General features: G+C 37.8%; 418 protein-coding genes, 9 tRNA genes, 1 other RNA gene, 6 pseudogenes and 1 riboswitch (1 of these 435 cut by a window edge). Of the genes and pseudogenes, 177 read left to right on the forward strand and 257 right to left on the reverse strand.

Features of this window, described 5'->3' with window-relative positions; translation table 11 throughout:
- Positions 1–363: the 5' portion of a DeoR/GlpR family DNA-binding transcription regulator gene (locus CQZ96_RS08285; RefSeq protein ID WP_056514315.1), read on the reverse strand. It extends 393 nt beyond the left edge of the window; only the first 363 of its 756 coding nucleotides appear in the window; it begins with the start codon at positions 361–363; its stop codon lies off the left edge, out of view.
- 458 nt (positions 364–821) lie between these two features.
- Between CQZ96_RS08285 and CQZ96_RS08290 the strand changes: the two genes are divergently transcribed.
- On the forward strand, positions 822–2,141 hold the full coding sequence (locus CQZ96_RS08290) for an MFS transporter (protein WP_056514318.1): 1,320 nt from the start codon (positions 822–824) through the stop codon (positions 2,139–2,141).
- A 146-nt stretch (positions 2,142–2,287) separates the two neighbouring features.
- A complete protein-coding gene (locus CQZ96_RS08295) occupies positions 2,288–2,713 on the forward strand; it encodes a hypothetical protein (RefSeq protein ID WP_004722461.1) in 426 nt (141 codons plus the stop codon).
- 38 nt (positions 2,714–2,751) lie between these two features.
- Here CQZ96_RS08295 and CQZ96_RS08300 read toward each other — a convergent pair whose 3' ends face one another.
- Both CQZ96_RS08300 and folD read right to left on the reverse strand, forming a co-directional pair.
- Positions 2,752–3,420 carry a class I SAM-dependent methyltransferase gene (locus CQZ96_RS08300; protein WP_004819654.1) on the reverse strand — a complete coding sequence of 223 codons (669 nt, stop codon included), beginning with the start codon at positions 3,418–3,420 and terminating at the stop codon, positions 2,752–2,754.
- 282 nt (positions 3,421–3,702) lie between these two features.
- A complete protein-coding gene (gene folD, locus CQZ96_RS08305) occupies positions 3,703–4,551 on the reverse strand; it encodes a bifunctional methylenetetrahydrofolate dehydrogenase/methenyltetrahydrofolate cyclohydrolase FolD (RefSeq protein WP_004722464.1) in 849 nt (282 codons plus the stop codon).
- 152 nt (positions 4,552–4,703) lie between these two features.
- Between folD and CQZ96_RS08310 the strand changes: the two genes are divergently transcribed.
- The 3 genes from CQZ96_RS08310 to CQZ96_RS08320 all read left to right on the forward strand — a co-directional run bounded on the left by CQZ96_RS08310 (position 4,704) and on the right by CQZ96_RS08320 (position 5,728).
- Positions 4,704–4,777, forward strand: a tRNA-Cys gene (locus CQZ96_RS08310).
- Between the two features lie 10 nt (positions 4,778–4,787).
- A tRNA-Leu gene (locus CQZ96_RS08315) sits at positions 4,788–4,873 on the forward strand.
- Between the two features lie 123 nt (positions 4,874–4,996).
- Positions 4,997–5,728: a hypothetical protein gene (locus CQZ96_RS08320; RefSeq protein WP_105713094.1), complete on the forward strand. Its 732-nt coding sequence runs from the start codon at positions 4,997–4,999 to the stop codon at positions 5,726–5,728.
- Positions 5,729–5,786: 58 nt separating this feature from the next.
- Here CQZ96_RS08320 and CQZ96_RS08325 read toward each other — a convergent pair whose 3' ends face one another.
- Positions 5,787–7,553: an alkaline phosphatase D family protein gene (locus tag CQZ96_RS08325; protein ID WP_105713095.1), complete on the reverse strand. Its 1,767-nt coding sequence runs from the start codon at positions 7,551–7,553 to the stop codon at positions 5,787–5,789.
- Between the two features lie 216 nt (positions 7,554–7,769).
- Between CQZ96_RS08325 and CQZ96_RS08330 the strand changes: the two genes are divergently transcribed.
- Together CQZ96_RS08330 and CQZ96_RS08335 are read left to right on the forward strand one after the other, a co-directional pair.
- Positions 7,770–7,855 (forward strand) — tRNA-Leu (locus tag CQZ96_RS08330).
- Positions 7,856–8,095: 240 nt separating this feature from the next.
- A complete protein-coding gene (locus CQZ96_RS08335) occupies positions 8,096–9,052 on the forward strand; it encodes an RDD family protein (protein ID WP_105713096.1) in 957 nt (318 codons plus the stop codon).
- An 81-nt stretch (positions 9,053–9,133) separates the two neighbouring features.
- Here CQZ96_RS08335 and CQZ96_RS08340 read toward each other — a convergent pair.
- The 4 genes from CQZ96_RS08340 to coaD form a co-directional block, all read right to left on the reverse strand.
- Positions 9,134–9,210 (reverse strand) — tRNA-Met (locus CQZ96_RS08340).
- A gap of 64 nt (positions 9,211–9,274) precedes the next feature.
- Positions 9,275–9,652: RNase P RNA component class A (rnpB, locus tag CQZ96_RS08345), an RNA gene on the reverse strand.
- A 26-nt stretch (positions 9,653–9,678) separates the two neighbouring features.
- Positions 9,679–9,942 (reverse strand): YfhL family 4Fe-4S dicluster ferredoxin, encoded by a 264-nt coding sequence (locus tag CQZ96_RS08350; RefSeq protein WP_004722473.1) that lies wholly within the window; start codon positions 9,940–9,942, stop codon positions 9,679–9,681.
- A 1-nt stretch (position 9,943) separates the two neighbouring features.
- Entirely contained in the window at positions 9,944–10,435 is a 492-nt protein-coding gene (gene coaD / locus CQZ96_RS08355; RefSeq protein ID WP_004722475.1) for a pantetheine-phosphate adenylyltransferase, read from the reverse strand.
- A gap of 159 nt (positions 10,436–10,594) precedes the next feature.
- Here coaD and smpB point away from each other — a divergent pair, with 159 nt between their 5' ends.
- Positions 10,595–11,071, forward strand: a complete 477-nt coding sequence (smpB, locus tag CQZ96_RS08360) for an SsrA-binding protein SmpB (RefSeq protein ID WP_004722477.1) — start codon at positions 10,595–10,597, stop codon at positions 11,069–11,071.
- 56 nt (positions 11,072–11,127) lie between these two features.
- Here smpB and CQZ96_RS08365 read toward each other — a convergent pair whose 3' ends face one another.
- The 4 genes from CQZ96_RS08365 to pgeF form a co-directional block, all read right to left on the reverse strand.
- Positions 11,128–12,459 (reverse strand): hypothetical protein, encoded by a 1,332-nt coding sequence (locus CQZ96_RS08365; RefSeq protein WP_105713097.1) that lies wholly within the window; start codon positions 12,457–12,459, stop codon positions 11,128–11,130.
- Between the two features lie 338 nt (positions 12,460–12,797).
- The gene (locus CQZ96_RS08370) at positions 12,798–14,120 is read right to left on the reverse strand and encodes a hypothetical protein (protein WP_105713098.1); all 1,323 of its coding nucleotides are present in this window, start codon (positions 14,118–14,120) and stop codon (positions 12,798–12,800) included.
- 427 nt (positions 14,121–14,547) lie between these two features.
- Entirely contained in the window at positions 14,548–15,102 is a 555-nt protein-coding gene (locus CQZ96_RS08375; RefSeq protein WP_056514339.1) for a flavodoxin family protein, read from the reverse strand.
- A gap of 126 nt (positions 15,103–15,228) precedes the next feature.
- Entirely contained in the window at positions 15,229–15,972 is a 744-nt protein-coding gene (pgeF, locus tag CQZ96_RS08380) for a peptidoglycan editing factor PgeF (RefSeq protein ID WP_105713099.1), read from the reverse strand.
- A 183-nt stretch (positions 15,973–16,155) separates the two neighbouring features.
- Between pgeF and CQZ96_RS08385 the strand changes: the two genes are divergently transcribed.
- A complete protein-coding gene (locus CQZ96_RS08385; RefSeq protein ID WP_105713100.1) occupies positions 16,156–16,935 on the forward strand; it encodes a DUF4882 family protein in 780 nt (259 codons plus the stop codon).
- A gap of 49 nt (positions 16,936–16,984) precedes the next feature.
- Here CQZ96_RS08385 and rluD read toward each other — a convergent pair whose 3' ends face one another.
- Positions 16,985–18,037, reverse strand: a complete 1,053-nt coding sequence (rluD, locus tag CQZ96_RS08390) for a 23S rRNA pseudouridine(1911/1915/1917) synthase RluD (protein WP_004722483.1) — start codon at positions 18,035–18,037, stop codon at positions 16,985–16,987.
- A gap of 71 nt (positions 18,038–18,108) precedes the next feature.
- Here rluD and CQZ96_RS08395 point away from each other — a divergent pair, with 71 nt between their 5' ends.
- A complete protein-coding gene (locus CQZ96_RS08395) occupies positions 18,109–19,131 on the forward strand; it encodes an outer membrane protein assembly factor BamD (RefSeq protein WP_004722484.1) in 1,023 nt (340 codons plus the stop codon).
- 118 nt (positions 19,132–19,249) lie between these two features.
- On the forward strand, positions 19,250–21,157 hold the full coding sequence (locus CQZ96_RS08400) for a DNA primase (protein ID WP_105713101.1): 1,908 nt from the start codon (positions 19,250–19,252) through the stop codon (positions 21,155–21,157).
- Here the strand turns inward: CQZ96_RS08400 and CQZ96_RS08405 are convergent.
- Both CQZ96_RS08405 and hemA read right to left on the reverse strand, forming a co-directional pair.
- A complete protein-coding gene (locus CQZ96_RS08405; RefSeq protein WP_228722788.1) occupies positions 21,154–21,603 on the reverse strand; it encodes a hypothetical protein in 450 nt (149 codons plus the stop codon). The genes CQZ96_RS08400 and CQZ96_RS08405 overlap by 4 nt on opposite strands.
- Before the next feature lie 89 nt (positions 21,604–21,692).
- Positions 21,693–22,979, reverse strand: coding sequence for a glutamyl-tRNA reductase (gene hemA / locus CQZ96_RS08410; protein WP_056514355.1), 1,287 nt, complete (start codon positions 22,977–22,979; stop codon positions 21,693–21,695).
- Positions 22,980–23,086: 107 nt separating this feature from the next.
- On the opposite strand from hemA, the gene CQZ96_RS08415 reads away from it, so the two are divergent.
- From CQZ96_RS08415 to panD, 11 genes are all read left to right on the forward strand, one after another.
- Positions 23,087–24,769, forward strand: a complete 1,683-nt coding sequence (locus tag CQZ96_RS08415; RefSeq protein WP_004722489.1) for a tetratricopeptide repeat protein — start codon at positions 23,087–23,089, stop codon at positions 24,767–24,769.
- An 8-nt stretch (positions 24,770–24,777) separates the two neighbouring features.
- On the forward strand, positions 24,778–25,386 hold the full coding sequence (gene lolB / locus CQZ96_RS08420; RefSeq protein ID WP_004722492.1) for a lipoprotein insertase outer membrane protein LolB: 609 nt from the start codon (positions 24,778–24,780) through the stop codon (positions 25,384–25,386).
- Positions 25,387–25,411: 25 nt separating this feature from the next.
- Positions 25,412–26,245 (forward strand): 4-(cytidine 5'-diphospho)-2-C-methyl-D-erythritol kinase, encoded by an 834-nt coding sequence (gene ispE, locus CQZ96_RS08425; protein WP_016539189.1) that lies wholly within the window; start codon positions 25,412–25,414, stop codon positions 26,243–26,245.
- Positions 26,246–26,249: 4 nt separating this feature from the next.
- A tRNA-Gln gene (locus CQZ96_RS08430) sits at positions 26,250–26,324 on the forward strand.
- A 30-nt stretch (positions 26,325–26,354) separates the two neighbouring features.
- Positions 26,355–26,429 (forward strand) — tRNA-Gln (locus CQZ96_RS08435).
- A gap of 19 nt (positions 26,430–26,448) precedes the next feature.
- A tRNA-Gln gene (locus tag CQZ96_RS08440) sits at positions 26,449–26,523 on the forward strand.
- Positions 26,524–26,614: 91 nt separating this feature from the next.
- Positions 26,615–26,689 (forward strand) — tRNA-Gln (locus tag CQZ96_RS08445).
- Between the two features lie 35 nt (positions 26,690–26,724).
- Complete coding sequence (locus tag CQZ96_RS08450) at positions 26,725–27,678, forward strand: ribose-phosphate pyrophosphokinase (RefSeq protein ID WP_004722497.1); 954 nt, start codon at positions 26,725–26,727, stop codon at positions 27,676–27,678.
- Between the two features lie 97 nt (positions 27,679–27,775).
- Positions 27,776–28,072, forward strand: a complete 297-nt coding sequence (rplY, locus tag CQZ96_RS08455) for a 50S ribosomal protein L25 (protein WP_004722499.1) — start codon at positions 27,776–27,778, stop codon at positions 28,070–28,072.
- Between the two features lie 20 nt (positions 28,073–28,092).
- A complete protein-coding gene (gene pth, locus CQZ96_RS08460; RefSeq protein WP_004722502.1) occupies positions 28,093–28,671 on the forward strand; it encodes an aminoacyl-tRNA hydrolase in 579 nt (192 codons plus the stop codon).
- A gap of 153 nt (positions 28,672–28,824) precedes the next feature.
- Positions 28,825–29,205, forward strand: coding sequence for an aspartate 1-decarboxylase (panD, locus tag CQZ96_RS08465; RefSeq protein WP_004722504.1), 381 nt, complete (start codon positions 28,825–28,827; stop codon positions 29,203–29,205).
- Positions 29,206–29,271: 66 nt separating this feature from the next.
- Here the strand turns inward: panD and CQZ96_RS08470 are convergent, their stop codons facing one another.
- The 3 genes from CQZ96_RS08470 to CQZ96_RS08480 form a co-directional block, all read right to left on the reverse strand.
- On the reverse strand, positions 29,272–29,739 hold the full coding sequence (locus tag CQZ96_RS08470; protein ID WP_004722506.1) for a hypothetical protein: 468 nt from the start codon (positions 29,737–29,739) through the stop codon (positions 29,272–29,274).
- A gap of 151 nt (positions 29,740–29,890) precedes the next feature.
- Positions 29,891–30,502: a GDYXXLXY domain-containing protein gene (locus CQZ96_RS08475; RefSeq protein WP_004722508.1), complete on the reverse strand. Its 612-nt coding sequence runs from the start codon at positions 30,500–30,502 to the stop codon at positions 29,891–29,893.
- Entirely contained in the window at positions 30,499–32,328 is a 1,830-nt protein-coding gene (locus CQZ96_RS08480; protein WP_004722510.1) for a DUF2157 domain-containing protein, read from the reverse strand. The genes CQZ96_RS08475 and CQZ96_RS08480 overlap by 4 nt, the downstream gene beginning before the upstream one ends.
- Before the next feature lie 170 nt (positions 32,329–32,498).
- Positions 32,499–32,656: riboswitch (FMN riboswitch) on the forward strand.
- Positions 32,657–32,764: 108 nt separating this feature from the next.
- On the opposite strand from CQZ96_RS08480, the gene ribB reads away from it, so the two are divergent.
- On the forward strand, positions 32,765–33,424 hold the full coding sequence (gene ribB, locus CQZ96_RS08485) for a 3,4-dihydroxy-2-butanone-4-phosphate synthase (protein WP_056514369.1): 660 nt from the start codon (positions 32,765–32,767) through the stop codon (positions 33,422–33,424).
- A 210-nt stretch (positions 33,425–33,634) separates the two neighbouring features.
- Here the strand turns inward: ribB and CQZ96_RS08490 are convergent, their stop codons facing one another.
- On the reverse strand, positions 33,635–34,117 hold the full coding sequence (locus tag CQZ96_RS08490) for a DUF1289 domain-containing protein (protein ID WP_004722515.1): 483 nt from the start codon (positions 34,115–34,117) through the stop codon (positions 33,635–33,637).
- 235 nt (positions 34,118–34,352) lie between these two features.
- On the opposite strand from CQZ96_RS08490, the gene CQZ96_RS08495 reads away from it, so the two are divergent.
- The 3 genes from CQZ96_RS08495 to CQZ96_RS08505 all read left to right on the forward strand — a co-directional run bounded on the left by CQZ96_RS08495 (position 34,353) and on the right by CQZ96_RS08505 (position 37,577).
- The gene (locus tag CQZ96_RS08495; RefSeq protein ID WP_105713102.1) at positions 34,353–35,285 is read left to right on the forward strand and encodes a rhodanese-related sulfurtransferase; all 933 of its coding nucleotides are present in this window, start codon (positions 34,353–34,355) and stop codon (positions 35,283–35,285) included.
- A 494-nt stretch (positions 35,286–35,779) separates the two neighbouring features.
- Positions 35,780–36,355 carry a DedA family protein gene (locus CQZ96_RS08500; protein ID WP_004722518.1) on the forward strand — a complete coding sequence of 192 codons (576 nt, stop codon included), beginning with the start codon at positions 35,780–35,782 and terminating at the stop codon, positions 36,353–36,355.
- A 613-nt stretch (positions 36,356–36,968) separates the two neighbouring features.
- Complete coding sequence (locus tag CQZ96_RS08505) at positions 36,969–37,577, forward strand: LysE family translocator (RefSeq protein ID WP_056514375.1); 609 nt, start codon at positions 36,969–36,971, stop codon at positions 37,575–37,577.
- Between the two features lie 71 nt (positions 37,578–37,648).
- Here CQZ96_RS08505 and CQZ96_RS08510 read toward each other — a convergent pair whose 3' ends face one another.
- Positions 37,649–38,173, reverse strand: a complete 525-nt coding sequence (locus CQZ96_RS08510) for a YecA family protein (protein ID WP_004722523.1) — start codon at positions 38,171–38,173, stop codon at positions 37,649–37,651.
- 66 nt (positions 38,174–38,239) lie between these two features.
- Positions 38,240–38,446, reverse strand: coding sequence for a PA3496 family putative envelope integrity protein (locus CQZ96_RS08515; RefSeq protein WP_004722524.1), 207 nt, complete (start codon positions 38,444–38,446; stop codon positions 38,240–38,242).
- 331 nt (positions 38,447–38,777) lie between these two features.
- On the opposite strand from CQZ96_RS08515, the gene rpoD reads away from it, so the two are divergent.
- The 6 genes from rpoD to CQZ96_RS08545 all read left to right on the forward strand — a co-directional run bounded on the left by rpoD (position 38,778) and on the right by CQZ96_RS08545 (position 45,543).
- Entirely contained in the window at positions 38,778–40,721 is a 1,944-nt protein-coding gene (gene rpoD, locus CQZ96_RS08520; protein ID WP_267313594.1) for an RNA polymerase sigma factor RpoD, read from the forward strand.
- 127 nt (positions 40,722–40,848) lie between these two features.
- Positions 40,849–41,136, forward strand: coding sequence for a YbeD family protein (locus CQZ96_RS08525; RefSeq protein WP_004722529.1), 288 nt, complete (start codon positions 40,849–40,851; stop codon positions 41,134–41,136).
- A gap of 170 nt (positions 41,137–41,306) precedes the next feature.
- Positions 41,307–41,996: a lipoyl(octanoyl) transferase LipB gene (lipB, locus tag CQZ96_RS08530; RefSeq protein WP_105713103.1), complete on the forward strand. Its 690-nt coding sequence runs from the start codon at positions 41,307–41,309 to the stop codon at positions 41,994–41,996.
- Between the two features lie 79 nt (positions 41,997–42,075).
- Positions 42,076–42,609 (forward strand): hypothetical protein, encoded by a 534-nt coding sequence (locus CQZ96_RS08535; protein WP_004722534.1) that lies wholly within the window; start codon positions 42,076–42,078, stop codon positions 42,607–42,609.
- 3 nt (positions 42,610–42,612) lie between these two features.
- On the forward strand, positions 42,613–43,797 hold the full coding sequence (locus CQZ96_RS08540) for an iron-containing alcohol dehydrogenase (RefSeq protein ID WP_004722536.1): 1,185 nt from the start codon (positions 42,613–42,615) through the stop codon (positions 43,795–43,797).
- A 333-nt stretch (positions 43,798–44,130) separates the two neighbouring features.
- A complete protein-coding gene (locus CQZ96_RS08545) occupies positions 44,131–45,543 on the forward strand; it encodes an APC family permease (RefSeq protein ID WP_004722537.1) in 1,413 nt (470 codons plus the stop codon).
- A gap of 74 nt (positions 45,544–45,617) precedes the next feature.
- Here the strand turns inward: CQZ96_RS08545 and CQZ96_RS08550 are convergent, their stop codons facing one another.
- Complete coding sequence (locus CQZ96_RS08550) at positions 45,618–46,175, reverse strand: flavodoxin family protein (RefSeq protein WP_105713104.1); 558 nt, start codon at positions 46,173–46,175, stop codon at positions 45,618–45,620.
- A gap of 31 nt (positions 46,176–46,206) precedes the next feature.
- Complete coding sequence (locus CQZ96_RS08555) at positions 46,207–46,908, reverse strand: SDR family NAD(P)-dependent oxidoreductase (protein ID WP_105713105.1); 702 nt, start codon at positions 46,906–46,908, stop codon at positions 46,207–46,209.
- A 167-nt stretch (positions 46,909–47,075) separates the two neighbouring features.
- Here CQZ96_RS08555 and CQZ96_RS08560 point away from each other — a divergent pair, with 167 nt between their 5' ends.
- The 3 genes from CQZ96_RS08560 (at position 47,076) to CQZ96_RS08570 (ending at position 48,569) form a co-directional block, all read left to right on the forward strand.
- The gene (locus CQZ96_RS08560) at positions 47,076–47,477 is read left to right on the forward strand and encodes a winged helix-turn-helix transcriptional regulator (RefSeq protein WP_105713106.1); all 402 of its coding nucleotides are present in this window, start codon (positions 47,076–47,078) and stop codon (positions 47,475–47,477) included.
- 100 nt (positions 47,478–47,577) lie between these two features.
- Positions 47,578–47,955: a hypothetical protein gene (locus CQZ96_RS08565; RefSeq protein WP_105713107.1), complete on the forward strand. Its 378-nt coding sequence runs from the start codon at positions 47,578–47,580 to the stop codon at positions 47,953–47,955.
- Between the two features lie 209 nt (positions 47,956–48,164).
- Positions 48,165–48,569, forward strand: coding sequence for a hypothetical protein (locus CQZ96_RS08570; protein WP_056514392.1), 405 nt, complete (start codon positions 48,165–48,167; stop codon positions 48,567–48,569).
- Positions 48,570–48,613: 44 nt separating this feature from the next.
- Here the strand turns inward: CQZ96_RS08570 and CQZ96_RS08575 are convergent, their stop codons facing one another.
- The 8 genes from CQZ96_RS08575 to rplU all read right to left on the reverse strand — a co-directional run bounded on the left by CQZ96_RS08575 (position 48,614) and on the right by rplU (position 56,169).
- Positions 48,614–49,093, reverse strand: a complete 480-nt coding sequence (locus CQZ96_RS08575; RefSeq protein WP_105713108.1) for a tRNA (cytidine(34)-2'-O)-methyltransferase — start codon at positions 49,091–49,093, stop codon at positions 48,614–48,616.
- An 84-nt stretch (positions 49,094–49,177) separates the two neighbouring features.
- A complete protein-coding gene (gene cysG, locus CQZ96_RS08580) occupies positions 49,178–50,551 on the reverse strand; it encodes a siroheme synthase CysG (protein WP_105713109.1) in 1,374 nt (457 codons plus the stop codon).
- Between the two features lie 81 nt (positions 50,552–50,632).
- Positions 50,633–51,904: a serine--tRNA ligase gene (serS, locus tag CQZ96_RS08585; protein ID WP_105713110.1), complete on the reverse strand. Its 1,272-nt coding sequence runs from the start codon at positions 51,902–51,904 to the stop codon at positions 50,633–50,635.
- A 108-nt stretch (positions 51,905–52,012) separates the two neighbouring features.
- The gene (locus tag CQZ96_RS08590) at positions 52,013–52,819 is read right to left on the reverse strand and encodes an RsiV family protein (protein ID WP_105713111.1); all 807 of its coding nucleotides are present in this window, start codon (positions 52,817–52,819) and stop codon (positions 52,013–52,015) included.
- Between the two features lie 96 nt (positions 52,820–52,915).
- The gene (locus CQZ96_RS08595; protein ID WP_105713112.1) at positions 52,916–54,448 is read right to left on the reverse strand and encodes a carotenoid oxygenase family protein; all 1,533 of its coding nucleotides are present in this window, start codon (positions 54,446–54,448) and stop codon (positions 52,916–52,918) included.
- Between the two features lie 187 nt (positions 54,449–54,635).
- Positions 54,636–55,331 carry an outer membrane lipoprotein chaperone LolA gene (gene lolA, locus CQZ96_RS08600; RefSeq protein WP_004722558.1) on the reverse strand — a complete coding sequence of 232 codons (696 nt, stop codon included), beginning with the start codon at positions 55,329–55,331 and terminating at the stop codon, positions 54,636–54,638.
- 252 nt (positions 55,332–55,583) lie between these two features.
- Entirely contained in the window at positions 55,584–55,838 is a 255-nt protein-coding gene (gene rpmA, locus CQZ96_RS08605; protein WP_004722560.1) for a 50S ribosomal protein L27, read from the reverse strand.
- A 19-nt stretch (positions 55,839–55,857) separates the two neighbouring features.
- Positions 55,858–56,169 carry a 50S ribosomal protein L21 gene (gene rplU / locus CQZ96_RS08610; protein ID WP_004722561.1) on the reverse strand — a complete coding sequence of 104 codons (312 nt, stop codon included), beginning with the start codon at positions 56,167–56,169 and terminating at the stop codon, positions 55,858–55,860.
- Between the two features lie 430 nt (positions 56,170–56,599).
- Here rplU and sdsA point away from each other — a divergent pair, with 430 nt between their 5' ends.
- The 9 genes from sdsA (at position 56,600) to CQZ96_RS08655 (ending at position 68,445) form a co-directional block, all read left to right on the forward strand.
- Complete coding sequence (sdsA, locus tag CQZ96_RS08615; protein ID WP_056514413.1) at positions 56,600–57,583, forward strand: All-trans-nonaprenyl-diphosphate synthase; 984 nt, start codon at positions 56,600–56,602, stop codon at positions 57,581–57,583.
- A 15-nt stretch (positions 57,584–57,598) separates the two neighbouring features.
- Complete coding sequence (locus CQZ96_RS08620) at positions 57,599–59,653, forward strand: site-specific recombinase (protein ID WP_216076342.1); 2,055 nt, start codon at positions 57,599–57,601, stop codon at positions 59,651–59,653.
- Positions 59,654–59,812: 159 nt separating this feature from the next.
- Complete coding sequence (locus tag CQZ96_RS08625) at positions 59,813–60,451, forward strand: phosphatase PAP2 family protein (protein ID WP_004722566.1); 639 nt, start codon at positions 59,813–59,815, stop codon at positions 60,449–60,451.
- Positions 60,451–61,707 (forward strand): efflux RND transporter periplasmic adaptor subunit, encoded by a 1,257-nt coding sequence (locus CQZ96_RS08630; RefSeq protein ID WP_105713114.1) that lies wholly within the window; start codon positions 60,451–60,453, stop codon positions 61,705–61,707. Before CQZ96_RS08625 ends, CQZ96_RS08630 begins: the two co-directional genes overlap by 1 nt.
- A 13-nt stretch (positions 61,708–61,720) precedes the next feature.
- Positions 61,721–64,900, forward strand: a complete 3,180-nt coding sequence (locus CQZ96_RS08635) for an efflux RND transporter permease subunit (protein ID WP_004722571.1) — start codon at positions 61,721–61,723, stop codon at positions 64,898–64,900.
- Complete coding sequence (adeK, locus tag CQZ96_RS08640; RefSeq protein ID WP_004722574.1) at positions 64,900–66,360, forward strand: multidrug efflux RND transporter AdeIJK outer membrane channel subunit AdeK; 1,461 nt, start codon at positions 64,900–64,902, stop codon at positions 66,358–66,360. The genes CQZ96_RS08635 and adeK overlap by 1 nt, the downstream gene beginning before the upstream one ends.
- A 103-nt stretch (positions 66,361–66,463) precedes the next feature.
- Positions 66,464–66,814 (forward strand): YbjQ family protein, encoded by a 351-nt coding sequence (locus CQZ96_RS08645; protein WP_004722575.1) that lies wholly within the window; start codon positions 66,464–66,466, stop codon positions 66,812–66,814.
- 9 nt (positions 66,815–66,823) lie between these two features.
- Positions 66,824–67,252 (forward strand): YbjQ family protein, encoded by a 429-nt coding sequence (locus CQZ96_RS08650; protein ID WP_004722578.1) that lies wholly within the window; start codon positions 66,824–66,826, stop codon positions 67,250–67,252.
- Between the two features lie 161 nt (positions 67,253–67,413).
- Complete coding sequence (locus CQZ96_RS08655; protein ID WP_105713115.1) at positions 67,414–68,445, forward strand: agmatine deiminase family protein; 1,032 nt, start codon at positions 67,414–67,416, stop codon at positions 68,443–68,445.
- A 135-nt stretch (positions 68,446–68,580) separates the two neighbouring features.
- On the opposite strand, the gene CQZ96_RS08660 is transcribed toward CQZ96_RS08655, so the two are convergent.
- The 3 genes from CQZ96_RS08660 to CQZ96_RS08670 form a co-directional block, all read right to left on the reverse strand.
- Positions 68,581–69,348, reverse strand: coding sequence for a hypothetical protein (locus CQZ96_RS08660; RefSeq protein ID WP_105713116.1), 768 nt, complete (start codon positions 69,346–69,348; stop codon positions 68,581–68,583).
- Between the two features lie 388 nt (positions 69,349–69,736).
- Positions 69,737–70,534: an SDR family NAD(P)-dependent oxidoreductase gene (locus CQZ96_RS08665; protein WP_004722584.1), complete on the reverse strand. Its 798-nt coding sequence runs from the start codon at positions 70,532–70,534 to the stop codon at positions 69,737–69,739.
- Positions 70,535–70,614: 80 nt separating this feature from the next.
- The gene (locus CQZ96_RS08670; RefSeq protein WP_004722586.1) at positions 70,615–71,310 is read right to left on the reverse strand and encodes a hypothetical protein; all 696 of its coding nucleotides are present in this window, start codon (positions 71,308–71,310) and stop codon (positions 70,615–70,617) included.
- Between the two features lie 349 nt (positions 71,311–71,659).
- Here CQZ96_RS08670 and CQZ96_RS08675 point away from each other — a divergent pair, with 349 nt between their 5' ends.
- A complete protein-coding gene (locus CQZ96_RS08675) occupies positions 71,660–74,554 on the forward strand; it encodes a valine--tRNA ligase (protein ID WP_105713117.1) in 2,895 nt (964 codons plus the stop codon).
- Positions 74,555–75,086: 532 nt separating this feature from the next.
- On the opposite strand, the gene CQZ96_RS08680 is transcribed toward CQZ96_RS08675, so the two are convergent.
- From CQZ96_RS08680 to CQZ96_RS08705, 6 genes and pseudogenes are all read right to left on the reverse strand, one after another.
- Positions 75,087–76,052, reverse strand: a complete 966-nt coding sequence (locus CQZ96_RS08680) for a hypothetical protein (protein ID WP_105713118.1) — start codon at positions 76,050–76,052, stop codon at positions 75,087–75,089.
- 186 nt (positions 76,053–76,238) lie between these two features.
- Positions 76,239–76,607, reverse strand: coding sequence for an endonuclease domain-containing protein (locus CQZ96_RS08685; protein ID WP_105713119.1), 369 nt, complete (start codon positions 76,605–76,607; stop codon positions 76,239–76,241).
- Between the two features lie 694 nt (positions 76,608–77,301).
- Positions 77,302–78,021: a carbonic anhydrase gene (locus CQZ96_RS08690; protein ID WP_105713120.1), complete on the reverse strand. Its 720-nt coding sequence runs from the start codon at positions 78,019–78,021 to the stop codon at positions 77,302–77,304.
- Between the two features lie 287 nt (positions 78,022–78,308).
- A pseudogene (locus tag CQZ96_RS08695) lies at positions 78,309–78,599 on the reverse strand (SDR family NAD(P)-dependent oxidoreductase); the annotation flags it as partial.
- 40 nt (positions 78,600–78,639) lie between these two features.
- Positions 78,640–79,386 carry a DUF4882 family protein gene (locus CQZ96_RS08700; protein ID WP_218619753.1) on the reverse strand — a complete coding sequence of 249 codons (747 nt, stop codon included), beginning with the start codon at positions 79,384–79,386 and terminating at the stop codon, positions 78,640–78,642.
- Between the two features lie 94 nt (positions 79,387–79,480).
- Positions 79,481–80,323 (reverse strand): SDR family NAD(P)-dependent oxidoreductase, encoded by an 843-nt coding sequence (locus CQZ96_RS08705; RefSeq protein ID WP_228722790.1) that lies wholly within the window; start codon positions 80,321–80,323, stop codon positions 79,481–79,483.
- 155 nt (positions 80,324–80,478) lie between these two features.
- Here CQZ96_RS08705 and CQZ96_RS08710 point away from each other — a divergent pair, with 155 nt between their 5' ends.
- Positions 80,479–81,087 carry a hypothetical protein gene (locus CQZ96_RS08710; protein ID WP_105713123.1) on the forward strand — a complete coding sequence of 203 codons (609 nt, stop codon included), beginning with the start codon at positions 80,479–80,481 and terminating at the stop codon, positions 81,085–81,087.
- Between the two features lie 2 nt (positions 81,088–81,089).
- On the opposite strand, the gene CQZ96_RS08715 is transcribed toward CQZ96_RS08710, so the two are convergent.
- Positions 81,090–81,704 (reverse strand): hypothetical protein, encoded by a 615-nt coding sequence (locus CQZ96_RS08715; protein ID WP_016539201.1) that lies wholly within the window; start codon positions 81,702–81,704, stop codon positions 81,090–81,092.
- A gap of 239 nt (positions 81,705–81,943) precedes the next feature.
- Here CQZ96_RS08715 and CQZ96_RS08720 point away from each other — a divergent pair, with 239 nt between their 5' ends.
- The 4 genes from CQZ96_RS08720 (at position 81,944) to CQZ96_RS08735 (ending at position 86,014) form a co-directional block, all read left to right on the forward strand.
- Entirely contained in the window at positions 81,944–82,429 is a 486-nt protein-coding gene (locus CQZ96_RS08720) for a hypothetical protein (RefSeq protein WP_035371666.1), read from the forward strand.
- A 319-nt stretch (positions 82,430–82,748) separates the two neighbouring features.
- Positions 82,749–83,936 (forward strand): ammonium transporter, encoded by a 1,188-nt coding sequence (locus CQZ96_RS08725; protein ID WP_004722606.1) that lies wholly within the window; start codon positions 82,749–82,751, stop codon positions 83,934–83,936.
- A 302-nt stretch (positions 83,937–84,238) separates the two neighbouring features.
- Positions 84,239–84,913, forward strand: a complete 675-nt coding sequence (locus CQZ96_RS08730; RefSeq protein ID WP_105713124.1) for a phosphatase PAP2 family protein — start codon at positions 84,239–84,241, stop codon at positions 84,911–84,913.
- 294 nt (positions 84,914–85,207) lie between these two features.
- The gene (locus tag CQZ96_RS08735; protein WP_105713125.1) at positions 85,208–86,014 is read left to right on the forward strand and encodes a serine/threonine protein kinase; all 807 of its coding nucleotides are present in this window, start codon (positions 85,208–85,210) and stop codon (positions 86,012–86,014) included.
- A gap of 28 nt (positions 86,015–86,042) precedes the next feature.
- Here the strand turns inward: CQZ96_RS08735 and CQZ96_RS08740 are convergent, their stop codons facing one another.
- From CQZ96_RS08740 to CQZ96_RS08755, 4 genes are all read right to left on the reverse strand, one after another.
- Positions 86,043–87,380 (reverse strand): ATP-binding protein, encoded by a 1,338-nt coding sequence (locus tag CQZ96_RS08740; RefSeq protein WP_105713126.1) that lies wholly within the window; start codon positions 87,378–87,380, stop codon positions 86,043–86,045.
- Between the two features lies 1 nt (position 87,381).
- The gene (locus CQZ96_RS08745; RefSeq protein ID WP_004722612.1) at positions 87,382–88,074 is read right to left on the reverse strand and encodes a DNA-binding response regulator PmrA; all 693 of its coding nucleotides are present in this window, start codon (positions 88,072–88,074) and stop codon (positions 87,382–87,384) included.
- A gap of 17 nt (positions 88,075–88,091) precedes the next feature.
- Positions 88,092–89,753, reverse strand: coding sequence for a phosphoethanolamine transferase (locus CQZ96_RS08750; protein WP_105713127.1), 1,662 nt, complete (start codon positions 89,751–89,753; stop codon positions 88,092–88,094).
- A gap of 581 nt (positions 89,754–90,334) precedes the next feature.
- The gene (locus tag CQZ96_RS08755) at positions 90,335–91,588 is read right to left on the reverse strand and encodes an MFS transporter (protein WP_105713128.1); all 1,254 of its coding nucleotides are present in this window, start codon (positions 91,586–91,588) and stop codon (positions 90,335–90,337) included.
- Between the two features lie 155 nt (positions 91,589–91,743).
- Between CQZ96_RS08755 and CQZ96_RS08760 the strand changes: the two genes are divergently transcribed.
- From CQZ96_RS08760 to CQZ96_RS08775, 4 genes are all read left to right on the forward strand, one after another.
- Complete coding sequence (locus tag CQZ96_RS08760) at positions 91,744–92,370, forward strand: 1-acyl-sn-glycerol-3-phosphate acyltransferase (RefSeq protein ID WP_105713129.1); 627 nt, start codon at positions 91,744–91,746, stop codon at positions 92,368–92,370.
- A gap of 60 nt (positions 92,371–92,430) precedes the next feature.
- A complete protein-coding gene (locus tag CQZ96_RS08765; RefSeq protein ID WP_105713130.1) occupies positions 92,431–93,348 on the forward strand; it encodes a patatin-like phospholipase family protein in 918 nt (305 codons plus the stop codon).
- Positions 93,349–93,486: 138 nt separating this feature from the next.
- Positions 93,487–93,948, forward strand: coding sequence for an NfeD family protein (locus CQZ96_RS08770; protein ID WP_004722621.1), 462 nt, complete (start codon positions 93,487–93,489; stop codon positions 93,946–93,948).
- A gap of 26 nt (positions 93,949–93,974) precedes the next feature.
- Positions 93,975–94,826, forward strand: coding sequence for an SPFH domain-containing protein (locus CQZ96_RS08775; RefSeq protein ID WP_004722624.1), 852 nt, complete (start codon positions 93,975–93,977; stop codon positions 94,824–94,826).
- A gap of 519 nt (positions 94,827–95,345) precedes the next feature.
- Here CQZ96_RS08775 and CQZ96_RS08780 read toward each other — a convergent pair.
- From CQZ96_RS08780 to prpF, 3 genes are all read right to left on the reverse strand, one after another.
- Complete coding sequence (locus CQZ96_RS08780; RefSeq protein WP_105713132.1) at positions 95,346–96,257, reverse strand: polyprenyl synthetase family protein; 912 nt, start codon at positions 96,255–96,257, stop codon at positions 95,346–95,348.
- 148 nt (positions 96,258–96,405) lie between these two features.
- Positions 96,406–97,365 (reverse strand): diguanylate cyclase domain-containing protein, encoded by a 960-nt coding sequence (locus tag CQZ96_RS08785; RefSeq protein ID WP_105713133.1) that lies wholly within the window; start codon positions 97,363–97,365, stop codon positions 96,406–96,408.
- Positions 97,366–97,622: 257 nt separating this feature from the next.
- Entirely contained in the window at positions 97,623–98,810 is a 1,188-nt protein-coding gene (gene prpF, locus CQZ96_RS08790; RefSeq protein WP_105713134.1) for a 2-methylaconitate cis-trans isomerase PrpF, read from the reverse strand.
- A 317-nt stretch (positions 98,811–99,127) separates the two neighbouring features.
- Here prpF and CQZ96_RS08795 point away from each other — a divergent pair, with 317 nt between their 5' ends.
- From CQZ96_RS08795 to CQZ96_RS21865, 5 genes are all read left to right on the forward strand, one after another.
- Positions 99,128–100,498 (forward strand): amino acid permease, encoded by a 1,371-nt coding sequence (locus CQZ96_RS08795; RefSeq protein ID WP_034616126.1) that lies wholly within the window; start codon positions 99,128–99,130, stop codon positions 100,496–100,498.
- 72 nt (positions 100,499–100,570) lie between these two features.
- Positions 100,571–100,646: transfer RNA gene (locus CQZ96_RS08800), tRNA-Arg, on the forward strand.
- Between the two features lie 166 nt (positions 100,647–100,812).
- Positions 100,813–102,027 carry a tyrosine-type recombinase/integrase gene (locus CQZ96_RS08805; protein WP_105713135.1) on the forward strand — a complete coding sequence of 405 codons (1,215 nt, stop codon included), beginning with the start codon at positions 100,813–100,815 and terminating at the stop codon, positions 102,025–102,027.
- Positions 102,024–102,674 (forward strand): hypothetical protein, encoded by a 651-nt coding sequence (locus tag CQZ96_RS08810; RefSeq protein WP_105713136.1) that lies wholly within the window; start codon positions 102,024–102,026, stop codon positions 102,672–102,674. The genes CQZ96_RS08805 and CQZ96_RS08810 overlap by 4 nt, the downstream gene beginning before the upstream one ends.
- Before the next feature lie 265 nt (positions 102,675–102,939).
- Positions 102,940–103,509 (forward strand): hypothetical protein, encoded by a 570-nt coding sequence (locus tag CQZ96_RS21865; RefSeq protein ID WP_105713137.1) that lies wholly within the window; start codon positions 102,940–102,942, stop codon positions 103,507–103,509.
- Positions 103,510–103,527: 18 nt separating this feature from the next.
- Here CQZ96_RS21865 and CQZ96_RS08820 read toward each other — a convergent pair whose 3' ends face one another.
- From CQZ96_RS08820 to CQZ96_RS08900, 17 genes and pseudogenes are all read right to left on the reverse strand, one after another.
- Complete coding sequence (locus tag CQZ96_RS08820; protein ID WP_105713138.1) at positions 103,528–104,343, reverse strand: hypothetical protein; 816 nt, start codon at positions 104,341–104,343, stop codon at positions 103,528–103,530.
- 28 nt (positions 104,344–104,371) lie between these two features.
- A complete protein-coding gene (locus CQZ96_RS08825) occupies positions 104,372–104,887 on the reverse strand; it encodes a Panacea domain-containing protein (RefSeq protein ID WP_105713139.1) in 516 nt (171 codons plus the stop codon).
- Positions 104,888–105,384: 497 nt separating this feature from the next.
- On the reverse strand, positions 105,385–105,672 hold the full coding sequence (locus tag CQZ96_RS08830) for a hypothetical protein (RefSeq protein WP_105713140.1): 288 nt from the start codon (positions 105,670–105,672) through the stop codon (positions 105,385–105,387).
- A gap of 188 nt (positions 105,673–105,860) precedes the next feature.
- Positions 105,861–106,263, reverse strand: a pseudogene (locus tag CQZ96_RS08835) (hypothetical protein).
- Positions 106,260–106,700, reverse strand: a complete 441-nt coding sequence (locus CQZ96_RS08840) for a lysozyme (RefSeq protein ID WP_105713141.1) — start codon at positions 106,698–106,700, stop codon at positions 106,260–106,262. The pseudogene CQZ96_RS08835 and the gene CQZ96_RS08840 overlap by 4 nt, the downstream one beginning before the upstream one ends.
- Positions 106,687–106,980 carry a hypothetical protein gene (locus CQZ96_RS08845; protein ID WP_004817412.1) on the reverse strand — a complete coding sequence of 98 codons (294 nt, stop codon included), beginning with the start codon at positions 106,978–106,980 and terminating at the stop codon, positions 106,687–106,689. Before CQZ96_RS08845 ends, CQZ96_RS08840 begins: the two co-directional genes overlap by 14 nt.
- A 73-nt stretch (positions 106,981–107,053) precedes the next feature.
- Positions 107,054–107,812, reverse strand: a complete 759-nt coding sequence (locus CQZ96_RS08850; protein ID WP_105713142.1) for a hypothetical protein — start codon at positions 107,810–107,812, stop codon at positions 107,054–107,056.
- A complete protein-coding gene (locus tag CQZ96_RS08855) occupies positions 107,800–109,785 on the reverse strand; it encodes a sialate O-acetylesterase (RefSeq protein ID WP_171287891.1) in 1,986 nt (661 codons plus the stop codon). The genes CQZ96_RS08850 and CQZ96_RS08855 overlap by 13 nt, the downstream gene beginning before the upstream one ends.
- Before the next feature lie 55 nt (positions 109,786–109,840).
- Positions 109,841–112,660, reverse strand: a complete 2,820-nt coding sequence (locus CQZ96_RS08860) for a host specificity factor TipJ family phage tail protein (RefSeq protein ID WP_105713144.1) — start codon at positions 112,658–112,660, stop codon at positions 109,841–109,843.
- On the reverse strand, positions 112,657–112,977 hold the full coding sequence (locus tag CQZ96_RS08865) for a hypothetical protein (protein ID WP_105713145.1): 321 nt from the start codon (positions 112,975–112,977) through the stop codon (positions 112,657–112,659). Before CQZ96_RS08865 ends, CQZ96_RS08860 begins: the two co-directional genes overlap by 4 nt.
- Complete coding sequence (locus CQZ96_RS08870; protein ID WP_105713146.1) at positions 112,977–113,462, reverse strand: DUF1833 family protein; 486 nt, start codon at positions 113,460–113,462, stop codon at positions 112,977–112,979. The genes CQZ96_RS08865 and CQZ96_RS08870 overlap by 1 nt, the downstream gene beginning before the upstream one ends.
- On the reverse strand, positions 113,455–113,940 hold the full coding sequence (locus tag CQZ96_RS08875; RefSeq protein WP_105713147.1) for a hypothetical protein: 486 nt from the start codon (positions 113,938–113,940) through the stop codon (positions 113,455–113,457). Before CQZ96_RS08875 ends, CQZ96_RS08870 begins: the two co-directional genes overlap by 8 nt.
- A gap of 58 nt (positions 113,941–113,998) precedes the next feature.
- Positions 113,999–114,931 carry a DUF4760 domain-containing protein gene (locus CQZ96_RS08880; protein WP_105713148.1) on the reverse strand — a complete coding sequence of 311 codons (933 nt, stop codon included), beginning with the start codon at positions 114,929–114,931 and terminating at the stop codon, positions 113,999–114,001.
- A 326-nt stretch (positions 114,932–115,257) separates the two neighbouring features.
- The gene (locus tag CQZ96_RS08885; RefSeq protein ID WP_105713149.1) at positions 115,258–115,575 is read right to left on the reverse strand and encodes a DUF4236 domain-containing protein; all 318 of its coding nucleotides are present in this window, start codon (positions 115,573–115,575) and stop codon (positions 115,258–115,260) included.
- Between the two features lie 3 nt (positions 115,576–115,578).
- A complete protein-coding gene (locus tag CQZ96_RS08890; RefSeq protein WP_171287892.1) occupies positions 115,579–115,755 on the reverse strand; it encodes a hypothetical protein in 177 nt (58 codons plus the stop codon).
- 133 nt (positions 115,756–115,888) lie between these two features.
- Complete coding sequence (locus CQZ96_RS08895; RefSeq protein WP_105713150.1) at positions 115,889–116,809, reverse strand: STM4504/CBY_0614 family protein; 921 nt, start codon at positions 116,807–116,809, stop codon at positions 115,889–115,891.
- A 131-nt stretch (positions 116,810–116,940) separates the two neighbouring features.
- Positions 116,941–117,324, reverse strand: a complete 384-nt coding sequence (locus CQZ96_RS08900) for a hypothetical protein (protein ID WP_105713151.1) — start codon at positions 117,322–117,324, stop codon at positions 116,941–116,943.
- Positions 117,325–117,474: 150 nt separating this feature from the next.
- Between CQZ96_RS08900 and CQZ96_RS08905 the strand changes: the two genes are divergently transcribed.
- Positions 117,475–117,663 (forward strand): hypothetical protein, encoded by a 189-nt coding sequence (locus CQZ96_RS08905; protein WP_105713152.1) that lies wholly within the window; start codon positions 117,475–117,477, stop codon positions 117,661–117,663.
- A gap of 10 nt (positions 117,664–117,673) precedes the next feature.
- Here the strand turns inward: CQZ96_RS08905 and CQZ96_RS08910 are convergent, their stop codons facing one another.
- Positions 117,674–117,940 (reverse strand): Arc family DNA-binding protein, encoded by a 267-nt coding sequence (locus CQZ96_RS08910; RefSeq protein WP_105713153.1) that lies wholly within the window; start codon positions 117,938–117,940, stop codon positions 117,674–117,676.
- 110 nt (positions 117,941–118,050) lie between these two features.
- On the opposite strand from CQZ96_RS08910, the gene CQZ96_RS08915 reads away from it, so the two are divergent.
- The 3 genes from CQZ96_RS08915 to CQZ96_RS08925 are packed head-to-tail and all read left to right on the forward strand — an operon-like array spanning position 118,051 to position 119,317.
- Positions 118,051–118,203, forward strand: coding sequence for a toxin-antitoxin system HicB family antitoxin (locus CQZ96_RS08915; protein WP_105713154.1), 153 nt, complete (start codon positions 118,051–118,053; stop codon positions 118,201–118,203).
- Entirely contained in the window at positions 118,200–118,958 is a 759-nt protein-coding gene (locus CQZ96_RS21665; protein WP_228722791.1) for a phage antirepressor KilAC domain-containing protein, read from the forward strand. The genes CQZ96_RS08915 and CQZ96_RS21665 overlap by 4 nt, the downstream gene beginning before the upstream one ends.
- A complete protein-coding gene (locus tag CQZ96_RS08925; protein WP_228722792.1) occupies positions 118,955–119,317 on the forward strand; it encodes a hypothetical protein in 363 nt (120 codons plus the stop codon). The genes CQZ96_RS21665 and CQZ96_RS08925 overlap by 4 nt, the downstream gene beginning before the upstream one ends.
- Before the next feature lie 86 nt (positions 119,318–119,403).
- Here CQZ96_RS08925 and CQZ96_RS08930 read toward each other — a convergent pair whose 3' ends face one another.
- The 35 genes from CQZ96_RS08930 to CQZ96_RS09100 form a co-directional block, all read right to left on the reverse strand.
- Positions 119,404–120,075 carry a hypothetical protein gene (locus tag CQZ96_RS08930; RefSeq protein WP_105713155.1) on the reverse strand — a complete coding sequence of 224 codons (672 nt, stop codon included), beginning with the start codon at positions 120,073–120,075 and terminating at the stop codon, positions 119,404–119,406.
- Positions 120,076–120,140: 65 nt separating this feature from the next.
- Positions 120,141–124,562 (reverse strand): tape measure protein, encoded by a 4,422-nt coding sequence (locus CQZ96_RS08935; RefSeq protein ID WP_105713156.1) that lies wholly within the window; start codon positions 124,560–124,562, stop codon positions 120,141–120,143.
- Positions 124,563–124,656: 94 nt separating this feature from the next.
- The gene (locus CQZ96_RS08940) at positions 124,657–125,466 is read right to left on the reverse strand and encodes a DUF4882 family protein (RefSeq protein WP_105713157.1); all 810 of its coding nucleotides are present in this window, start codon (positions 125,464–125,466) and stop codon (positions 124,657–124,659) included.
- Between the two features lie 138 nt (positions 125,467–125,604).
- The gene (locus tag CQZ96_RS08945) at positions 125,605–125,757 is read right to left on the reverse strand and encodes a hypothetical protein (RefSeq protein WP_171287893.1); all 153 of its coding nucleotides are present in this window, start codon (positions 125,755–125,757) and stop codon (positions 125,605–125,607) included.
- A gap of 407 nt (positions 125,758–126,164) precedes the next feature.
- Entirely contained in the window at positions 126,165–126,650 is a 486-nt protein-coding gene (locus CQZ96_RS08950; protein WP_105713158.1) for a hypothetical protein, read from the reverse strand.
- Between the two features lie 2 nt (positions 126,651–126,652).
- Complete coding sequence (locus tag CQZ96_RS08955; protein ID WP_105713159.1) at positions 126,653–127,567, reverse strand: phage tail tube protein; 915 nt, start codon at positions 127,565–127,567, stop codon at positions 126,653–126,655.
- A 64-nt stretch (positions 127,568–127,631) separates the two neighbouring features.
- Positions 127,632–128,141, reverse strand: coding sequence for a Rha family transcriptional regulator (locus CQZ96_RS08960; protein ID WP_105713160.1), 510 nt, complete (start codon positions 128,139–128,141; stop codon positions 127,632–127,634).
- Between the two features lie 234 nt (positions 128,142–128,375).
- Positions 128,376–128,786 carry a hypothetical protein gene (locus CQZ96_RS08965; RefSeq protein ID WP_105713161.1) on the reverse strand — a complete coding sequence of 137 codons (411 nt, stop codon included), beginning with the start codon at positions 128,784–128,786 and terminating at the stop codon, positions 128,376–128,378.
- Positions 128,783–129,163, reverse strand: a complete 381-nt coding sequence (locus CQZ96_RS08970; protein WP_105713162.1) for a hypothetical protein — start codon at positions 129,161–129,163, stop codon at positions 128,783–128,785. Before CQZ96_RS08970 ends, CQZ96_RS08965 begins: the two co-directional genes overlap by 4 nt.
- Before the next feature lie 208 nt (positions 129,164–129,371).
- Positions 129,372–129,731, reverse strand: coding sequence for a hypothetical protein (locus tag CQZ96_RS08975; RefSeq protein ID WP_035372415.1), 360 nt, complete (start codon positions 129,729–129,731; stop codon positions 129,372–129,374).
- 62 nt (positions 129,732–129,793) lie between these two features.
- Positions 129,794–130,162 carry a glutamate 5-kinase gene (locus CQZ96_RS08980; RefSeq protein ID WP_105713163.1) on the reverse strand — a complete coding sequence of 123 codons (369 nt, stop codon included), beginning with the start codon at positions 130,160–130,162 and terminating at the stop codon, positions 129,794–129,796.
- Complete coding sequence (locus CQZ96_RS08985) at positions 130,162–130,545, reverse strand: hypothetical protein (protein ID WP_105713164.1); 384 nt, start codon at positions 130,543–130,545, stop codon at positions 130,162–130,164. Before CQZ96_RS08985 ends, CQZ96_RS08980 begins: the two co-directional genes overlap by 1 nt.
- 7 nt (positions 130,546–130,552) lie before the next feature.
- Positions 130,553–130,963, reverse strand: coding sequence for a hypothetical protein (locus CQZ96_RS08990; RefSeq protein WP_105713165.1), 411 nt, complete (start codon positions 130,961–130,963; stop codon positions 130,553–130,555).
- 41 nt (positions 130,964–131,004) lie between these two features.
- Entirely contained in the window at positions 131,005–131,976 is a 972-nt protein-coding gene (locus CQZ96_RS08995; protein WP_105713166.1) for a major capsid protein, read from the reverse strand.
- 3 nt (positions 131,977–131,979) lie between these two features.
- The gene (locus tag CQZ96_RS09000; RefSeq protein WP_105713167.1) at positions 131,980–132,711 is read right to left on the reverse strand and encodes a hypothetical protein; all 732 of its coding nucleotides are present in this window, start codon (positions 132,709–132,711) and stop codon (positions 131,980–131,982) included.
- Positions 132,712–132,807: 96 nt separating this feature from the next.
- The gene (locus CQZ96_RS09005) at positions 132,808–133,359 is read right to left on the reverse strand and encodes a hypothetical protein (RefSeq protein ID WP_105713168.1); all 552 of its coding nucleotides are present in this window, start codon (positions 133,357–133,359) and stop codon (positions 132,808–132,810) included.
- A gap of 98 nt (positions 133,360–133,457) precedes the next feature.
- A complete protein-coding gene (locus CQZ96_RS09010) occupies positions 133,458–134,585 on the reverse strand; it encodes a minor capsid protein (protein WP_105713169.1) in 1,128 nt (375 codons plus the stop codon).
- Between the two features lie 3 nt (positions 134,586–134,588).
- Entirely contained in the window at positions 134,589–135,941 is a 1,353-nt protein-coding gene (locus CQZ96_RS09015; protein ID WP_105713170.1) for a DUF4055 domain-containing protein, read from the reverse strand.
- A 40-nt stretch (positions 135,942–135,981) separates the two neighbouring features.
- Positions 135,982–137,475 (reverse strand): terminase, encoded by a 1,494-nt coding sequence (locus tag CQZ96_RS09020; protein ID WP_105713171.1) that lies wholly within the window; start codon positions 137,473–137,475, stop codon positions 135,982–135,984.
- 12 nt (positions 137,476–137,487) lie between these two features.
- Complete coding sequence (locus CQZ96_RS09025) at positions 137,488–137,907, reverse strand: hypothetical protein (RefSeq protein ID WP_105713172.1); 420 nt, start codon at positions 137,905–137,907, stop codon at positions 137,488–137,490.
- A gap of 36 nt (positions 137,908–137,943) precedes the next feature.
- Positions 137,944–138,633, reverse strand: a complete 690-nt coding sequence (locus tag CQZ96_RS09030) for a DUF6988 family protein (protein ID WP_171287894.1) — start codon at positions 138,631–138,633, stop codon at positions 137,944–137,946.
- A gap of 78 nt (positions 138,634–138,711) precedes the next feature.
- Positions 138,712–138,882, reverse strand: a complete 171-nt coding sequence (locus CQZ96_RS09035) for a hypothetical protein (protein WP_171287895.1) — start codon at positions 138,880–138,882, stop codon at positions 138,712–138,714.
- A 235-nt stretch (positions 138,883–139,117) separates the two neighbouring features.
- Positions 139,118–139,276, reverse strand: a complete 159-nt coding sequence (locus CQZ96_RS09040) for a hypothetical protein (protein ID WP_171287896.1) — start codon at positions 139,274–139,276, stop codon at positions 139,118–139,120.
- Positions 139,277–139,359: 83 nt separating this feature from the next.
- Positions 139,360–139,578 (reverse strand): hypothetical protein, encoded by a 219-nt coding sequence (locus CQZ96_RS09045; protein ID WP_105713173.1) that lies wholly within the window; start codon positions 139,576–139,578, stop codon positions 139,360–139,362.
- 107 nt (positions 139,579–139,685) lie between these two features.
- Positions 139,686–139,859 (reverse strand): hypothetical protein, encoded by a 174-nt coding sequence (locus CQZ96_RS09050; protein WP_171287897.1) that lies wholly within the window; start codon positions 139,857–139,859, stop codon positions 139,686–139,688.
- 36 nt (positions 139,860–139,895) lie between these two features.
- Positions 139,896–140,108, reverse strand: coding sequence for a hypothetical protein (locus CQZ96_RS09055; protein ID WP_105713174.1), 213 nt, complete (start codon positions 140,106–140,108; stop codon positions 139,896–139,898).
- A 145-nt stretch (positions 140,109–140,253) separates the two neighbouring features.
- Complete coding sequence (locus CQZ96_RS09060; protein WP_105713175.1) at positions 140,254–140,688, reverse strand: hypothetical protein; 435 nt, start codon at positions 140,686–140,688, stop codon at positions 140,254–140,256.
- Between the two features lie 9 nt (positions 140,689–140,697).
- The gene (locus CQZ96_RS09065) at positions 140,698–141,090 is read right to left on the reverse strand and encodes a DUF1064 domain-containing protein (RefSeq protein ID WP_105713176.1); all 393 of its coding nucleotides are present in this window, start codon (positions 141,088–141,090) and stop codon (positions 140,698–140,700) included.
- Positions 141,077–141,457: an HNH endonuclease gene (locus CQZ96_RS09070; protein ID WP_105713177.1), complete on the reverse strand. Its 381-nt coding sequence runs from the start codon at positions 141,455–141,457 to the stop codon at positions 141,077–141,079. Before CQZ96_RS09070 ends, CQZ96_RS09065 begins: the two co-directional genes overlap by 14 nt.
- Positions 141,447–141,905, reverse strand: a complete 459-nt coding sequence (locus CQZ96_RS21670; protein WP_228722793.1) for a gp58-like family protein — start codon at positions 141,903–141,905, stop codon at positions 141,447–141,449. Before CQZ96_RS21670 ends, CQZ96_RS09070 begins: the two co-directional genes overlap by 11 nt.
- Complete coding sequence (locus CQZ96_RS09080; RefSeq protein WP_105713178.1) at positions 141,898–142,119, reverse strand: hypothetical protein; 222 nt, start codon at positions 142,117–142,119, stop codon at positions 141,898–141,900. Before CQZ96_RS09080 ends, CQZ96_RS21670 begins: the two co-directional genes overlap by 8 nt.
- Complete coding sequence (locus tag CQZ96_RS09085) at positions 142,116–142,628, reverse strand: hypothetical protein (protein WP_105713179.1); 513 nt, start codon at positions 142,626–142,628, stop codon at positions 142,116–142,118. The genes CQZ96_RS09080 and CQZ96_RS09085 overlap by 4 nt, the downstream gene beginning before the upstream one ends.
- Positions 142,625–143,299, reverse strand: a complete 675-nt coding sequence (locus CQZ96_RS09090) for a hypothetical protein (RefSeq protein WP_105713180.1) — start codon at positions 143,297–143,299, stop codon at positions 142,625–142,627. The genes CQZ96_RS09085 and CQZ96_RS09090 overlap by 4 nt, the downstream gene beginning before the upstream one ends.
- Positions 143,296–144,177 (reverse strand): hypothetical protein, encoded by an 882-nt coding sequence (locus CQZ96_RS09095; RefSeq protein ID WP_228722794.1) that lies wholly within the window; start codon positions 144,175–144,177, stop codon positions 143,296–143,298. Before CQZ96_RS09095 ends, CQZ96_RS09090 begins: the two co-directional genes overlap by 4 nt.
- The gene (locus CQZ96_RS09100) at positions 144,170–145,099 is read right to left on the reverse strand and encodes a hypothetical protein (RefSeq protein WP_105713181.1); all 930 of its coding nucleotides are present in this window, start codon (positions 145,097–145,099) and stop codon (positions 144,170–144,172) included. The genes CQZ96_RS09095 and CQZ96_RS09100 overlap by 8 nt, the downstream gene beginning before the upstream one ends.
- Positions 145,100–145,175: 76 nt before the next feature.
- Between CQZ96_RS09100 and CQZ96_RS09105 the strand changes: the two genes are divergently transcribed.
- Positions 145,176–145,376, forward strand: coding sequence for a hypothetical protein (locus CQZ96_RS09105; RefSeq protein ID WP_105713182.1), 201 nt, complete (start codon positions 145,176–145,178; stop codon positions 145,374–145,376).
- Positions 145,377–145,474: 98 nt separating this feature from the next.
- Here the strand turns inward: CQZ96_RS09105 and CQZ96_RS09110 are convergent, their stop codons facing one another.
- Together CQZ96_RS09110 and CQZ96_RS09115 are read right to left on the reverse strand one after the other, a co-directional pair.
- Positions 145,475–145,831, reverse strand: a complete 357-nt coding sequence (locus CQZ96_RS09110; RefSeq protein WP_105713183.1) for a hypothetical protein — start codon at positions 145,829–145,831, stop codon at positions 145,475–145,477.
- A gap of 8 nt (positions 145,832–145,839) precedes the next feature.
- Positions 145,840–146,061: a transcriptional regulator gene (locus tag CQZ96_RS09115; RefSeq protein WP_105713184.1), complete on the reverse strand. Its 222-nt coding sequence runs from the start codon at positions 146,059–146,061 to the stop codon at positions 145,840–145,842.
- A gap of 127 nt (positions 146,062–146,188) precedes the next feature.
- Between CQZ96_RS09115 and CQZ96_RS09120 the strand changes: the two genes are divergently transcribed.
- The 14 genes from CQZ96_RS09120 (at position 146,189) to CQZ96_RS09185 (ending at position 156,514) form a co-directional block, all read left to right on the forward strand.
- Positions 146,189–146,962: a LexA family transcriptional regulator gene (locus CQZ96_RS09120; RefSeq protein WP_105713185.1), complete on the forward strand. Its 774-nt coding sequence runs from the start codon at positions 146,189–146,191 to the stop codon at positions 146,960–146,962.
- A gap of 15 nt (positions 146,963–146,977) precedes the next feature.
- The gene (locus CQZ96_RS09125) at positions 146,978–147,280 is read left to right on the forward strand and encodes a hypothetical protein (protein WP_105713186.1); all 303 of its coding nucleotides are present in this window, start codon (positions 146,978–146,980) and stop codon (positions 147,278–147,280) included.
- A 43-nt stretch (positions 147,281–147,323) separates the two neighbouring features.
- Entirely contained in the window at positions 147,324–147,650 is a 327-nt protein-coding gene (locus CQZ96_RS09130; RefSeq protein WP_105713187.1) for a hypothetical protein, read from the forward strand.
- A gap of 325 nt (positions 147,651–147,975) precedes the next feature.
- Complete coding sequence (locus CQZ96_RS09135; RefSeq protein ID WP_171287898.1) at positions 147,976–148,122, forward strand: hypothetical protein; 147 nt, start codon at positions 147,976–147,978, stop codon at positions 148,120–148,122.
- A gap of 2 nt (positions 148,123–148,124) precedes the next feature.
- A complete protein-coding gene (locus tag CQZ96_RS09140) occupies positions 148,125–148,811 on the forward strand; it encodes a hypothetical protein (RefSeq protein WP_105713188.1) in 687 nt (228 codons plus the stop codon).
- Between the two features lie 167 nt (positions 148,812–148,978).
- Positions 148,979–150,034, forward strand: coding sequence for a hypothetical protein (locus CQZ96_RS09145; RefSeq protein WP_105713189.1), 1,056 nt, complete (start codon positions 148,979–148,981; stop codon positions 150,032–150,034).
- Between the two features lie 26 nt (positions 150,035–150,060).
- Positions 150,061–151,197 carry an ATP-binding protein gene (locus tag CQZ96_RS09150; RefSeq protein WP_105713190.1) on the forward strand — a complete coding sequence of 379 codons (1,137 nt, stop codon included), beginning with the start codon at positions 150,061–150,063 and terminating at the stop codon, positions 151,195–151,197.
- Complete coding sequence (locus CQZ96_RS09155) at positions 151,194–151,547, forward strand: acetyl esterase (RefSeq protein ID WP_105713191.1); 354 nt, start codon at positions 151,194–151,196, stop codon at positions 151,545–151,547. The genes CQZ96_RS09150 and CQZ96_RS09155 overlap by 4 nt, the downstream gene beginning before the upstream one ends.
- Positions 151,537–152,046 (forward strand): hypothetical protein, encoded by a 510-nt coding sequence (locus CQZ96_RS09160; RefSeq protein WP_105713192.1) that lies wholly within the window; start codon positions 151,537–151,539, stop codon positions 152,044–152,046. Before CQZ96_RS09155 ends, CQZ96_RS09160 begins: the two co-directional genes overlap by 11 nt.
- Positions 152,030–152,296, forward strand: coding sequence for a hypothetical protein (locus CQZ96_RS09165; protein WP_105713193.1), 267 nt, complete (start codon positions 152,030–152,032; stop codon positions 152,294–152,296). The genes CQZ96_RS09160 and CQZ96_RS09165 overlap by 17 nt, the downstream gene beginning before the upstream one ends.
- Positions 152,293–152,775, forward strand: coding sequence for a methyltransferase domain-containing protein (locus tag CQZ96_RS09170; RefSeq protein WP_105713194.1), 483 nt, complete (start codon positions 152,293–152,295; stop codon positions 152,773–152,775). The genes CQZ96_RS09165 and CQZ96_RS09170 overlap by 4 nt, the downstream gene beginning before the upstream one ends.
- Positions 152,776–152,961, forward strand: coding sequence for a helix-turn-helix transcriptional regulator (locus CQZ96_RS09175; RefSeq protein WP_105713195.1), 186 nt, complete (start codon positions 152,776–152,778; stop codon positions 152,959–152,961).
- A gap of 430 nt (positions 152,962–153,391) precedes the next feature.
- Positions 153,392–154,510, forward strand: coding sequence for a Fic family protein (locus tag CQZ96_RS09180; RefSeq protein WP_105713196.1), 1,119 nt, complete (start codon positions 153,392–153,394; stop codon positions 154,508–154,510).
- Between the two features lie 516 nt (positions 154,511–155,026).
- The gene (locus tag CQZ96_RS09185) at positions 155,027–156,514 is read left to right on the forward strand and encodes a long-chain fatty acid transporter (RefSeq protein WP_105713198.1); all 1,488 of its coding nucleotides are present in this window, start codon (positions 155,027–155,029) and stop codon (positions 156,512–156,514) included.
- A gap of 66 nt (positions 156,515–156,580) precedes the next feature.
- Here the strand turns inward: CQZ96_RS09185 and CQZ96_RS09190 are convergent, their stop codons facing one another.
- Complete coding sequence (locus CQZ96_RS09190; protein WP_004722639.1) at positions 156,581–157,195, reverse strand: carbonic anhydrase; 615 nt, start codon at positions 157,193–157,195, stop codon at positions 156,581–156,583.
- A gap of 323 nt (positions 157,196–157,518) precedes the next feature.
- On the opposite strand from CQZ96_RS09190, the gene CQZ96_RS09195 reads away from it, so the two are divergent.
- The gene (locus CQZ96_RS09195; protein ID WP_105713199.1) at positions 157,519–158,568 is read left to right on the forward strand and encodes an alpha/beta fold hydrolase; all 1,050 of its coding nucleotides are present in this window, start codon (positions 157,519–157,521) and stop codon (positions 158,566–158,568) included.
- Positions 158,565–159,575, forward strand: a complete 1,011-nt coding sequence (locus tag CQZ96_RS09200; RefSeq protein ID WP_105713200.1) for a hypothetical protein — start codon at positions 158,565–158,567, stop codon at positions 159,573–159,575. Before CQZ96_RS09195 ends, CQZ96_RS09200 begins: the two co-directional genes overlap by 4 nt.
- 43 nt (positions 159,576–159,618) lie before the next feature.
- Here the strand turns inward: CQZ96_RS09200 and CQZ96_RS09205 are convergent, their stop codons facing one another.
- Together CQZ96_RS09205 and nfuA are read right to left on the reverse strand one after the other, a co-directional pair.
- Positions 159,619–161,706, reverse strand: coding sequence for a TonB-dependent receptor domain-containing protein (locus CQZ96_RS09205; protein WP_105713201.1), 2,088 nt, complete (start codon positions 161,704–161,706; stop codon positions 159,619–159,621).
- Positions 161,707–162,007: 301 nt separating this feature from the next.
- Positions 162,008–162,646, reverse strand: a complete 639-nt coding sequence (gene nfuA / locus CQZ96_RS09210) for a Fe-S biogenesis protein NfuA (RefSeq protein ID WP_105713202.1) — start codon at positions 162,644–162,646, stop codon at positions 162,008–162,010.
- Positions 162,647–163,054: 408 nt separating this feature from the next.
- Here nfuA and CQZ96_RS09215 point away from each other — a divergent pair, with 408 nt between their 5' ends.
- The 5 genes from CQZ96_RS09215 to CQZ96_RS09235 all read left to right on the forward strand — a co-directional run bounded on the left by CQZ96_RS09215 (position 163,055) and on the right by CQZ96_RS09235 (position 167,889).
- A complete protein-coding gene (locus CQZ96_RS09215) occupies positions 163,055–164,605 on the forward strand; it encodes a hypothetical protein (RefSeq protein ID WP_105713203.1) in 1,551 nt (516 codons plus the stop codon).
- Positions 164,606–164,874: 269 nt separating this feature from the next.
- A complete protein-coding gene (locus CQZ96_RS09220; RefSeq protein ID WP_004722651.1) occupies positions 164,875–165,663 on the forward strand; it encodes a crotonase/enoyl-CoA hydratase family protein in 789 nt (262 codons plus the stop codon).
- Between the two features lie 49 nt (positions 165,664–165,712).
- On the forward strand, positions 165,713–166,621 hold the full coding sequence (locus tag CQZ96_RS09225; RefSeq protein WP_105713204.1) for an alpha/beta fold hydrolase: 909 nt from the start codon (positions 165,713–165,715) through the stop codon (positions 166,619–166,621).
- Positions 166,622–166,650: 29 nt separating this feature from the next.
- Complete coding sequence (locus CQZ96_RS09230; protein WP_004722653.1) at positions 166,651–167,211, forward strand: TetR/AcrR family transcriptional regulator; 561 nt, start codon at positions 166,651–166,653, stop codon at positions 167,209–167,211.
- A 435-nt stretch (positions 167,212–167,646) separates the two neighbouring features.
- Positions 167,647–167,889, forward strand: coding sequence for a lysozyme inhibitor LprI family protein (locus tag CQZ96_RS09235; protein ID WP_216076340.1), 243 nt, complete (start codon positions 167,647–167,649; stop codon positions 167,887–167,889).
- On the opposite strand, the gene CQZ96_RS09240 is transcribed toward CQZ96_RS09235, so the two are convergent.
- The 11 genes from CQZ96_RS09240 to CQZ96_RS09290 all read right to left on the reverse strand — a co-directional run bounded on the left by CQZ96_RS09240 (position 167,883) and on the right by CQZ96_RS09290 (position 178,785).
- Positions 167,883–168,467, reverse strand: coding sequence for a hypothetical protein (locus CQZ96_RS09240; RefSeq protein WP_105713205.1), 585 nt, complete (start codon positions 168,465–168,467; stop codon positions 167,883–167,885). The genes CQZ96_RS09235 and CQZ96_RS09240 overlap by 7 nt on opposite strands.
- 178 nt (positions 168,468–168,645) lie before the next feature.
- Positions 168,646–169,272: a hypothetical protein gene (locus CQZ96_RS09245; RefSeq protein ID WP_004722661.1), complete on the reverse strand. Its 627-nt coding sequence runs from the start codon at positions 169,270–169,272 to the stop codon at positions 168,646–168,648.
- Between the two features lie 140 nt (positions 169,273–169,412).
- Positions 169,413–170,330 (reverse strand): HARLDQ motif MBL-fold protein, encoded by a 918-nt coding sequence (locus CQZ96_RS09250; RefSeq protein ID WP_105713399.1) that lies wholly within the window; start codon positions 170,328–170,330, stop codon positions 169,413–169,415.
- A 139-nt stretch (positions 170,331–170,469) separates the two neighbouring features.
- Positions 170,470–171,597 carry an acyltransferase family protein gene (locus tag CQZ96_RS09255; RefSeq protein WP_105713206.1) on the reverse strand — a complete coding sequence of 376 codons (1,128 nt, stop codon included), beginning with the start codon at positions 171,595–171,597 and terminating at the stop codon, positions 170,470–170,472.
- Positions 171,598–171,655: 58 nt separating this feature from the next.
- Complete coding sequence (gene pgaD, locus CQZ96_RS09260; protein ID WP_004722669.1) at positions 171,656–172,069, reverse strand: poly-beta-1,6-N-acetyl-D-glucosamine biosynthesis protein PgaD; 414 nt, start codon at positions 172,067–172,069, stop codon at positions 171,656–171,658.
- Between the two features lie 33 nt (positions 172,070–172,102).
- Positions 172,103–173,368, reverse strand: coding sequence for a poly-beta-1,6-N-acetyl-D-glucosamine synthase (gene pgaC / locus CQZ96_RS09265; RefSeq protein ID WP_004722670.1), 1,266 nt, complete (start codon positions 173,366–173,368; stop codon positions 172,103–172,105).
- Between the two features lie 8 nt (positions 173,369–173,376).
- Entirely contained in the window at positions 173,377–175,410 is a 2,034-nt protein-coding gene (gene pgaB / locus CQZ96_RS09270) for a poly-beta-1,6-N-acetyl-D-glucosamine N-deacetylase PgaB (RefSeq protein WP_105713207.1), read from the reverse strand.
- A 487-nt stretch (positions 175,411–175,897) separates the two neighbouring features.
- Entirely contained in the window at positions 175,898–176,236 is a 339-nt protein-coding gene (locus CQZ96_RS09275; RefSeq protein WP_004722677.1) for an FKBP-type peptidyl-prolyl cis-trans isomerase, read from the reverse strand.
- Between the two features lie 217 nt (positions 176,237–176,453).
- On the reverse strand, positions 176,454–177,077 hold the full coding sequence (locus CQZ96_RS09280) for an MgtC/SapB family protein (RefSeq protein WP_105713208.1): 624 nt from the start codon (positions 177,075–177,077) through the stop codon (positions 176,454–176,456).
- Positions 177,078–177,184: 107 nt separating this feature from the next.
- Positions 177,185–177,715, reverse strand: coding sequence for a YaeQ family protein (locus CQZ96_RS09285; protein ID WP_004722682.1), 531 nt, complete (start codon positions 177,713–177,715; stop codon positions 177,185–177,187).
- Positions 177,716–177,771: 56 nt separating this feature from the next.
- Positions 177,772–178,785, reverse strand: coding sequence for a CobW family GTP-binding protein (locus CQZ96_RS09290; protein ID WP_004722683.1), 1,014 nt, complete (start codon positions 178,783–178,785; stop codon positions 177,772–177,774).
- A 446-nt stretch (positions 178,786–179,231) separates the two neighbouring features.
- On the opposite strand from CQZ96_RS09290, the gene CQZ96_RS09295 reads away from it, so the two are divergent.
- Positions 179,232–179,459: a hypothetical protein gene (locus CQZ96_RS09295; RefSeq protein ID WP_004722685.1), complete on the forward strand. Its 228-nt coding sequence runs from the start codon at positions 179,232–179,234 to the stop codon at positions 179,457–179,459.
- A gap of 478 nt (positions 179,460–179,937) precedes the next feature.
- On the opposite strand, the gene CQZ96_RS09300 is transcribed toward CQZ96_RS09295, so the two are convergent.
- Positions 179,938–180,546 (reverse strand): glutathione S-transferase family protein, encoded by a 609-nt coding sequence (locus tag CQZ96_RS09300; RefSeq protein ID WP_105713209.1) that lies wholly within the window; start codon positions 180,544–180,546, stop codon positions 179,938–179,940.
- Between the two features lie 480 nt (positions 180,547–181,026).
- Here CQZ96_RS09300 and CQZ96_RS09305 point away from each other — a divergent pair, with 480 nt between their 5' ends.
- The gene (locus CQZ96_RS09305) at positions 181,027–181,368 is read left to right on the forward strand and encodes a hypothetical protein (RefSeq protein ID WP_004819444.1); all 342 of its coding nucleotides are present in this window, start codon (positions 181,027–181,029) and stop codon (positions 181,366–181,368) included.
- Positions 181,369–181,531: 163 nt separating this feature from the next.
- Here CQZ96_RS09305 and CQZ96_RS09310 read toward each other — a convergent pair whose 3' ends face one another.
- Both CQZ96_RS09310 and CQZ96_RS09315 read right to left on the reverse strand, forming a co-directional pair.
- Positions 181,532–182,053 (reverse strand): acyl-CoA thioesterase, encoded by a 522-nt coding sequence (locus tag CQZ96_RS09310; RefSeq protein WP_004722691.1) that lies wholly within the window; start codon positions 182,051–182,053, stop codon positions 181,532–181,534.
- A 434-nt stretch (positions 182,054–182,487) separates the two neighbouring features.
- The gene (locus tag CQZ96_RS09315; RefSeq protein ID WP_056514567.1) at positions 182,488–183,474 is read right to left on the reverse strand and encodes a patatin-like phospholipase family protein; all 987 of its coding nucleotides are present in this window, start codon (positions 183,472–183,474) and stop codon (positions 182,488–182,490) included.
- 137 nt (positions 183,475–183,611) lie between these two features.
- On the opposite strand from CQZ96_RS09315, the gene chrA reads away from it, so the two are divergent.
- Positions 183,612–184,820, forward strand: coding sequence for a chromate efflux transporter (chrA, locus tag CQZ96_RS09320; RefSeq protein WP_105713210.1), 1,209 nt, complete (start codon positions 183,612–183,614; stop codon positions 184,818–184,820).
- Positions 184,821–184,857: 37 nt separating this feature from the next.
- Here the strand turns inward: chrA and gltS are convergent, their stop codons facing one another.
- Together gltS and CQZ96_RS09330 are read right to left on the reverse strand one after the other, a co-directional pair.
- Entirely contained in the window at positions 184,858–186,093 is a 1,236-nt protein-coding gene (gene gltS, locus CQZ96_RS09325) for a sodium/glutamate symporter (RefSeq protein WP_004819437.1), read from the reverse strand.
- Between the two features lie 548 nt (positions 186,094–186,641).
- Positions 186,642–187,886 (reverse strand): DcaP family trimeric outer membrane transporter, encoded by a 1,245-nt coding sequence (locus tag CQZ96_RS09330; protein WP_105713211.1) that lies wholly within the window; start codon positions 187,884–187,886, stop codon positions 186,642–186,644.
- A 418-nt stretch (positions 187,887–188,304) separates the two neighbouring features.
- Between CQZ96_RS09330 and CQZ96_RS09335 the strand changes: the two genes are divergently transcribed.
- The 6 genes from CQZ96_RS09335 (at position 188,305) to CQZ96_RS09360 (ending at position 194,187) form a co-directional block, all read left to right on the forward strand.
- Positions 188,305–189,009, forward strand: a complete 705-nt coding sequence (locus CQZ96_RS09335) for a nitroreductase (RefSeq protein ID WP_105713212.1) — start codon at positions 188,305–188,307, stop codon at positions 189,007–189,009.
- 583 nt (positions 189,010–189,592) lie between these two features.
- A complete protein-coding gene (locus tag CQZ96_RS09340; protein WP_105713213.1) occupies positions 189,593–190,486 on the forward strand; it encodes a phosphoribosyltransferase family protein in 894 nt (297 codons plus the stop codon).
- 18 nt (positions 190,487–190,504) lie between these two features.
- Positions 190,505–192,001: a nicotinate phosphoribosyltransferase gene (locus CQZ96_RS09345; protein WP_105713214.1), complete on the forward strand. Its 1,497-nt coding sequence runs from the start codon at positions 190,505–190,507 to the stop codon at positions 191,999–192,001.
- A gap of 164 nt (positions 192,002–192,165) precedes the next feature.
- Complete coding sequence (locus CQZ96_RS09350) at positions 192,166–192,906, forward strand: NUDIX hydrolase (RefSeq protein WP_105713215.1); 741 nt, start codon at positions 192,166–192,168, stop codon at positions 192,904–192,906.
- 31 nt (positions 192,907–192,937) lie between these two features.
- A complete protein-coding gene (locus CQZ96_RS09355) occupies positions 192,938–193,600 on the forward strand; it encodes a DUF2625 domain-containing protein (RefSeq protein WP_004722708.1) in 663 nt (220 codons plus the stop codon).
- A 17-nt stretch (positions 193,601–193,617) separates the two neighbouring features.
- The gene (locus CQZ96_RS09360; RefSeq protein WP_105713216.1) at positions 193,618–194,187 is read left to right on the forward strand and encodes a hypothetical protein; all 570 of its coding nucleotides are present in this window, start codon (positions 193,618–193,620) and stop codon (positions 194,185–194,187) included.
- A gap of 51 nt (positions 194,188–194,238) precedes the next feature.
- Here CQZ96_RS09360 and CQZ96_RS09365 read toward each other — a convergent pair whose 3' ends face one another.
- Positions 194,239–194,733 (reverse strand): hypothetical protein, encoded by a 495-nt coding sequence (locus tag CQZ96_RS09365; protein WP_105713217.1) that lies wholly within the window; start codon positions 194,731–194,733, stop codon positions 194,239–194,241.
- Positions 194,734–194,769: 36 nt separating this feature from the next.
- A complete protein-coding gene (locus tag CQZ96_RS09370; protein ID WP_105713218.1) occupies positions 194,770–195,363 on the reverse strand; it encodes a hypothetical protein in 594 nt (197 codons plus the stop codon).
- 106 nt (positions 195,364–195,469) lie between these two features.
- On the opposite strand from CQZ96_RS09370, the gene CQZ96_RS09375 reads away from it, so the two are divergent.
- From CQZ96_RS09375 to CQZ96_RS09385, 3 genes are all read left to right on the forward strand, one after another.
- A complete protein-coding gene (locus CQZ96_RS09375) occupies positions 195,470–195,847 on the forward strand; it encodes a VOC family protein (protein WP_056514592.1) in 378 nt (125 codons plus the stop codon).
- Between the two features lie 210 nt (positions 195,848–196,057).
- The gene (locus CQZ96_RS09380) at positions 196,058–197,311 is read left to right on the forward strand and encodes an exonuclease SbcCD subunit D (protein WP_105713219.1); all 1,254 of its coding nucleotides are present in this window, start codon (positions 196,058–196,060) and stop codon (positions 197,309–197,311) included.
- A 9-nt stretch (positions 197,312–197,320) separates the two neighbouring features.
- Positions 197,321–200,917: an AAA family ATPase gene (locus tag CQZ96_RS09385; protein WP_004722720.1), complete on the forward strand. Its 3,597-nt coding sequence runs from the start codon at positions 197,321–197,323 to the stop codon at positions 200,915–200,917.
- A 46-nt stretch (positions 200,918–200,963) separates the two neighbouring features.
- Here CQZ96_RS09385 and CQZ96_RS09390 read toward each other — a convergent pair whose 3' ends face one another.
- The 6 genes and pseudogenes from CQZ96_RS09390 to CQZ96_RS09415 form a co-directional block, all read right to left on the reverse strand.
- Positions 200,964–201,362 carry a hypothetical protein gene (locus CQZ96_RS09390; protein WP_105713220.1) on the reverse strand — a complete coding sequence of 133 codons (399 nt, stop codon included), beginning with the start codon at positions 201,360–201,362 and terminating at the stop codon, positions 200,964–200,966.
- A gap of 101 nt (positions 201,363–201,463) precedes the next feature.
- Positions 201,464–202,219, reverse strand: a complete 756-nt coding sequence (locus tag CQZ96_RS09395; protein WP_105713221.1) for a hypothetical protein — start codon at positions 202,217–202,219, stop codon at positions 201,464–201,466.
- A 167-nt stretch (positions 202,220–202,386) separates the two neighbouring features.
- A complete protein-coding gene (locus CQZ96_RS09400; RefSeq protein ID WP_004722726.1) occupies positions 202,387–203,178 on the reverse strand; it encodes a hypothetical protein in 792 nt (263 codons plus the stop codon).
- A gap of 296 nt (positions 203,179–203,474) precedes the next feature.
- Positions 203,475–204,278 (reverse strand): thioesterase family protein, encoded by an 804-nt coding sequence (locus CQZ96_RS09405; protein ID WP_004722728.1) that lies wholly within the window; start codon positions 204,276–204,278, stop codon positions 203,475–203,477.
- A 205-nt stretch (positions 204,279–204,483) separates the two neighbouring features.
- Positions 204,484–205,316 (reverse strand): annotated as a pseudogene (locus CQZ96_RS09410) (undecaprenyl-diphosphate phosphatase).
- Positions 205,317–205,438: 122 nt separating this feature from the next.
- On the reverse strand, positions 205,439–206,131 hold the full coding sequence (locus tag CQZ96_RS09415; RefSeq protein ID WP_004722732.1) for a YggS family pyridoxal phosphate-dependent enzyme: 693 nt from the start codon (positions 206,129–206,131) through the stop codon (positions 205,439–205,441).
- Between the two features lie 390 nt (positions 206,132–206,521).
- Between CQZ96_RS09415 and CQZ96_RS09420 the strand changes: the two genes are divergently transcribed.
- Together CQZ96_RS09420 and CQZ96_RS09425 are read left to right on the forward strand one after the other, a co-directional pair.
- Positions 206,522–207,559, forward strand: a complete 1,038-nt coding sequence (locus CQZ96_RS09420) for a type IV pilus twitching motility protein PilT (RefSeq protein WP_004722735.1) — start codon at positions 206,522–206,524, stop codon at positions 207,557–207,559.
- Between the two features lie 25 nt (positions 207,560–207,584).
- A complete protein-coding gene (locus CQZ96_RS09425; protein WP_004722736.1) occupies positions 207,585–208,703 on the forward strand; it encodes a PilT/PilU family type 4a pilus ATPase in 1,119 nt (372 codons plus the stop codon).
- A gap of 79 nt (positions 208,704–208,782) precedes the next feature.
- On the opposite strand, the gene fur is transcribed toward CQZ96_RS09425, so the two are convergent.
- Positions 208,783–209,220: a ferric iron uptake transcriptional regulator gene (gene fur, locus CQZ96_RS09430; RefSeq protein WP_004722737.1), complete on the reverse strand. Its 438-nt coding sequence runs from the start codon at positions 209,218–209,220 to the stop codon at positions 208,783–208,785.
- Positions 209,221–209,332: 112 nt separating this feature from the next.
- On the opposite strand from fur, the gene CQZ96_RS09435 reads away from it, so the two are divergent.
- Positions 209,333–209,731 carry an outer membrane protein assembly factor BamE gene (locus CQZ96_RS09435; RefSeq protein ID WP_004722739.1) on the forward strand — a complete coding sequence of 133 codons (399 nt, stop codon included), beginning with the start codon at positions 209,333–209,335 and terminating at the stop codon, positions 209,729–209,731.
- An 84-nt stretch (positions 209,732–209,815) separates the two neighbouring features.
- Here CQZ96_RS09435 and CQZ96_RS09440 read toward each other — a convergent pair whose 3' ends face one another.
- From CQZ96_RS09440 to CQZ96_RS09485, 10 genes are all read right to left on the reverse strand, one after another.
- Positions 209,816–210,145, reverse strand: a complete 330-nt coding sequence (locus CQZ96_RS09440) for an RnfH family protein (RefSeq protein ID WP_035371671.1) — start codon at positions 210,143–210,145, stop codon at positions 209,816–209,818.
- A gap of 8 nt (positions 210,146–210,153) precedes the next feature.
- Complete coding sequence (locus tag CQZ96_RS09445) at positions 210,154–211,221, reverse strand: hypothetical protein (protein WP_105713222.1); 1,068 nt, start codon at positions 211,219–211,221, stop codon at positions 210,154–210,156.
- 218 nt (positions 211,222–211,439) lie between these two features.
- The gene (locus tag CQZ96_RS09450) at positions 211,440–211,895 is read right to left on the reverse strand and encodes a bacteriohemerythrin (RefSeq protein WP_056514616.1); all 456 of its coding nucleotides are present in this window, start codon (positions 211,893–211,895) and stop codon (positions 211,440–211,442) included.
- Between the two features lie 1,050 nt (positions 211,896–212,945).
- Complete coding sequence (locus CQZ96_RS09455; RefSeq protein WP_016539214.1) at positions 212,946–213,794, reverse strand: class II glutamine amidotransferase; 849 nt, start codon at positions 213,792–213,794, stop codon at positions 212,946–212,948.
- 185 nt (positions 213,795–213,979) lie between these two features.
- A complete protein-coding gene (locus tag CQZ96_RS09460) occupies positions 213,980–214,765 on the reverse strand; it encodes a GNAT family N-acetyltransferase (RefSeq protein WP_105713223.1) in 786 nt (261 codons plus the stop codon).
- 175 nt (positions 214,766–214,940) lie between these two features.
- A complete protein-coding gene (gene argB / locus CQZ96_RS09465) occupies positions 214,941–215,846 on the reverse strand; it encodes an acetylglutamate kinase (RefSeq protein WP_004722746.1) in 906 nt (301 codons plus the stop codon).
- Positions 215,847–215,904: 58 nt separating this feature from the next.
- Complete coding sequence (locus CQZ96_RS09470) at positions 215,905–217,344, reverse strand: phosphomannomutase/phosphoglucomutase (protein WP_105713224.1); 1,440 nt, start codon at positions 217,342–217,344, stop codon at positions 215,905–215,907.
- A 229-nt stretch (positions 217,345–217,573) separates the two neighbouring features.
- Positions 217,574–218,026: a dUTP diphosphatase gene (dut, locus tag CQZ96_RS09475; RefSeq protein WP_004722748.1), complete on the reverse strand. Its 453-nt coding sequence runs from the start codon at positions 218,024–218,026 to the stop codon at positions 217,574–217,576.
- A gap of 101 nt (positions 218,027–218,127) precedes the next feature.
- A complete protein-coding gene (locus CQZ96_RS09480; RefSeq protein WP_004722749.1) occupies positions 218,128–220,167 on the reverse strand; it encodes a UvrD-helicase domain-containing protein in 2,040 nt (679 codons plus the stop codon).
- A gap of 464 nt (positions 220,168–220,631) precedes the next feature.
- Positions 220,632–221,282 (reverse strand): OmpA family protein, encoded by a 651-nt coding sequence (locus tag CQZ96_RS09485; RefSeq protein ID WP_056514630.1) that lies wholly within the window; start codon positions 221,280–221,282, stop codon positions 220,632–220,634.
- A 378-nt stretch (positions 221,283–221,660) separates the two neighbouring features.
- Between CQZ96_RS09485 and CQZ96_RS09490 the strand changes: the two genes are divergently transcribed.
- The 6 genes from CQZ96_RS09490 (at position 221,661) to CQZ96_RS09515 (ending at position 226,192) form a co-directional block, all read left to right on the forward strand.
- On the forward strand, positions 221,661–222,578 hold the full coding sequence (locus CQZ96_RS09490; protein ID WP_105713225.1) for an acyltransferase: 918 nt from the start codon (positions 221,661–221,663) through the stop codon (positions 222,576–222,578).
- A 37-nt stretch (positions 222,579–222,615) separates the two neighbouring features.
- Positions 222,616–223,665: a hypothetical protein gene (locus CQZ96_RS09495; RefSeq protein ID WP_004722756.1), complete on the forward strand. Its 1,050-nt coding sequence runs from the start codon at positions 222,616–222,618 to the stop codon at positions 223,663–223,665.
- 143 nt (positions 223,666–223,808) lie between these two features.
- Positions 223,809–224,528, forward strand: coding sequence for a septum site-determining protein MinC (gene minC, locus CQZ96_RS09500; RefSeq protein WP_105713226.1), 720 nt, complete (start codon positions 223,809–223,811; stop codon positions 224,526–224,528).
- A 66-nt stretch (positions 224,529–224,594) separates the two neighbouring features.
- A complete protein-coding gene (gene minD / locus CQZ96_RS09505) occupies positions 224,595–225,407 on the forward strand; it encodes a septum site-determining protein MinD (RefSeq protein WP_004722761.1) in 813 nt (270 codons plus the stop codon).
- Between the two features lie 2 nt (positions 225,408–225,409).
- Positions 225,410–225,682 carry a cell division topological specificity factor MinE gene (gene minE / locus CQZ96_RS09510; RefSeq protein ID WP_004722763.1) on the forward strand — a complete coding sequence of 91 codons (273 nt, stop codon included), beginning with the start codon at positions 225,410–225,412 and terminating at the stop codon, positions 225,680–225,682.
- A gap of 222 nt (positions 225,683–225,904) precedes the next feature.
- Positions 225,905–226,192, forward strand: coding sequence for a PA4642 family protein (locus CQZ96_RS09515; RefSeq protein ID WP_004722766.1), 288 nt, complete (start codon positions 225,905–225,907; stop codon positions 226,190–226,192).
- Positions 226,193–226,632: 440 nt separating this feature from the next.
- On the opposite strand, the gene CQZ96_RS09520 is transcribed toward CQZ96_RS09515, so the two are convergent.
- Positions 226,633–228,237, reverse strand: a complete 1,605-nt coding sequence (locus CQZ96_RS09520; RefSeq protein ID WP_105713227.1) for an isocitrate lyase — start codon at positions 228,235–228,237, stop codon at positions 226,633–226,635.
- Positions 228,238–228,862: 625 nt separating this feature from the next.
- Between CQZ96_RS09520 and CQZ96_RS09525 the strand changes: the two genes are divergently transcribed.
- The 3 genes from CQZ96_RS09525 (at position 228,863) to CQZ96_RS09535 (ending at position 233,045) form a co-directional block, all read left to right on the forward strand.
- Positions 228,863–229,852 (forward strand): LysR family transcriptional regulator, encoded by a 990-nt coding sequence (locus tag CQZ96_RS09525; protein ID WP_004722769.1) that lies wholly within the window; start codon positions 228,863–228,865, stop codon positions 229,850–229,852.
- Positions 229,853–229,980: 128 nt separating this feature from the next.
- Entirely contained in the window at positions 229,981–231,309 is a 1,329-nt protein-coding gene (locus CQZ96_RS09530; protein WP_056514641.1) for a hemolysin family protein, read from the forward strand.
- Positions 231,310–231,704: 395 nt separating this feature from the next.
- Positions 231,705–233,045, forward strand: a complete 1,341-nt coding sequence (locus CQZ96_RS09535; protein ID WP_004722773.1) for a CitMHS family transporter — start codon at positions 231,705–231,707, stop codon at positions 233,043–233,045.
- A 98-nt stretch (positions 233,046–233,143) separates the two neighbouring features.
- Here the strand turns inward: CQZ96_RS09535 and CQZ96_RS09540 are convergent, their stop codons facing one another.
- Complete coding sequence (locus CQZ96_RS09540) at positions 233,144–233,644, reverse strand: hypothetical protein (protein WP_004722775.1); 501 nt, start codon at positions 233,642–233,644, stop codon at positions 233,144–233,146.
- A 510-nt stretch (positions 233,645–234,154) separates the two neighbouring features.
- Here CQZ96_RS09540 and CQZ96_RS09545 point away from each other — a divergent pair.
- Positions 234,155–235,165, forward strand: a complete 1,011-nt coding sequence (locus CQZ96_RS09545) for a zinc-binding alcohol dehydrogenase family protein (RefSeq protein ID WP_105713228.1) — start codon at positions 234,155–234,157, stop codon at positions 235,163–235,165.
- Positions 235,166–235,526: 361 nt separating this feature from the next.
- Here the strand turns inward: CQZ96_RS09545 and CQZ96_RS09550 are convergent, their stop codons facing one another.
- Positions 235,527–236,519, reverse strand: coding sequence for an NAD(P)H-quinone oxidoreductase (locus CQZ96_RS09550; protein ID WP_105713229.1), 993 nt, complete (start codon positions 236,517–236,519; stop codon positions 235,527–235,529).
- Positions 236,520–236,951: 432 nt separating this feature from the next.
- Here CQZ96_RS09550 and CQZ96_RS09555 point away from each other — a divergent pair, with 432 nt between their 5' ends.
- Complete coding sequence (locus CQZ96_RS09555) at positions 236,952–237,500, forward strand: DUF2239 family protein (protein WP_105713230.1); 549 nt, start codon at positions 236,952–236,954, stop codon at positions 237,498–237,500.
- Between the two features lie 93 nt (positions 237,501–237,593).
- On the opposite strand, the gene CQZ96_RS09560 is transcribed toward CQZ96_RS09555, so the two are convergent.
- The 3 genes from CQZ96_RS09560 to cysD form a co-directional block, all read right to left on the reverse strand.
- Positions 237,594–237,776 (reverse strand): hypothetical protein, encoded by a 183-nt coding sequence (locus CQZ96_RS09560; protein ID WP_016539216.1) that lies wholly within the window; start codon positions 237,774–237,776, stop codon positions 237,594–237,596.
- A gap of 371 nt (positions 237,777–238,147) precedes the next feature.
- Positions 238,148–239,761, reverse strand: a complete 1,614-nt coding sequence (gene cysN, locus CQZ96_RS09565; RefSeq protein WP_105713231.1) for a sulfate adenylyltransferase subunit CysN — start codon at positions 239,759–239,761, stop codon at positions 238,148–238,150.
- A gap of 130 nt (positions 239,762–239,891) precedes the next feature.
- A complete protein-coding gene (gene cysD / locus CQZ96_RS09570; protein WP_171066897.1) occupies positions 239,892–240,800 on the reverse strand; it encodes a sulfate adenylyltransferase subunit CysD in 909 nt (302 codons plus the stop codon).
- Positions 240,801–240,947: 147 nt separating this feature from the next.
- Here cysD and CQZ96_RS09575 point away from each other — a divergent pair, with 147 nt between their 5' ends.
- The gene (locus tag CQZ96_RS09575; protein WP_105713232.1) at positions 240,948–241,394 is read left to right on the forward strand and encodes a GNAT family N-acetyltransferase; all 447 of its coding nucleotides are present in this window, start codon (positions 240,948–240,950) and stop codon (positions 241,392–241,394) included.
- Between the two features lie 563 nt (positions 241,395–241,957).
- Here CQZ96_RS09575 and CQZ96_RS09580 read toward each other — a convergent pair.
- The 3 genes from CQZ96_RS09580 to CQZ96_RS09590 form a co-directional block, all read right to left on the reverse strand.
- On the reverse strand, positions 241,958–243,415 hold the full coding sequence (locus tag CQZ96_RS09580) for a capsule assembly Wzi family protein (protein ID WP_105713233.1): 1,458 nt from the start codon (positions 243,413–243,415) through the stop codon (positions 241,958–241,960).
- Between the two features lie 201 nt (positions 243,416–243,616).
- Complete coding sequence (locus CQZ96_RS09585) at positions 243,617–245,239, reverse strand: inorganic phosphate transporter (protein WP_004722795.1); 1,623 nt, start codon at positions 245,237–245,239, stop codon at positions 243,617–243,619.
- Positions 245,240–245,891: 652 nt separating this feature from the next.
- Positions 245,892–252,971: a YadA-like family protein gene (locus tag CQZ96_RS09590; RefSeq protein ID WP_105713234.1), complete on the reverse strand. Its 7,080-nt coding sequence runs from the start codon at positions 252,969–252,971 to the stop codon at positions 245,892–245,894.
- A 259-nt stretch (positions 252,972–253,230) separates the two neighbouring features.
- On the opposite strand from CQZ96_RS09590, the gene metH reads away from it, so the two are divergent.
- Together metH and CQZ96_RS09600 are read left to right on the forward strand one after the other, a co-directional pair.
- The gene (gene metH, locus CQZ96_RS09595) at positions 253,231–256,920 is read left to right on the forward strand and encodes a methionine synthase (RefSeq protein WP_105713235.1); all 3,690 of its coding nucleotides are present in this window, start codon (positions 253,231–253,233) and stop codon (positions 256,918–256,920) included.
- A 309-nt stretch (positions 256,921–257,229) separates the two neighbouring features.
- Positions 257,230–257,961: a Fic family protein gene (locus tag CQZ96_RS09600; protein WP_105713236.1), complete on the forward strand. Its 732-nt coding sequence runs from the start codon at positions 257,230–257,232 to the stop codon at positions 257,959–257,961.
- Between the two features lie 176 nt (positions 257,962–258,137).
- Here the strand turns inward: CQZ96_RS09600 and CQZ96_RS09605 are convergent, their stop codons facing one another.
- The 4 genes from CQZ96_RS09605 to CQZ96_RS09620 all read right to left on the reverse strand — a co-directional run bounded on the left by CQZ96_RS09605 (position 258,138) and on the right by CQZ96_RS09620 (position 262,126).
- Positions 258,138–258,431, reverse strand: a complete 294-nt coding sequence (locus CQZ96_RS09605; RefSeq protein ID WP_004819352.1) for a cold-shock protein — start codon at positions 258,429–258,431, stop codon at positions 258,138–258,140.
- A 144-nt stretch (positions 258,432–258,575) separates the two neighbouring features.
- Entirely contained in the window at positions 258,576–260,102 is a 1,527-nt protein-coding gene (locus tag CQZ96_RS09610) for a DHA2 family efflux MFS transporter permease subunit (RefSeq protein ID WP_004819350.1), read from the reverse strand.
- A gap of 6 nt (positions 260,103–260,108) precedes the next feature.
- On the reverse strand, positions 260,109–261,266 hold the full coding sequence (locus CQZ96_RS09615) for an HlyD family efflux transporter periplasmic adaptor subunit (protein WP_105713237.1): 1,158 nt from the start codon (positions 261,264–261,266) through the stop codon (positions 260,109–260,111).
- A 326-nt stretch (positions 261,267–261,592) separates the two neighbouring features.
- A complete protein-coding gene (locus CQZ96_RS09620) occupies positions 261,593–262,126 on the reverse strand; it encodes a thioesterase family protein (protein ID WP_004722808.1) in 534 nt (177 codons plus the stop codon).
- A gap of 99 nt (positions 262,127–262,225) precedes the next feature.
- On the opposite strand from CQZ96_RS09620, the gene hemB reads away from it, so the two are divergent.
- The gene (gene hemB / locus CQZ96_RS09625; protein WP_016539219.1) at positions 262,226–263,239 is read left to right on the forward strand and encodes a porphobilinogen synthase; all 1,014 of its coding nucleotides are present in this window, start codon (positions 262,226–262,228) and stop codon (positions 263,237–263,239) included.
- A gap of 158 nt (positions 263,240–263,397) precedes the next feature.
- The gene (gene thiO / locus CQZ96_RS09630; RefSeq protein WP_105713238.1) at positions 263,398–264,534 is read left to right on the forward strand and encodes a glycine oxidase ThiO; all 1,137 of its coding nucleotides are present in this window, start codon (positions 263,398–263,400) and stop codon (positions 264,532–264,534) included.
- A 99-nt stretch (positions 264,535–264,633) separates the two neighbouring features.
- On the opposite strand, the gene CQZ96_RS09635 is transcribed toward thiO, so the two are convergent.
- A complete protein-coding gene (locus CQZ96_RS09635) occupies positions 264,634–265,395 on the reverse strand; it encodes a ferredoxin--NADP reductase (protein ID WP_105713239.1) in 762 nt (253 codons plus the stop codon).
- An 82-nt stretch (positions 265,396–265,477) separates the two neighbouring features.
- On the opposite strand from CQZ96_RS09635, the gene gigC reads away from it, so the two are divergent.
- Complete coding sequence (gigC, locus tag CQZ96_RS09640; RefSeq protein WP_004722815.1) at positions 265,478–266,359, forward strand: LysR family transcriptional regulator GigC; 882 nt, start codon at positions 265,478–265,480, stop codon at positions 266,357–266,359.
- Positions 266,360–266,679: 320 nt separating this feature from the next.
- Here gigC and CQZ96_RS09645 read toward each other — a convergent pair whose 3' ends face one another.
- The 16 genes from CQZ96_RS09645 to CQZ96_RS09720 form a co-directional block, all read right to left on the reverse strand.
- Complete coding sequence (locus tag CQZ96_RS09645; protein ID WP_105713240.1) at positions 266,680–267,420, reverse strand: excalibur calcium-binding domain-containing protein; 741 nt, start codon at positions 267,418–267,420, stop codon at positions 266,680–266,682.
- A gap of 59 nt (positions 267,421–267,479) precedes the next feature.
- A complete protein-coding gene (locus CQZ96_RS09650) occupies positions 267,480–268,553 on the reverse strand; it encodes a hypothetical protein (protein ID WP_105713241.1) in 1,074 nt (357 codons plus the stop codon).
- A gap of 61 nt (positions 268,554–268,614) precedes the next feature.
- Positions 268,615–269,250, reverse strand: a complete 636-nt coding sequence (gene upp, locus CQZ96_RS09655; RefSeq protein WP_004722821.1) for a uracil phosphoribosyltransferase — start codon at positions 269,248–269,250, stop codon at positions 268,615–268,617.
- A gap of 121 nt (positions 269,251–269,371) precedes the next feature.
- Positions 269,372–270,928, reverse strand: a complete 1,557-nt coding sequence (gene nuoN / locus CQZ96_RS09660; protein WP_105713242.1) for an NADH-quinone oxidoreductase subunit NuoN — start codon at positions 270,926–270,928, stop codon at positions 269,372–269,374.
- A gap of 2 nt (positions 270,929–270,930) precedes the next feature.
- A complete protein-coding gene (gene nuoM, locus CQZ96_RS09665) occupies positions 270,931–272,535 on the reverse strand; it encodes an NADH-quinone oxidoreductase subunit M (RefSeq protein ID WP_171066950.1) in 1,605 nt (534 codons plus the stop codon).
- Positions 272,536–272,542: 7 nt separating this feature from the next.
- On the reverse strand, positions 272,543–274,432 hold the full coding sequence (gene nuoL / locus CQZ96_RS09670; protein WP_105713243.1) for an NADH-quinone oxidoreductase subunit L: 1,890 nt from the start codon (positions 274,430–274,432) through the stop codon (positions 272,543–272,545).
- Positions 274,429–274,737: an NADH-quinone oxidoreductase subunit NuoK gene (nuoK, locus tag CQZ96_RS09675; protein ID WP_004722831.1), complete on the reverse strand. Its 309-nt coding sequence runs from the start codon at positions 274,735–274,737 to the stop codon at positions 274,429–274,431. Before nuoK ends, nuoL begins: the two co-directional genes overlap by 4 nt.
- Entirely contained in the window at positions 274,737–275,255 is a 519-nt protein-coding gene (gene nuoJ, locus CQZ96_RS09680; RefSeq protein WP_171066894.1) for an NADH-quinone oxidoreductase subunit J, read from the reverse strand. The genes nuoK and nuoJ overlap by 1 nt, the downstream gene beginning before the upstream one ends.
- Positions 275,255–275,797, reverse strand: a complete 543-nt coding sequence (nuoI, locus tag CQZ96_RS09685) for an NADH-quinone oxidoreductase subunit NuoI (RefSeq protein WP_004722835.1) — start codon at positions 275,795–275,797, stop codon at positions 275,255–275,257. Before nuoI ends, nuoJ begins: the two co-directional genes overlap by 1 nt.
- Positions 275,798–275,815: 18 nt before the next feature.
- Positions 275,816–276,829 carry an NADH-quinone oxidoreductase subunit NuoH gene (nuoH, locus tag CQZ96_RS09690; protein ID WP_004819331.1) on the reverse strand — a complete coding sequence of 338 codons (1,014 nt, stop codon included), beginning with the start codon at positions 276,827–276,829 and terminating at the stop codon, positions 275,816–275,818.
- Positions 276,830–276,831: 2 nt separating this feature from the next.
- Entirely contained in the window at positions 276,832–279,516 is a 2,685-nt protein-coding gene (gene nuoG, locus CQZ96_RS09695; RefSeq protein ID WP_004819329.1) for an NADH-quinone oxidoreductase subunit NuoG, read from the reverse strand.
- Positions 279,517–279,527: 11 nt separating this feature from the next.
- On the reverse strand, positions 279,528–280,859 hold the full coding sequence (gene nuoF / locus CQZ96_RS09700) for an NADH-quinone oxidoreductase subunit NuoF (RefSeq protein WP_034611088.1): 1,332 nt from the start codon (positions 280,857–280,859) through the stop codon (positions 279,528–279,530).
- A complete protein-coding gene (gene nuoE, locus CQZ96_RS09705; protein WP_004722839.1) occupies positions 280,856–281,365 on the reverse strand; it encodes an NADH-quinone oxidoreductase subunit NuoE in 510 nt (169 codons plus the stop codon). The genes nuoF and nuoE overlap by 4 nt, the downstream gene beginning before the upstream one ends.
- Positions 281,366–281,379: 14 nt before the next feature.
- Positions 281,380–283,167 carry an NADH-quinone oxidoreductase subunit C/D gene (gene nuoC, locus CQZ96_RS09710; RefSeq protein WP_004722840.1) on the reverse strand — a complete coding sequence of 596 codons (1,788 nt, stop codon included), beginning with the start codon at positions 283,165–283,167 and terminating at the stop codon, positions 281,380–281,382.
- A gap of 86 nt (positions 283,168–283,253) precedes the next feature.
- The gene (locus CQZ96_RS09715; protein WP_004722842.1) at positions 283,254–283,931 is read right to left on the reverse strand and encodes a NuoB/complex I 20 kDa subunit family protein; all 678 of its coding nucleotides are present in this window, start codon (positions 283,929–283,931) and stop codon (positions 283,254–283,256) included.
- Between the two features lie 7 nt (positions 283,932–283,938).
- On the reverse strand, positions 283,939–284,487 hold the full coding sequence (locus CQZ96_RS09720) for an NADH-quinone oxidoreductase subunit A (protein WP_004722844.1): 549 nt from the start codon (positions 284,485–284,487) through the stop codon (positions 283,939–283,941).
- Between the two features lie 898 nt (positions 284,488–285,385).
- On the opposite strand from CQZ96_RS09720, the gene CQZ96_RS09725 reads away from it, so the two are divergent.
- Positions 285,386–285,736: a hypothetical protein gene (locus CQZ96_RS09725; protein ID WP_004722847.1), complete on the forward strand. Its 351-nt coding sequence runs from the start codon at positions 285,386–285,388 to the stop codon at positions 285,734–285,736.
- 325 nt (positions 285,737–286,061) lie between these two features.
- Here the strand turns inward: CQZ96_RS09725 and CQZ96_RS09730 are convergent, their stop codons facing one another.
- From CQZ96_RS09730 to bfmR, 4 genes are all read right to left on the reverse strand, one after another.
- Complete coding sequence (locus CQZ96_RS09730) at positions 286,062–286,391, reverse strand: hypothetical protein (RefSeq protein WP_105713245.1); 330 nt, start codon at positions 286,389–286,391, stop codon at positions 286,062–286,064.
- Between the two features lie 135 nt (positions 286,392–286,526).
- Complete coding sequence (locus CQZ96_RS09735; protein WP_105713246.1) at positions 286,527–286,901, reverse strand: hypothetical protein; 375 nt, start codon at positions 286,899–286,901, stop codon at positions 286,527–286,529.
- 233 nt (positions 286,902–287,134) lie between these two features.
- On the reverse strand, positions 287,135–288,763 hold the full coding sequence (gene bfmS / locus CQZ96_RS09740) for a sensor histidine kinase BfmS (RefSeq protein WP_105713247.1): 1,629 nt from the start codon (positions 288,761–288,763) through the stop codon (positions 287,135–287,137).
- Positions 288,764–288,827: 64 nt separating this feature from the next.
- On the reverse strand, positions 288,828–289,541 hold the full coding sequence (bfmR, locus tag CQZ96_RS09745; protein WP_004722855.1) for a response regulator transcription factor BfmR: 714 nt from the start codon (positions 289,539–289,541) through the stop codon (positions 288,828–288,830).
- Positions 289,542–290,096: 555 nt separating this feature from the next.
- On the opposite strand from bfmR, the gene CQZ96_RS09750 reads away from it, so the two are divergent.
- The 3 genes from CQZ96_RS09750 (at position 290,097) to CQZ96_RS09760 (ending at position 294,622) form a co-directional block, all read left to right on the forward strand.
- Positions 290,097–292,967, forward strand: a complete 2,871-nt coding sequence (locus tag CQZ96_RS09750; protein ID WP_081407422.1) for a ribonucleoside-diphosphate reductase subunit alpha — start codon at positions 290,097–290,099, stop codon at positions 292,965–292,967.
- Between the two features lie 98 nt (positions 292,968–293,065).
- Positions 293,066–293,197, forward strand: coding sequence for a preprotein translocase subunit YajC (locus CQZ96_RS09755; protein WP_004722859.1), 132 nt, complete (start codon positions 293,066–293,068; stop codon positions 293,195–293,197).
- A 141-nt stretch (positions 293,198–293,338) separates the two neighbouring features.
- Positions 293,339–294,622, forward strand: a complete 1,284-nt coding sequence (locus CQZ96_RS09760) for a ribonucleotide-diphosphate reductase subunit beta (protein WP_004722861.1) — start codon at positions 293,339–293,341, stop codon at positions 294,620–294,622.
- 264 nt (positions 294,623–294,886) lie between these two features.
- Here the strand turns inward: CQZ96_RS09760 and CQZ96_RS09765 are convergent, their stop codons facing one another.
- Together CQZ96_RS09765 and CQZ96_RS09770 are read right to left on the reverse strand one after the other, a co-directional pair.
- Complete coding sequence (locus CQZ96_RS09765) at positions 294,887–298,630, reverse strand: hypothetical protein (protein WP_105713248.1); 3,744 nt, start codon at positions 298,628–298,630, stop codon at positions 294,887–294,889.
- A 161-nt stretch (positions 298,631–298,791) separates the two neighbouring features.
- The gene (locus CQZ96_RS09770) at positions 298,792–299,013 is read right to left on the reverse strand and encodes a helix-turn-helix domain-containing protein (RefSeq protein ID WP_035370864.1); all 222 of its coding nucleotides are present in this window, start codon (positions 299,011–299,013) and stop codon (positions 298,792–298,794) included.
- Between the two features lie 115 nt (positions 299,014–299,128).
- Between CQZ96_RS09770 and CQZ96_RS09775 the strand changes: the two genes are divergently transcribed.
- Positions 299,129–299,371, forward strand: a complete 243-nt coding sequence (locus CQZ96_RS09775) for a transposase (protein ID WP_004819310.1) — start codon at positions 299,129–299,131, stop codon at positions 299,369–299,371.
- A 67-nt stretch (positions 299,372–299,438) separates the two neighbouring features.
- Here CQZ96_RS09775 and CQZ96_RS09780 read toward each other — a convergent pair whose 3' ends face one another.
- Positions 299,439–300,293, reverse strand: coding sequence for a hypothetical protein (locus CQZ96_RS09780; RefSeq protein ID WP_035371110.1), 855 nt, complete (start codon positions 300,291–300,293; stop codon positions 299,439–299,441).
- Between the two features lie 161 nt (positions 300,294–300,454).
- Between CQZ96_RS09780 and CQZ96_RS09785 the strand changes: the two genes are divergently transcribed.
- From CQZ96_RS09785 to CQZ96_RS09805, 5 genes are all read left to right on the forward strand, one after another.
- Positions 300,455–300,709 carry a hypothetical protein gene (locus CQZ96_RS09785; protein ID WP_004819306.1) on the forward strand — a complete coding sequence of 85 codons (255 nt, stop codon included), beginning with the start codon at positions 300,455–300,457 and terminating at the stop codon, positions 300,707–300,709.
- A 228-nt stretch (positions 300,710–300,937) separates the two neighbouring features.
- Positions 300,938–301,642: a hypothetical protein gene (locus tag CQZ96_RS09790; RefSeq protein WP_004819304.1), complete on the forward strand. Its 705-nt coding sequence runs from the start codon at positions 300,938–300,940 to the stop codon at positions 301,640–301,642.
- 1 nt (position 301,643) lies between these two features.
- Entirely contained in the window at positions 301,644–303,527 is a 1,884-nt protein-coding gene (locus CQZ96_RS09795) for a Mu transposase C-terminal domain-containing protein (RefSeq protein ID WP_105713249.1), read from the forward strand.
- Positions 303,514–304,464 (forward strand): TniB family NTP-binding protein, encoded by a 951-nt coding sequence (locus tag CQZ96_RS09800; protein WP_004819300.1) that lies wholly within the window; start codon positions 303,514–303,516, stop codon positions 304,462–304,464. The genes CQZ96_RS09795 and CQZ96_RS09800 overlap by 14 nt, the downstream gene beginning before the upstream one ends.
- A complete protein-coding gene (locus CQZ96_RS09805) occupies positions 304,461–306,446 on the forward strand; it encodes a TniQ family protein (RefSeq protein ID WP_004819297.1) in 1,986 nt (661 codons plus the stop codon). The genes CQZ96_RS09800 and CQZ96_RS09805 overlap by 4 nt, the downstream gene beginning before the upstream one ends.
- Positions 306,447–307,079: 633 nt before the next feature.
- Here CQZ96_RS09805 and CQZ96_RS09810 read toward each other — a convergent pair.
- The 11 genes and pseudogenes from CQZ96_RS09810 to CQZ96_RS09860 form a co-directional block, all read right to left on the reverse strand.
- A pseudogene (locus CQZ96_RS09810) lies at positions 307,080–308,287 on the reverse strand (IS256 family transposase).
- A gap of 483 nt (positions 308,288–308,770) precedes the next feature.
- Positions 308,771–321,343, reverse strand: a complete 12,573-nt coding sequence (locus CQZ96_RS09815; RefSeq protein ID WP_178283374.1) for a calcium-binding protein — start codon at positions 321,341–321,343, stop codon at positions 308,771–308,773.
- Positions 321,344–321,360: 17 nt separating this feature from the next.
- Positions 321,361–321,741 carry a hypothetical protein gene (locus CQZ96_RS09820; protein ID WP_004819288.1) on the reverse strand — a complete coding sequence of 127 codons (381 nt, stop codon included), beginning with the start codon at positions 321,739–321,741 and terminating at the stop codon, positions 321,361–321,363.
- Between the two features lie 42 nt (positions 321,742–321,783).
- Complete coding sequence (locus CQZ96_RS09825) at positions 321,784–322,551, reverse strand: hypothetical protein (protein WP_004819286.1); 768 nt, start codon at positions 322,549–322,551, stop codon at positions 321,784–321,786.
- Between the two features lie 491 nt (positions 322,552–323,042).
- Positions 323,043–324,101, reverse strand: a complete 1,059-nt coding sequence (locus tag CQZ96_RS21870) for a calcium-binding protein (RefSeq protein ID WP_178283376.1) — start codon at positions 324,099–324,101, stop codon at positions 323,043–323,045.
- Positions 324,102–324,107: 6 nt separating this feature from the next.
- On the reverse strand, positions 324,108–329,870 hold the full coding sequence (locus CQZ96_RS21690; RefSeq protein WP_178283378.1) for a calcium-binding protein: 5,763 nt from the start codon (positions 329,868–329,870) through the stop codon (positions 324,108–324,110).
- Between the two features lie 36 nt (positions 329,871–329,906).
- On the reverse strand, positions 329,907–330,608 hold the full coding sequence (locus CQZ96_RS09840) for a hypothetical protein (protein WP_105713400.1): 702 nt from the start codon (positions 330,606–330,608) through the stop codon (positions 329,907–329,909).
- Between the two features lie 211 nt (positions 330,609–330,819).
- Positions 330,820–331,374, reverse strand: a complete 555-nt coding sequence (locus CQZ96_RS09845; protein WP_105713251.1) for a TetR/AcrR family transcriptional regulator — start codon at positions 331,372–331,374, stop codon at positions 330,820–330,822.
- Between the two features lie 659 nt (positions 331,375–332,033).
- On the reverse strand, positions 332,034–332,525 hold the full coding sequence (locus tag CQZ96_RS09850) for a flavin reductase (protein WP_004722874.1): 492 nt from the start codon (positions 332,523–332,525) through the stop codon (positions 332,034–332,036).
- A gap of 195 nt (positions 332,526–332,720) precedes the next feature.
- Positions 332,721–333,749 (reverse strand): methionine synthase, encoded by a 1,029-nt coding sequence (locus tag CQZ96_RS09855; RefSeq protein ID WP_004819267.1) that lies wholly within the window; start codon positions 333,747–333,749, stop codon positions 332,721–332,723.
- 28 nt (positions 333,750–333,777) lie between these two features.
- On the reverse strand, positions 333,778–334,755 hold the full coding sequence (locus CQZ96_RS09860; RefSeq protein WP_034610135.1) for a DUF1852 domain-containing protein: 978 nt from the start codon (positions 334,753–334,755) through the stop codon (positions 333,778–333,780).
- A 1,078-nt stretch (positions 334,756–335,833) separates the two neighbouring features.
- Here CQZ96_RS09860 and CQZ96_RS09865 point away from each other — a divergent pair.
- From CQZ96_RS09865 to rluB, 3 genes and pseudogenes are all read left to right on the forward strand, one after another.
- On the forward strand, positions 335,834–336,625 hold the full coding sequence (locus CQZ96_RS09865; protein ID WP_105713253.1) for a segregation and condensation protein A: 792 nt from the start codon (positions 335,834–335,836) through the stop codon (positions 336,623–336,625).
- Positions 336,622–337,212, forward strand: coding sequence for an SMC-Scp complex subunit ScpB (gene scpB, locus CQZ96_RS09870; RefSeq protein WP_004722881.1), 591 nt, complete (start codon positions 336,622–336,624; stop codon positions 337,210–337,212). The genes CQZ96_RS09865 and scpB overlap by 4 nt, the downstream gene beginning before the upstream one ends.
- Positions 337,213–337,253: 41 nt before the next feature.
- A pseudogene (gene rluB, locus CQZ96_RS09875) lies at positions 337,254–338,141 on the forward strand (23S rRNA pseudouridine(2605) synthase RluB); the annotation flags it as partial.
- Positions 338,142–339,300: 1,159 nt separating this feature from the next.
- Here rluB and CQZ96_RS09880 read toward each other — a convergent pair.
- The 6 genes from CQZ96_RS09880 to CQZ96_RS09905 all read right to left on the reverse strand — a co-directional run bounded on the left by CQZ96_RS09880 (position 339,301) and on the right by CQZ96_RS09905 (position 348,845).
- Positions 339,301–341,037 (reverse strand): ABC transporter ATP-binding protein, encoded by a 1,737-nt coding sequence (locus CQZ96_RS09880; RefSeq protein WP_105713256.1) that lies wholly within the window; start codon positions 341,035–341,037, stop codon positions 339,301–339,303.
- Between the two features lie 11 nt (positions 341,038–341,048).
- Complete coding sequence (locus tag CQZ96_RS09885) at positions 341,049–342,188, reverse strand: ABC transporter permease (protein ID WP_105713257.1); 1,140 nt, start codon at positions 342,186–342,188, stop codon at positions 341,049–341,051.
- An 8-nt stretch (positions 342,189–342,196) separates the two neighbouring features.
- A complete protein-coding gene (locus CQZ96_RS09890; protein WP_004722891.1) occupies positions 342,197–343,135 on the reverse strand; it encodes an ABC transporter permease in 939 nt (312 codons plus the stop codon).
- Between the two features lie 14 nt (positions 343,136–343,149).
- On the reverse strand, positions 343,150–345,159 hold the full coding sequence (locus CQZ96_RS09895) for a M3 family metallopeptidase (protein ID WP_105713258.1): 2,010 nt from the start codon (positions 345,157–345,159) through the stop codon (positions 343,150–343,152).
- A gap of 67 nt (positions 345,160–345,226) precedes the next feature.
- The gene (locus CQZ96_RS09900) at positions 345,227–347,035 is read right to left on the reverse strand and encodes an ABC transporter substrate-binding protein (RefSeq protein WP_416377031.1); all 1,809 of its coding nucleotides are present in this window, start codon (positions 347,033–347,035) and stop codon (positions 345,227–345,229) included.
- Positions 347,036–347,054: 19 nt separating this feature from the next.
- Positions 347,055–348,845 carry an ABC transporter substrate-binding protein gene (locus CQZ96_RS09905; protein ID WP_416377033.1) on the reverse strand — a complete coding sequence of 597 codons (1,791 nt, stop codon included), beginning with the start codon at positions 348,843–348,845 and terminating at the stop codon, positions 347,055–347,057.
- Positions 348,846–349,568: 723 nt separating this feature from the next.
- On the opposite strand from CQZ96_RS09905, the gene CQZ96_RS09910 reads away from it, so the two are divergent.
- The 5 genes from CQZ96_RS09910 to CQZ96_RS09930 all read left to right on the forward strand — a co-directional run bounded on the left by CQZ96_RS09910 (position 349,569) and on the right by CQZ96_RS09930 (position 354,860).
- A complete protein-coding gene (locus CQZ96_RS09910) occupies positions 349,569–352,244 on the forward strand; it encodes a TonB-dependent receptor (protein ID WP_218619754.1) in 2,676 nt (891 codons plus the stop codon).
- 151 nt (positions 352,245–352,395) lie between these two features.
- On the forward strand, positions 352,396–353,091 hold the full coding sequence (locus tag CQZ96_RS09915; RefSeq protein WP_105713261.1) for an energy transducer TonB: 696 nt from the start codon (positions 352,396–352,398) through the stop codon (positions 353,089–353,091).
- A 26-nt stretch (positions 353,092–353,117) separates the two neighbouring features.
- Complete coding sequence (locus CQZ96_RS09920; protein WP_105713262.1) at positions 353,118–353,984, forward strand: MotA/TolQ/ExbB proton channel family protein; 867 nt, start codon at positions 353,118–353,120, stop codon at positions 353,982–353,984.
- Positions 353,985–353,998: 14 nt separating this feature from the next.
- A complete protein-coding gene (locus CQZ96_RS09925; protein WP_034610077.1) occupies positions 353,999–354,424 on the forward strand; it encodes an ExbD/TolR family protein in 426 nt (141 codons plus the stop codon).
- A 19-nt stretch (positions 354,425–354,443) separates the two neighbouring features.
- A complete protein-coding gene (locus CQZ96_RS09930) occupies positions 354,444–354,860 on the forward strand; it encodes an ExbD/TolR family protein (protein ID WP_105713263.1) in 417 nt (138 codons plus the stop codon).
- A 187-nt stretch (positions 354,861–355,047) separates the two neighbouring features.
- Here CQZ96_RS09930 and CQZ96_RS09935 read toward each other — a convergent pair whose 3' ends face one another.
- Together CQZ96_RS09935 and CQZ96_RS09940 are read right to left on the reverse strand one after the other, a co-directional pair.
- The gene (locus CQZ96_RS09935; protein ID WP_105713264.1) at positions 355,048–356,550 is read right to left on the reverse strand and encodes a CoA-acylating methylmalonate-semialdehyde dehydrogenase; all 1,503 of its coding nucleotides are present in this window, start codon (positions 356,548–356,550) and stop codon (positions 355,048–355,050) included.
- Positions 356,551–356,745: 195 nt separating this feature from the next.
- A complete protein-coding gene (locus CQZ96_RS09940) occupies positions 356,746–358,086 on the reverse strand; it encodes an MFS transporter (RefSeq protein ID WP_105713265.1) in 1,341 nt (446 codons plus the stop codon).
- A gap of 474 nt (positions 358,087–358,560) precedes the next feature.
- On the opposite strand from CQZ96_RS09940, the gene CQZ96_RS09945 reads away from it, so the two are divergent.
- Positions 358,561–359,112: a LuxR C-terminal-related transcriptional regulator gene (locus tag CQZ96_RS09945; RefSeq protein ID WP_004722910.1), complete on the forward strand. Its 552-nt coding sequence runs from the start codon at positions 358,561–358,563 to the stop codon at positions 359,110–359,112.
- 59 nt (positions 359,113–359,171) lie between these two features.
- Here CQZ96_RS09945 and CQZ96_RS09950 read toward each other — a convergent pair whose 3' ends face one another.
- The 4 genes from CQZ96_RS09950 to CQZ96_RS09965 all read right to left on the reverse strand — a co-directional run bounded on the left by CQZ96_RS09950 (position 359,172) and on the right by CQZ96_RS09965 (position 361,194).
- Complete coding sequence (locus CQZ96_RS09950) at positions 359,172–359,516, reverse strand: zinc ribbon domain-containing protein YjdM (RefSeq protein WP_034610071.1); 345 nt, start codon at positions 359,514–359,516, stop codon at positions 359,172–359,174.
- Between the two features lie 112 nt (positions 359,517–359,628).
- Positions 359,629–359,982: a DUF488 domain-containing protein gene (locus tag CQZ96_RS09955; protein ID WP_004722913.1), complete on the reverse strand. Its 354-nt coding sequence runs from the start codon at positions 359,980–359,982 to the stop codon at positions 359,629–359,631.
- A gap of 248 nt (positions 359,983–360,230) precedes the next feature.
- Positions 360,231–360,677, reverse strand: coding sequence for an SRPBCC family protein (locus tag CQZ96_RS09960; protein WP_004722915.1), 447 nt, complete (start codon positions 360,675–360,677; stop codon positions 360,231–360,233).
- Between the two features lie 148 nt (positions 360,678–360,825).
- The gene (locus CQZ96_RS09965) at positions 360,826–361,194 is read right to left on the reverse strand and encodes a ribonuclease E inhibitor RraB (protein WP_004722917.1); all 369 of its coding nucleotides are present in this window, start codon (positions 361,192–361,194) and stop codon (positions 360,826–360,828) included.
- Between the two features lie 202 nt (positions 361,195–361,396).
- Between CQZ96_RS09965 and CQZ96_RS09970 the strand changes: the two genes are divergently transcribed.
- Entirely contained in the window at positions 361,397–362,155 is a 759-nt protein-coding gene (locus CQZ96_RS09970; RefSeq protein WP_228722796.1) for a hypothetical protein, read from the forward strand.
- A 141-nt stretch (positions 362,156–362,296) separates the two neighbouring features.
- Positions 362,297–362,878 (forward strand): hypothetical protein, encoded by a 582-nt coding sequence (locus tag CQZ96_RS09975; protein WP_056514736.1) that lies wholly within the window; start codon positions 362,297–362,299, stop codon positions 362,876–362,878.
- 16 nt (positions 362,879–362,894) lie between these two features.
- Here the strand turns inward: CQZ96_RS09975 and CQZ96_RS09980 are convergent, their stop codons facing one another.
- Positions 362,895–363,905, reverse strand: a complete 1,011-nt coding sequence (locus CQZ96_RS09980) for a metallophosphoesterase (protein WP_105713266.1) — start codon at positions 363,903–363,905, stop codon at positions 362,895–362,897.
- 162 nt (positions 363,906–364,067) lie between these two features.
- Here CQZ96_RS09980 and CQZ96_RS09985 point away from each other — a divergent pair, with 162 nt between their 5' ends.
- Positions 364,068–365,696 carry a phospholipase D family protein gene (locus CQZ96_RS09985; protein WP_004722927.1) on the forward strand — a complete coding sequence of 543 codons (1,629 nt, stop codon included), beginning with the start codon at positions 364,068–364,070 and terminating at the stop codon, positions 365,694–365,696.
- Positions 365,697–365,837: 141 nt separating this feature from the next.
- On the opposite strand, the gene CQZ96_RS09990 is transcribed toward CQZ96_RS09985, so the two are convergent.
- Positions 365,838–366,650, reverse strand: coding sequence for a lysophospholipid acyltransferase family protein (locus tag CQZ96_RS09990; protein WP_105713267.1), 813 nt, complete (start codon positions 366,648–366,650; stop codon positions 365,838–365,840).
- Positions 366,651–366,998: 348 nt separating this feature from the next.
- Between CQZ96_RS09990 and hflX the strand changes: the two genes are divergently transcribed.
- The 5 genes from hflX to CQZ96_RS10015 all read left to right on the forward strand — a co-directional run bounded on the left by hflX (position 366,999) and on the right by CQZ96_RS10015 (position 370,460).
- Positions 366,999–368,330 (forward strand): ribosome rescue GTPase HflX, encoded by a 1,332-nt coding sequence (gene hflX, locus CQZ96_RS09995; RefSeq protein ID WP_004722930.1) that lies wholly within the window; start codon positions 366,999–367,001, stop codon positions 368,328–368,330.
- A gap of 43 nt (positions 368,331–368,373) precedes the next feature.
- Positions 368,374–368,745, forward strand: a complete 372-nt coding sequence (locus CQZ96_RS10000) for a hypothetical protein (RefSeq protein ID WP_004722931.1) — start codon at positions 368,374–368,376, stop codon at positions 368,743–368,745.
- A gap of 9 nt (positions 368,746–368,754) precedes the next feature.
- A complete protein-coding gene (locus CQZ96_RS10005) occupies positions 368,755–369,423 on the forward strand; it encodes an LrgB family protein (protein WP_004722933.1) in 669 nt (222 codons plus the stop codon).
- Between the two features lie 94 nt (positions 369,424–369,517).
- Complete coding sequence (locus CQZ96_RS10010) at positions 369,518–369,961, forward strand: DUF2147 domain-containing protein (protein WP_004722935.1); 444 nt, start codon at positions 369,518–369,520, stop codon at positions 369,959–369,961.
- A gap of 52 nt (positions 369,962–370,013) precedes the next feature.
- Positions 370,014–370,460: a DUF2147 domain-containing protein gene (locus tag CQZ96_RS10015; RefSeq protein WP_105713403.1), complete on the forward strand. Its 447-nt coding sequence runs from the start codon at positions 370,014–370,016 to the stop codon at positions 370,458–370,460.
- Positions 370,461–370,590: 130 nt separating this feature from the next.
- Here the strand turns inward: CQZ96_RS10015 and CQZ96_RS10020 are convergent, their stop codons facing one another.
- The 5 genes from CQZ96_RS10020 to CQZ96_RS10040 all read right to left on the reverse strand — a co-directional run bounded on the left by CQZ96_RS10020 (position 370,591) and on the right by CQZ96_RS10040 (position 375,145).
- The gene (locus CQZ96_RS10020; protein ID WP_105713268.1) at positions 370,591–371,439 is read right to left on the reverse strand and encodes a symmetrical bis(5'-nucleosyl)-tetraphosphatase; all 849 of its coding nucleotides are present in this window, start codon (positions 371,437–371,439) and stop codon (positions 370,591–370,593) included.
- The gene (gene rsmA, locus CQZ96_RS10025; protein WP_004722938.1) at positions 371,440–372,252 is read right to left on the reverse strand and encodes a 16S rRNA (adenine(1518)-N(6)/adenine(1519)-N(6))-dimethyltransferase RsmA; all 813 of its coding nucleotides are present in this window, start codon (positions 372,250–372,252) and stop codon (positions 371,440–371,442) included.
- A gap of 27 nt (positions 372,253–372,279) precedes the next feature.
- Positions 372,280–373,131, reverse strand: coding sequence for a pilus assembly protein PilJ (locus CQZ96_RS10030; protein ID WP_105713269.1), 852 nt, complete (start codon positions 373,129–373,131; stop codon positions 372,280–372,282).
- 48 nt (positions 373,132–373,179) lie between these two features.
- Positions 373,180–374,151 (reverse strand): 4-hydroxythreonine-4-phosphate dehydrogenase PdxA, encoded by a 972-nt coding sequence (gene pdxA, locus CQZ96_RS10035; protein WP_105713270.1) that lies wholly within the window; start codon positions 374,149–374,151, stop codon positions 373,180–373,182.
- Between the two features lie 424 nt (positions 374,152–374,575).
- Positions 374,576–375,145 (reverse strand): hypothetical protein, encoded by a 570-nt coding sequence (locus tag CQZ96_RS10040; protein WP_105713271.1) that lies wholly within the window; start codon positions 375,143–375,145, stop codon positions 374,576–374,578.
- Positions 375,146–375,396: 251 nt separating this feature from the next.
- Here CQZ96_RS10040 and rplM point away from each other — a divergent pair, with 251 nt between their 5' ends.
- Positions 375,397–375,825 carry a 50S ribosomal protein L13 gene (gene rplM / locus CQZ96_RS10045; RefSeq protein WP_004722943.1) on the forward strand — a complete coding sequence of 143 codons (429 nt, stop codon included), beginning with the start codon at positions 375,397–375,399 and terminating at the stop codon, positions 375,823–375,825.
- Between the two features lie 12 nt (positions 375,826–375,837).
- A complete protein-coding gene (rpsI, locus tag CQZ96_RS10050; RefSeq protein WP_004647927.1) occupies positions 375,838–376,224 on the forward strand; it encodes a 30S ribosomal protein S9 in 387 nt (128 codons plus the stop codon).
- Positions 376,225–376,402: 178 nt separating this feature from the next.
- Here rpsI and CQZ96_RS10055 read toward each other — a convergent pair.
- Positions 376,403–376,711 (reverse strand): annotated as a pseudogene (locus tag CQZ96_RS10055) (hypothetical protein); the annotation flags it as partial.
- 170 nt (positions 376,712–376,881) lie between these two features.
- Between CQZ96_RS10055 and CQZ96_RS10060 the strand changes: the two are divergent.
- The 5 genes from CQZ96_RS10060 to CQZ96_RS10080 all read left to right on the forward strand — a co-directional run bounded on the left by CQZ96_RS10060 (position 376,882) and on the right by CQZ96_RS10080 (position 380,655).
- Positions 376,882–377,535: a glutathione S-transferase N-terminal domain-containing protein gene (locus CQZ96_RS10060; RefSeq protein WP_105713272.1), complete on the forward strand. Its 654-nt coding sequence runs from the start codon at positions 376,882–376,884 to the stop codon at positions 377,533–377,535.
- 26 nt (positions 377,536–377,561) lie between these two features.
- The gene (locus tag CQZ96_RS10065; RefSeq protein WP_004722950.1) at positions 377,562–378,002 is read left to right on the forward strand and encodes a ClpXP protease specificity-enhancing factor; all 441 of its coding nucleotides are present in this window, start codon (positions 377,562–377,564) and stop codon (positions 378,000–378,002) included.
- Positions 378,003–378,017: 15 nt separating this feature from the next.
- Entirely contained in the window at positions 378,018–378,677 is a 660-nt protein-coding gene (locus tag CQZ96_RS10070) for a hypothetical protein (protein ID WP_105713273.1), read from the forward strand.
- Positions 378,678–379,135: 458 nt separating this feature from the next.
- Complete coding sequence (locus tag CQZ96_RS10075) at positions 379,136–380,107, forward strand: hypothetical protein (protein ID WP_056514772.1); 972 nt, start codon at positions 379,136–379,138, stop codon at positions 380,105–380,107.
- A gap of 14 nt (positions 380,108–380,121) precedes the next feature.
- The gene (locus tag CQZ96_RS10080) at positions 380,122–380,655 is read left to right on the forward strand and encodes a GTP-binding protein (protein WP_105713274.1); all 534 of its coding nucleotides are present in this window, start codon (positions 380,122–380,124) and stop codon (positions 380,653–380,655) included.
- A 587-nt stretch (positions 380,656–381,242) separates the two neighbouring features.
- Here the strand turns inward: CQZ96_RS10080 and CQZ96_RS10085 are convergent.
- The 8 genes from CQZ96_RS10085 to acnD form a co-directional block, all read right to left on the reverse strand.
- Positions 381,243–382,091 carry a GGDEF domain-containing protein gene (locus CQZ96_RS10085; RefSeq protein WP_105713275.1) on the reverse strand — a complete coding sequence of 283 codons (849 nt, stop codon included), beginning with the start codon at positions 382,089–382,091 and terminating at the stop codon, positions 381,243–381,245.
- Positions 382,092–382,784: 693 nt separating this feature from the next.
- Positions 382,785–383,252 carry a hypothetical protein gene (locus CQZ96_RS10090; RefSeq protein ID WP_105713276.1) on the reverse strand — a complete coding sequence of 156 codons (468 nt, stop codon included), beginning with the start codon at positions 383,250–383,252 and terminating at the stop codon, positions 382,785–382,787.
- A gap of 249 nt (positions 383,253–383,501) precedes the next feature.
- Positions 383,502–383,951, reverse strand: a complete 450-nt coding sequence (locus CQZ96_RS10095; protein WP_004722963.1) for a hypothetical protein — start codon at positions 383,949–383,951, stop codon at positions 383,502–383,504.
- Between the two features lie 392 nt (positions 383,952–384,343).
- Positions 384,344–384,547: a hypothetical protein gene (locus tag CQZ96_RS10100; protein WP_105713277.1), complete on the reverse strand. Its 204-nt coding sequence runs from the start codon at positions 384,545–384,547 to the stop codon at positions 384,344–384,346.
- A gap of 290 nt (positions 384,548–384,837) precedes the next feature.
- Positions 384,838–385,413, reverse strand: coding sequence for a DUF4126 domain-containing protein (locus CQZ96_RS10105; protein ID WP_105713278.1), 576 nt, complete (start codon positions 385,411–385,413; stop codon positions 384,838–384,840).
- 126 nt (positions 385,414–385,539) lie between these two features.
- Entirely contained in the window at positions 385,540–385,674 is a 135-nt protein-coding gene (locus tag CQZ96_RS10110; RefSeq protein ID WP_004722968.1) for a zinc ribbon-containing protein, read from the reverse strand.
- 166 nt (positions 385,675–385,840) lie between these two features.
- Positions 385,841–385,993 carry a hypothetical protein gene (locus tag CQZ96_RS10115; protein ID WP_171287899.1) on the reverse strand — a complete coding sequence of 51 codons (153 nt, stop codon included), beginning with the start codon at positions 385,991–385,993 and terminating at the stop codon, positions 385,841–385,843.
- A gap of 149 nt (positions 385,994–386,142) precedes the next feature.
- On the reverse strand, positions 386,143–388,749 hold the full coding sequence (gene acnD / locus CQZ96_RS10120) for a Fe/S-dependent 2-methylisocitrate dehydratase AcnD (RefSeq protein ID WP_105713279.1): 2,607 nt from the start codon (positions 388,747–388,749) through the stop codon (positions 386,143–386,145).
- Positions 388,750–388,987: 238 nt separating this feature from the next.
- On the opposite strand from acnD, the gene CQZ96_RS10125 reads away from it, so the two are divergent.
- Positions 388,988–389,710: a YgfZ/GcvT domain-containing protein gene (locus tag CQZ96_RS10125; protein WP_105713280.1), complete on the forward strand. Its 723-nt coding sequence runs from the start codon at positions 388,988–388,990 to the stop codon at positions 389,708–389,710.
- 249 nt (positions 389,711–389,959) lie between these two features.
- On the opposite strand, the gene CQZ96_RS10130 is transcribed toward CQZ96_RS10125, so the two are convergent.
- Together CQZ96_RS10130 and CQZ96_RS10135 are read right to left on the reverse strand one after the other, a co-directional pair.
- Complete coding sequence (locus tag CQZ96_RS10130) at positions 389,960–391,144, reverse strand: PQQ-dependent sugar dehydrogenase (RefSeq protein WP_105713281.1); 1,185 nt, start codon at positions 391,142–391,144, stop codon at positions 389,960–389,962.
- Positions 391,145–391,508: 364 nt separating this feature from the next.
- A complete protein-coding gene (locus CQZ96_RS10135; RefSeq protein WP_004722984.1) occupies positions 391,509–391,754 on the reverse strand; it encodes a hypothetical protein in 246 nt (81 codons plus the stop codon).
- A 175-nt stretch (positions 391,755–391,929) separates the two neighbouring features.
- Here CQZ96_RS10135 and CQZ96_RS10140 point away from each other — a divergent pair, with 175 nt between their 5' ends.
- From CQZ96_RS10140 to CQZ96_RS10160, 5 genes are all read left to right on the forward strand, one after another.
- Positions 391,930–392,187, forward strand: coding sequence for a hypothetical protein (locus tag CQZ96_RS10140; protein WP_105713282.1), 258 nt, complete (start codon positions 391,930–391,932; stop codon positions 392,185–392,187).
- On the forward strand, positions 392,184–392,504 hold the full coding sequence (locus CQZ96_RS10145; RefSeq protein ID WP_004722986.1) for a low molecular weight protein tyrosine phosphatase family protein: 321 nt from the start codon (positions 392,184–392,186) through the stop codon (positions 392,502–392,504). The genes CQZ96_RS10140 and CQZ96_RS10145 overlap by 4 nt, the downstream gene beginning before the upstream one ends.
- 110 nt (positions 392,505–392,614) lie before the next feature.
- Entirely contained in the window at positions 392,615–394,354 is a 1,740-nt protein-coding gene (locus CQZ96_RS10150) for a DKNYY domain-containing protein (protein WP_105713283.1), read from the forward strand.
- Between the two features lie 101 nt (positions 394,355–394,455).
- Entirely contained in the window at positions 394,456–395,163 is a 708-nt protein-coding gene (locus CQZ96_RS10155) for a DsbC family protein (RefSeq protein ID WP_105713284.1), read from the forward strand.
- Between the two features lie 222 nt (positions 395,164–395,385).
- The gene (locus CQZ96_RS10160; protein WP_105713285.1) at positions 395,386–396,198 is read left to right on the forward strand and encodes a tetratricopeptide repeat protein; all 813 of its coding nucleotides are present in this window, start codon (positions 395,386–395,388) and stop codon (positions 396,196–396,198) included.
- Between the two features lie 39 nt (positions 396,199–396,237).
- Here CQZ96_RS10160 and CQZ96_RS10165 read toward each other — a convergent pair whose 3' ends face one another.
- The 4 genes from CQZ96_RS10165 to CQZ96_RS10180 all read right to left on the reverse strand — a co-directional run bounded on the left by CQZ96_RS10165 (position 396,238) and on the right by CQZ96_RS10180 (position 401,876).
- A complete protein-coding gene (locus CQZ96_RS10165; RefSeq protein ID WP_105713286.1) occupies positions 396,238–397,161 on the reverse strand; it encodes an AEC family transporter in 924 nt (307 codons plus the stop codon).
- Positions 397,162–397,271: 110 nt separating this feature from the next.
- A complete protein-coding gene (locus tag CQZ96_RS10170; protein ID WP_034610005.1) occupies positions 397,272–398,399 on the reverse strand; it encodes an NADH:flavin oxidoreductase/NADH oxidase in 1,128 nt (375 codons plus the stop codon).
- A gap of 19 nt (positions 398,400–398,418) precedes the next feature.
- A complete protein-coding gene (locus tag CQZ96_RS10175) occupies positions 398,419–400,557 on the reverse strand; it encodes a TonB-dependent receptor (protein ID WP_105713287.1) in 2,139 nt (712 codons plus the stop codon).
- 20 nt (positions 400,558–400,577) lie between these two features.
- Positions 400,578–401,876, reverse strand: a complete 1,299-nt coding sequence (locus CQZ96_RS10180; RefSeq protein ID WP_105713288.1) for a carbohydrate porin — start codon at positions 401,874–401,876, stop codon at positions 400,578–400,580.
- A gap of 389 nt (positions 401,877–402,265) precedes the next feature.
- Here CQZ96_RS10180 and mutM point away from each other — a divergent pair, with 389 nt between their 5' ends.
- Both mutM and CQZ96_RS10190 read left to right on the forward strand, forming a co-directional pair.
- Positions 402,266–403,117 carry a bifunctional DNA-formamidopyrimidine glycosylase/DNA-(apurinic or apyrimidinic site) lyase gene (mutM, locus tag CQZ96_RS10185; protein ID WP_004722995.1) on the forward strand — a complete coding sequence of 284 codons (852 nt, stop codon included), beginning with the start codon at positions 402,266–402,268 and terminating at the stop codon, positions 403,115–403,117.
- Complete coding sequence (locus tag CQZ96_RS10190) at positions 403,114–403,398, forward strand: peptidylprolyl isomerase (protein ID WP_004819160.1); 285 nt, start codon at positions 403,114–403,116, stop codon at positions 403,396–403,398. Before mutM ends, CQZ96_RS10190 begins: the two co-directional genes overlap by 4 nt.
- Before the next feature lie 255 nt (positions 403,399–403,653).
- Here CQZ96_RS10190 and CQZ96_RS10195 read toward each other — a convergent pair whose 3' ends face one another.
- The 3 genes from CQZ96_RS10195 to typA form a co-directional block, all read right to left on the reverse strand.
- The gene (locus CQZ96_RS10195) at positions 403,654–404,292 is read right to left on the reverse strand and encodes a hypothetical protein (RefSeq protein ID WP_105713289.1); all 639 of its coding nucleotides are present in this window, start codon (positions 404,290–404,292) and stop codon (positions 403,654–403,656) included.
- A gap of 141 nt (positions 404,293–404,433) precedes the next feature.
- Positions 404,434–404,865 carry a large conductance mechanosensitive channel protein MscL gene (mscL, locus tag CQZ96_RS10200; RefSeq protein WP_004723003.1) on the reverse strand — a complete coding sequence of 144 codons (432 nt, stop codon included), beginning with the start codon at positions 404,863–404,865 and terminating at the stop codon, positions 404,434–404,436.
- 192 nt (positions 404,866–405,057) lie between these two features.
- Complete coding sequence (gene typA / locus CQZ96_RS10205; protein WP_004723004.1) at positions 405,058–406,893, reverse strand: translational GTPase TypA; 1,836 nt, start codon at positions 406,891–406,893, stop codon at positions 405,058–405,060.
- 174 nt (positions 406,894–407,067) lie between these two features.
- On the opposite strand from typA, the gene CQZ96_RS10210 reads away from it, so the two are divergent.
- The 4 genes from CQZ96_RS10210 (at position 407,068) to CQZ96_RS10225 (ending at position 412,609) form a co-directional block, all read left to right on the forward strand.
- Positions 407,068–408,441, forward strand: coding sequence for a uracil-xanthine permease family protein (locus CQZ96_RS10210; RefSeq protein WP_105713290.1), 1,374 nt, complete (start codon positions 407,068–407,070; stop codon positions 408,439–408,441).
- Positions 408,442–408,510: 69 nt separating this feature from the next.
- The gene (locus CQZ96_RS10215; protein WP_105713291.1) at positions 408,511–409,542 is read left to right on the forward strand and encodes a class I SAM-dependent methyltransferase; all 1,032 of its coding nucleotides are present in this window, start codon (positions 408,511–408,513) and stop codon (positions 409,540–409,542) included.
- Between the two features lie 2 nt (positions 409,543–409,544).
- A complete protein-coding gene (locus CQZ96_RS10220) occupies positions 409,545–411,008 on the forward strand; it encodes an amino acid permease (protein ID WP_105713292.1) in 1,464 nt (487 codons plus the stop codon).
- A 395-nt stretch (positions 411,009–411,403) separates the two neighbouring features.
- Positions 411,404–412,609, forward strand: coding sequence for an RtcB family protein (locus tag CQZ96_RS10225; protein WP_105713293.1), 1,206 nt, complete (start codon positions 411,404–411,406; stop codon positions 412,607–412,609).
- 75 nt (positions 412,610–412,684) lie between these two features.
- On the opposite strand, the gene CQZ96_RS10230 is transcribed toward CQZ96_RS10225, so the two are convergent.
- From CQZ96_RS10230 to omp38, 3 genes are all read right to left on the reverse strand, one after another.
- Positions 412,685–413,215, reverse strand: coding sequence for a cysteine peptidase family C39 domain-containing protein (locus CQZ96_RS10230; RefSeq protein ID WP_105713294.1), 531 nt, complete (start codon positions 413,213–413,215; stop codon positions 412,685–412,687).
- Positions 413,216–413,290: 75 nt separating this feature from the next.
- Positions 413,291–413,746, reverse strand: coding sequence for an OmpA family protein (locus CQZ96_RS10235; protein WP_105713295.1), 456 nt, complete (start codon positions 413,744–413,746; stop codon positions 413,291–413,293).
- 117 nt (positions 413,747–413,863) lie between these two features.
- Positions 413,864–414,895, reverse strand: a complete 1,032-nt coding sequence (gene omp38, locus CQZ96_RS10240) for an outer membrane protein Omp38 (RefSeq protein ID WP_056514838.1) — start codon at positions 414,893–414,895, stop codon at positions 413,864–413,866.
- A gap of 484 nt (positions 414,896–415,379) precedes the next feature.
- On the opposite strand from omp38, the gene CQZ96_RS10245 reads away from it, so the two are divergent.
- Positions 415,380–415,802: a GspH/FimT family protein gene (locus tag CQZ96_RS10245; protein WP_228722798.1), complete on the forward strand. Its 423-nt coding sequence runs from the start codon at positions 415,380–415,382 to the stop codon at positions 415,800–415,802.
- 117 nt (positions 415,803–415,919) lie between these two features.
- Positions 415,920–417,095, forward strand: coding sequence for a thiolase family protein (locus CQZ96_RS10250; protein WP_004723023.1), 1,176 nt, complete (start codon positions 415,920–415,922; stop codon positions 417,093–417,095).
- A gap of 100 nt (positions 417,096–417,195) precedes the next feature.
- Here CQZ96_RS10250 and CQZ96_RS10255 read toward each other — a convergent pair whose 3' ends face one another.
- A complete protein-coding gene (locus CQZ96_RS10255) occupies positions 417,196–419,913 on the reverse strand; it encodes a DUF2339 domain-containing protein (RefSeq protein WP_105713297.1) in 2,718 nt (905 codons plus the stop codon).
- 162 nt (positions 419,914–420,075) lie between these two features.
- On the opposite strand from CQZ96_RS10255, the gene polA reads away from it, so the two are divergent.
- Positions 420,076–422,838 (forward strand): DNA polymerase I, encoded by a 2,763-nt coding sequence (gene polA, locus CQZ96_RS10260; RefSeq protein WP_105713298.1) that lies wholly within the window; start codon positions 420,076–420,078, stop codon positions 422,836–422,838.
- A gap of 214 nt (positions 422,839–423,052) precedes the next feature.
- On the opposite strand, the gene CQZ96_RS10265 is transcribed toward polA, so the two are convergent.
- From CQZ96_RS10265 to ppx, 6 genes are all read right to left on the reverse strand, one after another.
- A complete protein-coding gene (locus CQZ96_RS10265) occupies positions 423,053–423,373 on the reverse strand; it encodes a hypothetical protein (RefSeq protein WP_105713299.1) in 321 nt (106 codons plus the stop codon).
- Positions 423,374–423,486: 113 nt separating this feature from the next.
- Positions 423,487–424,056: a YggT family protein gene (locus tag CQZ96_RS10270; protein ID WP_004723028.1), complete on the reverse strand. Its 570-nt coding sequence runs from the start codon at positions 424,054–424,056 to the stop codon at positions 423,487–423,489.
- A gap of 26 nt (positions 424,057–424,082) precedes the next feature.
- Positions 424,083–424,913: a pyrroline-5-carboxylate reductase gene (gene proC / locus CQZ96_RS10275; protein ID WP_004819135.1), complete on the reverse strand. Its 831-nt coding sequence runs from the start codon at positions 424,911–424,913 to the stop codon at positions 424,083–424,085.
- Positions 424,910–426,289 carry a tRNA lysidine(34) synthetase TilS gene (tilS, locus tag CQZ96_RS10280; protein WP_105713300.1) on the reverse strand — a complete coding sequence of 460 codons (1,380 nt, stop codon included), beginning with the start codon at positions 426,287–426,289 and terminating at the stop codon, positions 424,910–424,912. Before tilS ends, proC begins: the two co-directional genes overlap by 4 nt.
- A complete protein-coding gene (locus CQZ96_RS10285; RefSeq protein WP_004819131.1) occupies positions 426,226–427,050 on the reverse strand; it encodes an acetyl-CoA carboxylase carboxyltransferase subunit alpha in 825 nt (274 codons plus the stop codon). The genes tilS and CQZ96_RS10285 overlap by 64 nt, the downstream gene beginning before the upstream one ends.
- Positions 427,051–427,152: 102 nt before the next feature.
- A complete protein-coding gene (gene ppx / locus CQZ96_RS10290) occupies positions 427,153–428,673 on the reverse strand; it encodes an exopolyphosphatase (RefSeq protein WP_105713301.1) in 1,521 nt (506 codons plus the stop codon).
- A 292-nt stretch (positions 428,674–428,965) separates the two neighbouring features.
- Between ppx and trxA the strand changes: the two genes are divergently transcribed.
- The 3 genes from trxA to CQZ96_RS10305 all read left to right on the forward strand — a co-directional run bounded on the left by trxA (position 428,966) and on the right by CQZ96_RS10305 (position 431,534).
- A complete protein-coding gene (gene trxA, locus CQZ96_RS10295; protein WP_004723035.1) occupies positions 428,966–429,292 on the forward strand; it encodes a thioredoxin in 327 nt (108 codons plus the stop codon).
- Between the two features lie 344 nt (positions 429,293–429,636).
- A complete protein-coding gene (rho, locus tag CQZ96_RS10300; RefSeq protein WP_004723038.1) occupies positions 429,637–430,905 on the forward strand; it encodes a transcription termination factor Rho in 1,269 nt (422 codons plus the stop codon).
- Positions 430,906–431,285: 380 nt separating this feature from the next.
- A complete protein-coding gene (locus tag CQZ96_RS10305) occupies positions 431,286–431,534 on the forward strand; it encodes a hypothetical protein (protein ID WP_056514861.1) in 249 nt (82 codons plus the stop codon).
- Positions 431,535–431,933: 399 nt separating this feature from the next.
- Here CQZ96_RS10305 and CQZ96_RS10310 read toward each other — a convergent pair whose 3' ends face one another.
- From CQZ96_RS10310 to pheS, 3 genes are all read right to left on the reverse strand, one after another.
- Positions 431,934–432,230, reverse strand: coding sequence for an integration host factor subunit alpha (locus CQZ96_RS10310; protein ID WP_004723042.1), 297 nt, complete (start codon positions 432,228–432,230; stop codon positions 431,934–431,936).
- Positions 432,227–434,608, reverse strand: a complete 2,382-nt coding sequence (gene pheT, locus CQZ96_RS10315) for a phenylalanine--tRNA ligase subunit beta (RefSeq protein WP_105713302.1) — start codon at positions 434,606–434,608, stop codon at positions 432,227–432,229. Before pheT ends, CQZ96_RS10310 begins: the two co-directional genes overlap by 4 nt.
- Before the next feature lie 130 nt (positions 434,609–434,738).
- A complete protein-coding gene (gene pheS, locus CQZ96_RS10320) occupies positions 434,739–435,719 on the reverse strand; it encodes a phenylalanine--tRNA ligase subunit alpha (protein WP_004723046.1) in 981 nt (326 codons plus the stop codon).
- A 217-nt stretch (positions 435,720–435,936) separates the two neighbouring features.
- Here pheS and CQZ96_RS10325 point away from each other — a divergent pair, with 217 nt between their 5' ends.
- Positions 435,937–436,965 carry a hypothetical protein gene (locus tag CQZ96_RS10325; protein ID WP_105713303.1) on the forward strand — a complete coding sequence of 343 codons (1,029 nt, stop codon included), beginning with the start codon at positions 435,937–435,939 and terminating at the stop codon, positions 436,963–436,965.
- A gap of 44 nt (positions 436,966–437,009) precedes the next feature.
- On the opposite strand, the gene CQZ96_RS10330 is transcribed toward CQZ96_RS10325, so the two are convergent.
- From CQZ96_RS10330 to rpmI, 7 genes are all read right to left on the reverse strand, one after another.
- A complete protein-coding gene (locus CQZ96_RS10330) occupies positions 437,010–437,558 on the reverse strand; it encodes an NADAR family protein (RefSeq protein ID WP_105713304.1) in 549 nt (182 codons plus the stop codon).
- On the reverse strand, positions 437,555–438,055 hold the full coding sequence (locus CQZ96_RS10335; protein WP_105713305.1) for a GNAT family N-acetyltransferase: 501 nt from the start codon (positions 438,053–438,055) through the stop codon (positions 437,555–437,557). The genes CQZ96_RS10330 and CQZ96_RS10335 overlap by 4 nt, the downstream gene beginning before the upstream one ends.
- A gap of 306 nt (positions 438,056–438,361) precedes the next feature.
- Positions 438,362–438,892, reverse strand: coding sequence for an adenylate kinase (locus CQZ96_RS10340; protein WP_105713306.1), 531 nt, complete (start codon positions 438,890–438,892; stop codon positions 438,362–438,364).
- A gap of 97 nt (positions 438,893–438,989) precedes the next feature.
- A complete protein-coding gene (locus CQZ96_RS10345; protein ID WP_004723056.1) occupies positions 438,990–439,187 on the reverse strand; it encodes a hypothetical protein in 198 nt (65 codons plus the stop codon).
- A 135-nt stretch (positions 439,188–439,322) separates the two neighbouring features.
- Positions 439,323–439,700, reverse strand: coding sequence for a hypothetical protein (locus CQZ96_RS10350; RefSeq protein WP_105713307.1), 378 nt, complete (start codon positions 439,698–439,700; stop codon positions 439,323–439,325).
- Positions 439,701–439,926: 226 nt separating this feature from the next.
- Positions 439,927–440,286: a 50S ribosomal protein L20 gene (gene rplT, locus CQZ96_RS10355; RefSeq protein WP_004723060.1), complete on the reverse strand. Its 360-nt coding sequence runs from the start codon at positions 440,284–440,286 to the stop codon at positions 439,927–439,929.
- An 11-nt stretch (positions 440,287–440,297) separates the two neighbouring features.
- On the reverse strand, positions 440,298–440,492 hold the full coding sequence (gene rpmI, locus CQZ96_RS10360) for a 50S ribosomal protein L35 (RefSeq protein ID WP_002054552.1): 195 nt from the start codon (positions 440,490–440,492) through the stop codon (positions 440,298–440,300).
- Positions 440,493–440,716: 224 nt separating this feature from the next.
- Between rpmI and CQZ96_RS10365 the strand changes: the two genes are divergently transcribed.
- Entirely contained in the window at positions 440,717–441,967 is a 1,251-nt protein-coding gene (locus tag CQZ96_RS10365) for an MFS transporter (RefSeq protein WP_004723063.1), read from the forward strand.
- Positions 441,968–442,104: 137 nt separating this feature from the next.
- Positions 442,105–442,860: an energy transducer TonB family protein gene (locus tag CQZ96_RS10370; protein WP_105713308.1), complete on the forward strand. Its 756-nt coding sequence runs from the start codon at positions 442,105–442,107 to the stop codon at positions 442,858–442,860.
- Positions 442,861–442,917: 57 nt separating this feature from the next.
- Here CQZ96_RS10370 and CQZ96_RS10375 read toward each other — a convergent pair whose 3' ends face one another.
- The 10 genes from CQZ96_RS10375 to CQZ96_RS10420 form a co-directional block, all read right to left on the reverse strand.
- Positions 442,918–443,343 (reverse strand): YqaA family protein, encoded by a 426-nt coding sequence (locus CQZ96_RS10375; protein WP_105713309.1) that lies wholly within the window; start codon positions 443,341–443,343, stop codon positions 442,918–442,920.
- Between the two features lie 4 nt (positions 443,344–443,347).
- A complete protein-coding gene (locus CQZ96_RS10380) occupies positions 443,348–443,770 on the reverse strand; it encodes a hypothetical protein (protein WP_105713310.1) in 423 nt (140 codons plus the stop codon).
- A gap of 35 nt (positions 443,771–443,805) precedes the next feature.
- Positions 443,806–444,093, reverse strand: a complete 288-nt coding sequence (locus tag CQZ96_RS10385) for a hypothetical protein (protein WP_004723070.1) — start codon at positions 444,091–444,093, stop codon at positions 443,806–443,808.
- 89 nt (positions 444,094–444,182) lie between these two features.
- Positions 444,183–444,800 (reverse strand): glutathione S-transferase N-terminal domain-containing protein, encoded by a 618-nt coding sequence (locus CQZ96_RS10390; protein ID WP_004723071.1) that lies wholly within the window; start codon positions 444,798–444,800, stop codon positions 444,183–444,185.
- A gap of 180 nt (positions 444,801–444,980) precedes the next feature.
- Positions 444,981–445,313 (reverse strand): DUF7709 family protein, encoded by a 333-nt coding sequence (locus tag CQZ96_RS10395; protein WP_004723073.1) that lies wholly within the window; start codon positions 445,311–445,313, stop codon positions 444,981–444,983.
- A gap of 87 nt (positions 445,314–445,400) precedes the next feature.
- Positions 445,401–445,952: a translation initiation factor IF-3 gene (gene infC, locus CQZ96_RS10400; protein ID WP_081401514.1), complete on the reverse strand. Its 552-nt coding sequence runs from the start codon at positions 445,950–445,952 to the stop codon at positions 445,401–445,403.
- 5 nt (positions 445,953–445,957) lie between these two features.
- Positions 445,958–447,880 (reverse strand): threonine--tRNA ligase, encoded by a 1,923-nt coding sequence (gene thrS, locus CQZ96_RS10405; protein ID WP_105713311.1) that lies wholly within the window; start codon positions 447,878–447,880, stop codon positions 445,958–445,960.
- Positions 447,881–448,100: 220 nt separating this feature from the next.
- The gene (locus CQZ96_RS10410; protein ID WP_105713312.1) at positions 448,101–449,261 is read right to left on the reverse strand and encodes an alanine racemase; all 1,161 of its coding nucleotides are present in this window, start codon (positions 449,259–449,261) and stop codon (positions 448,101–448,103) included.
- Between the two features lie 52 nt (positions 449,262–449,313).
- Positions 449,314–450,627, reverse strand: coding sequence for a D-arabinono-1,4-lactone oxidase (locus CQZ96_RS10415; RefSeq protein WP_105713313.1), 1,314 nt, complete (start codon positions 450,625–450,627; stop codon positions 449,314–449,316).
- 12 nt (positions 450,628–450,639) lie between these two features.
- Entirely contained in the window at positions 450,640–452,394 is a 1,755-nt protein-coding gene (locus tag CQZ96_RS10420; protein WP_105713314.1) for a neutral/alkaline non-lysosomal ceramidase N-terminal domain-containing protein, read from the reverse strand.
- 136 nt (positions 452,395–452,530) lie between these two features.
- On the opposite strand from CQZ96_RS10420, the gene CQZ96_RS10425 reads away from it, so the two are divergent.
- The 5 genes from CQZ96_RS10425 to CQZ96_RS10445 all read left to right on the forward strand — a co-directional run bounded on the left by CQZ96_RS10425 (position 452,531) and on the right by CQZ96_RS10445 (position 460,474).
- Positions 452,531–453,586, forward strand: coding sequence for an AraC family transcriptional regulator (locus CQZ96_RS10425; RefSeq protein WP_035371711.1), 1,056 nt, complete (start codon positions 452,531–452,533; stop codon positions 453,584–453,586).
- A gap of 236 nt (positions 453,587–453,822) precedes the next feature.
- Positions 453,823–455,469, forward strand: coding sequence for an acyl-CoA synthetase (locus CQZ96_RS10430; protein ID WP_105713315.1), 1,647 nt, complete (start codon positions 453,823–453,825; stop codon positions 455,467–455,469).
- Between the two features lie 238 nt (positions 455,470–455,707).
- Complete coding sequence (locus CQZ96_RS10435) at positions 455,708–456,226, forward strand: hypothetical protein (RefSeq protein WP_105713316.1); 519 nt, start codon at positions 455,708–455,710, stop codon at positions 456,224–456,226.
- Between the two features lie 471 nt (positions 456,227–456,697).
- Entirely contained in the window at positions 456,698–458,500 is a 1,803-nt protein-coding gene (locus CQZ96_RS10440; RefSeq protein ID WP_105713405.1) for an acyl-CoA dehydrogenase C-terminal domain-containing protein, read from the forward strand.
- Positions 458,501–458,692: 192 nt separating this feature from the next.
- On the forward strand, positions 458,693–460,474 hold the full coding sequence (locus CQZ96_RS10445; protein WP_105713317.1) for an acyl-CoA dehydrogenase C-terminal domain-containing protein: 1,782 nt from the start codon (positions 458,693–458,695) through the stop codon (positions 460,472–460,474).
- A 221-nt stretch (positions 460,475–460,695) separates the two neighbouring features.
- Here the strand turns inward: CQZ96_RS10445 and CQZ96_RS10450 are convergent, their stop codons facing one another.
- The gene (locus tag CQZ96_RS10450; protein ID WP_105713318.1) at positions 460,696–461,322 is read right to left on the reverse strand and encodes an FMN-binding negative transcriptional regulator; all 627 of its coding nucleotides are present in this window, start codon (positions 461,320–461,322) and stop codon (positions 460,696–460,698) included.
- Between the last annotated feature and the right edge of the window lie 51 nt (positions 461,323–461,373).

A 461,373-nucleotide genomic window follows, 5' to 3' on the forward strand; every position in this document is an offset into this window, starting at 1 on the left:
ATTGGTGATCACTTTTAAGCCGCGATGTTGTAATAAAGCATGGGCAATAGCTTCGGTTGTTGTACCAATATTGATAAACAAAGATGCATGGTCTGGAACTGCGTTTGCAACAGCTGTTGCAATGCGCTGTTTTGCCGCTAAATTATGGCTGATCCGTTGGCTATACGCGGTATTGGTGACGCTTGAGTCTACCGCAGCGCCGCCATGATAACGACGTAATAGTCCGGCATCTGCCAATTGATTGATATCCCGCCGTACAGTTTGTGGGGTAACTGCAAAATGCTGTGCAATCTCATCAATACTGACATAGCCCCGAGCCTTAACCAATGCTAATGTTTGCTGTTGTCGAATCATCAAGTCCATAGATGTGAAACCTTATTGTTTTATTTTCAAAAATGAACATTTAGTTGCTATAAATAGCATGACTGCTTAGCTTACGACTAGATTAAATTTTTAAATTCTCCCAACTCAGCTTATCAAATTGTGTACATTTCATACATTTAGATGCAAGCAAATATGCTTTAACTTTAAGCTAAATTCTTATAATTTATAAAATATTTCAAATTAAATGCCTGTTTTAAAAAAAATATTCATTTATTTCTAGCATTTCTCATTCTAGATCAACAATAAACCCTCAACACAGCTAAGACCAAAGTCTAATAAGGTCTGCTTTCATTCAAGCGTATAACGAGCATTGTAATTATTTGTATCTCCCTCGTCATACTGACTGAAATTCTCTCTGTTTGATTTTTCTGCTTTGATTTTCATCCAAAATGAAAGTTAAACAGGCTGTATTTTGCATATTCTTTTGGAGAATTGCCTTGTCCAATTCATCTCCTCAAGTTGCCACTTCGCAACTTGATAGAAAAACTCGTTTCAAATCTATACTTGGTGGTTCAGCTGGTAATTTAGTCGAATGGTATGATTGGTATGTCTATGCCGCATTTACCCTCTATTTTGCACCTGTGTTCTTTCCTGAAGGTAATGAAACGGTCAAACTTCTCCAAGCTGCTGCAGTTTTTGCTTTAGGCTTTTTAATGCGTCCAATCGGCGCATGGATCATGGGCGTTTATGCTGACCGTAAAGGCCGTAAAGCGGGTTTAACACTTTCTGTTTCATTGATGTGTATTGGCTCATTAATCATTGCTTGTGCGCCATCTTATGATTCAGTCGGAATGTTTGCTCCTGCACTACTTTTATTTGCACGCTTATTACAAGGTTTAAGTGTTGGTGGTGAGTATGGCTCAAGTGCCACCTATTTAACTGAAATGGCGGGTAAAAATCACCGCGGCTTTTTCTCAAGTTTCCAATATGTCACCCTGATTTCAGGTCAATTACTTGCACTCTGTGTGCTAATTATCCTGCAACATAATCTTTCTGAAGAAGCCTTACATGCATGGGGATGGCGTGTTCCCTTCTTTATCGGTGCGTTGCTTGCAATTGTAGTGTTCTGGATTCGTCGTGGTCTGGTTGAAACAGAATCATCTAAACAAGCGCAACAACAAGCTAAAAATGGTGGTGAAACATCTGGTGCTTTGGCCTTATTCACCAAGTATCCTAAACAAGCATTTACAGTCATTATGCTAACAGCAGGCGGTACCTTAGCCTTCAATACATTTACGACTTATTTACAGAAATACTTAGTCAACACTTCGGGTTTTGAAAAAACCACCGCAACTGAAATTACCACAGCCGCAATCTTTATTTTTATGTTGATTCAACCTGCAGTCGGTGCACTTTCAGACAAAATTGGTCGTAAACCGATTATGATCACTTTTGGTGTACTCGGTGTGCTATTTACCATTCCTATTTTCAATGGTTTAGGCTCGACAACGGACCCTAAAACGGCTTTCTTCTTATGTATGAGTGGTATGGTCATTGTGACTGGATATACAGCCATTAATGCGGTTGTAAAAGCTGAATTATTTCCACCGCATATTCGCGCTTTAGGTGTAGCCTTACCTTATGCACTTGCCAACACTGTATTTGGCGGTACGGCTGAATTAGTTGCACTAAGTTTTAAAAATGCCGGGCATGAAAACTATTTCTTCTATTACATTACCTTCATGATCGGTTTATCTCTAATCACCTATGTATTTATGAAAGATACGAAAAAACATAGCCTGATTACAGATGATTAATTCACAATAAACTTTGCAATCTAATTCATTTAAAACAGCTTTTTTATTCACATGAAAAAGCTGTTTTATTTAAGCAATTCACTTATCGTGAAAATTGCAAAGCTATGGCATACTAAAAATAATTCAAAAAGCTAGGACTTTAAAAGATGAAAAAAATCACTTATGCAGGTTTAGGATTAATCGTTTTAGCTTTATCTGCATGTCAAACAACCCCTCGTCAATACAATGGCGTAACAGGTTATCAAATTGAAAATCAAACAGCAGATAGTGCAACCCTTGCGTATACCCTTTCAGGTCGTGCAGATCGCGATTTGGATGCGGATAAATTACAGCGCGCATGTCAAAAAGTGTTGGGTGCAAACAAAAACTATAAAATTTCTGTATTAAGTACCAATGAAATTATCAATCCGCAAACAGCAAAAGATCAGGCTGGCGTTCAACTTGGGCATAGCCGTACATCTTTTGGGCTTTCCAACACGCCAAGTCTAAATAACAGTGAAGATTATGCAACACGCCAAGCCTTAGATACCCGCCCAAGCACTTTACATGTAGTACGTTATACCTGTTCTTGATTTAAGAGATTTGTATTACAGAATAAAATAAGACGCTGTCATAGCGTCTTATAAAAACTCACATTTCTAAATTCTTTGGCTTCATCTAAATCAGGCCAAGTCGTTGCACTTCGTTCATCCAATTTTTGGTAATTCGGATGACTAAAGTTTTTCACTCGGCTATCTGCCACCCATACTTCTGGTGCAAATTTTAAAAATTCATCCAAGAAGAACCTGTTAGATTGATCATATAAAACATCTGCAGCCAATAAGACATCAACCTGTTCGGCTTTATATAAATCATCAAGATATTCAAGCTCTACATCATTGAGCAAGGCATTTTCACGACAAGCATCCAAACTTATTGGGTCGATATCACAACAGATGACACGTTTTGCACCTGCCATTTTGGCTGCAATTGCAACGACGCCTGATCCCGCACCAAAATCCAGCACCACTTTATCTTTTACATGCTGTGGCTCTGCAATCAGCCATTGTGCCATTGCTAAACCTGAAGCCCAGCAAAAAATCCAATACGGTGTATCATTCCAAATACGGCGAATGACCTCATCATCCAAACGATCTGTTGGAAAAACAGGTGGAATCAACCATAACGAAATTGGGCTTTCAGGCAACTGCTGTGCCAATAATTCGCATTGAGGAATTACTTCATGCAAAGCATCAAGTAAATGTTGTGGGGCTTTAGGAAATTGATAAGTACAGCTCATGCAAAATATGACCAAAATTATTATTTTGATATTGAGGAAATACAGCTTCTTCCTCATATTCGATAGACAGTAACATCATCTGCTAAGGTTCGAGAAGATACTTCTTGTTAAGTCTCAGATACTGCTACTTAAAAGTAGATCTTAAACGCGTTAAGCCAATGACCATTAAACTAATGACAATATTGCCTACTTTTACTGAAAAATAAACATTGCTATGTAAATGTAGGCTGAATTTAAGCACAGTGATGCATGGCTTTCACTGTGCCCAGAATAAAACAGGACTTAAACTAACGCTTTTTCAGCAGCTTCCACAGTTTGACGAATCAACGTTGTGATCGTCATCGGACCTACGCCACCTGGAACTGGTGTATAAGCTGAAGCGACATCTTCAATACCGACCAATTGGATATCACCCACACCACCACCGTCACGAGGATGGAATCCAGCATCAACCACAACAGCACCTTGCTTAATCCAGTCTTTTTGGATTAATTCAGCTTTACCGACTGCACCAACAACAATATCAGCCTGTTTTACCAATTCAGCAAGATTTTGTGTACGAGAATGACAGATTGTCACTGTTGCATTGGCTTGAAGTAGCATCATTGCCATCGGCTTACCTAAAATAGCCGAACGCCCCACCACAACTGCATGCTTGCCAGCGATTTCAATCTTGTTTTCTTGAAGAATCGTCATGATACCTGCAGGTGTTGCCGAACCATAAGCAGCCTCACCCATTGCCATACGACCAAAACCTAAGCAAGTTACCCCATCTACATCTTTTTCAAGTGAAATGGCATCAAAGCAAGCACGTTCATCAATTTGTTCAGGCACAGGATGTTGGAGCAAAATACCGTGAACATCAGGATTGGCATTTAATTTTTCAATTTCAGCCAATAATTGTTCAGTTGTGGTTTCCTTACCTAACTCTACTTTTAAAGAATCCATACCAACACGACGGCAAGCATTTCCTTTCATGCGTACATACGTCGCAGATGCACCATCATCACCCACTAAAATAGTCGCTAAAATTGGGGTACGACCTGTTTTTGCTTTTATAGCTTCAACACGAGTCAACAAGTCTGCTTCAATTTGTTTCGCTAATGCGCGACCATCCAATACCAATGCCACGGCACATCTCCAAAGTAGATATGAATCAATTTTGCAAATAATACATGATTATTTAGACAATTTTCTTTCATATGCTGAATTTATGTGCATATGCATGAATTATAGTATTGTTTTTTTTTCAAAGATTGCTAATATGTGCATCACCAAGACATGGCGGGGTGGCAGAGTGGTCATGCAGCGGACTGCAACTCCGTGTACGCCGGTTCGATTCCGACCTCCGCCTCCAATCTTGTAAAGCCCGAGTGGTGAAATCGGTAGACACAGGGGATTTAAAATCCCCCGCCCACAAAGCGTGCCAGTTCGAGTCTGGCCTCGGGCACCATTTTAATTCTTGTTAAAATGGTGCAATAAAGAACCCAGCGATAAGCTGGTTTTTTTATGCCTAAAATTTTATATTGTTTTTTATGTTAATATCCAAAGTGAAATTTAGATAAGCGAAGCCTATATGATTCAAAACAAGCAAGTTTCCCTCTATTTAAATCAATTACAACAACAATACCCACAAGCATTTAAGCGCAACTTTCTATTTTATAGTCAAATTAAAACCAAAGGGCTTTTAGATGAAGCAAAGGAATTTATTCCTTGGATTTTGTCGATTATGATTTTTTGCAGCATCTATTTTAGTTTAGGTCAGTATATTACTAATCATTTTCCTCAATTCGATAGCTTTCAAGCCAATGGCATTGCCGCTTTAGCGATTATGTTATTTTTTATGATTATTGTTCCGATCATTATCAAACAAATAAAACACAGTTCAACGCATTTATACCAACAGCTCAATAATATTCCGCTTAAGCTTGCGGTACTGATCGTTCTGCAAGCACTCAATCTTTATTTTATAGAAAGCACCCTACTGCAAGGCTTGTTATTTTTCTTTGCAATGAGCTTTGGTTTTGTCAAATTTTATAAAGAAAATTTATTTAGAGATAGCACCAAAGACACTGAATATTACCAATTACAACAAATTCGAAAAAGCTGTTTATGGGCTTATAAACAAGCCAAGAAAGCCAAATTCAAAATGCGATTTTTAGGCAAAGATTCTGAGAAATATCAATTTTATCAAAAGCGTTTAGTCACCTTTTTAGAATTACATTTAGAACTATTAAAATATGAAAATGAAATGTGTAAAACCTATAAATATGAAGATTTAGATGCCTATATGGACAGTATGATGTAATCCATCTATCACGTTAAAAAGCCGAATTATCTAAACTCGGCTTTTTAGGCTTGAAAATTTATGCACTTTTCTGAACAGTCTTTACATCAACCAAATTGTTATTTAAAACCACTTGATGGGCACGAGCCGTATCCACCGTATAGGTTTTTTCCTTGATGCTATTTAAGAAAATCCAATCCGCTTGTACCTGTTGTGCTGTAAAGCTGACTTTTAAGTACCCTCGCTGATTTAAATTGGTGTAATTCAATTCATCAATGAGCGTGGTGAAGGCCATTTCAAATTGTTGTAACTGTGCCAAAGGAATACTTAAATACTTTTCCATCCCTGGTGAAGAGACCGAACTGGTTGCCAATTCAACCCCAACAAAATCACCCGCTTGAGTATGCAAGTCAGCAGACCATGCATTATGGGTATCCCCCGCCAACACCACAACTTTCTTATTTAATGCTTTGAGTGTGCCATATAAAATTTCACGTTCTGCGTAGTAGCCATCCCAAGCATCCAAATTATAGGGTGCAACTGTGGTTACACGGGCTTTTTCTGCAGCGGTTAATGTTGGATCACCACTTTTCAAACGAACTTTTAAAGTAACTAACTCGATGATCTGTTGATTCATTTTTGCCAAAGTTTCGGCGGTAACATTTCCACTGGTTATTGCAGATAAAGACAATAGCAATTCAGCAGGGATTAACATTTTTGCCATCAACACTTGCTGACCCAATACATTCCAAGTCGCTGTAGATTGTGCCATTTTCTTTTGTAGCCACTCACGCTGGGTATAACCCATCAGTGTACGGGTAGAACTGGTTAAATCTGTCTGGAACTTAGCGATATCTAAACCAGAAGCCGTCATATAATTGGCATAATCGAGTTGCTTGTCACGTGCCAAAATACGTGTATCCAACATGGTCAATTGTACCAATGAACCAAAGTCAAATTGGCGATAAATATTCAAATGATCTGTTGCAGATACAGGACGAATCGGCATCCATTCAAAATAAGCTTGTAAAGCCGCCAATTTACGGTCTAAGAAATTACCCTCATTGGCTTGATGGTTTTCTGCACCATCTTTCCATGTATCATTTGCCAGTTCATGGTCGTCCCAAATCACGATAAAAGGATGACGCGCATGTGCAGCCTGTAAATCACTGTCAGTATGGTAAAGCGCATAACGTTTACGGTAATCATCCAACTTGATAATTTCTTTATCATTGTCAGCAGCGAGTGTACGACCCAACTTTACTGCCTCTTCTGTGGCATATCCATCTTTACCATATTCATAGATGTAATCTCCCAAATGGATGATCGCATCGACCTCTTGTTTTGCCATTTCCTTATATACATAAAAATAGCCAGCAGGATAGTTTGAACATGAACACACCGCAAACTGCACCGAACTGGTGGTTTCAGGTAATGTTTTGGTACGCCCTACTGGCGAAATCACCGAACCAAATTTAAAACGATAATAATAAGTTTGCCCAGACTTAAGCTTGTCTGCATCGACTTTAACGGTAAAATCCTGAGCTGATGCTGTTTGTACTTTTCCAGTATTGATCACTTGAGTGAATTTATCATCTGTGGCAATTTCCCAAACCACTTCTAAACGCAAAGACGTATCCTGCGGCGTAATACGTGTCCACAAAATCATACGGTCTTTTAATGGGTCGCCACTGGCAACACCATGTAAAAATTCAACTTTTGTAGTAGGAGATGTTGAGTCGTTGTTATCACTCCCACAAGCAGTCAACGACACTGGTATAGATAATGCCCCAAAACTGGCTAATGACTTTTGAATAAGTTCACGGCGTGAAATTGAGTTTGGCATTGAAGTTGGTTTCCTCTAAGTTTTTTTATCCAATCAATTTAAAGGCTTAATATTTCGCTTTAATCTCAAATTGATGAAAGAATCATGACAAAATACCCATTCAACGGCTTAAAATGCTTTATTTTCAAACATAAGCACATGAATTGATTGAAAAGAAAGCAAATCGACATAAATACGCTTGCCAAGAGAAAAACTGTCCTTTATTATTGCGCACATGCCCGAGTGGTGAAATCGGTAGACACAGGGGATTTAAAATCCCCCGCCCACAAAGCGTGCCAGTTCGAGTCTGGCCTCGGGCACCATTTTAAGTCTTATTAAAATGGTGCAATAAAGAACCCAGCGATAAGCTGGTTTTTTTATGCCTAAAATTTGTAAATCATCTATAAATCGCCAATTTAAAAATAACGCAAAGTTCAATACATCTTGCTAAAAAGCGTGATAGCTCAACTATATTTTTCTGGTCATTTTTCATTAAAAAACTTATAATATATTAAATTTACATTAATTATTAATATTTTCATAAACTTAATTAAACCAACACCATGTCTGAAATTACTACTGAAACTCAAAAAGCCGCCCCTATATTTCCTCGAATATTCGCATTTATCATCGACTGTATTACCGTCGGCGTAGCCTGTTTAGTGACGGGCAAAATACTCTACCCATATTTTGAAAATTCTCCTTTTATTTTCCAATGTATAGGCACGCTCCTCTGTCTATTTTATTTTGCTGCTTTTAACAGCCAGATAGGTAATGGTAAAACCATTGGGAAAATCCTGGGTAAAATTAGAGTAAAAGACTTAAATGGTGCTTCAATTCCATTTATGCATTCTCTGGTTAGATCAAGTATCTTTATTATTCCATTTTGCTTTGCAGGTTATTTACAAACATATTCAACTCAGCATTTTTTTCTCAGTCTGCTTGTGGCATTTTTTCAAAGTATCGTCTTTGCCTGTTTCTACTTGGCTATTTTTAATGGAAATAGCCAACAATCTCTGCACGATCTACTCAGTGAAACTCAAATCCTCAGAAACGCTCAATCCAATATTCCACGCCAATCTGTATGGAACATTCATTACTACATCATTGCGCTGTTAACCATTGTGATTTTTTCTGTCAATTTATGGAGTTATTCCCAAAGCAAAACAATGTCAGCCAATGATTTTAGTTTGATCTCTGATGACATTAAAAATGCTCAAGTTGAAAGTCGCTATACCTTCATCGGAGAGGCTGAATCCACAAATCAGGTTTTAATTTTAAATGTGAATCAGCCAGATTATCTCGATGAACTTGATCGTGCTGAAACATTGCTAGAAAAGATTAATCAACAACACGCTGAGGTGTTAACGCAATACAACATCAATCAGGTGCAATTTAACTTTTCTTATCAATTTGGCTTGGCTAAATTATCAAAAACAACGCTTTATGATTATAAAAAGACGCCTAAAAGTAGCTTAAGTTATATTGGGGATAGTACAGGGATGAACCTTGGTTTTTAAACAAGACCAAGTCTCGCTGTTAAAGTTTAAATCTTGTAGATAAAAAAAAGACCACGTTTTTGGAAACGTGGTCTATAAAAATGGTGGCTATGACGGGACTTGAACCTGTGACCCCCGCATTATGAGTGCGGTGCTCTAACCAACTGAGCTACATAGCCTAAAACTGTGCGCGCATTATCTGCTGTAAACAATGTTACGTCAAGCACTAATTAAAATAAAATTCATCGAAGTGAGCCGATAAGCCGGGTTCTGTCTAGAACGATCATTCCTCTAGGCGCATGATCACTCATACGCTCAAGCGACCTACCCGGATCCAGCATGGGCCATGCCTATAGGATCCCTATTTGGTCTTGCTTCCGGTGGGGTTTACCATGCCATGAACTGTTACCAGCCATGCGGTGCGCTCTTACCGCACCCTTTCACCCTTACCTTCCATTTCTCCGAAAAGAAACGATATTGAAGGCGGTCTACTCTCTGCTGCACTTTCCGTCGGTTCACACCGCCCAGGCGTTACCTGGCACCTTGCCCTATGAAGCCCGGACTTTCCTCCCCTGCTTCAATCACGGAGATCTCCACAGCAGCGATCGTCTGGCTCACTTCGGGGCGTATCCTAACAAATTTCTCGGCTAATTGCTTGCGCTTTTTTGAGCAATTAGTTTTTTATACTTTTCCATCAAGTCGTCTTGGCTCTCTACATGGTTCGGATCGAGCGGAATACAGTCGACTGGACAGAAAAGCGCACACTGTGGCTGATCAAAATGCCCGACGCATTCTGTACATAGGTTTGGATGGATTTCATAAATCTCCTCCCCCATAAAAATGGCATCATTTGGACATACAGGCTCGCATACATCACAATTGATACATTCATCAGTGATAATTAAAGACACGCTACCAACCTTGTTGATGTTTACGATGGAAGGCTTCGACAACGCATTGAGGAACAAACTTTGCCACATCGCCTTTCAATCGTGCTATTTCTCGAACCATCGTCGAAGAAATAAATGAAAATTGCTCTGATGGTGTTAAAAATACTGTTTCAAAATCATGATCAAGCTGACGATTCATATTCGCAAGCTGAAATTCATATTCAAAATCTGAAACAGCTCTTAAGCCACGTAACACTGCTGTAGCATGTTGTTCACGTGCAAAATTTACCAATAACCCATCAAAACCGACAAACTCAACATTGGGTAAATGTTTGAGTGATATCTTTGCTAACTCTACACGTTCTTCCAAACTAAAGACTGGATTTTTATGATGCCCAATTGCAATTGCGACCACAACTTCATCAAACATTCGTGAAGCACGTGCGACTAAATCAACATGGCCATTGGTAATTGGATCAAAAGTTCCTGGATAGATGACACGAGTTTTAGACATCCATTTGTACTCTAGTTTGTTATGTAGGGCTATAGTTTAACAAAAACTTAAATATTAGCGAATAACCTCTTTTGATTTAGCTTTGGCTTTAATTGTGAAATGACTTCACCTGAAGCCAAGTTTGAGGCAAAATAAGGCTATTCTTGGAATATTTGTATTATGTCGAAAAACATTGTCGTTAAAAAAAATAATAGTGGGACGATTGCACAAAATAAACGTGCACGCCACGATTATTTTATTGAAGAAAAATTTGAAGCTGGGCTTTCGTTACAAGGTTGGGAAGTCAAGTCATTACGTGCTGGGCGAATGACCATTACTGAAAGCTATATCACCTTTAAAAATAATGAAGCATTTCTCTTCGGTGCTCAAATTCAACCTTTACTTTCAGCATCTACTCACGTAGTCCCTGAAGCGACACGTACCCGTAAACTGTTGCTATCGCGCCGTGAGCTTGAAAAGTTACTTGGTGCTGTCAATCAAAAAGGCTATACCTGCGTACCTTTGGCGTGTTACTGGAAAGGTCATTTGGCTAAACTTGAGATTGCTTTGGTAAAAGGTAAACAGTTACATGACAAACGTGCCACTGAAAAAGATCGCGATTGGCAACGTGATAAATCACGAATCATGCATAAATAATCTGTTTGATATACGAAAAACCTCCGAAATGGAGGTTTTTTTCTTTTAGCAAACCTTTAACAGAATTTTAACGAGCCATAGCAGTTTGGAGCAAAGTCTTGATTTTTAAGTTGTAGATCTTTTAATGGGAAGTTTACTGATGTATTAGGTAAATTAATATTTCCAATTTCTAATGAACTACCAAATAGACAATCCAAAGCTTGACAAGATGGTACTGCGGTCGTTGACAAAGCCGTACTTAATGGACCGATCACTTGTCTTAATACATCATTAGTAATATCAATACGTTTTGATGGTGTAACATTCCCAATGTCGACAGGATCTTCAAATGCCATCCACCAGCCTCTTTGAGCAGTTACTTCTGCATTTGGCCACCATACATTTTGACTTTGTAGAGATAATGAAAAAGGATTATTTAATGGAATTTTATGGATATAACCTAGATTTTGACTAATGGACAAATTGGCCATCAGCCCAGTAATATTACCGTTTACTTGTTTTTCTAAGTTTAAAGTCCCGAGTAGAGGAACCCTCACCCCAGCCTTTAGACGTCCTCCAAAATTCAACCGATCAATATTAGCTTTACCTGTTAAATTGACATTCGTTTGTCGTTTACCATTTATAGTCGTAGCATCAATTTGAATTGGCGCTGTTGTACTCTCCAAATTTAAATTGTAACCATTTGAAGAAAGCGGTAATCGCCCACAAAATAGAAAAACACATATATCCACATTTCCAGTCACAGGCATTTGGGTATCTGCATAACTCATTCCACGACTATTTGTATATCCCATTCCTGTAGTTGCTTTCGTCTTTAAAAAGCCACTGAGAGAGTTAATACCGTTCGGTGTGTCTGAGTTTTCAGTACCTGCTGTCAACATTCCCAAAACTTTTTCAGCACTTAAACGTAGGCCAACCACCTCTCTTGTTGAAGCAGAATTGGGGTTTTTTATCGCAAATTCTACAAATGGATTGGTTAATTTTGCACTTGAACCCACACGCCCTTCACGCGTATCAGCCAAACCTGAAAGACTCAGATTATCAATATCAATGTCGCAACCACCCGCCCCGTTTACCCCGCCACAACCGAGCTGTAACTTTTTAATGTTGGCATTCAATTCAAGCTCGGCCTCTAGTCCAAGTTTATAAAAACCAACGCCTTGCCCCTGCATCTTATTGACTGAGTCATTTGGGGCAATATAACCCAAGCTCATCAGTGCCTGACCATGAACATCGGAAAGCTCAGAGTCATTCAATTGAGTTAAACTCTCCAAGTATAGAGAATTTGCAAAACAATGCATTGAAGAAAACAATCCAGCATAAATTACAATATTCTTTGCAACTTTAATGATTTTCTTATCAATCATCCTATTATAGTTGATATCCATATCAGCTTATCTCATTTTATTATGAATAAAAAATATACTAAAATACAAATAAAGCAAACAAAAAAGTGAATTAAATATCTCAATACTATAATAATTATGCAAACTAAGATTACTTTCTCAATGATTCTAAAGACTTTTTATTTATATTTTCTTATGTAACTAATTTTAATTATTATATATTTATACTTAATAGTCATACAATCTACTTTTCAGTACCTCGTGTGCTTTTCAAGTCACTTGAGTGAGTTATTGCAAGTCGTGATGATTGGCACAGTGATAAAGCTCAATCCTATATAAGAAAAAACCTCCATCAGGAGGCTTCCTTTAGTCTTAAAGGTCTAACAGAATTTTAGATTGCCATAGCAATTAGGTGCAAAGCCTTGAGTTGCTAAGGGTAAATCCTTAATTGGGAAGTACAGTGGATTTGTTCCTGATAAATTAATTCTGCCAATCGCAACTTCATTAAGAACACAACCAAATATACTTGGACATATCACAGTGTTTTCACGTTTACCCAGATAGGTATTTAAACTTGGTATAACTTGTTTCAATATGTCATTGGTCACTTCAATCTGATTTTTAGGTATGACTTTACCAATATCAATCTCATCTTCTATGGCTAACCACCATCCTCTTTGCGCCGCAATTTCAGCATTTGGCCACCACACAGATTGTTGTTGTAATGATAATGAAAATGGATTATTCAATTCTAAGTTATGAATATATCCTAAGCTTTGGTTAATATCTAAATCTGCAGTTAATCCAGTTATACTCCCACTCGCATTTAATTGTAAAAATGATAAATCAAATCCTGCAAGAATTGGTCTAATTGTACCCCTAAAAAATAGTTCATCAATTTTAGCTTTCCCAGTCAAAAGTGCACTATTCATACGATTACCATATAGCGTTTTTGCATTGATCTCTAATGTAGCACCAGCAGATTGTAGTCCTAGATTATAGTTGTTTGTTGCAAAACTAACTGTTGGAAGAAAACTCATTTTGATATTACCTCGGATAGGCATATCTGTATCATTAAATGTCATTGCTCTTGGAGCAGTGGATGCCGTTCCTGTAGTCGCCTTAATTTTTATAGCCCCACTTAAACTATTTATTCCATTAGGTAGATCAGAGTTCTCTATTCCTGTGGTTAACAAGCCTAGGACTTTTTCAGCACTTAAACGTAGACCAACCACTTCTCGTGTTGACACAGAATTGGGATTTTTTATCGCAAACTCTACAAAGGGATTGGTTAATTTTGCACTTGAACCCACACGTCCTTCACGTGTATCAGCTATACCTGAAAGGCTTAAATTATCAATATCAATGTCGCAACCGCCTGCCCCGTTTACCCCACCACAACCCAGTTGTAATTTTTTAATATTGGCATTTAGGTCAAGTTCTGCTTCCAATCCAAGTTTATAGAATCCAACATCTTGTCCTTGCATGTTATTGATTGAGTCATTTGGGGCAATATAACTCAAGCTCATCAGTGCCTGACCACTCACATCCGAAAGTTCAGAATCATTTAATTGAATTAAACTCTCAGAATGTAAAGTGCTTGCAAAACTATGGATTGAAGAAAACAATCCAGTACAAATGAAAGCTAGTTTTGCAATTTTAATGATTTTCTTATTAATCTCTCGATTTTTTTTGATATCCATACCATCTTCTCAGATCTTATTATGGATAAAAAATATACTAAGTGTTAAATAAAGAAAATAACACTTCGTCGTAAATATTTATATTTTATAATTTTTATATAATTCACGTCACCCTCACAATGATTCTAAAGGATTTTTTACTTATATTACTTTATGTAACTAATTTTAACAATTGTATATTTATACTTAACAATTCCACAATAATCCGTCCAAAGCAGATCATAAGTCACCAGTGCATAATACGTTTTCATAAATGCAAAAAATGATCATATTGATTGAATCATATTGGTATTTAAAATTGCTTCTCCCGTTGGGAGAAGGGGCTTGTATATTGATCTATAGTTTAAAAATGGCTTATCAAAGAAGCCTATTATAAAAGTTTTTATTTATTCTATTTTCCATTCTTTTATCGAATACCAATGAACAACTACGGCGTAATTTTATTTACTAGCAACGCAATATACTCTCCAAACCATGTTGCGGTTTGCAAGTCACCAGAGGGCGGTGTAATTTCAACAGGTGCATTATCTGATTGTGTCATTAACCCCAAATAACCCGCCATACGGTTTAAGTCTGTTGGTTTAATACCTGTAGGCATTAAAGGGAGCCCAGACCATAACATGCCATGCTGCATTGCAAAGATATTAATCTGTTGCAGTACAGATAACTTATCGCCACTTAAACCACCAGAATTGGTAAATGCGGCAGCTAGTTTGCCCTGCCAATCACGATTTTTCCAACGTTTAGAGGTAGAGTCCATAAACATTTTAAATGGACCTGTAACACTTCCCATATAGGTCGGTGAACCAAAAATAATGGCATTCGCTTGATCTAAAATATCCCAATCAATATGCTCAATATCCATTTGATGAACAGTTACACCGATCTTCTCTGCACCTTGTGCAATATAATTCGCAACTTTTGCAGTATGACCAAATGGACTGTGGTAAACGATCGCGATAGATTTAGCAGATAAAGACATATCAATTGAAAACAAACAAATTTGGTCAAGTTTAACATCAATTCATTTTTAAACAATTCTTGTAATGTTTAGAAAACCTATGACATAACACTTAAAACAACGATAAATCTATTTAAAAATAAAGATTTAATTCCGAATAAATACAAAAGTAGCCATACGCCCTGTTTTTGTATGACGACGATAAGAATAGAAATCCTGATCTTGACGATAAGAACACTGATCTCCTCCTGTAATCGTATTCACTCCATGTTGTTTAAGAATATAACGTGCAATCGCATACAAATCCGCATAGTGCTTACCTGCTTGCTCACTCTCTATAAATGCAGTGTCTAGTTCAGCATATTTAGAACAAAAAGCAGCTTTCACTTCCGCGCCAATTTCAAAACAAGGCTGGCTAATTGCTGCACCCAACCAAGCCCAAGTAGGTGGGGATTTCATATTGGCAATGGTACTTTCAATTATTCCCCCTGCTAAACCGCGCCAACCTGCATGTAGGTTGGCAACCTCAGTACCTGCGGCATTACCTAAAACAACGGGTAGGCAATCAGCGGTCATCATCATCAAGGCATGCCCCTGAGTCTGTGTGACCAAACCATCACCCTCCAATGCGCTAAAAGTCATTTCTTCATTGATGGTATGACATATTGTGCTGTGGGTTTGCGTCATCCATGTAATTTTACTAACACCCAATTCGGCAAATTCATCCAATAAAATCATACGGTGTTGTTGTACCCGTTGAGGATCGTCATTTACATGCAAAGCCAAATTAAAACCTTCAAGCTCAGGCTGTACAGATGGCAAATCCTTTGGATGATATATATGAGTCTGACCTGCATATACACCTTGAGGTAATCCTTGAACAAATAGCATATGACTCATTTCCTCTTCAAATCATTTTCACGACTCAATAACTATAGCAAATTTACTCAATCCAAAACCAATCTTCTAGTCCATTTTGTTGATTAACAAAACTAAACATTTCAACTTAATATAGTGTTGTTTTTTTAATCAAATTCATTAATATTAATTAAAACTTAAAAATAAGGACAAACCATGAAAAAATTAAAGCTTGCTGTTTTATTGAGTTTGAGTGTTATCAGCACGCAAGGATTTGCACTCTGTCGTTATGATTTAGACGGTTTTTTATCTGATCAATACAATCCTGTAGCACAAAAATTTCCTACGGTATCAGGTCAAAAAGTTTCATATAAAATTCTAAATACAACAAGTCCAATCACGTATTCTGCGAATCATAGTACATTGGAAATGACGAATAATACGATTACTGAAGGAGGATTAACATTACCTCAATCAGGCGTTATTGGACTTGAATTCAATACAGAAATTATTCCAACTGAATTAACAAACGATAGAAAAGAAACTAAAAATTATGGAATATTTGTCCAAGACAAAGATAAGAATATGCATTCAATATTCATCACCTATGCCAATAACACAGCATTAAGCTCTCAAGATAATAAAAAGAATGTAGTATTTATACTAATAGCTTCAACTCATCCAGACACTAAACAAACAGAAACTCTTTATGGTTATGGAATACCGATTGAGGGCATGCCACAACAAAATATTGGTATTTACTTTAATCAAAATACCAATCAAATTGGACTGATTGTAAATAAAAACAACTTAGGTTATGTCGCAACTTTACTGTCGAAACCTAAAGATTTCACAGTAGCCCCACAAGTCAATTTTGAGGGTTTTGAAGCCAACTCTCCATACCTAAATAAAACCATGTCATTAGAATTAGTCACGGATAAATCAAAATTTACCAATACTTTTCCTACAGGAACAAAAGATCCTTGTGGTAACTAAATCATTGTATAAAACTGCTCTCATTGAGCAGTTTTATCATGTAAATCAATTAATAGGCTTTGTTTTCAGAGCGTAAAACTTCAACCAACTCAACAAAATCATCTGACCATGGTGCTTCAAACATCATTTCTTCTTGTGTACGTGGGTGAACTAGGCCTAATTTAGAGGCATGTAAAGCTTGGCGTTTAAAGTTACGCAATGCACTGCTCAACTTTTCAGAAGCACCTGCTGGAACTTTAACTCGGCTAACATAGACTGGATCACCCACCAATGGATAACCAATATAGGTGAAATGAATACGGATTTGATGAGTGCGCCCTGTTTCAAGTTGCGCTTGTACACGGGTGAAATGTTGAAAACGTTCTTTAACATTATAATGCGTCACCGCATCACGACCACCTGGTAAAATAGCCATTTTTACACGATCTACAGGATGACGTTTAATCGGTTCATCAATCGTTCCACCTGCAATAATATGACCATAACAAATCAAGTCATATACACGGTAAACTGTTTTTTTAGCCAATTGTTTACTTAAAGAAAATTGCGCTTCCAAATTTTTAGCAACAACCAATAAACCGCTGGTGTCTTTATCAATACGATGTACTAAACCTGCACGAGTTAATTCAGCAGATTTTGGGTAATGATAAAGCAAGGCGTTCACCAAAGTACCATTTGGATTACCCGCACCAGGATGAACAACCATACCAACAGGTTTATTGATGACCATAATATCGTCATCTTCATAAACAATGTTTAAAGGGATATTTTCAGGTTGTGCCGACGTTTGTGCTTCCAATTCAACATCTAAACATAGAAGTTCATTGCCTTCGCATTTATACTTAGGCTTGACAATGTTACCATTTACCAACAAATGACCTTCTTTCATCCACTGCTTGAGTTTTTCACGAGAAAACTCGTTCCAAACCAGTGCTGCGACTTGGTCAATACGTTGCCCTAAATAGCTTTCATCCAGTTGAAATTGCAACGATAAACGTGTTGCAGTCGGCGCAGAATTATGATTATCTGCATCCTCAGAATCTTCAAGTAAATTGAAATCATTTTCTGGGAAATTAGAATTAGAAGAGTGTGCTGAAGTCATTTGCTCATTCGGACAAAAGTGGTTTAATAGCGCAATTGTAGCCTATTGCCCGTATAAACAGAGGAATTTTTATGTCGCTACCACGTTATAAAGTCACAATGCTTGCTTTAACTGTAGGCTTAGCAACTGCATTTGTCGGCTGTAGCAGCAATCCGAAGAAGGATGTTGTTGATACAGGCCCGAAATCAAATGAGCAGACTTATTACAATAATGCGATAAAATCATTAGACCGTGGGCAATATGGCGATGCTGCAAAAGCGTTAGAAGCAATGGATACTTATTTCCCGACTGGGCAATATGCACAACAAGCTCAGCTTGAATTGCTTTACACAAAATTTAAGCAAAAAGATTATGAAGGCACAATTGCACTGGCAGATCGTTTTATTCGTTTAAATCCTCAACATCCGAATTTAGATTATGCCTACTATGTCCGTGGTGTAGCCAATATGGAGCAAAATTATGACAGTTTGCTTCGCTATACATCACTAAAACAAGCACATCGTGATGTAGGTTATTTAAAAATTGCCTATCAAAATTTTGTCGACTTAATTCGTCGCTATCCTTCAAGCCAATATTCAGTTGATGCTGCACAACGAATGAAATACATCGGCCAAGAACTGGCTGAAAGTGAAATGAATACCGCACGTTTCAATATTAAACGTAAAGCGTATTTGGCTGCGATTGAACGTTCACAATGGGTGATTGAACACTATCCTCAAACACCTCAAGTTCCTGAAGCCTTAGCAACAATGGCGTATGGTTATGACAAGTTGGGCGATAAAGAAACCTCACAACAGTACATTGGCGTGCTTAAGCAAAACTACCCGAACCTCGTTAAATCCAATGGCGAAGTGAATATACGCGCAGCACGTAAAGAAGCGAGCTGGTGGAACCGTGCAACATTAGGTATTTTAGGTCGTGGTGATAAAGCAGAAGTATCAAAAGATGCGGGTTCTGAAACGTCTGATCAAGCAGAACAAAAATCAAGCTTGTTAAATAAAGTGAGTTTTGGCTTACTTGATCGTCCAAATCGTGAAGTGTCTAAAGAGCCAGCACGTGCAGATGAAAGTTTGTATGATGGACAACGTAAATAAATATTGATTGCGACAAATCAAGACGGGTTTTTACCCGTCTTTTTTATTCATAGATATTTTTAGACTCAAAACTACGTTAAACTTTAAATTGGTTTAAACGATACATGACATTAAATTTATGGCTATTCCTCAACACACGATAGATCAAATTTTGGATCGCACAGATATTGTCGATCTGATTGGTCAACGTGTGAAATTGAAAAAAACTGGTCGCACCTATTCAGGTTGTTGCCCTTTTCATCAGGAAAAGTCACCCTCTTTTCATGTCTACCGTGATAAACAGTATTATCACTGCTTTGGCTGTCAGGCAAATGGCAATGCCATTCGCTTCTTAATGGATATTGACAATCGAAATTTTGTCGATGTCATGAAAGAACTCTCCAGCCATGCAGGTGTCGAACTTCCCAAAGACAATCATGACAATAAAAAACTGTCGTATAAACGCGAAGTATCTAAACCAAAACCAGCAGTGAAGGCTGTAGACGATAAAGTAGTAGATTCTAAACCTGCTGAGCAAAAAACAGATTCTGTTCAGCCACTTGAAATTGATCCTTTTGAAGCCTTTAGCCAATATCCAGATCCTGAGCATTTCGATCCAACCCAGTTTGACTCAGTGGGTTTTGATCAGATCCCTCAAGATGGCAACCTTTATGATCTGTTAGAAAATATTGCACAATTTTATGAACGGCAATTACCCAACAGTAAAGTGGCGCAAAATTATTTTAAACATCGTGGTTTAAGCGCCGAAACAATCCAATATTGGCGTTTAGGCTATGCACCAGAAGATTGGCAACATTTAGAAAAAGCCTTCCCCCAAGATATTGAAGGCTTAAAACTGCTAGGTCTGATTCGTACCAGTGATAGTGGACGTGACTTCGATTTGTTGCGTGATCGGGTGATTTTCCCGATTCGAGACAACAAAGGTCGTGTTGTAGGTTTCGGTGGTCGCGCATTGAATGACGAAATCAAACCGAAATATATTAACTCACCTGATTCTGAAGTCTTTCATAAAAACCAGTTGCTTTACGGCTTGTATGAAGGTCGGAAAGACCGAGCGCAAAATTGGCTCATGGTTGAAGGTTATATGGATGTGATCGCCTTACAACAAAACGGGATTTCTGGTGCGACAGCAACATTAGGTACGGCCAGTAATGCAGATCATTTAAATATTTTATTTAAGCAGAACAATCAAATCACAATTGCGTTTGATGGTGATGCCGCTGGACAAAAAGCAGCACGTCGAACCTTAGAAATTGCTCTACCTTTATTGAACGATGGTCGTGAACTTAAATTCTTTGTTCTACCCAAAGAACATGACCCAGATTCGTTGATTCGCAAGGAAGGTTTTGAAACGTTTCAACGGATATGGCAACAATCCCCTTTATTATCGGATTTTGTCTTTGCTTTATTGAGTCAAAACTATGATGTTGCTACACCTGAAGGTAAAAGTCAGGTGATGGCTGAACTCAATCAACTGACTGAATTATTACCTAAACAAGGTTCTTACCGCTATTTATTAAGACAGTTTTTTAAAGAAAAGTTAGGTTTTAATCGAAAATGGCAACCTCAAGTCAGCTTAGATGCCTCGTTGTCATTTAATATTCGCACCAAAGATGAAGACTTTGCTGTGGCGATTTTGATGCAACATCCGTTTTTATATATTCACTTTGAAGTATTACGTGCATTGATTCATCCAGATGAATTATTGGCGCAAATCTTAGCTGTATTTGATCGTGTCTTTGACGATCTACCAGATGATCAGGAACTTGCAACCTATTATATTTTAGGTGCATGTGGTGCTTATCATTTGGAACTCTCTGAAATCATACAACGCACCAATATTCAGGCTTTGGCTGAGGCGCCTGAAATGGCAGATAAATTGGCTTCAGATTACTCTTTGGCCTTACAAGAGAAATATTTAAAATTAAAGCTTAAAGCACCAACCTCATTGAGTGAATCACGTAATTTACGTAAACAACTCAATGAACTGACTAAACAAATTAGTTTAAAGTTGGTACATCATTAATTTTCTATAAACGCTTCATTGAGCTTATCAAGTATTTTGTAATACAAAAAATTCATATGGCTATTGGCCTCTTCCATTGAGGAGTCATAAGGCTTATATAGGTTTATAAATATACGTTTTTGAAAGTTTTCATCACTAAAAAACGCGTTGGTGGGGTAATTAGAATCTGAGTGTGCATTTATACTCTCGACCATAAATGCATCAAATATCCGCCCTGAGTAATCTAGATAAAAGCAATATAGTTTAGGTTTTTTGGGATTCTTATAGCATCGATCAACGGAATCAATTACCCCCATAATTCCACCCTGCGTAGAGAGGCTATGTAGATCCTTGATGGCTTGGTTCAATAATACATCACTGTCCTTTACAGGCTTTGCAAAGCATTCTACTGACAAACACAATAATATGAATATATATAAAGTTTTAAGCATTTTAATTGCCTTCATTTCATTATTCTAATTTGATCGCACTAGTATATACACCAATAATAGCTGGTGAAGCAAAAACATTAAATCACATTCGTTTTAAAAAATAATCACTTCGCTTTTGGTTTTCTTTCTTGTTCAAAAATATCCTGAATATTTTCTTTCATCCATTCAAAATGTGAAGGATCTTCATCCTGCGCTGCTTGGCGTAGCAAAATTGAAGATGGATGCAATAATTTTTGCGTCAAACGATGTGCAAAATCCTCAAGTACATGTTGCGTATCCTCACCTGCCTGAATACGTTCTAAGGCATGCGACAACTCCATCTGGCGTTGTTCTTCACCGTGCTCACGAAACTGTTGAATCGTCCCACCTGCTTCTTTTACTTTTTGCTGTGTCACCAACTGAGTCACCAGTTGATTGACCATAACCTCTGCTTCGACCGCAGCTTGACGTCGTTGTGCTAAATTTTCATCAATTACACTTTGTAGATCATCCACACCGTATAAATACACACCATCCAAACTTTCAACTTTTGGATCTATATCACGAGGTACAGCTAAATCGACCATAAGCATTTGTTGATAACGACGTTTTTTTAAAGCGAATTTCACATCTGCATAAGCAATGACTTGATGCAAACTGCCTGTACAACTGGAAATTACATCCGCACGATAAAGCTGAGTAGTGAGTTCATCAAATGGAATAATCTCCACTTCAACACGATGCGCTATTTCTTGTGCTAATTTCTCTGCCCGTTCACGGCTTCGATTACAAATCAGGATTTTTGCAACGCCCATTTCAGCCAAGTGTTTTGCCACCAAGCTGTTCATTTCACCTGCGGCAACCACCATGACTGTAAGCTGTTCAGGCTTACTAAACACTTGCAATGCGAGTTGGGCAACAGCATATCCCATCGAGACAGCATGACTGCCGACTGCAGTTTCAGAACGTACACGTTTGGCTGCATAAAAAGCATATTCAAATATTTGATTCAGATTTTGTGAAACGATTTCAGCATCTTTTGCGATTGATAGTGCTGTTTTAACCTGCCCAAGAATTTGCGGTTCACCCAACATCAACGAGTCTAAACCACTGGCAACCCGCATTAAGTGCGAAACTGCATCAGTATTTTCATAACGATATACATGATTTGACAATTGCTTTACATCAATACCATTGGTTTGGGCGAGCCAATTTAATACCATATCGGCATTTTCAGCCATGGCATAGACTTCAGTGCGGTTACATGTTGACACCACCACCATATCATTCAAATTTTGGCGAAGGCTTTCTACGGCAAATAAATCTTTTAATCGTTCTGGATTAAAAGCGATTTGCTCACGTAGCTCAACAGAAGCAGTTTGATGGTTGACACCCAATGCAAAGAAAGACATATCAGATCATCATTTCGCTAAATTTGTGCTATTGTGCAATAACGGTGTCATAAAAAGCATACTTGGATTCGGAAAAATTGCGTCAAATAAACAACCGCTTAAGCGGCATGACAATTAAGCAATATTCTACCACATTCTTACTGGTTGGTAGCATGGCTTCTAGTGCTCATATTAGAGCATCTGGAGAATTTTATCATGCTAAATATAATACTAATGCATTAAAACAAAGTATTATTGCTGAATTTTCATTAGCTTATAATGATACTGCAACTGCTTTACACAATTATACTGTGCTCGCAATTCGTAGTAATTCAACCACCATTAAGCAACGTGCCTTGAATGTTGCAATTGAACAAAACGATTTAAAAGCAGCTTTAGACATTGCCACCCATTGGGTTGTACAAGAACCTGAAGACGTTCCTGCAAAATTTTATTTGGCACATATCGCGCTCAAATCACATGAATATGAACTTGCAGCGGAGACTCTGGACAGTATTCTCAATATTGACCCCAACGCTGATTTAGAAAAGATTTTAGAAGGAATTGCACCAGAATCAGAAGTAGATCGTCAAAATCTGCTCAGTACACTGAGAGCAAGTAAAGAAAAAAATAATCCTTCTGTTTTAATTCTAATTGCGGGTTTGGAAGCACAAAACGATGAGATCGAACAAGCCTTAAAAACCGTCAATAAGGCGTTAAAAAAACGTTCAAAAGTGACTGGCTTTATTCTGATGAAAGCCAATTTATTAGAGGCTTTGGGTGACCAAGAAGCGACTTTAAATTGGTATGATCGAAGCAGTCGTAAAAACAAGTACAACTATGATATCCGTCTGGCAGAAGTCAAATATCTGATCAAGATTCATCAATCTGAATTGGCCTTAAGCAAATTAGAATCGATTATTCAAGCTTGGCCAGATGCTGAAGAAGCCCTATTTATTGCAGGTTTAACTGCGATTGATTTAAAAAAGCTGGATCAAGCTGAACAGTATTTAGTGGAGTTACGCTACTCGTCACGTTATCAAAACGAAGCATATTTTTATTTGGCAGTAAATGCTGAACGAAAGCAAAATGATGAAACAGCAAAAGCCTATTATCGTTTGGTTGATGGGAACTTATATACGGTTTCACGCCGTAATCTGGTCTCGATTTTTGAAAGACAAGACAAGATGAATGATGCTTTGCGGTTTTTAACCCAAGAACGTGTCAATTATCCACAACATGCAAGTTTCTTATATCAGGCTCAAGCCGAAATTTTAAAACGCATGGGCAATAAAAAAGCAGCGCTGAGATTACTCACTGAAGCAGTGAAGAACTTGCCTGATGATCCTGAAATTCTCTATTCAGAAATACTGCTTCTTGATCCATTTGAAGATCGTGATTTACTTGATAAAGCATTGAAACAACTCTTAACTTTAGAGCCAAATAATCCTGCTTATTTAAATGCTTATGCCTATACGCTTGCACTACAAAATAGACGTTTAGATGAAGCGCGAAAGTATGCTGAACATGCCTTAGATTCTGCACCAGATCAGGCCTCGATTTTAGATACGCTGGGATATATCACATTCTTGCAAAATGATTTTGATGCCGCCTCAAACATTTTATCGAAAGCTTATAATTTGAGTCATAGTGTAAACATTGGTATTCGGTATGCAAAATCTTTGTATATGCAAGGTGCCTTAGCTCAATTTAATGAAGTGTTACAACAACTCAAACAAAATCATCCAAATGATCCTCAATTAAATCAATTAGATTCATTAATATTACCGCAACATATTAAAAAGAGTTAATGACTTGTATGCGTCACATTCCACAGATCTTTTGCACCCTAACTGCTGTAACCGCTTTTACACTCACAGGTTGTCAACAAGTCGTCAAGCCAGCACAAACCACACCAACGCTTACAGCACCGACAGATGCCACAACGCCCCTGCAAAAACCGTCAAATCAATTTAATCTTGAAGGGAAAATTGGGGTGAAAACACCAAAACAGTCTGGCAGTGCGTTCTACACATGGACACAAGACCAACAAGATTTTAACATCCAGTTGAATGGGATCTTAGGTATTGGCAAAACTATTATTGAAGGAAAATCTGGAGAAGTTACCCTAAACAGCGCTAAAACAGGTTCGATTTCGGCTGAAACACCAGAAGAGCTGCTTGAAAAAGCCACAGGCTGGACTGCACCTATTACGCATATTGTCGATTGGGTTCAAGCTTACCCTGCCACTGAAAATGCACAAATCACCCGAGATAATACTCAACGTATTGCTCAAATCATTGAAGATGGCTGGACTGTAGATTTTAGTTATAACAATCAAGCGAGCTTGCCCAATAAGCTGATTTTAAAACAACAACTTGAATCTGGTCAGGAAAATCGTATTACAATGGTGATTCAAAACCGCTAAATCTAGACCTTAGACAATGAAAGCTATGATTCGTGTTCCCTCTCCAGCAAAATTAAATTTGTTTTTGCATATCACAGGTCGTCGTGAAAATGGCTATCACGAGTTGCAAAGTATTTTTCAGCTGATTGATTTGTATGACTGGTTAGAATTCATCCAAACAGAACATTCTCAAGCAGAAATCAGTCTTGAAGGTTTGAGTAACGTCGATTTGGAACATAATCTGATCTATAAAGCGATTCAAATTTTAAAACCTTATGCTACACAGCCGACTGGTTTAAAAATTCGTATCGAAAAGAATATTCCAATGGGTGCAGGTCTAGGTGGTGGTTCTTCCAATGCTGCCACCACATTGATTGTGGTCAATCAACTTTGGCAGTGCGGTTTAAATACTGAACAACTGGCTGAGCTTGGGGTTAAATTGGGTGCAGATGTTCCAATCTTTGTTCATGGTCGTAATGCTTGGGCAGAAGGTATAGGTGAACACTTAACATTCATAGACTTAGATCAAAAACAATACATTGTGTTAAAACCTGATTGTTTTATCAGCACTCAACGACTTTTTTCGCAAAAAACATTGACAAGAGATACGAAGCCTACTAAATTTTGCGCCTATCAGCTAAAGCCATCCAATTTTAGAAATGATTTTGAGCCACTGGCAAGAAATTTATATCCTGAAGTTGATGAAGCAATGCAGTATTTAGATCAGTTCGGTACAGCAAAGCTTACAGGTACAGGTGCTTGTGTTTTTGTTGAAGTCACTGAACAAATGAAGATTGATGATGTTTTAAATCATTCACCCTGCAAAGCCTATTTGGTCAACAGTTTGAATGAATCACCACTCACTCATTTTACAGTGTAATGATAGGGGCGTCGCCAAGTGGTAAGGCACCGGGTTTTGATCTCGGCATCCGTTGGTTCGAATCCAGCCGCCCCTGCCATCATTTTTCATCTGTAGATCGTTGTATTTTAGGGGCGTCGCCAAGTGGTAAGGCACCGGGTTTTGATCTCGGCATCCGTTGGTTCGAATCCAGCCGCCCCTGCCATTAAATACAACATCAAATTAGGGGCGTCGCCAAGTGGTAAGGCACCGGGTTTTGATCTCGGCATCCGTTGGTTCGAATCCAGCCGCCCCTGCCATTTTCTCAAAAAAGACAGAACGTAGTAATTTGTATTTAATGTTGATTTACCTTGACAGAGACATGCAAAAACACTAAAATTCTGCCGCATTAGGGGCGTCGCCAAGTGGTAAGGCACCGGGTTTTGATCTCGGCATCCGTTGGTTCGAATCCAGCCGCCCCTGCCATCTAATTCAAATCTGCCAACCGCCAAGGGTGCTTCATGCCCAATCTTGTCGTTTTTAGTGGAACTGCGCATCCACAATTCGCCCAAAAAGTCGTTAGCCATTTGCACATCCCTCTGGGAGCTGCTGCTGTAGGTAAATTTTCTGATGGTGAAATCACTGTCGAAATTACTGAAAATGTGCGTGGTAAAGACGTGTTTATCGTACAGCCCACTTGTGCCCCTACGAATGATAACCTTATGGAAATCTTAGTAATGGCAGATGCTTTGCGTCGTGCAAGTGCTGGTCGTATTACTGCTGTAATTCCATACTTCGGTTATGCACGCCAAGACCGTCGTCCTCGTTCAACTCGTGTTCCAATTACTGCAAAAGTTGTAGCAGACATGCTCACCACTGTGGGTATTGACCGTGTTGTAATGATCGACTTGCATGCTGACCAAATCCAAGGTTTCTTTGATATTCCTGTAGATAACATCTACGGTACACCTGCTTTGCTTGCTGACTTACGTCAACAACAACATCATAACTTGATGGTGGTTTCACCTGACGTTGGTGGTGTAGTTCGTGCACGTGCTGTTGCAAAACAAATGGGTGATATCGACCTTGCAATCATTGATAAACGTCGTCAAAAAGCCAATGAATCACAAGTGATGCATTTGATTGGTGATGTACGTGATCGTGACTGTGTGATTGTTGATGACATGGTTGATACAGCTGGTACTTTGTGTAAAGCTGCCGATGCACTAAAAACTTTTGGTGCTCGTAAAGTGGTTGCTTATGCAACGCACCCTGTACTTTCAGGTAAAGCACTCGAAAATTTAAGTAAATCTGTAATTGATGAATTGGTTGTTACTGACACAATTCCACTTTCAGATGAAGCATTAAAACTTGGTAAGATTCGCCAAGTTTCAGTAGCAAGTATGGTTGCTGAAACAATTCGTCGTATTAACAACGAAGAATCTATTAGCGCAATGTTCGATTCTTATCTATAATAGCGCCAAATTTTCAAAGCCCTACTCTTTGGTAGGGCTTTATATCACTGGGCTGGTCGAAAGTTCAGTCAATTACACTCAATGAGGAAATGTCATCATGGCAAACTTCGTATTAAATGCAGTAGCACGTGAAGAAGCAGTTCAAGGGAAAGGTTCGAGCCGCCGCCTTCGTCTTCAAAATAAAGTTCCAGCAATCATCTATGGTGGTTCTGCTGAACCTGTAGCGGTTACTTTAGAACTTCGCGAGCTTGTTAAAGCTTTAGAAAATAACTCTTTCTTTGAAGAAGTTATTGATCTTAACATCGAAGGTAAAGTTGAAAGCGTTAAAATCCAAGCTTTACAACGTCACCCAGCTAAAAACACTCCAATGCACGCTGACTTTAAACGCGCATAAGTGTTAAATGGTGTAAATGAGTGAGTAAACTTTCACTGATTATTGGTTTGGGTAATCCAGGTTCTGAATATGCCCAAACCCGCCATAATGCAGGCTTTTGGTTCGTCGAACGCCTTGCAGAACAATATGGTATTACATTAAAAACTGATTCAAAATATAAAGGAATCAGTGGTCGTGGTAATATTGAAGGACAAGATGTTCGTCTACTATTGCCCACAACATTTATGAACCTTTCTGGTCAAAGTGTTGTTCCCTTTGCAAAATTCTACCAAATTAAACCAGAAGAAATTCTCATCGCTCATGATGAACTGGATATGAATCCGGGCGTCATTCGTTTAAAAACTGGCGGTGGACATGGTGGTCACAATGGTCTACGTGACATTGTTCCTCATATTGGTTCTAATTTTCATCGCTTACGTATTGGCATTGGTCATCCCGGCGCTAAAGAAAAAGTTTCAGGACATGTACTTGGTAAAGCACCAAGCAGTGAACAGACTTTAATGGATGATGCAATACACCATGCTTTAGGCAAAACAAAATTATTGGTTAATGGTGAGATTCAGCAAGCAATGAATCAAATCAATGCTTATAAAGCATAATTTAAACCTAAATTTTATGTTCTTTGTTCAACAATTTTTCTTGCCATGATTCATTTTTAAGAGCAAAATGCGCTTTCAAATGCATCCCCCCATTGAAAATTGTTGATTCAACACAAGATAACAATTGTAAGGGCTACTCTGGAGACGCAAATCATGCTATCTCGTTTATTAAAAGCAAAAATCCATCGTTGTGTTGTTACACAAGCAGAATTACATTATGAAGGTTCTTGTGCAATCGACGGTATTCTTTTGGATTTAGCTGGTATCCGTGAATATGAAGAAATTCATATGTGGAACGTGACTAATGGTAAGCGCTTTACAACCTATGCGATTCGTGGTGAAGAAGGTTCAGGCATCATTTCAGTCAATGGTGGCGCTGCACTTCAAGCTGATGTTGGTGATTTAATGATTATTGCCACATTTGGCGATTTTACCAATGCTGAAGCTGATGCGCATAAACCACGTCTTGTATATGCAAATCCAGACAATACAGTAAATCACACAGCAAACTGTATCCCTGTTCAAGTTGCATAATTGCACGCAGATGATTCAAGACCCGCAATGATGCGGGTTTTTTATGTCTATTTCACTTAATTCTTTTCAATAACAGCTATTTACACCATTATCATTATAATACAGACTAATAATCCATGAGTTAACCTTATCATTCTGAATAATTTCACCACTTCTCTTTTTCAAAGTGACAGGAGATCCAATATTTAATATTTGTGTCTTATTTAAACAATATTGAAAATACCTACCTTCATCCTTTATTCTTCTCCAGCCATCAGAAACAAGTTGTTGTTGTATCCGTGTCATTTCTTCACTAGACAAATTATCTCGATGTATCCGTATTGAAGCAGATGCGTTGCCAGGCCTAATCAGTGATGGAATAAATTCTGGAGAATATTGGATAAAATACTTATTTTTAATTCCTCTAAAATTGATTATTTCTGGACTATTTGAATATGACTTATTCAAGCGACCTGAATAAAATGTAGATAAAACAAAAATAAATAATATTAGAAAAATAATCATATGGGAAAATTTGATCTGGTTATCTTTCACAACGACTATCCATACATATTATGGCTATGAAAACCAATAAGACTAAATTCAAACTGACTTAATCCACCATTTATTCAAAACACTTATTTCATGCATATTATTCGATGTTGCCTTAGCAAGTATCCGTTATAGTGAATAATTTAGACTTCAATTATTCAGTTCTTTCAGAACTAAAACCGTCCAACCAACTCCGCTTTGCTTCACAGCCCAAATCTTGTAAATGCTCTCCTCGTAAAGATGCAAGAATCGCATTGCCCTGCTGATCCACCTTAAACTCAGCATACGTTGCTTGCTGATAACATTCAGCTAAGCCTTCTGCAAATAAAAAGCTATTGGATGCAGGATAAAGTGATCTATGCCGATTATCAGGGTTTTTCAAAATCAATTTAACAGTTTGCGCATCTTTAGGCTTTTCAAAATAAGTATGTGCCACCTTTTTATGTTGATCCAATTCAACATAAGCCGTAACCGAAGGCTTATTTTCAATCACTTGATCAAAATAATGCCCTGAAAAGATATGATTTTCATCATTATCACTTGGATCTACATTGTTCTGATCACCCTGATTTAGCTTTTGCGGTGCAAAGTAAAGTTGATAACTCAGCACCATATAATCACCTTGTATTAACGAACGTGGATCAACAGGTTGTAAGTGGACATATATACTCTGACTATTCTTCAGATGCTGTTCATTCTTAAAAATGATGCCTAGAAAAAGAACAATACAGCTTAAAGCAAGACAAAGAGGAATGATTTTTTTCATGTATTTACTCCCTCTTTTGATTGGAATTTATGCAGCACCCAAGTCAGTACCAATAAAATTAATCCTGAGCTAAAAATACTTAGACTTTTAACAAGGAAGCTGACATTCAACGCGTAGTAAATAAACCATAAGGTTAACGCCAAAGTCACTAAAGCAAAACCATAGACAATCTTATCGTGCTGTGGCAATGCCCATGAAAGTATGGCGATACAAATAAAAATTTCAAAATAGCCATAAAATATCAGGACTGCTGCAAAAGCCAATAAAATCAATTGAGCAATCAAGCTAAATTGATTGTGAATCCTCAACACCATAAACAAAGCCAACCATAAAATAGGCAGCCCCAAGCTGAGAATAGGAAGGTATCTAATTTTCTCTAATTCATATTGTCCAAATAGTGTATAGAAACCCAAGGATGAAAGAATAATCAATAAATTCGCCAATGCTAAACTGCGTTGATATTGACTGGGTTGAATACGATGCACCCAAATCATTACCAGATAAAATCCATAACTCAGCAAGAGCAGAAATGAAAAGTTTTCAACAAAACGATGTAATCCAAGCAGAACACTTAAATCCCAAATCAACGCAATACCTGATAAATACAAGGCAAATAGTTGAATTAAAATAAAGAACCAATGGCTGCGAATAAAATAACTAAGACACAGCATGGCAAATTGAATAAAGAAAATTGGAAAGAATTGATCTGTTAATTCAAACGTGTGGAAAATCACAGCATTTTGCCCTGCGACCCATATACAATAAGCAAACTGTCTTAAAAATAAAGCTTGTTTGCTTCTTAAAATAAAGGCAGCCAATACCACAAAAATAGCCCCCATGATCAAGGAAAAATTGCCCCAAAATGTCAGCATCAATGATGCCAATAAAACACCTGCAATCCATGCCCCCACTGCGATAGGAATATTATTAAATTTGTTTTGTGGGATAAACTTAATCAATAAAAAAGTAATCAATGCAAACCAAGCGAAAACCACCAGTGCAATTGAAAATAATCCGAGCACTTCGGATTCACGAAACAGACTATTCATCCATTTGAAAATCACCAGCGTAAATGTAATCCCTAAACCTACTGCTGAAAGCACACTGCATAATTGATCTCTTTTTCGATAAAAATAAAGTAGCGCAATCGAAAGTAGAAAAAATGAAGAAATTAAATAAGCGATCTTAAGGTTTATCCATGTAAAAACCATGGCTGTGGCTAATGCTAAATTACTGTCACCATATAAAAATAGCCCCATATGCCAAATTGAAAGAATGCCAAACCATAAGACAAAGAGATAACGCAGCTTTTGATAACAACGAAGACAAAAATAAAACTGAAATAGTGAAAGGAGATTTAAGCTAAATAAAAATGTGACAGGATATTCATCAGCCCAAAATGTTTGTTTAAAAAACAAAAATAAGGTGAGTTGACTGACAATACAGAGCAATGTAAAAACACCAATATTTGGACGATACAACCACGGCAGTAATAAAATAGACCAGATTAAAAATAGTAAATAACTATCTGCCCCTGTTTGATAAATTTGACCAATGACAGCCAAACTTAAACCAATCATCAAGCCACTTATTGTATGCAAACACTGTACTAAATAATCATGCTGAACTAAAAAAATACTTGTTACAGCACTGAGTAACAAGAAGAGTTGTGGAATTGCTAATTGAAAAAACTGAGGCAACATAAACCAATTTGCAGCGGTCAGATATAAAATACTGACTGCAATTAGAGCAAATCCCAAAACCTGTAAGTGTTTAACAAAGTCATCATTACGCCATGAATAGACATCTTGCTGAATCGTGATCAAGCTGAGTCTCCTTATTTTATGCTTTGCTATTTGTTGATCACTATGACCACAAATATTCTTTTAAATGTATAAGTTTAATTATTTTCTATAGCAACTATTGTTCTATCTATAGTACTGATCATTCTAAAAAAAAGCATCCATTTAGTAAAAAAGTGTCTATAATAAATGCACATCGCTTCAGGGCGGGGTGTAATTCCCCACCGGTGGTAAATTGGACGGATTTTCAATCCTGAGCCAACAGCCCACGAGCTTATCACGCTTAATCGTGATTCGCAGATTTGGTGAAATGCCAAAGCCGACGGTATAGTCCGGATGAAAGAAGACGACGTCACAGCTTAAAAATTTCAATATTCGCTATTGGAAAAGGTTTTGTAACGCCACTATTTCAAATGTCCTGAAATGTTCAACCGTATTTTAACTTTACGAGAGCGTTTCAATGTCTAGTTTAATTCAACCCGAAATTTTCTTTTCTGCACTATCCCCTGCAGACCAACGTATCGAACAAGCAATCGAAGATATGCGCCAAGGCAAACCTGTTTTGGTCATGGACGATTTTGATCGTGAAAATGAAGCAGATTTAATTGTTGCAGCAGAAACCCTCAATATTGAAACCATGGCACGTATGATTCGTGATGGTTCTGGTATAGTCTGCTTAACCATTACCGATGATTTAGCAGATCACCTTGAACTCCCACCGATGGTTCAGGACAATTCAAGTCAATTTAAAACGGCTTTTACCATCACCATTGAAGCAGCACAAGGTGTAACAACAGGCGTTTCTGCAAAAGACCGTACCACTACTATTCATGCTGCAATTAAAACAGGTGCTGTCGCAAGCGATCTGAATCGCCCCGGTCATGTCTTTCCATTGCGTGGTCGTAATGGTGGTGTATTAACCCGTCGTGGACATACAGAAGGTTCTATTGATTTGGCACGTTTAGCTGGTTTAAAACCCGCTGGTGTATTATGCGAAGTGACCAATCCTGATGGAACAATGGCTTCAGGCATTCAAGTTTTAGCATATGCACAAACGCATCATTTAACGCTTATTACTATTGAAGAATTGGTTCAGTATCGTTTAAAACACAATGTCTAAGAAAATATTTTAAGTCATCACATTTAGACAGAGTAAAAAAGCCAGTTCAAATCTTTGGACTGGCTTTTTAATATTGATTAGGTATTCTTGGTTAAAGTGCGATGAAATAACAGCGCCAGTTTTTGTTTTAATTTTTTATAAGTGGCACTGATTAAAATTAAATAGCCAAAATATCAAGCTGATGAATAATAAATCATTGAAGAAATAAGTTTAAACATCTTCCAAATGTAAAATACTTTGACGAATACCGTCTGCACGTAACCATGCAAAATCATAACTTGCATTGGCCAATGCCAATACACGACGTTCAAACTCATCCCAAAGCGGTTTTACCTGTTTCGCTTGAATTCCCAAACCACTCTCTTCTGCGAGATGTTTATTTTTTTCACAAATTTTTAATGCATGATACAACTTGCGCCCTTTAGAAGCAGAATCCATCACTCGTATACGTTTACCCAAAATAAAACCTTCAATATGTCTTAAATCGGCAAAAGGTAGCATCGGAATTAAAATTTGATCGAGCTGTGCATCCAGCCTCTTCCAAACGGCTAAACGTTGCGCTGAATCATATGTATTCCATTGGATCACTTCATGATTAAAACGACGGCAACCACGACAAACAGAATCACCAAATACCGTTGAACAACGACCAGCGCATGGCGTTAAGGTGGGTATCCGACGTTCGTTACTCAAAATTTACTCCTTACATCAACGATGTGACACACTTTTTTGGCACGAAATAATCATTTCGCAATACTATATATGGTATATAAAATATTTTAAAGCACTATATTTAGTATAAAAACCCATATTTTTTTCAGGGAATAAAAAAACACTACAAAGACTAGGGTTTTCTCGCATATTCATGTAAATCACGCTAAAATATGCGCCTTAAATTTTATTCTATCTTAAATATTTGGAGTACTCCATGAACGCTACTGTAGAACAGCTTGCACCTGTAGAACAGCAAGCGACCTCTGGTTGGGTTGTTGCAGCACTTTATCAATTCAAAGAAGTTCAAGATCCTGCTGATCTTCAACAACGTCTTTTAGACTTGGTAAAAACCATCAACCTTTGCGGTACTCTTATTATTGCAGGTGAAGGAATTAACGGAACTGTTGCTGGCGATCGTCAAGCGATTGATGTCATTCATCAATTCTTATTGAATCAAGGCTTTAATAGCATGGAATATAAAGAATCACATAGTGATGAAAAGCCATTCCGTAAAATGAAGATTAAGCTAAAGAACGAAATCGTAACTTTAGGTGTAGAGGTGAAACCTCGTGATCTTGTTGGACATTATCTTGATCCAAAACAATGGAACGAACTGATTGCGCGTGATGACGTGATTTTGATTGATACACGTAATGATTATGAATATAAAGCGGGTACTTTTAAAGGCGCGATTGATCCTAAAACAGAAACCTTTCGTGAATTTCCAGAATACGTAAAAAAAGAACTTGAACAGCATAAAGATAAGAAAATTGCGATGTTCTGTACAGGCGGTATTCGTTGTGAAAAATCAACATCGCTACTGCTTCAAGAAGGTTTTAACGAGGTGTATCACCTTAAAGGCGGTATTTTAAAATACCTTGAAGAAACCCCTGCTGATGAAAGTATGTGGGAAGGTGAATGTTTCGTATTTGATGGTCGTACTGCGGTGACGCATGGTATGGAAGAAGGCGAAAATATTAAATGTCATGCATGTGGTTGGCCACTTGTTCCCGAAGAAGCTGATTTACCAAGTTATGAACATGGTGTTTCTTGCAAATATTGTATTGATAAAACATCTGAGAAACAAAAAGAAGGTTTCCGTATGCGTCAATCACAAATTACTGCTGCAAAACGCAAACGTCTTTAGGGGCTGTTAGCATTTCATAAATGGCTTACGTTGTAGGTTAAAATTGAGCATGAGACGTATACGTCGTAAAGCATGAATGGAGAATAGCGAGACTATTTTCGAGTTTCATAACGAAGGCTGAGATAATTTTAACCACAACCCTGAGCAAGAACAAAGCACTGCTTTGTTTGCAGCGCAAGGCGCAGCGGGGGACTAGCGTGTTTTTTGTCGCTTCGTCGTTACGAACTACTCATTTAGAATGACTAAATTTCATATTTCGTGCCTAGTATCGCCTAAAAAACACGTGTAGTCGCAAACATAGACGAATTGTCAACAGACCCTAACCTTTATCAATTTTAAAATGCTTCACTCAACCGCAGCTCATTGGCTGCGGTTTTTATTTAGATATTTTAACAACACAACAAATTCTCACTATATTTTGATAAATGAAAACCATACCATGTTCATAACGCCCTATTTTTATATATAAAATGACTGATTGGATTATTTCGATCATGGAGCAACTTGGTTACTTCGGTATTGCTCTTTTGATGTTTTTAGACAATGTTTTCCCGCCGATTCCCTCAGAAGTGATTATGCCATCAGCTGGGTTTGCTGCATCTAAAGGTCAATTATTATTATCGGGTGTAATTATCGCAGGAAGCTTCGGTTCACTGCTTGCTGCCGCGTTGTTGTATTGGGTGGGTCGAAAAATCCCAAATCAAAGCATTTTTAATTGGGTTGACCGCTACGGTAAATACCTTTTTATCAAATCTGAAGATGTCAAAAAAGCTTTAGATTGGTTTGAAAAATATGGACATCGCGTGGTTTTCTTTGGGCGAATGGTTCCCGCAGTTCGTTCTTTGATTAGTATCCCTGCAGGCATGAGTCATATGCCCTTTTGGAAATTTATGCTCTATAGCAGCGTAGGGACTATCATCTGGACCACTTTTCTTGCATGTGTTGGTTATTATTTTGGCAACAATATAGAACTCATGCAACAAATTTTTAGTCGTGTGGGCTATGTGATCATTGTCATTGTATTAATTTTAGTTGCTTATTTTTTCTATAAAAAATCAAAAGCACGCTAAAAATTATTGTGCACCCGCATTCAGTTAAAACACACTATTTTTGTACATTGAGTCGAGCAGGCAAATTTGTGCTTGCTCGGCTGAGCTCTGTGTTCTTAACATTAGCCCTTAACATTAGCTGTCTGACAAATAATCAACAAATTCCAAAAATAACCACAAAGACATTAGAGCTTTCATAAATCAAAATGATCATCTGGAATAAATTGTATTGCTATTAAAAGTTCCTTCTCCCTTTGGAAAAGACTAAGACGAGAGCGGCTATATGTTGATTTATGGGTTTTAATAGGATTTATAAAAAAAGCCTATTGTTTATATTTTCTTATACTCTCCGTTTCACCAATGCCCACCAACTGAAACACGGTCCAATATATAAATAGCATCACTGTATAGAAATCATCCAATCGTAATCAATACAGTACTGCTATCGTAAAAAATCACCACACATTCTATGTGATCAAGACATCCAACCGATTGAGAAATTTGAGTGAATTCAAAGGAAAGCATCATCCATTCCAAAAAATCATGCATTTCATCAAAATATTATCGCTTTAACCCAATACAAATATATGAAAAATATAAAAATAATTAAAACTGTGCAAAAAAGGATACATGAGTGAATGAAATGATTGCTGTGATCTTAATCACCTGCTTGGCAGTAATAAGTCCTGGCGCTGATTTTGCTATCGTGACACGAAACAGTTATTTATATGGTCGAAATATTGGATTAAGCACTGCTTTAGGTATTGCTTGCGGTGTTTGGATACATGTGGGTTATAGCCTACTTGGCCTGGGTTTTTTAAAAAATCATATGCCCTATCTTTTACAAACAATTCAATATATTGGCGCTGCTTATTTAATTTATCTTGGCTATAAAACATTCACGCAGGCAAAAATAAAACTGGATGAAATTGGTGTTGGTATCAGTAGCTGGCAAGCGTTTAAACATGGTTTTTTAACCAATAGCCTAAATCCCAAAACAACTTTATTTGTAATCAGTTTATTTGCTCAGCTGATGACTTCTACAGGAAATTCGACCATTCAGCTTTTTGCTTATGGTGCGTTTATTTCGTTGAGTCATTTTGTTTGGTTTGGCTTGATTGCGTTATTTTGTGCACATCCCCGCATACGAAATAAAATTTTAGATCGCCAAGTGGTGATCAATCGTGTGATTGGCCTTTTACTGTTTATTTTAGGTTGTAGCCTATTATTTGCACGGTTTTAACTATTGGCGTAAATCACCAACAAAAAAAGCATGCCACTTTTCAGTGAGCATGCTTTTTTTATACGCGCAAATTAATTTGGTGTGTGGTACATCAAATAAATTTCATTTAGATTTTCAGGAATTTCTTCAGCAATCTCGTCCATTAACTGGCCGTTGCGGCGGAAAGATTCCATTTGAGGATCTTCATCATCAATACCACTGAACACCATCATTGGTAGTGTGAGATCAACAACTTGATCTTCATATTCTGGTGCAAACCAAGCTTCTTCATTCAGGAACATTGCATCGACAAAGCCAACACTCCAGTCGCCTAAGCTTGATTCAACATCAGCTTCTTCAATTTCAAAAGGAAATGTAATTCCTTCTTCATTGGCTAAGTTTTGACGAATCGCTTCAAGCCATGCTTTGATTTGTACAATGATTTCTGCTGGAACTTTCTTTTGATTATTATCAAATAGCTCATCAAGCCATTTATCAAAAGTAGGACCAACCGCAATTGCGCATAAGAAACCATGAGTCGCTGCGAAATCTAGACCAAATTCATTTTGGTCACCATCTAGATAATCACTCAGTAGGTCTAAATCTAAAGCACTCATTTTGTTTCCAGTAAATTTGTATCAGATTTAAGCATAGCATTTTCCCACGCCATGCCCAATGAATTTTTAATCTTCGTCATCAAAATCATCGTCATCATCAATGTCATAATCAAAATCTTTTAAATCTTTTTCTAAACGACGTTGAGCAAGTAAATCATCGATCAAACGTCGCTTTTCTAAAGATTCTTTGGCGCTAATTTTGCTTGATGACTCATCGAAACTAACATCATCATCACCGTAGTTATCATCTAGTTCAAAATCTGTAGAAGACACTAAAACTACCTCATAATGAAAAAAAGTGAATGGGTCTAGGCGCTATTTATCTGTCTTCAGAAAACTTGTCAAGTTTTTTCCGTTTTTTTTACATTTAAATGCGAATTTGGGCTTTTTTCGAGCCCTATTTTATGTAATGATATAATCCACCCTGCGTCTTACTATTTTATGACATTTTCTGAATAGAAATCGCACGGGATGATCTTGAAAATAACAATTTCACCCCCACCTATTTGATTGAATTTAAATTCTGAATATTTTATCGGACAGTTTTATGCTGATTTCTTCCGATGGAATATGCGAGCTATTCAAAGATATATTTTAACAGATTGTGCAATTACGCACGGTTTTTCATTGCCACAGATTCAACGAGAAGAGAGTAAAGATGAGCGAAATGCATTCCCCTACTTCCCAAGTAGCGGCTCTTATTAGCCGAGGCAAAGAACAAGGTTACTTAACCTACGCTGAGGTTAACGATCATCTCCCAGACTCGATCACCGAAAGCGAACAGATTGAAGACATTATCCAAATGCTTCAAGACGTTGGTATTCCAGTTCATGAACGTGCACCTGAAACTGACGATGCAATGTTCGAAGGGAATAGCGAAGCTGGCGATGAAGTTGCAGAAGAAGAAGCTGCTGCAGTACTTGCCTCTGTAGAAAATGAGCCAGGTCGTACCACTGACCCAGTACGTATGTATATGCGTGAAATGGGTACCGTTGAACTTTTAACACGTGAAGGCGAAATTAGTATTGCCAAACGTATTGAAGAAGGTATTCGTGACGTTCTACATTCAATTGCATACTGGCCAAATGCTGTAGAAGTTGTTTTACAAGAATATAAAGATTATGAAACTGGCGAACGTCGCCTTGCCGATATTTTATCAGGCTATTTAGATCCTGAATCTGACGAAGTGATTCCAGAAGTTTTAGAAGACGAAGCTGAAGTTATCGTTGAAGAAGAAGATACTTCTGCAAAACCAACTAAAGAAGTGAAGTTGGATGATGAAGACGAAGAAGAAGAGTCTGAAAGTGATGACGATTCTGAAGGTGAATCTGGTCCAGATCCTGAAATCGCGAAAGCGCGTTTTGAAGAGCTAGAAGCAGTTTGGAACAGTGCAAAAGTCGCAATTGCACAACACGGCCGTAACAGTACCCAAGGTACTGAGGCAATGGAAGCTTTGGCAACTGTGTTTATGATGTTTAAATTTACGCCGCGTTTATTTGACATCATTTCAGAAATGATTCGTGGTACACATGAACAAATTCGTACCTCTGAACGTGAAGTGATGCGTTATGCAGTTCGTCGTGGTCGTATGGATCGTACACAGTTCCGTACATCATTCCCAGGTCAAGAATCAAATCCTGCTTGGTTAGATGAACAAATTGCAAAAGCACCTGCTGAACTAAAAGGCTATTTAGAAAAAGTTCGTCCAGATGTATTGGCATTCCAACAAAAGATTGCGGATATTGAAAAAGACCTTGATCTAAACGTAAAAGAAATTAAAGACATTTCTAAACGTATGGCGATTGGTGAAGCCAAAGCTCGTCGTGCCAAGAAAGAAATGGTTGAAGCCAACTTACGTTTGGTAATTTCAATTGCGAAAAAATACACAAACCGTGGTTTACAATTCTTGGATTTAATTCAAGAAGGTAACATTGGTTTGATGAAAGCGGTAGACAAGTTTGAATACCGTCGTGGTTATAAGTTTTCGACCTATGCAACATGGTGGATTCGTCAGGCGATTACTCGTTCAATCGCGGACCAAGCACGTACGATTCGTATCCCTGTACATATGATCGAAACGATTAACAAGATCAACCGTGTATCTCGCCAATTACTTCAAGAAATGGGTCGTGAACCGACTCCTGAAGAATTAGGTGAACGTCTAGAAATGGACGAAGTTAAAGTGCGTAAGGTGCTTAAGATTGCTAAAGAGCCAATTTCTATGGAAACGCCAATTGGTGATGATGAAGATTCTCATCTTGGTGATTTCATTGAAGACAGCAACATTACTTCACCAGTAGATGCTGCGACTTCAGAAGGCTTAAAAGAAGCAACACGTGAAGTACTTGAAAACTTAACTGAACGTGAAGCGAAAGTCTTAAAAATGCGTTTTGGTATCGACATGCCGACTGACCACACTTTGGAAGAAGTAGGTAAACAGTTTGATGTAACACGTGAACGTATTCGTCAGATTGAAGCCAAAGCTTTACGTAAACTTCGTCATCCTTCTCGTTCAGAACATCTACGTTCGTTCCTTGAAAATGACTAAGTTGAATTTGTTCAATCTATGAATACTTTCGGGACTTGAAAATCAATCGAGTAACCCCATTAAGTATTTAAGAGAAACACAATGCCTGCACTTATGCAGGCATTGTTGATAAATTAGAGGTGAAAAAATGTTAGACCGCACTCCATCTCGCGAATTACAAGAAGATCTTTGGGTTTTTCCAATGGATTACCCAATTAAATTGATTGGTAATGCGGGTGAAGAATTACGTGGTGCTGTAGTTGAAATTTTGGTAAAACATTTCCCTGAATTTAATGAAGCGACACTTGTTGTACAACCATCACGTACTGGTAAATATCATTCGATTACGGCTCAATTACGTTTTGAAGAGCTTGAGCAAGTGCATGCCTTGTATGCTGACCTTGCTGCTTGCGAACATATTCGTACTGCCTTGTAATGCTGAAATGAATTAAAAACACGCCATAATGGCGTGTTTTTTTGCACCCTGATTTTATCGGGGAATATGCCCTGCTGGCTTATTTGCAAATGATCAGCAATTGCTTTCACTTTTCCAAACTAAATTTCTTTATAATTAAAGCGATTTCTATATTTTAAGGGCACTTGTCTGTGAACGATGCTGTTCTAAAACCACATCTGATTATTCGTCAATATCAAGACTTAACGCCTTATGCCGAGCGTTTTCAGGAAATGAAATCTTTTACTGAACAACGTGATGAAAATTCTCCAGATCAACTTTGGATTTTGCAACATCCTGACGTACTGACTCAGGGTCAAGCCGGCAAACCTGAACATATTTTAATGCACAGTGATATCCCTGTTGTTCAATCAGATCGTGGTGGACAAGTTACCTGGCATGGTCCTGGTCAAATGGTGATTTATTTCATGTTTGATTTAAATCGCTTGAAATGGAATGTGCGTACATTGGTCACTTATGCAGAGAACTTAATGATCAATCTGCTCAAGAAATATGATGTCGATGCCTATGCCAAAGCTGATGCACCAGGTGTTTATGTCAACGAACGTAAAATTGGTTCACTGGGCTTTAAAATCCGCAGAGGACGTAGTTATCACGGGTTAGCATTAAATATTGATTGTAACTTAGATGGCTTCCATACCATTAACCCATGTGGTTATGCAGGTTTAGAAATGGTCCGTGTCAGCGATTTGATTAAAAACCACCCTGATTACGAGCAACTATCAAAAGATGTGATTGAGTATTTTCAACAGAGTGGTTACTTTAATGATATTGAAGTCATAGACAAAAAATCAAATGACCATGAAGTCATTCACAAATAAATCGCTTTATTTTTATCTGAAAACAAATTAGAGTAATTACTCTAAAACAAAAGTACAATTTTATATAAGGGACTAACGAGTGATTTCAAGTAAATCTATCAAACCCGCTTTAGAACAAGCCTATGTCAAACTCATGATGGATGTGATTGGCAGAGGTTTGGTCATGGCGAGTCAAGTTGATGATGAAATTAAACATGAAGTATCTGTACTCCCTGTTGGTTTTACATTATCAATGAAAGTTTTTCCAAACGGCGCTTCATTTATTGCCAGAGTCAATCAAAACAAGCAGCTTGAACTGGTTAAATCTTTAGACGCTAAGCCTGATCTATCGATTATTTTCAAACATGTTCATCATGCTTTTTTAGTCTTTTCATTTCAGGAAAGTACAGCTCAAGCTTTTGCAAATGACCGTATGATCGCAGATGGAGATGTGGCACACGCCATCCGTTTAGTGCGTTGTCTGAATAAAATGGAAGCATTAATTTTACCTAAACTGGTTGCTGAACTCGCGGTAAAAGAATATCCATCAGAATTAAGCTTAAAAGAAAAATTAGCGGGCGCTGCAAATATCTACCTTAAAGTTGCCCAATCATATTTAAAAGGGAGTGCTTAACACATGGCTAAACCATATTACGAATTTTTCTGTCCTGTAAAAGTGATCGCTGGTCATGCTGCACTCGAACATATTCCTTTCGAACTTGCATCATTAGGCGCTAAACGCCCAATGATCATCACCGATAAAGGTGTGCGTGCCAATCACCTTTTAGCACCTATTGAAGCTGCATTTGAATCTACTGATATTGAAATTGGCATTATTTTCGATGATGTTCCACCTGATTCAAGCCTTGAAACAGTTCGTGCTGCAGCACAAGCGTATCGTGAAAATAACTGTGATGCGATTATTGCTGTGGGTGGTGGCTCAGTTATTGATACCTCTAAAACAGCCAATATTTTAGTCTCTGAGGGTGGCGATGATTTACTTAAGTATTCAGGTGCACACAACCTCCCTCGCCCACTTAAACCATTTTTTGTGATTCCTACCACGTCTGGTACAGGCTCAGAAGTGACCTTGGCTGCGGTCGTATCAGACAATCAAAAAAATGTGAAAATGGCATTTGCCTCAAATTACCTAATGCCACATGCGGCGATTCTCGATCCGCGTATGACCCAAACATTGCCACCACATCTGACAGCAATGACAGCGATGGATGCGATGACACATGCTGTAGAAGCCTATACCTGTATCGCAGCAAATCCAATTTCCGATGCGTATGCAACTGCTGCCATCAAAAAGATCAGTACAAGTTTATTTGATGTACTGGACCATCCTAGTGATGCAACAGGTCGCTTAGAACTTGCTCAAGCCTCAACAATGGCTGGTATTGCATTTTCTAACTCGATGGTTGGTATTGTACATTCTCTTGGTCATGCTTTAGGTGCAGTAGCGCATTTGCCTCATGGCTTATGTATGAATCTCTTTCTTCCTTATGTTTTGGAATACAACAAGGAAGTGAATGGTGACAAGATTGCCGATCTATTATTGCCACTTGCTGGTGCTGATATTTATGCACAGACCCCTGCAAACCAGCGTGCGGATAAGGCCATAGAGACGTTAAATACCATGCGTGATCGTGTCTATCATTTGACTAAGCTTCCACGTACCTTGAGTGAAACAGGTAAAGTTACTCAAGCACAGCTGGATGAAGTTGCCGAAAAAGCGCTCAATGACGGCTCAATCATTTTCAATCCGAAAGAAGCAACCTTTAAAGATTTAAAGTCAATCTTAGAAAAAGCTTGGTAATTGTCTAAAATTGCGACAATATAGAGGGAGCTATTGGCACTAAGTCTATGTTTGCAGTGATGTAGTCTACAGATGAAATGTTGACAGCCCCCGATAGTAAATAGCCTGATGTTTATCTAAACATCGGGCTTTTATCTTGCAGAATGGGCAGTCACTTATTTTTTGATCAAGATGGCACGTTTTCTGCTAAAAAAGCCAACAAAGTTACTGACAAATGTGACCTTTTAGAGTAGATTGGCGCACTTTTGTTTTATTCTTAGGGGGGATCGTTCGTCTCAAACGATCCTTATAAATATGACTGATCCTTGATCAACGATTAAGAGGATAACGCCGTTGACAGATATCTCTGGGACTCAATCCACAGCAAAACTGAAAAAAAATCTTGTGCTGTGGCATATTATCATTATTGGTCTAGCGTATATTCAGCCACTTACCTTATTTGATACCTTTGGTTTAGTGTCCGACGGAAGCCATGGACATGTTCCAACTTCTTATATTTTTGCGCTTGTTGCCATTCTCCTGACCTCTATCAGTTATGGTCATATGATCAAGCGCTACCCTTCGTCAGGGTCTGCTTATACCTATGCGCAAAAATCGATTCACCCGAATGTCGGCTTTATGGTTGGTTGGTCTTCTTGGTTAGATTATTTATTATCTCCACTCGTCAACATCATTTTGGCTGATATTTACTTAAGAGCCTTATTCCCAGATGTGAATAACTGGATCTGGGTCATTGCACTGACGGCAATTATGACTGTGATCAACTTATTTGGTTCACGTTTTGTTGCTCGATTTAACAGTACCATTGTTGTGGTGCAACTTGCGATCATCTTCTACTTTGTTTATGAAGTTTACTTACTGTTAACTCAGGGTATTTACGCAGATGGCACCTTAAACCCAGATAAAGCTGAATTATGGTCACTTGCTCCATTCTGGAGTGAAATGACTGCAATTGGTGCGTTAATCGGTGGTGCAACGATTCTTTGTTTCTCTTTCACAGGTTTTGATGCGTTATCATCCCTTGCAGAAGAAACCAAAGATGCTGAAAAAACCTTACCAAAAGCAATTTTCTCTACAGCGTTGATCGCGGGTATTATCTTTATTTTTAGTACCTATTTTATTCAGCTATTTTTCCCAAGTAATGCCAATCTTTACTTTAATCCGCTGGATGAATCTCAACCTGTGATGCTTGAAGCACTTGGCAATGCAACCATTCTAACGGCAATTACAGGCATCGCATTTAAAAAGTTAGTATTGTATTTTGCGGTCATTGCTGTACTGGCTTCTGGTATTTCTGCACACGCTGGGGTATCCCGTTTGATGTATGTAATGGGTCGTGATGGCGTCATTAACAAAAAGATTTTTGGTCATATTAGTCCAAAATTACATACCCCGACTTATAATATTTTGATTGTCGGTGTTGTTGCGTTATCAGCAGGTTTTCTTGACCTTGAACATATTGTCAACTTAATTAGCTTTGGTGCTTTAACTGCCTTTAGTTTTGTGAATTTCTCCGTGATTTCACGTTACGCCTTACGCGATGGCAGAACAAAATCACTGAAAGAAATCATCAATTATGTGGTGATTCCATCTCTTGGTTTTGCCAGCGTGTTCTTGATGTGGTTAGAAATTGATGAAATGGCATTAAAACTCGGGCTTGCATGGGCTGTATTAGGTGTTGCCTATTTAGCCTATAAAACTCGTGGTTTCCGCTACCCTGCACCACAACATAATGAACATGAATAATTGATTATTGCATGTGTGATTAAATAAGAAAGGCGCTTTATGCGCCTTTCTTATTTTAGTCATATCAAGTGTAATTATGCTGCAATAAATTTTTCCGTAATCGCTTTGATTCGTTTTGCATATTGTTTTGCAGTCTCTAAATCACCGTTTGGAATCTCATCTGTACTGGCATCAGCAGGTGATTGAACCAATAAGCCGACAGAACCACCTAAGCTGTTCACATCCTGACGTGTGGCGCTTTTGGTGTTTGATGGTGCCAAACCAAGACTGACCCAAATACCACCATGTTGTGAAGCCAAGGTATGTAACGAAATTAATGTCACCTGCTTATCGCCATTTAAACTTGCGCTGTTGGTAAAACCACCGAAAACCTTGTCTGCCCATGCACGAGTAAACCAACGCTTAGAAGATGCATCTGCAAATTTTTTAAATTGCCAAGGTACACCGCCCATGTAAGTTGGCGCACCAAATACGATTGCATCTGCGGCATCTAAAGTGTCCCAATCCTGATCTTGAATATTGCCCTCTTGATCTACTTCGATGAGCGTTGCCTGAATTTCATTGGCAAAAGTTTCTGCAATGACTTTGGTATGGCCATAACCTGAATGATAAACAACAGCGATTTTTGACATGATAAGTCCTCTGATCTAGATGATAGGTATATTAATGTTTGATATAACTTGGAGGGGTTGCAGTTAGACCTTGTTTGAGTTGTTGGGTAGATTCCCCAACCAACACTTCAAAAGCATTTTGTTGAATTCCATCAAATACGTGTTGCGCCACTGTATGTGGTGAAATTTTGGCAATATCGAGTGACTGGGTTAAATCTGTGTCGATAAAACCGACATGTACCCCCATCACATGAACATTGGCTTTAGCTAACCATTGCCGAGTTGAATTGGTAAATGACCATGCTGCCGCTTTAGAAATCGCATAACTGGCTAGCATCGTACTGGGTTTCCAAGACACATCCGATAAAATATTGACGATATAACTTTCAGCTTGGCTTGCTAAAATTGGAGAGAATTGCTGAGTCGTATTGATCACACCATAAAGATTGGTGTCTAAAACCGTCCGTGTCACTGCTGCAATATTTGCGTCTACAGGACTCTCATTTAAGCGTGCAATACCTGCATTGTTGATTAATAGATTGACATCACCGCATTCCGCAACAGCTTTTTGAATAGATACGGGATCTGTAACATCTACAACAATCGGAATAATACCCTGTTGATTAAAATCTTGAAGATTACGCATTCCTGCATAAACTTTCTTGGCGCCACGTTGTATCGCTTGCTGGGCAAGTGCCAAACCTAAACCACGATTTGCACCCGTAATAAAAACGACCGCATCTGTTATTTTCATTAAAATCACGCTCATAAATATAAAAGGGTCGATCAACGCTATCAATCAGCAGAAGTTGTATTGACCTGATTAATTTATGATATACTTTTGAAATCTAGTATCAATTAGTTACTACGTGGTAACTGGTCATTTCTTGGTTATAACTTTCCAAATTGAGGTATATATTGATGACTAATACATTCAATTTTAATATTTTTCATCCAAATTGCCCGGCACGATCTTTTTTTGAAAAATTTGCAGATAAGTGGGTTTTGATGATTATTTATCGACTTCATCAGCACTCTCAACACTTCAATGAACTGAAAAAAAACTTAACTGGCATCTCACCTAAAGTACTTTCTCAGAAATTAAAAATTCTGGAAAGAGATGGATTTATCACCCGTACAATTCATGAGAACAATGTGATTCGTGTTGAATATGCATTAACCTCTCTAGGCTTTGAGTTTGCTCAAACTGCTTTATCATTTAAGCTCTGGGCTGAAGGCAATGTGCAACATGTCATTCGTGCTCAAAAACAATTTGATGCCATTCAAGCAAAAAATGAGCCAGCACTGTTGCAGGAAGCCTAAACCTCAGCACTCTAAATATGACTTATACTCAGCTTGCGATGTTGTAGCATGATATAAACTCAGCATCATTTGAATAAAACATAGCAAAGGGAAAAAAATAATGAAAATTACACTGCTCTTTCTGCTGACAATATCCAGCCATAGTGCGTTTGCGTCCTATGAAAACTCTTGTGATTTAGAGGTTAAACTTTTAGAAAACACCTCTACACGTACGCTATATATCAATAAAGATGGCTTAGGTGAAATTGAGGAAACAACACTCAACATAAAAGGTGTTGTAAAAAAAGCGCAAGCCGCTGGCCGAGCAGATAGTGGTTGTCAACACTATATCGGCAAAGTCTTAGAAGAAAATTTAAGAGATTTCCCAAATCGCTCTGAATTTAAAAAAGGACAAAAAATTAAACTGAATATCTTAATCACAGATTATAAAGGTATACCGAAATCTGAAACGACGACCTATTTAGGACCAGATAAATAATTAGTCAGCTCTGCTATGAAATCAATCCAATACATGCTGTGATCCTTTACACAAAGACACTTTGATACAATTTAAGCAGCAAAGAGTCATTACTTTTGCATGAATCATCAATTCCAATGCTATAAGTACAATGTGCACTCAACTAAAAATTTTACCTAGTGCAATACACTTAACATCTTATAAATAAAACATGTTAAATGGAAAAAATAATGAAAATACTATTCCTCTTTATCCTAACCCTATACAGCCATCGTGCGTTTGCTTCTTATGAAAACTCTTGTGATTTGGTGGTGAAGCTTTTAGAGAATACGACTATAGAGACCTTAGCTGTTGCTAGAAGTGATGGACTCTCACACAGGGGGCATATCCATCTTATCTCTTTTAAAGGCCTTGTAAAAAAAGCACAGGTTTCTCATCGAGCTGATACAGGCTGTCAACACTATTTAGGAACGGTGTTAGAAGATAAGATCATCTCAGACATTCACTACACAGCGAAGAAAGGACAAAAAATTAAAATAAATATTCGGATTAGGGATTTCAAAGGCAAATCCCAATCGGATGAAATCGTTTATTCAAGTCAAATTTCATTGATCCGCCCAAAAAGGCAATCATAAATGAATATGAATAAAAACCCATCTATTACGATGGGTCATGATTTTTATTTTAATTCTTTAAACCCTTGCTGACGCCATGCTTCATATAGAATCACTGCAGTGGCATTCGATAAATTTAGACTACGTGAATTCAGTGCCATAGGTAAACGAATCCAATGCGCCTGAGGGAACATCATACGAACATCTTCTGGTAAACCACGTGTTTCTGGCCCCATCAATAAAGCTACAGGTCGATTTAAATTTGAGGTATGTGGTGTTTCAGTACCTTTGGTGGTTAAAGGATAAATCGCATCAAGATCAATTCCCTGCCCTTTTAAATGATCCAAACATTCAGCAAAGTTTTCCCAAACTTTCATATGTGCCCATTCATGATAATCCAATCCTGCACGGCGCAACTTCTTATCATCCAGTTCAAAACCTAAAGGTTTGACTAAATGTAATTGTGCACCTGTATTGGCACATAAACGAATGATATTCCCTGTATTTGCAGGAATTTCAGGCTCGTATAAAACAACATGAATCACGGGAGATCTCTACTTATCAGAATACAACCTAAGTCCTTTAAAAAAGACCATGTCTGTTTTTTTAAAGAAAAATTTAGGCAGATATTATTGCCACTGTAACTGTTCGCGTAAACTCACCACTTCACCAATAATGGTCAAAGTAGGCGCTTGAATATGGTTTTCTTCAACTTTTGATGCAATATCTGCCAAAGTTCCAACCACCACCTTTTGATCCGGGGTTGTCCCTTTGGAGATCAAAGCCACTGGCATATTTGGACGTTGACCATGTGATATTAGGTTTTCACAAATTTTTTCTAGTCCCACCAAGCCCATATATAAAACCAATGTCTGATTTTCATAAACCAACTCATTCCAAGGTAACTCAGGTGAACCTTCTTTTAAATGTCCCGTCAAAAAACGAACGCTTTGTGCATAATCACGATGTGTAAGCGGAATCCCAGCATAAGCTGAACACCCTGATGCGGCGGTAATGCCCGGAACAACTTGGAACGTAATATTGGCTGCAAAAAGCTCTTGAATTTCTTCACCACCGCGACCAAAAATAAATGGATCACCACCTTTTAGACGGCAGACACGTTTGCCTTCAGTGGCATATTTGACCAGTAATGCATTAATCCCATCTTGTGGCACAGAATGATTTGAACGTGCTTTACCCACATAGATTTTTTCAGCATCACGACGACTCAATTCTAAAATCGCGGGGGACACTAAGCGATCATAAATCACCACATCCGCTTGCTGCATCAATCTAAGTGCTTTTAAGGTTAATAGCTCAGGATCACCTGGCCCTGCACCCACCAAATAAACTTCACCTTTTGGTTTTTGCCATTTTGTTAAAGCTTGTTCAATTAGACGATCCGCCTCTATGAGATTGTCATTAAACACCTGCTCTTTTAAAGGGCTGGCATATAAATCTTCCCAAAATATTCGACGTTCATCAGGATTAGTAATCTGTTCTTTAACTGCTTTACGCCATTTCCCAGAAAAATCAGCAAGTTTACCCATTCCATGTGGAATAGACGCTTCAAGCTGGGTACGAATCTGGCGAGATAAAACTGGAGAAGCACCATTGGTGGCAATTGAAACCACCATTGGTGAACGATCAATGATCGCCGGCACCATAAAGCGACAATGTGGAGGATCATCAACACTGTTGACCAACACATTTAAATCTTCACAAGCTTCAAAAACAGCTTGATTGACAGCTTTATCATTGGTTGCAGCAATCACCAAACGATAGCTACTTAGGCTAATTTGAGGATCAAATTTATCTGCATGATATTGCCCATGAGTTGAATGGACAATATCTAAGAGGTTTTGCTCTATATCAGGTGCAACCACATGAATCACTGCACCTGCTTTTGCAAGTAATACTGCTTTGCGGTAAGCAATACGCCCACCACCCACAATCAGACAAGGTTGCCCTTGTAGTTTTAATGAAATTGGGAAAATTTCCACAGTGTTCCTCAAAAGTTCAAATCTGATTGTACTAAGCAATATTTATGCACAAAACTGAACCAAATATCGAGTTTTCGACATTTAGTCGATAAATGTTGCACCAGCCATGTACGGGCGTAACACTTCTGGCACTTCAATAGAGCCATCGGCACGTTGGTAGTTTTCCATCACAGCCAATAAAGTACGACCGACAGCCAAGCCAGAACCATTCAAGGTATGTACCAGCTCAGTTTTCTTTTGGTCTGCACGATAACGCGCCATCATACGGCGCGCTTGGAAATCGCCCATATTTGAACAAGAAGAAATCTCACGATATGTATCTTGGCTTGGTACCCAAACTTCTAAATCATAAGTTTTGCACGCACCAAAGCCCATATCGCCACCACATAAAACGATTTTACGATATGGTAAGCCTAAAGCTTGTAAGATCCCTTCCGCATGACCTGTCAATGCTTCCAAAGCATTCATTGAATCTTCAGGTTTTACGATTTGAACCATTTCAACTTTGTCGAATTGGTGTTGACGGATTAAACCACGAGTGTCGCGACCATAAGAACCTGCCTCACTACGGAAACATGGCGTATGCGCAGCATATTTCAACGGTAAACGGTCAGCATCGATGATTTCATTACGGACAAAGTTTGTCACTGGAACTTCAGCAGTTGGAATCAAATAGTATTCTTTTTCGCCTTGTAATTTAAATAAATCTTCTTCAAATTTAGGCAGTTGACCTGTACCACGCAATGAGTCTGCATTGACAAGATAAGGTACATAAGCTTCGGTATAACCATTTTTCAAGGTATGGGTATCCAGCATAAATTGGGTCAATGCACGTTGTAAACGCGCCAATGGACCTTTCAATACACTGAAACGTGTGCCCGTTAACTTGGTTGCCGTTTCAAACTCCAAACCACCCATCATTTCGCCAAGATCTGTATGGTCTTTGATGTCGAAATCAAATTGACGTGGTGTGCCCCACTTTAAAACTTCAACATTATCACTTTCATCTTTCCCTTCTGGCACAGACTCATGTGGCATGTTTGGGATTGAGAGTAGTTTTGCTTCTAATTCAGCTTGAAGTTCATTCAATTCAACTTCAGCAGCTTTAATTTCATCACCAATCGCACCCATACGTGCCATGATTTCTGAAGCATCGCCACCAGATTTTTTGATTTGACCAACTTGTTTCGCACCCGAATTACGCTCTGCCTGTAAGTTTTCAGTTCTAGACTGAATTTCTTTACGGCGAGCTTCTAGTGATGCCCATTCTTCAACGTTGAGTTGTACACCACGTTTGGCTAAGGCTAAGTTTACAGCCTCGATATTATTTCTGATTAATTTCGGGTCGATCATAGTCAATCTAAAGGGTAAGAAAAAAACTGACTATAGTGTAAGCTCTTCACTGTAAAAAATACAGTGACAGAGCATTAGACATACATGAATTGTATGATTTGAAGACAATTAAGGTGTAACAGGTTTTTCTACAGTCGCTTCGACTTGAGGTAGACTTGGTAAATACTCAGCTTTAATCAAATCTTTTGCCACTTGATACGGCAGCTTTAACTCAGGCATACCTTCTGCATAAGACGTAAGTTCATATAATGGATAAACAAAAACCAGACCATTTACACCATAATAATAGTTATCGCTTAACTGCAATTTATCACGCGTAATATCTTTTTGAATCAACCAATTCGCATTGGCATCATAAAGCTGTTCAGCAACTTTTGCTTCGACGTTTGGTTTTAAAATATCAGTTAGGGCGAGGCGCTTTTGCGTGCTTAGATCGAATGTCACATATTCATTGTGATACATCCCATGAGCAGCACCTGCTGCATAGGTATAAGTCTGGATCACAAAAGTAGCTAAATTATTTTGTTGTGAAATAAAACGAACATAAATTGAATTTTGATTTAAACCTTTAGGTGAAGATTGTGCTTCACTTTCAGCTTGGACATGATTTTGATCTTTCTCAAATGCGCCAGGTACATCTTTTTTAATACGATTTAGAAAATACTCATCTAGCCAAGGCACATTACTTTTAACAGTTTGCAAATCATATTGCGTACAACCATCTTCATCACAAAACTGTTTTTTTACCACATTGACGCGTTCAACCTTGGCTTGAATCAGCGGTATTTGCGCGTGTTGAGTCGTACTTGCAGCTTGTTCTGCTTGAGGTGCTGGCTTTTCTTGGCATGCGCTAACCATGAGCATGCTGGATAAAAGAGATAAAAAAATCAGACCACTTTTAAAATTTACTTTCATTTCTATATCTTTAAAGCATATTTAGTAATAGCCCTATCATAAAACCAGAACCTTTAAATTAATATTCATAATTGTTAATTATTGAAATTTTGTTGTTTATCCCGATGTGCTAACTCTTTTATTCAAATTAGCGCCAACATTGTCATTTTGATTGGAATCTACATTTGTATGGGTCTCAACCCAATTACAATGAAACCCCAGTGGTATATGTATGCCTAAATCAATTTCAGCTTGTGGCTGAATTTCCAATCCATTTACTTTTAAAATAACAGCTTTGGCTGCTGCTCCCTCCACATGATGTAAATAGGCCATCAAATAACCATGCCCTTCTGCACTGTGTTCATGCTCAGCCACAAAAGTGACTTCACCAATTGCCCACTGTATACCAAAATCATAACTCACAGATGTTTGCATTTCTAAATCATGAATATATAAACAATTGAACAATGCAGTTTCAGCAAAACCCAAAGTGTATAAATAACGATATGCAACCCCAGTAAAACGCGCATCAATTTTCGGAAACTCTTGAATCCGAGAGTCGAGTACAGCTCTATGTAGCGTTTGTGAGCTTAAATCAATGCGCCAACGTTCTAGCTGTGCATGTTGCAATTCATAAGCTGCGTGTTGGGAATGTTCAAAATCATCCTGATGTACCAAAACATCTAAAATAATTCTATTTTCATGATCACGAAAAGCATTTGCTGCATGAAAAACAAAACATGGTTCAAGCTCAATCCACTGAATCTGTTCAGCATTTGCATATTTAGGCAATATCCCAATGCGTGCTGGATGTTGTTTATTCCATTGATAGGGAACACTTGCGCCACGCAATAATCGAGTCATTGAAAAAGTAAGTGGAAAATCAAAAACCAAAACTTCTTGTTGTGTAATGAGACAATCATGAATCATGGGACCATGTTGTAATGAAATTTGCGTCACATGAATTAAATAGCCATGCTGATCAATCACTTGGTAATAGGCATTTTTACGATCTAAAGCATCATAACTAATCGCATGTAAGTGCCCTGTTTTAATATCTTTACGAGGATGTGCAGTAAACGGTAAATCAGCATCACTATTAAACAACTGATAACGCTCTGCATTTAACTCATCATCTAAGCAGATCGGAAACGCACCAGCTTCAATAACCGCCCAAAGCTTTCCCGCATGCTTAAAAATATTGGTATTTACAACATCATGTGCACCACGGCGAAAGCCGCCTATTGCTGGTTGTTGTTTATATTGCTGCACCGTATCTGTGGCCAGCATACTGCTTTTAAAGCAGATTGCTTTACCCGCTTGTAATTTAAGCGCATGAATCATTCCATGACCAAGATACCACTCAAATAATGTAGGCTTTTCTGCCTTAATCGGATTTGAGCCAATTCTTAGCAATAAACCATTTAAATGTGGTGGGATAATTCCTGATATTTTTAAGGTGGTTGTGATAATTTCTTCAACTGGCTGGTAAAGCTTTTTGTGATAAAGATTGACTTCTTTATCACGACGATGCCGTCTTAAAAATCGCCCAATCATGCAGATTAACTTTTGTCTCAAAACATTCAAAAATGACTTTTGCGCAGTCATCTTTGGGTAATGTTTGAGTTTCAATTGTGTTTTGCGATACATACAGCATCTCAGTTTTTATATTCAAACCCTTGTTTGAGCATAGAATACTCTTGTATTGAAAGCTACCGTATTCCTTGAAAGACATCCATCCTTCGCCTGATCAACATGACTGAGTCTATTGCTGTGTTCTGTTTAATCGGCATAAAAAAGCAACCTTACGGTTGCTCTTCTATTCAATCAAAGTCGTTTATTGATCAATAATGTCTGTGCCTTTAGGCGGCACAAAATTAAAGGTAGACGCAGGGATAGCGGCATTGACCTGTACATTGTTAAAACGCACAGTGGTTGTTTGACCTAAAGAATCTTGCAAGATCATTAAAGTCGGTGCATTTTTCGCCCCAAAACTGATCGTCAAACTTTGGAAAGCACCATCTTTTTGTTTTGGATACAAGGTATAGTAAGTTTTACCTGCATTTGGCTGAGTAATACGATAAGCCTTTTGAATTTGTTCTGTATTACCACTGAGGAGTAATGCTGGTGTATTGGCAACCTGCTCATCTAAACTTTGGCGTACAGCTTGCTGTAAGTCAGGATCATAAATCCACACTGTACGACCTGCAGTCACAATAGTCTGTTTTGCGGGCGTGGTGGTTTCCCAATAGAATTTACCAGGACGTTCAACCTTCATTGTACCTTTAAAGGTTTGATTCATATGCTGAGCGGTTAAACCCTTTTTCTGTGCAACTTTACCTGTTTGAGTCGCTTTTGTAGTTTGCTCAAAATTTGCAGTAAAGCTTTTTACACCACTGAGTTGTTTAACCAGATTGGCAGTTGCTTGTTGCTCCGAAGCAGCAGTTGCTGCAAAAACTGTTGTGCTCATTACAGGTGCAAACAGCGCTGCACTTATAGCCACTGCACCCATCGTTTTACGAAGCATATTCATATGTTCACCTTTTCTATGTCTGTACCTCAATTAAAATATTCAAATAATATTTGGCACAGAATGTAATTTATTAGATTGCTTATCTTAAACCAAATTGAGTCAGTAATAATTGAGAAAATAAGAAGTTTTGTATTGTTATTGGTGCAATATGTTGAAAATTATTCATCATGATGAAGATGGTTTTTTGTTTAATAATAAAAAAAAGTGATAAAAAAACCCGCAATAAAGCGGGCTTTTTTGCACTCTTAAAGCTTACGCTTCAACAGATACATAGCGACGGCCAAATTGACCTTTCACTTCAAATTTGATTACGCCGTCAGCAGTAGCAAATAAAGTATGGTCACGACCCATACCAACATTTGTACCAGCGTGGAATTCTGTACCACGTTGACGAACGATAATGTTACCAGCAGTCACAGCTTGACCACCGTACATTTTAACACCTAACATTTTAGGATTCGAATCACGACCGTTTTTGGTCGAACCACCGGCTTTTTTAGTTGCCATGTCTATATACTCCTAGTGATTAACCTGCGATCGTAGTAATTTTCAACTCGGTAAACCATTGACGGTGACCTTGTTGTTTACGGTAGTGCTTACGACGACGCATTTTAACAATACGAATTTTGTCATGACGACCGTGACCAACCACTTCTGCAGTTACTTTTGCGCCAGCTACAACTGGAGCACCGATTTGAATGCTTTCGCCATTCACAACCATTAATACATCATCAAATGTAATAGTCGCGCCAGTTTCAGCTTTCAACAATTCTACTTTAAGGGTTTCACCCTCAACAACACGGTGCTGTTTACCACCGCTTTGGATTACTGCGTACATAATGTACTCCAACTTACCCGTGTCGTCGTGCCGATAAAGGAATATATCGATCTTAAGACGAACGCCACTGGGGGTTATTCAAGGGCAAAGATTTTAAGTGATAATGAATTAAACAACAAGTCATTTCCAGCAAATATTATCATTGTATAGAAAATAATCTACATAAAACGGTTTTTTTAAGATTTCCCCTTTGATAATATGAATTTTTTTTTAAGATACAGCTAAAATTGAAATAGATTTTTAAAACAAATCCGCTACTATGTAGCTCAAAAGAATGATCGATTGAATGTTCAATGCTTTATTCATCTTTGGACAAAGAAAGAACAAATCATTAAGATTCAGGCACGATGTCTGCTTGCAAAAGCAACATTCAGACATGTTAATTGTTACACTAGCAACTTATAACGCATTTGCATGAGGCTCCCACCCGATGACCATCGACTTTAAGCAAGATATTCTCGCTCCAGTTGCAACCGACTTTGCTGCAATGGACAAGTTTATTAATGAAGGGATTACCTCAAAAGTTGCTTTAGTGATGGCCGTCAGTAAACATGTTGTTGAAGCTGGCGGTAAACGCATGCGTCCAATCATGTGCCTACTTGCAGCAAAAGCATGTGGTGCAACAGATCTACAGATGGACCCTTATCGCAAACTGGCAGCAATCATTGAAATGCTGCATACCGCAACATTGGTACATGATGATGTTGTAGATGAATCTGGTTTACGTCGTGGCCGTCCAACTGCAAACGCAACTTGGAACAACCAAACTGCTGTGTTGGTGGGTGATTTTCTGATTTCTCGAGCTTTTGATCTTCTGGTTGATCTCGACAATATGATCTTGCTCAAAGACTTTTCGACTGGCACTTGTGAAATTGCCGAAGGTGAAGTGTTACAGCTTCAAGCACAGCATCAACCCGAAACGACTGAACAAACTTATTTAGATATTATTCACGGTAAAACTTCTCGTTTATTTGAACTTGCAACTGAAGGTGCTGCCATCATTGCAGGGAAACCTGAGTATCGTGAACCATTACGTTTATTTGCAGGTCATTTTGGCAATGCCTTTCAAATTATTGATGATATTTTAGACTATACATCTGATGCTGAAACATTAGGTAAAAATATTGGTGATGATTTGATGGAAGGTAAACCCACTTTACCTTTAATCTCTGCCTTAGCAAATACCCAGGGTGAAGAGCACGAAATTATCCGTAAAAGTATCGCAACTGGTGGAACAAGCGATTTAGATCGTGTGATTGAAATTGTTCAGAGCTCAGGTGCTTTAGATTATTGTAGTCGCCGTGCCACAGAAGAAACTCAAGCTGCGATTCAGGCTTTGAATCATTTGCCTGAATCTGAGTATCGCCAGGCATTGTATAATTTAGCGCAACTTGCCTTACATCGAATTCAATAAAATTTAACAAGGCTTATGCATATACAATTTAATGATCTTTTCCTCCTTATGCAGGAACAACTTGATAGCATAAAAGTTGTTCCCAATCCTGATATATTAATTGAGTTAATCAATCGTATCAGACCCAGCGACAGCCACAATTTAGAAGAAAGTCAAAATAAATTTGATGCTTTAATTCAAGCACTGCTCACTACACCCAATGCATCTTCTGCATTTCAAGGCTACTTACTCAAGCTGGTAAACCACTATAAACAAGCAGGCTTGTATGCGGATAGTGGGATTTTATCTTTAGACGGCTTTTGGAATCAGCTTGGGCAACGGATTGGTGCACATTTTCTACCTTTATTAACAGACGAATCAGATCTCAAAGATTTGGTTGGCAAAGTGTTTCACCAGCGTAGTGATAAATATTGGCTGGAAAATATCAGTGAAAAGAAATGGGAACAATTGTTCCGATTGCTCAATCAAGGTCATCGTTATAAAAACGATAAATTGGGAATTAAACGCGATATTGTCAAAGCCATCACTGTGCTTTCCTATCGAATCAGTGGTATTGGCTTATATCCTGAATTTATCAATGCCTACCCCGAACTTCAAGAATATGAATCACCTTTTTTAGTTCAAAACCGTGAAATTGTTGAGTTTATAGAAGCGTATAAAAAGCAACATCGCGATGAAGATGAATTTGCTGTGGGTATTCCTCCCGATGCAGACCAAGCGTTGGTCATGATTGAACAATGTCGTGATGTGGTACAGAAAATCCGTCGAGCAATTAAACGGATTGGGGTGAGCTTAAGCCTGACTTATTTACTCTCGCTACTAGAACAATGTATTGATCGAATTGAACTCTTACTCAATCTTCTGGTCGAAGATGATCAGATTCGTTATCAGCTCTGCGGTGAATTGCTCACGGACTTAGTCAATGCACACTATAGTGAAACCAGTGTGCGTGATTTACTTAAAACCAACAGTGAGTTAATCGCACTACAAGTCACTGAAAATGCCAGTAAGACAGGCGAACATTATGTAAGTACCGATAAGAAAGGTTTCTTTGGCATGTATAAAGCAGCTGCAGGTGCAGGTGCGATTATTGCAACCATGGCAACCCTGAAAATACTGACTGCACGTTTAGTCCTTGCGCCATTTTTGCATGCCTTTCTCTACAGTATGAATTATTCATTGGGTTTTATCCTGATCCATGTTTTACACTTTACTGTAGCAACCAAACAGCCTGCGATGACGGCGGCCGCACTTGCATCAACAGTTCAGCACCAAAAAGGTTCAAAAACAGCGCAAATTGCTGAACTTGCCGGACTGATTATTAATATTATTCGGACCCAGTTTATTGCAATTCTGGGAAATATTTCGATTGCGATTCCTACTGCCGCATTAATTACCTATCTATGGCAGCTGTCAATGCATGAACCACTTTTGACGCATGCTAAAGCCACAACCTTACTCGCCAGTCTAAATCCATTTACTTCATTGGCAATTCCTCATGCAGCAATTGCCGGTGTTTGTTTATTTTTATCAGGATTAATCGCTGGATATTTTGACAATATGTCAGTCTATCGAAAAGTCGGTCCCCGCTTAAAAGCCCACATAAAATTGAAAAAAATGATGGGACAAGCCAGACTGGACAAATTTGCAGATTATATAGAGCGAAACTTAGGCGCTTTAGCGGGTAATTTTATCTTTGGGATCATGCTTGGAAGTATGGGAACCATTGGTTTTATCTTAGGTTTACCTTTAGATATCCGCCATATTGCATTTGCTGCTGCTAACTTTATTCAAGGCTTAATGACCATCAATGGTTCACCTGATATTGGCCTCATCATTGTGTCTTTCCTTGGGGTGTTGTGTATTGGTTTGACCAACTTATTTGTCAGCTTCACGCTCACCATTATTGTGGCACTCAGAGCAAGACAAGTTCGTTTTTCACAATGGAAACCATTGGCAAAACTTATATTTACCCATTTTTCTACCCGTCCGCTAGATTTCTTCTGGCCGCCAAAACAACCCTTACAACTTGAAGATGAGGCAAACTCACAAAGCAAACTAAATCACTAGGATTTTTGTTATTTTTTGTGCAAATTGTTAAATATTTCACAAAAAGAAATTAGTATAAATTACCTAAATTTACTCACTTGAAAAAAAGTGTACTGGCTAGTACACTTCGGTTGATTAAATAAACTTAACGTACGCAATTTATATACTCTAGGTTAACTTATGCCTTACGTATTGCTCCTTATTGGCTGTATAGGTTTACTTATTGGGAGTGTTGGTTTAAACATTAACCAGATACAACAGTTTGATTTTTCAAGCGTTGTATGGATGAGTTCACACCGTTTAGAGGTCTTAAATGGTCTAGCACTCACCCTATCCTATCTGGGCGGCTTACCGTCAATGATCGTGATTGCAGGGCTATGTAATTTATATTTCATACGTCTAAAACAATATGCAAATGTGCTGATGATTAGTATTGGACTGCTCGGTGCTGCGGCAATTGGTTGGATACTCAAATATCTGGTCAATCGTCCTAGACCCGATGAAATTTACCAAATGGTGCAAACCTATGGTGCTTCATTTCCTAGTGCTCACAGTATTTATGCAGCGATTGTATGCTGTTCGATTATGTTTATATTTCAAAAACATCGCCAAGTTAAATGGATTAGCTTGGGGGGCTTTTTATGGTTTCTAAGCATGGGGGGCTCTAGAATTTATCTAGGGGCACATTTCCCAACTGATGTACTCACTGGATGGGGTATAGGTGTCATATGGGCTGCAATTTTATGGCTCATACTGTCACGAGAAACGTTAAGACAGAACAAATTATTTTTAGATAAGAATCTAAACGAGGTGGAATAATGATGTCGGCAAAGCTTTGGGCTCCTGCCCTTACTGCTTGTGCTCTCGCAACAAGTATTGCACTTGTAGGCTGCAGCAAAGATCCTAAATCAGCACAACAAGCTGGTGGTGCTGCCCAAAAAATGCCGCCGACTGAAGTTGGTGTCATTGTTGCTCAGCCACAAAGCGTAGAACAAAGTGTTGAACTTTCTGGTCGTACTTCAGCGTATCAAATCTCTGATGTTCGCCCACAAACAAATGGCGTGATTTTAAAACGTTTGTTTACTGAAGGTAGTTATGTTCGTGAAGGTCAACCTCTTTATGAGATTGACTCGAGTATCAATCGTGCAAACTTAGACAGTGCAAAAGCAGCTTTAGTACGTCAGCAAGCAAACTTAAATGCCTTGCAGGTTAAAGCAAATCGTTATCGTCAACTTGTCGGCATCAATGCTGTTTCTAAGCAAGAGTTTGATGATTTGCTTGCACAAATCAAACTTGCTGAAGCAGATATTGCAGCGTCAAATGCTGCTGTTAAAAATGCGCAAATTGACCTAGGTTATTCAACTGTTCGTTCACCTATTTCCGGTCAATCTGGTCGTTCTTCAGTCACTGCTGGTGCTTTGGTGACTGCAAACCAAGCCAATGCTTTGGTTACGATTCAGCAACTTGACCCAATTTATGTAGACATCAGCCAATCAAGTGCTGAGTTATTACGTCTACGTCAACAGTTAAGCCAAGGTAGTATTGATCGTAGCAACAACACCAAAGTTCGTTTAAAACTTGAAGATGGTAGCTACTACGGTGTGGAAGGAAACCTTGCATTTTCTGATGCTAGTGTAGATCCAAGCACAGGTTCTGTGACTTTACGTGCAGTCTTCTCAAATCCTAATCATTTATTATTGCCGGGTATGTTTGCCAATGCGCAGATCGTACAAGGCGTAATTCCAAATGCTTACTTAGTTCCACAAGCAGCAATTACACGCACACCAACTGGCCAAGCAATCGCGATGCTTGTAAATGCAAAAGGTGTAGTTGAAAGCCGTCCTGTAACAACTGTAGGTGTTCAAGGTAAAGATTGGATCGTCACTCAAGGCCTAAATACTGGCGATAAAGTGATTGTTGATGGTATTGCCAAAGTAAAACCAGAACAAGCTGTGGTTGCTAAACCTTATCAGCCTCAAGCGGCTGCACCACAAGCAGGTGCTAAACCAGGTACAGCAGCACAACCTGTTCAACAAAATAAATCCAGTGAACAAAAAGCTACTTCAAATGCATAAGGGGTAGACGAATATGGCTCAATTTTTTATTCATCGCCCCATTTTTGCGTGGGTGATTGCACTGGTAATTATGTTGGCGGGTATTCTGACGCTAACAAAAATGCCTGTTGCTCAGTATCCAACAATTGCTCCTCCTGTAGTGACAATTGCTGCAACTTATCCTGGTGCTTCTGCACAAACTGTTGAGAACACCGTAACTCAGATCATTGAACAACAAATGAATGGTCTAGATGGTTTACGTTATATCTCATCAAACAGTGCGGGTAATGGTCAGGCATCAATTAACCTGAATTTTGAACAAGGTATTGATCCAGACATTGCACAGGTTCAAGTACAGAACAAATTACAGTCTGCGACAGCACTTTTACCTGAAGATGTACAACGTCAAGGCGTAAAAGTGACCAAATCTGGCGCGAGCTTTATGCAAGTACTTGCATTTTATTCGCCAGATGGCAGCCTTTCTGGCGCTGACATTAAAGACTATGTAAATTCAAATATTTCTGAACCACTGAGTCGTGTTGCAGGCGTAGGTGAAATTCAAGTCTTTGGTGGTCAATATGCAATGCGTATCTGGCTAGACCCAGCTAAAATGACCAGTTTGCAAGTTACACCAAGTGATATTGCTGCTGCCATTCGTGCACAAAACTCACAAGTGGCTGTAGGTCAATTGGGTGGTGCTCCAGCTGTACAAGGTCAAATCCTGAATGCGACTGTCAATGCGCAAAGCATGTTGCAAACACCTGAACAATTTAAAAACATCTTCCTAAAAAACACGTCTTCTGGTGCTCAAGTTCGTTTGGGTGATGTTGCACGCGTAGAATTAGGTTCAGACAGTTATCAATTCGATTCTAAATTTAATGGTAACCCTGCGGGCGGTGTAGCAATTAAATTGGCAACAGGTGCAAATGCACTTGATACAGCCGCTGCTGTAGAAAAACGCCTCACTGAATTGCGTAAAAACTACCCTGAAGGCTTAAAAGATAAAATTGCTTATGACACCACACCGTTTATTAAGCTTTCAATTGAAAGTGTGGTACATACGTTAATTGAAGCAATCGTTCTTGTATTCTTCGTGATGTTCTTGTTCTTACAAAACTGGCGTGCAACGATTATCCCAACAATGGCAGTTCCTGTGGTTGTACTTGGGACATTTGCAGTTATTAATATTTTTGGCTTCTCGATCAATACCTTAACCATGTTCGCCATGGTACTGGCGATTGGTCTATTGGTCGATGATGCCATCGTTGTGGTTGAGAACGTCGAACGGGTAATGCAAGAAGAACATGCCGGTCCAGTTGAAGCCACTGAAAAATCGATGAAACAAATTTCAGGTGCTTTGGTCGGTATTACCAGCGTATTGACTGCTGTATTTGTGCCAATGGCATTCTTTGGTGGTACTACGGGGGTAATTTACCGTCAGTTCTCGATCACGCTCGTTACAGCAATGGTTTTGTCTTTAATCGTTGCTTTAACTTTTACCCCAGCTCTTTGTGCAACATTGTTAAAACAGCATGATCCAAATCAAGAACCAAGCAATAACATTTTTGCGCGTTTCTTCCGTTGGTTTAACCGCAGTTTTGAAAAAGTAGCAGAGAAATACCAAGGTGGTGTCAATCGTATGACCCATCATAAGATATTCTCTGGTGCGATCTATATTGCTGTGATTGTTGCCTTAGTTGGACTGTACAAAATGCTCCCCTCTTCTTTCTTACCAGAAGAAGACCAAGGCGTAGTTATGACGTTGGTTCAGCTACCACCAAGTGCCAGCCTTGAACGAACAGATAAAGTCATCACAACCATGACCGATTACTTCTTAAATAAGGAAAAAGCACATGTAGATACTATTTTTACAGTTTCTGGTTTCTCATTTACAGGTGTCGGGCAAAATGCTGGTTTAGCTTTTATTAAATTGAAAGACTGGAGTGAACGTACCACACCTGAATCACAAATTGGCGCCATTATTCAACGCGGTATGGCACTGAATATGATTGTAAAAGATGCATCATACATCATGCCATTGCAATTACCTGCAATGCCTGAATTAGGTGTTTCATCAGGTTTTGACATCCAATTAAAAGATGCAAGTGGTCAAGGTCACGATAAACTCATTGCTGCACGTAATGCTATTTTAGGTATGGCTTCTCAAGACAAACGTCTTGCAGGTGTTCGTCCAAATGGTCAAGAAGATACCCCTCAATATCAAATCAACATTGATCAAGCGCAAGCTGGTGCAATGGGAGTCAGTATTGCGGATATTAATTCGACCATGAGCATGGCGTGGGGTGGTTCTTATATCAATGACTTCGTTGACCGTGGTCGTGTGAAAAAAGTTTATGTTCAAGGCGAATCAAACGCTCGTATGATGCCTGAAGACTTAAACAAATGGTATGTACGTAACAATAGCGGCACCATGGTTCCATTCTCTGCATTTGCAACAGGTCAATGGACCTATGGTTCACCTCGTCTCGAACGTTATAACGGTGTAGCTTCTGCAAACATTCAAGGTACTCCAGCACCGGGCGTAAGTTCGGGAGATGCGATGCTTGCCATGGAAGAAATTATTGGTAAGTTACCGTCTATGGGCTTAACAGGTTTCGACTATGAATGGACGGGTCTGTCTTTAGAAGAACGTGAATCTGGTAGTCAAACTGTTCCGCTTTTGATTCTTTCTTTGCTTATTGTATTCCTTTGCCTTTCAGCTTTATATGAAAGTTGGTCTATCCCTGTTTCAGTATTGCTAGTCGTACCTTTAGGTGTTATTGGTGCATTTACTTTAACCTGGTTGGGCATGGTCATCAAAGGTGATCCTAACTTATCATTTAACATCTACTTCCAAGTCGCGATCGTTGCAGTCATCGGTTTGTCTGCAAAAAATGCGATTTTGATTGTAGAGTTTGCAAAAGAGTTGCAAGAACAAGGTGAAGAATTGTTTGAAGCGACATTGCATGCTGCAAAAATGCGTTTACGTCCAATTATCATGACAACCTTAGCGTTCGGTTTCGGTGTATTACCACTTGCTTTATCAAGCGGTGCTGGTGCCGGTAGCCAACACTCAGTCGGTTATGGTGTATTAGGTGGTGTAATTAGCTCAACACTTTTAGGTATCTTCTTTATTCCTGTGTTCTTCGTATGGATTCGTAGTATCTTTAAGTACAAACCTAAAAATCAAAATATTCAGGAGCATAAATCGTGATGCAAAAAGTATGGTCTATTTCAGGTCGTAGCATTGCGGTATCTGCACTTGCGCTTGCTTTGACAGCTTGTCAAAGCATGCGTGGCCCAGAACCCGTAGCTCAAGCGAACATACCAACAGGTTATATTCAAAATAACGGTGGTACATCTATTGCTGAACAAGGTTATAAAGAGTTTTTTGCAGATCAACGCTTACTTCAAGTGCTTGATCTTGCTTTAGCCAATAACCGTGATTTACGTACAGCAACATTGAACATTCAACGTGCTCAACAAGCCTATCAAATCACTGAAAACAATCAGTTACCAACGATTGGTGCAAGTGGTGGTCTGTTACGTCAGGATCAAGGTGTAGGTGCTCAAACACGTTATAATGTGGGTCTTGGTGTAACTGCTTATGAGTTAGACTTCTGGGGTCGGGTAAAAAGTTTAAAAGACAATGCGCTTGATACTTATTTATCGACTGCAAGTGCGCGTGATGCAACGCAAATCAGCTTAATTAGTCAAGTTGCACAAGCTTGGTTAAATTACTCTTTTGCCAGCGCACAACTTAAGCTCGCTGACCAAACATTAAAAGCGCAACTTGACTCTTATAACCTCAACAAAAAACGTTTTGATGTCGGTATTGACAGTGAAGTGCCTGTTCGTCAGGCTCAGATTTCTGTTGAAACCGCACGTAATGATGTTGCCAATTATAAGACTCAAATTGCACAAGCTCAGAACTTGCTAAATCTGCTTGTTGGACAATCAGTTCCAGACAACTTATTGCCAACACAACGTGTAACGCGTATTACCTCAAATGCTGCGTTCGCTTCTGGTTTACCAAGTGACTTGCTGAACAACCGTCCAGACGTCAAAGCGGCTGAATACCAACTTTCTGCTGCTGGTGCAAATATCGGTGCTGCAAAAGCACGCTTATTCCCAACCATTAGTTTGACGGGTACGGCAGGTTACGCATCTACTGATTTAAGTGATTTATTTAAATCAGGTGCTTTCGTTTGGTCTTTAGGTCCTAGTCTTGATATTCCGTTATGGGATTGGGGCACACGTAAAGCGAACATTAAGATTTCAGAAACAGATCAACAAATTGCGTTATCTGACTATGAAAAATCAATTCAATCTGCTTTCCGTGAAGTCAATGATGCATTAGCGACTCGCCAAAATATTGGTGATCGTCTTTCTGCTCAAAAACGTTTAGTTGATGCAACCAATACTACGTATAAACTTTCAAATGCCCGCTTCCGTGCAGGTATTGATAGTTACTTAACTGTTTTAGATGCTCAACGTACTTCTTACTCTGCTGAACAAGGTTTATTGCTATTAGAGCAAGCAAACTTAAACAATCAGGTAGAAGTTTATAAAACCCTTGGTGGTGGTCTAAAAGCCAACACTGCGGATCAAATTGCACAACCGGCCTCTTCATCTGAATTGAAATATCATTCAAAAGATAAAAAAGTCAGTTAATCTCAGTTTGATAATCAAAGCTCACTTCGGTGGGCTTTTTTTATTGCTTTTTGATGGATAATTTCCTATGTTTAAAGCAAGACATCATCAATGAATATTTAAAATGAAACTCAGTAATTTAGAAACTGTTCCAGCACATGTCATAAAGCAACAGCTTGATGTCGTTTATGGAAGCACGGTCCGCAGTAAACATGTCGGACGTGACTTTATGGCTGGTCTAAAAAATATTGTCGGTGGTGAACTCAAAGGCTATACCGAATTATTAGAAGAATCACGTCAAGAAGCCATGAATCGTATGATTGAAAAAGCACGTGTTTTAGGTGCCAATGCAATTGTCGGTATCCGTTTTTCTACGTCTAATATTGCGCAAGGTGCTTCAGAACTTTTTGTCTATGGTACTGCGGTCATTGTTGAACCGACCACAACACAACTTCCTGACCCATTTTCAAAATAGGCGAAACAGATGGATGGTTTAATTTTTAAAATTGGGCTCACACTGGTTCTGTTTTTTATTGGCTGGGGGTTTGGACGTTTTATCGAACAAAAGCATTTAAAAGAATTGGCAGACAATGAACAACGGCTTGCTCATATTCGGATTGATACCAATAAGTTCAAAGTCTCTGAAAAGCATGGGCAACTCATCAGTAGTAATGTGGTGATTTCACATGATTATTTTAAATATATTATCGCGCAAATTCAGAACTTCTTTGGTGGTCGTTTAACCACCTATGAGAGTGTCGTAGATCGCGCACGTCGAGAAGCAATTGTTAGATTAAAACAGGAAGCTGAAAATATTGGAGCAACGCATATTATGGGCTTACGTTTAAGTACCACTGAACTCGGTATGCAAGGTGGAATGGTTGAAGTCTTTGCCTATGGAACAGCAACTTAATCTCACTCCTCTTTTTTTAAATAATCATCATGATTTTTTCATCAGAATACATAATCACTGTTGGACTGTCTGGTTTTGTATTCTGGTGATGTAAAGTTCTGGGAATACCTTGACCATAACAAAAATGTAAAAATCTTAACTTCATGAACAGGTTAGACATCATGAAAGCTTTAGCACTTAAAATAAGTATCGGATTATTGTCTATGCTTCCATTCACAATAAATGCAGAATTGATTGTATTGGCTTCGCCACAAAGTCAGGATAAGTACTATGCAGAAAAAATCGATGATATCTTTGATTTCCATGTCGATTATGCAAAGAAAATTATTCAGAATGGTGACAATGTGATGATCTTAACCGATCAACAACTTTACCCTGATTATGTCAAAGCATTGGGTAAACAGCATGTCACCATCGCGCCTATGCAAGATATTTGGATGCGTGATTTTAGTAGTGCCAATCCCAATCAACCTGTTCTTTTTCGTTATACCGCAGCAGGACAAGGTGGAACCAAAAAAGCTCAAGCCATTTCTGATGATGTTCAAGCAGACTTTAAAGCCTATAGTCAAAAAGCTGGTTTAAAATTTACCCAGACTCAACTGCTCAATGATGGCGGTAATTGGGTTGAAGATGGTTATGGCAATGTTGTGTTAAGCACCAAGTTCTTAGCTGACAATCATTTAACCGAAAACCAAGCTAGAGCACAGCTGATCCGTTTAACGGGCGCTAAACATATTGCATTTATTGAAGCGGATGAACAAGGTGGTTTAGAACATGCGGATGGTGTGGTAAGCTTTATAGATCAGAATACTTTAGTGATTAACACCTATCCTGAAGACCCCGACTACGCCAAACAGTTAAAAATTGATTTAAAACGCGGTATTCCAGATATCAAAATTCATGAAATCACCACACCTTATGATGGTAGTGAGATCTATGATGAAAAATTTGGTTCTGCTTGTGGTTTATATACCAATATGCTGGTTACGCCTGAGCGTATTTATTTTCCGCAATTTGGTATTAAACAAGATGCACTGGCATTACAGCAAATTCGTCGTCTAACCAAACGAACAGTCATTCCAATTCACTCTGCACAGGTGTGCCATATGGGTGGTGGAGTGCGCTGTATGTCATGGCAATTAAGAGGCAAAAATGCTGAATTATTATTAAACTACTTCAATAGAATACATTAAGCATTCGATTTTTACCCTTTCAAATATCCTGTTATTTTAAAAGCATTCATCTTTTAGCTCACGACTAACTTTTAGCTCGCTAACTAGAAGATGAATGTTTAATATTCAGCATTACTATCCAACTGCTTATATTGCCTATCTGTACTGATATTCATCTTTAAATTTTTTAGGAAATTGATATTTTTTCCCATCAAATTTTAAAACAAACCGTTGTTGGGATAATTGATGATTAACTTCTTGGCAATCCTCATTTATCACTTGCGTCTGGTAGCGTTTAATTTTGCTATTGACCAAAATATCCGTATATTTCTTGGTTTGGGTTGACTGCATCACTAAGGTAGAAGCGCGTTCTTCAATATCTGCATTACAATGCATATCTATTTCTGCCCGATTACGTGTCACAATCAAGCTGTCCAGAATTTGTTGTTTATTTTTAAGGTCATATAAATTTAAAAGTTGCATAGAAAAAGGAAAGGGCTGTGAGTGACCTGAGTAATTTAATCTTAGACCCAAAGCTCGATTTGAATCAGTGACTTTATAATTTGCTGTATCCAGCTCAATTGAATTTAGGCTAATTGCATCCGAAACCATGCGTTCTGCAACAGCATAGTGATAAATCACCTTTAAATTTTTTGGATTAAACTTAAATAAGTCTAAAGCATAATTCCCTTCTTCTGGGTGTCCTTTTACAGGAATCCATTGGGCATAGGCCATGATCATATTTGAATTATCAACAGGATCGAGTTTACAATCGATTAAAGACTGTTCAAGCTTTACAATTTTAGCCTGCTTCAATATTTGCGCAACAACTTGAGTATCATGACAAATATTTGCATAAACGGCACTGATCAATATGAATTGTAGACTGATGGCTTTAAAAATTATTTTCATTAGGTTTAACATAACCTGAGTTCGATATAAAATTCTTGATGAAGTATGATACTCGGAAACGTCATCCGCGACTGTCTGAGGCAGGACTTCATTCAGAAAGTGTTGTTTCTGCGATTCATTGAATGCGTTACTGGTGTCCGACGAGTTTTGCGGATGACAATGGTTTTGCCTACTTTTCCCGAAAGAAAAGTAGGGCGAGCCGCAGGCTGATCCTGAAATTGAATGAGAGCTCAGCAAGACTCCGTCAAGACCATTGTTTTTCAATAAATTAAAAATATAGTTAGGTCGAACCCACGTTAACATAGTTTTGTTTGCTTATAGAGACGGAACATATCAAGAAAAAGCACTTATACAATGTATAAACGCCTTATCAATACATGTAAAATTTATGAATGTTTAATCACTTTACTTTCATCTTGCGAATCATTTTATAAAGTGTAGATGGTGATAGACGAGAAACCAACACACCCAATTTTTCTTTACGCCCACCTACGACAATATATTCTTGACCTTTTAATAAAGCAGAAACCGTTTTCTGCGCAAAATCATCAGCTTCTAATCCATTTTCAATGGCTTCATCCTGATGTGCCTGTGCTTTTCCTGCACCATTTAAGGCATTGAAAGATACATTGGTTTTTACAAAACCAGGGAAAATAACAGAAACATTAACACCATCTTGTGCCACTTCTGCGCGTAAACTGTTTGCCCACATATGAATCGCTGCTTTTGCTGCAGAGTAAGATGCCCGATATTGCGTCCCCAATAAGCCCGCAACGCTAGAAATATACGCAATTCGCCCAGATTTTTGAGCTAAAAAGGTTGGTAAAACCAATTTGGTCAAAAACACTTGAGAGAAGTAATCAATTTCCATAATCGCACGTTCAGTTTGCATTGTGGTATCAGCAATCAGTGCCCTTTGGCTTAAACCCGCATTGTTGATCAACCAATCAATACGCCCTTTCTCATCTAAGACTTGTTCATATGCATGGCGTACTTGTGCTTCATCGGTAATATCCATTGCCACAGAAATATGATGATCTGGGTTAAGAAGACTTATACGAACTTTTTCAAGTTCTTCTAAACGTCTTGCACTTAAAACCACTTGTGCACCTTGTAAAGCACATTCAGCAGCCAAGGCTTTACCAATCCCTGAAGATGCGCCTGTAATCCAAACCACCTTTCCTTCTAAGCTTTCCATTTTATTATGCTCTTGAATATGGTGAATAAATATTAGACCACGTGACCCACCAAATCAATCAAGTGATTTGCTTTTAAAAACTAACCTTCAACTAAAAACTTTTTAAAATGTTCTGCATAATGTTGCGCCTTTTCTACATTGCGAGGATTGTATTCATCGCCAACTTTTTCTAAGCGTTTATAGCCAGTACTGGTGATCATATTAATCACACCATTTAAGGTTTTATCGACCACAAAGTTAAATTTTAACAAAGTCTTAGGGTCACGGATAAATTCTGATACACCGAGGTCAATAATTTTAACCAAATTTTTTAGTGTCACAGGCAAAGCACTGGTATCCCCTTGAATGACCTTTTGAATATTGCTGGTCGCTTCTTGCCCTAAGCTACGGTCTAATTGGTAATACATCACCACTTCAGTTGCATCTGAATCTTCAAACTTTTTAAGAATATGGTTTGCCACAGGCTTTAGACGATCATTACTAAAAAAGGAAATTGACCACGGCATATATTTTTTTAATGCCCCTTCAATCTGATCAAAAATCTGTTCCGCTTCTTTGAGCTTTTTCTTCCCTGTCGCATCTAGTGCATCATTTTTACGTTGTTCATCAAGTAAGGTTCCAAAAACCTGATCCAGCACTTGGCATGACATTTCCGTAAAGACATTACCTAATTGTTTTGCCAGATCTCTTTTTTCGCCATGATTCAAACTTTGGGTAATGCTTTTTAACTCTTGGTAAGTCTGCTGTTTAATCAATAAATCGATTTTATACTGCATTGTTATGTGTCCTTTTGTTGTTTTGTCCTATTCAATTTTGATCTTAGCAAAACTTGAAATATCTTGCATTGTCTTTAACTACTGCTATTTGTTGAATATCAATCACAAATACTCTCAACAAATCAAATATCTAAAACACGCATTTGTAAATATGACTCAGTTAAAACCCCATAATATCCAACATTTGTCATATTTAAGATCGATAAAAACAACAAATGCATCTTGTATTCTCATGTTTTGATTGCTGCATTTAATTCAACATAAATATGCCATAACAGGAATCAACATTCCTAATGAATATTTGCTACAATGAATGCAATTTTTTACTTACTTTTGATCTGTTTTTACTATGACTGATTCAGCGCAAAATATTGCTACAACCTACGATCCTACCGAGATCGAGAAAAAATGGTACAAGACTTGGGAAGAGAAAGGTTATTTCCAACCGTCTCGTAAAGGCGATTCATTCTGTATCATGATTCCGCCACCGAACGTCACAGGTAGCTTGCACATGGGTCATGGTTTTAACAATGCCATCATGGATGCCTTGACACGTTACAACCGTATGTCTGGTAAAAATACTTTATGGCAACCGGGTACTGACCATGCGGGTATTGCAACGCAAATGGTGGTTGAGCGTCAATTGGCAGCTCAAGACATTAGTCGTCATGATTTAGGGCGTGAAAAGTTCATCGACAAAATTTGGGAATGGAAAGAACAATCTGGCGGCACAATTACCCGTCAAATTCGTCGTCTTGGCTCATCTGTAGATTGGTCACGTGAACGTTTCACCATGGATGATGGCCTTTCAAATGCTGTTAAAGAAGTATTTGTAAAACTGCATGAACAAGGTTTGATTTACCGTGGCAAACGCTTGGTAAACTGGGACCCTAAACTACAAACTGCACTTTCAGACCTAGAAGTTGAATCAGATAAAGAAGAACAAGGTTCATTGTGGCACTTCAAATACTTCTTTGAAGATAAGTCTCTACGTACTCAAGACGGTCACGATTATTTAGTGGTTGCAACAACCCGTCCAGAAACATTACTGGGTGATACTGCTGTTGCAGTTGCTCCAGATGACGAACGTTATGCACACCTAGTTGGTAAAAATATTATCCTGCCGATTACAGGTCGTGCGGTTGCGATTGTTAAAGATGAATATGTCGATAAAGAATTCGGTACAGGTTGTGTAAAAATCACCCCTGCACATGACTTCAATGATTATGAAGTGGGCAAACGTTGTGAACTCGCAATCATCAACATTTTCAACAAAAATGCCGAAGTTTTAGCTGATTTTGAGTTTATCGCAAAAGCTGGCGAAGCGATTTCTAAAACCATCCCAGCACCAGCTGATTATATTGGTTTAGAGCGCTTTGCTGCACGTAAAAAATTGGTTGCACAAGCTGAAGCTGAAGGTTGGTTAGACCAAATTCAACCCTATACACTGAAACCACCACGTGGTGACCGTTCAGGTGTGATCATTGAACCATTATTGACCGACCAATGGTATGTCAAGATTGCGCCTCTTGCAGAGCCTGCAATCAAAGCAGTAAAAGATGGCGATATTAAGTTTGTGCCTGAACAATACAGCAATATGTATATGGCTTGGATGAACAACATTCAAGACTGGTGTATTTCTCGTCAATTGTGGTGGGGTCACCGTATCCCAGCTTGGTACGATGCAGAAGGCAACATATATGTTGGTCGTTCTGAAGAAGAAGTTCGTGAAAAAAACAATATCGCTGCTGATATTGAATTAAACCAAGATGAAGATGTACTGGATACATGGTTCTCTTCAGGTCTTTGGACCTTCTCTACACTGGGTTGGACCGGTGATGAAGCAAAAGATAAAGAAAACTATTTCTTAAATACATTCCACCCAACGGATGTATTGGTTACTGGTTTTGACATCATTTTCTTCTGGGTTGCCCGAATGATCATGATGACCATGCACTTCATGAAAAATGAAGATGGCACACCGCAAGTTCCATTTAAAACTGTGTATGTACATGGTTTGGTTCGTGACGGTGAAGGTCAAAAAATGTCTAAATCTAAAGGCAACGTACTCGACCCATTAGATTTGATTGATGGTGTAGATCTTGAAACCTTAGTACAAAAACGTACCACGGGTTTAATGAACCCTAAAGATGCACCAAAAATTGAGAAATCTACGCGTAAAGAATTTCCTGAAGGTATTCAAGCTTACGGTACAGATGCGGTTCGTTTTACTTTCTGTGCACTTGCCAATACAGGCCGTGACATTAAGTTCGATATGAAACGTGTTGAAGGCTATCGTAACTTTGCCAACAAAATCTGGAACGCAACCCGTTTCGTGATGATGAACTGTGAACAACAGCCAATTGGTCAGGAAATCCGTCAAGATCTTTGGGAACTTCCTGAACAATGGATTGTCAGCCGTTTACAAAAAGCGGAAGCTGCGGTTCAACAAGCGTTTGCAACCTACCGTTTAGATTTGGCTGCTCAAGCGATTTATGAGTTCATCTGGAATGAATACTGTGACTGGTATGTTGAACTGACCAAACCAGTACTGAATGATGAAAACGTATCGGCTGAGCGTAAAGCAGAAGTTCGTCGTGTCCTTCTTTCTGTAATGGAAGCGTCTTTACGTCTTGCACATCCAATCATGCCATTCTTAACTGAAGAAATTTGGCAGACCCTTGCACCAATGATTGGTATTGGTGGTGAAACCATCATGCTTGCGCCATACCCTGTTCCAAATCCTGAACGTATCAATGATCAGGCTGAAGCGGATATGCTTGGGCTACAAGGCTTAATTGGCGCTGTACGTAATATTCGTGGCGAAATGGGCTTAGGTAATGCACGTTTATTACCTGTATTGCTTCAAAACGCGACTGATGCTGAAAAAGCACAAATTGCACGTATTGAACCACTGTTTAAAGCTTTGGCTAAAGTTGAAAGCATTACCTTCTTAACCGATGCTGAGCAACCACCATTATCTTCATCTTCTGTTGTTGGTCATGTGTCTGTATTTGTACCAATGAAAGGCTTGATTGATCCAAAAGCAGAACTTGCTCGCTTGCAAAAAGACTTAGACAAAGTTCAAAAACAGCATGACCAAATTGCTTCTAAACTTGCAAATGAGGGCTTTGTCGCTAAAGCACCTGCTGCTGTTGTTGAAGGTGAAAAAGTTAAACTTGCTGAGTTTGTAGATCAGTTAGCCAAGATTAAAGCCAATATGGAACAGATTGCAGCGCTTTAAGCTAAGCTTGCAATTTTGCCTCTAAAGAAGGAAGCTTAATTAAGCTTCCTTCTTTTTTTGAGTAAAATAATTATGGTTATTCAAAAATTAAAACAACATTTCATCAATCAAAATATACGTATCAATCAACCGACTACATTGTTAGAAACGTTAAAATTTGAACAAAAATAAGGAGTTAGACTTCCACAAATTTTTAAAGAATATTTTATTTTTTTCAATGGTACAGGTGAAGCCAATTTTGGTGATGAGGGCTATTCTTTCTTTTCTTTAGCTGAATTTAGACCTGTAAAAGATTTAAAAGGGATTGAAAACTTTCCTCATGCAAATTGTTTTGTATTCTCTGAATTCTTACTCTGGATGACTGCATATGCAGTAAAACTAGACGAACATGGCAATGAATTCGGCATTTATGAAATCTGTAATACGCATAATAAGGTTTGTAACAGTTTTGAAGAGTTTATCTCAATGATGATGACAAATGATTGTGATCATCTTTCATGATTCTGAACACTGAATTGAATAATTTCTTGATTTATATCGGGTCAATATAACTTTCATCAATTTCAAAACCATGTTGTCTCGCTTCTTGCTCTGCTTTGTAGCGAAGTAGTTTAGCCTTTACTTTGTAAGCTTCAATTTCATTCACATCATCAAGACCTTCTGGACAATAACTTTTATAAGATAACAAATTATTTGCCTTATTTATTTCGAACGAAACCGAAAATGCATCATCATAAAAAACACTCATATAGATCCCATCTAAATAAAGATTGAGATCAATTGCATGAAGTTCACCCTCTAGACAATTACAAAATTGTTCAAAAGATAAAATGGATTGATTAGGTAAAATTGTATGCTGTTGCTCTTTTAATAAACGTTCTTCGCATGAAACTGCATATCTAGCATCATGAGGTAAATAATAATTTTTCCATCCCTGTTTAAGTAAGATTGCTAACTTTTGAGTAAATTGCTTATAAGCTTGTTCCAAAGTTGCGTTTTCATCACTCCAGCGATCAGAAATATTGTATGAATAAATCTCTCGATCCGCCAAGTAAAAACAACAAAAAAAAGCCTGATCAAAATTTAATGTAACACTCTCTGTAGAAAGCTCTACAGGTACATATCGGACATCTTCGTCACCATCATGATCATAGACACACCCAAAATCTATAATCAATCGATTAAGCGACTTAGGAGCTTCTTGAATCAATACATCCATTTGTATATTTGAAAGATTGAGTTGATGCTTTAAATCAATTAAACCATCGTCTTTTAAACTCAGTTTTAAAAAGCCAATTTTTTCAGCATCAATCATGTCTTTACGCTTTTCATCTGATTGGACTTTGAAACTTTCAGTCCAATATGTTGATTGCGAATCATTCATTTCTTTTTGATGAGGATAAGACGTATCTTTTGAACTTTTATTATTTTTTATTACGATGACAACAAGAGTGATAAAAATCAACAAAGCCAAAATTATCAACAAATTTAAAATCATAGTACTCACTTTTTATTAAAAAATTTAAATTATCGCAAAATTATAATTTAAATTATTAAAAATAAATATTTGTTTTTTAAAAATATTAATTACCCTCACCCCAACCCTTCTCCCATAGGGAGAGGGAGTATCATTTGATTTCATGAAAATCTGAATTCAAAAATGGAGTTCCCTCTCCTTCCAGGGTTAGGGAGAGGTGTCTTTCAATTCAATACAGATATTCCACAAATCCGCTAACACCACTTCAGTCTGATTCAATACATCATCATTCCAATAACGGATAACTTTAAGTCCCAAGGCCTCTAAAAACTGAGTTCTTTCATTATCATAAGCTACGCCCACATCTGTATTATGTTGACCACCATCCAACTCAACCACTAAGTCCAATTCATGACAGTAAAAATCAACAATATAAGGCTCAATCACATGTTGACGACGAAACTTTAAATTCATAAATCGTTGAGCTCGTAAAAGTTGCCACATAAGATGTTCGGCATCTGTGGCATCGTGTCGCATAGATTTAGCGTATTCTAATAATTTGGGGTTTAGCTTCATTTTATTTTCCCTCTCCCTAACCCTCTCCCACGGGGAGAGGGGACTTCCGTTACTAATTTTATCTTTATTTGATACACAATAAATTTCTCTCCTTCCAGAAGAAGGCTAAAGAGAAGTAACTAAAATGTTTGTATAAATTCCACCACCTCAATCTCCATCAAACGTGGAAGGAACATTCTTTGAGAATTTAATAATTATTCGATACACAATGGAGTTCTCTCCTTTCAGAAAAAGGCTAAAGAGAGGTGGCTAAAAATATGTGCATAAAATTCCACAACCTTAATTTTCCCCAAAATGTGGCAGAAACACTCTTTGAGAGTTTAATAATCATTCGATACACAATAGGTTTCTCTCTCCTTTCAACAAAGGATTAAAGAGAGGCAACTAAAAATATTTGCATAAACTCCACCACCTCAATCTCCATCAAACGTGGAAGGAAAATTATTTGAAAATTAAATAGTTATTTGATACACAATGAAGTTCCCTCTCCTTTCAGGAGAGGGTTAGGGAGAGGTGTCTTTCAATTCAATACAGATATTCCACAAACCATCCAACACCGCCTCAGTCTGATTTAACACATCATCATTCCAATAACGAATAACTTTAGTGCAAAAAAAAATTAAAAGAATTTTTCTAAGCAAATCCCACAAAAGAATTAAAAAAGTAGATCCTCTGATCTACTTTTCACCCTGAATTACTCCAAAATCAACCGCGCGCCAATCGGTTGTATCGGACGATTATTTGGATGTCCCATTAACTCCATAAACGACTCAATTTGCTCATTCGATGCCTGCTGAATTTCCTTAAACACCACCCATCGGACTCCTTCTGAACAGGGCGGTGTTGTTAAAGACCCATTAAAACGGTAATACTCTAAGTTATTGGGTAAATAGCTGTCTGCTTTATTTTTTGAATATAGCTGATTACTTTCACCCACTTTTTTAGGCAACACATTCCAAATATGTTTTAGTTTTTCATTCTCCAATCCATGTTGAAACATTAATGCGACAACGGCCAATTCACCTTTATCTGAAGCATGCACTAAATGTAATTCCATGGGATAGCTCTGGCCATTAATATTGTTTTCACTTGGACTATGTACATGAAATTGTTCCAATAAAAAAGTCTGCCCATCTAAAACTAAACTTGCGCCTTGGTTAAACTCGATCTGCATCGTATGACCAATATTTTGCACAGACTTTGCTGTAGTGTGATAATTAAATTCCAATGGTGGTAAATTCGCAGTCACCGTATCTCGAATATCAATTGGAGATTGATTTATTCCTGCACACGCTTGGTATTGTTGATTTGCGCTTGCCCAATCTTTAGGGTTTTGATAATCCCAATCTGATCCTGCCCAAAGTATTGTTGTAGCGAATAGACTAATTATTGTTAAACCGTATTTAATAAACATAAGAGCCTCTTAATTATTCAAATATTTTCAGCACTGAATGCTCTATTTATAAATGCTCTAGTCATATGAAATACTGTTGTACTAAAGAGCATGATGTGAATTTGGTAAATTTTTTATTAAGATTTTCTACCAAATCTTGTTAGATTATAAGAAATATATTCATTCAAGTTCAAGTCCTTTATTTTTTCCTAAAACAGATGCATGCACTACTCTGTATTTTATAAAATAAGTAGTGCTGGACTAAGCTTTTCCATTGTTATTTTTAACCAAACTCCAAATTTAAATCACTATTCCTTCAATTGATCCAAAGCTGTCCCCTGCACAGGATTTCTTTTCCAATAATAAGGTTGGAAAAATCGAATTACTAAACGCCATGGTGTCATCCAGATAATACGCACATTGCTGTTTTTATTCTTGCTGATGCGTTCCGCCAAATAACCACATGCTTGCTCAGGTGGATTAATCACAAACATAAATAACCATTTCATTTCATACCAGTTTTTAACTTCACCTTGCTGCAAAGAAGAAATCAATAAATCCGTGGCCAACATTTCGGGACTTAATATTCCAATCAAAATATTGTTATTAAAATTAGTTCGTTATATTTTAAAGAATAATTCAAATTGTATTGCCACAAATATCAGTTGTACCTGTTGGATAAGACTGTGTCATTTTTGTAGCATCTGTAATTAATTCAATTGAAACCTCTTTTCCAATATTGGGTGAGTTGGGTGATATTCCATTTAAACCAGCAGCAATCATAAAAAATGAATTAATTACAGGTAAAGTGTAATTTGATAAGTAACCTTTATTCACGCCATTCACAATAAATCCTGCTTGTTTTGAAATTGGGTTTATATAAATGCCTATGTATTGATAGTCATTACTGTTGTTTGAAATATTTAATTCGACTAAAGAAGTATTCGCATTAGGATCGCTTATAGTAAATTTATTTACAGCACTATTTTCTGTTGATGCATTGGTATACCCAACATTACTTAAAAAGGTTGATTGACCACCATTTTTCCCGATATGGGCTACAGGAAAAAATAATAATTGTTCTGTACTTAATAACTGATTTTTAGGAACTTTAAATTTATATTCATAAGCATAAATAGAGCTTGATGGTACAGTGATGCCGCTAGAATTGAGAGTAACATTATTATTTGTCGCTAAAAAATATTTCAATGTAGAAGTTGAAAAAATATTAAAGCCAACTTTTTGACCTGATCTATTTGGAAAAATTAAAGAACCTGGTTCTTCAGAATTCAATGTAGCTTGAGTCACATCTAAATCATAAGTACAAGCACTCCATCCACTCATACTTAGAAATCCTGTCAGTGATCCTATTATTAACTTTTTCATTATTGTTTTCTCGCCATTATCAATCTCAAATATAATATAAAAAGATGAATTCGTGTACAAAAACGGATAGAGGCAACTAAAGAATCAAAAATTCCTATTCCTTAAGCTGATCCAAAGCTGTCCCCTGTACAGGATTTCTTTTCCAATAATAAGGTTGGAAAAATCGAATTAACAAACGCCATGGTGTCATCCAAACAATACGCGTATTGCTCTTTTTATTCTTGCTGATGCGTTCTGCTAAATAACCACACACTTGCTCAGGTGGATCAATCACAAACATAAATAACCATTTCATTTTATGCCAGTTTTTAACTTCACCTTGTTGCCAAGAAGAAATCAATAAATCCGTTGCCACCATTCCGGGGCTGAGTGTTCCAATCAAAATATTACTATTCTTGGTTTCTTTATTTAAAGCATGGTTCAGATAAGCAACTGCTCGTTTACTGGTTGCATAAGGCGTCATCCCCGCACTCCACTCGCCACGACTGCCCCAACCTTCCATATTAAAAATTTGCCCAAAACCTTGCTGCATCATTCCTTTTAAAGCCACTTGCGAACCCAACATCGTACCAAGTACATTGGTTTTGATTACACTTTCCAAATCTGAGCTAGCAATCTCGGTAAATGCCCTTGCTGCATTACAGGTACCGGCATTGTTAATCCAAACATTGACCTGACCTAACTTTAAAACTGTTTCTTCCCATAAATTGTGTAAATCTTCATATTGAGCCACATCGCAGGTCACCCCATAAATTCTATTCGGTACATAGCGTTGCGCAAAGTCTGCAACAACTTGATTTAACTGCTCTACATTTCGTGCTGAAATCATTACAGACCAACCTAACTTTAAAAAAGCTTCTGCCAAAGCAAAACCAATTCCACGCGTACCTCCTGTAATCACGACAGATGAAACTTGATCAGAATTTGATGTGTTCAAAATATTCCCCATTGTGGTGATGAATCAGTATGGACAGCAAACTGGCACGTGATAAAACCCACGACTATATCTCCAATTTAGGACATTGGGCATCAAAAAATCAATTTTTAAGATAGAATCTCCCACATTCAAAATTATTGAATGATTCATATTCTATGAAAAACAAAATTTTATTATGCATCACCCTTATTTTTCTCTTTGGCTGTCATGAGAAACCCAGTACATCAACTGAAAGTGAGCCAACCAAACAAGAAACGCCACAACATGTTCAAACCAAAGCAGAACCTATTGTGATTCCTGCTCAGCCAGAGCCAGACCACCTCGTCAATAATCCAACACAGCTCCCTCAAGGTTATTTAGTCGATACGACATATCTCAAAAAGCCATTGCTCATCGATTTTGATGGAGATGGAAAACTAGATGCTTTCCAAGTCTTAAAGAATCCCAATAAAAAAGGCATGAAATATCTGTTTGAATTCCGTATTTCGGACAGTGATAAAGTTTATTACTATCAAAATAATGAAGAAGATGATGATTTAGATATTTTTGCTAAGTTCGAAGTCGCACCTAAAACAAATATTTATGTTGATGAAGAATATCGCTTTGGAGAAAATGGCGATATTATTGCTAACGAACAGATTGATCCTAAACATTATTTAAAGTTTAACGGTGATGGTGTTTCAGTCAATGTCCTCGAAGAAACCTGTGCTGCATCTGCCTTTTTCTTAACAGATGAAAAAATTAAACGGATTTATCTTTGTTAAATCTATTTTTCATCCGCAAAAATTGCATTTGCCCCAATCACTTTAGAAATCTTCACTTGGTCTTGCTTTAATAAAGCATAGATTTTCGCTTTAAGTGTTTCACTGGTAAAAGTCCCGTTTAAATTCAGCAAAATGGGTTCATCACTCAATGAACCTTTGCCGTGATATTCTTGATTAATATCGTTGGTGGTTGCCTGATTGACCACCACAAAATGCCCCTCAATACCAGCCGCTTGACCACAAGCTAAACTCTGTGGCGACCAATCCCCTACTCTGATCTCAGGTTTTAAAGCATAGCCTTTGCTAGCTAATATTTTCTTCTGCTGTGTTGTTGCCATGGGAAAACTCAGTGTCTTTTGCTGACCTTTCCAGTTTACCGTTAATTGACTGGATAAACATGATGCTCGAAAAGAACCCGCACTACCTAACTCTGTATCCTCATTAGAATCATCACATTGTGAAATAACTTGAAAAGTTGCTTCTCCACACTGCAACAGTTTAGATTTATAGATTTTATATTGATTGGACTGAGCACTCACTGCTTCAGTAAAAAGACAGAAACCAAAGAACGCCATCAAATACACTAAAAAATTGGAATATGTTTTAGACACCATCATTTTTATACACTTCATTGATCGTTTAATCGCAAATTGATTTTATATTAAACATTTATTTACAACTCATTAAATCATACACTAATACACCAACCATTTGAAATTTATAATGATATAAGTTAAATAGCCCTAAGATACAGCTTAAACCAGAAGATGAATACATTAGCATGACAACAAAAGCTTGATAAAAATACATATTTTTAAAATAATGTTAATTCAATCACAAAATAATCGATATGATGATGAAAAATATAATAATATTCAGCAGTGGTGTTTTATCACTATTTTTAGCTTCACATAATTATGCCGCGGCTCCGCAAGTCCCTGAGGAAACGGCAACACAAATTTTTAAAAGCGCAAAGTTTCAAAAAACCAATCTTGGCTGGGAAAGCCGCTGTAGCCTTGGCAATATCTCCTATTATGGTGATCTCAATAAAGATGGTCGTCCTGATGCCGTTGTAGTCGATGGTGGTGTCGGTTGCTACGCAAACACAGGAATTGGATTTTATATTGTTACCCAACAGACCAATAAACAATGGGTGAGAATATTTAACAGTCATGGGACGCCTGAATTTCTATCTACTTTAGGAAAACATGGTTGGCCAGATATTGCCATCAATGACTCAACTAAATGCTTTGCTGTGTATAGATGGAACGGTCAAAAATTTCAAAGAAACCGTTTCGAATACAAAAATCAAGTTTGCAGTCTGGGTGTTTCCAAAAATTGATCTCTAAGTTATTTTTTAATTTTAGTTAAAACATTTTATCGGTTTATTTTTAGATTAAAATTTGACTGCATGAGTTTAAGGTGAAACACAACAAATAAAAATCAATAATTATCAGCACCTTAAAAATAAGCCAGAATATCTTATTGCATCAAGTTAGTGCATAAATTCCAATATAGTGCATGCTTTTGCTTTATATCGAGTCTTAATAATATTTTGAAATTGTTGATCTATTTTTTCATACAGCCAAACGCTTCACGGATTCAAATCGTTGGTTATACTTGAACCAATTTGTGACAAATAGCACCAAAAAGAATCGTATATGCAAAACGTTGATCTACTCTTTCTCTTGCTTGGCGCAGTGCTTGTACTCGCTATGCATGCTGGCTTTGCTTTTTTAGAGCTGGGAACAGTTCGCCATAAAAATCAAGTCAATGCACTCAGTAAAATCATTACTGATTTTTCAATCTCAGCAATCGCCTACTTCTTTGTTGGCTATTATATTGCCTATGGACAACACTTTTTCCATACAGGCGCTACGCTTTCAACTGAGCATGGCTACAATTTGATGCGTTGTTTTTTCCTTTTGACCTTTGCTGCAGCAATTCCCGCTATTGTTTCTGGCGGCATTGCAGAACGTGCCAAAATGCGTTCTCAAGCCATTGCAACTCTATTTATAGTAGCGCTGGTTTATCCTTTTTTTGAAGGGATCGCGTGGAATGGTAATCTCGGCCTGCAAAAGTGGTTAGCGGATACATTTGGTGCAAGCTTCCATGATTTTGCTGGCTCTGTTGTTGTCCATGCGATGGGTGGCTGGATTGCGCTTGCAGCAGTGTTACTACTCGGTGCACGTCATGGGCGCTATAAAAAAGATGGTCGCGTTAGTGCGCATCCACCCTCTTCTATTCCTTTCTTAGCGCTCGGTTCTTGGATCTTAATTGTTGGCTGGTTTGGCTTTAATGTCATGAGTGCTCAACGCTTAGATGCAATCTCAGGTTTAGTTGCAATGAACTCACTCATGGCAATGGTAGGCGGCACGCTTTCTGCAAATTTCTTTGGAAAAGAAGATCCTGGCTTTTTACATAATGGCCCCTTAGCAGGCTTAGTGGCAATCTGTGCAGGTTCTGATGTTGTTCACCCAATTGGCGCTTTATTTATTGGTATCTGTGCAGGTTTCCTGTTTGTTAAACTGTTCACATACACACAAAATAAACTCAAGATTGATGATGTACTTGGGGTTTGGCCATTACATGGCGTTTGTGGTGCATTTGGTGGTATTGCTGTGGGCATATTTGGTCAGCAATGGTTGGGGGGAATCGGCGGAGTATCCTTGATGTCTCAGCTTATTGGTACCTCACTTGCCATTTTACTGGCTTTAGCAGGTGGGTTTGCCGTATACGGCATACTTAAAGCCACTATGGGTATTCGTTTAACACAAGAAGAAGAGTTTCGTGGTGCGGATTTATCCATTCATAAAATTTCTGCAAATTCTGAAGATGCAATGTTTTAATCGTTTCTAATACCATGTTTTAATTTTATACATTTTTACGCTATAAAAGAGCGGCTTTTCAGCCGCTTTTTTATTGTATCTAAATGACAATAAAATAATTTTCGCAATACAATTTTAAAATATAATAGTTAGCCTTTAAAATAAAGATTTAAAACACTGATCTTGAAATAATCATAGATATTTTAATTTTTATATTGCCACTCAATAATAAGACTGCTCATTATTTAATAATTAAGTCTAATTTAAGTTTATTTTTTTCTAATAAGCGCAGATTAAAATGATTAAATTGAGTGACTCATCTCATGCCGTATTCCGACTCAAATAAATTTTTCCTAAAAAATAGTTTATTGCTTGGGATACTATTTTTAATACTGTTCTTTGTATTTCCTGTTGGTGGTGCAATCGATATGTATTTTATCCAACCTTGGATAGATAGCACTGGTCATTTCCCACTCAAAAACAATTGGTTTCTCATTGAAATTAATCACAAGTTGCTTAAACATATCGTCATTGCCTTTTATATTGCGGTATTCATTTCATGGATTGCTTCTTTTAAAGTTGCGAAATTAAAAGCGTATCAATGGCAATTGGGCTATTTATTTATTGTTAGTGTTTTATCCACTGCACTGATTGGCATTTTAAAATCCCACTCAGCCTATGCCTGCCCTTGGTCTATGACTGAGCAAACTGCTCTAGGCTATGTTTGGGATTTTTCTGCAAGCAATGGACGTTGCTTTCCTGGTGGCCATGCCAGCACAGGTTTTTCACTGCTTACAGGTTTTTTTGTATTTAGACGATCAAATTCTAAAGTTGCTTATTTTTTCTTAGTCTTAGGCCTAGCACTTGGTTTGATTACAGGTTGGGGGCAAATCATGCGTGGTGCACATTTTCTTAGCCATAACCTTTGGACAGGCTGGATTATTTTTACATTTAATGTAATTGTGTATCGTATCTTTTATAAAAAATTTAGCAGATAACAATCCTAAACTCTAAACGATATATTGCACAACATTATTTTATTATAAATGCATCTCTAAAAATACATCAGATATTTAAAAACGAATTACTCATTATTCTCACTTATTTGATCGCTTATCTCTTTTCATTCCAATCTAAAAGCTAAATGAAGTGATGCGAAGCTATATTTATCACTCAAAGAATTACATTTTGTCATAATTTAAATATTAAATTATTAAATCAATCTTAATTTTTACAAATTATTATATTTTGTTTATACTTGAGCTAATTTAGTAATCTTATACGTGCAAAATATGAGTAATTTTTCTAAATTTCTCCGCAACTCACTTAAAATTCAAGACCAAAATATTCAGTCTTATCAATTGGATGATGGCAAAGTGTGGCTTAAAAAAGCCTCTGAACGCCACTCGGCTTGGATTTATGTCCCATTAAAATGGGTTGCACGTATACTCAATATTGAAGCGCTAACACCTATTCCAAATTATGGTGGAAGCAAATCGATTTATTGTGAAGTTCATCGTCTGACAGAATTAAACTCATTAGGTATTCCAACGCCACAAATTTTAGCCAATTGTTCACAAGGTCTATTGATTGAAGATGCTGCTGATCATGGTGAAGATGTGATGCAACTCGATCAAGCATTGGCACAAATGGAAGGAAATACGGCAAAAAAACTAGAGTTTTATCGTGAAGCAATCTTTGCAATTCAAGCTGTCCATCACAAAGACAGTTATTTGAGTGAAGCCTTTGCACGAAATATTTTAGTCAATAAGGACAAAGCATTTACTTTTATTGACTTTGAAACTGATCCTGGGGAAGTACTGGACTTAGAAACCTGTCAAATTAGAGATTGGTTATGTTTTATTTTCTCAACATCATTCCGTTTTAATGATGATGAGCTTGCCCAAGCTTGCGATATTTTTATCGGAGAAATTTACCCAAGTAAATCAAAATACAACGAAATTTGCCGTATCGGAAATAAACTCAACTGGGTCGCAAACTTTAATATGGGTAAACTTGGCAGTGATGGTCGTAGGATGCAAAAATGTTTAGAATTTTTCCAATATATGAAGAAAAATGAACCACTTCCATTAATGTAGAAATGGGATCATTTATTTTCCAATCATTTTACTTCTCAGTTTTGATATCACACAGAATCGGGATTTTGACCAAGACACTGAGTCCGCCCAACTCCTCACTACGGGATAAAGACAGTTCACCACCTAAATGTTGAATGGCTTTATCCACGATTGACAATCCCAAACCACTGCCCACTTCCAAGTGATGATGTACACGATAAAAACGTTTTAAGACTTTATCGTACATCTCTGGATCAATCCCTAAACCACTGTCCTCAATCAAAACATACGCAGAATCATGAATATCTTCAAATACCGAGATATTAATCATGCCTGAGACAGGGGTATATTTTATTGCGTTATCAATCAAATTAAAAATGATTGAATGAAGACTATGTTCTACACTTTTTAAAATCACTGTTTCATTACGAACAAAGCCAAGATCGATATCTTTTTCCATTGCGAGATTCATCAACTGTTCTACACAATTGAGTGCCACATCATTTAGCTTAAATTGAGTCACTTGAACTTCATGACTCAATGAGGAATCTTGCTTTGCCAAAGCAAGCAGTTGCGTGACCAAATGCTGCATCCGAGCCAAGCCTTTGCTTAAATTTTTTAGATTTTCCTCTTCAGGAAACTGGCTCATCAAAATTTTCGTTTGTAGATTCAATGCGGTGATGGGTGTACGTAACTCATGTGCAGCGTCTGCCACAAATTGGCGCTGTTCTTGTTGAGCAACAGAAATTCGCTCAAACAAATGATTCATTTCATGGATCGTCGGCAGTAATTCTTCTGGATAGTGCGCATTTTGAATTGCCACCAATGAATTTGAATCACGTTTTGCCAGTTCGGATTTAAAGTCTTCAAGCGGTTTCAAACTGCGACGAATAATATAAACCAAGCCCAACAAAGCAAATGGAATGATCAGTAAATATGGAAGAAACATACTGCCTGCAAGCTCTAAAGCCAAATGCTCTCTGACTTTTTCTTGCTGGCTGATTTGAATCTGATAATTAGCTGTGGGTAAGATATAAGTAATCCAAGTGCCATGCGTTGTATCTTGGCTATAAAAACCAGCCTTTTGTTTAGGTTCAACAATGACATGATGTGGCGTATTTTGCGTTTGACTAGGATCAGCATATGCCCAAACATCTATAAATAAATCTTCTTCATGATAGCGTTTGTGTATATCAAAATGACTTTGAATGGGCCTTGGATTTAACTCCACCCGTTCGGCCAGATAAACCATTTGTGCATCTAAAATTTCGTTGATCTCTTCTAAAGAAATTTTATAAGCGGAAAAAACCAACACGCAACCAAGTAAAATACTAAAAATAGAGGTATAACGAATTAAACGCTTTCTTAAGGAAAATGCTGTTTCCATATCATTCCGCTTTTTGTGGTTGCCCCAAACGATAACCTAACCCACGAATTGTACGAATAATATCTTTACCCAATTTCGATCGGATATGATGCACATAGACTTCAATTGTATTACTGTTGATTTCACTATCAAAAGCATACAATTTATCTTCTAAATTAGATTTAGAAAATATTTTATTGGGATGGGTCATTAACGGAATAAGAATCGCCCATTCACGATTTGAAAGCTCCACCGTTTCACCTTTTAGTGTTGCAATATGCTGTTCAACATCTAAAACAATTTCACCATTTTTTAGCAGATTTGAAGCACTTCCAGTTACGTCTTTCGCTGTATCACCTGTACGACGTAATAACGCATGGATACGAGCCACCAATTCATCGAACTCATAAGGCTTAATCAAATAATCATCTGCACCTTGATTTAAGCCTTCAACACGATTCTGTAATTGATCACGTGCTGAAATAATCAGTACAGGTAAACTAGAACGTTGACGGATTTGCTTTAAGACCTGCATCCCATCCATCATGGGCAAGCCTAAATCAAGTAAGACCAAATCAAATTGTTTCTCAGAAATAAGCTTGAGGCCATCTAAACCATTATTCACCCATTCCACATCAAAGCCTTGATATTTCAATAATGTTTTAGATGATTCTGCAATCATAAAATCATCTTCTATCATCAAAATTTTGGTCATGGTTTATATCCTTTCAATCAGCTTTGTACAGCACACTGGTGCAACATATTATTTTTTTGATCTATGACTTGAGTTTGGACATTTAACAAACTCAAAAGACTTGGAAATAAATTATCTTGACTCAATGTTGCCTGTTTTTGTTGATTTAAACAATTGATTTGTTTTGCTGCTACAGATTTCCATGCATCTGAAAACCACATCACCATAGGTACATGGGTTTGTTGAGTAGGTGCAATCGCATAAGGTGCGCCATGTAAATACATACCACGTTCACCTGTAGACTCGCCATGGTCAGATAAATACCAAAAACCTGTGCGATAATTTTCTTGCTGTTTTAAAGTTTCAATCAATTGATTTAGAATATGATCTGTATAGACAATCGAGTTATCATAAGTATTAATCAATTCAGTCGATGAACAGCCTTGTATCGCATTGGTTTCACAAGTCGGTTTGAAATTTTTAAATTCATTTGGTGCACGTTTATAATAAGCAGGTCCATGACTTCCCATTTGATGTAATACAATCAAATGTGCTTGCTTGTCATCTTTTGGCAATTGGCTTAAATATAGGTTTAAGCTGTCTACCAAAATACCATCTTGACATTCGCCACCTTGGCACCATTTTTTCTCTAAATCTTGAGGGATAACAAATTTCTCAACACGATCACAAGTGCCCTTACATCCTGAATTATTATCAATCCACGTCACCTTATAACCTGCACGTTGTGCAATATCCAGTAAACCTTCTCGATGACTTGCAAGTTGCTCATCATAATCTTGACGCGGCATGCCTGAGAACATACAAGGCACTGAAACTGCGGTTGCTGTACCGCAAGAACTGACTTGAGAAAAATTAATTAGACCAGACTGTTTTGACAATTCAGGATTGGTATTTTTTGCATAACCATTTAAAGAAAAACTTTCTGCACGTGCAGTTTCACCGACCACCAAAACCATCAATTTAGGTTTATGCTGTAAAGCAACATCCTCGACTAAATGTGCATCTTCACCATAACGAATCAAAGGTAGATTTTTTTTCGGTGCTTTTTTATGAAAATAAGAAAGTGTTGAAGCCACTGCATTTTGCGGAGAAATCATGCCTTTTAAATCACGATGCTCACGAAATATAGCTGCATAATCCACATAAAAAACAAATAATAATGCAGCAATTACAGCGAAAGAGCCCGCAATATTTAGGCTTTTAAATAACAGTATTTTGCCAATTTTTTCTGGTTTAATTCTTACCCAAAGAATAATGATGATGGGTAAAACAACAAATCCCAGTGTCCAAATAAAAAATTGCAAAGAAAGTAAGTCTGACACTTCACTAGGATCTGTTTGTACCATATTTTGAATTTGATCAGGCGAAATCACCACGCCCAATGAATTGACAAAATAAGCACTAAATCCACCAATGAAGACCAAGATAATTGCAAAAAATTTTGCTGTCCATTTCCAGTCTAAAATTTGTAATAACAGATTATATAAAGCAACCAGCACAAAACCTGTCGCGATCAGAAAAAGTTGTGCTTTAACCCCCTGATAAGGCGTTAGAGACTGGACTTTATTTAAAAAACTAAAATTCAGACACAAGCCTAACCACACTGCGACAATAAAATTAAAAGCAGTTAGGGAAATTGAGACTTCACGTCGTTTTATACGCTGTATTAAGTTAGACATTACTTTGGCAATACTCTTTTCAATAGTGTTAAGTTAAAAAATGAAGCTTAAACTGAACTTAAAAAGCACTTTCCCAAGCATATTGCGCCACTGATCCTATTTGTAATTACCTTAATATTTCTCATAATCTGAGAAATTTAAAATCAAATAAAAAACTATAAAAAAGTTAGTATTATTTTATAGCTTGTAGATTTTAATCCTGCTTAATCGATCCACAGCAATTTTTTGAGTTAATTATTGGGAGCTGAAATTACTTTAAATCCAATAAATGGGATAATACACGAATAGATTTCTACACATTTAAAAATGACGAAAAAGTAATTTTTATTTTCCGTTCAATGCAAAACACATCAATATTTAATTAAAAAATAAAGATAAAATCACATTAATTCAAAGATATTTATATATAAATTAAATTTTATTAACCACGCAATTTATTTTATGATTTTATAATATATTATTAGTTTAATGATACCTAAGAAAAATTATTTAATCTATTTAATTCAATCAAAAAACGACTAATCATAGCATTACATACTAAATACTCACCTTGCATATTATAAAAATTTAAGCTCATAATATTATGAATAACGTATCTTTTTAATCCAATATATAATCGGGATTAGACAAAAAATGCCTATCACCAAAATCAAACTTAAGTAATTTAAATATCCCAATTGATCGCCAATCATGCCGCTTAATGTATATAACAACCCACTGACTGTTGCCATAATAGAGACCTGAAAAGTGAAATCTGTACCTGCATGTTCTTGACGACTATATTGCATCACTAAAGTTAAGATTATGACTAAAAGCATTGCAGCAAACAGATCTTCTAAAGCATTAATCAAATAAATTAACCACGGTGCTACAAAGTGCGATTGTTCATATTGAGCTGCTAACCACACGAACCCTGCTAAACTGATCAATTTCAAAATAGAAAACAGGATTAAAGCTTGGTGACGCTTTAGTTTTTTTAGCATTAAACTGGCCAAGCCTGCACCCAATAGTGCAGAAAATGCCCCCAACATAGTGATATAAATGCCGATTTGAGAAAGACTCAACTGTAGATCAACCAACAAAGGTTTGGTAATTGGACCTGTAAAGCCATCCGTTATTTTGATGGTACAAAGCACAAAGAACCATGCTCTTAGTTTTTTATTGACAAAGAAATAAGTTAAATAGGTTTTAAATTTTTCAATAAAATGCTGTGCAACGTCATCCTGTAAATGTGCTAAAGCAGTCTTTTTTAAGTGCTTAGGTTCTTGATAAAACCAAATAGGAATTGTATTTAAAGCCACAATTCCTGCCAAAATCAAAAACGTACTTTGCCAGCTTAGCCAGTCCATTGCCCATAGGATTGCCCCGCCCCCAATAATAAATCCTAAACGAGAGCCAATGACTTGAATCATATTCCCAATATGTTGCTGATCCCCTTTTAAAATACTAACGGCTAAGCCATCCGTTGCAATATCTTGGGTTGCACCAATACTGTTCATACAGAGCAAAGCCATAAAAAACAATAATAAATAGATCGGTTCATTCAGGGATTGAATTGGTAAAAAAGATAAAATGGTTAGGATAGCAATGGTTAAAACTTGGGTTGGAATAATCCAACTTCGATAATGCCCTTTGGAACCATGTCCAAAACTGTCCACAAAAGGCGCCCATAAAATTTTAATTGCCCAAGGCGCCATGAGTAATCCAAAGCCGCCGATATGCGCCAAAGACACGCCTTGTGAGCGTAAAATCACTGGTAAGGCATGGGTCATAAAACCTACAGGTAAACCCTGCGCCCAATACAGTGAAAATAACAACAAATAAGTATGTCGCATGCAATCTAAACTCGAACGATGTCAATATAAATGGGCCTAACTTGATCTTGTGTGTATTGCTTTAATCTACAAATTTTGTAATATTTACATTTTGCAGATAGTCACTATTAAGCAAAAAACTAAAATCAATACAAGAGCAGTCATATAAAAATACAATGTCACAAAACTTTCCGATCATACCAGATCAAGTACCCCAACGTGGTACCAGCACCAGCCGTAATATCTTTAAAAACCTTTACTTAGTTCAAGGCTGGGGATTTGAGGGTGAATTTCCCAACTTACCTAAAGCCGTGGTATTTATTGCACCACACACCTCGAATTATGATGGTCTATATGCTTTCCTCGCCATGTTAGGTATTGGTGTTAAAGTCACAATTTTTGGAAAAGATAGCCTGTTTAAGCCACCTCTCAAAGCACTTTTTGAGTGGATTGGTGTCATTCCCGTACAGCGTGATTCACCGCATGGACTCACCCAACAGATTGTTAAAGTTATACAACAACAAGATAAAATTTGGATTGCCATTGCACCTGAAGGTACACGAAAAAAAGCTGAAAAAATTAAAAGTGGTTTTTATCACATTGCAATGGGCGCCAATATACCGATTGCAATTTTTTCACTCGATTACGAGAAAAAGCGAATTCACTGTTTAGGTACATTGCAACCCACAGGAGATTATGAGCAAGATTTAGCAGAAATTTTATCGCGTTTTAAAGGTAACTTTTCACCTAAACGACCTAAATTATTATCGATTCCTTTACAAAAACTATTGAAAAATGGCTAGAAAAAATAGAGACAATCTGTTCAGATGTGCAACATATATTTTGATCAAAAGTAATACCCCATGCGTTTTAAACAACTTGGTTTTATAGGCTTATTGGGTCTAGCCCTTGTTGGCTGTGACAAAACAACCAAAATTCCAACTCAGACCACTGCGATTAAAGCACGTGAGCCTGTTATTGCCATTGCTTTAGGTGGCGGTGGTGCAAAAGGTTTCGCTCATATTGGTGTGCTCAAGGTTTTAGAATCTCATGGGATCAAACCTAAAATTGTGACTGGAACCAGTGCAGGAAGTTTTGTCGGCAGTATCTATGCCAGTGGTAAAACACCTTATCAAATGCAGCAGATCGCACAGCAATTGAAAGAATCTGATTTGCGTGATTTGACTTTAAATAGCCAAGGTATTGTTCTTGGTCAAAAACTACAAGATTATGTCAATCGCAATGTTGCGAATAAACCGATTGAGCAATTTCCAATCCGTTTTGCAGCAGTTGCCACACGTTTAGACAATGGTAAAAAAGCAGAATTTATTAAAGGTAATGCAGGGCAAGCAGTTCGCGCTTCTTGTAGTATCCCCAATGTTTTTGTGCCGGCAACCATTGGTAATACAAAATATGTTGATGGCGGTTTAGTTAGCCCAATTCCGGTTCAGACTGCACGTGATATGGGTGCAGATATTGTGATTGCGGTCGATATTTCTGCACGTCCAAGTGGTAGCCAACCTATGAATATGTGGGGCTTATTGGACCAAACCATTAACATCATGGGGCAACAAAGTATTAACAATGAGTTGGCTCAGGCTAATATCGTGATTCAACCTAAAGTTGGACACTTAGGTACGCTTGATCTTAAGTCCAGTAACCAAGCAATTTTAGAAGGTGAAAAAGCAGCCCAAGGCAAAATCATCGCCATTCAAACTGCAATCACTAACTTTAAAAAATCACCTGCTGCTTTAAAACCTGCGCCTCGGGCAAAATTCTAATATCGCAATAGCATTCAGATAATCAAACATCATTGAAAACAAGAATAATCACGTTTTTATATGCAGCACTAAAATGATCTGCTACATTGATATAGATGATCCGTCATCTATATCAATGATAATCACTAGAGTAGATGTATGAACTTTATTTTTGAACCGTGGCATTGGTTTGTACTTGGCATATTGCTGATCCTATCCGAACTTGTATTACCAGCGTTTGCTGCTTTATGGTTTGGTATTGCTGCAGTTGTGGTCAGTATTTTGTTGTGGTTATTCCCAAGTATGAGTTTCACCCTGCAAGTCGTATGCTGGATTATCTTATCCATCATTTGCACTGTGGCTTGGTTTAAATTCATTAAACCTCTATCTGTAGATAAAACCAAAGCTGGGCTTTCTCGTGAAGCAACCATTGGTCAAACGGGTATGGTCATTCAAACTGGGCTTAGCCATGATCAAATTCGTGTTCGTTTTCCAATGCCTGTTTTGGGTTCTGATGAATGGAATTGCCGTACTTTATCGCCTGTACAAGTAGGTGACCGTGTACGAGTAACTGATATTTTAGGTAATGATTTAGTGGTAAAACTACATTCATCATCTTAATAATGAAGAATAAAGAGGAAAATTAAATGGGTTTTGGTTCTATTGTTGTTTTAGTCTTATTTCTATTTGTCGCTGTGACCATTTTCAAAGGCGTGCGTATTGTTCCTCAGGGTTATAAATGGATCGTACAACGCTTAGGTAAATATCACACCACACTTAGTCCGGGTTTAAACTTCGTCATTCCGTATGTGGATGAAGTGGCTTACAAAGTCACCACCAAAGATATTGTTCTAGATATCCCATCACAAGAAGTCATCACCCGTGATAACGCGGTATTAGTGATGAATGCTGTGGCTTATATCAATTTAACCACACCAGAAAAAGCCGTGTATGGTATTGAAAACTACACTTGGGCAATTCAAAACTTGGTGCAAACTTCACTCCGTTCAATCGTTGGTGAAATGGATCTAGATGATGCATTGTCATCACGTGATCATATCAAAGCAAAATTAAAAGCAGCGATCTCTGATGATATCTCAGACTGGGGGATCACACTAAAAACTGTGGAAATTCAAGATATTCAACCATCGCACACGATGCAATCAGCGATGGAAGCCCAAGCTGCTGCAGAACGTCAACGTCGTGCAACAGTGACCAAGGCAGATGGTGAAAAACAAGCGGCGATTTTAGAAGCAGATGGACGTTTAGAAGCCTCTCGCCGTGATGCGGAAGCTCAGGTTGTATTGGCTGAATCTTCACAGCGTGCCATTGAAATGGTGACCTCTGCTGTAGGTGATAAAGAAATCCCTGTTGCCTACTTACTCGGTGAGCAATATGTCAAAGCAATGCAAGACATGGCCAAATCGAATAATGCCAAAACTGTTGTACTCCCAGCAGATATTATGAATACTATTCGTGGTGTGATGGGTAGAAACTAATTTAGCGCGGTAAAAATCGTTAAAAAATAGGCAGCCGATGGGTTGCCTATTTTTTAACGTGAAAAATGTCGCTTAAGTTTTAAGGTTGAACAATTGATCCATATTTTTTCGTTATCTATAGTTAAATTTCGCGTTACTTAAAATCCTCTCTTTGCATCTGCATTCGAGATTTAAAGATCGATATTAAAATGAAATTACATAAAATACAGATAGATGAAGACTTTGAAGATGATGGGCTTTGCTCTATTACGTTTTGGTTCGAGGATGGCCCGAGATATATAACCCTATGTCGGGATGAACTAGCGTGTCCAAGCAGTATTTACATTGAGTATACTGATCAAATATATGGATTTGAAACCAGAGACATCGAATATTCATTTGAGAACGGACGATTAACCCTAAAGCTGTTGGTTAATTCGTTCAGATGGAATAATTCCAGTGATGTTGAAATTTATATCCCTAAGGCAGAAATTGACTCAGTGACATCCATCATGGAAAAAATATTTGATCTCAATTAAATTAGCTTTTTCTTGCCAACAAAAATTGCGAAATTTGATTCAATTCCTGTGCATCCTCGCCAAAATACGCTAAAGCTTTAAATGCTTGGTCATGTAATTGTTGCGCATAAATTTTGGCATTTTCTAAGCCCATTAAGGCAGGATAGGTCGACTTATCTACTTGTTGATCTTTGCCTGCAGTTTTGCCCAAAGATTCAGTATCAGACACCACATCTAAAATATCATCTTGTACTTGAAATGCTAAACCAATCGCTTGACCATATTGACGCAATTGTGGAATGGCTTGATCTGTACCTGAAAAAATTGTCACAGCAGACAGCATAATTGCAGCTTGGATTAAAGCCCCTGTTTTATTGCGATGGATATTTTCTAACTGTGCTTGATCAACATGTTTGCCTTCAGCCTGTAAATCCAAAACCTGACCACATACCATTTTTGAACTTGCTGTGGCTAAGATTTGCATTTGTTTAAGAATAATGCCCTGTTCAACAGCTTGACCTTGATCAAATAGACGGCTTCCTAATACCTCAAATGCCATCGATTGCAAAATATCACCAGCTAATAGCGCTGTATCTTCACCAAAAGCCACATGACAAGTTGGCTGTCCGCGACGTAACAAGTCATTGTCCATACATGGCAAGTCATCATGTGCCAATGAATAGCAATGAATAAACTCAATCGCAACCGCAGCTCTACGCACAGCTGCAAAATTCGGATTATTTTGTTGTAAATGTGCAGTTGCATAACTTAAAGCCGGTCTAACTCGTTTTCCACCTAACATCACCGTATGATGCACTGCAGATTTTAATGGTTCTGGCAATGAAAAAGCATCTAAAGCAGCTTGTAAATCTTGCTGAATTTGCACTTGCGCTCGTTTTAAAATTTCTGCATTAACATTGGGAATAGAAGTCACATCTGCCTCGGTTTGTACGAATCGCTAAAACTAAAATCAGTAGTTTTAGATACATTGGTAAATTGGGTGAGTCAGAACATTCTACTATGAGTCACTATAATTCTCATCCTTTAATTCCAATCCAATCATTTGAATAAGTGCAAGGCATCTATATTTCATTTTTTAATAAAAACAGTGAGTTTCGGCCTTTTTCTTTGGCAGAACGTACTGCAAACTCTAATTTTTGTAAGACATCCACCTCAGTTGGCTGATTGTGTGGATCTAAATGATAGATTCCGATAGAAGCAGTAAGATATTCATTATTACTACCAAACAATATCTTTTCATTGGTGACTGCAAATTTAAGCCGTTCTGCAAGTGTCACCACTGCCCACTCAGTAAGATGTTCAATCACAATAACAAAACTTGCTGAATTTAAACGAAAAATTTCAGCTTCTTCAGTTTGCGCAATCGCTTCATTTAATACAGAACCGAGTTGTATTAAGACCTCATCACCTGCAGTATAGCTATTGAGTTGATTAAATCGCTTAAAGTTATCTAAATCAATTTTAAGAAATGACAAATGCGAGTCACAACTGTTTTGCCAGATTTTATTTAAATAATGCTCAAAAGCAAAAGCGTTCTGTAAACCTGTGACAAAATCTAAATAGAGATGGTCGTGCAATTTTTTATTATTTTGCAAAAGTACATTTTCACGGCGCTTCAAACGCGTTATATCTGAGCAAACAACTACAACTGTTTCAATCTCATCATATTGGTTACGTATTGCTTTAAAATATGAAAGATAAAATTTTCCTTTGACATAAAATTCTTGCTCAAAATAATTTTTATTTTTTGAGAAATAACGCATTGCTTCAGTGAAATGAGCATAAACAACGGTCGAAAATGTATTGAGTAACTTATCAAACAAGTAAAGCGCGTCACTTTCATAAATATCAGCAAATTTTTGATTTACCCCTAAAAACCGTGCTTCCTGATCAAATAAAGCGATGGGTAAAGGAATTTGTGAAATAAAAGAAACCAGATGTAATTTGTCAATATCTTTTAAATATTCAAAAACTTTGATGTCTTCAAGGCTATCTCGTAGTTTTTTAGACTCTTGTTCCATACGCCACCTCGAAGCCAATAAATTTTTAATCTATTGAAATCAGCATTTAATGTATTAATTTTTTACAACAGCAAATCATCAGAATTGCTATCACATAAAGTAAGTATGATAAAATACTGTAACTATTTTGCCATACACAATACAAAATTAGTACTTTTATTGATATAAATCACAAAAAATAAACCTTGCGAATGCAAGGTTATTAAAATTTCAACGATCAAATCTCTCAAATGCTATTTGAAAGCACATCAAAAAGATTAAAAACTATCTGCTGGCACTCTAACCCAGCCCTCCATCAATACACGCGCACTACGACTCATGATGGCTTTCTTAACAACCCATTGTCCTTTTTCATTTAAAGCTTGTGCACCCACGCGAAGTGTTCCAGATGGATGACCAAAGCGTACCGCCTCACGTTCACCACCTCCAGCAGCCAAATTCACCAAGGTATTTGGAATTGCTGCCGCTGTACCAATCGCGACCGCAGCTGTTCCCATCATGGCATGATGTAATTTACCCATCGATAACGCGCGCACCAATAAATCTGTATCGGTTTCACCCACCTGTTTACCACTAGACGCGGTATAGCTTTTAGGTTGCGATACAAATGCCACTTTCGGAGTATGTTGACGATTAACCGCTTCACTAATGTCTTGGATTAAACCCATTTTTACCGCACCATAAGCACGGATTTTTTCAAAACGCGCTAATGCAGCTATATCACTGTTGATATCGTCTTGTAATTCAGTTCCGTTGTATCCAATCTCTTCGGCATTTAAGAAAATTGTAGGAATACCAGCATTGATCAAAGTTGCTTGAAATGTACCAATTTCAGGAACCTCTAAGCTGTCTACAACATTTCCTGTTGGGAACATTGCTCCACCATCTTCCCCGTCATCGGCAGGATCTAAAAATTCAATTTGAACTTCTGCTGCTGGAAAAGTGACACCATCCAATTCAAAATCACCAGTTTCTTGAACTTGTCCCTGAGTAATAGGCACATGGGCAATAATTGTTTTATGAATATTGGCTTGCCAAATACGAACTGTACAAATACCATTTTCTGGAATCCGATCAGCTGCAACCAAACCATTACTGATTGCAAATGAACCGACAGCAGCTGTTAAATTACCGCAGTTGCCGCTCCAATCTACAAATGCTTTATCGATAGACACTTGCCCAAACAGATAGTCAACATCATGATTTGGTTGTGAACTCTTGGCTAAAATAACTGTTTTACTGGTACTTGAAGTCGCCCCGCCCATCCCATCAATCTGTTTTCCATACGGATCTGGACTACCAATCACACGGAGTAATAACTGATCACGTGATTGCCCCGCTATTTGTGCACGTTCAGGCAAATCATCAAGTTTAAAGAAGACACCTTTACTGGTACCACCACGCATATAGGTTGCTGGGATTTTGATTTGTGGTGCAGCGCTCATTTTATCGTATTCCTTTCAATTCTCTTTGTTGTCTAAAATAATGAATCTTCATTCAGTTTTATACTACCCTTTTTTTGAGTAAAATACTGACGGATTGACTTAAGTATTAAATAAATCTTGTCATAAAGCTTAAATATTAAACAGATTCAGTTTGCTTTGAAAATTTAAAATTAATCTTATTTCATTGAAAATGAATAAAAAAAATAAATATATTATTTTTTGACTTCACAGTTCCTTTCCATACATCTATCGCATACTAGGCTAAAAGTAACCAATCTATTACAATAATTAAATTCGCATAAATAGAGTTGTACACATTGAGCAACGAGTCTACACAATTACAGCGTGGGCTTAAGAATCGTCATATCCAATTGATTGCCATGGGCGGTGCAATTGGTACAGGATTATTCTTAGGTTCAGCACATGTGATCGAAAAAGCTGGGCCATCCATTATTTTGGGTTATGCCATTGGTGGTTTGATCGTTTTTTTAATTATGCGTCAGCTTGGGGAAATGATAGTACATGAACCCGTAGCTGGTTCTTTTAGCCATTTTGCCAATAAATATTGGGGTAAATTTCCTGGTTTTTTAACTGGTTGGAACTATTGGATGTTGTACATCCTAGTTGCAATGACAGAATTAACTGCGGTCGGCAAATACATCAATTATTGGTGGCCTGAAATTCCAAACTGGGTGTCTGTACTGTTTTTCTTCGTTGTGATTACACTGGTCAACTTAGGAAATGTGAAATTTTACGGTGAATCCGAATTTTGGTTATCCATCATTAAAGTCACTGCTATTGTTGCAATGATTGTATTTGGTATTTATTTGGTTCTGACCGCAGATGTAAGTTCAGGGATTGCTTTTTCAAACTTATGGTCTCATGGTGGCTTTTTTCCAAATGGATTTGATGGCTTATTTTATATGCTGGCTTTCCTTATGTTTGGTTTTGGCGGTATTGAATTAGTTGGTATGGCTGCGGCTGAAGCCAAAGACCCAGAAAAAACCATTCCTAAAGCTATTAATCAAGTTGTACCACGTATCCTTATTTTTTACGTAGGTTCGATGATTATTCTGTTGTCTTTGGTGCCTTGGAACCAGTTGAATTTTGGTGGTTTAGATAAAAGTCCATTCGTGATGGTCTTTAGTATGATTGGGATTGCCTGGGCAGCTCATCTGGTTAACTTTATTATCTTAACTGCGGCATTATCTGTTTATAACAGTGGGATGTATGCCAATAGCCGTATGCTTTATGGTTTAGCAAAACAAGGCAATGCACCTAAAATTTTTACCAAAACCAATAAGCATGGTGTACCAATTCCATCTGTATTACTTTCTGCATTTTTAATTTTAGGTTGTGTACCTTTAAATTATTATTTACCAGAAGATGCTTTAAGTCATTTGATGTATGTGGTGGTTGGCGCTTTAGTTTTAAACTGGTTAATGATTACACTCACCCATTTAAAGTTTAAGCGTGCTCTACGTTTGACCAATCAAACCAGCAAGTACCCTGCACTTTGGGCACCTGTTAGTAATTTCGTTGTAATTATTTTTATTGGTATCGTTTTATATATCATGTGGGATCAAGGATTTAAAGAATCCGTGTTGATGATTCCTGTATGGATTACCCTGATGTTAGTCCTGTTTGATATTTTAAATCCAAATGAAATAAAGACTGAAGAAAAATAAATCTAACCCAAAGCTATTATTTCGATAATAGCTTTTTTTTCATATGCATATACGGTAAATTATTTACTTATTGTGCCCTTAGCTTAACTGGATAGAGCAGTTGCCTCCTAAGCGACAGACGTGGGTTCAAGTCCCGCAGGGCGCACCAATATAGATTATAAGAAGATATAACATAGTATATTAAGCCATTCAGAAGTATTGAAAATACTGAGCTTTTATAATTTAATAGTCTAAGATAGTTTATATTAATCCAGCGTTTTTAACGGTACTTATAACGGTACCACTTAAATACCGCTATAAATGGTACCGCTAAAATGGCTAGAACCGTTGTACCGCTAAACGATACAAAGATTAAAAAGGCAAAATCTGAAGATAAGAACATAAAACTTTCAGATGGTGGTGGCTTGTATCTGCTTATTGATAAAAACAACAATAAGTTTTGGCGATTTGATTACTACCGCCCTTACTCCAAAAAACGAAATACAATCAGCTTTGGTATTTACCCAGAAGTATCGCTAGCGGATGCACGCGCACGTCGAGATGAAGCTCGCAGTCTTTTGGCTCAGAATTTAGATCCACATGAGGAAAAGAAACGTATTGCCCTAGAACATGGTGACTCTTTAAAAAATACTTTCGAGTTTGTGGCCAAAGAATGGTTAGCTAAACAAAAATTTGCAGATTCAACTTATAAGAAGTCTGAAAGTTTATTTGGTGTGATCTTTGAGGGTATCGGCAAGAAACCAATTAACAAGGTTACACCTGTCGATGTTTTAAATATTTGCCGAATCTATGAAAGACAAGAAAAATATGAAACTGCCAAAAAAGTAAAAGTTAAGTGTGGCCAAGTTTTAAGATATGGCGTTGCAACTGGATTGTGTGAACGTGATGTTACTCAGGATCTTCGTGGTGCGCTTACAACACCTGTTGCCGAACACATGGCAGCCATTACCAATCCAAGCGAATTTGCCTTGCTGCTGGATGATATAGATCACTATGAAGGTACTATCATCACAAAAACTGCATTAAAGATTGCCCCATTGGTTTTTGTTCGACCAGGAGAGCTTCGCCATGCAAAATGGAGTGATATAGATTTTGATGAGAAAATTTGGTCCTATACTCCACCAAAAACAAAAAGTAAGACCGGTGTTGAGCTTATCGTTCCTTTATCAGATCAAGTTATAGATCTACTTCAAAAGATTCACCCGGTCACCAGTAATCAAAGTGATTATGTATTTCCAGCTGTCACATCTAACTCAAGACCAATGTCTGAAAATACGATCACTCAAGCGCTGAGAAGATTGGGTTATCAAAAAGAAAAGGTTTCAGGACATGGGTTCCGCGCTTCTGCACGTACAATGCTTGAAGAAGTACTTCAATTCCCTGTTGAGATTATTGAGATGCAGTTAGGCCATCAGGTACGCGACATGCATGGTCGAGCATACAACCGTACAAAGCATTTAGAAAAACGTCGGCAGATGATGCAAAGATGGTCTGATTATTGTGATGAGATTAAAGGTGGTATTAAGTGAGTAATATTCTAAAGTTAATAAAAGATCATTATCTTAAGTTTTTCATAGTAATTAGTTTGTTTTTGATTTGTCTTTCAACTTCGATTCTTATGAAAAAGTGGTTTGATGTGAATAGCGATTATCTTTCAGCTTTTGCGACACTTGTTGCTGCTGCCGTAGCGCTTCATTTGTATACTGATTGGAGAAAACCAATATTTTTAAATAAGGTTGAGGATGAGCAAAAGGAAATAAAGAAAAGTATCAGACTTTTCAAAAAGAGTGCTGATTCAATTCTACTTTTTATGAATACAAAAAGCCCGGCGAGCTCAAGTCTAAATAATGGAGACTTATTTTCTATGGAATATCAAAAATTAATGAATAATTTATTAGATAATACTGATGATTTGTGTACTCTCTTGATCAACTATAAGCTCATATTAGATAAGGGTATGCATAGAAATCATATTCAATTTATAAAGCATAATTTAGAGTCATTAGATGATATACACAGTGTAATTGGGAAGTTCAACCCTGTAATCGACTACTTTGATTCATACAGATATGTTGAGCCAGAAGTTAAGAAAGAAAAATTTATTAAGCTTTTGAAAGGAATTGTTGAGGAACTCCCAGATGGGTTATCTAAGTTTTACAGGGAAATTTATCAGTAATTACCATTTATTCATTATTCACTTTGAGAATCATTTTTCATCTAATTTTGCATCAGATGCATGCTCATAAAACAATTTAGCAACTGCAAGTAAGATTATTGAAAGATATTGTCTAAATAACAATCATGAATTTATTGCTTTCCACGTGATGACGAAAAACAAAACGTCTTATTCTGACGCACCATTGTTTATCCACAGTTTATAAATTTGAATTTAAATTACTAGAAAATTATCATGAATTTGATTGTGTAACGATATCAAGTTTATGAAGGAAAGGATTATCGCGCTCATCGACATTAATAATTGTTATGTGTCCTGTGAGCGCTTGTTTCAGCCAAAGTTAAACAATAGACCAGTCATTGTACTCAGTAATAATGATGGCTGCGCTGTTGCACGTTCTCAGGAAGCCAAGGATCTAACTGGGTGCGTAATCGCCTTTGCACACTCAAACCCATTTGATACCAAGAAGCCATTTTATAAAGCATCTGTGAGTGTTTCATTTCCTGAGCCAACGGATTCAGCAGCGGTGATCATTAAACACATCCTTAAACAAATAGATAAGGTTTATAAAGAAGGTGTAGATTTTAAGAAGTGCGGTGTGATTCTGACTTGCATTGAATCTAAGTCGAGATATGTGCCTGATCTACTTGCTGATCATGAAGTTATTCAGAGGAATGACAATCTTCAGTGTGCGCTAGAACAAGTAAATGAAAAATTTAGTAAAAAGCTGGCAATTGGACCATGCTTACTTAAAGACAGAAAATGGAGCATGAGTCGAGGGAAATTGACGCAGAATTACTTTAGTTGGGATGGGTTGTTGACTGTAGGTGATTAGACTTTGACAAGCTTTTTATTACTTATCTTTATCCTTAATTAACACCTTGCTATTAATTTTTGGAACATCATTTTGTTTAATTTTATACATATACGCGGCAGATGATATCATGGCGACTATTGAAAATCCCAAAGCAATATATATAAATTTATTGCTTCTTTGAGATTCCTTCAAATTTGAAATAAAGTTAAATAGTGTAGATAGAATTAAAATAATTAAGGCAGATAAAAAAGAAAGAACCAAAATCAGTGTTGCTAAATTTATATTTGCTTGTAATAACCCAGTGGTAGCACTAATAATCTGCATACCACCAAATATCGTAATAATAATAGAGGCAAAAATACCTAGAATAGTAATGTAGTTTACCATCATATCATCATAAGTTTTTTTAGCTTTTTCAGCTTGGTCTTTAGCTTCTTTTGCGGTCTTACCTGCTTGTTTTGCAACTTTATCAGCATTAATAGCAAGCTCTTGAGCAACTTTGGCAACATAAATTTTTTGAGTTGCTGCTAAAAAAATGTGTGTTCTAAATTTTGATATGCATAAGTGTTTTGAGTGCTTTTTTCCAGTTCTAATATTTAAAGGATATCGAATCAGAAATCTGTTTTCTAATTCTTCCAACATTAAATCTAGATCAATCAAGTTGATTTCATCACTGAAATCATAAATAAAACTAGTTATATCATCATATGGAATATCTATATTTGGCAAGCAGTTCTTATCTGCAATAACTCTTTCAAATAAGTTAACCAAATTAACTAAAGCAGCATCTTGAGCAGGACTAGTAATTAATCTTTTCAGAAATTCATCAAGAATATCTATTTGTGCAGTCATTACTAGTCCTAAATTTTAAAAACAAATTTTAATTTTTAAAATAATCCAAAATCTCTTGATCAGAATAGATCAAACCTTTAGCGCCTGAAAGGATTTGATCCTCACATTTCTTCCAAGGTTCTTCTTTATGAGTCAACTCCACCAATTCAAAGGGACCTTTATCAATATATTTTTCAATAGTTGAATTAATTACCTGAATGTAAGGGCTTGATTCTACACTAGCTCTATCGAATGGAATTATTTCAAAACTAAACCCACCATTAGCACTGTCAGAAAACTTATAAGTTCCTATAGATGATTCTATATGAGAAGTTCCATGGATTTTAAAACCATGGTAAACATTGCTTACAACAGGTCCAAACTTCCACTTCTCAATTTGATCATCAAAAATTCTAACATTACAATTAACTAAGCAATCAACATAAACATAATATAGGATTTTTTGAAGCTTAATTGGAGTTAGGTTGCTTTTTCTCAGAGTTGAATTAACATATTCTACTATGTAGTTAGCTACATCCATTGAACTAAATATTTTATTATTCATAATTAACCTCACAAATTTTATTTAACTCTCTTTCACCTATTAAATTTAGGAACATAAAGACACTTAACATTGTCGATGCTTGGTGAAAGTTTTCATTTCAATACTCGGATTCAATTTAAAACGTGAAGAAAAGAGCCGAAAAATCTTCATGATCGACTCTTATGGCTCTTATTAAATCCTATAAACCGAACAAATACAATATAACGTGGAACAATTTTGTTTCACAGCGTGACAACTTGTGTCGTGTTGATTTAATAGTTAGAAGTTTATAAGGTTAAATATTTTATTTTATTCATTTAATTATATGATTCTTCGCATCATTCAAAGCGCTACACTCATTGTATTTTGCGACAGTATCAATGATCCATAGGGTTATTTCTTTTCCCTGTCCTGATTCCAGTTTAAGGAGTTTAGGGCAAGTTGTCATTCAGATATGAAAATTTACCTAAAATTTATTATTATGTTAATTTTAGACTTTCTAAATTATTGAACTAACATTAGATGGGAAAAACCTCTATTCCATCCACGGTAATCTTTAAGCTCTTAATAGTAAGCCATGCCCAAACTCGAACATTTAACACGATTCTATGTTGTTGAATGTCAAAAGAGAAAGATGGAATAAACCAAGGCTGACTTGTTCCACCAGCTATTGCATTTCCATCAAGTGTAACATATTCGTATCCTGCTCCTCGTCCATGATATTCTACACAATAAGAATTATCATCTATGGTGAGCAAAAATTTTCTATAAAGCCATTTTCTCTCTAACATTTTGCAAACAATCATCGACACACCTCAATAATACTTTTTAAATTCCTTGAGCTAGGAAAGCCAGAACTTGACCATTTAAAAATTGAGCATAAGTCATATCAAATGTCCGATCAATAAAACAAACTAATAAGACTATGGCTAAAAGAAGAATATATCATGAAGATATCTCAATATAATATATTGGTCGTTATGCGAATTAGCCCTCACTGCGAGGGCCACGCCTCCCTTAATCTTTCCGCATCAACTGCGTGTCCATCTGATGGTTTCTTTGGAAGCACAGGTCAAGCGACTACTTTTAACTTTGAGTTGCTTTGACAAGCTGTCAGCATTGGCACTAGCAAGACGACTATCAGACTCAATTTGTTTAATTTTGGCATTATAGTTTTGCTCCGCTTTTAACTGTTGTTTAGACCATAGTTTTTCTTTGATTGCTGAGTCTGCTTTGGCCTTTGCATTTTCAGCTTGCAGAATAATTTCAGTCTGTTTGTATTTCTCGATCTGGCCTGTTTTGTGGTTCAACAATGCAAGACAAATAAGCAATAAAAAAGCGAGAAATCCGATTAAGATTTCTCGCCATGCTTTTACAGCTAAATAGAGGTAGGTCATTTTAGAAATAACTCCATTTCAGCTTTTCGACGCTTCACCAATCCAGCCAAAACACGACCACCAGCTTTGTTCCACTTTGGAAATTCAGCAGCAGCACCTTTATAATCTTTGGCATTGAGCTTTTTAAGCAGAGTTGATTTACTAAGATTGCCTTCGCCAAGGTTGTAGGTAAATGAGGCTAAAGCATCGAATTGGTTTTGGTTGAGCGGAACCGTCACCAAGCGATTGATAGCATTTTCAAATACAACTAGGTCATTACGAAGATATTCTTCTGCTTGAGATTCAGTGCATGTATCACCTTTTTTTACACGCACACCATTCGGGTATTTGATTGTGCCAAATCCAATGGTCCAAATGCCTACACCATCGTCATATGCTTCCAAGCGTTTACCTTCAAAGCCTTTGATTAAGTTCACTCCCGGATTACTTGTCTTCATTTGATTTCACCTTATCTTTAACGAACTTTTCTGCTTGTGATTCAACAAATTGACTACCTAGCGTCCCTAAAAATGCTCCTAAGCCTAGAATGGCAAGCATGTTTAAGTCAGATATCCAAATGAGTGCGCCACCTGCGCCAAGTGTTGTGAAGCCATTCAAGATAGCTCGACCAAGAACAACTCGCCATGTTAGTTTTTCAGTGCTTACGAGTACTTTTGCCATCGCAATTACTACTCCCATTAGAATTAATTGAAGTGCCACTTTTTCATGCTCTTGCATGTAACCCCCTATTTTTGGCAATAAAAAAGCCCTAAGCTATTGAAGCAAAGGGCTTGAGATGGTTTGTTGGGTATTATTTGACGGTTATACCTTTGGTTGCACAATACTGTTTTGCATTCTGATACTGACGGTTTACATCATCAGCAGAGAATACACGCTCATGAAACGAAGCAAATGAAACAAATGCAGGATCACCTGAAGCCCCACCCGTATTACCACCAATTGTGAAAAACTCACTGGCAGCCAATGCCTTCAGCTCACCAGTATAATTTAACTGCCACACCAACCCTATTTCTGGTACGTGGAATTTTGCAATTTTACTCACAGTGTCTACAGTCAAGCATGCAAAATGCCACTCTCCAACTGAAATCGAATTAAGCGCTGAAGGAATATTATTTGAAAAAAGGTTGCCACCACTAGCTAAAAACAGTGTTGGGCGAAATCCATATGTTCCACTTGCAAAAATTCCTGCGCCAGCATCCCAACCCTGACTAGGTGCTGTATTGTTATGATAGTCACCCGCAAAAAACTGTAGCCCCGTGGTTGCATCACGTTTAGCAACAACGCAAAGAGTAAAGCTCTTTGTCGTATCTCGAACAAAATTTGATTTTAAGTATGCAGTTGTGCCTGTGCCTTGCACATATCCCGCTGCATAAACAGGTATACCGACTTCAGACAAAATCGCATTACCCAAAATATCTTGAGAACCAGCTAAGTTTGTTTTTGGTTGAAATAAAAGTTTACCACTTTCAATTGAGTAATTTACATCATGTACCATACCCAGCGGCGAACTACCAATTGATACGTTCTTTAAGCGAATTACTGTACCCATGAAAAACCTTCCTGTAGTGAAAAAATTGGACACCAGTTTTGTAATGGGTATGGTTGACCCGTTGTTAAATCTAAAACTTTTGCTACTGTAGCGTCTGAGTCGCGAAGATTTCCACGAGCCCCAGTAGTTGGACCCGCATTTGTGTTATTTGTGCCAAGTGCATATTTGACGGTTATGTTCGATATTGGCGCTGCACTTAAAACAATTTTCACAGTGTCTTGATTAACAATGCTCACAGATGAGATTGCTAAATCAGTGTTAGCTGCATCAAAAACTTTGAACCCATAATTGCCTGGATCTGTCACAAGGGCTGTATCAAAAACAAGTGGCTTCACTGGCACATGAAACTTAATTGTGACCACACGACCGTTTCGATAAATCGCTTCTGGCTGAACAGGCTTCCAGTCTGTGCGCCCAGTTGTTAGCATCCAGTCCATAACTTTTCCGAAATACGCACCCAACCAGCGGTAACTGTTTGGCGGCATGTGTATCCCATCCGAGTTATATGGCATAACATACGTTGCACAAGCCATTTTGATACTACGATTGGTATTTGCCGCCTTAAGCTGAGCATGTGGAATTTCAGGTGAATATGTGGGCCATCGTTTAGTGTGAGAACCTGTTTGATATGTCAACATGATCGGAGCAAGATCTTGGTTAATATCAGTTTGATAATCAGCAATTAACTTGTTGAGGCGAATAATATATTCATCACCGCTTAAGCCGTTTGAGATATCCGTTTCACCTTGAACCCAAAGTACGAATTGGGATAAACAACTTTTCCCTGAAGCACTTGCGTAGTCTCGATAAGCTTTTGACTGCGCTACACCAACATCATAAATTGCAGTACCTTTCGATAGTCCAGAAATTGCAGTTCCACCATGCCCATTAGTTGAACCTAAAACTTGAGAATTAACCGAACGCTCATCAATAGATTTCTGCAAATGAACAATTGCAGCATAAAGCGGGCTTTCTGCAGTTTGATTAGGATTTAAAGCAGGATTAAATGCAACGACGCTTGACGATGAAAGAGGTAATCCAGTTACACCCTGCATGTCACCACCTTGCACACCGTCCTCGATACCGGCACTCGGCACAAGAGCATTAGGCGCTTCACTTGACAATGTTGCAATTGAACCCGCCCCAAGTCCCAATGCTAAAGATTGCCCTTGCATTGAAACATGCAAATAATCAGTATTAATACGCTGTTCAGGCTCAATACCAACCAAGCCAGATGACGTCGAACCAATAGAATTATAGATACCGTCGGCTTGATAATAACCAATAATGTAGCCATCTTTATCAACAATTGTCACAGGGTTATCTGTAGTTGATAGCGTTTCTACCATCATATCTTGCACTGATAATTTATTTGCAAAGATAGATACAAATTTGGCAAGTAATTGCTGATCAATTGTCATCAACTTATTGTTATCTTTATCTAAAATATTAAACAAATCTGCATCTTTCACATCCTCAAAAGAAGAATCATTTGTTTGTATTTTTTCTGCTTGCAGAGTTGAAATAAATCGCATTACTTTATTCAAGTCCATGCCAAACATGACCTGGCTAGCTTCATCAACTACAGCATACAACCACTTATAATCATCATCCGTATTGAACGAAACTCCATCCAAATTTTGATTTGTATAATCCTTTGCTTGATCAAGTTCGCTCAAACCTGTGTCGATCCAAGCTCCATTTTTCCAGATCCACACTTTTTTGGTATCTAAAGCTTTTGCAGCTGTTGGAGATACAACAGGTACACTTGCAAGCAGTTGCGCTTGTGTCTCAAATGGCTGAATACCACCATTTTCCATCAAAATTTTTAATGCTTTTGCGTGTGTTGGGTATTCTTTGTTTAGCCGAGTAATGACGTCCTCATCTTCATTTCCACTCCAATATTTTTCCCATGAATCGGCATTTTTACCAGCATCTATAAGCTGCTGTTTGGTAACAATATTATCAACCATGCTTATCTCCAAGCATAAAAAACAGCCCGTTAGGACTGTTCTGTGATTTTGAAATTTAAAGGAATGAATGATCTTTTTCATAGTATCGATCATCATAATTTATACACGTAAGTTTGTTGGTCATTTGAGTGTTGCGTGACATTTCGCTTAGCATAAATGCTTGGCTCGATGTTTCTGCCACTTTGGTGATTGAATATAGAGTTTTTACATATCTGTCTGTTCCCACTACAAGCGCCATGGTTGGAGCATGATTCAGAATGATTTGATTTGTGTATTCGCCAGGACTACATTCAATAATATCTACAGATCCATCGGCAATTTGTAGACAGCAGTAATATTGCTCACCATCTTCAAAATCAACATTCATAGAGCAAGTTAAAATCAAACCATCAACCGCAACAACTTCACCATCTTGGGTTTCAAGACTGGTACTGTCTGCAATTAAGATTCGATCATTTCTAATCAACAATTCAGACTCATCAAGCGCTTCAAATTCACAATCAACATTCTGATATTGAAGTTTGTTCCATTCACGCCAAGCCCTAGTTTTAGCCACAGCATGGTTTCTAATACCAGATGTTGTGATTTTAAGCGCATTGGTTAAAGTGATATTTTCAGGAATTGAATACGTGATGCGCTTGTCATCATCTGGTGATGTGTATTCAAGCTCTACCCCATCATAGTCCTTATCAATACCGAACTTGAAAGTACGCTTTTCAGAACTAGAAACTTTATTCCGATGATTAAACAATAAAACTGAACTTGTTTGAGGTTTTTCAAACTTCAATCTTAATTTATTACCAAATCGGATTGCTTCACAGAAACACGCACTTGCAACCATGCCAGCCTGCTCTTCAAATGAAAGTGAGTCATCATCAAAGGTATAGCAAAATTCAGTTGCATCAGTTGAGTTAAAATATGTCTTAACTGCCTGAATTTCTGTTTTGATCTTATCCATATCAACATCTAGTGAAGATCGACGTCCAATGTACTGATCAAGTGCCATGTTAATAAGCGCCTGCCCAGCATCATTGGTTGGTTCTAGTAAACCAGCGCCATCAATAGGTAATTTCCGAGTAATTAGCGTATTAAAATTTCGCTCTTTAACTGAAAGTGCGCCATTGGTAGCAGTTGTCCGAAGCCTAAAAACCGTCACACCCTCGTAAACTGATTTGTCATACTGTGAGGTCAAATAAACATCTTTGACTTTACACTCAGTCATCGGGTTCGCGCCTGTCTTAGCATCAGTTTTTGCTAATCTAAAGCGCTGATTTCCTGTTGTTTCAAGTTCTATATTGAGCGTGCGTCCGAATGAATCTCTACTTGTGTATTCAATCCAAAAGTCTTTAGACTTCACTTCACCAATTGGGTTTCCGTTGTCATCAATTGACTGATACTGAACTGTGATAACCACATAACCCGGTCTTGTCTTACCATCTTTATTGATGTTGTACAGCCCCTGCGGAAAGTAGATATTAAACTGCAATTGTGTTGCTGCTTCGTGGTATAACTCAAACCAGCCTACCCACTTATTCGCAACAATCTCTAAATAGATATCAGAAGTATTTAAGCCTGAAGTACTGCCATTAAATAGTGTTGGAATCTTCTCCCAATCGTCATTAATAGTGGTTGCATTCGCTAAACTGATACTGTGCTCATCTACAGCACTGACTGAATAGTTAGCATCAAGATCCACACTCTCGTCATTGTCATTTAAAGTTAAGCCTGCTGAGATGTCATAGTTTTCAGTGATGTAATTCCAGTTGTAGTTCACTTGTTTTGCTGAGTGCAAAGATATGGCATAACTAAAATTTGAACCAGAAGGAGTTTTGACTATTGAATCGACTTGATACTGTCCAGACAAATCATAATATTTGGTTGTGCTTTCCTCTGTCACTTCATCAATCTCAGTAATTGCAACATTAGCACCATTTACCAATAGGCCTTTAAACTTCTCGACTGAGTTTATATCTAAGGCAGATTCAACAATAATTTTATAATCACTGGTGACAGTGCATAAGCCTGATAGAATAATATTTTCTACCCCAAATCGCGCTCCTGATATCGCAATACCATCACCAACTTTAAACTTGTCTCTAAAGTCTAAAGTGTTGTCAGTCGTTCGAATCACACCACCAGTTGTGAAATAAATACTCTGACTTTCAATAATCACATCATTGGGTTGTACAAGACTTTGACCATTGATTGAAGAAGATTTGGCGACATCAAGCGGAAGTGATGTAAAAGCATTACCAACCTTGTAAATTGTGTTGCTGCCTACAATACTCTCACCAGGATTATAAGCACTAACACTAATACCATCGATACCGTTTACATCGGTTTCACCGTCACGACAATCTTTGATTTGATAATATCCACGGCCTAGAACCATCAAACATTCTTCAACTTCAATGTTGTTTTCGTAGTATGTGTAAGTGACTGCGATCAAGTCAGGATAAGCGCGCAAGGTGCCGTAAATATCAGGTACACGCGAATTGATTCGCATCTTGTTTGTACGATTCGCCAGTTCATTATTGGATGAGCCTATTTTCTGCTGATCAGGCTTTGGCATTGTGAGTATTGAATACACACTATATGCTGCCATGATTGCAACAATGGCATAGTACACAAACTGCAACCAGCTAGGCTTTATCACAACATAAAAAACACCCTCAAGCGCCTGTAAACGCTCAATATCAGATTTGATCTTTGGTGTAACATCATTACTTTCAGCAACATAGTTGTGATAGATAAAAGTGTTTTCAGGAAATACCGTAAATTGCTGAGCCAAATATGCACAGACATCATCTACCTGTTCCGTGGACCAAGTATTTTTATCGTATGGATCTGGACAAATGATGACTGTTTTTTTCATGTGTAATATCTCGTCTGTCTAAAACCCATCTGGATAATTTCGAGTGGTACATATTGCGCACCACGTCGAGATAGGTGTAATAATTTATCTTCAAAAAAAACCCCAACATGAGTTGGGGATTCTTTGCCATTTAAGAAAAAGACAATGCAAGGTGAGACTGGTTCCTCTAAAACATCAAAGCCTGCTTGACCGTTCAGAAAATCATTTAATCTCTGCGTTAAATCTTCACCTGTAATTTGTTGCCATGCTTCACAAGAGAATTCATTACATGTGTATTTAGAGGTCCACACTCGATCTAGTAAATTATCAATAGACATTAGGCTCTCCGAAGCAATGGAAATTCTTCAATCGTGTAAATACGACCAGTTCTTACACTATTGAGTTGCGGTGCTTGAGCATCAAAAGTCGCCAATCCTGATGTATCCTTTGAAACACTTGGAATCTCTAAAGCAGGCATAGAGATCATCGGTTCTGTTAAATCATCATCACGATAAATTTTAAAAGAACATTCAGGCTTTATTTTGCGAAATGGGCTTGAATGAATTTTTTTAACTTCATCCATCAGCTCATCATCCATATCTGCAAGCGTAATAGACAAAGTTTGATCTAAATCATTGGTGACATTATTTCGCTTGATCGACATAGGCTTATAATCATAATTCTGATTAGAAGCTGTAATTCCCTGAGTATCATTCTTAACGTAACGATAAACTTTTGAAAAACTTGGATGGCTGATCTCAATACATTCAAGCTGAGTTACACCACCACCAGCATTTAGAAAGAAAGATACATAATCAGACATGAATACTCCTTAAAGCATTCGGCATGCTCACATTGACGAGCTTTTCAAGTGGGTCTAATAATTCAGATAGATCTACACCTTCATTACCAACTTCTACCAGAAGCCGATCTTCTTCAATATCTACAATCGGCTTTACTCGAAGTTGTGCTGAGCATGTGAAAATAAGACCATCTACACTATTTAATTGAAATGAATCTTCAACAAAATACGCTTCATAGTTCTTATATTCAGGTCCATTCACTTTGAGTGGTGCATAAAAAAACTCATTGGGGTTTTCACACCAAACATTGTGCAAGGCATCCAAATAATCAAAGCCAGCTTCTTTTACAACCCATTGAACATTCACATTGTGATACGCGTTCTTGATCACTCGACGGTAACGCGGTGCGCCACCATCGAGTTCTTGAGAAATAACACCACTCTTGAATCCAACAGAATAACCACTTTGCGTGACGCATCTTAATAAGACATTTGGCATGGTTTCTCCAATAAAAAACCCACTCGGTTGAGTGGGTTTATACTTCTTAACTGTTCGTTTATTCAGATTTTAAAATTTCGCAATTGCAATCAATACATGTAAAGTTGTTTTGAATATTGCTTGCAGCATACTTTTTGATAAACTCTATAATTACAACAATTAAATTCCACAACCCAAATGTAATCATTGTCATTAAGGCATATAGGGAACGCCTAGCAGGTATCATTTTATTCCTCAACTCATCACTAACTTTATACCATTTAGTACATTTAACACATTTGTCATGACTATAATCATCCCATCTCTTGTGGAGCGTTTCCATTTCAATATAGTTGCTAGGCGAAGTTTTGCGAACATACTCTATAACAGGCTGAAACATAACATAGTTATTTTTTAATATACTTCTAAGGCTACCCTTAATAAGCTCTTCATCCATATTGTTATGCCTAACTCCCACCGAAACAAATTCCATAAAGTTAAGCATATAGTGAATTGCTGCACGCTGCTTACCATTCATCTCAAGATAGTCAAGTTCAGAGACAATCACTAGATCATTAACACTCAAACCCTTTTTTTTTCTTAATTTCTTTCTCATGCTCATAGCTAATTCTACTTTTTCAATATAAATAGTTGAATTCCTACTATTCATAAGAGCTTGCATTGCATGGGCTTTTGTAGCATTAATAATTTGCACTCTACTTGTAAAAACCCATCCGCTAACCGCAGCAGTTGCAGCAAGCATAGTTACAAGGGCAGTTGTTTTAGAAGTACCTTTTTCAGCTTTTAAGCTAAAATTCAAAAATTCATATTCAATAAAAAAAGATTTCCAAATAATTATATTTAAAACAAAGATCCCAATTAAGAACAACACTAAGAGAAGCTGCACACTTCCTCTGAATTTATAAAAGTAGTCATCTCTCTCAAATAAGTAAAAGTAAACCAAAACTATTAAATAAGGAATTATCAAACAGTAAGTTAGAATATATTGCAAACTGTCCCCCAAAAAAATAAGGTATCAAAATTGATACCTTATTTTATAGAATTTTGTGGGCTATGTTTAGCCTAAACCATAACCATCAGCTAAAAGTTTAATATTTTTCATAATTTTCTCCTTTAGATAAAAAAGCCCTTTATCATTTGATAATAGGGATGTTTAAACACAGCATATTCTATGGTGACAAACCTGTCAACATGAAACTATTTCAAAATGTCAATACTTCTCCACTTTCTTGTGCGTTAAATGCTGTCGCACAGCGTCATCAATTAGTTGATTTTTGGCTGAATAACCCAAAAGTTAACTCTTAATAGGCTCTAGCATTAAAAAATCAAGTAAAGAAAGAAAACTATGACAGCTAAAATTAATAAGAATTTAAATACTCCCTTAAATGATCCAGCATCTCTAGAGTCTTGATTTGATGAAAGTGATGTCTTCACCTTACTTTGTTTATTTCTAGGTGAATAAGACGAATAAGATAGCCCTGTTCCTGGCAATCCAACTGTAGTTCTTGTGCCCTTTTTACCCACATTAACTCTTGCACCATTTTTCCCAACAGATACGCTTGAAACTCCCTTTTTGGTGAGATTCACACGAACACCAGGCATAATTTTAATGCTTTTTCTAAAATTAAATCCCATTGCTTATTTTCCGCAAATTTTCTTAGATCCACTAATTGAACCATCATTGCAAACAAATTTACCAGCTTGACAATGCTTTACCCCACCTTTACTACCCGAACAAGGTTGGCGACCTCGCCCAGCATCAGCAAATGAAGCAAAACCTAATGCTAAAACCAACCCCAATGCGATCTTTTTCATATCGATACCAATTATTATAAAGTGCTACCAATGTAACAAATGGTAAAGATAGAGTGAACATTAATTAGACTAAATAGGTGTAAAAAAAGCACCTTAGGGTGCTTTTTTATGCATCTGTATTTAAACCTAAAAGCTACTTTACATAATTTTCTTCACATTTAATTAAGAACAATAAGTTTGAGGCAGTTAAGTGAAGTGCATAACTAGCTAAATGCTCAGGAACTTCTTTTACTTCAGCTCCTTGACCATGTCCACCCTCTTTATTTCTGATTGTTGGAACGCCACTCTCAAGTAAATTAGCTATTGCACAGAATTGAGTCTGAAGATACTGAGGTATCAAATTATGCGTTAAGCAACTATTAATTAAATTCTTAGAACTGTCACTTGCTTTATAGCTCCAAGAGTGTTTTTTATGAATAGATTTCATGACGCTTTCAAAAGCCTTAAGACTATCATTAAGACATTCTTTATATCTTCGATGACGATAGTGTTCATGTGCAGCCAAGAACTCAGCAGTAGCCCCCTCATAATCCTTATCTTTACCTAGAAGATGGATAACTGGTTTCACAACTTCAGAATGTATAAATTGAGAATCAACTCGAATTATTTCTCCTTGTTCAAATTGATAACCTACTCCAGCTTCTCTAAATCTTATATTTAATTCTTCAATTGCCTCATCTGGTTTTTGTTTCGTGCGAATAAATGCATGAGGTTGTATACGCACAACTCTATAAATCAATCTAAAGAAAGACTCGATAAAATCTAAACAATATTCATAATTTTTTTCAGTTAAAAAGAAATTGAATAAAGCTTGGCTGTTACTTTCGAATGTTTCTCCAAGTGAAAATCTCCCATATTCCCTACATAAGGCTTTATGTACAAAATCATAGACTTCAGCCGATTTACTTGAATTATTTTCAATGCCAACAGTATCTTTAATGATATGAATAATTTGAACGCGTAATTGCTTAGGAATTTCTTCATATTGATACACATCAGGCATTTCTCCACGCAACTTCTTTTGTCTTTTCGAAAATAGATCAATAATCGCCAATTTATAAGTCTCTATTTATTAGATTAAAATTATTATAGTGAAATTTTTTTATTATTTAAGATAGATTTTATCTTTTGCATAAAAGACCAGATTAAATCTGGTCTTTTAACTTCTAAATATTATTAGGTAAATTAATCCCTGAAACTTTCACTTCTAGGAATAGAGTACCAATAACGGATTTTTTTTCCATCATTTAAAGTTTCAATATTGATAAGTTGATATTCAGGATGCTCATAAAATAATTTGGAGATCAATTTTTCAACGCGTGCAGTTCGTTCGTGCATAGGTTCTTTTGGATAATCTTCTATACAACTTAAATCATTAAAATAAATTGAGCGCCCAGATTTCCCTTCAATCTTTGAATTTAATCCTACTTCCATCAACTCTAACATAGCAGTATTAAGTGAAAGATTATTCCTCTCAGCGTAAGTCATTAATAATTCATATTTATCCTGTGGAATACGAACTTGTGTCCGCTTCCAGTCATCTTGATTTAAGGGTCTTATTTTTTCCATTTTAGTTTAAACTCTAAACAACTATTGACATTACTCTAGTGTCATATTAGATTAATGTCAATGGCACTATAATAATGCCAGAATAAAAAAGCTCTGATAACTTTCGACGGCATCAGGGCTTCTATCAACTTTCTTTCAAGGAAAAGTGACATGACAAGTCTAACATTAAGTTTCAACGAAGTGAAATTTAACCCTGTTCAACTGGATGGTCAGATCTGGTTATCTGCTGGTGAATTATCAAAAGCACTTGGTTATAAACAAACAGATGCCGTATCTAATGCATACAACCGAAACTCAGATGAATTTTATAACAATCACCCTAAAATTGAACGTCTCTAGAATAATAAAATTAATCTTTGGATTTATTTTGATTTAGTAATTGGTCTACGGTAGACAATATTTTTTTTATGTCAATTTGTATTTTCTCAGCATCATTACCAAATACTAATGACTTATCTACAGAATGCTCTTGCATAAAATAGCTTTCCTCCAATCTATGGACTATTTCAGCATTCATGGAGCGATTATTTTCTTTAGCTGATGAGATAATTTTTTCACGGAATTCTGGAGTTACGCGAACTTTAAGTGTAACAACACTATTTTGATCTTCGTTCATTTATAGCCACCAAAAAATAATTTTTATAATAACCCCATAATGGGTATTGACCAATAACCCCAAAATGGGTACATTATGTAAATACCCCAAAATGGGGACAAGGAGAAACCATGAAATCCACTGAAATTGTTTATGTGAAAGTACGTTTAAACACTGAACTTCACAAGAAACTTAAAACCAAAGGGCAACAAGAGGAACGCTCAATGAACTACCTAATCAACAAAGCAGTTGAAGCATTTTTAAACCAAGGAGTAAACGCATGAACTCATTAACAACACCTTTTCAACTATCTATCGATGGGATTGGAATTCGCACAGATACATTTGGTCGTTTTTGCTTAAATGACTTACACAAGGCTAGTGGTTCACAAGAAAAGAACAAACCTAAATTTTTTCTTGAAAATAAACAAACACAGGAACTTGTTCAAGAATTAACCGAGGGAGGAATCCCTTCCTCGCCTAAAATTCAACCAGTTAGTGTTATTCGTGGTGGACTAAGTCAAGGAACCTATGTTGTAAAAGAGCTTGTTTACTCATATGCCATGTGGATTAGTGCAGCATTCAATCTTAAGGTTATTCGAACTTTTGATGCTTATATCAATAATCAAATTCAGCCAGTGTTTGATATCACAAATCCAGTTCATTTGTTACAAGCCATAGAAATCCAATCAAAGAAAAATCTTGAGCTTCAGACCAAGGTTGAAGAATTAACCCCAGCTGTTAAAGCATTTGATCGAATTGCTACAGCTGATGGAAGTATTTGTATAACTGATGCTGCCAAAGCTTTACAAATGCGACCAAAAGATTTGATTTCAAAGCTTCAAGCTGAAAAATGGATCTATAAACGTACTGGTTCAGCTCACTGGCTTGGCTATCAAGATAAAGTTCAGTCAGGGTATCTTGAGCATAAGGTTACAGAAGTGACACGCACTGATGGCACATCAAAAATCACTGAGCAGGTTCGAATAACTCCAAAGGGATTGACCAAACTCGCAACATTAATTGGCAATCAACCATGAATATTTCAGACAACAAAAAAGCCCAGAATCTTGGCGGATTGGGCTTAATTGAAAAGTCACTAGGACTAAGAACTATGCACACTATAGCACCACCCGAACCAGAACCACAAGGCCTTCCAAATAAACAGTTCAGGAAAGACAATATGCAAGCCGATCTAAAAGCAGCTGCAAGTAAATTCGATGAAATGGCGAACCTATTTTCGATCATTAAAACTTTACTTGAGCAAAAATCACCACATGCTACATCACAGGTTAAGCAATTAGCCGAAACTGGTATGGATGTCTGTGTAGATTGGTCTTTTCAAGTTGAAAGAATGGAATTGCACATCACCAAAGAAGATAAGCTTTATTTTCATTGAATAGAAGAAAACCCACTTAGGTGGGTTTTTCACTTAAAAAATTCTTTATAGTTAATACGATAATTAATATATATTCACTCGGTCTATCATTCCGCTTTATTGAAATTCTTTAAAACCTTGTATTTGATACTCTGATTATTAGCATCAATAATTTCAAGCAATGCGCCCTTATATCCAATTTGTTTCGATTCCGCTAAATCATACTCCACACTGTTAGTAAAAGCTGGACGAGCTAAATCGCCAAAAAACTCACGATAACCAATGTTAATTTTATTTCCTATCCTCCCGTTATATATGAGAGTTTGTTGAAATGCATCAGTATTTGATTGTGTTATTTTTTTTACCTTGAAGTCAGCGTCGTCGGTGCAGGTTTTCATATTAAAAACACTAACAACGCAAAGCTTATTTTCTTTGGAAACCATTATTACTTGAATTGGGTCTGAATAAAAAGCCTTAGACACCATACTCAATGACTTATTGATTGGAGAAAAAAACTTTCCTTTATTGTCCTGACCAGTTGCCGTGTATATACCAGATGGCACACCATAACCACTAAATTTAATAGGGTTTGCAACCTCCAAAACATCCACCTCACTAATATTTCCTTGATGCAGCATGCTATCGCCTACACCTACTGTAGTAATATCCCCAATAGGTGGTTTGCTAACCAATTCAGTAATAGTAGGTTTTAAGTTATAAGAAGGTGCAGTACAACCAACTAATCCTACAATCCCTCCTAGCAATATTAATTTTTTCATTCTAAAGCACTCCATAAAGTGCTTATAAAATATCAATTAAGAAGGAAAAAAGCCACCTAGGTAGCTTATCTTCTTCTGGTTGCAGTAGTGTTCTGTTGAATAGATTTAGAAATCTGACTGTTTGGATTTCGAAGCTGACCAGTAACAACTCTTTCTGCGACTTCCTGAATTCGAATATCCAACGAACCATCACTACCAGTTGAAACTTGAGCAGTTGTGCCTGGCAAAGTATGGACATTTACAATGGGTTGGGAATTCCCACCTTTGCTTCTAGCGAGATATTCTGAAATACCATTATGCCCTCCTGTTGGCTGTCTAATCATTCCCCCCTCTGCATATTTAGCATTATGAGGAAGATCACCAGTTTTATTCATATATTCAAGATTAGCCAAACCAATCCTAGATACTGCTGATGCTTTTAACATGAATTCGCCATTGGATGCCCAAATTGGAATATCATCACTCGTTCCTGTACCTTTGCCTGTGATGTGTCCGCCAGATGCAAAACCCGCAATAGTTTGCGTACCTATAAGAGCAGCACTTGCATACCCATTCGCCCTCATTAATCCAGATAATGCCATGCCAGCGACAGGGCCAAGTCCAATTGGTGGCGGTGCTAAAGCAGCTGCAGAAGCTAAATTTCCATAAATAATTGCTTGAGCTGCTGCCATGAGTTGCTGAACTATGAACATTGATTTGTAAGTTGCAGAATTTTCACCTTCCGTTTTCTTAATTAAATCAGTATAGCCACTCCAAGTTGATCCTGCGGTTGATAACATATTTCCATATAAGCCCATTTGGGAATCATATGCTTGCTGATGAAGTACTTTCTCATCCTCAATCCCTTTCATTTTGATTAAAAGAAGTTGATTTTGATAGTTTTGCTCAGCCTGTAACAACATTTGATTACGTGTTTCAGCATCATTCACGAACTGATCTTTATCATCCTTCTTATTAATATCCTTAACAGAATTTTGATAAGAATCATAAGCACCACCAACAGAAGAGCTATACTGATTTTGGAATTGCCACTGTGCAAGTTCTGTTTGAGTCATTGTGTTTTGTGCCATTACCTCATAATAAGCACGTTGCAACTCACCAGTTTGCTGTTCTAGAGCTGCTTTAAACTCATTGAGTTTGTCTTGTTGCAGTCTATGGTATGCCGCTAGTTCGTAGTCATGAAGTTGTTTAAGAGCAGCCTTATACTTAGCCTTACTCTCTTCACTATACTTACCTTCGGCATCAAGCCTTAAAACATTAGCATCGTAGGTATATTGAAGCTTCTGTGATTCAGTATATTTGTAGCCATTTAGGTCATAATCTTGTTGAAGATCATTAAGTTTCTTTTGTGCTTCAAATCGAGTAGTTAACTGAGCTTCATATGTTTTCTTTTCATCACCAGATAAAGCCGAATTTTCATGAATCTTCTTGAGTTGATCCTTATATTCTTGCTCCTCTTGAAGACCTTTAGACATAAAATCCTTACGGATTTTTTCGGCTTCTTCTTGGGACTTTTCAAGTAGCTTTACCTGATCATTTAAGAGCGATTCATAGTCTTTAGAACTCCCTGAAAAGCCGCTAATACCCCCCATATAGCCATAATAATCTTTGATGTACTGATTATTATATTTACCAAGATTTTTGCCTTTTTGGACATTTCCCTCACCCGCATGATAGGCACGAACAGCCTTCTCTACGTTTCCATTGAAAAGTTTCAATAGATATGAAAGATATTTTGCAGCACCTTCGGCAGATTGCGCTAAGTTATAACGATCTTTAACGCCATACTGATCACCAGTTCCTTTAAGAAATTGGAAACCACCTGCAGCACCAGAACCTTTGTTATATGCATTTGCATTACCACGAGATTCAATCATATGAATCGCAGACAACATTCCGCTTGGTAGCCCATACTTGCCTTCTAGTCCACCGAAGTTGTATTTAGCAGCATTAACCTTAACTTTTTCGTTGACCTGTAAGACTTTAAGTTGCTTCTCAAGCTCTTTAGTTCGATCTTTTTCGGATTTACTTGCTTCATCCGATAGTGTTTTACGCTTCTGATCTAAGACCCATAGATCATTTAAAATTTTAGCTTGCTCGGTGGTTAACTGAACATCTCTTTCAATTTTGTTCTCTTTTCGCCAATTAAGTGCAAAATCAGCAAAAGTTGAAGCTTTCTGTTTATCACCACCAATATTTTTCAATTCTCGATTATAAGTATTAATCCAATAATTATCGTCAAGCATTGATTTGTTGGCAGATTTTCGGAGTTCACTTAGTCTCTGTTCATTGGCCAATTGCTTCCGTTTCTCTTCTGTTACCTCTTTTTCAGCAGCTAAAACACCTTGATGCTGACTTAAATAAGTATTTCTAAAATCAATTTGCTTCTTAAGCTCAACGTTCACACCAGCTACTGAATTCTTGTAGCTATCCGCTTGCTTTGATTGAGCAATAAATGAATCAATTGTTTTTTGAGGAATTGGAAGATTTTCCAAAAATATCCGCGATAATTGCGTTGCTGAAATTGTTCCTTTGCTATAACTATCTAGAGCATTTTTAGCAATAATTAATTGTTTTGCTGAGGCACCAGAATTTTCACTGATTTGAAGAAAGGATTCAGCTGATTTAACAATTGACTCTTTAGAGTTTGAATATGACTCATTTAGACGCTCAGACTCGTTTGTTAGCTTTGAAATTTTGTCTGCATTTTCCTCATAAAGACCTGAAGCTTTAGCCATATAGCTGTTTGCTAATTCTTTCTGATAACCAAATTCACGTGCTGAACTTATACCCTCATCTAATTGAGCAAAATAACGCTGCGCACTTTTAATCTCCCCATCTGTAAATAATTTTGATTTACTCAGATTCTGAAGTGCAGCAGCTGTACTTAAACCTTCTTCCTTGATCTTTTTAAGTTGATCAAGCATTAGGTTTTGACGTTTAATTTCTTCATTACTTATTGACTCAGAATTACCTGTTACCATTCCCAATAAGCTATCTCTAGCTTTTGAAACATCAGATTGTGATTTTTTGATTCTTTTATCAATTTCATCCATTTCTGAGATAAGTTTAGCTGCTGATAATTTACTATATTCAGCTGTAATCTCTCTAACCGATTGCTTTTGAATATTAAGAGAGTTTGTAGCTGAGTCTGTATTGTCTCTCATTAAAAGCATTGATGCGCCAACGGCCGCAACAATACCTACTAATCCCCCAGCTCCACCAAGTAATCCGAGCAAACCACGACCAGCTCCCATTGTTGCATTATTTGCTACAGCTGATCTTGCTCTAGCTGCCGCTAAAGCATTTTCAGTAGCTGTTAATTCTACGTTGATGGCTGCTTGCTGTTGACGCAATAACCCCATTCTCAATTCAGAATTAATTGCACCCTGATCTGAAATTTGTTTTTTCTTACGAGCTAATTCTAGTTTCAACTCTTCGATAAGTTGCGCGCGTGTAGCTTGAAGATTAACTAATTTAGCCTCCGCGCCTGCCAATTCTTGTGCTGCGGCTACTTTTTCAGCTTCAATCGCTGCCCATTGAATAGCTGTTTGTTCAACTAATTGGGTAGCTTTTCCATATCCTGCAACTACACTTTTATAAAGTGCAGGAATATAAGTGCCAACCCAATAAGCACCACCGATCATAGCAATGTTGGTTACATTGTTAAGGTTTTCTGCGAGTAAAGTTAGAGATCCTGAAATTGCATTTGCAGCCCCACTCCCTTTACCAGCCTCACCAACAAACTTAGTGACTTCATTGGATAATTGCGTGAATGACTGAGCAATAGTGAAATCTGTTTTGCCGAATAGTTCATTTACTGAGCTACGTGCCTTTGTTAAAGCATCAACAAGTACATCACCTGTAATCTTTCCTTCTGCAGCAACTGAACGTAATTGACCTACTGTGATTCCCATACCTTGAGCAATTGCCTTTGCAAGTCCAGGCGCTTGCTCCATAACAGAGTTAAGCTCTTCACCTCTTAGAACATTGGAAGCCAAAGCTTGTGAAAATTGAACTAATGCAGCTTCTGCCGAAGCAGCTGAACCACCACTAATTGCGATTGCTTTAGCAACTGTGTCAGTTAATTCTGCAGTTTTCGCTTGAGTAATGTTTAAACGCTGTGCATTGTCGGAAAAACGTTGATAGATCTGTGCAACCGAATCCCATGCTTGTGCAGTGTTTTGAGCGATTTTGAAGGTATCGTTCATTGCATTATTGAGTTCAGATTGGCTCTTAGTGACTAATTTAAGCTTGTTGTTTAAACCAGTATAAGTATCCACCTTAGCGATCGCAGTACCAACAGTCACAACACCTGCCAAATACCCTGCCAACTGACGTGCTGCCACTGACATAGAGTTCATTGAAGTAGTTGCGTAATTACCAGTGCGTTCGATACTTTGTAGCTCTCGATCTAAAGCACGTGCATTACGTGCTGCTTGTTCTGAGCTAATTTCAATAATGAGTGTGCTGCGTTGTTCAGCCATTTTTTACTTTCCTACGGATGAAAAAAAGCCCGCAGGAAAGGCGGGCTACAGGTATAAAAAAACCTCCCGAAGGAGGTTAAATAAATTTCAGCTTTTAGATTGTATTACCACATACATCCTTTGCGCCGGTTGGGTAGGTTTGGGTCATCTTTGTTGAATCTGTGATTAACTCCACTGAGAATTGCTTATTAGCATCCAGGGAAGCAATATTTTGAGAAAGTGCATTTAGCATAACCCCAAAATTTTTCGCCTTACTTGGAAGAGTATAAACATATCCCTGATTTACCCCATTTACAATTAGACCAATTTGATTTGAAGATTGATTAACATAAATACCAATTTTTTGTGGTAGTGATGAATTTGAAACTTGAGAGCCATTTAAATTATTAAGATTGACCTGCGTTACACCTTCGGCTATCAATGAAAACCAGAATTTATTAAAAGAATTATTGCCATCATTACCATTTGTGTAAAATGTTGCTATTTGAAACATTTTACCATTCTCCATATTTCCACCAAAACTAATTGGTGTGGACAATCCACCCTGACTAAGTGTTGAGGGAACTTTGTAGTTAAATTCTATTGCAACCATACCAGTTGAAGGGAGTATTTTATCTCCTAAAGTTCCACTATTAGTCTTTAAATACTCAATAGAATTATTAGCATAAGCACTACTTGTACCATAATAAACCATAACATCTCCTGCTGATCCAGCAGGCATTACTGATTGTAAAGATAAACCAATCTTTTGATTTGAATTTTGAGGAAAAAGTGCAAGATTAGGGACCGAGTATCCTGCTAAAGTTTGTATCTGACTCAGGGATGCGTCAAAATTATAAGTACAAGCACTCCACCCACTCATGCTCACTAATCCTGTTGCTAACGCGATAGTTAATTTTTTCATTATTCATTCCTTTTATTTTGAAAATAAAATATAGAACAATGAAATAAGTTATGCGAAATAAATCCGATAAAGCTTTTTACTCTTCAATAAAAACTGACCTTTTAAAAGATCGGTTTTATGGTTTGATGATCATGTTTATTACCACCAGCGTATGGCAGCAATCACTGCCGCGATTCCAAATAATACTGATGCAATAATTGCGGCAGTTGCTAATTTGTTACCAGCTTTATCAGCACCTAATTCGCTCATTTTTCCGTCTACCTTTAATTGGTTTTTAGGGGTATAATTCATATATGTTCTAATCCTCAAGTGTGCGTTGTGGGTTGGAAACAAAAACCCCAAGAGCTGTGAACTCTCGGGGTTTTGTTTTGGAATCAAGAAAACCATACGAATATTGTTCTCTCTTATACGTGCACCTCTAAATAAAATTTGTTAGAAGTTTTGATTAAATAGCTCTCATGCCTTATTCATTTCACTCAAGTACTTCCCATCCAGCGCAAAAATACACTGAACAAAAAGCCCTCGATCCAAGTCACAACCGTACAAATCAAAATAGCTTTTAATGTCGGCAAGAGTGAGTGAGTCATAGAACCCACCACCCTGCGGAAAAGCAATAAAACGTCGTGCTTTTGAAATTAAATTAAAGGCTTTGATGATGTGATTTGCTGTGAAACTTGGCTCTAAACGCTCAGGTGGTTTTATGCCGAGCTTTTGGTAGACTTCTGCTGTTTTTTCTTCGCACCATTTGATGTTTCTTTGTTCGTAGTGCTTGAGGACTTTCCCACTTCATCAGCAATCTCTTCAGTCTTAGAGTCATGGATCACTTTAGCCTTTTCCATGATGAAGACAATAATTTCAAGAGATTGCTTCGAGCTTGTACAAATCAGTTCAGCATTTTGCGCGCTGTATTCGATTGGCTTTTTATCTTTACCGACTAGCCCCACCCAGCCGAGCAATAAATGTGAAACAGCTCGGTTAAAACCTAATTTGGCTTTAACTGCACCCTCATCTGTAACGGCCTTAATGCCTGCAAGCTCTTGCTCAGCTTGAATTCCATTGAGTTCAAGTGAACGTTGAAACGATGGCTTATCAATACTCGCAATGAGTAGTTTCACGCCTTCTTTAAAATCAAACCATTCTTGAACGTATTCAATGGACTTCTGTTCTTCGATTTCAATTAACATGATTAAGGCCCCACAACTACAGGAATACGTGTAAGAGTCGGTGCAACATCCGCGACTGTGAATGAGAACTGAGTAGTTAATACATCACCAGCACCACCACTTGGCAAAGGCGCAGATACTTGAACCTTAGGTAGTTTGAGTGTGTATTTATTACCTGCAGTATCTTTCAATGAATATTCAAGGCCGATCGGCTCATTTAAGAATTGTTTTTCATAAAGTTCTGCAGTGTTTTTGGACCATGCGATTGTGAAGTTACCACTGCCTTTCATAATGGTTTCTAAGATTGCGGCAATGTTATTTTCATAGTCTAAGCACTTCTGAATTTGCATTGTATTATCAAGGGTTAATTCAATCTGAGTGATGCACATTCCTGGTTTCTTTTCACCATCAATAAGGATGTCACCAGTGGATAGACTTGTTAATGGAACAGCATCCACTGCAGGTGTTACGGTACCAGTCGGTGCAACCTCATAAGCTGTGCGCTTCATTCCCATAATTGCGAATTTAGAAGTCACAATGCCACTATCAGGAATCGATAAAGTCCACTGGTTAATGTGGCAACCGGTGAAAACTTGGAAGTTATCGATATCACTAAAGCCACGGATAATTGATAGGGTTTTTCGAGTAGTGCCACCAAATGTTAAAACATTGCTATTCCAAGCATTGAAGGCAACTAGCTCTAAGACTTTATCCTGAATCCCATAAGCCCATTCAGATTCAATATCGCCTTGCACCTCAACACCAGTTACTAACGTGCCAGCTGAGATACGTGAATCTTTAATCGTTTGCGATTCGGTGGTTTGTGCTGATGCATCCAAACCATTGGTGGTAAATGCAAATGTATTCCAAGTTGTTGCAATCACACCAGGTGATGCTTCAAAACCAACTCGGGTTAATTGTTTAGCTCCAGAACTCATCAAGTTCTCCTTAATTTAGGCATAAAAAAACCTCCTTTAAGGAGGTGTTGGTTTGTAAAACTATTTATTCAAATAAACATGGTTGCATCAAACGTTCTACTTCTTTGATTGCTCCAACTAATGTGTCACGTTTCTTTCGATAACTTCCTAGAATATGCCCAGCTAAACTCGCATCTGCTTTTTCTAAATCCAATTGCAAACTAAGCTTATTATGGATATTTGCATGTGATTGATATTGAGAATTCAGATATTCTTTTGTCTTATAAAACGCTTGAACTAAAGCACACTTAAAATCTACAACTCTTTCTGTATTGCGCATTAGTGTCATCAGAAACGTTGCATGTTGTTCGTTTAAGATGGCAATTCTTCTAGATTGAATACCACCTTCTGTTTCAAAGGGTCGCATTTCAAATGCCACCCTTCCAAATTTATTAAAGTGATGGATATGCGTTTTGATTAACTGCATCACAGCTTTGTGATTCGCTCTCGCACCATCTGCAATATGTAACGATGTGGTCAAAGCCTTTTCATTTTCCACAATCACAATTTCTTGTGTCGTTAGTACGTTTGACATGGTTTACTCCTAGATGCTCAATTGATTTAAACCATTCACCTGAGCATCAATAAATTGTGGTGAATGGCATAGGTAATAAAAGAGCCAACAAGAAGATGCAATGAGTAGTCGAAACGACCATCTTCCTTTCAGGAGCTACCCTAGTTGGCTTGGATGCCATATTTCAGGCATTAAAAAACCTGTCACTAAGGACAGGTTCGTTTAAAAGTAATTCAGGTTTGTTGTGTGATTAAGCTAATTAACTCGAAACTCAGCTCTCACTATCTTTGCGTAAAAATTATCATCATCCATATCTTGTGGTGCATGGACTTTATAGACTTCAAGAAAAGAAACACCAAAGGATTGTAAGAAATCACGCCATTTAACACATAGATTTGTCATTTCAATCGTGCCTGTATTCTTTGGTGCAAAGCATTGAATTGAAATAGTGCCTATATCTCGAATACAGGGTTCATTTCCAATACCTGCAATCAAACTATCTCCATACTGAATATAAACTTTGCACCAAAGTTTATTTGATGGTGGATCAAATGGTTTGCCATCTGGAGTTTTCTGATTTTCTATCCGAAGATTCGTTTTTTCCACCCCAGTAAATTGACCTATTCGCTTGTATATCGCCAATTCAGCCTCTGATAAAGTCATCATTTATATCTACTCGTAACTGACTGGAAAGTAATTGAATATATGCCTAAAGGAGCTTGTCCTGAATGTCCATTTTCGAGAGCAATTGCGTAAGGTAAATTATTGCTAATAAATACTCTCATCCCTAATTGAACACTCAGTATTTTGGCCATTCCTTCTGCTATGGTTGTGGTACCTAAAGTATCTTTTTTCTGAAAGTCTTTAGTGTAATCCACACTGCCAATTGAAACTCGATTGTTGCCTCTGAAAGCCCCTGTATCAACTGGACTTCTAAGAATTACACCTTGAAGCATTGCAGCGGTTATTTTTCTTTGTAACTCAGAGCCATCACGCAATACTTGGAGTGTGAATTGTGATGGTCGTAATCCGTTCCAGCCCATTTAACACCTCGAAAGATTTTCAGTAAGCTCCCTTTCGTCATATGAATTATGAATATAAACACCATCTTCATAGATAGGATCACATTTACAGTCAGGATTTTGGTCATGAGGTTTTTGTCATTTTCAGGGATTACATGAATCGAGTCATGTATTTCGATCACTTTCCACATTTTTCACCCATTAAAAAACCCACCTAAGTGGGTATAAATTATTCATTAGCAGCAATACATTCTTTAAAAACACTATCATGATAATTTTTTACGGCTTGCTTTTTGAGTTTTTTATCTTCAGGTACATCAATATCATAAACCTCAGATGTAAACATTGCAGTTAAGCCACTTTGATCAGCCAAGTATCTTTTCTTGTTTTCATCAGAGCTATTTTCGCTAGCAAGTCTTAGCTTTTGGATTTCTTCCATCATTTTACTTTTGGGAACTCCATTGACTCTATTATTCATTACCTTTTGTGCTAATTCAGATATCCAATTACAGGTATTATTTACCTCTGCATTAGCTTGAAAGGAAAGCACTAATCCGACGATGAAATAAATGAAGATTTTTTTGTTCAAAGTTGAATGCCCATTTTTGAATTACATTAAAATTATCAGATAAATAAAAGACTGTCTAATTACTAAACTTTCCTCAACTGGCAAACCCATATACTTCCGCTTGGATCTTTACCTACATTCAAAATTTTGAATTGACCACCTGCCACCCAAACATCATCAATCTGAGGCACACCCGTTACTTCATTTTGAAGCACAGTAGCCTTGATGTCTTCAACTTGGTAATCAATAGGTTTAACCAATTCACGCTTATATGACCCAAATACACCACGTCCAGAGTATTGTTCAATAGTCACAGTAGGATAAGTTTGTGTTTCAAAGTCGAAATCACCAGATTGGATTTCTTTGGAGCAAGTGAAAGTTGTTATGGCATCAGCTAAATCAGTATCAAAAGCTTCAGCAATATCGGTCTGCAATTCGTCTCTCAATCCCATCACAGTTTCCTTACAATTTGAACACGTGATTTTTTGGTATAAGGCTTAATCAAATCCCAAATGTATTGTTCAGTTGCATTTATTGATTTGGAGCCATCTTGGTATACCTTTTCACTTTCAACACTGTCAGCTTTGACTCGTTTGGATTTAAGATCTTGGTCTTTATCGATATAGAGTTTTTTATCAATGATGCCTTTAATGATTTCAAAAGATGCATCTTTTAAATCTTGTGGCACATCATCAACATTTTCATAATCTTTAACATTGCGAGCGATTAAATATGCTCGACTTTTCTTTAGAAGTTGAGCCTTGTCACTTTCACTTTGGCTGGTCCAAGTATCCCCAAGCGCTTGCTCAACTTCTGATTCAGTGACAAAACTCATGACTCACCTACTTTGCTTTGGTTGTTTTCGGTTTTTCTTCATCCGTTTTATCGGCGTTTGCTTCCAATTCGGTGATACGGGCTTTCATTGCTTCAATGTTATTTTGGAATGCAATAAATTCACCTTTTGATGTTTGAAGCTGGTCTAAAGCTTCATCACGTTCTGCAACCACTTTTCTACACTCAGCTTTTGCTTCATCAACAACAGCCTGTAATTCAGGCGTGATGCCTACATTAACTTGAACTGATAGAGCCTGAGCATTTAAGAACGCATAGGCTTGTTTTACTGCTTCAGCATTCGGGAATTCATCATCCACTTCAACCGAAGTTGCAGCAGAAATAACACCTAAAAATGAAGTGCGATAGCAAACATTTAGCTGCTGATTTTCAGGAATTGTATTTGTATAAATAACTTTCACTTTATTCTCCAAAACAAAGGCGACCGAAGCCGCCAAGTTTATTAAGGTGTACCTGAGATTACCGCAGCAAAAGGCACAAGTTTACGATCAAACACACGCTCCCAATTCGCAGCATTTGCATACTGAGCAATTGTTGGAGTTTTATTTGGATCTTCCTCACCTTTCCATGAAAACCCGGCAGGCTGCAAGATGTAAGTCTTACGCTCCACGATGATTTCCGAACCACCACCGTTACCACCTAAGGCATCACGCTGAACTTCGACTGGATTGGTTGGAGTACCCTCACCATAACCGAAGGCACCCGTACCAAAGAACATTGAAAGATATTGGTTTGTGCCATAAGTAAGACCATCATCCATAAAGATTGGCTTACCAAGGTAAGTAGTTAAGATGATGTTGCCTTGAGAGTCTTTCACATACTCAATCAGGTCTTTTTGCACCATCTGCTTCATCACAACAGAGTGCACGCCAATTGCAGCAAACTGATCAGCTGCATCACCAGCGGTAAATGCTGCATCCTGCATAGCTGTAGCTGTCATCGTTGCACCTGCATCAATAACCATATCACCTGAGTTGTTTGCAAGGTTCGATGCAATCACACCACGAGCAGCACCCAACAAATAACGTTGCCATTGACGCTCCCAATACTTCCCATAACGGTTGCGAATGTGTTGCATTGGTTCGCTATTGGCAAGCTCAGTCGTTAAATCTGACACGCCATATGGTTTGTTAAGATAGAGAGTACGTGCTTGCATCTTGCCTTGCGACGCTTTACCCACTTTACCTTTTTGATCTGGATCATCTGTAGAGACGTTTGCCTCTTCATTGGCATCTAGATCCTGCCAATAAGAAATTGTTGAAGTGCCTTGACCATTATTTGCAATATCGCTCAAAGCTGGGTTTTTAGTAACGATTCCTGACTGATAAACTGCCGTTTTTTCAGGTGAGTTCACTGGATCTAATGTTTGGTAGTAATCCCCAACAAAAATATCCGCAATACGAGTAGCTGGCATAAATTAGTTTTCCTTAGTTTTTAATAACTGTTGAAATGCGTTTGGATTTTCACGAGCAATTGCTGCTCGTTCTGATTCTGTATAGTCAGACCATTTTTTAGTTGATGTTCCTGAACCTGGTGCACCAGAACCCTGTGCTTTAGGGAAGAAATACGACTTGGTTTCACGCAGACTTTCGACCCATTCTTTAGGGCTCAATGGTGTTGTGCCATCTTTCCCAATGATTGTTTCGCCATTGGCATCGATCATCACAGCATTGCCTTTTTCATCTAAAGCAAACTGAGATAAAGCCAAAGCCGTAACATCGTCTGTCGCTTCCGCTAAACCACCAACACCGCTGAATGCTTGTGCAATCTGACCTTTCACTACCGACTGTTTAAACTGGTTTGCATATGCTTCCGCTTTATTTGCTCGCTCAGTTTCAGCCTGTAGTTGTTTGTCATGGTCCTGCTTCATTTTTTCAGTACGCTTTTGAATGACTTCATCAATCTTGCCCTCGGCAATCAGTTTTGATTCTTCATCCATATTGGCTTTTGAAAGAAGGTCTTTAACTGCTGTTAAATCCACCCCTTCCAATTGCTTTTTAATGCCTGAAAGCTCTGTGTTTAAGTCTTTGTTCTTTCCAAGTAGCTCATCATTTTTTGCCTTCAAGCCTTTGACCTGTTCATCCACGGCATTTTTGATTGCGTCTTGAATCTCAGGGTTGTTTAAATCAACTTTATTGTCTTCTGACATGTAATATTCCTCGAATAACCGCCTTGCGGATTTGTGAACCTGAGCTTTGCGCAGGCAATAAAAAACCGCCTTTCGGCGGTTTTAATTAATTTCAGATTAATTTTTAAGCAAATCGTTTAAATCACTCCAACTGTACCAATCGTAAAGAACTTTTATTATTGTGGTGAGGCATACAAGGCATATTATCCAATATCCTAGATTTATAGTTCCACTTGATAAACCAGTTACTTCAATGAATGCATTTCTAAAATTGTCTTTGTCAGCATAAAATGCTCCAGGAATTATTACCATGAATAAAATCATAATACTATTTAAAACTCTAATTTGAACACGACCTTTTCGAACAGAGTGTAAATAAGTGATTTTTCCATTTCTATTTCTTGATAACCTAAATGAAGCTCTATTCCACACAAAAGCCCAATACAAATCTTCAACATTAGCTGTATCAAATTTCTCTAAAAAATATTCAAATTCATCAATTTTTGCATTTTTAGCGCCTGTTAAAGCTGATGTTGCTGCATTTAATAAGAGTTGCTTAACCTTAGGAGATTCATTGAGCTTTCGGATTCGATCTCTTTCATTAAAAAATAATTTTAATCTCTCATAACGATCAAGATTTTTCTTACGGACAAATGATGGAGTTATCATCTCAATGATCTTTTCAAATATTTGCAAGAAGTTCATATTTTTAAATTAATAGTAAAATAAAGGTATAGTTTCACTCAATTTAATATAAATGCAAAAAATTAAATCCCCAATTCCTTAAAAGTCTTCTCATCCATTTCTTTTAACTGCTTCAATGTATATTTCTGATCAGTCAAAGGGTCAATGAACCGTTGAATTGGATATTTACCAGTTTTCCATAATTCATACCGCGACTTACCAAGCCAACTGATTTGATATTCTTTGCTTTGGTGCGGAAACCAATCTTTGTAAGAGGTATTAGCATCAACCTGACCTATCTTGCCATCACGCTGATCTTTAGGAATATCCTTAACTGCTCGATTATCTGCCACAAATGGTCTTAATCCAGCAACCTTCCCATCGGCATCTACGCCAAGCAAAGTTGATCTACAATGGGGATGCAATGGAGGATGCCTGATACTCGGATCACCTTTTTTCCATATGGTTTGATCTAAAGACGCACACAGTAATGATGTTCTACCATCCAGCACGCTAAAGAACTTGTAGAAATCAAATCCCAAAGCATCCCAAGTAGACAAATAAGATTGATTTGACACATGACTTCGCGCGGTCCTAACCACCCGTTCCACATCTTTAAAAGATTGATCAATTAAGCCGTCAAAGTGAACTTTCTTCCCATCAATGGTTCTGTCATAACCGCGAATACGTTTAATGATTTCATAATTAGTTTGACCAGAATTAATTCCATCTCGAATCGCATATTCAACTTTTTGGCGTGCTGTAGTGGCAATATTCTCAAGTAAGCTATCAACCAAAGCACCACCAGTTAAAGGTTTATGCCTGATCTTGGTATACCACTTTTTCCCGTCAGGCTCCTTAATTGGATTATTTAGTGCCTTGGATAACCATATTGACTCGTAAACTGCGAATGCCGTTGCTGTTACTGCAAAAGTTTCAGGCAGCGCGATACTTAGGTTTAAGAACCACTCATTAATAAGACTGCGCACTTCTTTGAGCTTTGGTGTTGTGTATTGTGCACCAGATAAGGCTACTTTCTCTTGATCGCTTAATTCATCCAGCAAATCACGAAGTCTCACAACCATTTCATTTGATTGATTGCTTAAAAGCTGCCACATTTCATTAACAGTTTGACTCGATGCCCGATACAAATAAGTTTGATGCTGAATAAATGCATTTAGAAACGCTTGCTCTTGAATCGAGTTATTCATGGTCTAACCCATATTTAGTGTGCCTTCAGTTTCTTGTTCAACCTTAAGCAATTCTTCTTGATACCCACCTTCAGGAAGTTTGCCTGTAGCAATATAATCCCAATAAGTTGAGAACGAGTTTTTACCAGCCAAAGCACCTTCATAAAGTTGCTTAGCTAGGTTAATGTCATAGGATTGATTGGAGAATTCAGCTTTCACTGTAAATACATAATCATTAGGATTTAGACCAAGCCATTGCGCTGCATATTTTAATGCCTGCTCAATACCTTCGGCTGCACAAGTCACAATACTGTGTAAACTCGCATGCTGATCATCTTGTCTCGCTCGACGCGCTTCACCTGATTCTTGAGTGTTGGTATCAATAACCTTGGCGCCAGCTTCTAATGCAGCATTCTTTTGAGAATCCATTTCAGCTTTGGTTTTATCAATGCCTACGCCTTCGATCTCTAAATATCCACACTCAGCACCCTGAGGTAAATCCCAAACTGCCATTACACCAGTAACACTGATTTCATCATCATCCGATAGGCCACTAATCCATGGTTGCGGATGAGCTGTATGATGAAGTGATTGAAAATAGTCAGCAGATAATTGGTAATACTTAATCGCAGCCTTTGCCATTGATAAGAGTGGAATTGATCCAACATTTGAAGAATTGTTGGTTGCACCAATAAAAACAAAAGTAATAAAACCTAGACTATTGTTTCCAATTTTTGGTGTTTTTTCTTCAGTTTTCCCACCATCATGTAGGAACACTTCAAAATTACCATCATTCAATTCTAAAGAACGCTGAACTGTCTTTGTACTATGACTGAACTTATCTTCACCTGAACTATGTTGTTCTTCTAAGACAACCAATGTTGTATCTTTCCGTCCATCAACACTGTTCTCCTTCCAGTTGATGATAGACAGTGCATCATACAGAGCAAAATAAGGTTTTCCATCACCATCTACATCGATGTAAAGCCCACAACGGCCAAATTCAATAATCTGCTCAACTATTCGGATGAATAACTGCTTTAATCCAAAACCATCATTTGTCGCATTTTCTTCTAAATGCTTCATCAAATTGCTTTTGATCTGAATTTCAGGAGTAAGTTTAGAAACCAATCCAATCATAGTTCTTAATGAATCTTGGACCCATAATGGATATTGAGCACGTTGCAAATATCCAGCGTAAATCTCTTTACCTAATGGACTTTGTTTTTCAGCTTCGATTTGACCTGCTGATTTTGGCAGATACTTGGTTGTAGCTTCTTTTATCGTTTCTTCGCCAGCAACAGAGCTAGAATCCCGCATCAATTGCCAACTTTTTTTGACCGCTGCGTACTGCGGATGTTGATCTGTAACTGCCATATTAATACCAATAAAAAAAGCACCCGAAGGTGCAAACTATTTAAGCCATTCCTCGAATTCTTCGAGTTTTGACTTTTCTTTCTCGCTTGTTCATTGCTACACCAAACATACGGAAGGCATCGGCACCATGAGAGGTGTGATCATGTAGAGGTTTATCTTTCCAACACCCTTTTTTGTCATCCCACTCTTTACGATAGTTTTCTAAATGAGAAATACCTTCTTCACACTTGGTTTCATCAAACTCACAATATTTAAGGATTTCACGAGTCTGTTCTATACCATCCATCACACCTATGCTTTCCACTACTTCAAATCGAACGGAATAGATTTCACCATCGATTTCATAACCTTCTTTAGCGATATCTAGACGAGATTTAGCATCACCTGTTAAAGAACGGTTTTTGATGTCGTGTGGTGCGTAGTGTTTTGAATATGTGTAGCCTTTATCTTTCAACACTTTAAAATAATGTCTTAAGCCTTCACCCGAGTTTTCGTAGTAATCAATGACTTGATAACATTCATCAGAAATTTTCCTGATAAACCAAATTGCCATTGAGTCTGAAACGCCTAAATCCCAAAAGGTCATTACTGGCAAATGATCATTACTTGGTAATTCGCCAACTCGGCCATTTGCATATAAGAATTTAAATTGCTTCTTGTAATATGCCCCTTCAACTGATTGCTGAAATGCTTCAGATGGAATGCTTGGATATTCTCGCTTGATGTCATCACCAAGCGTTTTCTCTTTTTGCCAGTACCACTGTTGTTGTTCGGGTGTGGTGTTTATACTGTATTTTGCCTTCAACTCAGCAAAATAATCTTTTAAACGCTGCGGTATTTCTCCAGCAACTGGTAAGGCGTATTCACTATTTTTCCACCAGGAGAAGAAAAAGAATTTCCAATCTAAGATTCCTAATGTTCTACCTTGTAATTGAAGCTTTTCAGCTTCCTGGCAGTAATCATAAAAATAACCAGCCTTACCCTCAGCAGTTGATTCAAGCGTGATTTTTCCATCAACACTTACAGCTTCAAAAGCACCAGTAACAATTTCACGCGCTTTATCTGGATATTTAGCACAAATTTTACCAAACTCAGAAATATGCAGCCGTTTTAATGTACCACCACGAAATGATGTACTTACCGTAACTGAACCGCCCTTTTTAAATACCAACTCCTCTTTTGTTTCAATAAGAAGTGGATTGGCGGCTCTTAAAGGGTGAGGTAATTTCTCATAAGCATATTTAACTTTCTCACGAAACAAGCGCTTGGCATCATGTAAGGTGTGCGCAATCAATGCACATTTATCAGACATGAACAAAGCAGCATCTAATTGAATAATACAAACTTCTGTTGTAAACCCTAGCTGCCTTGCTTTTAAGATAATGTTTCTTGACCACTCGTTTTCGAAGTATTCAAGTTGCTCAAGAGTCATCTTGAATTTGACTTGTTTACCTTTTTTATCAGTGATGTAGTAGAGGTTATTTAATCGCCAGTGCTGATCAACAAGTCTTGCTCTATGCTCAGGTTTAAGCATATGCCCTCCTTATTAATCTCCTTTGCTTAATTCATCCATCAAATCGGAAAGAGATTGAATTTCTATAGTGCCTGAGTGCTCTATCTTTCCTACAAACATACCAAGATGTTTACCAAGCATTTCAATTGCTTTGTTAGCTGCTGCGCGGTTGGGCTCTGCACCACTCATGCTGGCTTCTAAATTGTCCTTTAACTTACTCAGCACGTAATAAGAGTCCAAACCAAGTTCATCCGCCCGTTCTTCTTGTAGAAACTTAATTCTCTCTTGAACATCTGGTCTTAAAATAGCTCGAAATGCGTTTGATTTATCTGTATAGCCTGCCTTTTCCCCTGCTTTCTTTTTACTCGCAGTCTCAACATAGGCTTGGGCTAAATTTTCATGTTGCTGATTTGCTAGTGGCTCACTCCCTTTCGGAAGCTCAATATCTTCCATAAAGGAATCTCCAATAAAAAACCTCCCGAAGGAGGCTTATTTTAAATGACCATCTGTATAATATTTTTCCACCCTAGCCCCTATTTCAGGATCTACATCTTGAACTAGATAAAAACAATTACTATATTTTTCATGGAGGTAATGTATGAATTTCTGTTTATCTGGAACTGTAAGAATAAGCATAATTTGTGCAGCAGCAGTCACTAGATTATTAGATTGCTTCATTAATATAATTTGCATCTCATCTTTAACACCCATAATGCTTCTAGTAAATGACTGTTTACCAGTATGCACAAAAGAGTTTAACTGCTTGAGATGGTATTTTTTAAAGTCACACAAATGATCTATAACTGGCTTTGCAGGTGAGTTTGCTTTACTCAATTTATCTAACATTTCAGTAAGCCCAGGACAAGTATCACTTATAAACTGCTCTTCGAATGTGTTGCTAAAGTTCAACTTTGAAACTTGGTTTTCTGATGCTAAGAAAAATAACCAATAGGCCCGAACTACAGACTCAAACTGAGCTCTAAGCAAAACCATAGCTTGAATAGGTAAATCATTTGCTAAAAGATTATTTACCCCAATCCCATGGTTAAAAGAAATATAAATACACTGTTCTACCAATTCCAATCTTGGTCCACAATCTACTACATCGCTGCAAATAATTTCTTCTTTGAGTTCACTAATCATTTCTAGCGATGATTCAAAAATTTTTAATTTATCCATTTAAATTTTTAATAGTTAAAAATAATGACTGGTCTATATTAATATATTATTCAACCATATATCCACACATTCGACCACTTACACTCTTAGACTTTCTTCTAAATTACGAATAAACCCATTAATCTGCTTCACCCTCATCTCACACTGATTCTTAAACGCCCACGTTGAATTAAGATGATTAAGTGAAAGTAAACGCGCTTTATCTTCTTCGAGTAGTTTGAGGTTCTTTTGTGCTTCGGTTTTGTCCATAAGCGCTCCGACTGTACCCAGTATTTACCATGTTGCTGAATGCATTCTTGGCACTTGCGACATCTTCTTATTTCTATACCTTTTATCATTACTGATAATTCTGCATGAACTGGATGTGTGCAAAAACCAAAATGCTTACGAACCATGCACCATAGTGTGATTAATAAAGATTTCATCCCACTTTCTCCAAGACAAAATAAAACCCCTTTCGGGGCAAAGGAAAATTTAGAATCAATCAATCTTCTAAATATTTCTGAACCAATTTATCTACATCAGATGCACGCTCTCTCAATGCTTCTTTTGTGTCATATGGGATACGTGGATCTAAGCCCATTCCACGCATAAAATTTGCAACTGATTCGAGCGCTTCCAATAATTCTTCATTGCCTTTCATCTTCACTTTCCTCTAGGCATTAAAAAACCCCTTGGGAGGGGCTTAAACAACCTGCTTTAGCGGGTTTTAATTAATAAATGATATTAATAAAGATTTATTAAGTCTGCTTCTAACTTTGCAATATCCGTGTTTAGGCGATTAATTTCATTATTATACAAACGTTCAACTTCCTTAGGATTTTCATCAAAATTCACCCCATCCTTTTTTAACATTTTTACAAACACCCTTAACTCCATTTCGCCAAGTACATATTTATAGTTTTTAAGATCTTTGATTAACATTTCTAATTCATGTTTTTCCATGATAAACCCCTTAGTTATTGGAGATTAATTTATACCACAAAAACAAAAAGCCCACTTCTCGATGAGCCTAATTGACCTTTCAAAATAAGAGATTATCCCTCATTTAATCACCCCTGCCTTGCCAGCTTCTCAGCCTCAACAAACGCATCATGAAAACTTACTTTATCTGAAAACCAAAACTTATATGTCTTTTCACCAATTACGATTGACTGTTGAAAGTAATCGTTCGGACTTTTCTCTACAACTTGACCGCTCTGTTCACCACCAATGCAAATATTCATGTGTTTTCCTATTTATCGGTGGGAGTGTAGCACTTATTAGCTTAAATTCTTTGGTATATCTTCCATTGTGAACTCTACATCATACTGAGTCTTAATGAATTGAAATAAATCATCAAACATTGCTTGATAGCTTTCAGCCAAATCATTAGCAGCTCTAAGGCTTTCAGTGGCATTAATTGCTATTTCTGATAGCTTTTTATTTTCAGCCTCAAGCCTTTCTATTTCCTTCAGAAGAACATCAATATTCATTGAACTACACTCTGAGTTTTTCCATAGCATAGACTAATTTCAGAAAAGCAAAAAGCCCACATAAGTGAGCTTCATATCTAGTGGATTACCATAACTTCGTCCACTATAACAGAAATATGCCATATTGCGGTCGACCAGTCAATATCTATCCAATCTTCATGCGGTTATCACGAGAATGAATGGCAAACTTCGCACAGCTGATCATTGTGTGAGTCATTTGTTTTGATTGATTAGTAATCTCAGCCACAGCACTTAGACTTCGATTCTCCACCTTGTGCTTAACTAAACACATCACAGCATACTTAACTTGGTAATCTACTGAATCACTCTTAAAAATACTTCTCAGCAATGCCTGTACCTGCTCTGCCTCAAAGTCACTAATTTCACAACGGATATAACACTTCGAGTTACGTGGCGTTTTATCTGCTTCACGAATCAACCAATAGATCTGGTTGACATGCAATCCGTCAGGCAATTCACCACCTTTCAAACGAGCGGTTTCACACCAAGCGCCAAATTGCTCAAGCCATCCATCAATTGTGTATTTAGACCAATCCATAATTCTCACCGCTGCGTTCATAATTGCCCCTTAAACCTCTAAAATCTCTATCCCATGCACTGACATCATCAAATGCTTTTTGATTCGATACTCAGCAAGACTTCTCGAAATCTTACTTTTGACATCTTCAACTATCTGGCACCCATCTTTGAGATAGACAAAATCTGCAATGTATCGCAAAGCTGGCTTCTTACGTGGCTCATTGCTAAATCTGACCGAATCTGCGAGTACAAACGCGTATTGCGTCTGTAGTTCTCTGATTTCCCCTGCACGCTCAAGAATCTTTAACTCTCGATAACGTCTTGCTTCTTTGATTGAATCGAACTTAAGACCATCACATTCGATAGTCTTGTTCTTGTATTTTGGTTGTCTTGACCTAGCCACTGGCTTCGACTGCGTTTGCCACCCTTTAGGAATTTGCATTGTTGGCTCCCACAATCTCAAAATGAAAAACAACAGGCTTTTGCACAAATTCAATCAAGCCAAATCGCATTAAATGCCGAACCTGTGGACAATCACGGATGATCTGAACATCTCGATAATGAGCAAGCAAATCACGCCATGCTTCCAATGACATAGACCGCTTGTTGTGATTGCATGCTGTACAAGCTGGTACTAGATTTTCAATAACATCATTTTCAGGTTTAGATGGCTTCCCAGTTTTAAGGTCACGTACAACAGCATTCAGATGGTCTGCATGCCATTTCTCACCAAGCAATTCACCGCAGTAAGCGCAGTGACCATCAAACATTTGTTTTAATTCTTCACGTTGCAATGCATTAAGCTTCATGCTCACCTCGCATGCCCTTACCAATGCCTGTCAATCTATAAATATCTTCAACTACTCGCTCAGCACATTCATTCCAGCCCTTATCAAAGAGATCATGCTCATAAGAAATTGACTTGTGAATTGCTCCACTTAAATGCTTTATTGCGCTTTCAAGCTCTTCAATCCGCTTGTCTTTCTCTTCAAGTGCTTGCCAAGTTTTTTTAATTTCACTTTCAAAACCTTTAATTTGATCTCTTTTGAGTCCGAGTTGAGCTTTTAGGAAATCAACCTCAGCCTGTCGGGATTGCCAACCCGCTTTAAAATAATTCTTATATGTTGGTTGTTCGCCCTCAATTGTTGCTAAAGCTTTAGGAAGTCTTTTTTCTTCACCTAATGCTTTAAATCCATCAATAAGCTCTTGTTTTTGTTTATCGAACTTTTTATTAAACTCAATGATTAACTTATCCATGACGTTCTGCCTCCAAATCCTTGAGTTCGGCTAGGGTGGTTTTTCTCTCATAAATATTCATGTATGTGTAATAACCACTAGAACCAGCGTAAATCATATTAAAGTTATCTGGCTTTTCCTTTGCTTGTTTATAACCCAACCGCTCCAACTCCCTTACCACATCATCAAGTGGTTGCTGATCATTGATCTCGATTTTCATATTTTTAAATTTCATAAATCCACCACCTTCGTACTCGGGCTAACGTGGTTGCGAATGTCGCTACAATTGTCTGTGGTGTCATCAATGCGGTGACCGGCTTTGATTTCTTCTGGGGTGGCGTGACTTAAATCACCAACCCATGTTTTATAGACATTTAATTTACCGATTTCAGTTAGATCAACCTCTAAACCATCGGAACGAACAACCCTAAAAAGCTCGTTGGTCTTTGTTTCACCATTTGGGAACATGATTCTAGAATCATTGAAACAGACCAAATCCCCCACCTTAAACTCTCGGCTGTCATGCTCTGCAATGGCGGTGCGGAGGTTGTTTAGGCCAAACTTCATTGACTTACTAAAATCTCGCTCATATTCATTTGTATTAGAGTTGTGCCAAAGCCACTCTTCAGACCATTGATAATAAATAACAATATTATTTACTAGACCGTAATAAGCACACTCAACAGGCGCCCCATCCACAATCTCTCTCATCTGCTCAATAGTCAGGTTGTTTATAGTTGTCATAGTGCCACCACTCCACAATACTTTTCTGTTATCTGTTTGAGCTTGGCTCTCTGTACCTTTTGCCATTCAGCTCTATAAGCTTTTCGATATGCTTTTTGATCCAATTCATTGATTTCTTTCTTCAATCTTCCTTTGATTGCACTTTCGTTGATTGAATAGTCAAAACTCAGCAAATGCTTTTTAACTCCTTCCCATCGATCTTTCTTCATAACAGTTTCGCCATACATGGTTGACTTCAATGTTGTTGCTGAAACACCTGTCAACCTTGCAAGCAATGCGATATCGCCATGTGATGCCTTGGAATGAAACTCTTTGAATATTGATATTTGCTCTGCGCTTAATTCAGCTTTAGCCTTTCTTTTTACAGCCTGTGATTGAGCGTCTTTAATTCGTTTACGCTCTTTATCACTCTGTCTTTTTGCTTCAATCTCAGCTTCAGTTTTAGTTCGCTTAGGTTTTAATTCTTTCTTAGCCTTAGCCTCTGCAATTGCTGCACCCATTATTTGTTTCATGTGCGATTGAGCATTTGATTTATTGAACTCTTGCTTAACCTCATTTGAAACGCCATAAGGCACATGTTCGATCTGACCACCACTGCTTAAGAATTCTGACAAATCCCAAGCTGAACGATCTTTGATGTAAAGTGATTCGCTATTGGTTCCTGTTCTCATACCAACTCCCCTTGCATCATTGCTCTACGCTTCTCAACAATCTGAGCAAGAGTCATTTCATAATTTCTAATCACGTTTGGTACTGGCTTGCCATCTTGTGCCAATCTCGCTTTGTACTGCTCCATATCGTCGAACGGATCAATATGCTGTTCTTCCACCGCTTCCCATGGCTGAACGTCCTTAAGCTCAGGCTTCATCTTGTTCACATTGCGTTTTATCTTGGCACCCAATTCGGCTAAAGCTTTTTGAGCTGTAGTTTTATACTTCTCAGCATCAGCTTGGATCTCAGCCTCAGTTTGCTTGTGTTCTAATTGAGCCTGTGCAACTGGTGCAGTTAAAAATCCCTCCAACTCTGCTTGTTGTATTGCTGTGATTTGTTGATCTTTGTTGGTACCCAAACTCGTGTTATAGACTGGTTTCAACCCTTGATCTTTTGCTTGAGTCACTAAACGATCATACGCATCACAAAAGATTTTCTTTGCTTCAGCTCGTTGATACTTGTCACCAGTCTTGACCAGTTCTTCACAGCGACTGAATGCCGTAGACATTTGCTCAGTCCAGATCACAGTCAATTCTTCGCCATCAAAACCAATAGATTTTTCAGCAATTGACCAAGCCTCATGAGCACCTAACCAATCGTCAGTTTGTGGCTCGCACCATGAACGGAATTCAGGGATTGTTGGCGGCCATTGCTCATGGTCCATACGCTTAATCCCACGTTGGAAATCAGCCGGTGATAAACCTTGATATCGCTCAACCATTTCAGTTGCTAACTCATCAACCTCAACACCTGCCCATTGATCAATAAACTTTTTGCCGTAATTAATACGCATTTTAGAAATCAGACGTTGTGCGTCTTCTTTGGTGAACTCACGCATGACCCACCTCACTTACCAGTAACTGCTTTTTTGGCGTGATATCTATCTCACTTTCGCCAAAGGCTTGTTGTTCGGCTTGTCTCCAACGGTCGTGTTCAGAGGCAGTACGTTGTGCAGCGGTTTGATATTGCGTTGCAGGTTTAGGCGCTTGAAGAGGTGTCCGTTGCTGACGCTCTATCCATTCGAATGCTTTACCTAAAACTTGATTTTTAACCATTCGCTTGTTGTGTGAATAATTACTCTCAAGTTTCACAATCAAAGAGTTTAGTTCGTCTTGAGAGATCTGCTTTAATCCACCCATTTGAAGTTTTGTGTTCACCTCATTGAGAGATAAATCAAAACGAGAATCTTTGGTTTCAAGTATCAGGTTTCCACAATCAGGAATCCGGTTAAGGGAATCAGGAATCAATATATCAGCACGGCTAGACTGAGGATTGTCTAGGGCTTGCCCTAGGTTTTCATTAGAATCACCATAAGTTAATGAATTTAAATCATTTATATATTCTTGATTTTCATTAACAGAGATAGTACTAGCATCCCCAACTGGTTCACACCCTAGACTAGACTGAGGCAAGTCTAGGTCTTGACTAGGTTTTGAAAAATACCGTGGTACATCGTTTATTACCTCTTTATGATGAGGATTTTGATGTTTGCAAAACTTAGGAAGATAGATGCATTTTCTATTTCCAACTTCATATCGAATTAAAAATCCACTGCTTTGTAATTCATTAAGCATTTTTTCTACATTTACATCATCAGCAGGAAATAGTGACATTCTGATTTTTTTGGGTTTATCTTCGACATAACCCTCGCGATCACAAAGTGTCCACAAACCAATAAACAAAAGGCGTGTTTCAAATGGAAGTTCAACAAGATCTTCATTTATAAAAAATGAAGGCTTTATATTTCTAGACCTAGCCATTTTTCACCTCTTGAATAAAATCTAACTTCTGAGTAGATTTAACCAACTGAATGCAACCAATTAATAAGGCTTTAAGATGACACTTATTCGAAAACAAAATGCCATTGATGTTTATGCTGCAGAAGATGGCCAATACATTGTGATTTGTGAAGAAGAGGGCTTTTTCAATGAAAGAGATGGCCAACATGTGGATGTTTTCGTTAATATTGATATCGCTCACATAGACTCCGTTATTGAAGCTCTTCAGGCTGCCAAGAAAGAAATTCTTGACCGATAAATTGCCTTTATTCGATTGATCTGCTAAATTTGATTTCATATTCAATTCCTTGTAGTTTTGAATTACCGACCACTCCAGTTACCGCTGGCAGTGGTTTTTTAATATCCAAATTCCGCCAATCGAGGCGCAATAGAAGCAAATTGATAATCGTTGATGTCGCCTGAGTTGGTGATTTGCATACGAGCCAAAAAGAAAATTGCTTCAACAAATTTTCGGTCATAGCATTCATAACTACCTGGTATTACTTTCAGACCAAGCTTGTCCAATAAGACGCAAATAGTTTCAAGATCGGTCAAGCCATTGTTTTTCTTGTCGTTCTTAAACTTTGATACCCAAGGACCATCAAATCCTATTTCTTCTCCTAGAGTGGCATTTACAACACTTCCAAGGGATTGCAAAACGAGCGAGTGTGTATTTCTAGCTCTTGCGCTTAATTCAATTGATACTTTGCTCATGGTGGTTCCTAAGCTGCACTGGTCTTTCTAAGAAAGAAGTCAAAGATGCTTTTGTGGGTTAATTTCTTGTCGCTCGCATCTACCATTTTTTGAATGGTTTCCATGCTTGGTTTTTTTCGACCATGGATAAGATGAGATTCCATATATCCATAAGAAATTTTTGTTGTTTCACAAAATTGGATGCGTTGATCTTTATCAAGACCACGCCAGAAATCGTAAAGGGTAACCATAAATACACCTTAAAGGTAAATTAAATATAAATATACCCGCAAGGTAAATAAAAAACAACCTCTCAGGGTATTTATTTTTTCTACCTGAAAGGTAAATTACTTAATATTGAATAAAGGCGAACTTAATATGGCTGAATTGAAAACAATTCATGAAATTAGACTTGGTAATACCAAAAAGCTGATGAAAGAATCTGGCTTAAGTCGCACAGAGTTTGCTGAAAAAATTGATATGTCTTACAACTTATTTAGCCAATATATTGGTAAGAACCCAACAAAGAATATTGGTGACGATACAGCTGAAAAGATAGAGAAAGCTTTCAGCAAACCTAAGGGCTATCTTGATCAATCAGACAGTGATTCTTTACTAGGTATAGGTAGCTTTAACAAACTTGATATTGAAGCATTCAAAAAGCAGCACAACATTGCAGATGGCGAGGAAGCTGTTTTATTCTCGAAAGTGGCTGAAAAACCATTCGTGATAAGTAAAAGATGGGTTCCTGTCAAGGCTTACAGCAAAATGGGCATGGATGGCTTTTTCACAGATATGGGTTATGAAGGTAATGGTGGTGATGGTTATATCCCAACTCACTCTGGTGGTGAGAAAGCGTATGGAATTAAAGGAACTGGCGACTCCATGTACCCTGCTATTCGTAATGGTTGGTATGTTGTATGCGATCCTGATGCAGAGCTAACTCCTTCAGAATTTGTTCAAGTTTGCTTAAAAGATGGTAGATGCACTATCAAGGAATTCATTGGTATCCATAACAATGTCCTTAACCTTTTAGCTGTGAACGGAAGTGAAAGGATTACATTTGATATGGATGATGTGGAAAGCATTACCGCTATTACAGACATTATCCCACCAAGTCAGCACAAGCAAGAACACCCTAATTCCATGTAAAGATAAGAGAATTCTATGATCGCAACACTTAACAAATACAAAACTGCGCTAACGATTAATCGTCAAGAATTTAAATTGGCATTAGGTAAAATTGGTGCAGGAATTGATAAACAGATAGCTTCACTCAAGAAAGCCAAGCAAAGCTATGACGCTGCGGAAATAGCAAGGGAGGTCATTAGTGAAGCAAATATCTTTGAGGCCATTATTGAAGGCTTTAACGAAGCAGAAGAAACCAATCTAAAGTTAACTGACATAACCAATCTTGAAGTGGCACAAGGATGGATAGATGATTTTTTAGAAACATATTCAGAGGCTTAAAATTTCTCTAAAAAATATAAACACTTAAGAAGATTCAATCTCTATGGAAACTATTTCATTTTTATGCTTATTGACATTTTCAATGTTTGGATGTGAAAAGCCTGAGCAAATTTCACCTGAACGTGAACAGCTTCTTGAAGAATATAAAGAAGTGGATCTAAAAATTACATCGTATCTTGGAACTCTGGCAGCACCAACTACACCGATAGAAGAACGCAAAAAAGTTATTTGTGAGGAATTTCCTATTACCTACAAACAAGAATACCTTCCGATTTATCTAAAGCTAGCTGAGCCTGCAGATATTGATACAAGTACAGATATTCTAAAAACAATCGATTCGTATAAAGCTAGATACAATATTCAGTGCTAGTACCAAATTATCAAAAAAAACCCACCCCGCGTGGGTTTTCATTTACCTGTAACACCGAAAACTTATAATCAACACCAAGGTTACTAATAGATAACCTGTAATAAACAAGTTTGGTCTATCTCACCCTGCTATATGCAGGGTTTTCTTTTGCCTATTAAAACACAATTACAAAAATACACCTACAAAGTATAAAAATATTTTAATTATTTCACCTGCAAGGTATTTACTTTATTTTACCTGTTAGGTATATTTTATCTCATACACAAACAAAACCCCCGAAGCCGGTCAAAGCAATTCGAGGGTTTTACCAAATGGCGAGGTAATTATGTCACACAAAAAACCACAACGTCTACTGACGATCGAACAGATTTCGAATCGTCGCTTATGGGATAAGGCTCAAAGCTTATTCCTTGGCTCAATCATCATCTTTTTAATCGGTGCGATGTTTTATATCGCTTTGGTAAGGGGGTGAGTATGGAACGCCCTATTTTGTTTAATACTCCAATGGTTCAAGCAATTTTAGAAGGCCGCAAAACTCAGACTCGACGCATAGTTAAAACTCGAATTGTTATTGAACAGGCGGAGTTTGAACTAGGAAACAGACCTGCTGTTTTACACAGCGAACCAAGTCTTCAACATTATATTGATAACGACTGCCCATATGGTCAAGTAGGTGATTTTCTTTGGGTTCGTGAAACATTTTGCTATGGATGCATAGATGAATGGGATGCAGAACATCCAGATGATAGAAGGTTGTTTGTTGATCAATATGATGGTCGCAAACAAGATCCTATTCCCAAGCAATGGTGCTTGGAGAATAACGTTGAAATAGATGATGTTATATGGAAGCCATCAATTCATATGCCTCGTTCAGCTTCTCGCATTTTACTTGAAATTACAAATATTCGTGTTGAGCACTTGAGTGATATTTCAAGAGCGGATTCGGTAAGCGAAGGGATAAAAACTTTTATGGTTGATTGCAGTCGTGATGGTTTAAAGACTGCTTTTAAAGACTACTCATCTGACAACAACGCTATTAGCAGAAATAACCCAGTTGATTCATTTAGAACACTTTGGGAATCAATTAACGGTGCTGATTCTTGGGCTGTAAATCCATGGGTATGGGTGGTCGAATTTAAGGTTAAGGAGCCACAACAATGAATATGCTTTTTAAACAACCTATTTATGGCATCGATTACATTCATTGCGTCAACTGTGGTCGCACCGTTCAAAACAAAACAGCCTTTGGCACAAATGGTCACTCATGGAATTGTTCATGTGGTTGGTTTAAAAACATTTGGTCTTGCAAAGTGGCTTAGGAGAATAAAATGGAATTACAAGTATTAGAACAAAATGCGATTGTAGCTGCATTTGCAAAGCGTGGCGGTACAGATGAACTCTTTGATCGTATTGCTCAAGAAGCACGCTCACACGTTCCAGATGTGACAACTAAAAAAGGTCGTGATGCGATTGGTTCACTTGCTATGAAAATCAGCAAGTCTAAAACCATTATTGAGAAATATGGCAAAGAAGTAGTTGCTGAACAAAAGGCGCAAATTAAGCTAATTGATGATGATCGAATTTCAGTTGTTAAAAAATTTGATGAGCTACGTAATGAAATCTTAGCCCCACGTGATGCATGGGAACAAGCTGAAAAAGACCGTGTGGCTAAGCATGAAGGAGCCATTGAAACAATCAAAGCATATTTCGCACCTACCTTTATTGATTCTGAAAATATCAAATTATCAATTCAGCATGTTGAAAATACAGTTATTGATTCATCTTATGAAGAGTTTGAAAATCAAGCTAAAATTGCAAAATTTGAAACACTTGAACTTCTAAAAAAAGCTTTGGCTGACCGTGAAAAGTATGAAGCTGAGCAAGCTGAATTAGAACGTTTGCGACAAGCTGAAATCGAACGCCAACAAAAAGAACGTGACGAAAAAATTGCACGTGAAGCAGCGGACAAAGCACGTGTTGAGGCTGAAGCAAAAGCACTTGCGGATCGTAAAAGAGTTGAGCAAGAAAAGCTTGAAGCAGAACAACGTGAAGCACGCTTAAAGCTTGAAAAAGAACAGGCTGAATTGCGCGAACAGCAATTAAAGCAACAAGCCATTGAGCGTGAAAAGCAAGCTGAAATTGATCGTCAAAAGGCTGTTGAGGCTGAGCGTTTGCGTATTGAGCAAGAAGCTAAAGCCAAAGAAGATGCTGAGCGAAAAGCAGAAGAAGCTCGTATTGCAAATAGAGAGCATATGCGGTCAATACATAAGGAAGTCACCAAAGCTTTGCTTGGGCTTAACACTGGTTTATCAGATGTACAGATCAAAGACCTTATTACTGCAATTGCTAAAAACCAAATTCCACACATTTCGATCAAGTACTAAGTACTTGGTCAATGGGAGTAAATTAAATGGCTATTCAAATTATTACTGCTGATCAAGCGCTTACAGTTAAGGCAATCATCACATATATCTATGCCGATCCTGGTCTTGGTAAAACTTCGATGGGTTTCACTGGTGATAAAGCAATCTCGTTTGACTTTGACAAAGGCTCACATCGTACTGGTGAATTACGTCGTGGTGCCGTGGTACCGGTTCAGAAGTGGACTGACATTGGCAATCTGACTGAGCAAGACTTAGCACCTTACAACACAATTGTTTTGGATACTGTGGGCGCAATGCTTGAGTGCATTAAGTCTTACCTACTATCAATTCCTAATAATCGTCAGAAAGACAATACATTGAAATTAAAGGCACAAGGTGCTGCAAATGTAATGTTTAAAAACTATGTACACATGTTGATTAGCATGGGGAAAGATGTTGTTTTCTTGGCACATGCTTCAGAAGATCAAAATGGTGATCAAGTTATTTATCGCCCAGATTTAGGCGGTAAAAACCGTAATGAACTTTATCGAATCGCCGATGTAATGGGTTATTTAACTACTGTAAGAACACAAGAAGGCAAAACAGCAAGAGTTATTAACTTCAATCCTTCAGATACTCATCATGCAAAAAATGCGGGTGCTTTAGGTGGTGAAACTGGTGAGGTTTGGGTGCCAGACTTAAAAGATAATCCAATGTTCTTGGCAGATTTAATCAGCCAAGCAAAGGATCACATTAACACCTTAACCCCTGCTCAATTGGCAGCAAACAAAGCTATTGAAGAGTTTAATAACTTTGCTCAAAGCTGTGAAGAAGCGATATATGCAAGTGATCTGAATCAATTAACTGAATCATTAGATAAGGAACACACCTTCTATCACAACATGCGTCAATCAATGGTTAAGCGCGCAAAAGAGCTTGGATGTGTATTTGATAAAGAACGTAATGCATGGTCTAACCCTCCTGAATTTAATGCTATTTCAGATGTTCAGCGTGATGAGCTTCAAGACATTATTTCTCTAAATAATCTCGATGTTAAAGAAGTCTGCGAACATTTAGGTATAGATGCCCTTTCAGCAATTGAACTATCTCATTTCTCTGACGTTAAAGCAGAAATCACACGTATTGCAGTGGAAGGCTTCAATACTGAGGGGGCTACTCAATGACAGCATACTTAGCAATTATGGCAAACGGTGAAAGTGTTGATGCGGTTCGCATTGGCTCGCACTTTGAAAGCTTAACTGGTGAAATCTTAGATCCAATCTCATTAATCAATTTTGATCAAATTACCCGCGATCAATATGCATTTGAGGCAGATTTCAAAAAGTACACGTTGAAAGCGGATTTTAGTAAATATGACAGTCTTGTTTATCGAAATTCACTCACCGATGCTGCTTACAAGCTTTGGCGTATTCGTGGCGGATTGCCAATGAATGACCCTGAATACAAGGTAATTTCAAAAGATACCTATATTCCGCAATCCCCTATTTACCGTGGCCGTCGAGGTGAATCATGACCCTCCTAAAACTTTACTCAACTTTAATGGCGTGGTGGTTGTGATGGACATTAATAAAGAACAGTTTCAAGAACTAGCAATAAGAATTGGTTTCGATATTTACGAAGAAAATGGCGAATTCTTTTATGCGGAAACAAGAATGGCTTATGAGCTATTTCAAGCAATCAAAACCAAAGCCACCCCTGAAGGGTTTGTTTTGGTAGACAAAAAACATACTGAAGATTGGTATTTAGATGATCATGAAGGCATGTGGTGGGATCAAGATGGAATTGATAACTCTCTTTGTGATTTAGATCCTGGTCAAGTTCAAGCTGTAGAGCATAAAGAGTATTTAATCACTGAAAGCAATACGCTCTATGCAACCAAAGTTTGGGATGAATCTGATGATCAAGTAGGATTTTGGGAATTCTTTAAAACTAAGGATGAAGCAGAAAAAGCGGCTGCACACTGTAAAGCAATGATCGAAGCACAGGAGCAAAGTCATGACAATTCAAACTGAGGAAATCGAACTTAAGCAAACCTGTGGTGAAAGCCCTGAACAATACGATGCTTTCTATAAGGGTAAACAAGTTGGCTATCTCCGCTTAAGACATGGCGAATTTAGAGTTGATTATCCTGATTGCGGTGATGAGACAATTTTCTATTCAGAAGAAATGCAAGGCGATGGAAAATTTAATGATGATGAGCGTGATGAATTTCTTCAAAAAGCCAAGCAAGCGATTGTGAAGAGATTAGGAGAAGTGGCGTGAATCAAAAATTACTTGATCCTTGTTGCGGTTCTCGCATGTTTCATTTTGACCGTCAAAATCCTAATGTGACTTTTGGCGATGTTAGAAAAGAAAATCACATCCTTTGCGATGATCGCCAATTAATTATTAATCCTGACATTCAAATGGATTTTCGCAATATGCCATTTGAAGATGAAAGCTTCCATGGTGTTGTATTTGACCCACCTCACCTATTACATGCCGGGGATAAAAGTTGGCTTGCATTGAAGTATGGGAAACTTGGCCAAGATTGGAAGAATGATTTGGCCAAAGGTTTTTCAGAGTGCTTTAGGGTTCTTAAACCAAATGGAATTTTAATTTTTAAGTGGAATGAAACTCAAATCAAAGTTAGCGAAATTTTGGCATTAACAGATCGCAAACCTTGGGTTGGCCATCCAAGTGGCAAACGAGCCAACACTCATTGGATTTGTTTTATGAAAGAAGAAAAGGAGGTAGACTGAATGACAATACGGCTTTTAGATATTAAACAAGTTGAACAAAAAACCAGTTTGTCTAAGCCAACTATATATAACTGGATCAAGTCAGGTTACTTCCCTGCTTCTAAACTGTTTGGACAAGGCAAAAGACAGTTAGCGCGGTGGAAAGAAGAAGAAATTGACGACTGGATTAAACAACATTACACTTAATTAAAAGCCTCTATATAGAGGCTTTAGTTTTATGAGCACTTTATATTTTAGCGGTATATATAACGGTATTATATTTATGTGTAATTATTATAATCATATAAATCAATATATTAACACATATCTTCGATTCCCGCAGGGCGCACAATTAAAGAAGAATAAAAAAAAATTCTCTTTACCAAAATTAAGACAATAAAATTAAGCCTTACAAAAGTTTTCGAACGGTAATTTTAATCATGTTTAAGGCTGATGATAAAAGCTAAAGATTAGATTACTTGCGCCCAAATATTAAAAAACCTAAATATACAAAATTATAGTTATGGATCTAAATCGATATAAACGAGCTAATTAAGCATCTTATTCAACTCATATAGTGAGCCGAATATATGCTATATTTAGCTCCTCTTGGAAAAGTTCTAAGTGGAGATTTAAGATGCAAGAGTGGATTTGGCAAACCAACAACTGGACAAACTTTAGATGGGAAGATGAAATCATCTTACCCAAAACCAGACAGATTCATCAAAAAATTGGAATTCTACTTGGGCAAAGTCAACATGATTTAGCCAAAGAGCAATTCACCTTAAATACTCTACTTGCCAATCTTGTTGCATCATCCGCGATTGAAAATGAAACCTTAAATGTGTATTCATTACGTTCCTCACTTGCATGTCGTCTAGGCGTTACGCTTGACCAACCTTATCCAAGTTCGGACAGATCTGAAGGTTTGGCCAATATCATGCTTGATGCGCTGAACAATGTGAAACAACCACTTACTGTTGAACGTCTTATGCAATGGCATCAATGGCTTTTTAATGATCCCGATTGGACAATGCAGCGCTTACGCATTGGTCAACTCAGAGGTTCAGAACCAATGCAGGTTGTTTCTGGTCGATTGGATTATCCGACAGTTCACTTTGAAGCACCTCCTAGAGAAGGACTTGAAGAACGTTTAGAAGCCTTTATAAATTGGTTTAATCTTAGTCAAACCGATGCGTTGCTTGATCCCCTACTTCGTGCGGGTATTACTCACTTATGGTTTATCACACTGCATCCTTTTGATGATGGTAACGGGCGTATTACCCGTACACTAACAGACCTGGCCTTAGCACAAATGGATCAGCAGAGTATTCGCTTGTATGCAATGTCCCCTGTTATATTAAACAAGCGTAAAAGTTACTATGAAATCTTAGAGCAAAACCAAAAAAATGATTCCAATATCACTAATTGGCTTGTCTGGTTTTTAGACACCTTAAATGACAGCCTCGAAACGACGTTAAAACAAATTAATCGAACTGTATTTAAAAGTCAGTTTTGGTATAAATATTCAAATTTAGATCTCCATGAAGGACAACGCAGGGTATTGAATCGCTTATTAGATGGTGGAGAAAATGGCTTTGAACATGGTATTAGTGCCTCTCAATATCAAAAGGTTGCTAAAGTCAGTAAAGCAACAGCTACTCGGCATTTATCCGACCTGTTAGAAAAAGGATGTATAATCAAATTGGAAGGTGGTGGACGCAATACTCGCTATCAAATCAATTCCCTATTATAAAAATAATACCCTTTTTAAAGGTGTTTTTTGCGATAAAGCCAATTTACTTAAAATATTTTTATCGTTTTTGAATAGATAAATCAAAAACTTAAATCCTATAAGGGCGCACAATTGAAGAAGAATAAAAAGTGACTTTCTGTCTTTACAAAGATGTAATATTGAACCACTTATATGGCCAAATAAACTCAGCTTTGTTTTAACTAACTGGTTATATTTTATGCAAGCCATCAATCACTAAAATATCTATATTTTATTATCTTCAGTTTGAATTTTTTCAATATCTCTATAAATAATCTCATCTTTATATTTTTTTCTGCATTCTCTCTCTGCAAACTAAACTACATAGTTCATTTTTTTTTCACTAATTCACACCCTAGAGTATTTACTCTTATTTTTTATATGTTATTTTGTAAATAGAAGTAACTTTGAGTTGTATATTTAAGTATCAAAATTATTTCTCATTCAAAACTTAAGTACTTCAAAGTATTCATTTTATTATATTAGGGAAAAATTAAAATGAAATTAAAACATTTATCAATCGCGATAATTGCTGCAAGTTTGCCAATGACTGGTGTTTTTGCCGCAGCAATGGATCGCTCAGGCCAATCAATTTCGGCATTCCTTCAACCTAATAATTATTTTGAAGCTGGTATTTCAGTTTTAGATCCAACTGTTGAAGGTCGGGAAGCTGGAGATACGCCTAAACCATATCGTGAAGTTAGTGATATGGGAGATGATTATTATTTTCCATCTGCTGCGATTAAATTACAACTGACTGATCAAGTTTCATTTGGTCTTTTATATGACAAACCATTTGGCGCAGATGCTGCATATTCAGGTGAAAATGCTTTCGTTTCATCTGATCACGATACTGTATTACCTCAGGATAGATTAACAGCACTTCGTGCAACTACAATTACAAAGAATGTAAATGAGCAAGTTGTTGCCCGAGCTACACAACAAGCAATTGCTGCAACAGGTTCCCCAACCCCCCCTCAAGCGGTAATTGATCAGATTGCAACACAAATTAGAGGAAATGCTGGTGCAATGGCTTTGATCACAACTGGTGTAACACAAGCTGTGGATCAAGGTATTGCAGGAGCGAATAGTACACTAGGTAAGGGCAACACCAAAGTTAAAGTAGACACCCAAAATATTTCAATGATTTTTGGTTTTCAACCGATTGCAAACTTAAACTTCTATGGTGGTGGTGTTTACCAAACCATTAAAGGGAATGTTAGTCTACGTGGGCAAGCATATAGTTTATATAATGGCTATGACGCAAACATCAAAGAGACTGGCGGTGTGGGTTGGTTAGCAGGTGCTGCATATCAGATTCCAGATATCGCATTAAAAGCATCGGTAACTTATCGTTCTGAAATCGATCATGATGTGAATATCAATGAATCGATCCCTACGCTTGGTGCATTAGCTTTACTCGGTGATACTGGAACTGCTGCGGCAAAAGCAATTGCTGCTGCCAATGGTAAAACGACAATTACGACACCACAGTCTGTTAACATCGATTTACAAACAGGAATCATGGCAAATACCATTGCTTTCGCAAACCTTCGTTGGGTCAATTGGAAAGATTTTTCAATCCAACCGTTAAAATTTGGTAAAGTTTCTCAAGCAATCGGTGGTCTAGTTAACCGTCCAAATGGATTTAACTTGGTTGAATATTCTGATGATCAATATACAGTGACTGCGGGTGTTGGCCGTAAAATTAATGACCTATGGTCAGGAACTGTTGCAGTAGGTTGGGACTCTGGTGCGGGTAACCCTGTTTCAACTTTAGGTCCAACAGAAGGTTATTGGAATCTAGGTTTAGGTGTTCAATATAGCCCTACACCTGCAACGTTCATCGCTGGTGGTGTTAAATACTTCTGGTTAGGTGATGCAAAAGCACAAACAGGTGCTCAAGCAGGTGGTGATACTTATGTTGCAGAGTTTAAAGATAACAATGCTATCGCTTATGGTTTAAAAATTGGTTATAGATTCTAAGAATCTATACTGATAAAAAAGATCCCACATAACAGTGGGATTTTTTTATGATGGAAATTTAAAGCATTAAAAATCGTAGAAGGAAACTTCACCCGTTTCCAAAGAATATTCAGCACCAACAACTTTTAATTTACCTTTGGCAATTAAGTTTTCTAATACGGCTGAACCATGGCGTAATTGATTGACTGAAGCAAAAACATTTGATTTCACGGCATGCATTGATAGCTTTTCTAAGTCATCTTTCAATTCAGTTTGCATTAGAATTTCAACTGAGGGACGAACACGGTTTACAATTGACATAAGATTTGCAGAAGGTGGTGTATTTGGATTCTTCAGCGCTTCAATCGTTGAATGAATCGCACCACAATGGCTATGCCCTAAAACAACAACCAATGGACAGCCAAAACTATCTGCGGCAAATTCCACACTGCCCACTTGTGACGGCGCGACAATATTACCTGCAACACGAATCACAAATAAATCACCGAAACCTTGGTCAAAAACCATTTCTGCTGGAACACGAGAGTCTGAACAACCTAAAATAATTGCAAATGGTTCTTGGCTGTCCATCATTTCAGATCGTTGCTGATGCGTCAAAAATTTAGTCAGATTGGTTTCACCATGTGCAAAACGTTCATTACCCTGTTTTAATCGTTCTAAAGCTTCTTGAGCAGTTAGCATGTCCTTTGTTCCATTGTGTGGAGAGTGTGATTATTTTAATGCCGCAAAATGTGAAAGTCACTGACTAAAAATAAACTCTGTTACAATTTTTGTTATGTAGGGGATATGGGGCTGAATTTCAAAAATACATAGACATAATTCACAGTTTAATTAAAATTATTTAACTAAAATACAAAATAATCTCTATATTAGTTGAGTTGGACACTGAAACTATGGCAAAAAACTTACAAATAAGACTTTCTCGGCAAATGTTGAAAAAATTATGATCATGAATAATATTTTTACTTTATATAATGCCTAGTCTTTTACTCGGAACCCTCTGCATGTCTGAACTGGCCCATAAAAAAATTCTTCATTTTTTAAACAGCATATTGTTAAGTTTGACTGCGATCGGTGTATTGTTTTTAGGTAGTCATAACCATGCAACTGCTGGCACACCAGAATATGTGGATTATTTAAAAATTGTACAAGAAGAACGTGCTTGGGCAGGATTAACGTCTAAAACATTGCGTGTGGGTGATGTTATTTGGTCTTATAGTGAAGGTGGTTCTAAAGATAAGCCAACAGTTTTACTGATTCATGGTTTAGCCAGCAGCCGTGATACATGGAACGATATTGCGCAGTCATTGACCCCATATTACCATGTGATTATTCCAGACTTGCCTTCAGCAGGAAGTACCCAAGTTCCAGCCAATTTTGATTTATCTGTACCGAATGTAACTGAGCAACTTAGACGTTTTATTGAAGCTGCACATATCCAGGATAATTTAAATATTGCAGGACATTCATTGGGGGGAACCATTGCAATGTTTTATGCATCACAATATCCATTTGATACGAAAAGCTTATTTTTAATGAGTACTGGGGGTATTTTTAAATCAACAAATACCAATTATTTAAGAAATCCGATCTATCTCAAACAATTATTAATCACACAAAAAGGTGATTTGGATTTTGTCATGAAAAAGGTGATGTTTAATCCCCCTTTTACTGCGCGTGTGATTAAAGATGAACAAGAAAAATTGTTCATTGCTAAATCTCAAGACACAGCCAAAATCATCAATCAAATTGACGCACTCAATCGACTCTACACCCCTTCAACCTTTACCACGATGTTAAAAAACATTGAAGCACCCACCATGATTCTTTGGGGTGAACAAGATCAGATTGTAAATGCGGATGTTGCAAATGAATTAAAATCGGTATTAAAACGCCCTGAAACACCAATTATCCTACAACGTGTTGGGCACATGCCATTACTTGAAGCACCCGAACGAGTTGCGGATTACTATTTAAGCTTTTTAAATAAAGTACAGCCTTTGCAAAACCCATTGTCTGATCAAACACATGGACAAATTGAGTTCAAAAAATGAAAAATCAACTTATTGAACAATTGATCGAAGCTCAACTTGGCTTTTTAGATCAAGAATTTTCACAGGCTGATACGATTAAAATTGAGTTTACTGAATTTTATCATTGGTTTAGAAAACAGCCTTTAAAAAAAATTTGGTCTTTTGCACAAATTCATGATTTATTGTCAAAGCAAATTTTAGCGACACCTGCAAATAACTTTCTCATTGAGCAAATCGCTGAACATATTCGTTTTGCCTTAATTCATCCAAGTAACGATGAAACGTTAATTGAAGATATTATTCCAGTCAGCACGATTGATAAAATTGCCCAATATGTCGCAAGTAAATCAGGTCATCGCCAAGCTTTGATCAAACGTGTTGTCAATAATCCAGCCTTTTCAAGCATGTTAACCCAATTGATCCATCACTCTATTCAAGACTATATTGATAATTCGGTCATGAATAAAAAAGTTCCTGGTGTGGGACGTTTTATGAAGATGGGGAAATCAGTTTTAGAATCGGTTACCGACACTAATTTAGATGATACGGTTAAGCATTATCTGCAAAAAAATATTATTAAAATTAGCCAGTTGAGTGAACAAGTTATTAACCAACAGTTTAATGACAATAAGCTTTATCATTTTCAAGCCAATTTGTGGCATAAAATTAAAAAAGTACCGATTGCTGTATTGCGTAATTATGTTGAAATTAACGACTTACCTAAAACTGTGGGTATGGGGTATGAGATATGGGAACATATTCGCCAAACAGATTATTTAAAGAAACAAGTACATGATGGCGTACTGACTTGGTATGTACGTAATGAAGAACGCCCTTTTGATTTAATTTTAAGTGATATCAATATTGATGAAGCGTTGATTCAAAATCAATTACAACAGTTACTTGAACCTGTTATTCAACAAATGGTTGCTTCTCAACACTTAAAGAGTCGTGCACGAATCTATCTGGAAAAATTTTATTATTCAGATGAAACGTTAAAGATTCTAAATATTGAAAAAGGCGCATAAAGCGCCTTTTTCTACTATTCATTTTAAAAAATAGGTTTATACATTAGAAATTAGCAATAAAACTGATGCCATAACGACGTCCATCTAATAATTGATCGCCATCTGCATTTTCTGCTCGTTCATCTAAAATATTGTAAACGCCAAATTTTCCTTTTAAATGTGGGGTAAATTTGTAATTAAACCCTACATCTAAAAACTCATAACCAGGATTGGGATTAGACATCGATGTACGACTTAAATAAGCTGAGGTTTCAGCACGATAATGTAATCTAGACCAAATATTTAAGGCATCGTTAATATTATGATCAACAGTAATATTAAACATATGTTCAGGCATTTCATTTAAAGGGCGTCCTTTAAATTCACCTGACTTAATTTTAGTATCACTAAACGTATAATTCGCTGTCAATGTTGTGTATTCAGTTAAATCTGCTTCAACAGTTGCCTCAATCCCTTTCAATTCAGCTTCATCTACGTTGATACGATCACTAATAAAGTAGAATGGCGTAGCACCTTCTGCACATTTCCAAGCAGCAACATTATTACGATTGGTCGTTGAGCCATCAGTATCTGTTTCACATGTCCGTACTTCAGTAATTTTATCTTTAAATTGAGTGATATATCCTGTTAAAGAAGCATTAAAATAATCATTTTTCCAATTAAACCCTAACTCTGAAGAAATACTTGTTTCTGGATCAAGATCTGGATTTGCTCGAATAATCCCTCGGCCTGTAGGTGTAGGTGAGCCACTACCACCAGTTACACTATAAAAACCTTCTGTAGCTGCACGAATATCTGGTTGTTTATAGCCTGTAGAAACACCACCTTTTACAGTAAAGTTATCATTTAGACTAAACACACCGTATAAGCGCGGTGAAACATTACCACCGTAATTTTCATCATGGTCATAACGTACGCCACCCGTTAAATCAAAGCGGTCTGTAATACTCCAAGTATCTTCTAAAAATGCAGCTGCTGACCAGCGTGTTAATTCACTAAACTCAGGAATATTGGGATTTCGGTTGGTCGCCTTATCATTTAAAGATTCGTCTTTATAGTAAGCACCGAATGACAATCTATGATCTGCTAAACTCCAATTCCATTGATTATTGAACGTCCATGTTTCGAGTTCAATTCCTTTCGTATCCAATGTCGTATTTTCACGATCAGGATTTCGGGAATTTTCATACTGTAAATAAGTTGAGCTTTCTAAATTGTCACTATATTTCCCATTATGGGTTAGAGAATAGACACTGCGGTAATTTCTTGAAAATGAATCAGCTGCATTGGCTGCTGGGGCAACCGTTTTACCTACTGTTGATTCAGCATCTTGTTTGACAAAATTTGCATCAAGTTGTAAGTCATGTTGATCATTGACTAAATAAGTGAAGCGTGTATTTAAGCTTTCACGCTCAACACCACGGAAGCCACCTTCATAACTGTCTTCATCACGTTTTTGTTTGTTTACACCAAGTTGTAAACCTAATTTATTGGCAATTAATGGTCCAGATAAATAAACCGATCCATTCTTTATATCACCAGAATTATTGTGATCTTGAATCACTGTACCTAATTCAACAGTTCCCGACCATTCATCAGTCACTTTTTTAGTAATTATGTTAATCACACCACCCATCGCTTCACTACCGTATAAAGTTGAAGCGGGTCCGCGAATAATTTCTATACGCTCAATTGCTGCCATAGGCGGCAAAATATTTTTTTCAAAACCATAGTCATCGCCATTTGGATTCACATCTTTTGAATACTGGCGTTTACCATCGATAAGAAATAACGTGTAATTTGAGCTCATTCCGCGAATACTAATACCCTGTGCAGAACCAGAACCAGAAACAACAACCCCTGGGGTATTGCGAAGTACATCCGTAATATCGCTATATTCACGTTTCTGTAATTCTTCTTTACTAATCACAGTTATAGATGCAGGTGCTTTTGTAAGATCTTGTTCATAACCCGCAGCTGAAACCACAATCGTTTGTAATTTCGCTAATTCAGGAGACTGAGATCTTTTATCACTAGAATTTTCTTGTGAATCTGCTGCATAGGCAGTACCCATCATAATAGTGACAATGGAGAGAGATAACGCAGATTGGATGATACGGTTAGTAGACATAAGGTATTCCAAAGAGGCTCAGCAATGAATAGACAATGAAGATTTAGATACAATGTGTAATAAAAACACCACAGCATTATAAACAATATTAATAACTATTCTCATTTTTATTAACCATTCGGTTAATATTTGGACATTTCTAGGCATATCTTTAAGTTTTTATTCTGTTTTTTAAGATTCATTTAAGCTTATTAAGATTTAAAAAATACAAAAGTTAAATTTAGCTATGCAATATCCATAAAAAAACCTCCGAAATTCGGAGGTTTTAAAGAACAGTCAAATATCTACATTGATATACAGATTATTTGAAATAAGCGCCTTCTGCTTGACTATGGTCAGTTTGATCGACCACACGCCCGAGTTCAGGAATATGCTCTTTAAGCGTAGTTTCTACACCTTGTTTTAACGTTACATCGATCGCAGAACAGCCTTGACAGCCACCACCGAATTTTAATACCGCAGTTAAACCATATTCTTCATCTTCAACCACTTCTACCAGTGCACAGTTTCCGCCATGCCCTGCCAATCCAGGATTGATCTCTGCCTGAAGAATATAAGTAATTCGCTCTTCCATAGACGCATCTGGACCAACACGTGGTACTTTCGAGTTAGGTGCACGGAAAGTAAGCTGCCCACCAAAACGGTCTTTGTTGTAATCAATTACAGCATCTTTCAGATATGGAATCGACGGTGTATCAATAAATGCAGGAAAATCAGGATAATCTTGTTTGTAATCTGTTGGAGCAATTTCATCAGGTGCACTGTATGCCATACAACATTCAGCACGTGGAGTACCTGGATTTTCAACAAATACACGAACGCCAATTCCTGGAGTATTTTGCTTCTCCAAAAGATCTTTTAAATACTCTTGCGCATTGGGAGTAATCAATAAATTTGGAATTTCTTCTGCAACCGCAGTATTGGTGTTCTCAGTCGACATAACTCTATCCTCAAGCTGAAGTCGGTATTTTAACTGAAGATGAGGCTGAATGAGTGAAAATCAACTAAAATTGTCGGAATTAACTTAAAAAGATGTAAAAAATATAATCTACGCAAATTTCAACATAACATATACACATAATAAATGGATATAAATCATACACAAATTGATATTTACTGCATTTTAGCTTACCAACAAATTGAGCTTTAAAACGCATAAAATGACACCAATGAAACTTTTTATAAATGAAATACTAAGCTTAATTTAAGACATTTTTAGCACTAATTTATTCAATTTATACGACCAATTTATCTAAATTTTGTCAGAAAATGCCACCCAAATATTGAATATGGCATGGATAATGTATACATCTGTATATTAATGATGAAATAAAACGAGATATTTTGCATGTCCAGTTCAATTGATGGTTTACAGTTTCCAGTTCATCCAAAGACTCAAAAAAGTAGCAGCTCGCAAGTCGGTAAAGAAATCATTGCAGAAGCACTTTCCTTGGTTGATCATCTCAGCGCACAACAAGCTTTAGATGAAAAAAACTGGCGTAAAAATTATCCAGTTTATTTTAAGGCATTGGTTGAACATGGCATTCGTTCAAGTCATAACGCCATCACTATTGCCAAACAAGGCTTACACAAAGCCCAACATAGCTTTGATTTCTTTAGAGATGGACAACGCTATTCTTTAAAAGATATTGGTACAGTTCCAGTACTAGACAAGATTCAAAGCGTTAGTTTTAAAGGTCATTCAGATGCTGAGGTGGAGTGGTTTGTACCCTATCACGGGCAAAAACTACAAGGCGAAGCGCTATATCAGCAAATTCAAAAGTGGCAAGATACTGGCATTATTGAAGCAAGTCATGCAGACGCACTGAGAAACGTGATTGCACATCCTGAATGGTTTGATTTATCGGATCGTACCTTAGTTTTATTTGGCGCAGCTTCAGAGGCAGGCCCATTAACATGGTTATCAAAATGGAAAGCCAATATTGTTGCCGTTGATCTACCCAATGAACGTGTTTGGGAGAGAATTCTTAAAATCATTGAAAATGGCAATGCCACACTGTACGCACCTAGTTTTCAAAAAATCCTCAATACCAATGATATTGACGAATTAAAAAGCAAACTTGGAGCAAATTTACTGACCCAAATTCCAGAAATTACACAATGGCTTTGTGATAATCCACACAAGTTAGATTTGGCCTCAATTGCTTATTTGGATGGTGAAAAACATGTGCGTGTGTCGATGGCAATGGACACGATTATGAGCCATGTCAGTGAACACAAGAATGATTCATCTCTGATGTATATGTGTACGCCTACAGATGTCTATGCTGTACCAGAAGAAGTGATTGAAGGTTCAAATAAAAAGTTCAAACATAGATCAAAATTTGAAACCGTATTCAGCAAAGGGATTGCAACCCTTTCCTTAAAGCAATTCTTTAAGCACCATGATCAACAATTGATTCGCTCTGACAATGGTAAATTCTATGGGATTGCTGATTGTCTGGTGGTTGAACAAGGCCCTAATTATGCATTGGCAAAACGTATTCAACAGTGGCGTGCAACTTTAGCACGACATCAAGGGCAACATGTCAGTATCAATATTGCACCATCCACGACGACACATTCGGTCACCAAGAATCCGTTGCTTAAAGCTGCGTTCAACGGTGCGAGTTTGTTTGATGTAGAAGCGTTCCGTCCTGAAACAACCAATTCAATTATGGCAGCGCTTTGGATTCATGACCTAAGAAATCCTAAGTCTGTTGCAAATCCTGAAACTGAGATGGGGCATCCATTAGAATTGATGATGGAAGGCGCCAATCATGGTGGTTTATGGCGTGTCGCCTATCTTGCTCGCACAGCCTTACCTTTTGCTGCAATTTATGGGTATGCGAGTGATAAATTACCGATGCAAAAACTTTTAACCAAGTTTAAAAAGTAACTCTTCAGGTTTAAATCCCTTTAAATTAAATGCCCAGTGATAAATTTAGCTGGGCATTTAAGTGTATGAGCAGTTTTTTATGTCTTGTTAAATTTCTTATAAAAAGTATAGGCACTCCCCCAAAGCGCCAAATAACATACATAATGCAGCAATCCTTTAACGCCTTAAATATGCTATACCAATGTAAACGGTTCAGTCATTCTAAAATGATTGACAGTTTTCTAACGATCGTTTAAAAACTTATAAAACAACCAATGAGAGAACAACAAATGTCAAATCTACAAGGAAAAGTCAGTCGTGAAATCCGTGGTCATATTTTTTTAATTGGCTTAGATCGTGCAGATAAACGCAATGCTTTTGATAGTCATATGATTCACGACCTATCACTGGCTTTAACTGAATATGAAAATAATCCACAACTACGCTGTGCGGTGGTCTTTGCACATGGCGATCATTTTACCGCAGGATTGGACTTGGTTGAATTACAACCAAAACTAGCCGATGGGGTATTTAATTTTAGCGATGATATTGTGAATCCTTGGGGAACTGTTGGGCGTCAAAGAACAAAACCATTGGTAACCGCGGTACAAGGCTATTGTTATACCGCTGGTATTGAATTGATGTTGAATTCTGACATCGTTGTTGCCAATGAAAATACTCAATTTACCCAAATTGAAGTACAGCGCGGTATCTTACCTTTTGGTGGTGCAACAGTACGTTTCGTCCAAGCTGCTGGCTGGGCAAAAGCCATGAAATATGTGTTAACTGGTGATTTATTTTATGCACAAACAGCCTATGAAATGAACTTAGTCACTGAGGTTGTTGAGGATAACCAACAGTTAACGCGTGCCATAGAGCTGGCTGAACGTATTGCCAATGCGGCACCACTTGCCGTCCAAGCGGCACTCCATTCGGCACATCAAGCCTTTTTACAAAGTCCTGAAGTCGCATTTGCAAACCTACAAAATCTACTTAGCCCTTTACTCGCCTCTGAAGATGCGCAAGAAGGTGTGAGAGCAATGATCGAACGTCGAGCACCACAGTTTAAAGGCAAGTAAACCAATCATAGCGATATACGGCGATAACCTAATAACTGTGGGAACAATCATGCAAAATTTAAAGTATTCAACTGAAATCAAACACTTGAATGGCAATAGTTTTACAAGCCAAGCCATCAGCTTTAAGGCATTGGATGGTTATGTACTGGCTGGCGTACTTTACACCCCAGTCAATACAATCAAAGCAAATCTTGTTATTTCCAGTGCAACAGGTGTCCCACAAGCATTTTATCGCCGCTTCTCTGAATATGCAGCACAATTGGGTTATCAGGTACTCACTTTTGATTATCGTGGCGTGGCCAAATCTGCGCCACGGCAATTAAAAGGTTTTAAAATGTCATATCTGGATTGGGGAAAATTAGATTTAGCAGGTGCAATTGACTACAGTTTTAAACAAGATACGCCCCTATTTTTAGTTGGACATTCTTACGGTGGACAAGCCTTAGGGTTAACACCGAATCACGACAAAGTAAGTGCAATGTATTGTTTTGGCACAGGTGCTGGCTGGCATGGCTATATGCCATTTAAAGAAAAAATTAAAGTTCAGGTAATTTGGAACATTATCTTTCCACCTATGGTGGCGATTACAGGTTACTTACCTTGGAGTAAACTCAATATGGGTGCAGATTTACCTAAAGGGGTCTACCAACAATGGCGTAGATGGTGCAAAAATCCCACTTACTTTTTTGCAGATCCTGAGCAACAAAATTTGCATGAACAATATGCCCAAATTAAAACGCCGATTTATGCAGTGGCCGCTTTAGATGATGATTGGGCATTGCCAAATTCTCGTTATGCTTTTATGCAACATTACAAAAATGCGCCCATGCACTTTATCAACATATCCGCAGACGAGTTTGGTTTAAAACAGATTGGACATATGGGCTATTTTCGTCAAGGTTCGGAGCCAATTTGGGATAAAATGTTAAATACTTTCGAAACATTCATCCACGATTAATTTTAACTCCATAAGCAGCAAGGTCATCTATGCGCCCACAAAAACTTAGGCCTGAACATATGTTAAATACCTGTGCTTTACAATTTAAAGCACATGGTTATGCTGGAACAAGTATGGAGATGTTGGCAAAAGCATGTGGACTCAGTAAAGCATCGTTTTATTATTATTATCCCAACAAACAAGCCTTATTGATGCAGATCTTAGCGCACACTCATCTTTATTTAAATCAATCGCTGTTTAAACTCGAAGATTTTGCTGTAGTGGATGCAAATCAACAATTTCAAATCATCCATGATAAAGCTGTTCATTTTTTTAGTTATGAAATAAAAGGCTGTTTAGTTGGGATACTGTCCTTAGAGGCAAGCCATATTTCTTTAGAAGTCTTGGAAAAAATCCGTGAAATTTTCCAAGATTGGCAAAATGCCTTGTATCAATTATTTCAACAAAAAATGGATCAAGCCGATGCACAAATTTTGGCAAAAATAAGTGTGGCCGATTATGAGGGTGCGATTTTAATGTATCGACTAAATAACGATCTGTTCTATTTAAATCAAGTCAAAGCGCGAATTTCTCAACAACTCTCCTTATAATACTCGACTGATTTGCAACTTCTTGGTGAAAATTAAATGATAAAAAAGATCAAATATAGTTTTTTAGCTTTGCTTTTTATGAGCCTATTCAATACAGCTTATGCACAATGCAATCAACAAGATCAACGACAAGCTTATCAATGTATGCAGCAGCAATTAAAAACAGATAAAGCGAAAATAATAGGGTCTGTTGACAATTCGTCTACGTTTGCGACTACGTGTGTTTTTTAGGCGATACTAGGCACGAAATATGAAATTTAGTCACTCTAAATGAATAGTTCGTAACGACGTAGCGGCAAAAAACACGCTAGTCCCGAAGGGTTGTGGCTAAAATTATCTCAGCCTACGTTATGAAACTTGAAAATATTCTCGTTATTCTCTTCGTTTCATGCCTTGCCTGCTCAATTTTAACCTACAACGCAAGCCGTTTATGAAATGCCAACAGACCCTGAGTTATATCAACGCATTTATCTGCAATACGATGATAACAACAAGTTATTACTGGAAAAATCACAAAAAGCTTGGCTCAATTATCGTGATGCTCAATGTAATGAACTCATGGGAAGTCTTACTTATGGGGCTTTGGGATTGGCATCAGGATTTGCACATTTAGATTGTGAAATCAATTCCACAACATTTCGACTAAAAGAATTAAGCAGTCTAATAGAAAATCAATAACGATCTTTAAATTCGGCTTTATGTTCTATGCCTTGATGATCAACATGCGCATAGAACACCCCATAACGTCCGACATAGTATTCAAGTGATTGTTCATGATAGCTCCAAAAAATAGACCATTCACCAAAATCAAAAGACCCGATCTGACTTTGTGTATTCATCGGCATCTTACTGAGTACGTCATGCTGAATATGCCCTGCTTGAGAAAAATCTTTGGTCTGTAAAGCTTGTTCAAAAAACAGTTGCGCCGCTGCATCAAATAACCGTTGGTCTTCATCAGTGATCGGCTTGGCGGGGGTATGTTGCTCCTCAAGTACGGTCGGCTGCTCTACTTGAACTGTAGAATTTAATGGTACTGTTGCTACTGTTGAACTCGCCTTTTGTCGCTCTTCTGCAATCATCTGTTTAATCAGCTTGGTTTTTTCGGGCAGTTCATGCTCTTCTTGAGGATTTTGAACCAATTGAGATAACGCTTGTCGTTGTTCTTCAAAAGCTGCATTAATTTTTTGTTTAGCAACCCACCGCCATAACACATATAGCGTGATCAAAAATAATAGGACAATGATAAATTTCAACATAGCGTAATCTCAAGCATATAATACGCCCCAGTTCAGACTCATGAGCTAAGTTTAAAGCTGAGTATTTTGATTGTTTTTTTAATAGTTTACCCAGTAAATTGTATAACTATCTCACTAGAGATACCCAGCTTAAACGTAACAATTGTTTTCTTTATACAGATAAACCAGATCTCTTATTTTAATTTTGTAATGCTTTTAGATCACCTGAAGCAAATACGATCCCTTTGCCTTGCACCTTTTTGAGTATTATCGGTTTTCCTATATTTTTATATATCGGCTGATCATCTTTAAGCGCTTTTAAAGCAATTTTTTGAATAAAAATCTGATCATTTTTACTATACAGCTTTACCCCACCTTCATCTGAGGCCATATAATGAACTTTCACATGATAGATATTTTGTAGATCTGGCATCCACACAATCACTAAATCACCGCCACGTTCATACATATTGTCAAACACAATCGTATCTGCATCCACTTGCTCAGATTTAACACCAACATAACCACTTGCATCCGCCAGTTGATCGACTAAATATAATGATTTTTTAGCACCCAACTGTATCCCATACGCTGAAAAATATTGCTCTCGATCTTGCTTTTTACGGATACAGGAATAGGTTTTTAATACGACTTTTGTCGAGCGTAATTGATAAGTTTGAGGTAAAAATATGTCTTCATCATCTTGATAACATTGTTTTGAAAGCTGCATTTGAATGTTCAATTGTTGAAATTCTTGTGCATATATAGATGACGTGATCACGACACTACAAATGAATAATAACTGTTTGATATATTGTATTTTCATTTCAATTTTCTATATTTTAGGATAAGTCGTTATCTGTTGTATATCATTTAAAAACAAATGATCAGTTTTATCTGAATTATAGCAATATTTAAAATAAAACATGCTATATAACGCATATAGCATGTTTTATTTTAAATTAATTATTGTAATGTTTTAAACTGCGCTAAGCGTTGTTGCTGCTGTAATTGTTGTTCAAATTCAACACTCCCCTTCGCTACATAATTTTGTAAACCCGTCTGATCAATAAATGCTTTTTTATCCCCCGCATTCAATTTAGCTAATTTCTGCTTCATATGGAAGCGATCCGCTTTATTGGCAAGGAAAATATCTGCATGGATTGCATCCAAAGTTTTAAATGTGTGTCGTATGTCTGAAACTAGATTTGGATAATTGTTATTGTTTAACAAATAATAACCGCCCGTAAATAAACTGTCAGCATAGATGACTTTATAGTTTTTAAAGTAATAACGGATATCTGTCGTCCAAGAGGTTGCACCTGGCAAATGGCCTGGCGTCGCATGTGCTGTAAAGATTTGACGACCGAGCTTTAATTGTTGCCCATCTTTGATAATGATATCTACAGCTACAGATGGAAAAGGCAATTGCTTAGCTAAAGCAAAATCAGTCACGCCGCCATTTTCTAGCATTTCGGCATTGGCAGCACTTGCGACCAATTGAGCACCACTCCATTGTTTTAATTTGGCAAAACCACCAGCTTGATCTAAACGCGCATGACTATTGAGTAGGTATTTTACATCTGTGATTTTAAAACCCAATTTTTCAATATTGGCTTTAATCTGCGCTGCCGATTGATCAATCCCACTATCAATTAAAACCAAACCATCACCTGTATCAAACAGCACCGAAGATAAATTTTCAGTACCGACATAATAAACATGATTAAAAATTTTAAAGGGCTCAATGGGCGTATTCCACGATTCAAACAAACTCATCGGCGGTGCATCGGTCAATGCTTGCTGAGCATTTAATGGTGCTGCTTGAGTATATTGAAAGCTCATTGCGATCAATGAAATAACAATGGATTTGAACAGATGCATATAAGCGATCCATGCTAAAAATGAGTCGCCCATACTTGATTAAATCACGATAATTATCAATTTTTTAATGCCTAAAAAACAACTCAGTACATCTTAAATTGTAAACAATATTTGCAAATTGTATGCGTGTTTTGAAGGACTAATTTAAAACCTTGTTGGCAATTTTATTACTGACCTTAATAGCCAACTGATCGACATAATCACTATAAAAATTCGCAGCAATCAGGGTGACTACAATCGCAGTTAACCCTGAGCAGATTACTGCGAGAGAATAACTCCAATGCCAACTTAAAAATAAGTTAAACAACGGAATACAGATTAAATACAGCATCATTAAATGTAATAGATAAATGGAAAAAGATAACTTTCCTAACCAGACTAAAATCGGGTGATCTAAGCCTTTAGACAATAATGGGCTCATCAAAACACTATAAACAATTAAAATTCCAGCGATGAAATTACTATAATCATAAGTATTCTCCCCTAAAATATGATGAACCCAGCTATAGGCTGCACTGGTATTATGTGCACCTGCTAAATATAGGCCAATCAATAACATAGGAATGGCTACAGCATTTGAAAGTGGTTTGGCATACAAATAAATATAGATACCAATAATAAAACTGGAAATCCCAAAGCTAAAGCCTTGCCCTCGCCAAAGAAATGCAAGACAAGGAATTAAAAGTGAGCCTAGCCAAAAAGCAATATGTTTATAATGGTACAAATAGAGTAGAAAAAATAATGCAAATGAACCCATAAGCTCAATCGTCATCGTCCATAACACCCAGTTTATATCACTTTCTGAGAATAAAAATGCGCCTATAGTTCCTTCATATAATGCATGTTTAAAACTAAAATCTTGTATCGCAAATGCATGTAACCAAGCACCCACATGACTACTATCAATATGGATGACTTTAAAGACCAACCAAATAATAATGCATGAAGTCAGTGCTGGAATCATTAAACGCGGATAGCGTTTAATCATCATATTTTTAATCTTTGCATGAAATTGTTGAGGACTTTTTAAGATCGCATAACTGAGCACAAAGCCACTTAAAACAAAAAATACAAAAACAGCAGCATCACCTGAGTAGAGAAAACCAAAAGGCAAATGATGTATGGCATACACCCAAGCCAAATCTGTTTTCTCATTAGGATCAAAATGATGTAAAAATGGAAAAAAACTCATTGCAAGATGAGAAAATACGACAGCTAAACAAGCTAGACCTCGAATACTTTCTGCCGAGTTTATTTTTGCGGACATCTATGTTTCCCTGTGAAAACAAAAGCCCCAACCTGTGGGACTTTTGCTGACTAAGCCATTAGTCAATATATGTGATGCGACCATCAGCATCATGATGAACTGTAGCGATTTTTTGCTGACGAGAATGTAGAAGTTCATCCACATTCAAATTGAAATGGTCAGCATATTCTTGTGTAGATTTAGCTTCTGCTTCCTTTTTGGTCTTCGCTGGAACAAAGTTACTCCATAACCACAAAGAAATCGCACAAGCAATCAACGCAAATAATCCGCTTTCTAGGGCTTTTGCAAAAGCATTAAAGAAGTAATGTACCAGTTGTGGTTTCTCAAGTGAAAGATATCCCACCAAGATGACAATAGGTCTCCAAAGCAACAACCAAAATGCCCACAGCATTGCCGTCATTGTCGTGGAGAAATAACGACGATGCCACGGTAACTGCTTACGTACATCAATAATCAAAGAGTTTGTTTTCATATTCATATCTCAAAACTTATTCTGACTAAAATGTTAGTCATCATGTCGCATACCACGATCGGGGCTGACCCACCGTGCCCTTTTACTTTCTCCACGTAAAAGAACTTTTGGGAATGCAACAATACTTGCCGTTACTGTAATCAACCAAAATACAAAGGGATACCAAATCATCCAATAGTAGTTTTTCACTAAACTCGATTCGTAACGACTATCCATCCACTTACTGATTGCGAACTGCAGTAAACAAGTTGTACCGAGTAAAATACCTGTTCCCATCGGTAATAATGGGGAGCTCATTGCTGGGAAGCCTGCATACGGTAGCAGCAAGTGCAAGATCCAGAAAATCACCATAATCAGCATTAAATATGACCAGACTAAGGTGAGGATCAACTCAATAATCAAGGGCCATAGAAAATTCAGTTTCGGTTTAAATAATACATCAAAATTCTTAATTAAAACTTGCGCGCCACCCATGGCCCAACGTAAGCGTTGTTTCCATAGACCATCAAAGGTTTCTGGCATTAAAATCCAAACCAAGGCATTCGGTTCAAACTTTACATCCCAACCCGCACGATGCAATTTCCAAGTAATATCAATATCTTCAGTTAACATGTTTGGTGACCAATAGCCCACCTCATGTACAGCACTTTTACGAAAAGCAGTAATCACACCAGAAACTGTAAATAAACGACCAAAAGTACGTTGTGCACGTTTAATCATACCGACAATTGAAGAAAATTCACCAACTTGAATCCGTCCCAGTAAAGTCGAACGAGTACGAATACGTGGATTACCTGTCACAGCCGCAACTGTAGGATTATTGAGAAAATGACGAATCATCCACTGTGCAGCATATGGATCAAGTAACGCATCACCGTCAATACCAATTAAAAACTCAGCATCGGTAAGCAAACTACCCGCTTGTAATGCCATGGCTTTACCTTGGTTTTCAGCCAAATGTACGACGCGAAGCTTGTCATACTTCAATGCCAACGCATTTAAGATTTCTGCTGTATTGTCAGAACTCCCATCATTAATCGCAATGACTTCAAAGTTTGGATAATTCAACTTCAATGCATGACTAATGGTCTCATCCGCATTGTCTTGTTCGTTAAAACACGGCACAAGCACAGCAACTAAAGGATATTCTTCCAATGTTGGCGGTTGAGTATATGGTGGCTCTTTACGTTCTTTCCAATAGAAAATTAAAGCGCCTATCATCCATAGATACGACATAAATAATGGATAATAGAAGATAAAGTTTAATACGGATTGCCACAGGTGTTGAAATGCACTCATATCAGACCTTAAGGAACCAATCGTTGTGGTTTAGAATCAAATACTTTACGCATTTCTGCAGTATTTGGATGATCTTCAATTGGATCATCTGGGTAATAACCCACATGCATCACACCTTGTTGATACAAAGACTGAATCGTTTGAGCAATTTCCGAGGTTGGAATCTTTTGATTATTACGCCAGTTCACTGCTTGTAATTCAAAAATCGTCTTTTTAATCCCATTCGGTTGTTTCTTCACGTTTTGCACTAAATCTTTATAAAACTTAGTTGCATCTGGCGCCTGTTCCATATAAGGCATTGCCATAATTGCAGTAAAGTCATAATTTTTAATCGATTGTTCTAAAGACTGGGCATACCAGTTTTCCGAATATGCTGAAAGTGCAACTTGAGCATATAAGTTACGTGCAGTCAGTAAGAACGGTTGGTAATAACGTGCCTTTTGCGCCAAATCCATTGCAAAGTTATCAATGGTCTTGGTTTTAAAATCAGTCCATTTTTGCAGTTTTGCATCATCATTACGGATTTCTTCTAAATCGGCTGGTAAACCAATTTGTTGATAAGCTTTGATGGCTTCTGGACTGGCATCTTCATAATCTGAAAGTGTTGCATCATCATGGAACAAGATGCCATCAAATGTCGTGGATTTCGCTAAATCTTGATATAAGCCTTCAATTACTTTACGTGCTTCTGGTGAATATGGGCTTAAACGATGATATCCCATATTTAAATGATCACTGTCTTTGGCTTGCTGAGTCACCACCACATCTTTAGATGCAGGATTTGAAGCGGGTAAGTCCCAAGCCAATAACGGCATCCAGGCATATAAACGACTGACCTGAGTACGCGTTTGAATCTGCCATGCAACACGATTGAATAAATCTGCACGCATTGGAAGAGTACGATTTGGGAAATACACCATATCAGCAGAACCATTGGCATCAGGATCAGCAAATGCCTGTAGAAATACCGTGGTTACATTCATTTCACGAATACGGTCTAATAGGTGACCTAAATTTTTCTCTTGCTGCGCTTCATCTGGATCATAAATATAATCTAAATCCACATGCATAACTTTTTGTGGGCGGTTATTGTCAGTAAAATTCATCTGACGACTTTGGATTTCTTGTGCCAAAGAATCCGTAGTCATATTCCCTTCAACAAGAATACGGTTCAAATGACCTAAAGATTTTTCAATATGGTCTGGACCATCATCTAAGCTAATCGTAATAGGCATACCCACTTTTTTAGCCAAAGCAACCGCTTCCATATTATAACGACCATATGGCCACACCATCACACGTGGTGCTTTTAAACCATGTGATTGCAATACTTTATTATTCTTTTTCAAATCACTAAAAATACGATCTGCATAGGCTTTGTCAGATTCATAGGTTTTACTTTTTGGATCGTATTGGCGTGTGACAGCAGCTGGCTCAGAGTTTCCCTGAGGATTGCCTAAAATACCACGATGTAAATTATAACTGTGGCTACCAATTTCAACATAGCCACTCTTTTGCATGGTTTTAAGTTCATCCCACGTCAAAAGTTTTTTACGTGCTAATTTTTCATCACCAAATTGAACCATTTCATTGGCTTTGGGTTCTAACCATGAGCCAACGACAGCGAGTACAACAGGAATTTTACGTTGTTTAATGACCGGATATGCATATTGATAAAAAGATTGATAACCATCATCTACAGTCAACAATACCGGTTTAGTAGGCAGTTTATATTTACCTTCATTGGCTTTAATAATTTGATCTACATTGACAAAATTATAGCCGTTTTTTTGTAGCCAATCTAAATGCAGCTCAAACTGTTTCGTGGTCACGGCATAATCTGGAATCACTGCATCATGATTAGGCGTAATTTCATGATAACCAATAATTGTCAGCGTATTTAAATCAATTTTAGGTAATTCATGCTCGATTGGAGTTTCAGTAGCAACTTGGTCTACTTCTGCCATTGCACTATTATAAAAGGAAGAAAACAATAGTGTTACGCATATCATCGCTGAAGGAGAAAAGTAACGGCTTAGCATATATTTAAATACTCGATCATCATTGTTTTAAATCTGAATTCGTCCGTAGTACATCAATATTGAAATACTAAAATCCTTTTTCAAGACGAATTGAGCCAGAGGTTTTACAACGATGATTTAAAAGAATAAAACTGAAACGAACCTTAAAAATAACTCTGAGCAGAATTATTTATTTGTGACATTTAAACACTTTTAAGACAAAAGTATTGTAGATGATTGTTAAGTATCGAGCAAATAATAAACAAAAAATTAAATCTATTGTGTTTAAAATCACACTATTAGCTCAAAAATAGCCATTTAAATTAAGATTTGGATTATATTTTTATCGCATTGAAATATGCAGAAATGAAGAAGACTTACTCAACATTTTTAGCGCAACATAGTGTAGTCGATAGATGATTCATCAAGCATAAAAAAATAGAGATCAATTGACCTCTATTTTTGCATTCAATGCTGATGGCTAAATTAGCCCAAACATTTAGTGAATTTAATCACGTGTTTTGACATCAAAAAGTTCAATTTCAAAAATCAGATTAGAATTTGCTGGAATGATTTTGCCCATTTTACGCTCACCATAAGCCAAGTGTGCAGGAACGATCAATTTACGTTTACCCCCCACTTTCATCCCCATAATGCCTTGATCCCAACCTTTAATTACACGGCCTGTTCCAATCACTGTTTCAAAGTAATTGCCACGATCAATTGACGAATCAAACTTAGTTCCATCTTCCAGCCAGCCAGTATAATGAGTTGTAATCAAAGCACCTTTTACCGCTTCTTTACCCTCACCAACTTTTAAATCGATAATTTCTAATTCATTTGACATACATTATTCCTATTCATCATTCGGGTTTGTGCAAAGCTTTACACATCACTGTCTTTTGTTCAGTACAATATTCAGCATAACTTTTACAAAAACGTTGATAATCTTGCTCAACCTGTTGGGCGTAATTATACGTGTATTTCAACAATTGCGTTTTCCAAAGTTCCGCTTGTTGTGCAAAATTGATTAATTCATCTACATTTAAAAAGCGTTTTTTATTTTAAAAACTTAACTCTATAATCTCTTGATCTAAAAGCAAATAATTGATGAGTTTTTTATGATTTTGTGCAGACCCAATTAAAACCCAGCGCCCAACAATCTGTTTTTCAGTTTTATTTTGTACGCCACGTAAAATTTTCATATTGTATTGCTTAAACAATTCTTCGTATTTATCTAAGGTCTCTTGCTGATAATCACATAAAATCCTGTAATTACGAGCTTGATGAATCGCTTCAATTTTTTCTTGAAAATAGACGAGAAATACTAATACAACCAGTACCAGTATCGTTCCAACAAATGCTAAATATTCATAACCAGCACCAGCGGCCATACCTAATGCAGCCACCATCCAAATCGTTGTTGCAGTGGTAATACCTGAAATTCGGTTGTCATCTTTAAAAATAACCCCAGCACCTAAAAACCCCAAACCAGTCAGAATATTTGCTGCCAAACGATCAGGATTTTGTACCCCAATTTTGATCGAAAGTATGGTGAATAAGCAGGATGCTAAACTCACCATAATCATGGTGCGTAACCCTGCTGACTTACTGCGATACTCACGCTCTGCACCAATAATCGCACCAATCGCCAAAGCCATCAGTAAGTGGTAGATGTCATTATTCATTGATTTTCTACATAACTATTTTTATCACTCTAGGTATACGAAATTTAAGCAAAAAAAAGCAAGCGATTCGCTTGCTTTTCTTGTCAATTTTTATTGGACAACAATGCTTATTGTAACTGTGTCCATTCAATCACAGCTTGAGCATCATCACCAATTAAAGTCCACTCACCATCCATAACATTCAATTGCAATTGCATTGTGCGTTGACATAAAGCTTGAATTGCAGTTGTCGTCGCCTCAGACAACTGCCATACCTGAACATTTGATAATGTTTTGAGTTTAGAACTTCTTTTATACCATTCTGCAACGGCTGAACCATAGGCGATGACAGCCACTTCTTTACAACGCGCTGCCGCTTTTTTAACTTTGTCTTCGTCAGGCAAACCAACTTCAATCCATTTAATCAACTGTCCGGTTAAATCCTTTTCCCATAAAGCAGGTTCATCAGTTTCAAATAAATCTTTGGTAAATTCCAAACGTTCATCTGCAAAACGAGCATATGCCAATACACGCACCATTAAGCGTTCAATCGTTTCAGATGGATGTAATGCCATCGTGAATTGATAATCACCATATTGATGCACATCCATATTGGCAATATTGAGATCAGCCTTATAAATTGTTGCTTTTAATGCCATGAAAGTTCCAAAAAGTTCTTAAATATGGCGCACAGTCTATAAGATTTTCAAAAGGATTACTGCGTTTTTTCCGCCTGATCAATTCGACAATTCAACAAAGCTGTTTCTAAACTTTCCCAATCACGATTGTGCTGGCTAATGAGTTCAATCCGATTATCCAAGCTTTCTTCACCCGATTTATAATTCAAATTTTCTGGATTAAAATTAAATGTCATCCAACCTTGATTGGTATTGAATATCCCTTTGATCCGTAACCAGTCTTTTTGCTCACACAAGACATCTAACAAGTCATAAAAATCGAATTGCCAACGCTTTGAAAACTTCCAACCAGCAACAGTATATCCATTAGCCGTTTCAACATAGTGATAAGGCAATTGTTTAACCACAGGCAGTACTTCATCGGGGTTAAATTGCTTTTGCACTTGGATCAACGGTACAACTTTTCTCTCAATCCCTTGATGTGTTACATCCAGCTGTTGAATATCAAGATTGCCCTGCTCTGCCAATACCCAAGTTTGAATATAGGCAAAATAATCATTTTTAAACTGGTTTAATACCTCATGATCAGACGCAGACATACTATCTGCATGTGAAACCACAACAATTTGTGCAGCTTTTAATTGATCTTGATAAAGCTCTTGATTCACCCATTCAGAATCATGTAAGCGACTCCCATCGATTACTGTCACCAATGCACGCATATCAATTTGCGCTTGCCATTGCGGTTCAGTCAATTGTGCCAAAAGTTGAGCGGGATGACCTAAGCCTGTGGGTTCTATAAATAGTCGATCGGGTTGTTTATCATAAATCAATCGAGACAAGGCAATTTGCATAGGCAATTGTCCTGCACAACATAAACAACCACCGAGTAACTCTTTTACTTCATAGCCTGAGTCTTGTGGTAATAATTGTTGATCTACACCAATTTGTCCAAACTCATTCATCAGCACCGCCCAAGTTTCATTTTCTGGCTTCTGTTGAAGCAAATGCTGTAATAAGGTGGTCTTTCCAGCCCCTAAAAATCCAGAAATAATATGAGTTTTAACTGTTTTTTGGCTTAAAATCTTCAAAGGATCGACTCAGCATATTAAATAAAAGAAATTGATAGTTATCGCGACGCTTCTTATTATTACTGAAAATGTGCCACTAGTTTCAGGTTTTAAATCTATTTTTTAAATTAAAATTACAAAAACAATCCAAAACTCCAATATACCATTCATAAAGATTGCATCGTGAATGTTAATTGTAAGTAACAGCATCGTGTATTTTTTAATCAACTTTTCATATTTACATACATTTTTACCTATTGGTAAAAGTCAATGAGTCACAAAAAAACAACATAATACAATGATTTGTTTTAAACATGTAAACCTGTCTGTTACGCTTTGTTGCTTAGGTTGCCCATTTTTTCATCTGCACTTAGCATGACACTACTCCCTGTGATCAGCAACGCATTTAACAACTGACGCTCTCACAGGTCGTTATACGATCAATTCAATGAATTAAGGATGCCAAAATGAAACTCGTTAAAACACTTTTAGCTACTACACTTGCTTTCACTGCTTTCTCAACTTTTGCTGCTACTGATACAGCTGCAACTGAAGCTGAACAAGTTGTTGTATCAACTCAAGAACAACCAGCTGCAGCTGAAGATACTCAAGCTGCTGGTCAACCTACAGCTCAACCTGCGACTGAAAGCGCTGCTGAAGCTCCAGCGACTTCTGCTCCTCAAGCAGGTCAATAAGATTTAACACTCCTCCCGAGTTAGCAATTAGGTTGTCTGAAAAGACGATCTGAATAAAAAGACTAGATCATGCTGCGATTTAGTCTTTTTATTTTTTCTAGAACCATTAAAATTTTTTAAAATAGCTTGTGAGTTGTATATCTCAATAAAAAATATTCAGCAATTTTTAGCTTATTCATCATACTGATTAAAATGTTCATGCTCTAAATAAGCGCTCGAAAAACGACCAATAAATTTACCAGTTTTTTGTAGATCACTTTTCGGTTTCCAAAACCATTTTCAATAACCCAATCATACACAGAAATATCAAGCGGATATTGCGTCAAAATACACTTAAGCTGATGATCAAAAAATGTATTTCTCAGCAGCTACTTTATGTTTAAAACAACCGATAATATTTCAATTTTCACTATTCTGAATCATCCAGATAAATTTAAAATCCAATTTTTAAACCATATTCATGATTGAACAAACTCCGCTAAACTGCCTGAATCCAAGCTACATCTTTTACGGTATCACGCTGTTGAATCAACTGTATAAACGGCTTAAATTCGTCTAGATATGGCACAATTTTAAAAGAGATGGCAAAGATCAGCCAGTATGCTAAAAACAAATCTGCCGCAGAGATTTGATGCCCCAGCAAATAAGGATTTGCTTGCTTCAGCCCAATTTTAATAAAGTTATAAATTGTTTCTTCTGTACCAAAGCCTAGACTTCTTCTTCGTTCCTGAATTTGTTCTGTTGAAATACCTAAACTTTTAATATCCATGAATTCAGTCAAAGGTCCGTGGCAAAAGAATAACCACTTTAAATATTCTCCACGTTTGGGATCACTCAATGCGGGTGCTAAACCTTTCTCAATATATTTGTCTGCTAAATACGCAAAGATTGCAGGTGTCTCAGAAATAACAGAACCTTGATCCACTAAAAAAGGAATCTTAGCCATCGGATTCAGTGCCAAATATTCAGGCTGATTCAAGTCTTTATAATCCACTTGAATAATTTCGACTTGATCTTCGATATCTAATTCTTTTAATAAAGGCAAAATGGTATTTCCACGAGAATGTGCATTGGTATAAAGTTTCATTGTTTTTAAATCCATTTTTATCGTGCTTTGAGTATAATCAAAATATCGCTAAGAATGATTAATTTATATGCAAAAGCAATGATGCTTCTTTTCTAAAAAAATAAATAAAATAATTATCAATATCTTATAAAAAAAAATTCCATCCTTTCATAAAGGCTCTAAGCTACAGAAAAATTAACTGCAATTTATTTAAAAAAAAATCAATTTATTCTCAATATAGCGATTGATTCAAACCAATAATTTAGAATATTTTTTATATAAATTGCACTTTTAAAAAAATTAAAGTCATCCAATAACATCATTTTTCTGATCTTTAATCTTTAAGATAACTCGTACATACGCCAATTATGGCCCTCTGAGTGCTTTTCTAATTCGAATTATTGAATAATTCAGCTATACTATTTTGCACTTAAATCAGTTTGTAAAATTGATAAATTTATAACTAAAACCTGACATATCAAGACTAACGAGGAATCTAAAATGTTAAAAAAACTGATCGGTTTAGGCGTCATCAGCACCCTACTTGTTGCATGTAGCAAACCGTTACCGACAGATAAGCAAAACTACTCAGGCACGTGGCAAAGTGAGGATGGCAGTGTAAATTTGATGATTACACCTGAAGGCCGTGTTGAATATAGCAATAAACAACCTAATTCAAGTTCATCTGTATCTGCCCCAATTTCTAAATTTGAAGGCAATAACTTTAGTGCTGGCATTGGACCACTTTCAACTGAGTTTAAAGTTTCTCAAGCACCGCAACAAACTGCCAATGGGACATGGAGCATGACTGTAGATGGACGTGTTCTTAACAAAGTCAATTAAAAGTACTGCTCTGTCTTTATCAAATTTTTATCTTTTGAATCTATGTTTAAGCGTCAATAGCTTAGTGTTGGCAAATATAGCGTATCACGCTAACCACATTTCATTTAAATTTTGAGACTCTCTAAAGCCCCCCTCATTGGCAATGAGGGGGAAACTTAATCAATTAACCATTTGAAGCTTTTTTATAGATACTGCAAGAAGGATGATGATTTTCTTGTAAACGCGCCACTTTACGTTGTTCAGCCGCTTCAAAACGACAGCGTTTCCAATCATTATCCAGATTTAAAGCTGGAATTTGTTGTGGTTTACCATTTTCATCTACAGCCACCATGGTGAAATAGCAACTGTTGGTATGACGTACTGTACGTTTTTGAATATTTTGTGCTTCAACACGAATCCCGATTTCCATGGAGGTACGACCAACATGGTTGACACTGGCAAGGAAGCTGACCATTTCACCCACATGAATTGGCTCTTTGAAATTCACTTTATCGACTGAAAGTGTCACAACATAACTTCCTGAATAACGACTTGCACATGCATAAGCAACTTGATCAAGTAGCTTAAGGATGGTTCCACCGTGTACATTACCTGAAAAGTTTGCCATATCTGGGGTCATCAAAACGGACATGGTTAATTCTGACTGGTCATCTGTAGCTGGGATCATTTGATCTAATGGAGACATCGTATTCTAGACTCTATTTTGGCAGGAGATTTAAGCCTATTATTATATATCTTTTCAGCTAAAAAACATGTTTAATTCGGCAATTGACCATTCTCTCAATTTATGATTATAAACCTAGTCATTTATTTGAGGTATATCTTATTGGTTTATCAATCATTTTCTATTTTTTACAATATTTCCGCTGCAATCTTGCCATATTTAAGCCGCTGTTGATCCGATAATTGGCATTAAATTTGATAACAATGTTCAGTGTTTACAGGAATGGTTTCTAAAATTATATTAGGCTGTATCACAATTTTCACTTTTTAGACTTAACAAATTTAATCATCATAGATTTCAATAAAGTGATTACTGAAATAGCACATCATCCTTATTCAAATAATCATACAGTGATAAAAGTATAATATTTTTAAATGGATCTATTACGATTGATCTTAGTTTTGAACTTGATATTGCTGCTGAGCAGTTTCAAGACTTTTCTTACTGGCAATAACCACATCTAGATCATGCATACGTTGATTGGCAGCATCGATTCCAGCTTGCATGGTATCCTGACGACCTTTTACATCAAAAATATGCGCTTTTTCGCGCAAATCTGGCTGAATCACAATATCTGCATTTTTTAATTCTTCTGCGGCTAATCTATTTTGCATGATATTGATATTTTGATTAAACAGTCCCCAGACATTCGTGGTTTCCGTGTTAACTGGTTGCGCCAATATATCCACCGCAATCACGATATCTGCACCTAATTCTTTGGCGATATTCACAGGTACTGGGCTAACTAAACCACCATCGACATATTCCTTACCTTTAATTTTGGTGGGAATAAACATGCTTGGAATAGATACAGAAGCTCTCACAGCCTGCCCAGTATTGCCATAATTAAAAATTGTTTTTTCACCATTTTGTAATTCTGTAGCAACCACATACATCGGGATCTTCATTTTTTCCAAAGGCATCTGATCGATTTGCTTATTGACATAATCTTCAACTTTTTGCCCATCAAAAAAACCTTTCATCCCAATTTTGAAATCGCGCACATCGCCCACTTTCATATTGAGTGCAATTTGGCGTAATTGTTCAGGCGATTTTCCACTGGCATAAATTGAACCAACAATACTTCCCGCACTTGTTCCAACAATAAAATCAGGTTTAATACCATGTTGTTCCAGCACTTCGATTACACCAATGTGGGCGTAACCACGCGCGCCCCCACTGCCTAAAACCAAAGCAATCACAGGTTTTTTCTTTGATAACTGTTTGTACTGATAAAAAGTATTGTCCAATCGCGAAGAGGCTTCTAAAACTTGCTGTGGTGCTAATCTACTGGCTTGCGATTTTTTTTCGGGTGTGTGTGCACATGCAGTTAGTAACAAACCACAAAACAAAGAAGCTAAGGTTTTCTTTAACAATGACATATACTCTCAGATCATGGCACAATCTAAATTCGCATGTATATAAGCATAATTAGCAATGATTTGCTGTTGTATTTATTTATTCTGTCATGATTTTCGATTAGATTATAAAAATCAATGTCTAAAATAATCCTAAAAATATGCCCACACTTTTTGAAATTTTTTGGATTTTTTTAAAATTAGGCTGTAGTAGCTTTGGCGGTCCAGCCGCACATTTAGTGTTTTTTAAACAGACTTTTGTAGAGAAAAAGCATTGGCTAAATGAGCAGCAGTATGCTCAACTGCTTGCACTCACCCAACTACTGCCAGGCCCAAGTAGTAGTCAAATGGGCATGGCTATCGGCTATTTGCAACATCGATATTTAGGCGCAGTTGCTGCATGGATTGGGTTTACCCTCCCTTCAGCATTGCTAATGTTTGGCTTAGCACGATTCATTCAACATCATCCAATTTTTAATGTAACCTTATTTTCAACAATCCATTCGATCATCTTGGCAATTATCGTCTTTGCTTTTTTTCAGATGTTTAAAAGCTATTGTAGAACCAAATTACAAGTTGCCTTAATGCTTGTCAGTACTGTGCTACTGCTCCTATTTTCCAATGCATGGATACAACTTACGATTATCCTTGGTACTGGTTGTTTAGCCATTTTAATGACGCGATTTGCATATATTCAAAAGGATTCAAATGATCTTACTATCGCAAAGCAGCATATAAATTTTAAGGTCTTGCCAATCGCTCATCGTCATCATTCAATCTGGTTGATTGGCTTTATTTCAATTTTTTTAGCCTTGTGCTTAGCCATGCTTTTTTCCAACAAACTGCTCTTTCAAGCCAGTTTTAGTTTTTATAAAACAGGCGCTCTGGTCTTCGGTGGTGGCCATGTAGTTCTTCCCATGCTTCATCAAGATTTGGTCGATACAGGTCTAATCAGCAAACAAAACTTTGAATTAGGTTACACACTTGCGCAATTTATGCCAGGGCCACTGTTTAGCTTTGCCAGTTATCTTGGTGCGTATTTGCCCCTTACAACATTTCCCATTGTTAATGCTGCCATAACAACACTGTTGATCTTTCTGCCGTCTTTTTTCTTAGTTTTTTTAGCTTTGCCTTACTGGTCTAAGCAACTTGAGAATCGTTATATTCAAAATTCTGTAATGCTCATCAATGCCGCAGTTGTTGGATTTATCTTGTCTGTGATTGTCCCCATGCTACAAAAAACCATGGGCAATCCATTAGATATTCTCACAGCCTGTTTAATGCTGTTAAGTCTAAAACTTAAAATTTCAATTTTTATCAGTATTCCTAGTCTTTTATTTATTCATTATGCCTTGCTGAATTTCATTTAAAAAGCCAGTGATATCACTGGCTTTTTAAATCTAAAATTTAAGCGATAAATTTTAGAATTAACTGAATCACTGTGGCATTAATTAAGTCGACAAAAAAAGCACCACAAAGCGGAACAATCAAAAATGCTTTATGTGAAGGACCGTACATATTGGTAATGGCCTGCATATTTGCAACAGCTGTCGGTGTTGCACCCATACCAAAACCACAATGCCCTGCGGCCAATACCGCTGCATCATAATTTTTCCCCATTACACGGAATGTCACGAAAGCAGCATATAAAGCCATCGTTAATGTTTGCGCACTCAGAATAATCACCAATGGCCCGGCTAAATCTGCTAATTGCCAAAGTTTTAATGAAAGTAAAGCCATCGCTAGATAAAGTGACAATGCTGCGTTACCAAACACATCGATCGCACGATCAAACATTTTAACTCTTAAAATGCCTTCGAGTACATTTCGAAGAATAACACCGCCAGCGAGTGCCCAAACAAATGTTGGCAGCTCAAACCATTGTCCTTTACTGTAACCTGTCATGAATTCAGCAAAAGCCAGACATGCTGCAAAAAGTCCCAATGTTGTAATCGCATTATCTGCAGTAATCAAACGGACTTGATGTGGATATTCAAAGGGAACATATTCACCAAGATCAGAAACAGCTTGCTGATTGGTCTCATCCACTTCTTTTTGTGTCTTTGGATTAGATAACTGATAACGGTTTATTAGTAGCTTGGCCAATGGACCACCGATGATTCCACCAATAATTAAACCAAAGGTTGCGCTTGCCATACCCAAAGCCAATGCACCTTGGATACCATGCTGGGTTTCTAAAATCTCACCCCAAGCACCTGCTGTACCATGTCCACCTGTAAGGGTAATTGAACCCGCAATCAAACCAATCAGCGGATCTAGACCCATGGCTGTTGCCAACCCAATCCCAACAAAGTCTTGTACGACAATAAATGAGGCAACACAGATTAAAAAAACGACTAAACCAAAACCGCCTTCTTTTAATTTTGCAAAATTTGCACTTAAACCAATCGAAGCGAAAAATACCAACATGAAACTGGTTTGCAATTCACTACTCGTGGTAATGCTATAGCCCCAGAAATTATGGATGAGTAAAGACAAAATTGCGGCAACAAGTCCCCCAGCAACAGGTTCTGGAATATTATATTTACGGAGAAAATCAATCTTATTGACCAGGAAACGACCCAATAACAATACGATGACCGCTGCAATCAACGTATAGAAGGCATTAAAAGAAAATTCCATAAGTAATTGTCCATTCTTTGGCTAGATTTTTTGTTGTATAGATACAGAAATGCTATTCCATAGTAGCAGACTTAAAATCACTCAGATTTAGTGATTACCTAATTGCCTGATATATACAACAAAAAATTAAAATAAAATGCAGATTTTCAACATTGAAAATCAAAAAGGCTCATCGCGATAAATACATTAGCGATTAGATATAAACAGAATTGCAATGCTGCAAAAATTTAGAAAAGAAAATGGTCATGATGTTACTCCTATTATTGATAAAAGATCATTTCATCAAACAATGAGAAATACAGTCCTCATAAGTCATTCGCTTTACAAGAACAGGCCAAAACAGGTCATTTATCTATACGATAATATGAACATAGAAAAAAAGTGGGTTAATTATGCATTTTTTTAAGCAAATGTCTTATGTTTTTACAATATTATTCATTATTTGAAATGATATTGATTTGATGATTATTTTTAATATGAATACTCAGGTATTAAAAAACCGAGGATCATTCCTCGGCTTTTTGGATCAATAAATTTCTAAGTTAAAATTAGAAATTGTATTTCGCCATTAAACCTACACGGTTATCTTTATAAGATTGACCCGCAAAAGTTTCACGCTTACCGTTGATATACTCAATACCTAAATCAATCGGTTTAGCTGGTGAATAAATCACGTTTAACCAAGCTTGTTGAATTTTTTCATTTGCAGTTTGGTTTGATTTGGCAAAATCAGTCCCATTGTCAGCAAACAATGCACCATACGCTAAAGTTGAACGCAAGTTAGGTAAAATTTTATATGTTCCACCCACTTGAAGTGCAGTGAATTCATTCTGTTCAATATCACCATTTACAACAGAATACGCATTGTTACTTCCGTATAGGTAATTGCTATTACCAACCACATAAGATGCATCAGCAAAAAGTTTTAAAGGATCTGCAACTTTAAAGTCTGCACCAAGTGCAACACCCCAACCAGTCTTGTCTTTGCCTGCATTATTATCTTTATAATTTTCTACTAAGACACGTGCAGATGCATTACCGTTGCCATCAGCATATGATTGTGTAATTTTACCTGTTAACACAGGGAGACTATATTTAACTGCTGTACCTGTAGCCCCAGCACTATTACCTTCTTCAGCAGCAACCAATAATTTTGTAGTTGGTGCCAAATTGTATGCATAACGTACTTGTGGAATACGTGTAGTACCACCACCAGCGTTAGTTGCAAAGTCAATCATTTCTGGTGCGTGACTAGACAAGAAGTTAGATGTTGTTTGACCGAACAACCAGTTGTTATAGGTTAAATAAGCATGACGAATACGAAGGTTTTCATTTACACCATTACCTGCAAAGTCAACTTCAACTTTACCACCAACTTTAGCATCACCTACTGGCGTATTAAAATCTAAACCGATACGTGTAGTTTTTGCTGTCGCGCGGAGTTTATCTCTCGCTTCACCATTGGTTGAACTGATTTTGTTGAAGTCGTCATCACCGCCTTCAATGATATAGTTCGCATCACCACGAACAAAACCATAAATATTGATATCTGCACCAGACTTAGACTTTAAGCCAACTGAAGAAGAAGATGGAGCTGCTTGAACTTTAGATTCAACTAATCTTACTTGCTGCTGTTGCTGTTGAAGAAGTGCTTTTAATTCTTGAACTTCATTGCGTAATTGTTGAATCTCTTGACTGTCAGTAGCAGCTTGAGCTGTATTTACCATCAAAGCTGTTACTGTTAATGCTAAACTTTTGACGATTAATGACTTGCGATTTGTGAATAGACTCATGAAATACTCCTAGCCTTATTTATGATGTGCATCCGTACAATTTGATCTTTTAACCCCAATACTTTGCTAAAAAATCAATTTTTCTTGTTTTCTTCAGTAGTTTCTCAGACACCACATAAAAAAAACTTTGCACATATATGCTTGCTATTAAATTATGAAAGCGTTGAAACTAAGTTAAAACCCAAAAGTAACAATTTGTGTATAATTCTTACACCTTTGTAATCTAGCGTAACTCAACCCCTTTATTAAATCAGTTTTATCGAATAAGACTTTAATTTCAATTCTTTTTTCAGATTAGTATTTCTATAATCATTATATAATCTAAGGCTTAGCTAAAATTTCAAAAAATGAATATAACGCTTCTACGACTATCGTATATAGTTTATTTGATGGAAAACTAGACCATTAAAGGATTTTTATGTTTTTCGAACAGGTTCAAGTGATAGATCAAGTAATTACAAGCCGTCATTCAGTACGTGCTTTTTTGGATAAACCTATCGATTTAGCCATTATTAAAGATATTTTAAATGTTGCATGTCGTGCACCATCTGGAGCAAATACCCAACCGTGGAAAGTATATGTAGTCACAGGTAATAAACGCCAAGAAATGATTGACCGAGTTTGTGCTGCTCAAATCGAATTATTTACTCGACCAGAACTTGCTGATCAGCATACAGCGAGTTTTTCATACTACCCGGCCACTTGGATTTCACCATTTATCGATCGTCGTCGTGAAAATGGTTGGGGGCTATATGGACTTTTAGCAATTCAAAAAAGTGAAAAAGAAAAAATGGCTGCACAACATTTAAGGAATTATCAGCTTTTTGATGCGCCTGTTGTGCTGTATTTTACTGTAAATAAAATTATGGGGACTGGCGCTAAAATGGACATTTCCATGATGGTGCAAAATGTCATGATTGCAGCCAAAGCTCGCGGTATAGACAGTTGTCCTCAAGCTGCATGGAATCATTTTCATCGTATCGTCTTAGAGGTACTTAATGCACCTGATGATGAGGAGTTAGTCTGTGCTGTTGTGTTGGGTTATGCCGATCCAGATCATATGGTAAATACATTTATTACCCCGCGTGAACCTGTTGAAAACTTTACCGTGTTCTTGGATTAGAGCAGCTTTATTTAACTGCCTTCAATAATTTAAGTCATTTTAAAATATTTTTATTCGGGTTCTTTCAAAGTCCTTTTTAAAACTGAGTTCAACATAAAAGTTCCTCATCCTAGCGTTCTTCCAAAAGAGAAGGAACTTTCAATACCAATATGATTTACTTCACTTAATCATTTTTTTAATTTCTAAAATATCAATTCTTTTTTATTTGATGAACAAGGACATTTCAACGCCTGAACCATACCCCCTGGCTTGTTAAAGTGCATGTTTTCTTATAGTCAGGGCTTTTTATCGTAGCTGTCTTTATATAGCTATCGTCTTTTAGCGATCCCCTGCTTTTTCTTACATAATAAATGTCTAGGGATTAAAACCTGTTAAATCTCGAATAATAGACAGCATTAAAAATCAGCATCTTCCCACCCATTTAAAATTACATAATAAAAACAGATACTTAATAAAATAAATTCATTTTAATGGTCTCTAAAACCGCAGTTTGTAATCTTTTGTAAAGTAATATTGATAATTAAATAGGCTTTATGACACTATATATGTATTGGTAATAAGCCACTTTATAGGTATAAATAACATGTCTATCCAAGTCAAAGATTCAAATAACAATATTATCCCTATTCAAAATATCCAGTTTGCGGGTGGCGAACGACATGTTCAAATTTCAGCAGATACATTAAAAACATTGAAAGGGCAAATTCAGATTCAAGCCAAAATCAGTAACACGCAAGATTTGATGGATTACTTGTTAATTGAAAATGTATTACTCAATCAAGGTTTAGAAATTGATTTGGAAATCCCCTATTTCCCATACGCACGCCAAGATCGAATCTGTGCGATGGGACAGGCATTCTCATTAGAACTGATGACAAAATTATTAAATATCAATACTGAGCAATTTCCACAACAGCGTAAATCAATCAAAGTTTGGGATGCACATAGTTGTGTTACTGAAAAACTTTTAAATGAAAACACCCATTTTTTTGAGATTGAGAATGTTCAACCAAGTGAAATCATTCTGCAAAATTCAAAGTTACAAGACATTTTAATTGCTCAAGACACCGTTTTAATCTGTCCAGATGCAGGTGCAAAACAACGGACAAAAATGATTGCCAAAGTCATCAATAGCTTAAGGGATCACGAAATCGAAATGGTCTACTGTGAAAAAAAACGTGATGCCGTCACAGGAAAAATTCAGAATGCTCAAGTCAATGCAACTGATTTAACTGGCAAAACAGCTGTGATCACGGACGATATTTGTGATGGTGGTGCAACTTTTATTGGTATTGCACAAGAGTTAAAAAAATTAAATTGCCAACATGTGATTTTGTATGTGACTCACGGGATCTTTAGTAAAGGTATGCACGTATTTGAAGGCTTGGTTGACCAAATTTTTACCACGACGAGCTTTCCACAAACTGAACACCCAAATTTAAACGTCATTTCATTTAGTCGTTTCAATTCATTTTAATTATTTTGGAGAATAAGAATGAGCTTAAAAATCAATCCACTGAATGCAATCGACTTTTATAAAGCAGATCACAGACGTCAGTACCCTGCTGGCACAGAATATGTTTATGCCAATTTCACGCCACGATCTTCTCGTTTAGCAAAAATGTTGCCTGATTTCGACGATAAAATCGTGTTCTTTGGCTTACAAGGCTTTATCAAACACTTTTTGATCGAGACTTGGAATGAAGGTTTTTTCCAACAAGATAAGGCAAAAGTCATTGCTAGATATAAACGTAGAATGGATAACGCATTGGGTGACGGCGCAGTACCAGTCGATCATATCGAAGCTTTATATGACTTAGGCTATTTACCAATCCGAATCAAGGCGCTAGAAGAAGGCAGTCGTGTCAATATAAAAGTACCTGTCCTCACTATTGTAAATACCCTGCCTGAGTTCTTTTGGTTAACCAACTACTTAGAAACAGTACTCAGCGCTGAATTATGGAAAAGCTGTACGACAGCAACGATTGCATTTGAATACAAACGCTTACTGACAGCATATGCGATTAAAACAGGTGCACCTTTAGACTTCGTTGCTGTACAAGGCCATGATTTTAGTAGTCGCGGCATGAGTGGGATTTATGATGCCACACAAAATGGTGTAGGGCATTTAACCAGCTTTATCGGTACAGATGCGGTTTCAGCGATTGATTATGCAGAAGAATATTACGATGCGGAAGGCATTGTAGGTGTTTCGGTTCCAGCAACCGAACATAGTGTGATGTGTATGGGCAGTGAAGACAATGAAATTGAAACTTTTAGACGTTTAATCACAGAGCTTTATCCATCAGGTGTGGTCAGTATCGTATCGGATACTTGGGATTTTTGGCGAGTGATTACAGAATTTACTGTGGAGTTAAAAGACGAAATTCTAGCTCGCCAGCCAAATGCTTTAGGTTTGGCTAAATTGGTTTTTCGTCCTGACTCTGGTGATCCTGTAAAAATCATTTGCGGTGACCCTGAAGCTGAAATGGGCAGTCCAGCTTATAAAGGCGCTGTGCAATGTTTATGGGAAATCTTTGGCGGAACCGAAACAGATCAAGGCTATAAAGTTTTAAATGAGCGTGTTGGTTTGATTTATGGTGACTCGATTACTTTGGAACGTGCTTTAAATATTGTTCAAAGGCTGGAAGCTAAGGGCTTTGCTTCAAATAATCTGGTCTTTGGCATCGGTAGTTATACTTATAACTATTTAACGCGTGACACATTTGGTTTTGCAGTTAAAGCCACTTGGGGACAAGTCAACAGTGTTCCACGTGAATTGTTTAAAGATCCGATCACTGATTCTGGTGTAAAGAAATCTGCCAAAGGTTTACTTCGTGTAGAAAAAACTGAGGATGGCTTTGTATTATTTGATCAACAAACCATGGAACAAGAACAACAAGGTGAGTTAAAAACGGTGTTTGAAGATGGGCAATTGATTCAAGCATGTCGTTTGAATGAAATTCGGGAACGCTTGGCAAATCAGTTATAACAGCTATTTGCAGAAACCTTGCTTTTATCGCAAGGTTTCTGCGCTTAGAGTACGCCCTTATCCATCTCATTTTTACTAAACTTATTTTCTACTTGGCGAATCTCTCCTACCCTGTAATAATCCAAGACAATCCGTTACTTTAATAAAATCAAGCGAGCCTTATAGTGACCTTTAACTCTGAACAGGAATTTCTATCAAACTATAATAAAAAGGATTATGAATCCCCTTTACTTACAGTTGATATGGCGATTTTTTCTGTTGATGCGAGTCAACTACAGGTTTTATTGATTAAACGTTCTAATTTCCCACAGAAAGATAAATGGGCACTCCCAGGTGGTTTTGTCGATTTGTCTAAAGATCAAGATTTGATGGCAACAGCACATCGTAAATTGGTTGAAAAAACTGGACTTCAATCACCGCATTTGGAACAAGTTGCGACGGTTGGCAATGCAACACGTGATCCACGTGGGTGGGCTGTAACAGCTTTATATTTTGCCCTGATTGATTTCAAAGCGTTTCAACAGATTTCCACGGAACAAAATGAATATAGCGAGTGGATTTCAATTGCTGAGGCAAAAAAATTAGACTTGGCTTTTGATCATTTACAGCTTTTAGATATGGCTGTTGACCGTTTAAGTAGTAAGGCACGTTATACAGCCTTACCCGTCAGTTTGATGCCTCAACTGTTTACTTTGACTGAGCTACAGCAGATTTATGAAATTATTTTAGGGCAAAGCCTAGAAAAGAAATCATTTAGACGGCGTATGATTGAAGCTGGCGCAGTTGAGGAAACAGACCAAACTAAAATTGCGGGCAAACGTCCTGCTCAATTGTATAAGTTTGCGCTAGAAAGTTATGATTTCCATTTTCCTCGAATTTTGGAGTATCCGAGGGAAACCACTTAAGCGCGTTGTATTATTTGGATAACAGCGAACAATGAAAACTTTAGAACAATTAATCAATATTGAAGATTCAGGCTGGATATTGGTACAAGAATGGATGACTCAAGCCACCAACCATATTGAAGTTTTACCCAAGAACAAATTAAGAGCTGAACAAGAGTTACTGAGCATTCAAGTCACAACACGTTCACCTATGGGTTCAATTATTTATGAAACAGGTGGAATACTGATTGATCATGGATGGTTGAGAATTTTAGCTTCAGGACATCCAAAATTAGATCGTGGTATTACTGAATGGAATCATCATAAAACGTTTCATCAATCTGATCTGGAGCTAACCTATCTACTGATTGCTGATGATGTTTTAGGGGGTTACTTTGCTATCAATAATGGAAAATTAGGTGAAGCAATTGGAAAGATTTACTATTTTGCCCCAGATACATTGGTATGGGAAAATCTTGATGTGAGCTATTCAGAATTTTTGACTTGGGCATTCAATGGAGATATTGCTCAGTTTTATCAAGTATTCCGTTGGCAAAACTGGCAGACAGATCTTCAAAGTCTCAATGGCAACCAAGTCTTTAGTTTTATGCCCATGTTATTTACCAAAGAAGGTAAGGATATCGAACAAGTGGATAAAAAAATTATTCCTATTTCTGAGAGTTATGATTTTCATTTTGCACCGACTTTAAAATAACTGAGAGCAGCAAATCCGTGAGCAATCATCTAAAGTTAATCCGAGCTTTTCCTAAAGCTCTATTAGATGATGTTTTAGTAATATCAAAATACTTAGAAAGTAAAAAAATAAAAATTCATGAAAGCTCTCAATGCGAAGTGTTGATTCATCACGAACATATCGTTGTACCATCAAGGATCTATATAACTAAGTTACAATGTATTGAGTTTCATAATTTTTCTTTAACACAACGTCAAATTCTATGGTGTATTCTTACTCGCCATCACAATGGTTTTGTTCGGCAAAGAGCGCTCGAAAGACTCATTAAAACTGACCTTACAAGTTTTATGATCCCTTTCATTTTTCAGTTATTGGGTGAATATGTTCAAGAAATTTTAGAGGCCATTGAACCGATTCTAGATGCAAATAATCAAGGGCTTTTTGCAGCATTTATGCTGCAAAATCCAAAATATGACCAAACGACTCAAAGTAGAATTGTCAGCTATTGGAATGAGTATTATCGGATTAAATATCCAAATTTTAACGATTTTATTGGTTATAAAATTTTAAATAAGCTTAAGAATTTTGTTCAAAATAATCATCAGTAGAGTTACTCCCCCTTAGCCTGATGAGCTTAAAAATGACAAATCAGATTTAGGCTAATACATATTAGATAAACCAAAAGCTTTGATTAAAAAATGATTTGGATTTTGTTTTTCGGGATTTTTTGAACCAAGCTCTGGTTCAAAATATAAAACCACCTGACTTTTATTGATTTTCACAATTACATTATTCAGTTGTTGATTAAATTTAATGGAATAATCAGCTCTCTGCTTATTTAGAATTTTTAGAAATTTGTCCAAACTCAATTTTTTAAAATTTTGAATCACCCAAGGCTCAACGTTCAAAGTTTTACTCTTTTTTAATTGACGAAACTCATCACAAAAAATAGCGCAAAGTTGCTTTTCAAAAAAATGGAGTTCTATCGTACCTAAACGCCAAAGTTCGGTATAACAATCTATCGTTAAGTGATCATCCGGTTTGGAGAGTTCATTCTTCAAGCATTCTATGGTTTGCCCTAATTCTACAAAATCAAACTTTCCATTTAAAATAAAATCTTTTAAATCAATTTCTAACTTCCGCTTCAATTTCATTTATTGGTTTCCAAAAATAACTACATAAGTCCCTATTTACATTTTTTCCTCTAAACAACAGACCAGTTTTTCTAAAAAATTCATCACTTTGCTATCGTTAAAATGCAGATCTCTAATTTTTAAGATAATGCCTTGTATGGTATTTTGATCAAAATAATTATCTGAACAAGGATCAAAACTACACTCAAATTCATTTCTCAGTGGGCTAAACAACGGAAATAAAGATCTAAATAGTTTAACGACATAAGCAAAATCATCTTGCGGAATAAAATAAGTTCTATTGTTTTTATCTTGTATCCTCTCTAAGTTTTCATCTTCAGCCCAAATAAAGAAACCCACTTTATCAACATATTTTAGATTTTCATCTATGCTCAATTTGATTGTGCGTTGATTAAATTCATTAATTTTTTGAATGATTTTTTCAAGATTGTGATGATATCTAGGATCATCATAATATTCTCGTGCAAGCTCCGCTTTACAATCTGTTGCTGCACAAATTTTTTCAATATTCTGCTGATGATAAGCTTGTATGCAATGTTCTATCTCATCATATTGTTTTAATAAAGCGCAAGCATCTGCGATTGAAATGGTAATTTTTGCGCGTAATTCATGTAATTTTTCTTTATCCATAACACATCACTTTTAATTGCCTCATTCTTTCATTTTCAATATTTATACATCACAACTTTGCAAATTCTATTATCTTAATCAAAACATTTAAAATTGGACAATAACAATGAACGCACTAAGCTACTTTGAAATTCAGTCTTCAAATCCTGAGCGTGAAGTTAAATTTTATCATGAAGTTTTCGGTTGGAAATTTAGCAAAGTTGACGGTCTACCCATTCAATATTTTCAAATTGAAACAGCCAACATACATGGTGGCTTATTGGAGCGTCCAGCTCAAACACCACCCACCCATTGTGGAACCAATGCCTTTACCTGTTCCTTTGAGGTTGAAGATTTTGATACAACTGCTGAAAAGATTTTAGCTTTGGGTGGACAAGTAGCAATGGAGAAATTTGCTATTCCCAATAAATGTTGGCAAGGTTATTTTTTAGATGCAGATCATAATACCTTTGGACTCGTCCAAGTTGATCCCAATGCAAAATAAGCTTGATTGATTAAAAATCTAAATGAATGTTTGAGAAAAAACCTGTCTATATTGGGCTGCATGAAACAGTTGAAATTAAAAGATAGTGAAAAATTTTTAAGAATTTTTATAAAAAATACAGATCATATTAAGTGATTAAGGCCTTACAGCTGATTTAAGCATTCAATTTGTGCTACCTTAATTTTAAATTCTGTAAGGCTTATCCAACTAATGACTGTACGCTTTCTTCATACTTCAGACTGGCATCTGGGACAATTCTTCTATAACCATTCTCGCCAGTATGAACATGAGCAATTTTTAGCGTGGTTATTAGCTCAAATCAAAGAAAAACAGCCCCATGCCCTATTGATTGCAGGCGATATATTCGATGTCATCAATCCTGCATCTGCTGCGCAGAAACAGCTCTATCAATTCCTAGCCAATGCACATCAGCTTGCCCCACATATGCAAACCTTAATGATTGCAGGTAATCATGATTCAGGTTATCGGATTGAACAAGTTGAGCCCCTGCTTGAAAAATATCACGCTAAAACAGTCGGTGTGATTCATAAAAACGAGCTTGGTCAAATTGATTTAGATCGTTTACTGATTCCAATTTATGATGAACAAAAAAATATTATTGCTTGGTGCCTAAGCTTACCGTTTCTGCGCCCAGCCGAAATCACTGGCTTTAATGAACAAACCAATAACAGTCAAAATGCCATTGCCTATTTACATCAACAGGTGATTTCTGAAGCACGAAAAAGAAAGACGGATAATCAAGCACTCATTCTAATGTCACATGCCCATATGCAAGGTGGAGAAACCTCTGATTCTGAACGCCCGATTATCATTGGCAATGAGGAAGCACTGTCTACCACATTGTTTGAAGATAGCATTGATTATGTTGCGCTCGGACATTTACATAAACCACAAAAAGTTGGTCAGGAACATATCCGTTATAGTGGTTCGCCTATTCCCTTATCCTTTAGTGAAATCAATTATAAACACCAAATTGTCGACGTTAATATTGACCCGCTTAAAACAGATGAGTCACGGGTTTCATTTGAAAGTGTATTTATTCCCCGTAGTGTACAACTGCATAAAATTAAAGGGGAATTGAATGAAGTTTTAGCCAAATTAAAGGCATTAGTAAGCGGTGAAATTGAAAATATTGATCAGCGTGAATATGTCGATATTGAATACTATACCGATGTTCCACCTCCGCCCAATTTGCGCCAACAATTTGAAGATGCCTTGCCTAAAAGCCGTTACCGCTTAGTTCGCATCTCAAGACAATACTTCGCATCAGAAAAAAATAACGATGAAATTACTTCAATCAATTTGGAACCACCGACACCAGAAAAACTCTTTCAACAACTTTGGGAAAAAAATGGCTATACCAATGATGATGCAGTCTTGAAAGATTTTTTAAGCTTATTACAAGAAGCCGAAAAAACGCTTGAAAATCAACATGACGCATAGGAGTTTGCCGTGAAAATTTTATCTATACGACTCAAAAATCTCGCGTCTCTTTCGGGTGAACATTTTATAGATTTTGAATCTGAACCTTTAGCTTCAGCAGGTTTAGTGGCGATTGTTGGAAAAACAGGAGCAGGAAAATCAACCATTTTGGATGCCATGTGCCTTGCTCTGTTTAATAAAATCCCACGTTTAAAAGACAGTGATGGTAAATTACAGGATGTTGATGGCTCTGAACTTTTAACCAACTCGCCACTGACTGTACTACGGCGTGGTACCGCACACGGCTTTGCTGAATTATGTTTTGTGGCACAAGACCAAAAGCATTATTTGGCACACTGGGAACTTAAACGTTCCCGTGAAAAAGCAGATGGAAAACTACAAAGTGTCCAACGCTATTTAAAATGCTTAACCGATGGAACAGTAGTAGCAGATAAAGCCAAAGCCGTTGAATCAGCGATTTACAAAATTACCCAACTGAGTTTTGAGCAATTTACCCGTGCAGTTCTTTTGGCACAGTCCGAAGTTACAGCCTTCTTAAAAGCACGTGACAATGAACGTGGTGAATTACTTGAGTATTTAACCAATTCATCCATTTTTGGAAAAGTCGGCCAATTGGCCTATGAAAAAACCAAATTGGTAGCATCAAAACGTAAGGAATTGGAAAATCTTCTCGGTCATATTGAACTCCTCTCTGAGGAAGATGCCGCTGAATTACACATACAATTCCAACATATCAATCAAGACTATAAAAAACTTGAAGATGAAAAATCGCAACTTGAAAAACAGCAGCAATGGTTTGAGCGTAAACAAAAACTGAATGATGAAATTGTCGTTAAGCAACAGTTGCTTGATACACAATTACAGACGCAACAAGGCTTAATCCCTGAGCGTGAACGTTTAAATCGTTTAGAAATATTCTCAGAGATTCGCTCTAGTCTTTTTCAAAAGCAACAACTGATAAAAACCGAACAGCAACTCGCACCACAAATTCAAAAACAACAACAGCTTTTTGATGCATTACAAGTTCAATTTGACACTGAAAAGACCCGTTTTCTCCAAACTGAAAGCACTTTAACTGAACAACAAAATTTCGAAAATACCCATCGTGAGTCTTTGAGTGAAGTACGGAAATGTATTCAGGAGCGGGATTTTATTGGGGTCGAATTTAAGAAAATTCAGACCAGATTAAATGATTTAGAATCGTCTAAAACTCCACTACTCAATCAACAACAACAACTAGAACATCATATTCAGCAGATTACAGAAAAACGAAATATTTTAAATCAGCAACTTGCAGACACTCAACAGTTCTCAAGTTTGGATAAAGGTTTAACTGCACATGTGCAACAGTTAACTCAATTTATTCAGCACTATCAATCTATTGAAAATCAATTAGGGAATCTGTCTCAAGCTGAAACGAGATTAATTGAGCAAAAAACAAAATTACAAGATTCAATTCATCAATTTGGAACTGCGGAGCAACTTGAAACTCAGCTTGAACAAACACGCCAACAACGTGAATCGAAACTGAGCCAACTCAACCAATTGGCTACGTTACAACAAAAATTAGCCCAGTTTTTTGAATTAAAGATTGAATCCCAGCAACTCAATGACCAATTGAATCGTTGCTCAGCGCAATTTCAACAACTTGAAAAAACCACAATACAGGCTGAACAAGATTTCCAAACGGCGAAACAAGCCCGTTTAAAACTGCAAGAGGTTCTACAACAACAACGCTTATTACATACTGAAAATGTAGAACATTTAAGAGCTGAATTAGTAGATGGTCAAGCTTGTGTTGTCTGTGGAAGCATTTCTCATCCCTATCGTCTTGATGATTCTGCTGTATCTAAAGTACTGTTTGAGCTACAACAGCAACAGGAACAACAAGCCACGCTCAAAGAACAACAAACATTTAACCTTTGGCAAGCGGCTCAACAAAACTTGACCAAATTAAGTGTCGAACAGGAACAGTTCAAGTCATCTATCCGAAATGTGTCTGAAAAAATCACGATCACACAACACCAATGTATTGAACAAGGTCAATCTGCCCAAATCCCAGTGGACTTAACTCAGACACAATCTGAAATCAAGCAGCAATTGGAGCAACTTACCCAGCAATATCAGCTTGATATTCAACAGTTTGAAATGCAATCTAAGCAATGCGTTCAAAACATCAAAATTCAGCAGCAATTAAGTCAAAGCATTCAGCACACTGAACATCTATTGCAAAATGCCAATAACCTACACAATCAGGTTCAGCATATTGTCAATTGCTTAGCTGACCGTGAAAAAGATACCTGGCAACAGCACAGCGTACAGACTGCACAACATATCTTGAGTCAATTAAATACGCGTACACAACAACTTGAACAATTTGAGTTATTGTCGAAACAGCATGATCAATATCTACAGCAACTCAATACAGCTCAACTCAATATAGCGAATGCAACCAAACAGATTTCTGAAACTGCTCACAGCTTGAACGAGATAAAACTAAAAGGGCAACAAAATACAGAATTGGCAAATCGACTCATTCATAGCATGACAGGATTAACAGAGGTTAAGCCGAATGAATGGTTAACTCAGTATGAGCATGAATACCAGAAAACCCAGACGCTTTACCAACAACAAAAGCAAAGTTTTAACCAATTACGCAATCAATTTGAGCAGGAAAAAAGTCAGCTCGAACAACTTAAAGCCCAGCAACAACACAATCAGAATAGCCTCAATCAAGTGAATCAGGATATTCAGCAATGGCTCACTCAGCATCCAGCTTTTCAGCCTGATGATTTAGAGCACTTGGCTCAAATCACGGCGGTACAAGAACAACAGATTCGCCAACAACTGCAACATGCTGAACGAATGTTAAATGAGGCCAACTCAGCACTTAACACCATACAAGAGCAATTAATCGAACATAAGCTCCATCAACCCGAAATTGATTTTGAACAGCTACAACAATTGATTTTGGATAATGTGAATGCTTTAAAAACCCAATTTGAAATCCGCGATCAGTTAAAACTCAAACTTGAATTGCATCAGCAAAATCTTACTAAGCAAAAGCAATTTGCTGATCAGGTTCAACAAGTACAACAGGAAGAACATCGCTGGGGCAAAATTTCAGGCTTAATGGGAGATGCGACCGGTAAAAAATTCCGTGATTATGCACAGCAGTATAATCTGGATATTTTACTCGAACACGCCAACCAACAATTGGCGATGTTGTCTCAACGTTATACCTTAAAGCGGTTAGATAACTCACTCAGCCTTGCCATCATTGACCATGATATGGATGGTGAAACCCGTTCTGTTGCCTCACTTTCAGGAGGTGAATCATTCTTAACTGCCCTTGCCTTATCTTTGGCAATTGCCAATATGGCATCAGGTTCAATGAAAATTGAATCTCTCTTTATTGATGAAGGGTTTGGAACATTGGATGCATCTTCTTTACATATGGTCATGAATGCATTAGATCAATTGCAGAATCAAGGACGTAAAGTTGTATTGATTTCACATATACAGGAAATGCATGAACGTATTCCTGTGCAAATTCAGGTGCGTCCTTTAGGGGCGGGTGCAAGTACGATTGAAGTGGTGAGTTAAAATAAATGAGGAGGACCTCCTCTTCTAAAACCTAAATTCAACGCATTTATTTATGTTCTAAATACGCTTGCTTAGCTTGATCACAAATTTCATTTTTATCACTTAAGCCTTGTGTAGCTTCTGCTAAAGTTTCATCAAATGTCGTATCAAACTGCTTATAGTCACGATCATATTGAGCCTTATATTTTTGATTATTTTTCATAGCAGTGATCGAGCTTTGTATTGCGACACACATAGGATAAAGCTCAGATTTGTCCTGTATTTGAGTTACGCGTTCAGTTATTTCTTCAATTTTACCAAGGATCGTATCAAAGTTTTCTTGAAATTTGGCATAACTGGGCTGAGGCGTAATAAGGGTTTTATATTGATCTTCAATAGGATTTGCAAATACTTGCATAGATACCATGCCCATTAAGATTACAGTGCATATTTTTAGTAATTTCATTGTATTAAAACTCTTTATAGTTTTCATTTAATTTCATTAAGTTTAAAAATAATAGGCATTCTTTATTTTAAGAATGCCTATTCTCATTATAAATGAATAAATTAACGATCTGCTGGAAATGCATTTGGTGGAGGTGCATATTTACTCACGGGTTTAGCCTCATCTTCTGGTGCTTCCAACTCATATAAAACCGTACCAATTACACCAGCATTCTGAATTGAACCATTCTCTGAATTCGCAGCATACGCATCTTTAGGCTTACTAAAAGTGAAAGAAGCAACAGCAGATTCACTCTTACGGAAACCTTCAATTTTCAAAGAATCATGTGCATGTAATACATAACCAGAATTACTTCGGGATGCCTCACTGCCATCTATGACATCTACACCATCAACACTGGCAACCACTTCAAAGGTTTTCGCTGTGTTATTTTCATACTGAAGTTGATAGCTTTGCCCTTCACGCCCTGACAAATAGTAGCTTTGTCCAACACGATATATTGGAATTCGGTTTCCACGATCATCTACAACAGAAAAACTCACTTTTCCTGCGGCAATAGAAATTGAATTGATCGTTTTACCTTTGTAGTTCTTATCTGCATATTGCACGATAGTTTCAGCAAGAGGTGAATCAGATTTACGCTTTAACTGCACTTCAGTCACATGGGAATCAATTTCATCACCCCACTTTGTGCCTAACTTTTCGTCAGCTGCAACTTGATTGTTGGCTGCTTCAGCAGCTGCATCTGCACTGGTCGCTTCGGTTTGAGATTGTGATGCGCTTTCATCTGATTTTTTCGAACATGCAGCTAGAAAAATACACAACAAAAGGCAGAGAAATATATTTATATTTTTCATTATAAAACCTATTTTAAAGTTTATAAGTTACGTAGATTATTATCAAAGTCATAATATCGCAGCTGTTTTGACTGCGCTATTTTTAAATTATTGCAATTATGTAACATTATAACATCTCAAAAAATAAGAGGGATAATGTGATCCCTCTCACTTCTTAATATTTTTAATTAATCCGCAGGAAAGGCATTTGGTGCAGGCGCATAAGTATCCTTAGATTTTTTGGGTAGATCGTATTTAGGTGCTTTTAACTCATACACCACTGTACCAATCACACCAGTATTTTGAATAGAACCACTGGCAGAGTTGGCAGCATAAGCATCATTTGGCTTACTAAAAATAAATGAAGCTACAGATGAGTTACTTTTTCTAAAACCTTCAATCGCAAATGAGCTATAAGGTCTTAACACATAACCACTATTTGAACGTGAAGCTTTACTTCCATTAAGAACATCTAGGCCATCGACACTTGCAACAACTTCAAAGGTTTGGCTACTGGTATTGGCATAACGCAATTGATAGCTTTGTCCATCACGGGCTGAGAGATAATAACGCTCACCATCGCGATATAGTGGTAAAATTCGCCCACGATCATCTACAACAGAAAAGCTAATTTTTCCAGCGGCTAAAGAAATGCTGTTAATACTGCGTCCTGAAAATTGCTTACTGGCATAACGAATTTGAGTTTCATCAATAGGATTACTACTTAAACGTTTTAAATCAACTTGAGTCACATACGAACTCACGTCATCTCCCCATTTCGTCCCCAAACGCTCTTCTGACTTTACTCGATTTTGATTGGAAATAGGCGCTGGTGCAGCCTTAGCTGTTGCTGAGGTAGGTGATGGTGCAGATTCGATTTCTTGCGAAGTAGCATCCTGAGTTGAAGAATATTTTGCAGTACTACAAGCACTGATTAAAGCACAAAGACATAACCATAATAATAGTTTGGATTTATACATATTCTATTTCCAGTTTTTAAATTTTATTCAAATCAGTATAGTCAAATTGAGGATCATATTACATCTAGAATTGTTGAGTATATTTTAAAAAAGTTAACTGAATAGTTTGCCTTAAAGTAAATTCCAAATGCTTAAACGGATACTCATCAGCTTCATTTTACCAGTACATAGAATTGTTTTTTTATAGTGATTTATCTTAGCCAATGTAAAAATCTAATTACTATTCAAAAGAATAAATACCAACACAAATCAAAAAACTGTATGTAGAAATACAGTTTTTGATTTCATTGATGCAACTACTCAGCTTGTATAGGTCTTAGAGTTAGAATCTGTTCACTACGTCCAAATGGCCCATAAATATCATGTAAGACGGAACTGGTTAAACCAATACCATCGTCACCATATTGTTGTACGGTTTCTAAACCTAACCATTGACCTTGAGGCAAACGATATAAATGAATTTGTAAATCTAAGTTTGGAAAGCCCCAATTAAAAGGGGGTGTTTGTCTCGCCACGACACCATTTGCAGTATCGATCATTCCCATTAACTTCACAAATGACGATGTCGGTCGACCTTCAACCATATCCAAAGTATTGCTAAGCCACACAATACCAGCTCCTTGTCGACGTTGCTCAGTCCTTGCTTCAATCGAATGAATATAGCCACCAGGCCATTGACGTATTTCATCCCAAATTGGTAACTGTTCAGGCGTACCAATAGATTGATCCTCTAAACCTGCAACAATTTGACTATTATTGGTCATCATGCGCCAAGTTCTCGCCACAATGCTTATTTTACCTTGTGTAACCATTTCGGATTCAATCAGTTCAATGGTCTTGCCAGCACGAATCACTTTTGTCCGAATATAAAATTCACCACCCGCAATTAATCCAAGAATATCTAAACTTATACGACCAATTCGAACATCATTTCGAGGTGAAAACTGCTCTAATTCAGCACAAATAACCCCTGTCGCTGGTGCCATATGTTGCTCATGCGCATTCCAAGCCCCTTGAGCATGATGTGTCGATTGATAATGTGCAGTCACTACACCCTGCTCATCGATATGACGCTGAATCAATTGATAATATGCAGACATAAACTTCCCTATCACTCTTAAAAATCATTCGCTATACATATAATTCCGCATTATTTTTGTACTCGACTTAAGCAAAGAAGTCTAATACTAATAGGAAAAATGACCCATAGCGTTCAATATTTTCACACTGGATTGAACGCTTAAATTTAAAGTGAGATATTAAAAAGAGTGACATATTGAAAAGTCAGTATTTGAAAGCCTATATTTAACCGATGAGTAAAACGACAGCTGAAAAAATCAGACAATAAATACCAAAGAAATGCCAGCGGCCATGTTCAAGCCAACTCGATAGCCATTTTAAAGCAACAAGACCTGCAATAAAGCTAAACAGCATCCCAAACATGCTGGGTAAAAGCAGTTGAGCTAAATGAATACTTTGAAAATTCTCGGCATGTAGCAATCGATAAAGCTCTTTTACAATCACCGCTGGGGTTAACACCACTGCCAAGGCAAAACTAAACTCTTCCGCTTTTTGGCGAGCGACACCTAAAAATAATCCTGTTGAAATTGTTGCACCTGAACGTGAAAAACCACGGAACGGCAAGCATAAAGCTTGAACTGCACCAATCCATGCCGCACTTTTCATCGTCACATCACCAACCTGTCCACGATCTAATCGAGAGGATAAAATAATCAATACACCAGCAGAAGCTAAAGCAGCAGCCATTAATTTTGAATTGCTAAACAATTGCTCAATTTCAAAGTGGTTTGCCCCAGCAAAAAAACATGTTTGATCATCGATTGCAGTGCCAATCCGAGTACGCCCGTGATGCCTGTTGCAACAATCACAAACCATGCTTGTTTTTTAAAACGATCCCATGACGAAAAATAGGTTGTGCGCCAAGACTTCCAAAAATACACAATGACCGCAAACATGGTTCCTGTATGTAGCATCACCAATAAAAACGTCATATCAGGCGCTGATGGGTCAAAACCCATCAATTTTTCAGCCACAATCACATGCGCTGAACTGGATACAGGCAGCAGTTCTGCAAACCCTTGTATGATGGCAAGAATAAGTACATGAAAAATAGTCATCAACAATCTCAACGGATTAGAATTATTGATGCCTTATACGTTTACAGCATTAAATCTAAATTAAAATAAACTTAAACCCAGCGAAAATTAAGTCAGCCTCCAAGCCAGTTTTAGTCTGACCTTTAACGCTGACTTGAATAATCTCGTGCACCAAACAAAGCCGTCCCGATACGTACCATGGTTGACCCTGCGGCAATGGCTTCTACCATATCTCCAGACATCCCCATGCTCAACGTATCCCAATCTTCAGCATGCGCATGATGAACTTTAACCTGATCAAATAATTGCTTTGCATCACTGAATGCTTGCGGATGATCAGGTGCAGGAATCACCATTAAACCACGTAACTTTAAATTCTTTAATTGACTGATTTGTTTCACCAGATCTGCCACATCATCAGGCTGACAACCATCTTTACTATCTTGTGCATCAATATTGACTTGCAAGCAAATATTTAATGGTGTTTGAGTAGCTTCTCGTTGATTTGAGAGACGCTCTGCAATGATAAAACGATCAACTCCATGCACCCACGCAAACTTTTCAGCAAGATGCTTGGTTTTATTGCGCTGCACATGACCAATAAAGTGCCATTCGATCTCTAAATCTTTTAAATCTTCAATTTTTTCGAGCGCTTCTTGTAAATAATTCTCGCCAAAAGCACGCTGACCCGTAACATACATTTCTTTTAATAACGTACTTGGATGTGTCTTGGAAACTGCCAACAACTGTACCTGACTCACATCTCGATTTGCAGCCAAACAGGCCTGCTGAATTTGCGCGAGTACATGATTTCGAGCTTGATTTAGATCATTCATTGACAAGGTTCTCATTTCATAAAAATTTCAGCTTCCAAGCAATGAAATTGTTGGTTATGCTGAGTGAAAGGCCTTATTATTCTACAAAATAATGAGGGTGTGTTGATCGTTCATAAATAGCTTGCGTTGTAGGCTAAAATTGAGCAAACAAGGAATGGAATGTAGAGAATAGCAAGACTATTTTCAAATTTCATAACGCAGTTTGAGATAATTTTAGCCACAACCCCCTGGGACTTTGCTGTTTTTAACTGCTACGTCGTTACGAACTACTCATTTAGAATAACTAAATTTCGTACTTCGCGCCTAGTAACCCTAAAAAACAGGCTTAGTCGCAAGCATAGATGAATAATCTACACCCCCTAGGCAAATAGGTTTTTATTCGGGGACATTATGGATATTACAGAATTATTGGCGTTTTCCGTCAAAAACGGTGCATCTGACTTACACCTTTCAGCAGGTATGCCACCGATGATTCGTGTCGATGGTGAGGTCCGTCGTATCAATTTACCAGCACTGGAACATAAAGAAGTTCACAGACTGGTTTATGACATCATGAATGATAAACAACGTCGTGATTTTGAAGAACAATTAGAAACTGACTTCTCATTTGAAGTTCCAGGTATTGCCCGTTTCCGTGTCAACGCATTCAACCAAAACCGTGGTGCGGGTGCTGTATTTCGTACCATTCCTTCCAAAGTATTGACCATGGAAGATTTAGGTTTAGGACAAATCTTTAAGGATCTTTGTGAGTTACCCCGTGGTTTGATCCTTGTAACAGGTCCAACAGGTTCCGGTAAATCAACCACATTGGCCTCTATGATTGACTTTATTAATGACAGTCGCTATGACCATATTTTAACGGTCGAAGATCCAATCGAATTTGTACACCAATCTAAAAAGTGCCTTATCAACCAACGTGAAGTGCATCGAGATACACATGGCTTTAATGAAGCACTGCGTTCTGCATTACGTGAAGACCCTGACATTATCTTGGTTGGTGAGATGCGTGACCTTGAAACCATTCGCCTGGCTTTAACTGCAGCAGAAACAGGTCACTTGGTTTTCGGTACACTACACACCACATCAGCGGCAAAAACCATTGACCGTGTGATTGACGTATTCCCTGCTGAAGAAAAAGACATGGTCCGTGCCATGTTATCAGAATCATTACAAGCGGTTATTTCACAGACCCTGCTGAAAAAGAATGGTGGCGGACGAGTTGCAGCACATGAAATCATGATTGGTATTCCTGCAATTCGTAACTTGATTCGTGAAAACAAAGTTGCACAGATGTATTCAGCAATTCAAACCGGTGCAAACTATGGTATGACCACATTGGATCAGAGTTTAAAAACACTGGTCGCCAAAGGTGTTATTAGTCCTCAAGTTGCAAGAAATGTAGCAAAACAACCAGAATCATTCTTATAAAATGGATTATTGAGGTTTAAAAAAGATGGACTTTAATGACTTGCTCAACATGATGATTGAGCAAAAAGCATCAGACTTATTTATTACCGCGGATGTTGAACCATCAATGAAAATTAATGGTCAAATTGTTCCTGTGGTAAAAACCAAGTTAAACGGCGAAATTATTATGCAATTGCTTAACTCTATTATGAGTGAAAAGCAGCGCAAAGAATTTGCTGAGACGCGTGAGTGTAACTTTGCCATTACCAATCGCGATAAAACTGCGCGTTTCCGTGTCAGCGCTTTTCAACAACGTGATATGCCTGGAATGGTTTTGCGTCGTATTGAAACTCAAATTCCGACCATGGATGAGCTTAAATTACCGCCTATCCTTAAAGATCTCGCAATGACCAAACGTGGGATCATTATCTTTGTTGGTGCAACAGGGACAGGTAAATCAACTTCGCTTGCATCCATCATTGGTTATCGCAATCAAAATTCTAAAGGTCATATCATCACCATTGAAGACCCAATTGAATTTGTACACGAACATGCAGGATGTATTATTACCCAACGTGAAGTGGGAATTGATACAGATTCTTTTGAAATTGCACTTAAGAATACTTTGCGTCAAGCCCCAGATGTGATCTTAATTGGTGAGATCCGTTCTCGTGAAACAATGGACTATGCCATCGCTTTTGCTGAAACAGGTCACTTAGTCTTTGCCACACTGCATGCCAACAACGCCAACCAAGCAATTGACCGAATTATTCACTTCTTTGAGTCTGACCGTCATAGCCAGTTGTTTATGGATCTATCACTTAACCTCAAAGCCATGGTTGCGCAACAATTGATTCCAACACCAGACGGTAATTCTCGTCGTGCTGCAATTGAAATTCTCATCAACTCACCGTTAGTTTCAGACTTAATCCGTAAAGGTGATGTACATGAAATTAAGGATTTGATGAAGCGCTCTCGTGAATTAGGTATGCAGACATTTGACCAAGCTTTATTTGACCTCTATAAAGCGGGACAAATTACCTATAAAGACGCACTTAAACATGCTGATTCTCCAAATGATTTACGTCTACAAATCAAATTGGATGAAGAAGGTGGTGCACAGCTACTCAATTCAAATAGCAAACTCACCTTTGATGGACAATAGTTCAAAAGCAAAAAATAAGCTGATAAAAAAAGAGGGGGCTTAGTTAAGCCCCCTCTTCATTTGTTGTATTTATGTGATTCTAGCGCTTACGATAAGCTTCCTGACATGCAGGTTCATCACAATAACCGTACAGATTCAAAGAATGTCCAGTCAATTGAAAGCCGTGTTTCTCAGCTACCGAATGTTGCTCATGCTCGATGGTTTCATTAGTAAATTCAACGACTTTATTACAATTTTGACAAACCAAATGATCATGATGATCTTCTTGCATAATTTCAAAAACAGAATGATTGTTTTCGAAATGATGGCGCTGGATAATTCCAGCAGCTTCAAATTGTGTTAACACACGATATACGGTCGCTAGACCGACATCTTCACCTTGTTCGAGTAATGTTTTATAAATGTCTTCCGCGCTCAAGTGGTGTTGTCTTGAATTTTCTAATAATTCCAAAATCTTGATTCGTGGTAGGGTAACTTTAAGTCCAGCTTTGCGTAAATCTTGATTTGAAATAGGCATATAAAAAGGTCTCTCAACAAATTTTAAGTTGGAATATGCAACAGAGTTGAGATGCAGTATGATCTATCCTTGGATCAATTGCATCATAATTAATTTGGGATAGTGTAGCAAAATGCAAAAAATCATGCTGACGTTATTCGTCGCTTCTTTACTTGGTGGTTGTTCTGTATTTGGAGTATACAAAGTCGATATTCCTCAGGGAACACCGTTAACCCAAGCTCAAGCTTCAAAAATTCAAGTCGGTATGACCTACCAACAAGTACAGTTCTTGTTGGGTAGCCCAACAGTCTCAGATCCATTGAATCCAGGACGATGGGATTACATTTACAACTATATCCCAGGAACTTACGCGAAAAAAGCGAAGATTCCCGCAGCACATGGCCAACATTTAAAGGTTTATTTTGATCAATCAGGTGTCGTAAACAAAATTGAAGGTTTAGAAACCATTCCTGAGTCTCAACCTGGTTTACCTGCTTCTAAAGAAGCAATATTGAATGCGCCCCCACTATAGACACTTTGCGATAAAAAGAAACCCCTCAATGAGGGGTTTTTCATATGCATTCAATTGTTTAAAGCGATTATTGTAAATAACGCCTTATTTAAATAACAATTGTTGATAGCGATTGCCACGGCAGTAACGTCCGACAGGATTTGCTTTTGCGCGATTGCGACGAATATCTTTTGGATTAATCGTTAAAGCTCTATAAATTTCAACACGATCACCTGCTTGTAGCAAATGCGATTGCGCTTTTATTTTCACTCCGAAAATACCGAAACTAAAATTTTCAGGTAATTCTACTTGTTGCGCCAATCCACTTTGCGCAATTGCATCGGCAATCGTCATGCCTTGAGAAAATTGTAACTCAATGTGAAATTGTTGCTTTTCGGCAGCATATGCCACCCAAATCTTTGCCACGAGATTCACCTTGACCCTTAAATTAACTGTCCAATATAGGATACCAATGCCAACACAATACTCAAAGGTAAAACAATTCGTACCGCAATACGCCAAATATTATAAAATGCTTCTGAACTAAAATTGATTGCTTTACGTAGATGGCTGATTTTCATGATCCAACCCACAAAGATCGAATAAATCAAGCAAATGACCAAGCCCCAAATCATCAGCAATGGATTAAACAGCACTGCAATGTTTGGAATTGCCCAAGTGAACAATCCCAGCAACAACACTACAAATTGAATAAGTATTGCGACTTGACGTTGAGCTAACTGTTCTTTGCCTAGTTGTAATAATAACGCGGCTGAAATGACTGCAGTAAATAATAAAGTATAGGCAGGGATTTGTGCTGAAGCCGCAAAAAAACCAAAGGCAATCACAGCAACCAATTGCGCAATCCAAATCGGTAAAGCTGTTTTAGATGCCTCATTATTCTGTTGAACATTCAACAAGCTAGTTTGCCAATACAAGCCTAAACCGAGACCTGTGGCCACAAGGGCTAAAATCGTTGCATTGCCCCACTCCTTAAACTCTACAGGAGTAACATGCCAAGCCTGTAAGTGTGTACCGAAAATCTGTGCAAGGATTAAAGAAAGCAGCACGCCTATCGTGATCAAACCCACTAAAATTTGACGAGGCGCAAAAGACAAAGCAAAAGCCACCACAGCGACACCTGCAAATAACAGATGGCCTTCTATCGGTAAATTCGCAATCTGCACAGCACTTTGACTGATATTCGATAAAATCCCACCCGCTAAGAATGGAATAAAAATAACAGCCAGCCAACCCACAATACGCCACGATTGTGATGCATCAGCATCACGAGTTAAGCTAGACAAGGCATTGAGTGCAGTTGTTTTAGAACGCTTTGCTAAAGCAACTTCTAAATAAGTAATCGGCAATGCCAACACCAGCATTGACACTAACCACAATATCCAAAAATCAATTTGTCGATCAATTTGAATACCCAGACTTGGAGCTAAACCTGCGATAATCATAAATGATAAACAAAATGCCATGAGCGGCGATAACCATCGTGACATAGAATAATCCTGCATGAGGTGTTTCGTAAAAAGTTCTGCTATTTTGCCTTTGTCGATGCTGAAAATCAAAGCTTAAAAGAAAAAAGCAAATCACCCCTCGATGATTTGCTGCGCTAGATATTGTTATAATCCTTGTTATTTCTTTTTATCCCCTCTGAATTTTTTTAGTTAGAGAGCTGGTGATTCCCATAATTTCACAATCATAAAATGCCTGTAAATTATGAAAAAAATCTTGCAAACCAATTTTTGCCTTTTTTCTTTTCGTTTTCTTTAATGATCCCCATCATATTTAATTTTACAGCCCCTACATAATCTGCATCATCATGCTGAATATGATTAATTAACCATTTAGACAATACTTCATGCAATTCTTTTTCTATAGAATGCCCTTCTTCAAAACTGGTACGATAACTTTCGATACGTTTAATAAATAAGTCATGTACGCGTTTATGAGGAACACGGTATTTATAACCCGCTTCTTCTTGTAAGCTTTCTTCAAAGGTAAAATGGGATTGTGTATAGTCAATAATATTATCAAGAATTTGCTTAATACGAGTACGGTCCGTTGCCATACCGATTTCATCAATTTCATTGATATAATCCAAAATCCGTTTATGTTGATCGTCGATCACATCGATACCCGTATTATATTCTGGAATCCATCTCATCTTCATACGATCACCTTAAAATAATGTCTTGACCTTCAGCAACCATATTAACGGCTATCTCTCTAAATAAAAATGAACTGTATTAGTCGGGATTCATTAAAAAAACTATGAAATAAATTAAGTTATTGTTTATACTTAGATAATATTTTAATCCGCACTAAAAGAGTAAGATATTTTTTAACCAATTATTAAGTTTAAATAATTTTATTGATTGTCTATATTTATTATTTAGAATGAATAAATGATTGTGTAATCGAAAATTTTAAACAACCACTCAAATAATATTTTTATACGATCTCTCGTGATAAAAGCAAACTAAGATTATTTTTGCAAAATCACAAAAAATATTCTTTTGTGATTTTGTTATATTTTTAAATAATTTCTTTATTCAAGTGAAATTTATTTTCTATTTTTATTCCGCTTATTTCATGATTTACTCTTAAAAGAGTTGAAATATAAATTTTATCACGACAATTTTATATAATAGACTTCTTTCATAAGTCCTTTTTAAAACCATAAATCAACATAAAAGCGCCCTCATCCTAGCCTTCTCCCAAAGCGAGAAGGAACTTTCAATACCAATATGATTCATGCCACATAATCATTTTTTGATTTATGAAACAACTTTAATATTTAAACAATTATAACGATATTATTACTCATTTTTTTCAAGAGAATATGATTAAACATTATTATTTTGATTGTCTTCTGTTTGTTGTAGTAGCATCAAAATACTCCGTTAAGTATCAAAGATGACCATCCTATACAATTTAATATGAGACTTTGATCATTCAAAATAATGCGATTTACAATAAATAATTCGAAGTAATTTTTACAGGATTTAGTGAAAAAAACCCTGTAACCGAATGATAAGGAAATTGCTATCGATCTAAGATAATTCTTGCATCTATAGCTAGTACAAAAGTACCTATAAAAACCTGAATGGGCTAGTTAAATTGAATTGTTTTTTATTTTTACAATGATTTATACTTGAAAAACATGGAGTTAGCGAATAACACCTCCCCCCAATCATCATATGAATTCATTCAGATCAAACTAATATTGATCTGCCTTGGTGACTCTAACCAAACTTGGATCAGCAGCCTCACGAGCAAGTCTTTCAACATGTGTTGTTGCTGTTTTTATCACTTGACCATCTTTAAATAAAATCATCTCACCAGGTTGGTATGCGGTCCAAACTTCATTTTGAGTTAATGGCTCTGTGGTAATCACGGCAACACGATCTTCTTTTGTCGTAAATTGACTAAAATCAATATCGACATCAATATCGACCAAGCGTGCATATGTAAATGGATACTCGCGTACAATCCAATGCAGCTTCGTTGTCGCATAACTAAACAATGCTTGTCCATTGGAGAGGCAAAAATTAAAAGTGCCATATTCTGCAATTTTAGGTGAAATTTCTTCAAGCAAGGCAAATACATCATTTAAACTCGGTTCAAAATAACCAAATCTTAAAACCAGTTGTTCAAGCAAATAACAAAATGCCAGCTCACTGTCGGTACTGCCTACAGGGGTAAAACGCCCTGACAAATGTGGATGAAAGTTATGTAAATCACCATTGTGCGCAAAAATCCACTGTCTACCCCATAACTCACGAATAAAGGGGTGGGAGTTTTCTAAGGTGATTTTACCTTGAGTTGCTTTGCGAATATGCGCAATCACATTCCGTGATTTGATTGGATAGTTACGTACCAGTTCAGCAATCGGTGACAAGACTGCAGATTGATTGTCGACAAATAAACGACATGCTTTATCTTCAAAAAAGGCAATGCCAAACCCATCAGAATGATCAGAGGTTATTCCTGCACGTTGAGAAAACCCACGAAACGAAAAAGTAATATCAGTGGGAGCAGCGCAGTTCATTCCAAGCAATTGGCACATAGTGTATTCATACAACATTTTATTTATAAGAATATTGTGCATGACTACGCAGCTGCTTGCAAATCTCAATAACTGAAAATAACTGCAAACAGATGCATATTATACCCATGACCTAACCCAGATCAGCAAAATGATTTGGGTACTTTTAGGATATCAAACTCTAAGTACCCTTATTTTTCGGACACTCAGCGATTAACCATTTTGTTTAAAACAAAGTTTTTGGCAATTTCATTGACATCTAAAAAGACAAAATAATCTAAACAATTAAATGCTTCATCGTGATATGCCTGTTTCGATAAACGCGCATTCATTTTCAAATAGACATCAAACAACTTTGGAATTCGTTCATCTTGTGGAAAGCTATACTCTGGATGGCTCGGTTCAAAAGCGGGATTTGCCTTTATATCAATCGACTGTTTGGCAGTCATTTTCTTCAAATGCTGATGCGTATAGTAAGCACGTGCCTTATTGTCTTCCAAACGGATACTGACACATCCCATTAAGTGTTTTGCTTTCATTTTCCATAGCACTGTCGGAACCAAATTTAACCACAACATCGACAATGCACGTCCATTACGATAACGCGGATGTACACACGTACGGCCTATTTCCACAATATTGGATAGATGTGAAAGTTGAGAAACATCAAATTCTTGTGCGCTATAACTACGTGCAAGCTCATGCCCCTGAATCAACTTCAGACGTGTATAGGCAACAATCTCATTGCTCCATTTATCACGTAATACCGCATGCTCACAATCAAGGTCATATAAATCTTGATCTAATCCATTTTCAAATGTAATGCCAAACTGATCTGCGAATTGTACTGCACGAAATTTTTGTACTTCTTTGAGTTGTTTCAGGTCTTCAACCCATTCAAATTTATATTGTGATTGTGCTTTTTTAGGTTTTGGTAACGGTAAATTTAAGTTCTGGAAGTTCTGACGATACTGATTTAATTTTGCGAACATATTTTCGACTCCTTGAGCTTTTACTTACACTAGGCAATCCCGATGACACTTATATGACGAAAAAATGACCGTTTAAAAACACGCTATGAATGGTTAATTTGAAATAAAATCGGCAAAACAAAAAAGCCAATGTTTTACACTGGCTTTTGAAGAAAAATAATGTACTGATTAAAAATTATTTCTGAGGCTTGGCACGGTTGGTAATTAACGTTCCTACACCATGATCGGTAAAGATTTCTAAGAGTGTTGCATGAGGTACCCGCCCATCTACAATGTGCGCACTCACAACCCCACCTTTAACCGCATCTAAGGCACAACCCACTTTAGGAATCATCCCCCCGTAAATCACCCCAGTTTCAATGAGACGATCGACTTCTTGAGTACTTAGTCCAGTCAGGAGGTTTTTATTTTCATCTAAAACACCTGATATATTGGTCAATAGAATCAATTTTTCCGCGCCCAAAGCTTCTGCCACTTTACCTGCGACTAAGTCTGCATTGATATTATAAGTTTGACCGTCTTCATCTACACCTAAAGGCGCAATCACTGGAATAAAATCACTTTGGGTAAACATTTCTAAAACGTCAGTTTTAACCCCAGTCACTTCCCCAACTAGACCCAAGTCAATTTGCGTGACTGTACCATCTGCAAGTGTCTTTTCCATCAAGAGCTTTTGAGCACGCAATAAATTACCGTCTTTACCCGTTAAACCAATGGCACGTCCACCATGCTGATTAATCAGATTAACGATAGATTTATTGACGCTGCCGCCTAAAACCATCTCGACCACTTCCATGGTTGCAGGATCCGTTACCCGCATTCCATCAATACGATCAGACTCACGGCCCAACTGTTTAAGCAATGAATCTACTTGTGGACCACCACCATGTACGACAATCGGATTTAAACCTACAGTTTTGAGTAAAACGATATCGCGAGCAAATGAGCTTTCCAACTCTGGATCAGTCATTGCATTGCCACCATATTTTACAACGAGTGTTTTACCTGAAAATCGTTGAATATATGGCAAAGCCTCTGTCAATATTTGCGCTTTGTCGATGCCAGTATGCTGATGTGGCATTCGCCTCTCCTTAGTGAGCTGTAGGAATTAGACTGATGAATATGGATGATGCAAGAAATCAGTGTGCCTGTAGAATATCTTGGGCGATCATAGGATAACGATCACTGAGCATAGACGCAAATGTCTGACGAATTTCATTTAAACAATTTGGACAATCTGCATCAAAACGTACGGTAAAATATTCACCTGTATTTGATGCCCGAATAATGCCAAAACCATGCTCAAAATCAAGGCGAACACCATCGATTTTACTCAGCTCAGCACCAAATTGTTGACTGAGCTGTTCGATCTCATTCAAAACAATTTTCGGATCAGTACGGTGGGTACTAATATAAGTATCTTCAGTATAAAAACGATCTGGATAACAAGCTAAGATTTCAGACAATGTTGCTTGAGGGAAACCACATAAGTATTCCATCACACGTAAGGCAGCATATAGACCATCGTCATAACCAAGTCCACGCCCATCATTAAATACATAATGACCTGCGTACTCACCACCAAAGACAGCCTGGCCTTTTGATTGCGACATGTATTTGCGTAAAAAACTGCTACCAGTTCGAATCATCTTGGCTTGACCGCCCAAACGTTCAACCACTTGACGTACCATAGATGAACATTTCACATCAAACACAATTTCATGCTGTGGATGATCTTTTAAACACATTTGGGCAAACAATGCTAAGAGCCGATCAGCTGAAATAATATGGGCATTTTCATCCAATAAAACCACGCGATCGCCATCACCATCTAAAGCGATACCAATGTCTGCCTGATGATTGAGTACATTTTGTCGTAATAATTCTAAATGTGTGGCGTGTGAAGGATCTGGTGCATGGTCAGGGAAGTTTCCATCAGCATTACAGCGTAATGCAATCACCTCACAGCCCAATTTTTTTAAAACAAGATTGGCACAAAAGCCTGCTGAACCATTTAAGCCATCAATCACGACTTTGAGCGGTCGGGTTAAGTGAATATCTTTTAATAATGCAGATTTATAGGATAAACAAAATTCAGATTTAATTTGATGAGCCGCTGTTTGAACAAACGATCCTGTATCAAGCAATGGAAACTGCTCACTTTGCAGATAACTTTTTGCTTGAGTGCCTATGTTTTGAATCATTTCAGGAGACGGTGGCTCAAACTGCATAATCCATTTAATACCATTGTCGGTTTTTGGATTATGACTCGCTGTCACCATAATGCCATTGCCCTGCGTATTTCTTGCAGCAAAGTACAATTGTGGCGTAGCACAACACCCTATTTCAGTGACTTCAATGTCTTTATTTTGAAATACCTGTTTGATAATTTGAGCATACGCAGGACTACTTAATCGTGCATCGTATCCTAAGGTGATTTTTGATTGACCCTTTTCAATCAGTTGATCAACTAAAGCATATGCGATTGCCTGAATCAATTCAGGTGGCATCATTTCAACTTTTCCACGAATATCATAGGCGCGGAAAATCTGAAAAGGAAAATCATTCATCTTTTTCATAAGCAAAACTTCTATTTGCTTAACCCTTTATTTCGTCAGCTTAATCTCTCTAATGATAAGCAAGCAATTCATTTATATGAAAATATTTATATCGGGTCAAATGCAATATACTAAAAAACTCTTGATAATATATTCAATTTTATATACAGCGTTATACATACTTTTTGTTACAAATAAACATAATATTAAAAAAGCCTGATAAATCAGGCTTTAAAATGATGAGAAAAACTTAGTTCTTCCCAGTGTGACCAAAACCACCCGCACCACGTTCAGTCGCTTCAAATTCACTTACAATATCAAATTGCGCTTGAACTACAGGCACTAAAACATACTGTGCTAAACGCTCACCTGGTTCTAAAGTAAAGGTGGTTTGACCACGATTCCAAACAGAAACCATCAATTCGCCTTGATAATCTGAATCAATTAAGCCCACCAAGTTGCCCAATACGATCCCATGCTTATGGCCCAAGCCCGAACGTGGTAAAACCAGACCAGCAAAATTAGTATCTTCAATATAAATGGCCATACCTGTTTTAACCAACACAGTTTGACCAGGTTCAATTTGAATCGCTTCTTCTACACATGCACGTAAGTCCAAACCCGCTGAACCTGTTGTTGCATATGTTGGCATTGGCCATTCTTGACCTAAACGTTGATCAAGTACTTTTACTTGAACTTTCATATTGAAATCCTTGGTTAAATAAAGCTGTTAAAGGTGCTTTTATTTCTTCCGATCTGTTTAAAAGCAAATCGAAAGAAAAATAAAAAAACTGATTTAAAAAATTAACGTTTTAATAACGCTTTTAAGTTTTGTAAATATTGCTGTGCCTGTTGCTTAGGATCAACATTTTCAGCTAATTTTTTCTTACGACCTAACCAATCCAACTCATCTTGTGGTAATTCATCTAAGAAGCGGCTTGGGGTCATTTGTTTCATTTGCCCACCATTTTTACGCTGCTCAGCCAAAGTTAAGGTCAAACCTTGTTGTGCACGGGTAATGCCTACATACATCAAACGGCGTTCTTCTTCGATCGTTTCAGCGGCAATGGAGTTCTTATGTGGCAGAAGCTCTTCTTCTAAGCCCATAATATAAACAAATGGAAATTCCAGACCTTTAGATGCATGTAATGTCAGCAGGTTGACCTTATCAGTGTCTTCATCTTCCTGCTGCTGCTCAAGCATATCCAGCAACACCATTTTACGAATCACACTTTCAATGTTCTTTTCATCTACATCTTCAGCACGATTGATTAAGCTTTGAATACTGGTATAGAGCATCTCCACATTATCAATCTTGGTTTTTTCTTGTGCAGGCGTTGCAGCCGTTTCACGTAAATAATCGATATAGCCTGCATCATTCATCATTTGACGAATTTTAGGAACAGGTTCATCGTCATCTAACAATTCACGAGTGAAATCATTGATAAAGCCAGCAAACTCAGCCAATTGTGTGGTGGCCTTTTTCGGCATCACCATAGTTAAGCGTTGATCACTTGCCGCAGCCAACAGTGATAAATGATTTTCTTGGGCAAAAAGACCTAACTTCTCAAGTGTTACTGGGCCAATTGCACGTTTAGGCGTATTGATAATACGAAGGAAAGCACTGTCATCTTCAGGGTTAATGATGATGCGTAAGTAGCTCATCACATCTTTAATTTCTGCACGACCAAAGAAAGATTGACCACCAGAGAGCTTGTATGGAATCTGCATTTGACGTAGCTGAGTTTCCAATACACGTGCTTGGAAATTTCCGCGATACAACACCGCATAATCTTTCCAGTTTTTACCATTCATCAATTTATGCGTGAGCAGGTCTTTTACCACACGTTCAGATTCATCATCATCATTACGACAGGTGATGATTCGAATGACTTCACCATGACCTTTATCACTCCACAACTTTTTATCAAAGATATGTGGATTATTTTCAATGACATGGTTCGCGGCTTTTAAAATACGACTGGTAGAACGGTAATTTTGCTCCAGTTTAATCACTTTTAAATTGCGGAAATCTTCTTTTAGCAATGCCATATTTTCAGGCTTTGCGCCACGCCATGCATAAATGGATTGGTCATCATCACCTACAGCGGTGAACTGCCCCATCACACCGACCAATAATTTTACCAAAATATATTGCGCGGTATTGGTATCTTGATACTCATCCACGAGTAGATAGCGAACCCGGTTTTGCCAACGATCACGAACTTCTGCATTGTCTTGTAAGAGACGTGTTGGCATCACGATCAGATCATCAAAATCTACAGCGTTATAAGCACGTAAATTTCGTTCATATAATTGATACAAGTGGGCAAACTGCACATCTTCTGGTGTTTCACAAGTCGTATGTGCTTGCTCAGGCACAATCAAATCATTTTTCCAATCAGAAATTTTCTTCATGGCTTTAGCAATCAATTCTTTGCTTTCAGCACCCGATAAATTATCACGATGCATCAAGTCCATAAGAATACGCTTACAGTCATCTGCATCAAGGATTGAGAAATTATTTTTAAGTGGGGTATTTTTCAGCTCAATTCGTAATAAATTTAAACCAAAGGTGTGGAAGGTCGAAACTGAAAGTCCTTTCCCTTCTTCTTTACCCAACAACTTACCCACACGTTCTTTCATTTCACGTGCAGCTTTATTGGTAAAGGTCATTGCGGTAATTCGATGCGCAGGAATCCCACACTGCTGGACCAAATACGCAATTTTTCTTGTAATTACTGAGGTTTTACCTGAACCCGCCCCTGCAAGTACTAACAAGGGTCCTTGAGTATATTTCATGGCTTCAAGTTGCTTGTCATTCAGTTGACTTGCTTTCGACATTGTTCATCCTCTAAAAACTTCGAGCTCGATTATAGTCATCTAAAGTAGAGTTGCAAAATGCTTAATTTGAATTTTTCCAATATAAAAACCAGATAAAAATCATTTCAGTTAAATTCTGCTTTAGTTTCAAACCTTCTTATTTCAATACTCTATTTTGTTATGAGTTGTTGTTATTCAGTTGACTGGTGATCAAGTGGCGAAAGCTTAACCAAAAGCTATCACCCAAAGCCATCATAACGGATAACTCATTGCAGCAAGAAGAAAGACTGTCACCGCATCGACTTTAGTTATAATGATAAAAAACCTTAACCTCATGCTTAAACAAATTGATAAGATTTAAGCAAAAATTTGGAAAATAAAAAAAGGAATCATAGCGAACCATGACTCCTTTTCAATGCTTTCAACTCAATGCCTTCAACCAAAAAATACGTTACTTTTATTGCGATTTCTTGGTTTGTTGCATATTAGTTTGCCGCATAAATGCTGATTTCTACACGACGGTTCTGTTCACGACCCGCTGCAGTTGAGTTATCTGCGATTGGGTTTTGTGAACCATAACCTTGAGTATCAATACGGCTTTGCACGCCTTTACCTTTAAGGTAGTTTGCAACTGAGTATGCACGGTTTTGAGACAATGGAATATTGATTGAATCATTACCTGTATTATCGGTATAACCCGTAACAAGAATTACACTCTTGTTGTCTTCCATTAAAGTTTGAGCAACTTTATTTAAAGTACCGTAGAAATTCGGCTTAATTGATGACTTGTTGGTATCAAATGTAATGCTACCTGGCATAACTAAAGCTACAGAACCATCTGGATTACGGTTAACTTCTACACCAGTACCCTGCATTTGTTGGCGTAATTTCTTTTCTTTATTGTCTAAATAAAGACCAGTACCCGCACCTAAAAGCGCACCAATTGCTGCTGCACGATTGTTTTGTGCAGATGAGTTTGCATTACCACGAGACAAACCATAGCCCGCTGCTGCACCGATCAAACCACCAATAGCAGATTTGTCGTACTCCATACCACCGATGTTATTACCAGTTGATTGACAGCCAGAAAGTACTAAAGCCCCTGCTGTAAGTGTTGTAATTAATAGTGCACGCATTGCATGCCTCCAAGTTGTGTTTTTTGTTAACTTAATTTTGGTATAAAAAACAAAGTGCCACTATAGGCATTTTGTTAACAATCACGTCTTTTTTTACATTTTGTAATATTTACAATGAAATTTACAAAAGTGATCATCATAATTTATACATAGTCATTAAATGTGTCTTTTTAAATTGCATTGTAACGATTATATTTAAGGGCTGTGGACAATTCGTCTATGTTTGCGATTATGTATATTTCTGGTGATACGAGGCAACAAATACGAAATTTATTCATTCTAAATAATGATAAACATGGTTTCCAATGTCGCAACGTAGCAGTAAAAAATATCTAGTCGCTTGAACTGGCACTCACAATAAATCATTAGGACTGTTCTATGTCATCTCAACAGCAGAAGCAACCTATTTTAAAAAAAATTACGAAAGGTTTAACCGTTGGCTCAGTGATTACTGGCAGTACTTTTTTTCACGGCCCACCTGTTTTAGCTTTAGGCTTGACCAAATTATTTAAAAAGTCAAAAAAAGTGGATGAAACCAATATCAATATCACCAATAGTTGGTTAAGTGTCAATAATTGGTTGATTGATCATGTTCTTCCCGAAACACAATGGGACATTACCGTTGATGAAAACTTGGATTTAAATATGCAAGGTCGTTATTTAATGACCTGTAACCACCAAAGTTGGGTCGATACCACAGTAAACCAGTATTTTGGTCTAACCCGTATGCCACTCACCCGTTTTTTCACCAAATGGGAACTTATTTTTATACCGTTTGTCGGGCAAGCATTTAAAATTCTTGGCTTTCCAATGATGAAACGCCATACCAAAGAGCAGATTGCAAAGAATCCTGAACTGAAAACACGTGATATGGAAGAAGCACGTAAAGCCTGTGAACAGTTATTAAGCCAACCTTTCACATTGCTCAATTATCTTGAAGGGACACGCTTTACCCCAGAAAAACATGCTCAACAACAATCCCCTTTTACCAATTTACTTAAAGCTAAGGCAGGTGGACTCGCACTCGCTTTAAATATCTTAGGTGATAAGATTGACGCACTGGTGGACATGACCATTGTTTATCCAGATGGTGCACCCGGTTATGGAGAATTTTGGTTAGGTGAAGTACCACGAATTGTGGTCAATATGCGTAAAATTGAGATTCCTGAATGGGTATTGGGTGGCAATTATGAAGATGATGCAGAATATCGCGAACGCTTTCAAAACTGGGTTGATGATTTATGGACTGAAAAAGATCAACTGATTAGCGCCATAAAACAAAAATATAACCACTAACGTTCAATTGAAGAAAAAACCACAGAATAGGATGGATATGACAGAGCAAGTTCCACCACTCGAAAACAGTACAGAAACGAAAAACGATATGTCACGAGGATGGTGGATCGCTTTTGGTTATGACATCTTTATGATGTTTATCATCGTCTTCAACCTATTCTGTTTATGTGCCAACGCTTTTTTAATGAGTAATTTTGGTGACTGGCTTTTCAATGAAATTCATTTACCGCAAGTTTTACAGTATTACAAAACAGATCTGCATCCATGGGTGATTAAAACGGAAAGCTGGTTTATTACCTTTTTGATTGTTGAATTAGGCATTCGCTGGCTCATCGCAATTATCAACAAACACCATGCGCGTTGGTTTTTCTTTCCATTTATTCATTGGTACGAAATTTTAGCGATTATTCCTTATTTACGTTTTTTACGTTTAATTCGCGTCGGTATTATTGCTTATCATTTTCATGAGTTAGGTTATAAGGTTATTCCCGATAACATTCTAAAACGTGTGCTGTTTTATTATCGAGTGCTGATGGAAGAATTATCTGATCGTGTTGTGATTACAGTCATTGATGGAATTAAACAAGAATTAGACACCAGCTCAAGTCATAAAAAAATCATTCATGATTTAATTGATCATCATAGAGATCGTTTTGCACAAACTTTAGCTGAAGTCTTACAAGAGTCTTTGGCCACTGAACTAAAAGCACAAAGTCATGTGATTACCCATAATGTCGGACAGATTGTACGTCAAGCGATTGAGGACACCCCGCAATTGACCCAGTTATTGCGCATGATCCCAATTGCAGGCAGTATGATTGAAAATCAGATTCAAAATATTGGGCAACAGTTAGGTGAGAACATTACCCAAGGATTGGTTGAACCTTTTACAGAAGGCAATCTACACAATCCAAACGCGACCTATCAACTGATTTCAACCAAATTAAGCCAGTTAAATATTGAAAATCAGAAGCTTGAAGAACTGGTTGAATCTGTGGTCTATGAAAGTTTAGAATCGTTAAGGAAACAAGTGAAAGTAAAACAATGGCAGCTTGAATTAGAAAAAAATGATCAAGTAAAAGATTAAGTGATTCAAAGAATAAGCAATTCATTGAAAATATTTGTATCTTTGCTAGAGAAATCATTCAATATGTTCTAGCATTTGCCCTATTTCACAATTTTTGACGCTTAGATAGAAAATTTAGGTCACACGCCTTTTAAGGAATAATTATGGCTGATATACGGATTACAGGCAGAATGGTTAATTTTACCCGATTAACCTTCGATACTAATGATCATGATGCCATCCGCCAGCAATTAACTTCAATGATGAGTGAAACCTCTTATCAAGGGGCTTTAGTCATTATTGATAGTACAGTTGAACAAGAGCTTATTGCCCTGATTCAACTCATTATCAGTCTAGATTTACAGCCTATGGCTGTGATTGATGGTTTATTGGGTGATCAAGCACGTGCAATTCAATTTCCAGTCTTGCCTGCCGATCGTCCATTGCAACGGATTAAACCGACGAAAGAGCAAGTGGTTGAAACACCAGTAAAAGCTCCAACTGTGGCGATCCCAAATGCAAGCGTTGATACACCTAAAACATTGAGTCATATAACCTCATACCATGATGAAATTTTAAGAACTGGTCAATGCCTAGTTCAAGATCATGGGGACATCATACTGAATGCTGGCATTAACAGTGGTTCGGAAGTGATTGCTTCAGGAAATATACATATCTATGGCAGTGTTCGTGGTAGAGTCATTGCAGGCGCAGGTGGTAACACCATTGCAAGAATTTTTTGTCATTCACTAGAAGCCGAATTGGTTTCTATTGCAGGAACATATTGTGTGGCAGATGACATTCCTCAAGATGTCATTAAAAAGGCTGTACATATTTACTTGAATGACCAGCAAGAGCTAGTGTTTGAAGCTTTGCAATTTTAAGGTATAAATTAACACCATATAAAACTCGTTTAATCGGGTAAAATGACCATAACAGGAGTGGATTCGGTGGCCAAAATTGTTGTCGTTACATCAGGCAAAGGTGGCGTAGGTAAAACTACGACGAGTGCATCTTTTGCAACAGGATTAGCCCTACGTGGTCATAAAACTGTTGTGATTGATTTCGATGTGGGTTTGCGTAATTTAGATTTGATCATGGGCTGTGAACGCCGCGTGGTGTATGATTTTGTTAATGTCATCAATAACGAAGCACGCTTACAACAAGCATTGATTCGTGATAAAGATATTGAAAATCTTTATATTTTACCTGCATCACAAACCCGTGATAAAGATGCGTTGAGCGATGATGGTGTTGCTCGTGTAATCGATGAGCTTTCGCAAGAGTTCGATTATATTATTTGTGACTCACCTGCGGGGATTGAGCGTGGTGCGATTTTAGCTATGTATCATGCAGATGAAGCAATTATTGTAACAAACCCAGAAATCTCTTCTGTTCGAGATTCAGACCGTATTATCGGTATGCTCGACAGTAAGACGAAAAAAGTAGAAAACAACGAAGGGCGTGTTCGTAAGCATTTATGTATTACGCGTTTTAACCCTGAACGTGCCGATAAACAAGAAATGTTGACCATTGATGATATCTCAAAAGATATCTTACGTGTACCAACTTTAGGCGTCATTCCAGAGTGCCCTAGCGTGCTTCAGGCATCGAATGAAGGTAAACCTGTCATTCTTTACCAAGAAGCATCTGCTGGGCAAGCATATGATGATTTAGTTGCGCGTTTCTTGGGTGAGGAACGTCCTTATCGACATATTACAGTGAAACCTAAGGGTTGGTTAGCACGGTTATTTGGAGCGTAGAAATGGCAGGATTTTGGAGTAAACTTTTTAGCAATGATGACAAACCATCTAGCGCCCAAACTGCTAAAGACCGCTTAAAAGTTATTGTTGCTTCTGAAAACGGTTTGGGCAAACGTTTAAGCCAAGACAAGATTGACCAAATGAAGAAAGAAATTATGCAAGTGGTTAATCGTTATGTCCGTGGTGTGGATGAACAGCATATTCAAATGCAAGTTCGTTCTGAAGCCAACATTGAAATGTTGGAAATGAATATCAATTTACCTGAAGAACGATAATTTCATTATTGATTAGTCAAGTGAATTGATTCAGGGCAAAATATAGGGCAGAGTCAAAAAGCATTGCTTTTACTCATGCAATATATTTTGCCCTTTTTATTTTAGATTTTTTTCAGCTAAATATTGTATTTATCCTTATTAAACAAAAGCTCAATAAGGTTTATATAATGCTGCAAATCAATCATTTGATTTAGAATTATTTTATTTTGAGGAGATGCTGTTATGGCACTTTCACAGCCAGCAACGTTCAATGAAGAATGGTCAGACGAGCGTGTATTTGCCTATTTAGATCAACTTCCTCCTGAAGGTACTAATACAGATTTTCATGTACTTTATCACGCATTTAAACATATGCGCCCGTTTGACTATGAACGTTTGTTGACCAAATTTGTTGCTGATGGTCGAGACATCAATGCAACTAATCCTGAAGGTCAACGTATTCATGATGTGATCGCAGAATATCCGCGTCAAAAAGAAGGTTTCTTAGACGTATTGGCAAAGTTTGCTTAACAACTAAATACGCGAATAACACGATACAACTCAATATTGTTAATCAATAAATGCCTGATGAATTTCATTGGGCATTTTTATTTTATATAGCCCTCTTTTTCTCAATGTATATCTCAAAATTCTCAAACGTATCCTCATCACTATTGAATACAATGATTTAAATACTTATACACATCAACATGAATAAATAAACTTTTATAGAGCCACACTATTTCATTCAGTCTTTAACCATATTTTAATTTCACCCAATCTTGATTTACTTCAAATAGCAGTATGCTTACTTTTATAATTATTATTCAATATCCCCCCTATTTACCAGCTCAAGTGTACATCTTGTTGGTTGATATCATTTAAAGCTAGCAATCTCAAACCCTACAATTGCTTATCTTCTGCCATAAAAAAACCCAGCTTACGCTGGGTTCTTCGAATCAAATCAGTGCTTAGTGAGCAGCGAATTGGTTCATTGTGTTTTTAGCATCGTCATGCGCTTTAAGTGCATTGTCACCAGAGAAGATTTCTTTGTGATCATCACCGATGTCAGAACCCGCCATTGCTTGGTGTTTAACACAAGCGATACCACCACGGATTTCTTTACGTTGTACGCCAGCAACATAAGCTAACATACCTTCAGTACCGAAGTAACCTTGTGCAAGCTCATGAGTAGAAAGCGCAGCAGTATGGTAAGTCGGAAGTGTAATCAAGTGATGGAATACACCAGCTTCACGAGAAGCATCTGCTTGGAATGTACGGATTTTCGAGTCAGCATCAGCAGCCAATTCAGAAGCATCGTACTCAGCGCTCATTAATTTAGCACGGTCATAAGCAGAAACGTCTTTACCTTCAGCAACCCAACGATCGTAAGCTTGTTGACGGAAGTTTAAAGTCCAGTTGAATGATGGGCTGTTGTTATAAACAAGCTTCGCATTTGGAACTGTTTCACGTACACGGTTAACCATGTGTGCAATTTCTTCAACGTTTGGAGTCGCAGTTTCGATCCAAAGAAGATCTGCACCGTTTTGTAAGCTAGACACACAGTCAAGTACAACACGGTCAATTTGAGTACCTTCACGGAACTGATATAAGCCAGAAGCTAAACGCTTAGGACGGTGTAATTTACCATCACGTTTAATTAAGATTTCATCTTCTTGAGCATCAGCAATATCAATTTCAGTCGTGTCTAAGTAGCTGATATATTGAGAAGCAATATCACCTGGCTCTTTAACCACTGGGATTTTTTGAGTCAAGTCAGCGCCTTCAGAGTCAGTACGCGCAACGATGATACCGTCATCAAGACCCATTTCTAAGAAAGCATAACGTAATGCATGGATTTTAGAGATAAAGTCTTCATGTGGAACTGTTACTTTACCAGCTTGGTGACCACATTGTTTAGCATCAGATACTTGGTTTTCGATTTGTAGTGCACAAGCACCAGCTTCAATCATCTTACGTGCAAGTAAATAAGTCGCTTCTTCGTTACCGAAACCAGCATCGATATCCGCAATAATTGGCACAACGTGAGTTTGGAAACCGTCGATTTGAGAAGTGATTTCAGCAGCTTTAGCAGTATCACCAGCTTCGTTTGCTTTTTTAAGCGCACGGAATAAATCGTTAAGTTCTTTCGCATCAGCTTGACGTAAGAATGTATAGATTTCAGCGATTAAAGCAGGTACAGAAGTTTTTTCGTGCATAGATTGGTCAGGAAGTGGACCGAATTCTGAACGAAGTGCAGCAACCATCCAACCAGAAAGGTAGATATAACGTTTGCTTGTAGTACCGAAATATTTTTTGTTCGCAATCATTTTTTGTTGCGCAATAAAACCATGCCAGCAACCTAAAGATTGAGTGTATTTGCTAGAATCAGCATCATATTCAGCCATATCACGACGCATGATCGCAGCTGTATATTTAGCGATATCTAAACCAGTTTTGAATTGGTTTTGCAGTTGCATACGCGCAGCATCTTCTGGGCTAATATCGCGCCATGTGCTTCCGAATTTTGCTTTTAATTCACGGATTGCATCAATCGCTGTTTGGTATGTAGTCATGATATGTTCCTGTAATAATATTAGGATTTCATCAATCGAAGAGCTAAATCCACTCGGTATTTGTTTGTTCAGATTTAGAACACTTCGTTGTTATGGTCTTAGCTTAGATTGACTCCTCAAATTAATCCAATATTCTGAGTTAATTTTCAGTATTTATTTAAAAAATATGTAGATCAAAGTCGTATTATAATTATATTAAAAACCAATAAACCTTTAATTTATAAAATTTTATATAAATAGCGGCCGCCCATGTTTTGCTTAAATATAAGGCAATTTACTGATTTTATCGCTATTAGACTTAAGTCTGAGCTTGTAACAAAAAAACCAGAACTGGTTTTTTTTGATATAAAAATACCCTGAATGATCAATAATTATACAAAGTATAATAATCTAATTCATTCATCGATAAATGGTGTTACTGCTCAAAAATCTGCTGGTCTTGAGGTATAATGAGGAGATTAAGATTTATTCAAGCATGCATCTCTATTCAAAACTAAGACAATAAATCTTGATCCTTCTACAACAATAAATCGCCTGCTGTTTTTTTATCTACTTTTTACACAAAAGCATTTCCTTATGGCATAATCCCCTGTGATTTCTAAATTTTATTTTCGGTATTTTTTTTATGAATCTGGAGCGGGTCGATCTCAACCTCTTAATTTACCTTGACGTTCTTTTACGTGAAAAAAATGTGACTCGTGCTGCTGAACAGCTTGGTGTTACCCAACCCGCAATGAGTAATATTTTACGTCGTCTTCGTAATTTATTTAATGACCCTCTTTTAATTCGTTCTTCTGAAGGTATGACACCAACAGAACGTGCTTTAGAATTACAACCCCGCATCCGTGACGCACTGTCTGATTTATCAATGATTTTGGAACCTCGTACTGAGTTCCGACCTTATACCTCAAACCGTGTATTCCGTATTATGACCTCTGATTATGCCGAAGCGACACTTGTTCCTCGCCTAGTCAAAGCGTTGCGCTCAGAAGCACCGAATGTTGTACTCGACTTTTTAACACCAAGTGACGTGTCATATCGTGACATGGAACAAGGTAAAGTTGATTTAGCCATCAACCGTTTTAATGAAATCCCGCAAAGTTTTCATCAAGTTTTAGTGTGGCGTGACAGTTTCTCTTGCTTACTCAATAACAAACATCCCGCTTCGAGTAATTTAAATCTTAAAAGTTATTTAGATGCACAACATATCTGGGTATCAAAAACAGGTATGGGGGTTGGTTTTGGTGTGAATCCTGAGAAACAAGCAGGATTAGGTTGGATCGATCAAGCTTTAGAGCGAATTGGTCAAAAGCGTAAAATTTCAGTCTTTACCCGTCATTATCAAATGCCAGCATTGTTGGCTTCAAATGTTGATTTGATTGCGACGTTACCAACCCGTATCGCACGTTTGCAGGCCAAAAGCCAAAATTTACTCATTAAAGATCCGCCTTTTTACATTCCAGAATTTGAATTAAAAATGGCATGGTGTCCGTTACTTCATCATCATCCTGCACATCGTTGGTTACGCCAACTGATTCTTTATGTTGCACGTCAAATGATTGAAGAAGAAAATCGTGAATTTATGCAAAATAATTCGCATTTTTCTCAATATTAATAGGAATTTTCTTAAATTCTTATCATTTCAAGCTTATACTAATTCCAGATCGGTAGTGTGTTACTCACTACCACCCCCTTTTATGTGTTAAAAATATCTCATAATAATGATGATCCATAGGTGGATTCGTGAGCCTGTTCCAGAATATCCTAATCATCGCTGTCCTCATCGCAGGAGCTGGTTTTTTATCTTTAACTGAAATCGCCCTTGCAGGTGCGCGTAAAGTTAAACTCAAAATTCTTGCCGAATCTGGCGATGAGCGAGCACAAAAAGTCCTAGACTTACAGCAAAACTCTGCCGATTTCTTTGCCGCATCCCAAATCGGTTTAAATGCTGTTGCTATTCTTGGCGGTATTTTAGGTGAAGGTGCCTTTCGCCCTTATTTTCTTGAATTTGTCTCGCGTTTCTATGTTGGAAATTGGACAGAAACCATTAGCTTTGTCCTCTCATTTACTTTAGTCACTTCACTGTTTATTCTTTTTGCCGATTTAATGCCAAAACGTATGGCAATGATTGCACCAGAAAAAATTGCGGTTTCAGTCATTAATCCCATCCAGATCTTTATCGTGGTCTGTAAACCCTTAGCATGGTTTATCAATGCGGTGGCTAATTTGTTGTTCCGCTTGTTTAAAGTCAATACAACACGTGAAGACAACATTACCTTTGATGATATTTCAGCGGTAATGGATGCTGGTGCTCAGGCAGGTGTTTTACAAAAGCAAGAACATCACTTTATTGAAAATGTATTTGAGCTTGAAGAACGTAATGTTCCATCCAGTATGACCCCACGTGAAAATGTGGTGTTTTTCACTTTAAAAGAGCCTGAAGAAAGTATCCGCCAAAAGCTAGCTGAATACCCTTATTCTAAGTTTTTAGTTTGTAACGAAACCATTGATCAAGTGATTGGCTATGTAGATGCCAAAGATATTTTAGTGCGTATTCTGAATAACCAGAAAATTAATCAATTACATGAATCAACTATTCGTACAGTATTAACCATTCCTGACTCATTGACCCTTTCTGAACTTCTTGACCGCTTCCGCTCAAGCAAAGAAAAATTTGCGGTGGTATTTAATGAATATGCACTTGTGGTTGGTGTTATTACCCTGTCAGATATCATGATCACAGTGATGGGCGACTGGGTTACACCAATGGATGAAGAGCTACAAATCATTAAACGGGATAACAACTCATGGTTGATTGATGGGAGTACCCCAATTGAAGACATGAAGCATGCTTTAGCCATTGATGAGATGCCAGATGAAGAGAACTACGAAACACTGGCAGGCTTTATGATGTATCAGTTAAGAAAAATTCCTAAACCAGCTGACACAGTGATTTTTGGTGGTTATAAATTTGAAGTGGTCGATGTTGATCATTTTAAAATTGACCAGCTACTTGTCACACGATTACTTGAAAAAGCAGAACCATCAACATCAGAAGATTCTTCACAATAAGTTTCTTTAGCGTATTTAAAGCTTAGCAATTACCTTACTAAGCTTTTTTTATGAAAAGTGGCGCTTTAAGATTAAAACTTCCAGAAGGTTATTGATTAGATTATGGGCTTTTGATTTATAAATTTTAAAAATATGAAAATTAACATGAACACAATTTATAAAATCAAAAAAAATAATAAATTTAAAAATCAATAATTTATATTTTATAACCATTTTGGTGCAAAAATAATATTCATTTTTAAATATCTGTTTTGAATACTCTATTTATTTAAAAAATAGTACTGAATTCAGTATTTCTACAAGGATATTTTAATTTAATCAAATAACTATTAGCATGCTTCTGCTTAAAAAACTAAAAGACTTCTGTTAAAAAAGTCTCATTCAAGGATCGAACTATGCTAACCGTATTAGGTTTGGGCATGATTTTGTGCTTTATGTACTTAATCATGTCTAGACGAATGACTGCACTTGCAGCACTCACACTTATTCCAATTTTATTTGCATTAATCGCTTACGGTCTTAGCTTCTATTTCGATAGCCTTGGGCATTTAGAAATCAAACAGCTCGGTGAAATGATGCTTGACGGTGTGAAAAAACTTGCACCAACAGGCGTAATGCTACTTTTTGCAATTCTCTATTTTGCCATCATGATTGACACGGGATTGTTTGATCCTTCTGTAAAATTTATCTTAAAGCTGGTCAAAGGTGATCCACTTAAAGTCGTAATTGGTACCATTACTCTGACACTCATCGTCTCTCTTGATGGTGATGGTTCAACCACCTACATGATTTGTGTGGCAGCGATGCTCCCACTCTATAAAAAATTAGGTATGAGTCCGTTGATCATGGCATGTTTAATGATGCTGGCAAGCGGAATCATGAACCTTACCCCGTGGGGTGGGCCAACAGCACGTGCTGCAAGTGCGCTGCATGTAGAGGCGAGTGAAATCTTTGTACCTATGGTTCTACCAATGCTGGCTGCTATTCTTTGGCTCTACTTTGTCGGTTTTATGTATGGCCGTATGGAACGTAAACGCTTAGGTATTATTGAACTTGATGTTAGTCATGGTGATGACATTCAAATTTCAAGTAACCCAGAAGCGAATCGTGCACATTTAAGATGGTTCAATGGTTTATTAACCGTTGTACTGATGATCTGTTTGGTGAAAGGTGTGTTGCCTTTACCGATCTTATTTATGATAGCGCTTTGTATTGCATTGGTTGTGAACTATAAAGATGTCGATATGCAAAAATCTTTGGTTGCTCATCATGCAGGTAGTGCCTTAAACGTTGTGGGTATTATTTTTGCTGCAGGGATTTTTACTGGGATTCTTTCAGGGACAGGCATGGTTGATGCGATGTCTAAAGAATTGGTGGCGATTATTCCACAAAGTATGGGGCCTTTCTTAGCGCCAATTACTGCTGTGATTAGTATGCCTTTGACCTTCTTTATGTCGAATGATGCTTTCTATTATGGAGTGTTACCGATTCTTTCAGAAGCGGCAAGTCATTATGGTATTACACCTGTAGAAATGGCGCGTGCTTCAATTGTCGGCCAACCTGTACACTTACTCTCACCATTAGTTCCTTCTACCTATTTATTATGTGGATTGGCTGGTATCGAATTTGGACAGCATCAAAAGTTCACCATTAAATGGGCGATTCTGACCTGTTTAGTGATGCTGGTTGCAGCCATGTTGCTCGGTGTATTCCCACTCTATTCAACTCTACACTAATAGACAAAAGCCGATATTTATATCGGCTTTTTTTCATTTTAAATAGATTTTTTCATCATCATCTATTTAAAAGATGAGTTATTTAGAATCAAATCCAATTAAGGATGAATCAAGACATCGAGCAATGCTTGATAATGAATTGAAATGTCATCTTCTAAAATTTTATAGGCACTATCGAACTGCACCATTGGCCAGCCTTCTTTCCAGAAAGGGAAAATATTATGCAGGTCACGCGTCACGGTGGCATCTTCACGAATAATCGCTTGAGCAACTTGCGATAGCACTTGAGCCGTTTCTGCACCATCAATGGCTAAATAATCGATACCTTTAGCTTTTAAAATACGAACACGATCTTTCTTATAACGAATTTTCTTGGCTTGCGCTTCATTTAAATTTAAAGCCAAAGTCACTGCTTCAACAAGTTTGTCTTCAAAGCTTTGATGTAAAGCAACTAATGCCTGTTTATGTGCTTCTTGACGCCCTGCTTTTCCACCATCACGAATGATTTTTTGTGCTTCAACATCCAGTTCATCCGATTTCATCGACTGAAGAATGTCTAAAATTTCAATATCACTTAATGAAGCAGAAGAATCTGTCATGGGAGTCCTAAAACAAAAATAAATAGAAACTCTATTTTCGCACAATTTTAAAATTAAGTCAGAGATAATGTTAATCTGCTGCGATGTATCTCGACCTGATCAAATAACAATAAAGGATGATATTTTAATGTCTGTTTTAGCCCTACTCGCCTGTACCAGTTTTTATTCTGCCTTGTATCTTATCTATTTTTATTTTGCTCAACAACCACGACCTCTTTTCCTTATATTGGCAGTGAGTTTACTCATATTTGCTTACCTAATTACTCCAGCGTCTTATCAAAAGGGACGACAACCATTTAACCGCACTTTGAATCATGAAAATTGGCTGATTTTGCCGCTTTACACATGCTGGCAATTGTTTATCTTACCTATACGCTTGTTGCTGTCTAAATTTTTTGATTAAGACCATTCGATAAAATGTTATCAATAAGCATAAACTGACAATTTTTTGCTTTCTTAATTGAGATTTTTTTGCTATTGATTTGATATGCCAATAAAAAGTGAAACCGTATGAAAGCTGTTGCTTATAAAAAACCATTCGCAATTTCAGAAGCCAATGTTTTTTCCGAAATCGAAATCGAACAGCCAGTTGCAACAGGTCATGACTTACTGATTGAGGTCAAAGCCATTTCAATCAATCCAGTCGATGTCAAAATGCGACAGCGTACTTCGCCTGACAATGATACTTGGAAAATTTTGGGTCATGATGCGGTTGGGATCGTGAAAGCAATCGGAGAAAAAGTTCAGAATTTTAAAGTGGGTGATGAAGTTTTTTATGCGGGTTCAAACCAAAGACAGGGCTCTTATGCTGAATTCCAATTGGTCGATGAACGTATTGTTGGGCTAAAACCTAAATCATTGAGTGATGCTGAAGCCGCGGCCTTGCCTTTAACGTCACTCACCGCTTATGAAATGTTATTTGACCGTTTAAAAATCCAAGACACCAAAGTTGAAAAACCTGTGATTTTAGTCATTGGCGCTGCAGGTGGTGTAGGGTCTATTACGGTTCAATTGTTAAAAGTACTGACTGGATTTACTGTTATTGCCACAGCCTCCCGCCCAGAATCTAAAGCATGGCTGACTGAAATTGGGGCTGATCATATTGTGGATCATAGCCAACCTTTAGAACAGCAAGTCCTAGACTTAAATATTGGGCTGCCCAACTATATTTTTTCAATTAATGGTACAGGGCGATATACACAAGCCATTGCCAATTTGATTGCGCCTCAAGGTCATTTTGGTTTAATTGATGATCCTGAAAACTTTATCATCAACCCGTTTAAAGTTAAGTCTGTTTCTGTTCATTGGGAATCGATGTTTACCCGCTCTACATTCCAAACCAAAGATCTCAGCCGACAAGGTGATATTTTAAATAAAGTTTCAAAATTAGTTGATGACCAAAGAATCAAAACCACTTTGGGACAAAACCTCGGTCAAATCAATGTTGAACATATAACCCAAGCTCATACACTGATTGAGTCAGGTAAAAGCATTGGTAAGATCGTATTAGCAGGCTTTTAACCACCCGAATAAAATTTAATTTTAGAAGTCGCTTAAATTTTTATAACAGGATTTAAACGGCCCTGTGAATACTAATCAATGTAATGAACTAAATATAAATTGAACCTTTTTGTATCATTCAATCATACATGGTGTATCTATCGCGTGGCGACATGGATGTCGCGGTTGAGCGGGGGTACAGGACGTACCCCTCGCTCAACAAAGGATTTTTGTCACTTTTCATCCTTGAAAAGTGAGGCATTGCCTACACAAATTAATTTAAACTTTTCGACCTAAGATGAGGCAGTGCTAATTCTTTAATAATATGAATCAAGTTTTAGAGAAATAGTATAATTACAAAGTTAAATAGAAAAAACTTATCTTAAATCACTTCCACCACAACTTTACCAATATGCTCACCAGTATCCATACATGCATGCGCAGCTTGGATCTGATCAAACTTAAATGTTTTATAAATCATGGGCAAACATTCACCTTTTGCCCACAATGGAACGACATGTTCCATCAAACCTTTGGCAATTTCAGCTTTTTCAGCAGTTGTACGCGCACGCATGGTTGAGCCGGTAATAGTGAGGCGTTTCATCATAATCTGCCCTAATTTTACTTCTTTGGCCTTTGCACCACCCAAAAATGCAATATAGACCAAACGCCCATCTCTACGGAGTAGGTTTAGATTTTGATCTAGATAAGGCGCCCCAACCATGTCAAGAATAATATCGACACCCTCATTTTGGGTCTTTTCATGAATGACCTGTTCAAAGTCTTGAGTTTTATAATTAATCGCATCGGTCAAATGGCGAATGGCTTGAATCTTCTCATCGGAACCTACAGTTGCAAAACTTTTCAAACCTAATGATTGCGCTAACATTAATGCGGTTGTACCAATACCACTTGAGCCACCATGTACCAATAGTGTTTCACCTGCTTTGGCATGCGCCATTTGGAAAACATTGGCCCATACGGTAAAGAAGGTTTCAGGTATAGCTGCAGCTTGAACAAAACTTACAGCTTCTGGAATATTAATGGTTTGAGATTCTGGCACGACACAATATTCTGCATAACCACCACCATTGGTCAGTCCACAAACCTTATCCCCGACAGTGAATAAAGTGACCTTTTCTCCTACTGCAATCACCTCTCCAGCAACTTCCAAACCAGGAACAGGTGTCACCCCTTTTGGCATAGGATATAAGCCTTGACGCTGTAAAATATCGGGCCGATTAATCCCAAATGCATGGACTTTAACCAAAACTTCATCTGCTTTGGGTTGAGGAATTTCTACCGTTTCATAAGCCAGTTTTTCTATACCACCGGGTTCTGTAATAATGACCTGTTGCATGTTATTTGTAGACATACTTTCTTTCCTATTCCATTCATTACTTTTCATGTTTTCTGTATTTGAACATAAACCAGTGCATGTGCAAATATTTCGCCACCAATGTCTACAAAATAGAGTGAGTATCCTTACAAAAATATAGTTTTCAATTGTTTATACAAATTGCACCAAACGGATAAAGACGTAAGAACAAATATCAAAAAACCAACTATTTGTTAATTACACATAACCATGCGCTCACTTATGGTTTAAAAATAGGTTATCGCCTTTAACTCATTATATTTTTTGCAAGTAAGCATTTAATTTTTAAAGATTTACATGCTTTTTTATTGCTATTTTTAAGCATCAAAGACCCTTTTGATCATTTTTTGTTTGCTAATTTAATTTTACCCTGATAATATTCAAACACAAATTAGTTTTACCCAGATAAAAATATCCAAAGGTTTTAAAATGAATACTGAAAACACCTACACTGCTTTTATTGGCAATGAGCGTTTAATCACTGATTCTCTGTTAAACGTAGCATTAACCATCAAGACTCAACAAAACACCTCCACACCTGTGTTGATTTTTAATGATCAAACGGGTCAAGCTATTGATGTCAATATCATGGACTCTGCCGCAGATATTCAACAACGTTATGCTGAACCTGAAGCGGTTAAAAAAGTTGGACGTCCTAAATTGGGGGTGATTTCTCGTGAAATCACTTTGCAGCAAAAGCATTGGGATTGGTTAGATCAACAAAGTTCTAGTGCATCTGCTGTGATTCGAAAATTGATTGACCAAGAGTTAAAGAACCCCGATTCAGCAAGCAATAAAATGTTGGCAAAACAGGCAACTGATCGTTTTATGTCAGCAATGTCAGGCAATATGCCAAATTATGAGGAAGCCACGCGTGCTTTATATCAAGGTAATCAAGCGCTGTTTTTAGCACTAATTCAAGACTATCCAAAAGATTTACGAGCGTATTTGACTTTAAAAACGCAACATGCTTTTTAACTATAATATTCGCAACTATATAAAAATTAAATGCGCTAAACCCTTGGGATTAGCGCATTTTTTATAATGATCGGCACACGATTGATCATTAAATTATTTTTGTTGTTCGGACTCATCACAAGCTTGTTTTAAACGTTGCATTGCCATCGGATCCATAGGTGCCGTCATCATTGCATGATAGTTTCGGCATTCTTTGGTCGGCTCCTGTATTTTCGGTTGGTTTGAGGCACAGGCTGTCAATACGCTTGCAATACCAATCAGGAAAAATGTTTTCATTACATGACCTACCATTAAATCTTAACTTAAATTAAAGCTAAATTTTATTGCTTGTACTGTTGCAAGTCTGTTTTGATCGCATTCCATAAATGTGAATTCTTCTTATTTTAAAGCTTGCACAGTCGTGCAGTTCATTGAAGTTCTAAATAGATTTAGCTGAGCACTACAAAAAGTACCACTGGACTTTTACTTAGAATAGAAATTTAAAAATCCTTTTATTTATAATAAGATATATGCTCTAAGTATTAAACAATGCAAAATTAAAAATGCTTTAATCTATATGATGTTGATTGGTATTATCTTGTATATATTAAATTTTTTTGCATAAAAAACCCACCTTATGGTGGGCTTCTCTCAATTAATCCAATCTGTTAAAGACGAACCAATTCCACAATTTTTTCAGCCAATTCTTCAACCGCTTCTTGAGCAAATGCTACATCAGCACCCTGTTCAACATCCGTCACCACCACAACACCAGTTTGACGAAGCAATGCAACTTGATCGCTTGATAAACCTGCTTTTGCAATCGCAACAACACCTTGTTGAATCAGCAAGCTTTCAAGAGATTGTGCATGTTTAAGTACTTGAGCAGATACAGCAACCACAGCCGGTTTTTGACCTAAACGTGCAGCACGAGCTTCAGCAGTGACAGGTTCATTGTGTGCAGCCCATTCAACCGCAGCTTCAACCATACCCGCACCAACAGTCACATTACTTAAACGGTCAATGAAGATAAAAGAACCTGTATAACGACTGTCATGATAACGGTCAAATACCACTGGTGCATCAAACTCAATCGTTACATCTGCAATCGCATTTAAATCAAGCTGTTCAACTTGCATTTTTTCCAATGTGTTGACATTGGTACGATAGTTAATCTTCACTACCTTAGCCGGAATGGTTTGTGTACCAAACTTCACATTATAAAGTTTACCTAGCACTAAGGGCTGATCGTTCATCCATACCACAGAAGCACGAGCAGAACGGGAAATCAGTGGTTGTTCACCCGCTTTAACCAGCACGTTACCACGCGAAATATCGATTTCATCATTTAACGTTAGCGTTACAGCCTGACCTGCAATAGCATGCGCTAAGTTACCATCAAAAGTGACAATTTCTTTAACTGTTGACTTCTTACCAGACGGTAAAGCCACAATTTCATCGCCAACTTTGATTTCTCCTAAAGCAATCGTTCCGCAGAAACCACGGAAATCAAGGTTAGGACGGTTCACATATTGCACTGGGAAACGGAACTCATGTTTGCTTACATCATGTGTAATTTCAACAGTTTCCAATGTTTCCATCAAGGTTTTACCCTGATACCACGGTGTATTTTCAGATTTATTTACAACGTTATCGCCATTCAATGCAGAAATTGGCGAGAAGATGATATTGGCAGGTTTACGCTCACCCAATTGATTGACAAAATTATTGTACTCAACTTGAATTTCATTGAAACGTGTTTCAGAGAATTCAACCAAGTCCATTTTGTTAATCGCAACTACGATATTACGAATACCCAATAGGCTCGCAATAAAGGTATGACGACGAGTTTGTGTTTGTACGCCATAACGAGCATCAATCAAGATGATTGCAAGATCTGCGGTAGATGCACCTGTGGCCATGTTACGGGTATATTGCTCATGCCCTGGTGTATCGGCAATGATAAATTTACGCTTTTCAGTAGAAAAATAACGATAAGCCACATCAATGGTAATACCTTGCTCACGTTCAGCTTGTAAACCGTCGACAAGCAAGGCCAAGTCAGGTGCATCGCCTGTGGTGCCCACTTTTTTAGAATCACGGGTTACTGCTTGTAATTGATCTTCATAAATCAATTTTGAATCATAAAGTAAACGACCAATTAATGTTGATTTACCATCATCCACATTACCGCAAGTCAAAAATCTTAACAGGTCTTTATTTTCGTGCTGTTTTAAATATGCCAAGATATCTTGGCTAATTAATTCTGATTGATGAGACATTGCTCAAAGCTCCACAATATTTTGAAATCGGTTGCTATATCTTTAAATCCTCCTAAGTCCTCCGTTTTCTTGCTGGAGTTCCCCCCTCTTTTATAAAGAGGGGTTAGGGGAAGATTCATATAAAAAATACTTAGAAATAGCCTTCTTGCTTTTTCTTTTCCATCGAACCTGCTTCATCGTGGTCAATCATACGACCTTGACGTTCAGAGCTGGTGGCTAAAAGCATTTCTTGGATAATTTCAGGCAATGTTGTTGCCGTTGATTCAACTGCACCTGTCAACGGGTAACAGCCCAAAGTACGGAAACGTACCGATTTCATTTGTGGAACTTCACCTTCTTTTAAACGCATACGTTCATCATCCACCATGATCAACGTACCACTACGTTCAACAACTGGACGTTCAGCTGCTAAATACAAAGGTACCAAAGGAATACTTTCTTGGTAGATATATTGCCAAATGTCTAACTCAGTCCAGTTTGACAATGGGAATACGCGGATACTCTCGCCTTTATTAACTTTACCGTTATAAAGATTCCAAAGCTCTGGACGTTGGTTTTTAGGATCCCAACGATGTTTAGCATCACGGAAAGAATAAACACGTTCTTTTGCACGTGACTTTTCTTCATCACGGCGTGCACCACCAAATGCAGCATCAAACTGATATTTATCCAATGCCTGTTTTAAGCCTTGGGTTTTCATAATATCGGTATATTTTGAGCTACCATAATCAAATGGATTTACACCAGCATCTTTACCTTCTTTGTTTTGATGCACGATCAGATCAAAACCGTGTTCTTTTGCCATGTTGTCACGGAATTTAATCATGTCCTTAAACTTCCAGCCTGTGTCGACATGCAACAATGGGAAAGGAAGTTTAGCAGGATAAAATGCTTTTAAAGCAAGATGCAGCATGACAGCTGAGTCTTTCCCGATTGAGTAAAGCATCACTGGATTTTCAAACTCAGCAGCAACTTCACGGATGATATGAATACTCTCAGCTTCAAGCTGTTTTAGATGAGTAAGTCTTTCCTCAGATATAGGCATTGACAGCACCAGCTCACAAAAACGTGTACTTATTACACATATTAAAATTTATATTCATTATAGTGATTTACACCTCAACCCTTTTGCTTGTTTTTTTATATTCATATATAAAAACATCATAAGCAACAACAAGAGATCGGCATGACCACACAAATTATTGCACTAGAACAAATTGATTTTAAGCAATGGCTTCCACTTTGGCGCGGCTATTTAACATTTTATAAATCACAACTCAGTGATGAACAAATAAGATTATCTTGGAAGCGAATCACAAATCCTGAACAAGCTGATATGTTTGGTTTTGCCATCAAAGTAAATGGTCAAGTGGTTGGCTTTGTACATTTGATTGCACATATGAGCATGTGGACAGATTTACCCTATTGTTATCTACAAGATTTATTTGTGGATGAAGATTTTAGGAATCGAGGTTTAGCACGACAATTAATTGAGCATTGTTATCAGGTCTGCGCAACAAAGTTTGACCGTGTTTATTGGCTCACTCAAGAATCCAATATTAACGCCCAACACCTTTATGATCGTATTGCGAGTAAAACAGGATTTATCCAATATAAAAAAGCATTAGCATAACTAGGGTCTGTTGACAATTCGTCTACGTTTGCGACTACGAGTGATTTTTAGATGATACAAGGCACGAAATATGAAATTTAGTCATTCTAAATAAATAGTTCGTAACGATGTAGCAGCAAAAAACACTCTAGTCCCCCGCTGCGCCTTGCGCTGCAAACAAAGCAGTGCTTTGTTCTTGCTCAGGGTTGTGGCTAAAATTATCTCAGTCTGCGTTATGAAACTCGAAAATAGTCTCGCTATTCTCTTCGTTTCCTGCCTTGCCTGCTCAATTTTAGCCTACAACGCAAGCCATTTATGAAATATCAACAGACCCTAATAGATGTAATTCATTTAATAATGACCGTTAAACGCTTACACTTGAGAAAATTCAAGTCTAAACATAAAAAGGCTCACCTTTTTCAAGTCAGCCTTTAAAACATTGAATACCAGAAAAGCAAACAATTCAATCAACAACTTAAAACTAAAAATCGCTTCTAGAATTTAAAAAAGCGATTTTAGCTTAGTCCCAGCTTATCAAACTGTATATGCCGAAACTTGAATATATACAGCCGAAAACTATGGACTTAATGACCGAACAATGCTTTATCTAAAGGAATTTCAATCCCTACAGAAGCACCAGCATCATTGCCATGTAGATCAGAATCACTGACCCAACCATTAATTTTTAATGGCATGGTCGGTTTAATATAATGTGTCCAAGTTAAATCTAATGCTTTAATTTTGTCTTTTTCTGGGAAGGCTAAGTTGATTTGCTTATCACCAAAGGAAGCGGCTGACTGGTTAACTTTGGCATAAAGCGCACGACCAGATAAACGATTCATCACATCAAAACGAATATCACCGCCGACAGAAATCATTTCACCATCACCACCCATTGCATGTCCAAGTGGGAAACCTTGTTGGTAATAACCATCTTTATAAATATAATGATTATAAGAAATAGCTTTAACATCACCATTTGTTGTTGTATCTGCCCATTCAGCATAAAGCTGAACTGGCATGTTTTTAAAACTTGTCGAATAATCCATACCTGCCAAATACATTTTTTTCGAAGGTAATAGCCCTGCTTCATCTTCCCCAACATACTGACCGTAGACACTGACAGGTACATTTAATAATGTTTGTAAATTTAAACGCCCATCAAAACCTGCAACCTGATTAGATTTGTCATCATCACCATTTTCAAAGTTATCATTCCCTTTTATAGCATTCCATAATGAATCCCAACTTTGTGAACGTCCCTCACCACCCCATTGTAAAGTACGTGAAGCACCCAATTCTAAATATGGCAATGGTTGAGCTGTTAAGCGGAATCCCAAAAGTTTAGCATTTGGGATTGCTTTATAATCTTCTAACTGTCCAGCAAATGCTTGATATTGCCAAGGACCAATCCAAGACAACCATTTAGATTCAAAAGCTTTTTGTTCAGCACGCTGTGCTGTAAAACCATAAACTGGACGGCTGGCATCACCACGAATCAAACTACCATCATGTCCCGGTCCCCAATATGTTGGGATTTGACCTGCAATAACCCATTGATTCCATAACTTCCCTGCAATATATGAACCTTCCACATTGACATCTTGACCATTGTCAATTTGTGGATCTTTTTCAGCATTGACACGAAGCTTTGCATCCCAGTTTTCGCCGCCCGCATTAAATTCTAATGAACCCACATATTGTGCTTTTGCACTATCCCCAAAAGCTTGAGGAATATTTTTTTGATCAGTTTCGGCAAATAAACCTAATTTTGCAGTTTGATTATCTGCTTTTAATGCATTTTGAATTGAATCAATAACTTTTTGTTGGGTGTTGTTTAATACTTTTGCTTGAGATAAGGCACGTTGAATTTCATCCCCACTCATTGGCCAAGTCGATGTACTGATTTGAATCACACCTTGCTGATTTAACCAGTTCAAATCTGTGCGAAGATCTTCATTATTTAATACAATTCCCTGTGCAAATACAGGTAAAGACATTCCAAGTAATACAGCAGCACAAAGTGATTTTCTTAAATACATGCTCATTTTTCTCAAGTTTGATTTACAACCACACCTTAATTTTTTTATAAGTTTTTTTCAATGGTGAAATTGTGTTATTCATATTTTAAAATTTCATTATCCAAATCAAAAAAAGTGCACCGGAGTGCACTCATTTTCTTTTTAATTCAAGCAACAGCGATCATTCAACTTTTAAAACAATCGCCATCTCTAGCTTTTAAATTAAAATACTTTTAAAAATAACCAGAATAAACCACCTGATAAACAAATCGTTGCTGGTAAGGTAAAAATCCATGCGGAAAGAATCGTTTTGACTGTTGCAAAGTTCAATCCCGTTTTATTGGCAACCATGGTTCCCGCAACCGCGCTGTTGAGTACATGTGTGGTTGAAACAGGTAAACCAAAACCATCTGCGGCAGCAATTGTAGTCATCGCTACAAGTTCAGCCGACATCCCTTGACCATAGGTCATATGATGTTTACCAATACGCTCACCTACTGTCACGACAATACGTTTCCAGCCTACCATTGTTCCTAAGCCAAGTGCCAATGCCACAGCAACTTTTACCCAGTTTGGAATATATTGGAGGAAAGAATCTAAGTTTTTGCGATACTCTTTTACCACTTTGCCTTGAGCTTCATCCATTTTTGGAAGTTGATCCGCTTTATCCAAACGTTTAAAAGCGGTGGTGCTTAAGTACATATCATTACGCAATGACGATACTTCTGCTTCTGGAATATCTTTTAGATCACCAAATTTTCCAACACGCTCGCCCAAATGATCAGTCAAACTGGCCAATGCAGGAACAACTTCTGGATTCATTTCTTTGGTTTGGATAAATTTAGTAATGGTTACACGCGCTTGTTCATCTGGAATATCGGCATGCTGTGCATAAATTGCCGTCGCAGTTTGACCAGACAATTGTGAGAATGACTGTAAATGCTGTTGGTCTAATCCTCTATTCAACGAATAAGCCAAAGGCACAATACCAATCAAAATCAGCATGATTAAGCCCATACCTTTTTGACCGTCATTTGAACCATGCGCAAAGCTTACACCGGTACAGGTGAAAATCAGAATCGCACGAATCAAAGGTGGTGGTGGTTTATTGCCTTCAGGGGGTTGGAACAACTCAAGTTGTTTCTTAAATATTTTTTTAACAATCAAAAATACAACTGCTGCAAATGCAAAACCAATCAAAGGAGAAAACAGTAATGCTTTACCCACTTTAAGCACTTGATCCATGTCTACACCACTTGCACCCGTTGAAGCGTGCAAAATGTAGTTCATGATGCCTACACCCAAAATTGAGCCAATCAAAGTGTGAGAGCTTGATGCCGGAATACCTAAGAACCACGTGCCTAAATTCCACAGAATCGCCGCAATCAGCATGGCAAAAACCATAGCAAAACCAGCGCCACTGCCTACATTCATGATCAATTCAACAGGAAGTAAGGCAATAATTCCATACGCAACTGCGCCACTGGCAACCATTACCCCAAGAAAGTTACAAAAGCCTGCCCACATGACTGCTACAGGTGCAGGCAATGCATTGGTATAGATCACAGTTGCTACAGCATTGGCTGTATCATGAAAACCATTTACAAACTCAAAACCCAAAGCGATAAATAACGCTGTCGCTAAAAGAATCACTGAATAAAGGCTTAAAGGTGGAACATGTGCTAAATCTGCACTAACTTGCACCCCAATATAAATCAAGGTAGCAATAATGATCGTCAGAAACACCGGCATAAAAAATTTCGGTGTAGGTACATGTACATTCGTCGATTTAGCAGCTTGAGACGATTGTGCAGAATCTGAGACGGGAGGTAAATTCGAATTCATGCAGAAAGTTAGCGAATATTAGAATGCGCTTATTGTTCAATTAAATTGTGACAATTATATGACAAATAGAGGTCATATGAAGTGAAATTTATAATTATTTCACTTCAGTATTTCGCTACACAAGCGACAAAATTAATATTTTTTTTATTTATAATTAGTATCTTACACCAATAAAATCAATACAACTTAAGCAAAATATTATATTTCAGGCTGAAATAATATTTGTAATATTTCAGACCAATTTGAACTATTTATCATTTGGCATTGCCATTTTTCCTGAAATTTATGACAAATTGATGAAAAAACAAACATGCTTTTAAGTTTATTTTTAGATATGTTCCAATAAATTCCGTTTACCGAATCTATGCAAGTTTAAGGCCAACAATTTTCCTTTCACTAAAGTACTCTGCCTCATCAATAAATCGTCTTGAATTGCATATGTTAGACAAATAATGTGCAAAAAATAAAGAGATCATCCAAGCAATGTTTTACACGCTTTTTAAAGGCTTGCTCTAATAGATCAAGCAATCGTTTACTTTTCAATTTGTAATGTGCATAAAAAACTCAGCGTTCTGTAAACACTGAGTTTTTTGTTGAAGATTATCCTGAAAGTTGATCTTGAATATAAGTTAATACTTATGTTTAATTAAAACTATTTCCACTGATAACCCATAGACACTGCACCACCAATATTGCTACGGCTGTCAGCAGAAGCACCCATTTTCCAAACGATCTTATTACTGTCCGTAATCGCACTCACCCCGATCGCCACAGCTGTTTCCCCTCGGTAACCAGAGACACCCGCACTGACCATACTCATGCCCGCTTCAGTGGGTTGTGGTAAGTTACCTACCGCCATCGCACCTGCGATACCCGCATAAGTATCGTTACGCAAATCATCCATGTTTTTATTGGTGTCATAGAAAGCTTGTTCCAGATTACTTACCCGAGTATCTATAGCACCCAAGGCATCCCCTACATTGTGGAAAGTTCCCCCTGCGACATTGTAGGTGGGTGCACCAATCGAACCATCTTTGTTCAGTGTTGAGCCGCCACCTAAATGTTGCGCCACACTGCTATTGGTTTGGTGTAATTGTGAACCGTTAATAGCATCCGTAGAGGTTGAGGTAATTTCACCATTTGCTAAACCACTGACTTTATTGGTTGTCCCATCAATCGTGACTTTACCCACATTGACCTTATTCGCTGTAACTTGCTGTGCTGTGACTTGATTCGCAGTAACGGAATTTAACTGAATATCCTCTGCTAAAGCCACTTGATAGTTATTTGAACCATCCGCATTGGTGCTACTGTTTACAACAGTGTTCTTACCTGCAGACACGCTGGTTTTAGCACCGGCAACCTGTCCATGTATTGAAGCAATTGCATCATGCACATTGTCTTTACCTGTATTTCCAATATTACTGGTTTTGATCGTTCCATCTGGATTAACTTTTGCATTTCCACCCAATGCATTTGCAACACTTTCAGCGGTGTCATGCAATTGACTACCATTAACTGCTTGATCAGAATCAGCACTCACCTTACCGTCAGCCAAACCACTGATGGTATTGCTTTGTGAATCAGCTTTAATATTGCCCACTGTTACCGACTCAAAACTTACATCATCTTTGGTTGCAACTTGATAATCAGTTGAGCCATCAGCCTTAGTGGTTTTTGTTACTTCAGTATTTTTACCTGCACTTACAGTTTCTGTAGATCCTTTAGCTTCATTGGTTTTAGATATTGCAGCCTTTAATTGTGCAACATTGACCGCATCTGTATCTGCTGTACCCGCTGCTACACCAGTAATTTGACGAGTGATGCCCCTTGAGACATCTCCCACGGAAAATGCCGCTGCACTACTTCGCCATGTACTACCAGTATTGGTAGAACCAAACCCTGTCAATGGATCAAAGCCAGCGATACCCGCCGCAGTATTAGCAACTGAGCCTTTACCAAGAGCAATACTACCTTCCAGCTCGGCACGCGTATCCGTTCCAATCGCAACTGCATCTTTACTCTTGGCTGATGAATTAAGACCAAGCGCAGTAGCACCATCTCCTTTTGCACTTGCACCAACACCTACCGCTACAGCAAGCGCTCCACTTGCACCATCATTATTATAATTACCTGCTTTGGTACCAGTATCATTGACACTTACATAATGGGTTGTATCCCCTGCACCAGCATAAAGTTTTTCAACCGCTTGGTTTGTCGCATATAATTGTGAACCGTTAATGGCATCTGTACTGCTTGCACTAATTTCACCTGCAGCAACATTGATGATTTGACGTTCACCACCGACTTTACCGACACTGACGACACCATTGGCTGTTGATCCTACACCAGCAAAGACATAATCCTCACCATTAATAGTGACTTTATCTACAGCAGTCGCTGCACGATCTGTGGATTCATTTCCTAAAACGACGCTGTTGGCTTGGCTGGTAGTAACTTTATTTCCTAGAACAAAGGTATTGTCTTGTGAAGAAGTATTTTCATTACCAATAAGCGTGCTGTTTTTAGCATTATTCAATGTATTGGATCCACCAATAGCATGACTATTATCACTATCTGTTATTGTATTTTTCCCACCAATAGCCAAAGCCTGAATACTGTTTTGAACTTTATTAAAACTGCCCAAGACTGAACTCTCATTAGCATTGTACGATATTACATTCTCATTACCCACAGCCACCGATCCAATGCTAGATGCAAAATTATATCGCCCTATGGCAACTGTATGGTCTTGATCTGCAAAGTTTAGGTATCCAAGGGCTATAGACTCTTTACCATAAGCATTATTTTCAGAGCCCATAGCAACACTACTATCACTGTGTGCAATATTGTAAGTTCCTACTGCAACGGCCTTTATGCCACTAGCCGAACTGCTATTCCCAAGTGCAACAGAGAGGAGTCCGTGAGCATCAACCAAAGAACCGATCGCTACACCACCATCACCGCTAGCACTCGCCATAATACCTATTGCCATCGAATCCGTACCAGTAGCCCCATTATTGTAATAATTACTGTTGTTCAAACTAGTCGGCCCTCCATTGATACTAAAGTAATGTATCCTATTGTCTTCAATTGCTTTATTGGTCGCATACAATTGTGAACCGTTGACAGCATCTGTACTGGTTGCACTAATTTCACCTGCAGCAACGTTTATAATTTGACGTTCACCACCCACTTTACCCACACTGACGACGCCATTGGCAGCAGAACCCACACCTGCAAAGGCATAATCCTCACCATTAATCGTCACTTTATCTACAACACTCGCTGCATGATCTGTGGATTCATTTCCTAAAACGACGCTGTTGGCTTGGGTTGTTGTGACATTATTACCGAGGACTTGAGTATTCTCTTGAGTAACGTTATTACTTGCACCAACCGCGGTAGAGTTTTTACCAGCTACAATATTGCCACCACCCACTGCAACAGATGTTTGACCAGTTACAGTATTCAAAAAGCCCACTGCGGTAGAAAAATCGGCTTTTGCAGATGCACCTTCACCAATAGCAACTGAGGATTCACCACCTGCTAAAGCGCGGCCTGCAGCTAAAGCATTTTTACCAGTCGCTCCATCATTGTTATAATTGTTACCTTGAATACCCTCATCATTAACACTGAAATAATGTGTAGTTGTTGCAGCCTGAACAGCTTTAAGTTGTGATAGGTTTACAGCATCGGTGTCTAAGCTCGCCGCTGCAACATTGCTAATACGGCGCTCTTTTCCAACCGTACCTACAGATACTTCACCACCTGCTGCATTGGCTGCGACAATCGTTGTACCTAACGGTACATAAGCGACTTCACTGTTTACATCACGGATTGCCTCACTATTTGCACCTAAAGCAACACTGTTACTAACAGCAGCCTTTGCCCCACTTCCTAAACTGGTTGCATCATCTACATTGCTCAACCCTTGACCCGCTGCTCGCCCCAAGGCGACATTACGGCTACCTGTAACGTTATTACCCGCAGTATCACCAAGAGCGAGATTACTGTTACCTTGGACATTACGCCCCGCATTGATACCCAAAGCACTGTTATAATTACTAGGATTGATATTGGTGCCCACATTAGAACCAGCTCCTGCACCTACTGCTGTATTCTGGTGACCAAAAATATCTTGGCCGGCCACCCTACCTTGAGTAGTGTTCTGGTTACCTATAACTCTTTGTCCTGCTGAATCACCCACCGCACTATTGGAATCACCTTTAACTTCAATACCCGATGTAAAGCCTAAAGCAGTGTTAAGATTTCCCACACTGTTGTTACCTGCTCCATAGGCTAATGCAGCATTGTAGTTCCCTGAAATATTGTTGCCAGAACTTACACCAATAGCTACATTGCTATCGCCAGTAACACTACGACCAGACATCTGACCATAAGCTGAGTTACTACTTCCCCTAACCATACTGCCAGAGTCTAGTCCAGTCGCAGTATTTGAGTTACCAATTACGTCTACACCTGATGTTCTACCCAAAGCGGTGTTATAGCTTCCCTCTACATTACCGCCAGCCGATGCACCCGCAGCAAGATTAGTTTCACCTGTAACTTTTACACCCGCACTTGCACCCAATCCTATGTTGCCATTCCCTGTGACATCACGACCAGCATAGTCACCTAAAGCTGTATTTCTTTGTCCTTTGGTGTTATCCCCACTGTTTGATCCAACACTCGTATTCCAACGACCATCATTGTTAGTGCCAGCGTTCATACCAATCAATACATTGGCATCCCCATCCGAAATATTTCCACTCCCTGCATTGAGGCCGATCACCACAGCACGACCACCCATTGCTTGCGCACCTGAACCGATGGCAATATCATTTTCCCCAACCGCCTTAGCTCCGATGCCCACAGCTAAAGCATTTTTACCAGTCGCCCCATCATTGTTATAATTGTTACCTTGAATACCCTCATCATTAACACTGAAATAATGTGTAGTTGTCGCAGCCTGAACTGCTTTAAGTTGTGCTACATTTACAGCATCACTATCTATCGTACCAGCGGCTACATTTGTGATTTGACGTGTATTACCCACACTACCTACGCTGACTGCACCCAATGTAGATTGAGTTGCATTTATTGCATCTTTTTGTGGCTGATTTGCACTGATCGGCACATAACCTGCAACACCAGCTCCTGTATTTGCTACTGAATTTGCTCCAAGAGCAATGCCATTATCAACTTCAGCCACACTTCCAGCGCCAACTGCTGTAGAACCTTGAGCACTAGCTTTGGCTCTGGATCCCATAGCTGTGGCATATGCTTTACCAATTGTGTCTGGATCTGTGCCTGCTGAAGGCTGATTAAATGAGTCTGTACCTGCTAGGGCACTATAACCATAAGCTGAACTTTCCTGACCGACTGCCAATGCACCATTACCCATTGCTGTGGCTAATTTATTTGCATAAGTACCTTGCCCCAAAGTTGTACCGTCAGTATAGGCAATTGCTCGATTACCGAGTGCCATACTATTAAAAGCTGTAGCTACAGTATCAAAACCTAATGCTATACTTTGGTAACCAGCTTGAGCATTGTTACCAATAGCGATACCTTGTAAACCGCTTACATCTGCATTGTGACCAATTGCAACACCCGAAGTACCAAAGCTACTCGAATCTACCCCAATTGCCACTGAACCACTTGCAACAGCTCCATCATTATTATAATTCCCCCCTTGAGTACCACCGTCGTTGATACTGACATAATGTGTAGTTGTTGCAGCCTGAACTGCTTTAAGTTGTGATAGGTTTACTGCATCAGTATCTTGGCTCGCCGCTGCAACATTGCTAATAAGGCGTTCTTTTCCAACCGCCCCCACTGATACTTCACCACCCGCCGCATTGGCTGCAGCAATCGTTGTACCTAAGGGTACATAGGCAACTTCACTATTTACATCACGCATCGCCTCACTATTTGCACCTAAGGCAACACTGTTACGAACAGCTGCCTTTGCCCCACTTCCTAGACTAGTTGCATCATCTACATTATTTAGTCCCTGACCCGCTGCTCGCCCCAAGGCGACATTACGATTACCCGTAACGTTTTCACCTGCTGAATCACCGAGAGCAAGATTGCTATCCCCTTGGACATTATTACCTGACTTCACACCAAAAGCGGAATTATTATGCCCCTCGACATTACGGCCTGACTCTTGGCCAGTCGCAGTATTTGCGGTACCAGTTACTATAAAACCCGACATCTTACCCAAAGCGGTGTTACCACTTCCTCTTACCTTCGCTCCAGCAAAATCACCCACAGCAAGATTGCTATCACCAGTAACAGTTATACCCGCATCCACACCTAATCCTGTGTTGTTATTTCCCGTGACATCACGACCAGCGCCAACACCTAAAGCTGTATTTTTGTGGCCGTTAATATTTTGTCCACTGTTCGATCCAACACTGGTATTCCAGCTACCATCATTGTTAGTGCCTGCATTTAGACCAATAGCTATCGTATTCTCACCCGTTGCACTCGCTCCTACGCCTACTGCTACAGCATTTTTACCTGTTGCCCCGTCATTATTATAATTCCCGCCTTGGGTACCGCCATCATTGATACTGACATAATGGGTTTGACTATCAGCAATTGCTTTATGGGTTGCATATAACTGCGAACCGTTCACTGCATCTGTACTGCTTGCGCTGACTTCACCTGCAGCAACATTGATGATTTGGCGTTCACCTCCCACTTTACCCACACTCAGCACGCCATTGGTAGCAGAACCTACACCTGCAAATGCATAATCCTCACCATTAATGCTGACTTTATCTACAGCAGTCGCTGCACGATCTGTGGATGCGTTACCTAACACAACACTGTTGGCTTGAGTCGTTGTGACATTGTTACCAAGGACTTGAGTATTCTCTTGAGCAACCGTGTTTTTATTGCCTAATACAGTCGTATTCTTGGCGTTATTCAGTGTATTTTCGTTCCCAAGAACATTATTTTTCTCACCGCCAATAACTGTATTACCAAAACCCGCAGTCAAGGACTTAATACTGTCTGTAATTTTATTAAATGCACCAACAGCTGAACTATATTCACTTGCACTTGAAATCTCGTTGGCGACACCCATACCTAAAGCACGACGACCTTGGATTGTATTATTGGCACCTAAAACTGTAGCTCGCTCTCCTTCTGCGATATTCCAAACACCAAATGCAGAAGACCATTGACCTTTAGTTTTATTTTCCGCACCGACTGCAATAGAACGATATCCCTCGGCATTGTTATAACTGCCTACTGCAACACCAGAGAAATCTTTTACAGTATTGTTAGCACCTAAAGCTAAAGCTTCATTACCTGTAACATTGTTATTGTGCCCAATTGCAGTACTAGAACTTGCGCTATTACTTAGCGAATTATTGTTACCAATCGCAATACTATTTGCAGCATCGCTGGTGACATTACCAATAGCAATCGCACTCTCACCAGTTGCACTCGCACCCACACCTACAGCAATCGCATTTAGACCTGTTGCTCCATCATTATTATAATTCCCCCCTTGAGTACCACCATCATTGATACTGACATAGTGATCAGCCGCAGCAGCCATACTCGACATAGTCAATGCTGAAATTGCCAATAACGCACCTGCAACAGTTGTTTTAGCAGAAGATCGTTTACCCCGTGTCTTAGATACCTCAGAAATAGCACACCAAGTGCCCAAAGATTCATTCCAAACAATTTTATAGACCCTATTCATAGTTTTATCTCACATTTATAATAAATTATGTGATTAAGTTAACACTTAAGCTTAGAGTTTCAACATTTTTTTACGCTTGTGCAAAAAAATCATGTATTCCCCTAAATGCATGATTTTTTAGAATGAATTATTTGAATTTTTTTAAATTGTCTAGATCAAAAATCTGTCATCAGGAAGTGTGTCAAGATTGGTACCTTGAAAGTCTACATTCTGATAACATATCGGCTATTTTTAAAATCCGATTTTATTGAGAGTTTTAATGTCCACGCTTACCACGTTACAAGAGCTTCTTGCCAAACGCATCCTAATTATTGATGGTGCAATGGGAACTATGATCCAACGCCATAAACTGGAAGAAGCTGATTACCGTGGTGAGCGTTTTGCTGACTGGGCATCTGATTTAAAAGGCAACAATGACCTTTTGGTGTTAACTCAGCCACAAATTATTCAAGGCATCCATGAAGCTTACCTAGATGCTGGTGCTGATATTATTGAAACCAATAGCTTTAACGGCACACGGGTTTCAATGTCTGACTATCACATGGAAGATTTAGTCCATGAGATTAACTTTGAAGCTGCCCGTCTTGCCAAAGCTGCTTGTGAAAAATACTCAACCCCTGACAAACCACGTTTTGTTGCTGGAGTATTGGGGCCAACATCACGTACCTGTTCTATCTCACCAAATGTGAATGATCCAGCATTTCGTAACATTACCTTTGATGAACTCAAAGAAAATTATATTGAAGCCACGCATGCTTTAATTGAAGGTGGCGCAGACATCCTTCTCATTGAAACGGTGTTTGACACCTTAAACTGTAAAGCAGCAATTTTTGCGGTAAAAGAAGTCTTTAAACAGCTTGGTCGTGAATTACCACTGATGATTTCCGGCACAATTACTGATGCTTCTGGTCGTACCTTAACAGGACAAACTGCAGAAGCATTCTGGAACTCTGTGCGTCACGGCGATTTATTGTCGATTGGATTTAACTGCGCCTTGGGTGCAGATGCCATGCGTCCACATGTCAAAACTGTATCAGATGTTGCCGATGTTTTTGTTTCAGCGCATCCAAACGCTGGCTTACCGAACGCATTTGGTGGCTATGATGAAACACCAGAAGAAACAGCAGCCTTCTTAAAAGAATTTGCTGAAAGTGGTTTGATCAATATCACTGGTGGCTGTTGTGGTACAACACCTGACCATATTCGTGCCATTTATAATGCGGTCAAAGACATACCACCGCGTAAAATTCCTGACATCAAGCCTGCATGTCGCCTCAGTGGTTTAGAGCCATTTAATATTTATGACGACTCATTGTTCGTCAATGTCGGTGAACGTACCAATGTCACGGGTTCTAAAAAATTCCTCCGTTTAATCCGTGAAGAAAACTTTGCCGAAGCACTTGATGTTGCATTACAACAAGTGGTTTCAGGCGCGCAAATCATCGACATCAATATGGATGAAGGAATGCTCGATTCGCAAAATGCGATGGTACATTTCTTAAATCTGGTTGCATCTGAGCCTGAAATTTCTAAAGTGCCAATCATGATTGACTCCTCTAAATGGGAAATCATTGAAGCAGGTTTAAAATGTGTACAAGGTAAACCTGTTGTTAACTCGATTTCCTTAAAAGAAGGTTATGACGAGTTTGTCCATAAAGCACGTTTATGCCGTCAATATGGTGCAGCTGTCATTGTGATGGCATTTGATGAAACCGGTCAGGCAGATACTGCCGCACGTAAACGTGAAATCTGTAAGCGTTCTTATGATGTGCTCGTGAATGAAATCGGTTTTCCTGCGGAAGACATTATTTTTGACCCGAACGTTTTTGCTGTCGCAACGGGGATTGAAGAACACAATAACTATGCTGTGGACTTTATTGAAGCAACAGGCTGGATTAAACAAAACTTACCACATGCCATGATTTCTGGTGGTGTGTCTAACGTATCGTTCTCTTTCCGTGGCAATGAACCTGTCCGTGAAGCTATTCACTCTGTATTCCTTTACTATGCCATCAAACAAGGCATGACCATGGGGATTGTCAATGCGGGTCAGATGGCCATCTATGATGATATTCCTAAAGAGCTGAAAGCCGCTGTTGAAGATGTCATTCTTAACCAAAACCAAGGCGAAAGTGGTCAAGATGCAACTGAAAAATTGCTTGAAGTTGCTGAACAGTACCGTGGTCAAAGTGCTGCCCAAAAACAGGTTGAAAACCTTGAATGGCGTAATGAACCTGTTGAAAAGCGTCTTGAATATGCGCTAGTCAAAGGGATTACTAGCTTTATCGATGAAGATACTGAAGAAGCCCGTTTAAAGTCTAAACGTCCACTTGATGTGATTGAAGGTCCATTGATGGACGGTATGAATGTGGTCGGTGACTTATTTGGCTCAGGTAAAATGTTCTTACCTCAAGTGGTCAAATCCGCACGTGTAATGAAGCAAGCTGTAGCATGGTTAAACCCGTACATTGAAGCTGAAAAAACAGGCAGCCAATCCAAAGGTAAAGTGTTGATGGCAACTGTAAAAGGCGATGTACACGATATTGGTAAAAACATTGTTGGTGTTGTGCTTGGGTGTAATGGTTATGACATTGTTGACCTTGGTGTCATGGTGTCTTGCGAGAAAATTTTACAGACTGCGATTGATGAGAAAGTCGATATTATCGGCTTATCAGGTTTGATTACCCCATCGCTTGATGAAATGGTATTTGTTGCAAAAGAAATGCAACGCAAGGGTTTTAAAATCCCACTGTTGATTGGTGGTGCAACCACATCGAAAGCACATACGGCAGTAAAAATTGATCCGCAATACTCAAATGATGCGGTGATCTATGTTGCAGATGCTTCTCGTGCGGTGGGTGTTGCAACCACCCTGCTGTCTCCTGAAATGAAGCCTAAATTTGTCGATGAGCATCGTGCTGAATATGAAAAAGTACGTGAACGTATTGCCAATAAGCAACCGAAAGCAGCTAAATTATCGTATACAGAATCCATTGAAAATGGTCTAAAAATTGACTTTGCCGCCAATCCACCCGTAAAACCCAACTTTATTGGTTTGCAAACCTTGACCAATTATCCACTTGATACATTGGTGGAATATTTTGACTGGACGCCATTCTTTATTTCTTGGAGTCTGGCAGGTAAATTCCCGAAAATTTTACAAGATGAGATTGTCGGTGAAGCTGCAACTGATTTATATAATCAAGCTCAGGCAATGCTAAAAGACATTATTGACAATAAACGTTTCGATGCGCGTGCCGTTTTTGGGATTTATCCTGCAAACCGTTCAGCTGCTGACTCTGTTGAAGTGTTTAGCGAAGATGGTCAATCTGTAACCCATACCTTCCAGCATATTCGTCAGCAATCAGATAAAGTCACAGGCAAACCGAATTTGTCTTTGGCTGATTTTGTTGCAACCAAAGCACAAGCCGAAGACTACTTGGGTGGTTTTACCGTTTCAATTTTTGGTGCGGAAGAAATGGCGCATGAGTATAAGGCCAAAGGGGATGATTACTCCGCCATTCTTGCTCAGTCTTTGGGTGATCGTTTTGCTGAAGCGTTTGCAGAACATTTACATGAACGTATTCGTAAAGAGTTCTGGGGGTATCAGGCAGATGAACAACTCTCTAATGAAGAATTAATCAAAGAGAAGTATGTCGGTATTCGTCCTGCGCCGGGCTACCCAGCTTGTCCTGAGCATTCTGAAAAGGCGTCTTTGTTTGATTGGTTAGGCACCACGGATAAGATTGGTACGCAATTGACCAGCAGTTTTGCAATGTGGCCGCCATCAAGTGTCAGTGGTTTCTACTATGCGAATCCACAGTCTGAATACTTTAACGTGGGTAAAATTGCGTTAGATCAGCTAGAAGATTATGCAAAGCGTAAGAATTGGACTTTGGATGAAGCCAAACGTTGGTTAGCACCGAATTTGGATGATTCAGTTTCTTAATTCGAAACCCTTTTATAAAATAAGAGCAAGTCCCTTTTTATTAAAGAGGGACTTGTACATAAATTGGGAGGCTTGATAAATTCCTCCCTTCAAGAAAAAGTTGATTTTAAATCCTTAACAATTTATTAAAAAATTTTTAAATAATTGAATTTTATAATGATTAAAGAACCCAAAGAATACTTTAATTAACGACTCTAATGCCTACAATAGATCTGCTCGCCATACAGCGAATGATAGAGGTAGCGGTTAGATTTTATTGCAATCATTTTTTCATGTATGATCATTTTATTTCGTCTGTAGAGATAAAACATGTTTGAGATCATTGATGATTTAAAAGCTAAATTAGATCAGCATCGACCTCTTTCATCTACAATTGTCAAAAATCTACACGAAGATCTCATATTACGTTGGACTTACCACTCCAATGCCATTGAAGGTAATACTTTAACCTTGTTAGAAACCAAGGTTGTCCTTGAAGGAATTACGATAGGTGGTAAGGCATTAAGAGAGCATTTTGAAGCGATCAATCATCGTGATGCAATTTTGTATGTTGAAGATATTATCAAAAGACAAGAACCCTTTTCAGAATGGCAAATTCGTAATATTCATCAATTCATCTTAAAAAATATTGATGATGAAAATGCTGGGCGATACCGTCAACAAAATGTCTTAATCTCAGGTGCTACGACTACCCCACCAGACCACACATTGCTCAATGATAAAATGGCTCAGTTTATTGATTGGTATAATCGTGATGCTCATAAATTACATCCGGTTGAACGAGCAGCCAAAGTTCATGCAGACTTTGTAGCTATCCATCCCTTTGTTGATGGAAATGGTCGCACATCTCGCTTATTGATGAACCTTGAATTGCTTAAAGCGGGTTATCCACCAAGTGTAATTACTGTAGAAAATCGATTAGCTTACTATGAAGCTTTAGATCAATGGATGGCAAATGATAATACTACACCATTTATTCATTTGATTGCTGATGTCGTATTGGATGGGTTTAAACCTTATCAGCTGATTTTAGGAATTTAAGAGGGAAACGTTATCCAGAATAATTCCTAGGATCATTCAAGATAGGATGGTCCAATTATTTACTCTGATTCTGTTCATACACAAATGCCAATATATAGCTGGCAAAACATTAAATTTAATTGGTCTTTTAGAGATACAGGGCATTTAAATCAAATGCCCTCAATTCTCAACATTGATTACTTTCTAAAATTAGACAACAAATTATTGGTAATCGACTTATTATTCTCAACAATTCTAGTCTTTTTGGCTTTTGCTGATTGATCTTCAACACGCTCAATTTTGGTTGCTTTTAACTTGCCGTTATTTTCAACAACGATAAATTTAACTCTTTCATTTCGCTTTGGCTCACCCTCTGCAAGCGGGAAATCCGAAATATGAAAGAAAATATCTTGCTCAAGTCCACCAATAAAGCCAAAGCCTCTATCGGCATCGTATTGTTTAATTTTTCCTTGCTGAAATTCAGGCTTCATACATATTACTCATCGCGGTACACAATCGCTGTATTATACCCTGATCTTGATCAATAGATAAAATAGCAAAAAATAGTCTTGCCTCATCTTAATTGCAGCGATAAAAAAGCCCACTTTTCAGTAGGCTTCTATACAACTTAAATTCTAATGTGCATGCCCTGCGCCGACATTCCCTTTCGGTTTTGGACATAACCAAATAATCAATCCTGCAAAAATAAAGATCATCGCAAAGATCAAAAACACATGATTAACCGAAAGCGTTAAAGCCTCTTTATCCACCAAGTTGGAAATGGTACCCAACGCCATTTCAGGACTAAAACCACTGTTGACCAAATTACGCTGAGTTTCCTCAACATGCATGGTCGACACGATTTCACTGCGTGCCAGCTTGGTATGATCATCCCAAATGGTCACAGCAATAGATGCACCAATTGCGCCTGCCATGGTTCGCATAAAGTTCATCAAACCCGCAGCAGAAGCCACTTCATCTGGACGTACCACACCTAAAGCAATATTAGACAGTGGGATAAAGAAGAACGGTACCGCAAAACCTTGGATAATCTGTGGTAATGCCAGCGCCATAAAGTCAGCATCACTGGTCCAAAATGAACGCATTAATGTGACGCCACCCAAAATCATCAGCCCAAAACTCGACAAGGCTCTCGGGTCATATTTAGTCGCAAGTTTGGCAACCACAGGCGACATCATCAAGCTACCAAAGCCCATTGTCGCAGTCAGATAACCTGCCCAAGATGCGGTATAGCCCAAGTTAATCTGTAACCATTGTGGAATAAGTACAATACTGCCAAAAAATGCCGCAAAGGCAAAAGCCAATGAGATTGTTGCGATGGTAAAGCCACGGTATCGGAAAATTTGTATATTGACGATGGGATGTTTTTCATAATATTCCCAGATGAAAAAGGCAATAAATCCAACCACCAAAATCACAGCCAAAATACAAATAAAGCTGTTATTAAACCAATCTCGCTCATGCCCCAAATCGAGCATTAACTGTAATGCGCCAATCCAAACGATCAGCAGCGTTAGACCAATGGTATCAATCGGGAGTTTAGCAATCGGTGTTTCCGCAACTTTTAATAGGCGCATCACCCCAACAGCACAAATCACACCCACTGGAATATTGATAAAGAAAATCCAATGCCATGACCAGTTATCACTGATCGTACCACCTAAAATAGGACCTAGAATCGGTCCAACAACCGTCGTCATTGCCCACATCCCCATTGCTTGAGAATGCTTTTCGGGTGGGAAAATACGCATCAACAAAGTTTGACTGAGTGGCATGATTGGACCACCAAATAAACCTTGTCCGATACGACAGATCACTAACATCGCCAAACTATTGGATAAGCCACAAAGAATTGAAAATGTGGTAAAGCCAATCAGACTGATGGTAAATACCCGAACAGCACCAAAACGTCCTGCAAGCCAACCGGTTAAAGGTACACAGATGGCTTCAGCAACGGCATAAGAGGTAATCACCCAAGTCCCTTGAGAACTTGATACAGCTAAACTTCCGGTAATATGGGGCACAGAAACATTGGCAATGGTCATATCCAATACGACCATAAAATTGGCAAGTGCTAAAAAGAAGGCGGCGAGAAGTAAGCGCCCACCTTTAAGCTCACTTTGAAACGTTGCTGTATTCATAAGTGATTACTTCGCTGAAGAGGTATCAACCTCAGCATTCATGGATAAACCCACACGTAATGGATGCTCAGCCAACTCTTTAGGATCGAGTTTGATACGTACAGGTAGACGTTGAACCACTTTAATCCAGTTACCTGTCGCATTTTGTGCAGGAATCAACGCAAATGCTGAACCTGTACCACCAGAAAAGCCGATCACCGTACCGTGATACTCTACTTTCTTGCCATAGAGGTCTGAAGTGAGGGTTGCCTTCTGACCAACTTTCACGTTTTGCAACTGACTTTCTTTAAAGTTTGCATCCACATAAAGTTCAGCCAAAGGCACCACTTTCATCAAACTTGTCCCAGGTGCAATACGTTGCCCCACTTGAATACTACGACGGGCAATCACACCATCTAACGGCGCTTTAATTTCTGTACGTTGTAAATCTAAAAGTGCTTGATCAAGTTTGGCTTGAGCCACCAATACGTCAGGGGTTGAACTTTGTGAGGTCCCCCGAATTAAAGCTTCATTGGCATCTAAATTACTTTGTGCAGCTTTACGTTTAGATTCTGTTTGCGCCAATGCTGCTTTTGCCACATCGACATTTGCTTTAGCATTGTTTAAAGCACTTTGTGCTTTGCTAAATTCTTCTTTAGAGATTGCACCTGTCGCGCTTAACTGCTGACGGCGGGCAAACTCTTGCTGTGCTTGTTGATACGCCACATCGGCTTGCGCCACTTGTGCTTTGGCACTGTTAATATCATCTGCACTGACTAAAATCTGTGAGGACAATGAACTGCTATTTGCCGAGCTTTGTGTATATTGACGCTTGGCTTTGGTCAACGCCGCTTCAGCTTCTGCAACAGCGATTTTTGCATCACGATTATCAATAATCGCAAGTACATCGCCTTTTCTCACTTGTTGAGTATCACTGACCAAAACCTCAGCAACTTGTCCGCTGACCATTGAGGTGATTTCAGCAGTTTCAGCACCGACATAGGCATTGTCCGTTTCAACAATGTTGCCAAAAATAAAAGCCCAAATTGCATATAGAATTGCAGCTACAACAACAATAATGGCAAAAATCCTCAGCATTTTTTTACGTTTTTGTTTGGCTTCCAAATCCGCTTGCGCTTGATTTTCATCATTTGGAGAGGCATTCGTCGTTTGCGCGTCAGTCATCGCATGTTCCTAGCTTACTTGGACTTGTCAAAACATCTTTGCATTTTGGAGATATAAACTGAAAAACTGCTTAATCATATCTATATGACGTTGCTTGATGGTTGAATAAGTCAACTTCTTAAAATTGTGGTGCCCAATTTTACAGGTAAAAATCATATTATGAGAATAAAAATATTACTCTATAGTTTATCTTTATAAAAGAGGTCAATCTTATTGATATTTATATTTTTTTAAGAAAAAATAAGCCAGCAAAATATGTATTTTACTGGCTTATATTGACACAATGAATACAAAAGTGTACTGATTAGTACACTTAGTCAGCTTGATCAATAGGCATAAGAAGCAATGGCTGTTGCAATCGCCTTACCTTCATTGTTGAACATCGTCATACGCATGGTGCAACCTTTACGCCCCATTCTCAAGGTTTCAGCTTTGGCAATAAAGTATTCACCGCGCCCAGGTGCAAGATAATCCACACGCATATCGACTGTTGCTAAACGAGAAACTTTTTTTAACGTGTCTGGCAATTGGTCTGGCTCTGCACGTTTATACAGCTCCCCCATTGCCACAATTCCACCAATACTATCCAGCAATGTCGCGGCCACACCACCATGTAAAATTTGAAATGCGACATTGCCAATCAAATACGGTTTCATTTCGATATAGCCTTCAATCTCATCATTGACAACACGCATTTGCATATTGTTATGTGAAAAATAAGGCGAACCATTAAACGCTTTAGTGAGTTGGTTAAGCACCACATTTAAATCTGCTTTCGCACCTAAATGTAAATTACCAGTCCACTTTTTTTGCGATTCGCTAGGCGCAGAATCAGTTTTAGAAGAATCACTCATCATCATTTCGAAACCAATATTGAGAAAAATTTTCAGCTTTTTCCCAAAAAATATATGAAAGGGCTACAATATATGCCTAGTTTAATACTGAACATCGAGATTGTTATGACTTATACGTTCAATCGTCCTGCTTTTCCAGCTACTCGTATGCGCCGTATCCGTAAAAACGATAAGCTTCGAGCAATGGTAAGAGAGACTCAACTCACAGCAGATCATCTCATTTATCCAGTATTTGTACTTCCGGGACAAAACCAAAGCCAAGATGTACCAAGTATGCCAAATGTTCAACGATTGTCAGCAGACTTATTGTTGAAAAAAGCAGAAACCCTATTAGAACTTGGTGTATCAAAACTTGCCTTATTCCCCGTTACACCACAACAAGACAAAAGTTTAACAGCTGAAGCTGCGTGGCATGAAGACGGTTTAGTTCAAAATACTTTACGTTTGTTAAAAAAAGAACTACCTGAGATGGTACTCATCACGGATGGTGCATTAGATCCTTATACCACACATGGTCAGGACGGCATTATTGATGATACAGGCTATGTATTAAATGATGAAACAGTTCAATGCCTGATCAAACAAGCCTTAAGCCATGCTGAAGCAGGTGCAGATGTGATCGCGCCAAGTGACATGATGGACGGCCGTATTGGTGCAATCCGCCAAGCTTTAGAAAGTAACGATTTTATTTATACCAGCATCATGGCGTACTCTGCAAAATACGCGTCTAGTTTCTACGGCCCTTTCCGCGATGCAGTTGGCTCATCATCCAACCTAAAAGGTGGTAATAAGTATAACTACCAAATGGATGTCGGTAATCGTGCTGAAGCACTGCATGAAATCGCCCTCGATATTCAAGAAGGCGCGGACATGGTGATTGTTAAACCGGGTATGCCATATTTGGATGTAGTACGTGAAGTTAAAGATACTTTTGGTGTCCCGACCTTTGTTTATCAAGTCAGTGGTGAATATGCCATGCTTGCAGCAGCTATCCAAAATGGCTGGTTATCTGAAAGCGTGATTATGGAATCATTGATGTGCTTCCGTCGTGCAGGGGCAGATGGTATTTGGACCTATTATGCGGAAGATGCAGCACGTCAATTAAAAGAGATGAAGTAAATAATCCCTCCCTTATTGAACTCATGGTTCCTCACCTTTAAAAAAGGGAAGCGTCCATGACTGATTCAGTCGTGGACGGAAAGTCCCCTCTTTCAAAAGATAAGTAGTATTGCTTTTGTAGGTGGGGATTAAAATTCTAAATTGGTACAGAATACACAATGCATATCGCCATTATCGGTGCTGGAGTAAGTGGCTTACTCAGCGCGCTTGAACTTGTTGAACAAGGCTGCACCATCACCCTGTTCGATCAACAACATGCTGGACATGCCGCCTCATGGGCGGGTGGTGGTATTCTGTCACCCATGTATCCGTGGAGATATCCCAATGAAGTCAATCATCTGGCACAACACGGCAAACAACTTTACCAACAATGGAATGAGAAACTACAACCTAAAACAGGGATAGACTTTCAAATCCATGACACGGGAATGTTAATTTTTGACGAAGCAGATTTTGAGCTTGGACTGAATTATAAAGACCAGTATCAAGACCCTATGCAGCATTGTGAATACCTGCAAAGAGAGCAGCTTGAAACCGTCAACCCCCATATTTCAGCACAGTTTCAACATGCAATTTATTTTCCACATCTAGCCAATGTTAGAAATCCGCGACTTCTTAAATCACTGATTAGCTACCTCAAACAACACCCTCAAGTTGAAGTGTATGAAAATACATGGATCGAAAAATTTAATATTCAAAATCAAAAAATTCAGTCTGTTGAAAGTGCCAATGGACAACATTTTGTCGCAGACCAATTTGTGATTGCAACGGGTGCATGGTCAAATTGCTGGGCAGATCAATTACAGCTTTCGATCCCAGTAGAGCCTGTTCAGGGACAAATGATGTTATTTAAAACCCCTGAAAACTGGTTACCCACCATGTGTATGAACAATGTGATGTATTTGATCCCACGCCTAGATGGTCATATCGTATGCGGTTCAAGCATGGACCATATCGGATTTGATAAGCGTCCAAATGTACAAACACAACAAAATATTTATAAAGCCTGTATCGAAATGGTCCCTGAATTGGCAAACTTCCCCATCGTCAAGCAATGGGCAGGATTACGTCCAAGTTCACCGACAGGCATTCCATATATTGGAAAAATGCCTGAACTGAATAATTTATGGGCGAATTTTGGACATTATCGTAATGGCTTATGTATGGGACCGGCTTCAGCACAGCTATTAAGACAATTGATGCTCAATCAAGATACACGTGTTGATGCAAAAGCTTATTCAACCGAGCGATTAACAGCATATACACCACTCACTCAGCAATCATCTTTTAGCTAAAAAGTGTTTGGTTTTGGCATGAAAGAATTAAAGAGAAGACGCTTAGCCGCTTCTCTCATCTAAAACGATTGATACAATTGCTGATGCCTATCCAGTGATTTACCAATAATTCTCTACAGCAATATTGCCTTCACCGCGACGATTCATCGTTAAACCACGGGCTTTTAATGCGGCTTTGGTGTCATCTACCATTTGTGGGTTTCCACATAGCATGACATGAGTGGTATCTGCATTGAATTTTAAATCAGCGGCTTTTTCCAATTCACCATTTTCAATCAAAATTGGTAAGCGATCATGCAAGGCTGCATTGGGATCACGCGTAACAATTGGGATAAATTTAAAACCTGTATGCCCCTCACCAAAAAGCTGGGCTATCTCTTCGATCCGATCGACGTAAGCCAATTCAGATTCAGTTCTTACGCTATACACCAAGTTGATTTTTTCGTACTTTGACCAAGTTTCAAAATCTTGTAGCATCGAAATAAACGGCGCTAAACCTGTACCTGTTGCCAACAACCACAAATCTTTAGGCAATGGCAATTGATAACGTGCTAAAGTTAAGAATCCATAGGGGATTTTTTCCAAATAAAGCTCATCACCGACTTGTAGATGCTGTAAATTGGAAGTAAATGCACCGTCAGGAACAACGATTGAAAAAAATTCGAGTGTTTCATCAAATGGGGATGAAACCACGGAATATGCTCTTACCACCAAATCATCACCTACTTTTAAACCAATGCGAGCAAATTGCCCTGCGGTAAACTTAAAATGGGCAGGTCGAGTCATGGTGAAACTGAAAAGTGTATTGGTCCAACGCTGAACAGACAAAACCTTTTCTATGCTAAATTTTTCAATTGACATGATTTCTTCGTGGCATGAAACATAGTCCTCATGGTAGCATGACTATATAATCTATGAATATTAAAATGTTAAGGCTCTACTTATGCGAATGACTTTACGCCAGTTGGCGGTTTTTGTTGCTGTCGCTCAAGAAGGTACCGTGACCAAAGCAAGTGATGCGGTTCGGTTGACTCAAAGTGCGGCAAGTATGGCTTTGGCAGATTTAGAAGATGGACTGGGTGCTCCGCTTTTCGATCGTCTTGGTAAGCGCTTACAGCTTAATGATCTTGGTCGCTTCTTACTTCCTCAAGCTTTAGAAATTTTAGGTCGCTGTGAAGCCTTTGAACAAGCAGCCAAAGGTGAACTACAAAGTATTGATTTACGGATTGGTGCAACACTGACCATCAGTGATTATTTAATGCCCGACTTAATGGCAAACTTTTTACAAGTTCAACCTCAAGCGCATTTACAGCTTCAAGTCGGCAATACCCGCCAAATGATTGAAGCGGTCAACCAATTCCAACTCGATTTGGCATTGATTGAAGGTTCATGCTTCCTACCACAACTTCAATGTATTCATTGGCGAGACGACGAACTCGCGGTATGTTGTTCGCCTAATCATCCACTGGCAAATTTACATCGTGAATTAAAACAGTCTGACTTTCAGCATGTTGAATGGATATTACGTGAAGAAGGTTCTGGAACACGTGAAGTCTTTGACAATGCCATTCTAAAAGATCTTGAAGATGCCAATATCCGTTTAACCCTAGGTCATAATGAAGCGATTTTAAAAATCGTTGCTGGTGGTCTAGGAATGTCATGTATTTCTAAATTGGCGATTCAGCCTTTGCTCGACAAAGGACAATTGGTGATTTTAAATACACCATTCTGGCAACTTGCTCGCCCGCTATATATGCTGGTACATCGTCAAAAGTACCAAGGACCGGGCTTAAGAGCCTTCTTAAAATTTTGTGAAAATGGTTAAAACCAAAGCTCCTCTTGGAGCTTTTATAGGGTCTGCTGACATTTCATAAATCGTTTACGTTGTAGATTAAAATTAAGTAGGAGATGTATACGTCGTAATGCATGAATGAAAATAGTGAGGCTATTCTCGAGTTTCAATTTAGGCTGAGATAATTTTAGCCACAACCCTTCGGGACTAGCGTATTTTTTGCCGCTACGTTGTTGCGAACTATTCATTTAGAATAACTAAATTTCATACTTCGCGCCTAGTATCGCCTAAAAAACACACCCAGTCGCAAACGTATACGAATTATCATCAGACCCTCATTCTTAACTTAAAAGCTATTTACCAAATTGCCGTTCACATGGTCGACCATCATGGTTACCATCCATTTGTGTATTGGGGCAATTTCTAATAAAAAATACCGCTTCATCATAAGATGTCATTTGGCTGCAATGGGTACGACCATCGCATTGATAAGGTGATTTTGCCGTTGATGCTGTTGTCGATACAGTTGTGTTGCTTTGTACGGATTCTGCTTCATTCTGTTTTTGCACTGAATGGTGATGACTGTTTAAAGCATTTTGAGATTTTTCACTAAACTTTACCGGTTTGACATAACCAATCTCTTTACGCTGTTGCTCAACGATTTGCTTCTGTTGTTGTTCTAACAGCGCAAATTTAGCATGTTGTTCTTCCTGATAGGTTTGGTATTGATTCCATGTGGCAAAGCTAAAATAAACGAAACCAAAAACAATCACCAAAATCACCACAGACATAAAACCGAATTTCTGCCCTTCATTTTTGCTTCGTCTTAAAATATTTTTTTGCTTATCAATATTGATCTTTTTATTTTTTAAGTCATTACTCATCGCAACATCTAAACGAATCATTTGATGTGCTTTCAATGTTCCATGTGCATTGATGATTACATATTTTATAGTTTCCCCTTTTTTCGGCTGACCACCTTCTTTTGGAAAATCAGCGATGTAAAATATTACAGATTGCGCTGAATTATGATCCAATAAAAGTCCGTAACCTTTATCATGATGATATTCAATGATTTGCCCCAAATAAAACATATAACTTCTCTTTTAAAATAAGTATGAATCGTAAAATATATTCAACTCGTTTCAGATGTTTAGTGTGAATATGCCTTTCGTTTCTGCTGTTTAATCTTGTCCTTTTGTTCTTGTTGATATTGTTGAAGTCTCATTTCAGCCTCAACTTTGTACTGCTTATAACGATCCATTGCATACATCACAGAACTTACCGCAATGAATATCACCACAGCGACGATCGCCACCCAAGGATTCAAAGTCTTGCGTTTTTCAGATCGAATTTTCTTTACAGCTTGTTTACGTTTGGAATATAAAAATTTAACTTTCAACTTTTGAATCAAACTTTGAAATGCCGTTAAATCCATATGCTTTTCAAGCAACTGCCGATCAATTTGGCTGTTAAAATATAAATCATCCCCTTTAAAATTTTGACCATCTTCTATCACCTTTAAGGGGTTAAGCAACACTGCACTCTGATTACCCTCAGTGATTTCAATGTTTTGATTCGCCTCACCCACATCAACAACAGCAATTGCATGAATTTCTTCAACGGGTTTAATGTTATCAAATGTATGAGTTTCGTCTTTCAATTCAGTATTCTGGATAACTTTAACAGAAAGGTCAACTTGTGTTTGCGTTACAGGTTCAATCTCTTTGGCTTGATTTAAGTTTCCGCCCCATTCTTCGATTGCAGGATCATTGATTATTGTTTGAATGGGTTCAATAACTGTTACTTTTTGATCTGCTACAACTAAGTCAATATCTAGAATAGTGTCAGGTAAAATGGCTTGCTCAGCCTGAGTTTTTGTTTGGGGGTTCAATAAGCCTTCATCAGCCAATCCCCTTCTCTTTTTAAGCGCTTTGCGAACATTTCTAATATGTTCATAGGCATTTTCTGAATAAAGATGTGGGATAGAGGACTTGTTTTTATCATTCACATAATTTTTATGATCTAAACGCACGATAAATTTAGCAAATAAACCATCACTCTGCTCTAAAACGACACATTTAATCCGCTCACCAATTTGAGGAAGAAGCAATTGATTTGAGAAATCTTCTAATTTAAAAACAACTTGTTGATGATGATCACTTAATTCAATTAGACCTTGCCCTAAATCATTATCGAAAAAGGTAACAGTCCCTTTCCTAAACATTTTTTATTCTCTTATCATTAAAAAGGAGGCCCCCTATAGCCTCCTTTGATCATACTAAATTTTAATCTTTTTGCACACTACCAAAAATTTTATCTCCAGCATCACCTAAACCTGGCACGATATAACCTTGTTCATTTAAACCTTGATCAATTGAAGCGGTAAAAATCGTTACATCTGGATGTGCGGCTTCAACACGTTTAATCCCTTCAGGTGCTGCAACCAAAACCATAACACGGATATCTTTACAGCCACTTGCTTTCAATACATCAATTGCAGCAACTAAAGAAGACCCTGTCGCCAACATCGGGTCAATAATCATGGCTAAACGATTTTGTACATCTGGAACCAATTTTTTATAATAGGTACGTGCTTCCAAGGTTTCTTCATCACGTTCTAAACCGAGAACTGAAACTTTAGCACTTGGGATGAGATTTAAAAAACCTTCTAACATGCCAATACCAGCACGTAAAATCGGCACTACAGTGATTTTTTTACCCGCAATTCTGTCTACTGTGACTTTACCGTTCCAGCCATCAATCTCATGATCACACACAGGTAAATCTTTGGTTGCTTCATAAGTTAAAAGCATGGTTACTTCTTGAGCGAGTTCACGGAAATTCTTAGTACTAATGTCAGCACGGCGTAATAAACCTAATTTATGACGAATAAGTGGATGACGAATTTCTTGAATAGACACGGGAGGACACCTAAAAGGATAAAAGTAAATTTCCATTATTATAAATGTTTTTTATATCAGAGATAAGAAAAGCCCTCAACGAATGAGGGCTTTTTTTGTTAATAGCAGGATTTTATTGCGATTAGTGTTGTTGGCTCATCAAGAAATGTAAAGGAGATAAAATTTCTGATTTCAACGCCAAGTTGATGATTGGATCTGGATAAACACCAATGATCAATACCAAAGCAGCAGCGCCGAGCACCATCAAACCACCCACTTTTTGTCCCCAATGATCAACCGCATCAATACGAGGATTATCTGGTGGAGTCATATACATCACGATCATCACACGTAAGTAGTAATACAAACCAATACCACTACCCACCACTACCATAGCAGCCAAGAACCAATGTTCTGTGGTTACAGCAGCAATCACCACCATAAACTTACCGATAAAACCAGCGGTTAATGGAATGCCTGCAAGAGAAAGCATCATCACTGTTAACGTCGCAGTCAGTACTGGACGACGCCAGAATAAACCACGGTAATCCGCAAGCGACTCAGCTTCATCAACATTGTTATATGGGCTCGACATTAACGCGACAGCACCAAAAGCACCGATCGTAGTTAAGGTATAAGTCACCACATATACACTTACACTGCCTAAACTTGCATAACCTAAACTAATCAAAGCAATCAATAAATAACCAAAATGGGCGATCGATGAATAACCCAAAATTCGTTTTAAGTTGACTTGACGTAATGCAAGGAAGTTCCCGACTAAAATCGAAAGTACAGCAATCACAGTTAATACAGTCACGATAGACGGTACAAGAATGAAACCTGAACTTAAAATAAAGCGTACCAATAAACCAATGGTTGCAACTTTAGCAACAGTTGCAAGATAGGTCGCGATTGGCGCAGGCGCACCTTGATAAACATCTGGGGTCCATTTATGAAATGGCGCCAACGATAATTTAAACGCAATCGCAATCACGATTAATCCTGAACCCAACAAAATCATTGGTTGAGCAAGGAAACCTTTTAACTGTTCAATAAAGTCAGCCAGAGACGCAATTTGTTGCGCTTGTGCTAACTGATTTCCATACAAACCTGGGAAGTCAGTAAATGACAATGTCCCTGTATAAGCATAGACGTATGCCATACCCATCAACAAGATTGCTGAAGCTGTTGCAGAAAGTACCAAATACTTTACGCCTGCTTCTAGCGATTTTCCACGCTGATGCGTATATGCCAATAAACCATACACAGGAATTGACAAAAGCTCTAAGCTAATAAAGAACGATGCATAATGAGAACTTGCCACCATCAACATTGCCCCTGTTACAGAGATCAACATCAAGATATAAAGCTCTTCACGATTATCTTTATACGTTTCAATATAAGCGTGAGATAACGTACAGCATGCGAGTGCAGCAACTACTGCAATAAATTGATAAAACAATGTAAATGGATCAACCACAAACATGTTCATCACATTTGATGGTGCAAATGAACCACCAAACATCATGAATAAAATATCAATTGCAGCAAGGTTTAAACCCACCACCGATGCAGTCGCAATCAAATTATGATTACGCTTGATCGAGGTTAGGATCATCACCACAACAGCGGTTAAAGCAACAATAAAAACTGGTGCTAAAGGCATGAGACCCGAAAATGACATAGTGAAGTTCATGACTATTGGATCTCCACATTTTGTTGAGATACGACTTGTTGTGCCGCATCAACAACTTCTTGAACTGGAATATAGCTATTTGATAACCACGCCATACTTGAGTGAGAAATATCAAGGAAGCTTTGTGGATACACACCTAACCATAATAAGCCAAATGCACAGATCAATAGAATTACTGTTTCACGTACATTCAAGTCTTTTAATGGACTTTCATAATGCTTTTTCTGTTCTTCATTTGGCGTACCAAATAAAGCTTTGTGGATCAGGATCAGACCATAAAGACCAGCAAAGACCAAGCTAATCGCCGCAATGATGGTAAATGTTGGGAACTTAGCGAATGAACCCATCAAGATCAGGAATTCACCAATAAAGTTACCTAGACCTGGAATACCCACAAGCGCAGAGACAAAGAACATCAAGAAGAATGGTAAATACTGGAATTGACCACGAATACCACCCATCAAACGTAAGTCACGGGTATGTAAACGTTCATACACTTGACCACACATAATGAACAATGCAGCAGATGACAAGCCATGTGCCAACATCATGATCATTAAGCCTTGGAATGTCAGAATATTACCGGCATAAAGTGCAAGTAATACGAAACCCATATGCGAAATAGAAGTATAAGCAAGCAGGCGTTTCATATCTGTTTGCTGGAAAGCACACCAAGCGCCGTAGAAAATACCAATCAAACCTAAAATAATCGCAATATCAGCAAATTGTGCAGATGCTGCTGGGAAGAATGGCAATACAAAGCGCAGTAAACCGTACGCAGCAGTTTTAATCAAGATACCCGCTAAGTCTACAGAACCTGCTGTAGGTGCTTGTGCATGGGCATCTGGTAACCAACCGTGTAATGGAAATACTGGAAGCTTGACCGCAAAACCAATAAAGAAACAGATCATCAATGCATAGGCAATATGTGGTGCCTGAGCATCTAAAGTGTTTGCAACAGCAAGTAAGTAGTTATAGTCGAAGCTAATCGTACCTGACATCTGAGAACCGTAGACCACTAAGCCTAAGATCCCGATGAGCATGATCAAGCCTGCGACTTGGGTATAGATAAAGAACTTGGTTGCAGCATAAACACGTGATTTACCGTCTGCGCCTTTATGACCCCAAAGTGCGATCAAGAAGTAGATAGGGACTAACATCATCTCCCAGAAGAAGAAGAACAAGAACATATCAATTGCAAGGAAAACCCCGATTACCCCACCCAAAGACCATAACAGGTTTAAGTGGAAGAAGCCGACATTCTTTTGAATTTCACCCCATGAACAACCAACTGCAAGTACACCCAGTAATGCAGTCAATCCCACCATCAGCAATGAAAGCCCATCTACAGCCAAATGAATGTTAATACCAAGTGATTTAATCCAAGGTAAATAAAATTCTGCTGCCCAAGTTGGAGTCTTCGCCCCCAACTCATAGCTAAAGCCACCTTGTTTCCACAAAATCAGTGTTAAGCCCAATGTAACGAGCATACCGACTAATGCGATATAACGTGGCAAATGTTTATCAAGTTTATCGACCAACCAACACGCGAAACCTGCAATAAAAGGTACAAGAATCAGTGCGGGTAAAATCCAATTGTTTGTGATTTCCATCTTATTTCCCCACTACCTGAATCACGATCAAGATCATCAGCAATACCACTACACCGAGTGACATACTTGATGCATATTCACGTAATGAACCTGTTTGACGGGTACTTGTAAATTTATTCCCACTATTTACGATCGCAGGTAATACCAGCCATAAACCATCAATTGGGTCACGACCTAAAATTTTCGCAATGAGTAAATAAGGTTGAACAAATACAAGGTTGTATAAAGAATCGAAACCAAATGCATTACGGCAGATATTTGCAAGTCCAGCACCAAATGAAGTGGCTGCAAAACCTTGCACCGCTTTATAAGCGAAAGCAAATAACACCACGCCTACAGCTAAACCGACCAATGCGATACCGACTGCAAGGTGTTCTGCACCATGCATCCCTTCTTCAATCGCTTGAGAAACTTCAAATGCAGGGATATGTGCTGCATTTAAAATGTTCATCACTGGCGCTTTTAAGAAGTAAGCCAAACCTGTTGAAAGAACAGCCAAGATACCTAAAGGCGCCCAATACGTTGCACCTTTGATTTCGTGATAATGTGTTTTTTCTTCACCGAAGAATACAACCCAAATTAAACGGAATGTATAAATCGAAGTTAAGAATGCACCCGCAACACCAACCCAATACAATGAGTTATACAATGCGACAGATTGACCTTGCGCCCAAACAGCACCCAAGATTGCATCTTTTGAGAAGAAGCCGATCGTAATAAATGGGATTGCAGCAAGGGCACCACCACCAATCGCGAAGCAAGCAAATAAGAATTTGTTTTTGTAGAACAAACCACCCATTTTAAAGATGTTTTGTTCATGATGGTAAGCCAAGATCACCGCACCAGAAGACAAGAACAATAATGCCTTAAAGAATGCATGTGCAAGCATATGGAACAGGCCTGCTTGATACGCTTCTGCACCCACAGCCATAAACATATAACCGAGCTGACTCATGGTAGAGTAAGCCAGAATACGTTTGATATCTGTTTGAACCAAAGCCGCAAAGCCAGCAACCAACAATGTTACAGCACCCGTAATCGAAATGAACTGCATCACTTCTGGTGTCATTTCAAACACAGAGAACATGCGGCAACATAAGTAGATACCAGCGGTAACCATTGTTGCAGCATGGATCAATGCAGATACTGGTGTCGGACCAGCCATTGCATCTGCCAACCATGTTTGTAATGGGATTTGCGCAGATTTACCTGCTGCACCCAAGAACAACATCAATGACGTAATCAATGCCAAGTTATGATCAAGTGCGAGAACTTGTGAAGCATTGGCAACAATCGTGCCGATGTGTAAAGTACCAAATTGTTGGTAAAGCAAGAACAATGCGATCAGTAAGAATACATCACCAACACGCGTTACTGTAAATGCTTTAATTGCCGCAAAACCATTTGCAGGGTTTTGGTAGTAATAACCAATCAACAGGTAAGAACACAGACCTACGCCTTCCCAACCTAAGAATAACAACGCTAAGTTGTCACCCAATACAAGCACCAACATGCTGGCAACGAATAAGTTGAAGTATGAGAAGAAACGAGCGAAGTCTTCTTCACCACGCATGTACCAAGTTGCAAAGATGTGAATCAGGAAACCTACACCTGTCACCATGCCCATCATTAACAATGACAAGCCATCAAGATGCAAACTTACACCCGGTGCAAAACCGCCTACATTGAACCAATTCCATAAATGCTGTGCTTGCGCAACTGAACCCTGCTGAACAAAGTCCATACCTGCAATCAATGCAAATAAAGCAGAAAGGCCAACAGAACCCGCACCAATAATTGCTGCTACATTTTCAGGAAGTTTATTACGTCCTGCCGCTAAAAGTACAAAGCCAATCAGCGGAAATAAAATCGTTAAATATAAATAACTCATCCGCGCATCTCACTAGCAGCATCTACATCCAGATGATGGAAGCGATGATAGAACTGGAGGACGATCGCTAGACCGATACAAGCCTCTGCCGCAGCAAGTGTGAGGATCAAAATAAACATAATTTGACCATCAGGTTGTGCCCATGCACTTCCTGCCACAACGAATGCCAATGCTGCTGCATTCATCATGATCTCAAGGCTCATTAACATAAATAATAGGTTGCGTCGCACCATTACACCGTAAAAACCCAGTGCAAAAAGGATAGTTGCGACGATCAAACCATGTTCTAAAGGAATGTTGCCCATTACTGTTTATCCTCTGCTGCACTCGGTTCACGTTTGCCTAAGTGGAATGCTGCAACCAATGCTGCAAGCAATAACATTGCGGCAACTTCAACCAATAATAAATAGTGGGTAAAGAGTGCTTGACCAATTGCTTTAGGTCCAATCACTTGAGTTCCAAGTACTGCACCATGTTGGGTATAGTCTGAACCTAATACCCAAACCAAACATAAGCCAACTAAGAAGCTCATGAGTGCTGGATAAGCCCAAGCATCTGAAGTCAACCATTTACGTTCTTGGTCAACTGTATGTTGACCAAGGTTGAGCATCATGACCACGAATACGAACAACACCATGATCGCACCCGCATAAACAATCACTTCAAGCGCAGCTGCAAATGGTGCACCAATGATCAAGAAGATCCCTGCAACAGCAAGTAGAGAGACGATCAAACTTAATAAAGCATGTACTGGATTGGTGTTGGTCACAACACGAATCGTCGAAACAATGGCCACGAGAGCCATTAAATAAAATGGCCACATCATGGTAATAAGCTCCGTACATCTACAGGCGCACTTTCACGTTGCGCTTGACCTTTTTCTTTACCATCAATTGCCATACCACTTACACGGTAGAAATTGTAGTCTGGGTATTTACCCGGTCCTGAAATGAGTAAGTTTTCTTTCTCATAAACAAGATCCTGACGGACATATTCGCCTAACTCAAAATCTGGTGTTAACTGAATAGCAGTTGTTGGACATGCTTCTTCACACATACCGCAGAAAATGCAGCGTGAGAAGTTAATGCGGAAAAATTCTGGATACCAACGTCCATCATCTTTTTCAGCTTTCTGCAATGAAATACAACCAACAGGACATGCAACCGCACATAAGTTACACGCAACACAACGCTCTTCACCGTCTGGGTCACGTGTTAATACGATACGACCACGGTAGCGTGGAGGTACGATTTGTTCGGCTGGCACTTCTGGATATAAAATCGTATCGCGTTTGCGTGTGACATGGCTAAACACCATCCACAACGAACGAACAATTGATCCTACGCCAGCTAGAATTTTATACATTTTGTACTCCCTGCTGTCCTAGGCCTGATTCATCAGAATCACAGCACCAGTCACCAAAAGGTTGACCAATGCAAGTGGTAAACACACTTTCCAACCAAAATTCATAACTTGGTCATAACGTGGACGCATTAAAGAACCACGTGCCAAGACAAACATCATTACAAAGAATGCTGTTTTCGCAATGAACCAGAACGCATCTGGAATGAATGGAATATTTAAATTAAATGGTGCTAACCAACCGCCAAAGAATAAAGTCACGATCAGTGCAGAAATTAGAATGATGTTGACGTATTCAGCAACGAAGAACATCCCCCATTTCATACCACCATATTCGACATGGTAACCTTCTGCCAATTCTTGTTCAGCTTCTGGTTGGTCAAATGGATGACGATGCGTTACCGCAACACCTGCAACCACGAAGATCATGAAACCAATGAATTGCGGAATCACAAACCATACATCACGTTGTGCTTCTACGATGTCACGCAAGTTAAATGAACCTGCAATTGCCACCACACCCATCAATGAAATCCCTAAAAAGACTTCATAAGAAATGGTTTGTGCTGCTGAACGTAGACCACCTAGTAACGCATATTTGTTGTTGGATGCCCAACCACCAAATAACACCGCATATACTGCAATACCTGCCATTGCCATAAAGAACAATAGCCCGATACTCATGTCTGAAACACCTAAGTAAGGTGAAACAGGAATAACCATGAATGACAGTACTGCAGTCGCCATTGCCACTGCTGGTGCTAAACGGAAAGTTAACTTATCTACAAACTTTGGTGTCCAGTCTTCTTTGAACATGATTTTCAACATGTCGGCAACGATCTGGAACATCCCGCCAGGACCAACACGGTTTGGTCCATAACGGTCTTGCCATAAGCCCAGCAAACGACGTTCAATAAATGACATCAAAGCGGCCAGTAAAACCACAACCAACAAAATTACGATGGCTTGAATCACTGAATAAGCGATTGGCCAGTCTTGTGCCCATGTCGGTAGTGCGCGTAAAGATTCATTCATGATTACACTCCTACCGTTACAGATACAGGTTCAGCAAGTGAAACTGTTGGTGCTTGGCCGACTGGATAACCGATATAACCTGTTGGTAAATATTCAATCACATGCACAGGAAGACTAATCGTCGTTTCGCCTGCTTTCACTGTCAGTTGTTGACCATCTTGAACATTTAAACGTGCTGCATCTTGCTCGCCCACGGCAAAAGTCGCTTCTGGAATACGCGATTCCATCACCGGCGTTTTAATCGTAAATTCACCTGAAGCGAAAATATGATGCATTGGAACCAGACGGAAACTCTCTGGATTTGCCACAACCGCAGTTGGCGCCACATAGCTACGTGCAGGACGTTTTACTAAGCGATCAAATAAACGAACGCCTGAATCACCGCCTTTAAGATGACCACCCACTTCGTCTTGGTATTTATTCCAAGCTTGTGGTGAGTTCCAACCCGGCGCCCATGCAAATGGAACCAATGACGATGCATTTTGCGGTCCAACATAACCTTCCATAGAGAATGTTAATGCGGAATCGACATCGACAGGTTGTTTCGGCTCATGTACGTTTAATGGTGCACGCATTGCAGTACGACCTGAGTAACGACGTGGTTCACGGGCAATTTTCAAGCCATGAACACGGTAGCCCGCATCAGGTGCAACATCTTGAATCGCTTCAAGAACTGGAACATTTTTGACCACAGACTCAATTACGTCATCCAGCAATGTCCACGAGATCGCTTTACCTTTCACACCCGTTTCAATGGCATGTAACCAGCGCCAAGATTCTTTGATGGCATATTCTGGTTTGTAATAGCTTGGGTCATAAACTTGATAGAAGCGTTGCGCACGACCTTCTTGGCTGACCACTGTCCCATCGCCTTCTGCAAAGCTTGCAGCAGACAAGACAACATCCGCCGCTTTTACGGTTTCAGTTTCAGAGTGATCAAGCACAATCACGCTTTGCGCTTTGTCTAGAGCTGCCTGAACTTGTACAGCAGGTAAACGGCGGAACAAATCATTTTCAACAATAATGATTGACTCATAATCTTGAGCAAATGCTTGTTCTAAGCTTAAACCACCAAACAAAGCCATACCCATTGAGTTCACTTCTGGAACTGTCAATGTTAAGCCTGCATTTCCACCTAGGTTTTGTGCAACTTGTGCAGCAGCTTCCATGATGGCAGCATCTTGTAAGCTAGTACCCGAGATGATTAATGGTTTTTTCGCAGCTTTTAACGTATCCGCAATGGTTTGTGCAAATGCTTTAGCATCATCATCTAAACCAAGAATCGCATCACCGTTTACACCCGCAGCAATCGCAAAACCTAAACGTGCAATATCGTTTGGAGAAGCAACAACTTCACCCTCAGCAATATCAGCTAAACGTGTTTGTGTTGCAGCCAAGATATAGATTGGAGAATTTGCATCCTGACCAATACGTTTTACAGGTTCAGCTAACCAATCTTGGGTACGGCGGTCTGCAGCCATTTGTTTGGCTTTGTTTTTCGCAGCTTGGCGAACAGACAATGCCATACGTGGTGCAGTTTGCGTTAAGTCTTCACCCAAGATCAAGACTGCATCATAGCTTTCGATTTCACGCATACTTGGGTTATAAACACCCTCAGCTTGCATAATCGATGCAGCAAGTTCAACCAAGTTCTGTTCTTTTTGAGAAAGACCTGTTGAATAATTTTCTTGGCCAACCAACTCACGCAACGCGTAGTTTGATTCTAATGATGCACGTGGAGAACCAATACCCAAGACTTTTTTGCCTTGAACATTTTCAATCACTGAATCCAGCGCCACATCAACAGAAACAGTTTTAACTTCTGTTGCAGCACGGAATTGCGGCTGACGTGGACGATCTTCACGGTTCACATAACCCGTACCAAAACGACCTTTATCGCAAAGGAAATATTGGTTAACGTCACCATTAAAACGGTTTTCTACACGACGTAATTCGCCATAACGCTCACCCGGAGAGATGTTACAACCAGAAGAACAGCCTTGGCATACGCTAGGCGCATACTGCATGTCCCACTTACGGTTATAACGTGCCGAATGGGTTTTATCGGTAAATACACCTGTTGGGCACACTTCAGTCAAGTTACCAGAGAACTCAGACTCTAAAGTGCCTGATTCTGGACGACCGAAGTAGACACGTGATGCATTGGCATAAACACCAAAGTCTGTACCACCAGCATAATCGTTGTAGTAACGAACACAACGGTAGCATGCGATACAACGGTTCATCTCATGTGCAATGAAAGAACCCAACTCTTGGTTGTGATGCGTACGTTTGGTAAAACGATAACGACGACGATCATGTTGCGTCATTACTGTCATATCTTGTAAATGACAGTGACCACCCTCTTCACAGACTGGACAGTCGTGTGGGTGGTTGGTCATTAAGAATTCCACAATCGATTCACGGAAATCTTTTGCTTCTTTGTCTTCAATCGAAATAAAGGTATTGTCAGATGCAGGAGTCATACATGACATTACTAAGCGACCACGAGTATCTTCTGGATTCGCATATTGAGTAACAGCACATTGACGGCAAGAACCGACAGAACCTAAAGCTGGATGCCAACAAAAATATGGGATGTCGATGCCAAGACTCAAACATGCTTGTAGCAAGTTTTCCGAGCCATTGACTTCATACGATTTTCCATCGACATGAATTGTAGCCATAGTCGAATTCCTTAAACTTGTTCTACGTGGCTGGCTTGGGCTACAGGACGATCTGTCACTTTAGCTTCAAACTCGCTACGGAAATATTTGAGTGCACCCATCAATGGTTCCATCGCACCTGGTGCGTGAGCACAGAATGTTTTACCAATCCACAATTTGCGAGTCAGTTCTTGAAGATGTTGAATGTCTTCCATCTTCCCTTCACCTTTCTCAATTGCGACAAGTGCTTTGACCGCCCAAGGTAAACCATCACGGCATGGCGTACAGAATCCACATGATTCACGTGCAAAGAATTCTTCTAAGTTACGCGTTGCAGAAACCATACACTGGGTTTCATCAACGACCATTAACAAACATGTACCTAGACGAGAACCTGCTTTCATAATGCTTTCTGAATCCATTGGAAGATCAATGTGTTCAGCAGCCAAGAAGTCAGTCGATGCCCCACCCGGTAACCATGCTTTAAGTTTAAGACCATCGCGCATACCGCCAGCATAGTCTTCAATCACTTCACGTGCAGTCGTACCAAACGGTAATTCCCAAAGACCAGGGAAAGTCACTTTACCTGATGCACCATAAATTTTAGTGCCTGGATCTTTAGATTTACCCGCAGACAAACCGATATACCACTCCGGCCCACGCAACATAATTGCTGGCAAGTTGTTATAGGTTTCTACGTTGTTTACGATGGTCGGACGACCCCATGCACCTGCAACTTGCGGGAATGGAGGCTTAGTACGTGGATTTGCACGACGACCTTCGAGTGAGTTAATCAATGCAGTTTCTTCGCCACAGATATAACGCCCCGCACCAGTATGCACATGCAGGTCAAAGTTCCAACCTGTATCTAAGATGTTGTCACCCAAATAACCTTTAGCACGCACTTGTTCTAAAGCTTCATTTAAGTATTGTGCAGCTTCAATGTATTCACCGCGAATGAAGATATAACCCTGAGTTGCTTCGAGGGTATAACCTGCAATCAACATCCCTTCGATCAATTGATGCGGAAGTTTTTCCATCAACAAACGGTCTTTGAATGTTCCCGGTTCCATTTCATCGGCATTACAGATTAGGTAACGAGGACCACCATCATTGGGTGCCATCAATGACCATTTAATCCCTGCTGGGAAACCTGCACCACCACGACCTTTTACAGTCGCTGCTTTGATGACTTCAAGAACATCTTTAGGTGGCATAGAAAGCGCTTTTTTAAAGCCTGCATAGCCTTCTAAAGCTTCATAGTCATCAGCACTACGAACAAATTCCTGCTTACTCAAACGCCATGTTAATGGGTGAGTTTCAGGGTTTCCTTCGCCATAAATTGGTCTTGGTTCGGTATTCATACATACTTCTCCAATAACTGTTTCACAGAAGTCACTTCAACCAAACCGTGTGTATCTTCATCAATCATTAGGGTTGGACCTTTGTCACAGTTCCCTAAACAGCAGATCGGCAATAAAGTAAAACGACCATCAGCTGTCGTTTGACCAAATTGGATACCCAGTTCACGTTGGAAAGCTTCTGCTAAAGTTTCCGCACCCATCAAGAAACATGCAATCGAATCACATAATAAAATTACGTGACGACCTACAGGCTGACGGTATATACGGTTATAGAATGTTGCAACACCTTCTAAATCCGCAGTTGTAATTGTCAATAATTGAGCAATTGCATGTAACTGCGCGTCATCCACCCAACCATTACGGCGTTGTACACACTTTAAAGCATCCAAAGACGCTGCGCGTGGGTATGGGTAGTGACCCATGTGATGTTCAATTTCATGGATTTCTTCGCTGGTCAGAATCCCTTCAACATTCACACGTGGCTTTTTATCAGTCAAAATCATCATAATGCGTTTACCCCTTAGCGATCCACGTCAGCCATAACGACGTCAATTGTCGCTAAATAAATGATCAAGTCAGATACAAGACTGCCGTTAATCACGGAAGGAATTTGCTGCAAGTGGGTGAAAGTAGGCGTACGAATACGGGTACGGTAACTCATGGTTGACTTATCTGAAGTCAAGTAATAGTTAGACGCACCTTTCACCACTTCTGCCATTACAGAGGCTTCACCAGCTGGCATTACAGGACCCCATGACACGCTCAAGAAGTGCGTAATCAAAGTTTCAATATCTTGTAAAGTCTTATCTTTTGGTGGTGGAACTGCCAATGGATGATCCGCTTTATAAGGACCAGAAGGCATATTATCCAAACACTGTTTGACGATTTTTAACGACTCTTCGATTTCGCGATAGTGAACCATCACACGCGCGTAAGCATCGCCTTCATACTCTAACGGCACTTCAAAATCGTAATTTTCATAACCACTGTATGGACGATATTTACGAACATCAAAATCAATACCTGTCGCGCGTAAACCAGTACCTGTTACACCCCAAGCCAATGCCGATTTAGCATCGTATTGCGCAACATTACGGGTACGACCCACAAATACTGAGTTTTTCAGTGCAGCAGTATGATATTCCTTCAAACGTTTTGGCATCCATTCGAGAATTTCACGAATCAGTTTTTGCCAGTTGTTTGGAAGGTCATGTGCTGTACCACCGATACGGAACCATGCTGGGTGCATACGGAAACCTGTGATCGCTTCAATTGCATCATAGATTTTTTGACGATCCGCAAACATATAGAATACTGGTGTCATACCACCGGCATCCTGAATCGCAGTACCGATATACAACAAGTGGTTATTGATACGGAATAATTCAGACATCATGACACGGATACATTGTGCACGATCAGGAACGGTAATCCCTGCAAGTTGCTCCACACCCATGACATAAGGCATGTTTTGCGCACAACCACCTAAGTAGTCAACACGGTCTGTATATGGAATAAATGAATGCCAAGTTTGACGTTCAGCCATCTTTTCCACACCACGGTGGTGATAGCCAATATCAGGCACACAATCTTTCACTTCTTCGCCATCAAGCTGCAAAATTACACGGAATGCACCATGCGCAGATGGATGGTTAGGTCCTAAGTTCAAGAACATAAAGTCTTCATCGGCGTTACCGCGTGTTAGACCCCAATCTTCTGGAACAAAACGAAGATGTTCTTGTTCGAAATCTTGTTTAGCCTTGTCTTGCATGTACGGTGTATATTCAGTCGCACGTGCAGAATATTCTTTACGTAGTGGATGACCTTCCCAATAAGTTGGCAACAAGATACGACGAAGCATTGGATGCCCTTCGAAATTGATCCCAAACATATCGTAAGCTTCACGTTCGTACCAATTGGCATTTGGCCAAATATTGGTCGCTGTTGGAACGTTAATATCGTTCTCACTCAACGCCACTTTGATACGAATATCACTATTACGTTCTAATGAAAGTAAGTGATAGAACACTGTGAAATCAGATGCAGGTAAACCATCACGGTTGTTACGCAAACGTTCATCGACCGCAGATAAGTCAAACAGCATCACATAAGGACGTGGTACTGTACGCAAGTACATTAGAACTTCTTGTACACGTGCGCGCTCAACCCAGACCGTCGGAAAATCTTCAAACGTCGGTTGCACGTAAAAGTTCTCGCCAAATTTGGCTTTGAGATCTTCTACAATTGCAAATGCTGGGCGGGAATCAACTGGAGTCGATTCTGGCATAGCAATTTCAGTTTCAGCCATTGGCTTGGCTTCCTATTTAATACAAATTCTGTCAAATTCCCTGATGACCATATCCATCAGATATGTCAAATACTCATCAGAAAAAATTACTCAATTTCATCCATAGAGCGTAAGTTTTTCACTGCAATACGTTCAGCGTTCTTACGGTCGCGTTCTGGCATCATCTTTGGCTTATACACTGGCTGAAGATCATCACCGATTACCGCAGAGAGCGGACGACGTTCTAATTGAATTTGGTCTTGCAATAACATCAAGGCTTGAATCAATGCTTCTGGACGTGGTGGGCAACCTGGAACGTACACGTCAACAGGAATGATTTTATCCACACCTTGTACAACAGAATAGATGTCGTACATACCACCAGAGTTTGCACAAGCACCCATTGAAATCACCCATTTAGGCTCAAGCATTTGTTCATACAAACGTTGAATTACAGGTGCCATTTTAACAAAGCAAGTTCCTGCAACGATCATCAAATCTGCCTGACGTGGCGAAGCACGAATAACCTCGGCACCAAAGCGCGACAAGTCATGCACACCGGTTAACGTGGTTGCATATTCAACGTAGCAGCAAGATGTACCAAAGTTAAAAGGCCATATTGAGTTTTTACGGCCCCAGTTTACAGCTGTGTGTACCACATCCTCTAAGCGAGTCATGAACACATTTTTATTCACTTCTTCTTCAAGTGGATCTGTCACAATTTGACGATCTTGAAGCGGATATTGTTCAGCTTCTGGATTCGCACGGGTTAAAGTATATTTCATTCCCGAGTTACTCCTTGTTCAGAGACATGGTCGGTGTTTTATCTTTCACACGACCAGAAGATTGAGCTGGAATAGTTCCAGTAGGATCCATCACCAACTCTTCAATTGAATTGAAGCGAGTAATTTCTGCAAGGTCCATATTTGGTGAACCAATTTTAGGTTTAATCCCTGCGATTTTACGTTTATCTGAAGGTGACCAGTTCAATGCACCTGTAGATAATTCATAAATCAAACCAACGAGTAAAACTAAAATAAATACAGCTGCAGCTGAAAAACCAACCCAACCTACTTCACGTACAGATGTCGCCCATGCATATAAATAGAGGGCTTCCAAATCGAATACAACAAAGAAGATTGCAACAAGGTAGAACTTCGCAGACAAGCGGATACGTGCACCACCAGCACTAACCACACCTGATTCAAATTGCTCTTGCTTCGCACGTCCCCATGATTTACCCCCAAGGAGCAAAGGAACGGTGAGCATAAAGACACATAAAAATGTCACGCCGATCACGAAGGCAATGATTGCCCAATCGTATGGAGTAATGGCACTCATGCGGGGATAACTCCTGGCAGGCCTATTATTTAACAAAGAATGTATGTATTGGCCTTGCAAATACACCAAACACAAAATAAATCTGGTCAATTGTACCCGATTGATGTCATCTGTTGCTAGTTAATAGCTCTAAGTCTTTCGGATGATTTTTTAGACAAAAGCCATAATTTTTCCTGATTCACAGCGATACAGCGCTGACTTATCGTTTTATCAAATTTCCATCCCTATTCTTATTAGTTTTTCCGAAGTTTATTTTTTAATCATGAATTAAAAATGACAAATCAGTAGCTTAATCCGATTCAGTCCAAATAAAAGCTTCGATTTATCTATGCTTTTCTGCGATTTAATTGGCTAATTTCTACAAATATAAGGATTTACCATCTAAAATATTTTGTTACATTCTATGTGATAAAATAGTCACATTAGATCAATCAAGTAATAAAAATTATCTTATTGTGATAATTTTTAAATATTACAAAGTTATTTATAATTTTTTATACTTTACTATTATCAAAACCAACTTATTTCAGTGAAATAACCCGCTTTAAACCATCCAGCGCCAAATGTTCAATGCCTACTTTTGACCTACCTTGTGCCCTCTTATGATTTTCTGATTTAAATTTTCGAAATAGTCAGCACTGTCAATCATGTCATTTTTCGCACATACCACACACTTAAGCGCACCCAAACTGGCCCAAACTAAAGCTGTTTGAAAGATGAGTAACTTATCGCCACTTAAATCAGCAAATTTTATATTTAACACCCAATTGCAGTAAAAGGTGTTCATTGTCGCAAACTTAGACGAATTGTCTACAGAGCCTATACACATTGAACTACTTTTATGTATATGCTATTCAATATGAACAACTTTAAATCAATAATTTAGGGGTAAAACAAGATGGAATTCAGCAGCAAGCCAAACTATTTTTTATTTGCACAATTACTGATTCGTCATATTGAAAATTACGTCAAAAAACACGCTGATGCACAAAATGCAATTTTTGATCTAAGAGATGTTTATGAGCTTTTCCGCCAAGATCTTGCCGCAACCACGACAAATCTAGAAGGGATTTTAAATATCGCGGATGAATATCGTATTGATACCATTCAAGGTGACCAAAAAATCATTAGCAGTTATAAAATTGACGCTGAACAAAATAGCTTATTGATTGACTTTAATCATGATGCATTACAAGCATTGCGAGACAGCAAGCCAATCATTGCACCTGATGCGACGCTTCAACAATAAGATCTTGACTAAGCAACACTCAGACATAAAAAACCACCGAAAATTTTCGGTGGTTTTTTTATTTGAAACCAAGCCTTCAGTCCACAATCGCATTCTTCTTATTCATCCAGTATCCACACTACACGAAACCCAACAGGATCGCTGCCCCATGGCATTGTGCTCTAAGCTGATGACTTGAACCCAGTATCGCGTGCTAGGTTGATGACATGGATCAGTTTACTGACTACAGTATCGACCAACACTGCCAATGGCCTTTGAAAACGAAGACGCAAAAATAAACCTTGATCATTCGTAGTGACGTCAAAATCTTCTGAAAAACTCAATTTTATACAAGATCAGTAATACCTGTGATAATTTCTGCAATTAAATCAATGCTGATGGTTAATACGATATCCCAAGATTCACAATCCTCCCCGATCAAAATATAAATCTCGCCATCATCACCTTTTTTCCAATGAACTGGGCTGTTGGCAGATTCTCCTGCCTTTATAGAAGCAACAGAATCAGTTGTTATTTTTTTCAATTCTTCCACTTGGTCAATTGAAATATAAATATTAATTTCAATATATTGGTTGGCAATTTTTATTATAAATGCAGGATGCCCATTTCCATTAAATGCATGATCAATAGTAATATCAAAATTAGCGTTCACCATTCAAATTTCCTTAATGAATATTATCATTATCAATATCAACATCAATGCTCAAGCTATTTAGTTTGGTCTGCGTAATTATGCTTAGAAAGGTCTGACAAAGAGTACGTTTTGATGTTCCGATAGATATCGTTATTTTTACATAACGCGAATATCATACAAATGTAGTAGTTTACCTGCATTTATTGGCGCACAAAAAACAGCATATAAATCTGATTCAGAATCATCAAACCATAATTGGACCTCAATTATATGTTTATTAACACGATCTCCTTTGAGAGAGAAAACCTCTGTATCCCCCAGCACATCGTCAGGGATTTGTGTCATTTTCACAAATCCACTTAAATGCGCAAATTCATTTACAGCAACTCTATATTCATTTGCCGTTGATGGATAGGCCAGTTTATTTTTTACCAATTCTTCATAGTCATCAGAAATCATAAGATTCAATATTTTTATCATTGATTCTTTATATATTGAAAATTCTCTTAGAAAAATATTTTCATTTGTCATTTTCTGATCCCAACTTTTCGCATTGCCGTGGATGGAGCAATTCCAATCTTCTGAAAATATAGATCAAAAGGCATCCAATATTTTTGAGTGATTTTTTGTATTGAACGTCCCTTCTCCCGTTGGGAGAAGGTTAGGATGAAGGTGGTTTTATCTTAAATAATGACTTTAAAGATGACTGATGAACCAAGTCAAATAGCGCTTAATTGATAATATTTAACAGCATGATTTAACAATTAAGCTTTTTTCTTTTTAAAACGCTCTACAGGCCAAGACATAGTAAATCTTGCACCACCCAAATCTGAGCTTTGATCGACTTCAATCGTCCCGCCAAACCAATACGCAATACGACTAACAATTGAAAGTCCTAAACCATAACCACCCGAAGCACGGGTACGGCTATCATCTAAACGTGCAAATGCCTCAAACACACGTTTACGGTCTTCCTCTGGAATCCCCGGGCCATCATCTTCTACACAGACATAAGCCATATTGGTCTGGTGATTGACACCACCACTGATATTGACCTGATGATCACAGTAACGTATCGCATTCCCCACTAAGTTTTGTACAACACGATGTAAATAACGACGTTCTGCATCGACAATCACATCAGATGAAAGTGGATTGAGATGGATAATCTTTTGCGTTTTTAATGCTTCGGTTTCTACCGCAACTTGCTTTAATACATCAATCAATACAATTTTTTCAAAATCTAATGATGGTGTACCTTGCTCTAATTTCGCATAGGTCATGATTTCATCAATCAGCGTATTTAACGCTTCGATGTCTTTATCAATCATCTCGACTTGTTGCAAACGATATTCATGGTCATCTTCATCTGCCAGCATTTCCATACCAAAACGGATTCGCGCCACAGGTGTACGTAACTCATGTGATACCGCACGCATTAACTCACGCTGTGCTTCAATCAAACGCTGTATATGGTCAGACATGCTGTTATAACTGGTGGCTAGACTGGCCATTTCGTCATAACCCTCAACAGGTACACGTTGCGACATATCCCCTGTTCTCATCACATCCAAGGCTTCATTCACCTGTTTCAACTTACGTTGCATCGGCACAATCAATCCATACACCCCTAAACAGAGTAAGAACATACTCAGCAATGTAATTCCGGCTGCCAATTTGACGGGCATCCAGTTAAACATTGGAACGGGGCCAAGCACCAATACATCTGTAGGTGAGTTTGGTAAGGGTGAAACAATCGAAATGGTGGTACCGCGTACAGTTGCACTGTCACGCCATAAAATCACACTTTGATCTGACCTTAAACGACCAATTTGCTCGGAATCGAGATTGAGCTGAGAAATCTTTTCCACACCAACATGATAAGAGAAATGTTGTTGAATTTTATTAAGATATTCTTGTTCTTGACCGGGATAATAGACCAAGTAATCTAGAATAAATACTGGAAGCGCCTTCATTTGGCGTTCGCCAATTTGATCGACTTTGATATATAAATAGTGTTTAGGGTCATTTCTGATCCCTATCACCAGATAGGCAATCCCTTGTTCTGCATCATAGCGCACTACCGCTTTTTGGCTTTCTATACGTTTTTCTTCAGTACGAGATAAGTCAACTTTGCGTGCTTCGAGATAATAAATGGGAAGTTCTAATAGATCAGATGCATCTGAAATCCAATCTAGGCGCTGCTGTTCAGTTTGCTGACGTGCCACACCTTCACTGATCACAAATGAAATTCCATCTGTGAGAGACTCACGATATTCCTGCGCACGTTGATAATTAATTATTTGGACAAGTAAATATCCAAACAAGGCAACCAACACAACAAGAATGACTAATCCTGCATAGATGCGCAAAAATATACTGTGTTTAGACACGCAAACTAACCTTCTTTATGCCTGTCCTGTAATGGACAAGCATCTTAGATGACTGACCCATCGTTTATAGACCAGTCTCTTTAACAAACAAATAACCTTTACTACGTACAGTTTTAATACGTTTCGGATTTTCAGGATCATCACCAATTTTTGGACGAATACGTGAAATACGTACATCAATCGAACGGTCTTGACCGTCATATTCAATACCGCGGAGACGTTCAAAGATGTCTTCACGCGATAAGATACGGCCTGCATTCGATGCCAATAACCAGAGTAGATCATATTCAGCACTGGTGAAGTCAACCAACTCACCATTAAGTGTCACTGAACGACCGCCATTGTCGATCACAAGATCGTCAAATTCAATACGTTGTGCAACTTCATCTTCAGGCGCTTTGTCTGTACGACGTAATAATGCACGAATACGCGCAAGCAATACACGCGGTTGAACAGGTTTAGCAACATAGTCGTCTGCACCCATTTCTAAACCAAGAACTTGGTCCATATCTTCAGTACGTGCAGTCAACATCAAAATCGGTTGATGATAATGTGGACGAACTTCACGACAAACGGTTAAACCATCTGCACCCGGCAACATCACATCCAACACAACCAAGTCTGGTTGTTCAGCAATGATGCGGCGAATCGCACGGTTACCATCTGGCTCTACCCCAACTTCCAATCCATTGCGAATTAAGTATTCCTGAGTTAAGCGAGCTAGGCGCTCGTCATCTTCAACAATCAGAATCTTTGGTAACTTTTCTTCTTGGCTCATCTATTTGCCCCTATATTTGATTTTGGAGTCTGCTACAAATCTCGCAGATTCAACACACTATGTTTTGCAATATACACACGTTTACAATGTAAACAAGACCTCATTCACCAAACTGATACATGAGCGTATCAATTTGTTATATTTTTATTAACTATTGAATTGTAGGCAGTTTTATAAAATCAATACACATCATTTTTAAATTTCTTCAAGACAATCAATAGCTGGACTAATTTTTATACAAAATATTTCATTGTTCATATTCTGTCTCATCAGTTTATCGTTTTTTGAGTTATCCACACACTTATCTATAAGTACTCTGCGGAGTCTTTGCTATGCTATGTGCTTGTCTCATAAGGCATATAACAAAAATGACGCTTTGAGGTAAAAAGATGCAAATAAAAATTTACTTTTCAGGGATAAAATATTCTTGAAATGTCAATATTGATCTACCCTTAAAATTACCGTATCTTGTGTTCTAAATTAAATTAAACCACTAAGTATTGTGTTTAGTCCTCAAACATCGTGACAACAAATTTTGCAGTTTGTCCGATTCAAATGGTCCATAAACATAACAATGATGACAATGGAGCTACGCTGACAATGAACGCCATTACAACCCCTGGTCAACTACAAGTGATTAAACGCACTGGTGATGTTGCCGCTTTTGATGCAGATAAAATCTCTGTAGCAATTGGTAAAGCTTTTTTGGCTGTAGAAGGTCAACAAAGTGCAGATTCAAGCCGTATTCATGATCGCATCACTCAGCTCACAGAGATGGTGATGAATACTTTTAATCGTCGTTTACCTTCTGGCGGAACAATTCACATTGAAGAAATTCAAGACCAAGTTGAATTGGCGCTTATGCGTACAGGCGAACAAAAAGTTGCACGTGCATATGTGATCTATCGTGAACAACGTTCTGATGCACGTAAACAAACCGGTGCTCATCATCACCCAACCTTACAAATCACAGATGCGAACGGTCAGCTTCAGCCTCTAGATTTGGGCAAACTTCAAGCCACGATTGAAAAAGCAAGTGAAGGCTTAGAAGGCATCAATGTTCAAGCCATTGTCGATGAAACAGTTAAAAACTTATATAACGGTGTAAAACAGTCAGACATCTCAACTACGATGATGATGGCAACACGTACCCGTATCGAACAAGAACCAAACTATACTTATGTAACTGCACGTTTATTACGTGATGACTTGGTTGCGACAGGTTTAAAATTCTTAGGTTTAGCGACAGATACCATCGAAGGCGATGCGCTCGAAACTTATTTAAACAAAGGTATCGAGCTTGAGCTTCTCTCTCCTGAGCTTTTAAACTTTGACCTTGCAAAATTGGCAGCTGCGATCAAACCAGAACGTTCAAACCAATTTACCTATTTAGGTTTACAGACGTTATTTGACCGTTACTTCATTCATTCAAATGATGTACGTTTCGAACTTCCGCAATTGTTCTTTATGCGTGTTTCAATGGGACTTGCATTAAATGAAGAACAGCGTGAAGACCGTGCAATCGAATTCTATGACTTATTGTCTAGCTTCGATTATATGGCGTCTACACCGACCCTGTTTAACTCAGGTACGTTACGTCCACAATTGTCGAGCTGTTACTTAACCACCATTCAAGATGATCTATATGACATCTATGGTGCGATGCGTGACAATGCCCTACTTTCTAAATGGGCAGGTGGTTTAGGTAATGACTGGACCCCAGTACGTGCCTTGAACTCATATATCAAAGGTACCAACGGTAAATCACAAGGTGTTGTACCTTTCCTTAAAGTTGCCAACGATACTGCGGTTGCAGTAAACCAAGGTGGTAAACGTAAAGGTGCTGTATGTGCATACCTTGAAACTTGGCACTTGGACATTGAAGAATTCCTAGAGCTTCGTAAAAACACTGGTGATGACCGTCGTCGTACCCATGACATGAACACGGCTAACTGGGTTCCAGATTTGTTTATGCAACGTGTGATTGAAGATGCTGAATGGACACTGTTCACACCATCTGAAACGCCTGATCTGCATGATTTAACTGGCGGTGAATTTGCTGAGCGCTATGCTTACTACGAAGGCATTGCAAAAGAAAACAACATGCTACATAAGAAAATCCGTGCGAAAGACTTATGGCGCAAAATGTTATCGATGTTGTTTGAAACAGGTCATCCTTGGATCACATTCAAAGACGTATGTAACTTACGTTCACCACAACAACACGTGGGTGTAGTGCATTCATCTAACTTATGTACTGAAATCACTTTAAATACCAATAAAGATGAAATCGCAGTATGTAACTTAGGTTCGATCAACCTTGTACAACATGTTCAAGGTGGTGCTTTAGACCGTGAAAAATTAGCGCGCACAGTTAAAACTGCTGTTCGTATGCTCGACAACGTGATTGACATCAACTACTACGCAGTTGAACAAGCACGTAATTCAAATATGAAACACCGCCCTGTCGGTATGGGTATCATGGGCTTCCAAGATGCTTTATATGAATTGGGTATGGGTTATGGTTCTGATGCAGCGGTAGATTTTGCTGATGAATCAATGGAAGTGATCAGCTACTACGCGATTCAAACATCAAGCGACCTTGCTGTTGAACGTGGTGTGTATTCAACATTTAAAGGTTCATTGTGGGATCAAGGTATCCTGCCAATCGACTCTTTAGATATCGTTGCAAAATCACGTCCAGAGCGTATGTTTGAAGTTGACCGTACTCAACGTTTGGACTGGGATACATTACGTACTAAAGTTCAAAAAGACGGTATGCGTAACTCAAATGTGATGGCGATTGCACCTACAGCAACCATTTCAAACATTTGTGGCGTTTCACAGTCTATCGAACCGACGTTCCAAAACCTTTATGTAAAATCTAACCTTTCTGGTGAATTTACAGTGATCAACCCGTACTTGGTACGTGCGTTAAAAGATCGTGGTCTTTGGGACTCTGTGATGGTTAACGACTTGAAACACTTCGAGGGTTCAGTACAAAAAATTGCACGTATCCCTGAAGAGTTAAAAGCAATTTTTGCGACTGCATTTGAAGTCGATACACGTTGGATCGTAGATGCTGCATCACGTCGTCAAAAATGGATCGACCAAGCACAGTCATTGAACCTTTATATCGCTGGTGCAAATGGTAAGAAACTAGACATCACTTATAAGATGGCTTGGTTACGTGGCCTTAAAACCACTTATTACCTCCGTGCATTAGGTGCAACCTCTGCGGAAAAATCAACCATTAACACGGGTGCTTTAAACGCAGTAAAAGCAACAACTGTTGCTGCACCAGTGGCTGCGGTTGCTCAAGAAACTAAACCTGAAGCGCCTGCTGAAGAAGATGGTTTCGCTCAAGCAGCACCAGTACCACAAGCATGTTCAATCGACAATCCAGATTGTGAAGCTTGTCAGTAAGTAATCCTCCCCAATCCTCAAGGGGAATAAAGTCCCCCCTTTAAAAAAAGGGGGGTTTAGGGGGATTCAAAAAATCTGAAATTATAAAAGGCGAAGAAATGTTCCATTTAAGTCATAACTATGAGTTAGGCGTAATCGTGCTGATCTTAGCCTTTTTAGTTTTTTACGTGCCTGCGGTCTATGCATTCTTTGCGATCCGTAAGCAGCAAAAGCGTAAGCAAAATAAGTAGTGTGGATATCTGTTCTTTCGAACAAGAACAAAACAACTATCGGCAAAACTTAATTTTGCTTGCACAGAATAAGCGTATAGTAGTGACATCTTCCATTGTGAGATGTCGAACATAGATATTAACAACGAAGAGAGAACAACGATGTCTATCCTAAGTTGGGACGATTTTGAAGATGATGAACAGAAACAAGCTGCACAAGCTCACCAGCCTGCGCCCGTCGAACAGAAAAAAACGACTGATTCGCAAGTGGTATCTGATACAAAGCAGTCATCGCAGAATGTGGCAACTACACAATCCGCTGGAACCTATACAGCAAGATCAACAAATCCAACCGATTCGTTGGCAAGAGCATCTCACGCCTTAGAAAAGTTAGATGTTGCACCTGGCTTAGAAGAGCTTGAAATGGGTGCGCAACGTGTACAAGTTGATGATAAAGCCATGATCAACTGTCGCGCTGACTTAAACCAACTTGTACCGTTCAAATACGAGTGGGCTTGGCAAAAGTATCTAGACGGGTGTGCAAACCACTGGATGCCACAAGAAGTCAACATGAACCACGATATCGCACTTTGGAAGTCTGAAAATGGCTTAACTGAAGATGAGCGTACCATCGTGATGCGTTCATTAGGTTTCTTCTCTACTGCGGATTCTTTAGTTGCAAACAACTTGGTGTTGGCGATTTACCGTCACATTACCAATCCTGAATGCCGTCAATACATCTTGCGTCAAGCATTTGAAGAAGCAATTCATACGCATGCTTACCAATACTGTATCGAATCTTTAGGTATGGATGAAGGCGAAGTCTTCAACATGTACCGTGAAGTTCCGTCAGTTGCTCGTAAAGCGGCTTGGGGCTTGAAATATACTCAGTCTTTGTGTGATCCAACCTTCCAAACAGGTACACCTGAAAACGATCAAATCTTACTGCGTAACTTGATCGCATTCTATTGCGTACTTGAAGGGATCTTCTTCTACTGTGGTTTCAGCCAGATCTTGTCAATGGGTCGTCGTAACAAGATGAATGGTGTTGCTGAGCAATTCCAGTACATCTTACGTGATGAATCTATGCACTTGAACTTTGGTATCGACATGATTAACCAAATCAAGATCGAAAATCCAAACTTGTGGACTGCTGAATTCCAAGAAGAAATCATTCAAATGATTCTTGAAGGTACTATGCTTGAAATCGAATATGCGCGTGACACAATGCCACGTGGTGTATTGGGTATGAACGCAGCGATGATGGAAGAATATTTGAAATTCATCTGTAACCGTCGTTTGGCACAGTTAGGTTTACCTGAACAGTTTGCTGGTGTAAATAACCCATTCCAGTGGATGTCTGAAATGATGGACTTGCGTAAAGAGAAGAACTTCTTTGAAACGCGTGTAACTGATTATCAAACTGGTGGTGCGTTGAGCTGGTAAGGTGTCCAACCTCACCGTCACGCGACACATAAGTTGTCATTTGCGACGCATAAAATGTCATTGAGCGACACATAAGTTGTCATTGATAAAAAATAGAGCCTTTAGGCTCTATTTTTTATCAATGAAGTTTATTAAAAATATTTAAGGATGACTTTCATTTGAAAATTATCTTATCTATTTAATTAAGAATACTAACTCAAACTTAAAATAAAAAAATATATCTGGTATTAAGTAATTTTCAGATCAAGTTTGAATTACTAGAGCTTAAGCATCGAAATTGTCTTTTAACCATTGATCTAGGAAGTCTATTTGAACAAAATTGAGATCTACGTTATAAGGAGGATATCTAAACCACCAATATGTATTCTTAGATATATAAAGATTGGTAATTTCAATTTTTTTATCTGTATGTGGCTGAGGCCAATTAAGAGACTTTCTTATACGATCATAGTCCGTTAGTAGAAAATCATATCTACCTCTTACTTTTGATATATGCGACTTAGTATCTAACTCATCTTTACCAAAAATCTTTACCCTTAGACGATTCATATCTTTTAAACAGTAAGCTGGTTGATTATATTTACACTCAACCATTACCCATTTATTTGAATCAGGGAAGTAAGCCAATACATCATAATCGCCAATATCTGGGTATTGCTCATCTTTAAAGAAAGTTTTCTTCAGATCAATACCATGTTTAATAAAATTGGTTCTTCTCGACAAAACATCAAATGCCTTAGTTTCTAATTGCTTTTCCAAGTATGTTTTAGACTTTAAAACAAGATCCTTAACTTTAGGAAAATTAAAATCAGCTGGAAGATATCCATCAGTAGTATGGTTTGTCCAAATTCCTAAAGATCTATAGGAGCAGGCTGGAGACCAAATAATTGTATTATTTAATTTTACTAATGGTTTAATGTTAATTCTATTGGTTCTTTTATTATGATCACTTACTGGAACATCGTAGTGCCTATCAGTAACTCCTTCTAGTTGATTAATTTTATCATTATCAATTATTAAAAATTGAATAATTTTTTCTACTTCATTTAAAGTTACATCTTCTACTGTGAAGTTCTTAAATATAAGCTCTACTAACTCGTCAAATTCCGCCTTATAATAGGTTTGAGGGTTTATCTCTTTTATATTTGACCAATTAGATAAACTATATAAAACCGTAAATAAATTCTTAAAGCCAAAACCCAAATCTTGATAAAAAGCCTCGTTAATTAATTTATACTCATCTTTTGGAATAATAGATTCCAATTCATCTTCAGAATTTAAACCTATTCCAAGCTTATAAGAACTTAACTCTTCATAAAATTTATTTTCAAGTTCAGTTGTGGATTTTGGTATGTAAATTTCTGGTACATAAGTATTATCGACATATATGCCTTCTACTCCAATTCCAAAATGTAAGCCGTCGCTAGAATGGTATAAGTTAAGCAACCAATGAATATGTGCTATTAAATCTAGAAATTCATCTTCAGTTATTAGCTGTGCATTATCATTGTCCAACATTAATGTACATTCAATTAAGTATCTATGATTTTGTGAATTTCTTTTAAAATCAAAATCTAATTCAGATAATCTTTCAGCCCTATTATAGCTTACTTGATGTTTTAAACTTTGCTCCTGACTTAAAAAGCTGATGTAGTTATCAGTTACTAATGCGGAATAATCATCCAAAGCAATCTCTAAAATTGATAATGTATTTCTATTTTTTACAATATTGTGTATATAAGCTCTTAGCTCATCAGCAGCACTATTAATTATAGACTTTGCTAAGTCCTTATCCGTATATTTATTTGGTTCAATATCATTATTTTTAAGAATGAAAGAAATTTTTTTCCTAGCCAACTTAAATCTATACTCGCTTACATTTCTAGGATTTTTTTCTACTATATCAAAACGAGTTTTTAGTTGACCCATTGTCATTCTTAAAGGCCAATTAGTCGTTTCATTCAATTTTGAAATAATAAAACTTAAATTTTCTATTTTTGAATATTTATTAATAATTTCAAGAATTTTTATACAAATTTCTGTTTGAAAGGCAGCATCAATGCTTGACTGAAATTTATAAAAACAATAACTCAGATCCAAATATATATTAACTACTAAATAATTAACATTATTTTTAAAAACTTCATCTTTTACATAAAAATCACTATTAAAAATATTTGAGTTTTCTTGAATTAAATTTCCTACTTTAATTTGAAATACTATATTTTTTTTCAAAATTAGAGATGATAAAGCTAATTTTCGTTGAGAAAATGCATCAGCAGCTGCCTCACAAAATAACTCCAAAACTTTTGGATTTAATTCTACGATGTTTTTATCTACTATCCTGAAATCAAATAAGAAATGAATAACGTAGTTATCAATTAATGATGACCATACTAAAGAGCTGAAATCTTTTGCAAGGAAACAATAATTATTATCATATTCACTTTTTGAAATCCACTTACTATCTGAATTAGGTAAATAATCACTTAAATCAGCATACATTTCTTTTAAAGACTTATATTTAAAGTGATGTCCAGAATGTGTGTCAGTATGTATTAAATTGAAATTTACCGCCCCATCTTCCAGCAGTCCATAACTTGCCCGATAACTAGCATATCCATCTAAATTAAAGCCTAAAAATAAAGTTTTGGGTGTGTATAAATTATGAAAATCTATAAATCCATCTAAATCTTCTTTTGACTCTAAAGAATCAATTATTGAGACAAAGTCATATATAGTAATGAACTTGATATTCTCTTCAAACTTTGCATCCAAAACTTTACTTAATGTAGTTAAGTCACTTAAAACAAAAATGAACTTAATTTTATTAAATTTTAAATCACTCCCATCTACACCCCGTGGTTTTAAACCAAGATGAGAATAAATTTTCTGTATTCCCCAATCACTTGTATTCATTATTTTTTTAAGATTATTTTTAATTGATTGAAAGTTACAAAATTCATCAACTGATAAGCAGTTAATGAAATAGGTATTACTCTTACTTTGAAAAGCACCGCAAAAATTATAAGGTAAAACTTTTGAATTATTACGCACTTTAAAAGAACCACATAAAAGACTAGGTATATTATCTTTTAAAAAATTTGAAATATTTAAGGAAATTATTTCCGAAGATACATTTTCTTTCATGTAATAATGTTCAACTATTACAGCAATATGATTTCTTAATGAAAATGGATATATCATTTCTTCATATTCAAAATAACAATATGGGTTTACATCCGCTTCCATATATCTTTCATAAAAATTTTTATTATTTCTAGTGTTTCCATTTTTAACAATTAGTGCACTGTTTACTTTTTTAATTTTTAAATTATCAATCCAATCCATCATTTTTAGCCAAAAAATATCAGTTGGAATTTCTAACTTTTCATCTTCATCATTTTTTTCGGCTAGTATGTTTATAGTAGAAATTAAACTATTTTGTATTTCAATGATTTGTTTAAAATCTTCCATAGCTTGAGTGCTACTTAAGTAACTAATCTCAAACCCTTTAAGAAAGCCATAATTATCAGATAGAGGTGAACCATAAAAAATTTTATATGATTTTTCCCCTAATTGAAACTTTACTTCCCCCCAATCACCTACAGGGTAAAAATCCTCCATCATGGGATTATGAGGTAAAATTTTGAAAACTTTAGTCAAAAAAAATGAAAAATCTTCGTAACTTTCAATTCTTTTTCCTATAAAATCCTCTTTACTTATAGTAAAAAAAATTTCAAATAAAAGTGAAAATTTAATAAAATGATTAATATTGGGTACCCAACTTTCAGCTATTAAAATAGTCTTAAAAACATCTATTGGATGGTATTCTCTTATTATTTTTATGAGATCTATTTCATAGTTTGGAATTGGTATTATTTTTTCAGCCTCTAAAATTTTTTTATTATTCCTGATATCATTTTTTTGTTTACCAACCTCCATCATTTTATTAGTAAAGAGATCAAAAGTTTTTCCTTTATCGGCAGAGCTATTTTTCTTTTTCATAATTAAATCGAAATTCAAATTAAACTTACTTAACTATCATGAAATACCAATAAAATCAATATTTTATTATATTTAATAGCAAATTAGGTAGGATTTTTAAAATAACATTTGATAGCTACTCAGATGATCTATTTATAAAATTAATAAGGCTTTATTTTGGCTTAGCTACTTAAAAAACTTGTTAGCTCTACTTTCAAAATTTGCAACCAATCTATTAATTCAATCACATCTAGTCGTCTTTCCAAAATTTCGACTTTGGAAACATACGATTGAGGCTTATTCAAACGACGTGCAAGCTCAACCTGAGTCATATCTTTAGACTCACGCAGTTCTATAAGTTTCTTAATTAGGTCTTGATACCTTGGATCGTGTATTGAGCGCATGGCTCAATATCAGTTACAATTAAAAATATCCCAAAATAGGATATTTCAACTTAACCCTATCTGTTTATAGAATTTTTATTTGGAAATTTAATGAACAGTAGTTTAGGAATTCGATGTGAAGCAAAAATTTTCTGTAACTCAGGTCAACAGTATTGTAAAAAAAAATTTAGCAGGCGCAACTGTCGAACAAATTTGTCAGGAATATCAAATTAGTGTGGCAACTTTCTATCGATGGAAAGCAAACTATTTAGATGTAAGTGAGCAAATTCTTGCTCGTTTAGACAAGTTAGAACAAGAAAATTTAGTTTTAAAACAGATGTATGCTGAGGAAAAACTATCTAAAAGGCTTGAAGCTTAGACGCTTAAATAATTTTTAAAAGCTTAGATAATAAACCTAGGCTTTTGACTATTCTATTATCCGTCTTTTAGAAGGTCGGTAAAAACAAACGCTTCACTTCAAAACCACGCTTGCCATCTTGAATATCAAATAGAAAATCAGTATACATTTTTTTACTTATCCCTTTCCTCTCTACATCGATAATATTTCTATCTTCAGCCACTAATAGAGCATAATTTAAATTTTGGCATTTATCAGAAAAATCATCAATATCCTTACTATTATATTGTCTCATTTCACTCTGACAAAGTGGAAATACATATAGGTAAATCAAAAAAGCTAACCCATAACTAAAATGTGCTAAAGGTGAAAATACACACATTACCAGTAATATTCTATAAATTGACTGTCCTATACTTAAAGCAATTTCTCTTTGATTTTGATCATCCGCAACTCTTAAGTAAATAATCAATGCAGCTAATGCATCAAAACTTGATAACCGTTCTATTCTTCTTAATTCTTTTCTAATTTTTGAAACGGAAATTAATTCCATTTGACCATTCACGCTCTTAAAAATAATTCGTTGAACATCCCAAGAAAGTTGGTTTACACCATTATCCATAAACCATTTCATCGGCTTATGCCCTCTAATCGCCTCCCATAGAACATGGTTTAGAATCTTGGCTGTCCCCTTTACATGTTGATTTGCTTTATCAATAAGCTCAATTTCAGGCGTATGCTTTCCCAATTTATATTTTGCCCATTTATTATGATGGTAAAAGTAATTTTTATCTTTTACAAAAGCTTCAGGCTCAATAATCTTTTCTATTTGGTAGCTAGTAGCATGTGAAAAATTTGATTCAATATATGCATACCAAATAGCTGTTCGGATAACGTCGATCCAATCTCTTCTCAATTGTTTACTTCTTTTTTTAGTTTGCATATGCGGAAACTCATCCTCACCCATAAGTTCATATTATTTTTTCTAGTTAAATTAAAAGCTTAGGCAAACTCATTAGAGGAAACTTTAGCTATATCTTCACTTCTACCATTTTTTATTAAGAAGATATATGCTTTTGTTGTGACAGGTTAGGACAAACCGATATGCAAAATTCTATTTCTGTTAATGCTGAAATGATCGAAAAAATACTATTTGATCGTCATGGTCCTCTTATAACTGATGATGATTTGAGAATAGCTTTAGGCTACAAATCTACTGAAGCATTTCGGCAAGCCTTAACACGTAAAACTGTACCAATTCCAATTTTTACTTTTGAAAACCGGCGTGGGAAATATGCATTAGTAAAAGATGTTGCTCATTTACTCGCAACTTTACGCAATGATGCCTTAACTAAATAAAAAAGCTTTAAAAGCTACAGGAGAAAAAATGTCATAAAAATAAATTGACAAATAAAAAACGGACTCTAGAAAGAATCCGTTGGTGACTTTATACAAAAAGTATAAAGACGTGGTACTCAAAGTATCTTTTGTATTTAGTCACCAGTCAAGCCTTGTTGTCAATTTTTAAGCAACAAGAAATTTCACTCACCCTAAATTTAGGGTGTTCAGAAATACTGGAGATACTTTATGTACCCTAATTTGAGCACTGAACAAAATAATCTACATCGCTATATTTTTGACCAAATTAAAATGGCTTTTGCAACTGAGCCAAATATTGCAGCAACCATTCACGGTCAGCGCAAAATTTTTCAAGGCTGTTATGGTCGTAGAACTGCCCTATTTCCAAGCAAAAAATGCGGTGGAGCCATTCCCACAGAAAGTCGTCTTGAGCTAGCCCATGCTGTTTGTCTTGAGCGAAATTCCACTGTAATCAACTACAGATCTCAAGCTTTAAAAATCACACTCTTTCAAAAAAATTATTGTTATCCAGACTTTCTAATACAGACAATTGATGGCTCTTATGAAGTCCATGAGGTAAAACCTTCTGTTGCATCCTTAGCTTTAGATGAATATATCCGTTTCGATCGACTGGCAACATTACTCAGCTCGATTGGAATTACATTCAAACTCATCGATCAAACTGAACTTCCTAAAGAGAATCAGCTCCAGCAACTGCTTTACTGGTATCAAAGAGGACATCGCTTCGATTGGAGTAAATTTGAAATTGAACAAGCCTTAAATCTTTTAAAAACAAAGCAACTTGAAAATCTGATTCAAGTTTATCAAGAGCTTGAGTCAATCGGTCTCAAACAAGAACTTGGTGATTATCTTTTTTTTCACCAAAAATTAGACACGTGCCCGTCTCAATATAATAATCAAGGAAAATTTTAATATGGAAAATGCACTTTTTCTCCCTCAACCTGGATATCGCTTTTATTTTGCAGAACATTCAGATTATATTTTTGAAATAGCCTCAATTGCATTAAATACAATTCGTTATGCTGCAACGATAGGAGGTAAAATATGTACATTAGATCTCAATGAATTTGAGAGTCGATATAAATCTGGTGAAATCATATGTAGCTTTGCACCCGAAAAGCTAGTTCTAAATCCTCAATTTAGTCAGGACATCCACCGAAAAGAACGCTATGTTTTATCTGCACTTCAGCAGTTAGAATACCCTACAAGCTTTGACCAACTCTCACCATTAATTAAAGAAATTGCGACTTCGCTAAATGATAAATCCCCTCCTTCACCTAGAACAGTGGCAAGATGGATTTTTAAATACAAAAGCTATTCTCACAATAAACTTTTCTTAAAAAATGAGTGTAAGGGAAATCATTCATTACGTTTTCCACCTGAAGTTTATCAAATCCTAAATCAAACCATTGATGAGGTTTATTTAAAATCAGAATTTCGAACGAGCAAAGATGTTCGTGCCATTATGATTGGTAAATTAGTAGAACAAGGAATTGCTCTTATTCATTTACCTAGTCTCAGATGTATACAAAGGCATATCAAAAAGCTTGATCCATACCTGATTTTAAAAGCTAAAAAAGGAGGTCGTATAGCCAAAAAATCGTTTCAAGCAGCAGGTAAAAGTATTATTAGCCCTTTTGCCTTATATATGGTCGAAATTGATACCCATTATCTCGATGTTATTGTGATCGATCCGAAAACAAACGTCTCTCTTGGTCGTCCTTTTTTAGCATGTGCAATTGATGTCTACACTCGTGCAATCGTAGGCACGTATATAAGCATGTATCCACCAAGTGCAACAACCACTCTAGCAGTCATAAAAGATATGGTTACTCGACCATATCAGGGCTTACCTGGTGGTATTCCTAGCATTATTATTCCAGATAACGGAGTCGAATTTAAAAATAATTCGCTTGCAAGAGTCTGTGATCATTTAAAAATTACTTTAACACCTTCTCAAATTGGTACACCTAATAATAAACCACACATTGAAAGGTTTTTTAACACTCTTACGCACAGCATTATTCAAAAATTACCAGGAACAACCTTTTCAAATCCATCAGATAGAGGAAGCTACAACTCTACCAAAAATGTTCAATTTACAATAGAACAGCTAAAAAAGTATATCGATATATGGATCAACGATGTCTATCACTGCTCAATTCATAGCATGACTGGTCGCTCACCATCAGTCATATGGCAAGATGCTATTACAGACATCAAACCGAGTCATATTTCTGAAGTTGATGCAAAAATTTTATGTCGAAGACCCATTGAACGTACAATTCATCATGGGCAAGTTCAAGTTGATGGATTAAGTTATTTTTCTCACGCATTAACTACTTTACAAGCAAAAGGTATTAAGAAAGTCACAGTACTCATTGATGATCTTGACCTAAATGAAGTTTATATCATTGATCCAAAAGATATGAATGTTGTCATACAAGCAGAATCTACCAACCAAGACTACACCTCTGGATTATCAAGGACAATTCATCTAGAGGTCCAAAAAAGAAAAAAACAACTGTCTCAATTAGATCAAAAAAAACTAGGAAAGTTTTCAGAATTATTTGGCCTCTATAAACTTTTACATGAAATTCAATCAGATATAATTAAGAGTAGACCAAAGTTAAAACCGATAAAACTTGAACTTCCTCTCATGCTTCAAAAAATAGAAAAGAATTTATCGTCTATTGCAATAACTCAGGATGATCCAAATATTGAGACATTACATGATAACAAAAAAAACAATCTAAGCTTTGGATCAATAGAGGTAATAAAAAATGGAAAAATTTGATAACTATTTTGAACAAATTAGCTCAATTAATAATATTGTGGTCACTTCAGATGAATTTATGAATGCCTTTAAAGGAATACAGGACTGTGTAAAAAGAAGCATAGCTTATAAAGAACCAATAGGAAGTATGCTTTTGGCAAAAGGAGGCTTAGGAAAAACGACGTTGTGTAAAGCGCTTGTCAGCCAAATGCCTAAATCTACTAAAATAGAAGAAGACCACAAAAAAACGATCATTCCAGCATTTTATGTTGAAGTTCCTTCACCAGCCACTATTAAATCGCTGGCAATAACTATGCTACACGAATTAGGTGATCCAACTTATAATAATGGGACTACGTCCTACTTAACAGATAGATTAAGTTATTTACTCAGAATGTGTGAAACTAAGCTCGTATTTCTAGATGAGTTTCATCATTTATTTGAACGTAAACAGTCATATACACGAATGAATGCAACCATAGGAAATTGGCTAAAAACGCTCGTTAATCAAACAGGAATTAGCTTTTGCTTAGTCGGTCTTCCTGAGTTTGCAGAACTATTACAAGTTGATAGCCAAATAGCCCGTAGATTTCCATTTATATATACCTTAAATCCTCTTTACATTGAATCCCCTCAAGGTCATGGCACAATTTACGCATTTCTAAGTGAAATCGCGCGTAAAATGGCACAGCAAAATATTACATTTTCACCACCTCTCGACAATCCACTCATGGGTATGCAAATTTACACTGCTACTCTAGGTTATCACTCCTACACCATTAGTCTGATCAGAGAAAGTATTGTTAATGCATTAAATGAAGGAAGGCTAATTATCAATAAAAGTGATTTTAGTACCGCTTGGCAATTAGGAATTACTGACTATATTTCTAAGCTAAACTCTGATCCTTTTAAAATGTCACTATCACAATTAGCGGTGAAGGTAAGAGGTCAAATATGAATAAGAACATAAGACTTCTTATTGAAGCAACGCCTTATCCAGACGAATCAGCTACAAGTTACTTGCTTCGAACTGCTGAATTAAACGGTCACACTTCAGTCTATCAATTATTTGGGAAAGAAAAATTTAGCTTTTTGAGTAAGTCATCCCCGAATTACACATTCATTGACACAAACCGATTTAGACTTGCATTACAGGCTTTAAGCCTCAGCCCCCATTATATTGATCTTGCTTTTGAGCGTGATAAATCAACGAGCCGAGCTCCCAAAAAATATAGAAATGTGAACATTGATCGTAATTTATTTAAATCCAAAAGCTATTCATATTGCCCACAATGCCTAAAAGAACAGCCATATTTCAGGAAAATATGGCTGTTAAGACCCATTTACTCTTGTCCCATTCATTCTATTTTACTCTTAGATAATTGTTACAAATGTGGACATGCTATTAAGCTACAGTCAGGATCTATCGTAAAATGCTCAAAATGCTTTTCTGATTTAAGAGAAGCTCAACAAACGCACTATGCAGAAAACTTTCTGATTCATTGGTTTATCTATATTTTGAATCAAAACTCTAATGACTTATTTCAAGAATTTTCATCTTTTTGGTTTGCGTTAGAAAAGTTTTCAGCATTAGACGAACCCCAATCAGATGAACGTTACTTAAAAATTGTACACGAATATTTTGTAAATAATGCCAACTCCGTTATCACCATGAGCAACTGGATTAACAGTAGAATACAATTAGCTCACCCAAAAATTCAGTTATTACCATTTTACAAAGAAGCTAAAACCGTTAGGTTTAATGAGAATTATCTTGTAAATATTGAGAAAACTTGTATTCCATATAGACTTAATCCTAAAAGTAAAAAAATCTACTTAACATTAGAGGAGTCAAGACTATTACTTGATATTGGACGATTTAAACTAAAACACCTCTTAATTAAAAATTTGCTAAAATTTGCTGAGAATGTTCATGACAAATCACTTATCTATAGTACTGATATTGAATTGTTTTTAATTGGAGAAAGACGTTTAAATGCAGAATATCACCCTATTCCTATCCCTACTAATCAAAACGAATTACTCACAGTAACGGTAAAATTGGCTGCTGAAATTCTAGAGACAAATCTTGATACAATGAGAAGATTAGCTAAATCTCATTGGCTCAATGACGATAATAAGAAAAATGCAACACCTATACTCATTCCTTTCTATAAATTGGAAAATTTTCATGAAAAGTATGTAATAGCAACAACTCTTGCGAAAACATTAAATGTCAACCCAGTAAATTTTGTAGAAAAAATGATAAGTATTGGAATCAAACCAATAAGTGGCCCTCATTTTGATAAGCTACCCATAAATATTTTTTCTAGAGACTCTATTCAAAATATTACTAAAGCGCACATAGGTCAGATTGAAAAATATCCAACAAAAACTGGGAGAAAAAATAAAGGTTCAAAGACCACAATCAATAATGATTTTTTCACATTGAAAGAAGCAGCTCTACAATTAAATATCAGTTCAAATCAAGTCGCCAGTCTGACTCACTCGGGGATTCTTCAACGCTATAATGATTACCAGTCTCCAATCAAAATTAATCGTATTTCGCTAAACTCACTAAAGAATCTACTTGAAAACAAAGAGTATGTGTCGATTCAAATCGCTTCTGAGCAACTCAATTGCACAAAAAATTGGATCCATCAATATTGGTGTAAAACAGGCTTTTTAGAAATTAAAGATTTAGTTTATTGGAAACTTGTTAAAAGAAGCCAACTGAATGAAATCATTAAATTGAAAGAAGAATATCTAACAGGTGCTGAAGCTAGTTCACTACTTGGTATGCGTCACTCTCATATCACTAACTTACAGATCCAAGGTCTTATATCACCCTATTATTTTGGCAAAGCAGATAAAAAAATTAGAATGTTTAAAAAAACAGATGTATACCAAATAAGAAATTATTATTTTAGAAGTAAATAGCCCATTTAAAAAAATTGGGCTGTTTAGTTATAGCCCTATTTTAAATAGAGACTTAAAATCCAACTCTGACAGGGGCTGAAGCTAGCACCATCTTCGAGATGAGGCACTCGCATATAACCAATCTACATACACAAGGCCTGATCAAAGACTATTATATGAGCAAAACTGATATAAAAATTAGACTATTTAAGCTAGATGATGTATTGAGACTAAAGGACTCAAACTATTTTAAAGCTTGGCTCACTCGTATCTTCACTAAGAGAATAAACATTTAACTCATATACAAAGAATAGGTTATAATAATTTTGTAGCCTATCAGAGCTCGCAGTTGTTACAACTGTAAACTTACCACCCAAGTGCGTGTTAAGTGGTATCTGTTAGCAATGTATGATAATAGCTATCTCACATAGATGGCTATTTTCATTTAAGATTTTACTATTAGATATCCTGTTAATTTTGAAAAAATGGTCGATTAAAATGATGTTAAATATAGACTACGCCATAGAAACAGTATAAAAAGATCAGGTAAAACAATGAAAGCTGTTGAGTTTGAATAGCCACTAAAATTCTAGATACACTTAACCATCTTTTGATGGGCCGAGCCTGTAAATTATTTTGTGTAAGTTCCATTTTTTATAAATGATCTTTTAATCGATCATCGAAGTGAATCGTAAACCAATTCATCTCCAAACGCCAATTTTGAATTGGCATTGTCCATTTCTTAGCAGCATTGGTTGTTGCTAAGTAAATGACTTTTTTGACTGAATCATCTGACGAGAAGATCTTTCGCTTCTTGGTTGAATGGCGGATCACGCTATTCAACGATTCAATTTCATTGGTTGTATAAATCGCATGACGTATTTCAGCTGGATAGCTAATTATTGTACGGATATTCTCCCAATTAGCTCGCCAGGATTCTCCAATTTTTGGATATTAATGATTCCACTGATCACAGAAGATATCTAGAGATTTTAATGCATTTTACTCTGTACTTGCCTGATAGATCACTTTAAGACCAGCTGTAACAGCCTTGTAGTCTTTCCAGCTTACAAATCGCTGGCTATTGCGTACAACATGCACGATACACAGCTGAATGTCCGTATAAGGATAAACAGAGGCTATGGCATCAGGAAAGCCTTTTAACCCATCTACACAGGCAACAAGAATATCCTGTACCCCTCGATTTTTGAGTTCTGTCATGACGGATAGCCAGAATTTGGCACCTTCTGTCTGAGCGATCCACATTCACAGCAATTCTTTCTAACCATCCATATTAATGCCTAAAGCAAGGTATACAGATTTGTTAATCACTTTGGAATGTTGACGGAATTTTACAACAATACATTCGAGATAGACGACAGGATACAGACTATCCAATGCTCTATTTTGCCACTTAGTCCTTGCTCAATCACAGCATCGGTAACTTTGCTTATGAGTGATGCTGAGACATCTGCATCGTACATTTCTTTGAAGAATGCGACAATTTCTCTATTGGTCATTCCTTTTGCATACAGTGAAAGGATTTGGTCATCCATATTGGTAATGCGCGTTTGATGCTTCTTGATAATTTGTGGCTCAAATGAACCGTCTCGATCACGGGGAATATCTAAAGCCAGTTGCCCATCTTGAGTTGAAACGGTTTTAGAACTAAAACCATTACGGCTATTTGAGCCTTTCTTAGGCTGATGCTTTTCATAACCAAGATGATCTGAAAGCTTTGTATTGAGTGCAGTTTCAATCATGAACTTTTTAAATATGGCTGTCATTTGGTTTAGGTCTTCTGGTGTTTTTAGACCTTTAGCCAATTCAGCAGCCATACTTTTGATTGGTGCTTCATGCATGTGAAGTACCTTTTGTAATTATCCTTTTCAGGATAAATGAAAATTAAGTACTTACACAAAATTTAGAACAGTCCCTAATCAATTGCTTGCTGTTTAAATTCTGGACTAAAGCGTTTAGCTATTTTTACATCTCCAAAGTTAACCTTACGTTATCTTTAGAGGGACTATGTGTCCATTATTTTTTCTAGGATCACTCGTTAATTAGCCATTTTATCTAACTAAAGAGTGTATACAAAATCTGTGGCTGTTCAACGCTCTTTTTGATTTTTCTCATACACAATCTTAAATTGAAGCTCAGCCTCATCAGGAAGGTCTTCATAAGACAGCAGGTTAACTTTCTTATAATAAAACTCTCCGAGCTTCTTCATGAGAAAGTAAAGACCGAGCTAAGAGCTTAACTCGATCCTAAATAGAATATTCTCAATCTTTTTCAAGGTGAGACTTAGTCGAATAAATGAGTGATAACTCATTTAATCTTTAATATCAATACAAAATTTCCGACTTAATCAACATATCTTCTAAATAAGAATCTTTAGGTTTGACATGAATAAGTTCATTCCAATTTTTGTGATTCAATATATTTATATCCTTTTCTGTGGATAATTCCCGACTGAAATCATTTACTAGCTGATGTCCAATATTACTTTCAATTTCATTCGAATTTTCAATGTCACCAATCAATTTAGATAAATCAATTGCCGATGATTTTGAACCATTCAATAAATTGGAAAGTTTTCCAATATTAGGTTGGTTATGAACACTACTAGAAATTGAATATTCAACTTGATTCGATTGGTTTGTTTGTGCCAGCACAGCAGGAAGTGCATCGATAATATTTCCATTAATCGCTATATTTTGAACATTAAATAATGATAATAACTCGTTAGCAGCTTGTTCATCACTTACCAATTTTGATTCTTCCGATTGGTTCAATGTATTTTCTGCTGCAACATCCATATTAGCACCTTCAGTTAAACTCATTGGCGATGCAATACGGCTAGAGGATGCTGTTGTTGGCATTGTTAAACCAAATGCTCCAAAGATTTGACCAGCAGTCAATGAACCACCTGTTTCAAACTCAAAGGTTTCAACAACTTTAGCACCACCTAAAAAGAAGTCTTTTACTGTCACTTTATTGGCATTACTACCATCCAGTTTAAGAATCAGATCATTTCCAGACTTGTTAAGATATTGTCCAATTTGATTAAAGGTGATTCCATTTTTGAAAACCACTTTATCTGTTCCAGACACTTCAGTAATGGTTAAAACACCAGTCGTATAGTTATAGGTTGTATCTCCTACCGCATTAGTATTTGGTGTTTCACCACCAGTACTTGGTAATGTTAATCCAAATGCAGTGAAAATTTGACTTGCAGTTAGCTGTTCGCCTGTTGCCAGTTGGAATGTTTCAACCAATTTATCACCTGCAAGGAAGAAATCTTTCACAGTCACTTTGTTGGTTGCACTTCCATTCACTTTAATAATTAAATCATTACCTGATTTAGTGAGATTGCTACCCACTTGGCTAAATGTAATGCCACTCGCAAATACAACTTTATCCGTACCAGACACTTCAGTAATGGTTAGATCGCCTGAAGTATAATTATAGATCGTATCTCCAGCTGCATTCGTTGTGCCGCCAGTCCCAGGCATAGTTAATCCAAATGCAGTGAAAATTTGGTTCGCAGTGAGTTGTTCACCTGTAGCTAATTGGAATATTTCTACCAATTTATCACCACCAAGGAAGAAGTCTTTTACCGTGACTTTGTTGGTCGCACTTCCATTTACTTTGATAATTAAATCATTACCTGATTTAGTAAGATTGTTACCCACTTGGCTATAAGTAATACCACTTGCAAATACAACTTTGTCATTACCTGAAATTTCAGTAATGGTTAAATCACCTGAATTGTAATTATAGGTCGTATCTCCAGCTGCATTCGTTGTGCCGCCAGTCCCTGGCATAGTTAATCCAAATGCAGTGAAAATTTGGTTCGCAGTGAGTTGTTCACCTGTAGCTAATTGGAATACTTCTACCAATTTATCACCACCAAGGAAGAAGTCTTTTACCGTGACTTTGTTGGTCGCACTTCCATTTACTTTGATAATTAAATCATTACCTGATTTAGTAAGATTGTTACCCACTTGGCTATAAGTAATACCACTTGCAAATACAACTTTGTCGTTACCTGAAACTTCAGTAATAGTTAAATCACCTGACTTGTAATTATAGGTCGTATCTCCAGTTGCATTGGTTGTGCCACCAGTCTCTGGCATAGTTAATCCAAATGCTGTAAAGATTTGGCTAGCTGTAAGTTGTTCACCTGCCGCTGTTTGGAATGTTTCAACTAAATAATTACCAGCAAGGAAGAAGTTTTTAACTGTCACAACATTTGTTGTGCTTCCATTTACTTTAATCAGTAGATCGTTGCTTGATTTGGTTAAATTAGAGCTGATTTGGCTCATCGTAATTCCACTAGCAAACACCACTTTATCTGTACCAGAAACTTCAGTAATGGTTAATGCACCACTGCTATAGTTATATGTCGTGTCTCCAGCAGGATTCGGCATTTCTGTACCACTTCCAGAACCGTTTACTTTTGTGGCGATTTGCGCAGCAGTAATTGTGTATCCACCATTTGGTTGTACTGATGAAATTGCTTTTTCACCACCTAAGAAATGATCTTTCACTCGAATCGATTGGTTTGCATTATTATCAATTGTAATCAGTAGGTCATTATTTTCTTTTGTGAATTTAATGCGATCTTCTGTAATACCTTGATCCATCAACCAAATCACATCTGTACCACCACCAGTCTGGTCAATCGTATCAACGCCATCTGTGAGATAATAATAATATTTATCATCACCTGCACCACCATCTAATATATCTGCTCCAGCACCACCGATGAGTGTGTCATTTCCAATTCCACCATAAATAGAATCATCACCTGCACCACCATCAAGATAGTCATTACCAGCACCACCTTCCAATCGATCATTTCCAGCTTGTGCCCAAATGGTGTCATTGCCATCTAATCCTTGAATTAAATCTTTGCCTGACGTTCCATTGATTGTTTCTGAAGCACTTGTGCCTTCAAGAACTGTATCGTATAAACCACCATAAGCTTGTGCTTTAATAATTCCATCTATGTCTTTGGCTGTGATTGGTGATTGCCCATTGGCTTGAACTGAGGAAATTGCTTTCTCTCCACCTAAGAAATGGTCAACAATCCGAACGGTTTGATTGGCATTTTGGTCAATTGTAACAACTAGATCATTGCCAATTTTACTAAAACTAATGCGATCACGAGTGATACCATTATCCATCAACCATAATACATCTGTACCACCACCTGTTTGGTTAATGATATCAGCACCATCTGTGAGATAATAATAATATTTATCATCACCTGCACCGCCATCTAATGTATCTAAACCATTACCACCTCTTAAGATGTCATTTCCTTGACCACCATAGAGGGTATCATTTCCGTCACCACCATAAAGGGTATCATTGTCCTCATCTCCGAAGAGTGTGTCATCCCCTTCATTCCCTTCTAAATAGTCAGCACCTGCGCCACCATAAAGAGTGTCATTCCCTGCTTGCCCCCACAGAGTATCGTTGCCTACTCGACCATAGATAATGTCGTTACCAGCACCAGCGTATACTTTGTCATCGCCAGCATCCATTTCAAAGATTTCATTACTATCTCGATACCCCCAAACTTCATCTGTTCCTGCAGTTCCATGATAAGTAACATGATTTTCAATATAACTATTATTCCAGACAGTTTGGTCAGCAAACTGTATTTCATTAATTTTATAGTGACCACCATTGAAATAATTTTGAATAGTAACCTGATCCAAATTATTGCTGTGCTTTATAACTAAATCTGCACCATGACGATGTAAGCTAATATTCGTAGCGTTAATATCTGAACCAAATCTCAGCACATCAAAAGATACAGCGACATTATTATAATTTTGTCCAGCTTGGCGTTCGATAATCGTATCTTGGCCATCACCCAGATTAAATAGATAGACTTCATCACCAAATGATCCATTGATGATATCATTACCTTTTCCACCTTCAATATAAACAGCGCGTTGTGCTTCTGTTAGTTCATCATCGATTGGAATATGGTAGCCATCAGCATCTTGAACGAACTCACTGCGATTATAATCATCCACAAAAACCCTCCGATTTACATCGACTGTCAATGTGTCGTTTCCATCACCACCTGAAAGGTAACCAGCATCATTACCTAGTTCTGTCAATGTAAGTTGATCATCTCCATTACCACCAAATAAGCGTCCTTGACCAGAAAGAATATCATCTCCATTTTGCCCTTCCAGTATTCCATTACCTGTAATGACGTCATTTCCATCACCACCGAGTAAATGTCCTCGGCCTGTGATTTCATCATCACCAATACCGCCGTCTAAATAACCAGAACCGTTAATGATGTCATTACCTGCTTCACCATAAACAAAATATTGTAATTCAGGGTTTTCACTCCATACTTGGCTACCATTTACAATATCATTACCTTCACCAGCATGAATAACATCATGATCGGTAGTCCCTTCAATAACATCGTCTAACTCAGTACCTTTCACCGCCTGCACATTTAGATCATCTAGATTCCATTTTGTTCCATCATCGAAATGAATAAATTGTATTGGCTTGTTATAACCATATTGCTCAAATTGAGATTGAATAATCAGCTGATCACCAGTTGTTCGGTGAGTGATCACCATATCTTGACCAACTTTTCGAATCACCAAATCCATTGGGTTTATACCAATGAATTCAACTATATCGACTTCATTATTATTTTTATATTCATTTTGGATTTGATCATTTCCCCATCCTAGATTAAAACGGTAAATATCATTCCCAGCACCTCCACTGAGTAAATCATCACCTTGATCACCATTTAGGATATCATCACCAATTCCACCAATAAGAGTGTCATCTCCTTCACCACCATTGAGGGTATCATTTCCATTTCCACCAAATAATTCATCATTATCTAAACCGCCATAGAGTTGATCATTACCATCACCACCTTCTAGTCGATCTGTGCCTGAACCACCTTTAAGCTGATCATCACCTGATCCACCGTAAATTTCATCAGCATCTGCCCCACCTTCTAAGTAGTCATTTCCTGCATCGCCATACAATTTATCCTGACCATCCCCTCCATAGAAAGTATCGTTTCCGAATTTACCATACAAGATGTCATCACCTGCACCTGCTGATATTTCACTACCTGTCTCATAGGCTTGTAATATTTCTGAAGCATCTGTACCTATAAGTACCAAAGCTTTTATAGCTTCTACATTTAAAACTGTATTGTCTGAGAACTTAATTAAATCAATTTTATAATTACCTGCCGCATCATTAATAAAATAATTTTGAACAGTAATACTATTCTGACCATCAAGTGTTTTTATGATGAGATCATCACTTTCTCGACGATAGGTGAAATTACTTTGAACTAAACCATTGGTAAATTGAATAATATCTTGGCGATTTTCTAAATAATCATAATTTAAAATGATGTCATGACCAAAATTAGGGGCAAAAATATAAGTATCATTACCAAAACCACCCTCTAAATTGTCGTTTCCTTCCCCACCATTCAGAATATCATTTCCATTTCCACCAAATAATTCATCATTATCTAAACCGCCATAGAGTTGATCATTACCATCACCACCTTCTAGTCGATCTGTGCCTGAACCACCTTTAAGCTGATCATCACCTGATCCACCGTAAATTTCATCAGCATCTGCCCCACCTTCTAAGTAGTCATTTCCTGCATCGCCATACAATTTATCCTGACCATCCCCTCCATAGAAAGTATCGTTTCCGAATTTACCATACAAGATGTCATCACCTGCACCTGCTGATATTTCACTACCTGTCTCATAGGCTTGTAATATTTCTGAAGCATCTGTACCTATAAGTACCAAAGCTTTTATAGCTTCTACATTTAAAACTGTATTGTCTGAGAACTTAATTAAATCAATTTTATAATTACCTGCCGCATCATTAATAAAATAATTTTGAACAGTAATACTATTCTGACCATCAAGTGTTTTTATGATGAGATCATCACTTTCTCGACGATAGGTGAAATTACTTTGAACTAAACCATTGGTAAATTGAATAATATCTTGGCGATTTTCTAAATAATCATAATTTAAAATGATGTCATGACCAAAATTAGGGGCAAAAATATAAGTATCATTACCAAAACCACCCTCTAAATTGTCGTTTCCTTCCCCACCATTCAGAATATCATTTCCATTTCCACCAAATAATTCATCATTATCTAAACCGCCATAGAGTTGATCATTACCATCACCACCTTCTAGTCGATCTGTGCCTGAACCACCTTTAAGCTGATCATCACCTGATCCACCGTAAATTTCATCAGCATCTGCCCCACCTTCTAAGTAGTCATTTCCTGCATCGCCATACAATTTATCCTGACCATCCCCTCCATAGAAAGTATCGTTTCCGAATTTACCATACAAGATGTCATCACCTGCACCTGCTGATATTTCACTACCTGTCTTATAGGCTTGTAATATTTCTGAAGCATCTGTACCTATAAGTACCAAAGCTTTTATAGCTTCTACATTTAAAACTGTATTGTCTGAGAACTTAATTAAATCAATTTTATAGTTACCTGCCGCATCATTAATAAAATAATTTTGAACAGTAATACTATTCTGACCATCAAGTGTTTTTATGATGAGATCATCACTTTCTCGACGATAGGTGAAATTACTTTGAACTAAACCATTGGTAAATTGAATAATATCTTGGCGATTTTCTAAATAATCATAATTTAAAATGATGTCATGACCAAAATTAGGGGCAAAAATATAAGTATCATTACCAAAACCACCCTCTAAATTGTCGTTTCCTTCCCCACCATTCAGAATATCATTTCCATTTCCACCAAATAATTCATCATTATCTAAACCGCCATAGAGTTGATCATTACCATCACCACCTTCTAGTCGATCTGTGCCTGAACCACCTTTAAGCTGATCATCACCTGATCCACCATAAATTTCATCAGCATCTGCCCCACCTTCTAAGTAGTCATTTCCTGCATCGCCATACAATTTATCCTGACCATCCCCTCCATAGAAAGTATCGTTTCCGAATTTACCATACAAGATGTCATCACCTGCACCTGCTGATATTTCACTACCTGTAGCATAAGCTTGTAATATTTCTGAAGCATCTGTGCCTATGAGCACTAGAGCTTTAATAGCTTCTACATTTAAAACTGTATTGTCTGAGAATTTAATTAAATCAATCTGATAATTTCCTGCTGCATCATTACTAAAGTAATAACGAACAGTAATACTATTCTGACCATCAAGTGTTTTTATAATGAGATTATCACTCTCTCGACGGTAGGTGAAATTACTTTGAACTAAGCCATCTGTAAATTGAATGACATCTTGGCGATTTGATGAATTATCATAATTATAGATAATGTCATGACCAAAATTAGGGGCAAAGATATAGGTGTCATTTCCTGATCCACCTTCTAAATAATCATTTCCAATTCCACCAATTAAAGTATCATTTCCAGCATTACCATATATTTGATCATCGCCCGCTAATCCAGAGAGCTGATCATTGCTGCTATAGCCCTGAATGACATCGTTATCTTCTGTCGCGCCAAGAACTTTATCTTTAATTACATCAATATCCCAAATTGATCCATTTGAAAAAACTATTTGATCTATACGATATGCTGTAGGACCATTTGCATCAAAATAACCTTCGACTTTGATTTGATCACTTTCAGAATATTTAATGATTAAATCATTGCCAACACGTTTTAAGCTTACACTTTCAGGTGCAATACCTTCATTAAATGTAACTTGGTCTAATTTATTACTGGTATTATCATAACTACGAATAGTATCTACACCATCACCCAGACTAAAGATATATGTATCATTACCTGATCCACCATCTAAATAGTCATTACCCGTTCCACCTATTAAAGTATCATTACCAGCATTTCCATATAGTTGGTCATTCCCAGCTAATCCAGAGAGCTGATCATTGCTACTATAGCCCTGAATTATATCTACAGAATCACTTGGAACTAAAACTTGATTTTTAATGTAATCTACATTCCAATTAGTTCCATTTGAAAAAACTATTTGATCTATACGATATGCTGTAGGACCATTTGCATCAAAATAACCTTCGACTTTGATTTGATCACTTTCAGAATATTTAATGATTAAATCATTGCCAACACGTTTTAAGCTTACACTTTCAGGTGCAATACCTTCATTAAATGTAACTTGGTCTAATTTATTACTGGTATTATCATAACTACGAATAGTATCTACACCATCACCCAGACTAAAGATATATGTATCATTACCTGATCCACCATCTAAATAGTCATTACCCGTTCCACCTATTAAAGTATCATTACCAGCATTTCCATATAGTTGGTCATTCCCAGCTAATCCAGAGAGCTGATCATTGCTACTATAGCCCTGAATTATATCTACAGAATCACTTGGAACTAAAACTTGATTTTTAATGTAATCTACATTCCAATTAGTTCCATTTGAAAAAACTATTTGATCTATACGATATGCTGTAGGACCATTTGCATCAAAATAACCTTCGACTTTGATTTGATCACTTTCAGAATATTTAATGATTAAATCATTGCCAACACGTTTTAAGCTTACACTTTCAGGTGCAATACCTTCATTAAATGTAACTTGGTCTAATTTATTACTGGTATTATCATAACTACGAATAGTATCTACACCATCACCCAGACTAAAGATATATGTATCATTACCTGATCCACCATCTAAATAGTCATTACCCGTTCCACCTATTAAAGTATCATTACCAGCATTTCCATATAGTTGGTCATTCCCAGCTAATCCAGAGAGCTGATCATTGCTACTATAGCCCTGAATTATATCTACAGAATCACTTGGAACTAAAACTTGATTTTTAATGTAATCTACATTCCAATTAGTTCCATTTGAAAAAACTATTTGATCTATACGATATGCTGTAGGACCATTTGCATCAAAATAACCTTCGACTTTGATTTGATCACTTTCAGAATATTTAATGATTAAATCATTGCCAACACGTTTTAAGCTTACACTTTCAGGTGCAATACCTTCATTAAATGTAACTTGGTCTAATTTATTACTGGTATTATCATAACTACGAATAGTATCTACACCATCACCCAGGCTAAAGATATATGTATCATTACCTGATCCACCATCTAAATAATCATTTCCAACTCCTCCGATAAGAGTGTCATTTCCTTCACCACCATATAAAGTGTCATTCCCTAAATCTCCATTTAAAAGGTCATTACCATTTTCACCTGATAATCTATCATTATCATCCCCTCCATAAACAATATCTTCACCATCTCCTGCATTAACAATATCATCACCCATTCCAGCATAAATAATATCATCCCCCCCCAAACTATTTATATTATCATCGCCAGCCCATGACTTAATTTTATCATTACCATTAGTACCAGTGATTGAATCATCTAATACAAACACAGATTCCAATAATAAATCTCGTATATTCTCATCTAAAATAGATTGGGCACTTAAAGTAAACTGTTCTATTAGTTCCTTATACAATACTGGTGAATTAGGATCTAAACCTTGTACAATAAATTGAAATTGTTCAATTTCAATTTTACCAACCTCATAATCCATAAAGAATAAATTCATCAACCCTTTAATTGCTAAACTAAAGTCACCATGCCAAGTCGTATTAACTAGAGTCCAACTCACTTCCCTAACCTGTGTAGGATTTAGAACATTTTCAACATATTTATTAGGCTTTAGGCTATCCCATGTAGTTGCGTATATTTTATTAGGTATATAGACGCTTCCACTTGACGAACCAGACCCACCAGCTGGTGGTTGAATCAAAGGTGGAAAAGGATCATATGATTCATATAATCTTTCTTCTTGAAATGCGACTAAATCAATCCAGTCCTGTTTAACTGTTTGACTTAATAACTGGACATAAGCACTAGATAATATTTTTTGGAAATAACCATCTAAATCATTAACATTTCCTGGATTCCAATTTTTCCATTCAAGCTCTTTACCATAAATCACTTTAACTATTTCAAATTTTTCAATACTCGAAATATTTTTTACTTCAGTTGCCGTTGAAAGTTTTTTATTTGTCCAAAAATACAAAATTTGATGAGTTAATAATACTTGCTGATCAGAAGGTGTCTCGCTAAATGCACTAACAAGTTCTTTAAGTTTTCCTGTCAAATCTAATTGCATTGCATCGTGTAACGATGTAGCAGAACCATAACCAGGAAAATCAGGAAGCTCTGAAATATCTGTATCAATACTTTCAACTGTTTCATTTGGGTTTTGCCAAACTGTTTCTGAAGTATTTACCTCAAAAAGTAAAGTTTCAGCTAAACCACTTTTTATTTGAGTAATACCATTTTCAACTACTGTCTGTGTAAAACTTCCTTTATTTGTGTGAATAACATTATTTTCATCTAATGAATTAATTAATTGATTACTTAATGAAATTGAAGTTATACCTAAACTAGATAATGTAAATAATTCATTACTTTGTGAAATTCCATCTTGATTAATATCTTTCCATATCTTTAATTTCTGAAAAATTAAATCACTACCATTAATTAGACCATCTTTGTTTGAATCATATTGTTCTAATGCTTTGAAACCATCACTTGCTTTACTGCCATCAGGTAAAATCGTATCTGTTCCAAATAATTCTTTTCCATTATCAATTTTACCATTTTCATTTAAGTCTAGAACAACAAAACCATCTGTTGCTTGAACCCAAGATGTTTTTTCAGCGAAACTATTTCCATCCATGTCAAAATAAACATCAGTCCCAAGTGGAGTGGTACTAATTTTTCCATCATGATTTAAATCTAATACTAATGGATCGTATTTTGTAGGAGGAATAGGAGGTGGAGCTAATGGAGGTTTAGGTTTTGGATATTCTGGAGGTGGTGGTTCTGATCCATCTTTATAAACAGTTACATAAAATCTTACACCTAAATCTGTATCATCCTTACTTCTTGTATCTAAAGCTTCTGTAGTTAGTTCTTTATATTTAAAATTGATATCACCTAAAACAATGTATCTTACCCAGTCTTTCCCACTAGATATTACGGATAGTCTTCCACCACCAGTTGATTTATCATTTATATCATAACCTTTCGAAATGAAATCAAGAGCTGGAGGAGGCGATAAGCTATCAGATTTATAACGCATTTCTGCGCCCAATAAATTTTTATTATTATAATAAAGTATTCCTTTTCCATCCTCATCATTAACTAAAGTTTTATAATAAGCCTTATAAGTATCAAATCCCTCACCACCTTTTAAAGTATCATTACCTTTACCTCCATAAAGTATATCGTCCCCTTTACCACCGTATAAATAGTTATCTTCAGTATCTAAAGGATCATCTTTTTGTCTACCAGCATATAGCTCATCATTACCTTCACCACCATATAAAGTATCTCCATTTTTCCCGCCATAAAGCTTATCATCTCCATTTCCACCTAATAGTGTATCTACATCATCCCCACCATAGAGAAAATCTTTACCATCCCCACCACGGATATAGTCTTCTCCTTTATATCCCCAAGCATAGTTTATTGTGCCTTTATCAATGGCATCATCATTAATATCGGATGTAAAAATTGAATCATCCCCATCACTACCATGAATGGTGTCATTACCGGCTCCTCCTTCTGCATAATTTTTACTGATATCTAATGCAATTTTAGCTGGATCACTATCACTGGCTAAATAAAGTGAATCATTACCATCTCCTCCACTCAGCCGATCTGATCCTAATCCCCCATAAAGATAATCATTACCTGCACCACCATATAAGTAATCATCACCTCCACCACCATATAATTTGTTTATAGTCCCTGCATCATTAGGGTCATTGTCTTTATCACCAGCATAAAGTTCATCTGAGCCATTTCCCCCATAAATGTTATCGCTACCACTTCCACCATATGCTTTATTGCCAACTTGATCTAATTTAGCTGCATTTTCAGCACTAGTTAAACTAGTATCGATTTCACTGACAACTAGGACATCATCCCCAGCACCGCCATAAAGTTCATCACTACCAGAGCCACCTATTAATACATCATTTCCCTCACCTCCATAAAGAAAATCATTATCAGCTCCACCATCAAGATAATCATTTAACTTATTACCTATTAAGATATCATTACCGTCATTTCCAAAAATTGTATATTTTCTATTGTAAATTCCTTTTATATCATTACCACCAGTTTTATCATCTATTAAAACAATAACATCTCCAGCCCAGGGGTTTAATCCATCTGGTATATAGTTTTCAACAGTTGATATTATCGGTTGAAGTAATTCTACAGAACTATCTAAAACAAAACTAACCCCATCTAAAAATAGTTTTAAAATTTCATCTTTATGTATTAATTGTTTATCATTCCATTCAGGTGCTAAATTCATTCCATTGCTTATAGCTGCAAAAAGCATTGAAAACACATTAACTACAACACCTAAAGGACTCGCTCTAGTAAATTTCGATAACTCTGAAAATATAGCCGTCGCATCCGAAAATATATCCAAAACTAATGTTTTTTTTACAAATCCATTGTTATATTTAGATGACCCTATTGTAACCGTATCAATATAATCATTAACATTTAAAGCCAATCTATCTGAAAGTGTTACAACCCTAACTAAATTATTAGCTATATTTAAATTATTACTATTCGGAAATAAATCAATAACATCTTGAACTAATAACAAAAAAGACCTAAAAGCCTCTCTATTATTACCAGAATTCGCATTATTAAGTTCAGAGTAAATATTATTTATTGCACTTATTGTTGAAGATAAATCTCCACCAGCATTATTAGCTTCAAACATTTTCTCTCTATTGTTTAAAAAACCACCAATTCTACTCATATCTCACCTTTATATTTTTAAATAAAATCATAAATATATTTTTTTTTGATAAAAAAATAATTTATTTCAACATAATTTACATCAATACATTTTTGACTATTATTTTCTATTTTTTTAAAAAACTCTCCTCTCTTATATAAAAATGGGAATCTAACTTTTAGGCCTGAAAAACTTGTCATACCTGTATTATCTACAACATACTCATAAACATAATTACCACTTCTAGTTTTATATTTACCCTTATAGCAAGCATATCCTTTTTTAATATTTTTAATATTTTTAGCCTTATATTCAAGATAATTTGGTAAAATAAAAAATTCATTAACTGGCAATACTACTAGTTTTACCAAAATAATAATAAATAAAAATAAAAATAAAAAATGTTTAATATTATCCATAAAATAAGAATGCCTTTTTAAATTGTGTGAATATATAAATTATTAATCCCATTTCATAGTAATTAATTTTTCTGGTCTCACTTTATCCATCTCACTAAACAGCGAAAAAGTCTGATTCATATAATTCACCACCCCTGAAATCTGTTCCATATACTGCATTAATTCAGATGTCTTTTCCGCTTGAACTAATTTCACTGTTCGTGATGGATCAAAACCATCAAACTGACAATAAAACAAAGGCTCACCCCGTTTTAAAATTAAATCTTTAGAAGTATCATGCCACTCAAAAGCCCACATTAATGGTCTAGGCCATATATGAATTGGAAAACGCCCACCAAAAATCGTCCCAGGTAAAGAATGTTTTCTGTAATGCCCAAAAGCATCTAACTGGGTGATATACACCACCTCATCCGCTACAAAACAATAAGGGAGTTTTAGTTGAAGAATCGGAACATTAGGCGTACGCCATTCATTTTCATTTACAAGCGCCAACAACTCTCGTAATTTGTTAGCGCGCACAGGTGAAGCATCACCCAATACATTTACCAATGCTGGTTTTCCTGTTTTATCTCGTTCAAAACGTAAGTGAAAATCAAATGGGCAATTGATCACAAAATAACGACTTTCTAGTTGAAGTACAGCTGGACAACGACTTGCAGATTTTGCATGCTTTTGTTGGGATTGTGATCGCATACGATATGGTGGTTTAAAAAGAATTGAAGCCTTATCATCCGTTAAAAACCACCCCACCTGAATAGGGCCTGTCTCTGTATGCTTTTGATCATCAGTTATAGTAAAATTAATTTGCATTTTTGTAATAAATATTAAGTTTTTAAGATAAATTTAATATATCAGTATCTTTTAAACAAAAAAAATACATTTTTATTACAACTAATAAATAAATCTACATATTGTGATCAAATTCACATTATTTTATTCTACAAAAGTTACACTTATAACAAGGATCATACCTATTCAATTTTAGTGGTTTAAATTCATATCATAAGTTGTTCACTGCCCATCACATGATGAACTTAAACTAAACCATTAAGCGTCTTAAAGTCAGAATTATTTTTAATATCTATGTATTATAAAATGACAATAGATGTGTCGTTTTTCTCGTAAAATGTCATAGGTTGTGTCGCATTCCAATGCCATTATGTGTCACAAGAATTTATAAGTTTTTGAATTTATGTATTCGATAATGACATGGGATGTGTCGCATGACGCTCACAACACTTAAGTTATGATTGATAGAAAACCCGCCATTAATGGCGGGTTTTTTGCTTCCTAAAACTTCACTAAATTAAAAATGCATCCACTTTAATTAAGTCATCCAAACTATTCAAATTTGTTTGATTATTAAGGATTAATATTTTATTGCTTGAATAGTTAGTTTCACTACCATCTCGATCAAGACTTAATGTAATGGTTGAACCATTTTTTTCAAACAATAAATATTGATTTAAATTTTCCTTATTAACTTCACCAATTAATAAGTCCGATATGTCAATTTTATCACCTTGACTGGTATTAAAGTCAGACCAAGTATCAAAGCCATTTCCGCCTGTTCCATCACTTTCAAATCCTTGTAAAAGTTTAAATATTGCTGTATCTGCACCTAAACCACCATAAAGGGTGTCATTACCCAAACCACCAATTAGAGCATCATTTCCCAAATTACCAATTAATGTATCACTTTCATTTGTTCCAACTATTTCCATCCCGATTTTTGGAAAATCTGAAGCTATGATCGTTTGATCTGAGAATACGAATTTCTCAATATCTGAATAAGTCTTAAAGAAATCTTTTATTGTGACCAAATCACCTTCGTTATATCCGAATAACTTCAGATCACTCCCTTCTTTTCTAAATTTCACTTCTTCAAATTTTACATCTGTAAATTGAACAATATCGTCTCCAGTGGTACCTCCACTGTAGTCATATACGATATCTTGACCATGTCCTTTACTAAAGACATAGGTATCTCCTTGATAGCCACCTTCTAGATAGTCGTTACCCGTACCGCCAATTAAGGTATCTGAACCATTTCCACCATAGAGTTTGTCATTCCCTGAACCACCATCTAGTACATCATCATATCCTGAAGCATTAACGATATCGTCTCCTGCACCAGCTTTTACTATGCTCTTATAACTCCATGTTGTAATAGTTTCGCCTGCATCTGTACCTTCAATGGTCAATCCATTCTGACGTAAATAATCAAGCGTGATCGTTTGATCTGAGAATACGAATTTCTCAATATCTGAATAAGTCTTAAAGAAATCTTTTATTGTGACCGAATCACCTTCGTTATATCCGAATAACTTCAGATCACTCCCTTCTTTTCTAAATTTCACTTCTTCTTATTTTACGTCTGTAAATTGAGCAATATCGTCTCCAGTTGTACCTCCACTGTAGTCATATACGATATCTTGACCATGTCCTTTACTAAAGACATAGGTATCTCCTTGATAGCCACCTTCTAGATAGTCGTTACCCGTACCGCCAATTAAGGTATCTGAACCATTTCCACCATAGAGTTTGTCATTCCCTGAACCACCATCTAGTACATCATCATATCCTGAAGCATTAACGATATCGTCTCCTGCACCAGCTTTTACTATGCTCTTATAACTCCATGTTGTAATAGTTTCGCCTGCATCTGTACCTTCAATGGTCAATCCATTCTGACGTAAATAATCAAGCGTGATCGTTTGATCTGAGAATACGAATTTCTCAATATCTGAATAAGTCTTAAAGAAATCTTTTATTGTGACCAAATCACCTTCGTTATATCCGAATAACTTCAGATCACTCCCTTCTTTTCTAAATTTCACTTCTTCAAATTTTACATCTGTAAATTGAACAATATCGTCTCCAGTGGTACCTCCACTGTAGTCATATACGATATCTTGACCATGTCCTTTACTAAAGACATAGGTATCTCCTTGATAGCCACCTTCTAGATAGTCGTTACCCGTACCGCCAATTAAGGTATCTGAACCATTTCCACCATAGAGTTTGTCATTCCCTGAACCACCATCTAGTACATCATCATATCCTGAAGCATTAACGATATCGTCTCCTGCACCAGCTTTTACTATGCTCTTATAACTCCATGTTGTAATAGTTTCGCCTGCATCTGTACCTTCAATGGTCAATCCATTCTGACGTAAATAATCAAGCGTGATCGTTTGATCTGAGAATACGAATTTCTCAATATCTGAATAAGTCTTAAAGAAATCTTTTATTGTGACCGAATCACCTTCGTTATATCCGAATAACTTCAGATCACTCCCTTCTTTTCTAAATTTCACTTCTTCAAATTTTACATCTGTAAATTGAACAATATCGTCTCCAGTGGTACCTCCACTGTAGTCATATACGATATCTTGACCATGTCCTTTACTAAAGACATAGGTATCTCCTTGATAGCCACCTTCTAGATAGTCGTTACCCGTACCGCCAATTAAGGTATCTGAACCATTTCCACCATAGAGTTTGTCATTCCCTGAACCACCATCTAGTACATCATCATATCCTGAAGCATTAACGATATCGTCTCCTGCACCAGCTTTTACTATGCTCTTATAACTCCATGTTGTAATAGTTTCGCCTGCATCTGTACCTTCAATGGTCAATCCATTCTGACGTAAATAATCAAGCGTGATCGTTTGATCTGAGAATACGAATTTCTCAATATCTGAATAAGTCTTAAAGAAATCTTTTATTGTGACCGAATCACCTTCGTTATATCCGAATAACTTCAGATCACTCCCTTCTTTTCTAAATTTCACTTCTTCAAATTTTACATCTGTAAATTGAACAATATCGTCTCCAGTGGTACCTCCACTGTAGTCATATACGATATCTTGACCATGTCCTTTACTAAAGACATAGGTATCTCCTTGATAGCCACCTTCTAGATAGTCGTTACCCGTACCGCCAATTAAGGTATCTGAACCATTTCCACCATAGAGTTTGTCATTCCCTGAACCACCATCTAGTACATCATCATATCCTGAAGCATTAACGATATCGTCTCCTGCACCAGCTTTTACTATGCTCTTATAACTCCATGTTGTAATAGTTTCGCCTGCATCTGTACCTTCAATGGTCAATCCATTCTGACGTAAATAATCAAGCGTGATCGTTTGATCTGAGAATACGAATTTCTCAATATCTGAATAAGTCTTAAAGAAATCTTTTATTGTGACCGAATCACCTTCGTTATATCCGAATAACTTCAGATCACTCCCTTCTTTTCTAAATTTCACTTCTTCAAATTTTACATCTGTAAATTGAACAATATCGTCTCCAGTGGTACCTCCACTGTAGTCATATACGATATCTTGACCATGTCCTTTACTAAAGACATAGGTATCTCCTTGATAGCCACCTTCTAGATAGTCGTTACCTGTACCGCCAATTAAGGTATCTGAACCATTTCCACCATAGAGTTTGTCATTCCCTGAACCACCATCTAGTACATCATCATATCCTGAAGCATTAACGATATCGTCTCCTGCACCAGCTTTTACTATGCTCTTATAACTCCATGTTGTAATAGTTTCGCCTGCATCTGTACCTTCAATGGTCAATCCATTCTGACGTAAATAATCAAGCGTGATCGTTTGATCTGAGAATACGAATTTCTCAATATCTGAATAAGTCTTAAAGAAATCTTTTATTGTGACCAAATCACCTTCGTTATATCCGAATAACTTCAGATCACTCCCTTCTTTTCTAAATTTCACTTCTTCAAATTTTACATCTGTAAATTGAACAATATCGTCTCCAGTGGTACCTCCACTGTAGTCATATACGATATCTTGACCATGTCCTTTACTAAAGACATAGGTATCTCCTTGATAGCCACCTTCTAGATAGTCGTTACCCGTACCGCCAATTAAGGTATCTGAACCATTTCCACCATAGAGTTTGTCATTCCCTGAACCACCAGAAAGTGTATCGATACCATCAGCGCCATTAAGAGTGTCATTGCCTGCACCACCTAATAATATTTCTGACTTAGATGATCCATTTAGAATATCAATATCATTAGTACCAACAATATATTTAAAGGCTGTTGGGTACTTCATAAGGAAAGTATTAATTTCAACCAATGTACTATCATCAAATTTTTCATAGTTTTCAAAAATAAGTAATTGAAGTCCCTCAAATCCTTTTTTAACAATATCACTGTATACATTCGCAATATGATCAGTAAACTCAATCAACTCAATGAAAGTATTTTTAATATCAAATGAGAATTTTGTCTCAAATAATTGCTCAACATTTTTAAAATTCTGAATATATCCAATATCACCGTTATCTTTTAATATCCATTCTTTCTCAATTTCATCTTCATAATTTTTATAAATTGCTGTCTGTCCATATAAACCTTTGTAAATGGAGAAAGTAATATCATCATAAATATTATTGATTGCTTTAGTTGTCTTGATAATATCGTCTTCACGGATATAAAAGAGCTTTTCTGTCTTAGTTCCCATGAAAGAGTCAATAACACCAACTTTAGATTTAGCCGCATTAAAAGCGGATTGAATTGCTGGATCAACTTTATCAAAACTAATCGTTGGCCCCCTGTTTCCACCAGCAATACCAACACCTTGCCCATTCGAGCTCACCATTGATTCCCATAACCCCTCTGTATACTCATGGTATGAAGGATCTGTTTTAGCCCACGCTTTTAATAATGCTGGTAAAAGTTCTTTTTGTGCTTCAGTTGTTTCCGCAGACTCATATTGTTTTACCAGTTGCTCCAGACTTGATGATTGAGCCATTGCTTCGCGAAGATCACGTACTCGACCATATCCTTTTAAATCTGGCAAATCTTGTATTTCTTTATTTACTTCAATTTTATTCGTGAATTCACTGTAAATTGAATCAAAACTGAAATTAACATCTCCCATAATATGAGTAGTGCCATCAATTTTTTCATAAGAACCTACTTGAGCTAAAATATTATTTCCAGCTAAAGCAGTATTTGTATCTTTATAATTTACATTTAATGATTTAATTCCTATCTCTTCTAGAGTAAATAGTTCATTCTCCTGACTTTTACCATCTTGATTTAGATCCCTCCAAACTTTTAGCTTACTGAAGTCTTCATCATTGGCATCTATTTTTCCGTTTTTGTCTGTATCTAAATCGGCTAATGCATCAAAACCATGTTTCGCTTTTTCGCCATTTTTAAGACTGGTATTATCACCAAAGACCTCTGTACCATCATTGATGATGCCATCTCCATTACGGTCAAATACTAGCAGTCCATCATGTGGGCTAACCCAACCAGTTGCTGTCTTAAGCCCATCGGCATCGTTATCAAAAAGGGCACCATTTAATTTATTGTGTGCAATAGTTTCAATACCATCGCCATCTAAGTCTAGAATAAGTGGATCATAATAGTAATGATGCCCTTCACGATTTAGACCAAACCAATCCTTTATGAAATCTGGAGTAACATCATCTACCCATTTTGAAATATTGTCTGGATCAAATAATTTATCCAACCCAAAAGGTAAATCAATACCATTTTCAGCAATATGATTATAAAGTTTATATAAAAGCTCCCCTACAGCTTTACCACCTTGATAAGCACCGTATAAAAGAATACCTGCTAAAACCACCTCACCCAATACTGGGACACCAAGTAAGCCAGCTATAACAGGCACCAACTCTGCACCGGCAGCAAATATGACTGTTCCTATAACAGCTTGAGGTCCATATTCTTGTGCTTGTTCTTGGAATGGTTTCCAATTACCAGTTTCTAGACCAACAACTAATCCTTCAAATGTATTATTCAGAAAATCGGCGGCCATGACGCCAGCACCGACCTTTCCACCAATCAAGCTGTCACTTAAATATTTTCCTAAATTGTTCGCCATTTCAGGATTAAGTTTAATTTGCCCATTTTCTACTTGGAGCATATTATTTTTAATAATTTGTTGAGTATCTTGCCTTACTGTCTCTAAACTTCCATTTACGAGTTTTAGTGATTTATTTAGTGCATCTGCTACAACTTGAAGGTCTACATACCCACGTTGCGATCCAAGCTTTACATCTACAAGTATAGATTCTTTAGTTCCCTGAATTTTTGTAATTTCTGCATCAATAATGACTTTTTCAGCTTGTAACCTAGAAATTTCATTTTGAATATTTGATTTTTCAGCTTCAGAAAGTACATTATTTTTTAAAGCTTCTGTGAATTGATTTGTTTTTTGAATATTTTGTGTGAGATCAGCAGATGAATTCACCAACTTTTCATAAATACCAGAAGGTGGTTTGTCAGAAATACCATTTACATAAGCTTTAGCATGGGTATAATTTTCTATAATTATTTTTTTATTAGCATCACTAAGACTACGATCTCCATTAATTAATTTTTCCAAGTCATTTCTCATCGCTTCCGTTAAAGGAATTGAGTCGTAAGATTGGGTTTTTATGATTTCAATAGCTTCAGCTATAGCTGTTTTGGTAAACTCTACATTTCCAGCACTTGTCTTACCTTCGTCATTAACTCTCACATTTTCATTTGCAACTTTTGCATATTTTATGTCATTTTCAGCAAATGTTTCTAATCGTGCTTCTGCCTGTTTAAAACGCTCTGAATCAGCATTTTTTAATTGCTCAACCGTTATGACATGTTGATCTAAATAATTATTGATACTTTGTTTAGCAATGTCTTTATTACCATTTAAGATAATTTCACCACTAACTAACCCCTCTCTTAGAGTTGCCTGTAAATCAATAATTGCTAGTTTTTTTTGATCGACCGTTAAATTACCATCAATAATAATTTCTTTAACCCATTGTTTAACAGCCTTATTATATTCAGGATGCTGAGTATAATGCTGTGATGCACCAATTGAAATATCAGATATAGGGTGTCCACTGTCTTGTAAAGCTTTAGCCATCTCTGCACGATCAGCATCAGAATATAAAGCAATTCGATTATTAAATGATTGTAAAGCAGTATTCTTATACTTATCATCTGAAATATTTGATGTGTCACTACCTAATAGTTTGTTCAGTTGATCTTTAAATTCACTATTAAAAAGTTCAACAGGTAAAATATGATGGACTTGGAAAGATGAAGTAGCCATGTTGATTGTTCCTATTTTTTATTTTCTAATTTGTTTTTATTTAAGATCACATAAAAATAATTGCCATGCATCACTCAATTGAGCTTCATCTAAAGCTTTTTTAAGTTCATCAGACATAAAAATTGAATTATCAAGTTCAGGATCTCTCCACAAATCAATATCACATTCAACAGCCTCCTTTTTTATGGCAATAGCACGATCCGCATAGTCCGCATGGTATAACTCAAAAAGTTGATAATCTTTATGTCTAGCATTTCTATATTTTGTTAAGTCTTGTGTACTATATTCTGGATAGAAAAAGCTTCGCAATTCAGTAATATTGAAAAAATAATAAGTTTGATCATTTACCAATTCATTGAATTGAATATCAAAAAATGATAAGGGATAGAGTACGCTTTCTCCTAAGCGAAATTTCTTCAGCACATTAGCGCACTGTTCAGTGAGAATAATGAAACCTTCTTGTGTACGGAAAAAACTTGGTAGTTTGACTGTTTTACTAAAACCGTGAGCATATAAGATTGTAGGTGCATTAGCAGGTAATATTTTTTCAGCTAGATGATATTTTTTAGTAACTTCTATCCGAGCATCAAGTAATTTAGCTCTACGTTCTTTTTCTTCTGGTGAGTTTTCTTTAAGTTTATGAAACTCAACATAATCAAAAGTATCAGGAAAGGATAAACCAAATACTCGATAGTTTTCATCAAACATAATCGTTGTTGTCCATACGTTACTAGACATATTTTCCTCTTTTAAGTTTTTGTAAAGTTTGTTTTGTAATACTAGCATTAAGCGCATTTTTATAGGATGAAAATTCCAGTTCAACGACAAAATTTGTCGTACAAAAAACAGCCTTTCAGTTTCACTAACTTATTATCTTAAGTGCATACAGAGAATTTATTAATAAATAATGAAATGATTTTAAATATTATTTACACAAAATCTAAAATAGCTACCCCAACCCATCCAAAAAACACCCCACTAACCGTTCTCGATCATCCACACTGTTTTCACCCTGAAGCTGAACCATTGCCCCATCAATCACAAACAAGAACATATGTGCATCTTGTTTTGAGGCATTCACATTGCTGGTTAAAAGCAGTTTATAAATTTCATCAATCAGCCAGTGTCGATACTCAACTACGATTTGATAAGCATTGGGATAGCGCTTTTCAATTTCAAAAATAGCCTTAAACGGTAGATGATAAAACCCTTCCAGATTGGCATGTAAAAAGAAAATATGCTTAAGCTTTTCAAAAACAGTAAAGTCTTTCTTTTTATAAATCATCGTAAACACTTCTTCTTTCAGTGCATCTTTTTGAAAGGTTAAACTCATTTCAATCAAACGCTCTTTAGAATAGAAGTATTTATAAAACGTGGCTTTGGGAATTCTGGCAGACTCAATAATACGGTTTACCCCAACATGATGAAAACCGTATAGGTTAAAGAGTCTTCGGGAGGTATCGAGTACCCTTAAAGCTCGAAATGAAATATCTAAATTTGACATATATCTTCCCTATAAATATTTTTTGTTTTAATGAGATAAAAACCACACTCGATATTGTTATAAGCAAAGAAGCATACAAAGGCTTCAAAAGGTAACCAAAGTGGATCTCAAGTTTTATTGTTGATATTTTTTAGGTATAACCAGCCAATGCTTAAAAGCCCAAAGGCTGTTAAACCGTGCTAAACACTAATTTGAAGGTGTACGAATAAAATACATGGCCAACTCCTGAACAATTCAAAATTCTGCCAATGTATAAAAAATTATGGTGGCAGAACGAAAGAAGGTTGACAGACTGGTTCGACCCCAGCACACCCGAAGGTGTCCCTCTCCCGCCCTACCGCAACGAGAGGGGACGAGAAGTTTACATGCAAAACTATCCCTCAGATGGAATAATTCTGATGCAGTCGAAAAACGGTCTGTCAAAACCGACTGGCAATGTAGGCCAGCCAGCAAAGAATAATCGGAGATTTTTCGGGTGTCAATGTCGGATTTTGTGTAAAACATTAAAATTATTATTATTTTTCAATCAATTAAGCAATTGATTATGATTGTATTAAACCAGCGTATTTGATCAATTCAACCGATCAAAACGCCTTATTATTTTTAGCTCTGGCATAAGGCGTAAACCAAAAAGCAAACTGGCTTTAAGCAAACTAGCTTTAAGCAACCTCGGTCTGCCCAACATGATGATAAGAACGATTAAAATAAACCAAGCTTTGATCATGTTCACTTTGTTGAATCGCCACGATACGACAAATAAAAATCGTATGTGTTCCGACTTCTTGAATTTGCTCAATCTCGCAATCAAAATTCACCAAAGCATCATCTAAAACTGGTGCGCCAGTTTCCAATTCCGTCCAAACACCATGTTTAAATCGTTCTTCTGGGCTTAATTTAGACGAAAACGCTTTAGAAATATGCTGATGATGTGCACTTAAAACATTTACAGTTAAAATTTTATTTTCAACAAAATGCACATGCGAACTCGCCGCTTTATTCATACAGACCAATAAAGTCGGAGGCGAATCCGTCACACTACATACGGCAGACGCAGTAAATCCGTAACGACCAGACAAACCTGTCGTGGTAATGACACTGACTGCACTGGTCAACAAAGACATTGCATTTCTAAAGTCTGTTGCTTCAATCATTTCATTGTTCCTAAATTGAACCGTACTTTTTTAGATTTAGCATTACCCTGCTATTCCGTCATGTAGGCACTGCATCTGGATGAGTTTCTCAGTAGAACTGATGTTCTCTAAATTGTGATCAGGGTTTCCCTTTGGGTCTTGGATATCCATTCACCCAAACAGGTCACCCTTTTTACACCACAATATCGTTGAATACTAGCGGCTAAGTTCTTTACGAACGATTTCTGCGCCAGCACTTAGAGCATTAAGTTTGCCCCTTGCAACTTCACGAGATAAAGGAGCCATACCACAGTTAGTCGATGGATAAAGCTTATCTGCATCTACAAACTGAAGTGCTTTTCGTAATGTGTTGGCAACTTCTTCGGCCGTTTCAATGGTATTGGTCGCCACATCAATAGCACCAACCATTACTTTCTTACCACGGATCAATTCGATCAGATCCATTGGCACACGAGAGTTTTGGCATTCTAAAGAAACGATATCAATTTTAGATTGTTGAAGTTTAGGGAAAGCTTCTTCATATTGGCGCCATTCTGAACCTAATGTCTTTTTCCAATCTGTATTGGCTTTGATGCCATAGCCATAACAAATATGCACCGCAGTTTCACATTTAAGCCCTTCAAGCGCTCTTTCTAAAGTCGCAACACCCCAGTCGTTGACTTCATCAAAAAATACATTAAATGCAGGTTCATCAAATTGGATAATATCCACACCCGCAGCTTCTAACTCTTTGGCTTCTTCATTAAGGATTTTGGCAAATTCCCAAGCAAGTTTTTCACGGCTTTTATAGTGCGCATCATACAGCGTATCAATCATCGTCATTGGACCAGGCAACGCCCATTTAATCGGCTGATTGGTTTGTTGACGTAAAAACTTAGCATCATCAACAAAAACAGGCTTTTGACGAGACACCGCACCGACAACAGTTGGTACGCTTGCATCATAGCGATTACGAATGCGTACAGTCTCACGTTTCTCAAAATCAACACCGTTGAGATGTTCAATGAACGTGGTGACAAAGTGTTGGCGGGTTTGTTCGCCATCACTAACAATATCGATTCCAGCGTGTTGTTGCTCTTGCAATGACAAACGCAAAGCATCTTGTTTGCCTTCAATTAATTGCTCATCTTGTAATTTCCAAGGTGACCAAAGTTTTTCAGGCTCGGCAAGCCAAGAAGGTTTTGGTAGGCTGCCAGCAGTTGAAGTCGGTAATAATATTTTCATAATCAATAATCTTGTCTATCTAGGTAAATTAAGCAACGTAATTTGCAGACCACTGCTCAAGGATATGTTTGTATGGCTTGATGAACTGCTCTTCAGTAAATTTCCCTTGCTTAATCGCCAACTGACCACGCTCTTCTCGGTCATACACAATACGAGTAAGTGAATAATCCTGATGCTTTAAACTTGGTTGGTAAGATTTACCTGCCACAGAATTCGCGTTGTAAATCTCAGGTCGGTAAATCTTTTGGAAGGTTTCCATGGTGCTGATAGTCCCGATCAACTCAAGGTTAGTGTAATCACTCAGCAAATCACCACGGAAGTAAAATGCCAAAGGCGCAACACTATTAGGCGGCATAAAATAGCGAACCTGCAAACCCATTTTTCCGAAGTATTCATCTGTTAATGAATATTCATCTTGCAGATATTCAACACCCAATACTGGATGTACATTTGCAGTACGGTGATACACCTTGCTACTTGAAACACTAAGACAAATCACAGGTGACTTTTTAAAGTTTTCTTTATACGCATTTGAATTTACAAATGCGTTGAAAATTTTCCCATGAAGCTCACCATAGTTTTCTGGCAGGCTAAATTGATCTTTATTTTTATTATGTTCTAACAGCAATACACTAAAATCATAATCACGCACATAAGAAGAAAAATTGTTGCCCACAATACCTTCAATACGTTGATTATTTTTGTGATCAACAATATTGGTTTTCAATATTTCAATCGTAGGGAAAGTCTCACCGTTGCCTTCGATATCAATATCAACTGAAATGATTTCTAGCTCGACAGAATAACGATCTGCTTCAGGATTATCCCAATGCGCTAAAGCATTAAAACGATTGTCAATCATCGTTAGGGTATTGCGCAAATTGTCATGGCGACTCTCACCTCTTGCTAAATTGGCAAAGTTGGTTGTGATACGCGTATTATTAGAGGGATGATAGTTTTCGTCGAAACTAATGCTCTTAATCGTAAATGTAAAATCTTTACTCATGATGATCTGATACCCTAATTTCTGAAATAAACCTGAATTTTTTTCATGCTCTTTCTGAACCATCCAATTTCTTTTTGGATCTATCCAGTCAATAGTATTTCCCGTATTTTCTGACTTGTACTTAGTCGCTCAATTCAGAATCAACGATAATCTTGTCTATCGTGAAGCGCTTGGTGTAATTTATACCGCAATCCGTACATGAATAAAAATGATATAATTTCACAAAAAAGTGAACCAAATTCATGTTTAGGGGTGAGCAACATGAATAAATGGATTGTGAGGCTGGGATGTTTGATCAAATCTCAATAGATGAGTAATCAAAAATGCTGTTAAAAGCGTATATAAACAAACTGTTGTGATTGCTAATGTGTTGCGCCGTATTGTGTTGGTTGCTATTTGGCTTTTTTCTTGGCTTAGTGAATTAAGAAGAAATGAAGATCGAAAGTATTATTTTGATTGATCATTTAACTTTTTCTATTGTGGAGCTGTTGGGTAAAAGTCACCTATTCAAAGATTTTAATAACTTAAAATCCGCATATATTTGAAAACAAAATTATTTACTCATTCATCACTAATTTTTTTCATATTTATAGTCTTAAACGATTTCGCTGAGATGTTTATACACCATCCAGTTATATCCAAAATCAACTAAATAACATTGTAATATTTTGGGCAAAATTATAATTTTAAGCATGCAATAATAGAGTCAGTATCATTTTGCAAAGAATAGATTGAAAGTAAAAAAATCTAACAATTCAAACTCACCCAACATATAAAGTTGATCCACTTCACATTATGCGATTAAAATTTGGATAAATTTTTTCTTAAAAATATATAAAAATTTACAATAAAAATGAGTAGCTTAGTTAAGTTTAATCATCACAAAACGAAATATTCCCTATTTATTTTCAGGTTTTTTTATGGTTTTTATAATTAAACAATGTATTCCTCTTAACTTTTCCATTAAAATAAGCCAAATATCTTTTTGTAATTCGTCACCACCCTCTCCTATTGTACCTATTGAGTGGTAACACGAATAAAACATGCCTTTGAAAATTCGCGTGGCTAATAAACTGTAATGACTCAAGCAACTCAGCATCCTATGGAATCCATTTCCAACATCCGTGTATTGGATGAATGGCAAGAAGAAATTCCAGAGGATTTATATATTCCTCCTGCTGCATTCGAAATTCTGCTTGAACATTTCGAAGGACCACTCGACTTTTTAATTTATCTGATTCAAAAAAATGGTTTCGATCTTTTACAGTTAGATATTGCCCCGATTGCAACACAATACTTGTCTTATATGGACGGTATGAAATCGTTAAATATCGAATTAACCGCTGACTATATGGTGATGGCAGCATTATTGGCAGATTTAAAATCTCGCTTGTTATTGCCAAAACCAAAAACTATTCATATTGAAAAAGATCCAAAACAGGAATTAATCGATCGCTTAGAAACCTATTTACGGATTAAAAAAGCAGCTGAACGTTTAGGGCAGATGCCTGTTTTAGACCGAGATACTTTTGCGACCCATGTCGCGATTGGTCATATTCCAAAAGTGTATGAAGGTTATGACGTTGAGATGCTAAAAGATGCATTGTATTGCATTTTTAACCGCCCTGAACCCATAACCCATAAGATTGAACAAGAACCTATATTACTTGAAGAACGCATTGCTTATATCGAATATATGATTGAATCTGGAGAAGTTCTCAGTTTCCAAGAATTACTCAAGCCAAACCAAGGTCGAATGGGCATGGTGGTTACATTTATGGCAATCTTGGAGCTGACCCGTCAGCAAAAAGTCCAAATTATTTCTTCTGGTGTTGAGGCCCCGCTTGCAATTCAAGGAGCAACGGCATGACCATTGATCAAAATAATGCCTTTAATGTTGATGAATTACATCACGAAGTTCTGATGCAACTTGAAGCGATTATCTTTGCAAGTGATGCCCCTGTATCTCTTGCTCGCTTAAAAGAAGCATTTCAAAATCAGTATTCTAAACAACAGTTGCAACAGTATTTACAGCAATTGTCTGTGTTACAACATGGTCGTTCAATCGAACTTGTCGAAACAGCACAAGGTTATCGTTTTCAAGTGCGGGCAAAATACCGCAACGTGATTGCGCAAGTTTGGCCAGATCGACCAACTCGATTATCGCCGTCACTGTTAGAAACAGTTGCAGTGATCGCTTATCATCAGCCAGTAACCCGTGCTGATATTGAGCAAATACGAGGGGTTACAAATAATAGTCAAATACTCAGGACTTTGTTTGATTGGAACTGGATTAAAGAATCTGGTTACCGAGAACTCCCAGGTAGACCCGCGTTGTTAGTGACAACGCCACAATTTTTAAATGCTTTTGGTCTAGTGTCTTTAGATCAATTGCCTCCCCTACAGGATGCCAAGGAAGCTTTTATGATTTTGGATGCGCAAGCTGCCAAGTCTTAAATAGGTGCACTGTTGATGATTATTTCTAAGGTTATGCTGTCATGAGTGAAAAATTGCAAAAGGTACTCGCACGAGTGGGTTTGGGCTCTCGCCGTTATATGGAAGAGGTCATTGCCGCTGGTCGTGTAAGTGTCAATGGGCAGGTTGCTCAAGTGGGCGAACGTATTGAACCAGGTGATGAGCTTCGCATCGATGGTCGTAAAGTTCAGTTCCAAATTGAAGACGAAATTCGTCGTCGTGTATTGATTTACTACAAACCTGAAGGTGAAATCTGTTCTCGTAATGATCCAGAATCTCGCCCGACTGTGTTTGATCACTTACCCCCGATTTCCAATGACCGTTGGGTGATGGTGGGTCGTCTAGATATCAACTCAACAGGTTTATTACTTTTTACAAATGATGGTGAACTTGCCAATCGTTTAATGCATCCCTCAAATGAAATCGAACGTGAATATGCAGTTCGAGTCATGGGTGAAGTAACGCCTCAACTCAAAAACAACATGACAAATGGCGTTGTTTTAGATGATGGTCCAGCAAAATTTGAATCTTTCTCTGAAATTGGTGGTGAAGGGATCAATCGCTGGTACCAAGTCGTTGTAAAAGAAGGTCGTAACCGTGAGGTTCGCCGTATTTTTGAATCACAAGGTCTAAAAGTAAGTCGCTTGCTCCGTACTCGTTACGGTACTGTGATTTTGCCTCGTGAACTTCGTACAGGTCGTTGGATGGAACTTGATAAAACTGATATCGATAATTTAACCAAAGCTGTTGAACTGAAACCACGTCAAGGCACAGGTTTATTTGGTATGGCAAAACGTCGTACTGAACGTATGCAAGACAAACCTATGGCTGCGCGTCGTGGTGGATTCCTGCGTCAACAACGTCGTGATAGTGAAGGTGAAGAAGCTCACAACCATCAAAATGATCGTCGTGATGCTCAGCCAAGTGCAAACCAATATGGTCAAAACCGCACTGAAAATCGTACTGACAATCGCAATGAACGCTCTGAAAACCGCTTTAATAAAGCACGTTCTGGTGGCAACAGCTACAACAATGACCGTGCGGACAACCGTGGTAATAGTTTTAATAGCAACCGTTCTGAAAACCGTTATGGCAATCAACAAAACCGTAATCGTTCAGAAGGCCGTTATAATCCAAACGAGCGTCTAGATCGTTCAGATCGCCAAGAACGTAGTGAACAACCTGAAAAGAAAAAACCGTTTGTTGTGACAAAAGGTTTTAAAAAGTTCTAAGTTCTGAATAGACTTAAAGAGCAAAAGCCACTATTTTTAAATAGTGGCTTTTTTTCGTTTAAACTATGCGCTACATCATGCATTAAGATTTAAATATATTACTGTAGGCTATGCCTCAGCTTGTGCTGTAAACAAAACAGTGCAAAACCCTTTAAGCAATATGATCTTAATATGGTAATAACAATATGAATAAAAAATACCTGATCCTCATTCCCTTATTTCTTATCTGGTTTATTGCGTCTATATCGATAGCATATCAAGGGCTGTTTTATTCAGAGTATTTGATCAATTTTCTTAGAAAGAAACCACAGGATTATGGTTATCCACTTTTTCAGGTTGTCATTTTATGCTCAATTTATGGCCTATGGATGTGGAGCTATGCCTATTTACTTTGCTCAGAAACAGCCATTCGCAGACCATTTCTTAGCTATACAGTCTGTTCAATCTTACCGATTGTTATTCCAGTCTATGGCGTAATCATACTGATTTACTCACCACCTGATATAATCACTTTTATTCTAATCAGTTGTGCAACCAGCCTATTTCATTTTTTATTATTGCCTATTCTTATGCCTATCTATCGCAAGTATATTTATCCTAAACAAAACGCATCAGCTTAATCGTGTTATATATCAATAAAAATACTCCTTACGCTACTACAACTGTAGCTCTCCCTGTTAGAAAAAGAGGGAGAGCAACCTGAGACTAAATTAATTAACTTCAGTAATACCCCCCTCCTTTTTCAAAGGTGAGAAGTATCAACTTCGCAAAGAGGAAGATTTGAAATCCTTAACGGACTGACAGCAACTGAATCCAGCAGCTCTCACATAACAAAAATCTAAATCACCTGTCTGGTTCCTTGTGGAATTGAACTCAGTAAGCGTTTGGTATAGTCATGTTGTGGTGATTGATATAACTCATCCGAATTGGCGATTTCAACAATATCACCATGGTTCATCACCATAATTTGATCCGAAATATATTTCACCACAGACAAATCATGTGAGATAAAAATATAACTTAAGCCAAATTCATCTTGCAGATCTTGAAGTAAGTTTAGGACTTGCGCTTGAACCGATACATCAAGTGCCGAGACTGATTCATCACAGATTAAAATTTCAGGTTTTAAGGTTAAACAGCGTGCGATTGCAATACGTTGACGTTGCCCCCCAGAAAACTCATGCGGATAACGATCAAAGGCTTGCACAGGTAAGCTTACTCTTTCCAGTAATTCTAAAGCCATCTTTTTACGTTCATTATCATTTGCACCAATTTTATGAACTTGCATCGGCTCCATCAAAATTTGCCCCACGGTAAAACGCGGATTAAGTGAAGCATAGGGATTCTGAAAGATGATCTGAATCTTACGTTGATACTGGGCAAACTCTTTTTCAGACATTGCCAAAATATCTTTACCTTGAAATAAAGCTTGGCCGCCAGAAGCTTGTTGCAAACGCATCAACAATAAACCAATGGTGGTTTTACCTGAGCCTGACTCCCCCACGAGCCCTAAAGTCTTCCCTTTCGCCAGTTGGAAAGATGCCCCTTTGACTGCTTGAAATTCATCTTTGCCAAATAGCCCTTTACGGCTAAAAAATGATTTTTTTAAATCACGCACATCTAAAATAATTTCTTCACCGCCAACTAGGCCGCGCTTGCGCTCCGCAAAATCCACCTCAGGCAAACTCACCACCTCAGTCACAGGTGCATCTTGGGCTTGCATAAAATCACTAATGACCGGTAAGCGATATGGACGATGCGAAAGTTGCGGACGGCATAATAATAATGCTTTGGTATAGGCATCTTGTGGCTGTTCTAAAACAGCTTTTGCTAAACCTTGTTCACGAATTTCACCATGACGCATCACAATCACTTCATCGGCAATTTCACTCACCAATGCCAAGTCATGGGTAATAAACAACATCGACATTTGACGGCGCTTACGTAAAGCCTCCAACAAATCCAATATTTGTTTTTGGATGGTGACATCTAATGCTGTGGTCGGCTCATCAGCAATCAGTAATTTGGGTTCACAAGCAATTGCCATGGCAATCATGACCCGTTGCTGTTGACCACCAGACAGTTGACTGGGGTAAGCATCAATCTTGCTTTCAGGGGATGGAATCCCAACTTCAGTGAGTAATTCCAAAGTGCGTTGTCGTGCTTGTTTACGCCCCATATTTAAATGGATACGCATAATTTCAGCGATTTGATCACCCACTGTAAACACAGGATTAAGTGAAGACATCGGTTCCTGAAAAATCATAGCAATGTCTTTACCACACATTGCACGCATTTGTTTACTGCTTAAACTGAGTAAGTCTTTGCCTTCAAAAATAATTTTACTGTTTTCAGCAATACGAGATTGACCTTTGGGTAATAAACCCATGGTTGCCAATGAAGTTACTGATTTGCCACTGCCAGATTCGCCAACCAAGGCAACGGTAGTATTGGCAGGAATCTGAAATGAAATACCTTTTACGGTTTCAATAAATTGCTTATTTTCACCCTTAAAACTCACACTCAGATTTTCAACACTGAGTAGCACAGGAGGTGTCGCTTGTTGTTCTGACATCTTTAGGCTCCTTATTTTAGTTTAGGGTCTAATGCATCACGCAATGCATCTGTAAACATTGAAAATGCGGTCACAAGCACGGCCATCGCTACTGAGGCTGCCACCAATTGCCACCATTTACCTAAAATCAGCTCACTTTGCGCTTCATTCAACATACTGCCCCATGACACCACCCCCACAGGTACACCAAAGCCCAAGAAGCTTAAAATCACTTCAGACTTAATAAATGCAACCACCAAGATCGACATCTGAACCAACGCAATATGGCTTACATTAGGGAAAATATGCACAAACATCCGTCGGGTATTACTGACACCAATTGCTTTGGCTGCCAGCACATACTCGCGTGAATTATGTTTCATATATTCGGCACGAATTAAACGGAATACCCCAGTCCAACCCGTTAATCCCAAAATTAAAACAATGGAAAGAATACCTTTTTGTTGCAGTACAGCGGCAATCGCCAACACCAACAATAGATAAGGTATCGAGGTAAAAATGTTATAAAACCAGTTTAGAACATCATCCACCCAACCACCAAAGTAACCAGCGATTGCCCCTAAGAATGTACCGATTACCACGGCCAGCAATGCCGAGATTAAGCCCACAATAATTGAGGTTTCTGCGCCTTTAATGGTTTTGAGTACAACATCCTGTCCCCATTTATCTGCACCGAAAGGCAAGGTTTGTTTGAGTTCACTTTGCTGATCAAGTAAATGCCCACCCAATTGCTGATCAATGGCTTTCATATCTTCTGCAAGCGGATCTTGAATACCGTAGTAGTCAATCGTGCCACCTGAAGCTTGTTCTGTTGCAATTTCAGTATTTAACTCTTTGATCACATCTTTTAAAGGATCAACAGGATTTTCAGGTAAGGCCTCTACAGTTGCGGCTTTTTTTGCAGAATCTTGCGTGTTTTGATCTGCCCCGATAAATGTAGGTGGCGCATAACTCACGGCTACTTCTTTATTCCAATTTGATGCAATCACACCCGTCATGGAGAGTACCAATATGATGAAATAACACAGCAACACCAATAACGACAGCATAGCGATACGATCTGCTTTTAAACGTCGCATCGCCAATCGCCATAAACCGGGAGAAGTCTGTTGTTCTTGGGCGTCTACTTTTTTCGATAAAATTCCGAGCATCATCCCACCTACTTCAACTGTACGCGTGGATCAACCACTTTATAAATCAAATCAGCGATCAGGTTAAAAATCATGGTCGCAGCGGCAACATAGACCGTGATTGCCTTAATCACAGGAAAGTCGCTTCGTTCTACTGCAATAATGACTTCTCGCCCAATCCCCGGAATACCAAAAAATCGCTCAATTAAAAATGCCCCAATCAATAACGCTGGCAGGCTCGACATCACGTCAGTAATAATCGGAATAGATGCATTACGCAATACATGTACGCCTAAGATACGTCCCTCACCGACCCCTTTTGCCCGTGCAGTACGGACATAGTCCTGATTGACTTCATCCAAGACAAAGCTACGATATAGACGTAAAGTCGGTGCAATACTCACCACCAACATGATTAAGATTGGCAATAGTGCGTATTGCAATAGATTTTCACTGAGACTATCGCTCCAACCTTGTACAGGAAACCATCCCAGTTTATAGGCAAGACCGTACTGAAATACGATGATATACACCAAAATACTGATCGACATCCCAATGGTACATAACAACATCACCATACGATCCGTCAATGAACCACGTACCGAAGCAACAGCCAAAGCCAGAATGATTGAAATCACGGTTTGTAAAATTGTCAGTGGAATGATGATGGTCAGCGATGGACCTAAACGGGTCAGGATAATGTTTGAAACCGATTCCCCAGTACTCCAGCTATTGCCATAATCAAAAGTCAGGATTTGCTTAATAAAAATCCACAATTGAACGTAATATGGTTGATCTACCCCAAGTTGCTGACGAATATTTTCAATCTGTTCAGGGTTTGCCATTTTTCCAGCAAGGATATAAGCAGGATCTCCGCCAACCCAGTTAAATAGAAAGAAAATCAGCAACACGACTCCCAACATGGTCGGAATCATTTGCCATATACGGCGCGTGATATATGCCAGCATAGTTCTAATTCCTTTTAATCACGTTGACCAGTAATTTCTTGAAAGAATGCCTTGTTATCTGGTTCTCTGCCCAAGAAATCAACCACCAGCTGCTCTGCTTTCTTTTGTCCACCTTGTGACAAAATCGCTTTACGATAACGTGCTCCAACCTCTGGATTATTTAAGTTATCGCCAAAAGCTGAAAGCATGTCTAAGGCCATCACTTCTGACCACATATAGCCATAATAGCCGACTTGGTATCCGCCCATAATATGACCAAACTGTCCTGGGAATTCTGTGGTCGGCACATACCCTAAAGCGGTTTGATTTTCGAGTTTTTTCCATACATCTAAAGGCTGGGTTTTTAAAGCATCTGCGGTATGCAGTGCCATATCATATTGCGCATATAAGGTTTGACGAGAATAGAACAATCCACGACCATAGTTTTTAACGGCTTTTAATTTACCAATCAATTCATCATCGACACGCGGACAGGCTGGTTTACAATAATTGGCTAAGGTCGATAGTGTCTCTTTACGACGTGCCCATTCTTCATACATCTGTGACGGCGCTTCAACAAAATCTCGCTCGACTGAAGTACCAGATTGCGAGGCATAACGGGTGTTTGACAAAATTCCATGTAAAGCATGTCCAAACTCATGCACAAAAGTTTCCAGTTCATCACTGTTTAGACCTTTGCGGTTAAAGTTGGTGACTAAGGCTGAAATCGGTTTACGCTGGGTCAGGGTACTGCCACCCTTAACGCCCCACACCGCTGCATGACCATACTTTCCTTCACGTGGAAATTTATCGATATATAAACCACCTAAAAGCTGACCTGTTTTCTGATCTGTGACATCGTAATATTCAACTTCATCTTGCCAGACATCAACTTTGGCAGGCTTAAATTCAATCCCATATAGATTTGATGAAATTGCAAATAACCAATCTTGTGATGCTTGGGTCGGAAAATATTCGCGCATTTTTTCTTGGTCAATTTTGTACTTTTCTTGACGCAATTTTTCGCTCCAATAGCCCTCACTCCAACGGTTAATTTCCGCTTTTTCCACTGGGATATTTAAGGTCTTGGCTTTAAATTCACGCAGTGTTTGCACTTCTTTTTTCTCTAATGGCGCAACCGTACTATGTACCTCATTGAGGAATTTATTGACCGTTTCAGGATTCTTGGCCATACGGTTTTTCAATGCCCAATCGGCATAACTGGCTTTACCAAATAATTGTGCAAGTTCATGCCGTAGATCAATCGCCTGTTTAAGCAACACTAAATTCTTTTCAGTACCACGGCGGGTATAAGCAATTTGATAACGTTTACGTGCATCATCACTGTCTGCCAATTCCATAAAAGGACGGTATTCTGGGTAGTCAAAGCCCAATAGATAATTGCCTTTTTCATTTTTCTTTAGATTGGCAATATAGCTTTCTGGTAAGCCTTTTAATTCGGCTGGGGTAAATTCTAATTTTTCAGGATTATCTCGAATGTTGCGGGCATATTCTTGTTGAATCTTGGTCAATTCATCTAAAATCACTTTTAAACGTGCTTGTTTTTCTGCGGGAAGTTGTACCCCTGTATCTTCAAAACCATCTAAAATATCTTGGCGATATTTTCGGTCAATCTCATCACTGGCTTTGGTTTTTTTAATTTGCTGATAAAGTTTCCCGTCTTGGTACACTTCAGTTTGGAACTGACTGATTTTAACTTCGCAATCTTCTGCGGCTTTACGTAAATCTGCGCTTGGGTCAACATTACTGGCTAAATTAATTGGCCCATAAAAATCTTCAAACTCTGCAAAAATTTGATCCCACTTTGCCAATACTGCTCCAGCAGGCGCATTATTTTTGAGTTTAACTTTGGCAAATTCAGCCAACTTGGTTTTAACATCTGCAATTTTTGCATCACATTGGGCAGGGATATCTTTGGCCTGAAACTTGGGTAAAGTACTGCGTTCGGTTTCTGCAAAGGCCCATTGCCCCATACCCATTGACAACATACAAAGTGTGGTTAATTTAAATCGCTTCATTTTCATTTTCTCCAATCTTTCATTTATTCATTTTCAAATTTCAATCTGTTTATTTTTAAGCTTTTGATAGAGGTTATTTTTTCATATCAAAATACATCCATTCCGATGGAATAATCGGATGCTTTTTAAAGCCGATGACACGCGGTTGCGCCAAAGCATTGCGATAACGCGTCGATGCCATTTGTACCGGCATATACACTTCTAATATCCGCGCCATCTTATGATATAAAGCATCACGCTCAGGACCCGGTTTCAATTTTTGGGTTTGTTCATATAAGCGATCATATTCAGGAATTTTCATGCATGCACTATTGGTTGCATGGATATTCTTTCCATAAAACAGCTGCATAAAGTTATCTGCATCGGGATAATCTGCAATCCAAGCTGATCCCTTAAACATGGTTTTACATTGTTTTTCAGCTTTTAAACCTTCCGCAAAAGGCAAGGATTTGGTGGTCATTTTGACCTTGATATTGTCTAAAGTCTTTTTCCAAAATTCAGCACTTTGCTGACTACGTGTACTATTTCCATAAACAGTTAATTCAATCAGTAAGGGTTTGGCATTCGGCAAAGTACGCCAGCCATCGGCAGCAACCTTATAATGATAACGATCTAACAGTAAATTGGCCGCTTTGACAGAATAAGGAATACTGGTTTTATAGTTTGGATCATGCCCAATCACCCCATAAGGGATGGGGAATTGTAAGCGTTGTGCATCACCCTTCATCAAAATCTTAATTTGATTATCAGGTGAAAAGGCCATTGCCATGGCACGGCGTAAAGCAATTTTTTCTTTACTCAAACCACCAACAACAGGGTTTTGCATATTCCAGTAATAATAATCAATTGAAGGATCGGCAATACGGGAAAGTTGAATACCTTTTTTGGCAAGTTCGGGTTTAAGCTGACCGTCTTGGATGGCTTGAACACTGAGATCACCATCCAGCACAAATAAATCAGTTTCATCTTTACTAAATGATAACCAGCGTGATTGTGATTCTTCCATCACTTGAATATCGACCACACCGATTTGCGGCATTTTTTTGCCTTTCATCGCATCTACAATTTTTTGATCTTCTGGCGTGGATGCTTTGAAATCCCAAACATAACCACGATAATCTGGATTGGCTTTCAGGATAATCCGTGAGCCAGGTGTCCATTTTGCCAAGACATATGGACCTGTTCCCACAGGATGGGCCATGGCAAAGCCAGACCGATCTCGATAGTGTTCAATCACTTCTCGTGCCACTGCACCAGCTGGTTGATGTGCCAACAACATTGGGAAGTTTTGATCAACTTGTTTCAGTTTAATCACCAAGGTATAACGATCTGTGGCCTGAAGTCCTGCAACTGGTAGATCATAATTATACTTGCCTGTTTTTTTTGCTTGCTCAAGCACTTTGTCCATGCCTAGAATTTTGTCATCAAACAACCAACTATTGGGCGAATGCAAACTTGGGTCTAGCAACCGTTTATAAGAATAAACATAGTCTTGCGCGGTTAATTCACGGGCTTTGCCTTTAAATACAGGATCTTTGGCAAAATAAATACCTTTTTGAATTTTAAAGGTATAGGTTAAACCATCAGCACTGACTTCAGGCAGACTCACTGCGGTACGGGGAACTAATTTGGCGGGTGTTGCTAAATAATCGTAGGTATATAAGCCTTCAAATATTGAATTATGCACATGCGCAGAATAAAGATCTTGTGTGCCTGCTGGATCAAAACCCGTTTCTGCAACGGGGAAAACATAACGTAAAACTTTATTTGGATCCGCTGGGCTTTTGGCAAATACATTCATCGTGCCTGTCAGGAGCATACCGCCCAAGAATGCACTGACCCCAATCTGCTTTAACTTTTGCTTTAAATCATCCTTCATCATTTTATTCAACTTCATCTGGTTATTTTTTAACTGGCTGAACATCAAGGTATTGCCAAACGGTATTGATCATTGGATGTGCTTTATAGCCTTGAACTTGTGGTTGCAACAGCCAATTGCGAATACGGGTACTATGAATAATCCAAGGGTTATCTGCCTCTATCTGCCGACTGATTTTTTCATAAAACGGCGTTCGTTGTTGTGGCGGTAAAGTTAACGCTTGCTGATACAGTGCATCATAAGCTTTAGATTGATAGCAACTTAAATTTCCTTTTCCTGAGTTCGGACCATAAAGCAATTGGGCAAAATTTTCTCCTTCAGGAAAATCAGCAATCCATGCTCCACCCCAAATCATATGTTTACACTGCATGGCCTCTTTTAAATTATCGGCAAAATTACTGACCTTAAATTCAACACGCACCCCAATAGCATCTAAGTTTTTCTTCCATAACTCAGAATGAATGACTGAGCTTGAGCTATTTTCAGTATTATATTTCAAGGTAAACGGCTGCCCGTTGGGTAAAGTTCGATAACCATCTTTGCCTTTCTTATAACCAAATCGATCCAGTAATTTATTGGCCAATATCGGATTATAGGCAATACTACTTCTATATTGAGCATTGTGCCCTTGCACCCCATCTGGTACCAACATTTCAGCTCTAACCGCTTGACCTTTATAAAGTTGCTTAATCGCTTCCTGTTGGTTATATGCCAATGTAATGGCACGGCGTAGTGCTATTTTGTCTAGACTATAACCACCCACAATCGGATCTTTCATATTGAACATGGTATAGGTGATTTCAGGGTCTTTATTGGGAAAATGTTGAATGCCCTGTTGTTTAAGTTCTGGTTTTAATTGTGTGCCGTTTAAAGCCTGTGGAACCGCATTTGAGGTTAATTTGTCAAAATCCAATTGGCCTGACTTAAATGCCAACCACCTTGACTGTTCTTCCTCAATAATACTCACGACAACTTTACCGACTTGGGGCATTTTTTTACCTGACATTTCTTTGACAAGTTGGTTATCCCATGCCGTTCCTGTCGATTTATAATTCCAAATAAAGCCACGATAGTCAGGATTTGCCACCAGCTCAATTTTACTGCGTGGTACGTATTTACTCAGTTGATAAGCGCCTGTACCTACAGGATGCTGCCCGATACGATCACCATAAAACTCAACAACTTCACGCGCTGTTCCGCTAAAAGTGACATAGGCCAAAATATAAGGAAAATTATAATCTGCACGGGTTAAGGTGAATTGTAGGGTGTATTTGTCTAAAGCTTTAAGCCCTGCAATGGGCGCATCGTAATTAAACTTGCCTGTCTTTTTCGCATTGGCAACCACTTGCTCTAAGCCTTGGATTTTGCCATCAATAAAAGAATAGGTAGGCGAATGGTTTTTCGGATCACTCACACGTTGAATCGAATAAATATAATCTTGGGCAGTCAATTCACGTCGTTTGCCTTTGAACGCAGGATCATCGGTAAAATAAATGCCAGGCTGAATTTTAAAAGTATAGACCTTGCCCTCTTGTTCTATTTTTGGCAATGCTTGTGCCGTATTGGGTACCAATACCACGGGACGAGCCAGGTAATCATATTTGAGTAAGGGTTCAAATATCGCCTCTGCAATATTTCCACTGTAGAAATTATAGGTTTTCACCATATCAAAACCATCATCTGGTGCTTCAAAAGCCAAATTCAGGATTTTATTCGGTTGTGCAGGCGTTTTCGCAATCGCCATTTCCCCACAACCCATTGCACCGACCAACAACGCAAATTGTAAAAGCTTGGATTCCAAATTCACACCTATGTATTTTTATTCATCAAATTATTTAAACAGAATACTGGCAGCACCATCATCCTGTCGATTGCTGCTTTGGTGCCGAACCAGAACGTTAAATTAACAATAGTGAAAAATTGAACGATATAACAGTATTAAATACAAAGCGAATATCATGCCACTACACTTACCCCTTCTAAATTTTGTTTATTTTTACCGTAATAAAATCACATTTATTCAATAATTATCTGTGATTGACATCCTATCGTCATCTTCAGTATCAATCTAAATATTAAATTCAGATATCGTTTATCAGAACTACTCATAATGCACAGTTTAAGTACACACACGTTCCAAAATTGATCACTTATTTTATCAAACACTATAAATATCAAATTAATTATTTGATTTAAAATAATTAATAGCAAAAATAAAGCCATAATTAATAGTTATACCACTCATTAAATATAGTTAAACTCTTTAATTAACAAATAAATATAAAGAAAAACTAAAACCTTTTGAGTGTTTTTTAACCACATCTTCATATTGTATTAACATTAATCAGGTCTATTTCCAAACTTATTTTTCTACTATCAAGTCACGGATGAATAAGAAGATTAAACACTAGTCACGTAAATTCTTATCATTTTTTTGTATATTTTTAAAACATATAATTAGATAGTTGGCACTTGAATTGCTAGAAAGCAATGCAGCAATATCGCTAAGTACAAAAAAAAACGGATGTCTGAAAATATGAAAGTAAACAAAAATGTTTGCACTTTGGGATCGCCAACGATGGGGAAAACGTTACTAAAATTAAGTACGCTTAGTCTAAGTATGATGTGCCTATCGCTAGCGCATGCAGCAGAAACTGAAGAAACAACACAGCCAACAAAAGTAGCCAAAGTCACAGTTACAGGGTCTTCAATTAAAGGGGTTGCAGCTCAAAGTGCTTCACCCATTACGATTATTAAAGGTGAAGATTTAGCCAAACAAGGGGTAACCACTGTCGAAGAAGCCTTGACCAAAGTCAGTTCAAACCAAGCTGGTTTTTCTACCTCTCAAAACATCGGGCGAAGTAATACCGAGGGTTCATCAGCCAATTTACGTGGTTTAGGAACAAATAAAACACTGGTCTTATTGAATGGTCGTCGTTTAGCTTATAGTCCGTTTAGTACATCAACCACCAACCTTAATATTATTCCAATGGCAATGGTTGAACGTATCGAAGTCCTTCGTGATGGTGCATCTGCGGTTTATGGTGCAGATGCAATTGGTGGTGTGGTCAATTTTATTACCAAAAAATCCTTTGAAGGCCTCAACATCAGTGTGGGTGCAACTCAGCCCGAAGCCAGTGGTGGTGATAAACAAGATATTTCCATCTTTGGGGGCTATGGTGATCTGGATGAACAAGGCTTTAACGTTTACGGTGTAGTCGATTATCGCAAAACCAACAATATCATGGCAAAAGACCGCAAGATCAGTCGCCGTGGTGGTGTGATCCCTGAACTCGGTCTAGATGCCAGTTCAATAAATGGATTCCCTGCAAATTTTCTTGATCCAAAAAATAATATTTTGGCAAATCCATATGGCAATACAAATTGTAATAACACGCCTAATGTCGTTGCAGATGGCGGATTATGTTATCTCAATACCCAAGCATTAATTGGGATTACCCCAGAAGTTGAAACAATTTCAGCGCTTGGTCGTGGAACCTTTAAACTTTCAGATAAATTTAATCTGATTGGAGAATATATCTTCTCGCGCAATGAGGTCACCACTTCAGTTGCACCCGATGTATATAGCCGTTCGGTCACCCTACCCTCGACAAGTCAATATTATCCTGGTAAAGGCATTGTCCCTGCAGTGAATGGACTCAGCGATGGAGATTTACAACTCTATCTGCGTTCACAAGGTGGAAATCGCTCAGGTAAAACAATCAATGATTCACATCGTGCATTTGCAGGAATTGAAGGTGAAGCCTATGGTTGGGATATCAATGCCGGTTTAACCTATGCAAAAAGTGAAGCAACAGATAGCTTTAATGCGGGTTATCTCAATCAAAGTAAGGTTCAGGCCGCTTTAAATAATGGTTCACTCAATCCATTTGGCCCTTCAGCCGATGCTAATATTTGGAAATCCTTTGAGGTTAAAGGAGATACCAATAAAGCCAGCTTAGACTCAACCTCATTTGATGTCACCGTATCTCGTCCAATCTATACACTACCCGCAGGTGAGGTTGGATTTGCCTTAGGCGGAAGTTTTACCAAACAAAATTGGGATCAAAAAATTAATGCTGAGATCGTCAGACAAGTACCTGGTAGTGGTACAGATCCAGATAAACCTGTGAGTAAAGGTGATCGAGATATCTCTGCGGTATTCACTGAATTACATATCCCGATTTTAGCCAATTTAGAAGCGCAACTTGCAGCACGCTATGATGACTATAGTGACTTTGGCGATACCTTCAATCCAAAAGTCGCTTTACGTTGGGAACCGTTAAAGCAATTGATGTTCCGCACCTCATACAGTACAGGTTTCCGTGCACCAAGCTTATACGAAATCAACTCACCACAGAGCCAAACCTACACTGGTCCAAAATACAATGACCCAGTACTCTGCCCAGATGGCGCCCCAACTGAACCAGAATACCAAACAGAATGTAAAGTTCAATTTAAACGTATGCAAGGCGGAAATCCCGACTTAAAAGCTGAAGAGTCAACATCTTATACTGCTGGGCTTGTGTTTGAGCCAATCAAAAATCTGGTATTCACAGCAGATTACTACAACATCAAAGTGGATAATTTGATCGATACGATTTCCGATTCAATTATTTTTGCTGACCCAAACAAATATTCAAGTTTATTTGTCCGTGATGCAGATGGACGGATCAAATATGTGAGTACGACTTTGATCAATATGGGTGGAATTAAAACTCAAGGGGTTGATTTAAGTTTGAACTATCTCACACCTGTGACTAAAACAGGGCGTTTTGGTTTTGGTATTGATGGGACCTATGTCATTAAATATGACAAACAAGAAGAAAAAGACGGTGAATGGATCAGCCGTGCAGGTAGCTATTATAACCAACAAGTCTATTCACGCTGGAAACATGTTGCCAATGTCAATTGGAGTTACGACAACTGGAAAATGATCTTTGAGCAACAATTTAGTCGTGGTTATAAAGACTCAAATTCTATTGGTGAAGCCAAATATGACAACCATCGTGTCAGTGATTACATCCTGTATAACATTGCGGGCACTTATAGTGGATTCAAGAACTTAGAACTTACTGGTGGGATCAAAAATATCTTTGACCAGGATCCGCCTGCATCCAACGTGAAGGATAATTTCCAATATGGTTATGACTCCAGTTATGCAGACCCAACAGGTCGCGCATATTACGTCAGAGCAACTTACAAATTCTAATTAGGCATTTTGCAAACATGGTCTAGATCTAACCTAGTCACGGTGTTTGCGAAATTGATTCATTCACTTAGCCAAACAAAAGAATTGAACAGAATTTTTTTATCGTCTCTCTTTTACTATTTATTGTTTGTCTCTCATTTCAGGAGTAGCAATGGGCAAGAATTTTTCAGAATTAGAAAATAATTCTTCCAAACGCCTGATCGGGATTGGAGCAGTCATCTTACTGCATCTAATCATTCTCTATGGCTTGATTACAGGTTTATCCAAGACAGTTGAAAAACCAGCGGATGAACCTGTTGAATTACTGATTATTCAGGACAAAAAACCTGAACCAGAAAAACCTAAACCCATTGAAAAGCCACCAGAACTGCCAAAGTTGGTGGAGAAAGTATTGAAAACACCAGATCCAAAGCCGACTGAAAAATCAATGGAAAAACCGACACCAACACCAAAGCAGACGCCTACCCCCACAGCAACGCCAAAAACCTCAGAGAGTCCTGAGCCAACACCGACGCCAAAACCTGAAACGACGCCAAAACCTGAACCAGCAAAACCCAAACCAGCAGGTGAAACACGAGGTGTATCGAGTGGAGAAGCGGGTTGTAAAACACCTGATTACCCACGTGAATCTTTACAAAACGAAGAGCAAGGTGAGGTTCTTATTTCGGTATTTGTGGGTAGTGATGGAAAGGTTAAAGAAGCCAAAGTAAAAAAATCGAGTGGGAGTAAAAGCTTAGACAAAGCTGCCTCGAAAGCTTTTAGCTTATGTAAGTTTAAACCTGCTTTAAAGAATGGTGAACCTCAAGATTCTTGGTATGACATACCTTATGAATTTGTACTGAATTAATCAATTAAATAAAAATTTGGAGATAAATGATGAATAAAACGCTGAAATCTGTACGACTATTTGCTTCTGTTGGGATTTTAACTGCAAGCACCCTACTGCCTGTATCTAGTGTATTTGCAGAAGAAACCACTGCAACGCCTGCGACTGTAACGACGACCAATACAGCAACCAGTGAAACACATACACCACCACCTAAACCAGCAACAACACAAGCTGTTCACAACCCTTACGGTTTAGAAGCACTATGGCGCGAAGGTGATATTGTGGCTAAATCAACCTTATTTATCTTGGTCCTGATGTCGATTGGAACATGGTACATCATGGTGACCAAGTTTATTCAGCAGGCAAAAATTAAGCGTCAAGGTAAAGAAGTTGAAGCCAAATTCTGGGATGCTGCATCAATTGACGGCGCTGCGGGAACGCTAGGCGAAGCAAGTGCTTATCGTTTTATTGCTGAAAAAGGCATTAACTCAACCAAAAAACATGGCGGAAACCTACTTGAGCGTATCGACTTTAATACTTGGGTCACAATGTCGATTCAACGTGCAATTGATAAAATTCAAAGTCATTTAAGTGGTGGTTTAGCATTTCTTGCAACCGTCGGTTCTACCGCACCATTCGTTGGTTTGTTCGGTACAGTTTGGGGAATCTATCATGCACTTACTGCAATTGGCATTTCGGGTCAGGCCTCTATTGATAAAGTTGCTGGACCTGTCGGCGAAGCACTGATCATGACTGCAATTGGTCTTGCTGTAGCTGTGCCTGCGGTACTTGGTTATAACTGGCTCACCCGCCGTAATAAAGCAGTATTGGATAATGTACGTACTTTTGGTTCTGACTTACATACTGTTCTACTCAGTGGCGAGATCAAAAACAGTGGTGATGCGAAATAAATGAGGTATCTATTATGAGCATGACAGTCAATTCAGGCAGTGACGAAGATGATGTAATTTCAGCGATTAACACCACACCTTTGGTGGATATTATGCTGGTTCTGCTGATTATATTTTTAATCACCGTCCCCGTTGCAATTCACACGGTTCCAGTCAAGTTGCCTGAGGAAAAAAATACACCTTATGTCACTAAGCCAATTAATGTGCAAATCGCGGTCAATAAAGCGGGAGATATTTTTTGGAACGAAAAGTATATCGCAGATAAAAATACACTGATCAATCGTTTACAGGCTGAGGCAGCAAAACGCCCACAGCCAGAGGTACATATTCGTGGTGATCAAGTGACAAAATTTGAAGCGATTGATGAAGTCATTAGTGCTACCAAGCAAGCAGGTATCGGCAAAATCGCTTTTGTCACGACACCTGTTGCCGCACCATAATCGGGAGAAGGAACAGTTTATGGGTATGAATGTAGGTGCCAATAAAGACGATGATGATGTGATGTTAGATGTCAATATGACGCCACTTATTGATGTGATGTTGGTGTTGTTAATTATGTTTATTATCACCATCCCAATTCCAAATAATGCGATCAATATTGACTTGCCCAATGGCGCACCACCACCGACCAATGAGAAGCCACCTGAGCCAGTCAACTTACGTATTGACCCTCAAGGTAAAATCTTTTGGAATGATCAAGCTGTTGAAAATAAACAAGCGCTAGAAGTTTTATTTGCGGGTGTTGCACAGAAATCAGATCAAGATCCGATTAAAGTGCAGCCCGATAAACTGACTGAATATAAGGATGTGGCAATGGTGATGGCAGCCGCGCAACGATTAAATGTTAAAAAAATCGGAATTGCAGCAAGCCAATAATATTTAAGGGATGAACAAAGCTGCACAGTGCAATCGACTTGCAGCTTTGAGTCCTTGATCTATGCAATCTTTCGGGACGATTTATTCATAGTGCAACATTATAAAGAACACAACACTCGATATATTTGGCATTCACTCACACTTAAAAAAGTCAGCATCTGCTGGCTGATCATCGACATGGAATCAATTAAGTGATTTTAAATGCCAAAGAAATGGCTTGATCTTGTTGTTCAGGATCAGGCCATTTTTGTGAAACAGATTTTAACTTGGTATAGAAACGAGCGGCATCTGGACCATATAAATGCGACTCACCAAATTTTGAACGTCGCAAACCACCAAAGTTAAAATAACTCACTGGGAGTGGTACAGGCACATTAACACCAATCATGCCCGACTCAACTTCCATAAAGAAGCGGTGTGCTGACTTTCCATCACGGGTAAAAATCACCGAACCATTGCCATATTCATGGCTATTGGTCACAGCAATTGCCTCATCTAAACTATTGACGCGTAAAATTCCTCGCGCTGGGCCAAAAACTTCTTGTTGATAAAAATCCATATCCATAGATAGATAATCAAATAAAGTCGGACCAATATAATAGCCGTTAGCATACTCTGGATGTTTAAAATCACGACCATCCACCACCAACTCAGCACCATCTGCAATACATTGATCAATTGCCTTTAAAACAGATTGTTGCGATTGCGCACTAATCACCGCACCAAAATCTGCAGTCGGATCATTGTATGCGCCAACTTTCAATGCTTTGATTTTTTCTATGATATGTTGGCGTAAGTGATCTGCCGTTTCAGCACCTACGGGAATCAGCAGTGATACCGCCATACAACGCTGACTGGCTGAACCAAACCCTGCTGAAACAAAGGCATTTGCAGCCGCTTCAAGATCGGCATCAGGCATCACCACCATGTGATTTTTCCCGCCTGTAAATGCTGCAACACGTTTGTTATGTGAGGTGCCTTTTTGGTAAACATATTCACCAATCTGTGTAGAACCCACAAAGCTCACAGCTGCAATTTCAGGATGTTCAAGTAATGCATTGACTGCTGCTTTATCCCCTTGTACAACATTAAATACATCGTCTGGAAGACCCGCTTCTTTCCATAACTCTGCAAAAAATAATGCAGCCGAGGGCACTTTTTCAGACGGTTTCCAAACTACTGAATTACCCACAGAAACAGCCATTGCCATCATGACAGCAGGAATCATGATGGGAAAATTAAACGGGGTAATACAGCCCACCACACCCACAGGAACCCGTACAGAAAACACATCGATGTCGCCTGCAACATTACGTGCATATTCACCCTTTGTAATCTGCGGTGCATTACAGGCAAATTCAATTCCTTCAATCGCACGGCCAATTTCACCGATTGCATCGGCAATGGTTTTGCCATGTTCACGACCAATGATTTCTGCCAATTCAGCCGTTTTGGCAATCATTAATTCACGTAATTTAAATAGAACTTGCAAGCGTGTAGCATGTGAAGCTTTTGCCCATTTTTTTGCATTTGCTGATGTCGCAGCTTTCACCGCAGTATCAATCACTGTTGCATCACCATAAGCACAACGCGCAATTTCTTCACCCGTAGAGGGATTAAATACTGGGCCTGAATGTTGAGTTTCTGTGATATGACGACCTGAAATATAATGTCCGATCAAAGTATTCATCCTGATTTTTCCTTCACGCTGATACTGAAACTAAATTAAAAATGCTACTGAAGTCGGTCTTTCCATGACCGTTTTGGCGAGAAAGCCCCATATTCCCAAGACTGATAAAGGAAATATTCATATTCATTCCTGAAAATTAAGCGTGGTAAATTGAATGATTGATTGCAATGCTGTGATTTGAATCACTGCTTTGCATTAAACAGACAATTTGCTTTTCACTGATTTACGTTGTCTCGCGGGGCTAAGATCATCACGCTTCATAAAGAAGCTACAGAAGATTGCGAAAATCGCCATGCTCATGATGTAGGTAATAATCAAATGCGGGCTACCATTACCAATACTTAGTAGTTTGGTGGCGATCAATGGTGCGAGTCCACCGCCTAATACACCTGCGAATTGAACTGAAATCGAGATGCCACTGTAGCGAATTTCGGCAGGAAACTGTCGAGCAAATAACTGAGACTGTGGCGCATACATGATCGGAAACACCACGCCGATTGCTAAAACAATTGCAGTCCATACCAAGACTGGGTCCTTGGTATCCAACATGCTAAAGAACGGATAGCAATACAATGCAAGGACCACTAGGCCAAACATAAACATATTGCGCTGCCCAACTTTATCGGATAGATGTCCACACAATGGCGTCATCACCATGATTAAGCCTGCACCACAAATCGTTGCAAACAAAATGTCTTGGCGAGGAATACCTAACTTGGTTGTGGTATAGGCTAAGGCAAAAGTTGAAGCAATATAGAACCATGCATTTTCAGCAGCACGGGCAAAGATAATCGTGAGTAATTCACGCGGATGATTTTTAAAGACCTGCATTGCTGGAACTTTAACTTCTTGTGCTTGTTGTTTTACTTTTTCAAAATCTGGTGACTCAGGCACTTTGACACGGATATACCAACCCACACCTAACAATAAAATGCTAGCAAGGAAAGGCAGACGCCAGCCCCAACTAAATAGACTTGCTTCGGGTAAAAGTGAAACTAAAGCTAATGCGATAGAGGCCAACATTAAACCACCACCAGCACTTGCTTGAGGTAAACTTCCCCAAAAGCCTTTGCCACCCTCAGGTGCATGTTCTACAGCCATCAACACGGCACCACCCCACTCGCCGCCCATTGCCATACCTTGAATAAAACGCAAAATCACCAGAAAAAATGTCGCCCAATATCCAATACTTTCGTAGGTTGGCAATAGGCCAATTAAAACGGTAGGAATCCCCATCATAATCAATGTGGTTAGCAGCATGGTTTTTCGACCAATTTTGTCCCCAAAATGACCAAAGATAATGCCTCCCAACGGACGTCCAATAAAGCCAACAGCGTATGTGGCAAACGCGGCCAATACACCTGTTAATGGATCAAGATTGGGGAAAAACAGTTTATTGAAAATTAATGCTGCGGCTGCACCGTAAATAAAAAAGTCGTACCACTCGATTGTCGTTCCGACCATGCTGGAGATACCCGCCAGACGGTGTGAAGACTTTTTCGGTTGTTGAGGACTTGATCCTTGTATATGCTCCATCGCTACCTCGCCCAATTCTTAGTATTGTCATCCATTCATCACCTTAGAGATAATCCATCCTGATTATATTTATTAAGGTGATCTAATTCTTTTTACACAAATAACTTAAAATAAGAAGCCAAGATTAATATTGATTTATCCTAATAAAAAATTCTAAATAACCTGAGTGCTTCTTATCATCAATGTGAATCAATTGCTTTTTTCAGTCAACACCCTTAATTACTTAAGTAGTTTTTAAAATTCAATAAATAAATCAAATACAATTACTTATACAAAACTCTACCAATATAGACTAAAGTTAAATATAAAAAATGTGATCCATTACAAACTATTCGAAACTCTAAATTTATATGCATCACATTAAAAAAATAATCTATTTAATTTTCATCATATTATAAAAAATCAACGATCGAATACTTGTTATTTCTCGCTATCGCGTTATATTCATTATTATACTAAGTAAGGATGCTTATTATGAACTATAATAAAATCGCATTTGATTTTAGCCCTGCACCGATTGTTGTATTAAGTTATCGACACATGATGGAAATGAATGCTGCATTTGCCAATCTGTTTGGCTATGAGCGTGGGGAATTAATTGAGCAATCCATAGTCAAAATTTTTCCTAGCCTTGAGGATTATGAAAAGGTTGGGAATGATGCATTACAAAGCTTATTGTTAAAAAAAAGCCATTACTACTCTGATCAGCGCTTTATGCAGCACAAAAATGGCGAAATCTTTTGGACACATACCCATGGGCAAACCTTAACACCTGAAGATCCCTTTAAATTGATGGTCTGGCATTTTGAACGTAAAGATCAGGTGCTGTCTTCTAAGCAAAAATTGACTAAACGTGAATCAGAAATTACCCAATTGATTGTCAATGGATTTACCTGTAAAGAAATTGCACGAAAATTAGAGCTGTCGCATCGGACCATAGAAGTACATAAAGCAAATTTAATGAAAAAGTTGGGCGTTCGCTCCAAAGCAGAACTAACCTCAAAAATTATTATTCGAGAAAAATGATATAGACAAAAAAATGATCACAGTTGAATTGCTGTGATCATTGATGAACCTCAAAAAAATTAAGCTTTTTTCACAAATTCTGACTTTAACTTCATGGGACCAATACCATCAATTTTACAATCAATATCATGCCCATCATTACTGTCTACCAGTAAACGAATACTTTTGACTTTGGTTCCTACCTTAACCACTGCAGAAGAACCTTTAATTTTTAAGTCTTTAATCACTGTCACTGAATCGCCATCTGCCAAGATATTGCCAACAGCATCTTTAATCGTCACGCTGTCATCTGCTGTTACTTGCTCGCCATCTTTCCATTCATAACTACATTCTGGGCAAATCAATAAATCGCTATCTTGATAGGTATATTCTGAATTACATTTTGGACAATGTGGCAAAGACATAATAAGCTCAACTTCGGTTCAAATCACAATCATAGCATTTTAAGATTTTTCATCAACTTAAAAACCATAATAAATATAAGGAATAATTTAAAATCAACCGCGATCAATAAAACTAGGCTTTATGATTTAGAACATCCAACAAAACACTGACATGATTTCGCCCTTGATTTTTGGCCGCCGTTAATAAGGTTATAGGACCTTGTGCTATAAGTTTCCGCAGCTCTTCTAATTGTACTGTAACCTGTGATAATTCAACGCGATAACGTTGTTGAAACTCATCCCAACGGTTTTCGCTATCCTCGTGATACCATTTTCTGAGTTCATTGGACGGGGTAATTTCTTTCGGCCATAAGTCAATCTTAGCATCATCTTTTTTAATACCACGTGGCCACAAACGATCAACCAAAATTCGTTGACCATCTGTTTCTGAAACCGCATCATAAATTCGTTTGCTATAAATCGTCATTGTTATTCCGAACCGAAGTTATTCTAAAATTATTCCAAATGATGAGAAATATGGTTGTGTAAAGTGACAATGTGGGAATAAAAACACATTGTCCCCCATCACAGCTTAGCCTGCAAACATAGGCGAGGCTTGGTGCTTACTCAGGCAATCAATGATTGAATTGTATTGCCCGTTTAATGGATGATAGATGAATGATATAAATACCAAAGCAGATCTATAGCGATAGTTTATAGGTCACTCACGCGAGTTTATTGATCTGGAATTGTTGGATTGACCAAGAGACCAAGTAATTGCAAAGACTCTTGCCATCCCAAATAACAAGCCTCAACAGGAATCACTTTAGGAATACCTGACTGGGTAATATTGACTTCCGTTCCGACAAGCACACCTTTTATTTCAATGATTACTTCAATTTCGCCAGCGAGTTCAGGATTATCAAATCGATCAAAATATCGTATGCGTTGGTTGGGAATCAGCTCTGCATAAGTTCCACCAAATGAATGGATTGTACCTGTAGAGAAATTGGTAAATGACATTCGATAAGAACCACCAACCGTTGCATCCATTTGATGAAGTTTTGCTGTAAAACCATGTGGAGGCATCCACTTTACAATTGCATCTGGGTCTAAGAAAGCTTTATAGACTCGCTCTGGTGGTGCACTAAAAACGCGATGCAACTTTACCGTATTACTCATACTCATATCCTTGACTATTATTGTTGTTGAAAATCAAGTTTAGCGCTGTACAAAGCTTTCATTTGTATGGTTTGAGTAGTCTGAAACTTAAAAAAAAGCATATCAACAAGGATATGCTTTTAAAACAATATGCGTCGTCTAAAGACCATTATTCTTCATCGTCTTCATCATCAAATATATAGGTTGTACATCCCCAACCATCATATTCACCTTCAAACTGCTCAGCAATTTTACTAAACCATTGCTCTAAATCAACAACATCTTCGTAGTCTGGAATCAGATGAACATAAACCGTAATCACCCATTCATTAGGCTGCACTTCTTCATCCAAATACAGCGAAATTTTTTGCTCTTCGTGTAAAAGATAGATTGCACATTTTTCAGCAAGTTCTTGTGTTTTAAAATACACAGAAAACTCGATTTCATGTACCTCTTCTAAATCATCACCATCTTCGTGCATTTGCCAAAGTAGATTACCGTTATCATCTTCTGGGAATTTTTCAAAATCACGAGTCATGGCCAAGCCCTCTTTTAAGGTTATAAATATTATGACTTTTACAATAGCAAAGTTTTATGACAGTTTTAAAATATTGCCTATTCGCACACAAATTACTACTTTTATTTGGCATCAATTTGTAATAAAAATTGAATTAATTCTATGATTCAGGGTCTGTTGTTGATCAATATTCATTGATGATTAAACCAATAATGAAAGGTGCATGATGCCAAACTTTAACCCACAACAACGACAAGAAATTCTGTTACTGATTCAACAAGGTCGTAAAGTTGAAGCAGTTAAATGGGTCAAAGACCACTCAGATTTAGGTTTAAAAGAAGCCAAGGATTATGTAGAAAATCTGACAGAAAACGCATACAACTTCGCATTTGCAGATACAGCTCAAAGTGATAGTTCCCGTGATATAAACTTGCAAATTCCTCAACAAGACATCCTTTCCCTAATCCAACAAAATCGTAAAATTGAAGCGATTAAACTGGTCATGGAAAATTCAAACCTTGGGCTAAAAGGTGCCAAAGACTTTGTAGAACAGCTCACTGAAAATCCCAATTTAGCCATCAATCAGTTTCAGTTCGATGATGATTTTTATGACAGTCAGCATCCTCGCTATAAGACAATTCAGTCAAATTTTGAAACTGGTGAAATCTATGTATTATATCAAGATCATCAAAAAGTGTTGATTGATGAACATCATCCTGAATGGGATGAAATTATGCGTCATTTTACACAAGGTGAAACATATGATTCGGCTGCTGCCTATATTGCTGCGATGAAAGCCAAAGCACGTGATAGTGCTGTCAATTCGACACATAATGTTCAACCAATTCCCCGCCCATCCAGCGTGACAACCCAACCTGTCGGTATTGAAGATCAAACCAAGAAAAAAGGCTTACCTATTTTTATGCTTGTTGTGATTGCGATTGTTGCTGTGATTGCCTATCAATTTTTTATCAAGCAATAAGATGCAACACCGCGATAAAATTTAACACGGCAATAAAATTGAATGTGCAATGCAGGATGATTAATAAAGTTTAAAACAGTCAAAAGAAAGCCATTCAACTAAACGCTATTGTCCTCATCATTTAAATTATTCGAGGTGCGTATGTACCAATTGAATCAAACACAATTACAAACATTGCTTGATCTGCTTGAACACCATCAAACAGAACAGGCTGAACAATTCCTTATTGCACACCTTCAGCTAGATCCTACCGCAGCAAAAAATTTAGTCCGCATCCTACATGAATCACCAGATGCGCTTCAGGCTTTTAAAGCAAACCCTCAAATTTTATCGGGCGAAATGCCGAATATAAAAAATGAAAGCAAATCTTTTGAATTCAACTTTTCATCTAGTACGGTGAAAATGACCAATCAGGATGGTAAGACCATTGAAATCAATGATCAACATCCAGACTGGCAAGAGATCAAAAAACAATTCCAAATCGATTTGACTCAACCAGATGCTTTATCCAAATTTGCCGAAAATTTTATGCAAGGACAGACGCAAAATACCTCATCACAAGCAAAGTCTTCATCTTATGATTCAACAAGCCCTACTCACGCTTCGGTTCAAACCTCAGGGGTGGAAGACTTGAGTCATCAGAATAAGTCCAGCAGCATGCTGTTATTGATTGGGTTTCTTGTTTTGATTGGGATTGCAGCCTTTTACTATTTTAAAACATGATTGATCAGTATGAAATTTAACTCAGCTCAATAATATCAATGGTTGGTGGTACTCTAAACCGAAAAGGTACACCCACCATACCGGTACCGACACTGACAAATACATCGGCATTTTCATGCTGATACAAGCCTCGTTTATGACCAAGGATAGAAACTTTTTTCATCACATAACTGGTCAACCACGGCAATTCAACTTGCCCGCCATGTGTATGCCCTGACAGCATCAACGGACGCGTAGGCAACTGTGGCACCATATCTACCGTATCGGGGTTATGTGACAAAATTAACCACGGCTTGTCTTGAGGTAAATCAGGCATATAACGCATATCCGCCTTGCCTGCCCATAAGTCCCCGACACCGATTAAGCGAAAATCATCAAATTCAACAATTTTACCTTCAATATCCATCACGTTATTGGCCTCTAAGGCACTGGCCAATAAAGCTTGAATCGGTGGTCCTGGATACTGCTCATCATGATTACCATTTACTGAATAAACCGGAGCTTCGATCTGTTTTAAAATCGCCAGTTCTTCAACCAATTTATTTTCAGGTTCATAGGTCCAATCCCCTGCAACCACAACAAAATCGGGTTGAGCCAAATTAATTTTTTTGACAATTGTTTTAAGCTGACGCTCATGTCCAGAAAACAGACCAATGTGTAAATCTGCAAGCAACGCAACTTTAATCGGTTGAGTAAAGGCTTTCTCCTGCCCCAACGAATATTGTATATGCTGAACATGAACCCGATGTGGTTCAATAAAGCGTGCATAAATCAGCAATGCACTGAGCAAGAAAATAAAAATACTTTCATGTAATGAGAATTTTCCGATATAACCTGCATAAATGCTAAAAAATAACAACGGAATTAATAAATAAGACAGGTAGAATGCCAGTAAATGGACGAAAGACTTAAAAGGATGGATCGTTTCAGTTCTAGATTGACTTAACCATGCTTGGCTTATTCCCCATATCGCAAGCACAATGAAGCAGAGATAAAAAATTGATGTAACAGTTAGGGTTGGAAACATATTCAATCTCGCAAGTCGCGTGTACTTGTCATCTCTTTATTTATCTTTTGAAAAGGCTACATTGGCATTTCATAAATGGATTGCATTTCGGCAAACATCGACGAATTGTCAATATATCCTCAGGCAATTATACTCTAGCTCTGAGAAATCTTAGAAAATATTATGCAAAGAACGATCAATCGTAATACCCAATTACAGCAAAAAGCTCACAATCACCATGCTTCAAAATATTGGGTGATGATCGGTTCTTGCCTATTACTCAGCCTTTCTGCCTGCTCAACCCTACCCCGACAAGAAAATATTAAACCCGAATATGCCTACGATATAGACACCAAAGACACCCCTTTGGCGCAAATTATTTCTCCATTAAAAGCGCAAAACCCTGAGTTAACCGGTTATCACGTTCTTTATGATCCGCTGGAAGCAATCGCAGCACGCATCAATTTAATTGAAAAAGCACAAAAAACTTTAGATTTGCAATATTACATTTGGGACAATGACAAAATTGGCTCATTGGCTTTATACAAAATTATTGAAGCCGCAGATCGCGGTGTTAAAGTTCGTTTACTGATTGATGATAATAATGCTAAACAAATGGAAGGGGTTTATCTCGCCTTAGATCAACACCCAAACATTGAAGTAAAACTATTTAACCCTTACCGTTTTAGAAGTATTCGCCCCATCGACATGGTGCTGGATTTAAAACGTATCAATCGTCGCATGCATAACAAGACCTTTACTGCTGACAATCAAATTTCATTAATTGGCGGACGTAATATGAGTAATCAATATTATAACGTCAGTGACAATTACCAATTTTCAGATGTAGATGTCATGCTGGTGGGTCAAGCGGTAGATGATATTACCCACTCCTTTGACGAATACTGGAATCATAGCTACGCTTATCCGGTGAGAAATATTGTCAATCACAGTACCTACACCTTACGTTATGACAGCCTAAAAGAACAATTAACCCATCATTACCAAGAAATTACGGTTCAAAATTATTTGAATTTAAGTAATCGCACCCATGCTTTTGATCAGTGGCTCAATCAGAATATTCAACTGGATTGGGTCAAAGCAGAGGTGGTCAAAGATGCTCCTGATAAAATTCAGGCCAAGGCCAAAAAAGAACAGCATCTTAACTTCCAAATGGTGAAGCGCTTAGATATCCCGACTCAAAATGTCGATCTGATTTCTGCTTATTTTGTTCCGCAAAAAAAAGGAGCAAAGAAACTGGTTGAGTTGGCAGATGAGGGCGTTAAAGTACGTGTCCTGACCAACTCATTTAAAGCCAATGATGTCGCGTTGGTGCATGCATTTTATGCAAAATATCGAGATAATTTATTAAAAAATGGTGTCGAGCTTTATGAGTTTCTGCCTGCCGTTTCTGAAGAGAATCTCTATGCCAATTCAGAAGAAATCTCAAAGAAAGCCAAAGTTAGCTTAAAAGGCTTAAGCCGTTCTAGCTTGCATGCCAAACTGATGGCTGTAGATAATAAACAAGTGTTTATTGGCTCATTTAATTTCGACCCACGTTCAGCCAACTTAAATACTGAGATTGGGGTCATTATCAATAGTCCACCGTTGGCGATTGCTGTACATAAAACTATGGACGATAATTTAAAAAAATATGCTTATAAGCTGGTTTTAGATTCACAGAATAAAATCAACTGGCTCAAAGAAACGCCTCAAGGCATTGTCACTTTAAGAAAAGAGCCAAAAATGAAGTGGTGGCAAAAAGCAGGAATTAAGGTGATTTCTTGGTTGCCAATTGAGGGCTTTATGTAAGCTGATCATTTTGCCTTAAATGATCATCATCTCATGTGGTAAATGATGCACGCTTAAAAGATCATACTCATTTACCACAGAGACATAGCTAGGTTCGCTTCTACTTAAAACAATCTAAAAGCTTTTGATCCTTAGCAAAGCCTAGCCCTGCAAGACTTCTTTCTGTAGATCTTCCAAACCTTTTTGCATCATCAATTGCACTTGTTGCGTCAGACTTTCAACCGTATGCCCTTCTGTTGCAATCGCAGGAAAAGTTTTGAGATGCGCCACAACCTTTGGCATTTCCAGCACAGCTTGGACATGTTCGACAAATGTGGTTTCACCAATAAAAGGCACTACGGTATCTAATTGCCCATGTTGATTTACATAGCAAATCACACATACTTGTACAGGTTTCTTGGCTTCGATTGCTGCACCTAAGATCCGACCATGTACTTTTTTGACTTTTGAACCATCTGTGGTCGTTGCTTCAGGGAAAAACAACACTGGAATATCTTTACTTAAGAACTCAGCGATTTGCTCTCGAATACGCACCGAATCCCCTGAACCACGTTTAATAAATAAGGTTCCACCACCTTTAGCCAAATTGCCAAAAACTGGCCATTTTTCAATTTCAGCTTTCGCTAAAAAGAATACCCGTGCCCCTGAACCTAAAACAGCAATATCCAACCATGAAATATGATTACTCACCCACAATGCTGGTTCACGCGGAATATCGCCATGTACACGCACGTCGACATTAAATACTTCACTTAAACGGCGACAAAAATACTGCACATAACGGGTATTTTTAGGATTATTCGGATCTTTATAGAGTTGATGGCGGTAAACCAGATAAAAGCCTTCTGCAACAGCAGATGTTCCTGATACCAGTTTTTTACTGTACAAAAAGACTTTAGATAAAGCACTTAATTTCGATGATTTTGACTTTTTGATTGCTTGTTGTTGAGTCATAGATATTCACTAAACAAAATGTATGTCATATTAAACTGACACTATTGTATACATATCTAAATCAACTTGCATTCATCATAAAGACAACAACATTGATTTACTGTGCGAAATGAATAGCCAAATCACCTCAACGCTAAATTGTAGCAAAATTTGCGCTCCATCAAGCAGCTATACATTTTTACTAAATTTTAACTCCCCCGTTAAAACAACAGGAAAACCCAAATTAAGATTTCACCATAAATTCATATATTTATAATTTTATTGCAATACTTTGCATACGGCTTAGGATTTCACACGGAATATCCTTTAGAATGATTTTTCTAATCTAATGTCTGAGTTTTACAATCTGTGGAATACTTTGATCAAAATCAAGGTGGTGAAAAAACCATTTTAGTCAGTGTGAATGTTCAAATCTTAGAAGATCTTGATGCAGAAGAATTTCGATTACTGGCTAAATCTGCGGGCGCGGATATATTAGAGCATTTAAGCGTACAACGGATTAAACCCGATCCTAAGTTCTTTATTGGTTCAGGTAAAGCAGAAGAAATTGCTGAACAAGTTGAAGCTGATGAAGTGGAGTTGGTTATTTTCGACCAAGCACTGTCACCCGCTCAGGAACGTAATTTAGAACGTATTTTAAAATGTCGTGTGATTGACCGTACGGGTTTGATTCTTGATATTTTTGCGCAGCGTGCCCGTACTCATGAAGGTAAGCTGCAAGTTGAATTGGCTCAGTTGGATCATCTTTCATCACGTTTAGTCCGCAGTCGTAGCAATCTAGACAGTCAGAAAGGCGGTATTGGTCTACGTGGACCCGGTGAAACCTTACTTGAAACAGATCGACGTCTATTACGCATCCGTATGGAACAGCTCAAAGATCGTCTGGAAAAAGTCCGAAAAACACGAATTCAAGGTCGTGCTGCTCGCCAAAAAGCCAATATCCCAACCGTATCTTTGGTCGGTTATACCAACGCAGGCAAATCAACACTTTTTAATATTTTAGCAAATAGTGATGTTTATGCAGCGGATCAATTATTTGCCACACTCGATCCAACCTTACGCCGTTTAGATTGGGATGGTATTGGCACGCTTGTTCTTGCAGACACTGTTGGTTTTGTGCGCAATCTCGCTCATTCTTTAGTCGAATCCTTTAAGGCAACTTTGGAAGAAACTTTAGAAGCGTCTTTACTGTTACATATCATCGATTCGAGTAGTCCAGATGTCATGGAACAGATTGATGCTGTAGAAACGGTGTTAAATGAAATTGGCGCAGATGTTCCGATATTAAGAGTTTATAACAAGATCGATCAAAGCGGAGAAGAAGCCAAAATCGTTTATGCTAAACCGCACCAACCTGAACGTGTTTATGTTTCAGCCCATACACAACAAGGTTTAGACTTGTTACGTAAAGCGGTCCATGAATGTTTGATGGGCCAAATTCAACGTTTTGAACTGCAATTAAAACCCGCTTATGGCAAGTTAAAAAATCAACTTTACGATCTTAACGTCATCGAATCTGAGCATTATGATGATGAAGGCAACTTACAATTGGTGGTTGCCATGGCACCACAAAAACTGGAACAGCTCATCAATCAGGCACATCTACCCCTCGTTGAAATCCTTGGAAATAAGGCAGAACAATTTAAAAGGCCGTTAGAAGAGTTTGAAATAAAGCGCTAAATCGGTTAAAACGTGAAAGATCAATTTTTATAAATAAACACACATGGATCAGTTAAAAGGTATCGATTGGCAAGCATGGATCTTCACAATAGGACTTATCATCTTCTTTCGTGAAGCTTCTGTGTTGGTGATGTCACAATTTAATCATCCTGAATTGGGCAATTTAACAGGTCTACTCAGCCTACTGTTTGTGCTGGTTATATGGCGTAGATTCAAAAAAATCCCTGCCCGTCTGGTCGATACCAATAATAAATTAATGAGAGAAAGTGGCTTTGCTTTCCTACCGATATGTGCGGGTTCATTAATCATGCTGGTCAGTATGGGAAAAGAGATCCCCTTATTTCTGGTTGTGATGTTTGTCAGCACACTGATTCCACTCTGGATTTATGCAAAAATGGCGAAGAAGTGGCTATAGGAGGCTGATATGTTAAGTGTACTCACTGGGTTTTTAATCACGCTAATTGCCTACTTGGCAGCAAAACCAATTAATAAACGCTTTCCTCAAATTCCGCTTCTCGTCATTGGCATGTTTTTTGTGATTGGAATTTTAATGATCTTTAAAATTCCTTATGAAAAATACAATACTGATATGAATGGTCTATTTAGCCATCTACTCGGTTATGTCACTGTGGCCTTGGCTATTCCATTAGCGGCAATGCGTTATGATGATTTACCACTGAAATCTGTTGTCGGGATCTTGGTGTTTGCCAGTATCAGTGCTGTCGCATTACCCATGAGCTTGGCTTATTTACTGCATATGTCGGAACCGACCATTATGGCCTTTGCTACACGTGCTGTGACTACGCCAATTGCAATCAATATTGCAACTTTATTGCACTCACCAGTCACATTGGTGATTTTGATCGTCATTTTATCGGGCGTGATTGGGGCCGCATTTTCATCGATTATTTTACGCAATATTAATGATGAACGCGCGTCTGGCTTGGCTTTAGGACTGGCTGCACATGCCATCGGAACGGCCCAAGCTTGGCAACGTGGCGCGGTTGCAGGTCGTTATGCAGCCTTTGGAATGGCAGTAAATGCGGTGTTCACAGCCATCTGGTTGCCAACCTTTATACTTTTTATAAAATAAATGTGATTTAGTTTACTTTTCACATGATTGCCTAGAGTAATTATTCAGCTTAAGATGAACTATTCTTTCCCCCATTTTGATAAGGAATCAATAAATGAGGTTTAATAAGTTCATCTTAGGGACATTATTTTCTGTTTTAAGCTGTAGCAGTATGGCAAAAGATATCACCGGTATTTGGAAAAATATCGATGATAAAACTGGCTCATCTAAAGCTGTGCTTGAAATACGCAAAGAAGCCAATGGCACATATACTGGTAAAATCATCAAAATTACCCCACGTCCTGGTTATACTCCAAAAGAAACCTGTATAGACTGTCCAGCGCCTTATACCAATAAACCCATTTTAGGTATGGATGTTCTTAAAAATCTCAAACAAACCAGTGAAGAAGATTATGTCGGTGGAAAAATTATTGACCCACTTACAGGTAAAATTTACTCCATGAAAGCCAAACTCAACTCAAACGGTAATCGCTTAATGTTAAGAGGTTATGTGGGGGTGTCTGCACTTGGTCGTAGTCAAACTTGGATTCGTGAATAAGGTTTTATTCACGAATCACAACATTTAAACTTAAAAGAAAATAGGTATGCTTATGAAAAAAGGAATTTTCAGTTGTATGCTACTGGGAATGATCAGCTGGACACATGCAGCTGACATCACTGGCACATGGCGCACTGTTGATGATAAAACAGGTTATGTTCGTGCACATATTCAAATCGAGAAACTAAAAGATGATACTTATGTCGGCAAAATCATTAAAGATTTTCCTGCACCTGGTGAACCGGCTTTAACACAATGTCGCAATTGCCCCGCACCCTTTACCAATAAACCGATTATTGGCTTAACCATTTTACAAAAGTTAAAAGCTGATCCAAATAACCCAAACAACTATATTGGTGGTGAAGTTCTGGATCCTCGTGGAGGAAAAATTTATCACGGTAAAGCCCGCTTAAATGCAAGTGGAAACCGCCTGACCTTACGTGGCTATCTTGGTATTTCGCTGATTGGTCGAAGTCAGACATGGATTCGACAAGAATAATTTGCTTTTCAGTTGATAGATAAATCCGCAATTTAAAAGATTAAAATCATTGAAAATGGCACATTAACACTGTGCTTGAATCTCGTGACATTATCCAAAATAAAAGCCACATCTTGTGGCTTTATTCATATCAAAAAACAGGATTATCGACACTAAAAAGTTTTTGATCCTCTAGTCGATAAGCCAGCAGTTGATGCCCCCAGACACAGCCACCATCGACATTTTGGATTTGCGCATTGATACGCTCACCTTGCAACGCTGCCCAATGTCCAAAAACGATTTGATGAGTTTTTGCTGTCTGTGATTCAAATTTAAACCATGGCTGAAAACCGACTGGCATCGGCTCATCTAAAGCATCTTTAAAGCTAAACTCTAAACGACCTTGTGCATCTGTCAGCCGCATACGGGTTAGATAATTGGTAATACAGCGTAAGCGAGCATGACCTTGTAAATCATCACCCCATAAATCTGGTTCAGTGCCATACATCTCTTTTAGAAATGAATCCAGTACAGCAAAGTCATCATGCGCTAAGACTGCATGCACTTCTTTGGCCAACGCGGCAGTCTTTTCCGCATCCCAAATATTCGGGATACCCGCATGGGTCAAAATCGTCTTTTCATTGGGAAATAAACACAAAGGCTGTTTACGCAACCAATCAACCAATTCATCACTTTCTAAAGCATGAATAACATCATCAATATGGTCTTTTTCTTTAAGTTTTTTGATCCCACGTGCAACCGCCAGCAGATTTAAATCATGATTGCCAAGGACTGTCGCAGCATTGCCTTGTTCGCATAATTTTTTAATAAAGCGTAATGCACCCACTGAGTTTTCACCACGCGCGATTAAATCGCCCGCAAACCAAATAAAATCTTGATCCGCATCGAACTGGATTTCTTTGAGTAGTGCTTTCAGTGCTTCAAAACACCCTTGTACATCGCCAATCACATAATTATATCTGACTTTCTCCAGTGCCATTTAAGCCACCATTTGGTCAGATAATGCAACAAACTGAGCCAATGTTAAGGTTTCTGGACGTGCCATTGGATCTACACCAGCATTTTCAAAACCGTCTTCCACCAACATGCCTTTTAAGCTATTACGTAGTGTTTTTCGGCGTTGTGTAAACACATGCGATACCAAACGAGCCAAGGCTTTTTCACTTTTAGCAACAATTGGTTTAGTCGCATAAGGCTCTAAACGAAATACCGCAGATGTTACTTTTGGTGGTGGATTGAATGATCCCGGTGGTACTTCAAACAAGAAAGTAGGTTTACAAAAGTATTGAATCATCACCGACAAACGCCCATATTCTTTGGTGTTTGGAGATGCGGTAATACGATCAACCACTTCTTTTTGCAACATAAAATGCATGTCTTTGACTTTGTCACCAAATTCCAAGAGATGGAAAAGCAAAGGTGTTGAAATATTATAAGGTAGGTTTCCGACCACACGTAAAGGACGACCTTCCTGAAATAATTCAGTAAAATCATATTTTAACGCATCAGTTTCAATGATGGTGAGGCGTTCAGGATGTGGTACTCGACCTGGCAAGCCTGCTGCCAAGTCACGATCCAGTTCTAGCACTGTCAAAGCATCACATTCACCATTTAAAGGTGAAGTTAAAGCGGCTAAACCCGGTCCAATTTCAACAATATTTTCCCCTGATCGTGGGGCAACAGAACGAACAATTTTGGCAATCACACGTTGGTCATGTAAGAAGTTTTGTCCAAAACGCTTACGCGTATGATGCCCTTCATCTTTAGGGTTTAGGGCATTAATTTGATACATAAAATTCTCCACATTGATTGATGACCACTATTGCGTATTCGACTCTAACTTGCTTAGGCTATTAAAGATTTCATCAGATTTAGTCACATTTTCACTCGCTGCTTTATATGCTAAAGCGAGATTCTCTGGTTTTCTAAGAAGATTCATAACCTCAGACTCTGAGATTTTCTTAACATCTTCTTGAATTGACTCTAAGCCCTCACGCATCTCTGCATCTTTAACACGATCTATACCCAGTTCAGTATTTCCTTTAAGTTGTGCTTCAAGGTAGATATTCAATACCTCTAGATCAGCCAGAAAATCTTCCATATTGATTGCTGAATCTTCATCACCTCTGGATATTTTTTGCATTGAACGTAATACACGCTCACCCAAAAAAACTTGATTTTTTGCAATGATAGCTTGAGTTGAAGGATAATTTAAGCGGACCATTCGATCTACCACTAAATTATATTCAGCTTGAATACCAGGTATAATTTCTTGAACAAAAATACTGAAGTCTTGTAAAGCCATTAGTTTATCTCGATGCTTTACCAGAAGATCAATATTAGCATTGATTGCTTCTCCGTCTTTAAGCATTTTATCCATGCCACTATGATTCGCATATTTTTTATGCACCATTGCCAATGCTTGATTAAATTTTTCTTGGCTGTTCTTTAAATTATCTACAGTGAGTGAACCAGCATATTGCACAACATCTTGTGACTGTCTTGGAATTTGCAGTGATAAGACCCTTAAATCACAAACACTGTGATCCATTGCAAGGTTCGAGCAAGCAGATAGCATAGCGGCGATCAATACAGCCGCTATGCTATTTTTTATGCAACGCTTCATGGATTGTGGTTTTATATGGTTGTTCTTATGCTTAATGATTGACATTACTAACTTTCCATCGATGTAAAATTTAAAAATTATTATTCAATAAAGTTAATTCGAGCGAGCGAGATCAAGCGCTAAATCGACAGCGACATGCAAACTTGAACTTTTTGCAAGGCCTGTACCTGCAAGGGAGAGCGCAGTACCATGATCAACTGAGGTACGAATAAAAGGCAAACCTAAAGTAATATTGATGGCTTCACCAAATCCCTGCGATTTTAACACAGGTAAACCTTGATCGTGATACATCGCCAAAACAGCATCAGTATCTTTTAAATGATCCACAGTAAATAAGGTATCAGCAGGCATACTTAAACTCATGTCTATGCCTTGGACTCGATAACTTTCAAGCACTGGATTGATCGTATCAATTTCTTCATGACCTAAGTAGCCACCCTCTCCAGCATGCGGGTTTAAACCACACACTAAAATACGCGGATGATTAATTTTAAATTTTGTTTTTAAATCATGAATAAGAATATCAATTACCTGATGGAGACGCTGTTTGGTAATGGCATCTGCAACATCCCGCAATGGTAAATGCGTGGTCACTAAAGCGACTCTTAAGATTTTTGTTGCAAGCATCATGACCACACGTTCCACGCCTGCAAACTCTTGGTAATACTCTGTATGGCCGCTGAAGTGGATCCCTGCATCATTGATGATTGACTTTTGTACAGGTCCAGTTGCCACTCCAACACTCAGTCCTTGCATGGCATAGTATGCAGTTCGGCGTAATTGTTCGATCACATATGCAGAGTTTTGTGGGTTTAACTCACCTAAGACAACATCTACAGCTAAAGGAACATGTTCCACATAGAGCTGACCTTGAGCCAAACACTCCTTCTGCCCTTGATACTCAATAAGCTGAATGCTTTTGTTTAAAATTTTGGCACGATCCCTCAACATATTGATATCAGCCAATACAACAACTGGACGATCATCGATACGATCTGCCAAATCTAAACAAATATCTGGGCCAATGCCAGCAGGCTCACCACTGGTTATATATAAAGGAAGCATCTAGAACTCTTTTAACAGACCTTGCAGAGACAGTATACATCGGTTCTAAATTATCATTTCCAATTCAAGTTCATTTTTATATCGAATATAACGGAAACATGTAAAAAATTAACCAAAAACAATTTCTCGAGAGAACTATGCGACTCAATTGTAAACATTTTTTCTATTTCAGTTTTAGATAGCTGAAATTTATAATGAAAAATATATATAAAAATACATCACTTATGCTGTAAATCAGCAATAAAGTTAGGTCGATTACAGCTTAAGCTTAAAGTCTAAAAGAAATATCCTTTGCAAAACTATACCGCCCTACATATTTCCATCATTGTAATCTAAGTCAAAAGTTATCTATTCGACGACTATTCTTTTAGCAATTCATTCTATAAAAATTAACGGATTGAATATCACATCGTAAACAGAATGCTTAGAGCTGACTTTTAGACGCTGGCCGAGTTTCTGGTTGAGCTTGCTCTTGATCAACTTTAGTGAAATCAAACATCGATTCAACGTCTTTCCCACACTTGGCTGGATCAATATGTTGATCAAAGATTATTCTAACCCGTTGGTCAGGTTCAACTTTTCCATAGACTGTATATTCACCACTTCGGCTTTTATCGTCATCATCCTCCCATTGCACGACAGCATCGACTTCTTCACCGATAGGGATGTGTTGCGTTTGAATGAGTAATCCAATCGCTTGGCAAGGATATGCGGATTGAATTTCTTCACTAAAATCGACAGTCATCCATTTCGCATCCAAGATCGTATCTAATTCACCTCGCTGTTGTTTTCTTGCTGCTTTTTCTTCCTTGGTTTTTCCTAATTGTTTTATTTTTTCATTTTCCCATGTTTTTTCATTTTTTAGTATGTTCTTTGGATTCATTTGATTGAACTGGGCTTGCTGATCCAGCAAATCCGCTTGAGCAAAACTCAGGTTTAAGTTACCTATACCCAATAGCAGTAGAACGAATTTTATTGAATTTATTATTTTCATTTTTGCCTGACTTATTTTCTCTATATCACCTTAATTATTCATGAATCCCGTCACAATTCCAATATAAATCAGAAAACCTTACAACATTTTATCCAAACTAAGCTTTGCTTTTGGGTACGTTTATCAATATAATGATGCGCTTGAAATTCAATATTTCAATTGCGACTCTAACTCTTTTCAGATAGAATTCGCACTCCTTTTTGTTTGGACAGATTCCATAGTCCAAACCAACTATAATAGGTAGTGGTTTAATGAAAACTCTCAGCGCTAAGCCAGCTGAAGTTCAACACGACTGGTATGTTGTTGATGCTTCTGGCAAAACTTTAGGTCGCCTTGCGACTGAAATCGCTCGTCGTTTACGCGGTAAACACAAAACTTCTTATACGCCTCACGTTGACACTGGTGACTACATCGTTGTGATCAATGCTGAACAAGTACAAGTGACTGGTAAAAAATCACTTGATAAGAAATACTATCGCCACACTGGTTTCCCTGGTGGTATTCGTGAAACTAATTTCGAAAAATTAGTTGCTCACAAACCAGAAGAAATCTTCGAACGTGCTGTAAAAGGCATGTTGCCAAAAGGTCCTCTTGGTTACGCGATGATCAAGAAAATGAAAGTGTACGCTGGTACTGAGCATCCTCATACTGCTCAACAGCCACAAGTTTTGGACATCTAAGGGATACAGCACATGGCTACTAACTATGGTACAGGTCGCCGTAAGACCGCAACTGCACGTGTTTTCCTATCAGCTGGTACTGGTAAACTCGTAATCAACAACCGCACTCTTGAACAGTATTTCGGTCGTGAAACTGCTCGTATGGTTGTTCGTCAACCACTTGAGCTTTTAGAAGTTACTGAAAAATTTGACCTTTACATCACTGTTGCTGGTGGTGGTATCGGTGGTCAAGCAGGCGCTATCCGTCACGGTATTACTCGTGCATTGATCGCTTCTGACGAGACTTTAAAACCTGCTCTTCGTCAAGCTGGTTTCGTTACTCGTGATGCTCGTGAAGTTGAACGTAAGAAACTTGGTTTACGTAAAGCTCGTAAACGTCCTCAATTCTCTAAACGTTAATTCGTTTACCGAATCGGACAAAAAAACCTCGACATTTGCCGAGGTTTTTTTATGGGGTAACTATTTGAAGTTACTTTGTTTTATCTCGTTTAGAACAGTCCATGACAGCGTCAGTAATCCCATCGGCAGCTTTTGATTCTGTAATCGTACAACCATTTTCCTGATAAGTTCGAGTTTCCTTAGAAAACTTATGATCTTTCGGAAGCGGTGCATTACATGGCTTATCAGTCTTTACATTGACCATTTTCACAGGTCCATCATTATAGATCGTCACCTTACAACCTTTTACGACATATTCTTGTTTGATCCCACCATACATTTCATCTTCAGAAGCAGCAGACGCAACATCACAGGCCTCATCTGCACTACATAAGGCCCCTGCTCCAGCCACTTCCGCTCCAGCGGCTTCGATTGCTTCAGCTGCAGTCTCTTGTACTTGAGCATCTACAGATTGCTTCTTTGCATATGTATTTGAAATACTCATCATCAACAGCAATGCCAAAGCTAATTTACTGTGCTTATTTATTAAATTCATAGGTTTATCCTTGTTTTCTATCTACTTGATAGCAATACCCACCATAAGCTTATTAAAGTTAAGATGATTTTATTGTCTATTTTTAGTATTCTACTCTATTCACTTCACTTAGTTTTTGGAATATGCCTGTCGAAAATGCACCTCAACAAGGGATTACATTGTATAGCCACGAGGATGACTTTCGTTCACATTGGATTAGATTTCTTCTTGCAGAAAAACAAATTAAACACACCTTAATCATTGTCGAAGAAGATGATGAAGATTTAGCCAGTTTAAATCCATATAATCAACTACCTATGCTGATTGAAAATGATTTAAAGCTGTTTAATACCAGTATTATTTCTGAATACTTAGATGACCGTTATCGACAAAATAAACTCTATGCGGATGCCCCAGCACCACGCGCAGAGCAAAGACAGTATATTTGGCGCTTTGAACAAGATTGGCTTAAACTTGCAGACATTATGCTACGCCACCCAGACACACTTAATGAAGCTACAAAAAAGAATGCACAAAAACAATTAAAAGATACTTTGGTATCCCTTACCCCACTTTTTCAACATTATCCTTATTTTATGTCTGAAAACTTTACAATTTTAGATTGCATGTTAGCGCCAATTTTCATACGGTTAAAACATATGGGAATTGAATTACCGAAACAGCAATCTCGTCCAATTTTATTATATTGCCAACGGATTTTTAGCCGCCCTGCTTTTTTAAAGTCGATGACTTTTAAAGAGAAAAACAGATATAGTGAATTTTTGGCAAAATTCTAGATCGCAAATCAATAGAGTATTTTTTAATGTCTGAACAAGAATTGAACTTAACCCCAACTCGACCATACCTTGCACGCGCAATATATGAATGGATTTGCGACAACAATTTAACGCCATACTTACTTGTTGACGCAACCAAACCCTATACCGATGTACCACAACAATTTGTACAAGATGGGCAAATTGTATTGAACATCGCACCACATTCTGTGCATATGTTAAATATGACCAATGAAGCAATTACCTTCTCTGCTCGTTTTAGTGGTGCATCTAAAGATATCTATGTGCCTATAAATGCAGTATTAGGCTTGTATGCACGCGAAAATGGACAAGGATTATTCTTTGATCCTGATGAATATGCCAATGTGCAAATAGATGAAGATGTTTTAGAATCAAATACTAGTGAAGAAGTAGAAACTAAAACTGAGGCACCAAAGAAAAAACCAAGTTTAAGAATTTTAGAATAGAACAAGGAGAACTGAATGGCTTTTGATCTCGTACAATACTTTGCTGAGCAGATAAAGATTCAAAAGCCTCAGCTATTATCTCAATTAGAGCCTGCTCAACGTATAGCACATATTGAAGAACTCAATGCTTTAACGTTGGGTAAACTCATTACGCTATGGCGTAAAGATGATGATGCGTTGTATCAAGAAATTTTTTCGCAAGATCAGTTGTACAGCCAAGAAATTTCTCGACACCTCACCACCTCTACTCAGAATAAATCCAGTTTAGATAAATCTATACTTGAACCAGCAACAACGGAAATTCTTGAACTACAGCTTGCTGAATTAAAGCAGCTTGAAACAGCAGGAAGTTTAGGTAAGCGAGGGCTTCGAGAATTGGTGATTGGGCAAATTGAGCACCTCTCAGGTCAGGCGAAAGATTGGGTTTGGTCAACAAACGAACTAACCGAACTGATTGGCTCTCAACCTGTGCCTGAAGAAGAGATATCATTAGATGAAACGATGAAGGAGTTTAATCAAATGGTCAATGTTCAAAAAGCAGATCTTCATACAGATCACCAAGAAGTCGTAGTAACCGAAACGGCAAATCCTACTTGGGCTAAAATTGCAGAACCTGTGGTGGCACTTGTGGTTTTGTATATTCTTTTTGAAGCAGCGACGAAGCTTTTTGCTTAATTTAGTCTGATAATCAAAAATTATAAAAAGCGATCGAAATGATCGCTTTTTTTCATGTAAAAAATACTTAAGTAATTTTAATCATTTCACGTGATTAAAATCACAGTAATAATATTATAAATGATAAAATATGCACAATCATAATAAACATTCAAATTACTATTAAGTTAAGCTTTTATTGATAAAAATAACTAAGCAATTTATTTAACTTTAAGATAGATTTTTTATAATAACTAATGTTAATTTAAAGCCATGAAACTCTCTAAACGTTAAGAAAAATTAACAGTTTACACAGGAGGATAATAATGCAAGAAATATACTGATTAAATGCCAAGCAATTAAACATTAAAAAAATGATTTTACTGGAAAAAGAACAAATCTAGCGTTAACTTAAACTAACTACGACCGTTAAAAAAACAGTTTACACTTTAATTTTTTAATATTAGATAAGTGATATTATGAACAATCAATGTATCAATATCGCAATTTCAGGCTTAGGTTTAACCACCTCTGACGATCTTAAAATAAGACTTAGAAAAATTTTACCAACCAACATTGGTATAAATTGGACAAGTGTTTCAGATCAAAATATAAATTGTATTTTGATCAATGAGCAGTTTTTTGAAAATAATAATATCCAGAATATTATCCAAAATAAAAATATTCCTTATTTAAAAATTTCAAAACATAGTGAACATAAAGAAAGTGCTGAAGATAATTTACTCTGCATCCCGATTTATGACGAATTTACACTGAAAAACTGGGTCAATATCAAATTACTGCATAAGACTGAAACAGAACAATCTGAACTTAGCCAAACTCCAGATGATGAAGCTGATGATCAACTTGAAATCAAAGAAATTGATTTTTTTGCAGCGCTTTTCCATCACGACAGCCGCAAAGTTATTTTAAATGATCATCTCGGCACGATTGCGATTATCGACCATCATGCGCATCTGGCATGGCTAGAAGCCACCCGTGAAGAATACCAAACAGATCGCTCGATACACTACACCGCGGCAGTCACTGCGGACTTTATAAAAGTCTCTCGTAAACGACAATTCAATTTAGAAAATTGGTTATTTAACCTGATTTGGAAAAATCCCAATTTAATTACCGTACCTGCAGCTGATAAATATTATCGCCTCAAATTTTGGGTTCAACCCAATGAGCTGGATAAGAAATTACTGTTACAACTAAGTGCATGTTTTATTTCTGGGGCTGAGATTCAACACGTCTCAGACAAACTCAACATTCCAGTCACAACCGTGCAGCACTTTGTTGCTGCGAATTTAGCCATCCATAACGCTGAACTGATTTCAGCAAAAGAAAGCCTATTTGATAAAACATCAAGTGATACTGAGCAAACGGAAGAAAAAGGAATTTTAAAAAGCTTTTTTAACAAATTAAAAAGTCGATTTAAATTTTAAGGGATAAATACACGATGATTATTCAGAAGTATAAAATTGTTTTTGCAGGTTCAATGGGGGCAGGTAAAACTGAAGCGATTAAATCATTATCAGAAGTACCTGTATTAGCAACTGAAGCATTTAACACCGATGATCGTAGCCATAAAAAACTAAACACAACCGTGGGAATCGATTATGGCGAAGTAACCCTTGATGATGGCAGTAAAGTTGGGCTGTATGGCACACCAGGACAAGGTCGCTTTGACTTTATGTGGGGTGTGATATGCAAAGGCGCGATTGGTACGATTTTGTTGATTGATCATAGCTTAGCAACACCCTTAGATGAACTTGAATATTACCTCAATATTTTTAAGCAGTATGGTGAAAACATTGTGATTGGAGTCACCCATATCGATGATGATATGAATAAGCCAACGCACCAATACCGTCAATGGTTGATGGAACGCGATCTAAATTTACCTGTGTTTTTTATTGATGCACGCAAGAAAGCCGATGTGTTATTGCTCTTAGAAACCTTAATCACCACATTAGAAGTAAAATATTTATAGACTATTGATATGTATCCGCTTACTGTAAACGTATTCGGATACTGAAAAGTCACTATATTTAAACCAATTAATTATTCATATAAGTGATATCTATCAAGTCATTGATTAGAAAATAAGCTTATGTTTTGTATGAACTTTTAGGAAATTTTGGTTATCAATTGATTTTTTGTACTTTTGAATCCTAGATCGTTATCCTACCGCAGGGCGACATGGATGTCGCCGTTGGGCGGGGGTATATGAGCAAAAATAAAGCACTGCTTTGTTTGCAGCGCAAGAGCCCTGTTAAACGGAAGATTTTTGTCACTTTTCATCTCTGAAAAGTGAGGCATCGCCTACGCAAAGGGATTTAAACGTTGAATTTAAGGTATGGCATTGCAAGATTTTTTAATTAAACAATTGATTTTTTACATATAATTGATTTAATTAACAATATTAATTAATAAAAATTATATTCTTGTGTATGCGTTTTTTGACAGGTTAACTATATTTAAAGCCGTTATTTAAGCAATGGAGAAATAAAACCGAATCCGCTTGATAGCATAAAGGAATAAAATCTTTAGCCTTATTACTGTTTGTAAGGCTACTGTTTATAAGATTGCATGAATTGTTGTTTGTGACTTCCCTTGTGCTTTAGACTGATACATCAATAGATCTGCCTGATGCGTTGCATCATCGACATCGTCAGGTAATTCATTGTAAATACCAATCCCCATACTAAAATCAATACCGAATTTTTGTTTTAAGCCACTAAATAAAAAACTATTTCTAAGTCGTTTTGCGTAGTCCTCGATTCCTTTTAAATCAGTATCTTGTAAGATCACTACAAATTCATCACCGCCCATACGAGCAACCACATCAGAATGGCGTGTCGCAGCTTGCAATACATGAGCGAACTCGACTAAAACATCATCACCTTTGCTATGTCCATAGGTATCATTTACCGCTTTAAAGCCATCTAAATCTATAATAGCGACAGCTAAGGTATGTTCTTTTTTGCAATATCGCTTTTTTAGTGCCTGATACTCTAAATTAAAGGCACGAGTATTATTCAGCGATGTCAGAGAATCTTTCATTGCCATTAAGGTCATTTCATTCAAATTATTTTTTATTCTCAACAATAAAAAAGCCACAACACTAAAGAAGCCAAGCCTTACACAAGCATTCCAGAAAGGGATAATCGAATTTGTATACTGGTGCCCTGCACTATAGTCAGCATATAACCAAGTAATCCCCGATAAAATAACCGCAATCATAGCGATATGCTTGTTGTCATACCAAGCAGCAATAGAAACAGGAATCAGATAAAACACTGCAAATGAGTATTCATAGCCAGTCGCCAGATCAATTGCACCTAAAATGATGATGATAAAAAGCAAACTAATACGACGTACAACCATCGAACTCATCAACAGATAGGTCTCCAATTGTTTAATCATTTAGACATCATTCCTTGACCAATAGCAGTAAGCTTTTAAAACAGCTTGAATATAAAAAACCAAAAACAACAACACCACGAAACCGAACTAAAGCTATGTTTTAATTAATTTTAATAATAAAATTCAGACTTCATTAGTCACTTATAGTTAAAATATTCAATAAAGTAAAGTTTTGAGTACGATGATTTTTAGCTTCTTATAGATAATTTCTTAATTACTTTGTAGCTAGGTTAATTAGATCAAATAAAAGGAATTGTACAGTATAATTTTTATCGAATTTTTCAGGATGAGCGGGAAAACAACTCTGGTTTACTTCAACTATTAAAACTTTGTAAGTTTTAATCCTATTGCCTATAAACTTTTGATTTATAGCGTCCTAAGCCGAATCGAGACCTTGTGGGTAAGTACTACACTCACGTTGTACGTAACTGGTAGCAATCTACTCTTTTCGATCCCTTACATCCTTGAGATAAATATTAACGAAATCGGCTCGGGATTATTTTCCTAAGATAGATTAATTTTTTTATTTTTTAGGAAAATTTTCCTTCGAAAGTCACTTAATAAAGAAAATTTTCCAAGAAAGTATATTTAATGATTTTTTATTGCATGAATTCTAAAAAAAATGCAAATTTAATTTATAAATTTGCATTTTAGTCACTCTATTTCAATTGGCACATGCTTTAATCTGCTGAGTTAAGACGCATCTTTTAGTGAAGTTGCTTTACTGTCACGCAAGATATCTTCTAAGCTTTTGGTATCCTGATTTAAAAATGCGGTTAAACTCGCTTTTACCTGTTCAAGCGTACTGTGTTTGATTGCAAATACTTCTTTATTTTTCCGCGTCATCAAGCCAAATAATTCGCGTTGTGGGAAAATCAATTTTATATTGCTTTCTATCTTAAATTCAAAATCTTCACTTTTCGCATAAGCATTTAATGTAATTTTTAAAAATGCTTCTGATGCTGAGCTGAACACTGTAAAAATAGTATTTCGACCATCCAGTTGTAATTGTAAAACACGTTGACGGCGCCAGCTGATACTTTCAAATTTCGCCAATATCTCAGCAATATCTAAATCGCTCTCATGCTCCATCTCACGCTCATCTATGTGATTAGGATACTGAATTTGAATTTCAAAATTGTTCATTATTTTATAACGCATACCTTTAAAATCTATTTGTAGTGTAACAATACTCATTGAAATTAATAGCAATTAAAACCAAATTTTTATAAATTAGTCATTGATTTTAAAGTTTAAATTGTATAATTGCTCACTATATTTAACTTTTATATGTACTAAGTGTATTTTATCCATTGGTCAAATAATCAAGCCCGTTTATTACTTTTTTTACAGATCAATAAGGAAGCTCACGCTTCCTTATTTTTTTATAGAAGATGCGACCTCTAGTCGTTATGCCAAACGATGCTCTTGCAGCATTTTTTTATGCATTAATTGTCGATATTGTTCTGTCATCTCTTCGATTTGACCATTTAGGAATAAGCTGAGCTGTTCTGAAACTTGCGATTGGTTTAAGTTTTTATACACCACATCATATTTCTTTTTACGCGTTAAAAGCCCCAGAAATTCTTTACTTTCAACAACCAGTTGGATATTGCTATCGATCTGAAAAACAGGGTCTGCTTTACTCGAGTGTGTATTTAACTGAATATGTAAATAAAGTTCTGTCTCCGTGTCCTGTACAGCAAAGGAAATATCAGAATTTTCAACTTGTCCCTGTATCAGGAATAAACGACGCCAATTGATCGCATAAAATTTTGCACGAATTTGCTCAATGTCCTCTGCCTCAAATGACACGATATCTTGCGCAGGCAAATTGATCTCGACCTCGAACTTTCTCATTGTTCTCACCTATCCATGTGATGTTTATATTATGAGCTATTAATAGCATTTATATCTTTTTTTTAAAACAAATATTTATGTTAAATCATTAAAATTTATTACTTTTTATCAAATACACATCACAAAAATCAGATTATTTATTGATGAAGTTTTTATTAATTTTTCTATTTTTATATCAAACAGTAAAAAGTATCAGCATACTTTTAATCCCCAAGGTATTTTTAAAACGATGAGTCAGCATAAGCTTTCATCGTGACTTCAAACAATTGACGTTTAAAATATACATTTCAATTGAATAGATATACGTTCTATCCCTTTTAATGTTATGCAGTTCCACCACATAAAGATGGAACAGCAGGTAAAATTGGTGATGGTTAAAGGCTATAAGCTTCTTAACAACAGCAAACACATCCCTTAATTTTTTCACGAGGCCAATTCATCTTTGCTCGTTTAATTGCCAGCTCACTTGTCGCAAAAAATCCCAGTAGATTTTGATTTTCCACCTTAGGTAAATGCTCACAAGCTTTGCTTGCATTGTGTACCTCATATACACCATTGGCTTGCGCATTTATATTGATAATAAACTTGTCCATCATAAAAGTTTCCCCCAATACTCTTAAAAAGACCTTGAGATTAAATCCATAAAAACGATGTTTTTATTAATCCCATAATAAAAGTATGCCTTTATGGTGCAAAAATCAATCTCTCTTTTATTGATTTATTGCTGGGGAAATTTGTCTTTGTATCCGATTTAGAGTAAATCAACTTGTATATCAAAAAACAGAAAACACTTAATCCAATTTAATGACTCAACCCAATTGAATTGAGTCATTATCCTCTTTGAATCTTGATAAACACTTGTTTCACAAATGCTAAAACACACTAACTACAATGGATGAACAACGCTTTCTTGTTTTTTCTTTCTTAACCAGCGAACCGCTACCACCATCAAGATAATGCCAACAATCACTACCAATACAGGAACGACAAAAGATAGTAGTGAAACAACTAACGCACTGATCCACTCACCTGTAGACACCAAAGGATTGGCTATTCCGCCTGTCGTTGCAGTAGATACACCACGAACCGCAACCGTGCCCATTTGTACAGCTGTTGCTGTACCACCACCAACGATAATCGCAGCCGCCCAGCTTGCAAACTGTGACATTTCACCTGTACTGACCGCCATGGTGGTCAATGTTCCAGCCACCATGGCTGCTGGCGTGGCAATAGTATCTAAAGCATTGTCGACCCAAGGAATATAGTACGCACCAATTTCACAAATGGTTGCAACAGCTAAGCCAATACATACCGATGGTATCGCTAACCACTCAAAACCTTTCATTGGCTCAAACCAGCCCATCAGTGATGCAACACTCATCACCAATAACGGTACAAATACACGAAAACCGCAGGCGGCACTTAAACCAATGCCAATACATAAACTCAGGATTGTTTCCATAATAATTTATCTGCCTTTTTCTCGTTATCTTTTGAACTATTATTAAATTAACAAAAAGCCCTATCACTGGATAGGGCTTTTGCTTAAAACAGGGAGTATCTGTTTTATCTGTGCGGCTTAGCAATCTTATTTTTTAAATTGATTGCCAAGGCATTTGGTACACTGGGGTAAACGATCTGTACCAATTTCTAAGTAAGTGCGATGTCCGCATTGGACACAAAAATAGAAGCCTGTTCCGGGTTTTTCGCCAGCAGTAACCATTTTTGTTCTCCATAGGTTTTAGAAATGGTGAATAAAGTATAACCATATTTTGATGTATGTCTACTGTCTATTTCCAAAAATGATGGTGTCATTTTTGCAAGAAATGATTTCAAGAGAGAAATTTATTGTTTTGAGAGCTACTTAATCATTAAGTATCGTAAACCATTTAAAGCTCTTCTCTTTCTTGAGGTGGCTCATCTGTTCTTTCTTCCTCATAAAAATCATCAGGCATCTGTGACAATACATTTAAAAGGCGCTCAGCTGTGATTGATTCATCAGAATTTACCGTATCACTTTGAGTTTTTCGTAATAAAGACATTTTATTCCCAAATAAAAACCCCACTTAACAGTAGGGCTTTTTTACAACACTATCAATTACTTTTAATCCTCAATTAATCTTCTTTTAAAAGAGCAGAACTCCCTCCTTTTCAAAGGAGGGTTGGGGAGGATTTAAAGAATAGAACTCAATCAAGCCACTTGCCCTTCCAAGAAATCCTGTGCAAAGCGTTGTAATACCCCACCCGCTTCATACACATGCACTTCTTCTTCAGTATCCAAACGACAAGTTACAGGAACTTCAATCACTTCATTCTTACCATCAACCGTGGCACGCTCAATCACCAAAGTTAAGTCTGTACGTGGTGCAATATTACCAATCACACTATACAGCTCAGTACCATCAAGCTTTAAGGTTTTACGGTCAGTACCTGCTTTAAACTCAAGTGGTAACACACCCATACCGACAAGGTTAGTACGGTGGATACGTTCAAAGCCCTCAGCCACAATCGCTTCAACCCCAGCAAGGCGAACACCTTTCGCAGCCCAGTCACGGCTAGAGCCTTGACCATAATCCTTACCAGCAATGATGATCAGTGGTTGCTTACGATTCATATAAATCTCAATTGCTTCCCACATACGCATCACTTCGCCTTCTGGCTCAACACGCGCTTTAGAACCTTGCTTAATGGTACCGTCAGAACGAACCACCATTTCATTAAACAGTTTTGGGTTGGCAAAAGTTGCACGTTGCGCGGTCAAATGGTCACCACGATGCGTTGCATACGAGTTAAAGTCTTCTTCAGGTACGCCCATTTTATGCAGATATTCACCCGCTGCCGAATCCATCATAATTGCATTCGATGGTGATAAATGATCCGTGGTAATGTTGTCAGGTAAGATTGCAAGTGGACGCATATTTGACAATGTACGTGGTGCAGCCAAAGCCCCTTCCCAATACGGTGGACGGCGAATATAAGTACTTTTCGGGCGCCAATCATATAACGGGCTTTCTGATTTTTCTGTCACACCCAAATCAAACATCGGGATATACACTTTACGGAACTGTTCAGGTTTTACAGATTCTTTAACCAGCGCGTCAATTTCAGCATCCGATGGCCAAACATCTTTTAGGTAAATTGGATTACCGTCTTTGTCATTGCCCAATGAATCCGTTTCAATATCAAAACGAATTGTGCCTGCAATTGCATAAGCCACCACCAATGGTGGTGAAGCCAAGAATGCTTGTTTTGCATAAGGATGGATACGACCATCAAAGTTACGGTTACCTGAAAGTACCGCAGTGGCATACAAATCACGGTCAATAATTTCTTGCTGAATCTTTGGGTCTAAAGCACCAGACATACCGTTACAGGTCGTACATGCATAGGCCACTATACCAAAACCAAGCTTTTCTAAATCTTCCAGTACGCCAGCTTCTTCAAGATAAAGTGCAGCAGCTTTAGAGCCTGGTGCAAATGATGATTTCACCCAAGGTTTACGTACTAAGCCCAATTCATTTGCTTTACGTGCCAACAAACCCGCGGCAACTGTATTACGAGGGTTGGAGGTATTGGTACAAGAGGTAATCGCGGCAATAATGATTGCACCATCAGGCATTAAACCATCAGTGCGGTTTTCAACTACGCCTGCAATGCCTTTCTCTTTTAAATCTGCAGTTGATACACGTGCATGTGGGTTTGATGGACCTGCAATATTACGTGTTACCGTTGAAAGATCGAAACGAAGTACACGAGGATATTCTGCTTGTTGCATATCCGATGCCCAAAGACCAATTTCTTTGGCATAACTTTCCACCAATTTGATTTGGTCTGATTCACGACCAGTCAAGGTTAAATAATCAATGGTGTTCTGGTCGATATAGAACATTGCCGCAGTTGCGCCATATTCTGGAGTCATATTGGAAATCGTTGCGCGATCACCCACAGACATACTGTCCGCGCCTTCACCAAAGAATTCTAAATATGCACCCACTACACGTTCTTTACGCAAGAATTCTGTCAGCGCTAAAACGATATCTGTGGCAGTGATGCCAGCTTTGCGCTGTCCCACCAATTCCACACCGATAATGTCTGGAAGGCGCATCCAAGATGCACGACCAAGCATGACATTTTCAGCTTCCAAACCACCAACACCAATAGAAATTACACCTAGCGCATCTGTATGTGGTGTATGTGAATCTGTACCGACACAAGTATCTGGAAATGCGATACCTTCACGGTTTTGAATCACTGGAGACATTTTCTCCAAGTTAATTTGGTGCATGATGCCGTTGCCTGCTGGGATCACATCGACATTTTCAAATGCTGTTTTGGTCCATTCAATAAAGTGAAAACGGTCTTCATTACGACGGTCTTCTACAGCACGGTTTTTTTCAAATGCATCTGGGTCAAAGCCACCGTATTCCACTGCTAGAGAGTGGTCAACGATCAACTGCGTTGGTACAACAGGATTAACTTTAGCAGGGTCACCGCCTTGGTCTGCAATCGCATCACGCAAACCTGCAAGGTCGACTAATGCTGTTTGTCCTAGGATGTCGTGACATACCACACGTGCTGGATACCAAGGGAAATCATGGTCTTGTTTACGGTTAATCAGCTCTTTTAAAGACTGTTCGAGAATGGCTGGATCACAACGGCGTACCAGCTGTTCAGCCAATACTTTTGAAGTGTATGGAAGTTTTGCATATGCGCCTTGCTGGATATCTTCTACGGCTTGACGCACATCGAAGTATTCGAGCTGGGTACCTTGCAGTGGTTTACGATAGTTGTTATTCATTAGTTTTGTGCCTCTTGCATCATTTTGTACTGCGTGTCTAATGATTGGCATAGTACACTGTCGAAAACCCATTTCCCAAATCGTTTATATTTCATAAGCTTAGATATAAAAACAGGGGTTTTAGAAATATTTAGTAACAACTTCATTAAAATATTTGCACTAAATCTGCTTTTTTTTGAAAAATAGCGGAAAATAAGATTAATTCTTTAGTATTAGATTTAAGATAAGCGAGCAATTCATGAGCGATCTAGCTTTCTCCTCATTTACCTTGATTGGTGTTGATGCAATCAAATTTCTACAAGGTCAAGTGACTGTAAACGTTGAAGCTTTGGCTGAAAATATCACCCAATACACGGCGATTTGTGATCTTAAAGGTCGTATCCATTTTGGCTTATGGCTTAAAAAAATTAATCCTGAACATTTAGAGATTGTTACGACTCAAGATCAAGCCGAAGAATTTGCCAAACATATTAAAAAATACGGCGCTTTTTCTAAAATGAAGCTTGAAGAAACTGGACGAGTTTTTCCAACATTGAATGGCTCAACGACTGATTTTTCTGCTACAGAAACCGATATTTCAGTATGGCAAATCGCTGCAATTCAAACTGGTCAGGCTTATATAAATCAAGCAATTGAACATGTATTTCAACCACAAGAATTACGCTTACACCAACGTGAAGGAATCAATTATGACAAAGGCTGTTATCTTGGTCAGGAAGTAATTGCACGCCTCTGGTTTAAGGCAAAACCAAAAGCATGGTTACATGTGATTCAAGGTACAGGTCCTGCCCCTGCTCAAGCTGAACAGTTAAATAAAGGTGTTCAAGTGGTAAACAGTGCAGCATTTGAAAATGGTTATATTGCGCTTGTGGTTGCCCGCCCTGACGCTTTAGAAGAGTTAGACGTGACTGTTTTAGCATTACCTGAAAGCTTAAGTGGTGATGTGGCGAGACCGCAGTAATTTCTCAAAATTGTCTACAATAATAAACCTACAACCTTGTAGGTTTATTTAGAGAATAAAATGATTGAGTCAATCACAATAACTTTAACAATAGCAATTGGTTAGCTTTATTTTCATAGATAAATACTTGCTGATCTAATACTGCTTCCAAAGATTTATCGACAATTTATATTTTTACTTTCACCTGAATTTTGTATTCTTAGCCATGCTCTTTTTACTAACTCCTAAAATTTTAGAAAAGTTCAAAATTTAGGAAGATTCTTTCTGCCGAACATAATAAATCACACCACTCTTATCATCGGAAAAATAAAATGAATTTTCATCTACCCGATAAATATCACAAGGGCGACCATAGACATTTTTGCCCACTAAAAAACCATCCATAAACGTCTGTAGTTTTTGCCCTTTACGCATAATCACAATTTTATAGCCATGACCAATTGTGGCATCGGTAGAACCATGTAAAGCAACTAAAAAAGAATTTTTGATGGTGCCGTCTGTATTGGGATGATCAAAATAGTCAAAACCAAGTGCAGATGAATGCGCAGGGAAATAGGCATAAGGAGGCAATACATTTTTGCAACCTAACGGACGTTTAAATTTTGGATCTGCCAAAATTTTACCATTCGACGAATAACATGAAGCCCAACCATAATCTGCATCACGTTTCAGTGCATAAAAAGTTTCATCAGGCTTATTTTTACCCAAATGGTCCACACCTTGATTGGTGGCAAATAAAAAATTACCAACCCATTTCAAACCGACTGCATTGCGTAAACCTGTAGCAAAAATCTTTTGTTGCGAACCATCGGGATTCATTTCTAATACTGTTGCCCGAACTTTTTCTTTCTCAGTACAAGCATTGCAACTTGAGCCGACTGAAACATAAATTTTCCCGTTCCCACCCACAGCAATTGTTCGCGTTAGATGCCAACCACCATATTTATAACTTAAACCATAGTCAGGAAAAGTCACTAAAACTTCGGCTTTATCGGTTGGTTTAATTTCACCTTTGGTAAATTTTCGTCGGGTCAGTTGATTAGTTTCCGCTAAATACAACCAATCTTGTCCTGAAGAATCTGTATAAAATTGGACTGAATTAGGGTTCTTCAGCCCCGTCATATAAGGAATAATTTTGCCGAATTTTCCCGTTTCAGGGTTCCATTCATCCAAAATATAAACGATGCCTTTTTTATTATCAGTCAAATCGTGCATATCTGTTACAAACATTCTGCCATCAGGAGCTTTGCTAAAAAAACGAACTCGCTTTAAGCCCTCAGCCGCTGGAATAATTTCGTAATTTGCTGGAAGATTTAAAGAAAAGCGCTTCCCATTTTTTAAGTTAACCTGATGAGGCACAAGATTTGGCTGTTGAGCTAAAATCCCCATTGAACAAACTAAACTTATGAATAAGATTGACAGTACTTTCATCATAGATACGTCTCGATTAATCTTAGCAAAAACAGCCTTCTTTTTTATATTATATAACTTGAAGCACGAGTATATAGTCAAATAATTTTGCTAGAAAAATACAAAGACCATCCAAATACAAACCATTATTTTATATTGTTTTTAGCCAAGCGCCGAAAGTATTGTTGTAGTGGATTAATGCATTCACTCTCATTCTACGGCACACAGTGCATCAAAAACCAAACTTAAAAAAAATAAACAATGACAACATAAAAAGTTATTACTTTAGAAAGCCCTAACCACCATCAATACATCGGTAGAGGGCTCATCCAAGTGCTTAAAATATTTTTATAGCCCAATTGAACAGTTCACTAATTTTCAATGGATATTAAAACCCATGAAATAATTTATTCATGTCTTTACACAAATAATCTTTAAAGTGAAATGCCCGTGCATGTTTTGCATCAAACTTGGCCGTCTGACCATCTTTTTCAAAAATATAAACACGGTCATCCTTACTGACAAGAAACTCACCACCCAGTTTGATCAACAAGGCATCTATCTTATCTTCATCGGCAATACTGTCATCTTGGCTGACTTTGTCATAATTACGTCTAATGCCTTTAATAAACATCATCTACTCACACGTTCTATTTAGCCAGAATTATACCCTTTTCATTGCCTTTAAAATGGCCCTAAATAAACATTATCAAAATCATTCGGCTTGTTTACCCAGATAAATACTTATAAAATAGCCCAATCATGTGTTATCGCGGCTGCTGAACCCGATCAACTCATGAGTTTTATCTATGGACATTACACAACAATATTTTGAAAATGAAATAAACCGCAATCGCACTTGGAGACGTAAGGTAAATTATTTACACCGTGGTCGAGATTGCAGACATACTTCAAGCCTTTGGAAACCAGAAAAAGACTGGAAGCTGCTTTGGAACAGATCGTTAAAAAGATCTCGCTCGAAACAATTAAGAATTGAATATCCACGTATTTCTTCTGCCAAAAGACGAAAACAAGCACAATATGATTTTTGGAAGACTGCTGATTGAATACCCTTTTTATTTGTAGTCGTAACCAATGGCGTAGCCCCACTGCCGAGCGTGTCTTTGCAGTGGGCTATGGCATTTCCACACGTTCCGCTGGAACAAGTAAACACGCCAAACATCGTATTTCTGTCAAAGATATTGCCTGGGCAGATATGATTTTTGTCATGGAGCAAAAACATAAACAAAATATCAAAGAGAAATTCCCCAACCAGTTACAACATAAAAAAGTCATGGTGTTGGATATTCCAGACGATTATCACTATATGGATGAAGAGTTAATTGAAATTTTAACAGAGGCTATGCAACCCTATTTGCCTTAAATGCTAAAGTCGTTGCCATCAATCAGTATGACCAATTCATAATCAAAATGATGACAAAACAACCTTAAATTGCCATAGCTCAATCCGATCAATATTTAACAATAAAATAAATGATGCAGAATCCACTAAAAGTATTTTCTATCATTAAAACCTTCACGCTTATCTTGGTGATATGCGCGCTTCTATTCAATTTTAGTTTTATATTTAGATTTTCTGACTCAAATTCTGATGAAATTCCTTTTACGGCTACTACAGAAAAACTTGGAATATTTCAAAAATATAACAACCAAATCTATGCCGCTGTACCCAGCAATGGTGATTATTTGATCCCAGATGCAGATGTTCAAAGTTTTTATTTACCCAATGATGATTACCAATACCGACAACTAGGTGCAGATAAACTGCATGTTTATTGTGGCAATATCCTCCTAAAAGGTGTGCAACCTCAACAGGTGAAAACTATTGGGGATGGTTATTTTACTGCTGGAAAAGACACTTGGTATTGCTCCCCCTCCACCGAACGAAATAAGGATTTAGGGGCGCTTCGAGAAGTGTGGCAAATCATGCAACAAAATTTTGCCCTAGGCTCAAAACCACAAAGTTATCTCTACCCCTATTTTAAACTTGAACGAGGCAACTGGCCTTATCGTGTCAATTCCGAAAATGATATGGCAAGTAATGGGACATTCACCTATTTTCAAGGGAAATTACTTTCTGGAGCCAAGCCAGACCAACTCAAACTTGTCTTAGGTGAACGTAACTATGCCTATCGAGCGGATGGAAAAAACGTCTATTACAACAACACTCTGCTCGATTTAAAAGACAATGGAAAACTTTATAGTATTGAAATAGATGGTTTAAATAACCAATATTATTTACTCAATCCTGTCGATGGTATGGTCTATGTCAACGAATTTGCCTTTGATCCCAAATACGCCCCCTATCATCTCTTAAGCGAACATGGCGATCACATTAACCATGCTTTGTTTTATAACGACACGGGGATTTATTATTTTGATCTGAATAAGAAAAAAATGCGTCGCGCAGGTGATAGTCCATTTTTAGGCAAAGCATTTAAAGAAATCGCACCGCTGATTTTTTCTGATGGCTCACAACTACTCTATCTACAAGCCAGTGAATATCGCAGCAATAAAGGATCAGCCTCTTCCAAATCCACCCATATTCTAAAATTAGCTGAACCACTTCATTCCACATGGCAAAAACTTGGAGATGTAAATTACAACTATGGCACTGTATGGAAAAATGGTAATGCATTTTACTATTTTGATCAGTTGGGAAATAGCCAACTGGTTAAGGCCACGATTTATCATATTCGCGACCCACAAACGATTCAAAATTTACTGAGAACTCAACCACGCACTGACGATATTCGACAATGGATTGATGAGCAAAAGATGGTTGAAGCCAAACACACAGAATTGCTCGAAGTAGAGACAACTAACCGCTCAGACAAATATTGGGGCTTGTTTGTTCCGATCATTTTCGTAGCATTTTTGAGTATGCTGATGTGGATATTTGAACGGTTTAATTTAAATTTTGCCCCATTTTATATACGTAATCATAAACTGATCGTCAGTAACTTGATGATGACCTCTTACCCTTTAGATCAGATCACATGCGTTGAATTTAGTACCCGTATGACTACGGCGAATGGAGGTTATCTTGGGCACTTTCAAATTTTACAGCGCAATGGGAAACGTAGCAGAATCTTTAATTTTAGTACGCAATTACGTTTACGGAGTGACTCACAAGTAGAATTAAATCAATATATCCAACAACTCGGAAATGAGTTAACACGCCATGGTATCCAGAATACAATACGAAGTTAGCGTGGTACCAACTAAATATCGCATTGGCAATTACATGATCTCAATATATTTTTGATCAGTATTGAGTGCACAATATCCACATTATTATTTTGAGCTTTAACATGAAAATCTGGTTATCTCTTCTAACTTTGGGTCTTTTTACCTTTTCTTCTGCACATGCAGATATTCAAACTTTGCAGCAAAACTTAAAAACCAAATATCCTGAGATTCAGGTGAAATCGGTACAAAACTCACCAATTAAAGATGTTTATGAAGTCTATATGGGTGGGCGTATTGTTTATACCAATGAAGAAGCAAAATATTTCTTTGTCGGCAATTTAATTGATCTTAAAGAACAAAAAAACCTGACCGAAGAACGTATGCAAGCGCTAAAAAGTATTGATGTAAAATCATTACCTTTGAAACAAGCCATTAAGCATGTCAAAGGTAAAGGTGAACGTGTAATCTACGTATTTAGTGATCCTGACTGTCCATATTGCCAACATCTTGAAAAAGAATTAAAAAATATCGACAACCTAACCGTTTACTTATTTTTATACCCAATCACCCGTTTACATCCAAATGCTGAAAGTATTTCACAGCAAATTTGGTGCTCTAAAAACCAGTATCAAGCATGGGAAGACTATTTAATTGATAAGAAACAACCGACTTCAAACAAGTCATGCACGACCCCAGTTCAGAAAAACATTGCTTTAGCAAAATCACTCGAAGTCGATGGGACACCGACATTCTTCTTACAAGATGGCACCCGTATTTCAGGCGCACGTGAAGCAGGCGAAATTGAATTACTCCTCAAAGCAGTAAAATAACAGCCCACAGCCTAGAGAATAAAAAATTTCTCTAGGCTTTAATGTTGTTAAAATATCCTTAATTCTTTCTTATTTATAAACAAATTAAAATTTAAATACACTAACTTATACAATAGGCATGTTTACATTTATAATTTTCAAATTATGATAAAAACGTCCTCAACAATGTTCTCACACCATAAATGGAATTATGTTGAAATTAAAACAAGGTATATCGTCAAAATGAAAAAAATTCTATTCGCTACACTGCTCAGCTTTTCATGTATTTCTGCATTTGCAGCAGATACAGCTAAAGGCAACGTTGACCCTGCATTTGTCAAAGCGCAAGAGCTGATTCAAGCAAAAAATTATCCTGCGGCCTATCAAGAACTTGAACGTCTTGCAAAAGCAGGCAATGCACAAGCCTTATATAACTTAGGCTATTTAACCCAAACGGGACAAGGCACAACCAAAGACGATAAGAAAGCTTTGAAATATTATCAAGATGCTTCAGCAAAAGGCTATCCTGTTGCAAGTTATGTCTTGGCGCAAAGCTATGCGGTAGGTCAATTGGGCTTAGCCAAAGACGAAAAGAAAGTTCGGGAATACTTAGAAAAGTCCTCTGCTCAAGGATTTGATGATGCTACAGTGGAACTTGCGGTTTTATTATTTGCTGAAGGCAAACCCGCATCTGACAAGCTTGGCTTACAAAAACTTGACCCTTTAGTGAAAAAGGATTTTGCACCTGCGATTCATGCGAAAGCGCTGTATGACATCACCGATGGTTTAAAGAAGAAGAATGCAGCAGCAGTCAATCAAGGTTTAAAATCAATCCAAGATTTAGCTAAAAAAGGATATATCCCAGCATTAATGGCTGTCGGAAATATGCTGACCAATGGCAATATCATTGATCAAAATCTGCCAGAAGCACAAAAGATTTTCTCAGAACTGGCTAAAAATAATGTGCCTAAGGCAAAAGAGTCTTTGGATGTTGTAAACAAACTGATTGCTGAAAAAGGCAAAACACCTGCTCCCGCAGCACCAGCAAAAAAATAAGCAACACTTAAAAAAATACTCTCGCAAGTGAGTATTTTTTTACCACCAAATACCAATCAGAACACTCACCACAATAAAACTCAATAAAGTACTTATCATCAAAGGTGTCAGTGCTTTTTCATTTAAACCATAGACTTGCCCAAAAATTCCAAATATAGAAGGCATAGGCAAAGCGGCAATCAAGGTACCTGCATAAATCATCTTTTGATCCAAGTCTGTTAAATGAGTAAAACCTAAATAGACCAATATCGGCATACAGATATTTTTAGAAACCACCAAATAAATGGTTTGCAGATTAAGTGATTGAATCGTAATCCCAACCATCCCACCACCAATAATAAATAATGCTAAAGGTGAAGCCGTCTGACCTAACAAGGCAAATACTTGGTCTAATACATGTGGAATTTGAATTTCGAAGATCGCACAGCTCATGCCAATCATCACTGACAAGAACAATGGATTTTTTAATAAAGTCAGAAATGTTGTTTTTAAAATGGCGGCTAAATTGGCTTGTCTTTGTCGCCCTATTTCTGCCAAGGTTAACATCAGCGGTACAAGAAATACGCTTTCAATGATAACAATCAGTGAAATATAAATCATGGCTTCACTACCCATCAGCAAAGTCAAAATTGCTGCGCCCAGTAACCCGGTATTGGACATTGATGCGCCAAGTGAAAACACAGAAGCATGGGTAAAATGGTTGTTAAAAAGCTTTTGCCCTAAAATAAAGGCCAAAATAAATAGAGTAAAAGTGACGCCTGCATAAACAAAGAAATAAGCAGGATACCAAATCTCATGTAAATCTTTTGCAGCCAGTGCATGAAGTAATAAAGCAGGTAATGCAATTTTGATTACAAAAGCACCAATTGCAGTAATTTGCTCTTTAGAGATCAATTGGATTTTGACAGATATAAAACCCAAAAATAACAGGAAAAATACTGGAAAAATTACCGAAAAAATCATTCAAGCCGTTCCTTTTCCAGATCATACAAATAAAGATATATCCTAGAATATATCTTTATTCAGTTTAAATACGTTTAAAGAATAATGAGTGAATCAAAACTGTTATGCCATCAATATGCTGAGAACAAATCTTTGATTCCGTGCGGCTGACAACGTAAATATTGTGGTGCAATCGAGATTTTTGCACCCAATTTTGCGGCAGCATGCCAAGGCCAGCGTGGGTCATATAAAATCGCTCTTGCCAATGCAATTGCATCTGCTTCGCCTTGTTGAAGGATCTGTTCAGCTTGTTCAGCTTCGGTAATTAAGCCCACCGCAATGACAGGAATATTCACCTGTTTTTTAATCGCATTTGCAAAAGGCACTTGGTAATTTGCACCCACTTTAATATCTTGTTGAATATGTAATCCCGCAGAGGATACATGGATATAAGCAGCACCAAGTTGCGCTAAAGCTTTTGATAAGCCAATGCTTGATTCAACATTCCAACTATTTTCTGCATCCATCCAGTCAGTTGCAGAAATACGTACACCTACAGGATAGTCAGTTGGCACAACTGCTCGAATGGCTTGAAAAACTTCTAGTGTAAAACGAATACGATTTTCAAAACTTCCACCATATTCATCAGTTCGGTGGTTAGACAATGGCGACATAAATTGATGCAGTAAATACCCATGCGCTGCATGAATTTCAATCAGTGAAAAACCAGCATCTACTGCACGAATCGCCGCTTGCGCAAAGTCTTGAATAATTGTTTTAATTTCATCAATGGTTAATTCATGCGGGGCAATATCATTCGGGCTAAAAGCAATATCACTGGCTGATACAGTTTGCCATCCGTGTGCATGATCGGGCGCAATCTGACCTTTCCCCTGCTTCACCAACCAAGGCTTTTCAGTCGAAGCTTTACGACCTGCATGCGCAAGCTGAATAGCAAAAGGTGTTGGAGCAATGCTTTTTACCTTATTGAGTAAAGCTTTGATTTGATCCCGTTGTGTATCATTCCAAAGTCCCACATCGGCATAACTGATCCGCCCTTCGGCTTGAACCGCTGTTGCTTCAATAATACATAAGCTCGCCCCTGACAAAGCGTAACTTGCCCATTGCTGTTCATGCCAATAAGTCACTTCACCTTGATCTGTTGCAGAGTATTGACACATTGGCGCAATAATAATTTTATTGCTGAGGGAGAGTGAACCAAATTGAATAGATTCAAATAACTTTGGTTGAGCAGACATAAATTATTTTCCCAATGAATTAGAACTGTTTGGTGACACTGAGTCCTGCACTCCAGTTAATACCATCAGCAGGTTCAAAGAATCGACTATTACCATCATTTACAATGACTGAACCGACATAATTTTTATCGAATAAATTATCGACTCGAGCAAAACTACGTACTTTCCAATCGTTGTTTTTCCAGATATAACCGACATTCATACTGGTTACTGTATAACTTGGTGCAGTATCTGTATTGAGATCGTCCACATAGATTTTATCCATATATCGAACATCGACACCTGCATTAAAGCCCTGCTCAGGCAACCAGCCGAAAGATACAAAGGCTTGGTTTTTTGCAATTCCCGGAATGTAATTGCCACTTTGGATGACTTTTTTAGGATCTGTGTTGGGAATGTCTGCATCAAATGTTGCATCAAGGAAACTATAACTGGCTTGAGCCGTTAAATTTTTCCACAGCTTTTTATTCCAAGACAGCTCTACCCCTTGGCGCAGTGTTTTATCTGCATTTTGATAGGTTGCACGTCCATTGAGTGTTCCCGCAGAAACGATGTCATCTTGGGTATTACTTTGGAAAACTGCGGCAGTAAAATTACCTAGACGATTTTGTGCTTTTAAACCAAGCTCATAGTTATCACTGGTTGAAGGTTTAAGCGCAAAGTTAATCCCTGCCGTTCCTTCTGTTGGATAGGCCATTTCAGTAAAGGTTGGTGTTTCAAAACCTTTGGCATAACTGAGATAACTGCTGATCTCAGGAGTAATTTCCCATGTCAAAGCAGCTGATGGGAGCAGTTTTTTATAATCGGTTTGACCACTGTCATCGCCATTCAAACCAATGATGTAGTGATCTTTCGACTCATAATGAACATTGCTATAACGCAATCCTGTATCTAGATGTACAGTCGGCAAAAATTGCCAAGCTGCCTGTAAATATGGATCTAAATTCCATAAAGTATTTCGTTCATCACGGCGTAAGTTGCCTTTTACCCCATATTCGCCCTTGGCATTAAAATTCTCATATCCTTGACGATCTTCATTCATCGCATCATAAGCCAAGCCTGCACTGATCCGTGTATTCGGTAATAAGTCTTTGCCAGTCCAACGTAAATCAGCACCATAAAAATCTCGTTCGAAATCAATCACCCCACCTGCATGGCGTGGATTCTTTTGAGCAGAACTTGGAATAGACTGGTATTGAGTCACTTCACGATGACCAATATAGGCCATACTATAAAGCTCTTGTTGATCATTCAGGAGCTTAGTCCAATTGATACCTGTCTGTGTTTGGTTAATATCTTTACGAACATCATAGATATTTTTACTGTCATTGACCTGTTTAGGATTTTGCTTCCATTGCTCACGAGTCAAACCTTGTGGATCATCAGCGGAAATATCCACATGATTGATCAGCCAATTGATCTTAGAACCATCATCTAAGTCCCACGTGAGTTTGGCATTGCTCAACACTTTTCTTGCGGCACTGTGGTCACGATAACCATCGGTATCAAAATAAGAAGAACTGATCACATAGCTCGGTTCATTGGCTTTATCTGCACCACCTTGTAAGGTGATGTCAGCACGGCCTTTATTATTACTGCCACCTGAATATCCTAACTCGACCGAATCACGCCCTGTTCCTTCTTTGGTCGTGGTGAGAATAGTCCCCCCAGAGGAGTTTCCATACAGTGATGAAAAGGGCCCACCAAGTACTTCAATATGATCTAAGCTCGTTAAATCAATATTTGAAGTTTGGCCTTGTCCGTCTGGCATCGTCGCAGGAATTCCATCGACATAAAGACGAATTCCACGTACCCCAAAAGTTGAACGTGCGCCAAATCCGCGCATAGACAGTTGTAAGTCTTGGGCATAATTTTCACGATTATTGAGCTGTAAACCCGGAATTCCTTTGAGTGTTTCAGTGAGGTTTACCCCAATATTATTTTGACTTTGTTGTTGATCAACTCTATATACCGATGCTGGGGTGTTTAATATGCTGGTATCAGAACGTGTTGCTTCAATTTTGATGGTTGGAAGTTGCTGCGCAGAATGTTGCTGAATGGAATCTTGAGATTCCACTTCAGCATATAAGCTCTGTGTGATACATACCGATAAGCAAAGTAGTGTTGTATTAATTTTTAGATGTTTCACTCTTTGCATAAAGGTGTCCTCGGGTTGTATTAAAAAATAATTTTAGACCCCAAGCCAACGACAAATGCATTGTCCACCTGATTGGTTGCACCAGGATGTACCACATACTGCACTAAAGGACGAAGCATGAACCATTTGGCAGGGTAATATGAGTAATTCAACTCAACATTATACTCTGCATCTTCATTCAACTGTCTTAAATTTGTTCCTAAACGAGCACCATTCATATAATTAGTATACCGATCGTTCAAATGTACCCGATTTACCGCCAAACCAAGAATATCGTTTGGCTGACCATCAAACAGACCATAGTATTTTAGGCCAAGTTGCTGTGAATCATTTACGGCTGTCGTCGTACGATCATGAATGGTGAAGTTACCAAAACTGTGTAAACCACGTTTCCCCTCTCCAGTTGAAGTCAATTGCTGTTCAAACGCAATCCAACCGCCATATGTTCGATCTTCAGCTTTGCTTCCAGCTTTATAGCCCACATCATACTGATTTTTAGCCTCATCAGCAGTATTGTAAAGCGTACCAATACGATAACTGCCTGATAAATTATTCACACCCTGCTTAGGTGACCACACCACTTCAGAAAGAATATTGACACCATCGGCATGCTTTGTATCCAAATTCCAGCCTTGTCGCTCTAAAGCATTATCAGGGTTGTATTCAAACACCCCCACTTGTGCAAATAGTTCAGGATTGATGTGATATTTTAAGCGTGCGCCCCATTGTGAGACTGGTGTGTTATACCAAAGCTTGCCTTGCCATTTCCCCATCTGTGCAGCACAAAATGCATTGCCTTGGAAATCACAAGCCATGGTATTGAATTCAGTACCTAAACCCATACGACCTAAACGCAAGCTTAGTCCTTGATCCTTAAAATTCTTTTCTATATATAATTCGCTGAGACGGCTCCCTGAATTACCACGTCCCCAATTGGCTTGCGAGTTTGCCCATTGTGGTGCATCTGGTGCTTGAATACCTCTGAGTGAAGTACTTTCACCTTGACGTGCTGTAACTAAAGCACGAATAGTCACATCATTCCAACCCGCCAGTTTCCCCATATCTAAGGTTGTACCCAGTCCGAATTGTGTCGCAAATGTTGGCGCTTGATGTGCATCATAACCACCATCAGCGAGATATGAACTGTCCATGGCAATGGTGCCATCAAATTTGATTCCCTTTTCTGCAAGTTCAGTCCGACTCCCATTCCAATCACCCGTCATGGTTGAGCCGTGTAAATTAAATGCATCTTCAGCTGATGCAAAAGACATCATGCTACATGCAGAGATTGCCAATAAAGGATAAGCAATTTTTTTCATGGGAAAGCCTAATCAGGAACAAAACGAATAAAGATAAACCAGTCAACACTCAATCACTTTAACCGTCTAAATTTAATAGAAAGTTCCAGCTTTAAAATGACTATTTTTCCTGAAATATCGAGATAAAAAGAATTATTTCAGTAAACAATTCACTAGAAATTTACACATTTTTTTACATATAACTATCAGATATTTTTTATCAATTGGAAAACTTTATTTTATCAATAAACTTTATTTTAAATAACAATAACTTAACAATAATAATTCTATCTTATTCAACGATCATATCCATAATTTTAACCTAAAGTCGTAGGCTCAACACAACCGCCCTTTAACGCAATCCAATTCTTGCATACAATATTCAGTCCTCACACCAATGTGACAAGTGCATGCCTGAATTACCTGAAGTTGAAACAACAAAAACCAGTTTACTCCCCCTGATCGACCAGAAAGTTCTTCATGTTCAAGTGCGTGAGTCACGGTTACGCTGGCCTATTCCCGAAGATATTCAACAACTTCAAGGTCAAAAACTCGTTCGCTTAACACGTCGTTCAAAATACATTTTGGCAGAGTTTGAAACCCATAGCATGTTATGGCATTTGGGTATGTCTGGTAGTTTTAGAATCTGTGATGAACATGAAGCGCTTAGAAAGCATGACCATCTGATCATTCAGTTTGAAGACACACAGCTGCGCTATCATGACCCTCGACGTTTTGGTTGTATCATTTGGCTGAATGAAGAAAGCCAAACAAAATTGATTGATACTTTAGGGCCTGAACCATTGAGTGATGAATTTCATGCCGAATATTTAGCAGAAAAGTTTAAAAATAAAAATGTCGGCACAAAAGTTGCAATCATGGATAATCATATTGTTGTGGGTGTAGGCAATATTTATGCAACCGAAAGCTTATTTAATTTAGGGATTCACCCTGCACAGCCTGCTTCGAGTTTGACGAAAGCGCAAATTCAAAAATTGGTCATCGAAATTAAACGAATTTTAAAGCAAGCGATTGATTTGGGTGGTTCAACCTTAAGAGACTATAGCAACGCCATGGGTGAGAATGGCTACTTTCAGCAGACCTTATTGGCTTATGGTCGTGCGGGTGAGATGTGTATTAACTGTGAAACCACTTTAGAAAATTTAAAGTTAGGACAAAGAGCCAGTGTGTTTTGCCCACAATGCCAGCCATTAAAGATCGCGAAGAGCATCCCACAAAAACCACGAGGAAAAAGTAAATGAAAACTGCAATCGTTCGACATATTCTCGTCAAAGATAAGGACTTGGCTGAACAACTTAAGAAGAAAATCCATGATGGCGCTGATTTTGCCAAAGTGGCCAAACAGCATTCCACATGTAATTCAGCAAAACGTGGTGGTGAACTGGGTGAAGTAAAAAAAGGACAACTTGTTCCTGTGATTGATAAACTGGTATTTACCGCTGCTGAACGTGTACTTCATGGCCCAGTAAAAAGCCAATTCGGCTTTCACTTGGTTGAGATTAAATTTCGCATGGATTTTTAGTTTAAAGATTTACATTCTTTTGGAGACATTGAGAGAATGTTCCACTATTTATCAGCAATGTTCAAATTAGAGTCACAACAACCACCATCACTGAAGCTAAATTAAAATACTTTTGCTTTTCGATCATTCAGGCTTTCAAAGTGTGTCTATCACGTAGCGCAATGACAAGGATGTTAATATTTGCTTTAAACCTTATTGTTTATTAAGACAACAAAACAATAAAAATCTGAGCTGTTCTAGTCACTTTAAACCATCCTATATTTTCGAATCAATTTGCTCAGGTTTAAATTCATGAATAAACTTCGCATAATCATCAATATATGATCTAAATGCTTCTTCCCGAGTGGTAAAGTAAAATATTTCATTGCCATTTCTGACGATGGTTTCAGGAGATTTACCATTACAGTACCCTCCTGCTGAATAGACAGCAGACTTAAGCATTTGAAAACTTTGCTCAGCAAGCTGTTCATCCTTAAAAGCAAAAACCAGCAAAACAAAATCTGGACGATATTGTTTTTCATCACCTAACTTAACTTTACTGATTGCCTTATAAGAGCGAATGCCCTCACCTTTTACTTGAATCACTTTATTCAGAGAACAATCATTTTCAGACCAAGAACTACCACTGTCTTTTTCTATAAACTCAAAATTGGCTTTTAATAAACGTGTTTGTAGGGCCAACAGTAATGTTTCATTTTCATCCACTGAGTCGGTTTCTATAGTGGCATAGCTGGTATCTTCATTTGGCATCTCATTAAAGGTTAAACCACTGGCAGGTCGGTTTCGATCCGCTTGTGTAGATGTTTGAGTATCAGCGGATTGCTGCTCTTTTGGATGCTCTGAACATGCATACAAACTGATAAGTATTGCCATAATCCCTATGTTTTTTTTCATCAGCCCATCCCTATTTTCTTGCTTGCATAAAAAACGGTACTTGATCGTACCGTTTCATTCAACTCTTTTACAATGATTTAATACCTTTTATCAGGGTTTAGATATATTAAAATACTGTAATTTGAATCAATTTAATGAAGATTAAGCTTCAGGGCGTTTCTTTAATTCATCACGAATTTCACGCAGTAATGCAATATCTTCTGGTGTAGCAGCTGGAGCTTCTTCAGCAGGTTTACGAATTTTATTGAGGAATTTAACCAACAAGAAAACCACCCACATTAAGATCAGGAAGTTCAATACAATTGTGATGAAATTACCATAGGTTAATACATTAATTCCGGCTTTGGTTAATTCATCCAATGATGAAAGGTTATTTGGGTTATCGCCAAGTACGACAAATTTTTGGGTAAAATCAACACCACCACCCGTAATCACTGTGATTAAAGGCATAATCACGTCTTTCACTAATGAGTCGATAATTTTATTGAAAGCACCACCAATGATGACACCAATTGCCAAATCCATCATATTGCCTTTAATGGCAAATTCTCTGAACTCTGAAAGAATACTCATATTTTAACTCCACGCCGATTTTGCGTATTTTTTATGTGACGAAGTATACATTATGTTTCAACATATATTTCCGCCTAATTTACTCGCTTTTTATTAAAAACCAATATTCTTTTACATTTATATAAAAAAACCGCAATTTATTAAAAAATTGCGGTTTTTTTCTAGAAATTAAATTATTTCCAGTTTGAACGCTTAGCCACGTGAAGCACGTTTACGTTCATTTTCAGTTAAGAATTTTTTACGAATACGAACTGATTTAGGTGTTACTTCAACTAATTCGTCATCTTCAATAAATTCTAATGCTTGTTCAAGCGTGAATTTAATTGCAGGTGTTAACGTTAACGCTTCATCTGTACCAGATGCACGCATGTTGGTTAACTGCTTCGCTTTGGTTGGGTTCACAGTCATGTCGTCTGAACGAGAGTTCATACCCACGATCATACCTTCATAAACTTCTAACTGTGGTTCAGCAAATAGACGACCACGGTCTTGTAAAGTGAACAATGCAAACGCTAAGCAAGTACCGTTAACCATAGAGATCAACACACCGTTTTGACGTTTCGCAACTGCACCTTGTTTAGCTGTACCGTAATGCGAGAAGCTTGAAGTCATGATACCAGTACCAGAGGTAATGGTTAAGAATTCAGAACGGAAACCAATCAAACCACGTGATGGAACAGTTGCTTCAATACGGATACGGCCTTTACCGTCAACTTCCATATTGGTCAACTCACCTTTACGGTTACCCATTTGTTCCATAACAGAACCCTGATGTTGTTCTTCAACATCAAAAGTAACGTTTTCGTATGGTTCTTGAGTTTCGCCATCAACTTCTTTCATGATCACTTGCGGACGAGAAACACCCATCTCGAAGCCTTCACGACGCATGGTTTCAATCAATACTGAAAGGTGAAGTTCACCACGACCAGAAACTTTGAAACGGTCTGGACTGTCAGTATCTTCAACACGTAAAGCAACGTTATGGATCAATTCGCGATCTAAACGCTCACGGATATTACGTGAAGTTACAAATTTACCTTCTTTACCAGCAAACGGTGAGTTGTTTACTTGGAACGTCATCGAAACTGTAGGTTCATCTACAGACAATGCAGGTAATGCTTCAACATTTTTAGGATCACAGATTGTGTCAGAAATGTTCAATGCATCTAAACCAGTGATACATACGATATCACCCGCTTGAGCAGAATCTACATCTACACGCTCTAAACCATGGTAACCCATAATTTTTAAGATACGACCGTTACGTGTTTTGCCATCTTTATCGATAACAGTCACTGGTGTATTGGTTTTTACTGAACCACGTTGAATACGACCAACACCAATTACACCCACGAAACTATTATAGTCAAGTGATGAAATTTGCATTTGGAATGGACCATCAATATCAACTGCTGGTGGTTCAACGATATCTACGATTGTTTCGAACAACGGTGTCATGTCTTCCGCTAATTCTTCAGGAGAAGGACCAGCAACACCACGTAAGCCAGAAGCATATACGATTGGGAAGTCTAACTGTTCATCACTACCGCCTAAATTATCAAACAAATCAAATACTTGATCGATTACCCAGTCTGGACGAGCACTTGGCTTATCTACTTTGTTGATGATAACAATTGGCTTCAAACCACGAGCAAACGCTTTTTGTGTTACAAAGCGAGTTTGTGGCATTGGGCCTTCTTGTGAATCGACAAGAAGAAGTACGCAGTCAACCATAGACATTACACGTTCAACTTCACCACCAAAGTCAGCATGTCCTGGGGTGTCGACGATGTTGATGCGGTATTCAGTATTTGTACGCTTGTCTAACCATTTGATTGCAGTGTTTTTTGCAAGAATGGTAATACCGCGTTCAGACTCAAGCGCATTCGAATCCATAACACGCTCAATCTCACCCGCGCGGTCACCGAGTGCACCTGATTGTTGTAAAAGTTTGTCGACAAGAGTCGTTTTACCATGGTCGACGTGCGCGATGATGGCAATATTACGGAGAGTTTTAATATCAGACATGTAAATTCGATACGCTTTAAATTTGAGGGCAAATTATACAGAAAAATCTTAACTTTTAGTAGTGACAGTTTATTGACAGTTACAAGTTTTTTTCACAACAGCAGGCTTTTTATTTTGTAATAGTGTGTAAAGCGATTAGAATAGCGCCATCTTGCCACTTCCAATTGCTGTGCCATGTCCAATTCTACCCCCTCTCCCAATCAGAAACAGGCTCAAATTGATCTTGTTTATGGTCTAGATGATCGCCCAAAACCACTCATCGCTTTTTTTGCGGCTTTGCAACATTTACTTGCGATTATTGTTCCAATTGTAACACCCGGTTTACTGATTTGTTTAGCTTTAGGTGTTTCTCCTCAAGATACCAACATGATTCTTTCCATGTCATTGGTGATTTCTGGGGTAGCAACATTCTTACAATGTAAAAAAATTGGACCATTTGGTGCAGGGCTACTGATTGTTCAAGGTACAAGCTTTAACTTTATTGGTCCAATGATTGGGATTGGTTCTGCCATGGTTGCTGCGGGCACACCAGTAGAAGCGGTTATGGCATCTATTTTTGGTGTGGTCATTGCAGGCTCATTTATTGAAATGGGTGTTTCACGTATTTTACCTTGGGTAAAAAAGTTGATCACGCCCTTGGTTACAGGGATTGTGGTACTGTTGATTGGTTTAACCTTAATTAAAGAAGGTTTAATCAGCATGGGTGGTGGCTACCAAGCCATGGAAAGCCATACGTTTGCCAGCGCCGACAATCTCATCATGTCATGTACAGTGTTGGCAATTATCGTCCTTCTCAATCGCTTCAAAGTGGTTTGGGTGAAAAGTTCTGCAATTCTCATTGCTTTAGTCATTGGCTATATTCTTGCGGGCTTTATGGGCTATTTAGATTTTTCTGGTTTAAAAGATGCCCCATTGATTCAAATTCCGACACCAATGCATTTTGGAATTAGCTTCTCATGGAGCTTATTTATTCCTATGGCGTTTATTTATCTTGTCACGTCTTTAGAAGCAATTGGCGATGTCACCGCAACCTCTAAAATTTCAAATCAGCCTGTAGATGGCCCAGTGTGGATGGAACGAATAAAAGGTGGCGTATTGGTCAATGGTGCCAACTCATTCCTTGCAGGGATTTTTAATACATTCCCAAGTTCTGTCTTTGCACAAAATAATGGTGTAATTCAGTTGACGGGTGTTGCAAGTCGTTTTGTTGGGATTTGGATTGCAATCCTGCTCATCATTCTGGGGTTATTCCCTGCTGTTGCTGGTATCATTCAGGCGGTACCGCAAGCGGTACTGGGTGGTGCGGTTATGGTAATGTTTGGTGCTGTTGCTGCTTCAGGCATTAACATTTTATCGGGAATTCAACTAGACCGTCGTGCGTTATTGATTATTGCTATCTCTTTGGGTCTCGGCCTAGGGGTTGCACAAGTTCCTCAAATTTTGGAACATTTACCAGAATTAGCACGTAATATTTTTAGTTCTGGTGTCGCAACTGGCGGGCTAGCTGCATTAATTTTGAATTTAGTTTTACCCGAAACTAAAAAATAATAAATCTATTCTTTATAATGCCCAGCTGAGACTGGGCATTGCTCTAATTTTTATTGATGGATGGTGAATATGGAGCCAAAAAGCGAAGTTGTCATTCGACAGCATGACTACCTTTCTGGACGCGTGCTATTTGTAAATGCAGCAACGGATGATCTACTTTCAAATTTAGCTCATAACATCGAAGCAAGCATTTGGACTTGGAATTACAATGAGTTTCAATATTTTCAGAATCAGCAGGCAACAGTACATTTTGGTACTGACCTGCCAGAAGCTGAATTTGATCAGGCTGTTGTTTTTGTTCCAAAATCAAAAGAGCTACTCAACTATATCTTGCACAATTTAGTCAGTCGTTTAGCCGTTGGCGCTTCGATTTTCTTGGTTGGAGAGAAAAAAGGGGGAGTCGAACGTGCTGCAAAACAACTCCAGCCTTATGGTCAAGCCATCAAGCTTGATAGCGCACGGCATTGTCAAATGTGGCAACTCACCACAGATAAAACCGTGACAGCAAAGCCATTAGCAGAATGGGCGCAAGTCTATAATGTTCCAACACCTGCCGGAGAACTTAGCATTTGTGCACTCCCTGGTGTATTTAGCCAAAATCGTCTAGATATTGGAACTGCAGTGCTTTTACCTTATCTCAAACAAGTGACGTCTGGTAAGATTGCGGACTTTGGTTGTGGTGCAGGTGTCATCAGTGCTTATCTCAGTAAACTTAATCCGAAAAATCGTATTTTTGCTTTAGATGTCGATGCTTTTGCTTTAGCATCAACGCAAATGACTTTTGAAAAAAATAATTTACCTTTAGAACAACTTGAAATAAAAGCAGTCACAGGGATTGAAGATGCGCCATTGTTCTTACACGCCATTGTGAGTAACCCTCCATTTCACCAAGGTATTCAAACAGATTACAATGCCAGTGAAACGTTATGTAAAACTGCGAGACGACATTTAAAATCAGGTGGTGAATTATGGATTGTGGCAAACCGCTTCCTAAATTACCCATTACTCATTGAGCAGAGTTTTAGTCAATGTACGACTAAAGCAGATCAACAAGGCTTTAAAGTGCTGTTCGCCAACACTCAAAAAAGTAGTAAGGAATAACGATGAGCGAAACAGATCATCCTCAACTCCAGCGTAAGCTTGGAGCACGACATTTAAACATGATCGCCATTGGCGGTTCTATTGGTACAGGGTTATTCCTTGCTTCTGGTCAAACAATTGCCACTGCTGGACCTGGTGGTGCATTACTTGCTTATGTCCTGATTGGTATCATGATTTATTTCTTGATGACCAGTTTAGGTGAACTTGCAACCCACAATCCAACATCAGGCGCATTCTTTACCTATGGTAATAAGTATGTAGAAGAAGGTTTTGGTTTCGCACTCGGTTGGAACTATTGGTATAACTGGGCCATTACCGTTGCATTTGAATTGGTTGCCGTTCAATTCATCATGAAGTTTTGGTTTCCAGACATCCCCGGCTTTTGGTGGAGTGCGCTATTCCTTGCGATTATCTTCTGTATCAATGCCTTAACTGTAAAAGGCTTTGGTGAAAGTGAATTTTTATTTTCACTGGTTAAAGTCATTGCCATCATCTTCTTTATTGTCATTGGCTTATTCATGATTGGTAAAATCATGTTAGATCCAACAGATTCCATTACCAAGAATTGGACCGTTGGTGACGCGCCATTTGTAGGTGGCTTTCAAGCCTTAGTCGGTGTTGCCATGATCGCTGGATTCTCGTTCCAAGGGACGGAGATGGTCGGTGTCGCGGCAGGTGAATCTAAGGATCCGAAAAAAACCATTCCAATCGCCATTAAACAAATCTTTTGGCGTATTCTTTTATTTTATATCTTGTGTATCTTTATCATTGGTACATTGGTTGCGTATACAGATCCAAACCTTGCACTTGCTGCGGAAGGTGATGGAAACATTACCCTGTCACCATTTACCCTGTTATATGAAAAAGCAGGTTTAGCATTTGCAGCAGGCTTAATGAATGCCGTGATTTTGACTGCAATTATGTCTGCAGGTAACTCAGGCATGTATTCATCAACACGTATGTTGTTTGATATGGCACGTGAAGGTAAAGCGCCACGAGTTTTCTCTAAACTCGATCTTCGCGGTGTACCCATGAATGCACTGTATGCAACAACGGCAATTGCGGCACTGTGTTTCTTAACCACCTTTATTGGTGAAAGTGTCGTGTTTACTTGGTTGCTAAACATGTCAGGTATGTGCGGTTTTATTGTCTGGTTAGGTATCGCAATCTCACATTATCGCTTCCGTAAAGGTTATTTAGCTCAAGGCTATAAACTTGAAGATCTCGCTTATCGTGCAAAATTCTTCCCTTTTGGTCCGTGGTTTGCCTTTATTCTTTGTGCCATCATTATTCTTGGCCAAAATGCAGAAGCTGTGCTTGATGGAAAATGGATGAGTGTGTTGTCTACGTATATTAGTATTCCGCTGTTTCTTGTTATCTGGCTTGGCTATAAGTGGAAACACAAATCTAAATTGATCGCTTATGATCAGATGGATGTACAACCCATTCAAGTCGAAAAAGAGTAAATCACTTGATGTAAATAAAGCAGCTTTTTAGCTGCTTTATTGTTTTTTTATAACAGCAATTCAACGTGAATTAAAAATTAATTTGCTATGTTTCATTGACAAAGTTTTTTTTCTTTATAGAATAACGCCCATTGGATCATTTCCAACCAGAATTTTCACCTTTGATTTTAAATCAAAAAGTAGAGGAGTACGACATGCACCAACTTGAGAAAACTTTAAATTAAGATTAAGCAGTCGTCTACTCACGGGCACTGAATTAATCAAAGTGTCCGAATGTCAGTCAAACCTAGCATTCGCTAGGTTTTTTATTGTCTTTAAAATTTGAATCGATCATTGCTTTGACAATAGTGTTGTAACCGCCTTCGGACAATAAAAAATTTGCTTCGAGAAAAAAAATGAGCATACAAATGATTTTAAACGCCAAAGCAGAATATGGCGTTCCTGTAAAAATTTATACAAAAGATGTGGATGAAGAAAGCCTAACCCAACTGCGAAAAATGGCACAATTACAATTTATTCATTCACATATCGCAGTCATGCCAGATGTACATTTGGGTAAAGGCGCAACCGTGGGAAGTGTTATTCCCACCAAAAATGCCATCATTCCTGCTGCGGTTGGCGTGGATATCGGTTGTGGTATGAATGCGTTAAGACTTAGTCTAAAAGCATCTCAACTGCCCGATAATTTAAGCACTTTACGCAATGCTATTGAAAGAAAAGTGCCTGTCGGATTTGAAATGCACAAACAAATCAAAGCTAAGGCTTCAACCCTTTCGCCCTTAGATAAAAAGCTCCAGCGTATTACAGACAAACACCCTGCTTTAAAACGCATGTTACGTAGTTTTGATGTTACATGGCAAAAGCAACTCGGGACTTTAGGTGGTGGTAATCACTTTATTGAACTGTGTATTGATGAAAATGATGATATCTGGGTCATGCTGCATTCAGGTAGCCGTGGCTTAGGTAATGTGATTGGCACTTACTTTATTGAACGTGCCAAGAAAGAAGCACAACATCGTTTTGGTCACGTGCCTGATAAAGACTTGAGCTACTTTGCAGAAGGTTCGATGAATTTCGATGATTATGTTGAAGCTGTAGAATGGGCACAAGAATATGCTTTTGAAAACCGACGCGAAATGATGCGTTTAATTTTAGAAGCAATTCGCCCTTTATTACCAAGTTTTCAAATGACCAAAGAAGCGATTAATTGTCATCATAATTATGTACAGAAAGAACTTCACTTTGGTGAAGACGTATTTGTTACACGTAAAGGTGCAATTCGTGCAGGGCTCGATGAATATGGGATTATCCCCGGTTCAATGGGCGCGCAATCTTTTATCGTTAAAGGTAAAGGTAATCCAGATTCTTTTTGTTCATGCTCACATGGTGCAGGACGTAAAATGAGTCGTTCTAAAGCCAAGCATTTGTTTAATCAGCAAGATTTGATTGCACAAACAGTAGGCATTGAGTGCCGCAAAGATAAAGGTGTGGTTGATGAGATTCCAAGTGCCTACAAGGATATTCATCAAGTTATGGCCAATCAAAATGATTTGATTGATGTGGTCCATACACTGAAACAAGTATTGTGTATTAAAGGCTAAAGCCGAAATAGTCCTCAATTTTTATTATGAATCTCAGTAAATTTCGATTTACTGAGATTCACATTTGCAATTGAATTAACAATAACGTACAGCTGGAATATCGGGATAAATCACAATTGCTTGCTGACAAATTCCTTCAGCTAACCGTTGTTGCTCAAAGACAGCTTTCGGCATGGCATCAAAATTATCATAGAAACAAATTTCCTGATCATTTATCGAATAAACCAACGAATGATTTCCAACGCCTTCTAAAGTGTCATAAAAAACAATGATATTACACCCTTGTTCAATATAGGCTTGAATTTCTTGATAGCTTAGCGCTGGACTAATCTGCAACCCTAACTTCTTCGCGTCTTGATAACGGACAATTTCTTTTTCATGAATATTCGAGTCTTCATCTGTATAAAAAGACAGATCAAAACCTAATTTTTTTAACCCAACCGCTAGGCCAATCGTAAAAGTACCATCCTCTGCATCGTGATGACAAAGTTTAACCAGCTGTTGAATATCTAACTGAATTGAGTAATTTTGCAATAACATCCAAACAGCAAAAATACCGCAATTTGATTCGAGGTCTAATAAGGCTTTAGGCAGTTGCACACTCATTCAATTTTCAAACTTGTAGAAATCACAATCAACAATTATAACGCTGTAAGATCAAATTGAGAGGTTTTATCGAAATTACTTAATTTTTAAAGTCACCGTTACTCGTCTATTTTTCACTCTACCTTCAGCTGTTTTATTATCAGCAATTGGCTTGGTTGGTCCTAAACCGAGCGTAATCAATTGCTCTGGATTGACCTGATATTCATTTAAGAGAAAATCTTTCACAATATTCGCGCGTGTTAAAGAAACTTTATTATTTGTAGCCAAAGAGCCTGTACTGTCTGTATGGCCTTCAATGTAGAGAACAAAATTTTTATTGTCTTTCAATAATTGTGAAGCAACAGATAAAGCAGGTTTATACTCAGCTTCAATGTGTGTTGATTTCGGTTGAAAATATATAGACAGCCCACTTTTCAATGACTTCACTTCATTTGGATACTGTTTTTGGATTGAAACACGATTTGAATTTATTGGTGTTGACGTACAGGCATTTAATGCCATGAGTACCAGCCCTAAAATGATATATTTCATCGTTAACCTGTAATTATTAATTTCTGATTCAATTTTATTTAGATATTCTATAATTATAAGTACTTTAAATAAAAAAGCGACTCAATTGAGTCGCTTTTTTATTCACTAAATAAAGGATTATTTAGTTACAGTACGGCTACCAGTGATTGTCGCGAATACACGACGGTTCATAGCACGACCTTCTTTAGTTTTGTTGTCAGCAATCGGTTGATCCCAAGCGAAACCTTGAGTAGACAAACGAGATGCATCAATGTTGTACTCGCTTACAAGCGCTGATTTAACAGAGTTAGCACGAGCTAAAGATAAACGTTCGTTTAACTTACGTGGACCAGTGTTATCTGTATGACCTTCAATACGAGCAGTCGCATTCGGGAATGTAGTTAACGCATCAGCAACTTTAGCAACTTCTGGCTTGTATTGATCTTTGATGTTTGATTTGTTTGTATCAAAGAACACACGAAGTTCCATGTTCAAATCTTCAGTAAGAACTTGTGGAGCTGGTTCAACTGGAGTTGGAGCAACTGGAACCACTGGAGCAACTTCTACTACAGGAGCAGCAGGCTTCAAGTGACCGCCAAGAACTACGTTAAGACCTGCAAGAGCAGTATAGTTCCAGAATTTTTCGTCAAAGTTATAAGTACCACGAGCTTCAGTACGAAGAGATAAAGCATCGTTTAAGCGCCAGAAAGCACCAACACCAGCATTACCTAAAGTACCTTCTTCGTTGTTATGGTAAGACATGTCATCAAGTTTGTACTTGTAATGACCAGCACCTAACAATACATACGGTTTGATTTTGCTGTCATAGTTTTTAGTGATCAAATCAGAAGTAGCATAAAAGTTACCGTTGATTTGAGTTTGCTTGTATTCAGAACCAGCTACGCCAGTACCGTCAAGATCACCTTTAACTTGGTTATATTCAGCTTCAAAACCTAACCATGGAGTAAGTTCTACACCAAGTGCAGCACCAACGAATAAATCGTCTTGTAATTCAGGACCGTTAGTTAACTCGCCTTTATCACCACCATTGTTGTGTTGAGAGTCTTGGAAAGTGTAACCAAGTAGTAAAGGTGTAACAGTTACACCAGCATTAGCAGCAGCGAATGGAGCGGCAACAAGCATAGCAAGTGCGATACGACTCAATTTCATGGATATCCTCCAGAGATAACAATTGTTGTTCAAGCTTAGCCTAAAATTTATTGGCTATCCTGAGATAAATTTTAATACCCCAGTATTATTTTTAAGCTACTCACGTTGAATCATACAAACACTTGAGGCTTTTTCCAAGTGCTTGATAACTTTAATCAAGTAAATTATTGACAAAATTACTTACAATTTCCGTTGTAATTCGGTAACATTTTACTCAATTTTTTTGCGTGGATCGCTTATCTTTTTGCTACGTGCATTTTAGCAGTAAAAGAAACTGATAGTAATAAATATTTTACTACGTTAACATTTCAATTAAATTTAATAGAAAAATCATTATTTTTCAAATAAAAAACAAGACTTAACAGAAGACCTTAAGATGTATTTTTATTGTAAAGAGCAAGGCCTAACCTTGTTCGAGCTTATCACCACTATTTGTATCCTGACAATTATCTGCTTAATCAGTTTGCCTCACTATCATAATTGGATGCAAAAACAAGAGATTAGAATCATATCTTCAGGTATTCAACAGCATGTTTCTTATGCAAGAAGTCAAGCTTTAGTCCGACATACCACTGTGGTCATTTGTTCATCCGAAGATTTAATTCGATGTGAAAAAGACAAATGGAACAAAGGATTACTTATTTTTACAGATAAAAATAAAAACAAACAAGTCGATTCTGAAGATCACATACTCCTCAAAACTGAAAATAAAATTAAATATGGCAAGCTAACGTGGGTCGGAAGTGCCAGCAGTAGAGATGTATTGACTTTACAAGGTGATACAGGTTTGCCCAGAGGTTCACCTGGAAGCTTCTATTATTGTAGCCAATATGATGCAGAAAATAATAAGCGCTACAAAATCGGACGAATGGGTGCAATAAATTTAGGACCACCACCTGAATGTTAAAAACTGTTCTCTACGGTCAGCATATATTCAATCGCTAGACTTTATTCTTATACTATTTTTTATATACTGCTTAGGTTTTGGATATATTCACAGAATAATCATTTGGAGATTAAAACAATGACTGACATCGTAATTGTGAATGGTGCGCGTACAGCTATGGGTGGTTTTCAAGGAAGCCTGACCAGTTTGACTGCACCAGAACTAGGTGCTGCGACGATTAAAGAAGCCATTGCCCGTGCTGGCTTACAACCAAATGATGTACAAGAAGTCATTATGGGATGTGTTTTACCTGCGGGTTTAAAACAAGGCCCGGCCCGCCAAGCGATGCGCAAAGCTGGCTTACCTGATTCAACCGGTGCTGTAACTATTAACAAATTGTGTGGTTCAGGCATGAAAGCAGTTATGCAGGCTGCGGATGCAATCAAAGCAGGTTCAGCAGATGTGATTGTTGCTGGCGGTATGGAATCGATGACCAACGCACCTTATCTTTTGCCAAAAGCACGTAGCGGATATCGCATGGGCCATGGCGAAGTAAAAGATCATATGTTCTTTGATGGCCTAGAAGATGCTGAAACAGGTCGTTTAATGGGTTCTTTTGCCCAAGATATGGCAAATAGCAAAGGCTATACACGCCAACAGATGGATGATTTTGCGATTCGTTCTTTACAACGTGCACAAAAAGCTATTACTGAAGGTTGGTTTAAAGATGAAATCGTTTCTGTCACAGTTTCAAGCCGTAAAGGCGATGTTGTTATAGATCAAGATGAACAACCATTTAATGCCAATATCGACAAAATTCCTAGCTTGCGCCCTGCGTTTGCCAAAGATGGAACAATCACGGCAGCCAATGCCAGTTCAATTTCAGATGGTGCATCTGCGCTAGTTTTAACCTCTGCGGATCATGCTGCAGCAAAAGGGCTTCAACCTTTAGCAAAAATTGTTGCCTATGCTTCAAACTCGCAACATCCCTCTGAATTTACCATTGCCCCAGTAGGTGCAATCCAAAAGGTACTGAATAAAACCGGTTGGGATGTTCAAGATGTTGACTTATGGGAAATCAATGAAGCATTTGCTATGGTTACCATGTGCCCTATCGATGAATTTAAATTGGACGCTGAAAAAGTCAATATTCATGGTGGTGCATGTGCCCTCGGCCATCCTGTTGGTTCTACAGGTTCACGCATCATCCTGACCTTGATTCATGCGTTAAAACGTACTGGTGGTAAAAAAGGTATTGCTGCCCTTTGTATTGGTGGTGGTGAGGCGACTGCTGTAGCGATTGAAATTCTTTAAGCACCTCAATCCTTGAATTAAAAAGAGGCGTCTATTACATGGTAGACGCCTCTTTTATTTTGCTTTCACCTGAACAACTTAAATATCGCTCAATTCATAATTAAGGATTTAAATTGTTCTGCTCTGGAATCGGGGCAATATAGGCAATAATCAGCATCACAAAACCCGCACCCAAGAAAGAAATCACGCGTGTTAACGTTCCAATATGAGATAAATCAAACAGTACCAATTTTAAGGTGACAATCACCAAAATGCTCCCCCCTAAAATCCATAAAGGACGTAATAATTTACGGCTAGCAAAGCTCATCGCAATAAAGGCTAAGCTTACCCAAAGCAAGGTTAGACTCAGTTGAGCAGTGGCATCTTGCCAAAGACTCAGTTGGTTATAAGGTGTAGCAAAATACACATGTAAGGCTCTTAGAACGATATAGCTACTCAGCCATAACAAACTTAAAACACATAGTACTGCAAGTATTCCATGGTCGATTCCCGGCTTCAAAGCTTGTTTAAATTGAAGGTTCAGCATCCAGAAAAAACCAATTAACATGGCGATACTAACCAAATCAAAGGGATTTAAGATTGGTAATAAATATCCTTGAAATGCTTGCTGTGAAAATAGCTGAGAACAAATCATCCAAATCAACATCAGTAACAAACTGCTGCGCGTTTGCCAAAACATTGTCCATTCTGAGTTTTTCTGAAAGAAGCACCATCCACAAAACACTAAAGGTAAAATGACCATGCTGATATAAGGCATCGTTGCAATTAAGCTAAGACTGCTTAGACTTAAACTGATTAAAACACCTAAACTGAGCCATTCACTTTCAAACTGTAGCCCTTTTGAAGGTCTTAACCAGACTGTCGCTAGCACTAAACCTGAAACTGCGATACCCCATCGTTCAATATCACTGGTCCATAGCAACATGCCATTTTTACTAATATCCAGCAATAAAATGAGTGTAAATACATAGACGGGAATTACCCCAATCCATTTTGGAATCAACCATGTTGATCTGGCCTTTAGCCATAACATCAATTCATTCATCAACAGATAAGCAATAACCACAATCAATACACTGTATATATATCGATTCTCTCCCTCTAAGAGATCAAGCAATAATGCAAGAATCATCGTGGTTGCAGAAATCATCAGTAGGCTTAAAAACAACGTCGTTACTGAACTGATCTGTTTGCGAAAATCATCACGGCTATTTGCCAATAACACCACGGCGATATAGCTTAAACATAAGTACCAATACATCGTGGTTGGAAAATCAGGCAATTCAAACAAGTAATAAAGGCTTGAACAGCCTGCAACAATCAACAAGGCAATCGCCATATAACGACTGATCACCGATTGTCGATATAAAGCAAAGCCAAAAATACAGAGACCTTCAACAGCCCAACCCACCACACTCCACTGACCATGCAGAAGAATCGGTGGAATTAAAGCAAGAAAGATCAATGCCAAACTAAAATAACTTTGAGAAATCAGTTGAATAGATTGATTACGTTTTGAAAGCTGATAAATCCCAGCAAACACCACAGCAAAACCAAGGCTAAAACCAGCAAGAATCAGTTCTTGGTGAAAATACATTAAATATAAAAATAAATAGCCAATAATCGGTGCGCCAAAAATCAACGCAACATCTAAACTGGGTTTAAGTTTAAATTGCTCAAGATCCTGTTTGGCGATCAATTGACTGAATCGAAAACCAAGCCAAATGAATACTGCAAGATGTGCAAGAATAAGTATCGTGAGTGATTGTTTTTCTTGACTATAGCCATGATAGAACGCATAACCACCACCAATGATTACAGTCACTAAAAATCCGATCTGATTTAAATATTTCCAAGGTCTTAAGGTACTCAGTACAGCAATCGCAATGTTAATCACTAAATAATAAGCCATCAGTTCTGCTACCGTTGCATTTCGCACAGGCAACGTAAATGGTGCAATATAAGCGATAAGCACTGCCATCAATGCCAATTCCACGCTTTGCTGCTTTAAGCTTAAACTCAATGTCAGCGCCATAATTACAGCAAAACACAAACTTGCCAGATAAAGACTCGGAATCACCTGATTGTAATAAGCAAAGAATAAGGTTAAAAATAATCCCGCAAGCCCCAAGCCCTCTATTGCTAAAGCAAAACTACGATTTTTATTTTGTAGTACTACACCCAACGCAGTGATTGCACCACTGGACAAAGCAACAATTGAAAGTTTGACTGCTAAACTTAATTGCCAATGCTCTGTCGCAAAACGCAGCAGCAACACAATACCAATCACCAAAACCAAGATCGCAACTTTCAAAACAGGGTTGCCTTGAAAAATCCATTGGCGAATTTGCCCCATTAAGTTTAGCGACGAATCTTGTGGCGTGCCGATGCTTTGTTGTATAGATGATGGATGGTTTAAATCTGGAGATCGCTGTTCTGACAAATTCAAGTGTTGAATTTGCAATTGAACTTGGCTCAAATAGCGCTCTAAACGGCGTAACCAGCGTAAAAAAAAGAAAATCCAAGCAGTTAACCCTAAACCCACCATCCAGCTCAAATGCAGTGTTAAACCCACAACGGCGATAATCGAGGAGATATATAATGGCACTTTCGAGGTGCTTTGCAGTGGAACCCGTGTCTGTTGCGCGATCTGTTGCAATGGATCTTGAATCGCATCCACATACTGCATCACACTCATGACAAATGCCAAACCACAGATATAGGTCAATATCCGTGCATCTAAAAACCATGCACTGACTGCGATAATGATCAGCATCATTAACCAAATGATGCGAATTTCACTCTGCCCTTTGAGCATATTTCATCTTTCTCGATCCTGAGTAACTCGATGATACAACAGCCTTGCCTGATGATTATGTGAATTCATCAGATATTCAGTAACACAAGGATGACTGTTGCATCTTCGCAAGCGCAAAAAATCACGTACAATAAAGCGGTTATTTGAATTAGGAAAATATCAATGCCACCATTTGTATTGGTCGATGGGTCATACTTTTTATTTCGTGCTTTTCATGCACTCCCACCTTTAACCACATCAACTGGATTACAGACCAATGCGATTCGTGGGGCAATTTCTGCAATTCAAAAACTGATGCGTCGTGTGCAACCGACACATATGGCGGTTATTTTTGATACGCCTGAACCGACTTTTCGCCATGTACTGTCACCAATATATAAAGGTGACCGCCCAAGCATGCCAGAAGAATTGTCACAACAAATCCCTTATTTGCATGCCTTGATTCGAGCTTTAGGTATTCCATTACATACGCTTCCAGGTGCTGAAGCGGATGACATCATTGGAACCTTGGCAAAACGTGCTGAAAAAGCCGGTCATCAAGTTTTGATTTCTACGGGTGATAAAGACATGGCTCAGTTGGTCACGGATAAAGTGACCCTCGAAGACAGTTTTAAAGACAAACCGATGGATGTCGATGGTGTAATCGAAAAATTTGGCGTTCGTCCAGATCAAATTATTGATTATTTAACCTTGATGGGTGATGCCTCTGATGGTATTCGTGGTGTACCTGGTGTTGGTGCAAAAACGGCTGCTAAGCTGTTAAATGAATATGGTACGATTGCTGGCATTTTAGAAAATGTTGACAATATCAAAGGTAAAGTTGGACAAAGTTTAAAAGACAATGTTGAAGGGATTGCACTTGATCATCAATTGGCAAGTATTGTTATCGATCTCGATTTAAGCTTGAGCTATGATGATTTAAAGCTGTGTGAACCTGATGTCGAAGCATTACGCAACTTGTATACTGAACTTGAATTCCGTAATCAATTACAATCGCTAGATCATCCAAACAATCCAAATAGCTCAGCCTATAAACAAACAACTCAAAGTATTGGCAAAACTGAGCAGCCTGTTGAAAATGAAATTACAGATCAAGCAACAAGTTCGAGTGTTGATGACCGCCTTGGTGAAGCCACTTATCATACTGTTTTAAGTCAAGAAGCATGGGATAAGCTCTTCCAGCGCTTAAGCACAGAAAAACGTTTTGCAATTGACACTGAAACCACAAGTTTAGATTACCGTATCGCTGAAATGGTCGGTTTTTCAGTGGCTTTTGATGCCAACGATGCTTATTACATCCCTTTGGCACATGATTACGAAGGTGCACCTGAGCAACTCAATCGTGATGCAATTATTCAGCAGATCAAACCGATTCTTGAAGATCCAAGTGTTGAAAAAATTGGACATCATTTAAAATATGATGCGCATATTTTTGAAAATCACGATATCCATTTACAAGGCTGGTACTTTGACACCATGCTGGCCTCTTATGTCTTGAATGCAGTGACAACACGCCATGGTATGGATGATGTTGCACGTGTTTATCTGAGCCATTTGACCACGACTTTTGAACAGGTTGCTGGTAAAGGTGCAAAACAAAAGACCTTTAATCAAATCGAGATTGAAACCGCTGGACATTATGCAGCAGAAGATGCGCATGTCACCTACCGCCTTTATGAAGTTTTGGAACGTAAGCTAAAAGAAATTCCTGAACTGATCAATATCTTACATCACATTGAAATGCCAGTAGCCAGTGTTTTGGCGACCATGGAAGAAAATGGGATTGAACTTGATCTAAGCTTCTTGGATCAGCTCAGTGTGGACTTTGCCAATACCATTCAAAATCTTGAAAATCAAATTATCGAAATCGCTGGCGAATCTTTTAATGTCGGTTCACCCAAACAAGTCGGTGAAGTTTTATTTGAAAAATTAGGTTTAAAAGGTGGCAAAAAAACTGCAACTGGACAATACAGTACCTCTGAAGCGGTTTTAGAAAAAATCGATCATCCAATTACTGAACTGATCATTGAGTATCGTGGTTTAACCAAGCTTAGAAGTACCTATACCGAAGCCTTAGTCAAACAAGCCAATCCCGATACCCATCGCGTACATACCAGTTACCATCAAGCCTTAACAGCAACGGGACGCTTGTCTTCAACCGATCCAAATCTACAGAACATTCCGATACGTGAAGAAATTGGTCGTCAGATTCGTAAAGCCTTTATTGCACCTCAAGGTCGTGTACTTTTGGCAGCCGATTACTCACAAATTGAATTACGTTTAATGGCGCATTTCTCACAAGATGATGCTTTGGTTGATGCCTTTCAAAATGGGCAAGATGTACACCGTCGTACAGCATCTGAGGTCTTGGGTGTCGCGCTGGAAAATGTGAGCTCTGATCAACGCCGCCAAGCCAAAGCCGTTAACTTTGGTTTATTGTACGGTATGTCTGAGTTTGGTTTGATTCGTCAACTGGGCTTTACTCGTGAAGAATCGCAAAACTATATTAAGCAATACTTCCACCGTTATCCGGGTATTTATGAGTATATGCAACGTACCCGCCAAGTGGCATTGGAACAAGGTTTTGTAGAAACTATTACAGGTCGTCGTTTATATACACCAGATATTGACGCTCGAAATATGATGGTGCGTAAAGGTGCGGAACGTGCTGCAATTAATGCACCACTTCAAGGCTCTGCGGCTGAAATCATTAAAATGGCGATGATTGAAGTCAATAAAATCTTACCTCAAGACCAAGCCAAACTTTTACTTCAAGTACACGATGAATTGGTGTTTGAAGTTGATGAGGCTATTGCAGATCAATTGGCTGCACAGATTAAAGATGTGATGCAAAAAGTCGTTACCTTATCAGTACCGTTAGTTGTTGAAGTCGGTCAAGGCAAGAATTGGGGTGAAGCACATTAAGCCTTTACAACATTCCCAGTCCGTCTAGGAAGAAAATTGGGATGACAGATATTTTTTAAATATCTGTCATCCCAACTAAATACTAATATTTTTCAAATCACTATATTTAAATATCCAACATATTTGCCATAAATATAGCTAAATTATCAAAAACTCTAATCTAAATCATGCTCTTCCATTGATAATGTGATTGTTAAACTCATTTCTTTGTAGCTTAAATTTCTTTGTAGCTTAAATTTCTTAAAATATTCAGACATAGCACCTTTAACTCTTCAATCATGGTTTGTTGTTTTTCTAAACCATTTTTAGGATCTAAACTCGACCACACATCAATTTCATCAAAACAACCAATCACATACTTCAAATCTTCAGAGAGAACTAATGAATGCTCAAACTGATGTAAACCTTGTAATCTTCCTAATGACCATATCCCGACTTCTGGCTGAACAGCCCCCAGTTTCATTGCCTCTAAAACACCCAAAGCGAGCGAAGCCAAATAAAACTCTGCATTTAAATTATTGGTTTCAATTTTCATATGATTCTATTTTTTACCATTTAAAGTTTACTAATAACCCACTTAGATCACCATTTGCTTTATCTCACAAAAAAAGGACTCGATTGAGTCCTTTTGCTATTTAAACTGGTAAATTAAAGACCTGTTAACAATGCAATCGCAGCATAATCCATAACTTTTTCAGCAATGATCAATGCCAAAATCGCTAAAATTGGAGAAAGATCAATCATTCCCATATTTGGCATGATACGGCGGAACGGGGCCAATAACGGTTCAGCAAGCTCTTGAATCACTTCAATATAAGGTGATCTTGACTGGGTAAACATCACCACCCAACTGAGAATAATGGTCGCAAAAATTAAATAGCGACAAAAACGAATCAGGTCTTGGATCATGGTAACAAAAGTTAAAATGATCAAATGCACAGGACTATTGGGTATTGCACCTTGCAAGTACATCATTCCAAAAATTTTAAGCAGATATAACACCACTAGCAAAACTAATGCAGCTGTATTTACTCGCCCTTTGGCCAAAGGCGGAAAAATTCGCCCAAACATATCCACAATTTTTGTCGCTTTAACTGTCGACATCACCACTGGATTGTATGGACTCACCATGGCCAATTGCATTAAAAAACGAAAGAATACGAGCAAAATCGCTACGTTAATAATAATGCCAAAAATTTGCGCAGAATTTGCACCCATACTGGAACGTTCCTAAAAATCAATAATTATTTAATGCTGTCACTTAATTCTTGAGCCAGTTCCTGACTACGCTTCTGCGCAGCAGCTAAAGCTGTCTGAATATTTTGAGAAATTTGAGCACGATCAAATACTTCTAAAGCAGCTTGTGTAGTGCCGTTTGGAGAAGTCACATTTTTACGTAATTCTGAAGGTGCATTTGAGCTGGTAATTGCCATTTGTGCTGCACCAAGTGCTGTTTGTAAAGTTAAAGCAGTTGCAACTTTTTCATCCAAACCCATATTTTTTCCAGCACGGATCATGCTTTCCATCATATAGAAGAAATATGCAGGACCAGAACCAGAAACAGCAGTCACAGCATCAATCTGTGCTTCAGAACTCACCCAAAGCGTTAAACCTGTCGCAGCAAGTACTTGTGTTGCCAATTCGCGGTCTTTAGCACTGACCTCTGGTTTCGCAAACATACCATGTGCACCAGTTTGAACCAAAGCAGGGGTATTCGGCATAACACGAACAACACGCTCACTGCCGGTTAAGTCTGAAATCGTTTTAATTTCAGCACCAGCAACGATCGAGATCAATAATTTATCTTCGAGTAAACCTTTTAATGGTTTAAGTACCCCACCCAAAACTTGAGGTTTTACAGCAAAAACAACAATATCGGCATTTTTAATTGCTGCGATATTATCATCAGTCACATGAACATCTTTTTCTTGTAGCAATTGTCGAATGTTTTCAAAGGGGTCAGAAACTGTAATACGTGTTGCAGGTAATCCACGACTCAACAAGCCACCGATTAGGGCTTGTGCCATATTCCCACCACCAATGAAAGTAATATTACAATTTAACGCTGCACTCATGAATCACGCTCGACCTTAGTTTTTAACTCAGAGATTAAATTTGGTTGCCATCCACCCACTTCACAATATTCAGATTGCGCCAACCAAAAACCATTTGGTGTAAACACCCCAAGCATAACATTATCTACACTTAATATTTGAATTGTATGACGCATCCACGGAAAAATATGTGCTTCTTGAATGGCTTTTTTCAAAGGCCAAGCACCGACTCTGCCATAAAGATGAATTTTTTCACCACCCAAACGCGGCTTTAATGTTAGCTTATGATTGATTAATGCAAAAGCCAGGCCCATTTTAGAGCTTTCAATCTGAAACACACCAGATGTGAATTGTAGTTGTTGATGAAGCTGAAATTGAACTTCCTGTTCTTGAGGCAATTGTTTAGATTTTGATGCTAAATATTGGTTTTGTTCAATTCGATACAACTGATTTTGATAACGTAAATAATAAAAATGATTCCAATGTAAAGCAGCTTGCGCATCTGTTTTAGACTCAATTACTTCATCTTGTAGCCTTTGCACCATGTCCAAAGCTGGGCGATATGTCCCCTCACCTTTCATCCATACCGATAAAAGTTGCCGCTGTCTAGCAGGGGAAAGTGATGCCAATTTGGCTAAATCCAATTGTGTAGGATGACCACAGAACTTTAAATCCTGTTGTACCACCTCATTGAGAATTTCATCAGCATCTTGCATTAAATAGCTGGTACGTGCCAATGCTTGCTGCATTTTAGGATAGCGGCTTTGCAAAATATGCCAAAGTTCATGTCTACACCATGCACGGTCATAATGTATATCTAAATTGGAAGGGTCATCCACATAATCGATTTTCAGTTGCTCAACCCATTGGCAAATCTGCTCACGGGAAGTATCGAGTAAAGGCCGCCAAATCAGCAATTGATCGCGCTGATCGATGGATTGCATTGCAGATAGACCTGTAACCCCCGCACCTGATAGCAAACGCAGCATTAACGTTTCAGCCTGATCTTGCTGATGATGTGCGAGAACCAATACCTCATTTTCATCTATATGCTGTAAATAGGCTTGATAACGCGCTTGACGTGCTTGATTCTCAAGATTGCCTTGAGCGACTTGAACCGGCTGAAGAATATAAGGAATATTGAGCGCTGTGCATTGTTGAGCAACAAAATCAGCCCACGCATCACTGACTTTTTGCAGTTGATGATTGACATAAATTGCACGAATTTGCTTGGGGAAAAGTTGTGCCATCAGATGTAGCAACAGCATGGAATCCATACCACCACTACATCCGATTAAGAAACGGGTATTTTCAGGAAATTGAGAATACTGTTTTAAGAAGCAAGACCTAAATTGTCGCTGCCAAACTTCATTAAACGTTGATAACGTGCTTCGCATCGTTCTTCCGCAGTCATTGGCTGTAATTCATCAAGCGCTTGTTTTAACACATCCTTGAGTTTTTCCATAACCTCAAAAGGATGTAAATGAGCACCCTCACCTTCATCAACCACATATTCAACAATACCAATTTCTTTGAGCTTGTCAGCAGTTAATGCAAGTGCTTCACTGGCTTGTTCTGCTTTATCTGCAGTTTTCCATAGAATAGAAGCACAACCTTCAGGTGAAATCACAGAGTAAATACTGTGTGACAGCATAATAACGCGATCTGCAACACCAATGCCCAACGCACCACCAGAACCACCTTCACCTAAAACAGTTGCAATGACTGGCACTTTAAGGCTTGAAAGTTGCGCTAAGCTGGTTGCAATTGCTTCTGCTTGACCACGCTCTTCAGCACCAATACCCGGGTATGCTCCCATGGTGTCAACAAAGGTAAACACTGGAAGATTAAAGCGTTCCGCCATATCCAGTAAGCGTTGAGACTTTCTGTATCCTTCAGGATTACACATCCCAAAGTTATGCTGTAATTTTTCACGCGTACTACGACCACGGTGTTGGCCCACAACCATTACTGGCTGACCGTTAAAACGGGCCAATCCACCCACCATTGCACCATCATCACCGTATAAACGATCACCATGCAAGGTATCAAATTCAGTAAAGATTTCGCCTACGTAATCCAAAAATTGCGGACGCTCAGGGTGACGTGCAATTTGAACCGTTTTCCAAGCTTGAGATTGAGCAGCTTTATTTTTCATAAGTCGAGTATTATCCCTAATTCACCGATGGATTACGCATCGGAAGTTTAGGTTTAAGTGATATGAAATGATTGATCATTCCATCATCACCAAACCTTTAAGTTAATCGATAAACTGTTCCGACTGAATATTCAATTCAATGTCCCAATGCTTAAATTGCACTTGCTCATCATGCAAATCTGCAACCAGCAATGGCCATTGTTTGGCATCACCAGAAACGCTGAGTTGCCATTGTTGCTCATTCTCTATCGTCAATTCAATGGCAGGAAGCATCTCATCGCTACGACTATGATTTAGTAAAACGGCAAGACGAAGCAACAAGCACAAGTACACAAGCTTGTTGCCGCCCACTTTTAACACGTCTAATTTGGCATCTACGCGTAATTTACGACGGTGATGAGCGACCAAATGTGACAAATGGTTTTGATCAATTTGTGAAAAACCTGGGATGTCTGAATGTTGTAACAAGTAAGCACTGTGCTTTTGATAACCACTATGACTAATGGCTAAACCCATCTCGTGCAAATAAGCAGCTCGACGCAACAGATCACTATCATCACTGTTTAAGTTAAGCGTGCTGGCCACAGCATTAAACAAATGTTGTGCTGTTTCAACCACACGCTCAGCTTGTTTTGCATCTGCGCCATAGCGTCCCATCATCGCCTGTACACTACGATCGCGAATATCTTCGTGTTGGAAACGTCCGAGCAAGTCATACATTACACCTTCACGTAATGCCCCATCTGAATATACCAATTTATCAATATTCAAGACTTCAAATACAGCATAAAGGATCGCTAGACCCGCAGGTAATACTGCTCGGCGATCTTCTTTTAATCCATCAAATTCCATATCTGAAATATTTTTAAATTTCAGCAATTTGTCTTTTAATTTATCTAAACCTTCGCGGGTCAGATTCTCTTGCTCATCACTCCAGCCCATATTGACCGCAATTTGGCGACATGCTTTGATGGTTCCACTAGAACCGACCACAGTATCCCAGCCAGCAGCTTTATAGGTATTTGCAATCGAAGATAATTCTTTACGCGCAGCAACCACAGCTTTATCAAAAGCTTTGTTGTTAATATCACCATCAGCAAAATAGGCTTTAGTAAAGGCAACACAGCCCATTTGTAAAGATTCGGTATGAATCGGCTCGAACTCTTCACCAATAATCAGTTCAGTAGATCCACCGCCAATATCGATCACCAGACGTCGACCACTATTGGCCATGGTATGTGAAACACCCAAGTAAATGAGTCGGGCTTCTTCTCGTCCCGCAATAATTTCAATGGGTTTTGGCAAGATCTCCGCTGCTTTTTGAATAAATTCATGCCCATTTTTCGCTTGACGCAGCGCATTTGTCGCAACAATTCTGAGTCGAGTCGGCTGTACTGAACTTAAACGCCCAACAAAACGCGCTAAGCAAGCCAAGCCTCGTTGCTGTGCAGCTTCAGTTAAGTTTTTATTTTCATCTAATCCAGCTGCAAGCTGAACCTTTTCTGACATAGAAGCAACTTTCTTAACTTCACCATGATCCACACGAGCAATTGCCAAATGGAAACTATTTGACCCCATATCAATCGCAGCAAGTAATTCTTCATCAATCAAAAAATCAGACATTATTTATACAAACTCATACTGAATTGCTGCTTAGATTAATTCACATACACGCTTTTTAAAAGCCATTTATTTAGACAATTTGATGAGTCATTACTTTTTCAGCATATATGACAATTATGTGACAGTTTCACTGGTTTTTCTAAAGATCCGATTGTAAATATCGTGAGCATCAATTGGACAAACTCACAAATTAGAATGAAAATTTAAGCATCCCCCTACATTGTTAAAGATGACTATGTAATACTTATATCCATAGATAGATTCATCTTTAAAATATTTTGGAGCAAAATCCATGTCTGGCAATATCGTAAATACCACTGATGACAACTTTGATGCAGATGTACTTCAATCTGATATCCCTGTAATCGTAGATTTCTGGGCAGGCTGGTGTGCACCGTGTAAAGCGATTGCACCAGTCCTTGAAGTACTTTCAACTGAATTTGAAGGTAAAGTTAAAATCGTTAAAGTTGATGTAACTGCGTGTGAAGCAACTGCGGTCAACTACAACATTCGTAACATTCCAGCATTATTGATGTTTAAAAATGGTGAAGTTGTTGCTCAACAAATTGGTGCAGTGCCAAAATCTAAATTAACTGCATTCATTGAAGAAAATATTTAATTTGCTGAATTTATACATTATTTGTATAAATCTAGGAAAATGAGAAATACGCTTGATTTTCTAGCGTATTTTTTTTCGACTATAATTTGACAAACTTGTTGATCTAACTTATATTCCATGCTCAAGGAACATTAGGATTCTCTTCCTGTTTCTTAAAGGACAACACATAAGATCGCCGTTCGGCAACAGAAATTGTTTTACATATTTCTCCTCGAAAGAACTACATAGATTCTGAGTTTGTTTTTGTGTCTATACAATTTCAACTCACCTATTACACTGCTGGCGACTTTTGCTTCTTTTCTCTTTATCTGTGTTCCACACATCCTTATTCAATCTGACCATTTATGAATTTAACTGAACTCAAGAAAAAACCGATCGGCGAACTCATTAAAATTGCTGAGTTTATGGGCCTTGAAGGAATGGCTCGTAACCGTAAGCAAGACATCATTTTTGCCATCCTCAAACGCCATGCAATGAATGGCGAAGAAATTTTTGGTGATGGTGTTCTTGAAATTTTGTCTGATGGTTTCGGCTTTTTACGCTCCGCTGCAGGTTCTTATCTTGCAGGTCCGGATGATATCTATGTTAGTCCTTCACAAATTCGTCGTTTTAATCTACGAACTGGTGATACGATTACAGGTACGATTCGCCCACCTAAAGAAGGTGAACGTTACTTTGCATTATTAAAAGTTAATCAAATTAACTATGACACCCCTGAAAACTCACGCAATAAAATTTTATTTGAAAACCTCACACCACTTTTCCCAACTGAGCAATTGGTTATGGAACTGGGTAATGGTTCTTCTGAAGATTTGACAGCGCGTGTCGTGGACTTGGTTGCACCCATCGGTAAAGGCCAACGTTCAATTATCGTAGCACCGCCAAAAGCGGGTAAAACGATGTTATTACAGAACATTGCCCAATCTATTGTGCGTAACAATCCTGAATGTTTCTTGATCGTCCTTCTGATCGACGAGCGTCCTGAAGAAGTGACCGAAATGGAACGTACTGTGCGTGGTGAAGTTGTTGCATCAACCTTTGATGAATCTCCTGCTCGCCATGTTCAAGTTGCTGAAATGGTGATTGAAAAAGCCAAACGTCTGGTAGAACACAAAAAAGATGTTGTGATCTTACTTGACTCAATCACGCGTTTAGCACGTGCTTATAACACTGTTGTTCCTTCATCAGGCAAGGTACTTACCGGTGGTGTTGATGCACATGCCTTAGAACGTCCTAAACGTTTCTTTGGTGCTGCACGTAATATCGAAGAAGGCGGTTCTCTCACCATTATTTCGACTGCATTGATTGAAACAGGCAGTAAAATGGATGAAGTGATCTACGAAGAATTCAAAGGTACAGGTAACCAAGAAATCATCCTTGATCGCCGTATTGCTGAAAAACGCGTCTTCCCAGCAATGAATATCAAAAAATCAGGCACGCGTCGTGAAGAGCGTCTCATGAGCGAAGAAAACCTACGTAAAGTATGGATTCTTCGTAAACTTCTTCATCCTATGGATGAATTAGTGGCGATGGAATTCTTGTTGGATCGCATGAAAGAAACCAAAACCAATGATGATTTCTTTGATCAAATGAAGCGCAAAGCTGCCAACTAATTCAATAAATGCTTAAAAAGGCTACTCTAAGAGTAGCCTTTTTATTTGGTTGACATTATTTACATAAATATACAATCATCGAGTTTCAACGTTACACGATATTGCAAATATTTGAATATAAAAATTATTCATTAAGATTTTTTATATTTATTAATAACTTATTTATCAATAAACCAATCTAAAAACGCAACTTGATTGTAAAATACTGTTAAAAAAACATCATTTTTTCATCAATTTGGTCAGTTTTTTTAAGATAAACAGTAGCAATTCAAAATGCGCAGTGATAGCATATTCGCATACCAGTTAGACTGCTCATGCAAAAAGCAAAAAACAGGCTAACTTGGGTTTTTTGTCTCAATTAAATTTATGAGAGTGATGCCATGTTATTCAAAAAAATCGCTATTGCTGCTGCAGTTGCTACTACTTTAGCTTTCGTTGGTTGTGCTAAAAAAACTGAAGAAGCTGCTGCTGATTCAAATGCTGCTGCTTCTCAAGCTGTAGCTGCTGCTTCTGAAGCTACTGCTGCTGTTGACGCTGCTGCTGCTGACGCTTCTGCTGCTACTGCTGCTGCTTCTGAAGCTACTGTTGCTGCTGCTGATGCTTCAGCTGCTGCTTCAGCTGCTCACTAATAATCGCTTAGATTATTATCAAGAAAAGAGAGCCTTTTAGGTTCTCTTTTTTTGTTTTCTTTTTTATCTTAAAGTTTAAATCATCATAAACAAGCTGTATCGCCCTTCACTACAGCCCCTTTGATCTAATAAGCACAAAACCACACCACTATATTCTACTTTGGTTATTGCCCTTTAAAATTGCAAGCGTATTCAGATCATCTTAAGCAACACTAGAATATTTTACTTATTTGCATTTTTATAAAGATACTTAGAATTTTCTTAAAATAAATTTATCCCACATAAGTGGAATGGTATTTATTTTTTGCAATAAAAAACCCCAAGCACATTACCCAGGGTTTTTATCTTACAAAACTTTTAGATTACAGAGCTTTCATCTTACGACACACAAATTGCCGATTAATCTTCTTGTTCTGTACCCACACGTTGTCTAAATTTTTGACCTGCACGGAAAGTTACAACTCGACGTGCTGAGATTGGAATCTCTTCTCCAGTTTTAGGATTTCGACCTGGACGTTGACGCTTGTCACGTAGTTCAAAATTTCCGAAACCTGAAAGTTTGACTTGCTCGCCAGCAATTAATGCTTGGCTAATCTCGTCAAAGAACAACTCGACCATTTGTTTTGCTTCACGACGGTTTAAACTCGTAAGCTCACTTAAATGATCAGCCATTTCTGCTTTTGTTAATGCTGTCATGAGGCCCTCAATGTCGCTTGATAAGTGTCTTCTAACACTTGAATAATATGATCCATACCGGATTTAATCTCAGCATCTTCGAGTGTACGTGATGGATGTTGCCATAACAATGCAAATGCCAAAGAGCGCTTACCTTGTTCAACACCTTGCCCTGTATACACATCAAATAACCAAGTAGAGTCTAAAAGCTCTCCACCCGTTTTTTCGATAAGTTGCTGAATTTCACTAACATTAATCTTATCACTAATTACAAGCGCAATATCACGTCTAACCGATGGAAATCGTGATAATTCTGTAAAATTAGATACATAAGTTTGCAAAACAGCCGATTGGTCGAGCTCTGCGATCCAAGTTGTGCTCAAATCCAGTGCATTTTCCAAAGATGGATGTAGACGACCTAAATAACCTACTGATTTCCCATCCACAAGAATTTCCGCAGACTGACCTGGATGTAACCATTCACGATCAGATCGAACATATTCAACGTGAACACGTCCAGCTGCTAAAATCTCTTCGACCTCGCCTTTGAGATCAAAGAAATCCATAACTTGAGCTTTTCCATGCCAAGATTCAATTTGTTTTGATCCTACAGCAATCATAGCCAAAGTTGGAATCTGTTTCAAATCTTCTATACTTTTCGCGTTTTGATAATCAAAACGCAACCCTAGCTCAAAGAAACGCACACGACTTTGTTGACGATTGATATTGTACTGAACACACGGAATTAAGCTTGAAAGTAAAGTTGAACGCATGACCGCCAAATCACTTGAAATCGGATTTGTAAGCGCCAATGGATTTACTTGTGAATTCAATTGTTTTTCAAGTTTTAAATCTGCAAAACTAAAACTAATCGCCTCTTGATAACCCAGTGTTACTAAAGTTTGACGTAACTGAGTCAGTTCAAATTGATCCTGATGTTTAGCAAGTTTTACATCAATCACTGGCAGACTAATTTGAATATTGTCATAACCATGTATACGCGCAACTTCTTCAATTAAATCTTGATAAATTGCCATATCATAACGATGTGATGGTGGTACAACAGTCCATTCACCTTCAGCTTTTACAGTCACATCACAACCTAAACGTTGCAGCGCATCTGTAATAAATGCAGTAGGAACTTGATAACCCAGCAATTGATCCACTTGTGCTTGATTCAACTCAATTGCTTCACGTTTAGGCAAAAATTCAGTTTTTTCAGATACGGTAATTGGACCGAAATCACCACCTGCAAGAGTTTGAATCAATTGTGAAGCGCGTTGCATTGCGATCATAGGCAATTCAAAGTCCACACCACGCTCATAGCGTTGTGAAGCATCTGTATGCAAACCATAACGGCGTGCACGGCCTGCGATATGTAATGGTGCAAAGAATGCAGATTCAAGGAAAATCTCAGTGGTTTCATCTGTTACAGATGAGGACAAACCACCCATGATGCCTGCAATCGCCAATGCTTTTACATCATCTGCAATCACCATAACATCTTCGGCCAATTCAATTTCTTGTTCATTTAACAAAACAAGCTTTTCATTTGCACTTGCCTGACGCACATGCACTGAACCTTGAACCTGACCACCATCAAACGCATGTAACGGTTGACCAAGTTCCATAAGCACATAGTTGGTAATATCAACAAGAATACTGTGTTGACGAATGCCTGAACGTGCTAAAGCTTGCTCCATCCATGCAGGCGTAGCTGCTTTGGTATTTACATTTTTAATTACACGACCTAAGTAACGAGGGCAACCATCCGTTGTCACAACAACTTGCTTCTGATCAGCAATCGTAGCCGCAACCTCTTGAATTTCAGGTGCTGTTACAGGCAGTTGGTTAATTACCCCAATTTCACGTGCCACTCCACGAATACTGAAACAGTCACCACGGTTTGGCGTGATGCTGATATCAATCACATGATCATCAAGATTTAAATATTCTCGAATATTTGTGCCTACAGGTGCATCTGCAGGAAGTTCTAACAGGCCATCAATTTTATCTTCAAGGTCAATTTCTGAAGCACCACACAGCATTCCTTGTGATTCAACACCACGAAGTTTGCCTTTTTTAATTTTAAAATCACCCGGAAGCACCGCACCAATGGTTGCAACTGGCACTTTCATTCCAGCACGTACATTTGGTGCGCCACATACGATTTGCAAAGGTTCACCCGAACCAATATTCACTGTGGTGACACGTAAACGATCTGCATCAGGATGCTGTACAACAGTTAAAACCTCACCAATCACCACACCTGTAAATGGTTTAGCTGCGGGAACCAGTTCATCCACCTCAAGTCCCAACATAGTCAGTTGATCAGACAAGGTATCGCTATCAATTGCAGGGTTGACCCATGTGCGAAGCCAATTTTCGCTAATTTTCATTTCTAAAACCTATATTCAATATCTATGAATTCCTCTCTGACTCTCTTTTAAAAAGAGGCAGAACCCTTCGTCTCATTATCTTGGACATCCCCTCTCCTTTTAGGAGAGGTCAGGGAGAGGTATAAATTTGTTAAGCAAATTGGCGTAAAAAACGCACATCGTTTTGGTAGAACATACGCAAATCATTGATGCCATAACGTAACATTGCGAAACGCTCTACACCAAGACCAAATGCAAAGCCTTTATATTTTTCAGGATCAATACCCGCAGCTTGTAAAACATTTGGATGCACCATACCGCAACCCAAAACTTCTAACCAACGACCACGCTCATCCATAATATCCACCTCAGCACTTGGCTCTGTGAATGGGAAATAAGACGGACGGAAGCGTACTTTTAAATCTTTCTCAAAAAATTCATTTAGCAAATTAATCAACAAACCTTTTAATTCTGCGAAGCTGGTATTTTCAGCAACGTATAAACCTTCGATTTGATGGAACATTGGAGAATGGGTTTGATCTGAATCACAGCGATAAACACGCCCCGGACAAACGATACGAATCGGTGGTTGCGAGTTTTCCATTGTGCGTACTTGCACACCTGAGGTATGGGTGCGTAGCAAATGGTTTGCATCAAAGTAAAAAGTATCATGCATCGCACGTGCAGGATGATGTCCTGGAATATTCAATGCTTCAAAGTTGTGATAATCATCTTCAACTTCTGGCCCTGTCGCAACAGTAAAACCCGCTTTGGTAAAGAATTGACAAATACGTTCTTGAACCTGAGTAACGGGATGAATACTTCCTACAGCTTGCCCACGTCCAGGCAAAGTAATATCGATTGTTTCACTTGCTAGCTTTAATTCTAATTCAGCTTTCTGTAATTCAGTTTGGCGTTCAGTCAACGCTGCACTGATCGCTTCACGTACTGCATGAATTGCAGCACCCTGAACTTTACGCTCTTCAGGGTCCATTTTGCCAAGTGCCTTAGATTGTTCCGCAAGCTGGCTTTTTTTCCCTGTAAATTGCACTCGTACTTGGTCGAGTGTAGTCAGGTCTTGAGCTGCTGCAATCGCAGCGAGCGCTTCAGTGGTCAGGGCTTCCAGTGACATAGTAACTCTCAAAGCAATATTTTAGAAAAATAATATAACTCTATATTCTAACAGTTTTTATGCAGTTGAATGAAGTTTCCGCTTTACAAAAAATACGATTAGTCACAACTTATTCTAAATAATTTGTATATTTCCCTGTTTGATTCCTGTTGAAATGCTAGAACTTTGATTTATAAAAAGTATAAAATGGATTTAATGTCGCTGAGATCTATAAAAAATGGCACTCGATCAAATCTGGAAACGTCAACTTACACTCGTCACTTATGGCAATGAGTATCTCACTCAAGGGATCAGTTTTTCTCGTTGGGTCAATCATGCCATTTTTAATCAGCATGCTTTTGGCTTCCGTGATTTAACCAACCAGCACCTACTGGCACAGCATTTTCAGATTTGGCTTGAAGGGCTAAAAAAACAAGGCGTGTATCGACTCAGCTTACATAGCGCGAGCATTTTAAATGATGAACAAAATCCAAATGCCAATGTTGAACTGTTAGCCATTCCCCACTTTATTGTTAGCCATGATCAACAAAAGAAAACCGCATGGATTTTTGGTAAAGAATTAGCGGAATGGTATAGCGCAGACAATGATTACGAAGCGCCTGAGCAGCAACGTCCCAATTTGCGTACCGAGATTTTTTGGCGCTATGATCTCAATACAAAATTGATTAAACGGATTGAACAAGATTTAGTTCAACCGAATTGGGATGATATTCAAATTTATACAGACAATGAATTGTTTGATACCCAATATGCCAAAGGTTTTCCAGAACCTGTCAATAAAGATTTACCGTATTATGGATTAGATGAAACGCTATACACGACCGAGGATTCAAGTCTTAAACTTGCACTGTTACCCACTGATTATCAAGCTGATTACGCACACGAAACCTTCTGTCGTATCGATGCATTAGAGGGTTTTATTTCTGCAAAATTAAAGCATCCCTATGATGAAAATGAGCAAATCATGAGCCCTGAAGAACAAATGAATTTGCGTCATTTCCTGCAAAAAGTTGAAGATTTAAAATCAAAATTTATCGCTAAAGTTGCAAATCATTATAAATCTGCACGCTTAACGCCAAAACAAATTGCCTCGCCCTTTGACACGCATGAAAATATCAAAACCGAGCAGCACCAAGCGTTTAACAGCAAAGCAAATCCTGAGCATAAACCAGGTAAAACTGGTGTTTTTGCATTAATTATTGTGACCATTTTAATCTGCCTTGCGGCTTATTATTTTGGACTATAATGTCTTATCTATTTGATAAAATGAATCTTAAAAAGAAAGCAACATTAAAGTTGCTTTCTTACTTCCATTAAGGCAAAACCCAAAAGATTTAAACCTTGCCATGCGTTTGGATTTGTCACATTAACATGATCTGCTGCAAGTCCAATCCCCCAAATTTGATCTACAGGCGAGGCTTCAACGATGATCTGATCTGAGGTACTCAGTAGAAACGCTTTAAGATCATTGTCTTGAGAAAACTTAGCCAAATTACCTTGAACCACAATTTCATAACGATGAGCAATCCAAATCTCATCTTGATAATTTTTGACCAAACGACCTAATGCTTTTATTTTCTTAGGATCATCTGTTTGTAAAATTTTCTGAAAAATATCCTCATCATTAAATAGTTTGGCTTTCTGCGCCATCATATACTGTTCTGTACTTTGATAATTGACACCATCAATTTCAAATTTTGCAGGAAACCATTGACTTAAACAGCTCTTGTCTATTTTTCCAGAAGTCTTTTGACTATGCCCCCAAAAACACAAATAACTATACTTTTGCCCACTCTTTACCTGTTCTTGTAAATCAGCTAAAAATTTAGAATCACTCATTTTATTGTCCTATGATTAATATCCCACTGATACGATACTTCTGTTATGTCATCACCATAATCAGAAAGAATCTCTTCTCCAAGTACATTTCCCCCTAATTTCTCATAGAAATGACGGTTTGGATTTTTATTGATCACGCCCAAGCGAATAAATTGATAATGCTTAGCATGTACATATTGATAAAAGCGCTCAAACATCTCACGACCAATACCTTGTTTTTGAATTTTCTTTAATAAATAAAAAGCTTTAATTTCAGCAACATTATACGAAGTATTTAAATAACCACTTAAAAAACCAACAATTTGACCATCTTGTTCATACACCAATACATGATAATCTTGATGCGAAAAAATCTGTTGCCAAAGCTGTATTCGTTTTTCAATATTTTCGCGCTCTATAATTTCTTGCTTAATCATACCTGTATAGGTTTCATTCCAGCTTTGCACATGTATTTCAGCAATCTGCTGAACATCACCAGAAACAGCTAATCGAATCATATCATCCTCATTTATTGGGATTTACCTCGAAACCAAACTTTATACCCTTAAAAAAATTAGGTAAAAAACTTTTTTATATTGTTTAATCTTATATGTTTGTATCTATCGCGCGATGTCATGGATATCAGCAACAGGGGAAAGTACTGCACATACCCCACCCAATCCAAGATTTTTATCACTTTGCATGCCAAGTAAAAACACAGCTGTCTGTAGCGTAACTTAAGATATCAGCTACACAAATATATTCAATCAATACAAGGTATAGCAGGATAAGTTAACTTTTAGGGGGGGCTAAATTATAACGCGTCAAATAGACGCTAAAAATTTATCAATATCCTTTCGCGATTTTAAATGGATAAATCGAATATGTGAATATTGAGGATCATTTATCATTGTTATATATTGCTGACGATTTTTTTGATGCGTTTTAATCATCCACCAAATAATCGAATCACGACTAAACATTTTACTAAAACTTTCACGATTATTTGAACTTTCCCAAAGTCTGTTTCTAAAAATAGCACGGCGAACAGCCCGTTGTATGGATTGGTAAAGATTGATATAAAAAGGGATATCTAAGCAAATAACGGTATCGATATCTTGCCATTTGATATGCGTAGTTCGCGTATAATTACCGTCTATGACAAAACCAGATTTAGCTTGATCTAGTTTGGCCTGAATTTTCTGAAAAAATGCAGTATCGGTAGACTCTTGCCAATCATCCAGCCAGAATAAATCATCCAATTCAATGTAGGTGAGCTTTAATTTTTGAGCTAATCTTATTGAAAATGTTGTTTTTCCTGACGCAGAAGTCCCCACGACATTGATGCGTTTCATAGATTTAAGAACTCTCTAAAAATAAAAAGTAGCCAAATAAGCTACTTTAAATCACGTAACAACCCAATCATCATTCAATCATTTTAGCTGATCTATATCAAAATACGGGCCGTATGCTGAGTATCACTTTATGTTCATTTGCATGTTGATTGATATAGTGCTCAACTGCTGTTACTTCACCTTTAACTTCTGCATCTGCACCATACATCACTTTTAAAACTTCCCCAACTCTGGGGAGTAGTTGCAACTCAACTTCAATTGCACCTTGTTGTAAACCTTCAATCTCAACACGCATACCCACTCCATCATTTTCTATTATTCATTGTTCTACTCTATGCGAGCTATTTCTAAAACAATAATGTTTTCACGTTGATATTGTGTAATGTGTGTGCAAAGTTATTTGAATGTTTAAATCCTTCGGATGGCCCGCTCAATCATCATAATCCAAATCATCCTCGTCAATATTGATAAAATTTGCTGGTGGTGTAATTTCAAACCAGACGGCTTTAATCGTAAGATGATCGAGTAATTTTGCTTTTGCCACACGATGCATACCATCCATCACTTTACCGTCAGCAGATAAAATAATTGGATAACTTAGATCTGCCTGTTGTATCAGTTGAAAATGTTCAATCATTTGCTGTGTTGTTGGATGAGTATCTGGAAACCAATACGCTTCATTGAGTTCTTGTATATCAGATAATGGAACTTCATGGATTGGGAAGTCTCGGCTCAGTTCAACCAGATGATGCACATCCCAAATATAAGTGTCTTCACCAACTTGGCGAAAGTGATATTGTTTACGCATAAGACTAGATTCTATAATTTGGTCAATTCAATGCCATAACAAAATAGTTAGAGCATCCATAATGACAGATTTTACATCAACACAAATTTTACTGATTAGCGCTGTATTCGAACAATCAAACTCAATGAAAACTCATCTCGAAAAGTTCCGGCAAGAGTTTGAAAATAAATTTTTAGGCATAAAAAAGACCGCTATAAAAGCGGTCTTTTTTAATCATCGAAGATGATTAAGCAGCTAATGCGCCTTTAGCTTTTTCAGCTAAAGCAGCAAATGCAACTGAGTCATGCATAGCGATGTCAGCAAGTACGCGACGGTCGATGATCACTTGAGCTTTTTTCAAGCCATCGATCATACGGCTGTACGACAAACCATTTTGACGAGCACCAGCATTGATACGCGCAATCCATAAAGCACGGAATTGACGTTTCTTTTGACGACGGTCACGGTAAGCGTATTGACCTGCTTTAATTACTGCTTGGAACGCTACACGATAAACACGTGAACGCGCGCCATAGTAACCTTTAGCACGAGCAAGAATTTTTTTATGACGGCGATGAGCCTGTACACCACGTTTTACACGAGCCATTTATAATCTCCTTAGATGTATGGGCACATACGACGAACTGAATTCATGTCACTTACGTGAACCATGACACAACCGCGCAATTGACGAATACGTTTAGCAGATTTTTTGGTCAAAATGTGGCGTTTGAACGCTTGTTTACGCTTGAAACCGTTAGCAGTCGCTTTGAAACGCTTAGCTGCACCACGGCGAGTTTTTAACTTAGCCATAACAACCTCTTTAAACACCTGTTCGGTACGTTCGCACCATTGCGACAACGACCTGCAGGTAAGGGAGGCAGTATTCTAAATCATCTCTGTACAAAACAAAAGCAAAACATCCAACAATTTCACAATTCTCCAATGTAATTTTCGATGTAAATTTCACCTAGTTTTATAAGAAAAATCAGGATTAAATCTTTATAATCATCACATCATGATAAAACTGGACAGTTATGACCCCTGCACAGGATGCTTTTGCTGCGCTTCGCTATCGAGATTTCTCAATTGTTACCATCAATCAATTTTGTTTAACACTCGCAATTTTAATTCAAGAAATTATTGTTGCCTATTCACTCTATCAAATTACCAAAGATCCGCTTACCTTGGGTTTGATTGGACTAGCAGAAGCAATCCCGTTTATTGCGCTGTCGCTTTGGGGCGGTTATTTTGCAGATAAGCTGAATAAACAAACCATAATGAAAGTTTGCTTATTCTTCTCCTTCCCTTTGCCATTGGTGCTTTGGTGGTTATTTCACAGTTATGATCATGGCCAAATTGGTGTGACTACACTGTCTTGGGGGATTTATGCGGTTATTTTTGGTTTGGGTACCATCCGAGGTTTCTACAATCCATCAGCAACCTCATTAAAACCATTTTTAATTCCTCGTGAACTGTATGCCAATGGTGCAACATGGACCACGATTGGATGGCAAAGTGGTGTCATTATTGGCCCAATGCTGGGTGGTTTTATGCTGGCAGGAATCGGTCGTGAAAACAGCTTACTCTCGGTAGCAGTACTTTTATTTATTTGCTTCTGTCTGATTAACTTATTAAAGAAGCGTACTTTTCCAACTATGGAACAAGACAATCTTTGGGACAGTTTAAGTGAAGGTTTTCGCTTTATCTGGAAAACTAAAATTGTACTGTGGGCCATATCTTTAGATTTGGTTTCAGTGCTGTTTGGTGGTGTGATTGCCCTACTGCCAATTTTTGCAGAAGATATTCTAAAAGTTGGACCTGAAGGTTTAGGTTATTTACGTGCGGCCCCCTCTATTGGTGCATTAATAACCATGATCGCTTTAACCAAATTTCCACCTACACATCATGCTTGGCGAAATATGCTGATTGCTGTTGCTGGTTTTGGGGTATTTACCATTATTTTTGCATTCTCAAACAACGTCTGGCTCTCTTTATTTGCTTTGGCTATGACTGGTGCTTGTGACAGTATCTCAGTGGTTGTACGCCAAACCATTTTGCAAGTTTACCCACCTGAAAATATGCGTGGTCGTGTCGCTGCGGTGAATGGGATGTTTGTTTCATCGAGTAATGAATTGGGCGCATTTGAATCTGGGCTGGCTGCAAAATATTTAGGAACAATCACAGCCACTGTATTTGGTGGGTGTATGACCTTGGCTGTCGTCGCAATAAGTTGGGTAAAAACTTCTGATTTATTCAAAGTAGACATCACCAAAGGCCAAGAATAATGAGTTTGGCTGAATAAAAAACAGTAAAAAAATGCACCTTCGGGTGCATTTTCTATTGCGAGAATACAAAATTCGATAAATACTTTGCGCAATTAAACTACTCTCATGCGTATTAAACTGCATGGATTGCCAAACCTATGAATAAAGCTCTTTTTACCACTTGTTTATTGTGCCTTTCAACCTATAGCTATAGTGCGGATAAACTTCCTACAATAAAGGTCAAAGGGGAGCAATCTGAACAAAATGATCCTCAACATTTAACTACACGCATACAATGGGTCAAATTTCCTCAAATTAACTATCAAATCACTGAATTAAAAGATCAAGAGCGTTCAGCGATCATTCGAGTAAAAGCCAATAACGCTGGTGAAGTCACAGAGGCCGATATCCAAGAAAGTACAGGCATCCGTGCATTGGATCAGAAACTTGTAGATGCTGTGGAAAATGCAAAAGTAAAACCCTATTCAAAAAATGGAAAAGCCATTGCTTTAGTCGGTTATCAAACATTTACCTTAACGCTAGAGAATGCAACGGATCATGTTCAGCGCGCTAAGCAATGTACATATAGCTTTAATTCAAAGAATTGGAACAAACAACAACTCGATAAGTCGGTTGCCTTTGTTTATTTAAAACAACCACAACTTGCACTGGATCAATCACTATTAAAGAATAAAGATCGTACAGTAAAGTTTAAATTTAAAACCAATAAACAAGGCGAAATTACCCAAGTTAAGCTAACTAAACGTTCTGGTATTAATGCACTTGATCAACAAGTACTTACAGCCGTAGAGCATGCATCAATCAATGTAAAACGTTCTTATCGTACTTTATGGATCTATAAACAATCCAGCTTCAATGATGAGATTCAATTTAAAATCAATGAATGTAAATAAATTCATCAAGATGCGTCTTTTAAGGTTAAAGATAGTTTTGTGTCTTTAACCTTTTTATTAAAATAATCCGATATACACCAAATAGATAAAAGCATACCGACCACCTTTTGCAATAGTCACAATCAATAGAAAACGCCAAAAGTTCTCTTTCATTAGCCCTGCAATAAGTGTGATTGGATCTCCAATAATTGGGGTCCAGCTTAACAACAAAGACCAAAAGCCATACTTTTGATATATTTTTTCTGCTTTGAGCATATTCTTTTCAGAGACAGGAAACCATTTCTTATCTTTAAACTGCTCGATTTTAAGTCCCAAATACCAATTCACGCATGAACCTAAAACATTGCCAATCGTCGCAACTGCAAGCAGTAAATATGCAGAATATTGTGTTTGTACCAGTAGCCCAAGCAATACAGCTTCTGACTGCAACGGGAGTAAAGTAGCAGCACCAAATGCGGAAAAAAATAAGAGAAGATAAGCCATAAAGTTAGCTAAAGTTGGGTTTAGGTTTTAAGGTATAAGTCAAGAATGACAGTATAAAGGGAGCCAGAAAAGCCAACCAAAATGAAAGATCTGATTTAAAAAATTTCTGCAACAATGTGAGTTGAGCTTTACCCTCTGAAATCGCTTGCCAATCAATTTTGATATGAATAAAGCCGTAGAATAAAACAATAAAATAAAGCGAAAGCAAAACGAGTAAGATCGTGGTATTCAAAAGACTTTGCTGTAATTTACTTTGAAAAATGCCAAAGACCATAGCAAAAACCAAGCCTGAAACACTCACGATGCTAAAAATAATAAACCAGAAGTAATCATATGCGGAGTGATACTGCAAGATGCTACAAAGCATTGCTGTGATTAGCATCACGGCAAAAGAGATAAGGAAGTGCCAAACAAAGTTTTGCTTCATACTCCCCCCTGTTGAATGTACTACTAACAGTTCAATCACCCTAAATTTAGCATTTTTTTGGTTTTACGATACTGAAAATGTGCCCAAATGATTGCCAACAACATAAAGATAATCCGAGACCATTGATAACGTTGCGCAATCGGGTCGATCACGCTTCTAATCAGTGCTGACGCTTGACCATTTAATTGCTCTAAAATATTTTGGATATGCACAATTTCCGCAATATAGAGCATTAAACAACCTGCAATACCGACAATAATACTCCAGTAGATTTTTGGATTCGTTTCTAATATTTTCGTAAAGTTCAAAAAGAAATCTTTCATGACTAAAGCCTGCCAACCATCCAAAAATCGATTATTTAAAAAATAAAAAACCACGTAACGTGGTTTCTCATCTTAACATAAAATACATTTTACACTTTGATTGATAGCGCTCTTTGTATCGCTGGGCGCGCAGTTAAACGCTCAATATATTCTTTAACATAAGGATAATCATCTAGCTCTATTTGCTGCCACTCATAGCGTAATACCCACGGTAAAATGGCCATATCTGCAATCGAATATTCACCAGCCACATATTTTTGTCCAATGAGCTGCTTATTTAAAACACCATACAAACGTTGAGTTTCAGTAACATAACGATCAATTGCATAAGGAATTTTTTCTTTAGCAAATTTACCAAAATGATGGTTTTGCCCTAACATCGGCCCTAGCCCACCCATTTGCCACATTAACCATTGTTCGACTTCAACACGATCTTGCTCATCGCTTGGATAATACAGTCCTGTTTTACGGCCAAGATATTGCAAGATTGCGCCTGATTCAAATACTGAAATCGGCTCACCATTTGGGCCATCTTGATCGACAATCGCGGGGATTTTGTTGTTCGGTGAGATACGAAGAAAATCGGGCTGGAACTGGTCATTCTCTAAGATGTTGATGGGAAAAATCTGATAATCCAAACCCATTTCTTCAAGTGCAATGGTAATTTTATGACCATTGGGAGTACCCCAATAATAGAGATCAATCATATTTCATCCTTCTTCGTTTTCATGTATTTTCTGAATTTTATTGCGTTAATCGTTTACTTTTATAACATGAATTGGCTTGATTCAGTATGCTATAAAAAGAGATTATTCTAATAATCTATTCTAAAATTATGTTATTGCATTTTATTAAATACAGCACGTTCTCATATTATGATATTAATTTCAAATATCTACTTCAGCAATTGCATCTATATATGCTTTAGCCTTCTCCCCCACAAATTTACGACCAGCATTGTTTCCCAATATCCATTCATCTGGATTAAATAAGTCAAATAAACCAACTTTCACTAAGGTGGGGATCGCGAGGATCAGTTCTTGCTCAATCTCTCCACGTACACCTGAGTTATACAGATTGATATTATGCAACATGGTTGCCACTGTACCCGTTTGTACAGCGCTACCATCCTTTAACTTAACCACAGGCAACACCTCACCTGCTTGAATAATTTTTTGGTTAATACTCGATAGCGCATTTGAATTTTGAATAGATGACATATCAACTCCACTCGATTCAGATTAATTTACCCGCATTTTAACGTAAAAAAGCACTGCTTAATGCAGTGCTTTTTAACAGATGAGTAATTACTTTTTCTTTTTAGGTCCAAGTAACATACCCATTTGACGGCCTTCCATTTTTGGTGCTTGTTCAACAATACCAAACTCTGCTACGTCTGCTTCAATTTTTTGCAATTGTGCAAGACCCAACTGTTGGTGAGCCATTTCACGACCACGGAAACGTAGAGTAATTTTGACTTTGTTGCCTTCTTCAAGAAACTTCAGAATAGCACGCAACTTAACATTGTAATCACCAACGTCTGTACCAGGGCGCAACTTAATTTCTTTCACTTGAACTTGATGCTGTTTCTTTTTCGCATCTTTTTGCTTTTGCTTCAAGTCAAATAAATGTTTGTTGAAATCCATGATTTTACAAACAGGTGGCTCTGCATTCGCCACGATCTCAACAAGATCAAGATCAACTTCTTCAGCAGCACGCAAAGCTTCAGCAAGTGAAACGATGCCTTTTTGCTCTCCATCTGCAGCAACGAGACGCACATCTTTCGCTTTGATCTCATCATTTAATGCAGGACGATTACTTTTAGCACCTTGTTGTTGGTTACGGTCAGGCTGTTTAATCTTTCTTACTCCACAATATACCGGCCGCGTTCGGCTACGGCTGCTTTCACTAGGTCAATAAATGCGTCTATTGACATAGTACCTAAATTTTTTCCAGAGCGAGTACGAACATTCACAGTCCCTTCCTCTACTTCTCGATCTCCAAGTACCAATAGGTATGGAATACGCTCTAGTGTACGCTCACGAATCTTAAAGCCGATTTTCTCATTTCTCAAGTCTGAAATTGCTCGAATTCCATTTTCTTTGAGTTTTGCGACGACTTGCTCACAAGCTTCCGCTTGAGAATCCGTAATATTCATGACACATGTTTGGATTGGAGCCAACCATGGTGGCATAAAGCCTGCGTAGTGTTCAATTAGTATACCAATAAAACGTTCAAAACTGCCAAGAATTGCACGATGTAACATCACAGGATGGTCACGATCGTTATCTTCTGTTACATATGAAGCGTCTAAACGTAACGGTAAGTTAAAATCACACTGAATTGTACCGCACTGCCAGATACGTCCTAAACAGTCTTTTAATGAAAATTCAATCTTCGGACCGTAGAAAGCACCTTCTCCAGGTTGTTCTTCCCATTTAAGATTTGCAGCATCTAAAGCATCTGCTAAAGATTTTTCTGCAACATCCCAAAGTTCATCAGCACCCACACGTTTTTCAGGACGTGTAGACAATTTCATTTGAACTTCTTCAAAGCCAAAATCTTTATAAACATCTAAAGTCAGTTTAATAAAGTCTGCAACTTCTTTACCAATTTGTTCAGTTGTACAGAAAATATGTGCATCATCTTGAGTAAAGCCACGTACACGCATAATCCCGTGTAACGAACCTGATGGCTCATTACGATGGCATGAACCAAACTCTGCCAAACGAATTGGAAGATCACGATAAGATTTTAAACCTTGGTTAAACACTTGAACGTGACATGGGCAGTTCATTGGTTTTACCGCATAGTTACGACTTTCTGAATGTGTCGTAAACATATTTTCTGCATAGTTGGCAGCATGACCCGATTTTTCCCACAAAGTGAAGTCTACAATTTGTGGTGTTTTAATCTCTTGGTAGCCGTTGTCCTGTTGAACTTTACGCATGTATTGTTCAAGCACTTGGTAGATCGTCCAACCATTGGCATGCCAAAACACCATACCTGGTGCTTCTTCTTGCATATGGAACAAATCTAAAGCTTTACCAATTTTACGATGGTCACGCTTTTCAGCTTCTTCAATACGCTTGATATATGCTGCTAATTCTTTTTTGTCTGCCCAAGCAGTACCATAAATACGCTGTAATTGTTCATTCTTGGCATCACCGCGCCAGTAAGCGCCAGAGATTTTAGTCAATTTGAATGACTTTAAAAATTTAGTATTCGGTACGTGTGGACCACGACACATATCTAAATAATCTTGATGATAGTACAAGCCCATTTGAGTTTCTTCAGGCATGTCAGCAATCAAACGTAACTTATAATCTTCACCACGTGCAGTGAACTCAGCAATCACATCATCACGAGGTGTCATTTTTTTAATGACGTCATAATCTTGATCGATGAGCTTTTTCATACGCGCTTCGATTGCAGCCATATCATCTAAAGTAAATGGACGAGGCATCCAGATGTCATAGTAGAAACCTTCTTCAATGACAGGGCCAATCACCATTTTTGCTTCAGGGAAGAGTTGTTTTACCGCATGACCCACCAAGTGTGCACAAGAGTGACGAATAATTTCTACACCGTCTTGATCTTTTGGAGTGATGATTTGTAAGGTTGAGTCTTCGGTAATTAAATCACTTGCATCGACTAAGCGACCATTTACTTTCCCAGCAACTGTATTTTTAGCCAGTCCAGGTCCAATACTTTGAGCAACTTCCATAACGGAAACAGCTTGATCAAAACTTTTTTGATCTCCATTTGGCAATGTGATAATAAGCATATTTAAAAATCCTTAAGGAGTGATGCCCCGTACAATGGAGCATGTCACCGCGAGATTATGATCGAGGAAGATCCTCAAGATAAAATCGGTGGAACAAAATAAAAAGTGTGTCGAATTTTACACCTTTACAGCATATTTATAAACCTTTGTCTTAAAATTATTCTTTATTCTGATTTAAATTGTACTTTTGATTATCCATCAACTTCCTCTTTTTGGCGCATTACTCTCTAAAGGTTTCCCATGCTTCAAAATCTCGATTTTTATAACAATATAATTTATGAAATTGAGGAATAATCGCTTCGCTTTGTGTGGGTCTTAAAAATACAAAATCATCAACGGCTATTTCAGTGTTTTTAGGCACATTAACCATTTCCTGATTGGTACTCCGCCCATAAAGTGCATGCGGATGAATCCCTCGCGGATAAACATAATGCGCCATCCAATATCCACCATAAACAAATAAGGCTTTAGAGCTATGGGGTAATTTATCTAAAACTTCTAATCCAGGTAACTGGGTAAATGGCAGCACTTTTAAAACAGGGGTTGAAATCCATAGCGCAGCTTGTAAAACACTTAATCCATCACTGTCAAAGTCACTTGGTTTAAGCAACATCGAACCAAAAGAAAGATCATTGCACACACTTTGCTCCACGTGGAGATAAAATGTAGGGCTACCACCACCATTAAAACAAAGATCAGCTCGCCATAAATGTGGAAACTGCTGTTGAATAATATTTTTATAATTTTGATAAATGTCTTGTGACTCTCGATACGCGACATCAATCTTTTTAATCACTGAAGGCAGCTTCGTCACATGGGCATCATAGCCCATCAAGCCAGCAAGTACTAAATGCTCAGGATTTTGTTCAATCAATCTTAATATTTCGATGAGTGCAAAATCGGAACGAACACCACCGCGATGTAAACCCACATCAATTTCAATATTGATTTTAAGCGTTAAACTAAACTGTTTTGCAACCCCAAGGTACTGTAATAAACGTGCTTTAGAATCAATTAACCATTGTATATCAGCTTGTCTGCAATTTTGATTCATCGCATAAAAATGCTGAACCGTACTTACAGGCATCGGTTTCCCAAACAACACATCTACATCCAAAAAGTTCTCAAGGATTGGCAAAAGCTGTGGCATATGAAACACCATAAACCGTTGAGTCGAAAGCTTTAGACTAATGGTTTTTAATAATGCTAAGCATGCCAAAGACTTTACCACGATACGTGGTTGCAAATGGCTTCCATATTTAAGCTTTTTGGCAACGTACTGTAGATTTTGTTCAAGCGCCTGATCATCAACAATTAATCGAGGTAATGCACCATTTGACTGTTTTAAATCACGATTTAATTGCTCAAAAAAGTTGTTCATAGTCTACCTTTATGGTCTATTTTAATTTTACCCATTCACTCAACTTTACCCATTACTCAGATAAGAATAACTTTTCTAAATAAGGGTTTAAAAACTTTCTGCTTGGATCAAGTCGTTCTCTCAACTGCATAAACGCATCCCACTTAGGGTATAGGGTTTTAAGTTGTGTTGCTGTCATACTATGCATTTTCCCCCAATGTGGTCGCCCTTGATAATGTTGCAAAATCGACTCAACTTCATCAAATAATTGTCTAGGTGCTTGCTTATAATATTGGTGTACTGAGATGGAAATAGAATCCCGCTGATAAAACGGACTTAACCAAATATCATCACCTTTGACAAATCGAAACTCCACAGGGAAAAAGGTTTGTGCTTTTGAGTTTTTTAGCGCAGCTAGAACAGCTTGCAAACATTCCACACCCAATTCAACTGGAATCTGATATTCCATTTCATTAAATTTCGTTTCACGTGGTGTCGGGAAAATCTTGCCTGACCAATCAACAAATGTGCTTGGCTTAATAAAAACGCCTAAGAGCTTTTGTAGTTTTCGATTCAATGCTGGAAAAGATTTGGTTAACTCGCAACATAAGGTTAATAACGTATCCTCAGATGGCCATGATTCAGTGCGCGGTTGAACCTCATCCTCAGTAATATCTAAAGTTTTTAAAATCAATTTATCTGCATGAGAAAATGCAAAACACTCGATATGCCGATGTTGTGCTTTCCATTGGTCAATATTTTGAATAAAGTCTTTGACCGCACACAGTCTAACTTGCTCTTTAAGTTTATAGCGTGGTTTATTCTGCATGGTGATTTTAGTCAAAATCCCTAAGCTCCCTAAAGACACTCGTCCTGCTGCAAAAATATCTGGATTTTCAAGGCGATTACAATGAATAATTTCTCCTGATGCTGTAAGTAATTCAAATGCTTGCACATAACCTGAAATACAATGTAGGCCTACACCTGTACCATGTGTTCCCGTTGAAACAGCACCAGCTAAACTTTGCTGGTCAATATCGCCCTGTTGCATTAAAGACTGCTGCATCGGTTCTAAATATTGCCCTAAATTAAATAATCGTGTTCCTGCCCAAATACTGGCTTGGGCAAATTCAGTATTGACTTGATCCACACCAGAAAGACCATCCAAAGACAGCAATGTTGCATCGGTACTCACCAAAGGTGTAAATGAATGCCCTGCTCCCACCACTCGAATCTTTGCTTGGGTTTGGACAATGTGTTTTAACTCATCAAGACTTTCAGGCTTTAAAATCTGCTCAGGGTGAGACTGTTGATAGCCCGACCAATTGTTCCATTTTTGCTGATTTAATTTGTGCTTGTTCGGTGCTTGATTAATCAATTGATTCATAATGCTCATCCTTTAGCGTACAGCAGTTTTTAAATTGCCATGATTTGTTCTTTTTTCTATTTCGTGTGGTGGAATCGCTACGGGCCGTGTGATTTGGTCATATTCGCGTTGAGATTTATCTAGATTCAGTTGCGTTGCCAATTGCTGAAAGTTGTACTGAATTGCCGCATGTGTCCATTGACCATATAAGGTATGTGCACCTTCATAAGCTTGTTGCTGATATTCTTCATTGGTGGTGATATAGCCCATATAATCATTGCAATAAGACACTAAACCAACCTTTGAAATACCACGATGCTTTGAGAACTGTTTTGCCACAGTCTGAATTACACGTTGCCCTGCTGTTGTGGTAATTTCTCCGGGGCAACAAATCAAAGCCAATTGACCAATTTGGATAATCTGTAGCGGAATAACACTTGGAACCAGTGGGCTGTCTTGAATGGCACCTGCTTTAACTTGGCGATTCATTTCTGCAATTAAAGGATCAAAAATGCTTGGGGAAAAATCTAAACTTTTACCCAGCAACTGATTATCCGGACTTTCTAAAACAATCTCTTTCGGGAATTGTGAGTCATAGAGTGCTTTATATTTGCTGTACTGCAGAGAATTCGGGTTTGCTAAACGTTGCTTACGTACTCGCTTAGCAAGTAAAGACATCACTTTAAGAATCGCTGTAGGTGTCCCCTTACCATCTATAGGCGTTCCCCCGAAGAAGCCGACGCCATGGCAAGCTGCACTGGTTTTAGCGCCTTGTATCCCCTGACTAAATTCACTCGGCACATCGACTTGACTCAGATCTACATAAGATAAAACAGCATCGACACTGCCTTGGAGTAAACATGCTTCCATCGCATTGTTGGTATTTTTTTCAAGCGGTATAGTCAGTGCTTTAATCGCAATTTCACTTTGATAACGCCCATTTTGCTCAGCATATTGATATTCTCTTTCGCCCTTAATTTTCTTGCGAATCGCATCTTGTTTGGGGCCATGAAAATGTGGAGAGACATCTCCTGCTGTTGCTTGTGCGAAAATGGCAACAGGGTTTGGAATACCTTGTGTTAATAGATAATGTTCACTTAACGCAGCAGCATAGCCTTTATTGTCACCATCATGTGCTTTGAGATGACTACTCAAACAGGTTGCATGCACTCCAAATAATGAAATAAAGGAACATAATTGATCATCACGATAAAAACCGATTAATTGCATTTCACGGTTTAAGGCGAGATGGGTTTCTGCTTCGGTTCTTTGAATCACATCGGGGTTACGATTATATGCCTGCAATGATCGATTCCATGCCACTGGAATATCATCAGGGAATTGGCAACGTTGATAACGAAGTTCAGTTTCTTTTTCAGTGTCTAAGGCATTGGAAATACTGAGCATGACCGCATTTACTACAGCTTCGACATGCTCTGGAACAAAACCTGGGGTCGGCATATTGTATAGAACTTCATAAGCACAACCGCCAGGGCCAGAATGAGTATGAGTTGCCATCAAGACCAAATACTGTTCATTAAATTGCTCAGCTAATTGTTGTTTTAAGCGCTCAACAACACCACTACGGATCGCATAAGTAATACAACCAAAATCCAGACAACAAAAAATAATGGGTTGTTCTAAAGCTAAACGACGGATAGTGAATGTACGAGCAAACAATGCTGTACGTTTTTGATAAGCACGATGCGACCACATACCATAACCAAACATGGCATAACCTTGTGGCTGAATGTTTATTTCTTGTTTATCCCAACCCACCATAAACATATGCAGTCATCCTTTATCTTTTTTATGTCAGCGAATTTATATCAGCGAATACCAGAAGTAGATTGAATCTTAATCAAAAATATGCGATACCAACTAGGGTAAAAGCAACAATAATATGGGGGGCGAAGCGGACTTTATGAGCTTGCAGCAAAAGGAAATTGCCAATACTCAATTTTATATTCCACCAATGATACTGACGAGTTTGGTTCATTATGCAGAACAACAACACTGGCAATATGACAATTGGTTCGCAGCACAAAATTTAGACTTGGAACAAATTCGCCAAGGGCATGGTTTTGTTGGTTTTTCAGAACTCTGTGAGGTTATTCATCTCGCAGTTAAAGATACCCAGCAACAAAATTTAGGTTTATTGCTGGGCAGTAGTGAAGGTCAGATTTCAATTGGTATTTTGGGCTTTGCCATGCAAGCCTGTAAAACGGTGGCTGAAGCATTGGAGACCGCACTGCACTATCATCCCATTTCAGGCAGTGTCTTAGATTTAACCGTCAATCTTGTTGATGATTATTGTGAAATTGAACTTTCTGAGCGAAGTAACTGTGGTGAGCTAAAAGCATTTTTCTGTGATGAAGTTTTTGCCAGTATTATTACCTGTGTCAATATGATGCTAGACCATAGCTATGAGTTAATCAGCTTGGAACTGAGCTATGATCATTCAGCATATATCAATGATTATCAAAGAATTTTCAATTGTCCAATTTATTTTAAAACGGCTAAAAATGTCATCCGATTTAACAAAACACTCTTGTCGAGAAGCCTCAAAAACTATAGTCCTGTCAATTATCAAAGTGCAATTCTGATTTGTGATCAAGCTTTAAAACAATTTGATCAAATGAATCAACACAGTTTGGCAAAAGTGTTAGCACATTTGGTTGAAAGCCATCTACCTGAACGCTTTGATATGCAACAAGCAGCGCAATATTTTCATTTTAGCGAACGCCATTTACGGCGTTTACTACTCAATGAAGGGCTAAATTTTCAGTTATTAAAGCAACAAGTGTTAGAAAAAAAAGCCAAACAGTGGATTGAAGAAAATCAATCGATGAGTGAAATCAGTTTCAATCTTGGTTTTAGTGAGTTAAGAGAATTTCGTCGTGCGTTTAAAAAATGGACTGGATCTTCGCCAACGGAATACAAAAAAGCGAAACTGTTGGGTTCAGTTATTCGTATTTGAATGACGTGGTTTGAAATAAGATTCTGCATAAAATCAGGGTTAATATTTATATTAAGCTTACAAAATATTAATTTAATTCAATAAATTAAATATTCCAAAAAATATTTAAATAAGGGTAAAGATGTATAACGATGCATATTTAGCTGGAGTACTCGACTAAAGCCTAAATGAATTCTGACAGGCTTATGCATATCTTTTAAACACGGAAATTAGAACAAATATAGATGGAGCTAAACATGGTCAGTGCCTATGATCAATTACCACGAACCCCTGCAAACTTTGTAGCATTATCACCTTTACGTTATCTAGAGCGTGCAGCCTACATTTATCCAAATCAAGATGCGATTGTACATGGTGCTCGTCATATCTCTTGGCGTGACACCTATACCCGTTGTCGTCAATTTGCCCATCAATTACAAAATCTTGGGATTCAAAAAAACGATACCGTTTCTGTTCTTTTACCCAATATCCCTGCGATGGTCGAAGCGCATTTTGCAGTCCCTATGGCTGGTGCTGTTTTAAATACGCTGAATACTCGTTTAGATGCCAAAACCATTGCGTTTATGTTAGAGCATGCTGAAACCAAAGTTCTTTTGGTTGACCCTGAGTTTGCGGCTTTGGCTAAAGAAGCGGTAGCGCTTATTGCTCAACAGATCTATATCATTGATGTTGCAGATGAGGAATACGAAAACAATGATGCTACAGCACGTATTGGTCAAATTGAATATGAGGAATGGCTAAAAGGTGGCGATGCAGATTTTGAATGGCATTTACCTCAGGATGAATGGGATGCGATTAGTCTAAATTATACCTCTGGCACTACAGGCAATCCGAAAGGCGTGGTTTATCACCATCGTGGTGCTTATATCAATGCGGCCAGTAATATCATCGCCTGTGGTATGACGCCACGTTGTAAATATTTATGGACACTTCCGCTATTCCATTGCAATGGTTGGTGTTTTGCTTGGACTGTTGCAGCCAACGGCGGTACCAATATCTGCTTACGTAAAATTGATCCTGAGTTAGTTTATCAACTCATTGATCAATACAAAGTTGACTATTTCTGTGGTGCACCGATTGTCTTATCGATGTTGATCAACACCCCGAAAGAACAACAAATTAAATTTGAACATCATGTAGAAGTAATGGTGGCTGGTGCTGCACCGCCTGCGGCAATTATTGAAGGAATGCATCATATTGGTATTCAAGTCAATCATGTCTATGGTCTCACTGAAACTTATGGCCCTTCTGCATTATGTGCATCTCAAGCAGGTTGGAGTGACCTGTCTATTCAAGAGCAAGCACAATTACACTCGCGCCAAGGTGTACCTTATCCATTACAAGATGGTATGCGTGTGTTGGATGCTGAAACGATGCAACCTGTGCCTAATGATGGCAAGACCATGGGAGAAATTATGTTCCGTGGCAACATTGTCATGAAAGGTTATTTAAAAAATACCAAAGCCACAGAAGAAGCCTTTAAAGGTGGCTGGTTTCATACTGGTGATTTAGCGGTTTGCCAGCCCGATGGTTATGCAAAAATTATGGACCGTTCAAAAGACATCATTATTTCAGGTGGTGAAAATATCTCATCTTTAGAAGTTGAAGAGGTTCTTTATACTCATCCTGCAATTATGACTGCGGCAGTGGTTGCGCAACCCGATCCACGTTGGCAAGAAGTTCCTTGTGCCTTTATTGAACTTAAACAAGGTGCAGAAACCACACCTGAAGAGGTGATTGAATTCTGCAAACAGCATTTGGCACGCTTTAAAGTCCCTAAAAGTGTAGTGATTTGTGAGATTCCAAAAACATCGACAGGTAAATTGCAAAAATTTATCTTACGTGACTGGGCAAAAGAGCGCTCAGTGGGCGAGTTTAATTAGCCTACCCGTTTGAATCATCCAATTTACCCTCCTCTTCCCAGTAAAAATAAACGACGGTTTTCATTTAGAAGGTCATACTGGCGAGAGAGATAAATTGGTGAAAGAGAGCGGTAAATCTGTGAAAATGGGCTTAAAACGTTAATTTCTCATTTCTCGACTTCATTTTAGAAATTATGCTTTTCTTGTCGCTTATTGATAGCACCATTAAAACTTTTTGATCATTTAAACATAGCAAACGATGAATAAACTTCGTACAGAAATAGAACCCGATTTTGAAACAGCACAACAACATTACCCGCTCGTACTCAAATTGATTGCTAATTACACCGACTATTGCGATAAGTTTGGTGATGAAGATTCGCTTGAATATCAAAAACTCAGTGAAAAGCTCACAGAAATTACCAGTAAAGAAATTTCTCAATACGATCTTTGGGAGTGGTGGGAAGCCGAAGGCATCGAAAATTTAAGCTTTGATATTTGCCTACCTGAGCCTAAAATCATCCACAATATTTCAAAACAAGAACTTACTGAAATCGTCCAGCAGATTAAAAGCACAGATTTTAATACTCAACATGCAAATGAATTCATCAATGCTTTTTACCTCCGCACCATTTTCTCTGGGGGCTATTTCTACAATTTTTTAAAACTCAATTTTAAAGCATTTAAGCATCAATTGTTTCAACGCAATAAAGATCAAGCAGAACGATACTTTGAATATTCGGTAGAAGACATTGTGGATCGGCTTTGGGGCGAGTGATTGCCATAAAAATATCACCATTAACAAAACATGCAGTGCGTTTATTGGTTTAAATCATTTAGAGTCATATTGCATTTAAATACTAAAAACATTCTAAATAACTGTAGTTTTAACCACACATTCAATCACGTCTCATTCAAGATCAAGTCTGCACTTCAATCTTTTCGCTACATTTTAAAAATATAAATGGCATTTCCGTCATATTTTGACTGCCATTTTATTGGACACAAGTTTTTACGATTTTGACTATTTGTATCCTTATTTTTCAATGAAAAGTGTTTACACTCAATACACTTACAGCTTTCAATCCTTTTTTCTTTGACTTTACAGTCACAGAGAAATAACCATGAAATACTTGTACGTCACTATAAGATGTTGCACGATGTAGCGGAACAAATATGTGTCATAGAAGACACACATCGTATTTATGAAGATTATAAATCTGGTTTAACCAGTATTGAGGAAACCGATATGCCACAATACAAAGCACCCTTACGTGATATGCACTTCGTTTTGCATGAATTATTAAATGCTGAAGAACATTACGCGAAACTCCCTGCATTCCAAGAAACCGTAAGCCGTGAATTGATTGATCAATATTTAGAAGCTGGCGCGGATTTCTGTGAAAATGAATTATCTCCACTTAACCAAATCGGTGACAGTGAAGGCTGTAAATGGAATGATGGTGTAGTGACTACGCCTACAGGCTTTAAAGCAGCCTATGACAAATATGTAGAATTAGGCTTCCCTTCTCTTTCAGTTCCAGAAGAACATGGCGGTCAAGGTTTACCAGGTTCTTTAGCAACGGCTATTTCTGAAATGGTGGGTTCTGCAAACTGGGCGTGGGGTATGTACCCTGGTCTTTCACATGGTGCGGTTCGTACAATTGAGCATCATGGTTCTGCTGAGCAAAAAGCAACATATTTACCTAAACTTGTTTCAGGTGAATGGACTGGTACCATGTGTTTAACAGAATCTCATGCAGGTTCTGACTTAGGGATTATCCGTTCTAAAGCTGAGCCACAAGCAGATGGTAGCTATGCAATTTCTGGCGAGAAAATCTTTATCTCTGCTGGTGAACACGATATGGCGGACAACATCGTTCACATCGTTTTGGCTCGTCTACCAGGCGCACCTAAAGGCACTAAAGGTATCTCGTTATTCATCGTACCTAAGTTCAATGTAAATGCAGATGGCTCTATTGCAGACCGTAATGCAGTACGTTGTGGTTCAATTGAACACAAAATGGGTATCCATGGTAATGCAACTTGTGTGATCAATTTTGATAACGCAAAAGGTTTCTTGATTGGACCTGAAAACCGTGGTTTACATGCAATGTTTACCTTTATGAACACTGCACGTATTGGTACTGCTGTTCAAGGTTTAACAGCATCTGAATCTTCTTTCCAAGGTGCACTTGCATATGCGAAAGACCGTTTGGCAATGCGTTCACTTTCTGGTCCTAAAGCACCAGAGAAAGAAGCTGATCCAATCATTGTTCACCCAGCTGTACGTAACATGTTGATGACACAAAAAGCCTTTGCTGAAGGTGGTCGTGCATTGGTTTACTTCTTATCTCAATATGCAGATATCGTAGAGCAAGGTGTTACTGAAGAAGATCGTAAATTTGCCGACAATATCTTGTCATTATTGACACCGATTGCGAAAGCATTCTTAACTGAAACAGGTTCTGAATCAGCGAAGCATGGTGTACAAGTATTTGGTGGTCACGGCTTTATTTCTGAACACGGTATGGAGCAAATTGTACGTGATACGCGTATCTCTTGCTTATACGAAGGTACAACTGAAATCCAAGCACTTGATTTGTTAGGTCGTAAAGTATTGGGTACGCAAGGTGCAATGTTGAAAGACTTCACCAAGATCATCCATAAATTTGCAGAAGCAAACAAAGACAATGCTGACCTGAAAGAATTTGTTGAACCACTTGCTGCTCTTAACAAAGAGTGGGGTGATTTAACCATGCAAATCGGTATGAAAGCTATGCAAAATCCAGATGAAGTAGGCGCAGCTGCGGTTGACTACCTATACTTCTCTGGTTATGTAACGCTTGCATTCTTATGGGCTCGTATGGCGCTTGTTGCTCAACAAAAACTTGCTGAAGGCTCTACTGAAACTGGCTTCTATAATGCAAAAATTAAGACTGCTCGTTTCTACTTCAAGAAAATCTTACCACGCGTTCGTTCACATGTTGACGTGATCGCGGGTGGCTTAGATCCATTGATGTCATTAGATGCTGAAGACTTTGCATTCTAAGTAGAATGCCGAGTTAGGTATTTAGAAAACTGTACTCAAGAGTGCAGAAATAGAGAAAGGACGGTCATAGCTTTGGCAGTCCTTTTTCTTTATAAATAGAGCGTTATTTACTTAGACCATCTAACAACATACATGCTTGTTGGTTAAACTGATCTAAGTCTACAGATTCAAACAATAAACAGGTGAACGAACATGCCAATTTATAATGCGCCACTTGCAGATATGAAATTCATTCTGAATGACGTTTTCAATGCAGAGCAATTCTGGCAAGCCAACGAAAAGCTTGCACATGTTGATGCGGCAACGGCTGAAGCAATTTTAGAAGAAATGGCTAAATTTGCACAAAATGTTACGCTTCCTTTAAACCGTACAGGTGATGAAGAAGGCGCTCATTATGAAAATGGCAAAGTCACGACACCTGCTGGTTTTAAAGAAGCATTCCAACAATACGCTGAAGGCGGTTGGATTGGCCTAGGTGCTGATGAGGAATGGGGCGGTCAGGCAATGCCAAAAATGCTGACCGTACTTGCAGATGAAATGTTATTTGCTACCAACCCATCATTCATGCTCTACCCGCTTCTCTCTGTCGGTGCTGGTATGGCTTTAAATAGCTATGCATCTCAAGAACAGAAAGAAACCTATTTACCTAAAATCTATTCAGGTGAATGGTCTGGTACGATGTGTTTAACTGAACCTCATGCAGGTACAGATTTAGGGATTATCAAAACTAAAGCTGAACCTAATCAAGATGGTACATATAACATTACTGGTACTAAAATCTTTATTACTGGTGGTGATCACGATCTTGCTGACAACATCATTCACCTTGTTTTAGCAAAAACACCTGATGCACCTGCGGGTTCACGTGGTATCTCACTCTTTATCGTGCCTAAATTCCTCGTCAATGCTGATGGTTCATTGGGCGAACGTAATACAGCTGGTCCCGGTTCAATTGAACACAAAATGGGGATCAAAGCGTCTGCAACATGTGTCATGAACTTTGATGCAGCCAAAGGTTTCCTTGTTGGTAAAGAAAATGAAGGGCTTGCAGCAATGTTCGTGATGATGAATTACGAACGCTTGTCAATGGGTATTCAAGGCCTAGGCGCTTCTGAATATGCATACCAAAATGCAGCACAATATGCGACTGATCGCGTACAAGGCCGTAGTGCGACAGGTGTTAAATCTCCAAACAAACCTGCTGACAGCATCCTTGTACATGGTGATGTACGTCGTATGTTACTCAATGCACGTGCCAACAATGAAGCTTCTCGTGCATTTGCAGTCTATGTTGGTCAACAACTCGACATTACTAAATTTTCAACTGATCCTGAAGCTGTAGCGAAGGCAAATAATCGTGTTGCATTATTGACGCCAATTGCTAAAGCCTATTTAACAGACACCGCGTTTAATGCTGCAATCGATGCGCAAATGGTGTTTGGTGGTCATGGCTATATTCGTGAATGGGGCATGGAACAATGTGTGCGTGACTTACGTATCGCGCAAATCTATGAAGGCACCAACGGCGTTCAGTCACAAGATTTAATTGGTCGTAAAACAATTAAATGTAATGGTGAATTCATTGCTGAATATATTGAAGAGATCCGTGATTTTGCCAATGGTCTAGATACCGACTTAAACTTCATTAAAGATGCGACTTTAGATATTGCAACTGAAGTAGATATGATTACGCAGCATATTTTAGAACGTGCAAAAGAAAATGCTGATTTCGCAAATGCTGCGGCAGTAGAGTATCTGCATGTTGTTGGCTTATTAAGCTTCTCTTATATGTTTGCTCGTATTGCCAATGCTGCAAAAAATAAGCAAGGTCAATTCTATCAAGACAAACTTGCATTGACTCATTACTTCATCCAACGCCTCTTGCCTGATTTAAATGCACGTGTTGCTAAAATCAAAGCAGGTGCAGAAGTTATTATGAATTTCAGCGAAGATTATTTTACTAATCAGGCTTAATTTCATCATCAATTAAAATAAGACATAAAACGCCCGATGATTCGGGCGTTTTTTATTTACAACTGATGCTTTTTTTTAGAACATCTACTGATCTATATCTCTTGAATGTCATAAAGCCGTTAGGTTTGCTTTTCTATGCATCTTAAAATCAAGGATGGTGCAATTATATCGTGTGGCTATAAAAGTTGATCGCAACATAAATCAAGTTACATCAGATAATCTTACTTTGGATAAAACTTCCGAATCGATTCAGCCATCTCTGGAGATTGGTTTTGTAAAGCATTTGCCGCACTTGCCGCATCGATCTGAGAACGGTTTTGACTGACTTTAAATTTCCCTACAATTGAATCTATTTCGATTTCAATCGCCACAATTTCCTGCAATAAAGCAGCGATATAATCATTGGGCGCATCCCCCATTTTCCAAGGTACCGCCTGTGGTGCTTCATGCTGACGAGTCAATCGCGCCAAAATACCCCGCAAATATTTTTCATCATTTATTTTTCGAATTGTTCCCTTCACATGCACAACACGATAATTCCATGTCGGTACTTCCCGATGATGCTCAAATTTCCCTGGATACCAATTCGGTGAAATATAACTTTGCTCAGCATGGAAAATCACATAAGCCGATCGAACCTGTTCTAACAAGGTAAATAAAGGGTTGGCTTTGGCGATATGTCCACGTAACAATCCAGTCTTGCCAGCTGACCGATCCAGTTCAAAAGGAATATGGTTCGCTTCAATTTCACCGTCATAAGTAACCATCAAACTTCCCAATGGATTTTTTTCAATTAAATCGAAAAGTTCAGGGAGATTCTCTTGTTTAAAATGAGTAGGAAGATACATGTTTTATTTCCTAATACTCTTTCGAGCCATCTGGACTAGTTTTAAATATTT

Source organism: Acinetobacter sp. MYb10 (assembly GCF_002980175.2).
In the GTDB taxonomy this organism is placed as follows: domain Bacteria; phylum Pseudomonadota; class Gammaproteobacteria; order Pseudomonadales; family Moraxellaceae; genus Acinetobacter; species Acinetobacter guillouiae.

Excerpts from the sequence above, each read along its gene's own strand:
- CQZ96_RS08925 (WP_228722792.1), top strand. The coding sequence starts at position 118,955 with ATGAATATTTCAGACAACAAAAAAGCCCAGAATCTTGGCGGATTGGGC.
- CQZ96_RS09315 (WP_056514567.1), bottom strand. The coding sequence starts at position 183,474 with ATGTCATTGTTAAAGAAAACCTTAGCTTCTTTGTTTTGTGGTTTGTTA.
- CQZ96_RS08685 (WP_105713119.1), bottom strand. The coding sequence starts at position 76,607 with ATGAAGCTAAACCCCAAATTATTAGAATACGCTAAATCTATGCGACAC.
- CQZ96_RS08715 (WP_016539201.1), bottom strand. The coding sequence starts at position 81,704 with ATGATGGTGTCTAAAACATATTCCAATTTTTTAGTGTATTTGATGGCG.
- CQZ96_RS09715 (WP_004722842.1), bottom strand. The coding sequence starts at position 283,931 with ATGAAATATACTTTAACCCGTGCGAATCCAGAAGCTGAACAATATCCG.
- CQZ96_RS09380 (WP_105713219.1), top strand. The coding sequence starts at position 196,058 with ATGACTGTACGCTTTCTTCATACTTCAGACTGGCATCTGGGACAATTC.
- CQZ96_RS09335 (WP_105713212.1), top strand. The coding sequence starts at position 188,305 with ATGTTTTTCGAACAGGTTCAAGTGATAGATCAAGTAATTACAAGCCGT.
- CQZ96_RS10245 (WP_228722798.1), top strand. The coding sequence starts at position 415,380 with ATGCAAAAACAAGAGATTAGAATCATATCTTCAGGTATTCAACAGCAT.
- CQZ96_RS09455 (WP_016539214.1), bottom strand. The coding sequence starts at position 213,794 with ATGTGCCAATTGCTTGGAATGAACTGCGCTGCTCCCACTGATATTACT.
- dut (WP_004722748.1), bottom strand. The coding sequence starts at position 218,026 with ATGAAAGTTCAAGTAAAAGTACTTGATCAACGTTTAGGTCAAGAATGG.
- CQZ96_RS09025 (WP_105713172.1), bottom strand. The coding sequence starts at position 137,907 with ATGGAAGATATTGAGCTTCCGAAAGGGAGTGAGCCACTAGCAAATCAG.
- nuoN (WP_105713242.1), bottom strand. The coding sequence starts at position 270,928 with ATGAACTTCACTATGTCATTTTCGGGTCTCATGCCTTTAGCACCAGTT.
- smpB (WP_004722477.1), top strand. The coding sequence starts at position 10,595 with ATGTCGAAAAACATTGTCGTTAAAAAAAATAATAGTGGGACGATTGCA.
- CQZ96_RS09060 (WP_105713175.1), bottom strand. The coding sequence starts at position 140,688 with ATGAACGCAGCGGTGAGAATTATGGATTGGTCTAAATACACAATTGAT.
- CQZ96_RS09020 (WP_105713171.1), bottom strand. The coding sequence starts at position 137,475 with ATGCTTAAACCTGAGCATAGAGCAAGACTTGTTGATCAGCACTGGCGA.
- CQZ96_RS08625 (WP_004722566.1), top strand. The coding sequence starts at position 59,813 with ATGCCTTACGTATTGCTCCTTATTGGCTGTATAGGTTTACTTATTGGG.
- nuoE (WP_004722839.1), bottom strand. The coding sequence starts at position 281,365 with ATGATGATTTTGACTGATAAAAAGCCACGTGTGAATGTTGAAGGGATT.
- CQZ96_RS10210 (WP_105713290.1), top strand. The coding sequence starts at position 407,068 with ATGTCCAATTCTACCCCCTCTCCCAATCAGAAACAGGCTCAAATTGAT.
- CQZ96_RS08860 (WP_105713144.1), bottom strand. The coding sequence starts at position 112,660 with ATGAAAAAAACAGTCATCATTTGTCCAGATCCATACGATAAAAATACT.
- rplY (WP_004722499.1), top strand. The coding sequence starts at position 27,776 with ATGGCAAACTTCGTATTAAATGCAGTAGCACGTGAAGAAGCAGTTCAA.
- CQZ96_RS08770 (WP_004722621.1), top strand. The coding sequence starts at position 93,487 with ATGAACTTTATTTTTGAACCGTGGCATTGGTTTGTACTTGGCATATTG.
- CQZ96_RS08670 (WP_004722586.1), bottom strand. The coding sequence starts at position 71,310 with ATGCAGTATAAAATCGATTTATTGATTAAACAGCAGACTTACCAAGAG.
- CQZ96_RS09140 (WP_105713188.1), top strand. The coding sequence starts at position 148,125 with ATGGAACGCCCTATTTTGTTTAATACTCCAATGGTTCAAGCAATTTTA.
- CQZ96_RS09785 (WP_004819306.1), top strand. The coding sequence starts at position 300,455 with ATGCAAAATTCTATTTCTGTTAATGCTGAAATGATCGAAAAAATACTA.
- CQZ96_RS10060 (WP_105713272.1), top strand. The coding sequence starts at position 376,882 with ATGCCTGTCGAAAATGCACCTCAACAAGGGATTACATTGTATAGCCAC.
- minC (WP_105713226.1), top strand. The coding sequence starts at position 223,809 with ATGGCTGATATACGGATTACAGGCAGAATGGTTAATTTTACCCGATTA.
- CQZ96_RS10170 (WP_034610005.1), bottom strand. The coding sequence starts at position 398,399 with ATGTCTGCTCAACCAAAGTTATTTGAATCTATTCAATTTGGTTCACTC.
- CQZ96_RS09045 (WP_105713173.1), bottom strand. The coding sequence starts at position 139,578 with ATGGAAAAACATGAATTAGAAATGTTAATCAAAGATCTTAAAAACTAT.
- lolB (WP_004722492.1), top strand. The coding sequence starts at position 24,778 with ATGCGTCACATTCCACAGATCTTTTGCACCCTAACTGCTGTAACCGCT.
- CQZ96_RS09960 (WP_004722915.1), bottom strand. The coding sequence starts at position 360,677 with ATGAGTAATACGGTAAAGTTGCATCGCGTTTTTAGTGCACCACCAGAG.
- rpmA (WP_004722560.1), bottom strand. The coding sequence starts at position 55,838 with ATGGCAACTAAAAAAGCCGGTGGTTCGACCAAAAACGGTCGTGATTCG.
- CQZ96_RS08825 (WP_105713139.1), bottom strand. The coding sequence starts at position 104,887 with ATGAATAATAAAATATTTAGTTCAATGGATGTAGCTAACTACATAGTA.
- ppx (WP_105713301.1), bottom strand. The coding sequence starts at position 428,673 with ATGTCTGATTTTTTGATTGATGAAGAATTACTTGCTGCGATTGATATG.
- pdxA (WP_105713270.1), bottom strand. The coding sequence starts at position 374,151 with ATGCTTCCTTTATATATAACCAGTGGTGAGCCTGCTGGCATTGGCCCA.
- CQZ96_RS08805 (WP_105713135.1), top strand. The coding sequence starts at position 100,813 with ATGGCTAGAACCGTTGTACCGCTAAACGATACAAAGATTAAAAAGGCA.
- CQZ96_RS10365 (WP_004723063.1), top strand. The coding sequence starts at position 440,717 with ATGACCCCTGCACAGGATGCTTTTGCTGCGCTTCGCTATCGAGATTTC.
- trxA (WP_004723035.1), top strand. The coding sequence starts at position 428,966 with ATGTCTGGCAATATCGTAAATACCACTGATGACAACTTTGATGCAGAT.
- thrS (WP_105713311.1), bottom strand. The coding sequence starts at position 447,880 with ATGCTTATTATCACATTGCCAAATGGAGATCAAAAAAGTTTTGATCAA.
- CQZ96_RS09230 (WP_004722653.1), top strand. The coding sequence starts at position 166,651 with ATGCGCCCACAAAAACTTAGGCCTGAACATATGTTAAATACCTGTGCT.
- CQZ96_RS08945 (WP_171287893.1), bottom strand. The coding sequence starts at position 125,757 with ATGAATTATACCCCTAAAAACCAATTAAAGGTAGACGGAAAAATGAGC.
- chrA (WP_105713210.1), top strand. The coding sequence starts at position 183,612 with ATGCCCACACTTTTTGAAATTTTTTGGATTTTTTTAAAATTAGGCTGT.
- CQZ96_RS10015 (WP_105713403.1), top strand. The coding sequence starts at position 370,014 with ATGAAAAAAGGAATTTTCAGTTGTATGCTACTGGGAATGATCAGCTGG.
- CQZ96_RS10440 (WP_105713405.1), top strand. The coding sequence starts at position 456,698 with ATGCCACAATACAAAGCACCCTTACGTGATATGCACTTCGTTTTGCAT.
- CQZ96_RS08980 (WP_105713163.1), bottom strand. The coding sequence starts at position 130,162 with ATGGGATTGAGAGACGAATTGCAGACCGATATTGCTGAAGCTTTTGAT.
- CQZ96_RS08300 (WP_004819654.1), bottom strand. The coding sequence starts at position 3,420 with ATGAGCTGTACTTATCAATTTCCTAAAGCCCCACAACATTTACTTGAT.
- CQZ96_RS10065 (WP_004722950.1), top strand. The coding sequence starts at position 377,562 with ATGTCTGAACAAGAATTGAACTTAACCCCAACTCGACCATACCTTGCA.
- CQZ96_RS09130 (WP_105713187.1), top strand. The coding sequence starts at position 147,324 with ATGGAAACTATTTCATTTTTATGCTTATTGACATTTTCAATGTTTGGA.
- thiO (WP_105713238.1), top strand. The coding sequence starts at position 263,398 with ATGCATATCGCCATTATCGGTGCTGGAGTAAGTGGCTTACTCAGCGCG.
- CQZ96_RS09435 (WP_004722739.1), top strand. The coding sequence starts at position 209,333 with ATGCAAAAAATCATGCTGACGTTATTCGTCGCTTCTTTACTTGGTGGT.
- CQZ96_RS08635 (WP_004722571.1), top strand. The coding sequence starts at position 61,721 with ATGGCTCAATTTTTTATTCATCGCCCCATTTTTGCGTGGGTGATTGCA.
- CQZ96_RS09860 (WP_034610135.1), bottom strand. The coding sequence starts at position 334,755 with ATGAGTAAAGATTTTACATTTACGATTAAGAGCATTAGTTTCGACGAA.
- CQZ96_RS09805 (WP_004819297.1), top strand. The coding sequence starts at position 304,461 with ATGAATAAGAACATAAGACTTCTTATTGAAGCAACGCCTTATCCAGAC.
- CQZ96_RS09485 (WP_056514630.1), bottom strand. The coding sequence starts at position 221,282 with ATGCGTGCACTATTAATTACAACACTTACAGCAGGGGCTTTAGTACTT.
- CQZ96_RS09955 (WP_004722913.1), bottom strand. The coding sequence starts at position 359,982 with ATGACGATTTATAGCAAACGAATTTATGATGCGGTTTCAGAAACAGAT.
- CQZ96_RS08750 (WP_105713127.1), bottom strand. The coding sequence starts at position 89,753 with ATGTCTAACTTAATACAGCGTATAAAACGACGTGAAGTCTCAATTTCC.
- CQZ96_RS10085 (WP_105713275.1), bottom strand. The coding sequence starts at position 382,091 with ATGATTAAACAATTGGAGACCTATCTGTTGATGAGTTCGATGGTTGTA.
- CQZ96_RS09535 (WP_004722773.1), top strand. The coding sequence starts at position 231,705 with ATGCTAACCGTATTAGGTTTGGGCATGATTTTGTGCTTTATGTACTTA.
- CQZ96_RS08940 (WP_105713157.1), bottom strand. The coding sequence starts at position 125,466 with ATGAAAAAATTAACTATCGCGTTAGCAACAGGATTAGTGAGCATGAGT.
- CQZ96_RS08540 (WP_004722536.1), top strand. The coding sequence starts at position 42,613 with ATGGCTAAACCATATTACGAATTTTTCTGTCCTGTAAAAGTGATCGCT.
- CQZ96_RS10345 (WP_004723056.1), bottom strand. The coding sequence starts at position 439,187 with ATGCGTGTTGAGATTGAAGGTTTACAACAAGGTGCAATTGAAGTTGAG.
- CQZ96_RS09460 (WP_105713223.1), bottom strand. The coding sequence starts at position 214,765 with ATGTTCGCAAAATTAAATCAGTATCGTCAGAACTTCCAGAACTTAAAT.
- CQZ96_RS09935 (WP_105713264.1), bottom strand. The coding sequence starts at position 356,550 with ATGAATACTTTGATCGGACATTATATTTCAGGTCGTCATATCACAGAA.
- pgaB (WP_105713207.1), bottom strand. The coding sequence starts at position 175,410 with ATGCTAAGCCGTTACTTTTCTCCTTCAGCGATGATATGCGTAACACTA.
- CQZ96_RS10175 (WP_105713287.1), bottom strand. The coding sequence starts at position 400,557 with ATGCAAAGAGTGAAACATCTAAAAATTAATACAACACTACTTTGCTTA.
- CQZ96_RS09370 (WP_105713218.1), bottom strand. The coding sequence starts at position 195,363 with ATGGATAAAGAAAAATTACATGAATTACGCGCAAAAATTACCATTTCA.
- CQZ96_RS09585 (WP_004722795.1), bottom strand. The coding sequence starts at position 245,239 with ATGAATTCGAATTTACCTCCCGTCTCAGATTCTGCACAATCGTCTCAA.
- CQZ96_RS08375 (WP_056514339.1), bottom strand. The coding sequence starts at position 15,102 with ATGTCTTTATCTGCTAAATCTATCGCGATCGTTTACCACAGTCCATTT.
- CQZ96_RS09255 (WP_105713206.1), bottom strand. The coding sequence starts at position 171,597 with ATGTCCGCAAAAATAAACTCGGCAGAAAGTATTCGAGGTCTAGCTTGT.
- CQZ96_RS09420 (WP_004722735.1), top strand. The coding sequence starts at position 206,522 with ATGGATATTACAGAATTATTGGCGTTTTCCGTCAAAAACGGTGCATCT.
- CQZ96_RS08785 (WP_105713133.1), bottom strand. The coding sequence starts at position 97,365 with ATGGAACAAGAGTCTAAAAAACTACGAGATAGCCTTGAAGACATCAAA.
- CQZ96_RS09200 (WP_105713200.1), top strand. The coding sequence starts at position 158,565 with ATGAAAAATCAACTTATTGAACAATTGATCGAAGCTCAACTTGGCTTT.
- CQZ96_RS10370 (WP_105713308.1), top strand. The coding sequence starts at position 442,105 with ATGAATAAAGCTCTTTTTACCACTTGTTTATTGTGCCTTTCAACCTAT.
- CQZ96_RS09930 (WP_105713263.1), top strand. The coding sequence starts at position 354,444 with ATGGGTATGAATGTAGGTGCCAATAAAGACGATGATGATGTGATGTTA.
- CQZ96_RS09645 (WP_105713240.1), bottom strand. The coding sequence starts at position 267,420 with ATGTTTTATTTGGGGCAAATCATTGAATATCATCATGATAAAGGTTAC.
- CQZ96_RS09940 (WP_105713265.1), bottom strand. The coding sequence starts at position 358,086 with ATGGAGCATATACAAGGATCAAGTCCTCAACAACCGAAAAAGTCTTCA.
- CQZ96_RS08665 (WP_004722584.1), bottom strand. The coding sequence starts at position 70,534 with ATGGAAAGCTTAGAAGGAAAGGTGGTTTGGATTACAGGCGCATCTTCA.
- CQZ96_RS10385 (WP_004723070.1), bottom strand. The coding sequence starts at position 444,093 with ATGAAAGATTTCTTTTTGAACTTTACGAAAATATTAGAAACGAATCCA.
- CQZ96_RS10310 (WP_004723042.1), bottom strand. The coding sequence starts at position 432,230 with ATGACAGCATTAACAAAAGCAGAAATGGCTGATCATTTAAGTGAGCTT.
- CQZ96_RS09605 (WP_004819352.1), bottom strand. The coding sequence starts at position 258,431 with ATGAAGCCTGAATTTCAGCAAGGAAAAATTAAACAATACGATGCCGAT.
- CQZ96_RS09840 (WP_105713400.1), bottom strand. The coding sequence starts at position 330,608 with ATGTCTAGTAACGTATGGACAACAACGATTATGTTTGATGAAAACTAT.
- CQZ96_RS09965 (WP_004722917.1), bottom strand. The coding sequence starts at position 361,194 with ATGACTCGTGATTTTGAAAAATTCCCAGAAGATGATAACGGTAATCTA.
- CQZ96_RS08730 (WP_105713124.1), top strand. The coding sequence starts at position 84,239 with ATGCCGTATTCCGACTCAAATAAATTTTTCCTAAAAAATAGTTTATTG.
- metH (WP_105713235.1), top strand. The coding sequence starts at position 253,231 with ATGTCCACGCTTACCACGTTACAAGAGCTTCTTGCCAAACGCATCCTA.
- CQZ96_RS09305 (WP_004819444.1), top strand. The coding sequence starts at position 181,027 with ATGTTAAAAAAACTGATCGGTTTAGGCGTCATCAGCACCCTACTTGTT.
- CQZ96_RS09730 (WP_105713245.1), bottom strand. The coding sequence starts at position 286,391 with ATGGTGAACGCTAATTTTGATATTACTATTGATCATGCATTTAATGGA.
- CQZ96_RS08850 (WP_105713142.1), bottom strand. The coding sequence starts at position 107,812 with ATGGGTACAGTAATTCGCTTAAAGAACGTATCAATTGGTAGTTCGCCG.
- CQZ96_RS09880 (WP_105713256.1), bottom strand. The coding sequence starts at position 341,037 with ATGTCAGAACAACAAGCGACACCTCCTGTGCTACTCAGTGTTGAAAAT.
- CQZ96_RS09355 (WP_004722708.1), top strand. The coding sequence starts at position 192,938 with ATGAAAACTTTAGAACAATTAATCAATATTGAAGATTCAGGCTGGATA.
- CQZ96_RS10325 (WP_105713303.1), top strand. The coding sequence starts at position 435,937 with ATGGCACTCGATCAAATCTGGAAACGTCAACTTACACTCGTCACTTAT.
- CQZ96_RS08620 (WP_216076342.1), top strand. The coding sequence starts at position 57,599 with ATGCATATACAATTTAATGATCTTTTCCTCCTTATGCAGGAACAACTT.
- CQZ96_RS10160 (WP_105713285.1), top strand. The coding sequence starts at position 395,386 with ATGAAAAAAATTCTATTCGCTACACTGCTCAGCTTTTCATGTATTTCT.
- CQZ96_RS08475 (WP_004722508.1), bottom strand. The coding sequence starts at position 30,502 with ATGAAAAAAATCATTCCTCTTTGTCTTGCTTTAAGCTGTATTGTTCTT.
- CQZ96_RS09180 (WP_105713196.1), top strand. The coding sequence starts at position 153,392 with ATGCAAGAGTGGATTTGGCAAACCAACAACTGGACAAACTTTAGATGG.
- CQZ96_RS09165 (WP_105713193.1), top strand. The coding sequence starts at position 152,030 with ATGACAATTCAAACTGAGGAAATCGAACTTAAGCAAACCTGTGGTGAA.
- CQZ96_RS09755 (WP_004722859.1), top strand. The coding sequence starts at position 293,066 with ATGTTCCATTTAAGTCATAACTATGAGTTAGGCGTAATCGTGCTGATC.
- CQZ96_RS10005 (WP_004722933.1), top strand. The coding sequence starts at position 368,755 with ATGTTAAGTGTACTCACTGGGTTTTTAATCACGCTAATTGCCTACTTG.
- CQZ96_RS10180 (WP_105713288.1), bottom strand. The coding sequence starts at position 401,876 with ATGAAAAAAATTGCTTATCCTTTATTGGCAATCTCTGCATGTAGCATG.
- CQZ96_RS10030 (WP_105713269.1), bottom strand. The coding sequence starts at position 373,131 with ATGTCAATCATTAAGCATAAGAACAACCATATAAAACCACAATCCATG.
- CQZ96_RS08295 (WP_004722461.1), top strand. The coding sequence starts at position 2,288 with ATGAAAAAAATCACTTATGCAGGTTTAGGATTAATCGTTTTAGCTTTA.
- CQZ96_RS10000 (WP_004722931.1), top strand. The coding sequence starts at position 368,374 with ATGGATCAGTTAAAAGGTATCGATTGGCAAGCATGGATCTTCACAATA.
- CQZ96_RS10395 (WP_004723073.1), bottom strand. The coding sequence starts at position 445,313 with ATGTCATCTATTCAAAATTCAAATGCGCTATCGAGTATTAACCAAAAA.
- pgeF (WP_105713099.1), bottom strand. The coding sequence starts at position 15,972 with ATGCTATTTGTTCAAGGATTACCTCAAGGTGTATATGCAGGTCAGACT.
- CQZ96_RS09945 (WP_004722910.1), top strand. The coding sequence starts at position 358,561 with ATGAACTATAATAAAATCGCATTTGATTTTAGCCCTGCACCGATTGTT.
- nuoI (WP_004722835.1), bottom strand. The coding sequence starts at position 275,797 with ATGTATAAAATTCTAGCTGGCGTAGGATCAATTGTTCGTTCGTTGTGG.
- CQZ96_RS08630 (WP_105713114.1), top strand. The coding sequence starts at position 60,451 with ATGATGTCGGCAAAGCTTTGGGCTCCTGCCCTTACTGCTTGTGCTCTC.
- CQZ96_RS10090 (WP_105713276.1), bottom strand. The coding sequence starts at position 383,252 with ATGCGTTATAAAATAATGAACAATTTTGAAATTCAAATTCAGTATCCT.
- CQZ96_RS09525 (WP_004722769.1), top strand. The coding sequence starts at position 228,863 with ATGAATCTGGAGCGGGTCGATCTCAACCTCTTAATTTACCTTGACGTT.
- CQZ96_RS09300 (WP_105713209.1), bottom strand. The coding sequence starts at position 180,546 with ATGAAACTTTATACCAATGCACATTCTCGTGGAAATACCATTTTGCCT.
- CQZ96_RS08385 (WP_105713100.1), top strand. The coding sequence starts at position 16,156 with ATGAAAAAATTAAAGCTTGCTGTTTTATTGAGTTTGAGTGTTATCAGC.
- CQZ96_RS10140 (WP_105713282.1), top strand. The coding sequence starts at position 391,930 with ATGGACATTACACAACAATATTTTGAAAATGAAATAAACCGCAATCGC.
- scpB (WP_004722881.1), top strand. The coding sequence starts at position 336,622 with ATGACCATTGATCAAAATAATGCCTTTAATGTTGATGAATTACATCAC.
- CQZ96_RS09310 (WP_004722691.1), bottom strand. The coding sequence starts at position 182,053 with ATGTCTCCATTAGATCAAATGATCCCAGCTACAGATGACCAGTCAGAA.
- CQZ96_RS08690 (WP_105713120.1), bottom strand. The coding sequence starts at position 78,021 with ATGTTTATTAAATACGGTTTAACAATAATTAGTCTATTCGCTACAACA.
- CQZ96_RS10350 (WP_105713307.1), bottom strand. The coding sequence starts at position 439,700 with ATGCGTAAACAATATCACTTTCGCCAAGTTGGTGAAGACACTTATATT.
- CQZ96_RS09900 (WP_416377031.1), bottom strand. The coding sequence starts at position 347,035 with ATGATGAAGGATGATTTAAAGCAAAAGTTAAAGCAGATTGGGGTCAGT.
- CQZ96_RS08655 (WP_105713115.1), top strand. The coding sequence starts at position 67,414 with ATGAAAGCTTTAGCACTTAAAATAAGTATCGGATTATTGTCTATGCTT.
- CQZ96_RS08760 (WP_105713129.1), top strand. The coding sequence starts at position 91,744 with ATGTCACAAAACTTTCCGATCATACCAGATCAAGTACCCCAACGTGGT.
- CQZ96_RS09095 (WP_228722794.1), bottom strand. The coding sequence starts at position 144,177 with ATGCGTGAGTTCACCAAAGAAGACGCACAACGTCTGATTTCTAAAATG.
- CQZ96_RS09415 (WP_004722732.1), bottom strand. The coding sequence starts at position 206,131 with ATGAATGATCTAAATCAAGCTCGAAATCATGTACTCGCGCAAATTCAG.
- prpF (WP_105713134.1), bottom strand. The coding sequence starts at position 98,810 with ATGAGCGCTGCACCACAAATCAAAATCCCAGCAACCTATATGCGTGGT.
- CQZ96_RS09615 (WP_105713237.1), bottom strand. The coding sequence starts at position 261,266 with ATGACTGACGCGCAAACGACGAATGCCTCTCCAAATGATGAAAATCAA.
- CQZ96_RS09425 (WP_004722736.1), top strand. The coding sequence starts at position 207,585 with ATGGACTTTAATGACTTGCTCAACATGATGATTGAGCAAAAAGCATCA.
- CQZ96_RS10255 (WP_105713297.1), bottom strand. The coding sequence starts at position 419,913 with ATGCTCAAAGGGCAGAGTGAAATTCGCATCATTTGGTTAATGATGCTG.
- CQZ96_RS08900 (WP_105713151.1), bottom strand. The coding sequence starts at position 117,324 with ATGGAAAAAATAAGACCCTTAAATCAAGATGACTGGAAGCGGACACAA.
- CQZ96_RS09800 (WP_004819300.1), top strand. The coding sequence starts at position 303,514 with ATGGAAAAATTTGATAACTATTTTGAACAAATTAGCTCAATTAATAAT.
- CQZ96_RS08915 (WP_105713154.1), top strand. The coding sequence starts at position 118,051 with ATGAAATCCACTGAAATTGTTTATGTGAAAGTACGTTTAAACACTGAA.
- CQZ96_RS09375 (WP_056514592.1), top strand. The coding sequence starts at position 195,470 with ATGAACGCACTAAGCTACTTTGAAATTCAGTCTTCAAATCCTGAGCGT.
- CQZ96_RS09445 (WP_105713222.1), bottom strand. The coding sequence starts at position 211,221 with ATGTCACGATGGTTATCGCCGCTCATGGCATTTTGTTTATCATTTATG.
- CQZ96_RS09400 (WP_004722726.1), bottom strand. The coding sequence starts at position 203,178 with ATGTATAAATCCAAACTATTATTATGGTTATGTCTTTGTGCTTTAATC.
- CQZ96_RS08650 (WP_004722578.1), top strand. The coding sequence starts at position 66,824 with ATGGATGGTTTAATTTTTAAAATTGGGCTCACACTGGTTCTGTTTTTT.
- CQZ96_RS09450 (WP_056514616.1), bottom strand. The coding sequence starts at position 211,895 with ATGAAGATGAGATGGATTCCAGAATATAATACGGGTATCGATGTGATC.
- CQZ96_RS09115 (WP_105713184.1), bottom strand. The coding sequence starts at position 146,061 with ATGGTTACCCTTTACGATTTCTGGCGTGGTCTTGATAAAGATCAACGC.
- nuoL (WP_105713243.1), bottom strand. The coding sequence starts at position 274,432 with ATGAGTTATTTATATTTAACGATTTTATTTCCGCTGATTGGCTTTGTA.
- CQZ96_RS09865 (WP_105713253.1), top strand. The coding sequence starts at position 335,834 with ATGACTCAAGCAACTCAGCATCCTATGGAATCCATTTCCAACATCCGT.
- CQZ96_RS09330 (WP_105713211.1), bottom strand. The coding sequence starts at position 187,886 with ATGAGTCTATTCACAAATCGCAAGTCATTAATCGTCAAAAGTTTAGCA.
- CQZ96_RS10445 (WP_105713317.1), top strand. The coding sequence starts at position 458,693 with ATGCCAATTTATAATGCGCCACTTGCAGATATGAAATTCATTCTGAAT.
- CQZ96_RS09925 (WP_034610077.1), top strand. The coding sequence starts at position 353,999 with ATGAGCATGACAGTCAATTCAGGCAGTGACGAAGATGATGTAATTTCA.
- CQZ96_RS10330 (WP_105713304.1), bottom strand. The coding sequence starts at position 437,558 with ATGAGTGATTCTAAATTTTTAGCTGATTTACAAGAACAGGTAAAGAGT.
- omp38 (WP_056514838.1), bottom strand. The coding sequence starts at position 414,895 with ATGAAATTGAGTCGTATCGCACTTGCTATGCTTGTTGCCGCTCCATTC.
- CQZ96_RS09950 (WP_034610071.1), bottom strand. The coding sequence starts at position 359,516 with ATGTCTTTGCCACATTGTCCAAAATGTAATTCAGAATATACCTATCAA.
- CQZ96_RS08755 (WP_105713128.1), bottom strand. The coding sequence starts at position 91,588 with ATGCGACATACTTATTTGTTGTTATTTTCACTGTATTGGGCGCAGGGT.
- CQZ96_RS08995 (WP_105713166.1), bottom strand. The coding sequence starts at position 131,976 with ATGCCAGCTACTCGTATTGCGGATATTTTTGTTGGGGATTACTACCAA.
- CQZ96_RS08400 (WP_105713101.1), top strand. The coding sequence starts at position 19,250 with ATGGCTATTCCTCAACACACGATAGATCAAATTTTGGATCGCACAGAT.
- CQZ96_RS10080 (WP_105713274.1), top strand. The coding sequence starts at position 380,122 with ATGATTATTCAGAAGTATAAAATTGTTTTTGCAGGTTCAATGGGGGCA.
- nfuA (WP_105713202.1), bottom strand. The coding sequence starts at position 162,646 with ATGTCGACTGAGAACACCAATACTGCGGTTGCAGAAGAAATTCCAAAT.
- CQZ96_RS08970 (WP_105713162.1), bottom strand. The coding sequence starts at position 129,163 with ATGGGCTGGAACGGATTACGACCATCACAATTCACACTCCAAGTATTG.
- CQZ96_RS09275 (WP_004722677.1), bottom strand. The coding sequence starts at position 176,236 with ATGTCAAATGAATTAGAAATTATCGATTTAAAAGTTGGTGAGGGTAAA.
- CQZ96_RS08965 (WP_105713161.1), bottom strand. The coding sequence starts at position 128,786 with ATGATGACTTTATCAGAGGCTGAATTGGCGATATACAAGCGAATAGGT.
- CQZ96_RS08935 (WP_105713156.1), bottom strand. The coding sequence starts at position 124,562 with ATGGCTGAACAACGCAGCACACTCATTATTGAAATTAGCTCAGAACAA.
- tilS (WP_105713300.1), bottom strand. The coding sequence starts at position 426,289 with ATGCGAAGCACGTTATCAACGTTTAATGAAGTTTGGCAGCGACAATTT.
- CQZ96_RS09495 (WP_004722756.1), top strand. The coding sequence starts at position 222,616 with ATGACAGAGCAAGTTCCACCACTCGAAAACAGTACAGAAACGAAAAAC.
- CQZ96_RS10215 (WP_105713291.1), top strand. The coding sequence starts at position 408,511 with ATGGAGCCAAAAAGCGAAGTTGTCATTCGACAGCATGACTACCTTTCT.
- CQZ96_RS09280 (WP_105713208.1), bottom strand. The coding sequence starts at position 177,077 with ATGAATAATGACATCTACCACTTACTGATGGCTTTGGCGATTGGTGCG.
- CQZ96_RS08550 (WP_105713104.1), bottom strand. The coding sequence starts at position 46,175 with ATGTCAAAAATCGCTGTTGTTTATCATTCAGGTTATGGCCATACCAAA.
- CQZ96_RS09910 (WP_218619754.1), top strand. The coding sequence starts at position 349,569 with ATGAAAGTAAACAAAAATGTTTGCACTTTGGGATCGCCAACGATGGGG.
- CQZ96_RS10305 (WP_056514861.1), top strand. The coding sequence starts at position 431,286 with ATGTTATTCAAAAAAATCGCTATTGCTGCTGCAGTTGCTACTACTTTA.
- CQZ96_RS21865 (WP_105713137.1), top strand. The coding sequence starts at position 102,940 with ATGAAGGAAAGGATTATCGCGCTCATCGACATTAATAATTGTTATGTG.
- CQZ96_RS09235 (WP_216076340.1), top strand. The coding sequence starts at position 167,647 with ATGCCAACAGACCCTGAGTTATATCAACGCATTTATCTGCAATACGAT.
- CQZ96_RS08570 (WP_056514392.1), top strand. The coding sequence starts at position 48,165 with ATGAAAATACTATTCCTCTTTATCCTAACCCTATACAGCCATCGTGCG.
- CQZ96_RS09750 (WP_081407422.1), top strand. The coding sequence starts at position 290,097 with ATGGTCCATAAACATAACAATGATGACAATGGAGCTACGCTGACAATG.
- acnD (WP_105713279.1), bottom strand. The coding sequence starts at position 388,749 with ATGAATAACAACTATCGTAAACCACTGCAAGGTACCCAGCTCGAATAC.
- CQZ96_RS09970 (WP_228722796.1), top strand. The coding sequence starts at position 361,397 with ATGATGCCAAACTTTAACCCACAACAACGACAAGAAATTCTGTTACTG.
- CQZ96_RS10110 (WP_004722968.1), bottom strand. The coding sequence starts at position 385,674 with ATGGTTACTGCTGGCGAAAAACCCGGAACAGGCTTCTATTTTTGTGTC.
- CQZ96_RS09855 (WP_004819267.1), bottom strand. The coding sequence starts at position 333,749 with ATGAAAATATTATTACCGACTTCAACTGCTGGCAGCCTACCAAAACCT.
- CQZ96_RS08565 (WP_105713107.1), top strand. The coding sequence starts at position 47,578 with ATGAAAATTACACTGCTCTTTCTGCTGACAATATCCAGCCATAGTGCG.
- CQZ96_RS08765 (WP_105713130.1), top strand. The coding sequence starts at position 92,431 with ATGCGTTTTAAACAACTTGGTTTTATAGGCTTATTGGGTCTAGCCCTT.
- rsmA (WP_004722938.1), bottom strand. The coding sequence starts at position 372,252 with ATGTATCAAATTAATGCCCTAAACCCTAAAGATGAAGGGCATCATACG.
- CQZ96_RS09390 (WP_105713220.1), bottom strand. The coding sequence starts at position 201,362 with ATGAAATTACTAAAAATATGCACTGTAATCTTAATGGGCATGGTATCT.
- CQZ96_RS09760 (WP_004722861.1), top strand. The coding sequence starts at position 293,339 with ATGTCTATCCTAAGTTGGGACGATTTTGAAGATGATGAACAGAAACAA.
- CQZ96_RS08510 (WP_004722523.1), bottom strand. The coding sequence starts at position 38,173 with ATGAGTGCTTTAGATTTAGACCTACTGAGTGATTATCTAGATGGTGAC.
- CQZ96_RS08955 (WP_105713159.1), bottom strand. The coding sequence starts at position 127,567 with ATGAGTTCTGGAGCTAAACAATTAACCCGAGTTGGTTTTGAAGCATCA.
- CQZ96_RS10095 (WP_004722963.1), bottom strand. The coding sequence starts at position 383,951 with ATGAGAAAGTTCGAGGTCGAGATCAATTTGCCTGCGCAAGATATCGTG.
- CQZ96_RS08950 (WP_105713158.1), bottom strand. The coding sequence starts at position 126,650 with ATGTTAATTGAAATCGAAGAACAGAAGTCCATTGAATACGTTCAAGAA.
- CQZ96_RS09090 (WP_105713180.1), bottom strand. The coding sequence starts at position 143,299 with ATGAGAACAGGAACCAATAGCGAATCACTTTACATCAAAGATCGTTCA.
- CQZ96_RS09545 (WP_105713228.1), top strand. The coding sequence starts at position 234,155 with ATGAAAGCTGTTGCTTATAAAAAACCATTCGCAATTTCAGAAGCCAAT.
- CQZ96_RS09225 (WP_105713204.1), top strand. The coding sequence starts at position 165,713 with ATGCAAAATTTAAAGTATTCAACTGAAATCAAACACTTGAATGGCAAT.
- CQZ96_RS09340 (WP_105713213.1), top strand. The coding sequence starts at position 189,593 with ATGTCTATCCAAGTCAAAGATTCAAATAACAATATTATCCCTATTCAA.
- CQZ96_RS09220 (WP_004722651.1), top strand. The coding sequence starts at position 164,875 with ATGTCAAATCTACAAGGAAAAGTCAGTCGTGAAATCCGTGGTCATATT.
- CQZ96_RS08855 (WP_171287891.1), bottom strand. The coding sequence starts at position 109,785 with ATGGTTGATAATATTGTTACCAAACAGCAGCTTATAGATGCTGGTAAA.
- CQZ96_RS09540 (WP_004722775.1), bottom strand. The coding sequence starts at position 233,644 with ATGACAGATTCTTCTGCTTCATTAAGTGATATTGAAATTTTAGACATT.
- CQZ96_RS08775 (WP_004722624.1), top strand. The coding sequence starts at position 93,975 with ATGGGTTTTGGTTCTATTGTTGTTTTAGTCTTATTTCTATTTGTCGCT.
- CQZ96_RS08830 (WP_105713140.1), bottom strand. The coding sequence starts at position 105,672 with ATGATTGTTTGCAAAATGTTAGAGAGAAAATGGCTTTATAGAAAATTT.
- CQZ96_RS10165 (WP_105713286.1), bottom strand. The coding sequence starts at position 397,161 with ATGATTTTTTCGGTAATTTTTCCAGTATTTTTCCTGTTATTTTTGGGT.
- CQZ96_RS09975 (WP_056514736.1), top strand. The coding sequence starts at position 362,297 with ATGTACCAATTGAATCAAACACAATTACAAACATTGCTTGATCTGCTT.
- CQZ96_RS09895 (WP_105713258.1), bottom strand. The coding sequence starts at position 345,159 with ATGAAAATGAAGCGATTTAAATTAACCACACTTTGTATGTTGTCAATG.
- rplU (WP_004722561.1), bottom strand. The coding sequence starts at position 56,169 with ATGTACGCAGTAATCCAAAGCGGTGGTAAACAGCACCGTGTTGTTGAG.
- polA (WP_105713298.1), top strand. The coding sequence starts at position 420,076 with ATGCCACCATTTGTATTGGTCGATGGGTCATACTTTTTATTTCGTGCT.
- CQZ96_RS08960 (WP_105713160.1), bottom strand. The coding sequence starts at position 128,141 with ATGTCAAACGTACTAACGACACAAGAAATTGTGATTGTGGAAAATGAA.
- CQZ96_RS08735 (WP_105713125.1), top strand. The coding sequence starts at position 85,208 with ATGAGTAATTTTTCTAAATTTCTCCGCAACTCACTTAAAATTCAAGAC.
- nuoG (WP_004819329.1), bottom strand. The coding sequence starts at position 279,516 with ATGGCTACAATTCATGTCGATGGAAAATCGTATGAAGTCAATGGCTCG.
- CQZ96_RS09915 (WP_105713261.1), top strand. The coding sequence starts at position 352,396 with ATGGGCAAGAATTTTTCAGAATTAGAAAATAATTCTTCCAAACGCCTG.
- CQZ96_RS10040 (WP_105713271.1), bottom strand. The coding sequence starts at position 375,145 with ATGAAAATAATAAATTCAATAAAATTCGTTCTACTGCTATTGGGTATA.
- CQZ96_RS09610 (WP_004819350.1), bottom strand. The coding sequence starts at position 260,102 with ATGAATACAGCAACGTTTCAAAGTGAGCTTAAAGGTGGGCGCTTACTT.
- CQZ96_RS08985 (WP_105713164.1), bottom strand. The coding sequence starts at position 130,545 with ATGAGTTTTGTCACTGAATCAGAAGTTGAGCAAGCGCTTGGGGATACT.
- CQZ96_RS08740 (WP_105713126.1), bottom strand. The coding sequence starts at position 87,380 with ATGGAAACAGCATTTTCCTTAAGAAAGCGTTTAATTCGTTATACCTCT.
- CQZ96_RS10100 (WP_105713277.1), bottom strand. The coding sequence starts at position 384,547 with ATGATGGACAAGTTTATTATCAATATAAATGCGCAAGCCAATGGTGTA.
- CQZ96_RS08595 (WP_105713112.1), bottom strand. The coding sequence starts at position 54,448 with ATGTATCGCAAAACACAATTGAAACTCAAACATTACCCAAAGATGACT.
- pheT (WP_105713302.1), bottom strand. The coding sequence starts at position 434,608 with ATGAAAATTAGCGAAAATTGGCTTCGCACATGGGTCAACCCTGCAATT.
- CQZ96_RS09040 (WP_171287896.1), bottom strand. The coding sequence starts at position 139,276 with ATGAAAGGCAATGAAGAATTATTGGAAGCGCTCGAATCAGTTGCAAAT.
- CQZ96_RS09790 (WP_004819304.1), top strand. The coding sequence starts at position 300,938 with ATGTACCCTAATTTGAGCACTGAACAAAATAATCTACATCGCTATATT.
- CQZ96_RS10390 (WP_004723071.1), bottom strand. The coding sequence starts at position 444,800 with ATGATTGATCTCTATTATTGGGGTACTCCCAATGGTCATAAAATTACC.
- CQZ96_RS09850 (WP_004722874.1), bottom strand. The coding sequence starts at position 332,525 with ATGATTGAAGCAACAGACTTTAGAAATGCAATGTCTTTGTTGACCAGT.
- CQZ96_RS09135 (WP_171287898.1), top strand. The coding sequence starts at position 147,976 with ATGTCACACAAAAAACCACAACGTCTACTGACGATCGAACAGATTTCG.
- CQZ96_RS21665 (WP_228722791.1), top strand. The coding sequence starts at position 118,200 with ATGAACTCATTAACAACACCTTTTCAACTATCTATCGATGGGATTGGA.
- CQZ96_RS08725 (WP_004722606.1), top strand. The coding sequence starts at position 82,749 with ATGCAAAACGTTGATCTACTCTTTCTCTTGCTTGGCGCAGTGCTTGTA.
- gigC (WP_004722815.1), top strand. The coding sequence starts at position 265,478 with ATGCGAATGACTTTACGCCAGTTGGCGGTTTTTGTTGCTGTCGCTCAA.
- argB (WP_004722746.1), bottom strand. The coding sequence starts at position 215,846 with ATGCCACATCAGCATACTGGCATCGACAAAGCGCAAATATTGACAGAG.
- rho (WP_004723038.1), top strand. The coding sequence starts at position 429,637 with ATGAATTTAACTGAACTCAAGAAAAAACCGATCGGCGAACTCATTAAA.
- CQZ96_RS09845 (WP_105713251.1), bottom strand. The coding sequence starts at position 331,374 with ATGTCAAATTTAGATATTTCATTTCGAGCTTTAAGGGTACTCGATACC.
- CQZ96_RS10420 (WP_105713314.1), bottom strand. The coding sequence starts at position 452,394 with ATGTTTATGGTGGGTTGGGATAAACAAGAAATAAACATTCAGCCACAA.
- mutM (WP_004722995.1), top strand. The coding sequence starts at position 402,266 with ATGCCTGAATTACCTGAAGTTGAAACAACAAAAACCAGTTTACTCCCC.
- cysN (WP_105713231.1), bottom strand. The coding sequence starts at position 239,761 with ATGTCTCATCAATCAGAATTAATTAGCCAAGATATCTTGGCATATTTA.
- CQZ96_RS09295 (WP_004722685.1), top strand. The coding sequence starts at position 179,232 with ATGAAACTCGTTAAAACACTTTTAGCTACTACACTTGCTTTCACTGCT.
- CQZ96_RS10265 (WP_105713299.1), bottom strand. The coding sequence starts at position 423,373 with ATGAAAATTGAAACCAATAATTTAAATGCAGAGTTTTATTTGGCTTCG.
- CQZ96_RS09055 (WP_105713174.1), bottom strand. The coding sequence starts at position 140,108 with ATGAATATTGATGTTCTTCTGAAGGAAATAGAAAGGCTTGAGGCTGAA.
- CQZ96_RS09005 (WP_105713168.1), bottom strand. The coding sequence starts at position 133,359 with ATGATAACTCCATCATTTGTCCGTAAGAAAAATCTTGATCGTTATGAG.
- rpmI (WP_002054552.1), bottom strand. The coding sequence starts at position 440,492 with ATGGCTAAGTTAAAAACTCGCCGTGGTGCAGCTAAGCGTTTCAAAGCG.
- CQZ96_RS09765 (WP_105713248.1), bottom strand. The coding sequence starts at position 298,630 with ATGAAAAAGAAAAATAGCTCTGCCGATAAAGGAAAAACTTTTGATCTC.
- CQZ96_RS09635 (WP_105713239.1), bottom strand. The coding sequence starts at position 265,395 with ATGTCAATTGAAAAATTTAGCATAGAAAAGGTTTTGTCTGTTCAGCGT.
- CQZ96_RS08675 (WP_105713117.1), top strand. The coding sequence starts at position 71,660 with ATGACTGATTCAGCGCAAAATATTGCTACAACCTACGATCCTACCGAG.
- CQZ96_RS09490 (WP_105713225.1), top strand. The coding sequence starts at position 221,661 with ATGTCATCTCAACAGCAGAAGCAACCTATTTTAAAAAAAATTACGAAA.
- nuoC (WP_004722840.1), bottom strand. The coding sequence starts at position 283,167 with ATGGCTGAAACTGAAATTGCTATGCCAGAATCGACTCCAGTTGATTCC.
- CQZ96_RS09920 (WP_105713262.1), top strand. The coding sequence starts at position 353,118 with ATGATGAATAAAACGCTGAAATCTGTACGACTATTTGCTTCTGTTGGG.
- nuoK (WP_004722831.1), bottom strand. The coding sequence starts at position 274,737 with ATGGGCAACATTCCTTTAGAACATGGTTTGATCGTCGCAACTATCCTT.
- pgaD (WP_004722669.1), bottom strand. The coding sequence starts at position 172,069 with ATGAAAACAAACTCTTTGATTATTGATGTACGTAAGCAGTTACCGTGG.
- CQZ96_RS09405 (WP_004722728.1), bottom strand. The coding sequence starts at position 204,278 with ATGTCTGCATATTATCAATTGATTCAGCGTCATATCGATGAGCAGGGT.
- CQZ96_RS09110 (WP_105713183.1), bottom strand. The coding sequence starts at position 145,831 with ATGAGCAAAGTATCAATTGAATTAAGCGCAAGAGCTAGAAATACACAC.
- CQZ96_RS08335 (WP_105713096.1), top strand. The coding sequence starts at position 8,096 with ATGTCTGAAATTACTACTGAAACTCAAAAAGCCGCCCCTATATTTCCT.
- CQZ96_RS10150 (WP_105713283.1), top strand. The coding sequence starts at position 392,615 with ATGATGCAGAATCCACTAAAAGTATTTTCTATCATTAAAACCTTCACG.
- CQZ96_RS09480 (WP_004722749.1), bottom strand. The coding sequence starts at position 220,167 with ATGTCGAAAGCAAGTCAACTGAATGACAAGCAACTTGAAGCCATGAAA.
- CQZ96_RS08320 (WP_105713094.1), top strand. The coding sequence starts at position 4,997 with ATGATTCAAAACAAGCAAGTTTCCCTCTATTTAAATCAATTACAACAA.
- proC (WP_004819135.1), bottom strand. The coding sequence starts at position 424,913 with ATGAGTGCAGCGTTAAATTGTAATATTACTTTCATTGGTGGTGGGAAT.
- CQZ96_RS10375 (WP_105713309.1), bottom strand. The coding sequence starts at position 443,343 with ATGGCTTATCTTCTCTTATTTTTTTCCGCATTTGGTGCTGCTACTTTA.
- CQZ96_RS09065 (WP_105713176.1), bottom strand. The coding sequence starts at position 141,090 with ATGCAAATTCCTAAAGGGTGGCAAACGCAGTCGAAGCCAGTGGCTAGG.
- CQZ96_RS08890 (WP_171287892.1), bottom strand. The coding sequence starts at position 115,755 with ATGAAAAAGATCGCATTGGGGTTGGTTTTAGCATTAGGTTTTGCTTCA.
- nuoJ (WP_171066894.1), bottom strand. The coding sequence starts at position 275,255 with ATGTGGCCATTTTATTTAATGGCTCTCGTGGCCATTGTTTCGACGATT.
- CQZ96_RS10010 (WP_004722935.1), top strand. The coding sequence starts at position 369,518 with ATGAGGTTTAATAAGTTCATCTTAGGGACATTATTTTCTGTTTTAAGC.
- CQZ96_RS09650 (WP_105713241.1), bottom strand. The coding sequence starts at position 268,553 with ATGTTTAGGAAAGGGACTGTTACCTTTTTCGATAATGATTTAGGGCAA.
- CQZ96_RS09395 (WP_105713221.1), bottom strand. The coding sequence starts at position 202,219 with ATGAAAAATATAAATATATTTCTCTGCCTTTTGTTGTGTATTTTTCTA.
- CQZ96_RS09030 (WP_171287894.1), bottom strand. The coding sequence starts at position 138,633 with ATGGATAAATTAAAAATTTTTGAATCATCGCTAGAAATGATTAGTGAA.
- CQZ96_RS10410 (WP_105713312.1), bottom strand. The coding sequence starts at position 449,261 with ATGAACAACTTTTTTGAGCAATTAAATCGTGATTTAAAACAGTCAAAT.
- CQZ96_RS09515 (WP_004722766.1), top strand. The coding sequence starts at position 225,905 with ATGGCACTTTCACAGCCAGCAACGTTCAATGAAGAATGGTCAGACGAG.
- rluD (WP_004722483.1), bottom strand. The coding sequence starts at position 18,037 with ATGACTTCAGCACACTCTTCTAATTCTAATTTCCCAGAAAATGATTTC.
- CQZ96_RS09600 (WP_105713236.1), top strand. The coding sequence starts at position 257,230 with ATGTTTGAGATCATTGATGATTTAAAAGCTAAATTAGATCAGCATCGA.
- CQZ96_RS09815 (WP_178283374.1), bottom strand. The coding sequence starts at position 321,343 with ATGAGTAGAATTGGTGGTTTTTTAAACAATAGAGAGAAAATGTTTGAA.
- CQZ96_RS10195 (WP_105713289.1), bottom strand. The coding sequence starts at position 404,292 with ATGAAAAAAAACATAGGGATTATGGCAATACTTATCAGTTTGTATGCA.
- CQZ96_RS10225 (WP_105713293.1), top strand. The coding sequence starts at position 411,404 with ATGAGCATACAAATGATTTTAAACGCCAAAGCAGAATATGGCGTTCCT.
- CQZ96_RS09980 (WP_105713266.1), bottom strand. The coding sequence starts at position 363,905 with ATGTTTCCAACCCTAACTGTTACATCAATTTTTTATCTCTGCTTCATT.
- CQZ96_RS09070 (WP_105713177.1), bottom strand. The coding sequence starts at position 141,457 with ATGAAGCTTAATGCATTGCAACGTGAAGAATTAAAACAAATGTTTGAT.
- adeK (WP_004722574.1), top strand. The coding sequence starts at position 64,900 with ATGCAAAAAGTATGGTCTATTTCAGGTCGTAGCATTGCGGTATCTGCA.
- CQZ96_RS08555 (WP_105713105.1), bottom strand. The coding sequence starts at position 46,908 with ATGAAAATAACAGATGCGGTCGTTTTTATTACGGGTGCAAATCGTGGT.
- CQZ96_RS09735 (WP_105713246.1), bottom strand. The coding sequence starts at position 286,901 with ATGACAAATGAAAATATTTTTCTAAGAGAATTTTCAATATATAAAGAA.
- CQZ96_RS09825 (WP_004819286.1), bottom strand. The coding sequence starts at position 322,551 with ATGCAAATTAATTTTACTATAACTGATGATCAAAAGCATACAGAGACA.
- CQZ96_RS09520 (WP_105713227.1), bottom strand. The coding sequence starts at position 228,237 with ATGACTACATACCAAACAGCGATTGATGCAATCCGTGAATTAAAAGCA.
- CQZ96_RS08820 (WP_105713138.1), bottom strand. The coding sequence starts at position 104,343 with ATGACTGCACAAATAGATATTCTTGATGAATTTCTGAAAAGATTAATT.
- CQZ96_RS09105 (WP_105713182.1), top strand. The coding sequence starts at position 145,176 with ATGACACTTATTCGAAAACAAAATGCCATTGATGTTTATGCTGCAGAA.
- CQZ96_RS09215 (WP_105713203.1), top strand. The coding sequence starts at position 163,055 with ATGTCCAGTTCAATTGATGGTTTACAGTTTCCAGTTCATCCAAAGACT.
- CQZ96_RS09770 (WP_035370864.1), bottom strand. The coding sequence starts at position 299,013 with ATGCGCTCAATACACGATCCAAGGTATCAAGACCTAATTAAGAAACTT.
- pheS (WP_004723046.1), bottom strand. The coding sequence starts at position 435,719 with ATGTCACTGGAAGCCCTGACCACTGAAGCGCTCGCTGCGATTGCAGCA.
- CQZ96_RS08865 (WP_105713145.1), bottom strand. The coding sequence starts at position 112,977 with ATGTCTATTGATAATTTACTAGATCGAGTGTGGACCTCTAAATACACA.
- CQZ96_RS08495 (WP_105713102.1), top strand. The coding sequence starts at position 34,353 with ATGAACGCTACTGTAGAACAGCTTGCACCTGTAGAACAGCAAGCGACC.
- CQZ96_RS09240 (WP_105713205.1), bottom strand. The coding sequence starts at position 168,467 with ATGTTGAAATTTATCATTGTCCTATTATTTTTGATCACGCTATATGTG.
- minE (WP_004722763.1), top strand. The coding sequence starts at position 225,410 with ATGGCAGGATTTTGGAGTAAACTTTTTAGCAATGATGACAAACCATCT.
- CQZ96_RS09100 (WP_105713181.1), bottom strand. The coding sequence starts at position 145,099 with ATGGCTAGGTCTAGAAATATAAAGCCTTCATTTTTTATAAATGAAGAT.
- CQZ96_RS09175 (WP_105713195.1), top strand. The coding sequence starts at position 152,776 with ATGACAATACGGCTTTTAGATATTAAACAAGTTGAACAAAAAACCAGT.
- CQZ96_RS09120 (WP_105713185.1), top strand. The coding sequence starts at position 146,189 with ATGGCTGAATTGAAAACAATTCATGAAATTAGACTTGGTAATACCAAA.
- ispE (WP_016539189.1), top strand. The coding sequence starts at position 25,412 with ATGATTCGTGTTCCCTCTCCAGCAAAATTAAATTTGTTTTTGCATATC.
- CQZ96_RS09145 (WP_105713189.1), top strand. The coding sequence starts at position 148,979 with ATGGAATTACAAGTATTAGAACAAAATGCGATTGTAGCTGCATTTGCA.
- CQZ96_RS09085 (WP_105713179.1), bottom strand. The coding sequence starts at position 142,628 with ATGACAACTATAAACAACCTGACTATTGAGCAGATGAGAGAGATTGTG.
- panD (WP_004722504.1), top strand. The coding sequence starts at position 28,825 with ATGCTATCTCGTTTATTAAAAGCAAAAATCCATCGTTGTGTTGTTACA.
- CQZ96_RS09205 (WP_105713201.1), bottom strand. The coding sequence starts at position 161,706 with ATGTCTACTAACCGTATCATCCAATCTGCGTTATCTCTCTCCATTGTC.
- CQZ96_RS08680 (WP_105713118.1), bottom strand. The coding sequence starts at position 76,052 with ATGATTTTAAATTTGTTGATAATTTTGGCTTTGTTGATTTTTATCACT.
- CQZ96_RS08450 (WP_004722497.1), top strand. The coding sequence starts at position 26,725 with ATGCCCAATCTTGTCGTTTTTAGTGGAACTGCGCATCCACAATTCGCC.
- CQZ96_RS10130 (WP_105713281.1), bottom strand. The coding sequence starts at position 391,144 with ATGATGAAAGTACTGTCAATCTTATTCATAAGTTTAGTTTGTTCAATG.
- CQZ96_RS08930 (WP_105713155.1), bottom strand. The coding sequence starts at position 120,075 with ATGAAAAAATTAATATTGCTAGGAGGGATTGTAGGATTAGTTGGTTGT.
- CQZ96_RS10415 (WP_105713313.1), bottom strand. The coding sequence starts at position 450,627 with ATGAATCAATTGATTAATCAAGCACCGAACAAGCACAAATTAAATCAG.
- CQZ96_RS09720 (WP_004722844.1), bottom strand. The coding sequence starts at position 284,487 with ATGAGTGCCATTACTCCATACGATTGGGCAATCATTGCCTTCGTGATC.
- CQZ96_RS09820 (WP_004819288.1), bottom strand. The coding sequence starts at position 321,741 with ATGGATAATATTAAACATTTTTTATTTTTATTTTTATTTATTATTATT.
- CQZ96_RS08415 (WP_004722489.1), top strand. The coding sequence starts at position 23,087 with ATGACAATTAAGCAATATTCTACCACATTCTTACTGGTTGGTAGCATG.
- CQZ96_RS08560 (WP_105713106.1), top strand. The coding sequence starts at position 47,076 with ATGACTAATACATTCAATTTTAATATTTTTCATCCAAATTGCCCGGCA.
- CQZ96_RS10105 (WP_105713278.1), bottom strand. The coding sequence starts at position 385,413 with ATGGAAACAATCCTGAGTTTATGTATTGGCATTGGTTTAAGTGCCGCC.
- CQZ96_RS09155 (WP_105713191.1), top strand. The coding sequence starts at position 151,194 with ATGACAGCATACTTAGCAATTATGGCAAACGGTGAAAGTGTTGATGCG.
- CQZ96_RS09470 (WP_105713224.1), bottom strand. The coding sequence starts at position 217,344 with ATGAAAAAGATGAATGATTTTCCTTTTCAGATTTTCCGCGCCTATGAT.
- bfmR (WP_004722855.1), bottom strand. The coding sequence starts at position 289,541 with ATGAGCCAAGAAGAAAAGTTACCAAAGATTCTGATTGTTGAAGATGAC.
- CQZ96_RS09080 (WP_105713178.1), bottom strand. The coding sequence starts at position 142,119 with ATGAAATTTAAAAATATGAAAATCGAGATCAATGATCAGCAACCACTT.
- serS (WP_105713110.1), bottom strand. The coding sequence starts at position 51,904 with ATGATCGACCCGAAATTAATCAGAAATAATATCGAGGCTGTAAACTTA.
- lolA (WP_004722558.1), bottom strand. The coding sequence starts at position 55,331 with ATGAATATGCTTCGTAAAACGATGGGTGCAGTGGCTATAAGTGCAGCG.
- CQZ96_RS09985 (WP_004722927.1), top strand. The coding sequence starts at position 364,068 with ATGCAAAGAACGATCAATCGTAATACCCAATTACAGCAAAAAGCTCAC.
- CQZ96_RS09890 (WP_004722891.1), bottom strand. The coding sequence starts at position 343,135 with ATGCTGGCATATATCACGCGCCGTATATGGCAAATGATTCCGACCATG.
- fur (WP_004722737.1), bottom strand. The coding sequence starts at position 209,220 with ATGCCTATTTCAAATCAAGATTTACGCAAAGCTGGACTTAAAGTTACC.
- CQZ96_RS09795 (WP_105713249.1), top strand. The coding sequence starts at position 301,644 with ATGGAAAATGCACTTTTTCTCCCTCAACCTGGATATCGCTTTTATTTT.
- CQZ96_RS09560 (WP_016539216.1), bottom strand. The coding sequence starts at position 237,776 with ATGAAAACATTTTTCCTGATTGGTATTGCAAGCGTATTGACAGCCTGT.
- CQZ96_RS09185 (WP_105713198.1), top strand. The coding sequence starts at position 155,027 with ATGAAATTAAAACATTTATCAATCGCGATAATTGCTGCAAGTTTGCCA.
- CQZ96_RS10340 (WP_105713306.1), bottom strand. The coding sequence starts at position 438,892 with ATGAAACGCATCAATGTCGTGGGGACTTCTGCGTCAGGAAAAACAACA.
- CQZ96_RS09575 (WP_105713232.1), top strand. The coding sequence starts at position 240,948 with ATGACCACACAAATTATTGCACTAGAACAAATTGATTTTAAGCAATGG.
- CQZ96_RS09250 (WP_105713399.1), bottom strand. The coding sequence starts at position 170,330 with ATGCATCTGTTCAAATCCATTGTTATTTCATTGATCGCAATGAGCTTT.
- CQZ96_RS09345 (WP_105713214.1), top strand. The coding sequence starts at position 190,505 with ATGAGCTTAAAAATCAATCCACTGAATGCAATCGACTTTTATAAAGCA.
- CQZ96_RS08645 (WP_004722575.1), top strand. The coding sequence starts at position 66,464 with ATGAAACTCAGTAATTTAGAAACTGTTCCAGCACATGTCATAAAGCAA.
- CQZ96_RS09245 (WP_004722661.1), bottom strand. The coding sequence starts at position 169,272 with ATGAAAATACAATATATCAAACAGTTATTATTCATTTGTAGTGTCGTG.
- rpsI (WP_004647927.1), top strand. The coding sequence starts at position 375,838 with ATGGCTACTAACTATGGTACAGGTCGCCGTAAGACCGCAACTGCACGT.
- CQZ96_RS10235 (WP_105713295.1), bottom strand. The coding sequence starts at position 413,746 with ATGAAATATATCATTTTAGGGCTGGTACTCATGGCATTAAATGCCTGT.
- CQZ96_RS10115 (WP_171287899.1), bottom strand. The coding sequence starts at position 385,993 with ATGTCTTTATTACGAAAAACTCAAAGTGATACGGTAAATTCTGATGAA.
- CQZ96_RS08710 (WP_105713123.1), top strand. The coding sequence starts at position 80,479 with ATGAAAAACAAAATTTTATTATGCATCACCCTTATTTTTCTCTTTGGC.
- mscL (WP_004723003.1), bottom strand. The coding sequence starts at position 404,865 with ATGAGTATTCTTTCAGAGTTCAGAGAATTTGCCATTAAAGGCAATATG.
- CQZ96_RS09885 (WP_105713257.1), bottom strand. The coding sequence starts at position 342,188 with ATGCTCGGAATTTTATCGAAAAAAGTAGACGCCCAAGAACAACAGACT.
- CQZ96_RS08870 (WP_105713146.1), bottom strand. The coding sequence starts at position 113,462 with ATGTCTGATTATGTATCTTTCTTTCTAAATGCTGGTGGTGGTGTAACT.
- CQZ96_RS08720 (WP_035371666.1), top strand. The coding sequence starts at position 81,944 with ATGAAAAATATAATAATATTCAGCAGTGGTGTTTTATCACTATTTTTA.
- rplT (WP_004723060.1), bottom strand. The coding sequence starts at position 440,286 with ATGGCTCGTGTAAAACGTGGTGTACAGGCTCATCGCCGTCATAAAAAA.
- CQZ96_RS09000 (WP_105713167.1), bottom strand. The coding sequence starts at position 132,711 with ATGTCAGAAGACAATAAAGTTGATTTAAACAACCCTGAGATTCAAGAC.
- CQZ96_RS10125 (WP_105713280.1), top strand. The coding sequence starts at position 388,988 with ATGAGCGATCTAGCTTTCTCCTCATTTACCTTGATTGGTGTTGATGCA.
- CQZ96_RS09125 (WP_105713186.1), top strand. The coding sequence starts at position 146,978 with ATGATCGCAACACTTAACAAATACAAAACTGCGCTAACGATTAATCGT.
- hemB (WP_016539219.1), top strand. The coding sequence starts at position 262,226 with ATGACTTATACGTTCAATCGTCCTGCTTTTCCAGCTACTCGTATGCGC.
- CQZ96_RS10250 (WP_004723023.1), top strand. The coding sequence starts at position 415,920 with ATGACTGACATCGTAATTGTGAATGGTGCGCGTACAGCTATGGGTGGT.
- CQZ96_RS09590 (WP_105713234.1), bottom strand. The coding sequence starts at position 252,971 with ATGAATAGGGTCTATAAAATTGTTTGGAATGAATCTTTGGGCACTTGG.
- CQZ96_RS09555 (WP_105713230.1), top strand. The coding sequence starts at position 236,952 with ATGAATACTGAAAACACCTACACTGCTTTTATTGGCAATGAGCGTTTA.
- CQZ96_RS09580 (WP_105713233.1), bottom strand. The coding sequence starts at position 243,415 with ATGTATTTAAGAAAATCACTTTGTGCTGCTGTATTACTTGGAATGTCT.
- CQZ96_RS08365 (WP_105713097.1), bottom strand. The coding sequence starts at position 12,459 with ATGGATATCAACTATAATAGGATGATTGATAAGAAAATCATTAAAGTT.
- CQZ96_RS08875 (WP_105713147.1), bottom strand. The coding sequence starts at position 113,940 with ATGCCAAATGTCTTATTAAGATGCGTCACGCAAAGTGGTTATTCTGTT.
- CQZ96_RS10020 (WP_105713268.1), bottom strand. The coding sequence starts at position 371,439 with ATGGCACTGGAGAAAGTCAGATATAATTATGTGATTGGCGATGTACAA.
- CQZ96_RS10425 (WP_035371711.1), top strand. The coding sequence starts at position 452,531 with ATGAGCTTGCAGCAAAAGGAAATTGCCAATACTCAATTTTATATTCCA.
- coaD (WP_004722475.1), bottom strand. The coding sequence starts at position 10,435 with ATGTCTAAAACTCGTGTCATCTATCCAGGAACTTTTGATCCAATTACC.
- CQZ96_RS09780 (WP_035371110.1), bottom strand. The coding sequence starts at position 300,293 with ATGCAAACTAAAAAAAGAAGTAAACAATTGAGAAGAGATTGGATCGAC.
- hemA (WP_056514355.1), bottom strand. The coding sequence starts at position 22,979 with ATGTCTTTCTTTGCATTGGGTGTCAACCATCAAACTGCTTCTGTTGAG.
- CQZ96_RS08590 (WP_105713111.1), bottom strand. The coding sequence starts at position 52,819 with ATGAAAGTAAATTTTAAAAGTGGTCTGATTTTTTTATCTCTTTTATCC.
- CQZ96_RS09365 (WP_105713217.1), bottom strand. The coding sequence starts at position 194,733 with ATGAAATTGAAGCGGAAGTTAGAAATTGATTTAAAAGATTTTATTTTA.
- pgaC (WP_004722670.1), bottom strand. The coding sequence starts at position 173,368 with ATGAGTGCATTTCAACACCTGTGGCAATCCGTATTAAACTTTATCTTC.
- gltS (WP_004819437.1), bottom strand. The coding sequence starts at position 186,093 with ATGGAATTTTCTTTTAATGCCTTCTATACGTTGATTGCAGCGGTCATC.
- CQZ96_RS10430 (WP_105713315.1), top strand. The coding sequence starts at position 453,823 with ATGGTCAGTGCCTATGATCAATTACCACGAACCCCTGCAAACTTTGTA.
- CQZ96_RS08745 (WP_004722612.1), bottom strand. The coding sequence starts at position 88,074 with ATGACCAAAATTTTGATGATAGAAGATGATTTTATGATTGCAGAATCA.
- CQZ96_RS09620 (WP_004722808.1), bottom strand. The coding sequence starts at position 262,126 with ATGATGATGAGTGATTCTTCTAAAACTGATTCTGCGCCTAGCGAATCG.
- CQZ96_RS09285 (WP_004722682.1), bottom strand. The coding sequence starts at position 177,715 with ATGGCATTAAAAGCAACAATTTATAAGGCTGATCTCAATATTGCCAAT.
- CQZ96_RS09990 (WP_105713267.1), bottom strand. The coding sequence starts at position 366,650 with ATGACTCAACAACAAGCAATCAAAAAGTCAAAATCATCGAAATTAAGT.
- CQZ96_RS09190 (WP_004722639.1), bottom strand. The coding sequence starts at position 157,195 with ATGCTAACTGCTCAAGAAGCTTTAGAACGATTAAAACAGGGTAATGAA.
- CQZ96_RS08840 (WP_105713141.1), bottom strand. The coding sequence starts at position 106,700 with ATGAAGACAAGTAATCCGGGAGTGAACTTAATCAAAGGCTTTGAAGGT.
- CQZ96_RS10435 (WP_105713316.1), top strand. The coding sequence starts at position 455,708 with ATGAATAAACTTCGTACAGAAATAGAACCCGATTTTGAAACAGCACAA.
- nuoF (WP_034611088.1), bottom strand. The coding sequence starts at position 280,859 with ATGAATACCGAACCAAGACCAATTTATGGCGAAGGAAACCCTGAAACT.
- CQZ96_RS09195 (WP_105713199.1), top strand. The coding sequence starts at position 157,519 with ATGTCTGAACTGGCCCATAAAAAAATTCTTCATTTTTTAAACAGCATA.
- CQZ96_RS08845 (WP_004817412.1), bottom strand. The coding sequence starts at position 106,980 with ATGCAAGAGCATGAAAAAGTGGCACTTCAATTAATTCTAATGGGAGTA.
- CQZ96_RS08525 (WP_004722529.1), top strand. The coding sequence starts at position 40,849 with ATGTTAGACCGCACTCCATCTCGCGAATTACAAGAAGATCTTTGGGTT.
- CQZ96_RS10135 (WP_004722984.1), bottom strand. The coding sequence starts at position 391,754 with ATGTTTATTAAAGGCATTAGACGTAATTATGACAAAGTCAGCCAAGAT.
- CQZ96_RS10075 (WP_056514772.1), top strand. The coding sequence starts at position 379,136 with ATGAACAATCAATGTATCAATATCGCAATTTCAGGCTTAGGTTTAACC.
- CQZ96_RS09015 (WP_105713170.1), bottom strand. The coding sequence starts at position 135,941 with ATGGCAGTTACAGATCAACATCCGCAGTACGCAGCGGTCAAAAAAAGT.
- ribB (WP_056514369.1), top strand. The coding sequence starts at position 32,765 with ATGTCTAGTTTAATTCAACCCGAAATTTTCTTTTCTGCACTATCCCCT.
- CQZ96_RS10070 (WP_105713273.1), top strand. The coding sequence starts at position 378,018 with ATGGCTTTTGATCTCGTACAATACTTTGCTGAGCAGATAAAGATTCAA.
- CQZ96_RS10335 (WP_105713305.1), bottom strand. The coding sequence starts at position 438,055 with ATGATTCGATTAGCTGTTTCTGGTGATGTTCAGCAGATTGCTGAAATA.
- CQZ96_RS08910 (WP_105713153.1), bottom strand. The coding sequence starts at position 117,940 with ATGAACGAAGATCAAAATAGTGTTGTTACACTTAAAGTTCGCGTAACT.
- nuoH (WP_004819331.1), bottom strand. The coding sequence starts at position 276,829 with ATGAATGAATCTTTACGCGCACTACCGACATGGGCACAAGACTGGCCA.
- CQZ96_RS08500 (WP_004722518.1), top strand. The coding sequence starts at position 35,780 with ATGGAGCAACTTGGTTACTTCGGTATTGCTCTTTTGATGTTTTTAGAC.
- CQZ96_RS10450 (WP_105713318.1), bottom strand. The coding sequence starts at position 461,322 with ATGTATCTTCCTACTCATTTTAAACAAGAGAATCTCCCTGAACTTTTC.
- typA (WP_004723004.1), bottom strand. The coding sequence starts at position 406,893 with ATGTCTGATATTAAAACTCTCCGTAATATTGCCATCATCGCGCACGTC.
- rplM (WP_004722943.1), top strand. The coding sequence starts at position 375,397 with ATGAAAACTCTCAGCGCTAAGCCAGCTGAAGTTCAACACGACTGGTAT.
- CQZ96_RS09150 (WP_105713190.1), top strand. The coding sequence starts at position 150,061 with ATGGCTATTCAAATTATTACTGCTGATCAAGCGCTTACAGTTAAGGCA.
- CQZ96_RS08325 (WP_105713095.1), bottom strand. The coding sequence starts at position 7,553 with ATGCCAAACTCAATTTCACGCCGTGAACTTATTCAAAAGTCATTAGCC.
- CQZ96_RS21670 (WP_228722793.1), bottom strand. The coding sequence starts at position 141,905 with ATGGATAAGTTAATCATTGAGTTTAATAAAAAGTTCGATAAACAAAAA.
- CQZ96_RS08905 (WP_105713152.1), top strand. The coding sequence starts at position 117,475 with ATGACAAGTCTAACATTAAGTTTCAACGAAGTGAAATTTAACCCTGTT.
- CQZ96_RS10220 (WP_105713292.1), top strand. The coding sequence starts at position 409,545 with ATGAGCGAAACAGATCATCCTCAACTCCAGCGTAAGCTTGGAGCACGA.
- CQZ96_RS09050 (WP_171287897.1), bottom strand. The coding sequence starts at position 139,859 with ATGAATATTTGCATTGGTGGTGAACAGAGCGGTCAAGTTGTAGAGAAA.
- CQZ96_RS08395 (WP_004722484.1), top strand. The coding sequence starts at position 18,109 with ATGTCGCTACCACGTTATAAAGTCACAATGCTTGCTTTAACTGTAGGC.
- CQZ96_RS21690 (WP_178283378.1), bottom strand. The coding sequence starts at position 329,870 with ATGGCTACTTCATCTTTCCAAGTCCATCATATTTTACCTGTTGAACTT.
- CQZ96_RS08370 (WP_105713098.1), bottom strand. The coding sequence starts at position 14,120 with ATGGATATCAAAAAAAATCGAGAGATTAATAAGAAAATCATTAAAATT.
- CQZ96_RS09035 (WP_171287895.1), bottom strand. The coding sequence starts at position 138,882 with ATGGACAAAACCGAAGCACAAAAGAACCTCAAACTACTCGAAGAAGAT.
- CQZ96_RS09550 (WP_105713229.1), bottom strand. The coding sequence starts at position 236,519 with ATGTCTACAAATAACATGCAACAGGTCATTATTACAGAACCCGGTGGT.
- CQZ96_RS08700 (WP_218619753.1), bottom strand. The coding sequence starts at position 79,386 with ATGAAAAAGTTAATAATAGGATCACTGACAGGATTTCTAAGTATGAGT.
- CQZ96_RS08885 (WP_105713149.1), bottom strand. The coding sequence starts at position 115,575 with ATGGGATTTAATTTTAGAAAAAGCATTAAAATTATGCCTGGTGTTCGT.
- CQZ96_RS10190 (WP_004819160.1), top strand. The coding sequence starts at position 403,114 with ATGAAAACTGCAATCGTTCGACATATTCTCGTCAAAGATAAGGACTTG.
- CQZ96_RS08405 (WP_228722788.1), bottom strand. The coding sequence starts at position 21,603 with ATGAAGGCAATTAAAATGCTTAAAACTTTATATATATTCATATTATTG.
- CQZ96_RS08660 (WP_105713116.1), bottom strand. The coding sequence starts at position 69,348 with ATGTTAAACCTAATGAAAATAATTTTTAAAGCCATCAGTCTACAATTC.
- CQZ96_RS10230 (WP_105713294.1), bottom strand. The coding sequence starts at position 413,215 with ATGAGTGTGCAACTGCCTAAAGCCTTATTAGACCTCGAATCAAATTGC.
- CQZ96_RS09725 (WP_004722847.1), top strand. The coding sequence starts at position 285,386 with ATGGAATTCAGCAGCAAGCCAAACTATTTTTTATTTGCACAATTACTG.
- CQZ96_RS10270 (WP_004723028.1), bottom strand. The coding sequence starts at position 424,056 with ATGGGTGCAAATTCTGCGCAAATTTTTGGCATTATTATTAACGTAGCG.
- sdsA (WP_056514413.1), top strand. The coding sequence starts at position 56,600 with ATGACCATCGACTTTAAGCAAGATATTCTCGCTCCAGTTGCAACCGAC.
- CQZ96_RS09010 (WP_105713169.1), bottom strand. The coding sequence starts at position 134,585 with ATGAATAACTCGATTCAAGAGCAAGCGTTTCTAAATGCATTTATTCAG.
- CQZ96_RS10380 (WP_105713310.1), bottom strand. The coding sequence starts at position 443,770 with ATGAAGCAAAACTTTGTTTGGCACTTCCTTATCTCTTTTGCCGTGATG.
- CQZ96_RS10155 (WP_105713284.1), top strand. The coding sequence starts at position 394,456 with ATGAAAATCTGGTTATCTCTTCTAACTTTGGGTCTTTTTACCTTTTCT.
- CQZ96_RS10285 (WP_004819131.1), bottom strand. The coding sequence starts at position 427,050 with ATGAAAAATAAAGCTGCTCAATCTCAAGCTTGGAAAACGGTTCAAATT.